The sequence below is a fragment of the Pseudomonas sp. LBUM1651 genome (assembly GCF_059716135.1).
On sequence record NZ_CP166805.1, the window covers coordinates 3,033,092 to 3,494,464 of the forward strand.

Sequence of the window (461,373 nt, forward strand, 5' to 3'; positions counted from 1 at the left end):
GGTACTCCTCAATGTGTTGTTGCAGCGTCAGGTGCGATTCGAGGATGCCCTGCTCCACCCGGCCGCTTTCACCGGTGTTTTCTGCCAATTGTTGTTGAACTTGCGACAACTGACGCTGGTACTCCATCAGCCGGTTACGCGGGATGTAGCCGTTGTCCGCCAGCGGCTGGAGATTGCCCAGTTGTTGTTGCAGCGAGGTGGCCTGGGCCGTCAGGTCCGAACGGGCGCGGCGCATGCCGGCCAGTTGCGCCCCGGCGCCTTCGATGCTGGCACGCAAGGCGGCCTGTTCGCGGGAAAACGCTTCGCGGCGACTGCTGAACAACTGCCGTTGGCCTTCCAGGACCAATGCCAGGCGCGGGTCAGGATCGTTGCTCAGTTCGGCAGGAAAACTCACCTGCTTGAGGTTGTCCCGTTCACTTTGCCAGCGCGCCAGGCTGGCCCAGGACATGCGGTATTGGGCGCGCAGGGATTGCACGTCGGCGGCGACTTGCGTGCGGTCGAGCTGGAACAATGGCTGGCCCTGCTTCACCACCTCGCCTTCGCGCACCAGAATCTGGCTGACCACGCCGCTGCTCATCGATTGCACGGCTTTGCGTTTACCGGAGACCACGACCGTGCCTTGCACGGGAATGCCCTGGTCGAGCGGCGCAAGGCTGGCCCAGGCAAAGAAACTGCCAGCGCCGACTATCGCCAGTATCCAGCCCACGCAGGCGAAATAGCGCGCATCGCGTTCAGGGCGTTCGGCGATGTAATCGTGTTCCAGGGTGGCTTCGCTGTCGTTGCTCATACGCCCGAATTCCTTGTCGAGGACTGATACTGCCGGCTCATGCTCAGCCCGGCCGGTGCCTGCGCGGGCTTGTGTTCCTGAGCGCCGGCGAGCGCCTTGAGCACGTCCTGGCTCGGGCCGAACGCCTGTAAACGTCCATCATTGAGGACCAGCAATTTGTCGGCCTGGGCCAGCGCCGAAGTACGGTGAGTCACCAGAATCACGCTGGTGCCCTGGGCTTTCATTTGCGCAATAGCGCCGGCCAATGCGGCTTCGCCGACGGTGTCGAGGTTGGAGTTCGGTTCATCCAGCACCACCAGGCTCGGTTTGCCGTACAGGGCTCGCGCGAGCGCCACGCGCTGTTTCTGACCGCCGGACAAACCGCTGCCATCCTCGCCAAGCACCGTGTCGTAGCCCTGAGGCAGGCGCAGGATCAAGTCATGGACGCCCGCCTGATGCGCCGCTTCCACGACTTTTTGCGGATCGGCCTTCCGGAATCGGGCGATGTTTTGCGCGATGCTGCCACTGAACAATTCGATGTCCTGCGGCAAGTAACCGATGTAGGGGCCGAGTTCGTCGCGATTCCAGCGATGGATGTCGGCACCGTCGAGCCGCACGGTGCCGCCGAGAGTCGGCCACACGCCGACCAGCACTCGGGCCAGCGTCGATTTGCCGGAACCGGAAGCGCCCAGCACGCCCAGCACTTCACCGGCGCCGAGCTGGAAACTGACCAGATGCAACGTCGCGCCCCGTTGTCCGGGAGGACCGGCACTGACCTGTTCGAACGTGATCTGCCCTTTCGGCGTCGGCAACGCCATGGCGTCGTCGCTCGGTGGAAAGGCTTGCAACAGCGCGTCGAGACGCCGGTAGGCGAGTTTCGCGCCACTCCACTGTTTCCACACGGCGATCAACTGATCGATGGGGCTCAGCGCACGCCCCATCAGGATCGAGCCGGCGATCATCATCCCGGCAGTCATGTCGCCCTTGATCACCAGCAATGCGCCCAGTCCCAGCACGAGTGATTGCAGGCAAAGGCGCAGGGTTTTGCTCAGGGAACTGATGACCGCGCCGGTATCACTGGCCTGGTTCTGCAGGCCGAGAAAGCGCGAATGCACCTGAAACCAGCGATGGCGCAAGGCACCGAGCATGCCCATGGCTTGAATGGTTTCCGAGTTATGCAGGTGACTGGTGGCCATCTGGCTGGACTTCTGGGAAAAAACCGCCGCTTCACCCAGCGGCTTTTTGGTCATCGCCTCATTGAGACACGCCAGCCCGATCAGCAACACCGCGCCCGCCGTGGCAAACACGCCGAGCCAGACGTTGAACAGATAAATCACCAACAGGTAGACCGGAAACCACGGCGCGTCGAAGAAGGCAAACAGCGCCGGGCCGGTAACGAACTGGCGAATATGCGTCAGATCCCCCAGCGACTGCCCGGCGTTGCCCTCGCCTCTGAACAGGTTGCGCTCGAAAGCGGCCTGATACACCCGCAGGTTGAAGCGTCGCTCCAGTTGGCTGCCGATACGAATGACAATGAAACTGCGAATAATCTCCAGCAAACCGATAAACGCAAAGAACCCGACGACCATGAGTGACAACATGGCCAGCGTGGTTTCATTTTGCGAAGACAACACCCGGTCATAAACCTGAAGCATGTAAATAGAGGGCACTAACATCAGAATGTTGATCAGCGCCGTAAAACAGCCGACGCTGATCAGAATGCTCTTGTAATCACCCAGCGCCCTGATTAGGGGCGCGGTGACCGGGTTCTTTGCCATCTTTATGCACTCTTCCTGAGGTGTTATCCCCCGCCTGCCTGGCGAGGTCGTTACTTACACTTTAATAACAACTTATAGGGTTTCGATTAATGCAACGGGTGCTCAAGTGTAATGACCAGCCCGGTCTTCGAAGTGCCTCGATACAGCCCGTCACGCTGACGACTGAAAAACACAATCTTCGACCCTTCCTTACCGGTGAGCGCGATGCCGTCGGGCTCAGGAAACCAACCGATCGGCTGCTCTCCCAGCCATCCAGCGAGGCACTCGGTGCCGTCGCCCAAGGTCTGGTTGGCTTTGAACTCGAGGGGGCAAACGTTCGACGGATTGTCCTGCTGTGTCACCCGCCATTTTCCCGCCAATTGCGACGGGTCTGCCAACTTCAGGCTGCTTGCCATGGCTACATCTCCAAAAAACATCATGAGCGTCGCGAAAAGCCACGCGGTTGTTTTGTAGGTAAAAGCGTCAGGGATCATAGGGCGTTTAACTCAGGGTTGTGGCTCAAGGGGCAAAGAGCGGCGCTTTCGGCGCCACCCTCCTTTTGCCTTGAATCAGGCCACGATGTCCGAGAACGCCGCCTGGCCCACGGTGCTGACCAGGAAGTCAGCCACGCCATGCCCGGAGAAGTCCACCGACAACAGGCTGTTGCCACCGGAGGTGGTCAGCACTGCATCGCCCGCCGCCCCCGTGAACGCGTTCACGAAATGCAGGCCTGCGCCGTTGGTGGTGCCGGTCAGGTCGATCTTGTCGAGACCACTGACAAAATCGAGGATCTGGTCGACTGCACCAGGCTTGGAGTCACTGCTGGCCGCGAACACGAAGGTGTCCGAACCGGCGCCGCCCCACAACTTGTCCGCACCGCCCGCGCCGTAAAGGATGTCGTTGCCGGCACCGCCCTTCAGCTCGTTGGATACACCGTTACCGATCAGCAAATCATTGCCCGAACCGCCGATGGCGTTTTCGACGGTAACGCCCTTGGCGATGGACACGTTACCCACCAGGCCGCCAACGTCGGAGAACGAGGCTTCATTGAGGTTGATCTTCTGGTTTTGAGTAAACCCGGAGAAATCCAGGGTGTCCTTGCCGCCCGCATCCCACACCGAAAACACGACCTTGTCCGACGACGAGGACGCGCTGAGGAAGTCGCGACCGGCGTTGGAGTTGAAACCGTAGGTGGTGTCGCCGGTCCGGGTGGTGGTGTTGGCGCCGTAGAGCTTCTGGATGGCCGCGATATCGTCCATCAGCGGGCCCGATGAATAGGCTTCGACACCGCCCTTGCTGAAGTTCTGGCTGGTGTTGCTTTCACTCCAGTAACTCATGACGCTGTAGCCGCGGGTGTCTTGCCCGTAGGACGCGTCGTTGTAGGTCGGTGTGCCTTCACCGGCGTTGTAGTCGCCGGGATGGGCCAGGCCCAGGGTGTGACCGATTTCGTGGGTCAGGGTTTGCCGGCCGTAGTTGTTCAGGTCCGGGGTCTTGTTGGGCGTGTAGCTGCTGTTGGTCAGGTACCAGGAAGTCCCGTCGTAACCTGCGCCCGTGCCGGGCAAGTAAGCGAATGCCGCCGCGCCGTCCTGACCGCCGCTGTAGTTGCCGAAGGTCATGTGACCGTCGCCGCCGGTGGCCTTTTCCGTGAAGGTGACGTTGGCCACGTCGGCCCAGGATTGCATGGCGAGCACGGCCTGGCCTTTTTGCTGGGCACTGAATTGGCTGAACCCGGTGATCCCGTGCTTGTTCATGGTGCTCGACGAGGCCGAGGTCAGGAACGTGTAGGTCAGTTCGATTTTGCCGTTGCCGTCCTTGTCCTGGTAGGCAGCACCGTCGCGCAGCAATTGGGTGGCTGCCTGATCGACGGAGAACGACGGTTTGCCATTGACCGTGAGGTTGCCGCCACGGTCGTATTGATGGCTGAAACTAGTGATCTGATTGAACGCGGAACTAGGGGCAGCCAATGCTTGCAAGGGCTGAAAGGCCAGTTCGGCACTCTCAATAGCGTTACCTTTTACTTTCGACATAAACACACTTCCTTGTATTGCTATGGAACAGTTTTAGTCAGATAGCGACAATCTCTGGCGAGATCGTCCTATCACTCGCCCAATGAAGGCGAAAGAAAACTGACACAATTTGAAATCAAACGTCCACTACTTTTTTGACGTCAAGTTTGTGTGTTTGGGGAAGTGCCCGAAAACAATAGGCGTGCCGAAAAAACATTGAATATAAAAAAAATTAGCCAGAGTTATTGTCTGACAATCGACAATTTAAATATTAAATAAAGGTAAGTTATCCGGACGGGAATCGTCCGACTATTCATGTTCTGCTTCGTACAGTTCGATCATTGAAAATTAGACTTTTCGAGGAATGTGACCACACTGAAATACCGAGTTATCGTTCTTCGCGGGGCTCATAGATGATCCGGGTGGAAGCCGACATGAAAATGGTCACGCCCTTTTTGGCCGCTCTCATCGCCGCCAGCGCGTGCGCGACGACGAGCCTTTGTGCAAAGGCCGGGGCTTCTACGGTTCTGGCAACCAGCTTCGATTGCGCCAGGGCCAGCGCAGCCATCGAGAAGCTTATCTGTCGCGACCCCCAACTGATGCAGATGGATATCGAACTGACGCGCCTCTATCGCCTGGCGCTCACGGACGATCATTCGGTGCCGCGTCCTGACAAAGTCGAGATCGACCAGCGGTTCTGGGTCGACGCCCGCAATCAGTGTGCAGCCGGGACAGAGCCCAAGGCGTGTACGATCCGAAGTTATGCCGAGCGTGCGCATCAGCTTCGTCAGGGCTCGGCGATTGCGCGAACCAAGGATCCGCACAGACTCACCGATGGCCCCGTAGCCTTGCATTGCACAGGGTTAAACGCGTTGATTGCCGCCACGTTCTTCAACGTCGAGCCGGGTGTCGTGTACCTGAAATGGGCGAATACCTCTGTCACCCTTATCCAGGTGCCGAATGATGCCGCGACCCGATACAGCGCCAAGGACAATCGAGGGAACTACAGCTTCTGGCAAGACGGTAACGATGCCTTTTTCCAGATTCCGGGTTCTGGGCAAATGAGTTGTACGGTCGAGCCGGTCGGCTGATCGCGCGCCGGGACAGCCTTTCCCGCTGGCCTTATCCAGCCTGTGAGCTCCCCGCGCGAATCTTTCTTTACATTGAGCTGAGCAGCCACGCCGTCGCAAGCGCTGCGCAAGCTGCTACAAACATCAGTGTGCAGACATAATTTTGAAGTGTTCAATGCTCATAGATCAGCGTTCTCCGGTGGCTTCGAAAACCAGATCGACCTTATAGTGGTCTCCAAATTTATTTTCAGTTAGGTATTCCATCTTTCCATTGATCCTGACCTCCGCTGGTGCATGGTTTTGAAGAATGATTTTTCCTTCTATGGCGTGGAACTGGAAAGCTGGGCTGAAGGGAAAAATGATGTATAGATCGATTACCGCGTTGGTGCCAACGAGATACTCGCCAGTAGGAGCGTCTTTGTCGGCTAGCTGAAACTCTGCTCGGAGGTCCGCATCCGAATCCGGATGACGCATTAACCCGAATACTTGAAGCGTTCCCTCGGGCGTTGTTCTGCGAAACACGTTATTCGAGTCGAAAGGGAAGACCTTCCCATCTCTTAAGCTGGTGATGCTCCCTTTGATAGTGCCGATCCGGGTGGTGTTTTGCTCAACGACGTCGTGGGTCGTTTTCAAACCATTTTTAGCCATGATGATTTCCTTTAGATGAGATCCAGCGATGGTGTCCGCTGCCTGCTCATTACAAATGAAAAATCATCTGCGCGAACCTGACAAAAATGACAGTTTTTAATGCTTTTTTGGAATCACGAATACTGATTTTCTGGAAATGAAGTGCCAATTCCGGTGCAGACATAGCCTGCTCCCGGAACATGTTGCACTACCTACCAAACCTCACTCGCTTGCTCAACTCCCCGTCCGAATCTTGTTCCAAACCCGTGTCCGAATCCGGTCTACATTCAGCGGCATCGCTTCCAGCGCAAACAATTTCCCCATCATTTCCGGACTCGGGTAGACCTTGGTGTCGTTCTTGATCGCCGGGTCTATCAGGCTGTCAGCCTGTTCGTTGCCATTGGCGTAATGCACGTAGTTGCTGATGCTCGCCATGACGTCCGGACGCAGCAGGTAGTTCATGAAGGCGTAACCGGCTTTTTCATCCGGGGCATCGGCGGGCATGGCGACCATATCGAACCAGATGGCAGCGCCTTCCTTGGGAATCGCATAACCGATGTCCACGCCGTTGTTGGCTTCCCTGGCGCGGTTTTCGGCCTGCAGGATGTCGCCGGAGAAACCGACGGCCACGCAGATGTCACCGTTGGCAAGGTCGCTGGTGTACTTGGACGAGTGGAAATAGCTGACATAAGGCCGGACTTTCATCAGCAGTGCTTCAGCCTTTTTGTAGTCTTCCGGGTTCTTGCTGTGATGCGGCAGGCCCTGGTAGTTCAGCGCCGCCGGGAGCAATTCCGGGCCATTGTCGAGGATCGCCACACCGCATTTCTGCAGCTTCGCCATGTTCTCGGGTTTGAAGATCAGGTCCCAGGAATCCACGGGTGCGTTATCGCCCAACACCGCTTTGACCTTGGCGATGTTGTAGCCGATGCCGGTGCTGCCCCATAGATACGGAAAGCCGTGCTCGTTGCCCGGGTCGTTGGTCTGCAAAGCCGTGAGCAAGACCGGATTCAGGTTCTTCCAGTTCGGCAACTGGCTCTTGTCGAGTTTCTTCAGCGCCCCGCCCTGAATCTGCCGGGCCATGAAGTGGTTGGACGGGAACACCACGTCGTAGCCGGATTTACCGGCCATCAACTTGCCGTCGAGGGTTTCGTTGCTGTCGTAGACGTCGTAGCTGAAGCCAATGCCGGTCGCTGTCTGGAAGTTCTTGGTGGTGTCCGGTGCGATGTAGTCCGACCAGTTGTAGATCTTGACGGTGTCGGCCGCGTGGCTGAAGGAGACGACGAGCGCCAGTGGGGCCAGTGCCAGGGTCTTTCGGATCATGAGTGGATTCCTGTGTGGGTTATTGTTGTTGGCAGGCAATCAGAGGATCAAAAAATCAGAACGTAGGTCTTGCGCACGGTTTCCTGGATGTCCCAGATCCCGAGGCTGTTGGCTGGCAACATCAGTGCATCGCCGGCTTCTATGTAGAGGGTTTCACCACCGTCCGGGGTGAAGGTGCAGCGCCCCTGGATGAAATGACAGAATTCCTGGGTCACGATCTGCCGACGCCAGCGGCCGGGCGTGCATTCCCAGACGCCGGTTTCGACGCCATCGTCGCGTTCGACGCTGGTGGTGGATGCCACCGCCACGGGGGTGCCCAGCGGCACGGCGACCGGGTTTGATTCGTCCAGTTTCAGCGTTGCGGTGTTCTTGAATTGCGTGATGCTCATGGGAATACCTTTGGATGTAGAGAGCGCCGTTTACTGCATGAAACCTTCCATGAACCCCGCGACCCCGCTGGCCAGTTTGCGCCGCCAGGGCGCGGTAGCCGGGTTGGCCAGGGTCTGGTCTTCATGGACGAAGCTGCGGATGATCGCGTTGTAGCCGAGCCAGCGGCAGGGTTCCGGCTCCCAGGCTTTGAGCGCATCGAGGCCGCCTTGGGGGATGACCCACGGCTGATGAACCAGCCCGGTATCGCGTTGCAGGATCAGATCGGCCAGGGTTCGCCCGCCCAGGTTGCTGGCGCCGACACCCTCCCCGCCATAGCCGCCGGACAAGGCGATACCGCTGGCCTGATCACACAGCATGTGCGGCTTGAACCGCCGGGACATGCCCAGGTTGCCACCCCAGCCGTGAGTGATCCGTACGTTCTTGAGTTGCGGGAACAGCTCGCCGAACAGGTAACGGCGCAGCGCTACTTCGCTGGTGGACAGGTCGAAGTCATGGCGCAGCTTGCCGGCGAACTGATAGCCGCCCCTCGCACCGAACACCAGACGGTTATCCGCCGTACGCTGACCGTAAGTGACCTGGCGGCTGCTTTCGCCGAACGCCTGGCCGCGACTCAGACCGATTTCGTCCCAAGTCGCAGCGGACAGCGGCTCAGTCGCCACAATCAAGCTTTGCACCGGCAACTGGTAACGACCCAACGGTGGCAAGGTAGCCGCATAACCTTCTACCGCCGGAACAATCCAGCGACTGCGCACGGTGGTTTTCGCCGTGCGCAGGCTGCCCGATTGCCAGTGGGTGACCGGACTGTTTTCGTAAATCCTGACGCCCATGCGTTCCACCGTCCGCGCCAGGCCTCGCACCAACTTTGCCGGGTGAAGGGTCGCGACGTGCGGTGCATAGATACCGCCATAAGGCTTGGCAATTCTGATCTGTTGCGCCAACTGCTCCGGGCTGAGCCAGCGGTAATCGCTTTCGGTCAGGCCTTGTCGGTAGAGCTTGTCCAGGTAGTGCCGCAGGCTGGCTTCCTGTTCCGGATAGCGCGCGGCGCAATACAGCGCCCCGCCTTTGCGAAAATCGCAGTCGATGCCTTCACGTTCGAGGACAATCTCGACTTCATCCGGAATGCTGTGCAGGAGATCATAAGAGGCGCGGCGCTGTTCCGCCGACCGATCGGCCAGCAAGCGGTCTTCGCCGAGGATATTGCCCATCAGCCAGCCGCCGTTGCGGCCCGAGGCACCAAAACCGGCGGTCTGCGCTTCAATGATGGCGATGTCCAGCCCCGGCGCCAGGCGTTTGAGGTAGTACGCGGTCCAGAGTCCGGTGTACCCCGCGCCTATGATGGCGACGTCGACGTCCAGGTCCTGCTCCAGCGCCGGACGCGCCAACAATGGCTCGTCGAGCTGGTCCATCCACAAACTGATAGTGCGCCACGCCGGCATGCAAGACTCCGCCACTCAAACTTCGATGGCGTTGATCCTAGTGCGTGGGCTCAGTGGCTGTCTTGCGCGCGTGCACGCAAAGAAATTTGTTTGGCGTAGGCCTTCGGCGACAGGCCGGTGTGCTGACGGAAACAGCTATAGAACGCCGACAGCGAATTGAAGCCGGCCGCAAATGCCAGTTCATCGATGCGCAGCGGCGGCGTGGCGATGTCCAGCGCGGCAAGCAGATGCTGCAACCGCGCCTGGTTAACGTAGCGATAGAAACTCTGGCCCAGCACCTGATTCAGCAGGTAAGAAATCTGATTGCGACTGTAGCCGCACTCCTTCGCCACCCGTTGCAGGTCGAGCTCGGGATCCAGATAGGGCTGCTGGCGCTGGAAATACTGTTGCAGGTCTTGCGCCATGAAACTCAGCTGACGCGGCGACAACCCGAGCCGGCTGGCGGCCGGACGCTGATTGTTGGCGGTTTTGCTGACGGGCCGCTCATGCACCAGCGAGGCGTACTCATTGACCTGCCAGATCAGCCCGTCGCGCACGGTAATCGCCTCACTGGCGCGAAAGGACACCAGCCCTTCGCCACCGCGCAGGGTGATGCGGTACTGAATGAATGCCGTGTTGCCGTCCAGTCGAATGCGGTCCGAGTGCTCCAGCGCTTCATCGGGATCGCGCGGCATGCTGCTGCGCACGTACTCACGCAATTCGTCCAGCCCCATCACACGGTTCTGGAAAAAGTCGTTGTACTGAACATCCGGGTGATAAAGCGCCATGACCCCGTCCAGGTCCCGGTGTTTCCAGCGCAGGTGATAGCGCACGACCGTCTCGCTCGTGGCCTGGGTTTGCAGCGGACCATCATCGGCAGGCATAAAGGTCTCGATGAGAAAAAAGCGAGCTTGCCGAAATTCAGCCCCGGCTTCAACGTCGATTCGATAATGGCCTTTTGCCTAATAACTGTGGCGCTGTGATCTGAATCAAAAAAAACTGAACCAATTGCTAAACGGCCTGAAAAATCCACATTATTTTCACATTCGGATGCTACTTTTAAGAACAGTCACCGGTTGAGCCAATGAAGGCTCTTCCCTCCTACCATGAGCTAACGGAAGCGCTCGATGAAGAAGGCGGGCAACATATGAATAAAGGGTTCAGTAAGGTCACCTTTCCAAACGCCTGCCAGCTGATGCGCTGGCATTTTCATCCCATGGGTTTTGAGGCGAGCATGGACGCCCCGGGCAGCATGATCGCCCGTCTGTTTGACCGCGCCAGTGGCGAGACCATGATCGCCATCGCCGGTATTCCATGTGCAACGGTCATGAATGCCGCGGATGTGGAACGAATTATCGAAGCGGTGGAGGATGAACTTGAGTCTTTCATTCCACCGGTGGCCTTCAGGAGCTATGCCTGAGGCTGAGCCAGCGAATAGAGAAAGCCCACGTCATGTGGGCTTTTTATTGGTCGGGATTAAACGGCCTTGCCCACGCGGTGATCGACAAAGAACGGCTTGCCCTTGCCGATCCGGTCGGAGGCCTTGGGCATGTTCGCCGCCTGGCTGTCCTGGCCCTCGACGTACCAATAGCAATGACTCACCGCCCGCGTGATGCCGACATAGGCCAGTCGCAGAATCTCGTCTTTTTGCGCGTTATCGTAAGCTTCGTTGTCGCCAGCCTTGCCCAGCCCTGCCATGCGGTAGACCTGATTCTTGTAAGGCGAACTGGTCAGGTGCTGACAATCTCCCAGCAGAAACACCGCATCGGCCTGAAGGCCCTTGGCGCTGTGATAGGTCAGTTGCTTCAACCGTCGCGACTCGTACGGCAAACTAGAATCCACATTAACTACAGACTTAATATGGTCTTCTATCAATGACTTATCGCTACTTTTTCGATAAAGCATCAAGATTGAGTCACCCTTTCTGTAGTGCTCCATCAGCCGCGTGGCCATGCCCTGATCGTCGCGATCCAGCACATTCACCGGAAGCAGCGACTTGGGCTCGCCGCTGGCCTTGGCCTTTTTCCCGGCGATGGCCGGCGCGGCGCGCACGATATGTTCGGCGGCGTCGATGATGTGCTGATGGCTGCGAAAGTTGTCACTGAGCATGACCTTGGTGGTGCTCGGCGACGGGAATTCCTTGTTGAACTCCATGAAGTACGTGGGTGAACTGCCGCGCCATCCATAAATGGACTGCCAGTCATCACCCACGCAGAGCAGCGACGAACGCTGGGCGCCGCGACCGACGTGCATGGCCGGGCCACGACTGCGAATTTCCGCCAGGCTGGCGCGAATCCAGGAAACGATCTGCGGCGATACATCCTGAAATTCGTCGATCATCAGGTGCGACAGCGGTCGCAGCAATTCGTCGCTCAGCAGCTTCTGATTTTCCGGGGAGTGCTCGCTGAACAAGGCAAACATGCGGTTGTAGGTCATCACCGGTGGTTTCTGATCCAGCAGATGATCTTCCAGAGCACGCCAGTAAAGACTCAACGCTTCGAAGAAAAAACGGTCCGGGTCGTCCTTGGCGAAACTCATCTGGCCTACCGCACTCGGAACATCCAGGCCCAGGTTCTCGATAAATCCGGCCGCCGCGACGAAACAGTCGAGCAATGGCGCGGAACCAAGCTCGCCCTTGACCTTGTAATCGAAGCCCGGCCCGGCGCTGGCATCCCCTGCCAGCGAGGCCAAGACTCGTTTTGATGATTCATAACTATCCAGCCATATCAATGGCTTACGACAGAAAGCTTGAAACAGGGTTCGCTTTACAGCCCACTCGGCGCGAACACTGAGTTTGGCATTCGGGCGGCTGACCTGCGGGTTTTCCCGCGGATCGAATCCCAGCACCACCCAGGCGTCCAGGCTTGGAATATAGCCATGGCAGTGAAACGTCGAGCCATTGATATCGAACGACTGACGATTGGGCTCGATGCCCTTGATCGGCCAGGCACCGGCGCGGAACCACAAGTCCTCGATGAAATCGCACAGCTCTTCATCACGCTTGGCCGCCAGTTCGGTCACAGCCATGCGCTTTTGCACGTCCGGGTGATCGCGCTCCAATTCCTTGAGCTGCAAGGCATGGCGGGATAACGGCGTGATCAGCTCGCGGAAACGCTCATCGCGGGTGTGCAGGCTGTGATAACAGGCGTTGAGCTGCTGACGCTGGGCGTCATTGATACGCAGGTCGAACGGATTGCTGTCGGCTTCCTCATCGCCATGTTGTGGGCGGTGACTGAGGTTTTCGAAGGCCTGCAACCGCTCGAAGCCCGGCAGACTGCGCACCATTGGCAGGATTCGCGAATGGAAGGTGCGCACCAGATCCCGCGCCTCTTTAAAGCTGAGTGCACGACCCCAGAGCGCGAACAGCTCAATCAGCTTATTGATGAAATCCTTGCGCGACTCCCGCGTAAACGTAACCACGGTCATCGAGTCGAGCTCGAAACCCAAATAGTGAGTCAGCAGCAAGATACGCAGCACCAGCGTGGTGGACTTGCCCGCACCCGCGCCGGCGATAACCGAAGTCGATGGCGTGTCGCTGAAGATCATCTTCCACTGTGCGGCACTGGGCTGGGCATGGGCTGGCAGTAGCCGGGCAACGTCGGCCTTCATGCGCTTTTTCAAGTCAGCACTCAACGGCAGACGCCAATCATCAAACAGGTTGTCGTCGACGTTGGGTGGGCGGTGTTCGGTCGAGCGCGAGTCCCGAATCAGCAACACCTGCCGACCTTCCTCCAACCCTTCGAGCTTGCCTTCCTTATAGCCATAATCCACACCCGCGATGTGGCCACTGCGGAAGCCATCGGCCTGGCCATGCAACCATGACGCGCGGTGTTGCGCGCGCAGCCGGGTCAGACCATGGCCGAAGAACCGGGCCGCAAGACGCTTGAGCAGCGGCATCTCGGCCAGAGGACGAAGTTCAGGAGGAAGATCGGGGGTGTGTTGCGGCACGCGGGCTGACTCCAGGGTGTGAGGCTGTTGAAGGCTATGGTGTCTGCATTTTCCGTTCAGTTCTAGTGAAATGCTTACAGGTCATTGGCTTATGCGATGAAGTGAAGGCTGGGTGAGAATGTTTCGAGGTTATTTAACATCAATTAATTCGATGCTATTGAGGCATTTTTTACGCTTTTTATCGATCAGTGCCTGATGGATGATGCTCGCCATCAAAACCCATTTCAGGAGACGATCATGCTCGAACTCAGACCTTTCAACTCCCTGGGCGGCGCCCACCACGGTTGGTTGGATGCTCATCACCACTTTTCGTTCGCCGAGTACCACGACCCCAAACGCATGAACTGGGGCAATCTGCGGGTGTGGAACGATGACGTGATCGCCTCCGGCACGGGCTTCCCGAAACACCCCCACCGGGACATGGAGATCATCACTTACGTTCGTGAAGGCGCGATCACTCACGAAGACAACCTCGGCAACAAGGGCCGCACCGAAGCGGGCGACGTTCAGGTCATGAGTGCTGGCACCGGGATCGCGCACAGCGAGTACAACCTGGAAGCCACCGAAACCAAGATCTTCCAGATCTGGATCATCCCGAACGAAACCGGCCTGGCACCATCGTGGGGCGCCAAGCCATTCCCTAAAGGCCAGCGCGAAGGTTTCGTGACCCTGGCCAGCGGCAAGAGCGGCGACGACCAAAGCCTGCGGATTCGGGCGGATGCTCGGCTGGTGGCAGCGAACCTGAAGGCTGGCGAGTCTGCCGAGTATCGGTTGGACAACGGCCGTCGCGCTTACCTGGTGCCGGCCACGGGCGTCATTGAAGTCAATGGGTTGCGTGCACAAGCTCGGGACGGTGTTGCAGTGGCCGATGAGCAGGTGTTGCGGGTGACGGCGATTGAGGACAGTGAGATTGTTTTGGTGGACCTGGCTTGATTGGGTAAATACAGGGCAAAAAAAGGGCGACCATGTTGGTCGCCCTTTTTTATGCGTACCGTCCTGAATCAGATTTACATCTGTTTCAGGACTAGACGGCAACCCAATGTGGCGAGGGAGCTTGCTCCCGCTCGGCTGCGAAGCAGCCGCAAACCAACCAGCCCGGTGTATCTGTTACACCTCGCCAACCGATTTGGGGCCGCTTCGCAGCCCAGCGGGAGCAAGCTCCCTCGCCACAGGGCCCGCGATCATTTCGCTGAAATAGCGCCATCCACGAGGGTTTGCGCCTCTGCCACCAACTGCTTCAGATGTTCGTCACTGACGAAACTCTCGGCGTAGATCTTGTAGATGTCCTCCGTACCCGACGGGCGCGCCGCGAACCAGCCATTCTCGGTCATGACTTTCAGCCCGCCGATGGCCTGGTCGTTGCCCGGCGCATGGCTGAGGATGCTCTGGATCGCTTCGCCCGCCAGCTGGGTCGAGGTGACCTGTTCCGGCGACAGCTTGCTCAGCAGCGCTTTCTGTTCCGGATTGGCCTTGGCATCGACTCGCACCGAGAACGGTTCGCCCAGTTCGTCGGTCAACGCGCGGTAAGCCTGGCTTGGATCACGACCGGTACGAGCGGTCATTTCTGCAGCCAACAGCGCCGGGATCAAACCGTCCTTGTCGGTACTCCAGACACCGCCGTCCTTGCGCAGGAACGATGCGCCGGCGCTTTCTTCGCCACCAAAACCCAGCGAGCCGTCGAACAGACCGTCCGCAAACCATTTGAAACCGACCGGCACTTCGTACAGGCGACGGCCCAAACGCTTGGCCACGCGATCGATCAAGCCGCTGCTGACCACGGTTTTGCCCACGGCCGCATCGGCGCGCCATTGCGGACGGTTCTGGAACAGATAGTCAATCGATACCGCCAGGTAACTGTTCGGCGCCAGCAACCCACCCGACGGGGTCACGATGCCGTGGCGGTCGTGATCCGGATCGCAGGCGAACGCCACGTCGAAGCGCTCTTTCAAGCCGATCAGGCCTTGCATGGCGTGGCTGGATGACGGGTCCATGCGGATCTGGCCATCCCAGTCGACCGTCATGAAACGGAACGTCGGGTCGACCTGCTTGTTCACCACGTCCAGGTCCAGTTTGTAATGCTCGGCAATCGCCGACCAGTAGCGCACCCCCGCTCCGCCCAGCGGATCAACGCCCAGACGCAGCTTGGCATCGCGAATGGCATCGAAGTCGATCACGTTGATCAGGTCGGCCACATAGGTGTTGAGGTAATCATGACGATGGGTGGTGCTGGCCTTCAGCGCCTGTTCGTAGCTGATGCGTTTGACGCCGGCGAGCTTGTTGCCCAGCAACTCGTTGGCCTTGGCTTCGATCCACTTGGTGATGTGGGTATCGGCCGGGCCACCGTTGGTAGGGTTGTATTTGTAGCCACCGCTTTGCGGCGGGTTGTGGGACGGCGTGATGACGATACCGTCAGCCAGCCCGGAAGTGCGGCCGCGGTTGTAGCAGAGGATGGCGTGGGAAATCGCCGGTGTCGGGGTGTACTCGTCACCTTCGGCAATCATCACCGTCACGCCATTGGCCGCCAATACTTCGAGGGCGCTGGCGCCGGCCGGGGTGGACAGCGCGTGGGTATCGATGCCGACGAACAGAGGCCCGTCGATGCCCTGGGCTTCGCGGTACAGACAGATCGCCTGGCTGATCGCCAGGACGTGCCATTCGTTGAAACTCAGGTCGAACGAGCTGCCCCGGTGTCCGGACGTGCCGAAGGCGACGCGCTGGGTGGAGATGGCGGCATCGGGCTGGCCGGTGTAATAGGCCGTTACCAGTCGCGGGATGTCGACCAATGATTCTGCCGGTGCCGGCTTGCCCGCAAAAGGACTGAGTGTCATGCAAAACCTCTGGAATAGAGTGGTTCAGGAATAGGACCGCAGTTTACTGGCAGTTTGACCGCAACGCGATGGGATCGATCCACGGGCATCAAGGATGTTTACGGCCGTGTTCAGTCCACCGACTCCAACCGTAAGGCATCCCCCAGCAGGCTCAATGCAGCACTGATGTCATGATCTCCGCCGAACGCATGACTCAAGCGCAAATGCTGCGTGTGCAGGCCCTGCAGACTGAAGAGCTCCCCCGGCGCAATCACCACATGATGCTTGAGCAAGCGCTGGAACACTCGACGCATATCGACCTGACGCAGTGAGCGTGCCCAGATCGTCGCCCCGCCCTGAGGATCGACGACATGCAGGGCGTCGCCCAGACGCTCCTGCAATATCTGCGTCATGTGCACCTTGCGGTCCTTGAGTAACCTGCGCAGCACCTGAAGGTGCTGATCGATCCGGCCATTGCCGTACAAACGGGCAATGGCTTTCTGGCGAATCGGCGACAGGCGAAATGAGCGTAGCAGAAAGTGCCGCTGCAATTGCTCGCTGAAATGCCGCGAAAGCAGATAGCCGTAGGGCGCTTCCGGACCGATGATTTTCTCGAACGTGGAGAACACGATCAGCCGGCCGGGGTCGAGCAGGTCGCGGAATCGCAAGCCGCCTGGCTCGAATTCGAGGTCGCCGTAACAGTCGTTTTCCAGCACCCAACTGCCATGCTGCTCCAGCAACTGCGCAATGGCGAGTCGATTGTCGTCGGGCGGCAGGCTGCCCCTTGGCACGCTCAACCCCGACGACAGCATCACCAGCCGCACCGGCCGGGTTTCCAGCAGTTCCTTGAGTCGCTCGACGTCCAGACTGCCATTGGCTTGCACCGGCCATTCGATCACTTGAACATCCGCCGCCTGAAGCAAGCGCAGAATCGTCCAGTCACACGGCGACTCGACTACCACCGCGGCGTCCTTGAGACCCAGCACAGCGATCAATATTTCCAGGACTCCGCGCAAGTCTGCGCCGACATAGACGTCATCGGCATGCCAGCAGCGCACCGGCGACGTGGTGTAACGCGCCGCGAGTGCGGTGCGCAGTTCGAGCTCGCCGCAAGGTTGTGAAGGCGGTTGTGGCAGACGCGGGTACTGGCGCAGCAGTTCGCGCTCCAGCAGCAACAACGGACTGTCGAGGGGCTGCAGCAGCGCCGGCTCATCGGCACTGAAGACCAGCATGCCCGGGCGCCTGGCGCTGACATAGACGGTTTCGAGCAGGTCGTTGCCACTGCCGGGCATATTGATCGAGGACACCGGCAACGCGTAATAGCCGGACTTGGCCACCGAATAGACACGCCCTTCTTTTTCCAGCAGCGAATAAGCGTACTGAATGGTCGAGATCGACACGCTCAGACGATTCGCCAACTGGCGCAGCGATGGCAAGCGGAGACTCGTGTCGCTGACCGGCTCGTTGATCAGGTGGGTCAAGTATCGGTACACCGCCTGATAGGCAAAGTCAGTCTCGCGAGGTCCTTTCAATGTCCCGCTGACCATTCACCCGCCACCGCAGCATCATGGTCATGGTCGGCGGCTTCGGATTGCCCGTCCGCGCCGTCGGGCACCCCGTCAGTCACCCTGCCCTCGACGCCAGGCACCGGCCCCATGCGGTACAGCTTGCCGATCAGGCTGACGGGCAGCCCGCTGACGTCGACCATCCATTGCACAATCTGTTCCGGCACCGGGTTGCCCTGCATCGCCCGGTGCAAGTCAGGCATCGCGACCAGCATGCCCGGGTGGCACTGACGCAGAAAACGCTCAAGCCCGGCACCGTTTTCGATAAAAGGCGCGGAAAGCAGGCACACCAACTGCGCCTCGCTCAACCCAAGGCTTTTCTGCGCCTCGGCCGCTGCCAGTGCGCGCTGATCGGAAACCCTCGCCGGGTTGCCAAAGGCCTCCACGGCTTGTTCGCATAGACGCTCCGGCAGTCGCTTGCGACGCATCATCACCAAGGCTCGCTGCAAGTATTCGGCGACGCCGGACTCATAGCTGTGACCCCGCACGAAGCACGCCTGCAACCCCCGGACATGGGCAGAGATCAAGGGGCTGACGTATTCGTTGTCGCTGAGCTGTGCCGTAAGTTCGTCAGGTTGAAAACCCAGAAACTCGGTGAGCAGCGGCCATCGCTCTTCGCGGTTGCTGACCAGCAGGTCGTGAATGTCGATGAACGTGGCGCGACGGCAGGCTTCAAATTGTTCGGCCGGACGCCATTGCGCCTGGCCATGCCCGTCATAAAACGTGCGGTAACAATCGCTGCCGAGTTCGTCGAGCACTGCAAACAGCTCGTCAAAGCCGGTTCCGGGATGATTCGATGTCGTGAGTCCGGCCTTCGCGGCTGCCCGCTTCAAGCCCTCGATAAACTGTTTCTGCTGACGCGGTGTGTCGCTGCTAATCAATGCATCGACGCCGCTGTTCCACCGGGCAATTTGCCCAACGAACTCGCCAGTGGCCAAATACCCGGCGTCCCACAGATCGATCGGCCCGTCGAGGGTCCGACGATGCCCCACCATCAGTAGATTGAGCCGATTGGCTTCGCGGCCCGCCTCCGAGATCGGCGCCAGGTGCCTGAATGGCAAGACCTCCCGATTATCGACCATCAATACTTCGACCCTGGGATCGTCGTAGAGGAACAATGCGCTGTAGCTGCGATGAATATTGTCTTGAAGCGTCGAACTGAGACCGTTCATGCGCAATGAAGCGACGCGCAGCTGGAACGTGGAAGGGGCCCTGCCGGCAATACTGAGCTGCGCGGCGCGCAGCAGCGCCAGGGTGTAGCAACTGTCCCGGGACCCGGACTGGATGGCCAGCACCTTATAATCGCCAATGCGCTCCATGCCGCCGGCGGTGACCACCAACCGCTGAATCATCAGCTGCAATGCCGTACGTTCGGCCCGGGAAAAGAAACTCAGCAAGCGTTGCAGCATTTGCTGATAGACATAATTCATCGCCTGATCATGGATAAGGGTCATCTTTATTTACCTGATACTCGTAAGTTCAATAGTGCGCAAACAACGACATGCAATGCGCAAACCGATTGCCTGCCACGTTTGAAGTGCTGGACGTTATGCCCAAATGCTAACACTTAAGCTTTCAGAAATTATTTGAAATGTCTGAACAGCGCAATTGCCGTGGCGACAGACAACCCGCCGAAAACCCCCGTAATACCGGAGCTTCGTGGCTGCGAGAGATATCCTAGGAAATGTCCGACAACATCCCACAGACATTTAACACAAGAAATAAGGAAAGAAGTCGCACATGACTGCTTGGCAACTGCGCAACGATCAACGGTTTGTCGGAAATATATTAACGATGTGCATTGAAAAGTATCAAACCGATACCCAGACATGACTCTTTCCTTGAGATGAAAGTAATCATTCAATTATCAGGGCTTAAATGGCGATTAGAAGATACAGATCGAGAGCAAAAACCAGTTCAGTTGCTGAACTGACCCCATCGGCAGGGGCGCCTCATGTTTTCAGAGGTCATAAAAAAAGTCCGTGCAGGCACGGACTTTTTCAGAGGGTGTTACACAGGTTCGACCTGCAGGGCGACCCGTTCGCGGCATGGGCATTCGTCCATGTAGCGGTGTGCTTCGACAAACTCGGAAAACGGGAAAACCCTGGTCTTGAGCGGCAACAGAACGCGATCGGCGGTCATCTGGTTGATGTCGCGCAAGGCACGTTGCAGTGCGACCTGGTCCTGAATGATGCCCAGTTCCGGCTTGCCGGTGAAGTTGCCGATGCAGTGCACAAAGAACTGAATGTTCTTCTGGAACGCTGCGCAGGCCGGGAATGGCGTCTGGTTGCCCCCTTGCAGACCGTACAGCACCAGGCTGCCGCGAGGTGCGAGCACATCGCCGAGCAGAGACATCTGAGGGCCACCCAGGCCATCGAACACCACATCGACACCGCGGTTATCGGTAATCTTGTTGATCCGCATGAGCAGATCTTCTTCCTCGGTGACGATGACCTTCTCGGCACCCAGCGACAGCAGGTATTCACGCTCTTCGGCCGTCTTCGTGGCGGCAATCACCCGTACACCCAGGGCTTTACCCAATTGGACGAAAGAAGGTCCGGCGCAGTGACTGGCGTCGGTTACCAGGGCGAACTGCCCGGGCTTGACCCGTGCCAGGTCGGCATAAGCGAAGTAGGCAATCAACAGCGGCGTGTAGTGCACCGCCGCTTCAATCGGGCTGAGCACGTCCGGATAGCGGGTCAGTGCCGAGCGCGGCAGAACGATCTGCTCGCCATAGACGGGATAGTCGTTCGGGCTTTCAGCCGGGAAACTGGCGACCTTGTCACCGACCGCCAGGTCATCGACGCCCTCGCCGACCGCCGTCACGACGCCGGACATTTCATGGCCGAGGCCTGAAGGCAGACGAGCGTGGGACGAGGCCAGGTTCTGGCGCCAGAGAATGTCGTACCAGCTGATGCCAATCGCCTCGACGCGCACCTGCACTTCGCCCGGCGCAGGGAGAGCGGCCGCATGCTCTTCGCATTTGAGCACCTCGGCTGGACCAAACTTGTGAAAACGGATCGTGCGGGACATCGCAAACCTCGTCAAAGAAACCTCTAATGCCCTGAACTCTATCTGGGCTTTCTACCCAAGACTATCAGTGGCTATTAATAGTCGACATGCCTGTCATTGATTCCGCAGCGCCGGCGACATCTTCAAATGTCGTAAGAAACCGAAGCAGCCTTTGTAGGAAAACTGAATTACTCGGTGCAGAGTAGCAGCCTTTCCCCGTAATATTCATGCCGGCCATTGTTCTCATATGGCCGCTCTCGTCAAGCTTGATGACTCTGCCAGGACTCCAGATGAATCGTAATGACCTGCGTCGTGTCGACCTGAACCTGTTGATCGTATTCGAAACATTGATGCACGAACGCAGTGTGACCCGCGCTGCGGAGAAATTGTTCCTCGGCCAACCCGCCATCAGTGCGGCGCTCTCGCGCCTGCGCGGGCTGTTCGATGATCCGCTGTTCGTGCGCACCGGCCGCAGCATGGAGCCGTCCGCCCGGGCGGTGGAGATCTTCGCCCTGCTCTCGCCGGCCCTGGACTCGATTTCCACCGCCGTCAGCCGTGCGGCGGAATTCGACCCGGCGACCAGCACTGCGGTGTTCCGCATCGGCCTGTCGGACGATGTCGAGTTCGCATTGCTGCCGATGCTGCTCAAACGCTTGCGCGCCGAATCACCAGGAATTGTGCTGGTAGTGCGTCGGGCCAACTACATCCTCATGCCGAGCCTGCTGGCTTCGGGCGAGATTTCAATCGGCGTCAGCTACACCGCCGACCTGCCGGCCAACGCCAAGCGCAAAGTGCTGCGCCGCAGCCTGCCCAAGCTGTTACGCGCCGATTCGGTGCCGGGGCCGTTGAGCCTCGACGACTTCTGCGAACGCCCCCACGCGCTGGTGTCGTTCGCCGGTGACCTGAGCGGCTTTATAGATGAAGAACTGGAAAAACTCGGGCGCAAACGGCATGTCGTGCTCGCGGTGCCGCAGTTCAATGGGTTGAGTACGCTGATCAGCGGCACTGACATTGTCGCCACCGTGCCGGATTACACGGCTGAAGCGCTGACGGCAGCCGGTGGCGTACGGGCTGAAGATCCGCCGTTGCCGGTGCGCAGTTTTGAGTTGCACATGGCGTGGCGTGGGTCGCAGGACAATGATCCGGGTGAGCGCTGGTTAAGGTCGCGGCTTCAGATGTTTTTCGGGGATCCGGACAGTCTGGCTTGATCCCTGATTTTTATGTTGGGGTTGAGGGCCCCTTCGCGAGCAAGCCCGCTCCCACATTTGAAATGCATTCCCGTGTGGGAGCGGGCTTGCTCGCGAAGGGTTTAACTCGGACTCAAGCCATCTCTTGCATTCCCCGCAACAGAGAATTGCCATCATTCCAATTGATCACCCTCTAACGTCAGGTGCATGCTAGAGGGCTCGCTTTGAACTTATATCATTCCGAATGATAGTTACCTTTGCTTCATTCGATTCGTGCGATACCACCTCGCCGAGCATCATCCGCCCATCTCAATACATTGGCGGATGCATCCATGGAACAGTCACTCAAACATTTGCGCTTCCCCTTGGCCATGTTGGCCGTGCTGGTGATGAGCGCTTGCGGCAAGGCTCCGGAGTCTGCCGCGACCATGCCTGCGGCGAAAGTCAGCGTCGCCAAGGTGCTGGAACAACCGGTCAATGAGTGGGACGAGTTCACCGGGCGCCTTGAAGCGCCAGAAACGGTAGAGATTCGTCCACGGGTCTCCGGCCAGATCGATGACGTGGCCTTCACTGAAGGCGCGCTGGTCAAGAAAGGTGACTTGCTGTTCCAGATCGACCCACGCCCTTTCCAGGCTGAGGTCCGCCGCCTCGAAGCGCTGGTTGCCCAATCCCGCGCCAATGCCACCCGCAGCGAAAATGAAGCCCAGCGCGGTGAACGTCTGCGCACCAGCAACGCGATCTCCGCTGAACTGGCCGATTCGCGCACCAGCGCCGCGCAAGAAGCCCGCGCCGCCGTCGGCGCCCTTCAAGCGCAACTGGATCTGGCCAAACTGAACCTGAGTTTTACCCGCGTCACCGCGCCAATCAGCGGCCGTGTCAGCCGTGCGGAAATCACCGCCGGCAACCTGGTGACCGCCGATACCACCGCGCTGACCAGCGTGGTGTCCACCGACAAGGTTTACGCCTACTTCGACGCCGACGAGCGTGTGTTCCTCAAATACACCCAGCTCGCGCGCCAGGGCAAACGCGGCGCCACCACCCCGGTTTACCTCGGCCTGTCCAACGAAGACGGCAACCCGCACCAGGGTGTGATGAACTTCGTCGACAACCAGGTCAACCCGAAAACCGGCACCATTCGTGGTCGCGCCGTGTTCGATAACACCGACGGCACCTACACCCCTGGCCTGTATGCCCGTCTGAAACTGGTTGGCAGCGGCACCTACTCCGCCGTGCTGATCAACGATGAAGCGGTCGGTACCGACCTGGGTAAAAAGTTCGTGCTGGTGATGGATGCCGATAACAAAACGGCCTACCGCGCGGTTGAACTGGGTCCGAAAATCGAAGGTCTGCGCATCGTGCGCAACGGCCTTAACAAGGACGACACGATCATCGTCAAGGGCCTGCAACGGGTACGTCCCGGTTCGCCAGTCACCCCTGAAGTGATCCCGATGGCCAGCGAACAAACCCTCGCGGCACTCGCACAACAACGACAAGCGCTGGAAGCCAGCAACCTGCCCCAAGTCGCACCTGCCAAGGTCGCGCCGGGTTCGGTTGTGAAACTGGCTGCTGCGTCTCCACGCGGTTAAGGGACGACAACTCCGATGAATTTTTCCCAATTCTTCATTTCACGGCCGATCTTCGCAGCGGTACTGTCGCTGCTGATCTTGATCGCCGGTGCCATCTCGCTGTTCCAGTTGCCGATCAGCGAATACCCGGAAGTCGTGCCGCCGACCGTTGTGGTCCGTGCCAACTTCCCGGGCGCCAACCCAAAAGTCATCGGTGAAACCGTGGCCGCTCCACTGGAGCAAGCCATCACCGGCGTCGAGAACATGCTGTACATGTCCTCGCAGTCCACCGCTGACGGCAAGATCACTCTGACCATCACCTTTGCGCTGGGCACTGACCTGGATAACGCACAGGTCCAGGTGCAGAACCGCGTGACCCGGACCGAGCCGAAGCTTCCAGAAGAAGTGACGCGCATCGGTATCACCGTGGACAAGGCGTCGCCCGACCTGACCATGGTTGTGCACTTGACCTCACCGGACAAACGCTACGACATGCTCTACCTGTCCAACTACGCCTTGCTCAACATCAAGGATGAGCTGGCGCGTCTGGGCGGTGTCGGTGACGTGCAGCTGTTTGGTATGGGCGATTACTCGCTGCGGGTATGGCTCGATCCGAACAAGACCGCTTCGCGCAATCTGACCGCGACCGATGTGGTGACCGCAATTCGTGAGCAGAACCGTCAGGTAGCTGCCGGTGCCTTGGGCGCCCCGCCTGCACCGAATGCCACGGCGTTCCAGCTGTCGGTCAACACCCAGGGTCGTCTGGTTTCCGAAGAAGAGTTCGAGAACATCATCATTCGCTCCGGCGACAACGGTGAAATCACACGTCTGAAAGACATCGCGCGCGTTGAGTTGGGTTCCAGCCAATACGCCCTGCGCTCCTTGCTGAACAACCAGCCGGCGGTGGCGATCCCGATCTTCCAGCGTCCGGGTTCCAACGCGATCGAAATCTCCAACGAAGTGCGCGACAAGATGGCGGAGCTGAAGAAGAGCTTCCCGGAAGGCATGGACTTCAGCATCGTCTATGACCCGACGATCTTCGTGCGCGGCTCCATCGAGGCGGTGGTTCACACCCTCTTCGAAGCGCTGATCCTCGTTGTTCTGGTGGTGATCCTGTTTCTGCAAACCTGGCGCGCCTCGATCATTCCGTTGGTGGCGGTGCCGGTTTCGCTGATCGGTACGTTTGCCGTGATGCACCTGTTCGGCTTCTCGTTGAACGCCCTGTCGCTGTTCGGATTGGTATTGGCCATTGGTATCGTGGTGGATGACGCCATTGTGGTGGTGGAGAACGTCGAGCGAAACATTGAGCTGGGACTGACACCGGTCGAAGCGACCAAACGGGCCATGCGTGAAGTGACCGGCCCGATCATCGCGACCGCGCTGGTGCTGTGTGCGGTGTTTGTCCCGGCGGCGTTCATCTCCGGCTTGACCGGTCAGTTCTACAAGCAGTTCGCTTTGACGATTGCGATCTCGACCGTGATCTCGGCGTTCAACTCGCTGACCCTGTCGCCTGCACTGGCTGCTGTGTTGCTCAAAAGCCATGACGCACCGAAAGACCGTTTCTCCAGGGTCCTCGACAAGATCTTCGGTGGCTGGCTGTTCCGTCCGTTCAACCGTTTCTTTGACAAGGCCAGCCATAGTTATGTCGGCACTGTAGGCCGGGTTATCCGCAGCAGCGGTATTGCCCTGCTGCTGTACGCAGGCCTGATGGTGTTGACCTTCTTCGGTTTCTCCAGCACCCCGACCGGTTTCGTACCCGGCCAGGACAAGCAATACCTGGTCGCCTTCGCGCAACTGCCGGACGCCTCGAGCCTGGACCGTACCGAAGACGTGATCAAACGCATGTCCGACCTGGCCCTGAAACAGCCGGGTGTGGAAAGTGCGGTAGCGTTCCCGGGCCTGTCGATCAACGGTTTCACCAACAGCCCGAACGCCGGCATCGTGTTCGTGACCCTGAAACCGTTCGACGAGCGTAAAGACCCAAGCATGTCCGCCGGTGCGATTGCCGGTGCCTTGAACGGCCAGTTCGCCGGGATTCAGGAAGCCTACATGGCGATCTTCCCGCCGCCGCCGGTACAAGGCCTGGGCACCATCGGTGGTTTCCGTCTGCAGATCGAAGACCGGGGCAACCTGGGCTACGACGAGCTGTACAAAGAAACCATGAACATCATCACCAAGAGCCACAACGTGCCGGAATTGGCCGCCCTGTTCACCAGCTACACCGTGAACGTGCCGCAGGTCGATGCCGCCATCGACCGGGAAAAAGCCAAGACCCACGGCGTGGCCGTCAGCGACATCTTCGACACCCTGCAGATCTACCTGGGTTCGCTGTATGCCAACGACTTCAACCGCTTCGGGCGTACCTATCAGGTCAACGTTCAGGCTGAGCAGCAATTCCGCCTCGAGCCGGACCAGATCGGTCAGCTGAAAGTGCGTAACAACAAAGGCGAGATGATCCCGCTGGCGACCTTCATCAAGGTCAGCGACACCTCGGGCCCGGACCGCGTGATGCACTACAACGGCTTCATCACCGCTGAAATCAACGGTGCGGCAGCGCCCGGCTACAGCTCCGGCCAGGCTCAAGCGGCCATCGAGAAACTGCTCAAGGAAGAACTTCCGAACGGCATGACCTACGAGTGGACCGACCTGACCTACCAGCAGATTCTGTCCGGCAACACCGCGCTGTTCGTGTTCCCGCTCTGCGTATTGCTGGCGTTCCTGGTACTCGCGGCTCAATACGAAAGCTGGAGCCTGCCACTGGCGGTGATCCTGATCGTACCGATGACGCTGTTGTCAGCTATTACCGGTGTGATTGCTTCGGGAGGCGACAACAACATCTTCACCCAGATCGGTTTGATCGTACTGGTGGGACTTGCGTGTAAGAACGCGATTCTGATCGTCGAGTTTGCCAAGGATAAACAGCAGGATGAAGGCCTCAGCCCGCTCGCCGCGGTGCTCGAAGCTTGCCGTCTGCGTCTGCGTCCGATCCTGATGACCTCCTTCGCGTTCATCATGGGTGTTGTGCCTCTGGTGTTCTCCAGCGGTGCCGGTGCCGAAATGCGTCACGCCATGGGTGTGGCGGTGTTCTCCGGGATGCTCGGGGTGACCTTCTTCGGTCTGTTGCTGACACCGGTGTTCTACGTATTGATTCGTAACTTTGTGGAGCGCGGTGAAAAACGCAAAGCGGCCAAGGCCCTGAAACTGGAGGCGCAGCAATGAGCCTGAAAGCCTTCCTGCCGAGCCTGCTGGTACTGGCCCTGAGTGCCTGTGCCGTCGGCCCGGACTACAAGACCCCGGCCACCGAACCGGCCAACATCACCACCGCCACCGATGGCGCTGCCGGCCAGAAAAACTTCGACCGTTCGCGTTTCGAAGGTATCTGGTGGCAGCAGTTTGAAGACCCGACCCTCAACCAGTTGGTGACGCAATCCCTGCAAGGCAACCGCGATTTGCGCGTCGCCTTCGCGCGCTGGAAAGCGGCCCGGGCGATTCGTGATGACGCCAGCAATGACGCCATGCCAACCATCACCAGCCGCGTCAGCAGTGATCTGGGCAAAGGTCAGATTCCGGGCCAGACCACCAAACGGGTCAATAGCGAACGCTATGACCTGGGTCTGGACATGGCCTGGGAACTGGACCTGTTTGGTCGCATCCAGCGCAACCTGGAATCCAGCGACGCCGAACAGCAAGCGGCCGAAGCCGATCTGTACCAGCTGCAAGTCACCATGATTGCCGAACTGGTGGACGCCTACGGTCAACTGCGCGGTGCGCAACTGCGGGAAAAGATTGCCCTGGCCAACCTGAACAACCAGCAGGAATCGCGCAAGATCACCGAAAGCCTGCGTGATGCCGGCGTCGGCGATCAGCTCGATGTGGTCCGCGCCGATGCCCGCCTGGCCGCCGTCGAAGCCAGCGTGCCGCAATTGCAGGCGGAACAGGTTCGGCAGAAAAACCGTATCGCCACCCTGCTGGGTGAGCGCCCGGACAAGCTGACGGTGGACCTGAGTCCGAAAGAATTGCCAGCGATTGCCAAGGCGCTGCCGATCGGTGATCCGGGTGAACTGCTGCAGCGTCGTCCGGACATTCTCAGCGCCGAACGCAAGCTGGCTTCGGCCACGGCGCGTATCGGTGTGGCCAAGGCGGATCTGTTCCCGCGGGTCAGCCTCAGTGGCTTCCTCGGCTTTACTGCCGGGCGCGGTTCGCAGATCGGTTCCTCGGCGGCCAACGCCTGGGCACTGGGCCCAAGCATCACCTGGGCAGCGTTTGACCTGGGCAGTGTTCGAGCTCGCTTGCGCGGTGCCGACGCGGATGCCGAAGGCGCACTGGCGACCTACGAGCAGCAAGTGCTGCTGGCCCTGGAAGAATCGGAAAACGCCTTCAGCGATTACGGCAAACGCCAGCAACGCCTGATTTCGCTGATTCGTCAGAGTGAATCAAGCCGCGCGGCCGCCGACCTGGCTGAGATTCGCTACCGCGAAGGCACGGCGGACTTCCTCGTCCTGCTCGATGCCCAGCGCGAGCGTCTGGCGGCGGAAGACTCCCAAGCCCAGGCCGAAGTCGATCTGTATCGCGGCATTGTCGCGATCTACAAGGCCCTTGGTGGCGGCTGGCAACCAGAGACGGTCGCCAGCAAGTAACGCATTGGCAAGCTCCTTTGGTTGGCCGCAACCAACCCGTTTTTTTGCCCCGCGCCTCATTCGGTCGCGGGGCTTTTTTTTAATGCACAAAAAGCAGCGATAGTTCCTGTAGGAGCGAGCTTGCTCGCGAAAAACTCGAGAGCGCCCAGGGGAATCAGGCTTACCGCGTCATCGTTGACCTCCATCGCGAGCAAGCTCGCTCCTACAGGGGGTTAGTGGTGATCTTGGGATTTTTGGTTTTCCTGGACCGTCACTGTCGCCGTCGTCCCGGCCCGCAGTTTGTCTTTACCGGCATAGTCGGCGTCGATCCTGATCCGCACCGGCACCCGCTGCGCCAGTTTGACCCAGGTGTAACTGGGATTGATGTTGGCCAGCAAACGGCCGCCGGGCAGGTTTTCCCGGTCGGCAATGGCGAAAGCGATGCTTTGCACGGTGCCGCCAAAACGTTCGCCACTCATCAATTCAATGTCGACCCGGTCGCCCTCCCCGATTCGCGGCAGTTTGGTTTCTTCAAAATAGCCGCTGATGTAAAAGGATTCGCTGTCCACCAGCGCCACTAACGGGCCACCCGCAGTTGCATAGTCGCCCTGTCGGGTCAGCAGATTGGTCACGTAGCCACTGACGGGCGATTCGACCCGGGTGCGCTCCAGGTCGTGCTCAGCCTCGGCCAATGCGGCGATGGCCAGATGCACGTTGGCCTGGGCAAAACCCAGGTTGGCCTGGTTGCGCAGCAAATCAGCCTGGGCCACCGAGACATCAGTACTGGATTTTTCCCACTCTTCACCGGAAATCGCCGCTCGCTCCTTGAGTGTACGGCGGCGACGCTCCTCGCTCTGACGCTGTTTGAGCAGCGCCTGGCTGGCCACGATGGTCGCTTCGGATTGCCCCAGTGAGGCCTTCGCCACTTCCACCGAACGCTTGGCATGCTCCACCGCCAGCACGTAGCGCGAGGGATCGATTTCCAGCAGCAACTGCCCCTTCTCCACATGTTGGTTATCCTGCACGCCGAGGTTGACAATGCGCCCCGCGACATCGGCGGACAAGGTCACCACATCGGCACGCACCCGGGCGTCCCGGGTCCAGGGGGCGCGGGTGTAGTGTTCCCAGGCGAACCAGCCGAGCACAAAGGCCAGCACTACCACGGCCACAGTCGTGAGTCGGGCGAGGATCTTCTTCAATGCATCAGGCTCCCATCAACAGAATCAACGTCGCACACACGCAGGCGTACAACGCGCCCTCGAACAAGGCTTCATGCCACACGAACTGCAACACGCCGAGGCGCAGCAGAATCCAGTCCAGCAGCAGATAAATCGGCAAGCCCAGCAGCAGCGCCTGAGCAATCGGCGGCAGGTAGACACCGCCTATTTCCAGATCAATGGGCAAGCGCAGGTACTCCTTCTGTTGGCGTTGCAGGTTCAAAGTGGCCACGGTGACGCTCCAGGAACGACACCACGATCAATAACGCCACGCGCATGCGAAACACCGACCACAGATGCTCATGGACGCCGGAATGCAGCGCATCCAGTTCATCGCCCAGGGCATGCAGGCTGTCGAGCACACGCTCCACTTCAACGTCGGCCCGGCCGGCAACCAGCTGCCCGGTTTCCCGAACCGTAGCGAACAGCCGGCGTTGCACCTCCGGGCTCAGTAACACGTTGATCTGCCCCTGTTGCCTGAGCTGGTTCAACGCAATACCGAGAGCCATGCAACCGAGACTGACATCGAACAAGTCACGCGCTGGCTTGTCCTGGATGGACGGCAACAGTCCCAGCATCATGGTCAGGCGATCGACCATGCGACTCTCGAAGGCAAACTGGTTTTCATCGGTGGCCGGAATTTTCAGCAAGGCGTAGACCTGCTCGCAATTCTCCTGGTGCAGCCGGCGAATGCGCAGCACGGGCCTGAAGGGGAAGATCAAGGCATACACACTCAACGCCAGCGCGGCGGCGCAGACATACGAGCCGCCAAATTCGAACCACTGGATCGCGGTGTTCTGCCCCAGCCCCGTGTTTTGCGGGCCCAGTAACAGAAAGGTCGACAACCCGAGCCCAATCCCCGTACCCGTGGTGGGCGGGCTGGACAATCCCACTGCGACGGCATACAGCAAGGGCGCCAGCAACAGCGCCAATAGCTCGAAACTGCTGATCATCGGCACCAGCGCAAATTGCAGAACCGCCGACACCACCAGCGCCAGTCCCAGGCCCCGGGCAAAGCTCTGGGCAGCCAGTAGCGGCCGCGGAAACGTCGCCATCAGCGAGCAGAGAATCCCGGCAACGATCATTCCGCCCCGTGCGCCGTCCCAACCGGTTTCGATCCAGATCAGACCGGCCACCATCAGTGCGCAAAAGGCACGAATCGCGTTCATCGCCGCGAGCGTGTAGTCCATGTGCAGCGGGTTCTTCTGCCCGCGATAGAGGCTGCTGGCTTTGCGCCCGCTCTGGATCGCATCGCTCAATTCCAGAATCGTTTCAAACTGCTGCAACAGACGCGCCTGCTCCCAGCGCAGCGACCATGACAGCGAGCGCAAGGTCGCCGGATAGGGCTCGATAAGTTGCTCCGAACGGTAGGCCAGATCATCGAAGCGCTTCTGCAACGTTGCGAATTGGCGCCGTTGCTCATTGGGCATCGCACGTCCCAGCTGCGCCAGTTGATCGAGAAACAGCACTTCTTCGGCGAGCAAACGCTGGATTTCCTGGGGAATCTCGCCTTCCAGACGCTCGAGCAATAACTGCCTCTGATGGCGCAACGCGGTGAGCCGCGCGGTCAGCAGCACCAGTTGATTGCCGAGCAATTGCACCAGGTCATCGGCACTGCGCAAGCGCGGCGCATCGTAATACAGGTGCCGGCGCACCCCTTCCAGTGCGCTGATCTGGCCGAGCAGCTGCATTTGCCGAAGGTGGAAATCGGCCTCGCTTTCCTCGGTACGAATCGCGGCGCTGGCATGGGTCGCCAGCAGCTTGATCACCTGATCGATCCTGGCGAAGTAATCCTTGGCCACGGCCTCCGGGCGCGCGGTCAGAAGGCTGACGACACACACGCAGGCCACCGCCAGCAACGTTTCGGTCACGCGGGTCACGGCCAGCAGGAAAGTGCCGTCCTGATCCGGGACCGCCAGCAGCCCCACCACCACCGCGGTGTAGCCGCTGAGCACAAACGCCTGGGAACTGGTGTAGCGCAACAAGGTGCCGCCGGCGGTACACAGTGCCAGCCACAGGGACAACGTGATGAGAAAAGGCAGCGGCGCCTGAGGGAAGATCGCCATGATCACCACGGCCACCACCGCGCCCAGGGTAGTGCCGATGACCTGGCCGAAGCTGCGGGCCAGCGCCATCCCACCCAATGGCTGGCTGACGATGACCACCGCCATGATCGACCACTTGGGCTGATCGAGGTCGAACAGAAACGCCAGGTACAGCGTCAACAGCCCGGCCGCGATGGTTCTCAAGGCGAACAACACCACCCCCGGCCCGGGGTTGAGGATTGCCTTTAAGTATTGAAGCAGCGGTTGCATGGGAGTGCTCATCGAGCCATCTCCTGCAAGCGTAGTCACTGCTTCGGTGGCTCGACGGGGTTTCAGTGTCGACAGGACTTGTAGGAAAGATACTGGCGATCCGCTGCTGAATGGCCTCCGGATTTGACTCACAGCCCGGCCTGACCGAAGCTGGCAACCTTGCAAAAGCCTGCCAGCTCCCGGATTCCTGCATGCCCCAGTCCCGCCGTTACCTGATCATCAGCCTCTGCGTCCTGTTTGCCATTGGCCTTGCCTGGCTTTTCCTGCGCAGTACGACCCCTGTGGTGCCGGAAGCGATCAAGCGTGGTTACAGCGAAGCACTGACGCAGGCGCGGGCCGGTCAACCGGGCGCAGCGCGGGTGCTTTACCAGCAACTGGGGCGTCCCGACATTTCCCCCAAACGCCGCGTCTGGCTGCATGCCGAGCTGCCCAACTATCCCAGCCCTCAGGCCTTGAAACTGGCGGACGCTGACCTGCAGCATCCCTCGGCCGATGTGCGCATCGCCGCCATCAGAAGTATCAGCGGGCTGGTCCCCAGCGGCCAGCGCAGCCTGCTGTTGGGCCCATTGCTCGATGACAGCGAACAACGTGTCCGGTTTGCCGCGGTGAACGCGTTGCTGGGGTTGTCGCCGGACGACCTGGGTTTGTATTTCGGACCGTTGCAGCAGGCCATCGATGCGTGGGAACAGGTGCTCGCCCAAGCGCCTGAAAACGCGGACAACCAGTATCAGTTGGCCCGGTTGCACCTGCACAACGGTGAATTCAAAGCGGCGCAACAGGCGCTTGAAAACACCTTGCGCCTGGCCCCCGCCAATCTGCCCGCACTGGTGATGCAGATCGAAGTGCTGGACCGGCAAGGACAAAGCGAAGCAGCCCGGCTGCTATTGGCCAAACAGTTGAAGGCCCAGCCCGATTCCGCCTACCTGCAACATGCCCTGGGGATGTGGTTGCTGCATCACGGTCAGAGTGAGTTCGCCCTGCTCGGCTTGTCCAAGGCCGTGGAGCTTGAACCGGACAACAAGGATTATCGCTACGACCTGGCGACGACGCTGCATGACGAGCAAGAGCTTGAAGCGGCGCAGAAACAATTGCAGGAAATCGTCCAGCGCCACCCCGCCGACCGCAAGGCCCGGGTCCTGTTGATCAACTACTGGAAAGAAAGCGGGCAGCTGCAAAACGTGCAGATCCTGTTGGCGCAACTTGAACAACTCAACCCCGATGACCCGGCGCTTCAGCAAGGCCTTTAAAGCTTCGTTGTTCTTCAGGCCGTCTTCGCTGGCAAGCCAGGTTCCTACAATGTAGCGTCGTTCACCAGATTGATGGTCCCCCGATTCTGTAGGAGCCTGGCTTGCCAGCGAAGAGGCCCGCAAGATCTACGCAAAACGTTGGAACCCCCATCACGGCCAATGGTCAAGTGATCAGGCAATCCATTCAGGCACTTCAGGCCTGCTGCCTCACTTCCCCTGGTCTTGAGAGGGCTTTTTTTGTCTACATCTAACGAGTTGTTCAGTGCAAAAGCCGCCACCGGCATCGAAGGTCTGGATGACATCCTGGCCGGTGGATTGTCCCGCGGCCATGTGTTTTTGCTGGAGGGCGAACCCGGAACCGGCAAAACCACCGTCGCTTTGCATTTTCTGTTGGCCGGCGCCAGAGCCGGCGAGCGCTCGTTGTACATCACCCTGTCCGAAACCGAACGCGAACTGCGCCAAGGGGCGTTGTCCCATGGCTGGGAGCTGGATGAAAACATCCACATCTTCGAGCTGACGCCGCCGGAAAGCCTGCTCAATGCCGAGCATCAGCAGAGCCTTTTGTACTCATCGGACCTTGAGCTGGGTGAAGCCACCAAGCAGATTTTCGAAGTGGTCGAGCGGGTCAAGCCGACTCGCGTCGTGCTCGACAGTCTTTCCGAGATCCGGCTACTGGCGCAAAGCTCCCTGCGCTACCGTCGCCAGATCCTCGCGATCAAACACTACTTCGTGCGCTATGACGCCACGGTGGTGTTGCTGGACGACCTGACCACCGAGTCCCTCGACAAGACCGTGCACAGTGTGGCGCACGGTGTGATTCGCCTTGAAGAACTGACCCCCAACTATGGCGCCGAGCGCCGGCGCATTCGCATAGTGAAGTACCGCGGCCAGAAATACCGCGGCGGCTTCCATGACTTCACCATCATGGGTGACGGCGTGCATGTGTTCCCGCGTCTGGTGGCCGCCGAACACCGTGGGGGGTATATCCGCCAGCAGTTGACCAGCGGCATCAAGGAGATGGACGCCCTGCTCGGCGGCGGTATAGAGACCGGTTCGAGCACATTGATCCTTGGCCCCGCCGGCACCGGCAAATCGCTGATCTCGATGATCTTCGCCGCCGCAGCCGTGGCCCGGGGCGAGAAAGCAGCGCTGTTCATTTTCGATGAAGAGCTGGGCTTACTGTTCGAGCGCATGAAAAACATGGGGATCGACCTCGAGGCCCTGCAGGACACCGGCAACCTGCTGATAGAACAAGTGGATGCCGCCGAACTGTCCCCTGGCGAGTTTTCCTACCGGGTTCGTCGTTGCGTCGATGAGCGTGATATCAAAACCGTGGTGATCGACAGCATCAACGGCTATCAAGCCGCAATGCCCGAAGAGAGTGCCCTGGTGCTGCACATGCACGAGTTGTTGCTTTACCTCAATCGCCGGGGGGCCGCGACCTTCATGACCGTGGCCCAACATGGACTGGTCGGTGACATGCAAGCGCCCGTGGACATTACCTACCTCGCTGATACGGTCATTTTGTTGCGCTACTTCGAAGCGCTGGGCAAGGTTCGCCGGGCGATCTCGATCATCAAGAAACGCACCGGCAGCCATGAATCGACCATTCGCGAATACCGCATCAGCTCGCAGGGCATGACCATCGGCGAACCACTGGACGCGTTCCAGGGTGTATTGCGCGGCGTACCGACTTATCTGGGGGCGAGCAATCCATTGCTCGGGGACGAAATCCCGTGATGGTCCAGGAAGCAACGTCCGAGCGCGCGATCATCCTCGCGCCTCTGGGACGTGACAGCCAGATTGCCCTGATGATGCTCAATGAAGCGGGTTACGACGGCGTCATCACCCGCGACCTGATCGGCCTTTGCGCCGAACTGGAGCATGGCGCCGGGTTGCTGCTGATCTCTTCCGAGGCCCTGCTGGGCAGTGATGTCGAACCGTTGTTCGGACTGATCGAGCAACAGCCGGCGTGGTCGGACCTGCCCATCGTGCTGATGACCTACCATGGCGGCCCCGAACAGAACCCCGCCTCACGTTTCGGCCCGCAACTGGGCAATGTCACCTTCCTTGAACGCCCTTTTCATCCGGTGACGCTGATCAGTCTGGTGACCACCGCGTTGCGCGGTCGCCGACGACAGTATGAAGCCAGGGATCGGCTGATCGATCTGAGTCAAAGTGAACTGCGCCTGCAAACCACCCTCGAAACCCTGGAACAGCAGGTCGAGGAACGCACCGCGCAGTTGCGCCACAATGAAGAAGCCCTGCGCCAATCGCAGAAAATGGAAGCGGTCGGCCAACTCACCGGCGGCATTGCCCACGACTTCAATAACATGCTGACCGGGATCATCGGCAGCCTGGAACTGCTGCGCCGACGCCTGGCACGCGGACGCACCGAGGATCTGGACAGCCTGATCGACCTGGGCGTGACCTCGGCCAACCGCGCGGCGGGCCTGACTCACCGCTTGCTGGCGTTCTCCCGTCGTCAGTCGCTGGACTCCAAACCCGTGAAAATGAACACTCTGGTGGTGTCCATGGGTGAACTGCTGCAACGCAGTATCAATGAAAGCATTCACCTGGACATGCAGCTCAACGAGCAACTGTGGGTGGCCGAAGCCGATCCCAATCAACTGGAAAGCGCCCTGCTCAACCTGGTGATCAATGCGCGGGATGCCATGCCCGACGGTGGAAATCTGGTGGTCAGCACCGGCAATCAGTATCTGGACAGCGATTTCACCGAAGCCCACAGCAACCTCGAGCCCGGCGACTATGTGGTGCTCAGCGTGACAGACACCGGCTTCGGGATGCCGCAAAGCACGATCAACCGCGCTTTCGATCCGTTTTTCACCACCAAGCCGATCGGCCAGGGCACCGGCCTTGGCTTGTCGATGATCTACGGCTTCAGTAAACAATCACGCGGGCACGTCGCCATTGACAGTGAAGTGGGTGAAGGCACTACGGTGAGTCTGTTTCTGCCGCGTTTCAGGGGTGACCTGCCTGAGGATTGTCCGTCGGATGTGCAGCACGCCCTGTTCGCACAGAACGGCGAAACGGTGCTGATCGTCGAGGATGATCCGGCAGTGCGGGTGTTGGTCAGTACAGTGCTGAGTGACCTGGGTTATGCCTTCGTCGAAGCCGGCGATGCCGACAGCGCGGTGCCGATTCTGGATTCCGGGCAGCGCATCGACCTGATGATCAGCGACGTCGGGCTACCCGGCATGAACGGGCGGCAACTGGCGGAAATCGGCCGGCAGTACCGGCCCGACCTCAAGGTGTTGTTCATTACGGGTTATGCCGAACATGCGGCGGTGCGCGGTGGGTTCCTTGATCCGGGCATGCAGATGATCACCAAGCCGTTTACCTTCGACCTGTTGACGGCGAAAGTCAGGGAAATGATCCGGATCTGAACACGCACCTGTAGGAGCGGGCTTGCTCGCGAAAAACCTGACTCCCCGCGGGGTGTCAGGCTTCCAGCGTTATCGTTAACGTCCATCGCGAGCAAGCTCGCTCCTACAGGGTCAGGCTGTTCACCTTACGACAGCATGTCCTGCATCAGTTCCTGCAACACATCCAGATCAAACGGCTTGCCCAGAATCGGCGCCTTGCGCGTGATCGGGCTGTCGGTCTCGCGGATTTCCTGCGGGTAGCCGCTGATGAAAATCACCTTGAGTTCCGGTCGCAGTTTCACGGCGGGTTCGGCGATCTGCACGCCAGAGATCCCGCCCGGCAGACGGAAATCCGTGATCATCATGTCCAGGTGCGGCTTGCTCGCCAGGATCTCGAAGGCCTGCTCGCCGTTTTCGGCCTGCAACACCCGGTAGCCTTCACCCGACAGATAGGCCGACAGCACCATCAGAATCGAGGGGTCATCTTCGACGATCAATACGACGTCTTGTGCATCTTCACTCATGGGAAGCCTTTGTTCGGTCAATAGCTGCTGATACGACCCCGGGGTCGATCAGAGGTTGCGTTTATCCGGCTGTTTTCCTACAGCGGCAGACAAACGCGAAACAAGGCGCCTTCGCCAATCCGGCTCTCGACGGTTATGGAACCGCCATGGGCGGTCACGATCTGTTCTGAAATAAACAATCCCAGGCCCAGCCCGGCAACGGCATGCCTGGCCGTAACGCGCTCGAACTGCTGGAAGATACGCTTCTGGTTTTCCTGATCGATACCGATCCCCTGATCGCGCACTTCCACCAGCGCCTGATCGTGCTCACTGTACACCTTCACGCTGATCGGGCTCTTGGCGCCGTAACGCAACGCATTGGTCAGCAGGTTGGAAATCACCTGTTCAATGCGAAACTCATCCCAGTTACCCTGCACCGGTTGCTCGGCGTCCAGCGTGACCGAGGACTCGGCGGCATCGATCAGCGGGGCGAAATTCTGCAGCAAGTTGCGCACCAGCACCGACAGATCGAAGCGTGTCGGGCGGATCGACAATTTGCCGGTGCGAATGCGCGACACATCCAGCATGTCCTCGATCAGGCGGATCAGGCTTTTGATTTGCCGTTCGTCGCGGTCGACCATCGCATGCATCTTGTCCAGGGTGAACGCCGCGGCGTTGTCGCGGGCCAGGTGCATTTTGCGCAGCTGGGTTTCCAGGATCAGGCCGTTGAGCGGCGTGCGCACTTCGTGGGCGACGATCGACATGAAATCATCGCGCATGCGTACTGCCTGCTCCAGCTCCTGCTGGGTGCTCTGCAACCGTTCAAGCAGCGCTTGCTGTTCGCGGCGGCTCTGCTTCAGCGCTTCGACCTGTTGCTTCATGGCCTTGCTCTGGCGGTACAGGTCGACGAACACGTTGACCTTGCTCTTGACCGCGTGGATATCCAGCGGTTTGTGCAAGAAATCCACGGCACCGCTTTCATAGCCTTTGAACGCATAGTTCAGTTCACGGCCGGCGGCACTGACGAACACAATCGGAATGTTCTTGGTTTTTTCCGTGCCGCGCATCAATTCGGCGAGTTCGAAGCCGTTCATGCCGGGCATCTGCACGTCGAGAATGGCCATGGCGAATTCGTGCTGCAGCAGCAGCGACAAGGCTTCGTCAGCGGACAAGGCTTTGTAGACCATACGGTCTTCACGCTTGATCAGCGCTTCGAGCGCCAACAGGTTCTCCGGCAGATCGTCGACGATCAGCAGTTTGGCTTGGATGTTACTTAGCATGCAATTCGTTCCAGCTCGACAAGCAGACGGCCAATGCCGCGTATGGGGAGAACATGGTCTGGCTGATGGGTATCCAGCGCCGCCAAGGGCATGGTCGCGACCTGGGCTTCGTCCGGGTCCTGCACGATGGTCAGGCCGCCACGACGCTTGACCCTGGCCATGCCGCTCGCGCCATCGCGGTTGGCGCCGGTCAACAGGACGGCGGCCAGCGCCGGGCCATAGGCATCGGCAGCTGACTCGAACAGGTAATCGATCGCAGGCCGCGAATAATGCACGCGGTCTTCCAGGCTCAGGGAAAAGGTGCGGTCCTGCTCCACCGACAAGTGATAGCCAGGCATGGCGAAATACAGCGTCCCGGCTTCGACCGACGTTTTGTCACGGGCTTCCTGAACACGCATGGCCACGCGTCGGGCAAACACGTCGGCCAGGTGACTGCGACGCTCATCGGGCAGGTGCAGCACCACAATGATCGGCAGCACGAAGCCTTCACGCAGCGGGCTGAGGATACTCAGCAACGCCTCGACGCCGCCGGCTGAAGCACCGATCACGATAGCCTCCACAGAAGGCAATTTCGCTGCATTGTTCATTTTTTACGGTAGATCCGTTCTTGTTTGACCAACGCCTCGAACTGGTTGCCGAAGGCCGAAAATTCCGGGGTTTCCTTGCTGCCCAGCACCAGAAAGCCACGATGACAAAGGGATTCGTGGAACAATCCGAATGCTCTGTCCTGAAGCTTTTTATTGAAATAAATCAAAACATTACGACACGAAATTAACTGGGTTTCTGAAAAGACACTGTCGGTTGCGAGGCTGTGGTCGGCGAAGGTCACGTTCTCACACAGACTCTTGTCGAAAATCGCGTAGCCGTACGCCGCCGTGTAGTAGTCGGCGAACGAACGCTGGCCACCTGCCTGCTGGTAGTTATGAGTGTAGGCGCGGACATTCTCCATGGAGAAAATCCCCTGTTTGGCCTTGTCCAGCGAACGCGGATTGATGTCGGTGGCGTAGATGATGGTGCGATCGAGCAAGCCTTCTTCGCGCAGCAGAATCGCCATCGAATAGACCTCTTCACCGGTGCTGCAACCGGCGATCCAGATCTTGATCGAGGGATAGGTCTTGAGCAGCGGCACTACTTCCCTGCGAATGGCGAGGAAGTGCGAAGGATCGCGGAACATCTCGCTGACCGGGATCGTCAGCAATTGCAGCAGCTGCATGAACGCCATTGGATCGTGCAGCACCTTCTCTTGCAGCGCCGAAATGGTGGCGCACTCGAACTGGCTCAACGCGTGGTGGACGCGACGCTTGATCGACGCGCCAGAATAATCGCGAAAGTCATAGCTGTATTTGAGGTAGATCGCCTCGATCAACAACCGCAATTCGATTTCGCTGTTTCGCTCCACTGAATAAATGCGTTCCACTAAATGCGTTCCATTTTCGGCAACCACACGCGAATCAGCGAGAACAGGCGATCCAGGTCGATGGGCTTGGCCAGGTAATCGTTGGAACCGGCCTGCAGGCAGCGCTCCTGATCGTCCTTCATGGCTTTGGCCGTCACCGCAATGATCGGCAGCTTGCGCCAGCGCGGGTCCTGACGAATCAAGGTCGTCGCCTCGAAGCCGTCCATCTCCGGCATCATCACATCCATCAACACCAGATCGATGTCCTCCACTTCATTCAGTTTTTCAATCGCTTCACGACCGTTCCGGCCAATGACCACGACTGCACCCTTTTGCTCCAGCGCGCTGGTGAGGGCGAAGATGTTGCGTACATCGTCGTCCACCAGCAGCACTTTGCGACCCTCGAAGACCTTGTCGCGACTGCGCGCGGTCTTGAGCATCGTCTGCCGTTCATGGGACAACCGGGATTCGACTTTGTGCAGAAAGAGTGTGACCTCATCCAGCAAACGCTCCGGCGAGCGCGCGCCCTTGATGATGATCGAGCGCGAATACTTGCGCAGGTCGGCCTCTTCGTCGCGGGTCAGGTTGCGCCCGGTGTAGACGATCACCGGCGGGAACGAGCAGATATCCTCGGTGGACATGCGCTTGAGCAGGTCGTTGCCGAGCATGTCCGGCAGTTTCAGGTCGATGATCATGCAGTCGAAAATCGTCGTGCGCAGCAGGTCCAGCGCATCCTGCGCCAGGCCGACGGCGGTGATTTCGATGTCCTCGTCGCCGATCAACCGGGCAATGCTGTCGCGCTGCAGATCGTCGTCTTCGACCAGCAGCAGGCGCTTGACCTTCTGGGTCAGCTTGGCTTCTAGCCGGGCGAACACGTCCTTGAGCTCCTCGCGGGTGGTCGGCTTGACCGCGTAACCGATGGCGCCCATGTGCATGGCGGCTTCGACGCGGTCTTCGACCGAGATGACGTGCACCGGGATGTGCCGGGTTTCCGCGTGTTCCTTGAGACGTTGCAGTACGGTCAGACCCGAGTGGTCCGGCAGGCGCATGTCCAGCAGGATCGCGTCGGGAATGTATTCCCTGGCCAGGTCATAACCTTCGTCGGCGCCATGGGCCACCAGGCACTGATAACCCAGTTCGTGCGCCAGGTCGTACAGGATGCGCGCGAAGTTCGGCTCGTCCTCGACCACCAGAATGCAGCGCGTGGTGAACGGCGCATTCGTGCGGTCATCATTGAAGCGCGGGATATCGACTTCGGCAATCAGCGGCACAAGCGCAGTGGGTACCGTTTTCGGTGTCATGATCACCGGTGAAGCCTTCATCGGCTCAATCGGCGTGTCGCCCGGTTCAACGAACTGCTGCGGCAAGACCAGGGTAAACACACTGCCCTGCCCCGGCTCGCTGGTGACGCTGATGGAACCGCCGAGCAAAGCCGCCAGGTCACGGGAAATCGACAGGCCCAGGCCCGTGCCGCCGTAACGACGATTGGTAGTGCCATCGGCCTGACGGAACGCTTCGAAAATACTTTCCTGCTGATCCGCTGCAATGCCGATCCCGGAATCGCGGACGATAAACGCCACGCCTTCGTTTGGCTGGCTGGCCACCGTCAGGCTGACGGAACCTCGCTCGGTGAACTTCACCGCGTTGGACAGCAGATTCTTGATCACCTGCTCCAGACGCTGACGGTCAGTGAAGATCATCATCGGCGCACCGGGCTGCAGATCGACCTGGAAATCCAGCTTCTTGTCCGTGGCCATCGGCTGGAACATCCCGCGCAAACCGTCCACCAGACGCGCAACGCTGGTGTTCTCCGGGCGCACTTCAAGCTTGCCGGCCTCGACCTTGGAAATGTCGAGGATGTCGTTGATCAGGTTCAGCAGATCGTTACCCGCCGAATAGATCGACTCGGCGAACTTGACCTGTTCGGCGCTGAGGTTTTGCTGGGGGTTTTCCGCCAGCAGCTTGGCCAGGATCAACGAACTGTTCAACGGCGTGCGCAGTTCGTGGGACATGTTGGCGAGAAACTCGGATTTGTACTTGCTCGAGCGCTGCAACTCTTCGGCGCGCTCCTCGAGCTGCGTCTGGGCCTGATTGAGTTCGGTGTTTTTCAGGTCCATCGCATCGCGTTGCTCAGCGAGGATCTGCGCCTGTTCGGCGAGCTGTTCGTTGGTCTGTTCCAGCTCGACCTGTTGGGTTTCCAGGTGCGCCTGGGATTCCTTGAGAATCCGCGACTGCTCTTCCAGCTCTTCGTTGGCGGTCTTGAGTTCTTCCTGCTGGACCTGCAGCTCTTCATTGAGCTGCTGGGTTTCGGCCAGCACTTCCTGCAAGCGCTGGCGATAGCGCGCCGCCTCGATCGAGGTGCCGATATTGCCGGCGATCAGCTCGAGGAGTTCGATGTCGCGGTCGCTCAACGGACGCAGAAAGCCCAGTTCGATGACACCGTTTACCCGATCGTCATCGCTGGTCGGCACGACCACCACGCTATGCGGTAGACCCTCGCCAAGACCGGAGGTGACTTTGAAGTAGTCGTTCGGAACGTGGTCGAGTCGGATCAAGCGCGCCTGTTGCGCCACCTGGCCAACAATCCCTTCATCGCTGTAAATCTGCTGATCGCGTTCTTCCTGCTCGCGGGAAAAACCGTAGGACGCCACCCGCTTCAGCCCGCCGTGTTCTTCACGCACATAAATAGCCGCGACGGCCGTGCCCAGGTATTGCGCGCAAAACTGCAGAATATTGCGCCCCAGCATATTCAGAGACAATTGCCCCAGCACCTGCTCGGCGAGTTCGGTCTGACCATTACGCAGCCAGGCTTGCTGTTCCAGGCGTTGGGCACTGGCTTGTTGCGCGGTCAGCGTGGCGCTGTAACTTTGCGACAGGTTGAGCAAATCCCGTCGGCCAATGTAAGCCAGCAATGCGCTGATACCGACGATGAACAACAGATAAAGGCTGATGCTCCAGATCGTGGTGCGGCGCACTTCTTCGTTGCGCGTGATGCGCAACTGCTGCTCCATATCGATCACGTCTTCGAACTGCTTGCGGATCTCATCGGTCAGGCGCTTGCCACGCCCGGCCTTGACTACGCTGCGGAAATCGCCGCTCGCACGCTGCAGGTCAATCATGTTCTGCGCATACGTGGCCCATTCATCCTGCAAGGCCTGGAGCCTTTTCAACCGATCCGTTTGCACCGAGTTGTCCGCGGTCAGTTCAAGCAAGGTCTTGACCGCTACCGCGACTCTCGGCCGGGCGGTTTCGTAGGGTTCGAGGAATTTCTCGTCGCCACTGAGGAGGAAGCCCCGCATGCCGGTTTCCAGATCAACGGTCAGCTTCACCGCTTCATTGGCGTTATTGATCACCCGGTCGGTGTGCTCGACCCACTGAATCACCGACAGCAAATAAGTGATCAGCGAAACAAAGAACACCGCACTGAGTACGCCGACGCCCAATGGCAGGCTGACGTTGCGGCTCAGGAGTTTGCGGAATCGTTGCTCATCAACCGAAGACGCGGTGGTCATGGGGAGGCCTTGTCGAACTGTTGAAAACCAAGGAGTTTGCCCCAATTCAGCCGGTTTGATCCATTTTTCTGACTTGTTTTCGCGCAAAATCCTACATTCAGCTGCTCCCGCGCAAGGGAGCGGTTATCCTTGCCGGCCCGCGTGCGGCTATTCTTTTTTATGGCGTGGTTGGGAACTTGTCGGGTTCCGTCACTTACTCATGCTAGAGCCCGGCGTTATTGATCGGCCGGCCACCGCGAATTCAATTTTTGAGAACCCCATTATGTCCGCCGAAAAATCCATCATCCTGGTCGTCGAAGACGACGACATCGTGCGCATGCTGATCGTCGATGTCCTCGAGGAGCTGGAATTCAAGGTGCTGGAGGCTGACGGGTGCGAACAGGCGCTGGAGTTTCTCAATGATGAAGATCAATACATCGATCTGATGATGACCGACGTCGGGTTGCCGGTGATGGATGGCCGGGAACTGGCGATACAGGCACGGATGCTGCGCCCCGAGCTGCCCATCCTGTTTGCCAGCGGCTATGCCGAAAGCATCGATGTACCGGCGGGCATGTCGGTCATCGGCAAACCGTTTTCCATTGACCAGTTGCGGGACAAGGTCAAAAGCGTTCTCGGCCGCTAAAGGGAGTCATCCCGGCGCTGCGGTTTCACTCAAAAAAGATACGCCTGTAACATCCGGCAATTTGCAAATATTTCCATCATTATTTAATCAAATGGATCGCTTATCGTTCGACGTCCGATGCCTTGGCTGCCTGGTTCCAGGCAAGCCAAGGATGTTTCTCATCTCGCCTATCGATAAGACGCCAAATGCCTTCCTCCAACGCCACAGCAGCACCCTCCTCCCGTTTCTCGAATCCATCTACGGCAACACCACCTCAGCCCGCCAACAGACTTTCTGAAGCCAAGCCACACGCAAGTCCGACGTCTAAACGCTTTGAATTACTCCCTGATCAAACTCCCTCAGGGAGAAAGCCCACACCTCGTGATTCGACACGCCCCATTCCACCTCCGGTGTATAGCGCCAACACGAGTGGCTCTTCTGAAGAAGGCCAAATAACTGATCAACAGTCCCTTGAAAAGGCATGGTCATCCATCGTCAATCATCTGCGAACCCAGCCATTGTCGGAGGGCGAGGTGTTACAGATTTTCAACCTCTGCGTTCTGCAAACGCCGACTGGTATGAAGCTGGCCCCGCTGATCTTCAAAGCAATTATGCGTTCAATCACGCCACGCGATGGGCTCACGCCAGAAAGGTTGCGTGATTTTGTAGAAATCATGTGTCATCTCCCCCCGGAACGGTGGGCAGACGGGTTCGGCGAGGACGTCAACTTCCCTCGAGGCCGCAATGGCGAAGGGGTGCTTGGATTTATCCAGACACAACTGGAGCTATCGCGCGCGCATCGAGCGCAGAACATCGCCGCGGGTGCGCTGCTCGACAATGACACATGGAAAACGCTGCGTGACTTCACACAACAAGCGCGTCAGTACATCCGTTCTTCATCTGAGGGCGCTCTGAACGAAAGCATGAGGCAACTCGAAGACCTCATTCATATCAGGCCTTCACCCAATGAAGCCAACACCCTGATGAATGAGTTTGTCGAGGCCATGAAGGAGCCTCGCCCGAATGAACGCCAGCGCTGGCCAAAGAGCTTTCCAGCCACAGTGCAGAACCTCAGCGATCGGTTACAGGCAATCGAAATTGTCGATACCAGGCCACAACGGAGTTGGCTTGAAGAGGTAATTGATCCTGAATCCTTGAAGGCAAGTCTGTCGAAAGTTGCGACCCCGGTAAACAAAGCGCTCAACAAGCTGGGAGCAATGTCCCTGAAGGAGGTCGGGGACGAATTGCTGAGCACCGTGAGCACCCTGGTCACGAAGACTGGTTATTACTTTGTTTTTGGCTCTGCGACTGAGCTGGCTACTGCGCCGGAACCGAAGAGCCCCCCCCTCATCCGACGCTGCTGTCGACGATACAAGAAGTCGAAACCAAGGCCAGCTTTTACGACGAAGTGGTCACAACGGGTCCCCGTTACACCGGTGGCTTTATCGGAAAATTGCTGTATGTCGCCAATGCACTGGATACGGTGGGGGTTCTATCAATCGCGGAAAAAATAAAACCTCATCTGCCCGCGGTGCCAGTGGCGGCACCCGCGCAGCCGGAGGCCACCGACACCTATGCCGACCCCCACCCATTGCCGAATAACGCAACGCAGCCGGAAGCCGAGGCGAATGCCTTTACCGCGCCCCAAACGCGCGAGCCAGGAAGCGCCACCGTCGACCAAACCGTTACGGGACCGGAGTTTACGTCATCACCATCGTCGCCCCCTGCTCCTGTGTCGTCGTCCGTAACATCGGGGCAAACCTCACTGGAGCATCTGACACAGACGATTCTTGATACCTTTAGCAAAATCGATAAATGTCTGCGTTTTCCGGAGGCCGCGGCTAATCCTGAACTCGAGACGCTGGTGGACACCGTGAAGAACGCGTTCGAGGAGGTCGGGAATGAAGAGCCAGAGAATTGGCCACCCGTCTATAGTTCCACCACCGAACCTTCTCCGTCATGGTGGCAGGCTCTTGTCCCTTCCATGCAAAGTACACTCGCCGGGCTGGCCAGCTACGCTGTCGGGGCTGCCGCGGCCGCAACGCAGCTGGCCAGGGATAATCCCGGGGCCACCACCACCGCTGCCTTCATAACACTCTCGGCAATTTATGACCGGTTCAATCAGCGTTACCCAAACGAGGTAGCAGGCGAAGCCCTCCTTCCTGTCGAAAGTCCCGCTCTCCACCAGGAGTTGATAGACGATGCGGTAGAGATGATTCTGGACACGCCAGTCGCACCGGGTCAGCCCCCCCTTTCAGACGCCATACTTGAACTGATGTACCAGTCCACCGAGCACAACTTGCTCCTCGACAAGCCACTGCTCAGTAAAGTCGCATCGCTGTTGAAACTGCACAGCGCGCTCGCCCCCACAAAATCCTATGCCGAGCTGATTCATGCGGCGTCGATGGAAACGCATGAACACGAAGCGCCTGTTCAGGCGTCCGCCCCAGACTCAACCGCCTCTGGAAGAGTCAAACGCGAAACTGAGGCCGTTGACGCAGATTTTGTTTCAATCGACTCGCAGGAGGACGGCAGTGAACCGCTTCCCGGCGTCGGTGAAAGCGAAGCGGATAAAGTCGCGCTGCTGGATGAATACCTCAAAAAGATGGATGAACTGCAACGTTCAGCTATCGATACTGGCAAGGACATTGATGACACTCCAATGGATTCGCCAGATGAAGTGGCAACGAAAGTGGTCAGCTTACTGCGTAATAGACGAAGCGTTTCTTGGTCGGACAGCTCCCGGGCCGCTGGCGATCGAGAGCTGATTCCTCGTTATACCGAGGCGCTACTGCAGCACGTTAATACCCCGACCAACAGCCCATACATTCCGGTCCCTACACATTCAACCTTTGGCCGATGCTGGTTAAATGTTATCAGAGCCTTCAATAACCCCTTCTTTTTAGACTGGGCCAAAGAGGTCGGTCTCAGGCTTGAGACCATAAGAATAAATCCAGCGGATGGCAGCCTGACCGGTGAGGCCAACGGCACCGCTTACGGGTGTTCACTGAGCGGCAATTCTGGATGGGCCAACGTAGCGGGGCCAATATTCAAGGCGATCAAAGTAGTCAATCCAAACAACGAACGTGTGTTTTATCCAGTTGGCACACGCGCGCCTTTTTCGCTGGTTGGAGCATTTCATGGAGAAAGCCTTCTTCTGAACGCCGCCGAAGCTCGGCAGCGCGCCCAGGAGCTGGTCGCCGCTCAGACGTTCCCCCCCATGGAGGCTGAAAAACCCGGATCCGAGGCGTCCGTCGACAACCTGAATCAACACTTCGGTGATCTGTACACCTATCACAGTCTGGTAGGGAGTTTGACCGGGCTCATCAAAGACAAATCCGATAATGAGATCTTGAAACTCGACAGTTGTTTTTTGTCCGTCGACAAGGATTCATCGTTCGCCAGCAGGCACCCGACCGAAACCCAAAGGATGGTCAGTGCGCAACGGTACATCAGCGACAATGGATGGATTGAGCCGAAAAACGCGGGAGAGGTACGTAATTTAATTGAAGTTTTGACCTTTCCTATGCCCGAAGGCCCCGAGTACGGTAACTATCGGGGCGCACTCGACTACCCCCTCCCCCTGACACCCGCCCAACAACAGATCATTCGCGACACCGTTAGCGAGCTGGGTCTTGCCCCAGGTGGCCTGCTGAGTTCTCTTTTGGCAGGCCAGTCGGTGACTGACCCAGCCCAAGGCCTTGGTCTCGCTCTAAGCGATCAGAAAGCCAAAACGTTGGGTGAGAGGGTGGCGTTGAAGCTTGAGGCCGTATCAACACCCTCCAGTGCTGCTGAGTGGGTCATGGCTGCATTGCTACTCGACCTGGGCGCCACACCAGGCGAACCGCGTAACCACGTCGCAGGTTACAACCTCACACAGCAAGCCAACTGGGGCGCGAAGCCATCGGAGGTCATCGCCCGTCTTGAACGTCACCTCCAGGACGGTGGCAAGGTAGACGCTAACTCAGCGTCGGTCGCGGCCTACCATTTACTGGCAAGCAAGGCGCCGGAGTTTCTTGCCAGCAACATTCCAGACAATCTTGTCTGCGGATCCCATACCTGGGCATCACACAGGATGGCGGCAAGCCGAATTGAACAAATTACCGCCGGGGCGGTACCAAAAATGACCTTTGAGCAGGTCATGAATTATGGTCTGACGGATCCCATCACGGTTGGCCAGGAAATCGCAAAACAAATGGCTTCGGTGAATCCGTTGATGGACTGGGCAATAGCCAACGGCGCAGTACAGCAGAATGTCACCGATACCTACTCGGCAGCTCAAGTGCAAATAGCTACTGAAAAATTTTACGACCTTACAAAAGAACTCGCTGAGGCCCGGGAATATTTGACGACACCGACGCCTACAAGAAAAGCGATTGCGCTGGCAGAGCTGGATCAGGTTTTCGGTAAGGGTTTGCCGTACGAAGAGTTAATCATTACCAGAAAAAGTACTCCGCAAGGGATACCAGCAATGGCTTACTCCATTATGGATCTTTATATCACCGGACAGTTAACAGCCGGCACGTGGAAGTCTAGCGACCCTAGAATTTCCATTCGTGGTATAGAGCAAAAAATCGCGAGCCTGAAAAACGTGAATGCGATTTTCACACCTCGGTTTAACGGCCACTTTGATAATTTGACAACAGGTTCGGAATCAATATTCAGCTATCTGATTTCACAGTTGCCGTTAGCTGACCGAATAAACCTGGAGTATGGACAGGTAAAATATTATTCGCTGCGAGAAGCGACCGGAAAGCCAGTATATGAGCAAACTCAAGAAATGAAAAACGACCTTAAAGGTCGTCACGCGATTTTGATGAGTACCGAATTTAAAGGCAACACTACATACTTTGAAGTATTCCCAGACGCCTTGGAAATTCGCAAGCGACCGGAACTTACCGGCGATCTGAAGTTGAATGGCGTGTCGGGAACGATGCGAACAATGAATGACCCAAACCGCTACGTGGAAGTACAACTTTCAACACCGCAACCTTTCGACTTTGTTGCCTACAAAACCGGGGCCCCGCCGCGAAGCGGAGTAACGTCCAATGTCATCATCGAGGAAATAATACCCTCTACCCAGCAGGTTACGTTTTACCCACCTGGTTATGATTACAATAAAGTACCCAATGCATTCGCCCCCAACTCTCGTACCAGACATATTGCCTCGACTGCCGTGCGCGATCACTTCATTGTAGGTCGAGAAAAACTGGAAACTTTAGCAAAAGGCTCTACAGCCTCAGAGGATGAAGAACAACTAAAGTCCAAAGTAATCGATTTTTTCCTGAACCTGGTACCGTTCAAATCATGTGTCGATAACGCCATACAAGGCGACGTTAGAAATGCCGCCCTGGATTGCACATTGGATGCGGCAGGATTTTTAATACCTGGTGCCGGCGTTGCCGGGAAAATCGGCAGCACTCTGAAATCTGGCGTCAAGTTAATTGACAAGGTCAAAGACATCGCCTGGGTCACCAGCCGCACATTGGTCAGCGCCGCCAACCCGTTTGATATTTTTATCACGGCGAAAAATGCCGTGTGTACATTGGGAACGGGGGCTTACCGGGCCGCTGGCATGGGAATCGGCCAACTTAAAAAGATATATGGCAGTTCAAAAGCACTTGATTCTGCGCAGCTGCTAAAACGGACTGATCTCGCTGAAGGTGTCTGTGATAGCGCAGTGGCAGCCGGCCAAACCACTAAAGTCACGGCGATGATCAAAGACGGCAAATGGTATGCCTTTGATATCGCCCGTAACCGCCCCTACGGCGCGCCTCTTGAAAAATTCAGACCCGATAGCGCCATCCCGTTGGAACGCACAACATTCAGTGATGGGACTAGCGCACTCACCCCCTCAAGAATTTTCGACACTGAGCCGCATACCATTCAACGCACGACAGGTGTCGATGTTGTGGTGGGCGATAAGGTTTATCGGTTTGACCCGAAACATCCGGAAGCGCTTGAGGACATAACTTCTCCCACATACTTCAACGCGGCTGAAGGGTTCGAGGGAGCCTGTAGCATTAGCGGCAAATCGAAACGTAGCTCAAATACCTGCTTCACAAAAATTGTAAAGCCAGGAGGATCAAGGGCTAGGAGGCGAGCACAAGCGATTGAACACAAACGTCTTTATCCGGCGCGGGCTAACCATGGGCAGATTCGTAAGGTAGTGCATGAGCGGCGCATCTTTACCGTTGCGGATAATGGTCAGTCGCAAAAACTTCTTCCCTCGACCTTGAACGAACCACTGCAGTACAAATCCCGGACAACGGGCAATATCATTGACGATAAACACTTCGGGTTACCAAACAAGCAACTCGATGCCGACCTTGAGTTGAAGACCCGCGTCGTTAAGATCGACAGTGTCGTCCATGGCATTGACGATCAACGTGATGCTAGAGCTTTCCTGATCAACTACGACCATCAAGGTACAGGTATGAAATCCTATCTGGTCGTGGAGTCGGAGACCGGGCTGTATCATTACTGCGATTATGACGCATCTAATGTTAACGACATTGTCTTTACAAAAATTGACGCTCTGTACGCAGACAGCCTGGGTACAAACCTGATCAAGGCCCACGACGAAGTAAAAGACAACTATCTTGATGCTGCAGGCACTGTATTAAACAACAATTTTGTTACATTACCCCCACTTGATTCGCTCTACATGGACCTGGTGTTACGCAAGGGATTTTCTCCCGAAAAAATCAATGCATTGAAAGCGAAAACAGCGCTGCTCTCCGATGAAAAAAAACGTGAATTCGTGTTGGCCGTTTGGAACAGAGGGAACAACAGAAACGTCGAGATTGCCCTCCAGACAATTAAAATTGAAGCCTTATCCAAACCACCTGGTTTTAACAGGCGCCAGGCAGTCGATCAAAACAAGTTTTACAGCAATGGGGCTAAAGAAAAAGTAGACCAGGAATTAAAAGCGACCGGGCTTGGACCAGCTAATCAGGTCGTTGCGAACAGTCCAGCAGACCTTCAGCGACAGGTTCTTACCCGCCCAGTCGTTATTTGGGAATATTTAAGGGCAGGGGTAAAGACTCGGAACTATGCAGACACCATCCTCAGAACGGGCGCCGGGAACTGCGACCAAATGGCATGGGCAGCAAAAAAAATCATCGATGAAAGTGGAGGTACTGCGGTTATTTGGGGGATGCCAGGAGCACATACTTTTACACTAGTGGGAGTGCCGCGCGGTACTGTTGCCAAAACCGTAGATTTTAGTGAACCCGCGTTCAAAGACGCATGGGTCGTGGATCCATGGGCTGAGATTAGTTGCCCGGCAAGTGAGTACATCACACGACTTGATTTACAAATGAGTCTTTGGCAGGCACAAGGGAAAATGATCTTTACGACCGATTGGCTCTCTCTCAACCCCGTTCAAGGATGGAGGAGCCCTACGGATCCCCTATGGTTGGCGCAGCTTAAGAATGGAGAAAAAATGCCATCATAACTAAAGGGCATTTTGTATAAATGCCGGTACGCGGCGCCCCTGATCCAGGGGCGCTCACCTTTGTAGTGCCTTCCTCGCGCCACCAACGGCTCCAGATCGAATTGTCCAGGACCTGTGGTTTAATTACCGCCCTGGTACGACCATTTGCCTGCCCGCCTCAAGGAATACCCCTCCCATGATTCAACCCAACGCAACCAAAGTCCTGGTCATCGGTTATGTCTGGCCCGAACCTCGGTCTTCAGCGGCCGGCGGGTATGTGATGCAGCTGCTCGGGACCTTCCTGCAACAAGGCTGGGACGTAACATTCAGCAGCCCGGCCGGGGCTGGCGAGCATCAGGAAGACCTGACAGTACTGGGCATCCGCGAAGTGCCGATCGAGCTGAACAACAGCAGTTTCGACGAATTCGTCAGCGAACTGGCACCGGATATCGTGCTGTTCGAACAATTCATGATGGAAGAACAATTCGGCTGGCGTGTCGAAAAACACTGCCCCGATGCCTTGCGCGTGCTGGGCACCCAGGACCTGCAAAGCCTGCGTCATGCCCGGCATCAACGGCTCAAGGATCGCCTGAAGGCCAGTGACGATGCCAATGACTTCAGCGACCTGTTCGCGCCGGCCTTGCGTGAAGAATTTGAACTGATGGCCGACACCGACCTGGCCAAACGGGAGATCGCGGCGCTGTATCGCTGCGACCTGAACCTGATGATTTCCGAAGTGGAAATCGAACTGTTGGTCGAACAGTTCCAAGTGCCGCGCAACCTGTTGCATTGGTGCCCGTTGATGGTCGATGCACCCGACAGCCCGCCCGCACCGTTCGAAGATCGGTCGCACTTTATCCATATCGGCAACTTTCGCCATGCGCCCAACTGGGATGCGGTGCTCTGGCTGAAAGCCACGATCTGGCCGCTGATACGCGAGCAGTTGCCCACTGCGCAATTGCACATCTACGGGGCCTATACGCCGCCCAAGGCAACTGCCTTGCACAATGCGGCCCAGGGTTTCCATGTGATGAACTGGGCGGAAGATGCGTTGCAAGTGATGTCGGCGGCGCGGGTATGTCTGGCGCCTTTGCGTTTCGGCGCGGGCATCAAAGGCAAAATCGTCGATGCGATGATCTGTGGCACGCCGAACGTCACCACACCTGTCGGCGCCGAAGCCATGCACGGCGAGAGTCCCTGGCCTGGCGCGGTGACCCGCACGGCGCGCGAGTTCGCCGAGTGCGCCGTGCAACTCTATAAAGACCAGACGCAATGGACTCACGCTCAGGCGGTCGGTCTGGCGTTGCTGGCTGATCGTTATCAACTGCAAACACACGGCCCGGCCTTGATTGCAAAATTCGAACATTGCCAACAGCACTTGGCTGAAATCAGACGAGATAACTTTACCGGCAGCATGTTGCGCCATCACCAGCACAAGAGCACTCAATACATGTCGCAATGGATTGAAGCGAAAAACCGCTTTAAGGAAAACGCCTGATCGTTAAACTCGCTGCAACTAACGATTTATTAACGGTGCAAGGATGCACAATGAATAACGCTCTCCATAGTTCGTACATCACCAGTAACTTTACCGCCAATAACTGGATGACCCACATACCCGTCATTGATTCGTTATCACTTGCAGAGTTGGTACTGCCCGGCGCGCATAATGCCGGCGTCGACAAGAAGGCCTCTTATGCGGCCCCTGGCATCAGTCACTGGGCCGCCTGCCAGAACAACTCCTTTTATTACCAACTGATCCAGGGCGCGCGGGCGCTCGATTTAAGGCTGGAGTACGCAATTGGCGGCAATGGCGTCGGTACTTTCTGGTTTCAACACAACAGTTTCCGTTCCTCCAGGTCTCTGGAAAGTCTGATCACGAGCGTCATCCGGTTTCTGGATGAAAATCGCGACGAGTTCATCATCCTGGATTTTCACCAATTGAAACCGGGCAACCAGCTTTTTGACTATAAAGAGTTCAACAGACTGCTGCTGACGCATCTCGGTGACCGGCTGATTCCTTCCACGCACGCATTCCTGACGCTCGGCCAATTGAAACAAGCCAGTCATGCCCAGCGAGTGTTGGTGGCCGCCGAGTATCACCCGGCGCTCGATTCGACCTGTTTCTGTCAATGCATCGAGCACCAGTGGAGCGGCATCGGGACCACCAGTGTCAGCGAACTGCACGCCCATATCACCAAGGTCATGAAGTACCCCCCTGGCGGGTCCATGCCGTGGTCGCTCTCCGCTACCAGTTACCATGTCGCCGGAGGGCCGGTGAACATCCGGGAGCACCTTGATCAATGGTTTGATCCCGGGCTGAATGACTGGGTTCTGAACAGCAGCATTATCAACGCTGACTTTTTTGAAACGTCGAATCTGGTTCGTCATTGCCGCACGGCCAATCTGATCAAAGCCAACAACCATTAACTTGTACAAATGTTTCCGACACTGGCAATGTCGGAACGCCCTTCTATGCTCGGTTTTTAACTATGCACTTCGTTCCACGGACGGCACGAAGCAATTAACAGGAGTGAAAATGACACGTTCTACGCAAGAAACTTTCGATAAACAAAAATGGATGAGTAATGTCCTCGACATCAACCAAATCAAACTGACCGATATTATCTGGCCCGGCACACATAACAGCGGCATGGACAAACAGGCGCCCAACTATGACGTCGTGATCGGCAACTGGACCACCTGTCAAAACGATTCATTTGCCTGGCAATTGGCAAACGGCGCCCGGGCGTTTGATATCCGCCTCGGCTATACCGCGGGACACGACCAATCCGTTTTCTATTTTCACCACAATGGCTACCAGTCCCATCGCGTCATCGATGAGTTGATCGATGCCGTGTCGACCTTCCTTGATAAAAACCCGGACGAGTTCATCGTTTTCGATTTTCACCAACTGGGGGATGGCCTGAAGCCGTTCGACGCAAAAAAACTGAATGACCTGCTGGTGAGCCGCCTCGGCCACCGGATCATTCCGCCCTCCGATGCCACGAAAACGGTGGGCGAGCTCAAAAGAGTCAGTTCACGCCGCAGGTTGGTACTGGCGGCGCCGTTTGTGCAAGGCCTGGACGATGATTACTTCTGGCCACGCATCACCCACAAATGGAGCGGCGAAGTCTTCACTGACACAGCGGAACTGGAACGGCACATTTCCAGCACGCTGCAACACGCGCCTTACCCAACCTTTCTCTGGTCGTTATCCGCCACCAGTTACGGGTTTCTCGGTGGACCGCAGGACATCAAGAATCAGATCAACGACTGGTTCAACCCGACCCGGGACTGGGTAACGCGCTGCAGCATCATCAGTACCGATTTTTTCGATGAGTCGGACATCGTGCGTTATTGCTGGATCGCCACCAGCATGAAGGCTGTTTATGGCAGCGCCCTGCACCGGCCAGTGGAGGCGTAACGCCCTTTGACGTGCCGCAGGCTGGCGTTGTCGGCCCGGAAAGGGGCATGATCAAGGCGCGATAACAAGAAAAGCGCCCTGACATGACCCGAACCGTCCGAGTGACCGACCCTTCCTATGAACTGATGGATGACCACAATGGGTTGTCCATCATTTATCGTCAGCACGGCTTCCCCTGCCCTCTGGTGCGGTGGCATTTCCACAAGGAATACGAACTGCACCTGATCGTCGCCAGTTCCGGCAAGGTGTTCATTGGCGACTACATTGGCAACTTCTATCCGGAAACCCTGTTCCTGACCGGCCCCAACCTGCCCCATAACTGGATCAGCCAGGTCGCCGAGGACGAAGTGGTGCCCAAGCGCGACATGCTGGTCAATTTCACCGACGAGTTGTTCGAGAGCGGCCATCAGGTGTTTACGGAGCTCAAGTCGCTTGCGCCCTTGCTGGAGCGCGCCCAATACGGCATCGAGTTTCGCTGCAAACGCACGATCCGCCAGGCCATGACCTTGATGCAGCGCATTGCCGACACCAAGGGCGTCACCCGGCTCGGGCACTTTTTCATTTTGCTGGAGTTGCTCGCCGCCTCCGACGACTACCAACTGCTGTCCGGTGCGACAACCCCACAACTGGCGGACGAACACAACATCGATCGCACCAACCGGGCGGTGGATTACATCTTTGCCCACTACGCCCGTGAACTGCCACTGGAGGAAGTCGCCGAGCACCTGGGCATGAAGCCGACGTACTTCAGCCGCGTGTTCAAACAGGCCACTGGGCGCTGCTTCATCGAGTTCGTCAACCGACTGCGCATCAGCAAGTCCTGCGAGTTGCTGGCCGACGGCGACAAACCGGTGACCGACGTGTGTTTCGAGTCGGGCTTCAACAACATTTCCAATTTCAACCGGCGTTTTCAGCAATTGAAAGGCATGACCCCATCGCACTACCGGCGGTTGGCGGTGCAGCGGTTGACTGAGCAGAATTTGGGTTGAAGCCGTGTGTCATGTGGTGAACTTCAGATTGCCTTCGCGGGCAAGCCTCGCTCCTACAGGTCTTGCGCACCCCTTGCAGGAGCGAGGCTTGCCCGCGAAGAGGCCATCAAAACCTGTACGTATTCGATAGCGCCTGACCGCTGAAAAGCTCTTCCCTTCGTTCCCTGCTCCAAACTCCAGTGCAAAATAGTATCAATTCAAGTGCGATGGATGATTTGTCTCATCGTCAATTGAAGGCTGTAATCAGTGCACATTCTTCCCCCACAGGAAGACACAAAAACAATAACTGTCCTTCTGTCCCCACCGGGTGCAGAAAAGGAGTGCACGATGCAACCTTCGGTAAAAGCTCTGCTAGCCCTCACCTGCATGACCCTCAGCAGCGTCAGCCTCGGCGCGCAAACCCTGACCATCGCCACCGTCAACAACAGCGACATGATCCGCATGCAAAAGCTCTCGAAAACTTTCGAAGCCGAGCACCCGGACATCAAGCTCAATTGGGTGGTGCTGGAAGAAAACGTCCTGCGCCAACGCCTGACTACCGACATCGCCACCCAGGGCGGGCAGTTCGATGTGCTGACCATCGGCATGTACGAAGCTGCACTCTGGGGCGCCAAGGGTTGGCTGGAACCGATGAAGGATTTGCCCGCCACTTACGACCTCGACGACGTCTTCCCATCGGTGCGTGAAGGTTTGTCGGTCAAGGGTTCGCTGTACGCCCTGCCGTTCTACGCCGAAAGCTCCATCACCTACTACCGCACCGATCTGTTCAAGGAAGCCGGGCTGACCATGCCCGAGCGCCCGACCTGGGAACAGATCGGCGAATTCGCCGGCAAACTCACCAATAAAGACAAAGAACAGTACGGCATCTGCCTGCGCGGCAAGGCCGGCTGGGGCGAGAACATGGCGCTGATCACCACGGTCGCCAACGCCTATGGCGCACGCTGGTTCGATGAGAAATGGCAGCCTGAATTCACCGGTCCCGAGTGGAAAAACGCGCTGAACTTCTACGTCGACACCATGAAGAAATCCGGCCCGCCGGGCGCGTCGAGCAACGGTTTCAACGAAAACCTGGCGCTGTTCAACAGCGGCAAGTGCGCGATCTGGGTCGATGCCAGCGTTGCCGGCTCGTTCGTCACCGACAAGACCCAGAGCAAAGTCAGCGAACACGTTGGCTTCACCTACGCGCCGCACCAGACCACCGATAAAGGTTCGGCCTGGCTCTATTCCTGGGCGCTGGCGATTCCGACCAGTTCCAAAGCCAAGGATGCGGCAAAAACCTTCAGCGCCTGGGCGACTTCCAAGGAATACGGCGCACTGGTCGCGGAAAAGGACGGCATCGCCAATGTGCCGCCAGGCACTCGGGCCTCGACCTACAGCGACGCCTACATGAGCGCCGCGCCGTTCGCCAAGGTGACGCTGGAATCGCTGAAAGCGGCGGACCCGAGCAAACCGACACTCAAACCAGTCCCATACATCGGCATTCAGCTGGTAACCATTCCCGAGTTCCAGGGGATTGGCACTCAGGTAGGCAAGTCGTTCTCGGCGGCGCTGATCGGCCAGACCACGGTCGATCAAGCGTTGGCTGCCGCCCAGCAAACCACCGAACGTGAGATGAAGCGCGCGGGTTATCCCAAGTAATCCCGCAAAGCCCCCTGTAGGAGCGAGGCTTGCCCGCGAAAGCGGTGCATCAGACAAATCGCCTTCGCGGGCAAGCCTCGCTCCTACAGTTGATTTTCATCTGCCTGTTCCCAATCGGTTAACGCCATGAATATTTCAACTGCCAAAGCTCACATGGACATTCCCCAACCGGTGCGTAAAAGCCGGTTGGCCAATCCCGGCTGGTTTCTGGTCAGCCCCTCGGTGGCGTTGTTGCTGCTGTGGATGATCGTGCCGCTGGGCATGACGCTGTACTTCTCGATGATCCGCTACAACCTGCTCAACCCTGGTGAAAACGAGTTCGTCGGGCTGGAGAACTTCACCTATTTCCTGACGGACTCCGGGTTCATGCCCGGCGCCACCAACACCCTGTTGCTGGTGGGCAGCGTGCTGCTGATCAGTGTGGTGCTCGGGGTGTTGATCAGCGCGTTGCTGGAGGCCAGTGAGTTTCTCGGTCGCGGCATTGTGCGGGTCATGCTGATCTCGCCGTTCTTCATCATGCCCACCGTCGGTGCGCTGATCTGGAAGAACCTGATTTTCCACCCGGTCTCGGGGATTCTCGCCTACGTCTGGAAACTCTTCGGTGCGCAACCGGTGGACTGGCTGGCGCACTACCCGCTGCTGTCGATCATCATCATTGTCTCGTGGCAATGGCTGCCCTTCGCGATCCTGATTCTGATGACCGCCATGCAGTCCCTCGACCAGGAACAGAAAGAAGCCGCGCGCCTGGACGGCGCCGGTCCTGTAGCAATCTTCTGGCACCTGACCCTGCCGCACCTGGCGCGGCCGATTGCGGTGGTGGTGATGATCGAAACCATCTTCCTGCTCTCGGTGTTCGCCGAAATCTTCACCACCACCAACGGCGGCCCCGGCTACGCCTCGACCAACCTCGCCTACCTGATCTACAACCAGGCGCTGGTGCAGTTCGACGTCGGCATGGCGTCCGCCGGCGGTTTGATCGCGGTGGTGATCGCCAACATCGCAGCCATCGTGCTGGTGCGGATGATCGGCAAAAACCTGACAGACAAAGCCTGAGGCCTGCGCCATGACCCTTCAACAATCCCGTCGCCTGCAAAGCCTGCTGCTCGGCACCCTGGCCTGGGCCATCGCGATCCTGATCTTCTTCCCGATCTTCTGGATGGTGCTGACCAGTTTCAAAACCGAAATCGACGCGTTCGCCACGCCGCCGCAGTTCATCTTCACCCCGACGCTGGAGAACTACCTGCACATCAACGAGCGCAGCGATTACTTCAGTTTCGCCTGGAACTCGGTGGTGATTTCGTTCAGCGCCACGGCCCTGTGCCTGCTGATCGCGGTGCCGGCGGCCTACTCGATGGCGTTCTACGAAACGCAACGCACCAAGGGCACGCTGTTGTGGATGCTCTCGACCAAGATGCTGCCGCCGGTGGGTGTGCTGATGCCGATCTACTTGCTGGCCAAGAGTTTTGGCCTGCTCGATACGCGGATCGCGCTGATCGTGATTTACACGCTGATCAACCTGCCGATCGTGGTCTGGATGATTTACACCTACTTCAAGGACATCCCCAAAGACATCCTCGAAGCCGCACGCCTCGACGGCGCCACGCTGTGGCAGGAAATGGTCCGGGTGCTGTTGCCGATCGCCAAAGGTGGCCTGGCGTCTACGGTGCTGCTGTCGCTGATCCTGTGCTGGAACGAGGCGTTCTGGTCGTTGAACCTGACCTCGTCGAAAGCTGCGCCACTGACCGCACTGATCGCTTCGTACTCGAGTCCGGAAGGCCTGTTCTGGGCCAAGTTGTCGGCGGTGTCCACGCTGGCCTGCGCGCCGATCCTGATCTTCGGCTGGATCAGCCAGAAACAACTGGTCCGCGGCCTGTCGTTTGGTGCGGTGAAATGATGATCGCGCGCCCCGTTCCCCCTGTAGGAGCGAGCTCGCTCGCGATGGACGTGAACGATGACGCGCGCTGCCTGAAAGAACTCATTGTCCGGACGTTTTTCGCGAGCAAGCTCGCTCCTACAGAAAACAGTCCGGTTTAACGAATAACAACAAGCGGAGGCCCATCACCATGGCCAACCTGAAAATCAAGAATCTGCAAAAAGGCTTCGAAGGCTTTTCCATCATCAAAGGCATCGACCTGGAAGTGAACGACAAGGAATTCGTGGTCTTCGTCGGCCCGTCGGGCTGCGGTAAATCCACGCTGCTGCGGTTGATTGCCGGCCTGGAAGAAGTCAGCGGCGGCACCATTGAACTCGATGGCCGCGACATCACTGAAGTCAGCCCGGCCAAGCGTGACCTGGCAATGGTGTTCCAGACCTACGCCCTGTACCCGCACATGAGCGTACGTAAAAACATGTCGTTCGCCCTCGATCTGGCCGGCGTACCAAAAGCCGAAGTCGAGAAAAAAGTCGGCGAAGCGGCACGCATCCTCGAGCTCGGGCCGATGCTGGAGCGCAAGCCGAAGCAGCTGTCCGGCGGCCAGCGTCAACGCGTGGCCATCGGTCGCGCCATCGTGCGCAACCCGAAAATCTTCCTGTTCGACGAACCGCTGTCCAACCTTGACGCCGCCCTGCGCGTACAGATGCGTCTGGAACTGTTGCGCCTGCACAAAGAACTGCAAGCCACGATGATCTACGTGACCCACGACCAGGTGGAAGCCATGACCATGGCCGACAAAGTGGTGGTGTTGAATGGCGGTAAGATCGAGCAGGTCGGTTCGCCGCTGGACCTGTATCACCAGCCGGCCAACCTGTTCGTCGCGGGCTTTCTCGGCACGCCGAAAATGGGCTTCCTCAAGGGCAACGTCACCCGTGTCGACAGCCAAAGCTGCGAAGTGGCGCTCGCTGCCGGCACCCGCATCACGTTGCCGTTGAGCGGCGCCAACCTGAGTGTCGGCGGCGCGGTGACCCTGGGCATTCGTCCGGAACATCTGGAACTGGCGCAAACCGGCAACTGCACCTTGCAAGTCACCGCCGACGTCAGCGAACGCCTGGGCAGCGACACCTTCTGCCACGTGCTGACCGCGTCCGGTGAAGCGTTGACCATGCGCGTTCGCGGCGACCTGGCCAGCCGTTACGGCGAAACCTTGAGCCTGCACCTGGACGCCGAACACTGCCATTTATTCGATGCCGACGGCGTGGCGCTGACGCGTCAGTTGCGCGCTGCGGCCTGATTTCAGAGAGCCTGTGATGAAACTGAATAAACAGAACCTGCACCACCTCGCACCCGAAGTGGTTCTGCCCGCCTACGCCCTGGGCGATACCCGCCAAGGCATCGCGCACATTGGCGTCGGCGGTTTCCACCGTGCCCATCAGGCGTATTACACCGACGCCTTGATGAATACAGGCGAAGGTCTGGACTGGGCGATTTGCGGGGTCGGCCTACGCGCCGAAGATCGCCGCGCCCGGGACGATCTGAAGGATCAGGATTACCTGTTCACCCTGTTCGAGTTGGGCGACACCGACGACACCGAAGTCCGGGTCATCGGCGCGATCCGCGACATGTTGCTGGCCGAGGATGGCGCGCAAGCGTTGATCGATAAACTCGCCAGTCCCGAGATTCGCATTGTCTCGCTGACCATCACCGAGGGCGGTTACTGCATCGATGACAGCAACGGCGAATTCATGGCGCATCTGCCGCAGATCCAGCACGACCTCGCGCACCCGGATTCGCCGAAAACCGTGTTCGGCTTCCTCTGCGCCGCGTTGGCCAAACGTCGTGCTATCGGCACGCCGGCATTCACCTTGATGTCCTGCGATAACCTGCCGCACAACGGCGCGGTGACCCGCAAGGCGCTGCTGGCCTTCGCCGCTTTACGTGATGCAGGACTGCACGACTGGATCGCCGAGAACGTGAGTTTCCCGAATGCCATGGTCGACCGCATCACGCCGATGACCAGCACCGAACACAAGCTGCAATTGCACGACAAACATGCAGTCGACGATGCCTGGCCGGTGGTCTGCGAGCCGTTTGTGCAGTGGGTGCTGGAAGACAAATTCGTCAACGGGCGCCCGGCCTGGGAGAAGGTCGGCGTGCAGTTCACCGACGACGTGACGCCATATGAAGAGATGAAGATCAAACTGCTCAACGGCAGTCATCTGGCACTGACGTATCTCGGGTTTCTGAAGGGGTATCGCTTCGTTCACGAGACCATGAACGATCCGCTGTTTGTGCGGTACATGCGCGCCTACATGGACCTGGACGTGACACCGCAGCTGTCGCCCGTGCCGGGGATTGATCTGACCGAGTACAAGAACACGCTGGTCGGACGTTTCTCCAATCAGGCGATTGCCGATCAGCTGGAGCGCGTGTGTTCGGACGGTTCGTCGAAGTTTCCCAAGTTCACCATTCCGACGATCAACCGATTGATTGCCGATGGCCGGGAGACCAAGCGTGCGGCGTTGGTCGTGGCGGCGTGGGCGTTGTATTTGAAGGGGGTGGATGAGAATGGCGAGACCTATTCGATTCCCGATCCGCGCGCCGCGTTTTGCCAGGCGCTGGTGGCGGATGATGTGTTGATCACCCAGCGGCTGCTGGCGGTGGAGGAGATTTTTGGGACGGCGATCCCGCATTCGCCGGAGTTTGTGGCGGCGTTTGAGTGGTGCTGTAACAGTTTGCGGGAGGTTGGCGTGACGCGGACGTTGGAGCGGGTTCTGGCTTGAGTGCTGCAGTGAAACTACTGCCGTCTTCGCGGGCAAGCCATGCTCTACAGGGGGCGGCGCCGAGCCACATTTCAACGAACGACACAAAACCTGTAGGAGCAAGGCTTGCCCGCGAATGGCTTCACCGAGATCGAACTGACACTCCAAGGACCTCTCATGGCAAACCAACTACTTTTCCTCGGCATCGACTGCGGCACCCAAGGCACCAAAGCCATTGTCCTTGATGCCCACAGCGGTCAGGTCCTCGGCCAGGGCGCCGCCGCGCACACGTTGATCAGCGGCGCCAATGGCCGCCGTGAGCAGGACACATCGCAATGGCTTGAAGCGTTCACTTCGGCGACTCGCCGTGCCTTGATCGCGGCCAACGTAGACGGACAACAGATCCTCGGCATCGGCGTCTCCGGCCAACAACACGGCCTGGTCCTGCTCGACGATCAAGGCCAGGTGCTGCGCCCCGCCAAGCTCTGGTGCGACACCGAAACCACCCCGGAAAACGACCGCCTGCTCGCCCATCTGGGCGGTGAAAAAGGCTCGCTGGAACGCCTCGGCGTGGTCATCGCACCGGGCTACACGGTGTCAAAGTTGCTCTGGACCAAAGAACAGCACCAGGAGGTTTTTTCCCGGATCGCGCGCATCCTGTTGCCCCACGACTACCTCAACCACTGGCTCACCGGCCGCAGTTGCAGCGAGTACGGCGACGCCTCGGGCACCGGTTATTTCAACGTGCGCACCCGCCAGTGGGACTTGCAGCTATTGCGCGACATCGACCCCAGCGGGCGCTTGCAAGCCGCGCTGCCGGAGCTGATCGATGCTCATCAAGCGGTCGGCACGATCCTGCCAGGCATCGCCGAACACCTGGGCATCAACCCCAAGGCGCAGGTGTCCAGCGGTGGCGGCGACAACATGATGGGCGCCATCGGCACCGGCAACATCCGACCCGGCGCGATCACCATGAGCCTCGGTTCCTCGGGCACGGTGTATGCCTATGCTGATCAACCCAAAGTCAGCCCGGATGCCTCGGTCGCGACATTCTGTTCCTCCAGCGGGGGCTGGTTGCCGCTGATCTGCACGATGAACCTGACCAACGCCACCGGGGTGATTCGCGATTTGTTCAAGCTGGATATCGAACAATTCAACCACCTCGTCGCGCAAGCACCCATCGGTGCCGAGGGCGTGTGCATGCTGCCGTTTATCAACGGCGAACGCGTCCCCGCCCTGCCCCACGCCACCGGCAGCCTGCTCGGTTTGACCATGACTAACCTGACGCAAGCCAACCTGTGCCGCGCCGTGGTCGAAGGCACGACGTTCGGTTTGCGTTACGGACTGGACCTGCTGCGTCAGAATGGCTTACAAAGCCTGCGCATCTGCCTGATCGGCGGCGGCTCGAAAAGCCCGGTGTGGCGGCAGATCGTCGCCGACATCATGAACACCCCGGTGATCTGCACCGAACAAAGCGAAGCCGCCGCCCTCGGCGCGGCGATTCAGGCCGCGTGGTGCAAATCCTGGGCAAACGGCCACGAAGACAGCCTGGCGGACCTGTGCGAGCGCTGCGTGAAGCTCGACCTCGCCAGCGAAACCCTGCCGATCGCAGCAAACGTGGCGGCCTGTCAGCAGGCCTATGAACGCTATCAACAGCATGTCGCAACCCTTTAAAGAGTGAACAACTATGTACCTGGTGTGTGGCGAAGCGCTGTTCGATTTCTTCAGTGAAGACGACGCCAGCGGCCTGGCTTCAAAAGTGAATTTCAAGGCGATTGCCGGTGGCTCGCCATTCAACGTGGCGGTCGGTTTGCGCCGGCTCGGCGTAGAGGCGGCGCTGTTTGCCGGGTTATCGACTGACTACCTTGGCCGGCGTTTACAGCAAGTGTTGCAGGATGAAGGCGTGCGTGCGGATTACCTGGTGGATTTCGCAGCACCGACGACGCTGGCGATGGTCGCAGTCGGCGCCAATGGCTCGCCGCATTACAGCTTCCGCGGCGAAGGCTGCGCGGATCGGCAGTTGAAACCGGAGCATCTGCCGGAATTGGGGCCGGAGGTGCGCGGCTTGCATATCGGCTCGTTCTGCCTGGTGGTGCAGCCGATTGCCGACACGCTGCTGGCCTTGGTGCAACGGGAAAGCGGTAAACGGCTGATCAGCCTTGATCCCAACGTGCGGCTCAATCCTGAGCCGAACATCGACCTGTGGCGTTCGCGGGTGGCCACGTTGGTCGAGCTGGCCGACCTGATCAAAGTGAGCGATGAGGATTTGAGCCTGTTATATCCCGAGCAGGATCCGCAGCGCGTGATCGAAGGCTGGTTGCAGCATCGCAGTCAGGTGGTGTTCCTGACACGTGGTGGCGAGGGTGCGACGGTATTTAGCCGTGCTCATGGCTCGTGGTCGGTGCCGGCCTGTTCGGTGAAGATTGCCGACACCGTGGGGGCTGGTGATACGTTTCAGGCGGCGTTGATTACCTGGCTGACCGAGCAGCAACTGGATTCGGTCGAGGGCGTGCAATCGCTTACCCGCGAGCACATCGACGGAATGCTGAAGTTTGCGGTGCAGGCGGCGGCGCTGACGTGCAGCAAGACCGGGCCGGATTTGCCGTATCGGCAGCAGCTGGATCTTCACTGAATGTGAGGGCCTCATCGCTAGCAGGCTAGCTCCCACATTGGATCGATGCCGAACACAAAATCTGTGTTCATAGAAGATCTACTGTGGGAGGCGGGGCCGGATTTGCCGTATCGGTAGCAGCTGGATCTTCGCTGCATGTGAGGGCCTCATCGCTAGCAGGCTAGCTCCCACATTGGATCGAAGCCGAACACAAAATCTGTGTTCACCGAAGATCCACTGTGGGAGCTAGCCTGCTAGCGAAGGCATTCTGTCAGGCGCTGAAAAACGAATGCGTGCACTGGCAAAGAAGTGTTCGCCCACCCTGCCAACGAAAACGCCCGTCTCCATTGGCCGAAACCGCGCCATTAAGGTTTTCCCCGATCCAGCCCTGCCTCATCACCTACGGCATTTGCGCCTTGAACGAGGCGGTTTAATCCTGCACCATCCGCATCTGCTTATCCAAAGGACGGAATTCAAGGCATGCTGGACGCAAACGCAACCCATATTTCCCTCACGCTGGAAGGCGTTTCCGTTGACCTTCAGGTACTCAGTTTCGTCGGTCGCGAAGCCCTCAATCAGCCCTTCTGTTTTGACATCGAACTGGTCAGCGCACGCCCCGACCTGAAGCTCGAAGAGTTGCTGCACAAGCCCGGCTGTCTGACCTTCGGCGCCACCGGCGAAGGCATCATTCACGGCCTGGTCTATCGCATCGAGCAAGGCGACTCCGGCAAAAGCCTGACCCGCTACAGCGTCAGCCTGGTGCCGCAACTGGCGTATCTGCGGCATAACCATGACCAGCAGATCTTCCAGCACTTAACGGTACCGAAGATCATCGCCCAGGTGCTCGAAGCGCGAGGCATCCTGGCAGACGCCTACAGCTTCCAGCTCGGCGCGATCTACCCGGAGCGCGTCTACTGCGTGCAGTACGACGAATCCGACCTGCATTTCATCCAGCGCTTGTGCGAAGAAGAAGGCATCCACTTCCACTTCCAGCACAGCAGCAGCGGCCACAAACTGGTGTTCGGCGACGACCAGACGGTATTCCGCAAACTCGCGCCCGTGGCCTATCAGCAAGACTCGGGCATGGCCGCCGAGAAACCGGTGATCAAGCGCTTCAACCTGCGCCTGGAAACCCGCACCACCCGCGTCAGCCGCCGCGATTACGATTTCGAAAAACCGCGCATCCTTCCTGAAGGCGCCGCGTCCAGCGCCTTCGCTCCAGACCTGGAAGACTACGACTACCCCGGCCGCTTCACCGACCGTGCCCGCGGCAAGCAACTGGCAACCCGCGCCCTGGAACGCCACCGCAGCGACTACAAACTCGCCGAAGGCAAAGGCGATCAGCCGACGCTGGTCAGCGGCCACTTCCTGGCCCTGAGCGAACACCCGCGCGCCGAATGGAACGACCTCTGGCTGCTGCTGGAAGTGGTCCACGAAGGCAAACAGCCGCAAGTGCTCGGCGAAAACGTCACCAGCGACGTCACCCACAACAAAGACGATTTCCACCAGGGCTACCGCAACCGCTTCCTCGCCACACCCTGGGACGCGCACTACCGCCCTGCCCTCGAACACCCGAAACCGAAAGTCCTCGGCAGCCAGACCGCCATCGTCACCGGCCCGCCCGGCGAAGAGATCCACTGCGACGAGTACGGCCGCGTCAAAGTGCAATTCCACTGGGACCGAGACGGCCAGGCCAACGACAACACCAGTTGCTGGCTGCGCGTCGCCACCGGCTGGGCCGGCAGCGCCTACGGCGGCATCGCGATTCCGCGCGTCGGCATGGAAGTCCTCGTCACCTTCCTCGAAGGCGACCCCGACCAACCGCTGATCACCGGCTGCCTGTACCACAAGGAAAACGTCGTCCCCTACGACCTGCCGGCGAACAAAACCCGCAGCACCTTCAAAACCCTCAGCTCCCCGGGCGGCAAGGGCTACAACGAATTCCGCATCGAAGACAAAAAAGGCGCGGAACAGATCTACCTGCATGCCCAGCGCGACTGGGATGAAAACATCGAGCACGACCAGAAAATCCGCATCGGCAACGAGCGGCATGACACGGTTGAGGCGAAGGTTTTCAGCGAGTTCAAGGTGGAAGAGCACCGGATTACGCACCTGGACCGCAAGACCGAAGCGCGGGCGGATGATCACCTCACCGTAGGCGTGACTCAGCATGTGAAAGTCGGGACGGCGCAGTTTGTCGAGGCCGGTGAAGAGATTCACTACCACGCGGGCAACAAGGTCGTGGTTGAAGGCGGGATGGAACTGACGGCCAAGGCTGGGGGGAGTTTCGTCAAGGTCGATGCGGGTGGCGTGACCATTAGTGGTGCTGAGGTGAAGGCCAACTCGGGCGGTGCGCCAGGGGCAGGAACCGGGATTGGAATCCTCGCCCCACTTATTCCTGTTATCGCAGATCAAGCAAGGGCTGGAAGTCTGCTCAAGTCGAAAGCCATCAGCGAACGTTACGACGAACAGCTCAAATTCGTTACCCGTCGTGGGCAACCCGTTAAATCCGTCAAAACGGCGCTGATTGTGCCTTCCGAAACCGCACCTCAAATCTCCAGAAGCGACGCTAACGGCCTCCACCCGCGAGTACAGACAGAGGCCGAAGAGCCGGTAAAAGCCCACCTCGTCTGGGATGAGCTGGTAGTGCCTTCCGGTGCAGATGACTACGAAACGAGCAGAAAGAAATGAGTGCGCCCATCACAACATTTAAAACCAATGCCAAAGAATGCTCCGTCCACGAGGTTGTACTCGGCTGCGACAAGCTGTGGGCCATGGGGCAGGAAGAAGCTATACGCCGGTTGAGCAAAAAGCGCTCGTCCGCATCAGGCAAATACGAACTGATCTCAGACTTCAGCGCGAGGGCTGCGAGAATCGCCGCTGCTTACGCCAGTTTCTATCTCGAACAGGGTGAAGACGGTAAACCTGAGCTCAAGGGTCGCTTCTATTGGATGGGTCTCGCGGCGTTTGCCAGTAAGCAGGTCAAATGCGGCTTGGATTTTATTCCGAACGATCCATATCTAGCATTGACGCCGCCCATCGTTCAACCACCGTTGCGCATTGGTAAAAATGCACTGGGCAAAGGTAATTTCTGGCTGTTTCAGGATATTTTTGTCTGGCATTGGTTCTACAGCAAATATAAAGATCAATTTGACGAGTGCGCGCCGGAGCGTAATGCGCGTAGTTGTGAGGGACAGATCAAGACTAATATTGATAGTTTGCCGTGGGCGGAAGATGCGCTTGGAACGCTTGGCAACTTGCATGTTACTGAGGAAATAAAAGCAGGTTTTAAGACAATACAAGAAACGGAAGTATTACCCGCTGGCAGTGCAAGAAGGAAAAAACAACTACTATCATTAATGGCAATTGCAGATCACGAACAACGAAAAATCCTGCAACCTTTAATTTATCAAAACACATCTTTCCGGGCCACACTGAAGATGCAAGCTGGATTTGAGTGGGCGCCTTTTGTTCCAGTAAGAGTAGCTGCGTTCAGCACGGCCTGCGACGTCAAAGATCCTGAGCTCAGAGTACAAATGTCAGAAGGTGATTTATACGATGAAAGTGACCGGATGAAATTCATAGGCGCGATCGCTAAACAGTACCACCTATTGATGGGCACTCAAGAAGCGTATATGGAAAGAGAAATCCGCACGATCTCCACTTGGAAAAATGCACAATGAAATTTCATTGGCTTATCATTCTCTGCATTTTCTTGGCCGCCTGTAATGACAGCGAATCAAATATGACAAACAAAACAGCAACCATTGAAATAGCCTTTAATGCGCCCATCCAAAATCTACTGGATAACAGTCAGAATAAATTCTCTCCACAGTGCATGAAGGATCTTGAGCTGTGCTGGTACAAAATAGAAAGATCTGCAAATGATAAAAACCTTCCTAATGCTCTGATTAAAAACGGCTCTAGCTCACTTGAACTGCAACAGGTTACTGACGTCACGATTTTTGTCGATGAGAGAGTTGGGAATCAGATTGAAAATCTGGATATCACACTGCGGGGGCTCCCAGACAATAGCTCGCACGAACAATATAAGACATTTATCTATCAACTAATCGAAAATATAAAATCATCAGGTTGGAAACATTATTACTTCGTAGAGGATCCACGAATTCCAGGATCACAAGCCAGTAAGATAGCATCTCCTGATGATGTACTGGGTCACTATGTATCGAGCCACCCCTGGCTAGACCCAGAATACCCCATTCCTATCGATCGCTGGCTCAAAATCAGTCCTTTCTATTACTGGAATTTTTACAATGACGGCACATATTTGAATTTAAAAGCATGGCGCCATGATTCTAAAGACAACCCAACGAAAACTGGAACTTATTTAATTACGCTGGAGTTCATGTCAGAAAGAGAGTTCTGGAAAGACGGAATTACTGATGAGAAGGACAGGCTCAACTGGAAAGAGCTATTACCGGCCAGAATTAAAAGTTTTCATGAGACAAGAATGAAAATCGAGGAAAAAGCCCGCAAGGCCGGGATAGAAATTGATGAATCCTACCAAGACCCACCTATCAAAGCGCTTGAGTAGTTCAAGCCTGCCCACTAGAGGCAGGCCAACTTTTTTGTAGGCACGGAATCAGGTAGGTGCCTTCCAGCTCAGCATTCGTTGCTGAGCAACCTTCAGCAAATCACAACCATCCTGAGCCAGCAGGTACAGCGCATGAGTGATGTGCGGAATGTCCTGCACGTCGCCGTCCTTGAAACATTGGATATGGAGCGTTTCCAGTAAATCACTGGAGGCGCGGACGCGTTGGAGGGCGGCTTCGAGGATGTCTTGGGGGTTGGCTTCTGTGTCGATAACCAAGGGGGATGAGGCGGTGATGCTGCTTTTGATTGAACGGTAGCGCTCAGGGAAAGGATTTATCGTTGTCATAGCTAGTTACTCACCTGTTTTGAAGTAACCGCCAGCATCGTGACCAAACGATGGGAGGCGGACCGTGTACAGGTTTGGTCAACTGAGAACAGTAACTCAGCTCGCCCGAAGGCGTCCTGCACACAGCCGCCACAACATTGCGCTATGCGAACAGAGATGTCCGCAAAGCGAATGATGTCACAGTTATGTGCACTGTTTAATCAGGTGACCAAACCTGTTCGCTGATTTTGCAGCGAGCCCAAACAGTAATCGCTACGCCCCATCAGTCGAAAGTCGACAAAGCAACCACCCTTGTAGGACGAAGCCGAACCTACCGAAGATTCTTACCCCAACGAAACGCCTGACAGAATCGCCCCTCACGACAGGCGGCATTCAGCCCGGTTAACCATTGCTTAACGCTGCGGTCCAAAACTTTACTGGACCGCACGCCCTCAGGTTCTTCTGACGCCCAGTGCGGCAGGCTCGACGCCCGTTATGTCGAGCTGACTTTCCGTCTGCACTGGAGATCGCTCATGAACATGCGCACTTTGCTGGTTACCACCGCCCTCGCCTGCACCGGGTTTGCCGGGCTGGCCCAAGCCAATGACACCGCTTCCTCGCAAGCTGTGCCCTATCATTACGGCATGCCATTGCACGTAGCCAAGGTGGTTTCGCTGACCGAACCTTCGACCCTGGATTGCAAAGTCATTACGGCGGACATGAAGTACATCGATACGTCGGGCAAACCCGCAGAGATCACGTATCGCAAATTGTCCGATGCGTGCAGTTATCAGAATTGATCGGAATGAACGAGCGCGGGTCTGGCGTTTTTGCCAGACCCGGGAAGTGACGACGGCGAGTTAAAGCGCTTGCCTGTCGGGGTGCAGCGTCTGGGTGTTGGCTTGAAGCTGCATGTCGGAGCGCAATGCGGCGATCAGGTCGTTTATTTCCCGACATCCATTAAGCGATTTGGCATCGATGCCGGTTTTCAATAGCTCTACTTGATCGGTTTCACCGTCCGAATACACCTTGACGGTCATTTTCAGGTCCGGCGACAGCGTGCATTGACAACGTTTCGGCAGAAAACTGCTTTCTACGATGTTGCGGAGTTCCAAGGCAGAAAGAAACATGGCGACCCTCTCCTTATTGTGAGATTGCCAATCAGCTATCAATGCCGACTCAATAAATTCGTGGTCAGCTTCAAGACCAGCTACAGCATAAAACATGCCTCGAATTTCGCCGTGCAGCTCATCGGCAAATCAAAGGTTTAATGTGTCTTCAAGTAAATAGGCTCATGCAATCTGCAAGAAACCCGGTTCTCGTCCCTGCAAATTGCAACCTGATGAGTCCAGGTTTGCATTGGCCGCCCATGGCAGTAAAAATTGCGACCCGTTCATTCAGTATCCGCTGACCCTACTCACACGCAAGGAGGCATCATGGGTTCATTGACCTGTATCACTACCGTCGGGCTGATAGTTGCCGGGCTGTCGACCGTCGTTCACGCGGCGAAACTTGAAGACGTCGCGCCCTTCCCCAAAGCCGAAAGCGGGTTCACCCGCCAGGTCATTCACCTGGCGCCACAGAAGCAGGAAGACAGCTACCAGGTCGAGATTCTCGCCGGCAAAACCCTGACCGTGGACTGCAATCGCCAGCGCCTGGGCGGCATGCTCGAGGAGAAGAACCTCGAGGGCTGGGGCTACCCGTTTTACCGGCTGGAAAAAGTGATCGGCCCGATGAGTACGCTGATGGCCTGCCCGAATGGCAAAAGCACACACGACTTCGTGCCGGTGGTCGGCGACGGCTTCATGTTGCGCTACAACAGCAAGCTGCCGATCGTGCTGTATGTGCCCAAGGATATTGAAGTGCGTTATCGGGTCTGGTCGGCGTCAGACAAGGTCGAAAAAGCCGTTCAGCAATAACCCTGATGCAAAAAAATGTAGGAGCGAGCCTGCTCGCGAAGGCGTCTTCAGATTCAACATTGATGTTGACTGACAGGCCGCTATCGCGAGCAGGCTCGCTCCCACAGGGGATTGGGTGTGCAAATCCTTCTCTGATTGGCCTCCTGTGCCCGCTCACGCCGGGGCGCCGGCCAATGCGGCGCGTTCGGCGACATGGCGCAAGCTGTCGAAATTGATGTTGGCGCCGGAGTCGATGGCGACTAACGTTTGACCACGCACACCCGTCTGCGCCACGTACTTCTTGATGCCCGCCACGGCCAACGCGCCGGAAGGTTCGGTGATCGATCGGGTATCGTCGTAGATGTTCTTGATCGCGGTGCACAGTTCGTCGTTGCTGACGGTCAGCACTTCATCGACGCAAAACCGGCAGACGTCGAAACCATAAGCGCCGATCTGCGCGACGGCGACGCCATCGGCGAATGTGCCTACGTTCGGCAGGACGACACGCTCGCCAGCCCCTAAGGCTGCCAACAGACACGCGGAATGTTCCGACTCGACACCGATGATGCGGACTTCAGGGCGCAGGTATTTGATGTACGCGGCGATGCCCGCGATCAAGCCGCCACCGCCCACCGGTACGAAGATCGCGTCGAGCGGCCCTTGGTACTGGCGCAGGATTTCCATGGCGACGGTGCCCTGCCCGGCGATCACGTCCGGGTCGTCGAACGGCGAGACAAAGGTGCGGCCGGTTTGTTTGGCCAGATTCAATGCGTACGACAGGGCAAACGGAAAACTCTCCCCATGCAGCACGGCATCGGCGCCCCGACTGCGGACCCCGAGCACCTTCAATTCCGGCGTTGTGGCGGGCATGACGATGGTGGCAGCAATCCCCAACTCACGCGCTGCCAGCGCCACACCTTGGGCATGATTGCCGGCCGAAGCGGTGATCACACCCTGGGCCTTTTGCGCATCGCTCAGTTGCACCAGTTTGTTGTAGGCGCCGCGGATCTTGAAGGAAAAGGTTGGCTGCAAGTCCTCGCGTTTCAACAGGATCTGGTTGCCCAGGGCTTCGGACAGTGCCGGCGCCGCTTGCAACGGCGTGCGCACCGCCAGTTCGTAGACCGGCGCGGCGAGGATCTTTTTGACGTAGTGCTCGAGCAAGGTCTGCTGGGCGGGTGTGCTATCCATGGTCGTCTCCTGACGTTGATCAAACCCGGGAGACAGAAAGTAAAAACCCGCCTCTAGGGCGGGTTGGGTGCTGCAGTCGTGAGCTAGCCCGCCAAATAAGGAATGGCGGTAATAATGCTTGGCTGGCAGCGCAATACGGTGGAAGTCATGGCTGGAAATTAGCCGGCCATGGAAGGCAAGTCAATGGTCAATTTCCTTCGGCTTCGGTAGGCTCGGGATTCTGCTCATCGTCCCAAGGAAGGAAACCATGAAGTCTGTCGCCCTGCCCCTGATTGCCCTGCTCACCTTTGCTGGCTACACCGTTTCGGTGATGCTCCAGGCGGAACAGTCGTTGATTGAGTTTGGCATCAGCCTGATGTCGCGGCCTGATACGGCGCAGGTGGTGATTGATCTTTATCTGTTGGCGACGCTGGCCGGGGTGTGGATGTACCGCGATGCGCGCAAGCGTGGGCGGTCGGGGTGGTCGGTGGTGCCTTATCTGGTGATTACGGCGATTTTTGTGTCGGTTGGGCCGTTGTTGTACCTCGTGATTCGTGGGCTGCAGGATCGGAAAAAAACCGTCAGCGTCTCGCAAGAGGTCTGATCAAGGATGTGTGACGCTGTTGAGATCGCCATCGCCAGCAAGCCGGCTCCTACAAGGTTGCGTATGCCTGATCATTGATCGTGATGCACGATTTGTAGGAGCCGGCTTGCTGGCGATGGCGGCCTGGCAGACAAACTGCTTACTTCGCCAACCGCCTGAGCCCCAACACCATCACCCCCGCCCCCAGCATCATCGCCGTCAGAAACAACGGATACGAAACCCACCACGGCGTGCCCGCCGTCATCATGCTGAACTCGGACATGCCGCCGATGCTCGCAATCAGGTTCAGCGGCAAGAACACCACGTTGATCAGTGTCAGGTTGCGCAGCAGGTTGTTCGTGCTGTTATTCATCAGGTTGCCCCGGGCATCGATCAGCCCGGAGAACACCGTGGAATAGATTTCAGCCTGTTTGTAGCACTGGTTGTTTTCAATGATCAGGTCGTCGATCAGGCTGATGGCCTCTGCGCTGAAGCGTTCTTTTTCTGCGTGGTTACGCAGCCGCGTCAGGACGGCGCCATTGCTGTGAATCGCGTTGATGTAATAGATCAGGCTTTCGCTGAGGTTGAACATCTGGATCAGGTGCTGGTTCTGCATCGAGGCGTTGAATTTTTGCTGCAACTCCCGCGCGACAAGCTTGATCACCTTGAGGTGGCCCAGGTAGTGATGGATGTTGTTGAACAACAGATCAAGCAATACATCCAGCGGCGTGTTCAACTTCTGCCGGGTGCCGAGCCCATGCAGCGGCGAATCGTCGGTGGCGATCACCAGCAAACGCTGCGCACAAAACAGCAAACCGCAGGACGATACTTCAAAAGCCAGGCTGCCTGCGCCGGAATAGTTTTCCGGGCGCTTCCAGATCAGGAACAGGTTGTCGGGATGAAACTCGATGCGCGACACCTCGTCCGGGTCCAGCGCCGAGGCCAATGCGTGTTCATCGAGCTTGAAGTGACTTTGCAGCAGGTCTCGCTCGGCCGCGTCGGGATTGCTGAACAGCATCACTTCGGCGTCCAGCCGTTCAACCTTCTGCAGGGCGCCGTGGGTCAGTTGAAAGCTCTTGATCATCGGCCGATCACCAAGCCTGACCGCGTCGTTTCAATTCCAGTCGGCGGACAAATTCTTCCAATACCAGCGAGTACAGATCGTCCTGTAGGTAGGCGTCTTCGATGCCGGCGTCCATGTTCGGGTTGTCGTTGACTTCGATCACCACCACTTTGTCGCCGGACTGCTTGAGGTCGACGCCATAGAGGCCGTCGCCGATCAGGTTCGCAGTTTTAACCGCCAGCTCCACCACGGCTCGCGGTGCTTCATGTACCGCCATGGTGCGGCATTCGCCGTTGATGTCCTGACCCTTGGCCTTGTGGTTGTAGATTTGCCAGTGGCCCTTGGACATGAAGTATTGGCAGGCAAAGATGGGTTTGCGGTTGAGCACGCCAATGCGCCAGTCGTACTCGGTGTAAAAGAATTCCTGAGCCAGCAACAGCACTGAGTGTTCGAACAGTTCGGCGGTCGCTTCAAGCAAGGCTTGTTGGCTTTCGACCTTGATCACGCCGCGGGAGAAACAACCGTCGGGGATCTTCAACACCAGCGGGAAACCCAGCCGCTCGCCGACCCGTTCGAAGTCTTCCGGTCGCTCCTTGTAGAGAATTTCGGTGGCGGGCATGCCCAGCTGATGGCTTTTGAGCAGGTCGGTCAGGTAGACCTTGTTGGTGCAGCGCAGGATCGATGTCGAATCGTCCATCACCACCAGCCCTTCGCTCTCGGCTTTCTTGGCGAAGCGGTAGGTGTGGTTGTCGACACTGGTGGTCTCGCGGATCAGCAGGCCGTCGTATTCGGCGATGCGCGAGTAGTCCTTGCGTTCGATCAGCTCCACATCGATGCCCAATGTCTTGCCGACGCGTACGAAATTGTCCAGTGCCTTGGGGTTGGACGGCGGCAGTGCTTCCTGCGGATCGTGCAGAATCGCCAGGTCATAACGGGCCAATTGTCGCGAACGTGGCACGCGCCAGATCTTGCGACTGAAGCTGTCCAGAGAGTTGGCAAATTGATCTTCCTGATCTTCGCGCAACTTATGCAGCGCACCCGATTTGACACCTTCAATGTGCCAGCCATTCGTTCGACGAAATTCAACCAACAATATCGGGCACGGAAAGACTTCAAATAACTGTCGCGCCAGATCCTGCAACGGTTCGATATTGGTCCTGCCGAAGTAAAGCGTCAGCGTGAAGCCTTCGGTATCGCTGTAAAGATGATTGCTCAGGGCTTTTTCCAGCGGTTTTTCCAGATCGTCCAGGGCCAGGCCATACAGAGATTTTTTGGTCAGCTCGCTGATGGTCCGCACCGACGGAATGACTTTGTGCCCCCGCGCTTCGGCCAGCAGCGAGCAGTAATAACCGTGCCCCAGGTACTTGTAGCTGCGGCACAGGTTGATCACCTGGACCCGTTTTCCCTGCTCGTTGTCACGAGTCTGCTCAAGGTATTCCTGAGCCGTGACGATGTCTTCGCTGGGAAAGTAGGAAGCCCAGTCTTCCTTGCGTTCGACGATGATAATCAACTGGCTGGAAGTTCTAACCGTACCATTTAAAAAAGTTGCTGCCGGCAAAGTTTGCTCGGATACTTCGCGCCAATGACCCTGTACCGCTGACATAGTGATTGATCCGTTGGAGAACAAGACCTTTCCTATTAAGCACGAACTTTTTCGAAAGTCCCGTTTCGTTACGCAACTTTTACGGCGCTCATATGAATCCTGTCTTTCGCTTGGCGGTAGTTGAAGACTTACCCGCGTTGCTGGCACTCGAACAGCAATGCTTCACCACGGACCGGCTCACCAGTCGCAGTTTTCAGTGGATGATCACCCGGGCTCACGGGCAGCTGTTGGTGGCTGAACGAGACGGGCAATTGGCGGGTTACGCGGTGGTGCTGTTTCACCGGGGCACGTCGCTGGCGCGGCTCTACTCGATTGCCATTGCTGAACAGGCTCGCGGTAACGGGCTGGGCAAGCAATTGCTTGAGCGCAGCGAGGCTTGCGCCCTTGAGCATGACTGCGCTTACTTGCGGCTGGAAGTGCGCATCGACAACCCCGCGGCGATTGCCCTGTATGAGCGCAACGGCTATCGGCGTTTCGCCCTGATCCACGATTATTACCAGGACCACGCCGATGCGCTGCGCCTGGAGAAACGCATCCTCCAGCATCGCGATGCCCGCAGCATCAAGGTGCCGTGGTATGCGCAGACCACCGATTTCACCTGCGGCCCGGCATGCCTGTTGATGGCCATGGGTGCATTACACGCCGATCGTGTGTTGGAGCGTCGCGAAGAACTGCAGATCTGGCGCGAGGCGACCACCGTGTTCATGACCTCGGGCCACGGCGGCTGCAGCCCTCAAGGTCTGGCGCTGGCGGCAGCGCGGCGCGGTTTTCGCGTGCGCTTGCAAGTGAGCATGGCTGGGCCGTTGTTTCTCGATGGCGTGCGCGATGAGCATAAAAAAGACGTCATGCGCCTGGTGCATGATGAGTTCGCGGCACAGTTGAACGCCACTGACATCGAACAGGTGCTCGGCGGGCCGCTGGACCTGCCACGATTATTGGCCGATGGCGGGCAGCCGCTGGTGCTGATCAGCAGTTATCGGCTGACCCGTTCCAAATCGCCGCACTGGGTGGTCGTCACCGATTGCGATGAAGAGTTTGTCTACCTGCACGATCCGGATGTCGACCATAGCCAGCATCGTCAGCCCATGGACTGCCAGCATCTGCCGGTCAGCCATGGCGAGTTCGAGAAGATGTGCAGTTTCGGGCGGGGCAAACTTCGGGCAGCGGTGATTCTGTATCGCCGAAGGTGACTGCCCATGTGCAACCCTGTGGCGAGGGGGCTTGCCCCCGTTCGGCGGCGTAGCCGTCGCAGCGCAATGGGTCTGAAAGAATGCAGAGGGCCGCTTCGCAGCCCAACGGGGGCAAGCCCCCTCGCCACAGGGTTTGTGCGCTACTTCAGCCCGACTTTGTACAACACACCATCATCCTCATCGGTGAGCACATACAAATACCCGTCCGGCCCCTGCCGCACATCGCGAATCCGTTTGTTGAGCTCGCCCATCAAGCGCTCTTCGTGAACCACTTTGTCGCCGTCGAACTGCAGGCGGATCAGCTCCTGAGTGACCAGCGCACCGATAAACACGTTGTGCTGCCAGGGCTTGAAGCGGTCCGCATCGTAGAACGCCATGCCGCTCAGGCCAGGGGATTTTTCCCAGACGTGGCGCGGCGGGACGGTGCCTTCGGCGGTCTTGCCCTTGGCTTCAGGAATCGGCTGGCCGGAGTAGTTGATGCCATGGGTAGCCAGCGGCCAGCCATAATTCTTGCCGCGCTCGATGATATTCACCTCGTCCCCCCCTAGTGGGCCGTGCTCGTTTTCCCAGAGCACGCCGGTCCATGGATTGAGCGTCGCACCTTGCGGGTTACGCTGGCCGTAGGACCAGATTTCCGGACGCACGCCGGACTGACCGACAAAGGGGTTGTCGTCGGGCACCTTGCCGTCCGGGTAGATCCGCACAACCTTGCCCTGCAGCTTGTCCAGATCCTGGGCTGTGGGCCGGTCGTTGTTCTCGCCAAGGGTAATGAACAGATAGCCGTCGCGGTCGAATACCAGGCGCGAGCCGAAGTGCTTGCCGACCGAAAGCTTCGGTTCCTGGCGGAAGATCACTTTGAAATTCCTGAGGGCGGTCAGGTCTTCCGATAGCTGTCCGCGACCGACCGCCGTACCGGCCTTGCCGCCCTCACCCCCGCCTTCGGCATAGGACAGATAAACGGTGCGGTCCTGCTTGAAGTCGGGCGACAGCACCACATCCAGCAGACCGCCCTGGCCCTTGGCCCAGACTTTCGGTACGCCACTGAGCGGCTCAGAGCGTTTGCCATCGGCGCTGACCACGCGCAGGTTGCCGGGCCGTTCGGTGACCAGCATCCCTTGTCTGTCAGGCAGAAAAGCCAAGGCCCACGGATGGTCCAGCCCCTTGACGATTGTCGTAACCTCAAGGGTGCCCTGCTCGCTTTTCAGTTCTTGTGCGGACGCGGCAAAAACAGGCGCCGCGACGGTGATCAATGCGCTGGCACAGACTGTGGCCAGGAGGGATGTTCGCAACATGCACGATTCCTTTTGTCGTCTGAATGGCTGGCAGGATTTGCACCCTGCGGCTCAACGGTTGCTGGTGTTTGCGTCTCGATGGGGCGGATTGGGAATGAATTTCGGTGGGCTGGCGGGCACCGACCGGTTCTGGGGATAGCGGTTGCCGATGCCACCGTTGTCCAGGGTCGGCGGCCGCGGAACCGGCACGGTGTTGGGCCCGCGAATGACCGGAGCGCCGGGTTGCGTGCCTTGCATGCTGTTGGGGTTGGCCCGGCGAATCGGGCTGTTGTAAGGATTGCTGGCGGTACCCGTCGGACTCTGGGCCAACAGTAAAGGGAATGCGGGCGACGGGACGTCAGCCAGGGCCAGGTTGCTCAGCACGGCACTCAATGCCATTGCGATGATGCCAGGCACTAATCGGTTCATGGGCAGCCTCTCTACGTGATTACAGCCTTCGATAGCACGCTACGCCCAGGGTTCGGATTTGTTAACCAAAACCTCCCCGGCAAGATGTAACACGAAGTTGATCCCCCGGCGGGCCTGGGCCACACGCCGCTGAAACTTTTGCGCCGGGCCACGGGTCACCTGATCATCACTCGCGAGTAGACGACCATGGCACGGGCAATCTGGAAAGGCGCAATCAGTTTCGGGCTGGTGCATATCCCTGTGGCGCTGGTCTCGGCGACGTCTTCCCAAGGCGTGGATTTCGACTGGCTCGACAGCCGCAGCATGGAGCCGGTGGGCTACAAACGCGTCAACAAGGTCACCGGCAAGGAAGTGACCAAGGAGCACATCGTCAAGGGTGTGCAGTACGAAAAGGGTCGCTACGTGGTGCTCAGTGAGGAAGAGATCAAGTCGGCGCACCCGTTATCCACGCAAACCATCGATATCTTTTCCTTTGTCGACGCCGAACAGATTCCCCTGCAAAACATCGACACGCCCTACTATCTCGCGCCGGACAAACGCGGTGGCAAGGTCTATGCGTTGCTGCGCGAAACCCTGAGCAAAACCAACAAGGTCGCCCTCGCCCATGTCGTTCTGCACACCCGTCAGCATCTGGCCGCGTTGATGCCGCTGGACTCGGCGATGGTGTTGGTGATGCTGCGCTGGCCAGCGGAAGTACGCAGCCTCGACACGCTGGAACTGGGCAGTGAGGTGACCAAACCGGAATTGGCCAAGGGTGAGCTGGACATGGCCAAGCGTCTGGTGCAGGACATGAGCGGCGACTGGAGCCCGGACGATTATCGCGACAGTTTCGAAGACAAGATCATGGCGCTGGTCGAGAAGAAGGCGAATGAAGGGAAGATTGAGGATGTCGAGTCGGCGACGGGCGAGGAAGAGCGCAAGACGGCGGATGTTATTGATTTGACCGAGTTGCTTAAACGCAGTTTGGGGGGCAAGGCTGGCGGTAAAGCCACTGCGAAACCGAAGTCGGCGGATAAACCGGCGGCGGCGAAAAAAGCCACGAAGCGGTCGAGTGGTTGATGGACTATTTAATGCCTTCATCTGTTTTGCGGTGACCGTACCGGCCCCATCGCGAGCAGGCTCGCTCCCACATTGGTCCTGTGAACGACGCGGATCAAATGTGGGCTTGCCCGCGATGGCGTAAGAAGCGGCGACGCAGAATTCAGATCCAGACAAAAACCGCCAGCAACCCGGCAAATATCGCCCACTTCTCCAGGTAATACAGCTTGCGGTTGCGCTTCTTCAACGCCTTGCCGTGCAGGCGAATCTTGTAGATTTTGGCGAACAGGCGATTGATGCCACCGGTCTTGTCGCCCACATCGTTCGGCGCGCCCGCCGCCGACATCACGTTCCGGCTGAACCAGCCGTTGAACGCCGCCGCCCAGCGATACTTCATCGGCCGCTCGACGTCGCAGAATAGAATGATGCGGTTTTGGTCGGTGGTGTTTTCAGCGTAATGAATGAAGGTTTCATCGAACATCACCGCTTCACCGTCGCGCCAGTGATAATTCTCGCCATCGACATTGATGTAGCAGCCAGCGTCGTTCGGCGTTTCCAGACCCAGGTGATAACGGTAGGAACCGGCATACGGATCGCGGTGACGCACCAGTTTCGAACCCGGTGGCAACTCGGCGAACATTGCGGCCTTGATCGAACCGATGCTCTGCACCAGCTCGGTGGTGCGCGGGCAGAGTTTCATAGCCGAAGGATGACTGTCGCCATACCACTTGAGGTAGAAGCGCTTCCAGCCGGTCTTGAAGAACGAGTTGAAGCCGACGTCGTCGTACTGGTTCGAACGCTTGATCTCACCCGCCTTGAGCAGGTTCTGGCCTTCAGCGCGGATTTCTTCCCAATGGGCCTGCAACGGACTCAGGTCCGGGAAGTCGACCGGATCGAGGTAAGGCTTGTTGGGAATTTTCGAGAACAGATAAAGGAAGCAATTGATCGGCGCCAGAAACGTCGAGTGATCGCTCAGTTGGCGGCCCAGTTTGTGGCGCACGCGACCGCGCAGGTGGACATACGCAATCGATACAACATAAATAGCGGCAATGATGAGTTTCACGGAAATCGTCACACGTCAGAAGTGAACAAACTGCGTCCGTGCTGTCGCCATCAGTTCGAAAGATGGCATTTTAGCCACGATTTGTAACCAATAGTTAACGTTCAGATGTGAAAATCTGTCCGCTGGTACCGCCAAAGCACCCGCGCGGCCTCAACGCCCTATCGTTTAAAGAGCCAGACCAGTACAATCGCCGCCAAACATTACGCGCCCCCCTTGGTTGATGACGGGAATGAACCCCGTCTCAGCGCACTTCGACTCGGGCCAAGCGCTCCACATGCTGCTGTCCACTTATTGCCAGATGGACCTTCCGCTTCTGACCGGGATGTATTTCCCGTGGTTCGAAAACCGGAAACGGGTACTGAATCGGTACTGCCGCAACCCTAGCTACTCTGAATGCTTCGCAGGAAAAACCTTTGATCTCTACAGCTAACATCACGATGCAGTTCGGCGCCAAGCCGCTATTCGAAAACGTTTCGGTCAAATTCGGCGCGGGTAACCGCTACGGCCTGATCGGCGCCAACGGCTGCGGCAAATCGACCTTCATGAAAATCCTCGGTGGCGACCTCGAGCCGTCCGGCGGCCAGGTCATGCTCGAGCCGAACGTGCGCCTCGGTAAATTGCGCCAGGACCAGTTCGCCTACGAAGAATTCACCGTGATCGACACTGTGATCATGGGTCACGAAGAGCTGTGGAAGGTCAAGGCTGAGCGCGACCGTATCTACTCGCTGCCGGAAATGACTGAAGAAGACGGCATGGCCGTGGCCGAGCTGGAAACCGAGTTCGCCGAAATGGACGGCTACACCGCCGAATCCCGCGCCGGCGAGCTGTTGCTGGGCCTGGGTATCGGCATCGAGCAACACTTTGGCCCGATGAGTGAGGTTTCCCCAGGCTGGAAACTGCGCGTCTTGCTGGCTCAGGCGCTGTTCTCCGATCCTGAAGTGCTGTTGCTCGACGAACCGACCAACCACCTGGACATCAACACCATCCGCTGGCTGGAAAACGTGCTGACCCAGCGCTCCAGCCTGATGATCATCATCTCTCACGACCGTCACTTCCTGAACAGCGTGTGCACCCACATGGCTGACCTGGATTACGGCGAGCTGCGCCTGTTCCCGGGCAACTACGACGAGTACATGACCGTGGCGACCCAGTCCCGCGAGCAGCTGCTGTCGGACAACGCCAAGAAGAAGGCACAGATTTCGGAACTGCAATCGTTCGTCAGCCGCTTCTCGGCCAACGCCTCGAAAGCCAAGCAGGCCACTTCCCGCGCCAAGGCGATCGACAAGATCCAGCTGGCCGAGGTCAAGCCTTCGAGCCGTGTGAGCCCGTTCATCCGTTTCGAACAAACCAAGAAGCTGCACCGTCAAGCTGTCATCGTCGAGCGCATGGCCAAAGGCTTCGACGGCAAGACACTGTTCAAGGACTTCAGCTTCCAGGTTGAAGCTGGGGAGCGCGTGGCGATTATCGGCCCGAACGGTATCGGCAAAACCACCCTGCTGCGCACCCTGGTCAACGAACTGACCCCGGATGCCGGCACCGTGAAGTGGACCGACGCCGCGGAGCTGGGCTACTACGCCCAGGACCACGCGCACGACTTCGAAGACGACTGCAACCTGTTCGACTGGATGGGCCAGTGGACCCAGGGCGGCGAGCAACTGGTTCGCGGCACCCTCGGCCGGATGCTGTTCTCCAACGACGAGATTCTGAAGTCGGTCAAGGTCATCTCCGGCGGTGAGCAAGGTCGCATGCTGTTCGGCAAGTTGATCCTGCAAAAGCCGAACGTGCTGATCATGGACGAACCGACCAACCACTTGGACATGGAATCCATCGAGGCGCTGAACCTGGCGCTGGAGAACTATCCGGGCACGCTGATCTTCGTCAGCCACGACCGTGAGTTCGTATCGTCGCTGGCTACCCGCATCATCGAGTTGAGCGCCAGCGGCGTGATCGACTTCAGCGGTACCTATGATGATTACCTGCGTAGTCAGGGTGTTGTGTTCTAAATAAGCCGGCTTCAATTAAAAGCCCTGTCCTTGTGACGGGGCTTTTTGCATTTCAAGGCTGAATATTTTTCGGTGCAGAGGGCCTCTTCGCGGGCAAGCCTTGCTCCTACAGGATCAAAGTCGTCCACAACAATTGCGACCGACGCAAATCCTGTGGAGCAAGGCTTGCCCGCGATGAGGCCCTAAGGCTCAACGAATATAGTTAGCCTGCTTCCTTTTATTTCCAACCCGCGCCATGATGCAGCTCTCCCACCGCCGCCCGCGAACGAGCCCTAATGTCTGCGCAGCAACTGCCACCGCAAAGCTCCATGGCGATCACCCTGCAGATCGTCTCCATCGTTTTCTATACCTTTATTGCCTTCCTCTGCATCGGCCTGCCGATTGCGGTGTTGCCGGGTTATGTCCACGAGCAGCTCGGTTTCAGCGCGGTCGTGGCCGGGCTGACCATTGGCTCGCAATACCTGGCCACCCTGCTCAGCCGCCCGATGGCCGGGCGCATGTCGGACAGCGTCGGCACCAAGCGGTCGATTGTTTACGGGTTGTCGGGGATTGTGTTGAGCGGCGCGCTGACGTTGGTGTCGACGCTGTTGCAAAGCTTTCCGCTGACGAGTCTGTTGATCCTGATCGCCGGCCGCCTGTTGCTGGGGATCGCACAGGGCTTGATCGGCGTCGGCACCATCAGTTGGTGCATGGGTCAGGTGGGCGCTGAACACACCGCTCGCTCGATTTCCTGGAACGGTATCGCGTCCTACGGCGCCATCGCCATTGGCGCGCCGCTGGGCGTGGTGATGATCGCGGAATATGGTTTTGCCAGTCTGGGGATCGCGCTGTCATTGCTGGCGGCGCTGGCGCTGGTGCTGATCCGCAACAAACCCTCGGTGCCGGTGGTTCGCGGTGAACGCCTGCCGTTCTGGGCGGTGTTCGGGCGTATTGCGCCGTTCGGCGCGAGTTTGAGCCTGGCGTCTATCGGCTACGGCACGTTGACCACTTTTATTACCCTGTATTACTTGAGCCGTGGCTGGACCGGTGCCGCGTATTGCCTGACGGTGTTCGGGGTCTGCTTCATCCTGGCGCGCTTGCTGTTTATTTCGGCCATCAGCCGTTTCGGCGGATTCACCTCAGCGATTGCCTGCATGAGCATTGAAACGGCGGGCCTGGTGTTGCTGTGGCTCGCGCCTTCGACCGGTTTTGCCCTGATCGGGGCGGGCCTGGCCGGGTTCGGTTTGTCGCTGGTGTATCCGGCGCTGGGGGTAGAGGCGATCAAACAGGTGCCCAATTCCAGTCGCGGTGCGGGGTTGAGTGCTTACGCGGTGTTTTTCGACCTGGCGCTGGCGATTGCCGGGCCGGTGATGGGCGCGGTGGCGTTGAATCTGGGGTATTCGTGGATTTTCTTCAGTGCGGCGTTGTTGTCGATCACTGGCCTGGGTTTGACCCTGCTGCTGAAACGCCGCGCAATGGCCTGACACCCGAAACCCCTGTAGGAGCTGAGCTTGCTCGCGATGACGGCCTGTCTGGCGACGAATGTGTTGAATGTGACGCCGCCATCGCGAGCAAGCTCGGCTCCTACAGGGTTGATTTTATTGATCAGCGGTTTGCATCCCCGCGCGGGTCGGCACGCCCAGCGCATGGGAAAAGAACCGCCCGGCTTCGGAGATCATGTTGCGGTGAATGTCTTCGCGGTCGACACCGTCGGCATCGGTGCACAGCGCCGGCATGGCGGCGATCTGTTCTTCGTTGCACGGCGCCATGAACACGAAGTGCCCTGCCCCGGCCAATAACTTGAAGTCCGGCGCGATCGGCAGTTTGCGCGCCAGCGCCGCGGCGTTTTTGTCGAAGGCCACCAGTTTGTCGCCGTCGCCGCTGTAAAGCAGCACCGGCACATGCACGTCGGCCAGGGTGTGACGGCCGAACTTCAGGCTCAGCGGCGCCATCAGCAACAGCGCGTGAACCCGTGGATCCGCGACCGGTTGCAGGTCATCACGGTCGACGATCAACTCGCCTTGGGTGTTGCAGGCATCGCGGTCGTCCGGGCGTTCCTGGCAGTAGCGACGCAACCGATCCAGATCAGGCGTCGCGCCGGACAGAATCAGCGCCGTCTCCCCGCCCGCCGAGTAACCGATCACGCCGACCTGATCGGCATTGACGAACGGCGCGAACATGCGGTCGCCCAGGGTGGCGGTAATGGCTTCGGAAATCTGGATCGGCCGACCGTACAGGTTGCTCAAGGTGCCGAGGCGGCTGTGGTCTTTGGAGTTGTCGCCGGGATGAATCACCGCCACCACCACAAAACCCTTGCGCGCCAGCGACGTGGCGAGGTCGTGCAGGGCCAGCGGCGTTCCGGTGTTGCCGTGGGACAGCATCAGCATCGGAAAACGGCCGATGGCGACGCGGGTGTCTTCGCCCGCTTCGACCGTGTAGCCCTCGAGTTTGCTGGTGTGTTCCCGGTCGCTGGAGGGGTAGAACGCGATGGCACGCATCGGTTGCAGATCCAGCGGGTCGAGAAAACTCAGCTCATGGAAGCCGACGCTCCAGTGAGGATGCGGCGCAGGCGCGGCGTGCACTGAATTCAGGCTGCTGAGCAGGCAAATCAGTAACGTTGCACAAAGACGCACCATGGGATGCCCCACCTTTGTTACTTGACCGCAAAGCCCGTTCTCCATCGACATATCGAGGAAGCGGCCTTGTACCAGCAATGGCGGCCACCAAGGACGTTACAGAACGGGGACGTTAACCCTCGACTGCATAACCTGGGCCACAACATGAACGATTTAAGAAACAGCTAGAAATGGTCAGAAACAAAAAACTCCGTATCTGACACTTGCGTGATCAGAATACAGAGTTTTTTGGGGTGTTGCCCGAGCTGATTTACATCTTTACGCAAGCCTTACGCGGCGGCGAACCGTTGCTCGCTGATTTGCGTGTGGGCATCGCCCATGGCTTTGGTGCGCACTTCGTCACCGTAAGCCAGGCCGTGAGCCCGGACGAATTCGATGTCGGTGATACCGATGAATCCAAACAGCACCTTCAAGTAATCTTCGTGAGCCACGCCAGTGGCCTGACCGGCATGCAAACCGCCTGACGTCGACACGATCACGACTTTTTTGCCACCGCACAGGCCTTCAGGGCCGGCTTCGGTGTAGCGGAAGGTCTGACCCGCAACCGCGATGCGATCGATCCAGGCCTTGAGTTGAGTCGGGATGGAGAAGTTGTACATCGGCGCGGCAATGACCACGGCATCGGCGGCGAGAAATTCGGCCAGCGTCGAGGCGCTCAGTTCGGCTTCGTACTGCTGGGCGGCGTTGCGCAGTTCGGCGGTGGTGCCGGCGGCGACCAGGGTCGTGGCCGAGAAATGGCTGATGGCATCGCTGGCCAGGTCGCGGTAAGTCACCACGGCGCTTGGCTCGGCGGTTTGCCAGGCTTTGACGACTTCACTGCTCAGGTGACGGGAAGCCGAGTTGTCACCAAGAATGCTCGAATCGATATGCAACAGTTTCATGTGGGGATCTCCAAGTGAGGATCGCCACGGGGCGACCTGATGGAGACAATCCTACAGATGAAACCAATAGCTGATTAGACCGCAACAATGCGATAGTTCGTCTCACTGATAGAACAATCGAGTTAAAACCATGCAAGACCTCAATGATCTCTACTACTTCGCCAAGGTGGTCGAAGCCGGTGGCTTCGCAGCGGCCGGGCGTTTGCTGGGCATTCCCAAGTCGCGGTTGTCGCGGCGGATCGCCGAGCTTGAGGAACGCCTTGGCGCACGCCTGTTGCAACGCACCACGCGGCAACTGAAGTTGACCGCCGTGGGCGAACGCTATTTGCGGCACTGTCAGGCCATGCTGCTGGAAGCCGAGATGGCCGATGAAGCCGTGGCCAGCATGTCCAGCGAACCTCGCGGACGCCTGCGGGTGTCCGCCCCGGTAGGGTTGGCCCATCAATTGTTACCGACGGTTGTCAGCAGCTTTCTCGAGAAATACCCTCAGGTTCAACTGGAAGTCATGCTGCTCAACCGCAGGGTCGATCTGGTGACCGAGGGCGTCGATGTGGCGTTGCGTGTGCGGGAGCTGGGGGATGAAGACCCCTTACTGGTCACCCGACGTTTGCGTCAGGCTCAGCTGTGGCTGGTGGCCAGTCCCGATTTATTGCAAGGCCGGGAAATCAACCACCCGGAAGACTTGAAGGGTTTGCCGGTACTCGGCGCCCTTGAAGCCGACCGCATGGTGCACATCCGCATGCTCGACCAGCAGGGCCAAAGTCATGACCTCGCACTCGAAGCGCGACTCGGTATCGACGACTTCATCGTGCGCAAGGCTTGCACCCTCGCCGGGCAGGGTTTCACCATGCTGCCAATGATGTACTGCGAGCAAGAACTGGAAAGCGGCGCGCTGGTGCAGTTACTGCCCGACTGGTCTTTGCCTGGCGGCTGGCTGCAAGCGGTCTACCCTCACCGGCGCGGGGTCATGCCGGCCGTCCGCGCCTGGCTCGACCATTTGATCGAATCATTCAATGCCTGCGGGGACCGACTGATATGAAAGCTGGACGCATGAGCGAAGAGGACGTCGCACAGTTCTGCCTGGCATTGCCGGGTGCGCGGGAAGACTACAAGTGGGGTGGTGTGCGGGTGTTTTCGATTGCCGGGAACAAGATGTTCGCCCTGCAGAACCTGCGGGGCGAATCCCTCGCCTTCAAGGTCGACAAGGATCTGTTTCTGGGGCATTGCGATCGCCCGGGCGTTCATCCGGCGCCGTACTTGGCTCGGGCCCAGTGGATCATCATGCAAACGCCCTACCCGCTGGGCGCCGAAGAATTGCAATGCCTGTTGCAACGTTCTCATCAACTGGTGGTAAGCAAGCTGCCCAAGCGCACGCAGGTCGGACTGCTGCTTTAGAACAGCGCCAACAGGTTTGCACCCAGGAACAGCTGATCAATCCAGAACACTTGATGCAGCAGCACGATCATCCAGAAAAGCAGCTGAAACGACACTTTGCGCGTCTTGTGCCGGAACACTTGCTGGGCAAGCAAGGCGCCTGGCCAGCCACCGGCGAGTTCCACCGCATGCAACACGTTCTCGGGCGTACGCCAGGTATCGGTGCGGGCCTTGCGCTTGTCGCTCCAATAAAGGAAGAACGCCAACACGCTGACGATGCCGTAGGCTGCCAGGGGAATCAGTGAAATCCCTCGCAGCCAAAACGACAACGAGCCCATCAGCGGCAGCGCGCACACGACTGCGAACACCAGCAGTTTCAGCCTTGGGTTCTGGATCTGCCCTCCGGAGTTGCGTCCGGGGCTGTTGCGCCCGCTGGCATCATTCATGGCTTGACCGCGGTCCAGTCGACCCAGCCGAACTGCCAGGTAGCCAGAATCACCACACCGAACGCAATGCGATACCAGGCGAACGCCGCGTAGCTGTGGCTGCCGATGAACAAAAGTAAGGCTCTGACAGCTATCATCGCGAAGATGAATGCGGTAACGAAGCCGATGGCGAACACCGGCAAATCAGCCGGCACGAACAGGTCGCGGTACTTGTAGCCCGAGTACACCGCAGCGCCGACCATGGTCGGCATCGCCAGGAAAAACGAAAACTCGGTGGCCGTCTTGCGCGACAAGCCGAACAGCAAACCGCCAATAATGGTCGAGCCGGAACGCGAGGTCCCGGGAATCATTGCCAGGCACTGGGCAAAGCCGACTTTCAGGGCGTCTTTCCAGGTGATTTCGTCGACCGTATGGGCATGCACTTCATGCTGACGCTGCTCAGCCCACAGCATGACGATACCGCCAACGACCAACGCGGTGGCCACGGTGATCGGGTTGAACAGATACTCGTGAATCAGATCAGCGAAAATCACCCCCAACACCACGGCCGGCAGGAAGGCTATCAGCAGATTCGCGGTGAAACGTCGAGCGCTCGGCTGCGTCGGCAAGTCAATGACCACGTCGAAAATCTTGCGGCGAAACTCCCACACCACCGCCAGGATCGCCCCCAGTTGGATAATGATGTTGAAGGCCATGGCCCGCTCGCCACCGAAGTTGAGCAAGTCAGCAACGATAATCTGGTGCCCGGTACTGGAAATGGGCAAAAACTCTGTCAGCCCTTCTACAACCCCAAGAATCAATGCCGAAAAGGCAGTCCAAAGATCCATCAATCCCCCAAGAAGCGATGCGCGACGGCATGCCCCGTTAGTATTTTTTTCAAAACAGTCAGCGTAGCTGAAAGGCCCGCGCGCGCAGAATCCGGACGGAACCGTAAAAATTCCGTGAAACATCGACTTGGATTCAGGTATTTCCGTGCGGGGCCGAAATCCTATCAGACAAGGCTGATGAACGCTGCCACGTTATAGGACTTGGGTCGGATATACCCGATCGGCAAAATGTGGTTGGATGCTGGCGATCATTTATTACAAGAAAAAGAAACCGGAGTGACCGCGTTATGAACAGCTTGCGAAATATGTCGATCAGCCGCCGTTTGTGGCTCATTTTGATCGTGGCCGTCATGATGCTTTTGACGTTGGGCGTGTTGATGCTCAAGCAGATCCACGAAGACCTGTATCACGCCAAGGCCCAGAAAACCCAGCACGTGGTGCAGACTGCCAGCGGCATTCTGACCTATTACCACGGACTGGAAACTGCCGGCACGCTCACACGCGAGGCCGCGCAGAAACAGGCACTGACCGCCGTTCGCGGCCTGCGCTATGACCAGAACGACTACTTCTGGATCAACGACCTGACGCCGGTGATGATCATGCACCCGGCCAACCCGAAACTCGATGGCCAGAACCTCTCGGCGATCCGCGACCCGGACGGGTTTGCGCTGTTCAATGAAATGGTCGCCCTCGCCAAAGCCAAGGGCGCCGGCGCAATCGACTATCGCTGGCCGAAACCGGGCGCCAGCGAGCCGGTAGCGAAAACTTCCTACGTCAAACTGTTCGAACCCTGGGGCTGGGTGATCGGCTCGGGCGTGTACATCGATGACATGCAAGCCGAATTCATGGCCCAGGTGTGGAAAGCGACCGTCGTCGGGCTGGTGATTGCCGCCATCATGGCGCTGCTGGTGATCCTGATTGCCCGCAGCATCGTGCGTCCACTCCAGGAAACCGTGAACGCCATGGCCAACATTGCCAGCGGCGAAAGCGATCTGACGCGCACCCTCGATACCCATGGCCAGGATGAAGTGACGCAACTGGCCCGCCACTTCAATGCCTTTACCGCCAAACTGCGGCTGGTGATCGGTCAATTGCAGGCGTCCGCCAGCGCTCTGGGCCAGTCGTCCAGCGAGCTGGGCAACGACGCTGCCCAGGCCCAGCAACGCAGTCAGCAACAATCCCAGCAGATGGAACTGGTGGCCACGGCCATCAATGAAGTGACATACGGCGTGCAGGATGTAGCGAAGAACGCCGAGCAGGCGGCCAGCGAAATGCGCGATGCCGAATCCCAGGCGCAGCAGGGCCAGGTCAACATCGACAGCAGCCTGCAACAGATCGACACGTTGTCTGGCACCATCGATCAGGCCGTGGAAGTCATCCGCACCCTGGCCACCGAAAGCACCCAGATTGGCAGCGTGCTGGAAGTGATCCGCTCCATCGCCGAGCAAACCAACCTGCTCGCCCTCAACGCCGCCATCGAGGCCGCCCGGGCCGGCGAGCAAGGTCGCGGGTTTGCCGTCGTGGCAGATGAGGTGCGCCTGCTGGCCCAGCGCACCCAGAAGTCCACCGCCGAGATCCAGTCGATGATCGAACGCTTGCAAGGCCACTCCGAAGCGGCGGTCAAGGTCATTGGCGACAGCAGTCGCGCGTCCCAACTGACCATCGAACAGGCCGGCCTCGCCGGTGCGAGCCTGAATGCCATTGGCCAGGCACTGCGCAACCTCAACGGCCTGAACGCCTCCATCGCCAGCGCCACCCTGCAACAGGCCCACGTGGTCGAGGACATCAACCAGAACGTCACCCAGGCCGCCGATTTGTCCCACAGCACGGCGCTGGCGGCGGAACAATCGAGTGTGGCGAGCGTGCGTCTCAAGGATCTGAGCGAGCAGTTGAACGGGTTGCTCAAGCAGTTCCGCGTGTAACAAGACAAACACCAACCCCTGTGGCGAGCGAGCTTGCTCGCGCTCGGGTGCGAAGCAGCCGCAAGATTTTTGGGGCCGCTACGCGCCCCAGCGCGAGCAAGCTCGCTCGCCACAGAAGCCTCATCAGTACAAACCCGGTACAATCCGCTCCCTCTACGATTTCCCCAAGGAGCCTCCATGTCCGGGCTTGAACTGTTTGCCGCCGCCCTCGGTGTCATTGCCGTCTGGCTGACGGTCAAACAGAACCCCTGGTGCTGGCCGATCGGCCTGGTCATGGTGTCGCTTTACAGCTGGGTCTTTTTTGAAGTGAAGCTGTATTCGGACATGTTGTTGCAGGTGATCTACGCCGCATTGCAACTCTATGGCTGGTGGCAATGGACGCGTGCGGGGGCCGCGCGGCAGGGGCGGCAGGTTAGCCAACTCAAGGTGGAATCGATCGTGTCAGGCCTGGCCATCGGTGCCGTCGGCAGTCTGTTGCTCGGCGCGGCCATGGCGCATTGGACCGATGCCGCCCAACCCTGGCTCGATGCGGCGTTGACTGGCTTCAGTCTGGTGGCGCAGGTCTGGATGGCGCAAAAGCGCGTTCAATGCTGGCCGCTGTGGATCACCCTGGATGTGATTTTCGTCGGGCTCTTCATCTATAAGGGCATGTATCTGACCGCCGGGCTCTATGGGTTGTTCACCGTGATTGCCGTAGAAGGCTGGCGGGAATGGCGCGCCGACCCGGCGTTGCGCACATGAAAGTGCTGGTGCTGACCGGTCCCGAATCCACCGGCAAGAGCTGGCTCGCAGCCGAGTTGCAAGCGCGTTTCGGCGGGGTACTGGTCGACGAGTATGTCCGCTGGTTCATCGAGCAAAACCCGCGGGATACCTGCCTGGCCGACATCCCGGACATCACCCGCGGGCAACTGCGATGGGAAGACGAGGCCCGCGCCCGGCAGCCATCGTTGCTGATTCTCGATACTCACTTGCTGAGCAACATCCTGTGGAGCCAGACCCTGTTTGGCGATTGCCCCGCGTGGATCGAGCAGGCGCTGCTGGCTCGCCAGTACGACTTGCACCTGCTGCTGTCTCCCGAACAGGTCGACTGGACGGACGATGGCCAACGCTGCCAACCCGATTTGAGTGAGCGCCGGGCATTTTTCGACGCAACCCTGAATTGGCTGGAAACCCATCAACAGCCGTTTCAAATATTGCAGGGAAACTGGGCGGAACGTCGTCTGCAGGCGCTTCAAGCCGTCACGCTGCTGCTGGAGCCCTGACCCGGTTCTTGGGGTTTTTCACCCAGCAAATCCCCTGTTTTGGGGGAAAAGTGTCCATGCCTGTTACACCCACCCCGCCCCAAACAGGCCGTTTCAACGCCCTGCACCAACTTCGCCCACACCTGTTAAGCGCGTAATACACCTCGATGCAAACCCTTGATCTAGAGCGCCGCAACCGCTTTTGTTGGTCAAAAGCGCCGGCGCCTGTCTCAAACGTGAAACAGCACCGACATTGCCCTCCCGGACAAAATTTATAACTCGTTGAATTAAAACAAAATTCAAAAGACGGCACAGCATTCGCTCTCTCCTTCACATCGCTGACTAGGGCCAGCCCACAAAAAGAAGGAATTGCCGCTGTGGGGACTTTCAATAAAGGCTGCACCTGCCTCCTCTTGATCGGATGCGCACTGGGCTCAAGCATCAGCCTGTCGGTACAGGCAGACGGCGGCATCATCATTATCAAACGTGATGTCCAGACGCGAAACGCAGTACAAGCCCCGGTGGTTCCCGACCCGAACCCCACGACTGTCAATGCCAACCCCTCCAAGCTAATCCTCGGTCAGACGAACGAACTGAACGACGGCGATTTCGCCAACGTCGCCAGTGGTGCAGGCATCACACGCCTGGTCAATTTAAACAACACCAATCTGGGCGGCAATATCACCACTCAGAACCAAATTTCCAACCTCCCCGCCGGGCGTTCGGGAGGTTCGGGCAACGGTATTTCCAACTTGGTCAATTCAAGCGTCCAGCAAGGCCTGGGTGGTCTGAAAATCATTACGGGAGGCCGTTGAGATGAATCGTAAGCTGCTGATTATCGCCATGTTTTGCAGCGCATCGAGCTTTGCTCAACCCCCCGTCATCAATAATGCCGACATCAATGGTTCGGGCATGCAGTACCAAGGGAACTTCGCGGTCAACCAGGCCGCGGGCGATCAGCAGCAACAGGCCAACGCCCGGGCCATCGCCATTGGCGATGGCGCCAGCGCGACCACTCAGATTCGCCAACGGCTGAATACGCAGGTCGATCCCAGGATGGATGCTCGAGCCAGCATTCAGGGTGACTCCTTCAGCCACGGTAACGGCGTACTGGGCGTCAACCAGAGCGCGGGTGCCAGCAACCAGCAAGCCAATGCTCTGCGGATAAGCATCAGTAAACAGCCGCAAAGTATCGACGACAGCGTCCTCATGCAACAGAACGTGGCGCTGCTCAATAACTCCGATCCAACTGACTCTGCACCCGGCTATCGCCAGGTCACTACCAGTGACCAGGCTTTCACCGGTAGCCGTGGGGTAATTCAGTTGAATCAGAGCGCCGGGGTGGGAAACCGAATGGCCAATACCCTGAGCGTACGGGTCGCGGACTGACCCAAAAAAGGTAGGAAACAACACTTAACCTAAAATAAGTACGGAGAATCACCATGAAACCTTCGATGGCACTCAAGCCTCTGGTTTTCGCAATTGCTGCGCTCATGGCTGTTGCTGTACAAGCTGGAAACGATCGTCGTAACGATGACCACCACAATGGTCATAATAACAACGGTCACCACACTCCTCCTCCTACAAAGATCCCTGTCTACGCGACTGCCAATGCCTACGACAAACAGAGCAGTACCAACAATCGCATCCGTAACGAAGGGACTATTAACAACGCCGAGATGAGCGGCTCTGCCACTGGCGCCGACGGCAACGTGGGCATCAACGTGGCGGCAGGCGCCGGCAACCAACAGGACAACGCTGCCGCCATCGCGAACGCTGGCGCCACCTCCGCTCTCGATAACACCTTCGTGTTCGGCGTTGCCACTGCCACTGCCAGCGTCAAGCAGTACAGCAACAATAACAAGGTCGACAACTACAACACCACAGCCTCCGCGGTGATGAGTCAGTCGGGCAATGGCGGCAACGGCAATATGGGGATCAACATTGCTGGCGGCGACCTGAACCAACAGAAAAACACCATGGCAATTGCCAACTCCAATGCTCCGCTCGGCAACTCAACAGCTACCGCCTCTGCTGATCAAAACGGTCCTGGTCTGGTAGTGAATAACAGGGCGGATCAGAACATCACCCTAAGTACAGTGACGTTAACCACAACCAAAACCGGTAGTGCCTCTTTCACCCATAACTCCGAGTTGAACATTGATAAGAGCGCTTCCAGCAACTGGGCTAAGAGCGGTGCTAGCAGTTATGACGCCGCCGGTACCAAGCACTTTGATGCAAGCGGTGCAAAAAGCACCGATAAGAGCGCTACCAGCCATGCTTCTGTGATCGCTTCCCTGGAAGCAGCGGCGGATGGTACCAAATCCGTTACCGTTAATTATGGCCATGGAGATCGCACCCGCAGCGCGTCGTTCGAGGCATCGCTTAACGCATCGCTCGATGCATCTATCGATACAGAGCACTCGAAATCGACCGACTCTTCGTTCACAAAAGAGTTCGATTCCTCGTTTGCAAAATCGTTTGACTCTTCGTTCGAAAAATCAGGCGAGCAATCGTCCGCTTCTACCAAACACGAAGTGAAGGGCTACAGCGAAAGCAATACATGGGATTTGAGCAACACAGTTTCCTATCAAATCCTGACCCCAAATGGCTGGGCAAACCCTGTGACCAACACCGCAACCCTGAGTGGTTCGGTTAATGGTGGCAGTGGCAACCTCGGCGTCAACGTGGCTGCCGGTGTAGGTAACCAACAAAGCAACTCGCTGGCCATTTCCAACCAAGCGTTCTGATGGCTGACTCTGGAGGCCCCCTCACGGGGGCCTTTTTCAACACAACCAGAGGGCGTCCCACCATGCGCATTATCGCCTTGGTAGTTTTGCTTTGCGTGGCCAGTGTGATCGAGGCTGCACAAATGCCGCTTTCCGTCCTGCCGGGCGGCGCGGTGGTGTACAAGCCGATCCAGAGTGTACGCGAGCGTAAATTTGCCGACCTGGTGCAACAGAAAACCGACTTCAGTTGCGGCGCAGCTGCGCTGGCGACCATCTTGCGCCAGGCCTATTGGCTGGACGTGAACGAACAACAGATCATCGAAGGCATGCTGGCACACGCCGATCAAGACCTTGTCCGCGTCCAGGGCTTCTCCATGCTCGACATGAAGCGTTACGTGGAAAGTATCGGCATGCGGGCCCGTGGCTACCGGGTAGCGGCGGAAACGTTGAGCGATATCAGAATTCCGGTCGTGGTACTCATGGATATCCGTGGCTACAAACATTTTGTAGTTCTGCAAAAAGTCCACAACGGCTGGGTCTATATCGGAGATCCGGTATTGGGTCATAAACGTTTCACAGTCGACGACTTTGTCAAAGGCTGGAACGGCATCATCTTTGCCGTCATTGGCCAGGGCTATGACAAAACCAATGCGCTGCTCGACCCTCCCCTGCCACTGACCGCCAAGAACCGCATCAACACCTTCAGCCCGGTGCAAGACGCAGAGTTGTTGGACTTCGGATTTATCCGAAGCGACTTCTTCTAATAACAAGGGAGCACGACGCTCCGGGAGCATCCAATGAAGACTCCACTCTGGCTGGCTGTTGTTTGCCTGGCCGCCAGCCTGCCAACCCAGGCACAGATATTCAAACCCATCGAGCTGAGCGATCAGGAATTGGCGAGCCTGCGAGGCCGCTATGTCATGCCGGGACGGATCGTCAGTTTCGGGATTGTCATGACCAGCACTTGGCAAAATGCTAACGGTACAGTGATTGGGGCAACGTCCTCGATGCAAATTCAACAATCGACAATCCAGCCACAGTTCTATGTGTCGATGATTGACGAAACAGGTAATGGCTCGACGGTTTCTCAGGGCACCGGTACCGTCAGCGGCGGTAACGGTTTGAGCACGACCCAGGGCGTCACTCAAGTTGTGCGCGCTGCCGGCGACAACAACAGCGCTTACAACAACGTTGACCTCAACGTCCAGAGAGGTAACCAGGCACCCCAGATGAACAACCAAGGGCAAGTGTTGCCCGCGGGTACAACCTTGACTCACACCAATGGTGCCGGGGCGCTGAGCATCTCCTCTACCGGCGCGGGCGTGCAGCTCAACATCATGGCCAACAACAACCAGGGCAGCACCGCGCAGCGCCTCGCCCAAGGCGGGCTTATGCAAAACGCGACCTTGCTCGGTGGTGGCAACCAGGTAAACAACTTGATGTCGATCAACGTTGTACTGCGCGATAACCTGCCGTCAACCGGTTCGCTGACCGGCAACCTGGATCAACTTAAAGGTCTTCGCGCCCTCGGATTCTGATCTACGCTCAGTCTCATCAGATGTACTCAGAAGGGACGGCTAACCATGCACCGATCGTTAACGCTCAGAGCTATCGTTTGTTTGAGTAGCCTGGCACCGGGCACAATGCTTTACGCAGCACCGGATCCCCAGGTTGAAGCCCTAAAACAAGAACTCATGGAGTTGAAACAGCGTTACGAAGCACAACAGAACGCGCTGATGGTCCTCGAGCAGCGCGTTCGCCAAGTAGAAGAAACTCCTGCGACACCGCCTCCCAAGCGCCTGACCAAGTCCCCTGCCGAACCGAGCAGGGGTGGCCAGACGGTGGCGGCCGGTGCGCCGGGAACCACCGGCAGTTCATACGGCCAATCGCTCAAGGATGATTCCGAGCCTGCGCAAAGCGTTTCCAACCTGTATGACGAAGCCAGCGGCTTCTTCGGTGGCGGCAAATTCAGTGTCGAAACCGGCCTGACTTACACGCACTTCGATACACGAGCGCTGACGCTCAATGGCTTTCTGGCACTGGACTCGATTTTCCTCGGCAACATCAACCTCGATCGCATCAAGGCCGACAACTGGACACTGGACCTGACTGCCCGCTACAACGTAGCGCAACGCTGGCAGTTCGACATCAACGTCCCCGTGGTTTATCGCGAATCAACGTACTCCTCCGGTGGCGCTGGTGGCGCAGGCCCGGTGACGTCGGACGCAACCGTTACCCGCGACCCGACCATCGGCGATGTGAACGTGGGCGTTGCCTACAAGTTTCTGGATGAGTCGGCCAACCTGCCCGACGCGGTCGCTACACTGCGCATCAAGGCACCGACCGGTAAGGATCCTTACGGCATCAAGCTGGTCGAGGATCCGAACAACGATAACCTCGCGGTCCCCGAGGACTTGCCTACCGGCAATGGCGTCTGGTCGATCACCCCGGGTATCTCGCTGGTCAAGACCTTCGACCCGGCTGTGCTGTTCGGCACCCTGGCCTACACCTACAACATGGAGGACTCTTTCAGCGACATCAGCCCTCAGGTCGGCGCCAAGGTTAAAGGCGACGTGAAACTGGGCGATTCCTGGCAGGTCGGCGCCGGCATTGCATTCGCCTTGAACGAGAAGATGAGTATGTCGTTCTCGTTCACCGATCAGTTCGCCCGCAAAAGCAAGATCAAACCGGACGGAGGTGATTGGCAATCGATTTCCAACAGCGATTACAACGCGGCCAACTTCAACATCGGCATGACTCTGGCAGCCACCGATAACCTGACGATCGTTCCCAACCTGGCCATCGGCCTGACCGACGACGCGCCAGACTTTTCCTTCAGCCTGAAATTCCCGTACTACTTCTAACCGCTTCACCTGAATGGAAAAGGCCCGCTGCGAGGTTCATCGCAGCGGGCCTTTTCGTTTCGCCCCGCCCTAACGGATCTGGTGCTTGTGCAGCAATCTGTAAAAGGTTGGCCGCGACACGCCCAGCACCCGGGCGGCGACACTCAGGTTGTCGCTGTGGCGGTTCAATACATCGCACAACGCCTGGCGTTCGGCGCGTGTCTTGTAGTCTTCGAGGGTGCCCATCGGCGCAGCGATCGCCTGCTGACTGATCAGCCCCAGATCGCGCGCCTCGATCTGCCGCCCTTCGGCCAGGACCAGCCCGCGGCGTACCCGGTTGGCCAGTTCACGCACGTTGCCCGGCCAGTCATGCTTGCCCATGGCAATCAACGCGTCTTCGCTGAAACTGCGCGGACGACGGCCGGTTTCATGGCTGTAGAAATGGGAGAAGTGGTTGGCCAGCATCGACAGATCGCCATGGCGCTCACGCAGCGGCGCGGTGACCACTTGCAGCACGTTGAGGCGGTAGTACAAATCTTCGCGGAAGCGTTTCTTCTCGATGGCGGCTTCCAGGTCAACGTGTGTCGCCGCCAATACCCGCACATCCACCGGAATCGGCTGACTGCCGCCCACGCGCTCGATGTGTTTTTCCTGGAGGAACCGCAACAGATTGGCTTGCAGCTCCAGCGGCAGGTCACCGATTTCGTCGAGAAACAGGGTTCCGCCGTTGGCGGCTTCGATCCGCCCGACCTTGCGTTGATGGGCGCCGGTAAAGGCACCCTTCTCGTGGCCAAACAGTTCGGACTGGATCAAGTGTTCGGGAATCGCGCCGCAATTGATCGCGACAAAGGGTTTGCTGTGCCGCTGGGATTGTCGATGGAGGGTGCGGGCGACCAGCTCTTTGCCAGTCCCGCTCTCACCGCGAATCAACACCGGAGACTCGGTGGGCGCCAGTTTACTCAACAGTTTGCGCAGCTCGCGAATTGGCTTGCTGTCGCCGAGCAGCTCATGTTCGGGCTGATCGATGTGAACCGTGCCCTGGCCACGCAAGCGCGCCATGCCAAATGCCCGGCCGAGCGTCACCTGTACCCGTGACACATCGAACGGCAAGGTGTGGAAATCGAAAAACCATTCGCAGACAAAGTCCCCGACATTTTGCAGCCGCAGGACTTCCTGGTTGAGCACGGCAATCCACTCGGTGCCGCTGCGGCTGATCAGCTCCTTGACGGCCTCGGGGCGTTCCAGATGAAACGGCTGCAGACGCAACAGGCCAACGTCGCAGGTTCGGTCGGCGGCATTTTCCAGCGTACAGCTATCAACGTCCCAACCTACCGCGCGCAGCCCCGGCAGCAGACGATGGCAGTCGTCACAGGGGTCCACCACTAACAGACGTCGTAACGCGGGCGCTTCGATCATGACTGTTCCTTGGCGCCAAATTGTAGGAAATATTATTAAAAACAGTCATTTGGCAGACCTGACTGTAACATTAGCAATAATTTGACGTTGTCTTGTACCGATTGACTATAGGAAGGTCGCGTAAGCAGTTATAAGAAGTAACTTTGTTAGTTACCTAACGAGCCGAACCTTTCATTCAGCTTTCAAAGCCTGCCGGAACCATGAACCGAAGAAAGAAAGTTGAAATTTCTTTTAATTGTATGTGACCCACCCCCCGGTTGCGGGCATCAGTACAAGTAACCAGCCGAACGGTAAGCCCAACCGACGGCACATCACTTGATTGGGCATACAGAGAGAAAATCCCATGACCGCCCCGCTCCGTATCAACGAAGCTCTTTTGATTGCCGACCGCGCATTCCTGCCTTTTCAATGCGTGGCCTGGGCCCCACAAGACGGCAATGGCGAACTCAGCCTGACCGTCATCGACCGCACCAATACTCGCATTGGCCGCAAGCAGATTCCAAGCAGCGCCTATACCGATCCCGCGCAACTTGAACATGTTCTGGAAGAAGCCCGTAAAGAGCTGAGCCAGGAAGGTTACACGCTGCAATCGTGGTCGATGCCGCACTAAAGCGTTTTGCGGATTACTTCCGGTAATCCGCACCCTCCCCTCGATCGTTAGTTTGCTGGCCTTCCGCCAACCACACTTGCGACGTCCGCTTATTCGAACTTGCGAAGGCCAATTAATTGGCTGGCTTTTCAGTGGTTCGAAAAGACACTGTTCTGGCACAAAGCGACCCTCCGCCTGTTAGTTCTGTCAGTTGTGCAGCCGCTCATTCAGGCGTTGAATATTTCCCCAGTCGCCACCCTCTATTCCTGGATCACGACGACTCGCAAGGAGATGCGTGCATGTCAATCCAGACTGCTTTTGCCTTACCCGCCGCGCTGAACGATGCCGGGAAGCTCGACGAGTCCTTTGCCGGCGTCGGCAAAACCCAAGTGTACTTCCCCGGCAGCACCTCCAGCATGGCCAATGGCGTCGCGATTGATTCCGCGGGCCGGCTGCTGATAGCCGCGAAAGTCGGCACCCCGGGCGGCAGCCGCTTTGGCCTGGCACGCCTGCTTGAGGACGGCTCGGCGGATCTGGCCTTCGGCCAACAAGGCAGTGTCATCAGCCAGTTCGAACCCGGTTTCGAGGCCATGGCCGGCAAAGTCCTGCTACTGGCCGATGGACGCATTCTGGTGGCCGGCCTGCACTATGAAAATGCGCATCGGACACTGCCTGCCTTCGCGCTTTTCAATCAACAGGGCAAACCGGTCCAGTCATTTGGCAACAACGGACGCTGTGTCGTGCGCCTGCCGGGCAATCTTTCCCAAGGCGTGCGCGATGCCTGGTTGCCACCTGGCGTGCCGGGTGCCGAAGCGTGTGATGTCTGTGTACAGGACAACGGGCGAATCCTGTTGCTGGCCAATCATCATTTCGAGCTGGCCGATCATGTCGGCGTACTGGTACGGCTTCACCCTGACGGCTCACTGGACGACACCTTCAACGGTCGCGGCTTCGTGCTGGTCAGGCACCTGCTGATGAACACCTGGCTGAGCAGCCTGCTGGTGCAACCTGACGGTCGGATTCTGGTGGGCGGCTCGATCAATTTCCCTGAAGAAGGCCTGCTTGCGCGTTATCACAGCGACGGTAGCCTCGACGACCGTTTCGCCGTGGATGGCTTCATGAGTTTCATGGCACAGGAACGTCACGCTCTGGTCAGCCAGATCGTCCAACAGGACAACGGCGATTTGCAGTGTTTTGGCAGCACCCGCGACCCTAAGCAGTGCATGGCCCTGAAGATCCACAGTAATGGTCGCCCAGACATTCACTGCAACGGCGGCCAACCGCAATTACTGGACATTGGCCACAGCGGCTGCCAGTGGACCGCCGCGCAGGTCCTGGCGGACGGCAGCGTGCTAACCGTTGGCGCCACGGTCGGAGGCATCGAAGCTGATTTCATTCTGGCCCGGCATCTGCCCGACGGACAGCTCGATGGCAGCTTTGGCAATGGCGTCGGTTGGGTCCGCACCCGTCTGAGTCGCGGCCCGGATACCGCGACCTCCCTGGCCGTGCAGTCCGATGGCAACATTGTCGTAGGCGGCTATTCACTGGATGGCAACTACCGGGCAATCGTCGCACGGTATCTGGGATAGCCACTCTGACATTTCCTACGCTTGATCTTCCCTTCGGCTTACGGCAACTTGCGCGCTTCTTAATACAAGGAGCAGCCGATGTCCGGCTCATTGGCCCAGGCGTTCGCGCATAATTTTCTCGGGCACTCACCTCGCTGGTACAAGGCCAGCATTCTCGGCTTCCTGATTCTCAACGCCCTGGTGCTGTGGACCGTGGGTCCGGTAGCGGCCGGTTGGCTGCTGGTGCTGGAATTCATCTTTACCCTGGCCATGGCGCTCAAGTGTTATCCGCTGATGCCCGGCGGCCTGCTGCTGATCGAAGCGCTGCTGTTGAAGATGACCACGCCCCAGGCGCTGTATGACGAACTGGTGCACAACCTCCCGGTGATCCTGCTGTTGATGTTCATGGTGGCGGGTATCTACTTCATGAAAGAACTGCTGCTGTTTATGTTCTCGCGCCTGTTGCTCGGGGTTCGCTCCAAGGCGTTGCTGGCGTTGATGTTCTGCTTTCTGTCAGCGTTTCTCTCGGCCTTTCTCGATGCCTTGACCGTGACCGCCGTGATCATCAGCGCAGCCGTGGGGTTCTACTCGGTGTATCACCGCGTCGCCTCGGGCAATGATCCGCGTCAGGACAGCGAATATGGCGATGACCAGCACCTTCCAACACTCCATCACGCTGACCTCGAACAGTTCCGCGCCTTTCTGCGCAGCCTGTTGATGCACGGCGCCGTGGGCACCGCGTTGGGCGGCGTTTGTACCCTGGTCGGCGAGCCACAGAACCTGCTGATCGGCCACGAAATGGGTTGGCACTTTTCTGAATTCTTCCTGAAAGTCGCCCCGGTTTCGCTGCCGGTGCTGGTAGCGGGCCTGGTGACTTGCGTGCTGCTGGAAAAATTGCGCTGGTTTGGTTACGGCACGCTCCTGCCGGACAACGTGCGCGCCGTGCTGGCCAACTATGCCGCCGAAGACAACGCCGAACGCACTTCGCGCCAACGCGCTGCGCTGATTGTTCAAGGGCTGGCGGCGCTGATTCTGATTGGCTGCCTGGCCTTCCACGTGGCCGAAGTGGGCCTGATCGGCTTGATGGTGATCGTGCTGATTACCGCGTTCACTGGCATTACTGACGAGCATCGCCTCGGCACTGCGTTCAAGGACGCCATGCCATTCACAGCGCTGTTGGTGGTGTTTTTTGCGGTGGTGGCGGTGATTCACGATCAGCAGTTGTTCACGCCGCTGATCCAGTGGGTGCTGGCGCTGCCGGCGGATCAGCAACCGGGCATGCTGTTTATTGCCAACGGTTTGCTGTCGGCGATCAGCGACAACGTATTTGTCGCGACCATCTACATCACCGAAGTGAAGCAGGCGTTCATCTCCGGCCACATGAGCCGTGAACATTTCGAGACCCTGGCGATTGCGATCAACACCGGCACCAACCTGCCGAGCGTGGCGACGCCCAATGGCCAGGCAGCGTTTCTGTTTCTGCTGACGTCGGCGATTGCACCACTGATTCGCCTGTCGTATGGGCGGATGGTGTGGATGGCGTTGCCGTATACGGTGGTGATGGGTGTTCTTGGGTGGTATGCGGTGAGCTACTGGCTTTGAGTAAGCAGGTTTGACGCCTTCGCGGGCAAGCCTCGCTCCTACGGGAACTCACCGTCTGTAGGAGCGAGGCTTGCCCGCGAAGAACGATAACGCGGTTAACCTGCGTTGAGGATGTACCGCTCGATTGCCTGCGCTGCGCCATCCTCGGTGTTGGCCCCGGTCACCACGTCGGCCTGACGCTTCACCGCCTCTTCCGCCTGCCCCATGGCGATCGACAAACCCGCGCGGTGAAACATGGCGGGGTCATTGCCGCCATCGCCCAAGGCAGCCGTCTGCTCCAGCGGCACGCCGAGGAACGCGGCCAGTGTCGCCAGCGCGTCACCCTTGTTCGCCTGCATCGCGGTCACGTCGAGGTACACCGGTTGCGATCGCGACACCTGCGCCTGGCCCTCGACCTTGGGCAGCAATTGTGCCTCCAGCTCAATCAACAGCTGCGTGTTATTGCTCGCCGCGACGATCTTGTCGATGTGTTCCAGATACGGCTCAAAACTCTCCACCATCACTGGCGGATACCCCAGGCCATGCTGCTCTCGAGGAACCATCGGCCCGGTCGGGTCTTTCACCAGCCAGTCCCCGCCGCTGAACACCCACACCTCGATGTCCGGCAGATCGGCAAACAGCGTCAGCGTGGTCAGTGCGGCCGTGACCGGCAGGTAATGCGCGACCAGCAAACTGCCATCGGGGTGGACGATCGTGCCGCCATTGAATGCCGCCGTCGGCAGATCGACGCCCAGGGCTTCGATCTGCTGCAACATGGCTTTCGGTGGGCGGCCAGTGGCGAGGCTGAACAGCACGCCCGCCTCGCGCAACGAACGCACGGCTTCGATGGTGCGCTGGCTGAGGCTGTGGTCCGGCAGCAACAATGTGCCGTCCATGTCACTGAGCAGAAAACGGATGGTGTGTTGCGTGACCTCACTCATCCGAGGCCATGCCAGACGCGACCGTCGCGAGTCAGCAGCTCTTCTGCCGTCGCCGGTCCGTCTTCACCGGCCGCGTAAGTCTGCACGCTCGCGTCCTGCTGCCAGGCATCGAGGAATGGTTGCACGGCGCGCCAGCCGTTTTCGATGTTGTCGGCGCGCTGGAACAGCGTCTGATCGCCAGTCAGGCAATCGTAGATCAGGGTTTCGTAGCCGGTGGACGGCTGCATTTCAAAGAAATCCTTGTAGGCAAAACCCAGTTCGATATTAGCCATTTTCAACGCCGGGCCAGGCCGTTTGGCCAACAGGTCGAACCACATGCCTTCATTGGGCTGAATCTGGATCCGCAGATAGGTCGGCTGTAGCTCATCGACCTCGGTATCACGGAACTGCGCGTAAGGCGCCGGTTTGAAACAGATGACGATCTCGGTGTCGCGCACGCTCATGCGCTTGCCGGTGCGCAGGTAGAACGGCACGCCGACCCAGCGCCAGTTGTCGATCATGACTTTGAGCGCCACATAGGTTTCGGTCGTGCTGTCGGGCGATACGTTGGTTTCCTGGCGATAACCCGGCAACGGCTTGCCGTCGATTTCGCCGGCGGCGTATTGGCCGCGTACCGAATTGGCCCGTGCCTCTTCGGTGGACCAGGGGCGAATCGCCCCCACCACTTTCGCCTTCTCGCCGCGAACCGCATCGGCGCCAAAGGCGGCCGGTGGTTCCATGGCCACCATCGCCAACAGCTGGAACAGGTGATTGGGCACCATGTCCCGCAAGGCGCCGGTGTGTTCATAAAAACTGCCACGGGTTTCCACGCCGACGGTTTCCGCGGCGGTGATTTGTACGTGGTCGATGTAATGGTTGCTCCAGAAGGCTTCGAACAGGCTGTTGGAGAACCGGCTGATCAGAATGTTCTGTACCGTTTCCTTGCCCAGATAGTGATCGATCCGGTAGATCTGGTTTTCCGTCATCACCTTGAGCAAACACGCGTTCAAGGCTTCGGCAGTGTGCAGGTCGGAGCCGAACGGTTTTTCGATCACCACCCTTCTGAAGGCTTCCGGCGTCTCTTGCAGCAAACCGGCGGCGCCGAGACGACGCACCACTTCGCTGAAGAAACGTGGCGCCGTGGCCAGATAGAACACCGCGTTGCCGGTGCCGCTGGCGGCGATTTTCGTCGCCAGCGCCTGATACGTGCTGTCGTCCAGGAAGTCGCCCTGGACGTAGCTGATGCCTTTGGCCAGTTTGGCCCACAACTGCGGATCAAGGGCTTGATCGCCCTTGCCGACCTTGCTCGCCACTTCAGCGCGAATGAAATCTTCGAGCTTCTGCGCAAAGGCCTCATCGGTGATGGCGTTGTGGTCAACGCCGATGATCCGCAGTCCATCGCCAAGCAGACCGTCGCGACTCAGGTTATACAGCGCCGGCATCAGCAAGCGCTTGACCAGGTCACCGTGGGCACCGAACAGGAACAGCGTGGTCGGTGGTGCGGGTTCTGCCTTGGATTTATTGCGGATCAACCGGGTCATTTTTTCGCAGTCTCCACGTGGCCGCCGAAGCCGAAGCGCTGGGCCGAGAGAATCTTGTCGCCAAAGGTGCCTTGCCCGCGCGAACGGTAGCGGGAGAACAGCGAGTTCGACAGCACCGGTACGGGCACCGATTGCTCCATGGCGGCTTCGATGGTCCAGCGACCTTCACCGCTGTCAGCCACCGAGCCGGAGTAACCGTCGAGTTTCGGATCGCTGGCGAGGGCGTCAGCCGTCAGGTCGAGCAGCCAGGACGACACGACGCTGCCACGGCGCCAGACTTCGGCGATGTCAGCCACGTTCAGGTCGAAGCGCTGATCTTCCGGCAGGTTGGTGCTGGCCTTGGTCTTGAGGATGTCGAAGCCTTCGGCGAAGGCCTGCATCATTCCGTATTCGATGCCGTTGTGGATCATCTTCACGAAATGGCCAGAGCCTGCGGGACCGGCGTGGATGTAACCGCGTTCGGCGCGATCGTCGTCCGACTTGCGGTCCTTGGTGCGAGGGATATCACCCAGGCCCGGTGCCAGGCTGTCAAACAGCGGATCGAGGCGTTTAACCACCTCGGCTTCGCCGCCGATCATCATGCAGTAACCGCGCTCCAGGCCCCAGACGCCGCCGGAGGTGCCGACGTCGACGTAGTGCAGGCCTTTTTCCGACAGGGTTTTCGCCCGGCGGATGTCGTCCTTATAAAAGGTGTTGCCGCCGTCGATGATGGTATCGCCGGGGTCGAGCAAGGTGCTCAGGGTGTCGATGGTGTCTTCGGTCGGTGCGCCGGCCGGCAGCATGACCCAGACCGCTCGTGGTTTGGCCAGGCCAGCGACCAGGGCCGGCAGGTCGATGACGCCTTTGGCGCCTTCGGCGGCCAGGGTATCGACGAAGGCGGTATTGCGGTCGTAAACAACGGTGGTGTGCCCGTTGAGCATCAGGCGCCGCGCAATATTGCCGCCCATGCGGCCCAGTCCAATAATCCCGAGTTGCATGTGCTGATGCTCCCTACTACAAATCAAGTGTGTCAAAGGTTATAGCCCAACGCGACTAATGTGGGTTAGTCCAGAGCGTTGGCGTGAAGTTTCCGGGCATTGTGCCCGATCCTGACTGATAACGTCCGGAATCGTGCCAAAGACACAACGACCGTAAAAAATAAAAAAGTTCCCTTACGGGGCAAAAGAAATCAAAATCAGCGCCGATAGTAAATAAGCACCGATGTCGGGGCGAATTTACAGTTGAGACAGCCATTTGCGAGGTGAGCAATGGGCACAGTACAAGCAGCACGGCCAGCACAAACCCTTTACGTCACAATCCGTCGCGACGAATTGCGCCAGTTGAAAGACGAGCGCGACCAGCTGAAGCAGGAAGTCGAGCAGTTGCGCCTGTTGACGCAAGGCATCCAGGCTCAGCCGAAGCCTGTCACACTGCGTGCTCCCCACGCCTGATCCCCTCGCCTGAACCGGAAGCAGCCCTGCGCTGTTTCCGATATCTCATTCCGACTCGTCAGCGTCCACAGCTCACAAAACTTTCACACGCCCTTGTTGATACTCCGGCCCGATATGGCCGCCCGGTATCCGCGCGGTGCCCGTTCGTCGGCGACTTTCCAGTCCCGGCGGTGGAAAGTGATTCTGGCTGGAGCGCGCAATGGCTTTGTTTCAACGCAGCAGCAGTTCGTCTGCGAAGGGTTTTGATTGGGCAGGATTTCTCTGGCTGTTCCTGTTCTTCTGGTATTTTTCCGGCATCACCCAACTACTGATCCAGTTGACCGGTACCTCCGGGTTCACCGGATTCCGCCAGGCCTTTGTGATGAGCGCCATCTGGCTGGCGCCGATGCTACTGTTCCCCAGACAAACCCGTGTGTTGGCCGCACTGATTGGCGTGGTGTTGTGGGCCTGCTCGATGGCCAGCCTGGGTTACTTCTTCATCTATCAGCAGGAATTCTCCCAAAGCGTCATCTTCATCATGTTCGAGTCGAACATCTCTGAAGCGGGCGAATACATGACCCAGTATTTCGCCTGGTGGATGGTGGCAGCGTTCCTTGCCCACACCCTGTTCGCGTATTTCCTGTGGACGCGGTTGCGCCCGGTGTACATGCCTCGCGGTCGCGCGCTGGTGGCGGCGACGGCCATTCTGGTGGCTGTGATCGGCTATCCGATGATCAAACAGACCGCCCGCACCGGCAGCCTCGCCGCCGGTTTCGAAAAACTCGAGACCCGCATCGAACCGGCAGTGCCATGGCAGATGGCGGTGGCTTATCACCGTTACCTCGACACACTGGCCGGCATGCAGGACATGCTCGACAGTGCGAGCAAGATTCCTCCGCTGCATAACCTCAAGGATGCCATGGCCAACCAGCCGGCCACCCTGGTGCTGGTGATCGGTGAATCCACCAACCGTCAGCGCATGAGCCTCTACGGATACCCGCGTGAAACCACGCCGGAACTGGACAAGCTCAAGGATCAACTGGCGGTCTTCGATAACGTCATCACCCCGCGCCCCTACACCATCGAGGCGCTGCAGCAGGTGCTGACCTTCGCCGACGAAGAAAACCCGGACCTGTACCTGTCGACCCCGTCGCTGGTCAGTATGATGAAACAGGCCGGCTACAAAACCTTCTGGATCACCAACCAGCAGACCATGACCAAGCGCAACACCATGCTCACGACCTTCTCCGAGCAGGCCGACGAGCAGGTGTATCTGAACAACAACCGTAACCAGAACGCCGCCCAGTACGACGGCGATGTGATCGAGCCGTTCAACAAGGCCCTGGCCGATGCGGCGCCACGCAAGTTGATCGTCGTGCATCTGCTCGGCACCCACATGAGCTACCAGTACCGCTATCCGTCGACGTTCGACAAGTTCAAGGACCGCAATGGCGTGCCCGCCGGCGTGCGTGACGATCAACTGCCGACCTACAACAGCTATGACAACGCGGTGCTGTACAACGACTTCGTGGTTTCGAGCCTGATCAAGGACTACGCCAAGTCCGATCCGAACGGTTTCCTGCTGTACCTCTCCGACCACGGTGAAGACGTTTTCGACTCTCCCGGCCACAACACACTGGGTCGCAACGAGGCCAAGCCGACGGCGCCGATGTACACCATTCCGTTTATGGCCTGGGCTTCGCCGAAGTGGCGCGAAAGCCATGACTGGAGCTTCGCCGAAGACCTCGGGCGGCCGTACAGCAGCTCGCACCTGATCCATACCTGGGCCGACCTGGCGGGTTTGAGTTTCGATGAACTCGATCGCAGCAAGAGTCTGGTCAGCGACAGTTTCAAACCACTCCCACTGATGATCGGCAATCCCTATGAGCGCGAGCAGAAGGCGTTGATCGACTTCAGCCTGATCAAACCGAAGGCGAAGCCGAACCCTGCGGACGTCGTTTTGAAGTAATCCTTTCAGGGGCCGGTTCCGGCCCCTTTTTCTTGCTCGTCCCAAGCCGGGACGGGAGGCCCCATACGCAGTTAATTCCCAATTAACGGAATCGGCAGATAATGGTCGCTCGACATTGCTTCATGGAAGAAAGGCACCCGATATACCGTTGTGGGAGGCGAACCATGAAACGTACACCCTTGATCGTTGCCGGCCTGATGACGTTCGTTTCGGCCAGCGCATTTGCCGAAGGCGGCGCGGAACGCATGCGTTATTACTATGAGAGCCTGCGGCTTAGCCAACAGGAGAATCAGAGTCAGCAAACCGCCGAGGTCCGGGTTCCGGATGATCAGACGGCGCAGGTGACGGAGACTTACAAACGTTGATGGGCTGACGCTAATACACCCCTTGTAGGAGCGAGCTTGCTCGCGATGGTCGTTAACGAAGACGCGTGCTGACTGGGTAAACGCGGCGCTCTTGAGTCCATCGCGAGCAAGCTCGCTCCTACAGTTTTGTCTGCCGCCCCCTACAGCGCCTTGGTCCAGAACAGCATCCGGCCGTGCGCCGGATCGAACATGCCGGCGCTGAAGCCGAATTTGGCGTAGGACGACTGGGCCACGGCATTACCTTCCAGCACCTCCAGGGTGATTTTGCAGCAGCCACGCTGACGGGCGATTTCCTCGACCTTTTGCAGCATCTTCTGGCTCAGGCCCAACCCACGAAATGTCTTCATCACCACGACGTCATGCACGTTGACCAATGGCCGACAAGCAAACGTCGAAAAACCTTCGAAGCAATTGACCAGCCCTGCCGGTTCGCCACCGACGAACGCCAGCACGCTGAATGCATGGGGACGCTTGGCCAGCTCTTCCGGCAGGTGCTCCAGCACCTCGGCGGGCAAGGAATGACCGCCACCCATCGGATCTTCAGCGTAATGATTCAACACAAGGCGCACAGCCTCAGCATGCACCGGGTTGGTGTAGCTGGCCTGAAGCACAAGAATTTCTGCGGATTCCATTTCCATCCTCGACTGTGGGAGCGAGCCTGCTCGCGATGAGCCTGAGAGCACCGCGTTTAAAAAGCAAGCCTGCGTTATCGTTGACGTCCATCGCGAGCGTGCTCGCTCCTACAGGGGAAAAGCAGCTTTCAATGCCCCCAGATCAACGCCTCGGTCCACCCAAGCTCGGCAAAATCCGCTGCCCGCAGGCCCGACTCACCGACACAGAAAAACTCGTCCAGTTGTGGCGGTGCGATCGACGTTCCGCTGAGCATCGCGTGAATCTGTCCACGGTGATGAATCTGATGCTCGAACAAGTGCGACAGCATGCGCAACCGACTCTCGTGTTGCGGCGTGTCCCGGGCGATGGTCACGATCTTGCCCAGGTCCGCGTCGCGCATCTGCTCGCAGTAAGCGATCAACCGGCGATCCACCTGGGCCTGTTCGCGCTTGAGGTCCACAGCGGCGGTGAACGGCTCGTCGTCAGTGAAAAACACGTAGCAATCCGGGTGCGGCGCGTCGCCGCGCAACTCCCGCTCCAGCGCATCCACGTAAAACCAGTCGCAGGTCAGGATGTGATTGAGGGTCGCTCGCAGGCTGGGGAAGAAGCTGACTCGCGGCGCCGCCAGGTCCTGCGGACTCAATTGTCCCCAGGCCTTGGCCAGTCGATGATTGGCCCAGGCGTTCTGATAGGCCATGGTCAGCAAATGATGGGACAAGGGCTGATTCATGTTCGCGGCTCCTTGGGTTCAAGCGTCGGCGAAACGTTGCAGCTGCATTTCCTGTAATCGGCTGAGGGTGCGGCGGAACGGGAATTCCAGATAGCCTTCGGTGTAGAGCGATTCCATCGGCACCTGCGCCTCAAGGTACAACGGGACTTTGCGGTCGTAGCATTCGTCCACCAACGCGATGAAACGCCGCACACCGTCGTCGTGTACCGACAATTGCGGCAATTCGCGATCGCCCGCCACCACCCGCTCGACACCGTCTTCGGTACCACGGGCGATGCGCCCTTCGCGCTTTTGCGCGCTGAGGTTGGGCACTTCACTCAACAGAATAGCCTTGTAGGTGTCGCACAGGGCCATGAAATCCATGGCGGCAAAGGGTTGTTCGCAGAGGTCGGCGTAACGGCTCCAGAGCACGGTTTCGCTGGCCTGCACCACATCCAGCGAACGGTAGCCGACCTTGATCGGCTCACGGGAGACCGACTGGCCGGCGGTCAACGCCTTGAACACATCCCCCAGCGCGCCGGGCTGACCGGGCGCGGCGACCCAATAGCGTTGCAAACCGGCACCGGGATGCAGTCGATGATCTTCGCCGCCATCCACCGCAATCACCTGCATATGGCGCTTGATCGCCTCGATGGCCGGCACGAAGCGGTCACGGTTGAAGCCATCGGCATACAGCAGGTCCGGTGGCTGATTGGAGGTGCAGACCACCACCACGCCCTGGTCGAACATCACCTGAAACAAGCGCCCGAGAATGATTGCATCGCCGATATCATTGACGAACAACTCGTCGAAACACAGCACGCGCACTTCTTCGCTCAATTCCCTGGCCAGCGCTCTCAGCGGGTCGGCAGTGCCGGTCAGCTGAAACGAGCGCTGATGCACCCAGCCCATGAAGTGATGAAAGTGCTGGCGTCGGGCCGGGACCTGCAGGCTTTGGTAGAACTGGTCCATCAACCAGGTCTTGCCACGCCCGACCGGGCCCCAGAGGTAAACGCCCGTCATTGGCGTGTGACCTTCATGCAGCGCTTCGTAACATTTTTGCAGCGCCCAGACAGCATGTTCCTGGGCTTCGTCCTGGACGAAGCCCTTCTGTTCGATGGCGTGTTGCCAAGCGCTTAACGGGGAGTCGACATTCATGCGCGGCAGTATGCCATTGCGACGCGGCCTCTACAGTGAAATGTCCAGTCGAGCGATCTTGCCCTGCTCATTCAGACGAAACATGTAGCGCAATTCCAGCGGGCTTCCGGGAAACGTGCCGGACACCCGGTTATGCACCAGTACCTTGCCGGTGCGAAGTTGCACGTCGAGCACTTCGACTTTTGGCTGATAACGCCGGGCGGTGTCTTGCATCCATTGGGCGATCGCCTGGGCGCCGATCTGATGCCGGCCTTCATCGAACACATTGGCATCCTCAGCGAAGAAACTGGCGACCCTCGAAGTGTCGCGGGCATTGGCGGCAGCCAGGTAAGCGGCGATGGCGGGCGCCAGCGAAGAGGCGGGACTGGACATGTTTGTAACTCCTTGTTGGTTGATTCTGGAGCCATGCTAAAACATGCCTGTGTCAGTTCTTGTCAGGAGTGAAACGCCCCGCTTCATCCAGTTGCATCTGCTTGCGCCAGGTGCGCAGCAGGTCACCACGCCGCCCCGGATAACGCTCGCCCTGCTCGTTCGCCGCCGAAATCCGGTCGGTGCGAAAGGTCCGATACGCGCCGCGTAGTTCACACCAGGCGACGATGATTCGCACCTCATTGAGAAACCCCAGCGCCAACGGCCAGATCAGCCGCTGACTGGGCACTTGTTGGGCGTCTGCATAGTCGATGTGCAACTTGGCCTGATCGCGGATCGCCTGACGGAACACATTCAGCGGCACGGCGTTGGGTGCAAAGCCATAACCGGGCGGGCCCGGCAATACCGTCGGGTTGCGCAATGCGTCCAGCGCCTCTGGCGCCAGCACCGCAGCAATTTTGGCCAGCGCATCGGCCGCCGCCTTGCTCAATACCTCATCACCGCGCTGGTCCACGTAGCGCAATCCCAGGACGATGGCTTCGGTTTCGTCGGCGTTGAGCATCAACGGCGGCAGAAACAAGCCGCTGCGCAGCACGTAACCGATCCCCGCCTCGCCGTAGATCGGCGCGCCCAGTGCGGTGAGTTCCGCAATGTCGCGGTAGAGCGTACGCTCGGAAATCTCCAGTTCGCCGGCAAGGGTCGCCGCCGTGACCGGGCGACTCTTGCCGCGCAGCACTTGCAACAGGGTCAGTAAACGCGTGGTGCGAGACACAATTGGCGGGCTCTGTCCGGAAAAGAGATCGGAGCTTAGCAGAGTGCCCTGTCAGAAAATGGCAGTAGCGATGCGCCCGGTGATCGGCTCTTTTCTCACGGTTGAAAAAGCGTCTTGACGAAATATATGACTGGCATCATCTTTAATACATGTCACACGACATTTATATTCAGTCGCCGCGTCTTTCCTTCAGGAGTCATCCCATGCATTACAAAGTCTTCGGCCGAAAAACCGGCTTGCGTGTCTCGGAACTGGCGCTGGGCGCCGGTAACTTTGGTACGGGTTGGGGCCATGGCGCCGAGCGCGATGAAGCCAAACGCATATTTGATGGCTACCTGGAGGCCGGCGGCAATTTCATCGACACCGCCAACGGTTATCAGGGTGGCCAGTCGGAAGCCATGCTCAGCGAGTTCATTGCTCCGGAGCGTGATCGCCTGGTCATCGCCACCAAATACACTTTGGGGACTACGCCCGCTGCAGGCATTTCCCACACAGGCAACAACCGCAAGAACATGGTTCGCGCCGTGGAAGAAAGCCTGACACGGCTCAAGACCGATCACATCGACCTCTTCTGGGCGCACATGAGCGACGGTGTCACGCCCATGGAAGAGATCCTGCGGGGTTTCGATGATCTGGTGCGCGCCGGCAAGATTCATTACGCCGGCCTGTCGAACTTCCCGGCGTGGCGCATCGCCCGGGCCGACCTGCTGGCCGAGGTGCGCGGTTTTGCGCCGATTGCCGCCATTCAGGTCGAGTACAGCCTCGCCGAACGCACGGCCGAACGTGAGCAACTGCCAATGGCCGAAGCGTTGGGGCTGGCCGCAACCTTATGGTCGCCGTTGGGTGGCGGGTTCCTGACTGGCAAATACCGTTCCAGCGACGAGAACAACCGCGCCGCCAAACTGGGCATGCTGGTGCACGCCGAGAAAAGTGCCCGCGAAACCGCCCTGCTCGACACCTTGCTCGCCGTCGCGGCGGAGCTCGGCGCCAGCCCGACGCATGTGGCCATTGCCTGGCTGCGGGAAAAAGCCAAACGCTCGACGACCGCGCTGATTCCGATCCTCGGTTCGCGCACGCGTGAGCAGCTGGATGCGACGTTGGGGGCATTGAATGTGCAGGTGAGTGCGGAACAGTTGGCGCGGCTGGATGGAATCAGCGAAGTGGCAATGGGTGTGCCACATGAGTCCATTACTGGTTCGTTTGCACGGTTTAGCGGGGGTGAAACCCTGGATCTGCCGATAATTCCGGTCGCCTGAAAAAGCATCGCGGGCAAGTCGGATCGCCGCCCGCTCGCTCCTACAGGTTTTGTAGCGTTCACACATTTTGTGATCGACCAAATCCTGTAGGAGCGAGCGGGCGGTGATCCGACTTGCCCGCGAAGGCGTCATCACTGACAACGCCAATCTGTTTTACCGATCCACCTTATGCCTCGCCGCATACAAACACAGCATCTCCATCGCCAATGTCGCCGCCGCCAGTGAGGTAATGTCCGCACTGTCGTAGGCCGGCGCCACTTCAACCACGTCCATCCCCACCAGATTGATCCCGCGCAACCCGCCGAGGATTTCCAGCGCTTGCACCGTGCTCAAACCGCCGCACACCGGCGTTCCGGTGCCGGGGGCGAAGGCTGGGTCGAGGCAGTCGATGTCGAACGTCAGGTACACCGGGTTGTCGCCGACCCGTGCCCGAATGGCTTCGACAATCGCATCCACCCCACGGCGATGCACTTGCCGCGCATCCAGGACCTGAAAGCCCTGATGATCGTCATTGGTGGTACGCAAGCCGATCTGTACCGAGCGCGACGGGTCCACCAAACCTTCCTTGGCCGCGTGCCAGAACATCGTGCCGTGATCGACGCGCTTGCCCTCTTCGTCCGGCCAGGTGTCGCTGTGCGCGTCGAAATGGATCAGCGACAGCGCTCCATGTTTACGGGCGTGGGCCTTGAGCAGCGGGTAACTGATGAAGTGGTCGCCGCCAAACGTCAGCATCGCGCAACCGGCATTCAGAATGTGCTCGGCGTGGGCCTCAATACTTTCCGGCACCGACTGCGGCGAGCCGTAATCGAAGTCGCAATCGCCGTAGTCGATCACGGCGAGGTGATCGAACGGATCGAACGCCCACGGCCAGTGGCGTTCCCAGGCAATCCCGGTGGACGCAGCGCGAATGCCACGTGGTCCGAAACGCGCGCCGGGACGGTTGCTGGTGGCGGTATCGAACGGCACGCCGCTGACGGCCACATCAACACCGCGCAAGTCGCGGCTGTAGCGACGACGCATGAAACTGGTAATGCCGGCGTAGGTACTTTCGGCGGCAGTCCCGTAGAGGCTGTCGCGGGTCATGGCCTGATCGTTTTGCACTGGGACGTCCATCAGTTTCTCCTTGTTTTAGTTATTGGCGGCTACGGAAAGTGGTCCACAAACGGGTGCGCTGACGCATGTCCTTGAGGCTCATGCTGCGGTCGGCGTACAGCCGTTCGCGCACATCGGCGAGCGGGTAAATATCCGGATCAGTGCGCACCGCCTCATCCACCAGCGGCGTGGCGGCCTGGTTGGCCGTGGCAAAGAACAGCGTATTGGTCAGCGCCGCGACAGACTCGGGGCGCAACATGAACTCGATGAAGGAGCGGGCAGCTTCGGGGTGCGGTGCATCCTTGGGAATCGCCAGGTTGTCCTGCCAGACCAGCGTGCCCTCCTTCGGAATCCGGTACGCCACTTCGTAGGGTTTGTTGGCCTTGCGCGCCTGATCGGCGGCCATGCTGGCGTCACCGTTGTAGGTCAACGCCAGGCAAACGCTGCCGTTGGCCAGGTCGTTGATTTGTCGACCGCTGGCGACGTACAACACATTCGGCTGAAGCTGATGCAACAACGCCTCGGCGGCTGACAGATCAGACTTGTCGGTGCTGTAGGGATCCTTACCAAGATAGTGCAGCGCCAGGCCGATCACTTCCTGCGGCGAATCGATGATCGCCACGCCGCAATCTTTCAGCTTGCTGGCGTATTCGGGTTTGAACAGCAAGTCGAGGCTGTTGAGCGGCACATCCGGCAAGCGCTTTTTCACCGCTTCGACATTCATCCCGAGCCCCAAAGTGCCCCAGGTATAGGGCACGCCGTAGCGGTTGCCGGGATCGACCGCGGCGAGTTTTTCCAGCAAGTCCGGATCGAGGTTGGCGTAGCCCTTGAGGCCTTCGTGGGGGATCGCCTTCAGCGCACCGGCCGCCAACCCGCGCGCCAGCACGCTGGACGACGGCACTACCACGTCATAACCACTGCCGCCGGTGAGCAGCTTGGTTTCCAGGACTTCCGAGGAGTCGAAGGTGTCATAGCGCACGTGAATGCCGGTTTCCCGCTCGAAGCGTTGCAAGGTTTCCGGCGCCACGTAATCGGCCCAGCTGTAGAGATTGACGACGTTCTCCTCGGCCTGAGCCGAGACCGCCATGGAAAGGAACAGTGCGGGTAAACACAGCTTGAATGAAGGACCCATGACGAACACCTGACCAGAGGAAGTGGCTGCAGCATGCGCCGTCGGATACATTGGAAAAATACCAAGTCAATTATCCTGACTTTATTGCGGAGTAATGTTTGATGCTCGGCCAGCTTCACGATGTGGATCTGCAATTGCTGCGTCTGTTCGTCAGCGTGGTGGAATGCGGCGGTTTCAGCGCGGCCCAGGGTGAGCTGGGCCTGAGTCAATCGAGCATCAGCCAGCAAATGGCCAGGCTCGAAACCCGGCTCGGTTATCGGCTGTGCAGTCGCGGCAAGGGCGGATTCAGGATCACCCCCAAAGGCGAACAACTGCTGATCGCGACGCGGGGTCTGTTCGAGTCCATCGAAGCGTTCCGTCATCAATCCAATGGCGTGGCCGGCCGCTTGATTGGCGAGGTGCGTCTGGGGCTGTCCGAAGCCGTGGATCAATCGGTGCTGCAACGAGTGGCCGAGGCGATCCGCCGCTTTCGCGAACGCGATGAGTCGGTGCGCATCGAGTTGATCAGCGCCATGCCTGGTGAAATGGAGCGCTTGCTGCTGCAACAACGGCTGGACCTGGCGATCGGCTATTTCTCACAGGTGCAGAGCGCGTTTGACTACCGCGAACTGTTCAGCGAAACCCAGCACTTGTATTGCGCTCCCGGCCATCCGCTGTTCACCAACGATGCGCCGGACGATCACGCGTTGCAGGCCTGCGACCGGGTGGATCACCCTTACCGCTTTCTGCGCAGCGATGAGCCCTTCCAGGGAAAGCGGTGCTCGGCGCGCTCGGAACAGGTCGAAGGCACCCTCGCTTTCATCCTGTCCGGAAAGCACGTCGGTTATCTGCCCAGCCACTTTGCCCGCAGCTGGGAGGACAAAGGGTTGCTCAGGGCCGTGCGCCGCAGCGACATGAGTTTCGACGTGGCATTCCACCTGGCCCGCCACCGCGCGCAGGTGCCGGGGGATGCGCAGAAAGCGTTTGAAGAGGATTTGCTCGCGGCGTTCGCCTGATTCCTGCCAGCCGCGATCCCTGTGGCGAGGGGGTTTATCGGAATGCCGCACCACCCCGTTCGGCTGCGCAGCAGTCGTTAACCCATCCAACTCGGTACATCTGACGAACCGCGTCGACAGTGTTTGGGGCCGCTGCGCAGCCCAACGGGGGTAAACCCCCTCACCACAGGTTCTGTGTAAACCTGAGTTAATGTTTCGGCATACCAGTCTTTCTGGCATCCTGCGCCTCCATTTTCTGACCCGGCCGGCCTTTCGGCACGCAAACCACCATGACCGCCTCTGAAAAAGCCCCTGCCCCGCGCCACAGTGACCTGATCTACGGCCTCGACGACCGCCCGCATCTGACCGCCACGGTCTTCGCAGCCCTGCAACACGTACTCGCCAGTTTCGTCGGCATCATCACCCCGACCCTGATCATGGGCAGCGCCCTCGGTCTGCAAAGCGAAATACCTTATCTGATCAGCATGGCGCTGTTCGTCTCGGGCCTGGGCACCTTTGTCCAGGCGCGGCGGTTCGGCCCGATCGGTTCCGGTTTGCTGTGCCTGCAAGGCACCAGTTTTTCATTCATCAGCGTGATCCTCAGCGCCGGTTTCATGGTCAAGGCTCGCGGCGGCGGCACCGATGAAATTCTTTCGACGATCTTTGGCGTGTGTTTTTTCGCCGCATTCATTGAGGTGGTGTTGAGCCAGTTCATCGGCAAGCTGCGGATGCTGATCACGCCGGTGGTGACCGGGACGATCATCACGCTGATGGGGCTGTCGCTGATCAAAGTCGCCATGACCGACATCGCCGGCGGCTTCGGCGCGACGGATCTCGGCGCGGCCAGTCATCTGGCGTTGGCGGCGCTGGTGCTGGGCACCATCGTGGTATTGAACCGGGTGGACGTGCCGTTCCTGCGCCTCGGGGCGATCGTGATCGGCCTGACCTTCGGATATATCGTCGCCTGGCTCATGGGCCACGTGGATTTCGGCAGCATGCCTGACGTACCGCTGATGAGCGTGCCGGTGCCGTTCAAGTACGGGTTCAACTTCGACTGGGTGGCGTTCGTGCCGGTGGCGGTGATTTTCCTGGTGTCGCCGCTGGAGGCTGCCGGTGATCTGACCGCCAACTCGATGATTTCCCGGCAGCCGGTCAAAGGTCCGATCTACATCCGCCGGATCAAGTCCGGTCTGCTCGCCGACGGTCTCAACTCGGCCATGGCGGCGGTATTCAACAGCATGCCGATGGTGACCTTCGCGCAGAACAACGGCGTGATTCAACTGACCGGCGTGGCCAGCCGTTACGTGGCGTTTTTCATTGCCTGTCTGCTGGTGGTGCTGGGGTTGTTCCCGATGATCGGCGCGGTGCTGCAACTGATGCCCAAACCGGTACTCGGTGGCGCTGAACTGGTGATGTTCGGCACCGTGGCGGTGGCCGGCATCAAGATCCTCGCCGAAGCCGGCCTGCATCGGCGCAACATGCTGATCGTGGCGATTTCCCTCGGCATGGGCCTGGGTGTGGCGGCCGTGCCGGAGGTGCTGCGCGAGTTGCCGAAAGCGCTGCATAACATCTTCGAATCGCCGATCACCGTTGGCGCGTTGTGCGCTATCGTGCTGAATATCTTCCTGCCCGAGGAATTCATCGGGCTGGAAGAAGACGATTTCGATCCGGAAGCCTCGATTCTCCAGGTCATGGAAAACCCGGATGTGCCGGCCAAAGGTGAACCCGCCACGCCTGCGGTTGTCGCACAGTTGAACCGCTAGACAGGCTCAAGGCCGAGCCACCGGTGGTTCGGCCTTTTCTTCAAGAGAGCATGTCCATGCGCAGTGTCCACGCCGTTGTCCTTTCCCTCCTTTTATTGTCCCTGAGCGCCTGCGCCCTGTTGCCCAATCGCGACCCGCTGAACATCAACGTGGTCGGTTTCGAGCCGTTGCAAAGCCAGGACATGGAAGTGCGTTTCGCGGTGAAAATCCGCGTACAGAATCCCAATGAAACCGCGATCGACTACAACGGCGTGGCATTGGACCTGTCAGTCAACGGCCAGCCCCTTGCCTCCGGGGTCAGTGATCAGTCGGGCTCGATTGCGCGCTTTTCCGAGACAGTGCTGACCGTACCGGTGAGCGTTTCAGCGTTCTCGGTGCTGCGCCAGACACTGGGCCTGAGCCAGACCCAAACGCTGAACAACCTGCCTTATGTCTTGCGCGGCAAACTGGCGGGCGGCTTGTTTGGCACGATGCGCTTCACCGACAGTGGCAAGCTCAGTTTGCCGGGATCGACAGTCGGCACCTGGTGACTTCAACAGCGCTGATAATCCAAGCGAGCCTGTGTGGCGAGGGGATTTATCCCCTCGCCACACAGACTCGCTCCCACAGTTGTTATGTGTTGAACCGGACACCGGGTTTGGCGCGTTCATCTACGGTCAACTCGAACACATCCGGGCGCGCATAGTGGCCGACGACGTCGAAGTCGTAACGCGCGCGGATCAGGTCGTCGGTGTCGATTTCAGCGGTGAGCAATCCGCGCTCTCCCCGCAACGGCCCGGCCAGAATATCGCCCATCGGCCCGACGATTACGCTGCCACCGGCAATCAACGGCCGGTCCGCAGGCCAGTTGGCAATCTCCACCCCCAGCGCTTGCGGCGAGTCCTGAACCTGACAGGCGCTGACCACAAAGCAGCGGCCTTCATGGGCGATGTGGCGCATGCTGACCTGCCACATCTCCCGCTCGTCCACCGTTGGCGCGCACCACACTTCCACGCCTTTGGCGTACATCGCGGTGCGCAGCAGCGGCATCATGTTTTCCCAGCACACCACCGCGCCGATCCGCCCGACCTGGCTGTCGATCACCGGTAACGTCGAGCCATCGCCCTTGCCCCAGATCAGCCGTTCAGTACCGGTCGGCATCAGCTTGCGGTGCTTCGCCACCAACCCGGCCTGCGGATCAAAATACAGCGCGGTGCAATACAACGTGCTGCCGGCGCGCTCGATCACACCGATCACCAGGTTCGCCCCCGTACGCGCAGACAACCCGGCCAGCGCTTCGGTTTCCGCCCCTGGCACATCGATGGCGTTGGCGAAATAACGGGCAAAGGCTTCACGACCTTCCGGCAGGCGATAACCCAGTTGGGTGCCAAAACCTTCACCTTTCGGGTATCCGCCCAGCAACGCTTCGGGCATGACCACCAGCGCCGCGCCTGACTCAACTATTGCGTTTTCATACGAGAGGATCTGTTCCAGCGTCTCGGCCTTGCCGCCGGGCAAGGCGCCGATTTGCAGTGCAGCAACGATTGACTTGGGCATCGCGGTCACTCCGTTCACATCAGGTGTTGCTCATTCTCAGGTGCCACGGGATCATGAATAAAGCCCCTCCCACTGCTGAATGATATGAATCAGATGAATATCGCCGCCGTCGATCTCAACCTGCTCAAAGTCTTCGAAGCCTTGCATGAAGAGTCCAGCGCCAGCCGTGCGGCGTTGCGCCTGGGCGTGACGCAATCGGCGGTCAGCGCGGCATTGCGCCGGCTGCGCGAGGTGTACGGCGATCAATTGTTCGTACGCACTGGCCGAGGCCTTGCGCCGACGCTCAAGGCCAATCAGCTGAAACCGGTGGTCAGCGATGCGCTGAACAAATGCCGCCAAAGCCTGGCGATGGTCGACCCGACCGCCAATCACTACGACGGCCGCTCGGTCACGGTCGGCTTGTCAGATGACTTCGAAATCGCCTACGGGCGTCGCTTGATCGAAGAAATCGCCCGCTGCGCGCCGAAGCTGCGGCTGATCTTCCGCCAGACTCACAGTCAGATCGTCGCGCAGGCGCTAATGGAGCGCAGCATCGATCTGGCAATCACGGCCGGCGGGTTTGCCGAACGGTTGCTCAGCCGTCAGGTATTGGGTGAAGGCGATTATCTGTGTCTGGTTGACCCGATCAGTCTGGTCGCGGGACAGCAAACCCTCGACCTTGAGGAGTTCGTCACCCGTGAACATATTCTGGTGTCATCGGGTGGCTTTATCGGGATCACCGACGAAGGGCTGGCCGCGTTGGGCCTGAGCCGGCGGGTATGCGCTTCGACCACGCATTTCGCGGCGTTGCCGCATCTGCTCAAGGGCAGTCAGGCCGTGGCGACCATTCCGGCGCATGCCGCCCGAAGCCTTGCAGCGCTCACGGGCCTGGCGCTGCTGCCCTGCCCTTTGGCGTTGCCGCGTTACCCGATCGAACTGGGCTGGCGCACCAGCACTCAGCTAGATCCGGTGGTGTTGAAAGTGCGTGAGGCGATTGTCGCGATTTTTGCGTGAGGTTCAGCCTTACTTGGCCGCCATCAACCGATTGACTTCACTGCGCACCATGTTCGCGAACTCCGGAGGCGACATGCCGTCGAGTTCTGAACGGACCCATTCGGCCCATTTGCCTTTGCGCTTGGCGCGCTCGCCGAACAACCGCGCGGCTTCGCCCTTGGCTTTGCCCAGGTTGTTTTGCCAGAGTTCGAACAGACGGGATTTCTCGTCTTCAAGCGCCGCGCGCTCGGCAAGGGGTTTGTCGGCCAGATTGAAGCTCATGGGGAGTTACCTGCTGCGTAAATAGGCGACATCTTACACTGTAGGAAGAAATGTCCTGCGCTGGATTTTTCTACAGGAGGGCATCCGCGCGAAAAGTCGCTGCAACTTTTTCCGTCGCGGCAGACTCCATTGTTCACTGACTATTCACCTGCAAGGAGTCACCCAATGGCCCGGAAAACCGCTGCACAAGTCGCCGAAGACCAAATCAAGGATCAGGCTTTCAGCGAACTTCAGACGCTGATCGAAGAGTCCGAAAAACTGCTCAAGAGCAGTGCGTCACTGGTCGGTGAAGAAGCAGACACGCTTCGCGGACAAATCGCCCAGAAACTCCAGCAGGCACGGGACTCGGTAACCAGCGTTCGAGACCGGACCCTGCCGGCGGTCGAAGCCACTGAAACCTACATTGGCGGGCATCCATGGCAAACCGTGGCAATTTCCGCCGGTTTTGGATTGGTTGTTGGTTTGTTGCTGGGCCGACGTTAAGCGGCCCCGCTTTCTGTCGTGAACTGATCCGCTTTTTTGTAGGAGCGAGCTTGCTCGCGATGGACTCCAAAGCGCCGCGTTTATCCAGTAAACACGCGTTATCGTTAACGTCCATCGCGAGCAAGCTCGCTCCTACAGTCAGTGCTCTGCAATCAGAGCCCCGCCAATTCCCGCAAATTCGCCAGCGTATCCGCATCAAGCGCAATCCCACCGGCTTGTGATTTCGCCCGCTGATAGTGACGTCGATCACCCGGCAACCGCTTAAGCCCCACACCGTGCATTTGCCGCACCAACTCCTGGCTGCGCTCGGCAAAGTTCTGCCCGGCGGCCTTGCTCGGATCGATCACGATCAACAGTTGGCCGGTCCATGGTGTTTTGGCACCGGGGTGGTTTTTCCAGTCAAATTCGAAGGAAAAATTGCCGCCGGTCAACGCCGCCGCCAACAGCTCCACCATCATCGACAGCGCCGAACCCTTATGCCCGCCGAACGGCAGCAACGCCCCGCCTTCAAGAATCGCTTTCGGGTCCTGGGTCGGCTGACCGAGGCCATCCACACCCATGCCAGCAGGCAAACGCTCACCCTTGCGTGCGGCGATCTGCACATCGCCATGGGCGATGGCACTGGTGGCCAGATCGAAGACAATCGGATCACCGTCCGCGCGCGGTGCGGCGAAAGCTATCGGATTGGTGCCGAACAGCGGGCGATCGGCGCCATGCGGCACCACGCAGGTCATGCTGTTGACCACGCTCAACGCCACCAGCCCTTCATAGGCGAACGGTTCGACGTCCGGCCACAACGCCGCGAAATGATGAGAGTTACGAATCGCCAGCACCGCAATGCCGGCACTGCGGGCCTTTTCCACCAGCAAGGCACGGGCAGCGGCGAGCGCCGGTTGAGCGAAACCGTTGCCGGCGTCGACCCGGACAAAACCCGACGCCACGTCCTCGACCACCGGCACGGCACGGCCATTGACCCAACCGCTTTGCAGCGTCGAGACGTAACCGGGAATACGGAACACACCATGGCTGTGGGCACCATCGCGTTCGGCACCGGCGCAGTTGAGGGCCAGTGTCCTGGCGACCTCGGCGGAGGTGCCGTGACGAACGAAAATGCGTTCGAGCAACAGGACGAGAGAATCAAAATCCAGGGTTGAGTTGGCCGAACTGACTGCCATTTCAGGCGAAGCGGTCATCTGAAGCTCCAGTTTTATTTTAGAGGCGGGCGACACGTCGATTAAGCGCTTTCTTACCGGCGTCCTGTCAAGTCTCTCGCGCAAGCAATATGTACCGCACCCCGCGTTTTCCCCGCCCGTATTGTTGCCCCTCGACCCAACGACCTGCGCTGGACAACGTCGCAGCCCATCGAGGACACATCATGACAACACCTGCACTGCCGTATTTTTTTGACGAGGCCGAGCGCGCATCCGCTGCCAGACAACCCGGCGAACGGGAAAACGCGCTGACCTTTAACCTGGACGATCTGAGCTGGCTGAAGACGGTTTATCTACCGACCCAGGCTGCCCGCAAGACTCATGTAAAACCGATGCACGCCTACCGGCTGCTGTTGTCTTTGCCAGGCAAGACCGGCATCCCATTGGCCGGCGCTTTTGCCATGAGCCGGCCCGACGATGGCGAGGTCACGCTCTACACACCGTGGAAAGGCTTGATCAAATTCGCGGACATGGACGACCTCAAAAGCAAACTCAAAGAGTGGTTGTTGCTGGCAACCGGGAAACGTGAACTGTTGCGCTTCCTCTCCATCGAACAACGCCAGCCCCTGGCCGCCGCCCCTGCACTCGACATTTCCACCAACGACATCGAAGGTGCAGTGTTCGAAGACCAGGAGCTTGTCCTTAAGCAGCAGCAGGAACAAAACATCAAGGCGATGGCGGGCGAGCTGGTCAAGATGCCCACCTTGCAATCGATGCTGGACGATACCCTCAAGCATGCGCTGCTCAAGCCGTTCCCCAAACTGGACCAACGCCTGACTCGGCTGAAGAGTTTTGTCAGTACGGGCTCCGCGTTCGATGACCGCGAAACGGCCAATACAATTTCCTCGATGTCACTGAGCGAGGCCCTCCTGCATTTTTACCTGACGAACCAGTGGCCGACGGGCGACTCCAGGGTATTTACCCATCCCGAGCACGGCGTCAGCAGCGATACCGACAACCAGACATGGGAAAGCGCCGTAAACGAGATCGCGCAAAGTTTTACGCCTCACCTGCAAAGCCTGCTCGAGACGTTCTGGAACACGCCCATGAGCAATGGCTTGTCGCGCCTGACTTTTTTCACCGACGGCGTGCGCGACACGTTTCACGCGCGGCTTTTACACCAGCGCCAGCAGGGTATTTTGACGGCGCAGGAATACATGCAACTGATGAATGTCAGCCTCGTCCCTGCCACGGGCAATCCCCTTCGCATCGAAAAAGTGCGGGTCACCGCCCCCTTCAAACATTTCGCGGAGCTGGCCTCGACTTTGATGATCGGGGGCGCCAGCACCCTGGGTTTTCTGTACAACCCGTCCCGAGGCATCGAGGCCACAAGCAACCTGCCCGCGGTGAAAAAAATCGTGCTGCAAATGCTCAAAAGCGAGGGGCATGAAGACGCGCTGCTCAATTTCATGTCGCTGGACGAACGCGGCACTTTTCTTGGGCTGGAACCGGACGATCGGGTGGTCGTGGGGGAACCGGTCATCGGCTCGGTGTTTGAAGGCGTGATGGCCGACATCATTGGTAAACAACGGCAAAACCTCAACCATGCCTTGAGCCGCTACCGTGAAAGCGAAGGCACGCTGGACCCTCACGCCTTGCTCGACAATGCTCTGGATGTCCGGGGATTGATCGATCACCGCTTGCTCCTGGCTGAAGTCGCAGGACGCTGGAGCACACGACCGGACCGACGTGTGAACGCGCGGCCGGCCACCGTGCGCGCCGAGTCGGCCAAACACGAGCTGTCGCTGTTGAACTCGGTCGAACAGGCGCTCGATCAACTTCTTGAAAAACACCCGGCCATTCCCACCAAAACCCGCACGTTCGACGAAGCGCAAAACCTCGTCAGCTCATCCCTGGCGAGTTTGCAATCCAGTTTCACCCATACCCTGTCAACGGCACTGCGCAGTGAATTGAAACTTCGCGCCGTCTCGCGCACCTTGGGTACAACGGAACAGGCGATCATCAAAACCGTACTCGATTCCCCGATTCACCTGCAGCGAGCGGCATTGAAGGGTTTTTTTCCGGACGTCTTTTCCCTGGCGTTGAAGGCCGGTGCCACGGCGACCCCGTTGAAACTGGCCAGTTGTTTTGTCCTGACTGAACGGGGAGGCCTGGACCCGGTGCACTCGGGCAAGGCCATTTTGTGGACGCCGGCACTGGGATTTGAAGCCTTTAAGGCACTGGCGCCGCTAAAGGACGAGCTCGAACGGCGCCTTAAAGACGAGAATCATCGTTCCACGCTTCTGGAAAACCTCGGCCGTAGCGAGCGGTCGCCAGGCAAGACCTACTCGCTGGCGCCACTGCAACGGGTCCATGGGCATTTTCTCGATTATTTGCAAAAGCCCTTTGTCGATCTGGACCAGACCTGCGTCACCCAAGCGTTGACCACCCCGCTCTCCCCCGCACCGCTGGCCAGTCTGCTGAATCTGGTGGCCCTGCGTGAGCCGATGACCGGGCTGCGCCGTGCGACCGATATTGCCGAGTCCCTGACCACCCAGCAAAAACTGCCGGCCTGGCTGGCCAAAGCGCCGATCAAAGAGCTGATCCTGCACGGCGAACTGCTTCAGCAATACCTTCACAACGTCAAAGACGATCAGGATTACCTCACCGGCATCCGCTCATTGCAGCGCACCGCCCACCATGAACTGGAAAAACAACTCAAGGCAGACGACTTCAACATTGATCCGGACAAGGTCCAGGTCGAGATCAGCGCGAGCCCGAGGTCGGCGTCCAGCACCCAAACCCTGACCGACTTTGCGCTGATACATCTCAAGGACCTGGACACGGTCTTTCTCAAACTGACGTCGCTGGATACCACAGTCATTCCAGAGGGCATGAACGAACGCTACATCAAAGACCTGATTCGAGACCTGAAGCCGGGTGAGCATCAGCAGAAAATCGTCAGCAACGCCCTCGCAGACACTCCGGCGAACGCGGATCGCAGGAAGCGTTTTTACACACAATTGCCCTGGCAACTGATGCACCACGCTCATGAGGAAAAACTGCAGGAGCGCCTGAGCGAAACCGGGTTTGATCTGATCCGCCAGGTCATGGACATGCCCGACGCCATCGCCCGCGCGGCAGTCGACGGTGCCCACGCAATCATTCGGCCCCTGGAGTTCCTCGGCGTCAGGAGCGGGCAAACCGTCAAAGTGCCTGGGGTCTATCTGCTCGGCTCATCGGCCGACAGCACCGCACCACAGGTGCTGCTCGCACCTCACAGCCCTCGACACGGGATAAAAGAATACGAAAACGAAACGCAGCTGCTGACAGAACTGAAGACCGGTGGCGCACTGCTCGACTGGGTCCTTATGAACCTGGAGAATCCTGACCGGATAATGCTGGAGACCCGGATGGCGACGCGCACGAACCGGGTTGCAAGAGCCACGCAGGAGACCACTGACACCCCCGTGACGGAAGTTACACTGGCGTCCCATCCAATCAAGGGGCACTTGTTCGGGCACCTGTTCAATGACAATGCCGCGTTGTTGGGCCGATTGCTCGGTTGTCAGTCCGATGACAGAAAGCAGAGTGAGTGGGCAACCATCAAGCACGTACTGGGCGAAGACCTGCACGAGGCGTATTCGTTTTTCATGGGCAAACTCGCCTACCCCGTCACGGTGTGGAACAGTTATCAGGACATCAAGCAATCCGCCGAAGACCTGCAAACGCACAAATGGGGCGCGGCCATCAGGGAATTCATCAGCGGGATCGCACAACTCGCTTCATTGCGCCAATCGTTGGACACCCACGCGCCACCGACTTCTACGCCATCCGCACCGGCACCAGCAAAACCCGACGCTCGCTGCAAATGGCAGGACATCAAGGTCACCGCCCCCGAGCGCACAGGCTTGAAGCGTCATGAAAGCCTCCATGTCGACCTGAACTCGCTGACGCCCGACTCAACGCCCGGGCTCTACGCGCATCCGACGACTAACCAACTTTACGGGCCGGTTGAAGGCAAAGTGTATCCGGTGACAAAACGCGGCAGCCGCTGGCGCATCGCCGACACACAGACGCTCGGCCCTTATCTGCGTCAAAATGTATCGAAACAATGGGTGCTCGACCGGAATACATCGACGCCGCAATTCGGCCTCATGGATCGGCTGGATGCGGCGGCAGTGGCTTGGGGTGGCATGAACATCGACGCCCATGGAATGCCGCAGATACGTCGGTTTTTCCCGCAAAAGGCACGTCAAATCGACGAAGCGCTGGACCTGGCAACGACCTATGCCTGGAACAGCTTTCGAAACCTGCAGTTGCTGAAGACATCCGACGACACGGAAACCCCCGTGCATCAACTCATCAAACGTTTCATGGATGTGCCGCAAGTGCTGCCCGCGCATGTCGAGAAACTGGAAAAAGTCGTGGGCGAGATGTTTGCCGCGTTGTTAGACCCTACTCTCAGAAAGGCCAAGTCCGATCGATTTGTCGTCGGCAGGCTGATCGAAGGTGCAGAAAGTACATTCGGCTTTATCGTCCCAAAGGACACCAAGAAGAAAATCTATCTGGCAGAAAGATTCTTCACTCCCGGTTTCGACTATTACCGCGAGCATCTTTCCGACACGGCCTTCCCGATCAACACGCATGCCCGGGCGGTGACTCTGCTGCATGAGCTTTCGCACATTGCTTGTAAAACCGAGGACATTTCCTATCTGGACCCTGGCAGGCCCTTCACTGACCTGATCGGCACGGCCAGCGTGACCGCCACTGATTTCAAGAATGCATTGACCGAAGTTCAGGACACCGCGCTTTCGATCAAGACACCTTACACACAACTGTTCATGACCCAGGATCCCGACACCGGCGAGTGGGAAGATCCGGGAAGCTCTACGTATGAAAATACTGATCGGGTCAAAGAGCATATCCTGACGTTGACCGGCGCAGAAAACCTGAGTGGTGCTCGCGAAACTTTCAAAAAAGTTTCGCTGACCAGGCTGGCGGTACAACTCGCCAATGCCGACAGCGTGGCCTGGTTAATCAGTCATCTCGGACGTCAGTTACACGTCGATACACCTTGACTCCAGAAAATAAACAGCCGTTTTGATGGGTAAATGCCATGACGGCTGTTTCTCGCAGACTGCCCTCAAGGTTAGAATGCAGGAAATCAGGATGAGTCAATGACCGACAGCCCTTTCTCACAAGCCGACTATGACGCCATCACCGATGCCGCTGCGCACTGGTGCATGCGACTGCACGCCAGCGATTGCACCCCGCAAGAGCGGCAAGCCTTCGAGCAGTGGCGGGATGCGCATCCGCTGCATGCGTTCGAGTACGAGGCGATGCTGGAGATCTGGGAAGTCGCGGAAGATTTGCCGCGTCTTGAGACCGTCGTACCCATCACTCGCGCCAAGCCTGCAACGCCTTGGCGCACCTTCGGCATTGCCGCCGCCGTATGCGCCCTGGCGCTGCCACTGGCGGCGTACAGTGGCTGGAAGCTGGGCTTGCTGCCCAATTCGTACCAGCATTTCGAAGCCAGCAATGCGGTCCGCCAGGTCACCCTGAGCGATGGCAGTCAGGTCGAGTTGAACCTGGGCACCGAACTGACCTTCAGTAATTACAAGGATCAGCGCCGGGTTACGCTGGATAAGGGCGAAGCGTTTTTCAGTGTCAGCCACGACGCCACTCACCCCTTTGTCGTCAAGGCGGCGGACGGCAGAATTCGGGTCACCGGGACCAAATTCAACGTCTGGATGTATGAGGATCAGGTGCGCGTGAACCTGATCGAAGGCTCGGTACTGGTCAGCAGCAATGATGACCTGCCGGGTGACGGTCTGCGTCTGGGGCCATCCATGCAGGCGCGCTATAAACACGGCGACTTCACGCCGCAAATCAGCCAGACCTACGCCAATGACACGTCACTGGCCTGGCGCCACGGCAAACTGGTGCTCGATGACCTGGCGTTATCCGAAGCCCTGCCCTTGATCAATCGCTATCTGGAAAACCCCATGATGGTGGCTGACAACAGCACCGGCGCGATCCGCCTGGGCGGCATCTACAACATCAAGGAACTCCACAACCTGGTGGCGACGCTGCCCAGGGTGTTGCCGGTCTACCTGACTCGCAACAAGGAAGGCAATCCGGTCCTCAACTCCATTCCGCAACAAACCCCTAAAAGCTGAAAGGCCGCAACCCTGGCGGGGTGCGGCCTTTTTCATTCAATCACGCTTCGTTTTACTTTTTGGCCACCTTCCCGGCTTTTTCATCCTGTTCACGGATCGTCTGCGCCTGATACTGCGGGTCCGACGTGATCTGCTGTTCGGTGAACGGCAACACACTCAACTGTTTCTTCGAGAAGGCCAGGGTCTGGTCATTGGCATATTTCGACGCCGGGTCGCTGGACAGCGAAAACGCCAGCAGCCCTTTGGCCTGCGGCCCCTTGTCATCGAAAGTCACTACCTGCAAATAGCTGGTGCCGCTGACCACTTCGCGTTTGCCATCGGTCCTCGGCACACTCTGGATGGCGTTGTAAACGCCCAGTGTGCCTGGCCCGCCATGAATCGGCGTCTGCTGGCCGCCGCTGCTCACCACCTGAATATCGCCCCAACGGCTGTCGGCCTTGAGCCCCGACTTGCTGACCATTTCCACCGACGCCAGCATCGCCTCGCGCAAGGCCTTCGCAACCTCCGGGCGATCGACCGCCAGGCCGCGCGGGGTGTGTTGCGGATCTTTCGGATCGAACCCGACACGCCACACCTCCGGCGTTTCCTGCAACGATTCCATGACGTTCTGGAAATGGACAAAACCAAGACCGCTGTCCAGATTCGCACTGCGATCCCAGGCCTTCAGGCTGGCACACAGCGGTGTGAGCGTCGGCGCATCGGCGCCCAGGTCCTCCGCGCAGAATCGCAACAGGTCCGGCATGACCTGAGCCGCCTGATACACCTGATCGTCCATCACCATCCGTTGCAGATCCGCCGCCCCGATCGGGCCGGCCTTGTTCAACGTGCCGAGGCGATCCAGGGCAAAGCGTGAACGCAGACCCAACGGCTGACCGTCCTGGCTGATCAATGGCGAGAAACCGGTGAGCGGCTGCGCCGGGTTGGCCATCCATGCCGAATCGTTGGAATGCTGTACAAAGTCCTTGCGCAACAGTTGCGGCAACTTGTCCGACGCATAGATGCCTTTTTGCGCCGCCGTCGGGTCGATGTCCCAGGCACAGGCGCTGTTGGAACCGTCGAGCACGATCAGTTCCAGTCCGGCCCGTGGATCGCTGCACTTGGCCAGTTTGTCGGCATTGACGTTCGGCACCACCGACAGGTTCATGTACAGCGTCTGGCCCTGATCGTCCGCCGCCAGGGTGTTGACCCACGGGATGCCCTGGATCTTGTGGACCGATGCCTGCAATTCCTTGAGGCTGACCGCGCGGTTCATCGCGTACCACTGCTGCAGCACCCGGTCGTTATCGAGGTTGGCATCGCGCAAGCTGTAGGCGAACTGATTGTCCCAATCCAGTTTTCCAGGCCATTGCACAATCGGGCCGAACTGCGAGCTGTAGACCACGTGCGAAACCGCGCGCGTCTGCCCGTCAGGCTGTTTCACGTTCACGGTCACGGTCTGCTGCTTCATCGGCAACGACTTGCCGTCGAGCAGATAGCGGGTCGGATCCTTCGGATCGAGTTGCAGGCGATACAGGGTGAAATGCTTGGACGAATCCACGGTGTGGGTCCAGGCCAGGTGTTGGTTGAAGCCAATGTTGATCATCGGCAGGCCGGGCAACGCGGCGCCCATCACGTCCAGCTTGCCGGGTATGGTCAGGTGCATTTGATAGAAACGCATCCCGCCGACCCACGGGAAATGCGGGTTGGCCAGCAACATGCCACGGCCATTGAACGAACGCTCGCTGCCCACCGCGACGGCGTTGCTGCCGCGATCAAGGGCAAAGCGCTGCCTGCGTACATCGGCGATCTGGAACGACGCGGACGCGTCTGAGTTTCGAGCGACGGCTTTGGGTGGCATGGCACCGGCCAGTGCTTCGGCAAACTGCCCGACGCCCCCTTCGACCAGCAGGCGACGGGTCAACTTGACCAGGTCCTGCGCGGTAATGTCCCGCACCCACTCACCCTGGCATTGCTGCGGCAAACCTTGCGCGCGACGTTCCGTCAGCAAACGGTTGTAACCCGCCACATACCCTTCAATGAGGTCGCGGACTTCCGGCGTTTGTGCCTGCCAGAACGCGGAGACAGCCTGCGGTGTATTCAGCCAGTTGAAGAAGACGTCGCTGACCTGGTTTTCGCGCTCTTCGACCGTGAACTGCTCCGGGCCGAAATACCGTGAACGTTCGCCGTTCACCGTGGTGATCTCATTGGCCAACAGGCACAGATTGTCCTGAGCGTAGGCGTAGCCGATGCCATAGCCCAGACCACGCTCGTTTTCAGCGCGAATGTGCGGCACGCCGAAGCTGGTCCGGCGGATATCGGCTGTCGCCTGGTCCGGCTGGCTGCGCGCGTTTGCCGCAAGACTCAAGCCCACCAACACCCCGGCAAGGCTCAATCGGGTTAATTGCCTGGTAATAATCACGCTCGCTCCTGATCCAATACGCTTGATGCCATCTGTAGGAGCGAGCTTGCTCGCGATGGACGTAAGGGCGACGCGTTCATCCAGGAAATACGCGTCATCGTTAACGTCCATCGCGAGCAAGCTCGCTCCTACAGTAGGAACGAAATTCAAGACAAAAATTTAGGGCGCTAAAGGGCGTTTCTGCGGGGGTTTACAAGCTTCTGACGTGATGGCGACAAAATTTCTACATCTGAGCCTTCATGATTTGAGTCGCTCGTACGTCTTATTGAGTAAGAGCACCCAACACATCTTTCCGGTTCAGGCTCTGAAAAGGAGTTTTTGCATGTACAACTCGCAACTGCCAACGGACGGTAGCACTGCACCAATGGGCACTTCCATGGGCTCGGGCCTGTTCACTCAGCGTACCGAACGGCACGGCAACGAACGGATCCGGGTTCTGCTCAAGAGCTTTGGCCTGCGCACCAGTCTGATCCGCCTGAAAGTCATCGATGCCTTGCTGACCGCCGCCGACAGCGACCGCAGTCTGGGGGTGCGCGGTGTACACAGCCACTTGCTGGACCTGGATATTCCCTTGTCCTTTCTCAGTGTGCGCGAAGTGTTGAAGCGCTTGTACAGCGAAGGCGTGATTATGCTGAATGCAGACAAGAGCTACAGCCTGCATCCGCAGGCTGCCGCCGTTCTGCACGGCGAGTAATCCTGTCGGCGGGCGTCGCTCAGGGTTTGACCTTGCGGCGCATCACGCCATTGATCACTACCACGATCACCGCCACGCCAATGGCGATGTACTGAAACAGCTTTTCGCTGATGACCCCGGCATTCTGCAAATACGAAAGGCCAAACATGATCCCCAGCACCACCAGGGAGATCAGAATCGAGTATTTCAAACGTTGCGACTGGGTCATTGCCCTTTTCCTTAAACAAAAAGCTTAAACGTAAGCCTGAACGTGAACCTGAAAAATGTATCCGGTTTGTATCCGGATGCATGCCAAGCCCCTACCGTTTTTCGGGGATGCGGCGCTGCAAACGGGGTCTCATGTTACAGCCGATGAAGAGTTTTGGCTTCATAGCGGCGATAACCATGAGGATTTTCAAATGTTCCGTCGAATCACACTGTTGATTCCCCTGATTGCCCTGCTTTCCCTGAGCGGCTGCATTATTTTCCCCCACGGCGGCTGGCACGGCGGTCACTATTACGACGGCCGTGGCGGACCAGGTTACTACCAGCATCGCTGAGGTTTTTCAGCGAGCTGACTGATCCCTGAAAAAGTCATTTCCCGGCTGCGCGCAAAGCTCGATCATCCAGTCAACGAACACCCGTACCCGCCGCGACAACTGACGGTGAGGAGGATAAAGCGCCGTCAGCGGCATCGCCGGTGGCGGCACTTCCCTCAGCACCTCGATCAATCCACCCTCCTTGATACGCCGGGCCACGTGGTAGTACGGCGCCTGCACCAACCCATATCCGGCCTCACACGCCGCCAGATACCCATCGGCACTGTTGACCGAGACATGCCTGGGCAGATTGACCGGTTGTAGCTGGCCATCGACGACAAATTCCAGCCCGTAGCGTTTGCCGTTGCTGGCGACGTACTCCACCATTTGATGCCCTGCCAGATCGGTGAAACCCTGTGGCGTGCCATGACCCTGCAAGTAGTCGGGGCTGGCGCAGGTGACCTGGTCCAGCATCGCCAGCGGCCGCGCCACCAGTGAATCATCGAGAGACGCGCCGCCGCGCAACACGCAATCGACACCTTCGCGAATCAGGTCGACAGGCCGGTCATTCAAACCGATTTCCAGCTCAATCAAGGGATAGCGGGCGGTGAATTGCGGCAATGCCGGGATCACCACCAAACGCCCTATGCCCGCGGGCATGTCTACGCGCAACAGACCTTTGGGGTTGTGCCGCGCGGCGGAGAATACCGCTTCGGTTTCCTCAATGTCCGCCAGCAACCGCACGCAACGAGGGTAATAGGCGGCGCCGTCGAGGGTCAGGCTGATCTGCCGCGTGGTGCGTTGCAGCAGTTGCACCCCCAGATGGCTTTCCAGTTGCTTGATCAGAATGGTCACCGAGGCACGGGGAATTTGCAGGCTGTCCGCCGCTTTGGCAAAGCCGCCCAGCTCGACGATTCGGGTGAACACGCGCATGGCGTTGAAACGGTCCATTGTTGTTTGCACCGGCTAATTATTTAGAAATCATGAATAGTGATAGCAGTTTTAGCCGGTTTATCTCATTTCTGTCGAGGTCGACAATAGGCTTCACATTCACAGGGAGCTGATTTCATGCAAACACGTCAACTGGGCAAGAACGGTCCACAGGTCAGTGCAATCGGCTTGGGCTGCATGGGCATGACCGATTTCTACACGACGGGCGTCGACACCCGCGAGGCCACGGCCACCCTGCACCGGGCGCTGGAACTGGGCATCAATATGCTCGACACCGCCGACATGTACGGCCCGCACACCAACGAAGAATTGATCGGCAAAGCCATCGCCGGCAAACGCGATCAAGTGTTTCTGGCGAGCAAGTTCGGCATCGTGCGCGACCCGGGAGATTCAACGGCCCGCGGGGTCAACGGCCGACCGGACTATATTCGTGCCTCCATCGACGGCACCCTCAAGCGCCTCGGTGTCGACACCCTGGACTTGTATTACCAGCACCGTATCGACCCACAAGTGGCCATCGAGGAAACCATCGGCGCCATGGCCGAACTGGTCAAGGCCGGCAAGGTGCGTTACCTGGGATTGAGCGAGGCATCGGCGGCGACGCTGGAACGGGCGAACAAGGTCCATCCGATCAGTGCGCTGCAAAGCGAGTACTCGTTGTGGAGCCGTGACCAGGAAGAAAACGGCTGTCTGGCCACGTGTCAGCGGCTGGGCATCGCCTTTGTCCCGTACAGCCCGTTGGGCCGGGGGTTTCTGACCGGCGCACTGAAAAGCGCGGATGATTTCGCGGCAGACGACTACCGTCGTTTCAGTCCCCGGTTTCAGGGCGACAACTTCGCGAAGAACCTATTGCTGGTGCAGCAGGTTCAGGACCTGGCGGCGAAAAAAGGTGTGACAGCGGGCCAACTTGCGCTGGCGTGGGTGCTGGCACAGGGTGAGTACCTGATCCCGATTCCGGGGACCAAACAGCGCAGGTATCTGGAAGAGAACGTGGCGGCGCTGGAGGTCAAACTGAGCCGCGAAGAGTTGCACGCGCTGGAAGCCATCTTCCCGGCGAATGCCACCGCCGGTTTGCGGTACCCCGAAGAAGTCATGAAGTTGCTCGACCGCTGACCTGCACCTGTGGGAGCGAGCAAGTCGAATCGTCGCACCGCCGCTCCCACAGGTTCAGTATCACTTCGAAACAATCTCTCGCCTCGTCGTTGGCTAAAATGGTCAGAATGCGTTTTTTCGCCCGCCATCCGAGTCGAGATATTCCCCATGCGAACCCACCTGCGTCTGGTCGCCCTGAGCGCCCTGTTTATCTCCTCCCTGACCCAGGCCGCCGACCTGATCCCGATCGAAGTCCACCGCGATGCCAACTGCGGCTGCTGCAAAAAATGGATCAGTCACCTGGAGGCCAACGGTTTCAAGGTCGAAGATCACGTCGAAGCCAACATGAGCGAATTCAAGCAACAGCACGGCGTGCCTCCGCGCCTGGCGTCCTGCCACACCGGTTTGATCAACGGCAAGTTCGTCGAAGGCCATGTCCCGGCCGATCAGGTGCTGGCCCTGAGCAAGCGCGATGACCTGTTGGGTGTGGCTGCCCCCGGCATGCCGATGGGTTCGCCGGGCATGGAAATGGACGGCATGAGCGATGCCTACCAGGTGATCGGTCTGAAAAAGGACGGCACTGATGTGGTGGTGGCGGACTACGCTGCCCATTGATGTTCGGTGCGTACATCGGCCTGTTCTTCGCCGCATTCGGGGCGGCGACGCTGTTGCCGTTGCAATCCGAAGCACTGCTGGTGGGGTTGTTGCTCAGCGAGCAGTATTGGCTCTGGTCGCTGCTGGCGGTCGCGACTCTGGGCAATGTCCTCGGCTCGCTGTTCAACTGGTGGCTGGGACGCGGTATCGAGCGCTTCCGCGACCGTCGCTGGTTTCCGGTCAGCCCGCAGCATCTGGAAAAGGCCCGGGTTCATTATCAGCGCTACGGCCATTGGTCATTGTTGCTGAGCTGGGTGCCCGTTATCGGTGATCCGCTGACCCTGGTCGCCGGGGTGATGCGCGAGCCGCTGGGGCGCTTCCTTGTGATCGTGACCCTCGCCAAAGGCGCCCGTTATGGTGTGCTGGCCCTGGCGACTCTGGGCTGGATGGGTTGAACGGTCACTCGCCGCGATTGCCTGTGCTTAATGTTTCCCTAATCATGCCGATCCAGCATCGGCCGATTTCCTGTGGAGTTTACCCATGCCCCTCGCCCGCGCCCGTTGGCTACCCGGCCTGCTGCTGGCCGCCGCACTGCCCGTCATCGCTGCCGAAGGCCCGGAATACGGGCCGGAGCTGCAAGGCTTCGAGTATCCCTACACGGTCAAGCATTTCGCCTTTGAGTCCCAGGGCAAATCCCTGCAAATGGGCTACATGGACGTCGCCGCCCATGGCAAGGCCAACGGACGCAGCGTCGTGCTCATGCACGGCAAGAATTTCTGCGGCGCCACTTGGGACACTTCGATCAAGGCCTTGAGCGACGCCGGTTACCGCGTCATCGCGCCGGATCAGATCGGTTTCTGCACCTCCAGCAAACCGGACAACTACCAGTACAGCTTCCAGCAACTGGCGACCAACACCCAGCAACTGCTCAAAGCCCTCGGCATCCAGAAAGCGACCCTGCTCGGGCATTCCACCGGCGGCATGCTCGCTACCCGTTATGCACTGCAATATCCCGAGCAGGTTGAACAACTGGCCCTGGTCAATCCCATCGGCCTGGAAGACTGGAAAGCCCTCGGCGTACCCTATCGCACGGTGGATCAATGGTACGAACGTGAGCTGAAACTGACCGCCGACGGCATCCGCACCTATGAACGCAACACCTACTACGGCGGTCGCTGGAAACCCGAATTCGATCGCTGGGTGGACATGCTCGCCGGCCTCAATAAAGGGCCGGGGCATAAGCAAGTGGCGTGGAACTCGGCGCTGATCTACGACATGATCTTCACCCAGCCGGTGTACTACGAGTTCAAGGACCTGAAGATGCCGACGCTGTTGCTGATCGGTACGTCCGACACCACGGCCATCGGCAGCGACATCGCCTCGCCCGAGGTCAAGGCGAAACTCGGTCACTACGACGTGCTCGGCAAACAAGTCGCGAAGCTGGTTCCCCAGTCGACGCTGGTCGAATTCCCCGGCATGGGTCATGCGCCGCAAATGGAAGAACCGGAAAAATTCCACCAGGCCCTCCTCGCCTGGCTGAACAAAACCAACCCCGTTCGTTGATGAGGTAAGGCTGATGGCTGTGCAGATTGCGGTAATCGATGACTGGCAGGATGTGGCGCGCAATGTCGTGGACTGGTCGGCGCTGGACGCCATTGGCCAAGTGAGTTTTATCCATGATTACCCGGCCGACAACGAGACGCTGGCAGCACGCCTGGGCGAGTTTGAAGTGATCTGCGTGATGCGCGAGCGCACCCGGTTCGACGAGGATCTGCTGCGCCGGCTACCGAAACTCAAACTGCTGGTCACCGGCGGCATGCGCAACGCCGCGCTCGACCTCAAAGCCGCTGCCGCCCTCGGCATTCAGGTCAGTGGCACCGACAGCTACAAACACGCCGCGCCGGAACTGACCTGGGCGCTGATCATGGCTGCGACCCGCAACCTTGTCGTGGAAGCCAATGCCCTGCGCGCAGGCTTTTGGCAGCAAGGCCTGGGGGGCGACTTGCACGGCAAGACCCTGGCGATTCTCGGTTTGGGCAGCATCGGTCAGCGAGTCGCGCAGTTCGGTCAGGTGTTCGGCATGCGGGTGATTGCCTGGAGCGAGAACCTGACCGCCGAACGCGCCGCCGAAGCTGGCGTGACCTATGTGAGCAAACAGGCACTGTTCGAACAGGCCGACGTGCTGTCCGTGCATCTGGTGCTCAGCGACCGCAGCCGCGGATTGGTCGACGCGCAGGCACTGGACTGGATGAAGCCTACGGCGCTGCTGGTCAACACCGCACGCGGGCCGATTGTCGATGAAGCGGCGCTGATCAAGGCACTGCAGAAACAGCGCCTGGCCGGGGCAGCGCTGGATGTGTTCGAGCAGGAACCCTTACCGGCTCATCACCCGTTCAGGACGTTGGAGAATGTGTTGGCGACGCCGCATGTCGGGTATGTCAGCCAGCAGAATTACCATCAGTTCTTTTCGCAGATGATCGAGAATATTCAGGCCTGGTCAGCTGGCTCACCGATCCGACTGCTGGGCTGAATGTAGGAGCGAGCTTGCTCGCGATGGACTGGAAAGCGCCGCGTTGATTCAGAAAGCACGCGTTATCGTTATCCACCATCGCGAGCAAGCTCGCTCCTACAGACTTTCATCGCCACAAATGCCGCCGTCACATACGGCACCGTCACCACGTCCTTGCCACGCAGTTCAGGCTCGGCATCAATCAACGCCTGCACCTGCTCATCCACCTTTGCCCGCTCCACTGCCGGCAATGCCGAGACGAAACTGGTGGAGCGCACGCGGTTGAACATCACATCTTCCGGCGAGCCCGTATGCCCATGGCTGAACTGCTGCTCTTGCAGCGGTCCGAACGCGACATGCGGAAAAGCCTGACGCCAGGCTCCGGTGTAGAAACGCGGGGTATCGCCCTCCAGCGCATTGACGATCGCATCCAGTTTGGGCACCCAGCTCACGCGCGTGTCGCGCAGGTTCCACACCAGCCCCAGCTTGCCGCCGGGTTTGAGCACCCGGGCAATTTCAGTCAGGGCTTCGCCGCTGGAAAACCAGTGGAAGGCCTGGGCGCAGATCACCACATCCACCGACGCGTCCGGCAGCGGCAGGTCCGTGGCCGTGCCACTTACCACCAAAACATCAGGCCAGGCTTCAGATAGTTTTTCGAGCATCTGCGGCACCGGATCCACGGCAATCACCTGCGCACCGGTCGCCACCAGCCGACCGGTGAACTTGCCAGTCCCGGCGCCCAGATCGACCACGGATTTATCCGCGTTCAAACCCAGCGTGCCTGTCAGCCAGTCGGCCACTTGCGGCGGATAATCCGGACGACCGCGAACGTAGGTGTCGGCAGCGGTTTTGTAACCGGCGGCCGCTGAGTGATGGACCTGGTACATGACAAAGCTCCAGAACGACTTCGAACGCTGTCGAGCATAGCGCCTCGATTTGCGCTTTCCTTGAAAAGACTGCCAGAAAGAAATGAATAATTGTTCACCCTGCGGTGTTCACTTGGCATCGCCCATGAGGATTGCCCATGAACAACCTGAACCCGGATTCGCCGATACGTTACGACCGCCTGACCATGACGCTGCACTGGCTGACCGCCGTGCTGGTGATCGGCCTGTTCGCCAGCGCCCAGGTCTGGGAACAACTGGCCAAGGGCACGCCACTGCGCAAGGAGTTGCAAGCGTTGCACATATCCTGCGGCATCCTGCTCGCGGTGATCGTCATCGCCCGACTGCACTGGCGTCTGTCCCGGGGCCGGCGCTTGCCGCCCGCCAATCGGGGCGTCATGACTATGACGGCGAAGACCGCGCACCTGGCGCTCTATGCGTTGTTGCTGAGTCAGATCGTGCTGGGTTTCCTGTTTCGCTGGGCCCAGGCAGAACCGTTCAACTTTTTTGGCCTGTTCGATGTCCCAACCTTGATCAGCTTCGATAAAAGCATGAAATCGGTGTTCGGCGGCCTGCACGAACAGGTGGCGTGGGCCATCGTGATTCTGGCCGGGCTGCATGCGCTTATGGCGCTGGTTCACCATTACGGCTTGCGTGATAACACTTTGCGCCGCATGTTGCCGGGGCGTGGTTCGAACTGAAACGAATAATCCTGTGGAGCTTCGCCATGAATAGCCGTTTTGCTGTTTTTACCGCCCCGCTGCTGCTCGCCGTTGCATTGTCCAGCTCCCTGGCATTGGCCAACGGCGATGACGAAGAACCCGCCAAACCCAATTGCCCCAAAGGCCAGGTCTGGGACAGCAAATCGCAGAAATGCGTGATGCAGACCAGCAGCCTCGTACCGGACGCCGATCGCACCGACTACGCCTACCGCCTGGCCAGGGACGGGCATTATGAAGAAGCCCTGGCCTTGCTCGATACGCTGAAAAACCCGAACACCGCCAAGGCGCTTAACTATCGCGGCTATGCCACGCGTAAACTGGGGCGCACCGACGAGGGCATCGGTTATTACCTGAAATCGGTCGAACTCGATCCGCAGTACGCGCAAGTCCGCGAGTACCTTGGCGAAGCTTATGTGATCAAGGGCCGCCTGGACCTCGCGCAAGAGCAGTTGCAGCAGATCAAATCGATTTGCGGCAGCGCCTGCGAGGAATACCAGGACCTGGCCGAAGCCATCCACGATTCATCGAAAACCTGACAGGACGGAGGTCGCCATCGCCAGCGATCAGGCAATACGGGCAGAGCTGGGCCAGCACCTGGCGCGTTTATGGCGCTACGGCCTGCTGCTGTCCCGGCAACGGCATGTCGCCGAAGACCTGGTGCAGGCCACCTGCGTGCGGGCGCTTGAGCGTGCCGGGCAATTTGTCCCCGGCACCCGCATGGACCGCTGGTTGCTGAGCATCCTGCATTCGATCTGGCTCAACGAAGTGCGCGCGCGGCGGGTGCGCCAGGGCCAGGGGCAGGTGGATGCCGATAGCGCCCTGTCGTTCGACGGTGAACACGCCGCGCAAACCCACGTGCTCGCGACGCAGGTGATCCGGCGCGTCGATGCACTGCCCGAAGCCCAGCGCGAAACCGTGTTTCTGGCCTACGTCGAAGGTTTGTCCTATCGCGAAGTCGCCGAAGTGCTGGACGTGCCCATCGGCACGGTCATGAGCCGACTGGCCGCCGCACGAGCGAAACTGGCCGAGTATCCGCCGTTGTTGCACGCCGTGCCGAACCCAACCACCGGAGAACGTCGATGAACGATCACGCAAAACCATCGGACGAGCAACTGGTGGCCTACCTGGACGACCAACTCGATACTGACCAGCGCAACCGCATCGACGCGGCCATCGCCGAAGATTCGGTGCTCAACCTGCGCCTGCAATGGCTGGCACGCAGCAGCCTGCCATTCCGGGAGGCCTACGATGAAGTGACACAACAGGCACCGGTGGACCGCTTGCACGCCATGCTCGACACCTTGCCCTCGCCAGCCCCGCCCGCGATGAGTCGACGCTGGTTTCTTGCCGCGGCGGCCGGCCTGGTGGTGAGCGGTGTGTTGGCGGACCGGTTGTTTCTCGGCTGGCAATCGAGTCAGCCAAAAAACAACTGGCGTGGGCTGGTGGCGGACTATATGGCGCTGTACGTGCCACAAACCCTGGAACACCTGCCCAACGACGAAGCCACGCAACGCGCGCAACTGCGCACCATCGACGCACGCCTGGGGCTGAGCCTTTTGCCAGCGCAACTGGCCCTGCCACGCCTCGAACTCAAACGCGCGCAAATCCTCGAGTACGACGGCATGCCCATCGCCCAGATTACTTATCTGGACCCCGCGCATGGTCCCATGGCGTTATGCATCACCCGCTCCAACAGCGGCAGCCGGCACTTCGCGCACGAGCGTCGGCACGGGATGAACGTGGTGTATTGGGCGGACATGGAGCATGCGTGGATGCTGATCGGGCATAACCCGGCGTCGGAGCTTGAGGCGATGGCGAAGGTGTTGCGCGGCCGGTTGAGCACTTGATCAGGCCGGGGTGGGAAGCCACAACCGGAACCGCGCGCCGCCCAGCGGCGAAGGCTCGACTGTGAGCGAGCCGCCCTGCGCTTCCAGCGCCCGACGGCTGATCGCCAGCCCCAGACCAAACCCGCCAGTCGCTCGATCCCGACTGCGGTCCAGGCGGTAGAACGGCTCAAAAATTCGCTCGCGTTCGTCATCGGGAATGCCGATCCCGTCGTCATCGACCCAGATTTCACACCCCTTTGCACAGACCTGCACACCAATCTGAATGCGCTTCTCGCAATAGCGCATCGCGTTGCGCAGCAAGTTCTGAATCGCGCGGGCGGTCAGGCGCGGGTCGAGGCTGAAGCGTTCGAGCTGGCCGTGAAGCAGCACATCAATCACGATTTCCGGAGACTCCAGCTCTTCATCGACACTGCCCAGAATGCTGTCGATGAATTCATCCAGCGACACTTCAACCTGTTCCGGCAAACGCGCCGGGTTTTGCAGGCGGCTGTAGGACAGCAGCTCCAGCACCAGTTCGTCGAGTTCACGGATGTGCGCAACCAGGCCTTGCAAGCGCTCGCGGCTGGCGGCCGGCAAGTCATCGGACAGCGCCAGGGCCAGGCCAAAGTCCAGGCGCGTCAGCGGCGTGCGCAACTCGTGGGAGACTGCATTGAGCAAATCCCGCTGTTGGTTGAGCAGGTTTTCAATGTCGCCAGCCATGGTGTCGAATACGTTGGCCAGGCTACCGATATTGGAGCTGGCGGAAATCTTCGTGCGCTCGCTCAAGTGACCTTTACCGAAGCGTTCAGCGGTGCCTTTAAGGCGTTCCAGATCGCGCCAGTGCGGGCGCAGCCATACCAGCAGACACGCCAGCATCGTCGCGCCGATCAGCACGTTGATGCTCCAGTACAACAAATTGACGTCCAGCGGGTCCGGCGGCACGACCATTTGCACCACCGTTTGTTGGTTCAACGGTGTCACCGCCAAGGTGCGCCAGCCCCAGTCGCCGATACGTACCACGCTCTCGCCACGCTGCAAACGCTTCTGCTCTGCCAGGGTCAAGCCAGGATCGTCATTGCCGGTCAGAACGATGTGCAGCGGGTCGAATTCCTTGTCCATCTCGCTCGCCAACGCCGGCCATTGTGCCTCGGGCACGGCGTGAAACTGCTTGACGATGAGGGTTTGCAGCCCGCGGGAATAATCGAGGTTGTAGGTAACGAAGCGCTCCTGGAAGACCTTGATCACCACGTCAGGCACCAGATAAATCGCCGCGCTGTAGGAGACGATCGTCACCAGATACAGGCGAAACAGGATTCTGAACATCGCCTCAGCATTCCCACTCGGAGCGGCTGAACAAATAACCCTTGCCCCACACGGTCTTGATCTTGCGCGCTTCACCGGCGTGGTCGTCGAACTTGCGCCGCAACTTGGAAATCGCCACGTCCACCGAGCGGTCGGTGCCGTTGAATTCGATACCGCGCAGGCGTTGCAGGATCTGGTCGCGGCTCAGCACTTCGCCGGCATGCCGGGCCAGCACCACCAGCAGGTTGTATTCGCCGCTGGACAACTCGACCAGTTGCTCGCGCCAGGTCACGGTGCGCTCGGACAGGTCGATGCACAGATTGCCCATGAGAATGCGGTCGTTGGCGGCCTGCGGTTCGCTGAGGCTGCTGCGGCGCAACAGCGTACGGACGCGGGCCAGCAACACCCGGGGTTCGCAGGGTTTGGTGACGTAGTCATCGGCGCCCATTTCCAGGCCCAGCACCTGGTCGTGGCTGTCGTCGCGGGCGGTGAGCATCAGGATCGGCAGCGTGGCCGAGTCCGCGCGCAGCAAGCGACAGACTTGCAGGCCGTCGAGGCCCGGCAGCATCAGGTCGAGGATCACCAGGTCCGGCGGATTGACCCGCGCCCGTTCACGCACGTGATCGCCGCGGCTGATGACGCTGACGGAATAGCCGTTGCGTTCCAGGTAGCTGGCAATCAGTTCGGAGAGCGCGGTGTCGTCTTCGACCAGGAGGATGTTGGGCATTGGGTGTTTCCAGAAAGTGCAGTGGCGCCTGTTATGCCGCCATCGCTAGCAGGCTAGCTCCCACAGGGGTTTGATGTGAGCACAGATTTTGTGAACATCCCCAATCTACTGTGGGAGCTAGCCTGCTAGCGAAGGCGGCCTGATAGTCGCAATAAATTTCAAGCCGTGAAGGATATACGCCCTCACCCGCCCCTGAGTAAAACCCTTACACAATTTCACACAGCACCAACAAAGCTTCACCGCTACCCTCGTCGGCTCCCCGTAGGATGCGGGAGTTCATTATTGGGGTATTTACATGTCAAAGAACCTGCTTGCCAAGCTCAGCCTGCTGGCACTGGCGTTGACGCTGAGCGCTTGTGACAAGTCCTCGATCGCCGAAGAACAGGCGCCACTGGCCACCGTGCGCATCGAAACCCTCGACGCCCGGCCTCTGTCGATCACCAGCGAACTGAGCGGGCGGATTGCCGCGCCCCGGATCGCCGAAGTTCGCGCCCGTGTCGCCGGCGTCGTGTTGCAACGGGTCTTCCGCGAAGGCAGCGATGTGAAAAAAGGCGACGTGCTGTTTCGCATCGACCCCGCACCGCTCAAGGCTGACCTGGACAGCGCCGAAGCGGAACTGCGAAAAGCCGAGGCCAATGCGTTTCAGGCACGCCTGCAAGAGCAGCGTTATGCCCAGTTGATCGAAGGCAACGCCATCAGCGGTCAGGACTACGACAACGCCCGGGCCGCCGTGCGGCAAACCGCCGCCGAGGTCGCCGCCAACAAGGCCGCCGTGGAGCGGGCGAAACTCAACCTCGGCTACGCCACCGTCACCGCGCCGATTTCCGGGCGCATCGGCCGTGCACTGGTCACCGAAGGTGCGTTGGTCGGGCAGAACGAAACCACGCCACTGGCATTGATTCAGCAACTGAACCCGATCCATGCCGACCTCACCCAATCGACCCGTGAACTCAACGACCTGCGTCGCGCCTTCCGTTCCGGTCAGTTGAAGGAAGTGGGTCAGGGTCAGGCCAAAGCCACCCTGATCCAGGACGACGGCAGTCTCTATCCGCTGCCGGGCAAGCTGCTGTTCACCGACATCACCGTCGACCCGGGCACCGGCCAGATCATCCTGCGCAGCGAGTTCCCCAACCCGGACCTCGACTTGCTGCCCGGAAGCTTTGTGCGGGTGCGCCTGGAGCAAGCGGTGAATCAGCAAGGCATCAGCGTGCCGCAACGGGCCATCCAGCGTGACAGCGCCGGTATTGCTCAGGTGCTGTTGCTCGACGCGGATCAACGGGTCGGCCAGCAACCGGTTGAACTGGGCGCTGTGCAAAACGATCGCTGGATCGTCACCGCAGGCCTCAAACCCGGCGACCGCATCGTCATCGAAGGCCTGCAACACGCCAAGCCCGGCGAGAAAGTGCAGATCGACGATTCCCCTCTTCCACTTGCCCAGGCCACTGGTCAGTAAGCAGGACGCTTTTTTATGCCGCAGTTCTTTATCGATCGCCCGGTGTTTGCCTGGGTGGTTGCCCTGTTCATCCTGCTGGCTGGCGCCCTGGCCATTCCGCAGTTGCCGGTGGCGCAGTACCCCGATGTCGCGCCGCCGCAGATCGAAATCTATGCCGTGTACCCGGGCGCCTCGGCGCAAACCGTGGACGAAAGCGTGGTCAGCCTGATCGAGGAAGAGCTCAACGGCGCCGATCATCTGTTGTATTTCGAGTCCCAGAGCAGCCTGGGCAGCGCCACGATCAAGGCGACTTTCCAACCGGGCACCGACCCGGAAATGGCCCAGGTGGATGTGCAGAACCGCCTGAAAGTCGTGGAGTCGCGCCTGCCGCAAGCGGTCAATCAGCAAGGCTTGCAGGTGGAGAAAGTCTCTGCCGGTTTCCTGCTGCTGATCACCCTGACCTCCACTGACGGCAAGCTCGACGACGTGGCGCTCAGCGATTACCTGGCGCGCAACGTGATGAACGAGATCAAGCGTCTGGACGGTGTCGGCAAGGCCCAGTTGTATGGCGCCGAACGGGCGATGCGGATCTGGATCGACCCGCAGAAGCTGATCGGTTTCAACCTGACACCGGCCGACGTCAACGCGGCCATCGTCGCTCAGAACGCCCAGGTCTCGGCCGGCAGCATCGGCGATCTGCCGACCCGCACCACCCAGGAAATCACCGCGACCATTCTGGTGAAAGGCCAGCTGTCGACACCGGAAGAATTCGCCGACATCGTGCTCAAGGCCAATCCCGACGGCTCCACGGTTCGTATCGGCGATGTGGCACGGGTCGAGATCGGCAGCCAGGAATATCAGTTCGGCACGCGCCTGAACGGCAAGCCGTCCACCGCCGTCGGCGTGCAGTTGTCACCCGGCGCCAACGCCCTGAGCACCGCGACGCTGGTGCGGGCGAAGATGGATGAACTGGCGCGCTACTTCCCGGCCAACGTCGAATACAAGATCCCGTACGATACCTCACCCTTCGTCAAAGTCTCGATCACCAAGGTGGTTTACACCCTGGTCGAGGCGATGGTGCTGGTGTTCGCAGTGATGTTCCTGTTCCTGCAAAACATCCGCTACACGCTGATTCCGACCCTGGTGGTGCCGGTGGCGCTGATGGGCACCTTTGCGACCATGTTGGCGCTGGGGTTCTCGATCAACGTGCTGACCATGTTCGGCATGGTGCTGGCCATCGGCATTCTGGTGGACGACGCCATCGTCGTGGTGGAGAACGTCGAGCGGATCATGGTCACCGAAGGCCTGTCGCCGAAAGAGGCGACCCGCAAGGCGATGAAGCAGATCACCGGCGCGATCATCGGCATCACCCTGGTGCTGGTCGCGGTGTTCATCCCGATGGCGTTCATGCAGGGTTCGGTCGGGGTGATTTACCGGCAGTTCTCGTTGTCGATGGCGACGTCGATCCTGTTCTCGGCGTTCCTCGCCCTGACCTTGACCCCGGCGCTCTGCGCGACCTTGCTCAAGCCGATTCCCAAGGGCGAGCATCACGCCAAGGGCGGTTTCTTCGGCTGGTTCAACAAGCGCTTCGAGCAACTGACCGAGCGCTATCAGGGCTGGGTCGCCTATGCACTGAAACGCAGCGGTCGCTATCTGTTGATCTACGGGGTGCTGCTGGTCGGGTTGGGTCTGTGCTTCAGCCGTCTGCCCTCTTCGTTTCTGCCGGTGGAAGATCAGGGTTACACCATCACCGACATTCAACTGCCACCGGGCGCGAGCAAGAATCGAACGGTGCAGGTGGTCGAGCAAATCGAAGCCCACAACGCCACGGAACCCGGTGTCGGCGACAGCACGGTGATTCTTGGTTTCAGCTTTTCCGGTAGCGGGCAGAATGCAGCACTGGCGTTTACCACGTTGAAAGACTGGTCGGATCGCGGCAGCGACGACTCGGCGAGTTCGATCGCCGACCGCGCCAACATCGCGCTGAGCCAGATCAAGGACGCCGTGGCGTTCTCGGTCCTGCCGCCGCCGGTGGACGGCCTTGGCACGTCCAGCGGTTTCGAGTTCCGCTTGCAGGACCGTGGTGGCCTCGGCCATGCCACGCTGATGCAGGCGCGCACCGAGTTGCTGGCGGCCGCCGAGAAAAGCCCGATCCTGATGAACGTGCGCGAAAGCGCGCTGGCCGAAGCGCCGCAGGTGCAATTGATCGTGGACCGCAAACAAGCGAATGCGCTGGGCGTTTCGTTCGCCGACATCGGCAGCGTGCTGTCCACCGCCGTCGGTTCGGCCTACATCAACGACTTCCCCAATCAGGGGCGGATGCAGCGGGTGGTGGTCCAGGCTGAGGGCGATCAGCGCAGTCAGGTCGCCGATCTGCTGAAGATCCATGTGCGTAACAGCAGCGGGAAAATGGTGCCGCTCTCGGCCTTCGTCCAGGCCAAATGGACCCAGGGGCCGGCGCAATTGACCCGTTACAACGGCTACCCGGCGATCAGTATTTCCGGCGAACCGACACCGGGTCACAGCACCGGCGAGGCGATGGCGGAAATCGAGCGACTGGTCGCGCAAGGGCCGGCAGGGTTGGGTCAGGAATGGACCGGGCTGTCGTTGCAGGAACGGCTGTCCGGCAGCCAGGCGCCTATTTTGCTCGGTTTGTCGCTGCTGATCGTGTTCCTGTGCCTGGCGGCGTTGTATGAGAGTTGGTCGATTCCGACCTCGGTGCTGCTGGTGGTGCCGCTCGGTGTGCTCGGCGCGGTCCTGGCAGTGACGCTGCGCGGGATGCCCAACGACGTGTTCTTCAAGGTCGGGCTGATCACCATCATCGGCCTGTCGGCGAAGAACGCGATCCTGATCATCGAGTTCGCCAAGAGCCTGTACGACGAAGGGCACGACCTGATCGACGCCACCCTGCAAGCCGCGCGCCTGCGCCTGCGGCCGATCGTCATGACGTCCCTGGCGTTCATCCTCGGCGTCGTGCCGCTGGCGATCGCCACCGGCGCCAGCTCGGCGAGCCAGCAGGCCATCGGCACAGGGGTGATTGGCGGGATGATCACCGCGACCTTGGCGGTGGTGTTTGTGCCGGTGTTTTTTGTGGTGGTGATGAAGCTCGTCAAGCGTCATACGGATTCGAAAACTTAAGTGTGATGTCTGGCGTGTATAAAAAAACACCTTTGAACTGTCATAACTGACAGTACACAAGGTGTTTTTTTTATCTTAGATTCACTGCCAACGCCCAGCGTTTTTTACAATTCTGTTGGACAGTGAATAAAAGGATCTACCCATGACCATTGAACATTTCATAGAACCATCAACCATTTCCAACAGCATTGGAACTTTATCCTGCAACACTGAACTTAACCAGAATAGACGATTTACTGCCGACGAAACCGAGCTGTACTTTAATCAATCGAAACGAAACCTCATTCGCGCCTACCAAAGCAGCTGGCCTGAAACCATGATCCAGATTGGTGTTCCTGCGCAATTCACCGACAAAACATATGAGATTGGCGAAGGCTCCGATGCCTCTATCTATTTTTACAGGAACGGCATTGCCTATATTGGGCAAAGTGGAAAAATCGAAGTGCACTACGATATCAATGCAGAACGAATGTGGGGCAGCTTTTATTTTACCGCCCTCAACAATCAATATTATGATTTCACAAACGGAGAGTTTGACATTCAAGGACTAACGCCAATCTAACAGCGATCACTGACTGATTTTATGTATCCGGACAAGTTCCACTCAAGACTATGGATAAGCCATTACCGGGATGATCAGTGAGATGACTGCGTCGATGCTGGCGGCACTTTTTTAGTGGTCATGAAACTGGTATGCAAGCGGCGTAAGAAAATCTAACCCCACCACCGGCCCAATGTGGGAGCGAGCCTGCTCGCGAAGAGGCCATAGCATTCAACATCCATGTTGACTGTTACACCGCTTTCGTCGGAACGCCGCCCGGAGCCGGCTTGCTCCCACAAGGGAATCTCATTGGCTTCAGCATTGTGGTCATACCTGACAGCGCTGGGCTAAGGTATTTGCATACCCTGGCCCATCGAGCTCACATGCCCCTCCTCGCCCGCACCCACCCTCGCCTGTCCGCCGCTGCCACCCTCGGCGTCGCGGTGGGCATTCTGGCTCCGGCCGATTCGATCATCAGCAAAATCCTCTTCGGCTGGAACGCCGGGGTCTGGACTTACCTCATCCTGATGATCTGGCTCACCGCACGCGCCAAGGCGCCGGACGTGAAGCGCATCGCCGAGGTCGAAGATGAAAACGCCGGACTGGTGCTGTTCGTGGTGTGCATTGCCGCCATTGCGAGCCTGGCGACCATCGGCTTCGAACTCGCCGGCAGCCGGGATCTGGAAACCACCCGCAAGCTGCTGCACTACGGTTTTACCGCGCTGACCGTGATCGGTTCATGGCTGCTGATCGGGGTGATTTTCAGCGTGCATTACGCCCGTCTGTTCTACACCTGGGACGGCAAAGACCCGGCGCTGCGTTTCGCCGAAGGCCTGACCACCCCCAACTACTGGGACTTCCTGTATTTTTCGTTCACCATCAGCGCGGCGGTGCAGACTTCCGATGTCGGCGTGGCGACCCGGGATTTGCGCAAGATCGTGCTGGCGCAATCGCTGATCGGTTTTCTGTTCAACACGGCGATTCTCGGGTTTTCGATCAACATCGCCGCAGGCCTGTTCAACTGATTCGTGCACAAACGTTCTAGGCATCGCCCTCGCCACGGGCGTTAAATAAGTCGGCAATCCGTCTCACAGGTGCAGCATGACCACTAACAACAGGATCGACCTGGCCCAGGACGCCGACACCGGCATCGAGACGCTGCGCGCGCATTTCGAGGGCCACGCCTACGACCCGCACTGGCGCGCCCGTTATGGCGAAGATCCGCGTTTGCCCTTGGTGGCGTAGAAGGCTCGGGAGTATCTGCACGCCCATGCTCACGAGGACATCGGCTTCGATCAACTCGCCGCCGTAACAGGCGTCGTCAAGGCGCAGATCGCTCAGCGTTCGGCGCTGCGCGGGACGCTGATCGAAACCGGCAGTGACCTCACGGCACACCTCAAAACCTTTCTCGATACACCCGGCCCCGGCCCGAAGGCGCTGTTCTGCGCGAACGGGATTGCGGCGCTGGCCGCTACCCATGCGTTGCGCGAGTTGAAATGCAACCTGTTTGAAGAGATCGGTCTGATTGCCCTCGATGACCTGGATTGGTACCCGCTGGTGGGTAGCGGCATTACCGCCCTCGCCCAACCGACGGCCGAGATTGGCGCGAGCGCGTTTGAATGCTTGCTCAAGCGCTTGCGCGGGGATGACGGGCCGGTGCGGCCCCTGGATTTTTCGGCGAGGTTGATTGTTCGTGGATCGACCAGAGGGAATCTCCGGTGAATGTGATGGCCTCATCGCTAGCAGGCTAGCTCCCACAGTGGCGCTGTGTTCGCAAATCCAATGTGGGAGCTAGCCTGCTAGCGATGAGGCCCGACAGATCATCACAAATTTTCATGCCATTTTTTTTGAACAAAAATGAAACCGGTTTTAATGAATAAACCGCCCGTCTCCATCAGCCTCTCCAGCTACGGCGCCGACCTTGTACGCCAACGCGGCCAAGGCAGTTTCATCGAGCTGCTGGCCGCCGCCGGCGCCCACTGCATCGAATGGCGCGAAGAGTTGCTGACGATCGAAGACCCCACCCAACTGGCCGACGCCACCCAGGCCAAGGGCCTCAAAAGCGTGTATTCCTCGCCGAAACCGGCGGTGGAGCAGCGCTTCGACGCGCAGTACCGCAACCTGCCAGAGCTGCTGCAACAAGCCGATTTCGTCTGCCTGACGTTGCCGCTGACCGCTGAAACCGAAGGGCTGATCGGCGCAGAGCAATTTGCGCTGATGCGTCCGGAAACCATCTTCATCAATATTTCACGGGGCAAAGTCGTGGACGAAACGGCACTGATCGAGGCGCTGCGGTCACGGCAGATTCGCGCGGCGGGGCTGGATGCGTTCGAGCGTGAACCGTTGAACCTGACTCGCCGCTTTTGCAGTTGAACAATGTGGTGGCGACACCGCACATTGGCTCGGCGACCCATGAAACGCGGGAAGCGATGGCCACCCGTGCGGTGGACAATCTGTTGGCGGCGCTGGCGGGTGAGCGACCGAAGAATCTGGTGAATGTGCGGGCGTGGCACTGCGCCTTCGGTACGACCGCAATGGTGACCCGATCCGAAAAGCTTTCCGCCGGGAACCGACTCCGAATTGTCTCAGTCTTGATCACCGGTCCATTCAGGTCGACGAGCTCTCCGATTTGGTGGTTCCTTTCACATCAGTGCTGCCTGGAGATTCCTCCTCGCCCACAAGCCCGAATGCTTTGATGAGGTATTCAGTGTTCGGCTCGAGGCCCTCGATCGTGTGGAAAAACGAACCCTCTTTCGGAACATCGTGTTGGCCGACAGGCTGGCCTGCTTGTTCCCATTTAAAGCGAGTGGCTTGCCTAAGCCCATTCAAGTATCCCCATGAGATCCTGATGGTGCGATCCGTCTGGTCAGTCACTGCAACTGTAACTGGCTTAGTAACCTTGGTTGGCTCATTAGGGCTGCTGCGATCCTTGTCCATATCGTGTACACCTTGGAGTAATTGAGACACCCCCTTTATGGACCACTTTGTACTTTTGCACTACTGTCAGAAGTGACAGTGGCAGCCAGCCGTTTTCCTGCTACCGGTCGCCGAAGCAACGAAAACCCGTCAGGCCCGCCGCGCCTCCAAAAGATCACCCGCACACAACGCAATCCGCCGACATGCATCCGCCAGTTTCGGACGATCCACCACCAAACCGATGCGAATGTGCCCCGCCGCGCTAGGCCCGAACGCTTCCCCGGCCAGCACCGACACGCCATAGCCCTCCAGCAATCGCTCGGCGAAGTGCTGGGCAGACAGCCCGGTCTGGCGCACATCGACCATCACGAACATCCCGCCATCCGGCCGCACCGCCCGCAACCCCGGACACGCGTTCAGGCTCGCGCACACCAGGTCGCGACGCTGACGATATTCCTCGCGCATCATTGCCACTTCCGGCAGATTCCCGTCCAACGCGACTTGCGCCGCGTTCTGCACAAAATCCGGAATGCCAAACAGCATGCACAACGCCAGATGTTCCAGATGGTCGATCAAGGTTTTCGGCCCGATCACCCAGCCCACTCGCCAGCCGCTCATGGCGTGGGATTTGGACAGGCTGTCGATCGTCGCGGTGCGCTCGGCCATGCCCGGCAGACTGGCCGGGCTGATGTGTTCGCCTTCGTACAACAGATCGCTGTAAACCTCGTCACTGATCAGCCACAGGTTGTGCCGAACACAGAGCGACGCCAGTTCCTGCCAGATCATCAGCGGCAAACTGGCGCCGGAAGGATTGTTGGGACTGTTGAGCAAAATGGCGCGGGTTCTCGGCGTAATCAGCGCCGCGACATCCGCCGGATCGACCCGAAAGCCGTTCTCCGGACGCACCGCCACCGGCACCACTTTGGCCCCGCAAGCGCCGAACACGCCTTCATAGGTCACGTACATGGGTTCGGCGACGATCACTTCATCGCCCGGATCAAGCAGGCATTGCACGACCGAATACACCCCGCATTGCGCGCCGGGCATCACGATCACTTCATCGACATCCACCGTCTGCCCACTGCGCCGCCGATGACGGCTGACGATGCTGTCGCGCAGCCCACGACTGCCGCGTACTTCTGCGTAATGGGTATCGCCAGCCAACAGGCTGTCGATGCACGCCTGAACGATGGGTCGCGGCGTATCGAAGTCCGGATCGCCCACCGACAACAGCAACACATCGACGCCTTGCTCTCGTAACTCCAATGCTCGGTAATGAATTTGCCAGGCCGCAGCGCCGTCGCCGGCGATTCGTTGGGTCAAGGCTGAATAGCGCATGTATTTCTCCAGTCGCGCGTGTTCCTAGCCTCAACCCTATCTCAAATCACGAAACGCGCCACCATCGCATTCAAATCAACGGCCAGGCGCGACAGTTCTTGGGTGGCGGCGCTGGTCTGATTGGCCCCGGCAGCGGACTGGGTGGCGAGGTCGCGGATGTTCACCAGGTTGCGATCGACTTCACGGGACACCTGCGCCTGTTCTTCGGACGCGCTGGCAATGACCAGGTTGCGTTCGTTGATCAGGTGAATCGACTGGGTTATCTGCTCCAGTGCAATGCCGGCGGCACGGGCCATTTCCAGAGTGCTTTGGGTGCGCTGATTGCTTTGCTGCATCGACGACACCGCCTCGCCCGTGCCGTTCTGAATGCCGGCGACCATCTTCTCGATTTCCTGAGTCGATTGCGCAGTGCGATGCGCCAACGCCCGAACCTCGTCCGCCACCACCGCAAAACCACGCCCGGCTTCACCGGCGCGGGCCGCTTCGATCGCCGCGTTCAGGGCCAGCAGGTTGGTTTGTTCGGCGATGGCACGGATCACGTCCAGCACCTTGCCGATGTCGCGCCCCTGAGTCGCCAGGCCTTCGATCATCAGCGAAGTGTTTTGCACGTCATGGGTCATGGTCTGGATCGCGTCGACGGTTTCCACCACGCGGTCGCGACCTTCGCGGGCGGCCTGAGTCGATTGGTTCGACGCTTCGGAAGTCGATACCGCGTTGCGCGCCACTTCTTCCACGGCCGCGGTCATTTCGTTGACGGCGGTGGCGGCCTGTTCGATTTCGTTGTTTTGCTGTTGCAGGCCGCGGGACGCTTCTTCGGTCACGGCGCTGAGTTCTTCGGCGGCGGCGCCCAGTTGCGTGGCGGAGCCGGCAATCTGCTCGATGGTTTTGCGCAGGTTGCCTTGCATGGTGGACAAGGCGCCGAGCAGGCGGGCCGGTTCGTCCTTGCCATCGATTTCAATGGCTTTGGTCAAGTTACCGCCGGCGATGGTTTCCGCTGCCTGCACCGCACGGTTCAACGGCGTGACGATGCTGCGGGTCAGCAGCCAGGCCAGCAGCACGGTCATGAGCGCCGCCACCACTGACACCCCGATGATTCCGTTCACGGCGGTGTTGTAGTTGTCTTCGGCGATAACCCCGGCTGCCTTGGCGCCCTCGATGTTGTACGTCACCAATCGATTGAGCTGTTCGCCCATCTGGTCGGTGCCGTCCTTGATCCGTGTGTTGATCAGGGTGCGCATCTCGTCAAGTTTATTCTGGCGCGACAGGTCCATCATTTCGCGCTGGGCCTGCATAAAATTGTCCAGGGTCGAGCTGAACACCTTATACAGCGCCGCTTCGTCCGGGCCCGCCGGCAATGCGGCGTAGGCGGCCTGGGCCTTGCGCGCCTTGTCGGTCAGCACGCCGATACGGGTTTCAGCTTCCTGCAGACTGGCCGGCTCGCGGTTGACCAGAATGCGGAACGACAGAATGCGCATGCGCAGGATATTTTCGGTGACATTGCCCAGGAAGCCGACACTGGGCAGTTGGTTGCTGCCCATATCAACCGAGGCCTGGCGGATGATCGACATGCGGTTGACCGCAAACACACCCAGCACAATCACCAGCAAGGCAATGAAGGCGAAACCCAGGAAAGCTCGAGGCGCGATATTCAGATTACGCAAGGACATAGGACGATACTCGGGTGATTGAGGCTTCGAGCGTCCTTGCCGTGATCACTGGCGGGCGGGCGTTGAGGCGCACCGTTCAGGTTGGCGCCACTGTTGTAATAGGTTTGTGTGCGCCTGATGTCTGTATCGGCTGGGGTTGAGGATTTTTGCGGGGATTTGCGAAATATTTTTCAAAGGGTTACTAGTGTTTCAACGGTGAAACACCCGATGTCCTGTAGGAGCGAAGCTTGCTCGCGAAGGACGTGAGGGCGCCGCTTTCATCCAGGCAACCCGCGTCATCGTTGACGTCCTTCGCGAGCAAGCTTCGCTCCTACAGGGATCGCGGCGTATTCAGGCTTAGCGCGCAGCTATTTGCCAGACCCGTGCAATATCGCTCGCCCGTTCACACAACAATCGAGGTGCCTCGGTGCACGCCTGTTCCAGTGTCATCGGCCCGCTCACCACGGCAAACGCGGCATCGATGCCATGCTCGTACAAGGCCTGATAGCCCTCACCCAAGGTGCCGGCAATGACGACGACCGGCACGCCGTGTTGCCGAGCGATCCGCGCAACACCAAACGGTGTCTTGCCGCGCAAGGTCTGCGCATCGAAACGGCCTTCGCCGGTGATCACCAGGTCGGCGGCCTTCACTGCTTCGGCCAGGCCAACCAGTTCCGCGACCACTTCAATCCCGGCCTTGAACTGCGCGCCGAGAAACGCTTTGGCGGCAAACCCCAGACCGCCCGCCGCGCCGCTACCGGGTTCGTCGCGTACGTCTTTGTTGAGGACTTGGGCGCACAGCTCGGCAAAGTGCTCGAGTGCGCGATCCAGTTGCTCGACCTGCACAGGCGTTGCGCCTTTCTGTGGGCCGAAAATCGCAGAGGCGCCGTGGGGGCCGCACAACGGGTTATTGACGTCGGCGGCGATGTCGAAGCGCACCTGGGCCAGACGCGAATCCATGTCACTCAGATCGATGCGGGCCAGTTGCGCCAGCGCCAGACCGCCCGGCGCCAGGGTTTCGCCCTGGGCATCCAGCAGCTTCACGCCCAAGGCTTGCATCGCCCCGGCGCCGCCGTCGTTGGTAGCGCTGCCGCCAATCGCGAGGATCACCCGTTGCGCGCCGGCATCGAGTGCGGCGCGGATCAGCTCGCCGGTGCCGAACGTGCTGCTGATACACGCATCACGCTGCGCGGGCGGAACGAGTTGCAAACCACTGGCCTCGGCCATTTCGATGATTGCGGTCAGGCTCTGTGGCAGCCAGCCCCACGCGGCGTCGACCATTGTGCCCAGCGGGCCTCGGACGTTGGTACGACGCAGTTGACCATCGCAGGCAGCCAGAACCGACTCGACCGTCCCTTCCCCGCCGTCTGCCATCGGGCATTTGACCAACTGCGCATCGGGCCAGACTTTCGCCAGCCCGAGGGCAATGGCATCGGCCACACCCTGAGCACTCAGGCTGTCCTTGAACGAATCGGGGGCGATGACGATCTTCATGCGAATTCTCCAGTTCCAATGCCCTCATGCTGCCAGCAGGCTAGAACAATAACGCCGGTCCGCTGCACAAGCGGCACGGAGGATTATTGTTCATTTCTACAAAACCTGTGGAGGCGTGCACGCGACATCGATGTTGAACGTGCCGCCGTCTTCGCGAGCCGGCTCGCTCCCACAAGGGAATTGTGTGAATCACGGTTTTGCGTCGGTATCAGGTAATAGCTGCACACCGAGATAAAGGGCGAGCATGCCATCGAGGCGCAACGGATCCACGCCGCTGAGCTCAGCAATCCGCTCCATGCGATAACGCAAACTGTTGCGATGAATCCCCAACGCATCGGCACAGGCCTGGCTCTGGCCGTCGTGATCGCACCAGCTGCGCAAGGTCGCCAGCAACTGACCATTACCGTCCTTGGCGATGACTTTGCGCAGTGGTTTGAGCAGCTCGTCCAGCGCATCGTCGTTGCGGTGCCGCCAGAGCATCACTGGCAGGCGATAACGGGTCAGTGTCAGCAAGCGCGAATGCGGCAGGACATCACGCCCGTAGGCCAGCAAGTCACCGACCCGCCGATAGCAACGGCGCAAGCCCGACAAACCATCCGCGTGCCCGCCCACGGCGATGCGCAAGATATTCCAGCCAAGGCCGTCGAGCTTTTCCAGCAGCCGGTCGTTCTCGATTGCCTGGCTCGCCGGTCGGCACCACAGCAACGAAGACTTGGCGGAACTCACGCACCAACTGTCCGGGTAACGCGAGGTCAGCCAGGCGCTAAGCGCCTCGACGGTTTGCCCCGGTCCGTGTTCCATCCCCAGCTCGAACAGATACGGCACCCGTGTCATCTGCGGTTTTAGCCCAAGCTGCTGCGCTTCATCGATCAGCCGCGGCGAATCACCCGCCTCGCTCAGCAGCAGCGCCAGCAGGTCATCGCAACGCTGGCGCCGCCATTGCTGCTCGGCTTGCTGGTTGCGCTGGCCTACCAGCATCTCGGCGGTCATGCGCACCAGCTCGGCATAGGTGCGCAATTGCTCGGGCTCACCGGTGATGCCCAACACGCCGATCAAGCGCTGGTCGAGCAACAGCGGCAGGTTGATCCCCGGCTGCACGCCTTTGAGATGGATCGCCGTTTGCGCATCGATTTCCACTACGCGCCCGTTGGCCAGCACCAGTTGTGCGCCTTCGTGCCGGGTGTTGACCCGCTCCGGTTCACCGCTGCCGAGAATTAACCCCTGGCTGTCCATGACGTTGACGTTGTACGGCAGGATGGCCATCGCCCGGTCGACGATGTCCTGGGCCAGGTCGTGATCGAGTTCGAACATAGCGGTAATCCTTGCAAGCGTGATGGATCGGGGGGTTGTTCACCCGCACAGGACCGGGTGACAAACCCTGTGCTCAGGCACAAAGACAGCGGCCATCAGGGTGGCTGAGACTCTCAGGGCGATCAACGTTACCCTTTGCATCGCAAAAAATCATAATAAAGAGAGAACCCGCCATGTCACAGAGCGCCGCCGCTACCCAGGCCATCGTTGACGAAAAAAATGCCGTCTACAAACGCATTACCCTGCGTTTGATCCCCTTCATTTTCATCTGCTACCTGTTCAACTACCTCGACCGGGTGAACGTTGGATTTGCCAAGCTGCAGATGCTCGACGCACTGAAATTCAGCGAAACCGTGTACGGCCTCGGGGCCGGGATCTTCTTTATCGGCTACGTGCTGTGCGGCGTACCAAGCAACCTGGCGTTGACCAGATTCGGCCCGCGCCGTTGGATCGCGCTGATGATGATCGTCTGGGGCACGCTGTCGACCTGCCTGCTGTTCGTCACCACCCCGACCGAGTTCTACACCCTGCGCCTGTTCACCGGTGCGGCCGAAGCCGGGTTCTTCCCGGGCGTGGTGCTCTACCTCTCGCAATGGTTCCCGACCTTCCACCGTGGCCGCATCATGGCGCTGTTCATGTCGGCGATCCCGGTATCCGGCCTGCTCGGCAGCCCGTTTTCCGGCTGGATCCTCAACCACTTCGCCGCAGGCCAAGGCGGTTTGGCCGGCTGGCAGTGGATGTTCCTGCTGCAAGGCATTCCGACCGTGATCCTCGGCGCCCTCGCCTACTTCCTGCTCAGCGACAGTTACGCCAACGCCAAATGGCTCACGCCGTTCGAGCGCTCGGTGCTGGAAGCCGACCACGCTATCGATCTGGCCAACAAGCCGAAAACCACCACCGACTCATTGCTGGCGGTGTTCAAGAACCCGGCGATCTGGGCGTTCGGCCTGATCTATTTCTGCATTCAGAGCGGCGTTTATGCGATCAACTTCTGGCTGCCGTCGATCATCAAGAACCTGGGCTTCAGCGATAACCTGGTGATCGGCTGGTTGAGTGCCATTCCGTACCTGCTGGCGGCGGTGTTCATGCTGATGGTCGGCCGCTCGGCTGACTTGCGCAAAGAACGTCGCTGGCATTTGGTGGTGCCGATGCTGATGGGCGCTGTCGGCCTGCTGATCGCCGTGAACTTCGCCACCACGCCAGCCATTGCGATTCTTGGCCTGACGATCGCCACCATGGGCGCCCTCACCGGCCTGCCGATGTTCTGGCCGGTGCCGACCGCGCTGCTGAGTGCCGGCGCTGCGGCGGGTGGACTGGCGTTGATCAACTCCATGGGTCAGATGGCGGGCTTCCTCAGTCCGTACCTGGTGGGTTGGGTCAAGGACAGCACCGGCTCGACCGATGCCGCGCTGTACCTGCTGGCGGGTGTGATTGTCTGCGGCAGCTTGCTGGCGTTGCGCATGACGCGCACTTTGCGCGCCTAAGCACCGCAAACCCCTGTGGGAGCTAGCCTGCTAGCGATGGCTGAGTGTCAGTCAGCATTGATGTTGCTGACAAACCGCCATCGCTAGCAGGCTAGCTCCCACATTTGTTCCGGGGATGCTTGAGATTTGCGTTTGCTCCCTGTCACAGTTCTGGTATTTGATTGAGCCTTTCCCACCGGTAAAAGGAATTCGTCATGAGCTACCGCACGCTGGGTCATTCGGGTTTGCAGGTGTCCACCCTGACCCTGGGCACCATGATGTTCGGCGAACAGACCAGCACCGAAGATTCCCTGCGGATCATCGACAAGGCCTGGGACCAGGGCATCAACTTCATCGACACGGCCGACGTCTACACCGGCGGCCGCTCTGAAGAAATCGTCGGCGAAGCGATTGCCGGCAACCGCCATGAATGGGTGCTCGCCACCAAGGTCGGTTTCGGCCCGATGGACGGCGTGCCAAACCGCAGCGGTCTGAGCCGCAAGCATATTTTCAATGGCATCGATGCCAGCCTGACGCGCCTCGGCACCGACTACGTCGACATTTATTATCTGCACCGCGAAGACCACAACACGCCGCTGGAGGTGACAGTGTCGGCCATTGGCGATCTGATTCGCCAGGGCAAAATCCGCTACTGGGGTTTGTCGAACTACCGCGGCTGGCGCATCGCCGAGGTCATTCGCGTGGCGGACAAACTGGGCGTCGACCGCCCCGTCATCAGCCAGCCGTTGTACAACATCGTCAACCGTCAGGCTGAAACCGAACAGATCACTGCTGCGCAGAACTACGGTTTGGGCGTGGTGCCTTACAGCCCGCTGGCGCGCGGGGTGCTCAGCGGCAAATACGCGCCGGATGTGAAACCGGACGCCAACAGCCGTGCCGGACGCGCGGACAAACGCATTCTGGAAACGGAATGGCGGGTGGAATCCCTGCGCATCGCCCAGCAGATTCAGCAGTACACGCAAGGTCGTGGCGTGGGCATTGTCGAGTTCGCAATTGCCTGGGTGCTGAACAACAGCGCCGTCACCTCCGCCATCGTCGGGCCGCGTACCGAAGAACAATGGGACGCCTACACTAAGGCGCAGGCGGTGAAGATCACGGCTGAGGATGAAGCGTTTATCGACTCGCTGGTGACGCCGGGGCATGCGTCGACGCCGGGGTTTAATGATGTGAGTCATTTCGTATCCGGCCGTAAACCCCGCAACACCTGAAGAAACACAAGAAAACTGTAGGAGCGAGCTTGCTCGCGATGGTGTATCAGCTACATCGGTGTCAGCTGACACACCATCTCGAGCAAGCTCGCTCCTACAGTTGGTCGGTGTTGATCAGTTGGTCAATATTCACCGCGAAAACCACGTATCCTCCGCCCCCCCGTTTCACCTTCAACTTCGCGAGGACAGTTTGTCTAAAGGTATCGCTCTATCGGTCTCGGCCTCGGTGCTGTTTGCCGTCATGTACTACTACACCTCACTGCTCACCCCGTTGAGCGGTGTGGAAATCTTCGGTTGGCGAATGCTGCTGACGGTGCCGTGCATGACCGTGTTCATGGTGGTGTCCGGGGAATGGAAGCGCGTGGTAGAGATTGTCCAGCGGGCCATCGCCCAGCCGAAACTGATCGCCGGCCTGATCGCCTCTTCTGCCCTGCTCGGCGTACAACTCTGGCTGTTCATGTGGGCACCGCTCAACGGCTACAGCCTCGATGTGTCTCTGGGCTATTTTCTGTTGCCGTTGACCATGGTCCTGACCGGGCGACTGGCCTACGGTGAGCGCCTTTCCTATCTGCAAAAGATTGCCGTGTTTTTCGCCTGCCTCGGGGTGATCAACGAGGTGTACCAGGTTGGTGGTTTTTCCTGGGCAACCTTGCTGGTGTGCGTCGGCTATCCGACCTATTTCATCCTGCGCAAGCGTCTGGCGGCAGACAACCTGGGCGGCTTATGGCTGGACATGGCACTCACGCTGCCCGTGGCCTTCTGGTTCGTGCAGACGGGCGAACAAGGTTTCAGTGTGTTTGATCAGCATCCGTGGTTGTCGCTGTTGATCCCGATTCTCGGCGTGATCAGTGCCTCGGCGCTGGTGATCTACATCATCGCCAGCCGGCTGCTGCCGTTCAGCCTGTTCGGGTTGTTGAGTTACGTCGAGCCGGTGCTGTTGCTGGGTGTCGCGCTGCTGCTTGGGGAAAGCATCAAGGCGGGGGAATGGTTGACCTACATTCCGATCTGGATGGCGGTGCTGGTGTTGGTGTTCGAAGGGTTCAAGCACTTGGTCCGGCAGAAACGCAAACCAATGTAGGAGCAAAGCTTGCTCGCGATGGGTGCGCTGCGGTGTATCTGCTGAACCGCGTTATCGTTCATCGCGGGCAAGCCTTGCTCCTACAAGGGCAGAAGCAAAGAAGCCCGATCTACATGAATGCAGATCGGGCTTCTTTGCTTCTGGCTCGGCTTAGTCGGTCGACAACACACCACGACGAACCTGATCACGCTCGATCGATTCGAACAACGCCTTGAAGTTGCCTTCGCCGAAGCCATCGTCGCCTTTACGCTGGATGAACTCGAAGAACACCGGCCCCATCAGGGTTTCCGAGAAGATCTGCAACAGCAGACGCTTGTCGCCCGACTCGGACGAACCGTCCAGTAGAATGCCGCGCGATTGCAGTTGATCAACCGGCTCGCCGTGGTTCGGCAAACGGCCTTCGAGCATTTCGTAATAGGTTTCCGGAGGCGCGGTCATGAAGCGCATGCCGATGCTTTTCAGGTGATCCCAGGTCTTGATCAGATCATCGCTGAGAAACGCGACGTGCTGGATGCCTTCGCCGTTGAACTGCATCAGGAACTCTTCGATCTGACCGGCACCCTTGGACGACTCTTCGTTCAACGGGATGCGGATCATGCCGTCCGGCGCGGTCATCGCCTTGGAGGTCAGGCCGGTGTATTCGCCCTTGATGTCGAAGTAGCGGATTTCACGGAAGTTGAACAGCTTCTCGTAGAAGTTCGCCCAGTACGCCATGCGACCGCGATACACGTTGTGGGTCAGGTGGTCGATGATCTTCAGGCCAGCGCCAACCGGATTGCGGTCAACGCCTTCGATGAACACGAAGTCGATGTCGTAGATCGAGCTGCCTTCGCCGAAACGGTCGATCAGGTACAGCGGCGCGCCGCCGATGCCTTTGATCGCTGGCAGGTTCAGTTCCATCGGGCCGGTTTCGATGTGGATCGGCTGGGCGCCGATTTCCAGCGCGCGTTTGTAGGCCAGTTGCGAATCCTTGACGCGGAACGCCATGCCGCACACCGACGGGCCGTGCTCGGCCGCGAAGTACGAAGCGACGCTGTTGGGTTCGTTGTTGAGGATCAGGTTGATCGCGCCCTGGCGATACAGGTGCACGTCTTTGGAACGGTGGGTCGCCACCTTGGTGAAGCCCATGATCTCGAAGATCGGCTCCAGCGTGTTCGGGGTTGGCGATGCGAATTCGATGAATTCAAAGCCCATCAGGCCCATTGGGTTTTCGTATAAATCTGCCATTTTGGCGCCTCATCATTTTTTAGAATTAACGTAACGTTAGTTTCAAGAAATGCTGAAGCCGGCGGGTGGCGCACAGGAGATGCCACGCACGCTGCGGGCGAGGAAGTCACCGTAGATCAATTGAAACCCAAAACTTTTCATTGTCGACCCAAGGCTGATACGGGCGAGGCTTCTGCTGCCAGAAGACGATTATTCTTATATGCGTAACCGGATTCTACACAGCGTAAACAGATTTGTCCGTCTTCTGTATCAAATCCCCTTTTTCCCTGCTCGCGCAAGGGGTTTGTTGCACAGGAAAATCCCCGCCAGGATCAACCCGCCGCCCAGACACATCGCCAAGGTCAGTTGCTCGCCCAACAGCAACGCGCCGAGGATGACCGCGGTCAGCGGGTTCAGCGCGATGAACACACCGGAACGGGTCGCGCCGATTTTGCGCATACCGTCGTAATAGCCGATGTACGCCAGTACCGAGCCCAAAACGCCCAGGTACATCAGGCTCAACCATTGCTGCGCCCCCAGGTTGATCAACTCCGCGATGCTCACCTCGCCCCTGACGGCACTGACGACCCAAAGCATCACCGTGCCGAGCAAGATCGAATACGTCACGGTTTGCATCGGTCCCAAGGTCTGGTTCAAGTCTTTGGAGCACAGCGAATAAATCCCCCAGCTCAGAACGCAGCCAAAAATCAGCAGATCGCCGATCCACGCATCGGCATTGCCGGCCAGCAATTGCGGGGTGCGACTGACAATCACCAAGCTCGCCCCGACGATGCAGATCGCTATGCCGGCGACCTTTACCCGACTCAAGCGTTCCTTGAACAGCAGCCACGAGGCCAATCCGATGACCGCCGGGTTCAGCGCCACGATCAATGACGCCCGGGACGCATTGATGTAATGCAGGCCATAAAAGAAACACAGGTTGTAGAAGAAGATGCCGAAGAACCCCAGAAGCGTCAGTTGCAGCCATTGCCTGGGGCTGGGGCGCGCCAGCGGCACGCGGGCCACCAGCAAAAACAGCAGCAACGCCCCGCTGGCCAGCAGGAATCGCAGGCTGGCGGCGAACAATGGGCTGAGGCTGTCAGCGAGAAAACGCCCGGACCTCGTCGATCAAGCTATTGCCGATGATTCTGCAGCAGTACCGTGCCGCTCACCCTGGCATTGAGGCCCACATTGATGAAGGTCCCGACCGTCAGGTAATCCAGTGGCTGGAAGAACGAAGCATCGACATCGGCTTTGTGGTGTTGCCGCAGGAGCGCTTCGACACCTTCGCGCTGATCGAGGACCAAATGGTCGCGTTACTGCCCGCCGATCATCCGCTGGCGGATCGCGACAGCGTGAGCCTGGGCGATTTGTGCCACGACCCATTCGTGCTGACCGAAGCCGGCTCTTCGGAACTGGTACGCGGTTATTCAGTGCCGCGCAACTGACACCCAACATTCGCTACCGCTGCTCGCAACTGCTGAGCACGCTGGACACCGTTGGCCGGGGCGATGCCTTGACGGTGGTGGCCGAAGGTTCATTGCCCGACGACCGCGACAATCGTTATGTGAAAAAACCGCTGACGCCAGCGGTCGCACGTCAGGTCGGCCTGGCGGTGCTCGACCGGCGCCAGTCTTCACCGGCAACGCTGGCCTTTATCAAACTGGCTGCAAGTCTGGACTTGCGTTGAACGGCACAAGCCTTGAAGGCCAACTATCATGGCCTCTGACCGAACTCTTTATGGGAGGCATGCCGTTGTCCTGCCAGCATTTGAGAGCCCTATTTCATCGTTACAGGTTTCGCGAATGCCACTGACTGTCAAAACCCGCCGAAAACGCAGCACCCGAATTGTCGTGACGGTATTGAGCGGTTTGCTCCCGATACTGCTGGGGGTCGCCATTCTTTACTGGCAGGCCGAACGGGCACTTTCGCAAAGCACCCAACTGACCGCAGAAGAAGCCATCCGCCAATTCGAGCTGATGCTCGACAACACCGCCCAGGCCGCGCGCGAGTTATTGCCGCTGGCCGGCCAATCCTGCAATGACGTCAAACTGGCCTTGCGCGAACAGGTCACCCGCCGTCCATTCGTGCGTTCGACGAATCTGGTGTGGGACGACAACCTCTATTGCAGTTCGTTGTTTGGTGACTATCAGGAAAAGGTCAACGCCGGAGACTACACCCAGGGCAAGTTATGGCTCATGAACGGCAACCCGGTCACGCCCAATACCGCGTTGCTGGTATACCGGCTCAGCGAAGGACACCAGGGTGCGTTGACCACGCTGGACGGTTATCACTTGAGTAACGTGCTGCGCCTGATTGGTCGCAAGACAGTACTGTTGCTGCAAGTCGGCCCAGACTGGTTGTCGGCTGATGGCAAGGTTCACGAAGGCACCCTGCCCACCCTGCCCGTCGCCGACAGTAAAATGAAGTCCTCGCGTTATGCCTTCACCGTCGCGGCGGGTTTTCCCGAGGGTGAGACCTGGCGTTACATGAGCCGCGAGTATCCGCCGCTGTTCAGCTTGCTGATCTTTTTTGGCGTCGTGTCCGGCCTGATTGGGCATATTTTGCAGAAGCGCTCGTCGTCACCCAGTCATGAACTACAGCGTGCGCTGGAGGCGGCGGAGTTCGTTCCGTATTTTCAGCCAGTGGTGCATGGCATGAACAAGAAGTGGTCCGGCACCGAAGTGTTGATGCGCTGGAATCATCCGAAGGAAGGCCTGGTGCGCCCGGACCTGTTTATCCCGTTTGCCGAACACTCTGGGCTGATCGTGCCGATGACCCGTTCACTCATGCAGCAAACTGCGCAACTGCTGGCTCCTGTCTCCTCCTCGTTCGACGAGCCGTTTCATATCGGCATCAACATCACTGCCAGCCACTGCAAGGACCTGGTACTGGTCGAGGATTGCCGGAAATTTCTCAGCGCCTTTGCGCCGGGCTCCATCCATCTGGTGCTGGAGCTGACCGAGCGCGAACTGATCGAGCCCACCGCCATCACGTTGCAGTTGTTCGAGCAGCTTCACGCGCTGGGCGTGATGATCGCCATCGACGACTTTGGCACCGGCCACTCAAGCCTGGGTTACTTGCACCTGTTCAACGTCGACTTCCTGAAAATCGACCAGAGCTTTGTCGCCATGATCGGCGCTGACGCCCTTTCCCGGCACATTCTGGACAGCATCATCGAACTCTCGGCCAAGCTCGATCTGGGCATTGTTGCCGAAGGCGTGGAAACCGAGGAGCAAAGTGCTTATCTCACCGCTAATGGTGTGAACTTCTTGCAAGGTTATCTGTTCGGTCGGCCGATGCCCGGTGCAGACTTCATTGATGCATTAAGCCACCATTAACTCGCGCCTTTATGCGACAAGACAACGAGACCGTGCACCGATTCGAATCAAAAGACTACTCTTGTTACATGAAGAAAAAGTCAGGATTTACTCTTCGTCCATTAACTACTACAATTTTTCATACCTGCGCTAGATTGGCAGGCGAGCCATTTATCACCGAGTCGCTTCAAGGCTCTTGGCTTATAGCTTTGTTTGCGGTTGGTATCAGCCAAACACACTATTGGAGTAAAGATATTGTCCAGACTCGCTGAATTTCGTGCAGCTGAAAAGGCCCTTCAAGAGCAGCTCAAGCAGCTGGAATCCCTGAAGAACGATGCCGGGCTCAAGAAAGAAATCGAATTCGAAGAAAAGCTCCAGGGGCTGATGAAAACCTACGGCAAAGGCCTGCGCGACATCATCGCCATTCTCGATCCGAACCCGGCCAAATCCGGCCTGCAACAGGCCGCTGCGCCAAAAACCCGCCGCGCTCGTGTGGTCAAGGTTTATCAGAACCCGCACACCGGTGAACTGATTGAAACCAAGGGCGGCAACCACCGTGGCCTGAAAGCCTGGAAGGAACAATACGGTGCTGCCACCGTTGATTCCTGGCTGCGCGGCTAAATACTCGCGGTGACAAAAAAAAGCCCTGCCTTACGCAGGGCTTTTTTCATGGATGCCTTCCAAATGCAACGATTGCAATCGAATACTCGCTACTTGCAGATTAACTTTGTGCTTAGTCACTTTGGGTATCTAAAGATTGCGAAATGCACGATCGCGCAAACCTTCAACTAAAGTTTCAAGCTGTTACGAGCAGCCTCTATTTCATCCAGGCTTGCCTTATAAGCCTCGGCCTGCCCCGCGTACGAAAGAACATAGGCCTTATCGGCATCCACCGCCGCGACCAATGTTTGCGACAGCACATGTCGGCCGTTTTGGGTAATTATGCAGGTAGTTTCCAGTGCCGATAGCCGGCTCAAGGTCGCCGGATGGATTTTGTTGCAGACGCTTTGATAGCCGCCCTGGAAGAAATCCTTCTGCACTGACTTGCGCATCTCCAGCAATACGCCTTCCAAATTCACCTGATGACCGCTTTCCACTGGCGTCATGGTCAACTCCATCACCATCACCGGCGTGCCACCCTGATCATTCTTCACCGCGCGCTGGCGGGAGACCTGAGGCTTGGCATCATCCTGCGGGATCGCTTCAACTTCCCAGCCATCTGGCCACGTCACGATCGGCGTCTCTGCATGAGCGCAAGTCATGCCTGACAGCAGGCCAATCAGAACGAACAGCGATTTACAGGATCGGGTCATTGCAATGAATACTCACGAATTGAACCGCAAAGTCTGAGCCTCGTCCGGCTGTCAGGCAATAGCCGACGGTTTGGGTTTGGTGATGCCTGCGCCCTTGCGTATCATTGTCGCCATCGTTAGCCCCACTTACTGTCCGGAGGGCCCATGAGCCTGCACGAATTGAACACCTTTCCGGGTGTTACCGCCCAACCTGATACCGCCACCCAGAAGTTCGTCTTCAACCACACCATGCTGCGGGTCAAGGACATCACCAAGTCCCTGGATTTCTACACGCGTATCCTGGGTTTCTCGCTGGTGGAAAAACGCGACTTTCCGGAGGCCGAGTTCAGCCTGTATTTCCTGGCACTGGTCGATAAAGACCAGATCCCAGCCGATGCCGCCGCCCGTACCGAGTGGATGAAATCGATCCCTGGCGTCCTCGAACTGACCCACAACCACGGCACCGAAAACGACGCGGATTTTGCCTACCACAATGGCAACACCGACCCACGCGGCTTCGGCCACATCTGCATCTCGGTGCCGGACATTGTCGCTGCGTGCGAGCGTTTCGAAGCGTTGGGCTGCGATTTCCAGAAGCGTCTGAACGATGGCCGCATGAAGAGCCTGGCGTTCATCAAGGACCCGGATGCCTATTGGGTCGAGATCATCCAGCCTGCGCCGTTGTAAACACCACACGCACCTGTAGGAGCGAGCTTGCTCGCGAAGAACTTCAAATCGCCGCGTTAAATCAGGAAACAAGCGGTATCGTTGACGTCCATCGCGAGCAAGCTCGCTCCTACAAGGTTTTGTGTTTTCAGCATCCGGTTTTATGCCGGCGCGGAAGTTCGGATCAGGTGATCGAAGGCGCTCAGGGAAGCCTTGGCGCCCTCGCCCACTGCAATCACGATCTGCTTGTACGGCACGGTCGTCACGTCACCGGCAGCAAACACACCTGGCAACGATGTCTCGCCACGCGCATCGACGATGATCTCGCCACGCGGCGACAACTCGACGGTACCTTTGAGCCAGTCAGTATTCGGCAGCAGACCGATCTGCACGAAAATGCCTTCGAGGTTGACCGTGTTGAACTCACCCGAATCGCGATCCTTGTAGACCAGACCGGTCACTTTTTGGCCGTCGCCTTTTACTTCACTGGTCAGTGCGCTGGTGATCACATTGACGTTCGGGAGGCTGAATAACTTGCGTTGCAGCACGGCATCGGCGCGAAGCTTGCTGTCAAACTCCAACAGCGTGACGTGACTGACAATACCGGCCAGATCGATCGCTGCTTCAACGCCGGAGTTACCGCCGCCGATTACCGCTACGCGCTTGCCTTTGAACAGCGGGCCGTCACAGTGCGGGCAGAAACACACGCCTTTGGCTTTGTATTCCTGCTCCCCCGGTACGCCCATTTCACGCCAGCGTGCGCCTGTGGCGAGGATCAGTGCTTTGGTTTTCAGGGTGGCACCGCTTTCGAAGCGAACTTCGTGCAACTCGCCAGGATTCTTCGCCGGGATCAGCGCGGTGGCCCGCTGCAGGTTCATGATGTCCACGTCGTACTGCTTGACGTGTTCTTCGAGCGCGCTGGCCAGTTTCGGCCCTTCGGTTTCCTGCACGGAGATGAAGTTCTCGATGGCCATGGTATCGAGCACCTGCCCACCAAAACGTTCAGCCGCCACGCCGGTGCGAATGCCTTTACGGGCGGCGTAGATCGCTGCCGAAGCACCGGCGGGACCGCCACCGACAACCAGTACGTCAAAGGCTTCTTTGGCGCTGATTTTCTCGGCTTGGCGTTCGGCACCGCTGGTGTCGATCTTGGCGAGGATTTCTTCCAGGCCCATACGACCCTGGCCAAAAATCTCGCCGTTCAGGTAAATGCTTGGCACGGCCATGATCTTGCGATCATCGACTTCTGCCTGGAACAACGCACCGTCGATAGCGACGTGGCGAATGTTCGGGTTCAGTACCGCCATCAGGTTCAGCGCCTGAACCACGTCCGGGCAGTTCTGGCAGGACAGCGAGAAGTAAGTCTCGAAGCTGAACTCGCCTTTGAGCGAGCGGATCTGTTCGATCACTTCCGCGCTGGCTTTCGAAGGGTGACCACCGACTTGCAGCAAGGCCAGCACCAGCGAGGTGAATTCGTGACCCATCGGGATGCCGGCGAAACGCAGGCTGATATCGGCACCGGGGCGGTTGATCGAGAACGATGGCTTGCGTGCGTCGTCACCGTTATCGAGTAGGGTAATCTGGGTGGAAAGACTGGCAACGTCTTTCAGCAGTTCGAGCATTTCCCGGGATTTCGCACCGTCGTCGAGGGATGCAACGATCTCGATCGGTTGGGTGACCCGTTCCAGGTACGATTTCAACTGGGCTTTAAGATTGGCGTCCAACATACGGGCGATTTCCTTTTGTTTCGTTCATAAAAAAACGCCCGAGCGAATCTCGCCCGGGCGTTTTTATTGGGCGGTTGCAGCTTACTTAGGTGCGGAAACCCGCCCTGATGATGCTTTCACAGACTTAGATCTTGCCGACCAGGTCCAGGGACGGAGCCAGAGTGGCCTCGCCTTCTTTCCACTTGGCTGGGCAAACCTGGCCTGGGTGAGCAGCGACGTACTGGGCAGCCTTGATTTTGCGCAGCAGCTCGGAAGCGTCACGGCCAACGCCGCCATCGTTCAGTTCAACGATTTTGATCTGGCCTTCAGGGTTGATCACGAAGGTGCCGCGGTCAGCCAGACCGGCTTCTTCGATCAGCACGTCGAAGTTGCGGGAGATAGCGTGGGTCGGGTCGCCGATCATGGTGTACTGGATTTTGCCGATGGCTGGCGAAGTGTTGTGCCAGGCAGCGTGGGCAAAGTGGGTGTCAGTGGAAACGCTGTAGATTTCGACGCCCAGTTTCTGGAACGCGTCGTAGTTGTCAGCCAGGTCTTCCAGTTCGGTCGGGCAAACGAAAGTGAAGTCGGCTGGGTAGAAGAACACGACAGACCACTTGCCTTTCAGGTCAGCGTCCGACACTTGTACGAAGTCGCCATTTTTGTAGGCGGTAGCTTTGAACGGTTTAACTTGGCTGTTGATGATAGGCATCGTTGACTCTCCGTCAGGGGTTAAGAAGTTGATGGAGAGAACTCTACCCACTCGATGGACGGATGGCTCATTGGCAAACTTGATGCTGCTGATGGGTTTTCGCTATTAGCCGGCATTATTAATAGAAGGAAACGATATCTAAGGCGTCAATGGCTTTTCAGAAATCAGGGTCATCCCCAGAAACGGATTAGCTTCCACGTAGCGCATCGCCGACTTCATATCCTTCCAGCCCACGTAGCTCATCAGCGACTTCAAGTCCCAACCACTTTGATGGGCCCAAGTGGCGAAACCGCGTCGCAACGAATGGCTGGTGTAGTGCTCGGCCGGAATGCCTGCGCGCTCCAGTGCCTGGCGCAGCAACGGGATCACGCTGTTGGCGTGCAGCCCCTCCTCGCTCAGGTGCCCCCAACGGTCAATGCCACGGAACACCGGCCCGCGCACCAGCGCCGCTTCGGTGATCCAGGCGATGTACGCCTGCACCGGGCACAATCGCTGCAATGCCGGCGTCTGGTAGGTCTTGCCAAGGTTTTCGCGGTCACTTTTGCTTTGCGGCAGATACAGGGTGATACCTGAACCGATGCTGGCCTGCACGTACTCGATCTTTATGCGGCACAACTCATCGCTGCGGAAACCGCGCCAGAAGCCCAACAGGATCAGTGCCATATCGCGCCGGGCTCTTAACAAAGTCGGTTGATCGTTTTGTGATTTAGCGGTTTTTGCTTCCTGTTCAAGCCAGGTCACCACTTGCTCCAGATGTTGAAGCTGCAATGGCTCAGCCTGCTTCTCCTGCGCCGGGTGCAACGCGCGAATGCCTTTGAATACCTTGCGCACAACGGGCGCCTTGGTGGGATCGGCAAACCCCTGGCTGTTGTGCCACTGCGCCAGCGCCGACAAGCGCAACTTCAACGTATTGATCGACAACTCACCGGCGTACGCCACCAGATAGCGCGCGACGCTGTCAGCAGTGGCCGGCAGGAAACCGCCCCAACTCACTTCGAAATGCTCGATGGCCGCTCGATAGCTACGGCGGGTGTTGTCACGCGTGGCGGCTTGCAGGTATCGATCCAGATCACTCATGGGAAGACCTTGCGGTTGAACTGTAGGAGCGAGCTTGCTCGCGATGGACGTTAACGAAGACGCTGGCTTCCTGAATGCACGCGCTGCTCTCAGTTTTTTCGCGAGCAAGCTCGCTCCTACAGGGCGTTGTGTACGGGGATTTCGGTTGCAAACACATCAGGATCACTCTGACACGGGGTAATACCAGTATATCCCGCATCAATAACTTACACTTTTTCAATTTTACGCACGCATGGTACACTGTGTACTTGAGTGGTACGTACCACAGTACGAAATCGTAGGAGAACACATGGCTCGTGGCGGTATAAACAAAGCAGTGGTTCAAACGGCGCGCCTGGCTATCCTCGCCCGCGGCGAACACCCGAGCATCGACGCTGTACGCATAGAGATGGGCAACACTGGCTCCAAAACCACCATTCACCGGTATTTGAAGGAACTGGACGACGGTGTCGAACCCGCCGCCCCCTTCTCCGAACCCATCGATGACGAACTGACAGGGCTGGTCTCGCGCCTCGCGCAACGCCTCAAGGAACAGGCACAAGAGCCTATCGATCAGGCTCGTGCGCAGTTCGAGCAACAGCGAAAAGAGCTGGAAATCCAGCTGACCGACGCGCAAGAAGCCAACAGCGAATTACAGCAGCAGTACGAAGTTCAAACCCTGGCGCTGACGCAGGAATCCGACACCCTGCAAAACACCCTATCCATGCTGCAGACCGAGCAAACCCGCAACGCCGGGCTGAACCAGGCGCTGGCCGACTTCGAGTTACGCTTGCAGGACAAGGACGAGCAGATTCGCTCTCTTGAGGAAAAGCACCTGCACGCCCGCGATGCGCTGGAACACTATCGCAATGCCGTCAAAGAGCAGCGCGAACAGGAGCAACGACGCCACGAAGGCCAGGTGCAGCAGATTCAGATGGAGTTGCGTCAGGCCCAGCAAAGCGCCCTTGTACGCCAGGATGAAATCACCCAACTGCACCGTGACAACGAACGTTTACTGACTGAAAACCGTGGCACGCTGCGGGAACTGAGCCTGCTGCAGGAACAGCTCAAGCAGACCCATACCCGCCAGGATCAACTGCTGGAACAGGTCAACCGCATCGACAGCGAACGCACCCTCCTCCAGGAACGCCTGCGCGCAGCCCTGCTGGAAAGCCAGTCGCTGAAGCAGAACGTCGAGGAGCAGTCGCAGATAAACAAAGCGCTGGAAATCGAATTACTGAAGACTCAGGCGAGCCTCGATGAAAGCGAGCGCCTGGCGGCTGTCGTTGCGACAGCGCCAGACGCAGCCAAGGCCGATTAACCTGCGACCGGTGTACGCATGGTGACGAACTCTTCGGCGGCCGTCGGGTGCACGCCGATGGTTTCGTCGAAGTCGCGCTTGGTGGCGCCCGCCTTCAAGGCGATTGCCAGCCCTTGGACTATTTCGCCGGCGTCCGGCCCGACCATGTGACAGCCAAGCACCTTGTCGGTCTTGCCGTCCACCACGAGCTTCATCAGCGTGCGCTCCTGGCATTCAGTCAGGGTCAGCTTCATCGGCCGGAAACGGCTTTCGTAGATCACCACGTCGTGGCCGGCTTCGCGAGCCTCTTCTTCGGTCAGGCCAACGGTGCCGATGTTCGGCAAGCTGAACACCGCGGTCGGGATCATCTTGTAATCCACCGGACGATATTGCTCAGGCTTGAACAAGCGTCGCGCAACAGCCATGCCTTCGGCCAGTGCAACCGGGGTGAGCTGGACCCGACCAATCACATCGCCAAGGGCCAGGATCGACGGCTCGGCGGTCTGGTATTGCTTATCGACCTCGACGAAACCTTTCTTGTCGAGTTTGACGCCGGTGTTTTCCAACCCGAGGTTGTCCAGCATCGGGCGGCGGCCGGTAGCGTAGAACACGCAATCGGCTTCCAACTGGCGACCGTCCTTGAGCGTCACTTTCAGACTGCCGTCGGTCAGTTTTTCAATGCGCTCGATATCGGCATTGAATTGCAGGTCCATGCCACGTTTGGTCAGCTCTTCCTGCAAGTGCTTGCGCACCGCGCCATCGAAGCCGCGCAGGAACAGGTCACCGCGATACAGCAACGTGGTCTCGGCGCCCAGACCGTGGAAGATCCCGGCAAACTCGACGGCGATGTAGCCACCGCCCACGACCAGCACGCGTTTTGGCAACTCTTTGAGGAAGAACGCCTGGTTGGAACTGATCGCATGCTCGTGCCCCGGAATCTCCGGGATCTGCGGCCAGCCGCCAGTAGCAATCAGGATGTTCTTGGCGGTAAAGCGTTCGCCATTGATCTCGACGGTATTGGGGTCGACGATTTTGGCGTGGCCTTCATGCAGGGTCACACCGCTGTTCACCAGCAGGTTGCGATAGATGCCGTTCAGGCGATTGATCTCGCGATCCTTGTTGGCGATCAGCGTTGCCCAATCGAACTTCGCCTCGCCCGGGGTCCAGCCAAAACCCGAAGATTGCTCGAAGTCTTCGGCGAAGTGCGCGCCGTAGACCAGCAATTTCTTCGGCACGCAACCGACGTTCACACAGGTGCCACCCAAGTAGCGGCTCTCGGCCACGGCCACTTTCGCGCCAAACCCGGCCGCAAAACGCGCAGCCCGCACACCGCCGGAACCGGCACCAATCACATAAAGGTCAAAATCGTAGGCCATTTTCAATCTCCTCGGCAGGCCACCAGCATACCTGCCGCCGTTTGTTGGGCAAGCGCTGCAGACTATTTGGGGGCGGAAAATGAAAAAGCCACCCGAAGGTGGCTTTTCAATACAAGCAGGTCAAACGCTATCAGTAAGCCTTGCCCGTCTTGTAGAAGTTCTCGAAGCAGAAGTTGGTTGCTTCGATGTAGCCTTCAGCACCACCGCAGTCGAAACGCTGGCCCTTGAACTTGTAGGCAATCACGCAACCGTTCTTCGCCTGCTTCATCAGGGCGTCGGTGATCTGGATCTCGCCGCCTTTGCCTGGCTCGGTTTGCTTGATCAGCTCGAAAATGTCCGGAGTCAGGATGTAACGACCGATGATCGCCAGGTTCGACGGAGCGTCTTCCGGAGCCGGTTTTTCAACCATGTTACGAACGCGGTACAGGTCATCAGCGATCAACTCGCCAGCGATCACGCCGTATTTGTTGGTTTCCTGCGGATCCACTTCCTGGATCGCAACGATGGTGCAGCGATACTGCTCGTACAGCTTGACCATCTGGGTCAGTACGCCGTCGCCTTCGAGGTTGACGCACAGGTCATCCGCCAGCACCACGGCGAACGGCTCGTCACCGATCAGCGGGCGGCCAGTCAGGATCGCGTGACCGAGGCCTTTCATTTCGGTTTGACGGGTGTAGGAGAACGAGCACTCGTCCAGCAGCTTGCGGATGCCAACCAGGTATTTCTCCTTGTCGGTGCCCTTGATCTGGTTTTCCAGCTCGTAGCTGATGTCGAAGTGGTCTTCCAGCGCGCGTTTGCCGCGGCCGGTGACGATGGAGATTTCGGTCAAACCGGCGTCCAGTGCTTCTTCGACGCCGTACTGGATCAGTGGCTTGTTTACCACCGGCAGCATTTCTTTGGGCATGGCTTTAGTCGCTGGCAGGAAGCGAGTACCGTAACCGGCTGCTGGGAACAAGCATTTCTTGATCATATAAGTCCTTGAAAGGGCTGTGTGTACGAGTTTCGGCGCAGTCTAATCAGGCCGCGAGCACCTTACAATGCCTCGCGCTGGCTAACCGATGCCATCATAGAGAAATATTCTCGCGGATAGTTCCGCAGATCGTTCCAGTGCCCTTTTATAGATAGCAGAGATTCCGACCGGCGCCGATGTATCTGCCGCCCGCAGATTCGCATCACCACACTCCCATCCGCACCCGTCAAGTGTAATTGGCGTTATCATTGCGCAATTGAACCAGCCAACGAGGCAGATAGATGTCGGTAGCAAAAAGTGTCAACGGGTTCCTGATCAATCAGGCGAAAGACGGCCAGTGGTGGGTAGACAGCGTCAGCGGCGAGAATATTGCCGGTCCATTCCCGATCGAAGCGTTGGCGATTGAAGTGGCGTCCGTATTGGAGCTCGAACACCCTGCCCCTAAGCGTCGCGGTAAAGACAAGTCCTGAGAAGCACCTGACTTAACCCAAGCCCTGCCTCACGCAGGGCTTTTTTTGCGATAGCCTGCAACGAAGTGGCCTTTCGCTATAACCTTTTGATTCCGGCGCTGTCACAGGCTTAGCCCCATTATCCTGACGACGACCACAACATGACTAAATTCTTGCCCCTGATTGCGGTATTGGCCCTGAGCGGCTGCGCAACTTCCGAAACCACCTACCTGAACAACGGGGAGCAAGGCCTGAGCATCGACTGCTCGGGGGAAGCCAATTCCTGGGCCACCTGCTATGAAAAAGCCGAAGCCTCCTGCGCCGGTACCGGTTATCGAATCGTTGGCACTGACGGCACACCTTCAACCAAGGAAAGTGACAAGACCCTGGGCGTCGATGTCGGCAATTACAAAAACCGCAGCGTGGTGGTGGTCTGCAAGTAAGGCGCTTGTGCCCTACATGTGAATTTCAGCGAATTTGATCCCGAGACCGCGCACGGTCTCGATCAGATCGTCAAGGCGACCGAAGGATTCGACTTCATCATTGTCATCCACCAGAAAATAACTGCGCCCGGCGCTTTTCTTGAAAAACACGATCCATTCCCCCGGGTCCGCCGGATTCTGAATCACATGGGTAGCAGAGATGTGACCCTCTGCATGCCGCTCCCGTACCTGCTCTCGCTTCATGCTCGACTCCAGAAATGACAATGCCGCCAAAGCGCTGCTTTGACGGCATCGGTGCTGACTGTCGCTAGTTTATCAGCCGGAGATACACGCGGTGGCGGCATTGCGCACATCCATCGGGCGCAATGGCACATTGGAAATACGTTCATGCAGCTTGATGCTGCTGCCGCCGGAACGCTCTTCGATATCGAATACGGCCGCCGGGCCCGAGGAGAACTTCTGCGGCACGATGACCCGCACACCTTCCTTCTCCTGCGGCTCGACTTGCAGGGCTCCGCGACTGCTGGCCAGTTTTTCGGTCAGACATTGCGCATATTCATTGGGTTTCTTGCCGGAAATCACATTCATGGTGGGCAGCGACTCGTTGATTTCCGAGACACTTGCACAACCACTCATCGCCAATGCAAACGGCAAGCCCCATGCACCCCACTTCATACAAAACCTCCGATAAAGACCCTCCGACAGCACAAATGCTGGTTTTCTCCGAGGCTCACTGCTTTTATCGCTCATGGAATTCCGAATAACTGTTTTTAATTGTCAAAGCACACCCCGACGACCGGATAATAACCCGTTCGGGCTGATAAACTGCGCCAATCGACCATGCTATCGTTTTGATTTTGTAGAAAAAGCCCTTCTGGAGGCGCCTCATGAAATTTATCCACCAGCGCGAGCACCTCAATGAAGACGACATCGTCGTCATCCAGTGCTCCCAAATGTGCAACATCCGCTTGATGAACGACGCCAATTTCCGCAGTTTCAAGAATGGCGGCCGTCACACTTACCATGGCGGTGCCTTCGACACCTTCCCCGCTCGAATTACTGCACCGAGTACCGGTTTCTGGAACATCACCATCGACACCGTCAACCGTCGGCCGATCAGCGTGACCCGCAAACCGACCCTGACTCACTCGATCAAGATCATCCGCCGCTCCACCTCGAAACTGAGCTGAGCGACGCCCGACACGAATATAAGCAGGTATGACCGTGGCCCAAACGACCAAGTACGTCATCAAATACAAACTCAACGGCGAGCGCCGTTTCGAATTTGCCCAGCTTGAAAATGGCACCGAAGCCGAAGCCAGAGCCGCGCTGGACGCCATTCATGTCCCGGGTGAAGACGTCATCAGCGATATCAGCGTCAGCAAAGCGCTGTAGCGGGATTCGGAGCGACAATGTGGATGTCCGCTCCATCCGTTGAATTCGACCGCAAGCCCCGGAGTGTTCACGAAGGCAGCGCTCCCTAGACTGGCCACCTCAACCTTTGGTTAAGGAGTCAGAACATGTCTGCTTCCCCGATTCGTTTCATCAGCGGCACTTCCAGCCTCGGCACCTTGCTGCTGGCCTCCAGCGCGCAAGGGTTGTGCGCGTTGCTGCTTGGTGATGACCTGGAGACGCTGGAGCGCGACCTTGCGCGAAGATTCCCCGGCCAGCCAACACCCCAACGTGATGAAGGCTTGATGCCTGCGCTGGAACAAACTCTTCACCATCTCGACACCCCTTTGACAGCGCTCGATTTACCACTGGACCTGGTGGGTAGCGTTTTCCAGCAACGCGTCTGGGAAGCCCTGCGCCAAATCCCGCTCGGCAAAACCGCCAGCTACCAGCAGATCGCGCGGCAACTGGGACAACCCAAAGCTTTCCGGGCCGTGGCGAATGCCTGCGGTGCGAACCCGCTGGCAGTCATCGTGCCCTGCCATCGGGTACTGCGCCAGGACGGCAGCCTTGGCGGTTACCGTTGGGGCTTGGACCGCAAGCGGCAACTGCTGGAGCGTGAGGCGCTGCAATGATCGAGCACTTTCTGGATGTACTCGACTGGGCAACGCTGGAGCAACAACTGGATCAGGATGGCTGCGCGATCATCCGCTCGCTGATCAGCAGCGAGACGTGCGATGACATCAGCGCGCTGTACGCGCGATCCGAACCCTTTCGCTCGCAAGTGATGATGGCGCGTCACGGCTTCGGCCGTGGCGAGTACAAATACTTCCGATATCCGTTGCCAGAGATCGTCGCCACTTTGCGCAAGGCGCTCTACCCTCGCCTGGTGCCGATCGCCAATCGCTGGTACGAGCAGATGGACTTGCCGGTCCGTTTCCCTGATACGCATGCGGCGTTCCTTGAACGCTGTCACGCCGCCGATCAGGTGCGTCCAACGCCGCTGTTGCTGCAATATGGGCCACAGGACTACAACTGCCTGCATCAGGATCTGTACGGCGAACACGTTTTTCCGCTGCAAGTGGCGATTCTTCTGTCAGAGCCGGGCGAAGATTTCACCGGCGGCGAGTTTGTCCTGACCGAACAACGTCCACGGATGCAGTCGCGCCCCCAGGTCATTGGATTGAAAAAGGGTGACGCCCTGATCTTTGCCGTCAATCAGCGACCGGTCAAAGGCGTTCGTGGCTATTACCGGGTCACCCTGCGCCACGGCGTGAGCCGCCTGCACAGCGGAAAACGGCATACCCTTGGAATCATCTTTCACGACGCGTTATGACCTTATGAACCCGACCACTCTCGATCTGTTTGCCGACTCGGAGCCCGAACAGCAACCTCGGCGCGAGCAAATTGGCGAACAGTCCTACGTCTTGAGGGGCTTTGCCCTGCCTTGGCTGGAGCGGTTACTGCCCGCGCTCGAGGTGGTTCTGGCAGCAGCGCCGTTTAGGCACATGGTCACGCCCGGCGGATTTACCATGTCAGCGGCCATGAGCAGTTGCGGCACATGGGGCTGGACCACCGACCGCAGCGGTTATCGCTATTCCCGTCATGATCCCCGGACCCACGCCCCCTGGCCGGAAATGCCGCCGGTATTTTTTGAGCTCGCACAAGCGGCGGCGCTGGAAGCCGGTTTTACCGATTTCGTACCCGATTCCTGCCTGATCAACCGCTATATTCCCGGCGCGAAGATGTCGTTGCACCAGGACAAGGATGAAGCGTCCTACGCAGCGCCGATCGTTTCGGTGTCGCTGGGCCTGCCGGCGATGTTCCTGTTTGGCGGTTTTGAACGCAGCGACAAAAGCCAGCGGGTGCCGGTGTTCCATGGCGATATCGTGGTCTGGGGCGGCGTCGATCGCCTGCGTTATCACGGGGTCTTGCCAATCAAGGAGGGGCAGCATCCACGGATGGGCGAGCAACGGATCAATTTCACGTTTCGTACCGCACAATGAACCACGAATTTGACCGCAAGACCCGGAGTGCAACGACCCTGCCGGCTGATTATCCTGAATCAAACGGTCAACGGACATGAAGCCATGACAACCACCGAGAACGATCCCCGCTGGGCCGCCGTCGTCGCCCGGGATCCCCGCGCTGACGGGCAGTTTGTGTATGCGGTGAAAACCACCGGCATCTACTGCCGCCCCAGCAGTCTGGCGCGTTTGCCGAAGCCGCAGAATGTCGAATTCTTTGACACGGCCGAGCAGGCCCAGGCAGCGGGTTACCGCCCGAGCAAACGAGCGGCGAAGGATCAAAGTGACGTCGCCGCGCAACACGCTGCGACCGTCGCCGCGGCTTGTCGTCAGATCGAGACCGCCGAACATCTGCCGGCACTGAGTGAACTGGCCGACGTCGCGGGCCTGAGCAGTTTTCACTTTCACCGTGTGTTTAAAGCCGTTACCGGGCTGACGCCCAAGGGCTACGCCACGGCCCACCGTTCACGCAAGGTTCGTCAACGCTTGACCGGTGGAGGTTCGGTGACCGATGCCTTGTATGACGCCGGCTTCAACTCCAACAGCCGTTTTTATGAGGCGGCGGATCATCTGCTGGGCATGAAACCCGGTGATTACCGCGCCGAAGGCCAGAACAACGACATTCGTTTTGCCGTCGGCCAGTGTTCACTGGGGGCGATTCTGGTGGCGCAAAGCGTACGCGGTGTTTGCGCGATTCTGCTGGGTGATGATCCGCACCAACTGGTGTGCGACCTGCAGGACAAGTTTCGGCGGGCCAACCTGATTGGTGCCGATCATGAGTTCGAGCAACTGATCGCCAAGGTCGTCGGTTTTATCGAAGCCCCGGCCATCGGCCTGGATTTGCCACTGGACGTTCAAGGCACGGCATTTCAAGAGCGAGTCTGGCAGGCGTTGCGGGAGATTCCGGCAGGCAGCACCGCCAGTTACGCCGATATCGCCCAGAGCATCGGCGCACCGAAAGCCGTGCGCGCCGTGGCTCAGGCCTGCGGCGCGAACAGTCTGGCGGTGGCGATCCCGTGCCACCGCGTGGTTCGCAGCGACGGCAACCTGTCGGGCTATCGCTGGGGGGTGGAGCGCAAGCGGCAGTTGCTGGAACGTGAGGCGCCGTAATCAGCGATTCACATCCACCACCACTCGACCGCGCAGCTGACCGGCGAGCAAGCGCGGTGCAGCGTCGATCGCTTCACTCAAACCGATTTCGTGACTGATCAGTGGCAGTAAACCGAAGTCCAGATCCTTGGCCAGACGGTTCCATGCGAGCACTCGTTTGGCTTTGGGCTGGGTCACGCTGTTGATCCCGGCAAGCGTCACGCCACGCAAAATGAACGGTGCGACGGAGGCCGGGAAATCCATGCCTTGCGCCAGCCCACAAGCAGCGACAGTGCCGTTGGCCTTCGTACTGGCACAGGCGTTGGCCAGGGTGTGGCTGCCGACCGAGTCGATCACCGCCGCCCAACGCTCCTTGGCCAGCGGCTTGCCCGGTTCGGACAGCGTAGCGCGGTCAATGATTTCGCTGGCGCCCAACTGCTTGAGGTAGTCGTGCTCGGAGGTGCGGCCAGTGGATGCGACCACCCGGTAACCGAGCTTGCTCAGCAACGCGATGGCGAAACTGCCTACACCGCCGTTGGCGCCCGTGACCAGGACGTCGCCCTGCTCTGGCGTCACGCCGTTATGCTCCAGCGCCAGAATGCTCAGCATCGCCGTGTAGCCGGCCGTGCCGATGGCCATTGCCTGGGCAGCTGTGAATTCCGGGGGCAATGGAATCAGCCAGTCGCCATTCAGGCGCGCCTTCTGCGCCAATCCGCCCCAATGCCCTTCGCCTACACCCCAGCCATTGAGTACGACCTGATCACCGACCTCGTAGTCCGGATGCCCACTGACTTCGACAGTTCCCGCCAGATCGATGCCCGGCACCATCGGGAATTTTCGCACCACCGGGCTGCTGCCGGTGATCGCCAGACCGTCCTTGAAATTCAGCGTGCTATACGCCACTCGCACTGTCACATCGCCCTCGGGCAGTTGATCGTCATTGATCTCTTGCAGTGTGGCCCGGTAACCGCTGTCGTCTTTGTCGATCAAAATTCCTTGGAACATCGTCGCCTCCCAATCGAATCACTCAGTTGTGGTGCAGTTGAAATATCACACTGCAACATTTTGTCGTACCCGACTTTAAGCCAATCCGGGCGTTTCCATCACCGGTGATCGCGCACCCCATGCAAAAATCGATTGGTCTTGCGCCCGCCATTGCTGGTACAAAACCCGTTCCTGTTGTGATGCCGGAGTACCTTACAAATGAGCCAATGGCCAGACACCCGAATTCTTGATCTGCTGGGGATCGAACTGCCCATCATCCAGGCTCCGATGGCTGGCGCCACCGGTTCGGCCATGGTGATTGCGGCGAGCAACGCCGGTGGCCTGGGCTCGATGCCTGCGGCGATGCTCAGCACCGAGCAGTTGCGCGAAGAATTGAAGACGATCCGCCAACACACTCAGCGCCCTTTCAACGTCAATTTTTTCTGTCACCAACCGCCGGCAGCCGATGAGCAACGCGCTCGGGACTGGAAGAATCTGCTGGAGCCCTACTACCGGGAGCTGGGCGTGGACTTCGACGCGCCGACGCCGGTGTCCAATCGCGCGCCATTCGATAACGCGACCTGCGAAGTGATCGAAGAATGTCGCCCCGAAGTGGTCAGCTTTCACTTTGGCCTGCCGGAAAAATCCCTGCTCGATCGCGTCAAGGCCACCGGCGCAAAGGTGCTGTCTTCAGCAACGACCGTCGAAGAAGCGATCTGGCTTGAGCAACACGGTTGCGACGCCATCATCGCCATGGGTTACGAAGCCGGAGGCCATCGGGGCATGTTTCTCAGCGACGATCTGAGCAGCCAGGTGGGTGTCTTCGCGCTGGTGCCGCAAATCGTCGACGCGGTGAAAGTACCGGTAATTGCTGCCGGCGGTATTGCCGATGCACGAGGCGTCGCGGCGGCATTTCTGTTGGGCGCTTCAGCGGTGCAAGTGGGTACGGCGTATCTGTTCACGCCGGAGGCCAAGGTCAGCCCCTCCCATCACAAGGCATTGCGCACGGCCAAGGAGAGCGAGACCGCTGTCACTAATATTTTTACCGGCCGCCCGGCGCGGGGAATTCTCAATCGGGTCATGCGTGAACTCGGGCCGATGAGCGACAAGGCACCGGCCTTTCCATTGGCGGGTGGAGCGTTGATGCCGTTGCGGGCGAAGGGGGAAGCCGATTTCAGCAACCTTTGGGCCGGGCAGGCATTTACGTTGGGGGTTGAGATGACGACGGCGGAGTTGACGCGGCGTTTGGCCGAGGAAGGGTTGGCGAAGCTGCTGCACCGCTGAACACTGTGGCGAGGGAGCTTGCTCCCGCTGGGGCGCGTAGCGGCCCTAAAAGTTTTACGACTGCTTCGCAGCCGAGCGGGAGCAAGCTCCCTCGCCACAGAGATTTATTCGCCACCATTCAATCCTGCTCCAGCACATTCCGTTTGTAGGTATTTCGCTATATATTCCACTATATAGCGTTTCACTCCCCGCTGTATTTGCCTACCACGGAGCCGTTTCATGACCATTCGTGCCTCACGTTTTGCCCCAACCTGCCTGGCGAGCCTGCTCGCGGTGTTCGCCATCGGCACTGCCCAGGCCGATGAAGTCCAGGTCGCTGTCGCGGCCAACTTCACCGCGCCGATCCAGGCCATCGCTGCCGACTTCGAGAAAGACACCGGGCATAAACTGGTCACCTCCTTTGGCGCAACTGGCCAGTTCTACACTCAGATCAAGAATGGCGCACCGTTCGAGGTGTTCCTCTCGGCGGACGACACCACCCCGCAAAAACTCGAAACCGAAGGCGACACGGTCAAGGGCTCGCGCTTCACCTATGCCGTCGGCACCCTCGCGCTATGGTCGGCCAAGGACGGTTATGTCGATGCCAAGGGCAAAGTGTTGAGCGACAACCAATACCAGCATCTGTCGATCGCCAACCCGAAAGCCGCGCCTTACGGCCTCGCCGCCACCCAGGTACTGGCCAAGCTGGACCTGACCGACAAGGTCAAAGACAAAATCGTTGAAGGCCAGAACATCACCCAGGCTTACCAGTTCGTTTCCACCGGCAACGCAGAACTGGGCTTCGTCGCCTTGTCGCAGATCTACAAAGACGGCAAAGTGACCAGCGGTTCGGCGTGGATCGTTCCAGCCAACATGCACGAACCGATCAAACAAGATGCGGTGATCCTCAACAAAGGCAAGGACAACCCGGCCGCCAAGGCACTGGTTGACTACCTCAAGGGGCCGAAAACCGCTGCTGTCATCAAGTCCTACGGCTACCAACTCTAAATGACCCTATCGAGTGCCGACTTTTCCGCGATCTGGCTGACCCTGAAGCTCGCGTCCCTGACGACGGTTATCCTGCTGGTGATCGGCACTCCGATTGCGTTATGGCTGTCGCGCACCCAGTCCTGGCTGCGCGGTCCGGTCGGGGCGATCGTCGCCCTGCCCCTGGTGCTGCCGCCCACGGTGATTGGCTTTTATCTGTTGCTGGCGCTCGGCCCTAATGGCTTTGTCGGCCACTTCACCCAATCACTGGGGCTCGGCACCCTGACATTCAGTTTTGCGGGGTTGGTGATCGGTTCGGTGCTCTATTCGATGCCGTTCGTGGTCCAGCCGCTGCAGAACGCTTTTTCTGCCATTGGCACCCGCCCACTGGAAGTGGCCGCGACCTTGCGTGCCAATCCCTGGGACACTTTTTTCAGTGTGATCCTGCCGCTGGCCCGACCGGGTTTTATCACGGCGGCAATTCTCGGTTTCGCCCACACCGTTGGCGAATTTGGTGTGGTGCTGATGATCGGCGGCAACATTCCCGACAAGACCCGCGTGGTCTCGGTGCAAATCTACGATCACGTCGAAGCCATGGAATATGCCCAGGCCCACTGGCTGGCCGGAGCGATGCTGGTGTTCTCGTTTGCCGTGTTACTGGCGCTCTACTCCAGTCGCAAAACCAAAGCAGGCTGGAGCTGATTGATGATTCATACCCGTCTGAAACTGCACTACTCGGGGTTCGCCCTGGATGTGGATTTGCAACTGCCGGGCCGTGGTGTCACCGCGCTTTACGGTCACTCCGGCTCGGGCAAGACAACGTGCCTGCGCTGCATCGCGGGTCTTGAACGAGCGGAACGCGGATTTATCCAGGTCAACGATGAAGTCTGGCAAGACAGCGACAGGAAGATTTTCGTCGCACCGCACAAACGCGCGCTCGGTTATGTCTTTCAGGAAGCCAGTCTGTTTACGCATTTGTCGGTGCTGGCGAATCTGCAATTCGGACTCCGGCGAATCCCGAAACAACAGCGCCGGGTCGACATGGCTCACGCGACTGAACTGCTGGGCATCGGCCATCTACTGGATCGTCACCCACAAAACCTTTCCGGCGGCGAACGGCAGCGCATCGGCATCGCCCGCGCCCTGCTGACCAGCCCGAAGCTGTTGCTGATGGACGAACCGCTGGCCGCACTGGATTCGCAACGCAAAAGCGAAATCCTGCCGTACCTGCAACGGTTGCACGATGAACTGGACATTCCGGTGCTGTACGTCAGTCATTCCCAGGATGAAGTGGCGCGACTGGCCGACCACATCGTCCTGCTCAGCCACGGCAAGGCACTGGCCAGCGGCCCTATCGGTGAAACCCTGGCTCGCCTCGACTTGCCATTGGCGTTGGGCGATGACGCCGGCGTAGTGATTGAGGGCCATGTCAGTACGTATGACGCGGACTATCAATTACTGACCCTGCAATTGCCGGGCACCGCGCTGAACATTCGCGTGACACACACACCGATGGACGCCGGCCAGGCACTTCGCTGCAAGGTTCAGGCACGTGATGTCAGCCTGAGCCTGCAAAGCGTCGAGCACAGCAGCATCCTCAATCGTCTGCCGGTGACGGTGGTCAGTGAAATGGGCGCGGACAATGCCGCCCACGTGCTGATTCGACTGGACGCGGCCGGCACGCCGCTGCTGGCACGGATCACCCGCTACTCCCGGGATCAATTGAACGTGCACCCCGGCCAGCAACTCTGGGCGCAGATCAAGGCGGTGGCGGTGCTGGCGTAAATCCGCTGGCACGTCTGCATCGGCACGCGGTCAATGCCTGTAACGGCCCCTGATTCGTCGCCAAGGATTACCGCCATGCCCGATTCCGCATTGCCCGACGTGCTGCCGCCCGACCTGCACTACGTCGACGACACCCAGCCCGGCATCACTCGCAAGAAACTGCGCGGCAAGTTTTGCTACTTCGAGCCCACGGGTCAGCGCATCACTGATCCGGACGAAATCAAGCGCATCAACGCCCTCGCCGTGCCCCCGGCCTACATCGACGTGTGGATCTGCGCCGACCCGCGCGGGCATCTGCAAGCCACCGGCCGCGATGCCCGGGGGCGCAAACAATACCGTTATCACCCGCGCTGGCGTGAAGTGCGTGATGCCGATAAATACTCGCGGCTGCGGGACTTCGGGCTGGCTCTGCCGAAGCTGCGCAAACAGCTTGAAACGCTGTTGGAGGCGCCGGGTTTCAGCCGCGACAAAGTCATGGCCACGGTCATTACCCTGCTGGATGCGACGTTGATCCGGGTCGGCAATACGCAGTACGCGCGGGACAATCGCTCCTATGGGTTGACCACCCTGCGCAACCGTCACGTCGAGGTCAACGGCAGTGCGATCCGGTTCCAGTTCCGTGGCAAGAGCGGTGTCGAACACCAGATCACCGTGAAAGACCGGCGCCTGGCGCGGATCATCAAACGCTGCCAGGAAATTCCCGGGCAAAATCTGTTTCAGTATCTGGATGAGAACGGTGAACGGCACACCGTCAGCTCCTCCGACGTGAATGCCTACCTGCAAACCCTGACCGGCGCCGACTTCACGGCCAAGGATTACCGCACCTGGGCCGGCAGCGCATTGGCGTTGGCGGTGCTGCGCGAATTGCAGTGGGAACCGGAGTCGGATGCCAAGCGCCATGTGGTGGAGATGGTCAAGGACGTCGCCAGGCAACTCGGCAACACCCCGGCGGTCTGTCGCAAGTGCTACATCCACCCGGCGGTGCTCGAGGGTTTTCTGCTGGGGGCATTGGCCGAGTTGCCGCGCCCCAGAACCCGAAAAGGCCTCAGGGCCGAAGAAGTCGGGCTGGCGATGTACCTGGAACGGATGATCGAAGCGTCTCAACCGACGAACTGACCTGTCCATTTTTTGCACGATCACAAATGGCTTCTATAGTTGTTGTGACAGAAATCAGCTTCGGTGACGCCATGGAAGACATTTACGTTGTGAAGCCCTGCAACAAGATCATCGTTCATGGTCGTCGAGCCGGGGAAGCCGGTCATCCGCCACCTGACGCTGAATGTTGGTACCGCATCGCCGATACCCGCACCAATGGCTTCATCGGCGACGGCTATGATGTTGAAGAAGATGCCCATCGCGCCTGCCGTCAACTCAACGCCCGATCGCAGGTGAAGGCCCGACAAGGCTGAAGTCCGGGTCTATACTGAAAATGGCTGAGGGAACAGCGATCCCATCGGCAGAAAGCTCGCTCCAAGCGGGCTTTTTGTTGCCAATTGCCAGGTTTCTTGAACGGAGGTGTTTGCCATGTCCGAAAAAGAGTCCATCACCACCCTGCTCACTCTGCTTGATTCCCGCCAGGCTCGCTTGGCCGCGGCGTGCAAGGAAATCGCCGACTGGGTCGATCATCAAGGCGGGCACCCGACCGCCCTCAGAATTCGTGATCGCCTGAACGACATCGAGAAGGATGCGCCACTGATCCGCAGCACGTTGTCCTCGCTCAAGCCTGTCGACCCGCCGCTGCCAAGGTTCAGATGATTCGATCTGGACCCCGGACACGCAAGCACGGTCTGATTCAGGGCGCATGAACGGCGACGTTTTCGTCACCGTGCACGTACTTGCCTGATCATCTACTGCTGAACCCCCACCCGGCCTGGCGTCGGGATTTTTTTGCCCGGCCATTTCACACAGCGTTCACAAATCACGCCGTACAGTGAACCTACTCCTTTTGATGAACCCCTTGGCCCGCCCGCATGCGGGCCATTTTTTTTGCCCGTCGAACGTCATTACTTGCGGGAGGTCCAACGATTACACGTCACCAAGGAGGCGTCTGATGGTTACTCACTTCAAAGTTGGCGGGCATCTGGCCTGCGGTCACAAAGGAAGCAAACTCACCTCAACCACTGAACTGACCCGGGTGAAATGCAGAAGCTGCCGAAACACCGATGCGTTCAAGGATGCGCGCAAAGACCAACGAAACGCTGCACGCCGCGCCGCACGCAAAGCCAAAGTCACTCACACCGCCAATGACTGGCGCGCTGCGTGGGTCGAACGGCTTACCGCGATGGACGGCCTGCAACGATTGCCTCGGGGCTTTACCGGTCAACCTTTCGTTTAACAGGCAGGTCTGGCGGTTGCGACGCCCTTCGTCCCAGCCGCCAACCCGGTGAATTCACGCAAAGACATTCGCTTGAATGCTTCGACCAATCCGCGCCCTTCTTCGGGTGCACAGGAGATGGCCAGGCGCATGGTCGCTTCACCCAGGTGCCAGATTAAAAAGGCCGAGGCCCGGACCTGCCCCACGTCACTGCCTGGATACACCCGCAGCATCACGTCAGCCAGCAACCCGCCGGCAATCCGGCTTTCCTGCAGCTGGAGCGCCATGAGTTGTTTGTCTGCCTGCATGCCCGACCAGATGTCGCGCATCGCCGGTGTCGCCAGCACGATCTCGTAATACTCGTCGAGCAACGCTGAAAAGGCTGCGTTCAGCCCTTGCGCATCTTCAACCGCCGCCAGCGCCGCTTCGATACAGCGACGGCTTTCGGCGTTGTAGCGCTCTGCCAGGGTCTGTATGACCGAACTTTTGTCGGGAAAGTACTGATAAAGCGAGCCGATCGAAATACCGCAGCATTCTGCGATTTCACTCATTTTGAGTTGATCGCTGCCCTTGCTCGCCGTCAATTGGGTCGCCGCCGCCAGGATTCGCTCCTGACGCTCGCGACTGCGCTGCTGTGTGGGATTGCGCCGGGCCGGCTCGGAGACAGGCAGTTCGACGACTTCGGTGGTTTTCTTGGGCACTTGGCGCGCTCCCGATCAATAACATGACATAGGCTCACCTTAGCACTGCCCGTACGTCGGTTTCATCGATTCTGCCGGTTGACGTTAAAACATGAGGGTTTATCATCTTTAAAACATGAGCATCACTCACATTAAACCGATGGAGATGAACGCGATGAAAACCACCCAGGAAACCATCCTGATTCTCGGCGCAACAGGCAAAACCGGGGGGCGAATTGCTCAGCGACTGAAAGCGGACGGAGTGCCTGTCCGTCTGGGCTCTCGTGGAGCAAATCCTGCTTTCGACTGGGAGGATCGAAGAACGTGGGCAGCCGCGCTCGATGGCATTCGCGCCGCCTACATCTCGTTTCAACCAGACCTCGCGGTACCCGGCGCCGTTGAGACCGTGCAGGCATTCACCGATCAGGCGGTCAAGAGTGGAGTGCGCAAACTGGTGCTGCTGTCGGGGCGCGGCGAAGTTGAAGCGGAACAAGCCGAACGCGTCGTTCAAAACAGCGGGGCCGACTGGACCATCCTGCGGGCCAGCTGGTTCTTTCAGAACTTCAGCGAAGCCCATTTTCTCGAACCGATTCTGCAAGGAGAACTCGCCCTCCCCGTCGGCAACATCGCCGAGCCCTTCGTCGACGTGGAAGACATCGCCGAGATCGCAGTCGAGGCGCTGACCAGGCCCGGACACGCAGGCCAACTGTATGAATTGACGGGTCCGCGAGCATTGACCTTCGCTGAGGCCGTCGCTGAAATTGCCCGTGAGACACAAAGGGATATTGCGTTCGTTGCATTACCGCCAGACGCCTATCGGCAGGCGTTGGAACAGGCACAGCTACCCGCCGAATTGATCGATCTGGTGCTTTACCTCTTTACCACCGTACTCGACGGCCGCAATACGCCGGTGGCCGATGGCGTACAACGTGCTCTGGGTCGCCCGGCGCGGGACTTCAGCGACTATGTTCGACGCACTGCCGCCACGGGTGTCTGGGCAAGCGAAGTCTAATATTGAAGCGCCCCGCGCGGTCATTCAGTAATTCGGTGTGCATCAGCCGTCACTCAACTACTGCACACTGAATTTATTATTAGTCGTCTTTTTGTATTCATCGATCATCCAAACAGAAACACCGTCGCTGCGTACGGTGTTGCATTCTTTAACATACTCTTTATATGTCACGCAGATCACGTATCCAGCCACCTTCCAACTCCCTTTTGCTTCCGGGTAAAGCGTCGTTTGCCGCTCCCTTTTTTGGCGATAAACCGTTTCCTCAACTAGGATTTCTAACGCATCGGAAACGTGCCAACCTTAATGTGAAGACTGATCAAGGAGGGATAAATGACACCGATTCGTATGGCGGAGAAAACCTACCGCACCTGGTCCAGCCCGATCTTGCTGGAGCTTAAGGAGAGAGAGCATCAGCTGGAGCCGGCACATCGCCAGGCACTGCAGAATATTCTGATGGAGAGAAGGCTCGTTGACATCGGAAGCCCTACCGACATCGAGCGGCGCGGGAAACGGGAAACCGACAGTCAAAAATAACGGACCGAAAACAAACAAGGGTTTGCATCAGCTTTCGCCCGCAAACCCTTGATTTTAGATGGTGCCGAAGCCGGAATCGAACCGGCACGCCCTTACGAGCGGGGGATTTTAAGTTATTCGTGTCGTGACATTGCTCGATCTTACCCAACATTGATTCTTCTTGCTCAAGCTTACTAATTCTTTACGGATCAGTTACTTACAGAGGAAAACAGTAGAGATTGAGCTTCCTAGAGCCTGCTCGGCATTACCCAGGATTCCCCGCAAAAGTTTCCATAGGGTTTCCATGAGTTTCCATGGACAAACGCTCACCCAATCGGAGGTCATGACACGCGCGACAACAAATTCCGCGTCACCAAGCAATCGATCGATACCCGCTGCGTCTGCCCAGCAGGAAAAACTGAGGCCATTTTTTACGACGACATGGCCGGTGGGTTTGCGATTCGAGTCACAGCTGCCGGCGTCAAGCCATTCATCCATGTACATGACGCTGGGGTTTTCGGTTTCGATCATGGCGGCAAACGCCGTTTCCACGCTTTCATGCAGCCTCCCCATGAGTGGCCTGTACAGTCCAACCCGCCTACTTAATTTCCTGCTTGTGGCGTGCAATAGTTTCCCTTTATAACGGACAACTTTTCACTCCCACATAAAAGGATGCAAACCATGAGCAACGCTTGGAACGAAGGTTATTTCACGGACGAGGATTACGTTTACGGGTATTGCCGAGAAATCAATCCCGTGTTCCAGCGCTATTGCTTACTGTTGCGTGGTTTTGCCAGCTTGGAGAGTGCTGATGCCTACCACTGTGAACTGGGCTTTGGCCAAGGCGTCTCGATCAACATCCACGCCGCAGCCAATCCAGGGTGTTACGTGGGAACCGACTTCACCCCAACCCAGGCTGCCCATGCCAACGAACTGGCGGCGACCTACAGCAGCAATGCGCAGTTTTATGATGACAGCTTCGAACAACTTCTGGCCCGCGAGGATCTGCCGCAGTTCGACAGCATCAGCCTGCATGGCATCTGGGCCTGGGTCAGCCACGACAATCAAAAAATAATCGTTGAATTCGCCCGTCGCCACCTCAAGCCGGGTGGGCAGTTGTATGTCGACTACAATTGCGCGCCAGGCTGGTCACCTATGGCACCGCTGCGCAAGCTGTTGAGCCTGCATGACCAGTATGCAGCTCCATCATTTCGCCCGAGCGATCGCGTTGATGCCGCGCTTCAATTCTCCGACGCTCTGCTTGCAGCCAACCCTAAGTACGCCGAAACGGCCCCTTACCTTGGCGCCAAGCTACAGAGCATCAAAGGCCAGAATCGCCAGTACGTTGCCCATGAATACCTTAATCGAAACTGGAGTTGCCTATACTTCACCGACGTGGTGGACGCTCTAAGTCCAGCCAAGCTTGATTACGCCACGACGGCGGTACCGCTGGATGCAGTCAATCCGCTCAACCTGAGCGATGAAGGCATGGACTTTTTGGAGGGCATCGAGCACCCAATCATGCGCGAACAGGCGCGTGACTACTTCGTTAATAAGCAATTTCGTAAAGATCTGTACATGCGTGGCGCCCGCAGGCTGCCGGCATCTGAGCAGCGCGAGAAGATGCTCAAAACACGTTTTGTCATGCTGCAAGTTGCAGACAGTGTATCGAGCACCATCAAAGGCCCTGCCGGCGAGGCCACGCTTCAAGCAGAGATCTATGGCCCGGTACTCGAAGCCCTGTCGGCGAAAGCCTACGCACCCAAAACTCTACGACAGTTATCAGGTGCCCTACCTGCGATGACTTTTGATGACTTGCTTCAGGCCGTCAACGTGCTGGTGGGCATGGGAGCGGTTGCACCCTGCCAGGGCGAAGCAGCCGAAAAGCTGGTGCAGGAGCGCTGCAATACCCTGAACTTGCAGCTGTGCAAACGCTCGTTGTTCACCAACCAAATCCAGACCCTGGCTAGCCCGGTAACAGGTGGTGGCGTGTCGGTCAGCCGCTTCGAACAGTTGTTCCTGATCGCCATCAAATCAGACAAAAAGCAGCCGATTGATTGGGCGAAGCTGGCGTGGGGTATTCTCAGCGAACAAGGCGAGGTCATCGTTAAAGGCGATCAGCCTATCATTACCGCCGAAGAGAATATTGCCGAACTGAACGAACAGGCCAAATCGTTTGCTGAAAAATCGCTGGTCGTTCTCAAAGCGTTGAAAATCGCTTAGCCCTTAGGTATGTGTCGCGGCGGTCAAGTATCAGAGAAGATGCCTACCGCCGCTTGTCCATGCGAAAAACCCGACCACTTCCTGCAAAGAACTTGGTAGTTTCCCCATCGACCAGAGTAAATATACCTCCCCAGTTCAAGTCGGCATCTTCAATGGATTCGCCTTCCCCCCCCATGAAGATGCCGACACCGCAGGGCCTACATTTGTACTCAAAAAGATCTTACTGAGTGAGCCAGGACTCGACTACGTCTGCGCCGAACTGGTCCACTCTTTTAGCAGCTTGTGATTGCCGCCTTTGGTTTCGATCACTTCGCCAGTGTTTGCCGTGTCCCAAAGTGGAACCCTAGGTGCATGTTTCTCCGCGTGTCCGTCTAACAGATACCGTATAGACACGAAAACCATCCACCCAACAAAAAAGGCCTACGCCGCTAAGCGTAAGCCTTTGATATATATGGTGCCCGAAGCCGGAATCGAACCGGCACGCCCTTACGAGCGGGGGATTTTAAGTCCCATGCGTCTACCAGTTTCGCCATTCGGGCGGTAGCGCGGTAAGCAGTCTGAAGGCTGACAAATGTGGATCTGTCAGTTCTGACGCTTGTGCAACAGAGGACGAAATATATACATCCCGTCCCGGTGAAGCAAGTTCGCAAATGCCCATTTCAAGACTAATTCTTGCAGGACAATGCAAATAAAAAAGCTCCGTAAATCATCGATCTACGGAGCTTGTTTAAAGTGGAGGCCGAGGTCGGAATCGAACCGGCGTAGGTGGATTTGCAATCCACTGCATAACCATTTTGCTACTCGGCCTCAAACATCTGATGTCATGTAGCACAACACCAAACGCGTACAAACTTGGAATCAGATTCGAGATCTAACCCCTTGAAAACATTGAGCTTTTTCAGCGGTCAGTGCTTTCGATGGCGTGAATTATGTACTGATTTCCGAAGGCTGGCAACCCCTTGATTTCAAAAAAAATTTGCCCGGTGATCAGTCCAGACGAATCTGAACCACGCTCTCCTCCAGCCGTACCGGCCAGACACGCAGACGCTGTTGCGGATATTCCAGGCAACTGCCGTCCTCCAGCCGGAAATGCTGTTTGTAGATCGGTGAAGCGACGACGAGATCACCCTTGATGCTGCCCACCAATCCACGACCGATGACGTTCGCCCCGGATTGCGGGTCATGGTTGTCGATGGCATAGAGGCTCCGACCCTCGGCACCCGGCAGGTAGAACAGCGCCACTTGGGCGCCATCGAGCCAGACGACAACGCCGGAGTTGCTGACCAGATCCTGCTGCGCGCACACGGTTTGCCAGATATCGGTGTTGACCACAGAATCGATGCGTCGGGTAGTGGACTGGCTCATCAGGCAGGCTCCTCGGTGACAGGGATAAGGTTGAGTTCGGCCGCCATGATCGGGCGCCGTTGACCACGTTCCTGGACAAAGTGGATGTCCGGGTCCGGGCGTTTATCGTTGACGAAGGTGCGGAAGCGCTTGAGTTTCTCGGGGTCTTTGAGTGCGTTGGCCCACTCGCATTCATAGCGGTCGACCACCAGCTGCATTTGCGATTCAAGTTCCGCGCCAAGCCCAAGGCTGTCGTGGATGATGACGTCCTTGAGGTAATCGAGGCCGCCTTCGAGGCTTTCTCGCCACACCGAGGTGCGCTGCAGTTTGTCGGCGGTGCGGATGTAGAACATCAGGAAGCGGTCGATGTAGCGGATCAGGGTGGCGTCGTCGAGGTCGGTGGCGAACAGCTCGGCGTGGCGCGGGCGCATACCGCCGTTACCGGCGATGTAAAGGTTCCAGCCTTTCTCGGTGGCGATCACGCCGACGTCTTTGCTTTGGGCTTCCGCGCATTCGCGGGTGCAACCGGACACCGCGAACTTGAGCTTGTGCGGCGAGCGCAAACCTTTGTAGCGGTCCTCGATCGTCAGGGCCATTTGCACGCTGTCCTGCACGCCATAGCGGCACCAGGTGCTGCCGACGCAAGACTTCACGGTTCGGGTCGATTTGCCGTAGGCATGCCCGGTTTCGAAACCGGCTTCAATCAACTCGGCCCATATGTCCGGCAATTCATGCAACTGAGCGCCGAACAGATCGATACGCTGGCCGCCGGTGATTTTGGTGTAGAGGTCGTATTTCTTCGCCACCACACCGATCGCGATCAGCTTGTCGGCGGTGATTTCGCCCCCGGGAATGCGCGGCACCACCGAATAGGTGCCGTTTTTCTGCATGTTGGCCATGAAGGTGTCGTTGGTGTCCTGCAACGGCACCAGCGACGCGTCCATGATCGGCTGGTTCCAGCACGAGGCGAGGATCGAGCCCACCGCCGGTTTGCAGACGTCGCACCCGGTGTGGCCACGGCCATGTTTGGCCAGCAGTTCTTCGAAGGTGATCACCCCTTCTACCCGCACCAACGCATAGAGTTCCTGACGGGTGTAGGCGAAGTGTTCGCAGAGGCTTTTGTCGACGCTGACGCCACGGGCAATCAGTTCATGCTCGAAGACTTGCTTGAGCAAACCGGCGCAACCGCCGCAGCCGGTGCAGGCCTTGGTCTGCGCCTTGAGCAGGCCGAGGTCGGTGCAGCCACCGTCGATGGCCGAGCAGATGGAACCCTTGGTGACGTTGTGGCACGAGCAGACCGTGGCCGACTCGGGCAATGCGCCCGGGCCCAGTGTCGGCGCACCTTCGGAGGACGGCAGAATCAGGCTGGCCGGTTCCGACGGCAGGGCTATGGCGTTTTGCGTGTACTGCAGCAGCGTGTCGTAATAGCTATTGTCGCCGACCAGCACCGCACCGATGACATGCTTGCCGGAGGCATCCACTACCAGCCGCCGATAGCTGGCCGTGGTTTCGTCGATGAATTGATAACTGCGCGCACCCGGCGTGCTGCCATGGGCGTCGCCGATGGAGCCGACATCGACGCCCAGCAGCTTGAGTTTGGTCGACATGTCGGCGCCCATGAAGGGCTCGGCGACCTCGTTGCACAAGCGTGCCGCGACGCTGCGCGCCATCTGGTAGCCCGGCGCGACCAGGCCGAACAGGCTGCCATTCCACGAGGCGCACTCGCCGATGGCGTAAATGTCCGGATCGCTGCTCAGGCACTCGTCGTCAATCACGACGCCGCCGCGCGGACCGATGTCCAGCGCGCATTGCCGGGCCAGCGCATCTTGTGCGCGGATGCCGGCCGAGAAAACGATCAGGTCGGCTTCGAGGAACTCGTCGTTGGCGAAGTTCATGCGGTAGCGATACTCCTCGCCCACGCTGATCGACTGAGTAGCGCGCGACAGGTGCACACCGACGCCCAGCCTTTCGATCTGCGACTTGAGCGCAAGGCCACCCATCTCGTCCAGCTGCACCGGCATCAGGCGTGGAGCGAATTCAACGACATGCGCTTCCAGGCCCAGGCTTTTCAGCGCATTGGCAGCTTCAAGACCCAACAGCCCCCCGCCCACCACGACGCCACGTCGGGCATTACCAGCGGCGGCGCGGATGGCGTCGAGGTCTTCAAGGGTTCGATACACCAGGCGTGAATCGCCCTCCGCGCCTTCAATCGGCGGCACAAACGGATAAGACCCGGTGGCCAGGACCAATTTGTCGTAAGGGACGCAACCTTGCGCGGTGATCACCTGACGACGGGCGCGGTCGATTTCCAGCACCGGCACGCCCAAATGCAGGGTGACGCCCGGCGTCTGGTACAGCGAGGCCTCACCAAGGGCCAGGGATTCAGCATCACGACCAGAAAAATACTCGGAAAGATGCACGCGGTCGTAGGCGCGCATCGGCTCTTCGCTGAACACGTGCAATCGATACTGTTCAAGCGCGCCCCGCTCGATCAACTGCTCGACGCAATGATGGCCGACCATGCCATTGCCAATCACGATCAGCGTTTGCAATTTGTTCGACGCGGCAACATTGGAATTCATAAGAAGCACCCGGCTAAAGCGGTTCAAAAAGCAAAAAAAAACGCCTGAAACCTTTCGGTTCCAGGCGTCTTTGCCTGTTCTTTTGCGGTGTTAAACCAGACGTCTATGCCTGACTCACCGATGTTGCCCACGAATCGATCGTCGTTGACCGAGGGGGCTGCCCACTCGACTGCATTCATGGTGGGCCTGTTCGGTGTGTTGCAGTGTTTGTGCCAGATCGCAAAAGTGCTGCTCAGGGGCGGCCTCTCTGACGTTTCGGCATTGAATTCACCGCGAAAACAGGCCGCTCTTGCCTTCGCATAGTGCAACGAGATGCAGCACGGCTTTATAAAAGTGCACAAATGGCGTCATCAGAGATACTTGAGCCAGGCAATGTCTCGACGTCGAGCCTTCAACAAAGAGAACCAACTGACCGGACGATAAAGCGCAATCGCCAGCAAGACTGCCACCAGCCAGACAGTGCCTACCGACGTGAAACCAAACCACGCGCCCTGGTTCAACCCGAACAGCGCGACCGCGATGACATACAAAACCTTCAGCGCGTACAGGTGCAACAAATAGAAAAACATCGGCGCCGATCCGAATACCGTCAGTGGACGCAGCCACCGGCGCTTCTGCGCATGCTCAAACCACAGAAGCAACAAGCATCCAGCGCTAAGGGTCAGTGCAACAAACAGCAGCGATGGCGGATATTTGGTGATGTTGAAAAAACTCATCAGCGTTTGCAGAGGCGTCTCGCCCACGCTCCAGGGCTTTTCGCCATAACCCTTGAGCAGCCGCAGCGCAATGAATCCCGCCAGCCCGGCGACACCACCGATCAGCAATATGCGTTGACGCACCTTGGCGTCCGCCGCTCGCCCGAACCACGGCCCCATGGCATAACCCAGGCCGATCACGCCAATCCACGGCAGCACCGGATAGGACGTGCGCAGCCGAAATCCTTCGACCAGTTCGATCCAGCCGCGATCATGGAGAATCGCCCAAGGCACGTGCATCGCCGATTCCACTGGGAAGTGCAAAGTGTCCAGCAAATTGTGCCCGGCGATGATCGCCAGGCTCAAGAGCAGCAACATCGGACGCGGCAGCCAGACCAATAACGACAGCGCAATCATGCTCAGGCCGATGGCCCAAATCACCTGCAGGTAGATAACGGTCGGTGGAAACTGGAACGTCCAGGCGAAGTTCACCAGGGTGAACTCAAGCACCACCAGAAACAGACCGCGCTTGAACAGAAAACTGCAAACATCGGCCTTGCCGGCGTATTTCTCGCCGTATAGCCAGGCCGACAGACCGGTGAGCAACACGAAGACCGGCGCGCACAAATGGGCGAGTGTGCGGCTAAAGAAAAGCGCGGGTTCGGTCGTGGCGATGTCCATGGGGTCGGACACCTGTCGATGCAGGAAAAAGGTTTCGCGGACGTGGTCGAGCAGCATGAACAGAATCACCATGCCTCTCAATGCATCGATGGAAAGGAGCCGGCCGACTGCCGTGCCGGTGGAACGAGGAGGCGCAATGGTCATGGAGATTCGCAACACAAAGGGTGAATAAACGTGTCCCGCAGAACAGCTTGCCGGGCACCTTATATTGTTACCCTATAACATATCCAGCCATTTTTTTATCTGCGCGCATTCAGAAAGACTCGGGAAGCCATGTAGGAGCGAGCTTGCTCGCGATGGTCGTTAACGAAAACGCGTGTTGCCTGGATAACGCGGCGTCCTTTAGACCATCGCGAGCAAGCTCGCTCCTACAATGTTAGTTTGGTAATGTTTTGTTTCATTAATCAAACACTTCTAACTCACCACCTGCAAAGGAATGCCCCAGCAATGGACTTCTCATTCAAGCACCTGGCCGTGACAACCCTGATGTTGACCAGCCTTTCGTCGTTCACCACGGCCGCGCACGCCAACATCACCCCACAACAGAGCGCGACTATCCTCAAGACGTTCAGTGACGCATCGGCAACCGATTTCAGGCAGTTCCTGACAAGCCTGGCCAAGACCGACCTGGCCAAAACCGATGACCTCGGCGCGGCGATCAGTGCCTTCCTGGACAACAAGACCCTTTCCGCCGACCAGCAGAACGAAATCCATCGCCTGCTGGGCCTCTATGCGCGAGTGAAGTACGGCAGCGCGGCCACCGAAACGCTGCGTGAGCTGGTGGCCATCCCGACCTTCCGCGTGGACGGCGTTGCCCAGCACGACAATCCTGAATTCATCAAGATCGCCGACAAGATCAAGAGCCTTGCCCAGGCCTTCAACCTTAACTTTCGCAACATCGACAACCGCGTCTATGAGATCTCCCTCGAGGGCACTGGCAATGAAGTGGTCGGCATTCACGCCCACGCCGACGTGGTGCCCGTGACGCCGGAGAACTGGGTCCTGCAAGACGGCACCAAACTCGATCCGTTCAAGGTCACCCTGATCGGCGACCGCATGTATGGCCGGGGCACCGAAGATGACAAGAACGGCATCGTGGTGGCGCTCTACGCCATGAAGGTCATCAAGGAAGAGAAACTGCCACTGGCGAGGAATTTCAAGCTGCTGGTCGACACCACCGAGGAAACCTCCGGCGACGCCATCCCCTATTACTTCGAACACAACTCGACACCCAACTACAACCTGGCGCTGGATGGCGGCTACCCGGTGGTGATTGCCGAGAAAGGCTACGGCACCGTCATGGCCAACTTCCCCAAGCGCAAGGCTGACGGCAAGGGCGCAGAAATCACCTCGATGACCGGCGGCCTGGCCACCAACCAGATTCCGTCGGCTTCGGTCGCCACTCTGCTGAGTGACAAGCCCGCCGAATTGGCCAACAGCCTGCAGAAGGCTGGTGCGGAGTATGCCAAGCGCAATGGCGGTAATTTCAGCGTGACCGCCAAGGTCGTCGGCAAGGACGTCAAGCTGACGGTTACCGGCGTTTCCGCCCACTCCTCCGAGCCAGAATCAGGCATCAACCCGGTTTCCCGGATGCTGGTCTTCATCAATGGCCTCGACGGCAAGGTCGCGCTCAAGCACAACCACATCACCGACGCCGCCCGCTACGCCGCCGACAACTGGGGTCTGGATTACCTGGGCGGCAAATTGGGAGTCGGTTTCTCTGATGCCTTCATGGGACCGCTGACCACTTCCCTGACGTATGTCGGGATGGATGAAAAAGCCTTTAAGCTCGCGGTCAACCTGCGCGTGCCAAAGGGCAAGTCCCCGGAAGCGCTCAAGGCCGAAATCGCCGACAAGATTGGCGCCTGGAGCAAGCAGTCCCACGTTGCAGCGACTTTCGACTACTCGATTGCCGAGCCGATGTACCGCAACCCTGAGGGTGAATGGGTCAAGGCCCTGCTGGCCGTGGCGAGCGAAAACCTTGGCATGAAACACGAGTACGGCACCTCTGCTGGCGCCACCTCGGTTCATGAATTGCCCAATGGCGTGCAGTTCGGCCTGGCCCGGCCCGAGGTCAAATACACCGGCCACACCGACAACGAGTTCAAGACCGTCGACCAGTTCCTGCTGGACCTGCAGATCGTGACCGAAATGATGGGGCGCATCGGGCAATTGCCGAAACTTTGATCCACTGTCGGACCCGCCGTTCTGGCGGGTCCATCTCTTGATCCGATTTCCTGAAAGCAGTCTTTTCATGCCTTCGCATCTTCATTGCCTATAGAGCAACGATGTCTGAATGGCCTCACGGTGACCTCAGCGTTGCTTGATGATCTGCTCAATGAAATCGCTGGAACGAAAAAAAGAGGCCGAAGCATAAAGCCGATCAGTTAAACGAAAGCTGACCCTTGTAGGAGCGAGCTTGCTCGCGATGGACGTTAATAACGCGTATTTTCTGGATAAACGCGTCGCCTTGAAGTCCATCGCGAGCAAGCTCGCTCCTACAAATCTGCTTAACTGACTGGCATTAGGCCGAAGCCTCTTTTTTCTGATGCCGAGCGTAAAAAAACGCGCCAAAAAAAAGCGCCACTCAATTGAGTGGCGCTTTTTTTGTATTTGGAGCGGGAAACGAGACTGAAATCCACGATCTTTCTCCTTGAAAGTATTGATGTTTTTCTGTGACCAATGCTTTCGATGTACGGGATGATGTACACATTTTTTAAGCTTTCAAAGTGATCAAATTTTACAAATCGCTTCTGCACCTGATTGCAAGAGTCAAGGAGCTCTGCAGCTGAGTGGCTACGGTGGCAGCTCAGTGGTTCTGGAATTTGCGTAGGAGCGCGATTTTCGTCCCGATTCAGACTATAAAACCTGCTCTAAAAAGTTATTACACAACCTCGGCCAATTGTGACCCGTCGCAGCAGGCAGTTTTCGGCCAAAATCAGACCATTAGCAGCCAAGGTTCGCTTGGGAGTCTTCAAAATGATGCCGTAACAATGGCATCTCTCGCTAATAGCCAGCGTAGACACGTACTCGACCATAAAATCCTTCTTGTGAAGCGCGATAAATAGCTAGCTATTTGTTGATGAAAGTCTGAAGTATTGATTTGAATTTTCAGATTCTTTCACGCCGCCGCCTATGCCTAACATCGACTCCACAGCGCACTGGCCACAGCAGCGCTTAGTGGAATCCATCACGCAGAGACTTGGCTCAAAAATCCTCTGCCGTTGCTGGCCATTGATCGTCGACTGGCACCGTCGAAGTAATTTTGCCGTAGGCCTAAAGATTTTGAGGATCACCGATGAAGCTGGAAATTTTCCGCACGCTGTGGGGTTATACCGCCAGCAAAGCCCAGGCGCTTGAAGAGCTGCTGCACGCGGGCTTTGATGGAATGGAAGCACGTCTGCCACTAGACGCCCGTGAACGGACTGAGTTCGCCGCCTTTCTCCAGGCCAACCGCCTGGGCTACATCAGCACAGTCTTCACCGCGTACGATGTTCTGCCGGATCAGTCGGCCTCCCCCAACGTTCACCTCAATGACCTCGATCAGAAACTCGCCTGGGCCGCCGAGCTCGGCCCACGCTTCGTCAACGTGCTGGCGGGCAATGATCGCTGGTCCTTGCCACAACAAGTGGAGTTCTTCGGTCAGGCACTGGAACTGGCGCGCAAGCATGGTCAAGTCTGCAGTTTCGAAACTCACCGCTCGCGTTCGCTGTTCAACCCTTGGGTGACCCTGGAATTGATCCGGCAACTGCCCGATCTGTTGTTCACCAGTGACATCAGCCATTGGGTAGTCACCTGCGAGCGTCTGTTGAATGACCCGGCCGATGACCTGAGCGCTTTCATCGAGCGGGTTCACCATATCCAGGCCCGGGTTGGTTATGACCAGGGGCCGCAGGTTCCGCACCCGGCGGCTCCCGAATATGCAAAAGAACTGGCCTTCCATCAGCAGCACTGGGAAAGCATTTGGCGCTCGCAGCAAGCCCGCGGCTATCGGGTCAGCACCCTGACCCCTGAATTCGGCCCCGACGGCTACCTGCATCACTTGCCCTTCACCAATGTCCCGGTCGCCGACCTGTGGTCATTGAACGTGTGGATGGGCCAGACCGAGCGCGAACACTTCGAGCGTTTCCACCACTCAAGCCATCCTTAGGGAGTCGATGCGTCATGCCTGACAATAAAAACAACAGCGCCAGCAATGACACACACAAAGCCAACTTCAATAGCATCCCGGTGGTCAACATCGCCGGTCTGTTCAGCTTTGAACTCGAACACCGCCTGGCCGTGGCCGAACAATTGGGGCGCGCCGCCAGTGAGGTCGGGTTCCTCTATATCACCAATCACGGTATCGACCCGCAACTGATCGCCAACCTGCGCAAGGCTGCCAAGGACTTTTTCGACCAGCCCTTCGACACCAAGATGCGGCACTACATCGGCACCTCGCAAACCCACAAGGGCTTTGTGCCCGAAGGCGAAGAGGTCTATTCCAAAGGCAAGCCGGACCACAAGGAAGCTTTCGACGTCGGCTTCGAAGTCCCGGCCGATGACCCTCTGGTGCTGGCCAACACGCCATTGCTGGGGCCCAACGACTGGCCGCAGCTGTCAGGTTTCAAGGCGTCGGTGCAGGCCTACTATGAAGCGATCTTCGCCTTGGGCCGGCGTCTGTTCGGCGGCTTCGCCCTGACCCTGGGCCTGGAAGAAAACTATTTCGACAGCCTGGTCACCCGTCCGCCGTCCAAGCTGCGCCTTATCCACTACCCCTTCGACGGTGCCGCCCATGACGCGCCGGGTCTTGGAGCCCATACCGATTACGAGTGCTTCACCATCCTCCTGGCCGACAAACCAGGCCTTGAAGTGATGAACAATCTTGGCCAATGGATCGATGCACCACCGATTGCCGATGCCTTTGTGGTCAACATCGGCGACATGCTGGAAGTGATGACGGCAGGCGCATTCGTTGCCACTGCGCACCGGGTGCGGAGCGTGAAGGAGGAGCGCTATTCCTTCCCACTGTTTTATGCCTGCGACTATCACACCCAGATCAAACCGCTGCCCGGGTTCACCCAGGCAGGCAACGACTACGAAGAAATCACGATCGGCGAACACATGTATGGCCAGGCACTGCAGACCTATCAGTATCTGCGCCAGAGGGTGGCCAACGGGGAAGTTCAACTGCCAGGCAAGGCACGCAAGCCCGCCAGTTTCGGACATTTGAAAAATCAGACTCAAACATCCTGATTGAAGTTTTCAGTTAAACCCTTACCTACGCCGGAGTCAGTAAATAATGAAAATCAATAAAAAAAGCCTGTTGAGCTTGGCTGTGTTGGCAGCCAGTATGCTCGGCGCCTCGTTGAGCATGGCCGCAGCAGACACGCTCAAGGTGGGCATGGAAATCACCTACCCTCCTTTCGAGTCCTATGACAAGGACAAAAACGTGGTGGGTTCAGACCCCGAGCTGGCAGCGGCACTGGCCAAGCACATGAACGCCAAGGTGGAGTTCGTCGACACCAAGTTCCCGAGCCTGATCCTGGGCTTGAACTCCGGCAAGTACGACGCGATCATTTCCGGCATGTACATCACACCGGAGCGCCAGACTCAGGCCCAGACCATCGCTTATGCCAACACCGGTGCCGCTGTCATGGTGCCCAAGGGCAGCGAGATCAATGCGAAAAAGCCTGAAGATCTGTGCGGCTTGAAACTGGGCCTGGAACAGGGCACTACCTGGGTCAAGGAATTCCGCAAGCTGTCCGACGACTACTGCGTGCCGAACAACAAAGGTGCCATCACCGTCAGCGAGTACCCCTCGGCACCCGAAGTGACCCAGGCCCTGTTGTCCAAGAACATTCAGGCCCAGGTTGAAATCGCTGGCGCCGCAAAAATGATCGCGGAAAAGACCAATGGCCGGGTAGTGATCACCACCGAGCATCCGATTTATCAGCAAACCCTGGGCATCTTCGTCAAGAAAGGTAACGACGAAACCTACAAGGCCATGCAAAAGGCCTTCGAGGAGACCAAAAAGAGCGGTGAATACGCCGCGATTCTTAAGAAGTATGGCTTGGAAGAACCGACTGCCAACTAAGAACGTGTCCTTGTAGTCCGGTCATCTGCCGCCCCTGCACCGGGGCGGCAGATTGAGGTGCCCTATGCAATTCGATTGGTCGTATTTCTTCTCCCTGTTCTCCCTGCCGGACTTCTGGAATGCCTGCGTCACGGTGGTCCAACTCAGTGCCCTGGCCTGGTTCATCGGCATGCTGCTGGGTTTTGTCCTGGCCACGGCCAAGCTGTCCCAATCGCCCTTGCTGCGCATTCCCGCAGCTGTCTACATTTGGTTCTTCCGCAGCATCCCGTTACTGGTGCTGGTGGTCTTCGTCTACAACTTGCCGCAATTGTTTCCCGGTAGCGGACCGATTCTGTCTAACCCCTTCTACTCTGGCTTGCTGGCCCTGGTGGTCACCGAAGCGGCGTACATGGCGGAAATCCATCGTGGTGGTCTGATCTCTGTCGCCAGGGGCCAGAAGGAAGCCGGGCGTGCGCTGGGTGTCGGCCTGCTCGGCATGCAACGCTTGATCGTAATCCCCCAGGCTTTCCGTATTTCGCTGCCCACTTTGATCAATGAATACATCACTGTGGTCAAGCTGACATCGCTGGTTTCGGTCATCTCCCTGACCGAAATCCTCACGGTCGGCCAACGCCTCTATGCCACTAACTTCCTGGTCATGGAAACCCTGGCTGCGGTAGGCGTCTACTACGTATTGATCGTCACCGTGTTCGGCTATTTCCTGCAGCGTCTGGAGCGCTACCTGGACCTGAACTTCCGCAAGCCGCACACACTCGAAGCGGCCGTCATCGCCAAGCTCAAAGCCAGCGCCGAAGCTTTGCCCGACATTGCGCGCAAAGCCGCAGGCAACAACGCGACGCCCATCCTGCAACTGAAAAACATCCAGAAGAGCTATGGCACACACAAAGTGCTGATGGGTATCAACCTGAATGTCGAATACGGCCAGGTGGTCTCGATCATCGGACCATCCGGTTCCGGCAAAACTTCGCTGATCCGCACGGTCAATGGCCTGGAAAGCATCGATAAGGGCGACATTCTGTTGTTCGGCGAAAAATTCATCGAAGCTTCGGACAAACCCAACAGCTCGCGCCTGCGCAAAGGCGTGCGGCACATCGGCATGGTGTTCCAGAACTTCAATCTGTTCCCGCACCGCACCATTCTCGACAACATCACGCTGGCACCCCGTTACCATGGCCAGCCGGGCGAGCTGAGCGAACATCGTGCTTATGCGCTACTGGACAAGGTCGGCCTGCTGGCCCATGCCCACAAGTACCCGCACCAACTCTCCGGCGGACAGCAACAGCGCGTGGCGATCGCTCGGGCCCTGGCGATGGAGCCGCAGATCATGCTGTTCGACGAGCCGACCTCGGCCCTCGACCCGGAACTGGTCAACGACGTTCTGAACGTGATCCGCGACTTGGCCAAGGAAGGCATGACCATGCTGATCGTGACCCACGAAATGGACTTTGCCATGTCGATATCCGACAGGGTCGTATTCATGGAGAACGGTAATATCCAACTGGATGCTGCACCTGAAACGATACGATGCGATGCCGAAGGAGAAAGAGTGCGGCGTTTTATGGGAATCGGTGCTCGATCGCCCAACCTGTCTGCAACTGTGGATCACGCATGAATAGGCGGCCACTTTCTTTGAGCTTCCTTCTTTCAGGAAAACACGCATGAATCTTGGAATAGCAGGACGCTGGGCACTGGTCTGCGCCGCCAGCAAAGGTCTGGGTAAAGCCTGCGCACAGGCACTCGTCCACGAAGGCGTGAATGTGGTGATTACCGCACGAGGCGAACACACGCTGAATGAAACAGCCCGTCAGCTCAGAGCGATAAATCCCGGAGTGACTGTCATCGCCGTAGCCGGAGACATTTCGACGCCCGAGGGTCGGGCGACAGCCCTCATGGCCCATGAGCATTTCGATATTTTGATCAACAATGCCGGAGGCCCTCCTCCCGGGGATTTCCGCGAATGGAATCGCGACGCCTGGCTCAAGGCGCTGGATGCCAACATGCTGACCCCTATCGAGTTGATCAAGGCAACGGTAGACGGTATGGCGGCACGCGGATTTGGCCGAATCATCAACATCACGTCGAGTGCCGTGAAGTCCCCTATCGAAAGCCTGGGTCTGTCCAATGGCGCGCGCAGTGGTTTGACGGGGTTTATCGCAGGGCTAGCCCGGCAAGAAAACATTGCCAGTCGTAATGTGACGATCAACAACCTGCAACCAGGCTCATTCGACACCGATCGACTGCGTGACAACCTGATCGCTACTGCCGAAGAGTTGGGGCAAGACAGTGAGGTATTCCTTGGCGAATGCCGGAGCGAAATTCCTGCTAAACGCTTTGGCTCACCGGAGGAGTTCGGTGCACTTTGTGCCTTCGTTTGCAGCAGCCATGCGGGCTACCTGACTGGGCAGAACCTTTTGATTGATGGAGGAGCCATTCGCTCCAGCCAATAATGACGGCAGGCAAAACTGGGCGGGGAAAATCATCAATCTTCCAAAGCACTCATTCAACATCGGATTTTTTATGCCAGAGCTCCTGAGACCTATTCAGGCTGGCGTGACATTACGCCCTCAGAAGGTCTTTTAGTGGTAAACAGAGACGCCATTGAGCTAATGCCGATCAGTTAGGCGAAAGCTGCCCCCTGTAGGAGCGAGCTTGCTCGCGATGGACGTTAACGATAACGCGTATTTTCTGGATAAACGCGTCGCCTTGAAGTCCATCGCGAGCAATCTCGCTCCTACAAATCTGCTTAACTGACCGGCATTACGCCATTGAGCGGGCGTTTTTTTTCTTTTTGCATCAGGCAGCAATTGGCCCAGAGTGTGTAAAAACGCCCTCGCGAACAAAATTATGAATCGCCACCTGCGCCCGCCTACCAGCGGTTCCAAAAGTGCAATGAAGCTCGGATCCGCAAGGAAGCATAGAGGTTGAAGGGGGATGGGTTATTGGCAGACTACAGACTTCAGGCTTTCGCCTCGTCAGCCCGAGTGCCGTCAGGATCGAGGGCATTGAGTACGGCCAACACCTTGCCATCCCGCACCTCGAGAATCTGGTCTGCAATGCGGATCATGGCAGGGCGATGGGACACCGCGATGACGGTGATGCCAGGGGTCAGATTTTTTAGCACCTGGCATATTTCGGCCTCCGATTCCGGATCGAGCGCGCTGGTGGCTTCATCCAGGATCAGAAGACTGGGACGATGGGCCAGGGCACGCGCGATGACAATACGCTGCCTTTGCCCTCCGGAGAGCTTGGCACCGCGCTCGCCTACGATCGATTGCAGCCCGCCAGGACACTCCTGCACAAACTGCCATGCACCGGCCTGACGGAGCGCGCGCTCTGCGTCGGCGGCATTCAAGGCCCTGTCTCCCAAGGTGACGTTCGCCAGGATGCTATCGTGCAGCAGTAAGGTTTCCTGTGTGACGTAGCCGATCATTCGGCGCCAGGCCCTCCTGTCCAGATCATGCAAATCACAGTCATCTACCCTGATGCGCCCGGACTGTGGTGCGAGCAGCGAACAGAGCAGGTCGAGCACGGTGGTCTTGCCTGCACCGGAAGGACCGATCATGGTTGTGAATGAACCGACCGGGAAGCTCATCGATGCATTATCAAGAACCTGCCGCCCCCCATAGCCAAAGTGAATATTTTCGAAAACGATATGCCGCTTCAAGTCAGGAACGCAGGTCCCCCCGACAGGCTCGGCATCGGCAATAGCACTGTCGATCGACTCGTTAATGGCCCAGTAGGCGCTCTCTTGCGCGGCCATTCGGTGATAGCGTTGCTGCGCCTTGTGGAGCAGCCCCAACATGCGCACCACCACGAATATAAGTACCATCACCGAAGACAGCGGCAGTCCGCCGATGACAAGTCCCGCGTAGAGGCCCGCCGCGGCCAGGATCGCAAGCATGGGCTCCTGCAAAGCCCTCAGCGTTTCGCGGCTCATCACTTCGCGCTCCAATGCAGTATTGAGCTCGCCGGCGTGACGACGCAGCAAAGAATCGGCGATGTCATCTCGGGCCATGGCTTTGAGCGGTTTCACCGAGCCAAGCGTGTCCGTCAGGTGGACCAGCAGCTCGCGCATCAGTCGGGTTTGGCTTTTCCCTGAACGCCGCGATGTCTTTACAAGCCCCCGCACGGCAGCCAGCAGGATAAAGCCGATCAGCAGCGACATGATCGCTGCCTGCCAGGAGACAAAAAGCGCGATGAACGCATAGGCCGCGGCTTGAATACCCAGCGCCAGCATATTGGCCGCGTGCTCATAGGCCGTGGAAGCGCGGTAGGCTTCAGTTGCTACGGCGTTGGCCAGTGCTCCGGAAGGTTGGCGCAGATAATATTCCCAGCGGCTACCCAGCAATGCTTTGATGAGGCTGACACGCAGGTCGGTAGCCACGTGCGCCACGGTATAGCCGACCTGTCGATTGCCCAGCAGTATCAGCAGGTTGCTCAGCGTCATGCCTACGACAATGACCACCAGCATATTCGGGATCGTCGGCTCCAGACCTATCGCCTCCATTATCCCGAAGACATGGACCGCCAGCTTTGAATGGGGCTGGTCTTCAAGCATGGCCGATATCAGGGGAAGCATCGTGCTCAAGCTGACGCTTTCAACCACCCCTGCCAACAGCAGACTCAGAAGCATCAGGACGGTGCGAGCCGGATAGGAACGGCCAAAGGCAAAAATAATCCGCATGACTGTCGTTCGCTATGACGTGGGTAAAGATCAGCTCACCGACATCCTGAGACACTGATCAAGCGCCTACTGTGACGGGGGCCGTCGGGCCACGCAATGAAGCAAAGGCCTCGATGATATGGTCTATTTGCTCAAGTGTATGGGCCGCACTGACGCTGCAACGCACCAGGGTGATTGCGCCGGGTGTCGCCGGGGGAAAGACCAGATTGACATAGACGCCCTTCTCCATCAGCGCTCGCCAGACTGCAAGGCCTTCGTGAGGCGACTTCAACATGACGGCAATCACTGGACTGACTTGTGGTCCCACCTGGTAACCTGAATCTGCCAACCCCTGATAAAGCCGCTGTGCGTTTGACCATAGCTGACTCCGCAGTTCCGGGCGATTCTTGATGGCCATCAGCGCCGACCTTACCGAGGCAATCGCAGAGGGAGATGGCGAAGCGGTAAAAATATAAGGTCTGCTGGCGTAGCGAAGCAGGTCCATTTGCGCGTCGTGACAGGCGGCAAATCCACCCACGGCGCCCAAACTCTTGCTGAACGTGCCCAACAGGATGTCCACCTCCGAGTCCACGCCCAACTCCTCGGCCAGACCCCGACCGTTAGCCCCCAGGACACCAAAGGAATGAGCCTCGTCAACGAACAGGTAACCTCCGAGTCGGCGCTTGACGTCGACTATTTCTCTGAGCGGAGCCTGGTCACCCAACATACTGTAGATCCCTTCCACCAATATGATGGCTTCTCGGGCGCGGTCGCCGAGTCGGACCATGCGCCGTTCCAAATCAGCGACATCGTTATGGCGAAAACGGATAACTTCTGCACCTCCCAGCTTGCAAGCGTCGTAGATGCTCGCGTGGCAGTCGGCGTCAAGCAGCACCACCTCGCGAGCGCCCGCCAGTGTTCCGATGACGCCCAGGTTGGCGACATAACCTGTCGAGAACACAATGACGGAACGCCGCCCCAGAAAATCGATCAGCTCCTCCTCCAACGCGCTATGTCCGGCGTAACTGCCGTTGGCCATGCGAGAACCAGTGGTGCCGGTTCCTTCACGCTCAAGAGAGAGCTGCGCCGCCTTGATGCTATCCGGGTCGAAGGTAAGCCCGAGATAATTATTCGTGCCGGCAAGAATCACCTTCCTGCCCTGAATAAGACCCTCGGTCGGGGAGTACAGCTCATCGATGCGAATTCCAAAAGGATGGATCTGTGAGTCACAGAGACTGGCGCGCTCGGCTGCCAGCTTGCCGAACTTGTCAAACAGTCCCATCTTCATGCTCCATCAGAGTAAGAATGGCCTGGGCCAACTGCGCAGGTGTGTGCACATCCATCAGAATATTGAGATGGATCGAGATGTCGAACTCGTCTTCCAGTTCCATCAGCATGTCCATCACCTTTATTGACTCCATCCCCAGGTCCAGGGCCAGGTCGGTATGCGGATTTATTGGCGTTCCAGGAGGTGCAAGCCGCCCGATGAACATCATCACCCTTTCGAGTATGGTTTCTTCTGAGATCATCGTGGGTCTCCTTGAGTTCATTGGTTTGTCGCCTGCTTAGAACAGGTGTTCCTGCAAGGCTTGGCGCAACAGAATCCGGGGCTCCCAGCCCAATGTCGCGCTGATGCGGGCATTGCTGCAACTCCAGTCAGGGTGCATCAGTTCATTGACTTTACCGGGGGTCAGCATCGGTGCCTGCCGGGTGAAACGGGACAGCACCAGGTTCGCTCGTGCGATCCCTTTCAATACCGCGGCAGGCACTACCGCTTGCCGTACCGGTGCATTGCGGATGTCGGAGGCGATGCTGGCCAGACTTGCCCAGTCATACCCCTGCGGCTGGCCGTCACATAATTCGAAGGTCTGTGATTGCACGACGGGTGCATCCAGCCACTGCATGACGGCGCTGACCAAATCGTCCACATGGAGAAAGCTGAACTGTGAATCGTGTCGACCGAGGGTCACCAGCCAGCCGCGCAGAAGCCACTCAAACACCGGACGCAACTCGCGATCGCCCGGTCCATACACGGCCGTCGGCCTGAAAATACACACGGGTATCGCCCCGGCAGCGGCGCTGACCTGCCGTTCACCTTCGAATTTGGAAGCGGCGTACCAGGACAACGTCGGATGCCTTGCGGCAAGCGACGAGATCAGCAGAAAACGCTCGCAACTGCCACTACGCCGCGCCGCCTCCATCAAGCGCTTGCTGCCCTGCACATTGACCGCGTCGAAGTCTCGGGCGTCCCTGCCCCTGACCTTGCCTGCGCAGTGAATAACGACTTGCGCCCCCTTGGTAAGATTGGCAAGGGCTTGTTCATCTTCCAGTGTTCCTCTGATCCACTGGGTTCCATCCTCTGCCGTCCCGCTCCTGGAGCGACCCAAGGCACGTAGCTCCACGCCGTGGGCGGCAAGTCGTTCGCGCAAGACACTGCCTATGAAGCCAGTCGCGCCAGTGAGTGAAACCACCCGAGCGCTCACATCTCCCCCAGTGCCGGATAAGGGGAATCGGTGTTCGCCTGGGCCATGAATCGCTCAAGGGCTTCGGCACGGGAAGGCTTGCCCGAGGAGGTTCGAGGCAGCGAGTGAGGAGGCACAAGGTGCACGTCAGCAGCGAGACCGAATTCGCTGATGATCTTCGCGACCAGGGTCCGGACCAGGAGCTCGCGTCTGTCCGGCTCACGGATGCGGCATTGAACCTGGACCACGACCTGAGGTTCATCATTGCCGGGAACGACAAATACGATGGCATCGCCAGGCCTCAGTTCGGGTTCGGACTCCACCAGGTATTCGATATCCTGGGGCCAGATGTTTCGACCGCGGACAATGAGCAAATCCTTGCGCCGGCCGGTGATATGGATTTCGCCTCGGGCCAGGTAGCCCAAGTCTCCGGTGTCCAGCCAGTCAGCGTTCAAGGCTACCTGTGTGCTCTGCGCGTCATTGAAATAACCTGACATGACGCTGGGTCCCTGCACGAATATCTGCCCTACCTCACGCTCTGCAACCACCATCCCCGCAGCGTTGCGAATTTCCACGCGATGGCCAGGCAGAGGGGCGCCACAGTTGGTAAAGGCACAGCTTCCCGGATCATCGGCGGTGCATGTCACCGCCCTGAGCTGATGCTCCAGTACTTGGCGAGTGACATGATCCACCAACACCCCCGCCCCGCGGCGGGCGAAGCTGACGGCGAGCGTGCTTTCCGCCAAACCATAGCAGGGTGTGAAGGCGGCAGGGTCGAATCCGGTGTCGAGAAAACGATCCGCAAAGCGGCTTAAGACCGATGCCCGAATGGGTTCTGCCCCGATCCCCGCGACACGCCAGCAGGAGAGATCCAGCATAGCCTTTTCCGAGTCCCCGACTCGCCGGGTACAGAGGTCATAGCCAAACGGTGGAGCTACCGAAACAGTCACCCGATTCTGGCTGATAAGCTTGAGCCATTGCCCAGGTCGAGTTGCGAAATCCCGGGTGTGCAAGTAGTCGACAGACAGTTGCGCCGCCACAGGCGCAAGGACAAAACCCACCAGACCCATGTCATGATAAAAGGGCAGCCAGGAGGCGCACCGGTCCCCCGCGCAAACGCCGACTCCGTCCACGATGATACCTCTCAGGTTGGCCATCACCGCACGCTGAGTAATGATCACGCCACGAGGAAAGCGGGTACTCCCCGAAGTGTATTGCAGGTATGCGATGTCGTCCGCAAAGACGGGGGGAAGCGTCTGCACAGCGGACAAGGCGTTCAGTTGCTGGACAGTCCCGATGAAAACCTGCCGCGTGTTCCCCAGCGTCTCCCGGATATAGGGTAGCCATTCCTCCAGCCCAAGAACGGCCGCTGGCGCGCAATTGGCGAACAGCCCTTTCAACTTTTCCACGTAAGAATGATGACTTCCCAGACTGGAAGGGACCAGTAGTGGAACAGCAATCAGGCCCGCATATTGACAGGCGAAAAAGGACTCCACGAAGCTTGGATGCGTATCGGCGATAAGTGCGACACGGTCGCCTTTTTTCAACTTGAGCCCAAGCAGCCGCTGAGCAGTCGCAACAGCATTACGTCTGAGCGTCGCGTATTCAACCGCAGTACTCAAGTGGCAATGCCTGTCGTAGTAATTCATGCCGGTCTGGCCCGAGGCGGCATAATCGAGTGCTTCGACAAGCGTGGGAAAGTCGGCTAGACGTTGGGTGAGTGCCTGTTTTGTTATGGTCGCAGACATATAAAGCGCACCCATCCATTTAGCCCAGACAAGGACTAGTTAAATAGCGGGTTGATCACCTGTGCTAGCAAAATACTCGTTGCTTCACTGCCCTTAGTTCCGTTCCCATGAAGTGGAGGTTCAAGGGTTTCCGGGCTCGCAGGAGATCTTTTTTTGGCCTCATCCAAGTAACTTTAAAGCCTAACTCAATACTAATCGGCATCCGGGTGATCGCAAATTTTTTCCAAGGTGCGCGACGACCGGCGAGCGCCGAGCAGAGCAAAAGGTAATCATTGCTAAACGCGACACCTATCGCGAAGTCCACTGGCATCTACGCCTTACTCCAGACAGGCTCCAACGCCTACAACACGCGCCCTGTGCTAACACTTCAACTATGCTTGCACAGGTACAGACAGAGATGTGAGTTCAACTGCTACGGACTTTTGTGGCCTGACGATGAACAATAAGCAGCGGCCGATCATAACGCGACCTGTCATCACCAGTCTGGACCTCAAGACATTCATAAGTTTTCCCGGCACGCTATATCGCAACGACCCCTGCTGGATCGAGCCTATCCATTACGAGCGTCGTGAACTCCTTTCGCAAAAAAATCCGGCGTCCCCTCATTTGACGTGGCAGGCGTGGCTGGCTTGGTCGGGAACCGAAGCCGTGGGGCGTATTACCGCGCAGGTCGACACCCTGCACCGGGAATTGCACGGCAGTGATTCGGGTCACTTCGGGATGCTTGAGGCCGTAGACGACCCTGCGGTATTTGACAGCCTGTTCGCGGCCGCAGAGGCCTGGTTGCGTGAACGTGGCGCGGCTCGCATCACAGGTCCCTTCAACCTGACCATCAACCAGGAAAGCGGGCTGCTAGTGGATGGATTCGATCGTCCACCGTCCGCCCTGATGGGGCACGGAAAACGATTTTATGAGCCCAGGCTCACAGCACTGGGCTACCGACCAGCCGAGGATCTGCTCGCCTACTGGATGCGCACCGACGAATTGCACTTCCCCCCCGTCTTGTCGGCCATGATGGAACGTGAGCGAAAGCGCGTAGTAGTCAGGCCCCTGGACACCCGTCAGTTCCGGCGGGACATGGGAATTCTGCGAGAAATATTCAATGACGCCTGGAGCCGTAACTGGGGCTTTGTACCGTTTACAGAAACCGAATTTTTCGAGCTTGGCAGTCAATTGAGACTGTTGGTCCCCAAAGACCTGTTGTATATCGCCGAAGTCGAAGGCGAACCCTGTGCGTTTATCGTGGCGATGCCGAATATCAATGAGGTGATCGCCCCCCTCAAGGGGCAATTGCTCCCCTTTGGCTGGCTGCGGCTGTTGTGGCGGCTGTACGTCAAAGGCACCCGGACTGCGCGCGTCCCCCTGATGGGCGTCAAGCAAAGTTACCAGTTCAGCCGATTGGGACCTACACTCGCTTTATTATTGATCGAAGCGCTCAAACCGCCCTTCGTCAAGCGAGGCATAGAAGCCTTGGAAATGTCCTGGATCCTGGAATCGAATGCGGTCATGTGCAAGATCCTGGACCAGATTGGTGCAACGCCCTACAAGCGCTACCGTATCTATGAAAAGCGAATTTGAGGAGCGACGGTTCACCGCACTGATCCTGGCGTCTGACAGGGACTCGCCCGATCCCGTTGCCGCCATGGCAGGGGCAAGCTGCAAGGCACTGGCACCCTTGGCTGGAGTACCCATGGTCCGTCACGTAGTCGAGGCGCTGGAGGCGAGTGACCGGGTTGGCCGAATCGTACTCCTGGGCCCCGCGAGGAGCCTACTTGCGCAAGATGCCTCAATGACCCAACTGCTGGACACCGCCAGAATCAGTTGGTTAGAGCCCGCCGCCTCTCCTAGCGCCAGCGCGGCATTCGCGCTGGCTCGCCAACCCGCAGGCTCGCCCGTGTTGGTGACCACAGCGGATCATGCACTGCTCTGCCGGGAGATGATCGACTATTTTCTTCAGGAAGCGACTTCAGGCAACTATGACTTCGTGGTCGCGGTGACACCTCTGGACAGGGTTCTGGCTCGTTTTCCAGGCACCCGCCGCACCGGCATTCGGCTTCACGACGGTCCGTACTGCGGCAGCAATCTGTTCGCCTTCATGACCGAGGAGGCTCGGCACCTCGCCAGCTTCTGGCAACGGGTAGAACAGGATCGCAAGCATCCCCGACGGGTAATTGCCGGTGCTCTGGGCTTTAAGTGTGCACTGCGATACTTGATGGGGCGGTTGACACTCAAACAAGCGCTGCAACGACTGTCCGACAAGTCGGGGGTGAATATCGGCGCGGTGATCATGCCTTTCGCGGAGGCCGCTATCGATGTCGATTCCCCGCTGGATTATCAAATGGTGGAAAAACTCCATGTCCAGAGAAATCAATCGATACCGGGCGGCACCTGATGGATTTGAACGGCAAGGGTGCCCGATCGCGGGAGTGCGGTGCTGGCGCAGCGAAAGATCAAGGTTCAGGACATGTTCCTGATCGAACGCTACGTTATTGCGGAGATCCGGCGGCCAGTGCTAGTGATGGTCAGTATCCTCGTGTTCATCTTTGCCAGTTATTCCGCGGAGCGGTATCTCGGTAAGGCTGTCGAGGGGACTCTCGCTTTGCAAGCGGTGCTGGAAATGGTTTTCTACAAAGTACTGATTGCCCTCGAAATGCTGGTACCGGTTGCTCTATATGCTTCAGTGACCATCGCGGTTGGACGCCTCTGTCATGATTCCGAGATCATCGCGATAGCGGCTTCGGGTGCAAGCCCGCTGCGGATCTACAGGGCTGTACTGCTGCTGGCACTACCGATCTCGCTGGCGGTGGCAATGCTTTCGCTCTACGGGCGCCCCTGGGCTTATACGCAGGCCTACGCACTGGAACAGCAATCCAGAACGGATCTGGACGTCAATCATCTGCTAGCGCAACGGTTCAACCTGAACGACGAAAACGGTCGAATGATTTTGGCAGAGCGGATCAACCGAACGGATGGCAGGCTCTACGATGTGTTGATCTATGATCCGGGTGACTCGAAAACCCGCGTGTTTCGCTCGGATCAAGCTCGCATCCTGGACCCCAATCCAGCTGATCCGATCGTGGAGCTGACGCAAGGTCATTCCTATTTGCTCAAGCACAGTACCGCACGTGACATTTCTGAAAAGTTTGACCACATGCGGCTCCACTTGCAGCCCATCGAACGGGACGCAGAGGTTAAGCGCAAGGCTGCTCCCAACAACATATTAGAAGTTTCCAACGCGCCCCTGGACAAGGCCGAATTGCAATGGCGCGAGACCCGGGGCGTGAGTGCTACTGTGCTTGCACTGCTTGCCATCCCGTTGAGCCGCACCCGGCCCAGGCAAGGTAGATTCGCTACCCTGCTGCCTGTAACCGCCGTCTTCGCCTTGATCTACTATGCCGCGGACATCTGCAAGACAATGGTGGGCAACAATACCCTGCCTTTGTACCCGGGATTGTGGACAGTGCCGCTGCTTATGGGCTTGGCGCTGCTGATTTTTCTGGCGCGCGATCTCGCAAACTTTCGGTTCGGCTATCGATGAAAATCGTCGACCGCTACATTACCCGTCATGTTTTCTACGGTTTCGCGGCGGCGGCGGCGCTTCTGTTACCGCTGTTCACCACCCTCGATCTGGTGGGTGAACTTGACGACGTGACACCTGACGGGTACCGGTTAAGCCAGGCTATCGAAGTCGTAATCATGACGCTGCCACGTCGCGTCGTCGAGCTTGGACCCTTTATAGCCCTGCTTGGCGGCATAGCCGCGCTCGGACAATTGTCGGCCACTCGGGAACTGACTGTCATGCGAGCCAGCGGACTGTCGATTGCCCGGATCGCATTTACGGCGACGCAGGCCGGCCTGGCTTTGGCGCTGGCATGGGCGGCGCTTGATGAATGGGTAGCCTCGCCACTGCAGCAAAACGGTTTGGAACTACGGACCGAAGCAATGGCCGCCGGCGCCCAGGCAAGCAACGATCAAGGAAGTGTATGGGCTCGACAGGATGATCAGATCGTACGAATTGGCAGCCTGCAGCATAAACGGCTACCCGCCAATATTGAAATTTTCAGGTTCGCTCCAGACCTTTCACTGATTTCCTACATCTTTGCACAGACGGCAGACATTCAAGACGCAGGCCTATGGCGTTTGAATAATGTTCAGGTGAAACACTGGCAACAGGGTACTGAAACTGCGGAGCAACTCGATCATCTACCTTGGCAGTCGATATTTGGCGGAGCCCGATTAGGCGACATCACGCTGCCGACTGAAAGCCTTTCTGCTCGCCAGCTCTACCGTTACATCAAGTATCTCAAAGGCTCGGGCCAGCCCTCGGCACAATACGAAATGGCGATGTGGCAAAAGCTGGGGCGACCGATACTGACCTTGTCGATGATACTGTCCGCCATCCCGTTTGCCTTTGCACAACCTCGCTCGCCCAACCTGGGTGCGCGGCTTGCGCTGGGCGCACTCGTCGGGCTCCTGATCTATGTCAGCAATCAGATCATCGTGAACCTTGGCCTGCTGCTGAACATGAACACCCTGATCACCACCTTGGGCCCCGCACTGGTCTTGCTCGCAGTAGCTATTGTCATGGTGGGTTACCTGGACCGGGGCAGAAGCTGAAACCGGTCATGCTCATTCAACGGACGGGCGTTGCCGCCCTGTCCTCCAATCAACCAGATTTGGCGCAGGTGGAACAATGAAGACTCCCGTATACCTGATTGGTAGCTGCCCGGTGCGGCTGTGGGGCCTGACTTCCAGGGAGCGAATGGGTCGAATGCTCGCAAAACTACCCAACGCCCACCTCTGCTGCGCAGATGATCCGTTGCCGGCACAAGGTGAGGTGGTCCTGCTGCGGGAGGATTACCTTTACGATGAGCGAGTGCTTCGGGGGCTGCTGGAAACGCCTGAGGTCGCTCTACAGGATCCCCGAACCGGCACCATCGTCGCGGCACATGCCAGTGTCGATCGGCTCGCGCACTTGCCCAACCTGGACAGTGCAGCAGTGGCCGGCTTGCCCAAAGTGGTCCCCGGCACTGTAGCCACCGCGATGCAGACACAACTGCGCAAATTCGATCCTCCTTGGGTCGCGCCAATCACACCTGCCAATCAGGCGCATCTCGAGAAGTCTCTGTTCAATGGTTCCTACAAAGGTGTCACCGACTTTATCACCCGAGCTATCTGGCCAGTCCCGGCGCGCTGGGCCACAGTCTGGTGCGTGCGGCTCGGGTTCAGTCCCAATCAGGTCACTGCAGCAAGCTATGTCCTGGCCATCGCGGCAGGCATTCTGTTCTGGCATGGACTATTTGGCGCGGGCCTGCTGGCCGGCTGGTTGATGACGTTTCTGGATACGGTCGATGGCAAACTGGCACGCGTCACCGTTACCTCCACGCGATTCGGAAACATTTTTGACCATGGGCTGGACCTGATTCACCCGCCGCTCTGGTATATCGCCTGGGGAATGGGGTTTGAGGCGACCTGGGACTCGGATATTCCACTCAACCCTGTGCTCTGGACCATCTTTCTGGGCTATGTCGCGGGTCGGTTGTGCGAAGGTGCATTCAAGTTCGCCGCTCCCTTTTCGCTGTTTCTCTGGCGCCCGTTCGATTCACTCAACAGGCTGGTAACCGCGCGGCGTAATCCCAATTTGCTCATTCTTACCTGTTTATGGGCGGTAGATGCCCATGATACGGGACTGATCCTGGTGGCTGTCTGGACCAGTGTCTCGACGCTGATCCTGGGTGTTCGCACGGTGTCGGCCATTGTGTTGAAGCACCGTGGATATCCGGTGCAACCCTGGCTTAGCCGAATCGACATGGCAACCGAACGCGACCGTCTGATCGTCCGGCTGTTCGCTCCCCGCTCGGGCCTCAACGATGCATGACCTTTCAGGACGATCAATATCCGATGCGACCCTCTTATTGCGCACCGCCGCCCACGGATCTGCTTGAACAGGTCAGGGAGCAGTGCGCGCTCCCGATGTCCGGCGATCTGGATGCAATTGTCCAGGCGTTGCACACACGCCTGGGCGATGGATTGACGGCGCTGCTGGTCTACGGTTCATGCCTGCGCAACGGCGATCTCACAAATGGCATGGTCGACCTTTATGCGTTGGTCGATAGCTACGCCCACGTTCATCAAAAACGCTTGCAGCAGCTCGCCAACGCATGGCTTCCCCCCACCGTTATCCTCGTCAGGGCCCTCGCGCCCGATGGACGGATACTGCATGCCAAATGCGCCATCGTATCGTTGCAGGACTTCGAAGCGGGCACGGGCTCATGGTTTCAAAGTTACCTCTGGGCCCGATTCGCCCAGCCGTCCCGGCTCGTTTATTTCAAGGACCAGGATACGCAGAAGCGCATTCATATCGCATTGGCTCAAGCCGTGATGACGCTGATGGGGCGTTGCATCGCAAATCTACCGGATCGATTCGACAGCTTTACCCTATGGGAAAGAGCACTGTCGCTGACCTATGGGGCCGAGTTGCGTCCCGAGTCAGCCGATCGCCCCGGGCAACTCGTCTGGCATAACAAGATCTATTATTCGCGCATTACCCGAGCCGCCGCACCCGCAGTGAAGTACCTGGCAGCCTGTGAGGGCGAAGAGGACAGTTATCGCAACCTTTGCCCGGCCGCAATGCGCCGAGGCAACGAGCTACTGTGGAGATTCAGGCGAATTCAGGGAAGAACCCTGAACGTAGCGCGGTTGGTCAAATCTTTCTTCACCTTCGAAAACGGCGTCGACTATCTCATCTGGAAACTGGAACGCCACTTGGGCGAACCCATCGTGGTGACCCATCGGTTGCGCCGTTTCCCGTTAGTCTTTGGCTGGCCATTGCTCTGGCGCCTGCTGAAAAGCCGCCGGCTACGCTGATGAAGCTACTCGCCATCGCGAATACAGAGGCAACCCATGACATGAATAGAGGTAAAGATCACGCCGGCATCCGACCAACGAAGCGTAAGCATCGCCCCAGCGTGGCGCTCGGCTTGTGGATCATCAAGCGTCTGGAAAAGGCCATCCTGCGATATTCCACAGTGGGCGACGGCCCTTTCTTCGAGCCCCGACAGTTTGCGTGGGTCGCCGAATTGGAAGCGAACTGGCCGAGCATTCTCAAAGAACTTGAAGTTGTTCTCAAGGATGGCGGCCGGCTGCCCAATTTCCAGGACATCTCCAAAGATCAGCGCAATATTACTCAGGATGACAAATGGAAAACTTTTTTCCTCTACGGCTATGGTTACAAAATGGATAAGAACTGTGCCCGGTGCCCTGACACTACGAGAGTGGTGGAAGCCATACCGGGTATGTTTACCGCGTTCTTTTCGATTTTGGCCCCCGGCAAGCACATCCCATCCCATCGTGGCCCCTATAATGGGCTACTTCGCGTGCATCTGGGGCTGCTGGTGCCGGAGCCTAAAGAACTCTGTCGAATTCAGGTCGGGGATCAAATACGGCATTGGGCAAGCGGCAAATGCCTGATATTCGACGACACCTACCGACATCAAGTGTGGAACGACACTGCGGGCATCCGGGTGGTCCTGTTTCTCGACGTCGAGCGTCCGCTCAATTGGCGGGGCACCTTGCTCAATAAAGCCGTGCTACGTCTTATACGCTGGTCACCGTTCATTCAGGATGCACGTCGCAACCATCGCGCCTGGGAACGCGGTCTTGAACCATAGCGGCGTCAGTTGGCAACAAATGAAGCTCCGAGATGTGCCTTGTCCAAAGGATACCCAGCAACGATGACTTATATTCTGCATATCTCCGATACGCATTTCGGGACCGAACACCCCCTGGTCATGCAAGCCTTCGAAACGCACGTGAAGATTCATGGCGCCGACTTGCTACTGCTATCAGGGGACATCACGCAACAGGCCCGACGCGGCCAGTTCGCTTCAGCCCAGGCGTTCATCAAGCGCATCAAGGACTACGGAGTACCGCAGGTCCTGGCGATACCCGGCAACCACGATATCCCTCTGTTTAACCTGCTCGCGCGTATATTTTCACCCTATGGGAATTATCAGAGGTACATCGACAGCAATCTCGCCCCCATTTTCGAAAATGACGATGTGTTGATTATCGGTTTGAACACAACGCACCCCATGCGCCGCAAGGCCGGTAAGGTCACCGCTGGGCAAATTGAAGACGTCGCTGAACGCCTGCAGCAGTGCGATCCTCAAAAGCTACGTATCGTCGCCGCTCATCAGCCATTCGGTTCGATCTTCGCCTCCGACCAGCGCAAGTTGCAGATCGATGCAAGGATCGCACTGGAGCGCTGGGCCTCGTACGGGCTCGATCTGGTGATGGGTGGTCACATACACCTTCCCTATGTGCTGCCACTCAGTACGCAATATGCCGGACTATCCAAGGAAATCTGGGGGGTGCAGGCGGGAACCGCGCTTTCGTCACGTACACGCGGCACTGCCCCCAATTCGTTCAACCGAATCCATCTGAGCAAACACCCCAGGCAGGTCACCATCGAGCGTTGGGAATATTCTGACGCCCGCACTGCCTTTGAGCGCAGCGCCGAATTTCATTGTGACTGTTTGCCGTCTACGTTTTTGAGCCCAAGCAAATAGTGCATCTTGAGGTTGCCACGTCAGGCCTGCGGCTCCTCGCCCTTGGCAAGGGAGGTTTCTGTGCCTTGCAGGTGGCTTGCCCAGGGCCTGACCAAGGCCTGCGCCGCCCTAAGGTCGGCGGGAAAGTCCAACTCACTCCAGCCCAATCCTTCGATGGACTGTGCGAAAACCTGCCCGGTAGTCCCTGCGAGATAATCGATGATGCTCAAGTACCACATTTGCAGGGCTTCAGGGCGGCGCATGCTTTCTTCGAGCGCACTTCGAAACAGCGGTCCTCCTCCTGTCTGGAAATGCACCATGCCAATAGACTCTCCATCGACACAATCGAGCGGAATCAACTTACTAATGGCGCTAATACGATCACCGTCGAGTCGGATTTTCATATCGTCGCTGTCGTAAGCCAGCTTCCTGTCGACTGCGAGTGTAATCGCCCTGGCAGGAGCCTCAAGTAGTCGCTCCAGCACTGGCTGGTCGAACAACGTATCGCCATTAAGCAGGATGAAATCGTCATGCATGATTTGGCGAGCCATCCAGCAACTGGCCAGATTATCGGCGACCTCAAAGAACGGGTTGTAAATCGTAGAAATGAAGCCCGGCCCGTAGCGGTCGTTTAACACCCGTTCGACCTGCTCTGCCCCATAGCCGATCACTGCGGTGATCCGAGTTATCCCGGCCGCAATCAGAGCGTCAATCTGCCATTCTATTACGCGCTGCCCACCGACCTCGAGCAGGCATTTGGGGGTATTCGTCGTATAGGGAAGAAGCCGTCGTCCTTGCCCGGCGCTCAATATGATTGCAGCTGTACGGGTGCGTTGTTCGAATAGACCCATTTCTCCCGGGCTCCTATTTAAGGATTTGAACTAGCAGGACCCTGCGATCATTTAAGGGGTTGCTTGGTAGACTAGAACAATCCATTAGCTCAGTTAAACCTTTCGACACCCGCCCATCGCCTCGATTCAAAAAAGTACCGCACTGCAACTTTATCTTCGACTCCTCGTATTTCGCTCTATGCTTTGGAGATTAATTTTCCGAGGAAACGTTCATGCGCTTGGAGGGTTCGGCACAGTCATCCTCAAGCATCGATATCTGCGACCCCGTTACCGCAGGGGACATAGGCGAGCAGGTCGCGATACCCCGCATCGAACCGATAGTTTTGGTAGCCCGAGCCGGGGCACCGCAGGCACCCGCCGTGCGCATATTTCTGGGTACCGAACCTGCGCAATACCGAGCCGAGCGCATGTTCGTCTATGCGCTGGAGCAGGTGCGAAACCCGGATCGCCGTTATGAGATTTACCGGATGACTGGCCTGCCCGGATTCGCCCAGGCGGGCTGGCGTACCGGCTTCACCAATTACCGCTTCGCTATCCCGGACTTGGCGGGGCGCCACGGTCGGGCGCTTTATAACGACGTCGATCAACTCTACACCGCCGACCCGGCCGCACTGTTCGACCAACCGATGGGCGAGCACGGCTACTTGGCACTCTCTCCCAGAGAGACGGCAGTCATGCTCATCGACTGCGAACGGATGCACTGCTGCTGGAATATGAAAGCAGCCACCACGACAAGCAAAAAAAAGTTGCACGGCCTTGCGGCGCAGATCCCTGGCTGCTGGGGAACGCTGGATGCAATCTGGCACGCCCGAGATATGGAATATAAGCACGGCGAATCCAGGCTATTGCATTACACGACGCTGCATTTACAGCCATGGAGACCGTTGCCCTCCCAATACAGTTATCAGATCCATCCCTACGCCGAATATTTTCTCAGCCTTGAACAGGCGGCTGACGCTGCCGGGTATGAACTCTACACGGCAGCGCAGCCCAGTCCTGAATTCCACCGTTGCTGTCGGGAAGTCGCCACACAGCCGGTGCTTATCCCTGAAGACGTCATGCTGCGCAGCCGCCAGCTGCATTGTGCGAAACCAGGGCTGATCGGATCGTGGAAACAAACACAGGCACTCGGCCCGGCGGTCAGGCATTTCGATATTGACCAGATTCGCCAGGCAGATTTACCCCTTCAGGACTTCATCGCGGCCAATGGCCTTGAAAAGCTGGCTCCAGAAGACCTGCCTTGGGTAGTCGATCGTCTGTTCAGCCTGGCCACCCGATTGCTTTACATTCAGGCCAGGCTGAGTGGCGATGGTTCGATGATCAGCTCTGTCAATGGCTGGCGCCGACTCCTGCGTCGCATCGCGTGGCGCTATCCGGATCGTTGCTGGCAGCTCGATTGCGAAGATGAAAAGGGTCACACACAACGGTTTGTCGCTGACTATGCATTGCGACTCAAAGCGGCCGATAGCCCCAAGGTCTGGGTGCTGCTGAGCGATCATGCAGGCGATAATGCGCAGTTAATGGCCATGGCCGACGCGCTGGCCTGGCCCTACGAATGCAAACGCATAACAGCACGCCCTCGTCCTTATCTGCTGGACGCCTTGCTGGGTCCAAAGCTGCCCAGACGGCCAGTGCCAGGCCTGAGCGCGCCCTGGCCAGATATGGTCTTGAGTTCGGGACGGCGTTGCGCCCAAGTTGCCCAGTGGATCAAGCATCGTTCCTCGGGCACTACAAAACTGGTCCATGTGGGACGCGCTCAAGTCCCGTTGTGGCGCTTCGACCTGGTCTTGTCCACCCCGCAATATGGACTTGCCCTGGAGGAGAACGTGGTGGACCTCCCTGCTCCTTATATGAGCCCGCGGTCTTTGAATCAGGCTCAACTAGAGATATGGCGACAACGCTTCGCTTCGCTGCCTCGCCCCTGGATCGCCGTCTTGGTGGGAGCAAGCGCCTCGCCCTATTGTCTGGACTTCGATGCGCAGGTACGACTCGGCCATGAGGCCAATACCACGGTCAAAGCACTGGGTGGCTCGATTCTGTTGTCGTCCAGTCCGCGCTCATCTGCAACGACCACCGATGCGCTACTGTCTGCCATTGACATTCCATGCTTGTCGTATCGGTTCGGTGAGACGCAAGACAATCCTTATCTTGCTTTTCTCGCGTTGGCGGATGGATTTATCGTCACCGGGGATAGCCTTTCAATGCTTACAGAGGCCTGCATGACTGGGCGTCCCGTTGCGGTATTTCCGTTACCCATCCGACGCAAGGGCAAAGCCCGACTTCGTCACGCAGTAGAGCAACGCCTGGGGGTGATTGACCGAACAACGGGGGCACGCGGTACTCCCAAACAGCAGGAGCGCTTGAGCAGACTTTATTTCAAACTCGTGTCGAGCGGATTGATAAGACGGGAACGACAATTCGAGCAGGCCCATATCGCACTAGGCGTCTTGCCTTTATCACAAGGGCTTAACCAGCCGCCAATGCTTTCTCCACAATTGCTGAAAAGCGCCCGCGAACGTGCCATTAACGCCATTCGCGGCTTGATAATCGGCGAACACCCATCAGGTTACTGATTGAGAGCTATGGAAACGAGGCTGGAATCCGCGCTCTTTCTCCTTGAAAGTATTGATGTTTTTCCGTGATCAATGCTTTCGATGTACGCATTTTTCGAGCTTATCATCGGATTTACCCCCTAGGCTTTGAGAGCTATTCAGCTACTTGCGCTCTCGCTCTTCATACCACTGCATGAACGCTTCAGCGCTTACCGGTCGGCAGATCTGAAACCCCTGCGCCATGTCGCAGTTGTAACCGCCCAGCGCATCAAGCATCTCGGCCGTTTCTACGCCTTCGGCGATGACCTTCATGCCAAGGTTATGTCCCAGGTCAATGACGCTGCGTACGATCAGTTCATTTGCTTGATTGCCGTGCATGGCCAACACGAAGGATTTGTCGATTTTGAGCTCGCTGATAGGCAGGTCGTTCAATTGAGCCAAGCTGGTATAACCAGCACCAAAATCATCAATGGCGATGCGGATCCCCATTGAATGCAACTGCAGGAGGATGGTACGAGCCGTATGGGCATCGGGCATGATGGCCGACTCGGTCACTTCGAGCACGAGCATGTTCGGGGTCAGCTGGTGGTACTCAAGCAGGTCGACGATCTGAGCCACCAGCTTGTCGTCCAGCAGGTTGCGTGCAGAAATGTTCACGGCAACCGGTATGCATATCCCTGCGTGGGCCCAGGCTCGCACCTGAGACAGAGCGACGTTAAGCACGTATTGAGTCAGAGCGCCGATGATCCCGGTGTGTTCGGCAAATGGAATGAACTCATCCGGACGCACGAGACCACGTACCGGGTGCTGCCAGCGCACCAACGCCTCGACGCCGATGACTTCTCCTGTGCTCAGGCTGACCTTGGGCTGGTACTCCAGAAACAGTTCATCGCGATTTAGACCTCGACGCAGTTCACCGAGCATGGCCAAACGTTCCGGCGAGCACCGATCCGCTCTCGGGTCGTAAGCGAGTATGCCCCTGCCCTGCTTCTTGGCTGCATACATGGCGATGTCGGCTCGCTGAATGAGCGTCGCAGGATCGTCACCGTGCAAACCCGACACCACGACCCCGAAGCTGGCTTCGACATCGAGTTCGATCCCATCGATTTCAAACGATGCGGTGATTGCGGTGTGCAGTCGTTGCGCTGCTTTCAACGCTCCCTCCAGGCCTTCAACAGAGGGAAGCAGAATCGCAAACTCATCACCGCCCAACCGGGCAACGGTGTCGACTTCCCGCGCTTCACTGATCAGCCGCTTGCCGATCTTGTCGAGCAGTCGGTCCCCGTAGTCGTGCCCCAGGGTGTCGTTGACTTCCTTGAATCGGTCAAGGTCAATCAGCAACAGGCCTGTGATCGCCCCCTGCCGGCGCCCCAAGCGCAGTGCTTGTTCGAAACGGTCGGCCAAGAGGAGTCGGTTGGCCAGCCCGGTGAGCTTGTCATGCAGCGAAGCGTGCAAGGCGTCCTTGCGTTGACTGTCGAGCTCGACACGCGTGCGCCGCAGCACTTCAGCGAACAATCCGGCGAGAAGCAGCCCGGCGATAAAAACGATGGGTGTGCAATTTTCGAATCGATGGCCGGGTAAAGTGATCGGGCTGATGGCGATCTTTCTGCCCTGTCAGGCATATGCCGTGTGCGAGTTGGTCAGCACTTCACCGACTGGTTTTGGCACGATGAGTTCGATCGCGGTGCATCGGCGTTTTCCGTGGCCAGGCGCCTAGCATTACGCTCCAGCTGCCGATAGACACGCGGATCGATGCCCCTGACGACCAGTGCCCTCGCAACATCACGCAGAGCACGAGCAACTCGTAAGCTAATTTCAGGATAGGTACCGAGAGAAATACGGGGTTGTTTATCCGCCCAGGAAAAGCGGAAGTGCCAGCACTTGGCGCCTTTCCTATTCACGAAAAGGGCGAGGCCGTTGTAGTCAGGGAGGGTGTAGTCCTTGGCACGGGGTTTGGCGTGCCCGGACTGCCGTATTGGTGAGAGCCATCGTACAATCTCCGTCTCGTATGGATTGAAGAGATTGGTACGGTTTCGAGTGAGGCTGGCACCGCGAAAAAACCGATCTGCGAAACACCAGATTGATGTACTGGAAAATGTACCCATTGGGGATGGATCTGAGTTTTTTCAGAAGATGTCACGGGAACAGCCAAAGAAAGACTTTTCTTTGGACGAAAAAAAATGGACCTCTTTTCAGAGATCCATTTTTTAATGCTTGGAGCGGGAAACGAGACTCGAACTCGCGACCCCGACCTTGGCAAGGTCGTGCTCTACCAACTGAGCTATTCCCGCGTCTTGGTGAGGCGCATTCTATAGAATCCAGATGCCCCGTCAACCCTTTGATTCAAAAAAGTTTATTTCTTTTCCACGTCGGTCTTCAGATGCGGCCAGGCAGCCCGCAAATATTGAACCATGGACCACAGCGTCAGGCCCGCCGAGATCATCAGCAAGGCATAACCCACCAGAACCCAGAACGTGAAGTCCGACGGATTGGCCAGCAGGATCACCAGCGCCAGCATTTGTGCAGCGGTTTTCCATTTGCCCAGGTTCGACACGGCAACGTGAGCACGAGCGCCGAGCTCAGCCATCCACTCCCGCAGCGCCGAGACGACAATTTCGCGCCCGATGATCACGGCGGCCGGCAGCGTGAGCCACAGGTTACCGTGTTCCTGCACCAGCAACACCAGCGCCACGGCGACCATCAGTTTGTCGGCCACCGGATCGAGAAAAGCCCCGAACGGCGTGCTTTGCTCCAGACGGCGGGCGAGATAACCGTCCAGCCAGTCCGTGGCGGCGGCGAACGCAAAGACCGAAGCGGACGCCAGGTAGCTCCATTGGTAAGGCAGGTAGAACAGTAAAATGAAGATCGGGATAAGCAGGACGCGTAGAACGGTAATCAGATTAGGGATATTCATCGGCACAACTGGCTACGAGGTGAGGTGGCATTCTACTCGCTGTGCAGATTTGCATAAATCAACTCTGCGAGCTTTTTACTGATCCCGGGTGCTTTGGCGATCTCTTCGATGCTGGCACGAGACAGCTCCTGCAATCCACCAAAATGTTTCAACAAATCGCGCCGGCGTGTCGGTCCAACGCCTGCGACGCCTTCCAGTGTAGACGTGCGGCGCGTTTTGCCACGACGGGCGCGGTGCCCGGTAATCGCAAAACGGTGAGCTTCGTCACGGATCTGCTGGATCAAATGCAACGCCGGGGAATCTCCACGCAAGGTGAATTCGTGGGCGGCGTCGTTGAGGTACAGGGTTTCGAAACCGGCCTTGCGCGTCGCGCCCTTGGCCACGCCCAGCAGAATCAGATCGGGCACCGCCAGCTCATTGAGCACATCGCGCGCCATGGAAAGCTGGCCCTTGCCGCCGTCCACCAGCAGGATGTCTGGCAGCTTGCCCTCCCCGTCCTTCAGTTTGCTGAAGCGTCGGGTCAGGGCCTGGTGCATCGCGGCGTAGTCATCGCCCGGCGTGACGCCTTCGATGTTGTAGCGACGGTAGTCGGACTTGATCGGGCCTTCGGGGCCGAACACCACACAGGACGCCACGGTCGCTTCGCCGCTGGAGTGACTGATGTCGTAACACTCCAGGCGCTGCGGCGGCTCATCCAGTTTCAGCACGTCGGCCAGCGCATCGAAACGCGCGGCGACGTGTTGGCGGTTGGCCAGGCGCGCGCCCAGTGCCTGCTCGGCATTGGTCACGGCCAGTTGCTGCCAGCGTGCCCGCGTCCCGCGAACCCTGTGGCTGATGGTCAGTTCGCGACCACGCAACTCTTCAATGGCCGCGATCAGCGTCGGAAAATCTTCGTGCACCACGTTGACGATCAGCTCGCTCGGCAAGTCGCGTTCAGGGCTGCTGATGAAGTACTGACCGAGAAACGCGGCCATGACTTCCGAAACATCTTCTTCAATACCCACCTGCGGGAAAAAGTTCTTGCTCCCCAGCACCCGGCCCCCGCGCACGCTGATCAGATGAACGCAGGCACCGCCCGGGTTGACGAACGCGGCGATCACGTCGACATCTCCGGTCCCGCCTTCCATGCTCTGCTGATCCTGAACCCGGCGCAGCAAGGAGATCTGGTCACGCAATTCGGCGGCACGCTCGAACTCGAGGTTGATCGCCGCCTCTTCCATGCCGGCCGATAACTCGTCGGTCAGCGCGTTGCTGCGCCCCTCCAGGAACATCACCGAGTGCCTCACATCTTCGGCGTACACCTCGGGCTCCACCAGACCGACACAGGGCGCCTTGCAACGCTTGATCTGATATTGCAGGCACGGGCGCGTGCGGTTCTTGTAATAGCTGTCTTCGCACTGGCGCACGAAAAAGGTCTTTTGCAGCAAGCTCAGGCTTTCGCGAATCGCACCGGCACTGGGATAGGGACCGAAATACTTGCCTTTGGCCTTCTTCGCACCACGGTGAATGCTCAGGCGTGGGAACTGGCCATCAGAGAGAAACACGTACGGGTAGGATTTGTCGTCGCGCAGCAGGATGTTGTAGGGCGGGCGCCATTCCTTGATCAGCGTCTGCTCAAGCAGCAAGGCTTCGGTTTCGTTGGCCGTGATTGTCGTTTCGACCTGGGCAATACGCGCCACCAGCGCCGCCGTTTTGGGAGCGAGCCCGGACTTGCGGAAGTAACTCGACAGGCGATTCTTGAGGTTCTTGGCTTTGCCGACGTAGAGCAGGCGCGCTTCGCTGTCGAACATGCGATAGACGCCGGGGCGTCCACTGACCGTCGACAGGAAAGCACTTGGATCAAAGGTGTCAGTCATTATCAGAGGCTGGCATCAACCATGCCGTGACGAACCGCCAACAGCGTCAACTCGACATCGCTGCTGATCGAAAGCTTTTCGAAAATTCGGTAACGGTAGGTGTTCACGGTTTTGGGCGACAGGCACAACTTGTCGGAAATGATCTGCACCTTCTGGCAGCCGACAATCATCAGTGCGATCTGGATTTCCCGTTCCGACAGCGCGTCGAACGGCGAATCGTTGGTCGGCTGAAAGGACTTGATCGCCAGTTGCTGGGCAATTTGCGGGCTGATGTAGCGTTGCCCGGCAAACACCAGGCGGATGGCCTGGACCATCTCCGGCAACCCGGCGCCTTTGGTCAGGTAGCCCGCGGCTCCGGCCTGCAACAACCGTGTAGGAAACGGATCTTCCTCACACACGGTGACCGCAACGACCTTGATATCAGGATGACTGCGCAACAATTTGCGGGTGGCCTCAAGACCGCCGATACCGGGCATCTTGACGTCCATCAGCACCACATCGGGTTTCAACTCACGCGCCTTGAGCAGGGATTCTTCGCCTGACTCGGCCTGGCCGACCACTTGCAGGCCATCGATGTCAGCCAGCATTCGTGTAATGCCTGTACGAACGAGATCATGGTCATCGACTACTAGCACCCTAATCAAGCAGACACCCCGCGATATGGTCTTATTGAGTTGTCGACACCTTAGCAAAAAGCGACTGGCAGACCTAGCGGCAAGCGTCATATAAAAAGTTTCAATACATCTTGAAAGGCTTGTCCGATGCGTGTTTCAGCGACTCGCGACCTCGACATCGCGCTGCATTCTCAGGAAACACTCGTCTGTGCCGACCACCTTCAGGCCCTTTCTCTCGTATAACGCTTTCGCCGGATTATTTTCAAACACCGTCAACCGCAGGGCCGGGCGCCGTTCCTTGCGCGCCATCGCCAATACCTGATCGATAGCCCAGGAACCGGCACCCTGCCCCTGAAACGTTTCGAGCACGTGCAACTCACGGATGTACAAGGCCCTTGCGTCTCGGCTGAGGCTCACATACCCCAGTACCACCTCATCACGCACAATCAACCAGTTTTCCCGCCCCGCCCAGGCCACATCGAAGGCCTCGTCCTGCCACAGCAGATCGTGCTGAATGTAGTAGCGGAGCATGGTTTGACAGGTCAAATCCCGTGCAAAGTCGAGGTCCTGCGATGTCGCCGGACGTAAATCGAACCCCATCAAGCCTCCACGACGGCGACGACGTGTCCCGTCCAGCCATCAGTAGTGCGGCGAGCAACGACCAGCAGATCGCCGGTGCCGGGTGCAGCGGCAATCTGCGAGCCGTCCGACGCCCAGATGGCGCTGCGTCCTGCCGACTCCCAGCCCCCCGTCGCACCGCCATGGTTGGCCATCAACACCGCCATCGAGTGCGTGACGGCATAGCCTTGCAACAACGCAGTGTCCGGGGCGTAGCCGTTTTCGGTGATCAGCACGCCCGCGGCATACAGGTTGGCACCCTGTTGCGCCGCTGCGGCCGCATGGCTGGCGTGGGAAAAGTCGGCGCACACCGCCAGGGCGACCGTGTCGCCGCCGATTGTCAGGGTCGAACCGCCGAAGCCCGGTGCAAACGCTACTTCCTCGCCGGGATGCAGATGCTGCTTGCTGTAGACCCCGAGTGAGCCATCGGCGCCCAAAACCAGCGCACCAATCAACACTGGCGAATTCTCCGACAGACGAATAGGCATCCCGACCACGGTCGTTACGCCGATTTCCTGCGCGAAATCCCGTAGCGGTTGCAGCAGCGCATCCTCCGGTGCAATCGCCAGCTCAACCGCCAGCCCACGCTCGTACCCGGTTAGCGACAGTTCCGGAAACACCAGCAACTGCACACCCTGCTCCGCCGCCACCTGCATGAAACGTTGATGCCGGGCGATATTGGCGGCCAGGTCTCCCGCGATAGAGATCGATTGAGCGGCGGCGATGGTCAGAGGCGTCATGGTTCGTCCTTGCGACGTGGTGTTTTTGTTCAAGCGGCGAGTGTGTCATAACCTTTGACGCACTCAAGCGATAGAAAACGCCGTCGGTGACCAATAGCAATTTCTGATTGAATCCGCGTACCGGCCTCTAGTAAGCTCGGCGCATCCATCGGAGACAGACCATGTTAAACGCCCTCTCACAGCTTCGTACCGCCAGCGCCCCGCGCTCGGTTGCGGCTGCCCGGGTGAACGTCGTTTGCGCTCCGGTCAGCTTTTATTTTGGGTATTGGTTTAGCCACTGGCGCGCCTGATACCCACACGGCGCCCACTTTAAACGGGTCGCCACCAGAGAATTCTCAACCCCCGGTCGGCCTCCCGACCGGGGGTTTTGTTTTTTCAGCCCCAGACACTTTTTAGCAGTAACCAGACAACTCGAGGATTCACGACATGAACTACGCCACTTATTACCGTTACGACAGTTTTACCGCCTGGCGATTTAGCAGCCTCCGCTCGGGACAGCCTGCCGCCTCCGATCGGTCACCCACAGGTGGCAAGCACATACACGCAGCCAATCCGGCCAATTGTCGAACACCCCAGTAGGGCCGAGCGTGCGGGAACGAACCCGCCGCCCGCCCAGGAAGCCTGAATATGAACTCGTCCGTCTCTGCTCTGCCGCTGTCTACCCTGAGCCCTGCCAATGAAGCGCTGACCCTGCGTCTGCCAAGCTCATTGCAACTCAAACAGCAACTGCCCCTCAGCAACGCCCTGACCCGCCAGGTCGCCGCCCACCGCGACGCGGTCCGCGCGATCCTCAACGGTGAAGACTCCCGTTTGCTGGTCATCGTCGGCCCTTGCTCGATTCACGATCCCCGGTCCGCCCTCGAATATGCGAGCAACCTCGCCCGCCTCGCCGCCGAAGTCAGCGACGAAATGCTGCTGGTGATGCGCGCCTACGTTGAAAAACCCCGAACCACGGTCGGCTGGAAAGGCCTGGCCTACGATCCGCACTTGGATGGCAGTGATGACATGGCCGGCGGCCTGACCCTGTCCCGCGAGCTGATGCGCGAAATGCTCCAACTGGGTTTGCCCGTCGCCACCGAACTGCTGCAGCCGATGGCCGCCGGTTACTTCGACGACCTGCTCAGCTGGGTGGCCATTGGCGCCCGCACCACCGAGTCGCAGATCCACCGGGAAATGGCCAGCGGCCTGAGCATGCCGGTCGGCTTCAAGAACGGCACCGATGGCGGCGTCGGCGTTGCCAGCGACGCCATGCGCTCGGCCGCCCATCCGCATCGGCACTTCGGTGTGGACAGTCAGGGGCATCCGGCGATCATTCAGACCCCGGGCAATCCCGATACCCATCTGGTACTGCGCGGAGGCCATCGCGGCCCGAATTACGATCGCGACAACGTCGCCCGGATAAACAGCGACCTGACCCGGCTGAAGATCCCGGCGCGGATCATGGTCGATTGCAGCCACGCCAATAGCGGCAAAGACCCGTTGCGTCAACCGGCGGTGTTCAACGATGTGCTAGAGCAGCGTCTGCAAGGTGATCGCTCACTGATCGGGATGATGATCGAAAGTCACCTGTTCGAGGGTTGCCAGCCGTTGAGTGCAGCGTTTCAGTACGGCGTATCGGTGACGGATGGTTGCCTTGGGTGGGACGCAACCGAGGCGTTGTTGCGTTCGGCGGCGGAACGGTTGCGAGCGGCACAGGTTTGACAGGCAAATGACATTTCGGAGGTAGGGCATTGCAGGACACTGCGCTACCTCCGGTTAAAGGACGTCCGGACATTCCGAAAAAAGCCTCCTGCTGATTCGAATACTCCTACCTTACCTATTCCGTTTTCACCGATTTACAGTGGTTTTTTCAGACATCGCGCGAACGCCCGAGTGCTTTAGAGTGAGGCCCGAGCACATCCACGAACTCCCGCGAAAAGGTACGAACATGCAACGGAATGCAAGCACTCTCTATCCCATCCTGCTGGTTCACGGCCTGTTCGGTTTCGACCGGATCGGCCCGTTCGAACTCTTCCAGACCATCAAGCAAGCACTGCGCAGCGACGGCGCCAGGGTGTTCATACCTCACCTGTCGGCTACCCATACCAACGAAGAACGCGGTGAACAGCTTCTGGCACAGATCGAACGGGTGCTGGAAGGTACCGGCGCAGAAAAGGTCAACCTGATCGGGCACAGCCAAGGGGCACTGGCCGCACGTTATGCCGCAGCGATAGCGCCGCAAGTCGTAGCGTCGGTGACGTCGGTCAGCGGACCAAACCACGGCTCGGAACTGGCGGATTTCCTGCGTAAGGCACTGACGCCCGGACGCCTGCCGGAACGGGCCGCCGAAGCGGTCGTCACCTTGTTCGCCGATTTCCTGTCGTTGCTGAGTGGCAACCCGCACCTGCCGCAGAACGCTATCGCCGCGTTGAATGCGCTGACCACCGAAGGTGTCTACGCGTTTAATGAGAAATACCCGCAGGGCTTGCCAAAAACCTGGGGTGGCAAGGGCCGCGAGCTGGTCAACGGGGTTCGCTATTATTCCTGGAGCGGTACTTTGCAAGGGACCGTTCTCGATGAAGGGCTCAATGCACTCGATCCGCTGAACGGGTTCTCATGGGCCTTTTCTCGATATTTCACCACCGAGGCCGATCAGAACGACGGCATGGTCGGACGCTTCAGTTCCCATCTGGGTAAAGTGATCCGTTCCGACTATCCGCTGGATCACCTCGACAGCATCAGCCAGACAGGCGGTCGGGTACGCAAGGGCATCGACCCGATTGATTTGTATGTGCAGCACGCCGAACGCCTGCGAAAGGCTGGCCTGTAAGCATTCGAAGGAACTTTGAGAAGAAATGGACCACTGAATCCGGTAGGCTCCGCATTTTATTGAACACTGAAAGGAGTATTTCCCATGGCTAAAGCCACTGCCCGTCACATCCTGGTTGCCAGCGAAGACAAGTGCAACGAACTCAAAGCCCAAATCGAGGCGGGTGCCGATTTCGCCGAAGTTGCCAAAGCCAACTCCACCTGCCCGTCCAGCCGTCAAGGCGGTGACCTGGGTTCGTTCGGTCCGGGCCAGATGGTCAAGGAATTCGACACCGTGGTCTTCAGTGCACCGCTCAACGTGGTGCAAGGTCCGGTCAAGACTCAGTTTGGTTACCACTTGCTGGAAGTGACCAGTCGTCAGGACTGATCCAATCGCTAAGCTTTGCGCACAACGGCCCGCCTTTTTGGTGGGCCGTCGTGTTTCGGATGCGTGATACGGCTGGCGAGAGACGCGCCGCTAGCGTACAAATTGCGGTTATCGACCACCCGGCTCTAAGGCTGACAATGCGACTGGCTTTCCCTACTTTGTTGTTCACTGCCGTGGCCCTGCTGTTGGGCGCCGCCGGTGTGAACGCCGCCCCCCAACACGCGCTGACTGTCTACGGCGAACCGGCGAAGTATCCTGCCGGCTTCAGTCATTTTGCCTACACCAATCCGCAGGCCCCCAAGGGTGGGACGATGCGGCGTTCGGCGATCGAGATCGGGCATTTCGACCATGTCCTGCCATATATAGACAAAGGCATCGGCGTGACGCAGATCGACGGTTTGATCTATTCGCCCCTGGCCCAGCGTTCGCTGGACGAGCCTTACACCGTTTATGGCCTGGTGGCGCAGAAGATGGCGCGCTCGGATGACGGGTTGTCCCTGCGTTTCTACCTCAACCCCAAGGCCCGCTTCGCCGATGGCAAGCCGATTACCGCTGAAGACGTGCGCTACACCTTCGACCTGCTTATGACCCAGGGCAGCCTGCGCTATCGCACTCAATTCGCCGACGTAAAAGGCGTCGAAGTGGAATCGCCGCTAACGGTGCGTTTCGACTTCAAGAGCAACGAAAACCGCACCCTGCCCCTCGACATCGCGACCTTGCCGGTGTTTCCCGAGCATTGGTGGAAAACCCGTGATTTCGCCAGCGGCGGTGGTTACGAGCCTCCACTGGGCAGCGGCCCATACAAGGTGAGCAAGGTCGACTCCGGGCGCAGCATCACCTTCGCTCGCAATCCCGACTGGTGGGGCAAGGACCTGCCGGTCAGCCGCGGCCTCTACAATTTCGATCACTTCAGCATCGAGTATTTCGGCGATACCGACGTGGCGCGCCAGGTGTTGCGCGGTGGTGCCTACGACTACAACCGTGAGTTCTCCGCCACCGGTTACTCCATCGGCTACGACAGCCCGGCGCTCAGCGACGGCCGGCTGCAGAAGGCGCATCTGGCGCAAAACGCGCCACAATCGGCGCAAGGTTTCGTGTTCAATCTGCAAAATCCGCTGTTTCAGGATCGCCGCGTACGCCAGGCTTTGGTGATGCTCTGGGATTTCGAATGGAGCAACCGGCAGATGATGCGCGACCTCTATATCCGCCAGCAGAGCTTCTTCTCCAACACCGACCTTGCCGCCCGCAACCTTCCCGACGCCGCCGAGCTGGCGATTCTTGAGCCCTTGCGCGGACAGATCCCCGACGAAGTATTCACCAAAGTCTTCGAGGCACCGAAAACCGATGGCAGCGGCGTGATCCGCGACAAACAACTGCAAGCGCTGGACTTGCTGGAGCAGGCCGGGTGGAAACCCGATGGCGATCAATTGGTGAATGCCGAAGGCAAACCGCTGAGCTTTACTTTCCTGGTCAGCCAGAACGGCATGGACCGTTTGCTGCTGCCGTACAAGCGCACGCTGAAGCAGATCGGCATCGACCTGAACATCCGCCGCATCGACTCGTCCCAGTACGTCAATCGCCTGATGTCCCGGGATTACGACATGATCGTCACCGGCTACCCGGTCACTACTTCGCCGGGCAACGAACTGAACAACTATTTTGGCTCCGCGGCGGCCAACGATCCGGGCTCCAACAATTACATGGTGTTGAAAAACCCGGCGGTCGATACGCTGGTCAGCGGCCTGGTTCGCGCCACCACCCAGGCCGACATGTTGCGCTACGCCCATGCACTCGACCGGGTACTGCAATGGAACTACTACTGGATTCCCAACTACTATCCGCCGGGCAGCTCGACCGTATGGTGGAACCGCTTCGGGATTCCCAGCGTGCAAGCCGCCAATGACGAAGCCATCGAGAGTTGGTGGGAAGTGAGCACCACGCCGCTGACCAACCAACAGATGACCGCCGAGCTGATCAAGCGCGGCAAACCCGGAGGGCCGCACTGATGTGGGCTTATATTCTGCGGCGTCTGCTGCTGATCATTCCGACCCTGGTGATCATTCTCCTGGTCAACTTCGTCATCGTTCAGGCCGCGCCGGGCGGTCCGGTGGAACAGGCGATTGCGCACCTGCAAGGCATCGGTGGCGCCAGCGTCGGCGGTGGTTCCAGCGAAGTCATGAGCGGCAGTTCACGGGCCAGTCGCGGCCTCGATCCGCAACTGATCAAGGAAATCGAAAAACAGTACGGCTTCGACAAACCGGCGCCGGAGCGTCTGTGGCTGATGCTCAAAAGCTATGCGCAACTGGATTTCGGCAAGAGCTTTTTCCGCGGTGCCACCGTCACCGACCTGATCCTGGAAAAAATGCCGGTGACCATTTCCCTCGGGCTCTGGGCCACGCTGATCACTTACCTTGTGTCGATCCCGCTGGGCATCCGCAAAGCCGTGCACCACGGCAGCCACTTTGATATCTGGAGCAGCACCGCGATCATCATCGGCTATGCAATGCCGGCATTCCTGTTCGCGATGTTCCTGATCGTGGTGTTTGCCGGCGGCACGTCGCTGAACTGGTTCCCGGTGCGCGGCCTGGTCTCGGACAACTTCGAATCGCTGTCCACCGTGGGCAAGATCGCCGACTACTTCTGGCACTTGGTGTTGCCGGTGACGGCGCTGGTGATCGGCGGGTTTGCCACGCTGACGATCCTGACCAAAAACTCCTTCCTCAATGAAATCACACGCCAGTACGTGGTCACCGCCCGCGCCAAAGGCATGAGCGAACGGCGCGTGCTGTACGGCCACGTGTTTCGCAACGCGATGCTGTTGGTGGTGTCGGGCATTCCCCAGGCGTTCATCAGTGTGTTTTTCGCCGGTTCGCTGCTGATCGAAGTGATCTTTTCCCTCGATGGCCTGGGCCGCATGAGCTACGAAGCCGCGGTGTCCCGGGATTATCCGGTGGTGTTCGGTTCGCTGTTCATCTTCACGCTGTTCGGCCTCCTGATAAAACTGGTCGGCGACCTCTGCTACACCCTGGTCGACCCGCGTATTGACTTCGCCGCGAGGAACGCCTGATGTTCAAGCTTTCGCCGTTGGCGCGTCGCCGTTTCGAACGTTTCAAGAAAAACCGTCGTGGCTGGTGGTCGCTGTGGCTGTTTATCGGTCTGTTCCTGTTGAGCCTGGGCGGCGAGCTGATCGCCAATGACAAACCGCTGGTGGTTCGTTACCAGGACTCGTTGTACTTCCCGGTTTTCAAGCGCTACACCGAGCAGGAATTCGGCGGACAACTGCCGTTCCAGGCCGACTACCGCAGCGACTATGTGCAGAAGCTGATCAAAAAGGATGGCGGCTGGTTGCTGTTTCCGCCGATCCCGTTCAGCGACGACACGCCCAACTATGACCTGAACAAACCGGCGCCGAGCCCGCCCTCGAACGTCAATTGGCTGGGCACCGACGACCAGGCACGCGACGTGCTGGCCCGGGTGATTTTCGGCGCGCGGGTGTCGATTCTGTTTGCGTTGATGCTGACGTTTGTCAGCGCGCTGATCGGCATCGCCGCCGGCGCGCTGCAAGGTTATTACGGCGGCTGGGTCGACCTGATCGGTCAGCGCTTGCTGGAAGTCTGGTCGGGGTTGCCGGTGCTGTATCTGCTGATCATCCTGTCGGGGTTCGTCGAGCCGAATTTCTGGTGGTTGTTAGGGATCATGGCGCTGTTTTCCTGGCTGGCGCTGGTGGACGTGGTGCGCGCCGAGTTCCTGCGCGGACGCAACCTGGAATACGTCAAAGCCGCCCGTGCACTGGGCCTGACCGACCGCAAAGTCATCGTGCGGCACATTCTGCCCAACGCGATGAATGCGACGCTGAGTTACCTGCCGTTCATTCTGACCGGGGCGATTTCGACGCTCACGGCGCTGGATTTCCTCGGTTTCGGCATGCCGGCCGGCAGTGCATCGCTGGGCGAACTGATCGGTCAGGGCAAACAGAATCTGCAAGCGCCGTGGCTGGGGCTGACGGCGTTTTTCACCCTGGCGCTGATTCTTTCCTTATTGGTGTTTATCGGCGAGGCGTTGCGAGATGCCTTTGATCCTCGGTCTTGAATAAGCGGATGTTGATATGAGTAACCTGATCGAAATCCGCAACCTCAGCGTGGCCTTCAGCGGCCAGACCGTGGTGCGCAATCTGTGCCTGGACATCCGCCCCGGTGAATGCCTGGCACTGGTCGGCGAGTCGGGATCCGGCAAATCGGTGACTGCGCACTCGATCCTGCAACTGCTGCCCGAGACCGGCACCGAATCCACCGGCAGCATCCGCTATCGCGGCAAGGAACTGCTCGGCGCCTCCTCCAAAGTGCTGCGGGAGTTGCGCGGCAACCGCATCGCGATGATTTTCCAGGAGCCGATGACCTCGCTCAACCCGCTGCACAGTATTGAAAAGCAGATCGGCGAAACCTTGCTGTTGCACAAAGGCTTGACCGGCAAACCCGCGCAGGCACGGATTCTTGAGTTGCTGCACCTGGTGGGCATCCAGAAACCCAAAGAACGGCTCAAGGCGTACCCGCATCAACTGTCCGGCGGTCAGCGGCAACGGGTGATGATCGCCATGGCCCTGGCCTGCGAGCCTGAGTTGCTGATCGCCGACGAGCCCACCACGGCGCTGGACGTGACGGTGCAGCGCAAGATCCTGCTGCTGCTCAAATCCCTGCAACAGCGACTCGGCATGTCGCTGCTGCTGATCAGCCACGACCTCAACCTGGTGCGCAGCATCGCCCAGCGCGTGTGCGTGATGAAGGCCGGGGAAATCGTCGAACAGGCGCCGTGCGAGACGCTGTTCACCGAGCCAAAGCATCCGTACAGCTGCGTGTTACTGAATGCCGAACCGGAGGGCGAAGCCCTGGCCCGGGACGCACGCGAGAATGTACTGGAAGTGGAAAATCTTTCTGTGCGCTTCGCCCTCAGTGGCGGACTGTTCCAGCGCAAAACGTATTTGCACGCGGTGGATGGCATCAGCCTGAATGTCCAGCGCGGCAAGACGCTGGGCATTGTCGGTGAATCGGGTTCCGGCAAGTCCACACTGGGCCAGGCGATCCTGCGCCTGCTCGACTCCGAAGGCAGCATTCGCTTTCAGGGTGAAGCGCTGGACGGTCTGACGCAAAAGCAGCTGCGGCCGTGGCGCAAGAAAATGCAGGTGGTGTTCCAGGACCCTTTCGGCAGCCTCAGCCCACGAATGTCCGTGGCGCAGATCATCAGCGAAGGCCTTGAGGTTCATAGCCAGTTGACGGCGGACGAATGCAAGGCCGAGGTGATTCGGGCACTGCAGGAAGTCGGCCTCGACCCGCAAAGTCGCCATCGCTACCCCCATGAGTTTTCCGGCGGCCAGCGCCAGCGCATCGCCATCGCCCGCGCACTGGTGCTGAAACCGGCGCTGATCCTGCTCGACGAACCGACCTCGGCGCTGGACCGCACGGTGCAAAAACAGGTGGTTGCCCTGCTTCGCAAGCTTCAGGAAAAACACGGTCTGACCTACCTGTTCATCAGCCACGACCTGGCTGTTGTCCGCGCCCTCGCCCATGACATGATCGTGATCAAGGACGGCAAGGTGGTTGAAAGCGGCGCCAGCCATGACGTGTTCGATTCACCGCAGCATCCGTACACCAAAGAGCTGTTGGCGGCGGCGCATCTGCAGTAGGCAAAATGACCGTGTCGCCCCTATCGCGAGCAGGCTCGCTCCCACAGGTTTTGCGTCGAGCACAAATTCGTCGACAACCACATTCCCTGTAGGAGCGAGGCTTGCCCGCGAAGGGGCCCGCACAGGCAATAAATAATCAGGATCAACCAACATGAACACCACCGAAAGCCTGAAGGACTACCAGCGCGTTCGCCTGTTGGCGATCCGTTCGTTGTTCGAGATCATCGAGCAGTCGAGTGAAGGCACGGTGATCGTCGATCGTGACGCCAACATCGTCTGGATGAACGAACGTTATGCCCGGCGCTTCGGTCTGGCGTCGGCTGAAGTGGCGATCGGCAAGGCCTGCGAAAGCGTGATCCCCGGCAGTCTGCTACGTGAGGTAGTGCGCACCGGCCGACCGATTCTGCTCGACATGCAGGACACTCCCAAGGAACCGCTGGTGGTCATGCGCCTGCCGATTCACGACGATGCCGGCGTGGTGATCGGTGCGATTGGTTTTGCGCTGTTCGACGAGTTGCGCAGCCTGTCGCCGATGCTCAAACGCTACATGAGCATGCAGGAAGAACTGGCCTCCACCCGCTCGCTGCTGCGGGCACGGCAGACCAAGTACAACTTCGCCCATTTCATCGGCACCAGCGCGGCCAGCCTCGAAGTCAAACGCCGCGCCCGGCGCAGTGCCAGCGCCGACTCGCCGGTGTTGCTGCTCGGCGAAACCGGCACCGGCAAAGAGCTGTTGGCGCAGGCTATTCACGGGGCTTCACCGCGTGCCCATAAGGCCTTTGTCAGCATCAACAGTGCAGCGATTCCCGAGTCGTTGCTGGAAGCCGAATTCTTCGGCACCGCCCCTGGCGCGTTCACCGGTGCAGACCGCAAGGGCCGTGCCGGCAAGTTACAGATTGCCCAGGGCGGTACGCTGTTCCTCGATGAGATCGGCGACATGCCGCTGCCCTTGCAAAGCAAACTGCTGCGGGTGTTGCAGGAAAAGGAATTCGAACCGGTGGGCTCCAACGAAGTGATTCAGAGCGATGTGCGAGTGATCGCGGCGACCTCGACCGACCTTGAAGCGGCGATCAAACGCGGCGAGTTTCGTGCCGATCTGTATTACCGCCTCAACGTGCTGCCAATCCAGGTTCCACCGTTGCGGGATCGTCTCGATGATTTGCCGGCGCTCAGTGAAGCGATTCTCGAGGAGCTGCGCAGTCAGCATGAACTGAACCGCGAAGCGCTGGAGCTGTTGGGGCAACACGCCTGGCCTGGGAATATTCGCGAACTGCGCAACGTGCTGGAACGGGCGGCGTTGCTCAGTGACGACCTGATGCTGAATGCGCAGGATATTCGCGCGGCGATTGGCACGTTTACGCCGGTCGAACGCGCAGAGCCTTTAAAGGTTGAGTCGGTTGCGCACGAGACGTTTAGTGAGGCTCGTGAGCGGTTTGACCGGCAATTGATTGAATCGGCCCTCGCGCAATGCGGGGGGAAGGTGATTGAGGCGGCGGCGCGGCTGGGGCTTGGGCGATCGACGCTTTATAAGAAGATGGTGGCGTTGGGGATTGCCGAGTCTCAATAAAGAGACAGCAATCTCTATTGGTAGACAGGGCCTCTTCGCGGGCAAGCCTCGCTCCTACAGTTGTGAGGCTGTCCCCAAAAAACCGCCTACAACATGATTCCGTAGGAGCGAGGCTTGCCCGCGAAAGCGTCCGCAAGCTCATCAACAATCTCAAAACAGAGACAACAATCAATAATTTCAATGTTGAAACTGATAAATATCCTTATATTTCAACACGTTGCATATCTGGCACGAAACTCGCTAAAGCCCTCCCCCACACAGCTTCACCACACAAAAATAACAATCCAGGAGACACACCATGAGTGTGATCATTGCCTTGGCAGCCCTCGCGCTGCTGATGCTTGCGGCCTACCGTGGCTACAGCGTTATCCTCTTTGCCCCGATTGCCGCCCTCGGCGCCGTTCTGCTGACTGACCCTTCCGCTGTCGCCCCCGCCTTCACCGGGGTGTTCATGGAAAAAATGGTCGGCTTCATCAAACTGTATTTCCCGGTGTTCCTGCTCGGCGCAGTGTTCGGCAAGCTGATCGAGTTGTCGGGTTTCTCGCGCTCCATTGTCGCAGCGGCGATTCGCCTGCTCGGCACCCGTCAGGCGATGCTGGTGATCGTGCTGGTCTGCGCCCTGCTGACCTACGGCGGCGTGTCGCTGTTTGTGGTGGTGTTTGCGGTCTACCCGTTCGCGGCCGAAATGTTCCGCCAGAGCAATATCCCTAAACGCCTGATCCCGGCGACCATCGCCCTCGGCGCGTTCTCGTTCACCATGGACGCCCTGCCCGGCACCCCGCAGATCCAGAACATCATCCCCAGCACCTTCTTCAACACCACCGCCTGGGCGGCGCCGTGGCTGGGTTTGATCGGCTCGATCTTCGTAGTCTGCGCCGGCATGCTGTTTCTGCAGCGCCAGCGCAACAAGGCTCAGCTTAGCGGTGAAGGCTATGGCACCGACCTGCGCAACGAGCCGGAAACCGCGGCCGATATCAAGCTGCCGAATCCATGGATTGCGCTGTCGCCGCTGCTGGCGGTGGGCATCATGAACCTGCTGTTCACCCAGTGGATTCCGCAGTGGTACGGCAAGACCCACAGCCTCGCGCTGCCGGGCATGGCCGCGCCGGTGACCACTGAAATCGCCAAGCTCACGGCGATCTGGGCGGTTCAGGCTGCGTTGCTGGTCGGCATCATCATGGTGTTGGTGTTCGGCTTCCAGGCGATTCGCGGCAAGTTGGCCGAAGGCAGTCGAAGTGCGGTCGGGGGTTCGTTGCTGGCGGCGATGAACACCGCCTCGGAATACGGCTTCGGTGCGGTAATCGCTTCCTTGCCGGGCTTCCTGGTACTGGCCGACTGGCTAAAGAGCATTCCCAACCCGCTGGTCAACGAAGCGGTTACCGTAACCCTGCTGGCCGGCATCACCGGTTCGGCGTCGGGCGGCATGAGCATTGCGCTGGCGGCCATGGCCAATGACTTCATCGCCGCAGCCCATGCCGCCAACATTCCCCTGGAAGTGATGCACCGGGTCGCCGCGATGGCCAGTGGCGGCATGGACACCCTGCCGCACAACGGCGCGGTTATCACCCTGCTGGCGGTGACCGGCCTGACCCACCGCGAAGCCTACAAAGACATTTTCTGTATTACGCTGATCAAGACCCTGGCGGTCTTTGTGGTGATCGGTACTTTCTACGCCACTGGCATTGTGTGAGGTATTCATGACGACTCTTACGGGCAAGACTGCATTGGTCACTGGCTCCACCAGCGGCATCGGCCTGGGCATCGCCCTCAGCCTGGCCAAGGCTGGTGCCAACCTGATCCTCAACGGTTTCGGCGATGCCTCCAAGGTGATTGCCGAGGTTGAACAGTTCGGTGGCAAGGTCGGCCATCACCCCGCCGATGTCAGCGACGCGGCGCAGATTGCCGACATGATCGCCTACGCCGAGCGCGAGTTCGGCGGCGTGGACATTCTGGTCAACAACGCCGGCATCCAGCATGTGGCTCCGGTGGAAGACTTTCCCGTGGAGCGCTGGGATTCGATCATTGCGATCAACCTGTCGTCGGTGTTCCACAGCACTCGTTTGAGCCTGCCGGGCATGCGCCAGAAAGGCTGGGGACGGGTCATCAACATCGCCTCGGTGCATGGCCAGGTCGGTTCGGTGGGCAAGGCGGCTTACGTCGCGGCCAAGCACGGGGTGATCGGTTTGACCAAGGTGGTCGGCCTGGAAACCGCCACGACCAATATCACCTGTAACGCAATCTGTCCGGGCTGGGTGTTGACGCCGCTGGTGCAGAAGCAGATTGATGACCGCATCGCGACCGGGATTGATCCGCAGCAGGCGCAGCATGATTTGCTGGCCGAGAAACAGCCTTCGCTGGAGTTCGTTACGCCGCCGCAACTGGGTGAACTGGTGTTGTTCCTGTGCAGCGAGGCCGGCAGCCAGGTGCGGGGCGCGGCGTGGAATATTGATGGTGGGTGGTTGGCGCAGTGATGGGCCGCTAACCCCTGTGGCGAGGGAGCTTGCTCCCGCTGGGTGGCGAAGCCGCCCCAAAAAATGGTCGGATCAGCCAATTTTCGACTGCTGCGCAGCCGAGCGGGAGCAAGCTCCCTCGCCACAATAGCCTGTGAGTGCACATAAGAAAAAAGAGGCAAATCATGTCCGACATCCTCTGGCAACCCGACGCCAAGCGCATCGCCAAGACCCGCATGGACGCCTTTCGGCGCTTCATCAATCAGCGACATCACCTCCACGTCGCCGACTACGCCGATCTGCATCAATGGTCCATCGATCAGCGGGTCGAGTTCTGGCAAGCCATCGTCGATTTCTTTGATATCCGCTTCCACGATCAACCCGACGCGGTGCTGATCGAAGGCGATCAAATGCCCAGCGCCCAATGGTTCCCCGGCGCTACCCTGAACTTCGCCGAACACCTGCTGCGCCGTCGCGACGATGCCGTCGCCGTGATCGCGATCGGCGAAAACGGCCAGCGCGAACAGCTGACCTGGGCCGAACTGGCCGAGCATGTCGCCGGTTTTCAAAACAGTCTGATCGCCGCCGGTGTCGGCCTCGGCGACCGCGTCGCCGCGTGCATGCCCAATACCTGGCAAACCCTGGTCGCCATGCTCGCGACCACCAGCCTCGGGGCGATCTGGTCCTGTTCGTCGCCGGACTTCGGCACCCAAGGGGTGATCGACCGCTTCGGCCAGATCGAACCGAAAGTGCTGATCACTTGCGCCGGTTACCGCTACGCCGGCAAAGACATTGACCAGCGCGCCAAGGTCAATGAAATCCTTGAACGCCTGCCGTCCCTGCAACAATTGATCGTCGTGCCTTACGCTCGACCACAGGTGCGTATCGCAGACTTCCGCACCCACGCCGATGTGGCGCTCTGGGATGAATTCTACGAACCCGGTGGCGAGCCGGATTTTGTCGCCGTGCCCTTCGCGCACCCGCTCTACATCCTCTATTCCAGCGGCACCACCGGCGTGCCCAAATGCATTATTCACAGCACCGGCGGCGTGCTGCTGCAACACGTCAAGGAACATGGCCTGCATTGCGATCTCGGTCCCGCCGACCGTTTGTTCTACTACACCACGTGCGGCTGGATGATGTGGAACTGGCTGGTCTCGGCCCTGGCCGTCGACAGCGCCGTGGTGCTGTACGACGGCTCGCCGTTTCACCCCGGCCCCGAGCGTTTGATCGACCTGATCGACGACGAGCGCATCAGCGTGTTCGGGACCAGCCCCAAATACCTCGCGACGCTGGAAAGCACTGGCGTGAAGCCTCGGGAAAGTCATGATCTTGGCAGCCTGAAAACCCTGCTGTGCACCGGTTCTGCGCTGTCGCCGCAAAGTTACGACTACGTTTACCGCGACTTCAAGGCCGACCTGTGCCTGGCGTCGATGTCGGGCGGCACCGACATCGTTTCCTGCTTCGTCAACGGCAATCCATGGCTGCCGGTGCGTCGCGGCGAAATCCAGGGCAAGAGCCTGGGCATGGCCGTCGAGGTCTGGAACGATGCCGGCACGCAGGTAGTGGGCGAAAAAGGCGATCTGGTCTGCACCCGGCACTTCCCGGCGATGCCCATCGGCCTGTGGAACGACCCGACCGGCGAAAAGCTGCGCGCGTCCTACTTCAGCCAGTTTCCGGGCGTCTGGGCCCAGGGCGATTACGCCGAACAGCTGGCTCACGGCGCAATGATGATTCACGGCCGCTCGGACGCCGTACTCAACCCCGGCGGCGTGCGCATCGGCACCGCGGAAATCTATCGTCAGGTGGAGAAAGTCCCGCAGGTGATCGACAGCGTGGCCATCGGTCAGCAGTGGCAGGATGACGTGCGGGTGGTGCTGTTCGTGCGCTTGCGCGATGGCGTCGAACTCGACGAGGCCCTGCAACAGCAGATTCGCCAGGTCATTCGCGCCAACACCACGCCACGGCATGTGCCGGCGAAGATCGTCGCGGTGACGGACATTCCACGGACCATCAGCGGCAAAGTGGTCGAGCTGGCGGTGCGGAACGTGGTGCATGGCCAGCCGGTGAAAAACACCGATGCGCTGGCCAATCCCGAAGCGCTGGAACAATTCCGTGACCGCCCCGAACTCAAGGATTGATAACGCAGATTTCACTGTAGGAGCGAGCTTGCTCGCGAAGGACGTTAACGATAACGCGTTCTTGCTGATTAAGCGCGTTGCTCTCAAGGTCTTCGCGAGCAAGCTCGCTCCTACAGGGGATTTGGGTCAGTCCATCAGTCCCCATTCGCCGGGTGGTGCATTGGGTCCCGGTGATGCGTCGGCATGCAGCTTCAGCCGCAGGCGCAAATTGTTCACCGAGTCCGCGTGCTTCAGCGCTTCCTCCTCATCGATCGCGCCTTCTTCAACCAACGCAAACAGCGCGCCATCGAACGTCTGCATGCCCTGCTCGGCGGACTTCTCCATAATCCCCTTGAGCTCATCGAATTCGTTACGGCGGATCAAGTCACCAATGGTCGGCGTACCGAGCATCACTTCCACCGCGGCCCTTCGTTGACCATCACGGGTACGCACCAGGCGTTGGGAAACGAATGCTTTCAGATTGTTACCCAGGCTATGCAGCAGCTGGGGCCGCCGCTCTTCCGGGAAGAAGTTGATGATGCGGTCCAGCGCCTGATGGGCGTTGTGGGCATGCAAGGTGGAAATCACCAAATGCCCGGTGTCGGCAAACGCCAGCGCATGCTCCATGGTTTCGCGGTCGCGGATCTCGCCGATCAGCACCACATCCGGCGCCTGGCGCAGGGTGTTCTTCAATGCCGCATGAAAACTGCGGGTATCCACGCCGACCTCGCGCTGGTTGATGATCGATTTCTTGTGCCGATGAATGTATTCGACCGGGTCTTCGATGGTGATGATGTGGCCGCTGCTGTGGCGGTTTCGATAATCGATCAGCGCCGCCAGTGAGGTAGACTTGCCCGAGTCGGTGGCGCCGACGAACAGCATCAGCCCTTGTTTGAGCATGACTGTTTCCAGCAGCACCGCGGGCAACTGGAGGTCTTCGAAGTGCGGAATGTCGAGTTTGACATTACGAATCACGATCGACACGTCGTTGCGTTGTTTGAAAATGTTGACCCGAAAACGCCCGACACCGGTCAAGGATATCGCCAGGTTCATCTCCAGTTCACGATCGAACTCCAGCCGCTGCTCGGCGTCCATGATGGACATTGCAATCGCCGTGATTTCCCCTGGTTTGAACGGCTGATCGGACAAGGGTTTGAGCACACCATCAAACCGTGCACAGGGCGGCGCGCCGGTGGACAGGTACAGATCGGAACCTTCCTGGCTGGCCAGAATCTTTAAAAGCCCATCGATTTCCATGGCAAAAAGCACCCGCGAAGCATTGAATGAACAGAAATGACCCCGAAAACGGGTCATACAGCGCCTGCCGCTCTAGGATAGTAGACGCCGCCACACAGACTGACGTGCAGGACACCTTGATGAACGCAACACCCACCGGCAGCGATGCCCAGGCCTTGATTGCCAGACTGGACTGGACGAGCACCCCGCTCGGCAGCGCCAGTGCCTGGCCGCAGAGCCTGCGTACGGCGGTGGACATCGTGATTCACTCGCCGATGCCGATGCTGTTGCTGTGGGGGCCGGAGCTCACGCAGATCTACAACGACGGCTTCGCCCTGCTGGCCGGCAGCAAGCATCCGCACGCTTTCGGACAACCGACACACCAGATCTGGCCAGAACTCAAAGACTTTACCGACCCGATTTACAGCGCCGTCCTACAGGGCCAGGTGCGAACCTACAGTGAACAGCGCTTCACCCTGCAACGCGACAAGGACGAATCCGACTTCTGGCTGGATTTGACCTACAGTCCGATCCGCGATGAAAGCGCCGAGGTCGCCGGGATTCTGGTCACCGCCATCGAAACCAACGAACGTCGACGCATCGCCCTCGAACTTGAACAGCGCTCGGCCGCCAGCTTGAAGGCTCAGCGCGAAACCGAGGAACGCCTGCAATTGGCGCTGGCCGCCACCGACGCTGTCGGCACCTGGGACTGGGACATCAGCGAAGACCGCTTCATCGCCGACGCGCACTTCGCCCAATTGCACGGCATCGATCCGCTCCTCGCCAGCCAGTTACCCATCAGTGCTTATCTCGAAGCCGTGCATCCGGAAGACCGCGCGATGGTCACCCGCGGCATCAAGCACTGCATCACCCACGGCACCGAATACGCCGAGGAATATCGCCTGCTGCAACCCGACGGTCAGCTGCGCTGGGTGTTTGCCCGGGGCCGTTGCTACAAGGATCACCATGGCCGGCCCATCCGCTTCCTCGGCGCCGCCCTGGACCTGACCGAGCGCAAACACACCGAACAGGCCTTGCGCCAGAGCCAGACCGAGCTGCAACTGATCATCAACGCCATGCCGATCCTGATCAGTTACGTCGACAGCGAGGAACGCTTTCGCCTGAACAACGCCGCGTACCTGGATTGGTACGGCCTGACACCCCAGGAACTTTACGGTCGGACCATTCGTGAGGTGCTGGGCGAAGTAGCCTACACCTTGCGCGCCGAATACATCGCCGAAGCACTGGCGGGCAGAACCTGCTGTTTCAGCATCAGCACGCCGCATCGTGATGGCAGCACCCGTCAGGCCTTGATGAATTACCTGCCCCGCCACGGGCCGGATGGCGCGGTGAACGGTTTCTATATTTTCGTGATCGACGAAACCGAGCGCAAACAGACCGAAGAAGCCTTGCGCAACCTCAACGAAACCCTTGAAGAACGCGTTGCCGCCCGCACCCAGCAATTGGCCGAAGCGAACCAGCGCCTGCAAAACGAGATGTTCGAGCGCGAGCGCGCTGAAGACGCCTTGCGCCATGCGCAAAAAATGGAAGCGGTCGGTCAGCTCACCGGCGGCATCGCCCATGACTTCAACAACATGCTCACCGGGATCATCGGCAGCCTCGACCTGATGCAGCGCTACATCGCCGACGGGCGCGCCGCCGAGATCGGCCGTTTCACCGAGGCGGCCGTGTCGTCGGCCAACCGCGCGGCCGCCCTGACCCATCGCCTGCTGGCGTTCTCCCGGCGTCAGTCGCTGGATCGCAAGACGCTGAATGCCAACGAGCTGATTCATTCCCTGGAAGACCTGCTCAGCCGCACCAAGGGCGATCACATCGCGCTGAAGCTGCAACTGGCCGATGAAGTCTGGCCGGTCAGCACCGACGTCAGCCAACTGGAAAACGCGCTGCTCAACCTGGTGATCAACGCCCACGACGCCATGCCCGATGGCGGCGAGTTGCTGATTGAAACGGCCAATGTTTACCTCGACAGCAGCGACATCAACACTCTGGAAACCGTCAAGCCCGGGGACTACGTGATGATTGCCGTCAGCGACAACGGCACCGGCATGACCCCTTCGGTGTTGGCCAAGGCGTTCGACCCGTTCTTTACCACCAAACCCATCGGCCAGGGCACAGGGCTTGGTTTGTCGATGATTTATGGTTTTGCCCAGCAGTCAGGTGGCCACGTCAAACTCGACAGCCTTCCAGGCCAAGGCACCTGCGTTCGCCTTTATCTGCCGCGGCTGCATTTCCCGGAACCGGAAAACACGCTGCTGCCCTTCAGCGGCGAAGCGCCAGCGGCGATTGCCGGTGAAACCGTAATGTTGGTGGAAGACGATCCGGCCGTGCGCATGCTGGTCCTCGATTTGCTGAATGAGCTGGGATATCACGCCCATGAAGCCGAAGATGCGAAGACCGCCCTGCCCTTGCTGGAGTCCGACGTGCGCGTTGATCTACTCGTGACCGATGTCGGGCTGCCGGGCATGAACGGTCGGCAACTGGCAGAAATTGCGCGTCAGCACCGGCCGGAACTCAAGGTGCTGTTCATGACCGGGTACGCGGAGAAAGCCGCCGAACGCCAGGGTTTCCTCGAGGAAGGCATGGACATGGTGGCCAAACCGTTTTCCATTGATCTGCTGGCCAACAAGATTCGCACGATGATCGGCCAACCCGAGTGAGTTGAGGCATAATCGCGCGCCCCCGCTGGCACCAACATAGCCATCACCGTTGCAAGGTACTGCCCATGAAAGCTCAAGCCCGCCATATTCTGGTGAAAACCTCGGAAGAAGCCGAGCAGCTCAAACAACGCATTGCCAAGGGCGAAGCTTTCGATGTGCTGGCCAAGAAATACTCCACCTGCCCGTCCGGCAAGCGCGGCGGTGATCTGGGTGAAGTGCGGCCGGGGCAGATGGTCGGGGTGATTGACGCGGTGATCTTCAAGAAACCGCTGCGGGTGGTGCATGGGCCGATCAAGAGCAAATTCGGGTATCACCTGGTGCAGGTGTTCTACCGGGATTGATCAGTTTTCCAAGGCCCCCTGTGGCGAGGGAGCTTGCTCCCGCTCGGCTGCGAAGCAGTCGTAAAACCTGAGAATGCGGTGTGCCTGACAGTATGTGCTTTCAGGTATTGGGGCTGCTTCGCAGCCCAGCGGGAGCAAGCTCCCTCGCCACAAGTAATTCGTGTCAGTCTTTCGGAATCAACGCCCCCGGCACCTGAATCACCCGACTCGCCAACCGATGCCCGGCCTCGGCCGCTTCCACCGGGCTTCCGCCCTTGAGCCGGCTGGCCAGGTACGCCGCACTGAACGAGTCCCCCGCCGCCGTGGTATCCACCACGCGTTCAACCTTCTGCGCCGGCACCTCGAACGACTCACCATCACAACGAATCAGACACGCCTCGGCACCGTGCTTGAGCACCACTTCCGGCGTGCCCATCTGCGCGTAAGCGGCAAACACCGCCTCGTAATCGGAAAAATGGAACAGCGCCTGCTCGTCATCCACCGTCAGCAACGCCAGGTCGACATATGGCAACACGCTGCGATACGCCGCTCGAGCCTCTTCGATCGACGCCCACAACCGTGGCCGGTAGTTGTTGTCGAAGACGATCCGCGCATCCCGCTGTCGGGCTTCGATCAGGGTTTCCAGCAGTTTCGCCCGACCTTGCACGCCGAGCACCGCCAGGGTGATGCCGCTGAAATACAGCACATCGTAATCCGGCAGCGCCGCCAGAATGGGGGCCGCCGCCGGGGTTGTGAAGCAATCACGGACTGCGGCTTCGTTGCGCCAGTAGAGAAAACGCCGCTCGCCGGCGGCGTCGGTCTGGATGCAATACAAGCCGGGCAAACGGCCGGGCAAGCGCTGAACCATGCCCAGACCGATGTTTTCGTCGGCCCAGCTCTGGCACATGGCGTCGCTGAAACTGTCATCGCCCAGGGCGGTGACGTAATCCACCGCGCCGCCTTCGCCCAGCTCGCGAGACAGGTAGACCGCGGTGTTCAAGGTATCGCCGCCGAAGCTCTGCTGCAGACTGCCGTCGGCGCGTTGCTGCAGCTCGATCATGCATTCGCCAATGAGAGCGATACGCGGGGTGTTGGGGCCAAGGGTGTTGATGGTGTTCATTGTTCTTGGGCTCTCTGGTGTTTCTGTGTTGTCTGGCCGGCCGTCATCGCGAGCAAGCTCAGCTCCTACAGGTTTTGTGTCGAGCCCCAATCCGGCGGTAACCACATATCCTGTAGGAGCCGAGCTTGCTCGCGATGGCCGCGCCTCGGTCTGGAACCCTTAGAAACAGGTTTCCATGGTCTCGATGACATTCAACTGCTCATCCACCAGACACCCGGTCCGCCACTTGTCGAACGTCAGGCATGGGTGCGAAGTCCCGAACGAAATGATATCGCCCACCCGCAACTCAACACCTGGCGCCACCGTCATGAACGCATGCTGGTCCATCACCGCCGTCACCTTGCAGGCGCTGACATCGTCGCCCGTCGCCGGCACCACACCGGCCTTGTAACGCAGCAGCGGCACCGGCAGACCGGCGTCGTAGGCCACGTCGCGCTTACCCAAGGCGATCACCGCAAAACCCGGCTCCGGCAACGACTGCACGTGAGCCCAGACTTCCAGCGCCGGACGCAGGCCTTCGTGCAAATCGCTACGGCGGTCGAGCACGCAGCATTGCGCTTCTTTATAGATGCCATGGTCGTGCGCCACGTAGCTGCCGGGGCGCAACACGCTGAGGAAACGTCCGCCGGCGTTCTGCGCTTCGAAGGATTCGGCGATCAGGTCGTACCAGGCCGAACCCGACGCCGTGATGATCGGCTTGGCAATGGCGAACGCACCGCTGTCCTGCAACTGCACCGCCAGACGCACCAACGACGCGGCGAACTCGCGGATGCCAGTAACGGCATGATCACCATGGATCACGCCTTCGTAGCCTTCGATGCCCGTCAGCGCCAATGCCGGTTGGGCGTTGATGGCCTTGGCCAACGCAAGCACTTCCTCTTCCGTGCGGCAACCGCAACGACCGCCGACCACGCCGTACTCGATCATCACGTTCAGGCGTACACCGCGCGAAGCGAAGTAAGCACCGAGGTCCGCGACGTTGTCCGGATGATCGACCATGCAATGGAAGTCGAACGTCGGGTCCGCCAGCAGATCGGCGATCAGCGCCATGTTCGGCGTACCGACCAGTTGGTTGGCCATCAGCACCCGACGTACGCCGTGGGCATACGCCGCTCGGGTTTGAGTGGCGCTGGCCAGGGTGATGCCCCAGGCGCCGGCGTCCAGTTGGCGGCGAAACAGTGCCGGGGTCATGCTGGTTTTGCCGTGGGGCGCGAGTTCGGCGCCGCTGTTGCTGACGAACGTCTGCATCCAGCGAATGTTGTGTTCCAGCGCTTCGCGATGCAGCACCAGCGCCGGCAGGCTGACGTCGCGCACCAGGTTGACACCGGTCTGGGCAAAGCCCTTTTCCACGGCGGCAGTATTTTGGGCAGTAGACATGGTCGAACTCCTCACATTCGCGGCCGCAGGCAGCCGCTGTTATTCGTTGATACGCCGGGAGAGGCTGTTGGCGCTGTCGATCAGCACCCGGCGATAGTCGTTGTAATTGTTCTTGGCATCCGCCCGTGGAGCGACGATGCACAGGGTCGCAATGGCAATGCCGTTCGGGTCTTTGACCGGGGCGGCGAAGCAATGGGTAAAAGTGTCGGCGACGCTATCGAAGGAGAAGAACCCATCGATACCGGCCTGACGGATTTCACCGAGAAACTGTTCCAGCGGCAGGCGTTCGCCGTTGGGCAGGATGAAGTCATCGTGGTCGATCAGGTCGATGATTGCCTGGTCGCTCAGGTGCGCCAGCAGCAGGCGTCCGGATGCTGTCCACGGGATCGGTGCGTTCTCGCCGATGTCCGAGGAAATGCGAAAATGCCGCTCGCCCTCTTTCATCAGAGCCACGGTGTATTTACGTCCGTTGAGCAGGCACATCTGCGCGGTTTCGCGGGTCTGGCTGACGATCTCCTGCAAGGCATGATCGGCCTCGCGGGTGAGGTCGAAATGGCGCAAGTGCGCCTGGCCGAGGAAGTACAGCTGACGGCCGAGGTAGACGTGACCGTCCTTGCCCACGGGCTCGAGAATCCGTCGTTCCAGCAGCGAGGCCACCAGTTCGTAGACCGTGGATTTGGGGCTGCCGATGCCGCTGGCGATTTCATTCGGACGCAGGGGCTGGCCGATCTCCTTGAGGAAATCGAGGATATCGAACGCCCGGTCCAGACCGCGAGCCCGGCGCTTGATGGTGTCTTCGGTCATTTCAGTGGTTCCCATTAAAGTGCCGGGAGTTTAACCAGAGTGCTGCGGCGACTGTTAGGCCGCTTTCGCTGGCAAGCCATGCTCCTACAGGTATTGCAGCGCTCTTGTAGGAGCAAGCGGTGCGGCGATCCGACTTGCCCGCGATGAAGCCACCTCGGTTCAGGCCTTTTTCTTGTACGCGATGCAGTCGATCTCGACCTTGCAATCAACCATCATGTTCGCCTGCACACAGGCCCGGGCCGGTGCGTGTTCGGGTTTGAAGTACTCGGAGAAGACCTTGTTGAAACTGGTGAAGTCCCGCGGATCCTCCAGCCACACGCCAGCACGCACCACGTCTTCCAGACCATAACCGGCCTCTTCGAGAATCGCGATCAGGTTCTTCATGGTCTGGTGGGTCTGCTCGACGATGCCGCCAACAATGATCTCGCCATCCACCGCAGGCACCTGGCCGGAAACATGCAGCCAGCCATCGGCTTCAACGGCGCGAGCGAATGGACGAGGCTGGCCGCCAGCGGCGGTGCTGCCGGTGCCGTAACGAGTAATGCTCATGAGTGCTTCTCCTGATTGAAAGGTGGACGTTTTAAAACCGCGTGTTCTTGAGAAACTCAGCCAGACGCGGCGATTGCGGGCGCTCGAACAGCTCCTTGGGTGGTCCCTGCTCTTCGATCCGCCCCTGATTCATGAAAACGATCTTGTCCGAGACCTCGAAAGCGACACGCATTTCGTGACTCCAGGATGACGCTGATTCCGCTATACCGGAATATGGCTCGTAACAACGGAATAGACGGGAGAAAGTGTGCCACAGGTTGTAAGGCGAATGCAGGGGAAATTGAAAAGTGTTTTGAATCAGCATGTCCGAATTCCGGTCGGGAAATCCCATCTGAAGAACCAAGAGCCCCCACGCCAACAGGCATTGGACAACCTCGGATTCGACTGCTTTGCTTTAATCACTAGTGGGGTAATAAACGACTTCAATAGCTGAGACACAACTGGGCGTTTGTTGTCCCCAGGAGAAGTCCATGTCTTTCAAAGTCATGATGGTTTTCGGTACTCGGCCGGAGGCCATCAAGATGGCGCCACTCGCCAGAGTGTTGCGTCAATGGCCCGGGATCGAATTGAACATCTGCTCCACCGGGCAACACCGGGAGATGCTCAAGCAAGTGCTGGACTCCTTCGAGCTGACGGTCGACCAGGACCTGCAGGTGATGACTCAGGGTCAGACCCTCAATGGGCTGTCACAGCAATTGCTGATCAGCCTCGACCAGGCTTACGAGCGGGTGAAGCCCGACATCGTGCTGGTTCACGGTGATACCACCACGAGCTTCATCGCCGCCCTCGCTGCCTTCAATCGCCAGTTACCGATCGGCCATGTCGAAGCGGGTCTGCGCACCGGCAACCTGCGTGCACCCTGGCCGGAAGAAGCCAACCGACGCCTGACCTGCGTCCTCGCCGACCTGCATTTCACCCCGACCACCAAGGGTGAAAACAACCTGCTGCGTGAAGGCGTGTCCAAGGCCACGATTGAAGTCACCGGCAATACGGTGATCGATGCGCTGCTGTGGATGCGCACGCATCAACAGGAGATCAACTGGCATCCGGCCGCCAACTCGTCGCTGGCGGTACTCGACGACAACCGGCACATGGTGCTGATCACCGGCCACCGCCGGGAGAATTTCGGCGACGGTTTCCGCAACATCTGCCGGGCCCTCGCCGACCTCGCGCTGCGCTATCCCGATGTGCAATTTGTCTACCCGGTGCACCTCAATCCGCAGGTGCAGAAAGCGGTGTATGGCGTGCTTTCGGACAAGCCGAACATTTACCTGGTGGCGCCGCAGGATTATCAGCATTTTGTCTGGTTGATGGGCCGTGCGCATTTCATCCTCACCGATTCCGGTGGTGTCCAGGAAGAAGCCCCTGCCATCGGCAAACCGGTGCTGGTGCTGCGCGATGTCACCGAGCGACCCTCCGTGCTTGAAGGCGGGACCGTGTTGCTGGTGGGCACCGACACCGACCGCATCGTCAAGCAAAGCTGCCTGCTGCTGGATGACGAAGCTCACTTCGAACGCATGACTCGTGTCCACAGCCCCTACGGCGACGGCCACGCCAGCGAACGCATCGCCACCCGACTGTGCCAGTGGCTGAGTGAGCGCTCGGCGACGGCGGTCAAAGCACGATGAGTTTCGATTTAGTCGATTTTTTTGCCTACGCCCTGTTCGGTCTCAAATACCTCGCGATCGCCCTGGCGTTGTTGATGTTCCTCCTCGGGCTCGATGACCTGTTCATCGACCTCGTGTACTGGGGTCGCAAGCTGGTTCGGCGCTGGCGAATCTATGAAAAATTCAAGCGCGCGGATGAAGAGCGCCTGTACGCCATTGCCGAAAAACCGCTGGCGATCATGGTTCCGGCATGGAACGAAGTTGGCGTGGTGGGTGAGATGGCGCGCCTTGCGGCGTCGACTCTCGATTACGAGAACTATCAGATTTTCGTCGGCACGTACCCCAACGATGCCGAGACTCAGGCGGACGTCGATGCGGTCTGTCAGCACTATCCCAACGTGCACAAAGTGGTCTGCGCCCGCCCCGGCCCCACCAGCAAGGCCGACTGCCTGAACAACGTCATCGACGCGATCCTGCGTTTTGAAAGCGAGGCGAAAATCCAGTTTGCCGGGTTCATTCTGCACGATGCCGAAGACGTGATTTCGCCAATGGAGTTGCGCCTCTTCAACTACCTGCTGCCGGCCAAGGACCTGATCCAGATTCCGGTCTATCCCTATGCCCCGGAGTGGCGAGGCTTCACCGCCGGGCACTACGTCGACGAGTTCGCTGAAAACCACGGCAAGGACGTCATCGTGCGCGAAGCGATGACCGGCCAGGTGCCCAGTGCTGGCGTCGGCACCTGCTTCAGCCGTAAAGCCATCACTGCCCTGCTGGAAGACGGCGACGGGATTGCATTCGACGTGCAGAGCCTGACCGAAGACTACGACATCGGTTTTCGCCTCAAGCAAAAAGGCATGAAGTGCATCTTCGCCCGTTACTCGGTGACCGACCCGAAACTGGCGCTTGACCAGCCCTGGGCATTCGGCATGGACCGTGTGTTTTCCCAGGTGATCTGCGTTCGCGAACATTTTCCCCGGGATTTTCAGCTTGCCATCCGCCAGAAATCCCGGTGGATCGTCGGCATCGTTTTTCAGGGCACCAAGAACCTCGGCTGGAGCCCCACGGGCGTGCTCAACTATTTCCTGTGGCGTGACCGTCGCGGCATGATCGCCTACTTGCTGAGCTTCCTGGTCAACCTGCTGTGCATCGTGCTGCTGGCGATGTGGCTGATGACGGTGATTGCACCGACCGCCTGGCGCTATCCGTCGATCCTGTCCAACAGCCCACTGCTCGCGACGCTCTTGTGGCTCAATGGTTTGATGCTGATCAATCGGCTGTTCCAGCGTGGCTGGTTCGTCACGCGTTACTACGGACTGGTCGAAGGCCTGTTGTCGGCGCCTCGCATGATATGGAGCAACTTCATCAACTTCTTCGCCAACGTGCGAGCGCTGCGCCAGGTCTTGGAAATGGGCGATTCGCGCCGCGTGGCATGGGACAAGACCACCCATGAGTTCCCGGCCCTGACCAAGGCCCAGCGCACGCCGCTGGGTCATCGCCTGGTGGAGAAAGGCCTGCTCACCGAAGAACAACTGGAAGCGGCGATCACCAGCCCGGTGCGGCGCCGACTGGGCCACGAACTGCTGTTGCGCGAACACATCAACAGCACGCAACTGGTGGAAACGCTCGCCGAACAACTGGACCTTGAATGGGCGCCACTGAATCCGTTCAAACTCGACAAGCGCCTGATCGACGCCGTGCCGCGCAAGATCGCCGCCCACTACGGCGTGCTGCCGGTGGCTGAGGACGGAAACACACTGGTGCTCGCCTCCGAAGGGCCGGTGAGCCAGGTATCCCTCGGCGCCATCAGCCGTCAATTGAAACGCCCGGTGCGCTGTCGTCTCGCGCCTCAGGGCCGGGTCACGCTGGGCATCCGCTACTGGTATGCCAGCCCCCGTCAGAACGAGGAAGTCCACCACATGCTCGAAGTGCTTGAGCTTCATCAGGACGATGAAGCCTTGCTCGAACGCGTCAGTCATCACCAGGTGCTGCTGGGCAATCTGCTGCAAGTACGCGGCATGGTCCCACCGAGCCTGTTCAATCAGGCCTTGATCGACTTCGATGCCGAGCACATGTCTTTGGGTGAACACCTGATCTCGCGCGGCATGATTACCCAGGAAGTGCTTGAACAAGCCCTGGCTGACCAGGCCAGTGAACAGCAGGCCGCCTACCGCATTGTCCGGGAGGTCGCATGAAGCCTGTCAATCGCCATACCCTCCTCGTCGGCAGCCTGTTGCTGAGCCTGAGTGCCGCCGCGTGGGTGCAGGCTGAACCGCTGACCGAGTTCGAACAGTTCCGCAGTTTTCCCTACATGGATCGCAGCTATCGCGAAGCGAAAAAAGGCAACTGGGCCGAAGTCGAACGGCTGATGCGCCACCTGCTGACCAAAGTGCCGAACAACGATGAAGCCCGGGCACTGCTGGTGGAAGCGCTGGCCAGGCAGCGGCGATACAAGGATGCCGTGCAAGCGCTGCCGGACAACCCGGATAACAACGACGCCCTGCTCAACCTGCGCCTGACCTGGATCGAACAGGATCCTCCGGGCAACGAGCAGGTGGAACAATGGCTGACCACCAGCAACCTAAATCAGCGTGTACGCCTGTGGCAGGCCTACAGCCTGAGCCTGGCCAGGTTTGGTGGCGCAGGCCGGGCCCACGACTGGCTCGCGCAACTGGCGCCCAAGGGGGACGACAACATTCTGCGCGAGGCACGCGCCAATTGGTCCGAGCAATTGCGCGACTGGAACGGCACCATCGAGCAACTCGCGCCACTGGCCGCCAGCAAGCAACTGGACGCAGAAGGTTGGCAGCGACTGGCCAATGCCTATGTGCAACGTCTCGACGAACAGCCTTTGCAGCAATTGCTGCAACAGGCACCGACGCCCGAAGCGGCGCGCAAGGCCCGCCTCGCCATGATCGACCGGGCGATCGCCATGGGCAACGTCCAGCAGGCCCACCGCTGGATTCAAACGTTGCCGGCCAGCGACCTGGCTGATCCGGCGCAACGCCAGCGTCTGTGGGAACTGGCGCGACAGACCGGCGATGTGCCGACCGTGCAACGCTTGAGTGGCGAATTGCAGCGCCCGTGCCTGGAGACGACCGAATGGTTGTCCAGTCGCGATCGGGAAGCCGCACTTACTCAGTTGCGGGGCTGCCAACCGGACGACGACCCGCAAACCTGGCTAGTTCTGGCCCAGCGCCTGCAGGCCACCGAGCTGCTGCAAAGCACGCGGCTGCCCGAACCCTGGGATAGCCGTCGGCAGGCACAACTACTGGATATCTGGCAGGACCAGGGCCAGACCGACAAAGTCATGGCCTGGCTCGCCGGCCAGCCCCAGACCGCTGAAGTGGTGAAACGTCGGGCCGAACTGGTTCAGGCGTTGGGGCGCAGCACCGAAGCGGCAACGCTTTGGGAGCGGCATTACCAGCAGACCGGCGACCTCGGCTCACTCAATCAGGCAACGTATCTGGCGCTCAACGCCGGCCAGCGCGAACACGCGCAACAGTTGCTTGAAAGCGCTTACGATCGTCACGTCGGCAAGTTGCCCGTCGCCATGCTGCAACGGCTGGCAGGGCTCTACGCGTCCTCGACGCCAACCCCGGCGCAACAGCAACGCATGGTGTCGCTGCTCAAGCGCGTCGATCCCGAGACTCGCGGCCAACTGCTGGCGCAACTGGCGGAAAAGGGTCAGTGCGATGCGGTGCAACAAGCCATCGGCGACCACCCGCAGGTCGCAGGCGACTATCGCGCCCTGGGCCGCTGCGCCATGCCGGATCGACCGGGTGAAGCCGTCGTCTACTATCAGAGCGCCGAAAAACTCGGCGACCGTGGCAGCCGTCTGCCGCTGGCTTATGCATTGGAGGCGGCCGGAGACTCCTCAGGTGCCCTGGCCATCTGGCGCAGCTTTGCGGATGCCGAACTGAGCGACAACGCAAGGCTGACGGCCAGTCGCAGCGCCCTCACCGCTGGCGACCCTCAGGCCGCAGAACGTTACTGGCAACGCAGTCGCGCCCGTGGCGCCAATGAATGGGCGCTCGGTGCAGCCATTGCCGACGCGCGCGGCGATCATGCACAGGCGTTGCAGCGTCAACGCTCAGCCTTGCAACAGTCGCCGGATGCCGGGCATTTCTATGCGGCGTCGGTGACCGCGCAAAAGGCCGGCGAGCTGGAACAAAGTACCGCGTGGCTCGCCGAAGCCGCGCGGCGCGAGCCGGACAACCCGCGTTATCGCGCCGATTACGGCATGCGTCTGGCCGGCGCCGACACCAGGGAACAGCGCGCCCACGCCATTCCTTATCTGCAAAGCGCCACCCGGGATTTCCCGGAAGACTATCGTCTCGGCGAAACCCTCGCCCTGCGGTACGACGAAGTCGAAGACAGTGCTTCAGCACGCAAGGAATTGCGTAGGGTCATCGACCTGGAACAGCACCCGGTCGCCGCCGACGATGAGGACGGCAGCATGGAAGCGCGCCGCTATCGCCAGCGCCGCGCTCACGAAACCCTGTCCCGTCGTGACAGCCGCACGCTGGCCAGCACCTGGTCGCCGGCCGGGGTGTCGACCAACGACAGCTTCCGCCCCGACGGCAACCGCAGTGACACATCACGGCGCGCCACCTCGCAGAATGTGCAAGTGGCGATCTGGGACCACGCGCTCGGTGAAGAGCCAAGCCGCGCCGGCAGTACGTTGTCGGTCTACGGTCGCGTGCTGCTCGGCGGCCAGGGCCGATCGAGCTACGCCGAATCCATCGGCACGGGCGTGGGTCTGCGTTACAAGCCGTGGGGCACCGCGAACATCAACTTCTACGGCGAAGTCTATAAGCAGAGCACGTTCGATGATGACGACAGTCAGCGCCTGAGCCTCGGGCAAATGCTCATTCCCGAGAAACTCGCGGACCAGTTCAACAATCACCGTCAGGACGGTCACACCAGCACCGACTACCTGCTGCGTACCACCGCGTCATTCCTCGATCAGGGACGGTTTCGCAACGATTGGCGCGTCGATGAAAACGACTGGGAAGAACGCTTCCTTTACCTCGATGCGGCGTGGTGGACCAAGGCCGGCGATCACCAATGGCTGTCGCGGTTCCAGCAAGGTCACACCTGGAAGCTGCCGTTCAACGGCGCGCAAACCCTCATGCCTTACGGCTTTCTCGAGTTCGCCACGCAGGACCCGGGCAACGACTGGCGCCAGGATCTGCGCACCGGTATCGGCGTGCGTTGGCAATGGTGGTTCGACGAAGACATCTACAACGCTTACCGCGCACACCTGACGGTGCGCACCGAGTATCAGCAATCCCTGAGCGGCAATCTGTATGAAGGCGGGAACGGCGTGCTGCTGGGCGTGGAGTTGAATTTCTGATGACGCGACTTTTCCTGGTTTTCTGTCTGTTACTGAGCAGCACGATGGCTCGCGCCGATGAACGGATTTTCTATCAACCACTGAACGTCGACTCCAGTGTCAGCCAGGCGCAATGGCAGCGCATCTGGCAAGACACTGTCAAACATGGCGTGCAGACCGTCATCGTGCAATGGACGGCGTACGGTGATTCGGACTTTGGCGGCGCCAATGGCTGGCTCGCCAGCAGTTTGCAACAGGCCCACACCCAAGGCCTGAAGCTGGTGCTGGGCCTGCGCATGGACCCGGCTTATTACCAGCGCATTGATGAACTGGACAGCGCCGGGCTCGCGGCTTATTGGCAGGCGCAACTCGGGCAGTCGCTGGTTCAGCAACAACGGCTGCGCCAGGACTGGAAGCTGCCGGTCAGCGGTTGGTACCTGCCGATGGAGCTCGACGACGTTCACTTCCTGGCGGTTGATCGACGGCAGACCCTGCAACGCCAGCTCAAGGATTTCGCCGGAAAACTGGACGCACCGTTGCATGTCAGCGCTTTCACTGCGGGCAAGCTCGCGCCGCAGGTGAACGGACGGTGGCTGGGCGGACTCGCGGACATCGGCGTGCAGGTCTGGTGGCAGGACGGCGCCGGCACCGGGCGTTTGCCGCCACTGGTACGCAACGGCTACGCCAGCGCACTGCCCTGCCCGGTCGGCATCGTGCGCGAAGCATTCCGACAGGTCAGCGCCGAGGGTCAACCGTTTCGCGCGGAACCGGCAACGCCGGACACTGCGTCAGCGGGTTGCCACCCTGCGGCGGTGTTTTCCCTGCGTTACCGGCCGTGGGGCAAAGTGATTCTCGACAACCAGCGCAAGCATCAGGTCGGCGATGCTCATCAATAGAATCTGAGTCGTCTGACCGTCAGCCTGCTCGCGAAGACGGCCATTGGTGATCATTCCCACGCTGTGCGTGGAAATGCAGAGGAACAGCGCCGTTAAGGTGCATGGTCACTGCGCATCCACGGATTGAGTTGTTCGTCTGATGGAAGCATTTTTCGATTCATTTGTTCGAACACGCTCCGTGCAGCCTGCGCTTTGCTAACGGCAACGATCATGGATACAAAGCCCCAAAAACCCAGTACCAGAAAAACTCCGGACAAGGCGCGTTGCTCGAAAATTATGTTTCTGACATATCGCCCATCTGCCTGACTAGCAAAGACTCCGCAGACCAACTGTTTGATCTCATCGTCTGGCTGTACGGTTGGCCTGATGCAGGTCTCCGGGTTTAGTACCCATTCGCTAGATAGAAAGGATTTGGCCGAGTCTTCCCGCACCATAAAGGTGACGTTGCTCTTTTTCATGGTCAAAACCGCGAAGTCAGGGATCATGGCAACCGTACAGAGGACCATGAAGAGCATTGCCATTACTACGCCAATGCCATGACGACCTTTCCAACGATTCAAATCAGGATTGCGCATGACCAAAAGATCTGCATCAAAGTACTTTCTGCCGCGGATCAATTGAGCGATGTTGACGTCGTCGCGCTTGATGCGTTCAAGAAGCTCAAGCATTCGTGCATAGTTATCAAGTCGTATGCCTGTTTTGAATCGGAAACTTTCAAGATCTTTGACAGCAGACCATTGCTGATTGAGAAACTCACTGGAGAACTCCTTACCGCCGCCTATCAATCGCCAAATGCGTTCAATCAGGAAGAAACCGGAAGCCGCTCGTAAGTAGCCATACCAGGTAAGCAGAAGTACTAGCAAAAGGGGAAGAGAATATTTCAAGACCTCAAGAATCGCGGTCAATTGAGGAAGAACAGGTTCTACATTACTCACAGCCATCATATTTCCTTATAAAAAAAATCCTGTTTCACGATGCCACCGGCGCACAGCTAGCGCTTACCTGCTTCCTTGTAAATAACTCCACGCGCCCTCTTGCCCACCGCTATTACTGTTACGACCAGCACTTCATCCATTACGCGATAGACCAGACGATAACCGGCGCTACGCAGTTTGATTTTGTAAGCATTCCCAAGCCCGCCCAGCCGGTCTGCAGGAACGTGAGGGTTTACCAGCCGCTCTTGAAGCTTCTTTTTGAACTGTTCTCGCAGATTTGCACCGAGCTTCTTCCATTCCTTCCATGCCTTTTCAGAAAACTCCAACTCATAGGTCATCAATTGAAACCTTTATGGTCGGGTCGTTTTCACGTTCCTTACAAAGAGCGATCAACTCAAGATCTTCGAGCCGGGTCATCATGGCTTCGTATTCTTTGGCGGGAACGCAATAGAAAGCCGGCTCGTTGCGGTTGAGGATCGCAACAGACAGTCCTCCGCCAGCAGCCACTGTACCCATCGGATTTTTTTTCAATTCTGAAATGCTCGCTACAACATGCGAAAGGAGGATGTGTGTCATGAGGGTGCTCCAGAGAGTGCTTTTAGAAGTGCTAAAAATAGCACTCCCAAGCGTGTCTGACTTCTACCCTTCGACGTTAAAGCCGCGACGGCTACCCGTTACGAACGAATAAAAAGTATCACGCCACACGCTTCCTGATTTCCGCGTTCAATGTCGGGCACTTCCTGCAACACAATTGAGTATGTCCAGGTTGGAGTAGGAATTTTCCATAGAGGCAAAAAGGGCTGGGAAAGTCGGCATCCTGTCTGTAGTCAGCGGTTTTTCACCCGCTCGATGTACCGCACCACCGCCGCTGATTTCTCGAACCGCCGATGAATCAACGACAACCACGAGCTCGCCTCACACCCTTTGATCGACCGGTAAACCACGCCGGGCAAACCGACATGCCCGACCACCGATTCCGGCACCACCGCCACGCCCTGTCCCAGCGACACCAACGCCAGCACCGCCACCAGCCCGCCGGGTTGCGCGCCCAGTTTCGGCGCAAACCCGCCTTCGGCAGCCACTTGCAAGGTGCCGCTGATCTGTTCCGGCAGGATGAACGTCTCGGCCTGCAGATGCTCCGGACTGATCTCGGTCAACCGGCACAGCCAGGACTCGGTCGGCAGCGCCAGCACAAAACCTTCCGCGTCGAGGCGAATGGCGTCCAGGCCTTCGGGCAAGGTCATGGGTGAGCGGACATAACCGATGTCGAATCGACCTTCGAGCACCATCGTCGGCAACGACACCATGGGGCTTTCGCGCACATTCAGGCTGACATCCGGACACTCGCGACTGAAGGCCTGAACCTGCTTTTGCAGCAATCCGGAGTACACCGCCGAGGCCACGTAACCCAGTTCGATATGGCCAATATCCCCGCGTCCGGCGCGCTGGGCGTTTTGCTGGGCGTATTCGAATTGCCGCACCGTCGCCTCGGCTTCGATCACCAACGCAGCGCCGGCCTCGGTCAGGCTGACTTCACGCGTCTGGCGCACGAACAGGCGCGTGCCGAGTTCGTTCTCCATGTCCTGGATCTGTCGAGTCAGGGTCGGCGGCGCGATACCGAGCTGCTCGGCGGCACGCGTGAAGTTGCCTTGCCGGGCAACGGCCAGAAAATAGCGGAAATGCCGTATATCCATCGGTGCATTAGCTCAAAGGTAATGAAATCCCGTTTTCCGGCTAACGAAGACGGCAAACGATCGCGATAAGCTCGCGGTGCAATCACAGTAGAGAGCCCATGTTATGTACGTCAAACCCCTTAATGCCTTCGCGATCAACGGCCTTGCTCAAAAGGCAATCGAATCATGAACCGGGTCAGTCCACGTCTGACATTGTTGACGGCCTCCGGCGTCTGTTCGCTGATCGTCCTCGACACCAACATTGTCGCCGTCACCCTGCCAACGATCGCCCGGGACCTGGGCGCGAACTTCGCCGACATCGAGTGGGTGGTCAGCGCCTACATGCTCGCCTTCGCCGCCCTGCTGTTGCCGGCCGGCAGCATTGCCGACCGCTTTGGCCGGCAGAAAACCCTGCTCTGTGGCCTGGCCCTGTTCATCCTCGCGTCCATCGGTTGCGGCGCGGCACCCACGGCGTTGTTCCTCGACATCGCACGGGCGGTCAAAGGCGTCGGTGCGGCGCTGTTGCTGACCTCGGCGCTCGCTTCCATCGGCCACACCTTTCACGATGAGGTTGAGCGGGCGAAAGCCTGGGCGTTCTGGGGCGCGTGCATGGGCGTGGCAATGACCGCTGCGCCGACCATCGGCGGGCTGATTACCGAGTACATCGGCTGGCGCTGGATTTTCTACCTCAATTTGCCGGTGGGCCTGTTCCTGATGCTGATGGTCTGGCGTGCCGTGCCGGAATCTCGCGATCCCCAATCCGCGCGCCTCGATCCGTGGGGCAGCCTGGCGTTCAGTGCCAGTTTGCTGTGCCTGATCTGGGGCCTGATCGAGGCCAACCGGATCGGCTGGAACAACCCGACCACCTACGCCCGACTGATCGGCGGCGCGCTGTTGCTGGGCGTGTTTGTGGTGATTGAACGGATGCAGCAGCGGCCGATGGTTGACCTTCAATTGTTCAAACACCCGCGCTTCATCGGCGCTCTGTTGGGTATGTTTGCCTACGCCGGTTGCGCCCAGGTGATGATGACGCTGCTGCCGTTCTACCTGCAGAACGGCCTGGGTTTCTCGGCCATCGTTTCAGGAATGGGCATGTTGCCGTTTGCCCTGACCATGCTGATTTGCCCGCGCATTGGCGTGCGTCTGGCCAGCCGTTTTGCCCCGGCGACGTTGATGGCCACCGGTTTGACCCTCGTAGGAAGCGGCAACTTGTTGAGCGCCTGGGCGGTCAGCAGCGGCGGATACCTGCCCTTCGCCCTGGCGATTGCCGTGACGGGCGCCGGTGCCGGACTGCTCAATGGCGATACACAGAAAAACATCATGGCCTGCGTGCCGCGGGAACGCACCGGCATGGCGTCGGGCATGAGCACCACCATGCGCTTCAGCGCAATCGTGTTGGCTATCGGCGTGTACGGAGCATTGCTGTCCAGTCATACCGAGCAATTGCTGCGCGCCAGTCTGTCGGCACAGGGTACGCAATGGCTCGACCAGACTCAGGGCATAGCTTCGCGGGTGGTGGCCGGCGACATGACGGCGGCGCTGGGCCTGCTGCCGGAAACCGCTCGCAACGCAGTCGAACCGTTGGCCCGACAGGCGTTCGTCGGCGGCTTCAGTCTCTTGCTGTTGGTCGCCGGTTTACTGGCATTGCTGGGAGCGCTAGTGGTGGGCACGCTGATGCGCAATCCGATCCCAGCCCCTTCGGCTGCCGCCATCAGCGCGAATGCTTGAATGAAGCCAGCACCCGCTCGGCATTCGCATCGCAGCCCATGCCGTCGGGTTTTGCCTGTATATCGTCGATCACCGCCAACAGCTTCGCCTTGCTCTGCGCCAGGTGCAGCTGCATTTCTTCAATCTGGTCGACTTTGCGCCTGAGACCCGCCACCAGTTCGTCGTGCTTGAATTCCCCGGTCGCGGTGTCCGGCATCAATTGCTTCAACTCCTCCAGACTGAACCCGGCCTGCTGCGCGCACTGGATGAGATACAGCGTTTGCAAAACCTGCTCGGGATAATGCCGGTAGCCGTTCGCCCGGCGTTCCACTTTCTGGATAAGGCCCTGGGCTTCGTAAAACCGAATACGCGACGGGTTCAACCCGCTTAACTGCGCCAATTCACCAATCTTCATCTCAGCCTCATTTGCCTGCTTGACATTAAAGTTAACTTTAAGCTTAGCCTCTGCTCTTCACTGATGAGGAGTCAAGCATGTCGCCCTTCCAAGCGTTGAATTTGCCCAACGGCCAGACCATCGGCAATCGCATCGCCAAAGCGGCGATGGAAGAGAACCTGGCTGATACCGGACAGGCGCCGTCCAATGCGCTGTTTCGGTTGTATCAAGCCTGGGCCGGGGGCGAAGCCGGATTGCTGCTGACCGGCAACGTGATGATCGATCGTCGTGCGATGACCGGCCCCGGTGGCGTTGTGCTGGAAGACGATCGCGACATGGAACGCTTTCGCCAATGGGCAACGATTGGCCGTTCCGGTGGTGCGCAATTCTGGATGCAGCTCAATCATCCGGGGCGCCAGACCATGGCCAACCTCGGCCAGCAAGCGTGGGCGCCCTCGGCGGTGGCATTGGACCTTGGTGCATTTTCCAAGATGTTTGCCGAACCCAAACCCATGTCCGAGGACGATATCGCCGAGGTGATCACGCGCTTCGCCACCAGCGCCGCGCTTGCTGAAAAAGCCGGATTCACCGGCGTGCAGATTCATGCGGCACACGGTTACCTGATCAGTCAGTTCCTGTCGCCGCTGACTAACCGTCGAACCGACCGTTGGGGCGGGTCGCTTGCGAATCGCGCGCGTCTGCTGCTGGACGTCGTCCGCGCCGTTCGCCAATCCGTGTCGCCGCAGTTTTGTGTGGCGGTGAAGCTCAACTCCGCCGACTTCCAGCGCGGCGGATTCGATGCCGACGACGCCCGACAAGTCATCCAGTGGCTCAACGATTCGCAGATCGATTTGTTGGAGTTGTCGGGCGGCAGCTACGAAGCCCCGGCCATGCAAGGCGAGGCACGCGATGGCCGGACCCTGGCGCGGGAAGCGTACTTTCTGGAAATGGCCAGCGAACTGGCGAGCGTGGCGCGCATGCCAGTGATGGTGACGGGCGGAATTCGACGCTTGGCGATCGTCGAACAGGTGCTCGCCAGCGGCATCGCCATGGCCGGCATCGGCACGGCGCTGGCCCTCGAACCGCAGTTGGTCAAACACTGGCGCGAAGGTCAGGACAGCCATCCGCAATTGCCGCCGATCCGCTGGAAACGCAAGCCGTTGGCCGCCCTGGCGAGCATGGCCGTGGTGAAATTCCAGCTCCATCGCCTCAGCCGTGGACGCAAGCCTCGGCCCGAAGTGTCGGCAGTCTGGGCGCTGATCCTCGACCGCTTGTACATCGGCCGCCGCACGCGGCAGTACCGTCAAGCGATGGGTAAGTAATCGGGTGCGGGCTTAGAGGATGAAGTGATCGAGTTGGTGCGGATTAAACTGTACCGCTCACGCCAGAGACCGCGTCGCCCCCATCGCGAGCAGGCTCGCTCCCACAGGTATTGCGCTAACCCTGTGGGAGCGAGCCTGCTCGCGATGGGGCCATTGAAACCACCGACTTACCGGCCGGAGAAACGCAGTCGCGACAGCTGCCGTAAATCCCCCGCCAGGTAATAGTCATTGGTCCAGCTGTCATCCGCCTTCAACGGCTGGACCTGCTTCAGCGCAAGCTTCCTGGCAAAGTAACGAAAGCGGTAATGCTCGTAGAACCGCAGCAACTCCAAACCATAACGATCGGCCAGGTCGGTATCGCCACGAACGATCAGGTAGTTCTCGTCGTTGCCATTGCTGGCCGCAGCACTGAGGTTGTGGCTACCGCTGATGATCGTCGGCGCGTCGCTGGTGAAGTCGATAACCACGGCTTTGGTGTGCACCAGCAGGTTGCCCTTCTGGCCTTTCATGTTCTCGCGAAGCCAGCCTTCAAGCCCGGTGTTGAGCAGCGCGGTAGCGGCGAACTCGGCGCTGCGATCGGCGTGGAAACCGGTAATGCGGCTGGCGGTGTTTTGCAGGCCGTAACGCAAGATGTCGTCGTGGGGCTGGCCAAGCAAGGCGTTAAGGATGTCATCTGGCAAAGCGAACGCCGTGACGAACAGTACGTCCTTTTTCGCGGCGGTGATGATCTCGACGAACTCACGTAAATCGCCCTGACCCGAGCGCGGTGAGAAGCCGGCGAACACCGGCTGCTGCGGGTCCATCGGGTTGTGTTGCGTGATCCATTGCCGGGTAGCGCCGACGTCGGCCGGTGTCGCCCAGACTTGCTCGAACGTGCGCAGATAACTGGCGCTGACGCTGGCATCGTCCAGCACATGCACCACGTTCGCCTGGCGATAAACGCCATTGGGCGTGAAGTTGGTGCTGCCGCAGAGCACCGCTTCGGGCTGAAGCTGCCCGACTGCATCGACCCGGCTCAGCACCATGAATTTGTTGTGGAAGATGTTGTGGGTGATTCGCCCGCGCTTGTTCGCCGCCGGGATTTTTTCCAGGCTGGCTTCGTTGATGACGGTGTCGTCATCGTCGGGTTGTGCGTGATACAGCACGCGAACCTTTACGCCGCGTTCGAACGCCGCGTTGACGGCATCGACGATCACCTCCAACTCGTATTCGTAAATGGCAATGTCCAGCGCCCACTGATCATCCACCGCCCGCGCGATGAACCCCAGCAAGCGCCCGAGCAGACCATTTTCCAGCCATTGTCGAGGGGCATCGGGCCAGGCTTCGATGGGCAGGTTTTTGTTGGCACTGATCAACGCGTCGAGCTCGGGAAATTTGCGCTGGAACGCCTGACTGGCGGCCACCGCGCGGTTGAAGATCACGCTTTGATGCTGCGGCTGGCCATTGTCGGATGTGACAGTCACTTCCAGGTATTCGCCCAGCTGCGGTGCGTCAGCGCTGCCGTACGCCAGGTGAATCCGGTAATGGATCGTCATCCCCGGATTGACCGCGTAATCGGCCCAGCGGAATTTCTGCAACGGCGCGAGATCGCTCGGGGTGGCGTGAAACTGTGGAAACGTATGCGCCTTGCCGGGGAACGTCAGGCTGTTGAACAGGAACAACCAGGGCTTGCTGCCCTGCTGTTTTTCGATGGCGAAACCCAGCAGGCCTGTGCGACGGGATTCGGCCAGGTTCATGGCCAGCAGCACGCCGTTGGTGCCGGCGTAGGCTTTGACGCGGAAATCGTCCTGACTGTTTGTGGCGAGAACACGCATGCTTCACTCCTGTGAATGGCTTGCTTTCAGAGCATAGGGCAGCGATGCGGATTGGCCGTGATTATCAGATACCGAGGTGACCCATTCGCGGGCAAGCCTCGCTCCTACGGGGATCTGTAGCAGACACATATCCCCTGTAGGAGCGAGGCTTGCCCGCGAAGAGGCCAGTACAGGCAGCACAACTTTCAGCCTGAAATCAGCTCATCAATATGCCGATAATCCGCCTGTAGCTCTGTCGCCAACTGCTGCGCCCGACCCAGCCGAATCGGCCCGCGCTCAATGTCGATCAGAAGCCCCGGACACTCCAGCGCCGGCAACCTCGACCAATCCTTCAATCGCCCATCCGTCACGAGCAACAACCGCTGCTGTTCCGCCGGAAAGCGTTTTTGTCGTTCCGCGAGCCATCGCCCCGCCTCGCCGAGCGCCGCCAGCAACGGCGTGCCACCGCCCGCGCCGAGGCCATCGAGCCAGTGGCGTAAACCGGTGGAAGCTTTCAACCCCTGCACTTGCCACGTGGGTGCATGACCGCTGGCCGTCAACAACGCCAGGCGTGCGCGTTGGCGGTAAGCGTCGTCGAACAGCTGCGCCAGCAAACCCTTGGCATCGCTCAATGCCTGATGCCGGCGCGTCGAGGCCGAGGCGTCGACAATCACCAGCCACAGTTCGTGTGGCGAACGGGTGCGCAAATGAAACAGCACATCCTGGCGTTGACGAGGACGGCCATTGAGCAAGGTGCCGGGCCAGTTGATCGAGCCGCTGCGCGCAGCCTGACGTTTGCCCTGTTTGCCGTTGGCCAGCTGCCCGGCGCGGGGTCTGGCATTCGCCCCCGCATCAGATCGAGGGCGAATGCCTAGGGCTTTTTTGGCCAGCTCGGCACTTCGCGTCGGGCACCGACCGGCAGCGCCTGGGCAGGCATTTCGCCCCACTGGCCCTGGCCTTCACTCGGGCTGGATTGTTGTGGTGAGGGTTGCCAGGACTGCTGCGGCGCCGGTGGCGATTGTTCGCGACGACGGTGACGCAAGGCGAATTCGGCAACCGCGTCGATATCGTCTTCGGCAATCGCGCTCGCCCCCCGCCACGCCGCATGGGCGCGGGCGGCGCGCAGCCAGACCAGGTCGGCGCGCAGGCCATCGACACCGGCGGCGAAACAACGTTCGGTAATCTGTGCCAGCGCTTCATCGTCGAGGGGGATGCTCGCCAGTGTGCTGCGCGCATTCTCACAACGCTCACGCAGCGACTGTTGCTGGCTCTCCCACTCGGCGCAGAACCGCTGCGGATCGCTGTCGAAATCAAGACGCCGGCGGATGATCTGACCACGTTGGGCCGGTGCGGTATGGCCACTGAGCGCCACGTTCAACCCAAAGCGGTCGAGCAGTTGCGGCCGCAGTTCACCCTCTTCCGGGTTCATCGTGCCAATCAGCACGAACTTCGCCGAATGCCGGTGGGAAATGCCATCGCGCTCGATCAGGTTGGTGCCGCTGGCGGCGACGTCGAGCAGCAGGTCCACGAGATGATCGGGCAGCAGATTGACTTCATCGACGTAAAGCACACCACCGTCGGCCTTGGCCAATACACCGGGAGAAAACTGCGCGCGACCTTCACTCAGGGCCGCGTCGAGGTCGAGGGTGCCGACCAGGCGTTCTTCCGTGGCGCCGAGCGGCAAGGTGACGAATTGACCGCTGGCGAGCAGGTCCGCGAGGCCTCGGGCCAGGGTGGATTTGGCCATGCCGCGCGGACCTTCAATCAGCACGCCGCCAATTTTCGGGTCGATGGCGGTGAGGTACAGGGCGAGTTTCAAGTCGTCGGCGCCGACCACGGCGGATAAGGGGAAATGCGGGGTGTCGGTCATCTTCAATACTCGGTCATGGTCGGTGATTACTCTGTGGCGAGGGGGCTTGTCGGAACGCCGCATCGCCCCGTTCGACTGCGCAGCAGTCGTAAATCCAGAGAACTCGGTGTATCTGAAAAAAGCGAGGGCCGCTTCGCGACCCAACGGGGGCAAGCCCCCTCGCCACAGGTGTCCCCTGTTCGCCAGTCAACTGTCTTCTTCGATGTCCAGCAACAAATTCTCCAGCGCCTCGCGGTACTCGCCCGGTTCCTTCCACATCCCGCGCTGCTGCGCTTCCAGCATCCGTTCGGTCATGTCGCGCAAGGCATGCGGATTATGTTCACGGACAAACTCCCGGGTCACCGGGTCCAGCAAATAAGCATCCGCCAGCAACGCGTACTGGTGATCGTCGATCAACTGCGTCGTTGCGTCGAAGGCAAACAGGTTATCGACCGTGGCCGCCAGCTCAAACGCACCTTTGTAGCCGTGGCGCTTCACGCCGTCGATCCACTTCGGGTTGGCCGCCCGCGAGCGGATCACCCGGTTCAGCTCTTCCTTCAGCGTGCGAATCTTCGGTAAGTCCGGCTGACTGTGATCACCATGGTAACTGGCCGCCGCTTCGCCGCTCAGGCTTTCCACGGCGGCGAGCATGCCGCCCTGGAACTGGTAATAGTCGTTGGAATCGAGCAAGTCATGCTCGCGGTTGTCCTGGTTTTGCAGCACGGCCTGAACCTGGCTCAGGCGTTGGGCGAACTGCTTGCGGGCGGCGGTGCCTTCGTCGGAACCGCCGTAAGCGTAGCCGCCCCAGTTCAGGTACACCTCGGCCAGGTCCTCGCGGCTTTGCCACAAACGACCGTCGATTGCCCCTTGCACGCCAGCGCCGTAAGCACCGGGTTTGGCGCCGAAGATGCGCCAACCGGCCTGCCGTTTGGCCGCTTCTTCATCAAGGCCCGATTGCAGCAACGCTTCGCGTTCGGCGCGGACCTTGGCCGCCAATGGATTGAGATCGTCCGGTTCATCCAGCGCGGCGACCGCTTGCACGGCGGCGTCGAACAGACGGATCAGATTGGCAAACGCATCACGGAAGAAACCGGACACGCGCAAGGTCACGTCGACCCGCGGACGGTCCAGCAAACTCAGCGGCAGGATTTCAAAATCATCGACGCGCTGACTGCCCGTCGCCCACACCGGGCGCACGCCCATCAGCGCCATGGCTTGCGCGATGTCATCGCCGCCGGTGCGCATGGTCGCAGTGCCCCAGACCGACAGGCCGAGCTGACGCAGGTGATCACCGTGATCCTGCAAGTGCCGCTCAAGAATCAGGTTCGCCGACTGGAAACCGATGCGCCACGCAGTGGTGGTCGGCAGATTGCGCACGTCCACCGAATAGAAATTGCGCCCGGTCGGCAGCACGTCCAGACGACCGCGACTGGGCGCGCCGCTAGGCCCGGCCGGAACGAAACGACCGCTGAGGGCGTCGAGCAGACCGCATATTTCTGCGGGGCCGCAGGCGTCCAGTCGAGGTGCGACGACTTCGTGCAGGTTGTCGAGGATGGCGTTAACCTCAGACCAACTCGCCTCCTGTGGGAGCAGGCTTTTGTGGCGAGGGGGCTTGCCCCCGTTGGGTCGCGAAGCGGCCCCAAAAACAGGGACTGCTGCGCAGTCCAACGGGGGCAAGCCCCCTCGCCACAAAGGCTCGTTCCCACGGGGTTCGGCGTCGGTATTCAGGGTTTGCGCGATGAGTTGCGCGGCGAACAGTTCCAGGCGTTCGCGGGTATCGCCTGCGGTGCGCCAAAGTTCATCGCTGATCGCTAACAAGGCATCCGGCCGGGGCCCAACCCAAGGCTCGGCCAACGCACAATCCAGCGGATCGAAACCCAATCCGAACGCCTTGGCCAATGCCCTTAACACACTCGATTGCGCCCCTCGCCCGTCGCCACGCGGAATGCGCAGCAAGGCGAGCAACGTATCGATGCGCAACCGTCCGGTCGGCGACTCGCCAAAGATGTGCAGGCCGTCACGGATCTGCGACTCTTTCAAATCGCACAGGTAAGTGTCGAGGCGCGGCAACCAGATCGCCGCATCGGCGTCGCTGTCGAGTTTCTCGTCCAGTTGCAGCTCGCGGTCGATGTGCGTGTCGCGCACCAGTTGCAGGATGTCGCGCTGCAATTCCCGGGCGCGACGCGGATCCAGCAATTGCGCTTCGTAATATTCGTCGGCCAGCAACTCAAGGTTGCGTAGCGGGCCGTAGGTTTCGGCGCGGGTCAGCGGCGGCATCAGGTGATCGATGATCACCGCCTGGGTTCGACGCTTGGCCTGGGCGCCCTCGCCCGGATCGTTGACGATAAACGGATAGATGTTCGGCAGCGGCCCGAGCAACGCGTCCGGCCAGCAGTTCTCCGACAGCCCGACGCCTTTGCCCGGCAGCCATTCAAGGTTGCCGTGCTTGCCGACGTGGATCACACCGTGAGCGCCATAGGTGTTGCGCAACCAGAAGTAGAACGCCAGATAACCGTGGGGCGGCACCAGATCCGGGTCGTGATAGACCGCGCTCGGATCGACCTGATAACCGCGCGCCGGTTGAATGCCGATGAAGGTCAGGCCGAAACGCAGTCCGGTGATCATCATCCGCCCGCCGCGGAACATCGGATCGCTTTCGGGCGTGCCCCAGCGTTCCAGCACGGCTTGGCGGTTGGCCTCGGGCAAGGCGTTGAACATCGAGTTGTAGTCGTCCAGCGCCAGGCTTTGATGACACGGACGCTGGTCGAGGGTGTCGAGGTCGTTGCTGACACCGCCGAGCAATTGCTGGATCAACGCGGTGCCGCTGCCCGGCAGTTCGGCGGGCAGCGGATAACCTTCTGCATGCAACGCACGGAGGATGTTCAACGCTGCGACAGGTGTATCGAGGCCGACGCCATTGCCAATGCGCCCGTCACGGGTCGGGTAATTGGCGAGGATCAGGGCGATGCGTTTTTCGCTGTTCGGCAGCCGCGCCAGATCGATCCAGCGCCGCGCCAGTTCGGCGACAAAATCCATGCGTTCAGGTGCAGGCCGGTAGCAGACCACATCGGACTGACTGCGCTCGCTGCGCCACGCCAGGTCCTTGAAGCTGATCGGGCGGCTGATGATCCGCCCATCCAGTTCCGGCAGCGCGATGTGCATCGCCAGATCCCGCGGGCCGAGGCCCTGTTCGCTGGCCCGCCAACCGGGTTCGTTGTCCTGGGCGCAGATCGCCTGGATCACTGGGATATTGCGGCGAAACGGTCGCAAATGCGGCGCTTCGGGACTGGATTGGGCGAAACCGGTGGTGTTGAGAATCACCCCTGCTTCGACCTCATCCAGCCAGTCCTCGACCACCGTCAGGCAGCCGGGCTCTTTCAGGCTGGCCACGGCAATCGGCAAGGGGTTTAACCCCGCCGTTTGCAAACGCTGGCAGAAAACATCGATGAACGCGGTATTCGCCGCCTGCAAATGCGAGCGGTAAAACAGCACCGCCGCCACCGGTTGACCGGCCTGCCAGTCGGCCTGCCAATCACTCAATGCGGCGGGGCTTTTTTGCGGGTGGTAGATCGCGGTGCGCGGCAGGGTTTGTGGCTCGGCCCACGCATAGTCGCGATCCAGCCAGCGATTGGCCAGGCAGCGAAACAGATCGAGGGCGTTGGCCATGCCGCCCTGACGCAGGTAATGCCAGAGCCGGTCGCGGTCTTCGGCGCCAACGGTGCTGAGGTCGCTGAGTTCCGGGTCCGGGCGATCATCGCCAGGCACCAGAATCAGCTGCACGCCGCGCTGCGAAAGCTCGACCAGACGCTCGACGCCGTAACGCCAATAAGCAATGCCGCCGTGCAACGAGATCAAAATCACCTTGGCGTGGCGCAGCACTTCGTCGACATACAAATCGACCGAGGCGTGGTTCTGCACCTGCATCGGGTTGGCCAGACGCACACTCGGGTAATGGTCCGGCAATTGCTGCGCCGCTTCGGCGAGCAGCGCCAGGCTGGAATCGCCGCTGCACAGGATCACCAGCTCGGCGGGGGTTTGTCCAAGGTCGGCAATGTTGTCGTCCGACACGAAACCGCCGGGCTGGGTCCTGAGCAGGTGCATGGTTAAACGCTGAGCGCGGCGCGCAGTTGCGCTTCGAGTTGCGCGGCGTCCAGCTCCTGACCGATCAACACCAGACGCGTGGTGCGCGCTTCATCGGCGCCCCACTGACGATCGAAGTGCTTGTCGAAACGCATGCCCACGCCCTGGATCAGCAGGCGCATCGGTTTGTTCGGAATGGCAGCGAAACCTTTGACCCGCAGGATGCCGTGCTTGACCACCAGTTGGGTCAGCGCGTCCAGCAGCAGGCTTTCATCGGCTTGTGGCAGTTCGATGGAAATGGAGTCGAACGCGTCGTGATCGTGATCATCTTCGCCTTCATGATGGTGATCGTGATGGCTGTGACGGCTGTCGATGTGCTCTTCGGAACCGGCTCCGAGGCCGATCAGCACGTCCAGTGGCAGGCGACCGCTGCTGGCTTCGATGACTTTCACCGCCGGCGGCAGTTCTTCGGCGACTTCCAGGCGTACGCGGGCCAGGTCTTCCGGGCTGATCAGATCGGCCTTGTTGAGAATCACCAAGTCGGCGCTGGCGAGTTGGTCGGCGAACAGTTCGTGCAGTGGCGATTCGTGGTCCAGGTTCGGGTCGAGTTTGCGCTGGGCGTCGACCTGATCCGGGAAGGCAGCGAAAGTGCCGGCGGCAACGGCCGGGCTGTCGACGACGGTGATCACCGCGTCAACCGTGCAGGCGCTGCGGATTTCCGGCCACTGGAAGGCTTGAACCAGCGGCTTTGGCAGGGCCAGACCGGAGGTTTCGATCAGGATGTGGTCGAGGTCGCCGCGACGAGCGACCAGTTCGCGCATCACCGGAAAGAACTCTTCCTGGACGGTGCAGCACAAGCAGCCATTGGCCAGTTCGTAGACCCGGCCGTTGGCTTCTTCTTCGGTGCAGCCGATGGAGCATTGCTTGAGGATTTCGCCGTCGATGCCCAGTTCGCCGAACTCGTTGACGATCACCGCGATGCGGCGGCCCTGAGCGTTGTCGAGCATGTGCCGCAGCAAGGTGGTTTTGCCCGAGCCGAGGAAGCCGGTAACGATGGTGACGGGGAGTTTGGCCAGTGTTTTCATCGGATGCCCTTTGGCAAGGTGGCGGGCATACGGGACGACGACCGCTGCGACGGATGCGCGCGCGGAAGATTTCGCCACCGGATCACCCCGCCCGGTTGTAGTGAGAATTCGTGTCGAGGCAGGTCTCCTGGCTGACGGTGTGCCTGTCGCTAGACTGGCGTTGGCTGCGCCTTCCCGCGGGCTCCAGGGCTGGAGCGTGCAGTGGCGTGGCAGCGAACATCACCGTTCACAGTTGCGGGGGCAGCCGCGGCATCGACCGCGTTCCCTTCTTAGCTTCGGCAAACACCGAAGAACCTCGAAAGCGCAAGGCTACGCATCGTCTTGGGGCGGGTCAATGTCTTGTGTCAGCCGCACCGGCCCCTTCGCGGGCAAGCCTTGCTCCAAGGAACACCACTGTCCTGAGCAAGGCTTGCCCGCCAAAGGTTCAACTCGGTTTCAAGATGAGAACCCCTGCCAATTGACGCCCAACCCCCGCCCATGCTCTCCTACACACCTTGTTACGGGTGCCCTTCACAGGGTGAAACGGGAAACCGGTGAATCATGTGCTTTACTCAAAGCCATGTCAGTCCGGTGCTGCCCCCGCAACGGTAAGCGAGCGAAGCGTCAGATCCACTGTGCCGGCAGTTCGGCATGGGAAGGTGACGCTTGCAGGTTTCGGCTGACGCCCAAGCCCCTCGCAAGCCCGGAGACCGGCCCGCAACACAAAGTGACGATTACGTTCACTGAATAACAAACCCGCGGTGGGCGGGCGCTGTTTGAATCTCTGCGAGCCCGATTCGCAGGGATCTTCCATGCGCTCTATTCACCCGCTGACAGACCAGAGGGAAGCGCCATGTCGATCATCAGCAGCACTAGCCACACAACGGCCAGCACCACCACGACCCTGACTCAACGCCTGACCGCTGCCGTATGCGCATCGATCCTTGGCGCGTGCCTTGTGTATTTCGCCGGTTTCTCGCACATCGAAGCGGTGCACAACGCCGCGCACGATACCCGTCACAGCTCCGCTTTCCCGTGCCATTGAGACCTGCCGACATGATCAAGCGTATTGCGCAAACCGCAGGTTTCACCGGGCTGCTGGCCGCCCTGTTGCTGACTCTGCTGCAAAGTTTCTGGGTCGCCCCGCTCATTCTGCAGGCCGAGACTTACGAAAAATCCGAGCCGGCCGCTGTTGAAGTTCACGAACACGCCGCCGGTACCGCCGCTCACACCCATGATGCCGAAGCCTGGGAACCGGAAGACGGCTGGCAACGCGTGCTGTCGACGACTGGCGGTAACCTGGTGGTGGCTGTCGGTTTCGCGCTGATGCTCGCCGGCCTCTACACCTTGCGTGCGCCGACCAAAACCTCCCAGGGCCTGCTCTGGGGCCTCGCCGGTTACGCGACGTTCGTGCTGGCCCCGACGCTTGGCCTGCCACCTGAACTGCCGGGCACTGCCGCGGCGGACCTGGCACAACGGCAAATCTGGTGGATCGGCACGGCAGCGTCCACCGCAGTCGGCATCGCGCTGATCGTGTTCAGCCGTCACTGGCTGATGAAGATACTGGGCGTGGCGATTCTCGCCGTTCCTCACGTCATCGGCGCGCCGCAACCGGAAGTGCACTCGATGCTCGCGCCGGAAGCCCTGGAAGCCCAGTTCAAAATCGCTTCGCAGCTGACCAACGTGGCGTTCTGGCTGGCCCTGGGCCTGATCAGCGCCTGGTTGTTCCGCCGTAAAAGCGATGGCCAATACCACGCATGACGGATACCAGCACAGCGCCGACTTTAGTGGTCGGCCTGGGCTGCCAGCGCGGCTGCCCTGTCAGCACGCTGCGGGCGTTACTCGATCAGGCGTTACAGGCGCATCACATCGAACTTCACCAGATCAAGGCTCTGGCCAGCATCGACCTGAAGCGTGAAGAACCTGGCCTGATCGAACTCGCCCTACAACTCGCGCTGCCCTTGATGTACTTCAGCAGTGAGCAACTGGCCGGTTATCAACCACAACTCAGCCACCGCTCGGACATCGCTTTTGAGCGCACCGGCTGCTATGGCGTAGCGGAAAGCGCCGCCCTCGCCCTCGCTGAACAACTGGCTCAGGCACCGGCCAAACTGCTGATCTCGCGACAAAAATACGCCCAGGCGACCCTGGCATTGGCCAGCGCTGCGCAAAATCCTCGATAATCCCCGCCTTCGATCATGAGCAATCTTCATCTGAAGCCTTGCCCGGCCCCTTTTTCTGACAGGAAACGACGATGACCGTCTACTTCATTGGCGCAGGTCCCGGCGACCCGGAACTGATCACTGTCAAAGGCCAACGCCTGATCCGCAGCTGCCCGTTGATCATCTACGCCGGCTCACTGGTGCCCGCCGCCGTACTGGAAGGCCACAACGCCGAACAGGTGGTCAACAGCGCCGAACTGCACCTGGAACAGATCATCGAACTGATCAAAGCCGCCCATGCCAAAGGCCAGGACGTGGCGCGGGTACATTCCGGCGACCCAAGCCTCTTTGGCGCGATTGGCGAACAGATTCGCTACCTGCGTGAGCTCGATATTCCGTTTGAAATTATTCCCGGTGTCACTGCCACGGCGGCCTGTGCTGCGCTTTTGGGTGCGGAGCTAACGTTGCCGGACGTGTCACAGAGCGTGATTCTGACTCGCTACGCCGACAAGACTGCGATGCCCGCCGGTGAAGAACTGGGCAGTCTGGCGCAGCATGGGGCGACCATGGCGATCCATTTGGGCGTCAATCATCTGGAGAAAATCCTGGTTGAATTGCTGCCGCATTACGGCGCGGACTGCCCGATTGCGGTGATTCACCGGGCGACCTGGCCGGATCAGGATTGGGTGGTGGGAACGATTGCGGATATTGCCGGGAAGGTTGAGGCGAAAGGGTTTCGGCGTACGGCGTTGATTCTGGTGGGTCGGGTGTTGGGTAGCGATCACTTCAGTGAGTCATCGCTGTATCGCGCCGGGCATGCGCATCTATACCGCCCCTGAGCCAACCATTTCACCATCCTTGAGCCAACCACACCCTGTGGCGAGGGGGCTTGCCCCCGCTGGGTCGCGAAGCGGCCCTCTACATTCTTCAGATACACCGAGTTGTCTGGTTTACGACTGCTGCGCAGCCGAACGGGGCGATGCGGCGTTCCGACAAGCCCCACTCGCCACATGTTATCGATCACCCATAAAAAACGGCGCTCACGGGGCGCCGTTTTTTATGTTTGCAGCGAACACCTTACTCAGTAGTAGGCGTTTTCTTTCTGCGTATGGTCGGTCACATCGCGAACACCCTTGAGTTCGGGAATGCGCTCGAGCAAGGTGCGCTCGATGCCTTCACGCAGGGTGACGTCTGCCTGGCCGCAGCCCTGGCAACCGCCGCCGAACTTCAGCACGGCAATGCCGTCTTCGACCACATCGATCAGGCTGACCTGACCGCCGTGGCTGGCGAGCCCCGGGTTGATTTCAGTTTGCAGGTAATAGTTGATGCGCTCGTTGACCGGGCTGTCGGCGTTGACCATCGGGACTTTGGCGTTTGGCGCCTTGATGGTCAGCTGGCCGCCCATGCGGTCGGTGGCGTAGTCGACAACCGCATCGTCCAGGAAAGCTTCGCTGAACGAGTCGATATAAGCAGTGAAGCTTTTCAGCCCCAGCGCAGTGTCTTCGGGTTTTTCTTCGCCCGGCTTGCAATAGGCAATGCAGGTTTCGGCGTACTGGGTGCCAGGCTGGGTGATGAAGACGCGGATGCCGATGCCCGGGGTGTTCTGCTTGGAGAGCAGATCAGCCAGGTAATCATGGGCGGCGTCGGTGATGGTAATAGCGGTCATGGAAACTCCTCGCAGGCTTGGGCGCAGTTTACGCCAATCATCGCGCCGTACAAAGTCCTAGTATTTTTGTCGGGAAAGCGTCAGCTCGCCACGATCAGACGATTCGCCGTCAATCCGCGCTTTAAGCCACCGATAGCTGCTTTTTTCCACCCATTCGTAACTTGCCCACGACGCTACGCCAATGGTCGCGACGCAAACGGCGAACATCACGTAGGGGTTTACGCCATAACGCTTTGCGACAAAACCTCCGGCAGACAGCACCAACACGTGCATCAGGTACACCGAGTAGGAACAATCGCCGAGCAGCTTGAACAACTTACTGTTCTCGAAAAAGCGCTCCAGCGCCATGCACGCCATCACCAGCACTGCGCTCGGCAGGCCCCAGGCGAAAAACCGCGGTTGCGGCGCCAGGTAATAAATCGCCAGCAACGCACCGCCAATCCCCAGTAATGGCAGCCATAAACCGGGTTTGATCCAGCCACAGCGGAAGATCATGCCGATGGCAATCCCCAGCAAAAACTCATAAACAATGTCCGAACGGTAAAACTCGCTGATCCAGCCGTAGCCGGTCCACGCCTGACACACCGCAAACAGCAGCGCCGCGACGATCAGCAACCGTGCCTGCAAACGGAACAGCAACGCCCAGGCAAACAGCACGTAGAAGAGCATTTCGTAGTTAAGGGTCCAGCCGACATTGAGCGTCGGATAAATCCCGTAACCGCCGGGGTTTTCCGTAGGAATGAACAGCAACGACAGCAGGAAATGCGACCAGTCGACCGTCTGATCCGGCAACACTGGCCGGGCGAATACCACGACCAGCGCCATCAGCACCGTGTACAGCCAATACGCCGGCACGATGCGAAACAGCCGATACAGCAGAAACCGTCCCGGCGGCAGCGACTTGCCCTCGGCGGACAGGAATATCACCAGACCACTGATGACGAAGAAGACATCAACGCCCACCGCGACATCTGACCGATCGGCCCACGGGCCTTGAAGTCGAAGAAAATCTGCATGAAATGGTGGCAAACCACCGTCCAGGCCGCGAGTGCGCGCAGTGCCTGTACTGAAATCAACATTGGCAGCTCCCATCCCAATCCGCAAATCACCGCAGATCCCTGTAGGAGCGAAGCTTGCTCGCGAAGAGGCCCTGTCATTCAGCATCAATGTCGACTGTCAGACCGCTTTCGCGAGCAAGCTTCGCTCCTACAAGAGATCGGCGGCGCCTATTGAGTCGGACACCAGCCCGCCTTCAAAAGTCGATCAAAGATTCTCGTAGCGGTTCATGTCCAGCACGCCCTCTTCCACCGGGTCGGTTTCGTGGACGTACTTGCTCAGGTCATGGAAGTAAAACCAGAACTGCGGATGGCTACGGCGAATCCCCCAGCGTTCGACGATTTTCTCGAAACGGTTGGCGTCCTTGGCGTTTTCCATCGCCTCCACGAATGCTGGCACTTGCCCGGCGGGAATGTTGAACATGAAGTTCGGATAGCTGCTGAGTACGCCGGGAAAAAGGGTGAGCGTGTCGAGCCCCGGCTGGTAGCGCAGCGACTCGCCCAGCAGGAACGCCACGTTGCTGTGCGCGCGGTTGCGCAACAGGCTGTAAACCTCACGCTTGCCGCTCGCTGTTTCGATACGCAGCATCGTCGCTTCCGGCAATTGATCAATGACTTTCAGCCCGGCAGCAGGACGCGAAACCAGGCGGCTCAAGGCCTGCTCGGCACTTTGCAGGTCCGGATCGATATTCGGCCGCGAGCAATAAGCGCCGTCGCAGCGGTTGATCGGATCAGGCTTGGCGTTGAGCTCGCCGTAGCGAGCCAGCAACTGCATTGCAAAGTCGCGCTTCGGGTCTTTCTCGTCGAGTTTCAGCGCGGTCGGTTTGTCGTTGTCGATGGCTTCATAGTCCAGCCACATCTTGAATTTACCGCCGCTCTGATACCAGTCGTCGAGATAGCCATCCCGGGAATCGGCGGGCATCAGGCGCAGGAAATTCTGCTCGGCGCCGTTGCGAATCAGGTCGAAGTACAGGCGCGTCTGCGCTTGATGGGAGACGTTGCCGAACACGTCGAAATTGACCGCCAACTGATAATACGTGCGCTCCAGCAGCGGGAAATCAAACAGCCACATCGTTTGTGGCACATCACCGATCAGTCCCTTGTTCACCGAAGCGCTGTCGAAATGGCGGAAGATGCTCAGCAGCGCGTTGTCATTGCCGGCCCACAAGGTCGACCAGTTCGGCGCGGGCGCATCGGCGTAGTTGTCGCGACGCAGCGCCTCGTACTCGTTGCGCTTGTCGCGGTAGTCATGCCACAGGCTCAGGACACTGCCGACGTCGTCGTTCTGCCCCGGCATCGCCAGCAATGGCGTGGCCTGCCCGCGGTAGTTCGGGTCGGTGATGTAGAGATCGTGTTCCGGCGCCTGGAACAGCGCCCAGAAGTTATCGCGGATCACGTCGGTGGCGATCTGGCCGCGGCACACCGGCCCGCGAATAAACGTGCGCACGAAGTACTCGGCGTTATCGAGCATGAACTGATAACGCGCTTGCGCCGGAATCGCCTCGAACGTGGTGAACGGATTGGCCCGGCGTTCCGGCCCGTAACCCGGCAAGGCGTTGACCTGCCAGTTGCCGTTGTAGAACAGGCTTTTGATCCGCGCCATCTTCGCCGCGCTCAGCGGATAAGTAATGTGGGTCTTCTGCACGATCACGCCCTGCACCGGCCACAAGCGGTAATACACCTGCGTGCCCGGATCGTCATTCGGACGGCGCGTGTTGATCAGGTCAATCGGCTGGCCGGTCGGCGTACGCGAACGCACCCACTGAAAGAAATGCCCCGGCTCGCCCTCCTTGAAGTACATGTGGGCGAGGAACCAGTGCTCGAACAACCAGCGCCCCACCAGGCTCTGGCGGGCGCCCGGCGAGTTGAGCAGGTTTTCCCACTGCACCACTTGCAAGGCTTCTTTCGCCGACGGCACCAGACCTTGCTCATCGATCGGCGCGCCCGAGGCCAGCCAGCGTTGCAGCGTCTGGTACTGCTGATCGGTCAGGCCGGTGACCGCCAGCGGCATGCCTTCCTTCGGATGAGCGCTGGCGTAACCGTCGAACTCGGCCGGCATCGCGCACATGTTTTCCCGGTTCAGACCCAGGACGATGTCTTCCGGCAACTTGGCGTTGGGCGTCAGAGGCGTTTTGTGACCCAGTTCCAACATCCGTGCCATCAACGCGGCCTGGCTGCCCTGGGCGTCGAGCACCGGATAGAAACCTTTTTGCTGCCAGGCGTGCTTACCGAAAGCGTCATAAAACAATCGGGTCGGCGCGGCAGCCTGACTGCGTTCGCCGTCGTAGACCGGGACTTTCGACGCACCGCGCGCAGCACCCTCGCCGCCGCCCAGATTGAGCTGACAGGCGGCGTCATTGCAGGCATGGCAGGCCACGCACTTTTCGGTGAAGATCGGTTGAATGTCGCGACTGTAGGAAATGGCTGCAGAAATCGCCGGATCCTGCGCCACGGCGCCCCAGCTTAAAAACAGCAATACACTGCTGATGACGACGCGATACGACATATCCCTGTTCCCGATCCTTGAAAAAACGCCGCGATTCTACCGGGACACCGCCCACATCAACATGAGCGATATTCATGCAAAAACCGCACATGCTCTAAAAGCGCACAGGTTTGCTATGATCCCGGCCCTTCGTCATGGTCTTTCCGAGTAGTCCCAATGTCCGATCGCAGTGTTCGCCTTCAAGCTCTCAAGCACGCCCTCAAAGAGCGCATCCTGATTCTCGATGGCGGTATGGGCACGATGATCCAGAGCTACAAGCTCGAGGAGCAGGATTACCGTGGCAAACGCTTTGCCGACTGGGCAAGCGATGTCAAAGGCAACAACGACCTCTTGGTGCTGACGCGCCCGGACGTGATCGGTGGCATCGAAAAAGCCTACCTGGATGCCGGCGCTGACATTCTGGAAACCAACACCTTCAACGCCACCCGGATTTCCATGGCCGATTACGGCATGGAAGAACTGGCCTACGAACTGAACGTAGAAGGCGCTCGCCTGGCGCGCAAGATCGCCGACGCGAAAACCCTCGAGAACCCGGACAAGCCGCGCTTCGTCGCCGGCGTGCTCGGCCCGACCAGCCGCACCTGCTCGCTGTCACCGGACGTCAACAACCCCGGCTACCGCAACGTGACCTTCGATGAACTGGTGGAAAACTACACCGAGGCCACCAAAGGCCTGATCGAAGGCGGCGCCGACCTGATCCTGATCGAAACCATTTTCGACACTCTCAACGCCAAAGCCGCGATCTTCGCCGTGCAAGGGGTGTTCGAAGAGCTGGGCGTCGAGCTGCCGATCATGATTTCCGGCACCATCACCGACGCCTCCGGCCGTACCCTGTCGGGCCAGACCACCGAAGCGTTCTGGAACTCCGTGGCCCACGCCAAGCCGATTTCGGTCGGTTTGAACTGCGCCCTCGGCGCCAGTGAACTGCGCCCGTACCTGGAAGAGCTGTCGAACAAGGCCAGCACCCACGTGTCGGCGCACCCGAACGCCGGCCTGCCGAACGAGTTCGGCGAGTACGACGAACTGCCGTCGGAGACCGCCAAGGTCATCGAAGAATTCGCCCAAAGCGGCTTCCTCAACATCGTTGGCGGTTGCTGCGGCACCACGCCGGGCCACATCGAAGCCATCGCCAAAGCCGTGGCCGGTTATGCGCCGCGTGAAATCCCGGACATTCCGAAGGCCTGCCGCCTCTCGGGCCTGGAGCCGTTCACCATCGATCGCAGCTCGTTGTTCGTCAACGTCGGTGAGCGCACCAACATCACCGGTTCGGCAAAATTCGCCCGCCTGATCCGTGAAGACAACTACACCGAAGCCCTGGAAGTCGCCCTGCAGCAGGTCGAGGCCGGCGCCCAGGTGATCGACATCAACATGGACGAAGGGATGCTCGATTCGAAGAAGGCGATGGTGACCTTCCTCAATCTGATTGCCGGCGAACCGGACATCTCCCGCGTGCCGATCATGATCGACTCCTCCAAGTGGGAAGTGATCGAAGCGGGCCTGAAGTGCATCCAGGGCAAGGGCATCGTCAACTCGATCAGCATGAAGGAAGGCGTCGAGCAGTTCATTCATCACGCCAAACTGTGCAAGCGCTACGGCGCCGCAGTGGTGGTAATGGCCTTCGACGAAGCCGGCCAGGCCGACACCGAAGCGCGCAAGAAAGAAATCTGCAAACGCTCCTACGACATTCTGGTCAACGAAGTCGGCTTCCCGCCGGAAGACATCATCTTCGACCCGAACATCTTCGCCGTGGCCACCGGTATCGAAGAGCACAACAACTACGCCGTGGACTTCATCAACGCCTGTGCCTACATCCGTGACGAGCTGCCGTATGCGCTGACCTCGGGCGGCGTGTCCAACGTGTCGTTCTCGTTCCGCGGCAACAACCCGGTGCGTGAGGCGATTCACTCGGTATTCCTGCTGTATGCAATCCGCAATGGCCTGACCATGGGCATCGTCAACGCCGGTCAGCTGGAGATCTACGACCAGATCCCGGTGGAACTGCGAGACGCCGTCGAAGACGTGATCCTCAACCGCACCCCGGAAGGCACCGACGCCCTCCTCGCCATTGCCGACAAGTACAAGGGCGACGGCAGCGTCAAGGAAGCCGAGACCGAAGAATGGCGCGGCTGGGACGTCAACAAGCGTCTGGAACACGCGCTGGTCAAGGGCATCACCACGCACATCGTCGAAGATACCGAAGAATCCCGCCAGTCCTTCGCGCGCCCGATCGAAGTGATCGAAGGCCCGCTGATGTCCGGCATGAACATCGTCGGTGACCTGTTCGGCGCCGGCAAAATGTTCCTGCCGCAGGTGGTGAAATCCGCCCGCGTGATGAAGCAGGCCGTGGCCCACTTGATCCCGTTCATCGAACTGGAAAAAGGCGACAAGCCGGAAGCCAAGGGCAAGATCCTGATGGCGACGGTGAAAGGCGACGTGCACGACATCGGCAAGAACATCGTTGGCGTGGTACTCGGCTGTAACGGCTACGACATCGTCGACCTCGGCGTGATGGTGCCGGCGGAGAAGATCCTGCAGGTGGCCAAGGAGCAGAAATGCGACATCATCGGCCTCTCCGGTCTGATCACGCCTTCGCTGGATGAAATGGTTCACGTGGCCCGCGAGATGCAGCGTCAGGACTTTTACCTGCCGTTGATGATCGGTGGCGCGACCACCTCCAAGGCGCACACGGCGGTGAAGATCGAGCCGAAGTACAGCAACGACGCGGTGATCTACGTCACCGACGCTTCCCGCGCCGTCGGCGTGGCGACGCAGTTGCTGTCCAAGGAGTTGAAACCGGCGTTCGTCGAAAAAACCCGCCTGGAGTACATCGACGTTCGCGAGCGCACCGCCAACCGCAGCGCCCGTACCGAACGCCTGAGCTATCCGGCCGCCATTGCCAAGAAGCCGCAGTTCGACTGGAGCACCTACGCGCCAGTCAAACCGACGTTCACCGGCTCCAAAGTGCTGGACAACATCGACCTGAAAGTCCTGGCCGAATACATCGACTGGACACCGTTCTTTATCTCCTGGGACCTGGCCGGCAAGTTCCCGCGCATCCTCGAAGACGAAGTGGTCGGTGAAGCCGCTACGGCGCTGTACGCCGACGCCCAGGAAATGCTCGCCAAACTGATTGACGAGAAACTGATCAGCGCCCGTGCGGTGTTCGGTTTCTGGCCAGCCAACCAAGTGCGTGACGACGACATCGAAGTCTACGGCGATGACGGCAAGCCACTGGCCAAGCTGCATCACCTGCGTCAGCAGATCATCAAGACCGATGGCAAGCCGAACTTCTCACTGGCCGACTTCGTGGCGCCGAAGGACAGCGAAATCACCGACTACGTGGGTGGCTTCATCACCACCGCCGGTATCGGCGCCGAAGAAGTGGCCAAGGCTTATCAGGACGCGGGCGATGATTACAACTCGATCATGGTCAAGGCCTTGGCCGACCGCTTGGCCGAGGCGTGCGCCGAGTGGCTGCACCAGCAAGTGCGTAAAGAGCACTGGGGCTACGCGAAGGACGAGACCCTCGACAACGAGGCGCTGATCAAAGAGCAATACACCGGCATCCGCCCTGCTCCCGGCTACCCGGCCTGCCCGGATCACACCGAGAAAAGCACCCTGTTCGCCTTGCTCGACCCTGAAGCCAGCGAGATGCAGGCCGGCCGCAGTGGCGTGTTCCTCACCGAGCACTACGCAATGTTCCCGGCGGCGGCGGTCAGCGGTTGGTACTTCGCTCACCCGCAGGCGCAGTATTTCGCGGTGGGCAAGGTCGACAAGGATCAGGTGCAGAGCTACACCTCGCGTAAAGGTCAGGAGTTGAGCGTGACCGAACGGTGGCTCGCGCCGAACCTCGGTTACGACAACTAAGATCAGTCTCACGGCCACAATCCCGTGGCCAACGGAGACCCCCTGTGGGAGCGAGACCGGCTTGCCGGCGATAGCGTACTGACAGTCGACATCAATGTTGACTGAAAGGCACTCATCGCGAGCAGGCTCGCTCCCACATTTGCTTAGTGCATGCCATGGATTGTCTATGCTTACTCTTCACACATCCGTGACGAGGGGTTTATGGACGATCCAGTCGACAACAAGCCGCCCACGTTCTGGCAGATGCTGCACAGCATCATGGCGGCGGCGTTCGGGGTACAGAGCGGGAAGAACCGGGCCCGGGATTTCACTCACGGCAAGCCCAGTCATTTTGTGATTCTGGGGATTCTGTTCACGACGGTGTTCGCCTTGGCGCTATACGGCATCGTGCAACTGGTGCTGCTGTTGGCAGGGGTTTAGCGCATCAGGGTTTGCAGGCTGAACGTATAGCGATAGGACGTCGGGCGGCCCTTGGCCGACAGGCGACGGAAGTCCACGCCGTAATCCGGCGAGTCCCCCATGGCCAGCATTCGCCTGGCGGTTGCCTTGTCGACCAGTTGCAGCAGCGGAATCTGGCGATCGCGGCCGCCATACTGGCTGATGTCCACGCCCCGATCGAGGTCATGCAATTCCACCAGAGCCCAGCCGCCCTGGGTGAAATGTCCGCCCGCATCAGCAGGAAGGTGTAGAAGAACTTCAGCATTGATCGTCCGAGCCCCCGGAAATTCGCTGCGCATTATAGCCAGCGAACCTCCGTAAAACGGCGTTTATTCCGGCTTTTGTCCGACAATCGTCGGAGTCGGGCCCGGACGGGGTCGTTTATTGATGGCTGACCCAGAATACCGCGGTGCCTACGACCAGAATGATCAGAAACAGAATGGCCCACGCATCGACCGTACTGTCAGGCTTTGAAGCTTTGGTAGGGTTGCTCATTGCATCGCCTCTTGTCGGTTTTATCGGTGATTGCATAAAGACTCGACCACAGTAAAGACGAGGATTGCCCGCACGACAAATACGGGTTTATCAATAACGCTTCTCGTTAGTCGTTTTGGTTCTTTGCATATACTCAAACATCACTTTTGCGCATAACTCCAAACTGGTATCTTGCCCCGGCTCCGTAGGGAGTGCGCGGCCGTGCGCGCAGAATTGCCGAGGCAGTATCGGAGATGTCAGCAAGCGAAAATCGCAACTGGATCCGACCGGCCCAAGCCTGAGAACAGGACTTATATGTACGTATACGACGAGTACGATCAGCGGATCATCGAGGACCGCGTCAAGCAGTTCCGTGATCAGACCCGACGCTATCTGGCAGGCGAGCTGAGCGAAGAAGAATTCCGCCCTCTGCGCTTGCAGAACGGGCTTTATATCCAGCGTTTCGCGCCAATGTTGCGGGTGGCGGTGCCTTACGGCCAGCTGACTTCGCGCCAGACGCGGATGATGGCGAAGATTGCCCGCGACTACGACAAGGGCTATGCGCACATCAGTACCCGCCAGAACGTGCAGTTCAACTGGCCGGCGCTGGAAGACATCCCGGACATTCTGGCTGAGCTGTCCACCGTGCAGATGCACGCGATCCAGACCAGCGGCAACTGCCTGCGCAACGTCACCACCGACCAGTTCGCCGGTGTCGCTTTCGATGAGCTGATCGACCCGCGCCCATGGTGCGAGATCGTTCGCCAATGGACGACATTCCACCCGGAATTCGCGTACCTGCCGCGTAAATTCAAGATCGCCATCAACGGTTCGACTTCCGATCGTGCCGCCATCGAAGTCCATGACATCGGCCTTGAGCCGGTGCACAACGCCGCGGGCGAACTGGGCTTCCGTGTGCTGGTCGGCGGTGGCCTGGGCCGTACTCCGGTGGTCGGCGCGTTCATCAATGAATTCCTGCCGTGGCAAGACCTGTTGAGCTACCTCGACGCTATCCTGCGTGTTTACAACCGCTATGGCCGTCGCGACAACAAGTACAAGGCGCGCATCAAGATTCTGGTCAAGGCCCTGACGCCTGAAGTCTTCGCGCAAAAAGTCGATGCGGAAATGGAACACCTTCGCGGTGGCCAGACCACGCTGACCGAAGCCGAAGTGCACCGCGTCGCCAAACACTTCGTCGACCCGGACTACAAGGCACTGGACAACCAGACCGCCGAACTCGCCGAACTCGACAAGCAACATCCGGGCTTCGCTCGCTGGCGCACTCGCAATACCCTGGCGCACAAGAAGCCGGGTTATGTCGCCGTGACCCTGTCCCTGAAGCCGACCGGCGTTGCGCCGGGCGACATCACCGACAAGCAGCTCGACGCCGTGGCCGACCTGGCCGATCGTTACAGCTTTGGTCAACTGCGCACGTCCCACGAGCAGAACATCATTCTGGCCGACGTTGAACAGAGCCAGTTGTTCGCCATGTGGGGCGAATTGCGCGAGCAAGGTTTCGCCACGCCGAACATCGGTTTGCTGACCGACATCATCTGCTGCCCTGGCGGTGATTTCTGCTCGCTGGCCAACGCCAAATCGATCCCGATCGCCGAATCGATCCAGCGCCGTTTCGACGACCTGGACTACCTGTTCGACATTGGCGAACTGGACCTGAACATCTCCGGTTGCATGAACGCCTGTGGTCACCACCACGTCGGCCACATCGGCATTCTCGGGGTGGACAAGAAAGGTGAAGAGTTCTACCAGGTGTCCCTCGGCGGCAGCGCCAGCCGCGATGCGAGCCTGGGCAAGATCCTCGGCCCGTCCTTTGCCCAGGAAGCCATGCCTGACGTGATCGAAAAGCTGATCGACGTGTACATCGAACAACGTACCGAAGACGAGCGTTTCATCGACACCTATCAGCGTATTGGCATCGACCTCTTCAAGGAACGCGTCTATGCAGCGAATAATTAAAAACAACGAAGTCGTCGACGAAACCTGGCACCTGTTGCCCAAGGACTTCAACATCGACGAGATCAGCAACTGCGACGACCTGATCGTCCCGTTGCAGCTGTGGCGCGAACACAGCCGTATGCTCAAGGCCCGCGATGGCGGCCTGGGTGTGTGGCTGGATGCCGATGAAGAAGCCGAAGAGATCGGTGAAGACGTCGCGAACTTCCAGGTCATCGCCTTGAACTTCCCGGCCTTCACCGATGGCCGCAACTACTCCAACGCCCGCTTGCTGCGTGACCGTTATGGTTTCAAAGGTGAACTGCGAGCGATTGGTGATGTACTGCGCGACCAGCTGTTTTATATGCATCGCTGCGGGTTCGACGCTTTTGCCATTCGCGCCGACAAAGATCCGTACGAAGCCCTTGAAGGTCTCAAGGATTTCTCGGTGACCTATCAGGCCGCCACCGACGAACCGCTGCCGCTGTTCCGTCGCCGCTGATCGTCACACCTTGAACCCCTTCGCGGGGTTCAAGGCTCCCTCCTTGTGATGTTCAAGGCCCCACGCGACCCTCCAGCGCCGTGAACGCCGCCATCGGGTGATCAAACCGCCCACTGCTGCGACTCAATCGTCCCCACATTTCGTCTGAAGCATCCGCCTGTTGCAAAAGTCGCCAGACTCGCGCCTGAAGCGACAGATAACTGACTTGAAAGTCGGGCGTCAGACAGAGGCGGTCTATTATGGCAAGAAACCGCGTACCGGAGGGTTTGCCTGCGAGTCGCTGCCATAGGGCTTGCCGAGACTGTTGCAACGCTTCATCACAGTCGCGCAACCACACCAGCGGCGTGCCGTAGTCTGCGCCCGGCACACCCAGCCACAGATTGATTCCCGTTTGCTCGCGATGACTGACCAGTCGGCGCAACGTGTCCTCGTCCGTCAGCGGATTACCCCATAGCAACACGCGATCATCCGCGACAGCCTGATTGATTACCGCTGGCGGAACCCGGGTTATGCCGTTATCGCGCAAGTCCAGCAGCGTCAGATAAGGCTCATCCTTGATGCCGACCGGACACCGGGTGATTTGGGTGTTCCTCAAGTTGAGCTGACGCAGATCATCCATGCCCATCACCATCGGCGGCATGCCCAGCGGATTGTCGCTCAGGTCCAGGATTTGCAGGCGGGCCAGATCTCGCAATTGTGCAGCGCCGCTGCCAGTGAAGACCAGTTGCGTGGATCGCACGTTCAGTGAAGTGAGGTGAGTCAATTGCCCGATCACCGGAGGAAACGCGCGCCCGCCCTCCCCGCCGACAAAGAAAGGCCGCAAGTCGACACCTTCCAGATTCAACACACGTAGATTGGGAAAGTTCTCAAGAAACCCGTTGAGGCTCTCCTCCACTGTCACGTGCAAGCCATGCAGCGATAACTCGATTACATCATTGAGCCTGACATTCAAGGCGGGCAACCGGTGATAGTCTTCAAAGGCCATTTCCAGCCTGACGCCCTGAACCTGCGGGCTTGAATAGACAACGTTTTGTTGCGGTCCACGCTTCTGCCAGATGGAGACCAGTTCCTCGGCCAGTTCTATTCTGATTGTTCGTTCGTTTTGTATTTCGCTCTGCAGAAGCGCGACGTTATAGGCCTCGATTTGTGCTGGGCTCATCCCTGCCGCCGCAACATCGCCTGCGGCCAGGAAAGGAAGATCGATGTTGTTGACGTCTGCGACCACTTGGTCGACCCAGCCAGTCAGGTCGATATTGAGTTGCTGAAGTTGCTGTTTCAACCATTCGATGTACGCCTGGACCGATGCGCCATGCCGTTGAAGTACCTCATCAGCCTGGGCATCGGTGAAATCAGGATAAATATCCTTGAGCTGCAACCTCATCATTTCGTGAGTCATCGCTTCGGCCTGGGGTGTCACCGGATAGCCTCCACCGCGCAAACCCTGAGGCTCAAAAGTCAGCCCGCTGTCCATCCTTTGCAACCCGAGGATGGCCTGCGAACGAGGCAGCGCCAGATCGCCGAGCTTTACACGCAATTCGTTGCCTGGATCATGAGACATCAGACGCAGCGCCGAGCGTTCGTCGTCTGACAGAATAGAGAGCACCGTCTCGTAAAAGTCCGTTTGCAGGTGCTGCTGATAACGGTTCCCCACTTTGATGATGCTTCGAGAGTGAGCAGCGTCGAGCGGACCGCAACGGTCCAGTACACGGCCACCGGGCGAACGGTCAAGAATGTCTATTCGAAGATTCCTGGGCCATCCCGGCAAATTCTTGAGGGAGTGCAACGCCAAGGTGTCTGTCTCGGAATTGTCGACCGTGCGAAGGTAAAAACCTTCGTAAGCACGATTGAGCCGTACATGTTGCTGGTAATGACGGACCTTGCTGTCCAGACGCTTGAGCACCTGCCTCGCCTCGGCAACGTCGGGTGTTGTTCGGATATCCACGCCATAACGGTCGAGCATTTGCTCGATGGCACTTTTGGGCAGGTCCGGATACTGCCGCTGAAACAATCGGACCCACTCATGTTCCGAGTGTTGAAGTGCTTCGTAACGGCTATTGAATTGCTCGGCCGAGCCGGCCGGCCCCAGATCCTGATCGATCTTGAAGCGACTGATGGTGTCAGCCAGCAAGGGGGTTGGTGGACGCCCCGTCTGCATCAACCGCAACATATCGTCGTCGATCGCGCTGACTTTGCCGATCTGTGCCAGGACGTCATCGCTCAAAGACGCCACGGACGGGCCGATGCCGCGGATCAATTCGACCCGTGTCGGCAGTGCCAGGCTCGTTGGTTGTGGCGTTGGGGCAACGGAGATTTCCGACGCAGGCCTCACACCTCCTTCTTCCGGATGGGCGACCGCAGTTTCCCCCTTCAGCGCCACCTCTGCGGCTATCGGCAGTGCATTGAGCAAACCAAAAACGGTGCGCGTCACGCCTTCCGACCGTTCGCTCGAAGTTTTACCGTCTACCACCTGATCCAGACCGTAACCCGCGTCAATAAGCCCGGCCAGCGCCAATATTCCCTCGCCACCCGGAACGAACAGCGCCAAGGGGCCAAATCGGTTGATCCATTGCACAAGCGGTTCAACGACTGCACTTAAATTGTCGCGATTGACCTGGGCATCGTTTCGGATGCTGTTGAGGCTGGCCAGGGCTGCCTGCTTCATCGTCAGAACCAGTTGCGCAAACGGATCGCTCGCCGATGGCGGATCGTCGTAGCTGATGTACTCGTCCGGCCCCCAGTAGCCGTCGTTGTTGAAGAAACCGGCATTGTTGGTCAGTCGGTGTTTCGCCGGATACTGCGCCATGCCATCCAGCGCCGTCAGCACACCGGCGTGAAACGTCCCGTCCTCGCGATCGTCTTCGGCAAAGTGCGAGGCCAATGCCTGTCTTGTCGTGCTGACCTTGCCCTGCGCAACGATCCATTGGTGCATTTGCGTGGCGTTGGCGAACTCATGCAAGGGTGACGAGTTGCCCGGTATGTACAACAACACCCTGGCACTGGCGGTGTTGCGCAAGGCCCAGATATCTGTCGCGGTATAACGGTACAGTTTCAAACGGCCGGCTTTGACGGACGAAGAAACGCGAGTCGGCGCTTGCAGTTGCTCGATGGTCAGCGTTTCCCATGACTGATCTGGCGGCAAGCCTGCCGCCTGCATCACCAGCTCCAGGCCTTTTTGAGTCAAGCGTTGTTCATGAAGCTGCAACCAGGCCGTCATGACGAACGCCGCTTTGACCGACGTTCTCAAGGGGTAAGGACTGGCAGCAGCGAGCACTTCGTCCGACGGCCAGGCGTGATCAAGATACGTTTTATAGAGCCCCTGCAGGTCAAGCTCCCACACCCATCGTTTGAAATCCGCCGGCCTCAAGTTGATCTGAGTCAGCGGGCCATAGGTTTGGGGAGCCGTTTGGCGATAGATACCTTCATACGTCTCATGATTGCCGCTGCCACGATCGGCGAATTCATCGACGTTCTCTACAATCCGCACGGAAGGCCCGATGTCCGGCGGCGTGTACAGACCAAAGGCCGTTTCAGCAAAACGCCCGTCTCCAACGGTCTGATAATTGGACAGCAGCGCTTGCAACAGCGATTGCGAACTCGCCACTTGTCCCTGCTCGATACCCTCCTGTGCAGGATGGCCCTTGTAGTGGTAATCGAGCGTCACCAGCAAGGCAGTCTGCGGATCGATGTTCGCCCCCCACTTTTCCTTGATCAAGTGCTCGCCAAACTGGCTGGGGGACTGTGGCAGTGCGATGTCCACGACGTTTTTCAGTTCATCGCGCATTTGCAGAGACGGCGCCGGGGAAGGGCCGGCAACATCGTGAGGAAGTTCTTTCATGGTGCATTCCGTTGCGGTCATTTCAGACCACCACCCTACTCGACCCGAGCCTCCGAAAAAGCGGGAGCGATTGACAGTGACGATAGGAAATTTCGCTGCTTGGGCACGGAAAGCAGAGCGATTTTTTGACGGACAAAAAAAATGAAACCGTGGCGGTTATCCACGGTTTCATTTGTTTAAAGCTATAGAAGTTACCAGAAGCGTTGCTGGGTCAGCCGGCTCCACCAGTTCAGCAATACACGATCGACCGAACCGCTGGCCGCCATGCCGATGCGTTCCTGCAGGCTTTTGCGTTCGGCGTAGTGCAGGTGATAAAGCTCGGATTTCTTCGCTCGTTCGGCCAGATATTCGTCGCTGGTCTTGAGTTCATCGACCAGTTGCTTGTCCAGCGCGGCAACACCGAGCCAGATTTCGCCGGTGGCCACTTCGTCGATCGCCAGTTGCGGGCGATAGCGGGACACGAAGTTCTTGAACAGCTGGTGGGTGACGTCCAGGTCTTCCTGAAATTTCTCGCGGCCCTTTTCGGTGTTTTCGCCAAACACGGTCAGGGTGCGCTTGTACTCGCCGGCAGTGAGGACTTCAAAGTCGATGTCGTGCTTCCTCAGCAGGCGATTGACGTTTGGCAACTGCGCCACCACGCCGATCGAGCCGAGGATGGCGAACGGGGCGCTGATGATCTTCTCGCCGATGCACGCCATCATGTAGCCGCCGCTGGCCGCGACCTTGTCGATGCACACGGTCAGTGGCACGCCGGCATCACGAATGCGCGCCAGTTGCGAGGACGCCAGGCCGTAGCTGTGGACCATGCCGCCACCGCTCTCCAGACGCAGCACTACTTCATCCTTTGGCGTGGCCAGGGTCAGCAGTGCGGTGATTTCATGGCGCAGGCTCTCGGTGGCCGAGGCCTTGATGTCGCCATCGAAATCCAGCACGAACACCCGGGATTTTGCCTCGGGTTTCTTCTTTTGTTTTTTCTCGGTTTTCGCTTCGACCTTGCGCAAGGCCTTGAGCTGGTCCTTGTCGAGCAAGGTCTGCTCCAGGCGCTCGCGCAGCCCTTTGTAAAAATCATTGAGTTTGCTGACTTGCAATTGGCCGGCCGACTTACGCCGACCTTTATTGCGCAACGACGCGAAACTGGCCAGGACCACCAGAATGGCGATCACCAGTGTCACGGTTTTAGCCAGGAAACTGGCGTATTCGGACAGAAACTCCACAAGGACTCCTTCAATACAAAGCGCTGCATCAACGCGCGCGGGATAACATCAGCATACCCATGCGCCGGCCCGGCGGCCAGCCGTGAAACCTCTGGCAACAGGCTGTAACGGGCATTTCAAACAAGCGTATGTTTTTTCATTGACAGCTCACCGTCATCCTCATAACCTCGCCAAACCTTCAACGTACCGGGATGACGCGGACGTGGGCAGTATCTATTTGATTCGACATGGCCAGGCCTCCTTTGGTGCAGACGACTATGACGTCCTGTCGCCGACCGGTGTTCGCCAGGCAGAAGTCCTCGGCCAGCATCTCGCCGGGCTGGGTATCCGCTTTGATCGCTGCCTCTCGGGCGACCTGCGCCGCCAGCAGCATACTGCCAGCAGTGCGCTGGAACAGTTCGCTGCCGCAGGCTTGCCGGCGCCGATCGTGGAAACCGATTCTGCTTTCAATGAATTCGATGCCGATGCGGTGATCCGTGCGCTGCTGCCGGCCATGCTCGACGACGAACCCGAAGCGCTGGAGATCCTGCGCAACGCCGCGCAAAACCGTGCCGAATTCCAGCGTATTTTTGCCCTGATCATCGAGCGCTGGCTCGCCGGTACGTATGACACCCCGGGCCTTGAAAGCTGGCTGGGTTTTGTCGAGCGGGTGCAGGCCGGTCTGCACCGAATCCTCGAAAGCGCCGACAACACACAGAAAATCGCCGTGTTCACTTCCGGCGGCACCATCACCGCCCTGCTCCACCTCATTACGCAAATGCCGGCAAAGCAGGCCTTTGAACTTAACTGGCAAATCGTCAACACCTCGCTCAACCACCTGAAGTTTCGTGGTCGCGAGGTGGCACTGGCTTCTTTCAACAGTCATGCGCATCTGCAACTGTTGAAAGCCCCGGAACTCATCACGTTTCGCTGAGTCCGGACTATTGTGACCCTGGCTGTAATCACCCAGCTCTTATTACCCAAGAAAGGATCGAACCATGACCTCCGTAGCTGATGCCGTACAAGCAATGAAAGCCAAGTTCAACCCAGCCGCTGCTGCCGGTCTGGACCTGGTCTTCGGTTTCCGCATCGACGACACCAAAAACTTCTCGCTGATCGTCAAGGACAGCACCTGCGAGCTGCAAGAAGGCGAAAACCCTGACGCCCAGGTCACTCTGGTGATGGACGGCGAAACCCTGCAAGGCATCGTCGACGGTTCGACCGACGGCATGCAAGCGTTCATGGGCGGCAAGCTGCGCGCTGAAGGCGACATGATGCTGGCCATGAAACTGTCCGAGCTGTTCCCAAGTTAAGACGGCGGCTCCCGCTCTCGGGAGGCTCTCTGGCTGCAAACGAATCCCGCCCCTTGTGGCGGGATTCGTCGTTTCAGGGCTCAGCGTGTGCCGGCGTCATCCATTTCTTCGAAGATTCTGGTGTGCTCTTCCTCCAACGGATCCATGCTTTTGACCTCCTGCACTTCACCGTTATAGGTCAGGTTGCCGTCATCTCCGTCTAGCCGAAACTGGATGACAAACCTGCGATAACTCACTTGCAGGAACAGGTTGTAGACATCCGACGGCTTGTTCGGGGCAAGGAAGAAACTGTGGGAATAACGCACACGCCGGGTCAGTACCGGCCACGCGTTCCACACAGCCCGGGCATTCACTTCAGGTTGAACATCCTCCAGCGCCTCAATGGCTACCTGGACCAGAAAATCGTTGTCCTTGGCCTTGAAAACAAACGGCTTGGCACGCGTCATGATGTACGGATTGGCCTTGCCGTCGAGATCTTCGGTCACGTACATGCCATTACTGAACCACTTCGTGGCATCGAACAGCGGCCCATTTATCCCCGTGGAATCGGCCGTCATCATCACGGTTTCAGGGACGCTGCGGGTTTGAGCGTACAGGCAAACCCCGCTGACCAAGCCGACGGCTATCAGCGCGGCTATCAAGATATGTTTTGGATGACTGAGTTTAAGAGATGCCACCGTGCAATTGTCCTTGTCCTTCGGATCGAGCGGCAGCGTGCGCCATCGTCTACGTCCTTGTTTTAGCCGGGCGGGAAATCTAACCGATCTGCCCCGTGGTGAAAACAGGCTGTCCGTGAATTTGCGGTCTATATTCCTTCTGGCCGCATGTGTCAGACATCGGCTGTTCTATCCCCTTTTTCTTCTCTGAAAGAACCAAGCGGAGAGCACTGCCATGCCCCCACCTGACGACCGCGAAGGGATCAATCGCCGACATGTGCTGCAAGGCCTTTCGGCAGGTGCCGTCGGTGCCTGGATCAGCCCTTTATTCGCAGGGAGTAAAACCATGCCAGATACCCCGGCCGACCTCATTCTGTACAACGGACGCCTGCACACCGTCGATCGCAAGAAACCCCAGGCCAGTGCCGTCGCCATCAAGGACGGGCGCTTCGTGGTGGTCGGAAGCGACGCTCAGGCCATGGCACTGCAAGGCCAGGGCACGCAAATCATCGACCTGCACGGTCGCACGGTGATTCCGGGTCTCAACGACTCGCACCTGCACTTGATCCGTGGTGGTTTGAACTACAACCTCGAATTGCGCTGGGAAGGCGTACCGTCACTGGTCGATGCCTTACGCATGCTCAAGGATCAGGCCGACCGTACACCCACGCCGCAATGGGTGCGGGTGGTCGGTGGCTGGAACGAGTTCCAGTTCGCCGAAAAACGCCTGCCTACGATTGATGAACTGAACAAAGCCGCGCCAGACACGCCGGTGTTCGTGCTGCACCTCTACGACCGCGCCTTGCTCAACCGCGCCGCATTGAAAGTGGTCGGGTACACCCGCGATACACCGAACCCGCCGGGCGGTGAAATCCAGCGCGACACCAATGGCGACCCGACCGGCATGCTGATCGCGCGCCCCAACGCGATGATTCTCTACTCGACCCTGGCCAAGGGACCGAAACTGCCGCTGGAGTATCAGGTCAACTCGACCCGGCAATTCATGCGCGAACTCAATCGCCTCGGCGTCACCAGCGCCATCGACGCCGGCGGTGGTTATCAGAATTACCCGGACGACTATCAGGTCATTCAGCAACTGGCCAAGGACCAACAACTCACGGTGCGCATCGCCTATAACCTGTTCACCCAGAAACCCAAGGAAGAGCTGGCCGACTTCAAGAACTGGACCAGTACCTCCCATTACGGCCAGGGCGATGACTTCCTGCGACACAACGGTGCCGGAGAAATGCTGGTGTTCTCGGCGGCGGATTTCGAAGACTTTCTCGAACCTCGTCCGGATCTGCCGCAAACCATGGAGCAGGAACTGGAGCCGGTGGTTCGCCACCTCGTCGAGCAACGCTGGCCATTCCGCCTGCACGCCACCTACAACGAATCCATCAGTCGCATGCTCGATGTGTTCGAGAAGGTCAATCGCGACATTCCGTTTGACGGCTTGCCCTGGTTTTTCGATCACGCCGAAACCATCACTCCACAGAACATCGAGCGGGTCAAAGCCCTGGGTGGCGGGATCGCAATCCAGGACCGCATGGCGTTCCAGGGCGAGTACTTTGTCGACCGCTACGGCGCCAAGGCCGCCGAGCACACGCCACCGATCGCGCGGATGCTCGCCGAGGGCGTTCCTGTCGGCGCCGGTACCGATGCCACGCGGGTGTCGAGCTACAACCCCTGGACCTCAATTTATTGGCTGGTCAGCGGCCGCACCGTCGGTGGTCTGGAGCTGTATCCGCAAGGTTTGAGTCGCGACACCGCACTGGAGTTGTTCACCCACGGCAGTGCCTGGTTTTCTTCCGAGCAAGGCAAGAAGGGTCAGATCAAGGTCGGGCAACTGGCGGATTTGATTGCGCTGTCGGCGGACTATTTCCATATCGAGGATGAGGCGGTGAAATGGATCGAGTCGGTGTTGACGATTGTCGATGGCAAGATCGTCTATGGCACCGCCGAGTTCGAGAAACTCGGTCCGCCTCCCGTGCCGGTGGTGCCGGAATGGTCACCGGTGGTTAATGTGCCGGGCCATTGGAGACCGCTGGCGCCGATGACGGCACAGGCTCATCAATGCGTCGGGGCTTGTGCGGTGCATGCCCACAGCCATGAACGGGCGCGGTTGTCTTCGGCACCGGTCAGTGATTTTCAGGGCTTCTGGGGAGCGTTTGGCTGTTCGTGTTTTGCGTTTTGAATGTGTCCGGCGGCGGGGGTTTTGATGGTGTACATATCCATTCCTGCGGTAACGGCCACTAATGGTTCCGCCCTTACGGCGGGTTACTTGGAAAAGCGCCAAGTAACCAAGCGCCTGCGACCCTGACGTACGGTGCCTCGCTATGGCTCGGCATGCCCTCGCTCCGGTCCTGCTCCGTGGGCCCGCCGCCATCGGCCATCCATGGCCGGGGGCGGCTAACCCGGCATCCATGCCGGGTTGCCCACTGCGCAGAACCTGCGCTCGGCCTTCCGACGGGGCAGATCAAGATCAAAAGCCAAAGCAAAGCAAAGCAAAGCAAAAGCCAGATCAACAACTGGAGCGAACTCATACCTGTGGGAGCTAGCCTGCTAGCGATGGACGTCCAGACACAGCATTCATTCAGACCGCACGCGTTATCGTTAACGTCCATCGCTAGCAGGCTAGCTCCCACAGGGGAAATGCATACATCCGAAGAGCCAGGTCGGCCGGTAGGCCGCCTCGCAGTGCTGTGGCGGTAGTCGCCCCCTCGAGAGGCTTCGTTCCAGTTCTGCGCAGTGGGCAACCCGGCATGAATGCCGGGTTAGCCGCGCACGGCCATGGATGGCCGATCGCGGCGGGCCTACGGAGCAGGACCGGAACGAGGGCATGGCAAGCCTTAGCGAGGCACCGAACGAAAGGGGCAAAAGCGCTTTGGTTACTTTCCGCCGGGCCGCGCAGGCTTTTCGAAAGTGACTCGCCGTAAGGGCGAAACCATAAGCCGCCGTTACCGCAGCAACGGATATGTACACACTCATCAAAAGACGCCCAACGCGCAACAAACGCCCCGGCCGTATCCGTTTACAATGCCCAAACCTCCCGCACCGGCCTCCCCATGGACATCGACCTCGCCCGCACTTTTCTGGAAATCGTCCGCCACGGCAGCCTCGCCGCCGCAGCGGAAAAACTCCACGTCACCCAGACCGCGATCACCGCACGTGTACAGAAACTCGAAAACCAGCTGGGCAGCACGCTATTCGTGCGTAACCGCGCCGGTGCTCGCCTGACCCCGAACGGCGAAGCCTTTGTGGTCTACGCCAATCAACTGGTCGAAACCTGGGAAGCCGCACGCCGGGACTTGCCGTTGCCGGAGGGATACCACGACGTGCTGCACATCGGCGGCGAGGTCAGTCTGTGCAACCCGTTGATGCTCAGTTGGGCCGCCGAACTGCGGGAGAAAATCCCCGGCCACGCGCTGCGCATGGAGATCCGCGAAGGGGAAAATCTGCTGCGCCAACTGGAACTGGGGGTGCTGGACGCGGCGCTGGTCTATCAACCCGAATATTGGCCGCGCCTGCAAGTCGAGCAGGTGCTGGAAGAAAAACTGATTCTGGTACGCCTGGCCGGAAAGCCGGATCCCTACGTGTACATCGACTGGGGCCAGGACTTTCGCCGTCAGCACGATGCCGCGTTACCGGAGAAAGCCAAGGCGGCGCTGAGCTTCAACCTCGGCCCCCTGGCCTTGCAATACATTCTGGAAAACGGCGGCAGTGGCTACTTTCGTACCCGGGTGGTGCAGAGTTACCTGGAAAGCGGTGTACTGGAACAAGTGCCGAAAGCTCCGGAATTCAGCTACCCGACCTATCTGGTTTACTCCCGCGACCGTGACTCGGCCACCCTGCAACACGCCTTCGACTTGCTGCGCGAAGTCATCCGGTCCGACGATGACTGGTCGCAACGCTGGAACCCGCTGACCTGAGTCCGCTTTACACCGGAACATCGCGTTTGTGTCCTCTGGCTTCGGCCCGCCGGAAACGGTGGGATCGTCTAATCTGCTGGGACAACAATAACCACAGGTGAACGCAGTGAGGCAGACCACCGAGGCTTTTCGCAGCCGCTATCGCGCTGATATTCATCCACGCTACAACCCCTGGCTGCACGGCGGCTTTGTGCTGCTGTTCGGCTTGCTGGCCATCGGTGCATTCTGGAGCACCGTGCATCAGGTGCTGCCGCTGGAATGGCTGGCGGTGCCGCTGACGTTGTTGTTCTTCAACTTCGGCGTGTACACGGTGCATCGCCACCTCGGGCATCACAAAAAAAGCTTCGCGCGGATGTTCTACGCCCGCCATGCAGGCGACCATCACAGCTTCTTCGCTCCCGGCCACATGACTTACGACAGCGCCCGCGACTGGCGGGTGATCCTGTTTCCAGCCTGGCTGATCGTGGTGCATACGCTCGTCATCACCCTGCCCGTCTGGTGGCTGCTGGAGCAGTTCGATGCCAACGTCGCCGGTCTGGTCGGCGGCTGCCTCGTCCTCGGTTACCTGACCTATGAAGTGTTCCATGCCTGCGAGCACCTGCCGCCCTCGAACCCGGTGACGCGCTGGCCGTGGATCCGCCAGATGCGTCGCCTGCACGAATTGCATCACCGCCGGGAGTTGATGCAGGAACGCAATTTCAACATCGTGTTTCCACTGATGGACTACCTGTTCGGCACCCTGTATTGGGAGCCCGAGCCAACGTACCTGCACCCGACGAGAACGCCCATGACCCGCATGCAGCATCAAATCACTATTGCCGGCAACCCGATTGACGTGCTCGCCTACGCCAGCACCGTGACCCGTTGGCCGGAGTGGCACCCGTCGTCGCTCAAGGTCGAGGGCCAGGGCGGTCCGCTGCATGCCGGATCGCGCTTCGAAGAAGACATCAGGGCTGGCGGGCGCGAGGGGCATTTAAGCTGGGCGGTCAACGAGTATTTGCCCGGTCGTCGCTGGAGCGCTCGCGCTCAGGGCGATCATGGCTTGTCGTTGGTAGTGACTTACGAATGCGAGGCCGAGGGCGACGGCACCCGGTTTGTCCGCACTCTGGAATACCAGTTCAGCGGCCTGGGGATGCGCATCGCCAACCGTCTATTGCTGAAGCGGCGCATCGATCATGAATCGGCCGCGTCGATGCTGGCCTTGCGCGAAATGGCCCACAAGCACCTGGCCCCGGCAGGAGTCACTGTGTGAGTCGAACCGTCGCGTTTCGCCGTGTCGTGTTGCTGGTGATCGTGGTCATTGCCGCGTTTCTGCTGCTGATGCCGACCAAGGTGCAACCCGTGGCCTGGACGCCGCCACCAGCGCCTTCACTCACCAGTGGCCCGTACGCCGACAATCAACGTCTCAAAGGTGTGGAGCGTGTGGGCGCCGACGATATCGACGGGCCGGAAGCCTTGCTGCTGGAGGACAACGTGCTCATCACCGGCCTGCATGACGGTCGTCTGATTCGCACCAGCCTCGACGGCAAGGTCACCAAAGTGCTGGCTGATACCGGCGGCCGGCCGTTGGGCCTGGCGCGTCACCCCAATGGTTTGCTGGTGATCGCCGACGGGGTCAAGGGTTTGCTGTCGCTGGACGCTCAGGGGCGGTTGATCGCATTGACCACGGCGGCGAATGGTGTGGACTTCGGGTTCACCGACGACGTGGCCATCGACAAGTCCGGGCACTACGCCTATTTCAGTGATGCTTCCAGCCGCTTCGGATACGGCCACGACGGCGAGGCGATCATCGAGCACGGCGGCGATGGTCGCTTGCTGCGCTATGACTTCCAGAGCGGTAAAACCGCGGTCCTGCTGGATAAACTGGAGTTTGCCAACGGCGTGACCCTGGGACCGGACGAGGCTTTTGTACTGGTCAACGAAACCGGTGCCTATCGCATCAGTCGATACTGGCTGAGCGGTCCGAAGGCCGGCACCCACGACCTGTTTATCGACAACTTGCCGGGCCTGCCGGACAACCTCGCGTTTAATGGCCGGGACCGTTTCTGGGTGGCGCTGTATGCTCCGCGCAACGCACTGCTCGATGCCACGGCAGCACATCCCTTCGTGCGCAAGATGATCGTGCGGGCGATGACCGTTCTGCCCAAACCCGTGGAGAAACGCGGGTTTGTATTGGGACTGGATGTCGAGGGCAAAGTGATTGCCAATCTGCAGGACGGCAGCAGCGACAATTACTCGCCGATCACCACGGTGCGTGAGTATGGGGAGTGGTTGTATTTCGGGTCGTTGAAGGCCAGACACATGGTGCGCTTGCCGCTGGGCACTGCCCTGTCACAGACACCGAAATAATCTGTAGGAGCTGAGCTTGCTCGCGATGACGGACTGTCAGACACATCAATGTTGATCGTGCTGCCGTCATCGCGAGCAAGCTCAGCTCCTACAGAATATTGTGGGTGCCCGGCTTACCGAGGATTCATCTCGCCATCGCGCACCGCGTTATCGGTTTCTTCACGCACGCGCTCCGGGTCGAGGTCGGTGCCGTCGTCCTGGTCCATGGGGATGGCGCCTTCGTTGTTCGGCAGTTCGTCGATACCCGGTTCATCTTCAGGGTTGACGGTGGTGCGCCCCGGGCTCAACGGCTCGGGATGGGTGGGGATGGGGTCGTAGCCGCCCTGCTCTTCGCTCGGGAACTTTGGGTCATTCATTGGGGCACCTCGCATGGAGCCGTAAAGTCGGACTCTGATCATTCGAGGTGCCGGGATTTATCGCCGTTCCAATTTTTCAGCCACCGGTCGTCGGTGGCTGGAGCGACATGTCAGGATGACTGGAGTTGTTGGACGATCTTGTCCTTGACCTGCAAGCGCTTCTCCTTGAGCTTCTTCAGTGCGTCATCACTGGGCGCATCCGATTGGGCGGTTTCAGCCTTTACCACCTCGGCGTCCGCCTGCGAATACTTGTTGATCAGTGAATCCAGTAACGGATCCTTGGTGCGTTTTTGCTGGATATCTTCCTTTGAAAGTTTCAAGTCCTGATAAAGGTCGTGTGGCACCGGCATGGAACACCTCCGTTTGTTGATCGGTGGCAAACGCGATCGATTGCGTTCACCAACTATCAGAATGGCCTCGGTCGGCGGGTTCTGTCGACCGCCTATCAGACCAGCGGTGTCCGTTCGTCGTCCTGTCGCAAACCCGATAAAACCTTTGCCCGTCCGTCGGCCTCCACAGATTAACGATCACCTGATCGCCCATGAAAACCTGTATGGAGAATAACCAATGGACGGATTCACCCTGCGCCATCTCACACTGGCCGTAGCCTTGAGCACCAGCATGGGCGCGGCTTTCGCGGCCACTTCCAATGACTTCGTCGACAAGGCTGCCGCCGGTGGCATCGCCGAGATAGAAGCCAGCCGGCTGGCCCTGGAAAAAAGTGCCTCGGCCGACATCAAGGCATTTGCCAACATGATGATCACCGATCACTCCAAGGCGAACGACGAACTGGCGACCATCGCGAAAAAACACGACATCGAGGTGCCTGACACAACGACATTAGTGAAGCAGGCCAAGGAAAAGATTCTCGACATGCGTGACGAATCGTTCGACGCCGCGTACGCCAACAATCAGGTCAAGGCGCACGAAGAAACCATCGAACTGTTCAAGGAAGAAGCCAACACCGTGACCGACGACAAAGTCAAAGGCGCTACCGAACTGAAAGGTTTCGCACAAAAAATGTTGCCGGGCCTGGAAAAACACCTGGATGCGGCGAAAAAGCTGCAAGCCGCCCATCCGAGCAAGTAACGCGCACCAAAACCAAAAAGACCGCCTCCATGGATGCGGTCTTTTTGTGTGCACCGGGACTAGCCGCCGTCGGTATCGATGTCGGCGTCCGTCTCCTCGCCAGGTTTCGGGCGATCCGGATGCGGCTTGAAGCCCGGGCTGAACTCATTGTCGTTATCGGTATGGCGATTCTTCTGGTCAACCGCTTTATCGGCACTTTCCGGTTCGGCGGTTTTTGCGTCTTCTTCAAGACCACGTTGATCGTTCATATGCACCTCGTTCGTCACTGGCATTGCGCGGCTGAAACACCGGCCTTGTGAATTCGAAGCTTTGCGGCGGGCATCGTTCCATTGGACAGACCACCGATTCTGCAGGCGTTGCGGAGGCTGCGATCCTTTGATTCATCCTCACCCAAGCACCCGAGCCAAAAACGGTGCCGTTCGGCTCTTTTTGCTGTTGGCGACTTTCTGCGGCGTCCCTGCCACCACAATCCTGCCGCCCTGATCCCCTGCCCCCGGTCCGATGTCGATCACCCAGTCACTCTGCGCCACCACGCGCATTTCATGTTCGACGACAATCACCGTGTGCCCCGCCGTGACCAGCGTATTCAATTGCTCGAGCAAGCGATCGACGTCCCGCGGATGCAACCCGGTGGTGGGCTCGTCGAGCACATACAAGGTCGCGCCGCGCTGGTTGCGTTGCAGTTCGGTAGCCAGTTTGATCCGCTGGGCTTCGCCACCGGACAACTCGGTCGCCGGCTGCCCGAGACGCAGGTAGCCCAGGCCGATGTCACGCAGCACTTCCAGCGAGCGACGGATACCCGGCTGCTCAACGAACACCTCGACCGCTTCGTCCACCGTCAACTGCAACACCTGGGCGATGTTCAAACACTGCCAGGTAATCGCCAGTGTCTCGGGGTTATAGCGTGCGCCGTGGCACGTCGGGCATGGCGCGTAGACGCTGGGCATGAACAGCAACTCGACGCTGACAAAGCCTTCGCCTTCGCAGGTCGGGCAGCGGCCCTTGGCGACGTTGAAGGAGAATTGACCGGCGTCGTACCCTTTGGCCTGCGCCTCGGCTGTCGCGGCGTACAGTTTGCGCACGTTGTCGAACAGCCCGGTGTAGGTCGCCAGGTTCGAGCGCGGCGTGCGGCCGATGGGTTTCTGATCGACTTGCACCAGACGCTTGATCGATTCCAGCCCTGCGCTGACCTGGCCGCCACTGACTTGCGGTGCGTCGTCTTCCAGGCTCAGTTCTTCGGGTTCGCTGTCACTCACTCCACGCCCGAGATGCGCGCCCACCAGTTCCAGCAGCGCCTGACTGACCAGGCTTGATTTACCGGAACCCGAAACGCCGGTCACCGAAGTGAAACAGCCCAGCGGGAACTCGGCACTGAGGTTGCTCAGGTTGTTGCGGGTGATGCCCTCCAGCCGCAACCAATCGGTCGGCTTGCGGCTGGTTCGCGACTGACGGACCTGATCGGCGAACAGGTACGCGCGGGTCTGCGAGTTCGTCACGTCGGCCAGCCCCTGCGGCGGCCCGCTGTACAGGATACGGCCGCCATGCTCGCCCGCCGCCGGGCCCACATCGATCAGCCAGTCGGCACGGCGCATGGTTTCCAGGTCATGCTCGACCACGAACAAGGTGTTGCCCGCGGCTTTCAAGCGTTGCAGGGCTTCGAACAGCGCTTCGCCATCCGCCGGGTGCAGACCGGCCGACGGTTCATCCAGTACGTAAATCACCCCGAACAACTGCGAACCCAATTGCGTCGCCAGACGCAAGCGCTGCAACTCACCGGACGACAACGTCGGCGTGCTGCGCTCCAGCGCCAGGTAACCGAGGCCCAGATCGGTCAGCGTGCTGACCCGCTCCAGCAAATCCTGAGCGATCCGTTGCGCGGCCAGGCGTTTTTCCACCGACAGGTTGGGCGTGTGGCGCACATCCGGCGCGTTGGCGTGACCACTGGCGCCGTGGGCGACTCGCTGCTCACATGGAAACCGCCGACCTCGACAGTGCCCTGGCGCTGACTCAGGAACATGACGACCTGGACCTGATCCTGCTCGACCTGAACATGCCGGGGATGCACGGCCTCAATGGCCTGATCAACCTGCGCAACGAGGCGCCGACCATCCCGGTGGTGATCGTCTCCGCCGAGCAGGACAAGCAGATCGTGTTGCAAGCCATCACCTATGGTGCGGTGGGTTTCATCACCAAATCTTCGCCACGGGTGCAAATGACCGAGGCGATCCAGCAGATTCTCAACGGCAACGTCTACCTGCCGCCGGACATCATCCGCACGCAAAAAAGCGGCACCCACCGCCGGATGAACGATAACCCGAGCTTCCCGCCGGAACTGCTCCTGGCCCTGACGCGCAAACAGTTGCTAGTGCTGGAGCGCATGACCAAGGGCGAGTCGAACAAACAGATCGCCTACACCCTGGAAATCGCCGAAACCACGGTCAAGGCCCACGTCTCGGCGATCCTGCGCAAACTCAACGTGCACAATCGGGTGCAGGCGATCCTGAGTGCCGGGGATATTGATTTCGGGTCTTATCTGCGGCGTTGAGATTGTCTGGAAGACCGCGTCGCACCCATCGCCGGCAAGCCGGTCTCGCTCCCACATTGATCTGCATTGAACACAGCATTTGTGTACGACGCAGAACTACTGTGGGAGCGAGCCTGCTCGCGATGGGGCCGGCCCAGACTCCAGAGAAATCAAGACCGACCGAGCAAATGACTCATCGCCGTCTTCAGCTTCATCGGCCGCACCGGTTTGTGCATCAAGGTGTGCCCCAACTCACGAATCTGCAATTTGAGCTCATTGCTGTAGTTGGCGGTGATCATCATCGCCGGAATGGCTGAGCCGCGCCGCGCATTGATCCGGGCCACCGCATCCACACCGTTCTGCTCATCATCCAAGTGATAATCGGCAATCAGCAAATCCGCTTCTTCATGGTAGTTGTCCACCTGCCGCGCCAGGTCCTGCTCCGACAACGCCGTCACCACCAGGCACCCCCAACCTTCGAGCAACGTACGCATGCCGGCACAAATCGCCGCATCGTTATCCAGTACCCACACCCGCGCGCCGCGCAGACGCACGAGCATCGGCTCACTCATCAGCAGGCTCGGCAATGCCTTGGGTGCCGTAGCGCTCAGCGGTACTTCGACGGAAAACATCGAGCCCTTGCCCGGCCACGAACGCACGTGAATGCGGTGCCCGAGAATCCCGGCAATTTTCTCGACAATCGCCAGCCCGAGGCCCAAGCCGCGGTCCTGGTCCGGACGCTGCACATCACCGCGCTTGAACTCCTGGAAAATCTCTTCCAGGCGGTTGTCCGCAATGCCCATGCCGCTGTCCCAGACCTCGATCGACAGGCGTTGATGATGACGCCGGCAACCGAGCACCACCCGGCCGCTGTAGGTGTAGCGAATCGCGTTGCTCAACAGGTTCCGCAGGATCCGCGCGAGCAATTGAATGTCGCTGCGCACCAGCGCCGAACACGCGATGAAATGCAGCTCAAGCCCTTCACTGCGGGCCACCTGGGTGTACTCGGCGGCGAGGTTTTCCAGCAACTCGCTCAAGGCGAACGGCGCAATGTCGGCCTTGATCACCCCGGCATCGAGTTTGGAAATATCCACCAGGGTGCCCAGCAGGTTTTCCACGTCTTCCAGGGAATTACTGACGTTGCGCACCAGAATCTCGTTGGCCACCGGCTCCCGGCGTTCGAGCAAGGCACTGGTAAACAGTCGCGCGGCATTCAGTGGCTGCAACAAGTCATGGCTGACGGCGGCGAGAAATTTGGTCTTCGACAGGTTGGCCTGTTCGGCTTCGAGCTTGGCTTCGCGCAGGCGTGATTCCACGCGCCGGCGTTCGTCGATCTCGCGTAGCAGCTGCTCATTGAGGGTGGTCAGTTCCGCCGTACGTTCACGTACCCGCAGTTCAAGGTTTTGATACGCCTGGTGCAGCGCCTCGGCGGTGCGGCGGCGCTCGGTGATGTCGCGGATCAACACGAAAATCCCCACCACCTCCCCGGTGACCAGCCGATTCGGCACGTAGGAGCGAAGCATGTAGCGCTCCTGATTATTGATGTTGGTTTCGGCAAACTCGAACGTCACGCTTTCACCGGCCAATGCCCGGGCCACGTAGGCTTCCAGCCGCTGGTAATGTTGCTCGCTGTGCACCTCGCGCAGGCTCTGCCCGAGCATGACGCCGCGAGGCCAGCAGTACCATTCTTCATAAACCTTGTTGGTGAACTCGTAGACCAGATCGGCATTGAGGTAGGCGATCAGCGCCGGTACGTGGTCGGTGATCAAGCGAATCCAGCGCTCGCTTTCGCTCAGCGCTTCGGCGTGCTGGTAGCGTTCGGTGATGTCGGTGAAGGTGTTGACAAAGCCGCCGGTGGGCAACGGATGCGTGCGGATTTCCAGGACCCGGCCATCGTAAAGACGCTGCTCGCATTCCTGTACCGGGCGCCCGTTGCCGTCGCGGCTGGCGGGGGTCAGCAGGTTCAACTCGCTGTCGGCGATCACTTCAGCGAACGGCCGGTGCGCCGCCACGGGCGCGAGGCCGCTGAGTTCGAGAAAACGCCGGTTCCACAATTCGAGTATGCCTTCGGCGTTGACCATCGCCACGCCCTGGGAAAGGTTGTCGACCGCCCGTTGCAGCAAATGGGATTTCTGCGCCACCGCCTGCTCGCGGCGCACGGTTTCGCTGAGTTTGACGTCGGTAATGTCGGTGAACAGGATCACCCGCCCGCCCTCTTGGGTCGGGCGTTCGCTGACTTGCAACCAGCGACCGTTCTGCAGGCGAAACAACAGGTTTTCGTCGGCCTGACCGCGCGGTTCCTCGGTAAACACTCCGGTGGCGATCATCAGTCGCTTGACTTCGGCCAGGCGCATGCCGGCGTTGATCCGCACCCGACTGTTGCCCCAGAACGCCTTGAAGCGGCTGTTGAACAGCACGATTCGCTGGTCGGCATCGAACAGTACAAAAGCGTCGGAAATGCTCTCGATAGCGTCGATCAAGTGTTGATGCGCGGTTTCTGCACGCAAGCGCGCTTCGCTGACCAAATGATTGCCCGACTTGAGTTCGGCCATGGCCTGGTTCAAGGCGTCGGTACGCTCACGCACCTGTTCGGCCAGCACCACCGAATGCTGGAACGCCGCGTACGGGTCGTTGCCGCGGGTGATACCGGATTCGATCCGTTCGATCAGCGCACCATTGATGCGCTGCAGTTTCTGGTTTTCGTGCCGCAGGCTGGCGATTTGCGCCTGAAGCTCAACGATGTCCAGGGGACCGGCCTCGGGCAATGGCAACCCCGGTGAAGGTCTGGTTGATGTGCATGCCATTGAACTGTTCTCCGTAGGTGTTGAAACCCATCACCCGCTGGTCACGCAAAAACGTACCGATCTGCTCCAGGCTGCCGCCGTCTTCCAGTTCCAGACGCCTGAGAAAACAATCGCAGCCGATGGTCAGCAACAGGTCACCGAGGCGTTCCTGCAAACCCTCGAACAGATTTTGCAAGTTCGGCAGCATCGGGCCGGGCGTCATGACCGTGAGGACGATGCCGTTTTCCACCGCACAGTAGAAACTCAGGCTCAGGTCCGGATGAACTTGCTGGATCGCCCGTACGTAGTACTGATCGTTGATCCGCACCGCCAGCGGGTGTGCGGCGAAGATCCGGTGATCGAGCTCGGCCACGGGCACGCCGATGTGCCGGGCGTACTCCTCGGCGGCGGGTTCGGCATTCAGTTCGAAAACCCGACGCGAAGCTCTGTCGGCCCCGGTGACCACCAGTTTTTCCGCCCGCGGCAGGATGTGGTGGGTCGTGAAGACTTCGAAATCCAGCCAGGTGTTGACCAGCACCACCACCGCCGCACCACTGTGGAACTCGCCACCGAAGTACACGTGGGTATGGGTCAGGTAATTGTCGTCGCCGGCCGAACCGCCGAAATGCGGGATGTCGCCCAACGCCGCGCTCAGCGCCGCGAGGACCATTTCTTCACGGCTGGACAAACCATCAAGCAAGGTCAGGGCAAAGCTGTTGCTCTTGATCGGCGCCAAGGTGTTGCTGCGACAGCCGCTGACCAGACGTTCGACCATTTGCTGGGCGTCGATCAGGCTGAATCGCTCCATCTCGTCGATCAGTTCGGCGTCGATGGAAAAATGCCGATGGTCGAAACCCACCGCCGTCACGCAGTTGCGGCCATAGCCCGACGGGGTGATTTCACCGGCGCTGGTGCAGCCGACCAGGCGAATACCGCCGAAGCTTTGTTGCAAGGCCTGACCCAGCGCCTGCAAGTCGTATTCGGCGGAACAGAAAAACAACACGAACCCCAAATGCGGATGCAATAGCTGCCGCGCCAGTTCCTGAGCCACCTGTTCGGCATCGGTCGACTGGGACATTGCACTGACGACACCTTCGCTCTGAACCTGCTGCATCGTCGCCTCCCGCAGGTGCGCATGTATGAGGTTGGAGTGTACGAAGGCCGTGGGCTGCTACGTATGCTACTTGGGTAGCGGTCAGGCGGTTCGATGGGATGAGAGATCTGGCAAACACCGTCGATCCCTTGTAGGAGCGAGGCTTGCCCGCGAAAGCGGTGTGTCAGTCGACATTAATGTTGAATGTGACGGCCTTTTCGCGGGCAAGCCTCGCTCCTACAGGGGATCTGCGTTGTGTCCGGGTTACCAGGTCAGCACCGCCCCCACCGCAAAGGTGTCGGTGTCTTCGTTCTGCGCGCTGGTGTCGTGGCCGTTGATTTCGAACTGGTTGTACTCGGCCACCAGCTTCAGGTTGTCGTTGACGTCATGAAACAGCGCAATGCCGCGAGTCTCGTAGTCCGCGCCGCTGCCGACCACGCCGTTGCCGTCGTCCTTGGTCTTGCCGTAGGACAAGGCCAGGCGGTTTTTCCCCAGTTTGTAGGAGCCCTGCAACAGGTAACCGTCACTGTCGACATTGCGCAAAGTCGGTTCGCCGGCGTTGTTGGTGAAGAACGGGTTGATGCCCTTGGCCTGGAAGCCGGAACCGGTCAGTGACAACCCGCCCATTTTCGCTTGAACGCCGTACCCGACACCTTTGGACGTGACGGATTGAACCGTAGCGTCGGTATTGTCCGAAGTCTGGTAGCTGCCGTTGACCCAGCTGTAAATCTTCGCTCCGGCGACGTCGAACTGATAGGTGATTTCGCTCTCGGTCCGCGGATTCTCCTGATACGCCTTGCCCGTCGGACTGCTGTCGTTGGTGTCCACCGGGTCCATGATCCCCACCGCCACCCGCAAGCCGTCCATCACCGGGGTAGGTTAGGTGATCTGCGAGGTCGGGAACGGGTACGGATAACCGCTGCCGATGTTGCCGAACGACACCCCGCCACCATCCACCAGCCCCAGGGTATCGCTGACCTGACCGTAACCGGCGAGCAATTCATCAAGCAGGATGTTGGAACGGGCGAACAGGCCGAAGTCCTTGCCGATCAGCACTTCGCCCCATTCCGGGTTGGCCACCGTGCCGTAGAACTGCCGCACATCGATGGCAGTGTCGGTGCCGTTGGTTTCGCTGTCGTTGATCGTCACCCAGAACGACGCCCGGGCGCCGAGCTTGAGATCATCGACCTGCTTGCCCATGTTGAAGCCCAGGTAGTTGGGCAGAAAGCCCATTTTGACTCGCGCCTGTCGACGATCGTATTGATCACCGGCACGGTCCACATCGCTGTTCACATAAAACGCGTTGATGTAGCCGTCTGTGGAAAATGTGGTCTGGTCCTTGTCGTACAGCATGATCTCGGCTTCGGCGATCGAGCTCAAACCGAGGGTCGACAGACTGGCGATCAAGGCTGGCAAGTACCGATGCTTGAAATTCTTATTGTTGTGCATGACGCGCTCGCAACGGGGGACTGGATGTCGGAGGCGATTATCGAAAGCTGACCGGCGGCGTTATACGCTGCCTTCGAGGTGGTTTTGAAGTGCTTTGGCCTGGCGGGTGGCGTGCAGCAAGTTCGGCGTAAGACCGGGCCGCGACGAGGGCCCGGAACTTAGGGTGTAAGACGGCTAGGCGCCGGCTCTGAACAGCATGTAGGCAGCGACCACGACGCAGACGCTGGCGAAGCCGATCTGCAGGGCCCTGGCCGGGACTCGGGCGCAAAGCTGTCGGCCAATGATCATGCCGATCACGCTTGCGACGATGAACGACACGCCCAGGCCATCGATCCGCACTCCGGCATGAAACGCACCGATCACGCCGATGGCGGAAATCAGACTGATCACCATCAGGGACGTTGCCACAATCCCGCGCATCTGCACATCGGTCAGTTGCTTGAACGCCGGGACGATCAGAAACCCGCCACCGACCCCGAGCAACCCGGAAACAACACCGGTCACCGCGCCGAGTGCCGCCAGGGTTGCGGTGCATTTGGCGGTCCAGGAAAAGCGTCCGGTCTGTTGATCGAGCATGCAGTTTTTCTGGCCCCAGTTGGCGTGCCCGTGATCGCTCGGGCCTTCGTCCTGGCGCTCGCGGCGCAGCATCCGCCAGGCCACCATGACCATCAGCAGGCTGAACAGAATCATCAGAATCTTTTCCGGTAACTGGTGGGCGAAGTAGATGCCGACCGGGGAAAAAATCGCCCCCAGCAAAGCAATCAACAGCGCCGCGCGGTAACGCACCAGACCATGGCGCAAACCGTCAATCGCCCCGACCGCCGCCGCGCTTCCCACCGCAAACAAGGCGACGGGTGCCGCCTGAGTCATGGTCAAACCCAACCCCAGTACCAGGGCCGGCACGGCAAGAATGCCGCCCCCGGCACCAGTCAATCCGAGGACAAGGCCCATGGCCACGCCAAAAAAACTTGCCAGCAACATAGAACGCTCGTAATCCATGACAAAAGCCGGGAACGCCCGGTATCGATGACTGACAGGATAGAGCCCGCGCAGCTTTTTACATCAATTGAATTGTTGTAGGGCTGGTCAGCGCAGGGAAAATGACACTACCCTCAAGGCCTGTCCCAAAAGAAACGGCCACCATGCCTGCCTTGATTGAAGCCTTCCTCGACCCTGCCTCGTCGACCTACAGTTACGTGATCTACGAAGCCGACGGCGGTCAGTGTGCGATCGTCGACCCGGTGCTCGATTACGACCCGGCTGCCGGGCGCACCGCCACCACCCAGGCGGATAAAATCATCGCCTTCGTCCGCGAACACCGTTTACACGTGCAATGGCTGCTGGAAACCCACGCCCATGCCGATCACCTGTCCGCCGCGCCTTATCTGCGCCGGGAACTGGGCGGCAGGATTGCGATCGGCCAGTCGATCAGCAAGGTTCAGGGGGTATTCAAAAGCCTGTTCAACCTTGAGCCGGAATTTGCGGTGGACGGTTCGCAGTTCGATCACCTGTTCGCCCCGGATGAATCGTTCATGATCGGTAACCTCAAGGCCACGGCCCTGCATGTACCCGGTCATACGCCGGCGGACATGGCCTACTTGATCGGCGGCCATCTGATTCTCGTGGGCGACACACTGTTCATGCCCGACGTGGGCACCGCCCGCTGCGACTTTCCCGGCGGCAATGCCAATCAGTTGTTTGCCTCGATCCAGAAGTTGCTGGCCTTTCCGGCCAGCGTGAGTCTCTACGTCTGCCACGATTACCCGCCTGAAGGCCGCGAACCCCGGTGCATGGCAACGGTGGGCGAGCAGCGCAAAAACAACGTCCACGTTCGCGACGGAATCGATGAAGCCGAGTTCGTTGCGATGCGCACCCAGCGTGATGCGGGGTTGGGCATGCCGACGCTGCTGCTGCCGGCGATTCAGGTGAACGTGCGGGCGGGGAATTTGCCGCCGGCCGAGGATAACGGCGTGACATACCTGAAAATCCCCCTGAACAAACTCTGACCTGTAGGAGCCGGCTTGCTGCGGGCGGCGTTCCGACGATGGCGATTCCGAAACCGCCATCGCTGGCAAGCCAGGCTCCTACAATTCCGGGGTGTCACACCAATCAGAGTCCACCACAAAACCTGTAGGAGCCCGGCTTGCCGGCGATGGCGATCCCAAAGCCGCCATCGCTGGCAAGCCAGGCTCCTACAATTCCGGGCTGTCACACCAATCAGAGTCCACCACAAAACCTGTAGGAGCCCGGCTTGCCGGCGATGGCGATCCCAAAGCCGCTATCGTCGGAACGCCGCCCGCAGCAAGCCGGCTCCTACAGATGGGTGATGTTGCGCGAATCGCGTAGTTGGCAAGTCAATTGGCCAGGGTCAACCCGTTCGCCGGCAACGGCAGCGCAGTTTTATAACGCACCTGCTTAAGCGCAAAACTCGAGCGGATGTTGGCCACGCCGGGGACTTTGGTGAGGAAGTCCATCATGAAGCGCTCCAGCGACTGAATGGTCGGCACCAGCACCCGGATCAGATAGTCCGGATCGCCCGCCATCAAATAGCACTCCATCACTTCAGGGCGATCCGAGATCGCTTCCTCGAAATGCTGCAACGCCTCCTCCACCTGTTTTTCCAGGCTGACGTGAATGAACACATTCACATGCAGCCCCAGCAGATCGGCATCCAGCAACGTCACTTGCTCGCGAATCAGCCCCAATTCTTCCATCGCCTTGACCCGGTTGAAGCACGGCGTCGGGGACAGGTTCACCGAGCGCGCGAGGTCGGCATTGGTGATGCGCGCGTTCTCCTGAAGGCTGTTGAGAATGCCGATGTCGGTACGGTCCAGTTTGCGCATGAGACAAAACCACCTGCTTTTTATGTTTATGCAGATTTTTTATCCTCAAATGATCTCAAGCGCAACGAAACAGAGAGAAATATTCTTCTTGGCCGGGCCTATGATTGTTGTAGGACAAGATTTCTTCCACAGAGGAATGACGGTCAGCTCACTACAAGAAATTCACAAGATCGAGCGTAGAAGCCATGAACCAAGCGTACGAACCGCTGCGCCTGCACGTTCCCGAACCTTCGGGCCGCCCAGGCTGCAAAACCGACTTCTCCTACCTGCGTCTGACCGACGCCGGCACGGTGCGCAAACCCGCCATTGACGTAGAACCCGCCGACACGGCCGACCTGGCCAAAGGCCTGATTCGCGTGCTCGACGATGAGGGCAATGCCCTCGGTCCGTGGGCCGAAGGCGTCCCGGTCGAGATCCTGCGTAAAGGCATGCGCGCCATGCTCAAGACGCGGATCTTCGACAACCGCATGGTCGTCGCCCAGCGGCAGAAAAAAATGTCGTTCTACATGCAAAGCCTTGGCGAAGAAGCCATCGGCAGCGCCCAGGCTCTGGCCCTGAACATCGACGACATGTGCTTCCCGACGTATCGCCAGCAAAGCATCCTGATGGCGCGCGAAGTACCGCTGGTGGACCTGATCTGCCAACTGCTGTCCAACGAGCGCGATCCGCTCAAGGGCCGTCAGTTGCCGATCATGTACTCGGTGAAAGAGTCCGGCTTCTTCACCATTTCCGGCAACCTTGCCACCCAATTCGTACAAGGCGTGGGCTGGGGCATGGCGTCGGCGATCAAGGGCGACACCAAAATCGCCTCGGCCTGGATCGGCGACGGCGCCACTGCTGAATCCGACTTCCACACCGCCCTCACCTTCGCTCACGTTTACCGTGCGCCAGTGATCCTCAACGTGGTCAACAACCAGTGGGCGATCTCCACGTTCCAGGCGATTGCCGGTGGTGAAGCGACCACGTTTGCCGGTCGTGGCGTCGGTTGCGGTATTGCCTCCCTGCGGGTTGATGGCAACGATTTCATCGCGGTCTACGCCGCCTCTGCCTGGGCCGCCGAACGCGCCCGCCGCAACCTCGGCCCGACCATGCTCGAATGGGTCACCTATCGTGCCGGCCCGCACTCGACATCCGATGATCCATCCAAATACCGTCCTGCCGACGACTGGAGCTACTTCCCGTTGGGCGACCCGATTGCGCGCCTTAAGCAGCACCTGGTGAAAATCGGCCACTGGTCCGAAGAGGAACACGTCGCCGTCAGCGCCGAACTGGAAGCTGAAGTCATCGCTGCGCAGAAAGAAGCCGAGCAGTACGGCACCCTCGCCGGCGGCCAGATTCCGAGCGCCGCGACCATGTTCGAAGACGTTTATAAAGAGATGCCGGAGCACTTGAAGCGCCAGCGTCAAGAGTTGGGGATCTGACATGAACGATCACAACAATAAAATCGAGTTGGAAACCGCCATGACCACGACCACCATGACCATGATCCAGGCCCTGCGCTCGGCCATGGATGTGATGCTTGAGCGTGACGACAACGTCGTGGTGTTCGGCCAGGACGTGGGCTACTTCGGCGGCGTATTTCGCTGCACCGAAGGCCTGCAGAACAAATACGGCACTTCCCGCGTGTTCGATGCGCCGATCTCCGAAAGCGGCATCGTCGGTGTTGCCGTGGGCATGGGCGCTTACGGTTTGCGTCCGGTGGCCGAAATTCAGTTCGCCGATTATGTATACCCGGCGTCGGACCAGATCATTTCCGAAGCCGCCCGCCTGCGCTATCGCTCGGCCGGCGAGTTCACCGCACCGATGACCCTGCGCATGCCTTGCGGCGGCGGCATCTACGGTGGCCAGACGCACAGCCAGAGTATTGAGGCGATGTTCACCCAGGTCTGCGGCTTGCGCACGGTCATGCCATCCAACCCGTACGACGCCAAAGGCTTGCTGATCGCCTCCATCGAAAACGATGACCCGGTGATCTTCCTCGAACCAAAACGCCTGTACAACGGCCCGTTCGATGGTCACCACGAACGTCCGGTCACCCCGTGGTCGAAACACCCGGCCGCACAAGTGCCGGACGGTTACTACACCGTACCGCTGGACGTCGCCGCCATCACCCGTCCCGGCAAGGACGTGACCATCCTGACCTACGGCACCACCGTTTATGTGTCGCAAGTCGCCGCTGAAGAAACCGGGATCGACGCTGAAGTCATCGACCTGCGCAGCTTGTGGCCGCTGGACCTGGAAACCATCGTCAAGTCGGTGAAGAAAACCGGCCGTTGCGTGGTCGTTCACGAAGCGACCCGCACTTGCGGTTTTGGCGCCGAACTGGTCGCCCTGGTGCAAGAGCACTGCTTCCACTACCTGGAAGCGCCGATCGAACGCGTCACCGGTTGGGACACCCCCTACCCGCACGCGCAAGAGTGGGCGTATTTCCCTGGTCCGACCCGTGTGGGCGCGGCTTTGAAACGGGTTATGGAGGTCTGAATGGGCACGCACGTTATTAAAATGCCGGACATTGGCGAAGGCATTGCAGAAGTTGAACTGTCGGTGTGGCACGTCAAGGTCGGCGACATGGTCGTCGAAGATCAGGTGCTGGCCGATGTAATGACCGACAAGGCGATGGTCGACATCCCTTCGCCGGTGCACGGCAAGGTGATTGCGCTGGGCGGTGTGCCCGGCGAAGTCATGGCGGTTGGCAGCATCCTGATCAGCATAGAAGTCGAAGGCGCGGGCAACGTTAAAGAGTCGGCTCAGCCTGTGGTTGCCGCTGTGAAAGAAGCACCCGCGCCAAAAGCCGAAACCGTTGTAGAAAGCAAACCAGCTCCTGTTGCGGCGCCGCGTGCTGCCGTATGCCAAGGCCCGATGGTGGCTCGCGAAGCCGATGAACGCCCGTTGGCGTCCCCGGCCGTGCGTAAACATGCACTTGATCTCGGCATCCAGTTGCGTCTGGTGCGCGGCACCGGCCCTGCCGGTCGCGTGCTGCACGAAGACCTCGACGCCTATCTGGCGCAAGGTCAGTCGAATGCATCGACCGCCACCGCCGCATACGCACAGCGCAACGACGAAGAACAAATCCCGGTCATCGGCATGCGTCGCAAGATTGCCCAGCGTATGCAGGACGCCACTCAACGCGCTGCCCACTTCAGTTATGTCGAGGAAATCGATGTCACTGCCGTGGAAGAACTGCGCGCGCACCTGAACGAAAAACACGGCGCGACCCGTGGCAAGCTGACGCTGCTACCGTTCCTCGTCCGCGCACTGGTCGTCGCCCTGCGCGACTTCCCGCAGATCAACGCCCGTTACGACGACGAAGCGCAGGTCATCACCCACCTTGGCGCGGTGCATGTCGGCATCGCCACCCAGGCAGACATCGGCTTGATGGTGCCGGTAGTGCGTCACGCTGAAGCTCGCAGTTTGTGGGACAGCGCTCAGGAAATCTCCCGTCTGGCCACCGCCGCGCGCACTGGCAAGGCCGCCCGCGAGGAACTGTCTGGCTCGAGCATCACCCTGACCAGCCTTGGCGCCCTGGGCGGCATCGTCAGCACGCCAGTGTTGAACCTGCCGGAAGTGGCCATCGTCGGCGTCAACAAAATCGTCGAACGCCCGATGGTGGTCAAAGGCCAGATCGTGATTCGCAAGATGATGAACCTCTCCAGTTCCTTCGATCATCGCGTGGTCGATGGCATGGACGCGGCGCAATTCATCCAGGCCGTGCGTGGCCTGCTCGAACAACCCGCCACCCTGTTCGTGGACTCTTTTTAACTGGAGCAGACATGCAGACTTTGAACACCACACTGCTGATCATCGGCGGCGGCCCTGGCGGTTATGTGACGGCGATTCGTGCCGGTCAACTGGGTATTTCGACCATTCTGGTGGAAGGTGAATCGCTGGGCGGTACGTGCCTGAACATCGGCTGCATTCCGTCGAAGGCGTTGATCCACGTTGCCGAGCAGTTCCATCAGACTCAGCACCACAGCAACAACTCGGCATTGGGCATCAGCGTTTCCGCGCCGACCCTCGACATCAGCAAAAGCGTCGAGTGGAAGGACGGCATCGTTGACCGCCTGACCACTGGCGTCTCGGCACTGCTGAAGAAAAACAAGGTTCAGGTCATTCAGGGCTGGGCGAAAGTGATCGACGGCAAGACCGTTGAAGTCGGCGACACGAGGATTCAGTGCGAACACCTGGTGCTGGCCACCGGATCGAAAAGCGTGAACCTGCCGATGCTGCCGATTGGCGGGCCAATCATCTCCTCAACCGAAGCCCTGGCGCCGACGTCGGTGCCGAAACGGCTGGTCGTGGTCGGTGGCGGTTACATCGGTCTGGAGCTGGGGATTGCCTATCGCAAGCTCGGTGCCGACGTCAGCGTGGTCGAGGCGCAGGATCGCATCCTGCCAGCTTACGACGCCGAACTGACCCAGCCTGTTCACGATGAATTGAAAAAACTCGGCGTGAAGCTTTACTTGAAACATAGCGTTCAAGGCTTTGATTCCAATAGCAATACATTGCAGGTTACCGACCCGAACAGCGACACCCTGAACCTGGAAACCGATCAGGTGCTGGTGGCGGTTGGTCGTAAACCGAACACTCAAGGCTGGAACCTCGAAGCGCTGAATCTGGACATGAACGGTTCGGCGATCAAGATCGACAACCGCTGCCAGACCAGCATGCGTAACGTCTACGCCATCGGCGACCTGAGCGGCGAACCGATGCTTGCGCACCGGGCCATGGCTCAAGGCGAGATGGTGGCCGAGTTGATCAGCGGTAAAACCCGCGAATTCAACCCGACCGCTATCGCTGCCGTGTGCTTCACCGACCCGGAACTGGTGGTGGTCGGCAAGACCCCGGACGACGTCAAGGCGGCGGGTCTGGACTGCATCGTTTCGAGCTTCCCGTTCGCGGCCAATGGCCGGGCGATGACTCTGGAGTCCAAAAGCGGCTTCGTGCGGGTCGTCGCTCGCCGGGACAATCATGTGATTGTCGGTTGGCAAGCGGTGGGCGTGGGTGTTTCGGAACTGTCGACCGCGTTTGGCCAGAGCCTGGAAATGGGTGCGCGGCTGGAAGACATTGCCGGGACCATCCACGCGCATCCGACGTTGGGTGAAGCGGTGCAAGAAGCGGCGTTGCGTGCATTGGGGCATGCGTTGCACCTGTGATTGATGGTGGCCCCATCGCTAGCAGGCTAGCTCCCACATTTGGAATGCGTTCTCCTGTGGGAGCTAGCCTGCTAGCGATTTCTTGAGGCCAACTCGATTTATCTGTCTGTCATCCGATAGTCCGGGCTGCGAAATGGGCCCGGAATGAAGTATTGTTGTCCCCATCCAAAAAACGTCAGAAGCCTTGAACCGTTTCGGCGGTTGTTAAGTGATAGAGGGTGTCATGGGTAACGAAAGCATCAATTGGGACAAGCTGGGTTTTGATTACATCAAGACAGACAAGCGCTATCTGTCGCACTGGCGTAATGGCGAGTGGGACAAAGGCACCCTGACCGAAGACAATGTGCTGCACATCAGCGAAGGCTCCACTGCCCTTCACTATGGCCAGCAGTGCTTCGAAGGCCTGAAGGCCTATCGTTGCAAGGACGGCTCGATCAACCTGTTCCGCCCGGACCAGAACGCCGCACGCATGCAACGCAGCTGTGCGCGCCTGCTGATGCCACAGGTGTCCACCGAGCAGTTCATCGAAGCCTGCAAGGAAGTGGTCCGTGCCAACGAGCGCTTCATCCCGCCTTACGGCACCGGCGGCGCGCTCTACCTGCGTCCGTTCGTGATCGGCGTGGGTGACAACATCGGCGTGCGTACCGCACCGGAATTCATCTTCTCGATCTTCTGCATCCCGGTCGGCGCTTACTTCAAGGGTGGCCTGACCCCGCACAACTTCCTGATCTCCAGCTACGACCGTGCCGCCCCACAAGGCACCGGCGCGGCCAAGGTCGGTGGCAACTACGCCGCCAGCCTGATGCCCGGCTCCCAAGCCAAGAAAGCGCATTTCGCCGACTGCATCTACCTGGACCCGATGACCCACACCAAAATCGAGGAAGTCGGTTCGGCCAACTTCTTCGGGATCACCCACGACAACAAGTTCGTGACCCCGAACTCGCCGTCGGTACTGCCGGGCATCACCCGCCTGTCGTTGATCGAACTGGCCAAGACGCGTCTGGGCCTGGAAGTGGTTGAAGGCGACGTGTTCATCGACAAGCTGTCCGACTTCAAGGAAGCCGGCGCTTGCGGTACGGCTGCCGTGATCACCCCGATCGGCGGCATCAGCTACAACGACCACCTGCATGTGTTCCACAGCGAAACCGAAGTCGGTCCGGTCACCCAGAAGCTCTACAAAGAGCTGACGGGCGTACAGACTGGCGAGATCGAAGCGCCAGCAGGCTGGATCGTCAAGGTTTGATCTGACGTTGCTGTTCGTTTAAGCACAAAAGCCCGGCCATCACTTGATGGCCGGGCTTTTTTACGTCTGCGATTGATGGTGAGAATTGATGCGTGATGCTACTACAGCATAAAAAAATCAATTATCTCAGCGTATAACAGCAATATCTTGATGTTGATTCGAAACAGGAAACGTTGGCTCGGCAGTCGATGGCAGCGCCAGGTTAAAACGCGCACCCATCTCTTTTCTTCCCCGCGGTGTCAACGCCAGCGCGCGGCTGTCCAGGTCCTGAGTCAGCCATTGGCGCTTGATCGCCGTTTGTAACAACGCCGCCCCCAACGAACCGCCCAGATGCGGCCGACGCATGCTCCAGTCCAGGCATGGGCAGGCGAAGCGGCGGCGCAACGTATTAAGGTCCTTGACCTCGATCCCCAATCCTTCGAATAACTGCTCGCCGCTGTCGCTCAGCTGATAGACCTGCTCATCGGTTTCCAGCAACCACCCTGCCTCGATCATCCGATCATGCAGCAGCACCGCCAGCGTACCGGCCATGTGGTCGTAGCAGGTTCGGGCGAACTGCAGACGATCCGGGGTGCGCGAGTTGAAGGTCGGCGCGGCGTTCTGGCCGATCACCATCAACGCTTCCAGTGCCTGGGCGACGCGCTTGTCCGCCAGGCTGTAATAGCGATGGCGGCCCTGGACATGCAAGCGCAACAGCGCCAGTTCCTTGAGTTTGGCCAGGTGCGCGCTGGCGGTGGAGGCGCTGACCTCGGCAATCGCTGCCAGCTCGGTGCTGGTGCGAGCGTGGCCGTCCATCAATGAGCAGAGGATTCTGGTCCGGGCCGGTTCCGCAATCGCGGCGGCCACTTGAGAAACGCCGATGTCGTGTTGTTCTACGTTCATATTTCGCTCCCGGACGAATCAAGGGCCTTTCGGACTGGAGATAGTAGCAACACTTTTTCAACCACGAACAAGACTGCGACCCATGGACCCGATCATCGCTGCGACTCATGCCGACCCTTATCCTTATTACGCGCAGTTGCGCGCTCAAGGCGGGCTGGTTTTTCACGAAGGACTGAAACTGTGCGTAGCCAGCAGCGCCAAGGCTGTCGCTGCGGTGCTCGCGCATGCTGACTGTCATGTGCGGCCGGCTCATGAGCCCGTGCCGAAGGCGATTGCCAGCGGTGTGGCCGGTAAAGTCTTCAGTCAGTTGATGCGGATGAATGAAGGCGAACGCCAGCGCTGCCCGAGGTCGGCCATTCAACCAGGGCTGGCGATGATCGACAGGGATGAGATCACTGCATTGGTCGGCGCGCGATTGATCAGCCCGGACGCCGATGGGCTGCACAAGGCGATGTTCCGTGGCCCGGTTTGCGTGGTGGCGGCGCTGCTGGGGTTCACGCCTGCGCAGGGCCGGGTCGTCAGTGAGCTGACCGCGGTCTTTGTCGCGTGCCTGTCGCCCCTCAGCGATCAGGCGCAACTGGACGCTGCCCATACGGCGGCGGAACAGTTGAGCGGCTATTTCATTGAGTTGCTGGATGATCCGGAAAATCAAAGCACCCTGCTCGCCGGTATTCGCCAACGGCTTGCGGGGACATCCTCCGACAGCGATGCAATGATCGCCAATCTCCTCGGCCTGCTCTCCCAGACCTATGAAGCCACCGCCGGGCTGATCGGTAACGCGTTGTTGGCGCTGATTCGAAACCCACAGTGGCTGAACGATTCGATCAACATTGACGACCTGGTGGCCGAAGCCCAGCGTTTCGATCCATCGGTGCAGAACACCCGTCGGTTCGTCGCCGCACCCTGTGAAATCGAAGGCGTAACGCTGAATACAGGCGACGTGATTCTGGTGCTGCTGGCCTCGGCCAATCGTGACCCGCAGCTCAATGACCAGCCTGATACCTTTATGTTCAAACGTCCGGAGCGGCGCAGTTTCACCTTCGGTTCAGGGCGTCATCAATGTCCGGGGCAGGTGCTGGCCCTGAGCATCGCCAGCGCCACGTTGACGCAGATTCTGGCGTTGAAACCCGCACTGGACCGACTGACCTGGCACTACCGCCCTTCCCTCAACGGCCGGATCCCGTTGTTCTCGTGAAAGGCCACTTTATTAGTTACATCAGGTTAAAGGTGAAATGACTGGCGATGCGTTTATCACGAAGGGCTTTCTCCATACAGTCACGTTGATAACAGTCAGCGAGGCGCCATCGATGCAAACCCAACTGGACAAGTCCCTGAGTGCTTTTGCGCGAGCAGACCTCCTGCAAGGCCCAACGCCCATTCAACGCGCCGAACGTCTCGAACAGCTGTTGGGCCTGCAGACCCGGGGAATCAGCCTGTTTCTCAAGCGCGACGATCACATGTTGCTGGGCGGTGGCGGCAACAAACTGCGCAAACTCGAATTCCACATCGGTGCTGCGCAAAAGGCCGGTATCGATACGATCATTACCGTGGGCGGCGTTCAGTCCAACCATGCGCGACTGACCGCGGCGGTCTGCGCGCGTCTGGGCATCGACTGTGAATTGATCCTCACCCGCTCCGTCCCCAAATCCGAGGTGGATTACGAACTCAACGGCAACGTGCTGCTCGACCAATTGTTTGGCGCACAGCTACAAGTGTTGGCCGCAGGCACCGACTCACTCGCCCGGGCCGAGAGTCGAGCGGTTCAACTTCGGGAATCGGGGCGCAAGGTGCTGGTGATTTCCATGGGCGGCTCAACCCCCCTGGGCAGTCTCGGGTATGCGCGCTGCGCAGCGGAAATCGCGGAGCAGGAGACGGCGCTCGGCCTCACCTTCCATCAGGTCGTGGTGCCCAACGGCAGCGCCGGCACCCACGCCGGGCTCGCGACCGGTTTCCAGTTGCTGGGTCGAGGCACATCGGTCATCAAGTCCTACTCGGTGTTATCGGATCGGGACTCGTCAGCGACCCGAACCCTGAAACTGACCCAGGACACCTTGGCGTTACTGGGCAGCAACGCCATCGTACGGCCCGAGGACATCGTGATTGACGGCAGTCAGTTGGGCGAGGGTTACGGCCTGCCGACCCAGGCCATGCAAGACGCCGTACGCCTGATGGCTCGCGCGGAAGGTCTGTTGATCGACCCGGTGTACTCCGGCAAAGCGTTTGCCGGCCTGTTGGCCGATCTGAAACAAGGTCGTTTCCGCGAGGGCGACAACGTGCTGTTCGTGATGACCGGCGGGACACCGGGGTTGTATGCCTACCGAGAGACGTTTCAGGGTTAGCGCATGCCAGGTTGACCGCGTTATCGTTCATCGCCAGCAAGCCGGCTCCTACAGTGTTCTGTGTCGATCAAAGACCCTGTAGGAGCCGGCTTGCCTGGCGATGGCGCCCTGTCAAACGACGCATTCGTCCGCCGATACAGCAATCAATCATCCCGCGTCAGCACTTCCAGCAACTCAATCTCGAAAATCAGGTTCGAATTCGGCGTGATCTTGCCCATGGTGCGCTCGCCATAGGCCAGATGCGCCGGCACCAGCAACTTGCGCTTGCCGCCGACCTGCATGCCCATGATGCCCTGATCCCAGCCCTTGATAACCCTCCCTGTGCCAATCACACACTGGAAAGGCTTGCCTCGGCTGTAGGAAGAATCGAATTCGGTGCCGTCTTCCAGCCAGCCGCGATACTGGGTGGTGATCAGTGCACCTTTGACGGCGGCTTTGCCGTCGCCCGGCTCGATGTCGATGATTTGCAGTTCGTCGTTCATGCTTCTACTCGTTTACGGTCGCCCGGGTCCGGGGCGCGGACGGAGGTTTTCGCAGAATTCGGCGCCGAAGGCAATCCATGGAACCGAAGCCCTTGGCGCCCGCTCACATGAGTATCGACCTCGTGCTCAGTAAAGGACGCTCTGATGACCGACCCACGATCACTGCGCAGTTTCATTCCGCCCTACATTCTCAATCGAATCATCGCCCACGGTTCCGAGCGTCAGCGCTCCAGCGCGATGGTCACGCTGACCCATGTGCGTACGCTTCGGCATACGCCGGGGTTACCGGTGCCTTCTGCTGCGGCGACGATCCTGCCCCCCTCCGTTCAACCCGGCCAGGTCCAGCGCAGCATTCATGATGCGCAAGGCAAAATGCTTCTGCCGGGAATGCCTGTGCGCCTTGAAGACCAGCCAGCGACGGGCGATCCTGCGGTTGACGAAGCTTACGATGCAATGGGCGCCAGTCATGACTTTTTCTGGAAGGTGCTGGGCCGCGACTCCATCGACAATCAGGGTTTTGCGCTGATCGGCAGTGTGCATTACGGCCAGAATTACGAAAACGCATTCTGGAACGGCGCGCAAATGGTTTTCGGGGATGGTGATGGCGAGATCTTCGAGCGCTTCACCCGCTCGCTGGATGTGATCGGGCACGAGCTGACTCATGGTGTGATCGAAAGCGAAGCCGGCCTGGTCTATGCCAACCAGTCCGGGGCATTGAATGAGTCGATATCGGATGTTTTCGGGGTGCTGATCAAGCAACGTGTGCTGGGTCAGACGGCCGCAGAGGCGGACTGGCTGATCGGCGCCGACCTGCTGACGCCTCGCATCAAGGGCGTCGGTTTGCGTTCGATGGCTCATCCGGGCACGGCTTACGACGACCCGCTGCTCGGCAAGGACCCGCAACCGGACCATATGCGCAAGTTCGTCATCACTCAGGAAGACAATGGCGGCGTGCACATCAATTCCGGAATTCCCAACCGGGCGTTTTATCTGTTGGCGCAAGCCCTGGGCGGCTTTGCCTGGGACAAGGCCGGGCGCATCTGGTACGACACGTTGTGCGACAAACGTTTGGGCGGCGATGCGTCATTCGAGCAATTCGCGCAACTGACCGTTGCCCACGCTCGCAACCGTTTCGGCACCGAGGAGGCTCGAGCGGTAAAGCACGGATGGGCCGAGGTGGGTGTCAAATCGAGTCAGGAGGGTTCATGAAAACGCTGCCAACATTGGGCGATGAAGCCGTCGTTCGTCTTTCGCGCCAGGGTGGTTTCGCGATGGTCCACGCGTTGACCCGTCCCCGTGAAATCGAGTTCGCGCAATGTGATCTCGATCAGCGCACGCGTATTTGCACGTTACTGGAGGGTTGTCTGCCCCTGACCCGCGAATCTTCCGGCCAGGGCGATCAGCGCTTCTATCAAATCGAAGTGCGCTACCGCCTCAATGAGCAGGACGACTGGCTGGTGCTGAAAGTGCCCGAGGATCAGGCGCCGGGGGAATTGGTGCATTTGTGGGACAAAGGAGAAGTTCTTTAGGGCTTCGGATGCCATAGCGCAGGCGTGTGAACTACCATAAGCACACCTTCCGTGATGATGGCCAGCCATGATGGCAACCCCTGAATGAACTTCGTCTGGACCAGCGCAGCCCTCGGCACAATGGTGCTTGCCCTGATCATCGCGCTGATCTGCCGCGAACGTTCGCTGCGCAAGCAGCTGGCCAAACATCGGGCGCTGATTGCCAGTCTGTCCGAACGGCAGACTATCCACCAGGACAGCGACGCCGAACGCTTCAAGCGCAGCCAGTACTTCGCGCGTATCGGAACCTGGGACTGGGATGTCGACACCGACCGGCTCTACTGGTCGGACGCGATCTACGGCATGTTCGGTTTCAAGATCGGCGAAGTGACACCCTCCTACGCCCTGTTTTGCGCCTGCGTGCACCCGGACGACCGGGTCAAGGTGCGGACCGGTGAGCTGCGTTGCCTGGAAACCGGCGAGAACCATGACGAGGAATACCGGGTCATCTGGCCCGACGGCACCATCCGTTGGTTGCGCGAGACCGGCAACGTGGTGAAGAACGATCACGATGAAACGATCAAGATGATGGGCGTGGTCCGCGACATCACCGAAGAAAAAGCTTCCGCCAGTTATTTGCAGCACCTGGCTCATTTCGACCCGTTGACTGGCCTGCCCAATCGTCTGGTGCTCGAGGAACGTTTGTCCGAGGCGCTGGAACACGCGCGCATCAGTGCCACCCGAGTGGCGCTGGTGTTTGTCGACCTCAACGGGTTCAAGGCCATCAACGACCATTACGGCCATGCCGCCGGTGACCGCGTCCTCGTCACCACCGCCACGCGCCTGAAGCGAATCCTGCGTTCAACCGACACCGTCGCCCGCATCGGTGGCGACGAATTCGTGGTCATCCTCCAGGGCCTGCCTCAAGGCAGCAGTCTGCAAGACGAAGCCCGCAGCATCTGCCAGAAAATCTTCGTGGAACTCTCACCCCCCGTGACCATCGGCACCGACCAACGCCACATCGGCACCAGCCTGGGCGTCGCCGTGTTCCCGGACCATGCGCCGAGCATGGACCGCTTGATTCATATTGCTGACTTGGCGATGTATGCGGCTAAGCGCAGTGGGAATAATCAATATCGGTTGGGTGAGCAGGGGTTGAGCCATAGTCGGGTGGAATGAAGGGTAAAAAAAACATTCCTCTTGGTTGCGAGTGAAATACGCAACGACGCGCCATTCATACAATCATTGCCAACCTGGCTGACGCCCGTCATCGCAGCCTTTATCCTTGTGCCCCCCGCCGTACCGAGTTCTGGAGTTTCCCAATGCCCCATGAAGGCAACCTGTTGCAAGCCGCTGTCGTGTTTTTGTTCGCGGCGGTGCTCACCGTTCCTTTGGCCAAGCGCCTGCAACTGGGGGCGGTGCTGGGCTATCTGTTTGCTGGCGTGATTATCGGGCCGTCGGTACTGGGCCTGATCGGCAACCCGCAAAGCGTCAGTCATATTTCCGAACTCGGCGTGGTGTTGCTGCTGTTCATCATTGGCCTGGAACTGTCGCCACGGCGCTTGTGGGTGATGCGCAAGGCGGTGTTTGGCGTCGGCCTGGCACAGGTGCTGCTGACCGGGTCGGTGATTGGCGTGGTGGCGCTGTTCGTGTTTGGCCAGCCGTTGAATAGCGCGATTGTGCTGGGCTTGGGCTTGGCCTTGTCGTCCACTGCGTTTGGCTTGCAAAGCCTGGCTGAGCGCAAAGAGCTGACCAGTCCGCATGGGCGCCTGGCCTTTGCAATTCTGTTGTTCCAGGACATCGCCGCGATCCCGCTGATCGCCATGGTGCCGCTACTGGCGGGCGGCGATCACACCACCAGCGCGGCCCAGGATTTGAACCACGGCTTGCGGGTACTGGGCAGCATTGCAGTGGTGGTCATTGGCGGTCGCTATCTGCTGCGACCGGTGTTCCGCGTGGTGGCCAGGACCGGTTTACCGGAAGTCTCCACCGCCACGGCGCTACTGGTGGTGATCGGCACGGCGTGGCTGATGGACCTGGTGGGCGTTTCGATGGCGCTGGGCGCGTTCCTCGCCGGTTTGCTGCTGGCGGACTCCGAGTATCGCCACGAGCTGGAAGCACAGATCGAACCCTTCAAGGGTTTGCTGCTGGGACTGTTTTTCATCAGCGTCGGCATGGGCGCGAACCTGAGTTTGCTGCTCAGCGCGCCTATCACGGTGCTGGGGCTGACGCTGCTGCTGATCGCCATCAAGCTGCCGCTGCTGTTTGTGGTGGGTCGACTGGCTGGTGGCTTGGGCAAGGTCAGTGCGATTCGCCTCGGCATCGTGCTCGCCGCCGGTGGTGAATTCGCGTTCGTGGTGTTCAAGATCGGCCGGGATCAGGGCTTGTTCGAGACTCGCCTGTACGACCTGCTGGTGCTGACGATCACGCTGTCCATGGCCGTGACGCCGCTGTTGCTGCTGATCTGTGCGCGACTGGTCAGCCCGAAGGTGCAGCCGGTGGTGGTGCCGGAGAAATTCCGCGAGATCGACACCGACGAACCCCGCGTGGTGATCGCCGGCATGGGCCGGATGGGGCAGATCGTCGCCCGTATCCTGCGAGCGCAGAACATCAAGTTCGTGGCCCTGGACACCTCGGTGGAAACCATCGAGCTGTCGCGCAGTTTCGGCGGCGTACCGGTGTTCTATGGCGACCCGATGCGCCCGGAAATCCTCAGCGCGGCCAAGGTCGAGCAGGCAGAGTACTTCATCATCGCCACCGATGATCCGGACACCAACATCAAGACCGCCGAGGTGGTGCACAGGCTGTATCCACACATCAAGATCATCGCCCGCGCCCGTAACCGCCAGCATGTGCACCGGTTGGTGGACCTGGGGGCCGAGGCGATTCGCGAAACCTATTATTCGAGTCTGGAAATGAGCCGGCGCACGTTGGTAGGACTGGGGCTGACCCAGGCTCAGGCCGATGCGCGGATCAAGCGCTTCAAGCATCACGATGAACAGGTGCTGGAAGCGCAGCATGCGGTGTATGACGATGCGGCGAAGGTCTTGCAGACCGCGCAGGAAGCCAGGGCGGAACTGGCGAAGCTGTTTGAGTCGGATCAGCTGGAAGAAGAATCCAGCAAGACTTGAGGTGAATTTGAGGGCCTCTTCGCGGGCAAGCCTCGCTCCTACAGGTCCTGCGCCGTCCTTGTAGGAGCGAGGCTTGCCCGCGAAGAACGATAACGCGGTGTATCTGAATAAATAACGACTTCAAGGAATCCACAATGGCCGTTGACCCACCCAACCCCGCCCTCAAGGAAATCTTCAACGCCGAGCGCCTCCAGCACATCGCCACGGAGATGACCGCGGTCTACCCCGCGTTCAACGCCAAGGCCTTCCTGAAAATGGCCAACGACGGGCTCGCCAAGTTGTCGATCATGCAGCGCATGGCGCGGGTCAGCGAGTGCCTGCACGCTGTCCTGCCGTTGAGTTATGAAGCGTCGCTCGAGGTGCTGCGCGCCCTAGCCCCGCGCCTGAACAGCGGCTTCGTCAGCATCTCGCTGCCCCATTACGTCGCGACCTATGGCGGCCACGCGTTCGAACACTCCATGGACGCGCTCAAATACTTCACCACCTTCGGCTCCGCTGAATTCGCGATCCGCTATTTCCTGCGCAGCGACTTCGAGCGCGCTCTGGCGGTGATGCACGAGTGGTCGCGAGACGAAAACGAACACGTACGGCGTCTGGCCAGCGAAGGCTGCCGCCCGCGTCTGCCGTGGTCATTTCGACTGGAGCAGATCCAGGCCGACCCGACCCTCGCCGCCGCCATCCTCGACAACCTCAAGGCCGACGACAGCCTCTATGTGCGCAAGTCGGTGGCCAACCACTTGAACGACATCACCAAGGACCATCCCGAGTGGGTGCTGGACCTGATCGAAGGCTGGTCGCTGGACAACAGGCACACCGCGTGGATCGCCAAACATGCACTGCGCAGCTTGATCAAACAGGGCAACCCGCGAGCACTGGCGATCATTGGTGCGGGTGGCAAGCCTGAAGTCGACATCATGGAGGTGAAAGTCGAACCGGCGGTGATTGCGTTGGGGGAGAAAATCACCTTGTCCTTTACCGTTAAATCCACGGTCGAGAACAGCCAGCGACTGGTGATCGACTACGCCATCGATTACGTCAAGGCCAACGGCAGCACTTCGGCGAAGGTATTCAAGCTCAAGGCGCTGACATTGCCTGGCCACGCAGCCGCCCGCCTCAGCCGTGGCCAGCACATCAAGGAACTCACCACTCGCAAGCATTACGCCGGCCGGCACGCCGTGCACCTTCTGGTGAACGGGGAACGGCTGGCAAGCACGCAGTTCGACATTACCGCTGACGCTGATTGACCGCGTTGCGGGACCGGTCGGGCAGCATGCGTGTCAGGGTGTTGTCACGGACCCAGTAGTGATGGAACAGCCCCGCCGCCGCGTGCAATCCAATCAGCCAGTAGCCGCTGCTGCCGAGCAGTTCATGCCAGTACTTGAACTGTTTGGCCAGTTCCGGATTCACCGCCACCGGCGACGGCAGGAAAAAATCGAACCAAGGCATCGGCTTGCCTCCCGCCGACAGCATCAGCCAGGCCAGGATCGGTGTGGCGATCATCAGCGCGTACAGCGTCACGTGCATCAGGTGTGACACTGCAGTTTGCCAAGCGGGAAGCGCCGGGGTGATGGGCGGGCGAGGCGTGAGTCGCCCGAGCAAGCGGACCCAGACCAAGGCAAAAATGCTCAACCCGAACACGCCGTGCAGAACGAGAAACAGCCCCCTCAGAGCATGCCCCTTGGGCAGTAGGCCCTTGATTTCGAGGCAGACATACACACCGGCGAACAACACCAGCATTAACCAGTGCAAGGTGATGGACAGTTTTGCATAGTGCTGCGGTGTTGAGTCGCGGGTCATAAGGGGCCTCGTGATTATCATGACCGGCTGCCGACCATTCGCGCAGCCCGGGCCCGGTAAACCACCGAACCGACGGCGTGCACCTTGCACGCCGAGTCTTAAGGCAATCTGAAGACCGCCCCGGTTACGCTTTCTGCCACCTTCAGATTCCGTTAAGAAATGCCTTCGATACTCCTCCCACACTTAACCTGGGAGGCGTTTTCCAATGCCCGATTTCGACTGGAACATCCCCCTGCCCCTGCACCTCGGCCAAGCCGATGCACCGCAGATGAGTCTGGTCAGAGCGTTGCCGGATGAGCCCCAACGTCCAGTCTTCGAAGCCTTTATTCAGCAACGATTCCGCAAGGCCCACGGCGCCGATATCCGCCACTTCATGCCGGAGCTGTTCGGCATGAACAACGCATCCGGCGAAATCTGTGCAGTGGCCGGCGTACGCCTGGCCAGCGCCGAACCGCTGTTTCTGGAGCGCTACCTGGACGAACCGATTGGCCCGCTCATCAGCGCCGCTGCCGACCAGGCGGTAGACCGGGCCTGCATCGTCGAGGTGGGCAACCTGGCCGCCAGCGACACCGGCAGTGCGCGAATGAGCATCATCGCCATCACCTACCTGCTGGCCATGGGCGGCCTGGAATGGGTGGCGTTCACCGGCAACATCGGGCTGGTGAACAGCTTCCATCGCCTCGGCCTGAAACCCGTCACCCTGTGTGCGGCCGACCCCGCGCGGCTGGGTGATGACCGCCACAGCTGGGGCAGCTACTACGAGAGTAAGCCATGGGTCCACGTCGGCAACATCCGCGCCGGTTTCGTCCATCTGCGAAACATCGGGATGTTCAATCGCCTGGGTTTGCCGTCGTCCATTGAGGAATCCAGCCATGTCGCCTGAAATGGAGCGTTTTAAGCAGGCTTTACGCAGCCATGCCGAACGCAAGACCAATGCCATAGCTCTGTGGGGCGATCAGTTGAAACTGGACTACGCCACCCTGTACGCCGAAGTAACGTATCGCCAGCAACGCCTGCGCGATGAAAACGTCAACGTGGTTGCACTGGCGCTGGACAATGGCGTTGAAGCCATTCTCTGGGACCTGGCCGTGCTGTTCGAAGGCCTGACTTGCCTGACGTTGCCCCCCTTCTTCAGCCCGACGCAACGCCGCCATTGCCTGGAACACAGCCAGGCCGAACTGGTGATCGCCGAGTCGGAGCAGGAAGACGAACTGCAAAGCGCCGGGTACGAAAAAAGCGGGGAGTTCTGGCGGCGAACCTTCAGCGGCCCGAACCGTATGCCCGAAAGCACCGCCAAACTGACCTTCACCTCCGGCACCACCGGCACACCGAAAGGCGTGTGTCTGAGCGCCGAGAGCATTTTGCGCGTCGCCCGTGAGCTGGATCAGGCCAGCAAACCCACTCACCCGCAGCATCACCTCGCTTTGCTGCCCTTGGCGATCCTCCTGGAAAACCTGGGGTGCTATGCCGCGCTGTATGCCGGCGCGACCTTGAGCCTGCCCAGCCAGAAAACCCTCGGCATTCAGGGCGCCAGCGGTGTCGATGTGCCTCGCCTGCTGGGTTGCCTGGCCGCCCGCGCACCGGAAAGCCTGATTCTGGTGCCGCAGTTGCTGTTGATGCTGGTCAGCGCCGCCGAACAAAAAGCCTTCGCGCCCTACTCGTTACGTTTTGCCGCCGTGGGCGGCGCCCGGGTTTCCGAGGAATTGCTGCAGCGCGCGCAACGCCTAGGGATGCCGGTTTACGAAGGCTACGGATTATCGGAATGCGCGTCAGTGGTGTGCCTCAATCGGCCGGAGGCGCAACGCCCCGGCAGCGTCGGCAAGCCACTGCCCCATGTGCACATTTGTCTGGCCGACGACGGTGAAGTGCTGATCAAGGGTTCAACCTTGCTGGGTTATCTGGGCGAGGCGCCGCACACCGATGAATGGTGGCCCACGGGCGATCTCGGCGAGTTCGACGCCGAAGGTTTCCTCTACCTCAAGGGGCGCAAGAAGCATCAGTTCGTCACCAGTTTCGGCCGCAACGTCAATCCGGAGTGGGTTGAGGCCGAGTTGACTCAACGCCGCCATATCGCCCAGGCCTTCGTCTACGGCGAAGCAATGCCGCGCAACCATGCGCTGCTCTGGCCCCATCGCCCGGACTGCAGCGACGCAGCACTGGCCGCCGCCGTGGCCGAGGCCAACGAGGCGTTGCCCGATTACGCCCAGGTCCATCACTGGACCCGTCTGGACCAACCGTTCACACCGGCCAATGGCCTGCTCACCGCCAATGGCCGCCCGCGCCGCGACGCCATCGTCGAGCGCTACCGGGCGCAACTGACTGAATCCACGCTTTCCAAGGAATCCGCATCATGAGTTTTTTCGACACGCTGCAAGAAGCCACTCAACAAGAACGCCACGAGCTATTCAATCTGCCCATCATTCGTGACGCCCTCGCGGGCAAGGTCAGCCTGGAGAGCTATCGGGCCTTCCTGGCACAAGCCTATTACCACGTGCGTCACACCGTGCCATTGATGATGGCCTGCGGTGCACGCCTGCCGTCGCGCCTGGAATGGCTGCGTGAAGCAGTGTGTGAGTACATCGAGGAAGAATACGGCCACGAAAAATGGGTACTCAATGACATCGAAGCCTGCGGCGGCGACAAGGATGCGGTGCGCGATGGGCGTCCGTCCTTGCCGATCGAGTTGATGGTCAGTTTTCTCTACGACCTGATTGCCCGCGACAACCCGGTAGGCCTGTTTGGCATGGTCAACGTGCTCGAAGGCACTAGCATTGCCCTGGCCACCCATGCAGCCGGCAGCATTCGCGTACGCCTGGACTTGCCGGAAACTGCCTTCAGCTACCTCAGCTCGCACGGTTCCCTGGACATCGAACACATGCAGACCTACCGCCGACTGATGAACACCCTCGACGATCCGGCGGACCAGGCCGCGGTGATTCACGCCTCAAAGGTGGTCTACAAGCTCTACGCCGACATGTTCCGTGGCCTGCCGCGTGACGGGGAGAACCTGCATGCGCCTGTCTGAGGCTCGCGTGGTATTGACCGGCGCCAGCGGTGGCATTGGCCTTGCGATCGCGTCAGCCTTGTGTGCCAGCGGTGCACACGTATTGGCGGTGGCCCGGCATCGCGAATCCCTGGAGCCGTTGCTCGCGCGCTATCCGCAGCACCTGTGCTGGGTCGATGCCGACCTGACGTTCCTCGCCGACCGACGCAAAGTACTGGCCGCCGCCGAAGCTATCGGCGGCATCAACCTGCTGATCAACGCCGCCGGGATCAATCATTTCGCCATGCTCGAACAGCTCGAGGACAGCGACGTCAACGCCATGCTCGCGGTGAACATCAGCGCGCCGATCTGCCTGACCAAACTATTGTTGCCGCTGCTCAAGCAAGCCGAGAGTGCGATGGTGGTGAACGTCGGTTCTACCTATGGGTCGATCGGCTACCCCGGCTACGCCAGCTATTGCGCCACAAAGTTCGCCTTGCGCGGTTTTTCCGAAGCCCTGCGCCGGGAGTTGGCGGACACCCGGGTCGGCGTTCTCTACGTCGCGCCACGCGCCACCCGCACGAGCATGAACAGCCCGGCGGCGCAGGCCTTGAATGACGCTCTGAAATCCAATGTCGATGCCCCCCAAACAGTCGCCTCGGCGGTGATTCACGCGATTGCCGGCGACCGTCGTGATTTGTATCTGGGCTGGCCGGAGCGCTTTTTCGTGCGCCTCAACAGCCTGCTGCCCAATTTGGTGGACCGAGGCTTGCGCAAGCAATTGCCGCTGATCCGTCGCCTGAGTCAGAAGCCCGAGAACGAGAACCTCAAACCATGAAAAATTTTACCGTTTGCCTGCTGCTCACCGCCCTGAGCCAAAGCGTTTGGGCATTGGACACCGCTGACCAGCAACGCCTGACCGGCATCCAGCAAAGTTGGGCGCACATTCAATACGAACTGCCTGCGGACCAGCGCACCGCGGCGTTTGAAAAGCTCGCCGGCCAGGCTGCTGCGTTTACCCGGGAGCGCCAATCGGTGGCCGAAGCCTGGATCTGGTCCGGCATAGTCACCAGCAGTTGGGCCGGAGCCCAAGGCGGATTGGGTGCGTTGAGCAAGGTCAAGGACGCGAAGGTCGATCTGGAGAAAGCGCTGGTGCTCGACCCCAAAGCGCTTCAAGGCTCGGCCTATACCAGCCTCGGCGCCCTGTACGACCGCGTTCCCGGCTGGCCCATCGGTTTTGGCGATTCGGACAAAGCCGAACAGTTACTAAAACAAGCCTTGCAACTCAACCCGAACGGCCTCGATAGTCTGTACTTCTGGGGTGATCACCTCTACCGTCAAAAGCGCTACCGCGAAGCCAGAAGTGCGCTGCAAAAAGCCCTGCAAGCGGACCCAAGGCCAGGCCGGGAAACTGCCGATGCCGGGCGCCGCAAGGAAATCGAAGCGTTGCTGGTGGACGTGAACAAGAAACTCGACTGACAGGAGTCCGTGTGCGCTTATTACTGATCGAGGATGACGTGGCGCTTGGCGAAGGCATCCACCAGGCGCTGGGTCGCGAAGGCTATACCGTCGACTGGCTGCAGGACGGCAGCAGCGCCTTGCACGCGCTGCTCAGCGAAACCTTTGACCTGGCGGTGCTCGACCTTGGCCTGCCGCGCATGGACGGGCTCGAGGTGCTGCGGCGCTTGCGCGACAGCGGCTCCAACTTGCCGGTACTGATCCTCACCGCGCGGGATGCCACCGAGGATCGCATCGCCGGACTCGACGCCGGCGCTGACGATTACCTGATCAAGCCCTTTGATCTTGCGGAACTCAAGGCTCGCCTGCGGGCTTTGTTGCGGCGCAGTGCCGGTCGCGCCCAGGTGCTGATCGAACACGCCGGCATCAGCCTCAACCCCGGCACCCAGCAAGTCAGCTATCAGGGCGAACCGGTAGCACTGACGCCCAAGGAATATCAACTGCTCCATGAATTGCTCTCGCCACCGGGCCGGGTCATGACCCGCGATCATCTGATGCAGCTGCTGTATGGCTGGAACGAAGAAGCCGAGAGCAACACTCTGGAAGTGCACATCCATCACCTGCGCAAGAAATTCTCCACCGACCTGATTCGCACCGTTCGCGGCGTCGGTTACCTGGTGGAGGAGCGTCGATGACGTCGATCCGTCGCCGTACGCTGACGTTGATTATCGGCCTGATGCTGGCCGGTCTGGCCGTGATCAGCGCTCTCAACCTGCACGACAGCAATCACGAAATCGCCGAAGTCTACGACGCCCACCTCGCGCAAAACGCCCGCTTGCTGCAGGGTGTAATGCGCATGCCGATGGCGAGCAAGGAACACACCGAGCTGTACCAGGCGTTCAACAAGGCCTTGAGCGAAGCGGTACCGAGGGTTGACGGCCACCCTTATGAAAGCAAACTGGCGTTTCAGGTCTGGAATCAGCAGGACGAAGTGCTGGTGCACACCGCCAGCGCCCCCTCCTTCACCGCCCCCCCGTCGAAACCCGGGTTCAGTGATGTCGTGGACTTGAACAACCGCCACTGGCGCGCATTCCTGCTCGAAGACAAACAGAATCACCTGCGCATCTGGGTCGGCGAGCGCGACGACGTGCGTGCTGATCTGGTCGACCGGATCGTGCGGCACACCTTGTGGCCCAATATTCTGGGCAGCCTGATTCTGGCGGCCATGGTCTGGCTGGCCATCGGCTGGGGCCTCAAGCCGCTGGCGAATATGGCAGCGACCTTAAGGGCGCGGCACAGCGGTTCGCTCGAACCGCTGCAATTGAACCCGCTGCCCAGCGAACTGGAACCGATGCAAGCGGCGCTCAACCGCATGCTCGCGCAGATTCAGGAAGTGCTCGGTCGCGAACGGCGCTTTATCGCCGATGCGGCCCATGAAATGCGCACCCCGCTGGCGGTATTGCGGGTGCATGCGCAAAACCTGCTGGAAGCCGGTACCGAACAGGAACGTCGAGAATCCCTGGAGTTCCTGATCGCCGGTGTCGACCGCACCAGCCGTCTGGTGAATCAATTGCTGACCATGGCCCGCCTTGAGCCCAAAGCCGTGACGCCCGAACTGCAACCCATCGACCTGACCGAAACCGTACGCGACAGTCTGGTCCAACTGACGCCGTGGTTATTGAGTCAAAACCTCGAGCTGGCCTTCGACGTCAACGACCAACCCCTGCCCGTGGTTGCCGACGCCGCCGCCATCGACATTGCCCTGAACAACCTGATCACCAATGCTGCGAATTTTTCACCGGTGCAGGGCGTTATCACCGTGCAATTGAGCCAGGCCGACGGTTTCTACAACCTCAGCGTCGAAGACCAGGGTCCTGGCATCGATGATGCGGATCGCGGGCGATTGTTCGAACGTTTTTACAGTCGCGGAAATGCGCAAGGCGCCGGGTTGGGGTTGACGATTGTCAACACCATCGCCACTCGGCTGGGTGGCCGAATCACCCTGGTCAATCGCCCGGAAGGCGGGTTGCGTGCCACGTTGTCGATTCCGGATCGCGGCCTCCTGTAGGAGCGAGCTTGCTCGCGATGGACGCCAGAACGCCGCGTTTAGTCAGGTGCCCCGCGTTTTCGTTAACGTCCATCGCGAGCAAGCTCGCTCCTACAAGGGATCGGGGCCCAGCAGTAATCCCTGCTCACGCTCACACAATTCCACCACGTAATCCCACAATACCCGCAGCCGCACGGATTTGTGCAGCTCGCGGCGGGTGCTGATCCAGTAGCTGCGCTGGATGCTTTCATCCGGAAACAACGGTACCAACTCTGGATCGGCACTGGCCATGTAGCACGGCAACACCGCGATCCCCAGGCCCGAGCGCGCCGCCTGTTGCTGGGCGATGACGCTGGTGCTGTGGAAGACCACCTGCGGGTTGCGGCAGAAGCTGTTGAGGAACATCAATTCCTGGCTGAACAGCAAATCGTCGACGTAACCGATCCAGGCATGACGACCGAGGTCTTCGCGACTGCGCAACGGTGGCGCACTGTCGAGATACGCCTGGCTGGCATACAGCGCCAGGCGATAGTCGGTGAGCTTACGCGTGACCAGCATGTCGGCGGACGGGCGCTCCAGATGGATGCTGATCTCGGCTTCGCGGTTGAGAATGCTGACAAAACGTGGCACCGCCACCAGTTCCACTTCCAGCCCCGGATAGCGTTCGAACAGCCCGTTCATGCGGCTGGCGAGGAACATGATGCCCAGCCCTTCCGTCACGCCGACGCGAATCTTGCCCAGCGGCGCCGTCGATTGGGTGATCTCCTCCTGAGCCAGCAGCGCAACGTTTTCCATCGCCTCGGCGTGTTTGAGCAACGCTTCGCCGGCCGGGGTCATCTCGTAGCCCTGGGCGTGCTGGACGAACAGCGCGGTACCGAGACTCTTTTCGATGGCCTCGATGTGCCGGGCTACCGTGGCGTGAGTGGTGTTCAAACGGCGGGCGGCAGTGAGCAAACGCCCGCTGCGCTGCAATTCGAGAAAAAACCGCAGGTCATTCCAATCGAACATGAACCGTCCTTAGGGCTACGCTGTTTAAAAACGCACAGCGGCTGCGCAAAAACTAACATTCTTTTGACGAAAGCTAACAACTAGGATGACCGACAACAAGAACAACAATACGAGGTCAGGGATGCAGACTTCCCTTGATGAATACGACTACATCGTGGTCGGGGCCGGACCGGCCGGTTGTTTGCTGGCCAATCGGTTGTCGACCAACCCGCAACACCGGGTGCTGCTGCTTGAAGCCGGCGGCCGCGATAACTACGCGTGGATTCACATCCCCGTGGGTTACCTGTTCTGCATCGGCAACCCACGCACCGACTGGTGCTTCAAGACCGAAGCGCAACCCGGCCTGCAAGGTCGCGCCCTGAGTTACCCGCGTGGCAAGGTGCTCGGCGGCTGCTCCTCGATCAACGGCATGATCTACATGCGCGGCCAGGCCCGCGACTATGACGGCTGGGCCGCCGACGGCAATCCCGGCTGGAGCTGGAATGACGTCCTGCCGCTGTTCAAGAAAAGCGAAAATCACTTTGCCGGCGACTCGGAATTCCACGGCGCTGCCGGCGAATGGCGGATCGAGCGTCAGCGGCTGTCATGGCCGATTCTCGACGCATTCCGCAGCGCTGCCGAACAAAGCGGCATCGCCAGCATCGACGACTTCAACCAGGGCGACAACGAAGGTTGCGGCTATTTCCAGGTCAATCAGAAGGCCGGTATCCGCTGGAACGCGGCCAAGGCGTTTCTCAAACCGGTTCGTCACCGCCCCAACCTCACCGTGTTGACCGACGTCGAAGTCGATCGCGTGCTGCTGGAAAACGGCCGCGCATCGGCGGTCAGCACGCGCTGGCAGGGACAGGCGAAAATCTTCAAGGCGCGTAAGGAAATCATCCTCTGCGCTGGTGCCGTCGGCTCACCGACCATCCTGCAACGTTCCGGCATCGGCCCTCGCCCGCTCCTGGAAAAACTGGGGATCGGCGTGGTTCATGACCTGCCCGGTGTGGGCGGCAATCTGCAGGATCACCTGCAACTGCGGCTGATCTACAAACTGGAAAACGCCCGGACCCTGAACCAGATCGCCGGCAGCGTCTGGGGCAAAATGGGCATGGGTTTGCGTTACCTGTATGACCGCAGCGGACCGCTGTCCATGGCGCCGAGTCAGCTCGGTGCGTTTGCCCGGTCAGGGCCGGAACAGACCTCGGCGAACCTCGAATACCACGTGCAACCCTTGTCGCTGGAGCGTTTCGGCGAGCCATTGCACGCCTTCCCCGCCTTCACCGCGTCGGTCTGCGATTTGCGCCCGCAAAGCCGTGGCCGAATCGACATTCGTTCGGCCGATCCGCAGGAAGCTCCGCTGATTCAACCCAATTACCTGAGCCATCCGGAAGACTTGCGCGTCGCGGCTGACGCCATCCGCCTGACCCGGCGCATCGTTTCCGCCCCCGCCCTGCAAGCATTCAAGCCGGTGGAATACCTGCCCGGTGACCGCTTGCAGACTGAAGAAGAACTGCACGAAGCCGCCGCCCGCATCGGCACGACGATTTTCCATCCGGTCGGCACCTGCCGCATGGGCAACGACGCCGACGCGGTGGTCGATGCGCAGCTCAAAGTCCATGGCATCCCCGGCCTGCGCATCGCCGATGCGTCGATCATGCCGCGCATCACCTCGGGCAACACCTGTTCGCCTACGCTGATGATTGCCGAAAAGGCTGCGCAACTGATTCTTAACCCCATTACAAGGAGCATTACCCCGCCAAAGGAACTGGTTACGCACCCGTGAACCTTGCACGGACATGACTGTAGGAGCGAGCTTGCTCGCGATGAACCAGAGAGCGCACGTGGGTGTCAGGTTTACAGCGTTATCGTTGACGACCATCGCGAGCAAGCTCGCTCCTACAGGAAATACACCCGATACATCGACAGGAGCGGCACCCGCCCACAAGGCAGGCGCCGACAGTGGAACAACAAAAACAATCACTGTGAGGGATACCGATATGTCAGAACATGTACAGCCTCTGGAAATCACACGCAGCGTCGACACGAGCCGCGACACCCGCAAAGTCATTTTCGCGTCGTCACTCGGGACGGTGTTCGAGTGGTACGACTTCTTCCTCTATGGCGCCCTCGCGGCGGTCATCAGCAAACAGTTTTTCGCCGGGGTCAACGACACCACCGCGTTCATCTTTGCGCTGATGGCGTTCGCCGCCGGTTTCATCGTGCGGCCCTTCGGCGCGCTGGTGTTCGGTCGATTGGGGGACATGATCGGGCGTAAATACACCTTCCTAGCCACCATCATCCTCATGGGTGTGGCGACGTTCTGCGTCGGACTGCTGCCGACCTACGCGAGCATTGGCATCGCCGCGCCGATCATTCTGGTGGTGCTGCGCATGCTTCAGGGTCTGGCCCTGGGCGGTGAATATGGCGGCGCTGCAACTTATGTCGCGGAACACGCGCCCATCGGCAAACGCGGTTTCCACACCAGCTGGATTCAGTCCACTGCAACCCTTGGCTTGCTGCTGTCGTTGCTCGTGGTGCTGGGTTGCCGTTATTTCACCGGTGACCAGTTTGAAGTCTGGGGCTGGCGGATTCCGTTTCTGTTTTCGATCGTGCTGCTGGGCATCTCGACCTGGATTCGCCTAAGCCTGCACGAATCACCCGCGTTCGTGAAAATGAAAGAGGAAGGCAAACTCTGCAAGTCGCCGCTGCGTGATTCCTTCGGCAAATGGGAAAACCTCAAAGTTGTGCTGATCGCCCTGTTCAGCATCAACGCCGGACAAGCGGTGACGTTTTATGCGGCGCAGTTTTATGTGCTGTTCTTCCTCACCCAGTTCCTGAAAATGGACCCGGCACTGGCCAACAGCCTGTTGATCGTCAGCGTGATCATCGGCGCGCCGTTCTTCATTTTCTTTGGCTGGCTGTCGGACAAGGTCGGGCGCAAACCGGTGTTGATGATCGGCCTGTTGCTGGCTACCGCATTGTACTTCCCGATCTTTAAGTCCATCGCCCACTACGCCAACCCGGCCATCGACCAGGCCAGCCGCCAGGCGCCGATCACCGTACTGGCCGACCCGGCCACTTGCACCTTCCAGTTCGATCCGGTGGGCAAGGCGAAATTTGACAGCCCTTGCGACAAGGTCAAAACCTTCCTGGTGAAACAGGGTCTGCCCTACATCAGCCAGGCGGCACCTGCCGGCAGCGGTGTGCAGGTCAGCGTCGGCGAGGTGAAAATCGATGGTTACGATGAAGCGGCCCTGCGCGGCGCGGTGACATTGGCGGGGTATCCGTCACAAGCCGATACGCAACAGGTCAACAAGCCGATGATCGTGGCGCTGATGGTGGTGCTGATCATCATCTCCGCCATGTGCTACGGCCCGCTGGCGGCGCTGATGGTCGAACTGTTCCCGACGCGCATCCGCTACACCTCGATGTCCTTGCCTTATCACATCGGTAATGGCTGGTTTGGCGGGTTTCTGCCGACGGTGTCGTTTGCGCTGGTGGTGTATACCGGGGACATTTTCTACGGGCTTTGGTACCCGGTGGTGATTACTGCGGTGAGCCTGGTGGTGGGGATGATCTGCTTGCGTGAGACCAAGAACGTGGATCTGGATACCAACTGAGTTCAGTTTTGAACGGGGTGTGGTTAAGCGATTGGGGGGTAAATCGGTTGCTGCGGTAACGGCCGCTTATGGTTCCGCCCTTACGGCGGGTTACTTGGAAAAGCGCCAAGTAACCAAGCGCTTTTGCCCCTTTCGTTCGGTGGCTCGCCAAGGCTCGCCATGCCCTCGCTCCGGTCCTGCTCCGTGGGCCCGCCGCGATCGGCCATCCATGGCCGTGCGCGGCTAACCCGGCATCCCTGCCGGGTTGCCCACTGCGCAGAACCGGAACGAAGCCTCTCGAGGGGCGACTACCGCCACAGCACCGCGAGGCGGCCTACCGGCCGGCCTGTTTCTTCAAGCGTACGCATTCCCCTGTGGGAGCTAGCCTGCTAGCGATGGACGTTAACGATAACGCGTGCGGTCTGAATGAACGCGGTGTCTGGACGTCCATCGCTAGCAGGCTAGCTCCCACAGTGGATTGTTGTCCGGCATTGCATCGGGTTACTCCGCCGGTGATTCAGCCGGACCAGATCATGTCGGCTACCAGGCCGCCTCGCTTCGCCCTTTGATCTGGCTTTTGATCTTGATCTGCCCCGTCGGAAGGCCGAGCGCAGGTTCTGCGCAGTGGGCAAGCCGGCAGGGATGCCGGGTTAGCCGCCCCCGGCCATGGATGGCCGATGGCGGCGGGCCCACGGAGCAGGACCGGAGCGAGGGCATGGCGAGCCACCGTACGTCAGGGGCGAGAACGTTTGGTTACTTTCCGCCGGGCCGCAGGCTTTTCAAAGTATCCGCCGTAAGGGCGGAACCTTAAGTGGCCGTTACCGCAGCAACGGATATGTACACCATCAAATCCTATGTCGCCCAACACATAGCCATCGCGGGCAAGCCCGCACACACATTGGCTCCGGGTACATCCGCGAGAACAGGTCGGCTGTCCGGCCGCCTTCGCGAGCAGGCTCGCTCCCACAGGGGTTCCGCGAACATCCGCGAGATCAAACCGCTATCCATTTCCTCAAGTGAACAGAATTACCGCAAACGCGAGCCGTTTTCGCTACTCTGACCCGACGCACCCATCGCCCCGCCACTCACCCGACCGAGGCACCATGATCATTTCATCCGCATCCGACTACCGCGAGGCAGCCCGCCGCAAACTCCCCCGATTCCTGTTCGATTACATCGACGGCGGCGCTTATGCAGAACACACACTGAGGGCCAACAGCGCCGACCTGACGGGCATCAGCCTGCGCCAGCGCATTCTGAAAAACGTCGAAACCCTGAGCCTCGAAACCACCCTCTTCGACCAGCCCCTGGCAATGCCAATCATCCTCGCGCCAGTCGGCCTCACAGGCATGTTCGCCCGTCGAGGTGAAGTGCAAGCGGTCAAAGCCGCACAAAACAAAGGCATCCCCCTGTGCCTCTCAACGGTCTCGGTGTGCTCGATCGAGGAAGTGGCGACCCAAACCCAACAATCCATCTGGTTTCAGCTGTATGTGCTGAAAGACAGAGGCTTCATGAAAAATGCCCTGGAGCGGGCCAAGGCCGCCGGGGTAAAAAACCTGGTGTTCACCGTCGACATGCCCACACCCGGTGCGCGTTACCGGGATGCGCACTCGGGCATGTCCGGGCCTTTTGCGTCTTCGCGAAGAATTTTGCAGGCCATGACCAGACCCGACTGGGCCTTCAACGTCGGCGTCATGGGGCGCCCGCACGACTTGGGCAACATTTCAAAATACCTCGGCAAAGCCGTCACGCTCGAAGACTACATGGGCTGGCTGGCCAACAACTTCGACCCTTCGATCAGCTGGAGCGACCTGGAGTGGATTCGTGATTTCTGGCAAGGCCCGATGATCATCAAAGGCATCCTCGACCCCCAGGATGCCCGGGACGCGGTCAGCTTTGGCGCGGACGGCATTGTGGTGTCGAACCACGGCGGGCGGCAGCTGGACGGCGTGCTCTCCACCACCCGGGCATTACCGCCGATCATGCAAGCGGTGGGCAATGACCTGACGGTGCTGGTCGACTCGGGGATCCGCTCGGGGCTCGATGTCGTGCGGATGCTGGCGCTGGGCGCGAAAGGCGTGTTGCTGGGGCGTTCCATGGCGTACGCGCTGGCCGCCGACGGCCAACGCGGGGTGGAAAACATGCTGGATATTTTCGCCAAGGAGATGCGCGTGGCGATGACGTTGACCGGGGTGACGTCGATTGGTCAGATTGATGAATCCACGCTGGTGCAGGCGGTTCGTGAGCTCAAAGCCTGATCGTAAAAACGCCCTGTCATTGCAGGGCGTTTTCAATCACTCGACGTCTTTGAGAATCTCGAACGTTACTTGATCAGGATAAAACGCCACGTATTTTCTAATCTGCTCTACCGACACTTTGGGGTCTTCATAGCTCCATACCGCATTGGCACCCTCATGCCCCGGAATCTGCAGGCTGAAGTAGCTCGCGTCGCCCTTGTAAGGGCAATAGGTCGTGTGATCGGTGCGGGCAAAATACTGCTCGGCGATGTCCTCCCGCGGGACGTAATACACCGGAGGGTAATTGGCCTCCAGCAGCACCAGCGCGCGCGTGGACGCGGCCACCTGAATACCGTGAAACTTCACCAGCAGGCAGCCGGGCTGCTCGGCGATGGTGATGACAGGACTGGGACCGGAGCTTTTCATGAAATGCGTTCCTCGGGACGATGATAAACCTGTGGGAGCGTGCGATGCGGCGATCCGATGTCCGCGATGGGTTGCGCAGCGGCCCCAACACTTGAGAACACAACTGTCAGGTATAACCCAGATTTCGTCATCACGACGCGTTCACAGCCGAACGGAGGACCCTGACGGTTATCCGTCTGTAGCCCGGCTACCGCCACTCTTCATGTCATCGCCTAATAGACCAACGGCTCAACTGCGCCGAAAGATCGACTACGATCAATAGCACCGTTGACATCCCTGCTTCGCAGTCAGGTCGTCGTGGCGTGGGGGTTCGAGTCTCAGAAACCTGAGGGTCACCAACATGCCAGCCAGTCGATTCTCCCTCGATCAAACGATCATCACCCTCGATGCACGCCCGGATCGCCTCGATCTGCGTGATCGCCTTTTCACTCCACGCATTCAATCGTTGCCGCCCTCCTGGCCCGTCGATAAGGACATCGCCGCCGAACTCTCGGGGTATCTGGCCAGAGACATGGTGCTGTTCCAGGGCAGCGAAGGCGCGTGCACCGGGTTTGGCCTGGCGGCGGTGGTCAACTTTTTATTGTGGCGACGGGACCGCGCGTCCACCAAAACCAGCCCGCGCCAGCTCTATCATCTGGCCAAGCTGTATGACGAATGGCCGGGCGAGGATTACTCGGGGTCGAGCTGCCGGGGCGCGTTGAAGGGCTGGCACAAACATGGCGTCTGTGCGCAGGAGTTGTGGCCCTACACCGTCAAGCCTGATGGTTCGGTCCCGGCGTTCGAGGCGCCGGCCGAGAATTGGGCCGCCGATGCCGTGACCCGGCCGCTGGGGGTTTACTACCGCGTCGAGAAGGACGATGTCACCGCGATGATGGCAGCGCTGTATGAAGCCGGTGCGCTTTACGTCTCGGCCAATGTGCATCAGGGCTGGGCGCTGATGCGACCCAAAGGCAGAAAAAGCCCGGTGGCGGCGTTCGAAAGCATGTCACAACTGCCTGTGATCAAGTGGTCGGCAAACAATCAGGGCGGTCATGCCTTTGCCTTGATCGGCTACACCAGTCAGGGCTTCATCGTGCAGAACTCCTGGTCGACCGACTGGGGATTTTCGGGCTTCGCCATCCTGACGTTCGAAGACTGGCTGGCCAACGGCACCGATGCCTGGACCGTGGCCCTTGGCGTACCGATCGAACATGGCGGGCTTTCCCAAAATTCGCGCACGTCACGTGCCAGGGCCGATGTGCAATCACCGTTTCGCAACGCCCTGTCGAGCTCCATCGCCAAGCGTGAGGGCTTTTCGTTATTCACCGCCAGCACCCGCGATTCAGAACGCAAAGGGCCCGCGCTGCTGACCAAGGATCAGGCGTACGGCCTGACCATCGTCATGGAAAACAACGGCAGCATCGGCCCCCGGCTGACGGACGTGGAAAACGTCCGCGCGGGGGTCAAACGGATCGTCTACGAAGCGCCTCGCGCCTGGTACGACAAACTGCCTGCGGGCAGCAAACCCGCCGTTTTACGCATCGCCATTGTGGCCCATGGCGGGCTCAACTCCGAACAGGACTCCATCAACCGGATTTGCGCGATGGCGCCCTACTTCCTCGAAAACGGTATCTATCCACTGTTCGTGACCTGGCGCACCGGAACGCTGGAAACATTGGCGGATATTATTCAGGACACCCTGCCGGGCGTGTTCGAGGCCGGCGGCGTCAGCGACGTGTTGAAGCTGATCAAGGACAAAACCGTAGAAGGCCTTGATCGCACGGTCGAGCTGGCGACCAAGAAACTCGGTGGCGATCAGTGGAGCCAGATGAAGCAGAACGCCGAAGCCGCTGCCGTTGCGGGTTTCACTCCGCGGGGCCTGGTGGAGATGGCAGACAACCTGAAAAAACTGGTCGACGACCTGGGCCCGAAAAAAGTCGAGCTGCATCTGATCGGTCATTCTGCCGGCTCGTTGATCAACGGCCACTTGATCCGCCTGCTGTGGGCCCGCACGTTGCCGACCGAGACATCGACGCTGATGGCCCCGGCGTGCACCCTCGACTTCGCCAACCAGACCTACCGCAAAGTCATCGAAGACGGCGGTCTCAAGCGCAAGGACTTCCACATTTATCTGATGTCGGACCAGCGCGAACAGACGGATAACGTCATTGGCGCGTACCACAAATCGCTGCTCTACCTGGTTTCCCGGGCTTATGAGGAACTGCAACGCATGCCGCTGCTGGGCATGGCCAGCAGCCTCGACGGGAACTGCCAGAACTTCAGCGACCCCGATCTGGCGTTATGGAACATTGCCGCCCGGAACATGACCGAACAATGGAACCGATTTTACTGGGGCAACAGCATTCCGACCGGTTTCGCCACAACCGGTCGCGGGCTGCCGGACGCGTTTGCGCAAACCCTGCATATCTTCAACGAGCCGAAGATGAACTACGGCGCGGGCGTCAAGGCGGACACTTCCCATGGCGGGTTCGACAATGACATCAACGTCATCACCAGCGTTTTGCTGACCATTCTTCGACTGTCAGCGGGCGCCAAACTCGCGCAGCCGGTGGTCAACCTGAACTACTGAACACCATGCCCTTGTAGGAGCGAGCTTGCTCGCGATGATTGTCAGTGCGCCGCGGTTCGTCATGTGCCCCGCGTTATCGTTCACGTACATCGCGAGAAAGCTCGCTCCTACAGGGGTGATTGGCGCGGCTCATTGCAATGATCGGAAATGCACGAGCTGTACATCCATACAGATAAAGATTGCTCCATCGCTCATCAGCCGCCATTCTGTGCACCTCCCGGCAGCTGATGAACGATGGTGGTTATGCGGTTGTACCTCTGTGAAAAACCTTCCCAGGCCAAAGACATTGCGGCCGTGCTCGGCGCCCGGCGTCGCGGCGACGGCTGCTGGCTGGGAACGGACGTCACGGTGACCTGGTGCATCGGCCATCTGCTGGAAACCGCACCGCCGGATGCCTATGACGCACGCTACAAGCGCTGGGTGCTGGCGGATCTGCCGATCATTCCGGACAAATGGAAAATGACCGTCAAACCGCGCACTGCCAGTCAATACAAGGCCGTCAAACGCTTGCTCGGCGAGGCCGATGACCTGGTGATCGCCACCGATGCCGACCGTGAGGGCGAAATGATCGCCCGGGAACTGGTCGAGCATTGTCGTTATCGCGGACCGATCCAGCGGTTGTGGCTGTCGGCGCTGGACGATGCGTCGATCCGCAAGGCGCTGGCTGCACTGAAACCGGGAGCGGAGACGTTCAGCCTTTATCATTCGGCATTGGGCCGTTCACGGGCCGACTGGCTGATCGGGATGAACATGAGCCGGTTGTTCACGTTGCTGGGGCGCCAGTCCGGTTATCAGGGCGTGTTGCCGGTCGGTCGGGTGCAAACGCCGACCCTGCGGCTGGTGGTGGATCGCGACCGCAGCATTGCCGATTTCGTCCCCGTGGCTTACTGGGCCATCGACGTGCAACTGCTGCACGATGGCACCGCGTTCACCGCACAGTGGCGCGCGACCTCCGACGCTTGCGACGATCAGGATCGCTGCCTCAACCAGACGCTGGCGCAACAAGCGGCGGCGGCGATTGGCAGCGCGGCGAGTGCCCGGGTGATCAAGCTGCGTACCGAGCGGATGCGTGAAGTGGCGCCGCTGCCGTTCGATCTGGGCACCTTGCAGGAAGTCTGCTCGAAGAAGCTTGGACTCGGCGCTCAGGAAACGCTCGACATCGCCCAGGCGCTTTACGAAACCCACAAGGTCATTACCTATCCGCGCAGTGACTGTGGCTACCTGCCGGTCAGTCAACACAGTGAAGCGCCAGGTATTCTGGCGGCGTTGAGGCAGGCTGATCCCGCCCTCAACGCCTTGCAGGATTACCTGGAACCCCAGCGGCGCTCACGGGCGTGGAACGATGCGAAAGTCAGCGCTCACCACGGCATCATCCCCACTGCCGCGGCAAAAAACCTTGATCGGCTGGCGGGCAAGCAGCGCGCGGTCTACACCCTGATCCGTGCGCGTTATCTGGCGCAGTTTCTGCCCAATCATGAATACGACCGGACCCAGGCCGACTTCGACTGCGCCGGTGAAGCCTTGCGCGCCGTCGGCAAGCAGATCATCGAGCCTGGCTGGAAACGCGCCCTGCCCGAGGCCCTTGCCCCGGCCAAGGGTCGTGAAGCACCGGCGCCGCAAACATTGCCGACATTGGCTGAAGGGCGTGAATGCGCGGTGGCCGACGTGAAGCTCAAGGACCTCTGGACCCAACCGCCCAAACCCTTCACCGAAGGTGACCTTATCAAGGCGATGAAGAACGTCGCCAAACTGGTGGAAGACCCACTGCTCAAGCAGAAACTCAAGGACACCACCGGGATCGGCACCGAAGCCACCCGCGCCTCGATCATCCAGGGCCTGCTCGACCGTGGTTACCTGATCAAGAACGGCAAGGCCCTGGCCGCGACGCCAGCCGCCTTCAGTCTGATCGATGCGGTGCCACGCGCCATCGCCGATCCGGGCACCACGGCGATCTGGGAACAGGCGCTGGACATGGTGCAAAGCGGCGAAATGAGCCTGGAAGAGTTCGTCACCAAACAAGCCGCGTGGATGAGCAAGCAGGTTGCCCGCTGCGCCGGCCTCAGCCTGACCATCAGCGGCCCGGCAAGCCCAGCCGGGCGCGGTGCCGCGCCATGGAAAAACAAACGCAAACCGGCCAAGCGCAAACCCGCAACTGCTAGCAAGCGCGCAGCAAAACCGGCAAGCAAGGCGTGAACGAGCAGTGGTCTACTGTTCATCAGATCCGCTGACATCAGGAGCGAGCCCGCATGCCCTCGATTGAACTGCACGCCGCACAGCGCGATGAACTGGAAACCATTGAAAACCTGATGCAGTTCTACTTGCACGACTTCAGTGAATGGCTGCCGCTGAAAGTCGGTGCGAATGGTTTCTTCAACATCCAGGACCAACAGGATTACTGGCGAAACCCTGCCACCCGCCCCTTTCTGATCAAGGTCGATGGGGAACTGGCCGGTTTCGTGAGCGTGGATGACCACACCCATCTTCCCGGTGCCGAGTACAACATCGGCTACCTGTTCGTCAGCCGCCGCTTTCGTGGCCAAGGTGTCGCGACGTTTGTCGTTTCCACCCTCTTGAGCCAGCTCCCCGGTCAATGGCAGATTTTCCACATCGACGCCAATCAGCCCGCGCGTTTGTTCTGGGCGGGCGTGATTGACGATCTCACCGGTGGCGCGTACACACGGCATCAGCAGCCGGTAGACGATTTCCCCTGCACCTTTTATCGCTTCCAAAGCTCACCGCCATCGACCTGAGTGACGCTTTCCGGTTCCGCTTTCTCATTCCAAACAGCTTTGTCCGACAATATGTAGTGCTTGAAAATAATCACTACAAAACCGTTGACGCTTCCGATTTGCCCTTGCATGATGCAGACATCTCCCCGATCGGGAGTACGGCAACATGTTTGAGCAAGCTCGTCTGACCGCCGAGCTGTTTTTCCCGGATACACGCTGCCCACAAGGCAGATTGAAGAAGCTGACCTGGCCCGAACGTCCAGTACAAGGACGAGAAGCGCTGGCGATCAATCCTCATGAAGCTTGTGGCCGACCCTGAAAACGTCGGTAGTGGCCTGAAGGTTTTCGCTGCTTCTCTTCGTTGTGACGCTATTGCGTAGCAGTTATTCAACACGACTACATGCAACAGACGCGGGACCCCGTCATTTCGGCGGCCGACCGCTGACGTCCTGGTTTCGGTGCCAGGGATCAACTAACCGATGGGCTACCTGTATTAGCGAATCAACTTTGAAAGATCACCAAATGGTCAAGGGGCTTTATATGAATCTGAACAATCAACCCACCATCGATGAACTGGCTCGTATGTTCGCTGCGCAAAAAGACAGCCACGACAGCCATATCCTGTGGATCAGCAAGTCGGGCCAGGTGCATATCGACTGCCTGTCGCCGCATGCCCATGAAACCGAGTTCGACCAGAACAACCAGAACCTGCTGGCCCGACTGAAGATGTACCGTCGCGGCCAGGGCTATGTCGGCAAGAAAGCCGCAGCCGACAAGGACTTCATCGGTAATGTTCTGCAAACTCTGAAACAGGCCTGGGCCTCGATGCAGAACCAGAATGAAGTTCGGGTGATTGACCGGTTCTACTGATAAACCAACACGCTAAAAAGGCCCCGCTCGAATGATCGAGCGGGGCCTTTTTGTTTGTCTCCACTGTGCCAAACAAGGCTATCGTTAAACGTATCCGCTGTTGGTCCCTGGAGACTTGCGATGAAAATCAACCTGAAATTCCTGCTGTTGCTGCTGATGACGAGTGCTGCTCAGGCAAACAGCGTCACGGGTGTCCCGTCATTCGCGGTGGAGTGCCCCGGCAAGATCCTCGTCCAGGCAGATCAGGACGGGCCGGTGATGATCAATAGCAAGGAAGCCGAAACCAAAGCCATCAATGATCGCCGCTTCGAAGCCAAGGGTTCAGGCATCACGCTGTCCATCCTCCTGGCCGATGACGACTCGGTGGCCGTGACCTCCACCGGCAAGGCGTCCAATGGTGTGTGCCAGTCAGTCGATGACTGACGTCGACGACTCGGCTGTTCCCAAAACCAACTCCATAAAGGCTACCGACGCCGCACTGTGATAATTGTTTTTACGTCGCAGCAGCGCAGCCCCGCGCTTGGGGGCCTCACCCTGCAAAGGAATCCTGTGCAACGCGCGCTCCTGAGTAGCGATGGCCTCCGGAAGGATGGTGGCGATGGCCGTGTGCCGGATGACTTCCAGTAACGTACTCACCGAGTTCACCTCGATCACCACTTTTGGCGTGATCCGCTTCTGGGCGAAGTACTCATCGATACGGGTGCGGGTGACGAAATCCTGCGCCAGTAACGCAAACTCCAACTGCGCCACTGCTTCAGCGGATAACGCGACACGGCTTTCGTACAACGGATGATCCCGCCCCACCATCACCCCCAGCGTCTCGGTAAAGGCCGGGATCGACTCGATGTCGGCATTCCTGACCTCATTGAACGCAATGGCGATGTCCAGTGAGTCATCCAGCAGCCCGGCCTCGATGTCGTCCATCGACAGCTCGTAAATCTGCAGGCGGATGTTCGGATACCGCGCCACGTAGTCGCGCACCAACGGCCCGACCAGGTACGCCATGAAGGTCGGCGTCATCGCCAGCCGCAACGTCCCGCGGGACAAATCCTTCACGTCATGCAACGCCCGTTTGCCCGCCTCCAGCTCCACCAATACCCGCCTTGCACACTCGATGTAGGCCTCGCCCGCGTCGGTCGGCTTGACTGTGCGCGAGGTACGGTCAAAGAGGCTCACTCCCAGCGTTTCCTCCAGTTGGCGGACCTGTTGCGACAAGGTTGGCTGTGACACGTGCAGCGCCTCGGCAGCACGGGTGAAACCGCCGTGGTCGGCGACCGCCAGCAAATAACGCAAATGTCGGAGCAACATCAGGATTCAACCTATAGGCAGGACTTATGCGAAGAATTGTATATCGGTCTTGGACGCTATGAATCAATCGGCAGAAGATGGCTTCACACCCAAGCAACATCACGCCGACAGGAGAAACCCCATGCAACAGTCCCACGCTTACAACGACCCGAGTCTGGCCCTGACCACGTCGATCCTCGACGCCAAGGCGCGCAAAAACCTGTCCTGGCAGGACCTGACCGACGGCACCGGCCTTGGCCTCGCCTACGTCACCGCTGCCCTGCTCGGTCAGCATCCACTGCCGGAAGCCGCCGCCAAAGTGATTGGTGAAAAACTCGATCTGGACGCCGATGCCGTTAACCGCCTGCAGATCATCCCGCTGCGCGGCAGCCTCTCGGGTGTCCCCACCGACCCGACCATCTACCGCTTCTACGAGATGATCCAGATTTACGGCACCACCTTGAAAGCCCTGGTCCATGAACAATTCGGCGACGGCATCATCAGCGCGATCAACTTCAAGCTCGACCTGAAAAAAGTCGAAGACCCGGAAGGCGGCTCCCGCGCCGTGATCACCCTCGACGGCAAATTCCTGCCACTGCGTCCCTTCTAAGTGGATACCGGCCCGCACAGAGGTGCGGCCAAACCCGACTCACGCATGAGGACATCGCTATGAAAACGCTGATCGAAGGTTTTTTGAAATTCCAGAAGGAAGCCTTTCCGCAACGCACTGACCTGTTCAAACACCTGGCCACCACGCAACACCCCGGCACGTTGTTCATCACCTGCTCCGACAGTCGTGTCGTGCCGGAATTGCTGACCCAGCAAGAACCCGGCGAACTGTTCGTGATCCGTAACGCCGGCAACATCGTGCCCTCCTACAGTCCGCATCCGGGCGGTGTATCGGCTACGGTCGAATACGCGGTGGCAGTGCTGGGCGTCACCGACATCGTGATCTGCGGCCATTCGGACTGCGGCGCCATGACCGCCGTCGCCTCGTGCAAATGCATGGACCACCTGCCCGCCGTCAGCGGCTGGTTGCAACACGCCGAGTCAGCGAAAGTGATCAATGAATCGCGCCCTCACGCCAGTGACGCGGCGAAGGTGAGTTCGATGGTACGGGAAAACGTGATCGCTCAACTGGCCAACATCCAGACCCACCCGAGCGTACGACTGGCTCAGGAAAAAGGCCTGCTGAACCTGCATGGCTGGGTCTACGACATCGAAACCGGTTCAATCGATGCGCTGGATGCCAACAGCCGCACGTTCGTGTCGCTGGTCGAACACCCGACCACCTGCGCCGTGCACGGCAAGGCGATGGAAGCGGCTTGATCCAGGTCGGCACCCGATGCAGCGCACCCGGTTCACGGGAGCGCTGCATCCAGCTTCATTTGTCGTCCGATTTGGCTGACGATGGTGGCCGGATCTCCGGACTTTCCTCGGCGTTTGGCGGTGTTGGAACGCTTCCGGGCGTGAACACGTGAGTCAGCAACTCCCTGGCATCGATTTCATTGACACCATTCACCGTGCGGGCTAGCGCAACGACCTGCTCACACTGTTTATGGGTGTTGACGCGACCACTCAACACCAACGTTCCTGCAAGTGTTTTGACATGGACTTGCAGACTAAGGGCAGGATCGGCCAGCGCCAGGGCCGACTTCACCCGAGCGGTCAACCACGCGTCATGCGCGATTAATCCCAATTGATGAGAGTAATGCTCTAAGGAATGATGTTTCATGGCGGACCCCTCTTTCAAAACACAGACGCAGACACCCTAAATTATAGTGCGGCCTGCGTCTGTGGTCGGGGTACTCAGCGTTTGACCGAAAGGTCGGTCTGCGTCATGCGACTGCGAATCGTGAACACGCCATCTCCCGAGAGAATCGCGCTGCGGGCAAACAGGCGGCCGCTCTCCCAGTTCGAAAGCCCCAGTTCCGGTTTGTTCAGCGCGTACTGGCCGTCGACCCAGCGGGTGATGCCGTTGCCGACAAAAGGTGCGTTGACCGCGTTGTAGAAACGTTCCTGGGCCTCGGCATTTTCACTGATCAACGACACGGTGAATTGCGGGCTGTAGCGGTTGAACAAGGCAATGGCACTGTCCAGGTCGTCGACGATTTTCAGGCTGACTTCCGGGGTTTCTTCCCATTCCCATTCGCGGCCCAATTGATCTTCGGGCAACGGTTCGACCAAGGCTTCTGTTTGATAACCTTCGGCGCGGCAGACCTCGACCGTCGCGCTCCTCCAATCGTAAGGCAAGAACGACTGGCTGCCCTCGACGATGTGCAACTTGCAACCCTCGTCCCGTGCAACGCCGGCCTGTTTCAACGCGTGCAGAAACAGCGGCACCAGTTCGGCGGCGCGGTCGCGGTGAATCAGGCAGACGTTCAGTGTGTTGCAGACTTTGCGGTCCAGGGAATTGCGCACGACGGCAGCAAAACGCTGAGCGTCGGCGTCCTTGTCGGCGATCAGCCAGGCGCCACCGGTGCCATGCAGGCTGACGGCGGTGCCGGCCTGCTGCGCGATGCTGCCCAATTGGCTGACGGCACGCCCCGAACCACGGGCCACCGCCAGCGACAGGCGCCGGTCGGCGAACATCGCCCAACCGGCGGCGTGATTGACGCTTTCCACCAGCGACACCGCGCCCACCGGCAAACCGGCGTCGCTCAATGCCGGGTTCAACGCGTGGGTGACGATGGCTTTCGCGGTGCCCAAGGCGTCGCTGCCAATGCGCAGCACAGCGGTGTTGCCGGTACGCAACACGCCAGCGGCGTCGGCGAAGACATTCGGCCGGCCTTCGAAGACGAAGGCGACGATACCCAGCGGCGAAACCACCTGCTCGACTTTCCAGCCGTCATGCTCGACGCAACTGATCACTTTGCCACGCGTGGCTGACGCATCGCGCCAGGCCCTGAGGCCCGCGATCATGTCGCGGCGCATGCGTTCATCGGCCAGCAACCGCGTGGTCGAGCGTCCACGAGACTTGGCCCACTCGATGTCGGCGAGGTTGGCAGCCTCGATCAAGTCCCAGCAGTCCTGATCTTCAAGGCGCTGGGCAAAGAAATCAAAGAACTCACTGATCGCCTGGTCCGACACGGCGGACATCGCCGTAAACGCCGCTTCGGCCCGCTCGATCGCTACCGCCGCTGCTTTCTGGTCCGCGACGGGAATCAGCAGCAACTCACCGCTGACCTGCTCCACCAGCAGGTGGTCCCCGGGCTGAAAGCGCAAGGCCAGTTCGGGGCTGACCACGGTGACGCGGTTACCAGCGAAAGGAATTGGCGTGCCAGCGATTAGACGTTCGAGCGCAAGAGACATGAAACGGGTTCACCATGCAAGGGGCGGCTGGAAAATGTATAGCAAAATGCCTGGAGCGTCATTAACCCCGCCCGCTCGAATCTCTCAAAACACTGACCAGCCAATCCGTTGGCTCAGCAACTCCAGCGCCGCCATGCCCGCGAGCGAGTTGCCGGCGCTGTTCAGTTCCGGTGACCACACGCACACCGTGAACTGCCCCGGCACCACCGCGACGATCCCGCCGCCCACGCCGCTCTTGCCGGGCAGGCCGACGCGATAGGCGAAGTTGCCTGCCTCGTCGTAAAGGCCGCTGGTGGCCATGATCGAGTTGACTTGCTGGGTCTGGCGGGCGCTGAGGATCTGTTCGCCGCTGTGTTTGCAGAAACCGTCGTTGGCCAGGAAGCAGAACGCCCGGGCCAGGTCCACGCAGTTCATGCGCAGGGCGCAATGGCTGAAGTAGCTGCGCAATACCGCTTCGACATCGTTGTGAAAGTTGCCGAAGGATTGCATCAGGTAGGCCATGGCGGCGTTGCGCGCACGGTGCTGATATTCGGACTCGGCGACCTTGCCGTCCACCATCACTTGTGGATTGCCCGACAGACGCCGGACAAAGTCGCGCATCGACAACGCCGGTGCGGCAAAACGCGATTGGTTGATGTCGCAGATCACCAGCGCGCCAGCGTTGATGAATGGATTGCGCGGGCGTCCGCGCTCGAACTCCAGTTGCACCAGCGAGTTGAACGGCTGCCCGGAAGGCTCGTGGCCCAGGCGTTGCCAGATGGCTTCGCCGGAATGGTCGATGGCCTGCACCAGGCTGAACACCTTGGAAATACTCTGCACCGAGAACGGCGTATGGGCGTCGCCGGCGCAAAACAGTTCGCCGTCGTTGCCATACACGGCAATGCCCAACTGATTGGCCGGCACGGTGCCGAGGGCGGGAATGTAATCAGCCACCTTGCCCTGACCGATCAGGGGCCGAACTGCGTCAAGGATCTCGTTCAACAGCGCTTGCATGCCGGGTTCCGAAGTCTCGCCCCATGGGATTGCGGGGACACTGACGCTAGACGCTGGTGGTCGGTAGCGGATCACAGATCGCCTGACACAATCTTATGAACACCACTAAACCCTGTGGGAGCGAGCCTGCTCGCGATAGCGGTGTGTCAGACAATATAAATATCGACTGTCAGTCCGCTATCGCGAGCAGGCTCGCTCCCACAGGGGATCGCGTTGTCTGTGTATCAGCATGTATACAGCCCCGCTCTTGACACACCCCACCCATAAAACCCCGCACCCGCGACACATCGCAGATACACCCGATTGATGAAATGTGCCTGTCGATTGGCTCAGCCGATAAAAGCGCTCAACTCACTCAATGCCACGGAGTATCACCATGTTCAAGCTCTCGACTTCTTCCCTGACCCTCGGTCTGATCATTGCGGGCGGCCTGGCCTTGTCCAACGTCGCGTCGGCTTCCGAGTCCGAAGCGTTCAGCATGAAACAACTGGCCCACGGCTACAGCCAGGCCCAGACGGACACCGCTGAAAAACCGGCTGAAGGCAAATGCGGCGAAGGCAAGTGCGGCGCCAGCGAGTAACCCCTGCGCAGGGCCGTCGGGCCCCGCATCCCTGACTGAACGGAGACCACGTCCATGAACGCTGCAATCTCGTCGGCCGTGAAAGGCCTGCACCTGAACCTTGATCGTGCCGGTAACTGGCTCGCCCCCCTGACCTTGCGGTTGTTCATCGCTTGGGAATTTTTCGAGTCGGGCCTTGAAAAGTGGAATGGCGAAAACTGGTTCGCCGATATCCAGGACCGCTTCCCGTTTCCCTTCGATCACGTGCCGGCCACCCTGAACTGGGAACTGTCGATGTGGGCCGAACTGATCTGCGCCCTCGCCATTCTCGTCGGACTAGGCACACGGGCTTCCGCCATCGTGTTGATCGTGGTGACTATCGTCGCGACCGCTGCCGTTCACTGGCCGGCCGATTGGTCTACATTGAGTGAGCTTGCCCAGGGTTATGCCATCACCAACAAGGGGCACGGCAACTTCAAACTTCCGCTGATTTACCTCGCCGCCCTGACGCCACTATTGCTCTCGGGTGCCGGCAAGCTCAGCCTCGATACGTTGCTGGCTCGATTTTTCTGGCGTCGCAACAATCGCTGAAATGTTAATGTGGCAAGCTATACCTCCCACCTCACTTGCGTAGACAGGAGCCACCATGAGCGTGACCACCCAATGGATCGAGATCGACAGCGCCGAAGGTAAATTCGGCGCTTACCTGGCCATTCCGCATACCCAAAAAGGCCCGGGTATCGTGCTGATCCAGGAGATCTTCGGCGTCAACGAACACATTCGCTCCGTCGCCGAGCAATACGCCGCCGACGGCTACCTGGTGATCGCGCCGGATCTGTTCTGGCGCAGCGGCCACCGTATCGAACTGACCTACGACGAAGCCGGCTGGAAACGCGCGGTCGAGTTGATGAACGCCACCGACGTCGCCAAGGCGCAAAAGGACATCGAACTGGCCATCGACGCCCTGAAAGCCCAGCCGGGCCTGGACGGCGGGATCGCGTCCATCGGCTACTGCTTTGGCGGCCTGCTCTCGTACCATACCGCCGCCAACGGGCTGGTGGACGTGGCCATCGCCTATTACGGCGGCGGCATCCAGAACCAACTGGACCGAGCCGATGAAATCGAAGTGCCGCTGCTGATGCACTTCGGTGAACAGGACAGCCACATTCCGCTGGAAGCCGTCGAGAAAATCGCCGAGCGATTCGACAACAACGACAACGTGGAGATCGTCGTGTATCCCGAAGCCGAACATGGCTTCAACTGCTCGCATCGCGACAGCTACAACCAGCGTGCAGCGGCCGAGGCCCATGGCAATACGCTGATCTTTTTGGGTATGGAATTGTAAGACCTGACCGCTTTTCGTAGGAGCACGGCTTGCCGGCGAAGGCGATTTCAAAAACGCCTTCGCCGGCAAGTCGTGCTCCTACAGGGCTAGCGTCAGTCCCCCATCCCGATCCCTCCCCCGATCCGTAGGGGCATGGCTTGCCAGCGAAGGCGCCCTTGAAATCGCCATCGCCAGCAAGGCGTGATCACACCTCTTCAGCTTGGGCAGCGACAGCCAGCGTCGGTTGAACGTTGCGTTCATGCACATGGCGATGGGGCGTGCGGTCGATGTTAAGACTCAGGATTTCCGGACGGCTGTAGTGACCGCGGCCATCCATCTGGCGCTTGCGGATTTCGATCTGGAACAAGTCGATATCCGCGATCACCTCGCCTTCACCTTCGGTCAATGCACCGACAACCTCACCTTGCGGATCGATGATCGCGGTGTAGCAACCGCCGGAGATCGGACCGATCTCGCAACCGGTGTCGGCCATGATTTGCGCCTGCTGTTCCGGGTACAACCAGGCCGTCGAGTTCACCACGAAGCACGCCGATTCCAGCGCGTGCATGCGGACGCTGACTTCCATCTGGCGGGTGAACAGCGGGCCGGCAAATGAACCCGGGTACATCGAGGCGTGGATCTGTTCGCCGTCTTCGATCAAGGCGTAACGCGCCAGCGGGTTGTAATGTTCCCAGCAGGCCAGTTGGCCGATGCGGCCGACGGCACTGTCGGTGGCGCGCAGGCCGGAACCGTCGCCCATGCCCCAGATCATGCGTTCATGATAGGTCGGCGAAATCTTGCGCCGCGCCTGAATCAGGGTGCCGTCCGCATCGAACAGCAACTGAGTGTTGTAGAGAGTGCTGCCATCACGTTCGTTGACGCCGATGGACACCACCATATTGGCTTCCTTCGCGGCTTTGCCGATCGCATCGGTGGTCGCGGAAGGAACGACGACGGCCTGGTCCAGCAATTTGTAGTGCTCGGCGCCCATTTTGAACGGGGACTGCACGAAGGAAAAATACGGGTAGTACGGCACGATGGTTTCCGGGAAAACGGCGAACTGCACGCCCTTCTCGCCGAGTTCACGGATCTTGTTGACGACCTTTTCTACAGTGCCTTCACGGCTGTAGAGCACAGGAGCGATCTGGACGGCGGCGGCTTTGACGATGGTCATGGCGGTGATCTCATTAAGGGAACGGGCTTCAACGAGATCTAGATTACGGTAATAATATTTTGTCTTAAATGTCGAATACACAACCTTTTAGGACAGACCGTTTCCGTGAATCACTTGGATATTGCGACTGCTGCGCAGCCGAGCGGGAGCAAGCTCCCTCGCCACAGTAGGGTGCTCGGCCATAGACTTCTGTTGACCGGCCTGGCATCACTCCCGATTGGCGCGCTGGATGACTTGTGGCGGTTGGCCAAACGCACGGATAAAGGCCCGGCGCATACGTTCCCGATCACCAAAACCGGTCTCCGTCGCCACCACATCGATGGCGTGCCGGCCGGTTTCCATCATCAGACGCGCGGCCTCCACCCGCAGGTTCTCGATGGCCTTGGCGGGTGATTGACCGGTTTCGGCATGGAACACGCGACTGAACTGTCGCGGGCTGAGGTTAGCCGCGCTGGCCAGCGCCTCGACCGACAGCTCGGACTTCAGGTTCAGCTTGGCGTAGATCAACGCGGACTGGATGCGGTCGGTCTTGGGCTCGAGCTCGAGCATCACCGAAAACTGCGATTGCCCGCCCGCGCGCCGGTGATACACCACCAATTGCCGGGCGACGCGCCGCGCCACGTCGGCGCCCAGATCCTTTTCAACCAGCGCCAGCGCCAGATCGACGCACGCGCTCATGCCCGCCGCGGTCCAGATGTTCCCGTCGTTGATGAAGATCCGGTCCTCTTCCACCAGCACTTTCGGGTACGCCCGCTGCAATGCCGGTGCATGACACCAGTGCGTGGTCGCCCGCCGGCCATCCAGCAAACCTGCTTCGGCCAATGCAATGGCACCGGTGCAAATGGACCCCAGGCGTCGGGTGGTCCGACTGGCGCTGCGCAAAAACTCCACCAAACCGGGCGAGACGGGACGGATCAGGTTGTCACCCATCACCAGCAGCGTGTCGAATGGGCGATGGTCGAACGCCATGGTCTCCACGCCGAAACCGGCAGAGGTCTGCACGGTGCCGCCGTGCTCGGACAGCAAGTTGATGTCGTACACCGGTTCGTCGACAGCACCGTTGGCCATCTCGAAGGCCGCACACATGGCCAGGCCCAGTACCTGAAATTCGGGGTAAACGATGAGGCCGATCTTGTGCATGGTGGCGATCTCTTGATGACCGTAAAGGAGGCCAGATACCTTTTCAGGCCACCGAATTTGCACTGTACGCCCGAATCGCGTCTATACCTCAATACTCGGCGAGCTGTGGCAACTCATCAGTGATCTAGAACTACTGCATCCAGCTCGCGATAATCAGTGGCAGGTTTCAGCCAAATCAAATGTGCAAGCCACTTTCCTGTTCACGCAGCCCACGATGGCCTGACTCCTCAAAATAGTCGGAGCCTGACCACTCATGGGCCCGTCATGCAGTAAGGCATGAGGTGGATCACTCGTCGTCGTCGTCCTCCTCGTCCTCATCCGCTTGCTCAGTGCCCCAGTAGGCATAGTTGAACAAAGCATCGAGTTCGACAAAGTCGCGAAGCCCCAGCTCCCTGCGAATCCTGTCTGCCTGATCACAAAAATCCGCATAGCGCAGCGCTCTGACAGTCGTCTTGTTCGGCTTCGCCGGAAACTGGCGAATATTGGCCAGGCTCAGACCCGATACAGCATTTTGATTCATCACAGCAAAACGTTTTGAGTCGAGGGCAAGCAAAATTTCGGTAATGACATTGACCCCGGCTCTTGGTACGTGATCGAAGTGCCCGAGCAAGATCTGGTAAGCATCTTGAGCCGTAAGGTGTTCGCCTTGAAGGATCGCTCGTAGCCCCTCGATAAAGCGTGGCGCATTATCGGCAATGATGTTCTTGCCTCGGTGCAATCCGCCGGAATGGAAAAGACCGATGAGTTCTTCGTAATGATCAATAAAGGAACTGCGGCTCAAGTGCCCGACCGATGCAAGCTCTCTGATTTTTTGCGCTGCGGCTTTTCTGTTGTCCGTTCGAGCGCTGACTTGCGACGCAAAGCCACTTTCCGATTGGTCTTGTTGCATTAACGTCAATATGTCGCGAAGTAACTGGGTATCACGGCTCGTCGAGGCAATCGCAAGCTCCGCCCGACGAGTAGCCAGCCGCTGCTGAGCCTGATAAATCGCGTAACGCTGTGCGTATTCATCGATACCGGCCTTCGTCGCCGATACCAGTATCTCGTTATCGATCAGGCCATCGACATGCCGGGCCACTGAACCGATCAAGGTACCGTCCGGATCGTCTATTACTGCAGACGCTTCATAATTGTCACTTAAACCACCCGAGGTCAGGTTGGCCGAACCAATGATTACCGTAGCGCCGTCCGGCCCCGAAAACCCATATATCTTCGGATGAAACGTGTCGCTGGTGTTGCTGACGTAAAGGCTCAGGCGCTGGTGCTTTTTGCTCAAGGCCAAAAGCTTGCGCAACAGGGTCGGACTTGTCTGGCAGAAGGAAAGACCGATGGAAAACCTGGCACTTAACCCAGCGGCAAGACGTTTCTTGAGAGGCTCCAGAATGAACCCAAGGGCCGACTCCTTCGCAAAAGCAACAGTGCATTCCAGACGCGTTGCCTTTGACAATAAAGGAATGATCACACTGGCATGCCCTTCCTGCTCACCGTTGAGGAGCAACTGGACATTTTGTTTTTCCTGCATGTCAGGACCTGTTCTCATGAATGGATTTTGAATAGTTTGCTGACCAGACGGCCGCTCACAAACACTGTCAATGCGGTGCCATACAGTGGCCACTAATGTAACCACTGTCAAAAACCACTATCGGTATGTTGGAGCTCACACAGGGGGGGAACTTCGACACAGCAGGACGCAGGCCTGCCAACCGGCAGGTCTCGACACACTGTTTTCAGTGCCTGGACATCAAGCCATGCAGCACGCCAAACCTCAGACCGGGTTCGGACGGTGTCATGTGCGAAACGCCAAAGACCTTGAACGCCGCCAGCATCAGCACCAGTCCGCCCGGCAGGATGCTCAGGCGATGGCTCTGCAAACCGGCCAGCCTGAGCTGTTTGACGTGCCCCACTTCCAGCAGGCGCAACGACAGGCGCAGCAGGCCGCTGTAGGTGATACCACTCTGGCCATCGTCGTTCAAACCGTTGGCCTTGAGGACTTTGGCCAGCATGCGTGCGGTGCCTGAAGAGCCGATGACCTGCTGCCAGCCCAGCGTGCGATAACGGCGCGCCACGCGTTCGAACTGCAGTGTGGCGACACGCTCGGCCTCCAGCAGTGCCGGGGCCGTGATGCGGCCGCCTTGAAAGTAACGCGCGCCAAAGGTGCCGCTGCCGATGGCGATGCTCTCGGTCAACAGCGGTTGAGCGCCCTGCCCCAGAATCAATTCCGTGGAGCCGCCGCCGATGTCGATGACCAGTCGCTTGCGCTCGGTGCCGGGAACCGTATGGGCCACACCGGCGTACACCAATCGGGCTTCTTCATGCCCGGAAATCACATCAATGCGGAAACCCAGGTGCCTTTCCGCGCTGGCCAGAAACAGCTGGGCATTGTCAGCTTCGCGCACCGCACTGGTGGCCACCGCCCGCACACGACCGGGCTCGAAGCCACGCAACTTTTTGCCAAATCGCGCGAGTGCCTGCCATCCACGATCCAGCGCCATTTCGTCCAGCGCGCCGCCCTGAAATCCTTCCGCCAGTCGAACCGGCTCACGCAGGGTCTTCACTTCCTGGATCACCAGTTGCTGGTTCCGCTTGACCGACTGGCCGATCATCATGCGAAACGCGTTGGAGCCCAGGTCAATGGCCGCAAACAGAGAGGCGTCTCCTTTCATTGGGGTATTCCTTGCAAAATTCATCTGTCAGCCGACGCAGGCCCGCTGAACGCTCAAGACGGTTTGCAGGAATTTTTACATGGGTTCGATGACACCCGGATGACACCCTTTACCGAGCCTCCCCACCCTTGGGCTTATAAAAGAGAAACATGCTGGTCTGGGTAGTCTTGATGTATTTGCGGGCCCAATCGGGTTTCACAGTGCGGTCATGAAAATATATAGCGCCGTTGGTTCGATCATTGAGCTGCTTGTTGAGTGCCTTGCGCGCGATCTCCTTGGCGATCGCGTACTGGGTTTCCTCCTGGACCTGATCGGAACGCCCGTCACACCACCAGGAAAACTGGCAGTTCTTCGTTTCAGAACCCTGTTTGACCACCGCGCACACCGTGTCCGGAAAGCCCTCATGACCCAGGCGATTCATGACCACGCTAGCGACGGCTTCCATGTCGGCGGACGATTTGCCTTTGGCTTCCCAGTAGATCGAGCGCGCCAGGCAGGTGATTGCATCGTCCAGCGGTGACGCACCGGCCGGATCGACGGCCTGCACTTCGGAGGTGGTAATCGCCTCGGATTTGGGCACCGGTACATCGGCCCCCTTCTCCGCCGCTTTCTGTTCCAGCACTTCGGCCTTGTTTTCGGCCACTTCCTTTTTTTGTTCCTGTTCAGTCGCCAATGCCTGGCCGCCGAATAGCGTGATTGCACAGCAGATTGCTATCCAAATTAATCGCATGATCGACCCTTCTGAGTGGACTGGATTCAAGCAACAAAATGTCGACGCACAGCACGTCTTTCGGGCGACATGGCTTGATTGTAGTTGCCAAAATTCATTCCGACAGACGGCCAGCAACCTGTATTTCGGCGCGAAAAGGCATTGCGCTCACAGGGGTGTCATCGCGCATCATGGGCGCAGTCAGATCAAGGGAGATTTCCATGCGTGTCCTGTCATCCGTTTTGCGTCTTGCCACGTTGTCATTGGGCTTGCTGTTCGCCGCGAAGGCGCTGGCGGCTGACGAGAAACAACTGATCGATTCGATCAACGATTACCGCAGCCAGGTGCAGCGTTGCGCGGGTGAGGTATCGGCGGAACTGCCGCCGCTGGCGGGTGATCCACGGCTGGCGTTGTCCGCCACCAGCGTCGTCAATCTGCAACAGGCCATGGTCGCCGCGAATTATCCGATGAAGAATGTGCAGGCGATCAGCCTGTCCGGGCCACGTGATGCGGCATCGGCGATGAAAGCGATCCAGGAGAGCTTTTGCCAGATCGTGCTGGACCCGCAATTCGTCGACATTGGTGTGAGCCGCCAGGACCGTGAATGGCGCATTGTGTTGGCCCGTCCACTGTTGAGCGCACGCCTGGGCGACTGGCAGGCCGAAGGCCAGAAATTGCTGGCCGAGCTCAATGTCGCACGCGGTCGGCCGCGCCAGTGCGGCACGCAATCCTTCGCCGCCGCCACGCCGCTGACCTGGAACGCCACATTGGCGACGGCGGCCGAGACCCATTCGCGGTCGATGGCCAACAACAACTATTTCGATCACAAGGACCGCGATGGCCGCACGCCGGGTGATCGGGCAGAACTGGCGGGTTACAGCGGCCAGCAGATCGGCGAGAACATCGCGGCCGGGCAAGACACCGTGCGCAAGGTGGTCGATGGCTGGGTCGCCAGCCCCGGTCACTGCGCCAACCTGATGAACCCGCAATATCAGGAGTTGGGCGCGGCGTATGCGGTGGACCCGAAGAGTGATTCGGGGATTTACTGGACGGCGATGTTTGGTACGCCGTAAAACGCGCGGACACTCGCGAAGCTACCCGGACTCTGCTGAGGGCGTCCGGATTGGCTATTGGCAAACCCCGTCATAGACTCTATCGATCACTTGGTCATACATAGTGATTGGACACCCCGCCGGGTTGCTTTTAGCCTGCGCGCCTTCAAACCGTGAACAGCGCCCCCGCTTCTACGCAGGCGCCTGCGCAGGCAAAACACAATGATCGTCCGACCCAAGCCCAATCTGATCAACATCCTCACGTCGCTCAAGGGCTCGATCGCCAAGAAGATTGCGTTGCGCTGCCTGATGGTGACGCTGCTGGCCGCCGTCATCGTGCTCGTTGAAACCCTGCAACCCAACTACTTTGCCAAGGTGAACGCGACGCCCTTCACCCTGCTCGGTCTGTCGCTGTCGATTTTCATGAGTTTTCGCAACAACGCCTGCTATGACCGCTGGTACGAAGCACGCAAAGCCTGGGGGGAAATGATGGTCGCGATCCGCTCGATGATTCGCGAAACCCAGATCATCAAGGACGCGAGCGAGCGGCAGAAAATCCTGCGCAACCTCTGCGGATTCGCCCATTCGCTGAACGCAAAACTGCACGCAAAAAGTGAACTGGAGGCTGCCTGCGACTGGCTTGAGCCGATGCCGGAGGGCAACGTGCCTGACATCAGCGGGCGTATTTTGAACCATGTCGGCCAGCAATGTTCAGCACTCGGCGAGTCCGGGGCGATCAGTGAGTGGCGCTATACGGTCATGGCCAACCACCTGACGAACCTGAACCGGTCGCAGGCGGTCTGCGAACGAATCAAACAGACGCCACTGCCCTTCGCCTACACCCTGTTGCTGCACAGAACCACCTACCTCTTTTGCATCTTGCTGCCCTTCGCCATGGCCGAATCGCTGGGTTGGCTGACACCGGTTTTCACCGCCATCGTCAGCTATACGTTCTTCGGGCTGGATGCGATTGGCGATGAGCTGGAGGATCCGTTCGGTCGCGACGAAAACGACCTGCCAACCCATGCGATGGTGCGCAACATCGAGCGCGAAGTCCTCGCGGCGCTGGGTGCTACACAACTTCCCCCGGCCCTTGAGCCCGTAGACTATGTGTTGAGCTGACGGCCAATCGCCGAGGAACCCCTGGCAAGTTCAGGCCTGCGCTTGAACCACCTCGATCCCCAGTTTCCGATAATCCCCGACATCGCCCGACGGCACATGACGCTCGGTGATCAGCGTATGAATGCGGTTGCACGGCACGACCACGAACGGCTCCACCGCGCCCAGTTTGTCCGCTGTGGTGACGGCGATCACTTGCGAAGCACTGTCAATCAGCGCCTGTTTTACCGGCACCTCGTCGAAATGCAGTGAGCTGATGCCGACTTCCGGATGAATCGCGCAGACCCCGGTGAACAGCACGTCGGCCTTGATGCCCTGCAGCAGGCGCACGGTCTCGTGACCACTGACCGACATCGTCGCCAGGTTGAGTTGTCCGCCGGCCAGAATCACTTTGATACCTTTGTATTCGGCGAGGGTAATCGCGGTCATCGGCGAGGTCGTGATCGCCGTGATGGAAATGTCCGACGGCAACGAGCGCGCGATCTGCAGCGTGGTGGTACCGGAATCGAACATCACGATCTGGCCATTCTCCACCCGGCGTGCGGCGAGCTGCGCCAGGCGGGTTTTCACCTCATCGGTTTCGCTGACACGGGTGAAGTAATCCTTGCCCGTGTCCTTTGGCCGAGGCAGCGCCCCACCGTGTACGCGCTGCACCAGACCGGCCGTGGCCAGTTCCGAGAGATCGCGGCGGATGGTGTCTTCGGAGACTGCGAAATGCTGGCTCAACTCGGAGGCCATGACCTTGCCGTCACGCTCGAGGATCAGGAGGATTTTTTGCCGGCGCAGTTGAGGAAGCTCGGCCGCCGAATGCTGATCTTGCATGTTTTCGCCTGAATTTGCGGGTTTTTGCGAGATTAGCCAAACCCAGGCGTAAACACAATCGGCGCGGCGATGGGCAACCGTCAGTTGCTCGCGACTTGAGCCACAGTGCCCGAAGTCACCAACGCCTTCAGCGAGGTGTCGAACTGTTTCAGGGCGTTCACTTGCAGCTCGGTTTGCTCGTCGATCTGCGCGGCGATTTCCGGTGCTGCCTTGCCATGCACCCACACCGAAGGCATTTGTTGTGCGCGAGCGCCTTCGGCCTTGCCGATATATTGCAGGTTCGAGTCGTAGAACTTCGCCATGAAGCGCGCTTCAACCTGGTTGTTGCGCTTCGACACCAGACGGCTGTAAGTGTCCAGCATCACCACCACGTCCGGGTGCGCTTGCACCAGTGCGTCGAGGTTGTCGTAGACGGTTACCGAGGCAAATTGTTTGTGCAACGAACCCATCAGCCAGTTGATTGCCAGTTTCGGATCGGAGCTTTTTACGAAGGCGTTGCTGATGCGCGAATCCAGCGCCGGGTTCTTCGCGCCGTTCAGCGCAACCGAGTGGTACTGCTCAAGGTATTCGAGGGTGTTGACGGTGTTTTCGCTGTAGAGCACGCCCACCGTTTGGGCAGGCTTCAGGCTGGCTGCGCTGTCGGCGACCGGCAAGAAGTGGCAGGTCTGTTCAGCGGCGTAGGCCGGTACGGTGGCGGCAGCGCTGCCGGTCAATACGGCGACAAGGGCCAGCAAGGTAGAGATTCTCATCGCGCAGGTTCCTTCGGAGGCGAATTCGGTATGTGGCTATCCTCCTCTGTTGCCGGAAAAACAGAACTTGCGTTTATTGATGGTGGTTATTGATTAAACGAATGGTTGCGTGTGCCCCTCATGATGCGTCCCGACGCAAAAATCGAAAAAGTCTATCTCTAGCCGAAGCCCGTCGGCCTACGAAATCCATCGACGGCCTCAAGCCCTTCGTAAAAACCGATGCGGGCCCTGATGCCACTGCTCACTCAAATTCCGCGTTTACTTGCCCAAACAGAGGCTGGGTGCTTAAGTTGATGTAATGAGGATTCTGCGGCTGGCTCCCTGCTCCCTCGTTTCAAACGTTTCAAACGTTTCACTTGTTCCATGGATTCAGGGGCTGAACGATATGAGGAAAAGAGCATATTTACTAAACATAACCGTTCTTCTCGCCGTTTCTCTTTTTCTTGCACCGAAGATTATTTTGATAGAGTTTTTTTCTAGTAGATGGATTGACACTGGGATACCCAGTATTTTTTTGTTCTTATTACAAGACTTGATTCTTTCAGCAATTATATACCTGATAACAACAACCCTAATAAGCAAGAATAAATTCTATTTTTACTTGCTGAGCATTTCCTCAGGGTTTATTTTGCTATGCCTTATATTGGACATGAGGGTTAGAGAACTATGGCTAAAACCTTTAGACTTCCAACTAATAAATTACAGTTTGCAACATGCAAGTAATTTAACGTCGGGAATAGAAATATTTCTCAATCAATCCTCTGGTTTTGGATTAACTTTTCGATTCATTGTATTTATCCTCTTCCTTGCTTACCTGACAACCTGGCTTCTCGTTGGATTGACCACCTATAAAATACACACGCACCAAATAACAAACAAAGAAGAGAAAAGCAAACACAGGACATTGTTTATATTATTCTTATCAACCATGTTTTTATGGTCAATTTTTACGAAAGACGCTCGCTACGACTTGAATACAAATATTTTCACAAACCCTTTGATTGCTACTTTTAAAAGTATCATCTCTTTAAATTCCACTCAAGCTAAAGCCATACTGGAATTCGAACAACCCACTTACCCCTTATCAGCAATCAACGACATTCAAAAGCTTGATTCCCAGCCCACTCCAGACTTTAAGAACCTGGTATTTATTGTTCTGGAATCGGTTCGATGGAACAGTATTTTTGGTGCCGGGGTAAACACCGGTGAAAAATACCCCGTATTTGAAAAACTTTCTCAGGAAGGAATGCTTTCTAAATCGTACGTGTCAGTCCCTCACTCATCCAAAGGCTATTACTCAATACTTACCGGGTTGCACGCATACCCGGATATCGAAATAAAAGAGGCGATGCACCTATATCAACCCAGTATAATTCATGAATTAAAAAAGAAAAGAAACATGGAGGCAGTTGCATTCAGCTCATTATTTTTACAATTTGAGAACATGGATGGTTTTTTAAAATCTGTGGGCGTATCAAACGCCTATGCAGTTTCTGATATTGCCCCAGACAAATATCACCCCCAAAACAATAACAGCTTCGGAGAAAGTGATGATCATTTATTCTCGTCAAGTATTTCGCACCTGGAAGATATTACCAAAAAAGGCAAAGGGTTCATTGCGCTGTATTTTCCAGCCGCAGCACATTACCCATACAACTGCACTACCCATTCAACTTCACAAACAACGATAGTAAAATACGAAGAGTGCATAATGAAAACAGACACCCTGATAGGTGAAATGTTAGATGCATTCGACAAGTCAGACATTTTGAAATCAACATTATTTGTGCTTGTTGGAGATCATGGAGAATCTTTTGGGGAGCATGGGCAATTTATTCACAACTCCTCCATGCACGAAGAGGAAGTTACTGTGCCTTTAATATTCTGGGCGAATGGCAAGATACTACCTAAGAATACATCAACAACAAGCCACCAGACTGACATCGCACCAACAATTGCTGATTTTTTCGGAGTGACTGATTCTTCTCTCAATATTCAAGGCGTTAGTTTGTTGAGAGCGCAAGGGGAGCGAGTGTTTTTTATGTCTACTTTTTTTGACGAGTTGTCGTCCGCATTAATTGAGCATCCCTATAAATACATATATGAATATAGCCCTGACACCATTACAAAATATAATATCGAAGACGATCCGCAAGAAAAAACACCTCAAACCGTTCTTGGCAATGAATTCAAAACCATTAAAAACAGATTGCTTTCCTACAACTTGTACCAAAAAACTATTTTTGCAAAAAAACCTGAACAAACCGAATGACTTTCAATCATCGCTGCTTTGCAAATTAATCGGCACCTGAATTCATGGAATATCGGACTCCAGGCGCATTCACGCCACTCGCTCCACCGTATCCGCACTGGTTTTCTTCTTTCCTCTGTTCCAGCGCATCAAGACAATTCGAACGACCTTGTTCCAGGCATAACTAACCCCGACGCCACCGACTATGGCGATCACGACCGAAAGCGCCGGCGCATCAACGATGTGACGGGCCAGGGACCTAAACTGGAAATGCGTCAAATAGATATACAGCGTTGACGAGGCTATCAACGCAAGCCCTCGCGCGATCATGCCTGGCACGGGAATGGATTTGATCCAGATCACCGCAAGAACGGCAGGCACGGCGATATCGATATATCCCCTGATGTCCAGTTCGTGCGGTCCATAGACGACCAGAAGATCCTGCCCGCCCAGCACAATGACGGTCACCGTACTAACGACCCATTTCTGGAGGGTTGAATTGGCGTAATGAATGGCCATTCCGAGCACCATGATCGCAAGGTAGTGTTGCGGCACTCTTTCATAGAGTGCCTCAGCATCAAACAAATAGGCATCAATCAGAATATCCGCCACTGCCAGTACGCACGCTGCAATGACCAGATTCTGAAACGGGTTTGACATGATCAATTTTCTGACTCGCTCGAACGACAGGGCGAATCCAATGATTATTATCATTTGCAGAAGAACTTCGACATACCAATAGGTAAAGTTGCCCACGATACTTTCTGGAAACCAGTTCGAAACAAGCAGCACCGTTTGCCAATGAACCCTGTCGAAAACTATCTGGACCAACATGGCGTACAGGATTGTGGGTGTCGCGATACTGACAATGGACTTTGCCAGTGAACGCACGTTACCGCGCTCATTGATCGCTTGAAGTTGAAACCTTGCCAGGCTGATGCCGGACACGACAAACAACACCTTCGTCTCGCCTGCAATCAGAAATTTTGAAAAAAGACCAAGGTGCCCGATAACAATGAGCAAAATGGACATGACACGCAGAAGAACAGGAACTTCCATTGCCCGAAGTGAAAACCGGGAAGGGCGGGTTTTATGGCTCAGCTCACACAATTGGTTTACCGGTGTCATTTCCCACTGATCCGGGAGATGGCCAATCAGCGCTTCAAGTGCCATGGAAGCTTGTACAAACGAGAGCGAATCCCCACCCAGCTCGACGAACGACAAATTTGCATCAATACGCGGGACTTCGAGTATTTCCGACCATGCGGCCACCAGCAGGAGCGCCAGCGGTGAAAGATCCTGGCTCGAACTCATCGACGTCGCGTCCGTATCAATCGAGGCCAACGCGCGCCTGTCAATCTTTCCGTTCGGCGTGAGTGGAATGGCATCCAGGAAGACGAACAACGCCGGGACCATATAGTCGGGGAGTTCCTTGCCGACATGGTCACGCAATTCACTCGATGACACCGGCGTTGTCGCAACGCAGTAGGCAACCAGCCTGGCGAGCGACGTGGCATGGTTGGCGAGCACAACACACTGCTTGATTCGGGGATGCCGTGACAGTGCGCCTTCGATTTCAGTCAGTTCGATTCGATGGCCGCGAATCTTGACCTGACTGTCACCCCGCCCCAGAAAGCTGACACTGCCATCGATAAGATAAGTGCCAAGGTCACCGGTTTTATAACAAAGATCGTGCTCGGCATTCGTAAACGGGTTCACCACAAACTTTTCTCTGGTTTGCGATGTGTCATTCCAGTAACCCAACGATAAATAAGGGCTGCGTATCAGTATTTCTCCGACCTCCCCTTCACTGACCAGCTGATTTGATTTATTCACGACCAGTAGTTGTGCGCCTTCAATCCCCTTGCCCAGCGGAATTTTGACATTATCGGCTTCAGGATCGACAGGATGGTACGCCATGGCCTGCGGCGTTTCCGTCGTACCGTAGAAGTTCACGCTCACGGCATTTGGAGCAACGACGCGTATTTGTTTGTACAGCGTATGACTTAATGCTTCTCCGCCCCAGAACAGATATCGCAGGGCGCTTAATTCAAGGCTGCGAGGTTTAGCTCCCGCTTCAATGAGTTTCCCCAGCGGGGGGGTCAGATGAATAATGGATATTTCGTTCTCTTGTATCCACGCAGCCAGAGCAAAAGGGTCTATGACGATTGACTGGGCCGGAACAAAAACTTTCGCGCCAATGGAGAGCGGCGTGAATACATCCCGGTATACAGGGTCATGGCCCAGACCGGACAGCAAGGAAAAGCGATCGTCTTGCGATAACGAATGGCACTGGGTATGCCATTCAATGAAATGAACCAGAGGCGCGTGATGGGTCACAATCCCTTTCGGCTCACCCGTGCTGCCCGAGGTGAAGGTGACATAGGCCGGATCGGCCGGGTCGACTTCAGGCAAGCTCGTTTGATCACAGGCGAACGCCTGCAGTGCATCGGCGGGACGTTCCGGTAATTGAACGACCCGCGGATTTGACGCAAGGCGTTCAAGCTCGAGTTCGACAGTCGCCTCGCCGCACACCAGTACAAAGGAAGGCTCAAGCGCCCGAATGATTTGCCCTATACGCGCTGGCGGGTAGGCGACGTCGGCCACCGTGAACATCAATCCGGCACGCGACACACCGAGCATTGCATAGACCAGCCCCGCACAACGACTCGAAACAATAACAACCCGGTCGGATTGTTTAGCGCCCTCTCTGATCAGGGAGGACGCAATGCCCCGGCTTATCGCTTCAAGTTGTTGATAGCTGCACGTCGCGTCTTGAGCGATGACAGCGATTGCATCAGGCGAACGCTCCGCCTGCCGCAGGAAGTCCATGAATATCGGGCGTTCGGCACAGTCCTTCAGACTAAGCGTTGGGTCTGGGCGAAGATCGTGCATTATCCGTATGCTCCGCATGATGTAGACGAGGTTAGCGTCGTGCCCCGAAAATCCTGAGAGAGATGGTGCGGACTATCGGTGGCCGAGCAAAACATGCAGCGTAGTTCCAGTTCGGGACGACTGCATGAAACGTTAGTTCAGAGTGGCCGGTGGCGCCGATAATTTCGAAGGGCGGCGCTGCCCTGCCCGGTATCATCAATGTCCGGCGATCACCCACGCAAGAATCCGAATGCCTTCATGAATCTCCTGCGTCGTCAGGCCCGCATAGCCCAAAATGAGCCCGGCGGGTCGCTCGGACGCTTCCGTCACGGGGCCGGCAAACAGCGGCGAGAGCGGATAAACCCCAACCCCGCGTTCGAGCGCGGCGGCCTGCAACGAGGGTTCATCCTGAGGGCGAAGTCCCGGCAACAGCAGCACGCCATGCAGACCCGCGGCCATGCCGACCAATTGCCCTTGCCCCGCCAGATGCTGTTCAACCGCGTCCAGCAGCGCTCTTCGCCGCCGTTCGTTCTCCCGACGCAGGCGGCGGACGTGGCGTTCATACGTACCACTTTCGATCAGCGAGGCCAGCACGTTTTGCTCCCAGCGCGGTGAGTGGCGATCCGTCAGCCGCTTGGCCTCGCGGAAAACGCTGACCAACTCGCGCGGAAGCACCAGATAACCCAGCCTGAGCTGCGGTGACAGTGCTTTGGAGAACGTGCCGACATAAATGACGCGCGCCTCCGTATCCATGGATTGCAGCGCGTCGATGGGACGCTGGCCATAACGAAACTCGCCGCCGTAATCATCCTCGATGATCCAAGCGCGCTGCCGGCTCGCCCACCTCAGCAACTCCAGGCGCCGCGCAACGGGAATCACCGCGCCCATCGGAAACTGGTGCGACGGCGTCACATAGGCCAACCGCACGCCGTCGTCTTCCGGCAGAGCGCTGGTATCCAGCCCGGAGGCGTCGACGGGGGTTGGCAGCGCTGTCGCGCCCGTGGCCTCAAAGCAGTATCTCGCCATGCGATAGCCCGGCTCCTCGAAGACGAATGCGTCTCCCGGGTTCAGCAGAAGACGTGCGCACAGGTCGAGCCCCTGTTGCGATCCATGCACTACGAGGATCTGGTCCGCATCGCAGGTCAAACCCCGTGCGCGTCGCAGATAGCCTTGCAGCGCGGCGCGCAAACGCTCTTCCCCTTCGGGTTGGCCGTAATAATGGTTGGGCTGACGCTTGACCAGTTCGGCGCGGTAGGCGCGCTGCCACCCCAGAGCCGGAAAATCCCTTGAGGCGACCGAACCGTACTTGAAGTCGATACGGGCATTCGGAGTCGTCATGCTGTAAGGCTTTATAGCGGCCACCCGCTGGCCGTACTGGGAAAGCGCCGGCGGCAAATGCTCGCGTGGCGCCGAGTCCGCTTTCGCCGACCCGGACGGGGAATTCCTCACGGCGCCTACCCTGGCGGCCTTTCCTGCCGATGTCACCACAAAACCCTCGGCGGCGAGTTGCTCGTAGGCCGCCGTCACCGTGGTTCGTGATACGCCGAGCTCGGCCGCCAGCGCTCGCGTCGACACAAGCCGGGTGCCTGCTGCAAGCGTGCCGTCTTCTATTTGCGTGCGCAGCCTGGCGTAGATACGGCGTTCGGCGCCGCGTGCGGTTGCTTCCGGTTTGGTAGACAACTGGCCCATGGGAGAACCTCAAAACTGGCACTTTTTATTGTGCAGGTGCTGATCGAGATTATGGGTTCTCATCATTGCGAGTGAAATCCCCATGTGTCCGCTGCCGGGTCCAGACTCAAAGGTTTTTCAGGCCGACCAAGACAGGGAGGCAGCACCATGGAACTGACCGCCACTACCCTCCTTGTCACGTTCGCCGGTGTCTTTCTGATCTGTTTCATGAAAGGCGCGTTCGGCGGCGGCTTTGCCATTGTCGGCATCCCGCTTCTGTCACTGGTGATGGACCCGATCACCGCCGGCGGTCTGCTTGCGCCATTGTTCATCGCAATGGATTTGTACGGCCTGCGTTACTGGAAGCCGTCCACCTGGTCAAAACCGGACTTGAAGCTGCTTGTACCCGGCCTTGTCGTCGGCATCGGCGTCGGTTATCTGCTCTTTCGCGTGCTGGACCACCGCGCGATTGCCATTGTGATGGCTACGGTCACGCTGTTTTTTGTCGGCCTCTGGTTCAAGGCTGGCGGAGAAGTCAGAGTACGGCCGCGCTCATCGCCCAAGGCCGTGGCCGCCGGTCTTACATCGGGCATCACGACCATGGTCGCGCATTCAGGCGGGCCGCCGCTGGCGATGTACCTGCTGCCGCTCGGCCTGAGCAAGCAGGTCTATGCCGGAACGACCAGCATGTTCTTCACCGTAGGCAATCTGCTCAAGGCCGCACCTTGGCTGCTGCTGGCCAGACCGACGGGCAACGTGCTGAGCCTGATGCTGATCTGCCTGCTCGCCGTGCCGAGTGGTGTCTGGCTGGGCTGGCGTCTGCACGCGAAATTGGACCAACGCCAGATGTACCGCGCCTGTTATGGCTTGCTGGTCGTCACAGCCCTGAAGCTTTTGTGGGACGGCGTCGGCGGGTATCTCGCCTGAAACGGGTGCGTCAGCTTTCGAAGCCGTCGGCTACACTTTGTTGTCTGCGCCGCGGCAGCCGAGTGACCAAATCCCTTTCTCCTGACCTGGAGGTTTCCCATGAGCGATGACACCGAACTCACGTCCTTCACCGGTTGGGCCGCAACAGCGGCCGGCGCGCCACTGGAGCGCTTCAGCTACGATCCGGGCCCATTGGGAGAAGATGAAGTGGAAGTTGCCGTGGAATATTGCGGCGTCTGCCACTCGGACCAGTCGCTGATCGATAACGATTGGGGCATCAGCCAATACCCGTTTATCCCGGGCCATGAAGTGGTCGGCCGTATCGTGCGAATGGGCGCACAGGTGCGCGGTCTCGAAACGGGGCAAAGGGTGGGCATCGGCTGGTACAAGGGCAGTTGCATGCATTGTTCTTCGTGTATCGGTGGTTCCCATCACCTGTGTGGCACGGCCCAACCCACCATCATCGGCAGCAACGGCGGCTTCGCCGACCGCGTGCGTTCGCACTGGGCCTGGGCGCTTGCGATACCGGAGGGCCTCGATCCCGCCATGGCCGGTCCGCTGTTCTGTGCCGGCTCGACAGTGTTCAACCCGCTGGTGGAATTTGACGTCAAGCCCACTGACCGGGTGGGTGTGGTGGGTATCGGCGGCCTCGGTCATCTGGCATTACGCTTCCTCAATGCCTGGGGCTGCGAAGTCACGGCCTTCACTTCGTCACTGAGCAAGCAGGACGAAGCCAAGCGTCTGGGCGCGCACAACGTCGTCGCCTCGACCGACAGCGTTGCGCTGAAAGCCATCGCCGGCACCCTGGATTTTCTCCTGATCACCGCCAACGCCGACCTCGACTGGTCGGCCATGCTCGGCACCCTGCGCGGCAAGGGGCGTTTGCACTTTGTTGGCGTCGTGCCCGGCGCAATTCCGGTACACGTGCTCGACCTGATTCCCCAACAGAAGAGCTTGTCCGCCTCGCCGGTCGGCTCGCCTGCTACTACGGCAACCATGCTGGAGTTCTGCGCCCGCCATCAGATCTTGCCGCAGGTCGAGCACTTCCCCATGAGCCGGGTCAATGAAGCCATCGATCACCTGCGCAGTGGCAAGGCGCGTTACCGCGTCGTGCTCGACGCCAGCAAATGACTGACGAGCGCGTCGGGTAACACCGCATGCGCCCTCACCCACTTTGACCATGACCAGCGTCGGTGGAATCACAGTGTTGGGCCATGGTTCATGCTGTCAGAGGTTTCGCGTCATTCTGTAGGTAACTTTAATTCGAAGGCATGTCGGTCGCCGACCGGCGCGTGATGCGCCATCACCTCGACGACCCAATCGATGAACACGCGCAACTTGAGGCTGATATGCCGGTTCGGCGGAAACGCCACGTAAAGCGGCATCGTATCGAGGTGCCAGTCTTCGAACAGCGGCACTAACTCGCCACTCGCCTCGAACGCTTTGGACATGTACTTGGGCAACCAGAGTACGCCCAACCCGGCCAGCCCGGCCGCGAGATAGGCATTGCCATCGTCGACGGCCAACACGTAGCGACCTTTGACCTGCACACTTTCACTGTGGTTGTGCATCGCATAGGGCAGCGGTTTGCCGGTGCGCGCCCACAGAAAACCGACGATTCGATGATCCGACTCTTCCAGCTCATGCGGATGCAAGGGCGTGCCGACCCGAGCCAGATAGCTCGGCGCTGCAAATACGCCGAGCGGCAGGTCAGCGACGCGCCGGGCCATCAGCGACTGATCCGTGAGTTCACCGCCGCGCACCACGCAATCGACGTTCTCATCGATCATGTCGACGATGCGATCGCTGACGCCCATGTCGATCTGGATGTCAGGGTATCGCGCGTAGAAACCAGGCAATGCCGGCATCAGAATCATGCTCGCCAGCGGGCTCGGCACATCGACTCGCAGCCGGCCCCGGGGCAATGCCGAGGCGCCGGACAGACTGGTTTCAGCGTCGTCGATGTCGGCCAGCAGTTTGATCACGCGCTCGTAATAAACAGCGCCATCGGCGGTGACGTTGACTTTGCGCGTCGTGCGGTTGAGCAACTTGACGCGCAACCGCGCCTCCAGTTGCTGCACCAGTTGAGTCACGGTGGTCTTGCTCATGTGCAGCGTTTCTGCAGCCTTGGTGAAGCTGCCCGCCTCCACCACCCGCGCGAATGCCTGCATTGCATCAAAACGGTCCATCGCCGCCCCTTGTGTCGATCAGATTGTTTGTATTTTCCAAACAGTGATCGCCAAGGTTGCTCGTTTATCGACCGGGCGCAAGTCCTTACAGTCCCTTCAACGTTTGTTTCGGGTCGGCCTTGGCCCTTTGATGGAGGTCCTTTATGACAACGCGTGATGTGGTTTTTCCGAGCGGACGCCAAGCACTCTATGAGCGCAATCGCTACTCGCCGGCGATTCGCTCCAATGGCTTTCTGTTCGTGTCCGGGCAAGTTGGCAGCAAGGAGGATGGAGCGCCCGAGCCCGACCTGGAGAAACAGGTCCGGCTCGCCTTCAACAACCTGAACGCGATCCTGGTCGCGGCCGGTTGCACCTTCGACGACGTGATTGATGTCACCGTCTTCATCGTCGATCCCGAATCGACGTTCGAAACGATCTGGAAGATCGTGCCGGAGTTCTGGGGCAACGCACCGCACCCGACGCTGACCGGGATTGGCGTCACGTGGCTGTATGGTTTCCAGTTCGAGATCAAGGTGATCGCCAGACTTCCGGAAACCGTCCAGGGATGAACGACCGTTGTTCAGGGTTGTTAGCCTGCCTCTAACGAGCTTCCTCGACGAGGCCTACCAACTCATTGAAAGCAACAATATCCAGCGGCCGGCTCAGGAAATAGCCTTGACCTTCATCGCACGACACCGATTTCAGCAATTTCAGGTGATCGGCCGTTTCAATGCCCTCAGCCGTAACGGTGAGCGATAACGCACGTCCCAGGCCCACGATAGCCCGGATGATCGCCTTGTCATCCTCGCTGTCGGCCAGCCTGTTCAAAAAGCTGCGGTCAATTTTCAAGCCGTCGAACGGGAATGCGCGAAGGTAGCTCAGCGAAGAATATCCCGTTCCGAAATCGTCCATTGATATCCGTACGCCGAGACGTTTGAGGGTACGCATTACCTCAAGAGCGCCGGAGGCGTCTTCGAGCATGACGCTTTCGGTAATTTCCAACTCTACTCGGGCAGGGTTGATTCCTGAGTCGGTGAGTGTTTTCTGAATGCGCTCGACCAGATTGCCTTGTTTGAATTCGGTCGGTGACAGGTTGACTGATACGAACAGGCGCTCCGGCCACTGTGCGGCGCAGCGGCACGCGGTATCGAGAACCCAGTTGCTCAGGGAAAGAATCAGTCCGGATTCCTCGGCAATCGGAATGAAAGTGTCGGGTGGTATCAAACCGCGCTCAGGATGTTGCCACCGGACCAGCGCTTCGGCACCCACCATCTGACCGTCAGCGATACGATAGCGTGGCTGGAAATGCAGCCGCAGCTCTCCGTGTTTGATCGCGAAGCGCAGGTCGCTTTCCAGTCGACGGCGCTCGATGATCCTGGCGTTCATATCCCCGGCATAAAAACGCCAGGTGTTACGACCTGCGGCCTTGGCCTCGTACAGTGCGATATCCGCGTAGCGAAGCAGTTCGGTCGCCTCGCAGGCGTCATGAGGCGCCATCGCAACGCCAACACTGGCGCTGACGAACACTTCCTGCTCATCGATCGCTATCGGCTGCTCGATCGACTCGATCAAGCGGCGACAGAGCGTCTCGACTTCTTCCTGGGAACTCACGTCAGTCAGAATCAATACAAACTCATCCCCGCCGACCCGAGCGACAAGGTCGCCATGGCGCACGCACTCTGCCAGGCGATTCGACACTTCATTAAGGACCAGATCACCGGCGGCATGCCCGAGCAAGTCATTCACCGGTTTGAAACGATCCAGGTCCAGACTGAGCATGACCAGCGGCTGGTCTATCGTCGGCAATGCCTTGAGTTTACCGTCGAGAAACTCTTGAAGACGGGTTCTGTTCGGTAGCCCGGTCAGGGCGTCATGCTGCGAGAGGAATTCGATACGCCGACGGGCTTCGACTTCCTCTGTCACATCCGTCGCAGTACCCCGGAACCCTCCACCTGCCATTTTTCGAGCCGAAAGACGAGTGATTCGCTCCTGGCCTTCGGTATCGACGTATCGGCACTGAATGCTGATATCCGGACGACGGTTCGGGATGCTGAGCCACTGAGCCAACGTGCCCAGTTCGGTACTCAGCAGATCATCGATCACCGCACCAATCCAGACGTTTCTGGAGAGCCCCGTCACGTCTTCGAATCGCTCTGACAAATAGGTGAAATGCCACTCGGAATCGATTTCCCATACCCAGTCCGAGCTGGCTTCAACGACGTCGCGAAAGCGTGCTTCGCTGGTGGCAAGGGCGTCCTGACTGCTTTGCAGTGACGCATAGCTGGCGTCAAGTGCCAGCGCACCAGCCGTCGTGCGACGCAAAATGACCGACGTCATCAGGCACACCAACAATGCGGCGATGCCGATCAATGGCAACCCTATCCCCAACAACCGCAGGCCCGGCCTTTCCGGACTCCACTGCAGGCTGCCGGCCGAACCGTCATCGCCCAGTGGAAGGAGCGACGCAGTGTCCGTTTCGCCGGACGTGGCAACGTGCAGACGATCGACCCCGAAATCGTCGCCGATCATCTGCAACTTGGCGCTGTTCAACACGTCGACAAAAATCAGCACCGAAGGCGGCCTGTCATCAGGCACCACTGTCGGGTCTGTTCCCGGCGTAATGGCTGCTGCCGCGACGAGGGCGGGTACTCCTCCCACACTGATGAAGGCTGTTGTCGGCGTCTCTGTTTCCGCTCCTGCACGCGCCTTATCAAGAATCCCGGGAATGGACTGCTTGAGCCACTCTGTGACTTCCACGGATTTCAGCTCACCCTTGACCACAGCGTAAACAGTGCGATCGACGTCGTTGACGACAAACAGTCCCTGGACCCCGAAATCCGTGTAAAGCGTTGGTCCAACGTTCTGTCGTACGAAGGCCCAGTCAGGGTCCACTTCAGTATGCAGATACTTGTAGGCGTCGCCCCAGAATGCGTAATCCTTGACGGTTGAGCGCAGCGACTTTTCCAGCGATTGGACTGCCTTCTTCGTGTAAAACGCGCTTTCAGCCTCCTCCGTCCGGTCCAAATCATGTGCAAGGTAAACGAGTGAATAGCTGGCCAGTAAAAACACGCCTGCCAATAGACCCACAAACTTGAACAGCGAGGCGCGAGCCAGTACCACGCTAGAGCGACGGGAGGAAGAAGGGTTACTGGAGGCGAGACTGTTCGGCATAGATTCCCGCTTTTCGTTGAAATAAGTCCTTTGCATACCCTGCTATCGGCTACTTTGGCAGAACGATGAGCAGGGGCATTCCATGAGTGGCCGCTTTCTATTAAAGCCTATGGTTCTGCGCCCGACACGATCCAGCCATGAGATTTCACCAGGGAATGATCTGACGCCCGCGCCGGACATGAAATTTGCGGCACCCATCGTTATCGGTTCGGCGTTAAAATCCGCCCGGTCCGGTTCACATTCTTGAGGATGATCCAGGTATGTCCACGCTCGACACTTCCCTGCAAGACACCGCCGCGCCTGACGGTGTTTGTTACGGCTGCGGCGGCAGCAATCCGCACGGGCTGCAGATCAAGAGCTTCTGGCATGAGGACGGCGAGCATGTCATCGCCGAGCACATGCCGGAAGCCAGGTATTGTGGTTGGCCGGATCTGGTTTACGGTGGTTTGATCGCGATGCTGGTTGACTGCCATTCCAACTGGACGGCGATGGCCTATCACTACCGGGTGGAAAACCGCGAAGTCGCCAGCCTCCCGCGCATCAACTGCGTCACTGGCAACCTGGGCATCAAGTTCATCAAACCGACGCCGATGGGCGTCCCGTTGACCCTGCGTGCGAAAGTGGAAGGTGAAGTCGGACGCAAAACCCGCGTCATCTGCGAGGTCTACGCGGGGGGTGTGCTCACGGCTGTCGGGGACTCCGTTTTTGTGCGCGTCGATACCGAGCAACTGGCGGCGGTTGCACATGGCCGGTAGTTTGCTACCCTCTGCAAAAACCTGAGCGATTCAAGTCGGGCTACTTGGCTTTTCCTTGGTGCCGATTCCCTGTGCTGCAATGCCAACTGGAAAGACCTATGCCGTTAAAAACCCGCAATTTTATTCTTGAAGTCCTCGAAGACCTCGGCATCGGTGATTTCGCTGCCCGCCCCTTCGACTGCGCCTTCGAGTTGCTCGCCGCACCGCCCAGCCGCAAGCGCCTGATCGTGATCGGCTTCAACGGCTCCCTCGCCGACGACATCCACACCAATGCCGGCGCAGTACAGGCAGGCTACGAACAGCCCGAGTTTTCCAATGTCGCCCATGGCCTGAAAGGTGGCTGGGGTTCGACGCCCCTGCCCCGGCGATTGACCGAGTTGCCAACCACGCTTGGTTTTGACTGGCGCGACACCCTCTATACCAATGCGTTGCTGCTGTGCTCCGCTGATGCTGCGTCCATACAAAAAGCCGCGCGGCAATCTTCTGCGGCGAGCCTGGAATCGCTGACACGCAAATCAATGGATTTTTTCGAACGGGTGACAGTGCCGCTCGCGGAACCCGAGTTGATTATTGCTTACAGCAACGGCTTGGGAAGCCCATCGGCGGCCAGGATTCTGTGGGAGAGATTCGGGAATGAAGAGGCGCTGGATCACGTTGACACTTCTTCCTACCGGGCGACTTATGGCTTCACTGCAACCATCGGCAGCCGCAAGATTCCGGTCGTGGGGATTCGGCACATGTCCAGATTCGAGCCGAGCATTGAGGCAATCAAACTGGCCTGGGAGCGGCAAAAAACGTGCATCGGCAGTCAGCCAGGCCCGTGTTAACGTGCTCACACCCTCAATTTGAAGTCACACACCCATGTCCATCCCCGACAACCTTCTCGCTTTTACCTTCGCGGCCACGTTGCTGACACTGACGCCTGGGCTCGACACTGCGCTGGTCTTGAGAACCGCCACGGTGGAAGGCAAACAGCAGGCGCTTCGCGCTGCGTTGGGCATCAATGCGGGTTGCTTGTTGTGGGGCGCGGCCGTCGCCTTTGGTCTGGGCGCTTTGATTGCAGTCTCGGAACTGGCCTATGACCTCTTGAAATACTGCGGCGCCGCTTACCTGGCGTGGCTTGGATTGAACTTGCTGTTGAACCCGCGCAGCGCTCTGTCGCCCGTCGAAACGGGCGCGACGCTTGCGGCCAACTGGTTCCTGAAGGGCATGACCGGGAATGTCCTCCACCCGAAGATCGGCATTTTATACGTGTCTTTTCTCCCGCAGTTCATTCCGCAAGGACAGCCACTGGTTGCCTGGACATTTGGTCTGGTCAGCATCCATGTGGTGATCGGATTGATCTGGTCAACGATGCTGATTGGCGCGACTCGACCCCTCGCCGGCATTCTGAGGCGTGAAAAGGTGATCAAGTGGATGGATCGCACGACGGGCATGATTTTTGTTCTGTTTGCCGCTCGTTTGGCCTTTAGCAAGCGCTGAGGGGGCAGGGTCCGTAATCCGCCGATGAACGATACGCAAAATGGCAAGGCTCGATGAAATCGGGCCTTGCCATTCAACCTTGTCGAGCCCGCCGTTTACAGGTCGGTGATTTCCTTGTGGCTTGGCACCAGCAGTTTCATCACGCTCCACGCCACCAGATAGGCCACCGCACAGATGGCGAACATGATCATGTAGCCGGAGTAAACATCGTTGATCGATTTGTAATGGTCGAACACCCAGCCGCCGACCTTGGTCATTGCTACGCCGCCCATGCCGCCTGCCAAACCGCCAATGCCGACCACCGAAGCGATGGATTTTTGCGGGAACATGTCGGACACGGTGGTGAAGATGTTGCACGACCACGCCTGATGCGCTGACGCGCCTACGCCAATCAACAGCACCGGCACCCAGAAGCTGATGTAACCGAAGGGCTGCGCCAGCAGTACCAGCAGCGGGAAGAAAGCGATCACCAGCATGGCTTTCATACGACCGTCATACGGTGCGTCGCCGCGAGCCATGAAGTAGCCGGGGAACCAGCCACCGCCAATGCTGCCCACCATCGTCATGCTGTACAACACGGCCAGCGGCCACACGATGGCCTGGCCTTTCATTCCGTATTGCGCCGACAGATACGTCGGAAGCCAGAACAGGAAGAACCACCACACGCCGTCAGTCATGAATTTACCGAAGGCAAAAGCCCAGGTCTGGCGGTAGGTCAGCAACTTGAACCACGATACTTTTTTCTCGGCGACGCCCGGCTCCGGGGTAGCGACCGACTGCGCATCACTACGGATGTAGGGCAGTTCCTGCGCCGAGAGACGTTTTTGCTTTTCAGGTTTCTCGTACAGCGCAATCCACACGGTCACCCAGACGAAGCCCAGCATGCCGATCACGATGAACGCCGCTTCCCAACCCCACAGGCCGGCAATCAGCGGTACGCAGATCGGTGCCACGATCGCGCCCACGTTGGCGCCGGAGTTGAAGATACCGGTGGCGAGGGAGCGTTCCTTCTTCGGGAAGTATTCGGCAGTGGCCTTGATCGCGATCGGAAAGTTACCCGCTTCGCCTATCGCCAGCACCGCGCGGGACAGCATGAAGCCTGCGATCGACACCGAGATGACGGCCAGTCCGAACGCGCCGAACACGGCCGCGATGCCCTCGCCCATCGGCACTGAGAAGACATGCATCATACGACGCAGGCAATGCCGCCTGACAGCACTCAGCCGTCGGGTATTGGCAGTGGGTATTTAAAAATCAGATAGTCGTACGACAACGCATATCATCACGCATGAGGGGACCGGCTGCTCCTACAGGTCTTACTTGACCAGCCGCGTTTCCTTGGACGGCCTGTACCCGAAATACGAGCTATAGCACTTGCTGAAATGACTCGGCGACACAAACCCACACGCCACCAGCACATCCACCTGGGACAGCTCCGTATGCTGGAGCAGTCGACGCGCCTCGGTAATCCGCAGCTCCATGTAATAGCGCTGCGGCGTGGTGCCGAGTTGCTCCTTGAACAAACGCTCCAGCTGTCGACGAGAACGATCTGCATAGACCGCCAGTTGCTCCAGCTCCAGCGGCTCTTCAAGGTTGGCGTCCATCAGCTTCACCACCTCGCGCAAGGGAGCGCTCACGCAGACATTTTCCGTCGGTTTGATGCGCCGGTAGCGGGACTCTTCGAACGCGAGGATGTCTTCGATACCCTCGACGAGCGCCTTGTCGTGCAAGCCCTTGATCCAGTCCAGCGCCATGTGGAAGGCACCTGATGGACTGGACGCCGTGAGCCGGTCCCGGTCGATGACAAAAGGCTCGCTGGTGACGTGCGTGGCCTTGGCAATTTCCGCGAGCGCGGGGCGATGTTCGGGGTGAATCGCGCAACGGTAACCGTCGAGCAAACCGGCGATCCCGAGGAACCATGCGCCATTCCACAATCCAGCCAGGCTGACACCCTGGTCGGCGGCCGCTCTCAACAGACTGATCAACTCGTCAGTCGCCTTCAGCTCGGTTCTGTAGCCACCACAAATGACCAGCAGATCGAGGTCGTGAACCACGGAGTAATCGATGCGCGCATCCGGCCGAATGACCAGCCCCAGATCGCTGACGACTTCCCCGTCGTTCAAGCCGAACGTGCGGGACGAAAACAGTTTGGGTCGTAGCAGATTCGCGGTGACGATCGTATCCAGCGCCTGGGTAAAAGCAGGCAGCGAGAAATGTTCGAGCAGCAAAAAGCCTGTCCGTGTCATTTGAACAGGCTCGTTGGGGTTGTCGTTCAGATAGCGAAGATTCTTCCCCTTCATGCCTCCGCTAAATTGGCGTCGTTCGATCAATGTGTGTGGCACTCGGTTGCGTTAACGGACAGGGAGTCTGGTACATCAGGATATCGCAAAACGGTCTACGCTCCTCCAATCGGTTCCTCTGGAGACAGCGCCATGATTCGCACCTTGCTCGCGGCTTCCCTGCTTCTGACGCAAAGCCTTCCGTCCCATGCCGGTGCTGGCGATCGGTGAGGAAAAATCCTTTGGCAACAACGAAGTCATTGTCATGCGCAACGCTGCGGACAAGGTCACGGAAGTGGTGATTCCGGGGGCAGGACATTGGCTGATGGAAGAAGCGCCCACGCAGACCATTCGAGCGATTCGCGACTTTTTGCAATGACAGCCTGTAGCAGATCAAAAACGAATTGAACCCCGCGCGTCATGGTGTTTTCGAAACTTTATCAGCGCTGCCCCCTGATCCGGCAAGGCGCCATTGCAGAGGAAACCCCGATGAACAGTAGAGATCTGCTTCTGATCGCCAGCCTCAGCCCCACCCTGGTTTTCGCTGAAGGCTGCGACGTACTGACCCGCTCCCAAAGTCCTTCCGTGCCCGTGGTCGAATCCCATAGTTGCTATGAGTACGAAGGCATGCCGGTAAATTCCATCGATTGGTCATGCAGCAATGAAAGCAAGGAAATGATGACCAGCACCAAGAAAAAGGTCGAACAGTGCGACGATCATTATCAGGCCACCTGCATCGCGACCTTGACTCAGGAGTCGCTGGCCAATCCTCATTCCACCAGTAAGGACAAGAACGCCAAGTCGCTCAACATTCCCGACAGTGCTCAGGTCACGACGTATTACTACGACGCCGAGCACTTGAGCCAGGTGAAGATTGATTGTGAGTCGGGCGGTGGGCACTGGAAAGCGAAATAGCAATGAGACATGAGGGTGATATTTACGTGATTTATCTTGGCGACGCCGAGCAATTCCTGAAGTGGAAAGGTCAAGCCGAATTGAATACTGACTGGACACGGGTGAATGGCAACGTCCAGGTTTTTACGCTGAACTACCTGGCGAGCATCCTGCCTGCTGCCATTGCCGCTCACGCGTTCGGACAGCCAATGGCGTTCAAGGTAGCAGACGCTGCAACCATGAAGGCTGATCGAACTATTGTAACGCCCGAGATGATGGACAGTTTGCGCAAGGCGAGCAAAGAGCATCTGAACAAGCTCAATGCGCAGATCAAGGCGAACGAAGAGAAGACCAAGGAACTGTGCGGAGGCCGGGTCTGTGTTATCCGGAATAATACGACGCTCTACCGCACCGAGAAAACCAACCCGCCCATGTGGTACTACCAGGATGGCCGCCTGGCCCCTGAATCGGTATGGCCAAAATGAACATCGGATCAAGCCTTGCAAGTCTTGTTGCAGCGACCTGCATCTCGATGGGTGCCTCCGCCGAATCCCGGTTGACGCTGTGCAATGAAGACCCGACGGAGGATGTCAGCGCCGCCGTCATCTATCGGGTCACTGGTATAAAAAACTGTTTAATCTATTCGTTAATTCCGAGCCGGACACGAATTTCAAACTCCGCCTCTAGTCCCTCGCACCGCTGAACAATCGGCCTTAAGCAGTCGCTCGACACTGCATCTGCCCACCGCTTAAAGTGCCGTCCCTTCATCAGTGGATCGCCACCAAAAATGACTGATACGTACCAAGGCAGTTGCCTTTGCGGTGCCGTCCAATACCAACTCCGGTCACGCCCCAAAGCAGTTTCGCACTGCCATTGCAGCCAATGCCGCAAAAGCCATGGAGCCGCATTTGCGAGCTACGGCAGTGTGTTGCGTGGCGACTTTGATCTTGTACGGGGTGACGATGACATTCGGTCTTACCCGTCCTCTGAATCTGTCGAGCGCCAGTTTTGTACTCACTGCGGTTCGTCGCTCTTCTGGTCAAATAGCCAGGGCGAATACTCCGATTGGATATCCATAGCCCTTGGTACGCTGGACACGGCCTTCACCAGCGACAAACAGAAACATGTCGAGGTGACGTCCAAGGCGCCATGGCATGAAATTCAGGATCACTGGCCGCAGTCTTGATAACCGCTTTGAGGTCACTCCCAGCGTCAATCCACAACGAACAACCTGGCACCGATGGTGCTGAATGATCGATGCCCCTCAGCATTGCTACCCACCTGGTAGCTCATCCCGGCGGTGAGCGTGAACTGGCGACCATCCTCCAGCTCCGTGTGCAACTCGCCTTCCAGGCACAACAGGATATGACCTCTCCAGCACCAGTGATCGGCCAGATAGCCGGGACTGTATTCAACCATCCGCACGCGCGTCGATCCGAACTGGCAGGTTCGCCACCAGGCGGTGCCCGTTTGTCCAGCATGCTGGACAGTTTCGACAGTCGACCAATCAGTCGTACCAAAGGGAACAGCCGTCAGATCCATGGTTGCCTCATCAATCAAAGAGTGTCTGTAGACCGTAGCCATCCAGCGACACTCTCGATAGACACAGATGCATCGCATTTATGAGATACAGGCGCCCCCTCAAGCGTGAAGGCCAGAGGCAATCACGCTCGCATACACCGCTCGGTCGACATTCCCGCCGGACAGAATCACCCCGACCCTTTTGCCTTCCATCGTTTCACGCTCCTGAATAAGCGCTGCCAGGGCCGCCGCACCTGCCCCTTCAGCAAGGTTGTGGGTATCGGTGTAATACACGCGCATGGCCTCGGCAATCTGGCTGTCACTGACGGATACGATTCGCGCCGCCGCTGCCCCGTAGATGGCGAAAGCCTCGGGAACTGGCCTGCGCACGGCGAGGCCGTCCGCAAAGGTATTCGCCGAGGTGGTTTCGCACAGGGCACCAGCCTCAAACGATAACTTTGCAGCCGCAGCCTCTGTGGAAACCACACCCACCACTTGGGTGTTCAAGCCCAGCGCGTCGCGGGCGGCGATCACCCCACAAATCCCTGAGCCACAGCCAATCGGCACGTAGACGGTATCCAGGTCCGGCGCAGCGTTGAACAGCTCCAGCGCGTACGTGGCCACGCCTTTGACCAATTCGGTATGGAATGGCGGCACAAGGTAGAGGCCATGCACTTGCGCCAGGCGTGCAGCCTCTTCACGGGCATCATCGAAATCGCGGCCATACTCAACCACTTCGCCGCCGAAGCCGCGCATGGCATTGTTTTTTTCCAGCGAATTGCCTTCCGGCACTACGATCAACGCTCGCAAACCCTGCGCGCTTGCAGCCAGCGCCAGGCTCTGGCCATGGTTGCCGCGGGTAGCGGAAACAATGCCCTTCACGCCTGGGTGCTCGCGTTTGAGCCAGTGCATGAAGGTAATGCCGCCGCGCACCTTGAAAGCCCCCGTCGGCGAGTGGTTTTCATGCTTGACCCACACCGTGCAACCCAACCGCTCCGCCAGCAAGGGCCAAGGGTACTGCGCGGTGGCGGGCATGACCTGGTACACATGGCGAGCCGCTTGTTCGATATCGTCGCGAGTCAGTCTATTCATGAAGCAGCCTCCTGAGGTTTTGCCCAGTCTAGGCATGGGTGCACTGCGCTGGCTTTCAAAAAACTGACCTGACTTTTGTGCTCGCTCTTCTCTACTATGGCGCTCATGAACCATCGAAACAGCCTGCAGCCATCGCTCGTTCCTGAACCGGTCCGCCGTGCCGAGGCAGGGCCTTGGGCGATCGAATTGTTGCCCGGCTCCGCCTACGCAGCCCGATATGTAGCGACCCATGCGGCGATCGGTTTTGCCTTCGACAGCCAGCGAGGCCTGCACGCGATCGGCAGCGACCGGGTGCACCCCTTCGTTGCCACGCCCAATAGCCTGGCGTTCGTCCCGGCCGGTTGTGACGTGTTGTCCGAGTCATCCAAAGGCGGTGAGTACCTGCGGGTCATACACACCGCGGGTATGGAATGGATGGGGGATCGTGCCTTCAACAATCGCATTGATCCGCAGGCCATTACCCTCGCGTTGCGAATGCGTAGCGCCCTGTTGCGTGCCTCGCTGGATGACGATTGGGAGGCCTGGGCACTCGCCCTGGCTGAACGGGCGAAGGGGCACGACGCGTTGTCTGCACCGCTCCAGGGGTCTATCACCCACAGCCGGATGCGCCTGCTCGATGAATTTATTGACGCTGGCCTTGAGGGCCCGCTCAGTGTGCAGGCGATGGCAGGATTGCTTGAATTGTCCGAAGGCTATTTCATGCGGGCATTCAAGAACGCGACGGGCAAAAGCCCGCATAGCTACCTGATCGACCGACGACTCGCCAAGGCCCGTGCCCGTCTGCGCGATTCAACAGCCAGCCTGCCGGAGATCGCCCTCTCCTGCGGCTTCAACTCCCAGGCGCACATGGCGACCGCCTTCAAGCAACGCCTTGGCGTGAGTCCGGCGCAGTTGCGTAAAGGTTAAAGGTCCGTTCAGGGCCAGGTTATCGGATAGCAGGCATTTGTAATGCACGGCGTTGCTCGGCAGAATCGCCTCCCGATCCGGCCAAAGGTGCCGGACGTTCGTGGTGAAAAGGGGCTGCAGTTGAACCAACAGACATTGTCCATGCGCCTGGAGCGCGTGGCGGCGCAGGTGCCAGCAGGTGCGCGCCTGGCCGATATCGGCTCGGATCATGGCTACCTGCCGGTGGCGTTGATGCGCCGTGGCGCCATCACAGCGGCGGTGGCCGGCGAGGTGGCAGAGACGCCGTTCCGCTCGGCCGAACGCACCGTGCGCGAGAACGGCCTGGAACAGCGGATCACCGTGCGCCTGGGCAATGGCTTGGCGGCGATCGAGCCGGGAGACGGAATCACGGCGATCAGCATCTGTGGCATGGGCGGCGAGACGATCCGCGATATCCTCGACAGCGGCAAGGCGCGCCTGAGCGGCCAGGAGCGCCTGATCCTGCAGCCCAACGGCGGCGAGCAGCCACTGCGCCAATGGCTGATGGAAAATGGCTACCAAATCCTCTTCGAAGAGGTGCTGCGGGAAAACCGCTTCGACTACGAAATCATCGTCGCCGAGCGCACCGGGTCGGTGACATACACCCCCGAGGAGCTGTACTTCGGCCCGCTGCAGATGAAAAAACGCAGCCCGGCGTTTCTGGTCAAGTGGCAGCGCATCCTGCGCCATAAGCAGCAGACCCTGACCCACTTCGCCCGAGCGCGGCAGGCCGTGCCCGAGGAGAAGATGCAGGACGTCGCCCGGCAGGCCCGGTGGATCACCGAACTTCTGGCTTGAGCCCGTTACAGATGTTTTATTCCCTGTCTTTCGTCGAACGGATGAGATTGCCCCGTAGTTTCACAATGGCCTTCTGCATTTGCACGAAATCGTCAGGATCAAGACCGGTTTGCGGGAAACCATCTTCCGTGAGGCCTTCACGCAGTTTTCGCCCTTCTTTTGTGAGGCTGATCCGCACCTGGCGTTCATCTTCCGGGTCGCGCTGGCGCAGTAGATAACCCATCGCTTCCAGCTTCTTCAGGATCGGCGTGAGGGTGTTGGATTCGAGAAACAGCTTTTCGCCGAGGCTGCCCACGGTCTGGTTGTCTTCTTCCCACAACGCAACGAGGGTGATGTATTGCGTATAGGTCAGTCCCAGCCGTTCGAGCATTGGCTTGTAAGCCTTGCCGAAGGCGAGGTTGGAGGAATAGACCGCAAAACACAGGAATTCGGAAAGCTTCAGGTCGAGGGCGGCTGTCTTGTCGGTGGTTTTCATGGGCATTCTCTTTGGCCGGTCTTGCAAGCCTGAAACTATACGTCGTATGCGATGGTGTCGGAAGTGCTCAAACCATCGACAATTGCGGCGCGGGCGTTCCAGACTTGTCGCAACCGACGGCCGGTTTACCGGGATGAACCTGGTGAACCGGCCGTGGCGTGCGTTACTCAGTGCGGACGTTCAGGGCGACGTCAATGTTGCCGCGTGTTGCCTTGGAGTATGGGCAGATTTGATCAGCGTTATGAGCCAGTTCAGTCGCGACTTTGTGATCCAGACCCGGCACGCTCAGAGTCAGGCGGGCCTGCAGGAAATAGGCCGGACCGGTCTGGCCCAGATCAACTTCGATGTCGACGGCCGTATCGGCCGGCAGTGTCACTTTCATCTGCTGGGCGGCCAGACCCACCGCAGCGATGTAGCAGGCCGACCATGCCCCGGCAAACAATTGCTCGGCTTTCGGGTGCGGCTGGACGGCGGTGAGCTCGTGTTCCGGTTTGGCGCTGCCGGGCGACGACAGCGTTATGTCGAGGCTACCGTTATGGCCGCGCGACGTGGTGCCGGCGCTGCTGTGGGTGGTGTGGGTTTTGCCGGTGACCAGTACTTTTTCAATCTTGCTCATGATCATTCCCTCAGGCTTGCAAGTTATACGCGCGCGCTTGTATCGCATGCGATACTAATGACACATCCAGAAATCACGCCGTAATTACGCTCAGGACAACGTCGATATTGCCGCGTGTAGCTTTGGAGTATGGGCAGATGGAATCGGCGATGTGCGCCAGTTCGGTCGCGACATCGTGTGCCAGCCCCGGCACGCGCAGGGTCAGTCGGGCCTGAAGGAAATAGGCTGGACCAGTCTGGCCCAGGTCGACCTCGATGTCGACGGCCAGATCTCCCGGCAACACGATGTTGCGCTCCTGAGCCACCAGGCCGACCGCCGCGGTGTAGCAGGCCGACCATGCCCCGGCGAACAGTTGCTCGGCTTTCGGATGCGGCTGGGTGGCGGCGAATACGTGGGCCGGCTGGACGGAACCGGGTGACGACAGTTCGATATCGAGGTTACCGCCATGGCCACGCAAGGTATTGCCGGCAGCGCTGAGGGAGGTGTGGGTTTTGCCGGTAGCCAGTACTTTTTCAATTTTGCACATGGATGCTTCCTCGGAATTTAATTATTGTGCGCGATACAATCGCATACGTCATTTATGCACTTAAAAAAGACAACGTTTAATCAATCGGCTGGTGCAGTGATCCAGTTGTTGCCGTTATGGCCATGGGAAGCGTGATCGGCAGAGATAGACATTTTGTGGCTGCTTCCGGTGTTCATGGCTGAATCTCCAAACGGCAAGGTGGTGATGATTTATGATCGCTATCGATTAGATCGTACACGATGTATAAATATTCGATCAAAAGGCCCAAGGTGTCAAAGATTATTTTAGGTCTCGACGACGAGCGGTAGGTGCGGAGTCGCGGTCCTTGGTCATCCAATCACGCTCGCAGTGTTAGCGAGGAGCCCCTTCTGCATCACGCCGATGAAAACCGCTTTCGATAATCACTCGGCCCCACCCCCAGACGCCGCATAAATACCCTTCTGAACCCGTCCGTATTGGCATAGCCCACTGTATCCGCCAAGCGCTTGAAATGATTCGACGAGGACAGACATCATGCGCATAACCGGAATACGGCTCTCAACCTCAACCTACCGTCTAATCTGATAAGTACACGACTACACACACGCTGCTAGCCGCCTCTTGCAGGAAAACGCCATGACCGGAAAAACAGCACGTCAATGCTCGTCATGGATCCTGCCCTCCCTGCTCGCCATCAACCTGGTAATGATGGCGGGATGTTCAGGTAAATCGGTCACTCCTCGCTATTCGGCCTCAAACGTTGGCTCAAGCTGTTATGCCAAAGCACTGCCGACTTCCGGTGAGGGCGGCCTCGCTTGGGGAGACACCTTGAACATGGCGCGCCAGAAATCCCTGAGTAACTGCATTCGCTATGCCGGCCGCTCCGGTGGCACGCCGGATACCTGCCAGGTGGTGTTGGCCGAGTGCAGAAACTAGGCGTGCAGTCATGTGCGTTTGAGCTTTTTTTGGGGAGCGCATTTCTGCAACGACGCATGACGGGGTAGCAAGAGAATCCCGCCCTCCCCGTTTCCCTCGCCAAAAAACAAAATCGCCATGTGTTTCCTTCGTTCTTCTATGCGTCGCAGTTCTTCACTGCCCGTTCCTGTCCGTCTGGAGTTTCTCAATGCCCTCGTCCAAATCCTTGCCCACTGCGCTGCTGGGCCTGGCCCTTGTTTGTCCGGCCATGGCCGATGCCGAGGGCCTGGAACTTGGACAAGTGCTGATCGGGGCTGAGGATCGGAGCGGCGAAGACGCGTCGGTCGAGGACGCCAAGGCACGCCTTGCCGAAGTGCCCGGCGGCACCAATGTGGTTGACCTGCGCCGCCCCCTGCAGGGCCGCGTGGCCAGCAACCAGGATGTGTTGGCTTATCAGCCGGGGGTCTATGCCCAGTCTGCGGGCAACGAAGGGGTCAAGGTCTCGATCCGCGGATCGGGAATCAACCGTGCACCGGGCGCCCATGCTTCGGGTTTGTACAGCATGCTCGACGGTCTGCCGCTGACCGGCCCGGGCGGCACGCCCTACGAATTGCTGGAGCCGCTGTGGCTCGACCACGTGGAAGTGCTGCGCGGCGCCAACGGTTTCGACCGGGGCGCGCTGGCCTTGGGCGGGGCGATCGATTACGTCAGCCACACCGGCTACAACGCACCGCGGTTGCAGGTGCGCTATGCCACGGGCAGCCACGGTTATCAGCAGCGTCAGGTCAGCTCCGGGCAGGTGCTGGGCGATTTCGACTACTACGTGGCCATGACCGACGCGAGTTCCGATGGCTATCAGGACCACACCGCCAGCGAGAGCCAGGGCGTCATCGCTAACTTCGGCTATCGCTTCAACCCGAACCTGGAAACGCGTTTCTATCTGCGCTATCGCCAGACCGACAACGAGCTCGCCGGGCGGGTGACCAAACGCTCCATCGAGCACGACTCACGGGCGGCCAACCCCGCTTACGTGGCACGGGATGACAGCCGTGAACAACCGGGCAGCACCTTTATCGGCAACAAGACCACCTACTACATCGATGACGATTCGAGCGTTCAGACCGGCCTTGTCTACCACGACTATCCCATGGACTTGCGTGAGGGGCCCAACCGCCTGAAGGTCGCGTACACGGATGTCAGCGGCACGTTCGACTACAAGCGTCGCGACACACTCTGGGGGCTGGAAAGCCGCAGTACTCTGGGCCTGCGAGTGACCAAGCACCTGCCCAATGCCGGCGCTAGCGAATCGGTGCGCATCCCCACCGGCAACACCGCCCGCTACGCGCCAGGCACACCCATTCGCAACTTCACCTATCAGGGCTCGGACACCGTCCTGCATATGGGCAACGACCTGGAGATCGCCGACGACCTGTGGCTGACGACCGGCCTCGCCGCTATCTACACCCGCCGCGAAAGCGCCGTGACCTACCCGCAAGAAGGTGGCAAGACCAGCCTGAACGACTGGGACTATGCCCCACGTTTAGGCCTGCGCTACCAACTGACACCGGACGTGCAAGTGTTCGGAAATCTCAGCCGCTCGGTCGAAGCGCCACACCCGTGGTCGCTGATCTACAGCTCCAACATTCGATTCCCGGCAGGCAGCGGCGTTGCCACAGGTGCTCAGCGCGATCCGATCAAGCTGAAAAACCAGACCGCGACCACCCTGGAAATCGGCGGCCGCGGCGACAGCGCGATGGGGCAATGGAGCCTGGCCTGGTACTTCGCCCAAGTGCGTGACGAATTGCTCTCGGTATTGCCGGATGCCAACGCCACCACGCCTTACGAACTGAACGCCAGCCCCACCGTGCACCAGGGCGTGGAAGCCAGCCTGCAAAGCAACCTGTGGTCGCGGGACGATGGCGGCCAACTGAGCCTGCTCCAGAGCTACACCTTCAGTGATTTCCACTACCGCGACGACGATCGCTTCGGCGACAACCGCCTGCCGGGCCTGCCGATGCACTACTATCAGGGCGAGTTGCGCTACGACTGGCCACAAGGCTTTTTCACTGCACTCAACACGCAGTGGGCGTCGAGGGTTGCGGTGGATTATGCCAACAGCTATTACGCCGATCCCTACGCGCTGTTCGGCGCGACCTTGGGTTACAACGCGCCCAAGGGCGACTGGCAAACCTGGCTGGACATACGCAATCTGACTGACAAGCACTATGCCGCCACCGTCACTCCGGGCTATGACGACAAAGGGCTGGACGCAGCACGATCCACGCCGGGCGAGGGTTTGGGGGTGTATGTCGGGGTATCGTGGAGTTTGCTCTGAGATTTTGCACGCAGGCTCATCGACGGGCTGAGGCAAAAGCAGCGGCCTTACAAAAGCGTACAGGATGACTGGCCCAGATTGAGTTTGACCATCGCATATGGATAATCGTATATTCGATTATCCATATATACTTGCTCGTCTGAAAAGAGTCACCATGCGCGTTCTGTTCATGTGCACCGCCAACAGCTGCCGCAGCATCCTGTCCGAAGCGATGTTCAATCATCTTGCGCCGCAAGATTTCCAGGCGATCAGCGCTGGCAGCTTCCCCAAGGGGCAGGTTCTGCCGCGCAGTCTTGCGACGTTGCAGGAGGCCGGCATCGCGATTGACGGTTTGAGCAGTAAAGGCAACGACGCCTTCGAAGCCAATCCCCCGGACATTGTCATCACCGTCTGCGACAAGGCCGCCGGCGAGGCATGCCCGGTCTACTTCGGGCCGGCCCTGAAAGCTCATTGGGGATTGGAAGATCCCTCCGAGGTGAAGGGCGACGAAACAGTCGTGACCGCCGCGTTCCACTCGACTCTGGCGCACATCGAGACACGCTGCCGGGCCTTCCTCGCCCTGCCCTTCGCCGAGCTTGATCGCGATGCCTTGAAGCGCGAACTCGATCGCATCAGCACCCTCTGACCGGAGCCCTCATGTCCCACGAACTGCCCAATCTCGACGCCTCCTTGTTTGAGTCGATGACTCGTGACGACACCCCACACAAGCCGCGAATCCTGCTGTTGTACGGATCGACCCGCCCGCGGTCATTCAGTCGTCTGCTGGTTGAAGAAGCCGCCCGATTGCTCGAACACTTCGGTGCAGAAACGCGGATCTTCAATCCATCGGGACTACCGCTACCGGATGACGCCCCAAACGATCACCCGAAAGTTCAGGAATTGCTCGAGCTGATGCAATGGTCTGAAGGACAGGTCTGGTGTTCACCCGAGCGCCACGGTTCGATGTCTGCCGTGTTCAAGGCGCAGATAGACTGGGTGCCGCTCGCAATAGGCGCCATTCGCCCGACCCAAGGGAAAACACTCGCTGTCATGCAAGTCAGCGGCGGCTCCCAGTCTTTTAACGTGGTGAATCAACTGCGCGTGCTGGGACGCTGGATGCGGATGTTCACCATCCCCAATCAGTCTTCCGTGCCGAAAGCCTATCTGGAATTCGACGAAGGCAATCGCATGAAACCGTCCTCACTCTATGATCGGGTGGTGGACGTCATGGAAGAACTGGTGAAGTTCACCCTGTTGCTACGGGATCGCCCGGATCTGGTCGACCGTTATTCAGAACGCAAGGAGTCGGCAGAAGAACTGACCCGGCGTGTCAATCAGCGGTCGATTTGAACCTCAGGCATCAGGGCTTGGATGCCTCATTTTTACCGTGACGAACATTTTGACGCGGTCGTGAATTTCCTGGAGTGCATGGCGAAAAGGCTCATGCCGTTCACTGCTCGCCGGATCTTCAAAATTCCACGTCTTCACTTCGTCAGAGATTGGCATCCTGTCTGCCTCTTCCGATGACTTGTCACACAGCGTGATGACGTAGTCGAACGGCTGACCTTCAAATTCGCTGATTGATTTACTGCGCAATCCGGTGGCGTCGACGCCGATATGTTCAAGCGAATCGAGCGTGCGCGGGTCGACTTCACTGGCTTCCAGCCCCGCGCTGAAGACCTCAAAGTGTTCGGAGTCGGTATGTCTGAGGAGAGCTTCCGCCATCAATGAACGAATGTCATTTCTAGCGCAGACGAACAGCACCCGGGATTTTTCAGTCATGAACAACGCCCCTCTCTCAAGACAGTCAACGGAACATCGGTTGCTGTTATTAGAGCAGTGATTGCGACGAAGGGAAGCCCTGGCCGATGGGAAGCAGGTGCAATCCAGTGCGGATCGAAGAACTGTCATGACGCTGTCATCTATTTACAGTAATACTGACTTCAACCCGTCGCGGGCTCTTTAACTTGCTGCCATTTCAGGCAGCTTTTTTTGCCTGCCGTTTTTGCCGTCTGAACCATCGATTAATCTCCGTGACCACAGGATTTAACGCGGGCGAAGAAGATGGTGAGTGAATCCGCCCGCACCTGTTTTTGAATCGAGTAGGAGGCGGTCTCACGACCGCCGTCCTCTCACCGTACGTACGGCTCCGTATACGGCGGTTCAGATTATGCGATTAAGCCGGTTTATCGTATCCAGTATCGAGACCAATCCGAGCCCATCCCAGAGCTTCTTTGGTAGCGCCTGATTCATATGTGGCGCTCCCGAACTCCACCAAGGGCCTCTGCCATTGAACGCTGAGTGGTAGGCGCGCTGCTCGTCGATCCCTAGGAGCATCAGGTTGCGTGCCCTCGCAGAGGGCCGTTTCCATTGCCGCTACAGAGCCCACCCAACTATCAGTTCTGCGCTTTGCTCATTTTGGTGAACAGCTCGGTCGGTACTTTCTTGCCGTTGGAGGTGAACTGGTTGGTGCGGAATTTGTAGACCTCGCCTTCGGAGAGGAAACCGTCGTTGTTGGTGTCCATCGCCTTGAACTCTTCAGCGCCTTGCGGGGCCACGGCAAGCAACTCTTTCAAAGAAACGCGGCCGTCGTGGTCGGTGTCAGTACGAGCGAAAGAAGCGTCGCCGCATTTGCCTTCACCGCACTTGCCTTCACCGGCCTTGGTGACCTTGGCGCCGGTTTCGCTGGCGCCGCACTTGCCTTCGCCACACTTGCCTTCACTGGTCTTTTCCGCCGCGGCGAGTTGGTAGCCTTGAGGCAGTGCGTCAGCGGCGAAGGCGGACGATGCGAGGTTCATGCAGCCAACCAGTGAAACAGCGATCAAGCCAATACGGGATTTGTTCGAGAGACTGGACATGGTTATTACTCCGGATACGGTGTGCGGCGAGGCCGCTTGGGGTCATGCCACTAGGGCGATAAGCCGTGGTGCGAGGTGCGTCTGCTTTCTCGCTAAGGCCAGGCTATTTGACTGCATCCGTGTTTCCCGGATGTATCCGTATCAAGGGGCATTTGTACACCAGCATCTGTACAGCGGGTCTGGATACACAGCGATACACCTGCCCCGCTCTTTTTATCCTGGCGGCCTGTAAGTCCCTGGATAATCCCGCATCAAACACATCCCTGTGGCGAGGGAGCTTGCTCCCGCCGGGCCGCGCAGATGCCCCAAAAGAGCCATACTGTTCAGCATGACCAGTGCAACCTTTCGCTTCTACGAGGAGCTCAACGATTTCCTGCCGGCCGAACGGCGGCGGCAGTCATTCACCTGCAAGTGTGCGCGAGGGGCGACCGTCAAGCACATGATCGAGGCGCTCGGGATACCACACACGGAGGTCGAGCTGGTGCTGCTGAACGGCGAGTCGGCGGGCTTCGAGCGGGTGATCTTCGACGATGACCGGCTGGCGGTGTATCCCAAGTTCGAAGCGCTGGACATCAGCCCGCTGCTGAAGGTTCGTGCGCAACCTTTACGGGTGCTGCGCTTCGTCGCTGATGCGCACCTGGGCGGGCTGGCCAGTCTGCTGCGCATGAGCGGCTTCGACACCCTCTACGACAATGGCTTCGAGGATGGCGAGATCGCTGAGATCGCTGCGCAGCAAGGACGCATCGTGCTAACCCGCGACCGCGATCTGCTCAAGCGGCGGATCATCAGCCACGGCTGTTACGTGCATGCCCTGAAACCGTCGCTGCAGCTGCGCGAATTGTACGAGCGCCTCGACCTGGCGCGTAGCGCGCGGCCATTTAGCCTGTGCCTGCATTGCAACCTGCCGCTGCACGAGATCAGCCCGGAACTGGCCCGGCCGCAGGTGCCGCCACACGTTGGCGCCCTCTATTCGCACTTCCTGCGCTGCGACGCCTGCCAACGGGTTTACTGGGAGGGTTCGCACTGGCGCGGCATGTGTGCACTGCTGGCACCTCTGCTGGACCGATAGCCGAGCGCATCGGGCCGGACCGGTTACTCGGGAATTCCGGTCACCGTATGCACTACGCGCATCGCACAAGGAGGTCGGGCCCCTTCGGGATCGAGCTGTTCGCATTTCTTCAGCAGCGGATAGGCATCGCTAAACTTCATGGCCGCTACCCGCTCGGCGTGCTGCTGTGAAACGAAGCACTGCTCGAACCGGTAGGCGGCATACACCTCGGGCAGCAGAGCCGGATTATCGTAGACCTCGTCGACGATACTCTTTAGCAGCTGGGACATCGGCCCATTGAGCCCTGGGGGAATCCTGGTGAGCAGATCGGCCTTGGCGATACCCGCCTGCCTGGCCTCGACAACCTGCTTCGATGCGCCCATGGACGCCTGCATCCCCTCCGGGAACGGACAACTGGACGCCCCCAATGCCGAGGCGGAAGCCATGCAACCCAGTAAAGTGAAAAAAGCTGCCATCCTTGTCATGGAACTCCCTCGCTTGAAGCCGGCATTGTCGAAAAGAAGCTGCGGATCTTAACCGGTGTCAGCTGGTGAGCTCAGGGGCAGCCGATGAGGCTGTCCATTTTTTTGCGCCACTTTCCTGCGGGCAAAACAAAACCCCTACCTGCATACGCAGATAGGGGTTTCGGAATTTAATCTTGACGATGACCTACTCTCACATGGGGAAACCCCACACTACCATCGGCGATGCATCGTTTCACTGCTGAGTTCGGGATGGGATCAGGTGGTTCCAATGCTCTATGGTCGTCAAGAAATTCGGGAGCCAGGTCGTTTACCTTTCGGTTCACGCTCCAGCGAATGGGTATGCGATAGTTTGTGCGTTGCTCTCGAACTTTCGGTTCGTCTCGTCTTCACACACCGCAATCTGGCCTCTTTCGAGTTCACAAATTGCTTGGGTGTTATATGGTCAAGCCTCACGGGCAATTAGTATTGGTTAGCTCAACGCCTCACAGCGCTTACACACCCAACCTATCAACGTCGTAGTCTTCGACGGCCCTTCAGGGGACTCAAGGTCCCAGTGAGATCTCATCTTGAGGCTAGTTTCCCGCTTAGATGCTTTCAGCGGTTATCTATTCCGAACATAGCTACCCGGCAATGCCACTGGCGTGACAACCGGAACACCAGAGGTTCGTCCACTCCGGTCCTCTCGTACTAGGAGCAGCCCCTCTCAAATCTCAAACGTCCACGGCAGATAGGGACCGAACTGTCTCACGACGTTCTAAACCCAGCTCGCGTACCACTTTAAATGGCGAACAGCCATACCCTTGGGACCGGCTTCAGCCCCAGGATGTGATGAGCCGACATCGAGGTGCCAAACACCGCCGTCGATATGAACTCTTGGGCGGTATCAGCCTGTTATCCCCGGAGTACCTTTTATCCGTTGAGCGATGGCCCTTCCATACAGAACCACCGGATCACTAAGACCTACTTTCGTACCTGCTCGACGTGTCTGTCTCGCAGTCAAGCGCGCTTTTGCCTTTATACTCTACGACCGATTTCCGACCGGTCTGAGCGCACCTTCGTACTCCTCCGTTACTCTTTAGGAGGAGACCGCCCCAGTCAAACTACCCACCATACACTGTCCTCGATCCGGATAACGGACCTGAGTTAGAACCTCAAAGTTGCCAGGGTGGTATTTCAAGGTTGGCTCCACGCGAACTGGCGTCCACGCTTCAAAGCCTCCCACCTATCCTACACAAGCAAATTCAAAGTCCAGTGCAAAGCTATAGTAAAGGTTCACGGGGTCTTTCCGTCTAGCCGCGGATACACTGCATCTTCACAGCGATTTCAATTTCACTGAGTCTCGGGTGGAGACAGCGCCGCCATCGTTACGCCATTCGTGCAGGTCGGAACTTACCCGACAAGGAATTTCGCTACCTTAGGACCGTTATAGTTACGGCCGCCGTTTACCGGGGCTTCGATCAAGAGCTTCGCGTTAGCTAACCCCATCAATTAACCTTCCGGCACCGGGCAGGCGTCACACCCTATACGTCCACTTTCGTGTTTGCAGAGTGCTGTGTTTTTAATAAACAGTCGCAGCGGCCTGGTATCTTCGACCGGCATGGGCTTACGGAGCAAGTCCTTCACCCTCACCGGCGCACCTTCTCCCGAAGTTACGGTGCCATTTTGCCTAGTTCCTTCACCCGAGTTCTCTCAAGCGCCTTGGTATTCTCTACCCAACCACCTGTGTCGGTTTGGGGTACGGTTCCTGGTTACCTGAAGCTTAGAAGCTTTTCTTGGAAGCATGGCATCAACCACTTCGTGTTCTAAAAGAACACTCGTCATCAGCTCTCGGCCTTAAGATCCCGGATTTACCTAAGATCTCAGCCTACCACCTTAAACTTGGACAACCAACGCCAAGCTGGCCTAGCCTTCTCCGTCCCTCCATCGCAATAACCAGAAGTACAGGAATATTAACCTGTTTTCCATCGACTACGCTTTTCAGCCTCGCCTTAGGGACCGACTAACCCTGCGTCGATTAACGTTGCGCAGGAAACCTTGGTCTTTCGGCGTGGGTGTTTTTCACACCCATTGTCGTTACTCATGTCAGCATTCGCACTTCTGATACCTCCAGCAAGCTTCTCAACTCACCTTCACAGGCTTACAGAACGCTCCTCTACCGCATCACCTAAGTGATACCCGTAGCTTCGGTGTATGGTTTGAGCCCCGTTACATCTTCCGCGCAGGCCGACTCGACTAGTGAGCTATTACGCTTTCTTTAAAGGGTGGCTGCTTCTAAGCCAACCTCCTAGCTGTCTAAGCCTTCCCACATCGTTTCCCACTTAACCATAACTTTGGGACCTTAGCTGACGGTCTGGGTTGTTTCCCTTTTCACGACGGACGTTAGCACCCGCCGTGTGTCTCCCATGCTCGGCACTTGTAGGTATTCGGAGTTTGCATCGGTTTGGTAAGTCGGGATGACCCCCTAGCCGAAACAGTGCTCTACCCCCTACAGTGATACATGAGGCGCTACCTAAATAGCTTTCGAGGAGAACCAGCTATCTCCGAGCTTGATTAGCCTTTCACTCCGATCCACAGGTCATCCGCTAACTTTTCAACGGTAGTCGGTTCGGTCCTCCAGTTAGTGTTACCCAACCTTCAACCTGCCCATGGATAGATCGCCCGGTTTCGGGTCTATTCCCAGCGACTAGACGCCCTATTAAGACTCGCTTTCGCTACGCCTCCCCTATTCGGTTAAGCTCGCCACTGAAAATAAGTCGCTGACCCATTATACAAAAGGTACGCAGTCACCCAACAAAGTGGGCTCCCACTGCTTGTACGCATACGGTTTCAGGATCTATTTCACTCCCCTCTCCGGGGTTCTTTTCGCCTTTCCCTCACGGTACTAGTTCACTATCGGTCAGTCAGTAGTATTTAGCCTTGGAGGATGGTCCCCCCATATTCAGACAAAGTTTCTCGTGCTCCGTCCTACTCGATTTCATGACCAAGAGATTTTCGCGTACAGGGCTATCACCCACTATGGCCGCACTTTCCAGAGCGTTCCGCTAATCTCAAAGCCACTTAAGGGCTAGTCCCCGTTCGCTCGCCACTACTAAGGGAATCTCGGTTGATTTCTTTTCCTCAGGGTACTTAGATGTTTCAGTTCCCCTGGTTCGCTTCTTAAGCCTATGTATTCAGCTTAAGATACCTAACTTATGTTAGGTGGGTTCCCCCATTCAGACATCTCCGGATCACAGTCTGTTTGCCGACTCCCCGAAGCTTTTCGCAGGCTACCACGTCTTTCATCGCCTCTGACTGCCAAGGCATCCACCGTATGCGCTTCTTCACTTGACCATATAACCCCAAGCAATCTGGTTATACTGTGAAGACGACATTCGCCGAAAATTCGCGATTAAACTCACAAATTTTACCTTAGCCTGATCCGTTACCAGTGAAAGTAACGTCCAGTCTATCTTTCTATCACATACCCAAATTTTTAAAGAACGATCTAATCAAAGACTAGAAATCAATATTCACAGCAGAATACTCATTTCTAAACTCTAACGAAAAAGACAACCTTAAAGGGTGCCTATCGTCTTCTTCAATGAATCAAGCAATTCGTGTGGGAACTTATGGAGCAGCTGATGTCGTCGATTAAGGAGGTGATCCAGCCGCAGGTTCCCCTACGGCTACCTTGTTACGACTTCACCCCAGTCATGAATCACACCGTGGTAACCGTCCTCCCGAAGGTTAGACTAGCTACTTCTGGTGCAACCCACTCCCATGGTGTGACGGGCGGTGTGTACAAGGCCCGGGAACGTATTCACCGCGACATTCTGATTCGCGATTACTAGCGATTCCGACTTCACGCAGTCGAGTTGCAGACTGCGATCCGGACTACGATCGGTTTTATGGGATTAGCTCCACCTCGCGGCTTGGCAACCCTCTGTACCGACCATTGTAGCACGTGTGTAGCCCAGGCCGTAAGGGCCATGATGACTTGACGTCATCCCCACCTTCCTCCGGTTTGTCACCGGCAGTCTCCTTAGAGTGCCCACCATAACGTGCTGGTAACTAAGGACAAGGGTTGCGCTCGTTACGGGACTTAACCCAACATCTCACGACACGAGCTGACGACAGCCATGCAGCACCTGTCTCAATGTTCCCGAAGGCACCAATCCATCTCTGGAAAGTTCATTGGATGTCAAGGCCTGGTAAGGTTCTTCGCGTTGCTTCGAATTAAACCACATGCTCCACCGCTTGTGCGGGCCCCCGTCAATTCATTTGAGTTTTAACCTTGCGGCCGTACTCCCCAGGCGGTCAACTTAATGCGTTAGCTGCGCCACTAAGAGCTCAAGGCTCCCAACGGCTAGTTGACATCGTTTACGGCGTGGACTACCAGGGTATCTAATCCTGTTTGCTCCCCACGCTTTCGCACCTCAGTGTCAGTATCAGTCCAGGTGGTCGCCTTCGCCACTGGTGTTCCTTCCTATATCTACGCATTTCACCGCTACACAGGAAATTCCACCACCCTCTACCATACTCTAGCTTGTCAGTTTTGAATGCAGTTCCCAGGTTGAGCCCGGGGATTTCACATCCAACTTAACAAACCACCTACGCGCGCTTTACGCCCAGTAATTCCGATTAACGCTTGCACCCTCTGTATTACCGCGGCTGCTGGCACAGAGTTAGCCGGTGCTTATTCTGTCGGTAACGTCAAAACAGCAAAGTATTAATTTACTGCCCTTCCTCCCAACTTAAAGTGCTTTACAATCCGAAGACCTTCTTCACACACGCGGCATGGCTGGATCAGGCTTTCGCCCATTGTCCAATATTCCCCACTGCTGCCTCCCGTAGGAGTCTGGACCGTGTCTCAGTTCCAGTGTGACTGATCATCCTCTCAGACCAGTTACGGATCGTCGCCTTGGTGAGCCATTACCTCACCAACTAGCTAATCCGACCTAGGCTCATCTGATAGCGCAAGGCCCGAAGGTCCCCTGCTTTCTCCCGTAGGACGTATGCGGTATTAGCGTCCGTTTCCGAGCGTTATCCCCCACTACCAGGCAGATTCCTAGGCATTACTCACCCGTCCGCCGCTCTCAAGAGAAGCAAGCTTCTCTCTACCGCTCGACTTGCATGTGTTAGGCCTGCCGCCAGCGTTCAATCTGAGCCATGATCAAACTCTTCAGTTCAAACATCTTTGGGTTTTTAAGAAACCCTAAACTTGGCTCAGCAATCGTTGGTTACATCTTTGATTTCTCGCGGAGTAACTTGTGATGCTGATAATCTTGTTGACTATCAGTCTGACTCCACAAGCACCCACACGAATTGCTTGATTCAGTTGTTAAAGAGCGGTTGGTTAAGAGCTTTTGTCTCAACCGAGGCGCGCACTCTACAGCACGCCTCCTCAAGTAGCAACCCTTAAAAGCTAATGATTTTATTAATAAAATCAATCGCTTAAGCCAGAACCAGCATCACGCTGCTCGCTAGCGGGAGGCGAATAGTACAGGATTAAAATACGAGGTCAACCCCCGTCTAAAAATTCTTTTCCTCATCAAAGATATCCGACAGGCCGCCCCACACCGTCAGCGTAGGGCGCTAGATTTCACGTCTGCATCAGTTCGTTGCTACAACTTTTTTGCCACCACTGTCCCACCCTCCCCCCAACGCTTTATAGATCGCGACAATTCCCCGGTATTGATCAATTTCACCCAGTGCCTGCGCGTCCTCGGCGTTCAGCCGTTCACGCTGTGCATCCAGCAGTACCAGATAATCCACCGTCCCTTCCTCATACTGGATAGCAGCCAGGTCTGCCGCGGCCCGGCTCGACTCACTTTGCTTGATCAACGACAGCAACCGCTGCTGGCGTTTGCCGTAATCGCTGAAGGCGTTTTCCGACTCTTCCAGCGCCAGCAGCACCTGCTGCTCATAAGTGGCCAAGGCGCCTTCGGCATTGGCGTCGGCACCCCGAATGCGCGCCCGCACGCTGCCCAGGTCAAAGGCCGCCCAGGTAATGCTCGGACCCAACCCCCAGGCTCTGGCCGCGCTGGAGCCAATCTGCGAACCGCGCCCGGCAGTGAAACCGAGGAATCCGCTCAGGCTCACCCTCGGGAACAGGTCGGCGGTGGCCACGCCAATATCTGCCGTAGCGGAAGCCAGTCTGCGCTCGGCGGCGAGCACATCAGGACGCCGACGCAGCAGCTCGGCAGGATCACCGATCGGCAATGCTTTCGCGATAGCGGGCAACTCGGCGGGGTTCAACGACACGCTCAATGTTTCCGGACGTTCACCCAACAGTGTGGCGATGCGGTTTTTCTGCCGCACCTGCCCTGCCTGGAGTTGCGGAACAGTCGCCTCGACAGCCGCCAGACGTGCGTCGGCACGCACCACGTCGAATTCATTGCCCACGCCGGCATCGCGTAGGCTGACGGTCACGGTGCGCGAGTCCTGCTGATTCTTCAGGTTCGCCAGGGCAATTTTTTCCCGCAGTTGCGCGCCGCGCAATTGGCCATAGGCATCCACCAGCTCGGCAATCATCGTCACGCGAAGCTGATACAGGTCAGCCGCCGCAGCATCTTCCTGGGCGTTGCTGGATTCCAGTTGACGCTGGATCCGGCCAAACAGATCGACTTCCCACGCCATGTCCAGGCCCAGATCGTAACGCTCGATATTGACTCGGCTGTCGGTCTGACCCGGCACTTGCGACTTGCCCTGCTGACTGCTGACGCGGCTGGTGACGACCGGCAAGTTGTCGTTGCTGATGTCGTCACGAATCGCACGGGCCGCTTTCCAGCGGGCAAACGCGACGCGCAAGTCGCGGTTGCCTTCCAGGGATTTGCTCACTAGCTGGTTGAGCGTGGGGTCATCGAACTGCTGCCACCACACCGTTTCAAAACGCGATTGATCGTAGTTGGCCGCCCGGGCCGAGACGATATGGGCCGGCGCTATATCCGGGGTCTTGTAATCCGGTCCCACCGTGCAGGCGGCTAGTGCGGTCACCAGAAGGCTGGGTAAAAATAGCTTCAAGGCGTTCATGGTTGCACCTCCAGGTTCAGCGCGCGGGCTTGCTTGCGCGATTGTTTGCGCTCGATGTAGCGACGAATCAGAACGAAGAACACTGGCGTCAGCAGCAACCCGAAGAAGGTCACACCGAGCATTCCGGAGAACACCGCGACACCCATCGCACGACGCATTTCCGAACCGGCGCCGGTGGATGTCACCAATGGAATCACACCCATGATGAAGGCAAAGGACGTCATCAGAATCGGCCGCAGACGCATGCGGCAGGCTTCCAATACCGCCTCCAGCGGCGACAGGCCCTGGTCCTGCTTGTCCTTGGCGAACTCGACGATCAGGATCGCGTTCTTGCAAGCCAGGCCGACCAGCACGATCAGGCCGATCTGGGTGAAGATGTTGTTGTCGCCCTTGGAAATGATCACCCCGGCAATCGCCGACAGCAGGGTCATCGGCACGATCAGAATCACCGCCAATGGCAGGCTCCAGCTTTCATACAGCGCAGCCAGCACCAGGAACGCCAATAGCACGCAGAGCGGGAACACCAGCAGGGCCGTGTTGCCGGACAAGATCTGCTGGTAGGTCAGGTCGGTCCACTCGTAGGTCATGCCGTTGGGCAATTCTGCCTTCAGCAGTTTTTCAATAGCGGCCTGTGCCTGGCCGGAGCTGTATCCGGGGGCTGCACTGCCGTTGATTTCTGCGGTAAGAAAACCGTTGTAGTGCGAGACCCGGTCCGGGCCCGATGTCGGGCTGACCTTGACGAACGTGGCCAGCGGAATCATCTCGCCGCGATCATTGCGCACCTTCAACTGGCCGATCTGTTCAGGCTCCTGGCGGAACTGTTGCTCGGCCTGCACGTTGACCTGATAGGTCCGGCCAAAACGGTTGAAGTCGTTGGCGTACAGCGAGCCCAGGTACACCTGCAACGTGTCGAAGATATCGTTGATCTTCACCCCGTGAGTCTTGGCTTTTTCCCGGTCAATGGCCGCTTCGACCTGCGGCACATTGACGGTGTAGCTGGTGAACAGGTTGGCCAGTTCCGGAACGCTGCGGCTCTTGGCGATGATGTTCATCGTCTCTTTATACAGCTCGTCATAACCCAGGTTGCCGCGGTCTTCGATCTGCAGACGGAAGCCCCCGATGGTGCCCAGGCCTTGGACCGGCGGTGGCGGGAATACGGCGATGTAAGCGTCCTGAATGCCACCGAACTTGGCGTTGAGCGAGGCGGAAATTGCGCGGGCTGACAGGCTTGGGTCTTTACGCTCATCGAAAGAACTCAAGCCGATGAACGCGATGCCGGCGTTCGGGCTGTTGGTGAAACCATTGATCGACAGCCCTGGGAATGCCACGGCGCTGTCGAAACCCGGCTCGTTCATGGCGATGGTGCTCATGCGGCGAATCACCGATTCCGTGCGATCAAGACTCGCGGCATCCGGCAGTTGCGCGAAGGTCACCAGGTACTTTTTGTCCTGGGTCGGCACGAAGCCGGTCGGCGTGGTGCTGAAACCCATGTAGGTCATGGCGATCAGACCGGCGTACACCAGCAACGCCACGCTGCTGCCGCGAATGACTTTGGCCACGCCAATCACATAGCCATGGCTGGCTTTTTCGAAAACACGGTTGAACGGCTTGAACAGCCAACCGCCGAGCATGCGATCCAGCACTTTGGAGAAACGGTCTTTCGGGGCGCCATGGGCCTTGAGCAACACCGCCGCCAACGCCGGTGACAAGGTCAGGGAGTTGAACGCCGAGATCACCGTGGAGATGGCAATGGTCAACGCGAACTGTTTATAGAACTGTCCTGTCAGTCCGGAGATGAACGCCGCCGGCACGAACACCGCGCACAGCACCAGCGCCGTGGCGATGATCGGCCCAGTCACTTCGCCCATGGCTTTTTTGGTGGCCTCCATTGGGTCGAGGCCCAACTCAATGTTTCGCTCAACGTTCTCCACCACCACAATCGCATCGTCGACCACGATGCCGATGGCCAGCACCAGACCGAACAGCGACAAGGCATTCAGCGAGAAGTCGAACAAATGCATCACGGCAAATGTACCGATCAGCGACACCGGCACCGCCACCAATGGAATGATCGAGGCGCGCCAGGTTTGCAGGAACAGGATCACCACCAGCACCACCAGGACCAGCGCTTCGAACAGCGTATGCACCACCGCTTCAATCGAACTGCGGACGAAGATGGTCGGGTCATAGACGATCTCGTAGTCCATGCCTTCCGGGAAGTTGTTCTTGAGCCTGGCCATCGTCTCCCGTACCTGGTCGGAGACGTCGATTGCATTGGAACCGGGGCGCTGGAAGATCGGCATCGCCACCGCTTCCCGGTTTTTGAGCAAGGCGCGCAAAGCGTATTGGTTGGAACCCAGTTCAATCCGGGCAATGTCTTTGAGGCGAGTGATCTCGCCGTCCGGGCCACTGCGGACGATTACGTTTTCAAACTCTTCTTCGGTGACCAGGCGTCCCTGGGAGTTGATCGACATCTGAAAGCTCGTGGCATTGGGCGCAGGGGGTGAACCCAGTTGCCCGGCCGCGACTTGACGGTTCTGTTCACGCACCGCGTTGACGACGTCTGTCGCGGTCAGGTTGCGTGAAGCAGTCTTGTTCGGATCGAGCCAGATACGCAGCGAGTAGTCACCGATACCGAACATCTTTACGTCACCGATACCGTTCAGGCGAGTCAGCTCATCCTTGACGTTGAGGATCGCGTAGTTGGACAGGTACAGCATGTCGTAGCGCTTGTCCGGCGAGGTCAGATGCACAACCATCGTCAGCTCGGGTGATGCCTTGTCGACAGTGATGCCGATGCGCGTCACTTCCTCGGGCAGCTTGGGTTCGGTGCGGGTCACGCGGTTCTGGACTTGAACCTGGGCGTTGTCCAGATCGGTGCCCAAGGCGAATGTCACTGTGAGGGTGAGCCGGCCGTCAGCCGTGGATTGCGAGGACATGTACAGCATGTTCTCGACGCCGGTGATGGCTTGCTCCAGCGGTGCCGCAACGGTTTCACCGATGACTTTCGGGTTGGCGCCCGGATAGTTGGCGTGGACCACGACGGTCGGTGGAACCACCTCGGGGTATTCGCTGATTGGCAACTGGAACAGCGAGATGGCGCCGGCGATCAGGATCAGCAGCGACAGCACTGCTGCGAAGATCGGTCGCGTAATAAAGAACTGGGAGAACTTCATGTCGAGGCTCCTTATCCGCGAGGCGCAGCGGCAGTTTCCGCTTTCACCAGAGCGGGTGATTTAGCGGAGGCCGGCTGATTGGAGGCATCGATTGCCTGACGCTGGCGGGCCAGTGTGGCGACCGTTTCCGGGCTTGCCATCGGCGCATCCTGAGGATCGATGACCGTGCCGGGCCGGACGCGCTGCAGGCCGTTGATGACGATGCGATCCTCTTTCTGCAAGCCGCTGCGCACGATGCGCAAGCCTTCAAGCTTCGGTCCCAGATCGACGCCGCGATAGACGGCTTTGTTGTCCTGATCGACCACCAGCACGAATTTCTTGCCGAGGTCGGTGCCCACCGCTTCATCTTTGATCAGCAGGCCGGGATAGGCGGCGCTGCCCACCAGTTTCAACCGGGCATACAGACCGGGGGTGTACTGACCGTCAGTGTTGTCGAACACAGCGCGACCACGGATGGTGCCGGTTTTCGGATTGACCTGGTTGTCGACAAAGTTCATCTGCCCGAGGTGGCTGTTGCCCTCCTCGCTCGACAGGCCCATGTACACCGGGGTGGCTTGACCGCGCTGGCCCTGGCGGGAAAGCAGGCTGTACTTGAGGAACATGCGTTCGTCCGCATCGAAATAGGCGTAGACCTTGTCGGTGGAGACCACGCTGGTCAGCGCTGTGGTGTCGGCGGTCACGATGTTGCCCGCGGTGATTTCCGCACGGCTGACGCGGCCGCTGATCGGCGCGGTGACGCGGGTGAAACTGAGGTTCAAACGCGCGAGATCCAGCTGCGCCTGAATGGCATCGACGCCCGCCCTGGCTTCTTGCGCGGTGGTGGTGCGGGTGTCGGCCAACTCGGCGGAGATCGCGTTGCTGCTCAACAGCCGCTGGCCGCGCTGCGCTTCGTTGCCGGTACGAACCAGCGTGGCGCGTGCCTGTTGCAGCTGCGCTTCGATGCGATGCACTTCATGCTCGAACGGCCGTGGATCAATCTGGAACAGTAAGTCGCCCTTCTTCACCAGCGTGCCATCGGTAAAGGCAACGCGTTCGATCTGGCCCGAAACCCGCGGACGAACCTCTACGGTTTCCGGCGCTTCCAGGCGAGCGGTGACTTCATCCCATTCGGTAATGGGCTGCTCAAGCACCTTGGCGACGGTGACGTGCGGCGCCCCCGGAGCCTGAGCGGAACTAGGCGTGCGTTCACAGGCGGCAAGCGCCACCAGCGCCAATGCGGCAAGGGGATAACGCAAAGGTTTGAGTGACTGTTCCATGGGGTGTGTCCGCCAGACGATTGAGGAATTTCCGGATTCTCGGCCTCGCGCGAGGTCACGACGAATCGAACGGAGTGAAGTTGGCTATCATCAATAATGATGACTATCATGTTTAAGGGCAAAAAAGGGATCGGCCCGGTTAAACCTTGGTATTGGTGATCGCAGTACAAACGGAATCCAGCGCCGGCCCCAGCGTCTGTGCCGCACTCAATGCCCGCGCGGTGGGCACCATCCGGCGACCGATGCGCTCGAACAAAGGATCGTTGAACAGCCTTCGCAATCGCACGAGCGCCGCGCTGACGGCTGGCTGGCCCAGCGATAACTGCTCAGCGGCGCGAGTGAGGTTGCGTTCCTGGATGAGCGCTTCAAATACCACCAGCAAATTCAGATCGATACTGCGCAGATCATTACGTTTCATGGGTCAGGTCCACGTAGGGATTTTTGACTTGAGCCACAGGCTCGGGATCGCCAGACTGGCGTCGATGCCGACAAAGCCATTGCAGCAACTTTATATGACGCGCATCATCAATACCAGCCTCTCAGCGAAGCTTTGCGCAAGCGAAGCCAAACGGGCTACAGGAGCAGTCTCATGAAAGTCACGAAAGACCGGGCCGCCGCGAACAAAGAGGCAATCCTCACGGCCGCGTCCCGGCTGTACCGGGAAAAAGGAATCGACGGCATCGGCATCGGTGAACTGTCGCGTTCCGTTGGCCTGACCCATGGCGGTTTTTACGGGCAGTTTCCGGGCGGCAAGGAACAGCTGGCATCAGAGGCTGTGACCCGGACGTTCGAGTCCAATATCCAGGACTGGCAAGACGCCAAATCCATACCCGAACTCATTAAGGGTTACCTGACGCAAGGGCATCTGAACAACTGGACGGATGGCTGCCCCATTCCGGCATTGGCCGCCGATGTTGCCCGCACGGGCGGTGCCGTCAGCAGCTCCTTCACCCAAGGCGTGGAGCGTTTGATCGACACACTGATGGCACTGGTCGAGGGGGAAAACCATGACGAGAAGTATCAGGAATCGCTGCGCATACTGTCGTCGATAGCGGGTGCGATGCTGATTGCCAGGGCGCTGGACAACCCTGAGTTGTCCGAGCAATTCCTGCAGTCAGTCATCAATGCCTGGCCTGCCGCTCCTGCGAAAAAAGAGCAGGCTGTTAAGCGCAGTTTGGAGGGTGAGGACTGATTGTGCTTCCAGTGAGGGCCGCGAAGGACTGCCCAGCGGGATCTGGTGCCCCGCAAAATCAAGCCCCGAAAGAAATCGGGGCTTGATGAGGGTCACACTGCATCAGGGTTTGCGTCCTCCCCCTCCGCTTATCCCGCCGCCCTCGCGCCCCACTTCAGATTTTTTGTCGCGGTCATCAGTCACATTGCTGCCGCGTCCGCTTCCCTGCCCACCGCTGGTCGATTGATCAGCCTGAGTGGATTGCCGTCCGCCCGAAGCCTGGCCGCCTTTTTGGCCTGGCTTGGAGGTATCTGCCTTATCGTCGGCGAATTCGCCTCCGCGATTCGTACCCTGCCCGCCTCCGGACATGCGGTCCTTATCGCGGGTTTGTTGTCCGCCCGAAGCTTGACCGCCTTTCTGGCCGGCTTCAGACGCTCGTTGTGGATCGTTGGCAAAATTTCCGCCAGAGGCTCCTCCACCTTTCTTGCCTGCTTCAGAAGCCTTGTCCCGGTCAGAAAAACTGCCTGGATCGTTCTTTCCTGTATTGGCCATTTCTGTTCACCTCTACATCGTTAGCACGAGCATGGGCTCGTCTAATTCGGAGGACGCAGAAAATCGAAAGTTTGAAATAAAACACCGAGCTCGCGACGAATGGATCGGGATATTTGGTTCCATTGAAAATGCGCGAATTCGACTGGCGGTTGTGAAGCCATAAAGATCATCTGCCGCCGGATTTCTCGAACACAGTGTCAATGTTTACTAGAATGAATAATCCGTAGGAAGCCCTCCAAACATCACACTCGGGAGGCCAGTCGATGACAGAACACATCGTGCATTATCACTGCCAGATTGATCAGGCAACGACTGAGCGCTTCAGGGATTGCTGCCTGGAAGCCATAGATCAGGGCGCCACCTCATTGCTCCTGAACCTGTCTACGTGTGGAGGTAGCACCAACTTTGGTTTCACCCTCTACACGTTCCTGAAGTCATTGCCAGTACCTCTGTGCGCAATCAACGCCGGCAATATCGAGTCGATGGGGATCATCATGTTTCTGGCGGCGGGCCGTCGCATCACTTCGCCTCATGCCAGATTTCTGATTCATCCGATGAACTGGTACTTCAGCCAGAAATCAGTCGACCATCAACGACTTCGGGAATACCTGTCCAGCCTCGACAATGACCTCGCGCGCTACGTACAAATCTTCACGCTCGAAACTGCCGAGGCGGCGACCAAACTCGATATTTTCCATTGCCTGTCTGCGGAGGAAAAAGTCATCGCTGCACATGAGTCGCTGGCCTACGGCATTGCTCATGAGATGAAGCAGATGGTGTTCGCCGATGATGTCAAACACTGGAAAGTCAGTGGCGGATAGTTGCATCACAATCCTCAAGACAAACGACGGTTTCTTCGCTCCTCAGAACCTTAAAGCTTGAACTGCGTCACCAGGGTACTGAAGGAGACAGCCAGTCGCGACAGTTCCTGGCTGGAAGCGCTGGTCTGATTGGCACCCGCAGCGGTCTGGGTCGAGAGATCACGGATATTCAACAGGTTACGGTCCACCTCACGGGCGACCTGGGCCTGTTCTTCGGATGCGGAAGCGATCACCAGATTGCGCTCGTTGATGGTGACGACACTGTCTGTAATCTTCTCCAACGCCGCCCCGGCGCTCTGGGCCAGTTCCTGAGTGCTGGAAGCCAGCGAAAGGCTCTTGCCCATGGCGGTGACGGCCCCGTTAGCGCCCGCCTGCACGGTATGGATCATTCCTTCGATTTCTACGGTCGAGGCCTGGGTGCGATGGGCCAGCGCGCGCACTTCATCGGCCACCACTGCAAACCCGCGCCCCTGTTCGCCTGCACGGGCGGCTTCGATGGCCGCGTTGAGCGCCAGCAAATTGGTCTGTTCGGCGATGCTGCGGATCACGTCCAGTACCTTGCTGACTTCGCGAACTTGCCCGGCCAGTTCGGTCACCGTCTCGGTCGACTCGGTGATCTCTTCCAGCATGGTGCTGATGCCCACGAGCGTGTGATCGACCTGACTGCGGCCATGAGCAGCGTCTTCGGTTGCGGCTTTAGAGGCTTCGGAGGTCGACATGGCGTTGCGCGCAACGTCCTCGACTGCCGCAGTCATTTCATTGACAGCGGTGGCCGCCTGCTCGATTTCGTTATTCTGCTGCGTCAGGCCCCGGGTACTTTCCTCGGTCACCGCGCTCAGCTCTTCGGCCGCCGAGGCCAACTGGTTCGAGGCATCGGCGATTTGCTGAAGGGTGCGTTTCAAGCCGCCCTGCATGTCCGCCAAAGCGTTGAGCAGTTGCCCCGCTTCATCGCCACGGGTAGTGTAAATGCTCTGGGTCAGATCGCCACCGGCTATGCGCCGGGCACTAGCGACCGCCAGCGCCATCGGGCGAGTGATCATACGCGTAATCAGAATGCCCAGAGCGACAGCGACCAGAAAGGCGATCACGATCCCGACCAACAGGATCAGCGTGGAGCTGGCTTCGAGTTCCTGCGCCTCCTCGGCACCTTCTTTGACCTGCCGCTTGTTCGAATCGATCATCACCCGCAGGTAATCGCGGGCTTGAATGAACACGTCAACCGACAGCGTATTCAAGCGAATGCGTGCCTGAGCAAGATCGCCGGCGTCCACCAATTCAATGACCTTCCGGGCACCTGCCACATAACCGGGCCACAGTTCTTTGTACTTGTCCCCCGCTGCCCGCTCATCAACCGCCAGAGGTGTGGCACGGTAGGACGCGAAGGCAACTTCCGCCCGAGCCAGATCCTTCGCCAGATTCTGGCGCACACGCGCCTTGTCCGCTTCGGACACATCGCCGGCGTGAGCGTCAAGCAACCGGTAGAGCCCGCGGTTGTGAGCGACCAGGCTGGTCATGGTCTCGTTGATGTTGCCCACTGAGACCAGGCTGTTGGAAAAGGTCAAAGACAGCGCAGTGGCCAAACGGCTGATTCCCACCATTCCCAACCCACCCACGGCGAGGGTGATCAGGGCGCAGATGACGAACGAGGTCAAAAGCCTGGTGGAAAATTTGGACTGGATTCAGAAGGTTCACGGGGCAAACTCGATGGATTGGAGGTAATTAATTGAAAAACGACCACTACCGCGAAAGTATTCACGGTAGTGGGTGCTGATAGACAAACAGAAGTGCATCACCCCCGTTGGGAGAGTTGATTAACGATTAAAGGTGAACCTTAAGGAAGGCTCGCAAAAATAAGACTTTATTAAGAATGAAGTCGTATCGCTTAGTACCGATAGGTAGCCTGCACTGAAACTCCATTCGCACTATTGTCGTAGTTGGCACTGTATTCCGGTTGAAGACCGGAGTTGTTCGCCTGCTTGACCGAGACTTTGGAATCCCAGAGATAACCATAAGCAAAGTCTATCGTCAGATCGGAATTCGGCGAGTAAGCACCACCCAAAGTCACGGCCTGGCGATTGCCAACCGGAATGCGCACGCTGCGATCGGCATTCCTGATTGGCGACGGATCATAGGCGTAGCCTGCGCGCAGCAGCCATTGCTGGTTCACTTGATAGGAGGCGCCAACTGCGGTGCTCCAAGTGTCGCGCCAGTTCATTTCTTCGATCACCGTGCTCATGCCAGCCGCCTGGCCCACGGGGGAAAGACCGCTGTTTTCTGCCTCGATCTTCTGGATCCGGCTCCAACGTTTCCAGGTGGTCCCCAGGTATCCCGTCCAGCGATCATTGAAATGATGGGTGATAGACGTGTCCACGGATTCGGGCATCGTGAGGTCTACCTTGTTGTCATAATTTCCGTCCAGCGGGATAACGCTCGGGGAGCCAGAAACCTGAGTATGCCCCTTGAGTTCATAGTCCACCTTCGAGTGATAGTTAATCCCCCAACTGGTTGCCTCAGTAAAGTCAACCAGGATGCCTACGTTGTAACCAAGTGCCGTGTCATCGCCTTTGATGGTGACCTGTGTGTCCACGCCATTGTTCAGGGCGCCGGTGGCCAGGTCATTCTGAAGCTTTGCATTGAAACGGTTTATGGTCGGTCCGCCACCAATGGACACGTAATCATTGATCCGCCAGGCAATGGTGGGCTGAAGGGTTACTTCCTTGGTCGTGCTATAGGAGCCATGGTAGCGGCCCTGAAAACTGCTCTCGTAATCATTGATCAGACCACTCGGCGCATAGAGGCCCAGACCAATCGAAAAGCGATCATCGAGTGGCGTCGACATATAAGCGAAGGGCACGACTCCCAAAGGTACCGAGTCCCCTTCATTTGTTCCTGGGGCACTGCTCTGCGCATCACTGATGTCGTCGCTCACCGAGACGACCGCGGCCCCGCCGGAGATCTCAGTGCGTTTCAACTTCGTCAAGCCTGCGGGATTACCAAAGATGGTGCTGGCGTCCAGCGCGGAAGATGACCTTCCCGCATAGGCAGTTCCCGCACTGCTTGCACTTTGTTCGTTTAGAGCAATGCCATTGGCGCTTGCGATGGTAGAGGCGCTGAGTAGTGCGATGGCACTGCTGAATTCAATCCAGACTGCACACTTACGCTGAGTAGAAACACTCGGGATCACACGGCTATTCAGTTTCATTTTCCACCTCATGTTTATTGTTTTTGTTAATTGCACCAGGCAACGCTTCGCCTTTCCGTGCACTTTCCAGTGCCGGTTGGAGTGGATCGATGTTGTGTAAAACACCCTGGCTGAACAGCGCCAGGGCATGACTGCCGGACTTACAGATTGCGAATCAGGAACTCAATTGATCCATTCAACTTGAAAGCTATATCGCCCCAAGACCGGAGCCAGGACTTCTTGGTCAGTTCCGGCCCTGATGCAGGCAACCTGCCCACGCCGATTATCCTGAATGACCTCTACTGCTATATCCGAAAGCCCCAGGCGTTCCACTTCCTGCTGGACTACTCTGGCAATCTCCCGCTGCTGCAACGCGGGCTTGAATATCTTGCCCACGGCAGTCAGTGGCAATGCATCGAGGATTTCAATGCGCTTGGGAACGGCTGCCCGCTCGCTGATGTTGAGATGAGCGAACGCCTCAAGTTCTTCGGCGTTGCAGGTTTGCCCGGGGCGCAGTTGAACGTAGGCAACCGGCACCTCGCCCGAGTAGGCATCGGGGCTGCCGATTGCAGCGGCCAGGGCGACAGCGGGGTGCGCCTGAAGCGCCTCCTCGATTTGCTTCGGATCGATGTTGTGACCACCGCGAATGATCAACTCCTTCTTGCGCCCGGTCAGCCAGAAGTAACCCTGCGCATCCTGGCGACCCAAATCGCCCGTATTCAGCCAGCGCTGACCGTCGATATCGATCCAGAGGCCCTGGTTATGACGTTCTTCCAGATAACCCTCGAAGAGGTTCGGACCGCTGATCGTGATGAGGCCGATCTCATCCACGTTGGCGTCGCGCAGGTACTCTCCGGAATCGTTGAGCAAGACCGCGCGCATATTCTGGTAGGCGATCCGTATCCCGATGGAGCCGATATGGCGCTCGCCATGGGGTGGATTGATTGAAGAGACGCAGGCACCCTCGGTAAGACCGTAACCTTCAAGGATCTTCACCCCGGTCCGACGCTCGAACTCTCGGAAAAGCTCAGCCGGCATGGGGGCGGCGCCACACATGGCAAAGCGAAGACTGGACAGCTCGCGGCCCTGCCATTCATTTTGCAGAAGTGCGGCATAGACAGTAGGCACGCCGGAAAAGAGGTTGATACCGAAGTGCTCGACCATCTCCCAGAATCGTGGGATCACCCCCTCGCCACGATACCCCTGAGGCGTCCCGAGGATCACATGGTCGCCTTGAGTCCAAGGCATCAGTCCAGTCACCAGCTGGCCATTGACATGAAACAGCGGCAGCCCACAAAAGATAACCTGGCCACCACTGCGTGGCTGCAAGTGAGCGGCCACGGCCCATGCATTGAATACTTCAGAGCCATGGGTACGCGCGGCGATCTTGGGGAGCCCGGTGGTGCCGCCCGTACAGATGTAGGAGGAGCACTCATCCTGGCGAATTTGCCGACCGCTCTTGAGGTGCGTGTGCGGCTGGGCATTCATCAGCGTTTGCCAATCGTGGATCGCAATATCGCTGTGCAAGTCCCGTTCCTTCAGTGCCACGGCTTTCAGAGCCCCACGCACTGGTTCGTCGACATAGGGCGCCATGCTGACCCAAACGACAGACCTGATCCCGGGTAACTGATCCAGCTGCGAAGCCAGTTTGGGCCACAGATCGCTGCCTGGAGTCGGCGCGAGTGTCACCACCACGGATGCCTTCGCGGCGTTCAGCAAGCCAGCCATCTGCTTGGCTTCAAGCAGAGGATTGATCGCCATGGCGATCCCCGCCGCCTCCCCGCCCCATATCGTGAAATGGGTTTCCGGCAGGTTGGGCAGGATGAAGGCAATCACCTCGCCCGGTTTTATGCCCAGGTCATCGAAGGCATTCGCCGCACGGGTGATATCCGCCAAAAGCTGGGAGTAGTTCCACTCGTAGGTGCGCTTGAAATCGGCGGCATCGGCGAAGAAGCTTAGCGCCGGTGCCTGGGGGGTGCGCTCGGCCGCCTGTCGCAGCGCGTCATAAGTGCTGCAAGCCAGACCGCGCTCCGACAAAGGGACTCGTTCGAGACTTTCGATGTCATCCAGGGTCTGCACAACCATCAGGCTTCCCCCACAACGCGGTTGCGTTGCACGCCGAGGTCGATCACACCGTCAGCGCTGCGAATGCGTGCCTCGACCACGTCACCGGCCTTGAGGTACTGCGTCCGGCCCTCTTGTGCCTTGAGGAAAAGTTTCCACTTGGTGGCTTCTGGCAGCAGGGCTGCAATGCGCATTTTGGCAGGCGAAGGGATCGTCAGAGCGCAACCGGCAGGCGTACCGGTGGCAATCAGGTCACCAACGTCGAGATCTTGCAAGCCGGAGAGTTCGGTCAAGGTTTCAGCGGGGCCGTAAACCAGATTGGCCGTGCTGTCGTTCTGGCGCACCTGGTCGTTGACTGTCAGGCGCAGCTGCAGTGCCTTGAGGTAATGCATGCTCTTGGCATCCAGCAGGCACAGGTACGGGCCGACCGGACCGAAAGTGCGGTAGCTCTTGCCCTTGTAGAACTGCATCTGGGGAATCTGAATATCACGCGCCGAGTAGTCATTGACAATGACGACGCCGGCAATGAACTCATGCAGATTGGCGTCGGTGACAGCAGTAGCGCCGGTGATCGAGCGCTTCATCACAAGGCCCAGTTCGATCTCGTAGTCAAGAAAACGCACGTGGCGCGGCTTGATCAGATCGCTGTCAGCCGCCACCAGACAACTCGTCGCCTTGGTGAAGATCATGTTGAATTTCTTCGCATCAGGGTCCATGCCTGACTCAATCATGTGCTGACGGTAATTGGCACCCTGGCAGACAAACTGTTGGTTACGGGTCACCGGCGACAGCAGTTTTACGTCGCCCACCTCCAACTCCGAACCTTTCAGTTGAGCGAGGTCGTCGAGACTGTTCTGGCTAATGAATTCACCGGTGGTTTCAAAAACACCGGGGACAACTGTGATACGGCCCTGGCGAAGCACGCCCCAGTGGATACCGTTCTGATATTCAAAGCGGACTACGTGTACAGCAGACATTGGAGGTACTCCTGGAGCGGCGTTTGTCCCGCGTTCGGTGGCGCGGGAACTGTGGTGTTGTTCTGAAGGCGGGCTGGCAACGGTGTAGACCCACGCACCGCCAGCAATCAAAGCGCCGGCTTTAAGCACGTCCCGCCGGCCAAACCGGGTTGAGTTGTCCGACATGGCGGCAGCTCTACCCGAACATCCGCATGAGTGTTATCAGCTTGCGAAGGGTCAGGTCCGGGCTGCGTCGCAGGTTGCGGATCAGCAGAAGCACATTGGTCAGGTTCAACTTGGGTTTGGTAAAACTCTTGGGCATGCGCTGCCCCCACTGCGCCATTGCCTCGGGACTCACCGGATGAATGCCCGTAGGCCGAGTGGCCGTGAAAATATCCCCGTCGCAGTAATGCTCGTGCTTGTCGCCCCAAGGGTCTTGCCAGTAATCGAAGATCTGACTGCCCAGAATGTGCCGGCCGATGCCCCATGAGTGCGCCCAACCCCGCTCCCGCAGGACGCGCTGCCCCATACCCACGGCGTCTGCATCGACGACTTCATAGGCGCTATGGCTGTAGGTGGCCATGAACCCTTGCGCAATCGCGAGCGTATGGTGATCCGCGGGAATGTCACCGAGATCAAGGCGCATGAAAGTGACGATAGGCGTGCCGTCGGGGAGTACCTGCACATCGCTGGGAATAAATCCGAAATGCTGCGTGTACCAGGCGCAGGTCGCTTGATAGTCGGCCACTTCAATGACGATATGGCCAAGCTTGAGGACTTCAGGGGGAGCGATCGGCGGGCGCTGCGTGGCGTTGATTCGCGGTTGTTCCTGCGCCAGATTCCAGTTGAGAGGAGCTCTATGTGCCAGCGTCTTGCCAGGCGTCTGATCGCAGACGGCTTCCACAATGAAACCGGACGGATCTGTCAGTCTGACGCAATACCCTTTACCGGGATGTTCCGATTTCTCGACCGATGACGCACCCGGGATTTGAGTGAGCTTTTCCAGTTCGTCCAGGGACTGCACGGCAAGTCCGAACCCGATAAAACGTGCATGTTCGGCACGTTGGACACGGTAACAATAGGCAGTAGCGTCGGTGGCCCGCATATAGAGCGTATCGGCCTCCTGCCGACTGACCGTCAGGCCGAAATCAGTCAGGAAACGCGCAGCCTCATTCAAGTCCGGCCGCTGGAAGATCAGGTGCGTCAGATCCTGGGCCTTTACCGTCGGCTGCGGATGCCGCGCGGGGTGTGGTGTCGCCAACCGGTGCAATTCGTTTTTGTTGTTCATTGTTGTTGTTTTCCTGGTTTTTAGGGCAAAGCTGTCCCGAACCCCTGAAAAATCAGGGATTTATCCAGTTAAGTCAGTTACGAGCTCAGTCGAGAGATGGTAGTGCCGGCAACTCCATGTTCGCCAATGCACGCGCCTCCTCTGGCGGCACACCCAATGCCCGCAGAATCAGCTCGGAGGTGTCCGAGCCCGATTCGCGCCATGTTTTGTGACCTTCCAGCACGAGAAAAATCGAGCCAAGGACGCTGGTCGATATCAGCGTCATTACTGAGAGCAATTGCTCCTGCTCAAACTTGTACCGTCCACTGGAAAGCCCACTGAGAAGATCCTTGGTCGCCTGGCTGCTGAACATTTCGCGCAACGCGGAATTGCTCATGGCGAACTTGTGTATGAACGCCCCCCACTGAGAGTCCTCGTGAGCTCGACGAATGAACAGACGAATACCATTGGAAAGGCGCCGTGCCGGATCGGAGATTGAATCAAAGCTCTTGTTGACGCGCTCATGCATCTCCCTCGCGAGATGGCTGGCGACCGCCTCGAACAGGCTTTCCATGCTGTCGATGTTGCTATAGACCGTTCCGCGCGCCACGCCTGCCTCTTGCGCGAGGTCAAGAATGTTCACCTGCGAGGTGCCCCTCTCGGCGAACAGGCGAAAGGCGGCCTGATGAATGCGGCGCTGTGTTGGATTCAGGGATTCCACGGCTCTCTCCAGGATTACCTTATGGCTTGATTGAACACTCGTGTTCATTCTCCGTCAACAACATTTTTCAGGATGTTGGTTTTTATCTCTGAAAACCGCTCTACAACCTACTGATTCGGATGGTTCGATCGAGGTTACCGGGCCAGCAAACGCTATACACATTGACACAAATGAACACGCGTGTTCAATTACGTTGTATCTCAGGCTCGCCTTCCCGGCAAGCTATCCAGCCCTGCCCATCGATGGAAACCAGGACCTCAACAAACTGAGCAAGCACTGTGCAAACGGCGCTCAAACGGTTTGACCCGCAGCGATGGCTGGCCGATTTTTCACTAGCTGAAGGACAGAATATGACCGGCTCAAAGCTCTTCAAACCGCTTCGATTGCCTAACGGCACGGTGATTCCAAACCGAATCGCCAAGGCAGCCATGGAGGAGAACCTTGCGGATGAGGAACACGCTCCAGGGGAAGCGCTGGTTAACCTTTATCGGCGTTGGGCGGAGGGTGGCGCCGGTCTGATCATCACCGGCAACGTCATGGTCGACCGCCACGCCTTGACCGGACCCGCTGGCGTAGTGCTTGAGGACGATCAACACCTGGCCAAATTCAGGCTATGGGCCGATGCTTGCCGCAGTCGCGGAGCCCAAGCCTGGATGCAAATCAATCATCCCGGACGGCAGCTATTGGCTTCAATGGGGCAGTCGGCAAGGGGCCCCTCCGCAGTTGCGGTCGATATCCCCGGACTTTCAAAAGCTTTTGTGCTGCCCAGGGCTTTAGAGGAGCAGGAGATCGAAGAGCTGATCGGGCGTTATACCCAAGCGGCGGTGCTGGCCGAGCGTGCCGGATTCACCGGCGTGGAGATTCATGCAGCGCACGGCTACCTGTTCAGCCAATTCCTTTCGCCCTTGACCAATCGCCGTGACGACCGCTGGGGCGGCAGCCTGGAAAACCGCGCGCAAATTCTCCTGCAAACCATCGACGCAATACGTCAGCGAGTCGCACCGATCTTTTGCGTCGCCGTGAAGCTCAACTCCGCGGACTTTCAGCGTGGCGGGTTCGATGCCGCGGATGCGGCTCGCGTGGTGGAAATGCTTAACGCCAAGGCGGTCGACCTGGTCGAGCTGTCGGGTGGCAGCTACGAAAGCCCGGCAATGCAGGGACAGACCCGCGATGGCAGCAGCCTGGCTCGAGAAGCCTACTTTCTCGAATTTGCGGAGAAAATAGGAGAAATAGCGCGCATGCCACTGATGGTCACCGGCGGCGTGCGTAGAAAGGAGGTCGCGGAGCGAGTGGTTAGCGGCTCGGTGTCGATGGTGGGGCTTGCCACTGCGCTGGCAATCGAGCCGACTCTGCCAAGCCAATGGATGGCAGGCCAGGACACTGAAGTGGAGCCCGTCGTCGTCCGCTGGAAGAACAAGGCGCTGGCATCGCTTGCCGTGGCGTCGGTGGTCAAGAAGCAGCTCGGTTTGCTGAGTCAAGGGAAAGGGACAAAACCCGGGACGTCACCCCTCATGGCATTGATCGGCAATCAGTTGAAGTCTCGTCGCCAGGCGAAGAGCTATCGGCAATGGATTGATCAAGCCAGGCCGATCAAGGACGCCATCAGTTCAGGCCGGTAGCGGCTTGCCGGCGATTCTCCTGGCTCTGGCAGGTGTTACACCCAGAGCCTGGAGAACCATTTCGGCGACCCGCAGATCGTACTCCGCCACTGCACGCCCCTCGACAACCGAGCGCATGGCTCCGGTTGTGCATGACAGGACTATATCCAGGGCGACCCCTTCGTCCTCGTAAGCAAACGTGCCCGCACGGAGTCCCTCACGCAGGTCGCCCAGTACATGGTCAGCCAAACGCGAGCGCATGGCCTGGTCGAAATGGATGATGCGCAACAGCGCATTCGCCCATTGGTGGTCGGCCGCGGCCCGGCACACAAACATGCGCACACCGATCGAAAGCCGCTGTGCGCCGCAGTGCACGCCCCTGCTCATGACGGAAATGCCATCGGAGAACTCGGCGGCCATGGCAATGCCCACCGCCTCCAGCACCTCGTCGCGAGTTCGAAAATAGTTGTAGATGGTACCGTTGGATACCGCTGCTTCCGCGGCCACCTCGAGCAGTGCAATCTCCCCCACTTCCTTACGTGCGATAAGACGCAATGCCGCGTCCACCAGACCGCGACGGGTGCGTTCACGCTTCTTGTGACCTCTCGTGAGAGGTTGTGGTGTAGCCGCTTCTAAAGGAAGAGTGGGGGAATGCATTATCAAGCTCGCAACCTAATGGGCTCGCTGATGGTAGCGGAAACGCTGTTAGAAGTGGCGTCTTCGCTAGCCAGCAGGCCTCTGCACGCTCGAATGAGGCTGCCTGCCTCTGCGCCAGGGGCGTGGTGCATGATGATTCGGTCGGGACGAATCGCGACGAGCGTTCCTTTGGCAGCCAAAGGCAGGATTTCATGGTTCATGTCTTCGATGAAGTCACAGCTGCCGTCGGAGCGTTGGCCTCGCGCTCTGAGCTCCAGGAAGTGGCCTCCCATTTTTTCCCAGGAAACGATCTGTTCAGTAGTTAGCAGTGACAACGGGTCAACACCGAATCCAACCAGGGTCAGGTTATCTCCAAGCGCATCGTCGCTCAGTTTGATCTGCTTTTGGAAGTTGCGAACCCAGGCTTGGGGAAACAGGCTGCCACGTACCAGTTTGTCGCCCCGGCGATGCTGCATGAACAGGCCGTTTTTGAAGATGTTCTTCGGCTTGATGTCCAACTGTTCGAAGTACTTCCTTGTAGCGGGAGTCAACCCCAGCGAACGCATCAGACCGTGGATAAAGAAAGCGGCGATCTTGTTCTTGGGCATCACCAGGCGGCCCATGAGTTTCGCCAGATTGATCATCGCCTGGGCATGGGGGCGGCGCTCTACGTCATAGGTATCGAGTATTGCAGGCGCGGCATGACCGCGAAGAACCCAAGCCAGTTTCCAGGCAAGGTTGGCGCCATCTCGAAGTCCCGCAACGAGACCTTGCCCGACAAATGGAGGCGTGATGTGCGCCGCGTCGCCGGCGAGAAAGACGCGCCCCTGGCTGAATTTGTTGCAGCAGCGCGCGTGGAATCGATACACCGCCTTGCGCTCGATTTCCAGCTCCTGCGGGTTGATCCATGGCGAGATCAGGCGGGCTATGCTTTCCGGGCTTTCCAGCTCTTCCCGGGATTCACCGGGGTGCAGCATGAACTCCCAACGTTCCCTGCCGCCGGGTGCAGGCATGTGCGGCGTTGGGCGCCGCGGATCACAGATAAACTCAATGTGATCAATCGCTGACTTATGCCGATTCTTGACATCGACAATCAGCCAATCCTCCGCATAGGTCTGCCCTTCGAACTCCTGGCCAATCAGTGCTCTGACCCTGGAGCTTGCGCCATCTGCGCCGATCAGGTACTGGGCGCGAACGGAATGCGTCTGCCCATCTTCATCCCGTACGGAAGCGAAGACGCAATCCGACGTCTCGACCAGGCTCTCAAGCTCAAAGCCACCCAGGCTGGTTACGGACTTCAGCCGGGAAACCTGGCCGCGCACTGCTCGTTCGAGGTCGGGTTGATAGAACGTCACAAGCTTGGGATGGCCGTCGATACACCCCTCGGTATTGGCTCGACCGAATTGCCCGAGTACCGGGGAGTGCATCTTCACTTCAGGGATAACGATCTTCTCGAACGCGTCTTCCGACAAACCGGCGAGTTGCAGGATACGCAGTGCCTCGTTGTCCAGAGCAATGGCACGAGGCATCAACAGGATGTCATGGCCCTTGTCCAGTACCAGGGTCGTTATCCCATAGCGGCCGAGCAGCGCCGCGATGGTCGCACCTACCGGACCATAACCGATAACCAGCACGTCGACGGCGGCGGGAGGCAATTCGGAAACTTTCTTGTTGTTGTTCATCTCGAGCCCTTGTTGTGATTGAAGTCGTGAGACGCGAGGTCTCATCGTCAGGCAAGGTGAAGGTATTCAATATTGACTGATATTTCAATATTGATGTTCTTGTCATTATTTTTTTGGGATCATTGCCTAGCCGCGATGGGGCTCAGGGCGAGCCGAATTGCGCGGCGTGAACCGAGTTGCGCGTGTGCCAGTTTCCGACCGGCGACGCTTGGCTTCAGCGCCGATCAGCGTTGTCATTGGAGCAATGGCTCAAGACTGCCGAGGCTGGAGAGCCGTTGATTCAAAAGGCTGGTCGACAGGGAAGTCGGGCGCACCGGTTTTCAGCATCGAACCCCCTGTGAAGCTTCGCGGCGCACAACCCTGTTTTAGTCTTTAGGAATCAACCGTGGCACGTCCGCAGCCCCACCCAGATCCAGTCTTGCTCTGCTTCGTCGAGTTCGAGCTCGATGAGTCCAACGCCTGTTTGTTGCGTAACGGGCAAGCGGTGGCATTGGCGCCGACGCCCTTCACGTTGTTATGCGTGCTTGCGCGCCAGCCAGGATCGCTGGTGACCAAGGATGCCTTGCTTGATGCCGTGTGGGGGCATCGGTTCGTCAGCGATTCAGTCCTGAAAACGGCCATCAGCGATCTGCGCAAGGTGCTGGGCGACGACCCCAGGCATCCTCGCTTCATCGAGACGGTGTCGCGGCGCGGCTATCGCTTCATCGCCCCACCCTCCTCCGGCCCTACGATACCGCCTGCACCCGCGGCGGTTACAGCGGCCGGCACACCTTCATCACCGCCATTCATCGGCCGCACCGACGAGATCTCCAGATTGCAACGGGCTTGGGAGCAGGCGGATGGCGGTCAGCGCGCCGTGGTCTGGCTCGCTGGAGAACCGGGAATTGGCAAGACAACGTTGATCGAACATTTCCTCGCAAACCTTGGCGATATCGCCTGCGCACGCGGCCATTGCGTGGAGCACTACGGCGCCGGCGAGCCGTATCTGCCGGTGCTGGAGGCGTTAGCCGATCTGTGCCGCAGCGACCCCACCCTGCCGGCGCTGATGCGCGCCGTGGCACCGACCTGGCTGCTGCAACTCCCATGGCTGAGTACCACGCAGGAGAAAGACGCGTTACGGCGCGAGCTTGCCGGTGTCGGCCCGGATCGCATGCTGAGGGAAATGGGCGAATTGCTGGACCGCTACACAGAGCAGCGCCCGCTGATGCTGGTGACCGAAGACCTGCACTGGAGCGATCGGGCGACGGTCCAGCTCATCAACTATGTGGCACGGCGCCGTGGCCACACGCGGCTGATGTGGCTGTCGAGCTTCCGCCTCGCCGAGGTGGTTGCGCTCGATCATCCCCTCAGCTCGTTGCGCCACGAACTGCGCCTGCAACGTCTGTGCGAGGAAGTGGTGCTCGACCCGTTTTCGGAAACCGAGGTCGCTGACTATGTTGCGCTGCGTTCGACCTCGCTGGCACGCGATGAAGCCTTCGTGCGCGCCCTGCACGAGCGGACCGACGGTGTGCCGTTGTTCGTTTCGTCGATCACCAGTGAAGTGATGGACCCAAAGGACGACAAAGCGACCATCGAGGCTCGGCTTGCGGATCTGGCGGTTCCCGAAAACCTCGCAGCCATCATTGATCACTACATCGCCAGGCTGGGTCCGGAGCAACGTACGCTTCTTTCGGCCGCAGCGGTGTGCGGGGTCCAATTCCGCATCGAGACGGTTTCACTGGCCCTTGGGCGCGACCTTGATTCGGTGGCCCACACCTGTGAAGAGCTGATACGTGAACAGGTATGGCTCATACGGTCGCGGGCCACAGAAATTGAAGAGACGCTAGAGCCATCCCACTCTTTCCGACATGCTCTCTTCCGCCAGGTGCTGTACGACCGCACGCCGCGCGCATTGCGCACCCAACTCCATCGCCAGGTCGGCGCCGCCCTCGAACGCGAACGCACGGCCGGCGTACCGGTTGCGGCCTCAGAGCTGGCAATGCACTTCGACCGGGCCCGGCAGCCGATGATTGCGCTGCGTTACTACGCCGAGGCCGCGGAAGCCGCGCTACTGCACTTCAGCCCGGACTTGTGCATTGGCCTCACTGAGCGCGCCTTGGTTCTGCTGAAACAGGCACCCGAAGGGACGGAGCGCAATGCGCTCGAAATTACCCTGGCCACGCTGCAAGGGGTTTCGGCTTTCCACATGTTCGGTGTCGGCAGCGAAGCCAAGAACGCCTTCGAACGTGCATACAGGCTGCTGGCGGATGTACCCGAGCACCCCATGCGTGGTCGCCTCCTGCACGGATTCGGCTATCTGCTTGGTCTGCGCGGCGACTATGCGTTGGCGCTTGAGGTGGCGGAGCGTGCTGAAGCCCTCTCTTGCGACACCCATGATCAAGAGCTCATGCTGGCGGCGTGCTTCGTCCAGGGCGAGGTCCATCACCTCCAGGGACGCACGAAAACGACTCGCAGTTGGCTGGAACGCGCCCTCGCGATCGCCGAGCCGCTGGACATCGCGACGAACGAGATTTTTGCCGCAGACCCTCAGGTGATGTTGCACGGCATGCTGGCCATAGAACTGGTGCGTTCAGGCCTGGTTGAGCAAGGCCGAACTCATATGCAGCGGGCGCGAACCCGCGCGCAAGCGCTTCGTCAGCCTATGACGTGGCTGATAGCTGCCTGGCAGGAGGTACTGATCGAGGTACGGCTGGGGAACCCTCTGCGTGTAGCAGCGTTAGCTGACGACATGCAGAAGTGGGTCGATGAGTATTCACTCGCGCTGGGGCGGACGGCTTGCCGCTGGTGGCGCGGCTGGGCTGACGCGCGCAACGGTGCACCGCGCGACGGCTACCGTCGCATCCGTGAAGCCTACGAAGAGCACACCGGCCTCGGCATGCGCTCCGGTGCCAGCGAGGTACTCGGTTACGCCGCCGAGGCGTTGCTGCTGGCAGGTGATTGCAATGCAGCACAAGCCGAACTACAGGAAGCACTGCGGGTGGCAGAGGAACTGGGCGAGCGCGTGTACCTGCCGCAGCTATGGCTACTGGAGGCAGCGATCGCGCGAACGCAGGGTCGGTTGGACGCCGGCAGCGCTGCGGTGCGGCGCGCAATTGAGGAGGCTCGATCCCAGGAGGCACCGTGGCTGGAGCTGCAAGCGCTGGTGGAGTTGTGCGAACACCACAAGGCTGCGACCGAGGACGGCCAGGCATTGTCGACGCTGATTGAGCAATTGCCTGAAACTCACGGAACCGAACTGGTGAAACGTGCGCGCTCACTGCTTCAGGCTGCCCAGTCGACTTGAAGCGACAAGACGTACCCTTCATGCCTGGTGGACTGAGATCGCGCCCACGCAACGTGGGCTGTAAACCGCGTGACCACCAGCGTTCCGGTGATCGCTGCCTCTGTTCTGCGGGCACTCCCGACCGAATTCCGACCTTTCGCTTACGACTCCACCCAGGGGGCGGCTTACGCTGTCGCCGAACTTCCTGATCCCCTGGTCTGCCATGAGCCTGAACCCTGAATCCAAGTACCCGAGCCGCCGCTCGTACGTAGTGAAGCTGCGTAGCGATGCCACGCCCGGGGCCCTCGTGGGCCGCCTCGAAAATCTGGTCACAGGGCGTCAGTGCGAGTTCTCGTCCGCCGAAGAGCTGCTGGAGTCGATTGCCTCAGACCTCGCGTCCGCGGCCGGTGAGCACGCGGCGGATGCCGACGGCGAGTGACGTCTCCAACCTGAATGAGAGCCCGATATGGCGACCGAACGGCGACCCTTCGCTGACGACTTCGCGCACCCCGGGCTCTACGCTGATGCAACCTCGAATCTTTACGAGTCCAATCCGATGTCGCGACTTCCAACTTCCCATCTGTTGACCCGCAACGGGCAGACGCCCCTGCAATATGCCGAACGCGTGGTCAGCGTCGTCATGGGGGCAGCGCTCGCCGCGTCTGTTGCCCTGGCCTTGAACGGTTGCTCCACGGAGGTGCTCTCGCCGTCGGTAGAGCTGCCGAGCAACTTCTCCTCGAGCACGGCCTCCGAAATGGAACCCGAAGCGGCATGGTGGGAGGTCTACCACGACCCCGTGCTGACGGATCTGGTACGCCGGGCAGCGCGCGAGAATCGCGACGTCAAGATTGCCGCCGAGCGCCTGCGCGCCGCGCGTGCCGGCGAAACGGTCAGCCAATCATGGCTATTCCCGAGTGTCGGCGCATCCGCCTCCGGCAGCGATCGCAGCAGCGGCTACAGCTCGGCCACGAAACAGGGTTATCCGGATACCAAGACCACCAGTGCGGGCCTGGACGTCTCGTGGGAGCTCGACCTGAGCGGCCGCCTGCGCGCCGGCGCAGCAGCAGCCGACGCCGATGCGCTGGCCGCGGAGCACAGCATGCGCGGCGTACGCCTGCTGGTGATGAGCGACGTCGTCAGCAACTACTTCACACTGGTCGGCGCGCAACGCCAGGTCGCGACACTGCGCGCCATCTCGGCGATGCAGGACGAGACGCTGCGTCTGGTTGGAGCTCGCCAGCAGGTGGGGCTGGCATCCGCCTTCGACGTCGAACGTGCGCAGACTGACGCCTTGTCAGCGCGGGCGCAGATTCCGCCGCTGGAAACGCAGGTGGCTGTTGCGCGCCATCGTATCGCGGTGCTGATTGCCGACCAGTCCTTCAATACCGCGAACATCCAGACTTCGATCAGCGATGTGACAGTGGTGCCCGAGGCCAAGCCGGGCCAGCCCGCCGAGCTGCTGCAACGCCGACCTGACGTGCTGGCGCTGATGGCGCAGCTCGATGCAGCCAATGCGCGCCGCAAGCAGGCCGCGGCCGAGTGGTTTCCGCGGCTGTTCCTCGATGCCTCCTTCGGCCGCCAGGGCTTGAGCCTGAACGGCGCCGATCTCGGCGTTGCACGCTTCACCAACGTGGCGGGCCTGCTGGCGATGCCGCTCTTCAACGCCGGGCGCACGCAAGCAATCAACGATGCTGCCGAAAGTGCTCAAAAAGAGGCGCTGCTGCGCGCCGAAGACGGCATCGTACGGGCGCTCGAGGATGTGGAGAACGCCCTCGTCACACTGGCGCAGGAGCGGCGCCGCGCCGGGTCGCTGCAATTGGCCGCCGCGTCCTCCGAGGCTGCGCAGAACCGCGCCCAGTCCCTCTATAACCGTGGGCAGATCGACCTGTTGCCACTGCTGGATTCGCAGCGGGCGCGCTTGGCGGCACGCTTGAACTCCAACGAAAGCAACACCCGCCTGCTGCTCGATAGCGTGCAGCTCTACAAGGCACTGGGCGGCGGCTGGCAAGTGTTCGAACAACCCGCCACCGCAGCCACCGCAGCCACCGAAGCCACCAAAGCCGACCTGCCACCACTTTCCTGAAAAATTGCCGTTTTACTAGAGGAACCGCCTTGAAAACCTCCCTTACTGCGGCCGGCGCCCTGGCCGTAGCCGTCATGCTTTGCGCGTGCAGCCCGGACAAGCCGACCGTGCAAGCGCCACGACCGGTACGCACCGCTGAAATCAGCTACGACAATGCTCGCGACATCAATCGCTACGTGGGTAGCGTGCAATCGCGGCACGAAGTAGACCAGGCCTTCCGCGTGGGCGGCAAGGTCGCCCAGCGCAAGGTCGAGGTAGGCCAGTTTGTGCGCGAAGGCGACATACTGGCGGTACTGGATGACGCCGACTACCGCCTCGCCGAAGAAGCGTCGCGACAACAGTGGACGGTTGCCGTCGAGCAGACACGCCAGGCCGACTCGGACCGCCAGCGCATGACCGCGTTGAAGACTGACGGCTCGGTCAGTGCGGCCGACGCCGAGCGCGCGCAGACCAATGCCCAAACCGCGCATGCGACTGCCGAGGCCGAGGCGCGAAAGCTCGAACTTGCGCGCAACCGGCTCAAGTACACCGTGTTGCGCGCCTCGCGCAGCGGCGTCGTCACGGCTTTGCGCTTTGAGGCCGGCCAGGTCGTGGCGGAAGGTCAATCGGTTGTCTCGATTGCGAATCCGGATGAATCCGAGGTCGTCATCGACGTGCCCGAGGATCAACTGGCCGTCTTCAAGGACGCGCGTTTCAAGGCCTCGCTGGCCAGTGCGCCGAGCGAGGTCTTCGATGTCACGCTGCGCGAGCTATCGCCGCAGGCTGCAGCGCAGACGCGCACCTATCGCGCGCGGCTCAAGCCGGTGAAGGCGCTGCCGCTGGGCGCCACCGCCACGGTGATGGCCGAGCGTGTAATGACAAATGCCCCTGTAGCGGCAGTGCCAGCCACGGCACTGACGCAAAGCGGCGGTCAACCGGCGCTGTGGGTGGTCACGCCCACGGGCAAGGATCCGGTAGGTATCGTCGAACTGGAGCGTGTGACAGTTTGGGGCTACCGCAACGACGAGGTGCTCGTCTCCGGGCCGCAGGCTGGCGTATTGGTCGTCACCGCCGGCGTCCAGAAGATGACGTCCGGACTGAAGGTCGCGCTCCCCGGTGCGGCGATCGTTGACGCCAATACCACGCAGCAGGCCGCCCGATGAACAACTTCAACCTCACCGACTGGGCACTGCGCCATCGCGCCATCGTTCTGTTCATGCTCCTCATTGTCGCGGTGGCTGGCGCGTTCAGCTTCACCCGGCTCGGCCAGCTCGAGGATCCGAACTTTTCCGTGCCTTCCATGACCGCCATGGTCATCTGGCCGGGCGCCACTGCCCAGCAGTTGCAGGACCAGGTCCTCAACCGCATGGAGAAGAAATTCGAGCAGATCGACAACTTCGAGAAGGTGGTCACCTACGCGCGACAAGGCTACGCAGGCATGACGCTCACCGTGCGCGGCGGCACGTCCAAGGCTGACCAGCGCGAAGCCTGGTACCAGGCGCGCAAGAAACTCAACGACCTGAGCCTCGAGATGCCTGACGGCGTGATCGGCCCGATCCTGAACGACGAGTATGGCGACGTGTATGGCCTGATGTACGCGGTCAAGGGCGACGGCGTCGGCCACGCCGACTTGTCGGACGCGGCCGAGGACATCAAGCGCCAGATGCTGAAGGTGCCGATGGTCAAGAAGATCGATCTCATCGGCAAACAGGCCGAGCGTGTCTACGTCGAGTTCTCGCACGAGCGCCTGGCAGCGCTGGGCATCACACCGCTGGCCATCGCCGAAAGCCTCAAGAGCCAGAACGCCATGGTGCCCGCAGGCCAGATCGACACCCGCGGCGACCGCGTCATGGTACGCGTGAGTGGCCAATTCGCCAGCGAAGAGGCTATTCGCAACGTGCCCATCTCTGCGGGCGGCCGGCTGATCAAGCTCGGCGACATCGCGACCGTTGCACGTGGCTTCGAGGATCCGCCGACCTACACGGTACGCCACAACGGCCAGCCAGTGCTGATGCTCGGCATCACAATGACCAGCGACGGCAACATCGTGGACCTTGGCAAGGCGATGGACACGGCAGTCGCCAAGATCCAGTCGGAGCTGCCGCACGGTGTGGAGCTGGAGCTGGTAGCCGATCAGCCGACCACGGTAAAGGATGCAATCCTGGACTTCGGGCGCGCGCTGGCCGAGGCGTTGATCATCGTGATCGCGGTGAGCCTGGCCAGCCTGGGCTGGCGCGCCGGCCTCGTGGTCGCGGCCACGGTGCCGCTGGTGCTGGGCGGCGTGGCGCTGGTGATGCTGGCGATGGGCTGGAACCTCGAGCGTATCTCGCTGGGCTCGCTGATTATCGCGTTGGGACTGCTGGTGGATGACGCCATCATCGCCATCGAGATGATGGTGGCGAAGATGGAAACCGGCATGGACCGCGTGAAGGCGGCCGCCTTTTCCTATCAGTCCACCGCCATGCCGCGCCTGACTGGCGCACTCATCACGGTCGTGGGCTTCCTGCCGATCGGCCTCTCGAAGTCCACCACCGGCGAGTACGCGGGTGGCATTTTCTGGATCGTTGGCGCCGCGGTGCTGTTCTCGTGGATCTGTTCCGGCATCTTCACGCCGTACCTGGCGGTCAAGATGCTGCCCAACGACTTGGGCAATCACCAGCACGGTAATCCGCACGACACAAAGTTCTACCGCAGCCTGCGCCGCCTGATCGATGCCGCCATCGAGCGCCGCTGGGTGGTCATCGGTGCGACGGTTGGCGCTCTGGTGCTTGCTCTGGCCTGTATCAAGCTGGTGCCGCAGCAATTCTTCCCCAACAGTTCGCGTCCTGAACTGGTCATTGACCTGCGTGTCAAGGAAGGCTCCTCGTTCGCCGCGACGACCGAGCAGGTCAAGCACATGGAGGAGATCCTGTCGAAGGACGAGGACGTGCGTTTCTATACCGCCTACACCGGCGCTGGCGCACCGCGCTTCTATCTCTCGCTCAACCCCGAGCTGCCCAATCCGGGTTTTGCCCAGTTCGTTGTGATGACCAAGGACCTGGATGCACGCGAGCGAGTACGTACGCGGCTGGTGGCCTCGGCTGACCAACAATTCCCACAGGCATGGGTACGCGTGACCCGGCTCGAGTTGGGGCCACCTGTCGGCTACCCGGTGCAGTTCCGTGTCGTAGGGCCAGATACCCAGAAGGTGCGCCAGATCGCTCGCGAGGTGGAGAACGTGATTGCGTCCAACCCGAAGGTGCGCGACCTCCAGCTCGACTGGAACGACCCGGTGCGCACGCTGAAGGTCGAGCTTGATCAGGACAAGGCGAGCGCGCTCGGCCTCACGCCGTCCGACGTGTCGCTGGCGACCCAGACCGTGATGAACGGTGCAACCCTGTCGCAACTGCGTGAGCACGAGGACCTGATCGACATCGTCGCCCGTGCCGTGCCCGCCGAGCGTCTGAGCCTCGACACCCTGAAAGACATCAACCTCTACACGCGCCAGGGCACGGTGGTGCCACTGTCGCAAGTCGCACAAGTGCGCTCTGAACTGGAGGAGCCAGTGCTTTGGCGCCGCAACCGCGATATGGCAATCACGGTACGCGCCGACGTGAAGGATGGCGAACAAGGTGTTTCGGTGACTCAGGAGATCCAGCCGTTGCTCAAGGACATCGAAGCGAAGCTGCCCTCGGGCTACCGCATCGACACAGGTGGAGCCGTTGAGGAAAGTGACAAGGCCAACAAGGCGCTGCTTGCGGTCGCCCCGCTGATGCTGATCACCATCCTGCTGTTGCTCATGCTGCAACTGCAGAATTTCTCCCGCATGTGGATGGTCGTGCTGACCGCACCGCTGGGCTTGATCGGTGTGGTGCCGGCGCTGCTGGTGTTCCAGTCGCCGCTGGGCTTCGTTGCGATCCTGGGCATCATCGCGCTGGGTGGCATGATCATGCGCAACGCAGTGATCCTGATCGATCAAGTGCAGATCGAAATCGCCGAAGGGCGTGACCCATGGAATGCTGTGCTGGATGCCGCCATTCACCGGGCCCGTCCGGTGATGCTGACGGCGCTGGCCACCGTGCTTGCAATGATCCCGCTGACGCGCAGTGTGTTTTGGGGGCCGATGGCAATTGCGATCATGGGCGGGCTTACCGTGGCCACGCTGCTGACGATCTTCTTTGTCCCGGCGTTGTACGCCGCATGGTTCAAAGTGGGTCGCCAGACGGCCGCCGACACCCAACAGGTACAGGGGGACGCCGCGCTCGCTACTGAATGATGAGTGCCGTTCTGAAAACAACCGAGGTCAGCCGCGAGGTCCTGCGAACGTCATGTTCTTTCGCCCCCTCGCGGCTCACAGGCTGATGGCCGCAGGATTACTCAAGCGCCCTCACTCTGCTCGCGCATGCTCCAACACCACTTCCAGCGGATGACGAAGTTGTCTGCTGGCCAAGCGTTTTACCTGACTGCGACACGAGTATCCCGTCGCCAGCGCTTCACCCGCCTTGTCCAGCTTGCCGGCCCATGACTGCTCGAAAATGGTCCGCGAAGTGTCCTGGTTTCGTGCTTCATGGCCGTAGGTGCCGGACATCCCGCAACAGCCGGTCGCCTCAGTCACCAGCTTGAGCCCAAGCCGGGCAAACACCGCTTCCCATTGCGAAGTACTGGCCGGGACGTTGGTCTTCTCGGTGCAGTGCGCCAGCAAACGGAATGTCTGCGTGGCGGGATGAGGGTTTTCAGGCAGCACATCGAAGAGCCACTCCTGGGGCAGCAAAACCTTCGGGCACGCATTGAGCCCCGGCACTTTCTGATACTCCTGGCGGTAAACCAGCGTCATCGCCGGGTCCAGCCCCACCAGCGCTACTTCGCAGTTGGCCAGCGCCTTGAGCTGACTGGCATTGCGGATCGCCGCCCTGGCGAATGCGCCGAGGAAGCCCTGTACATGCAAAGGCTTGCCGTTGGCACTGTAGGGTGCCAAAAACACCCGATAGCCCAACTGATGCACCAACTCGATAAAGCTCGCCAGCAACGGGGTTTCGAAGTAACGGGTGAAGGCATCCTGCACCAGCACCACGCTACGCTCACGTTGCTCGACGGTCAGTGCGCGCAGGGCTGGCACGCTGGCGGCAACGACGTTGCAGCGAGTCAAGGTGGCCTGTAAGTCGTAGCGGTTGATCAGCGGACTGTCGAGCATGCCGACGCGTCGCTCAAGCAAGCGGCTCATCCATTTCGCGCCCATCACCGCGTTGTACATGCCCGGCGCGTAGGCCATATAAGGAATGGTGAATTCCAGCGAACCGAACAGGTAATCGCGAAGCGGACGTTGATAGCGGCTGTGATACAGCTCCAGAAAACGCGATCTGAATTCCGGGGCATTGACCTTGACCGGGCATTGCCCCGCACAGGATTTACAGGCCAGACAACCCGCCATCGCGTCGTACACCTCGTGGGAGAAATCCGCCTCGCCCCGCGAGCGCGCCAGGTTATTGCGCAACCGCGCCGGCAACCCGCTCAACCACGACAACTTGCCTCGGGCCGCTTCCAGTACGTCGATATTGGCCGCACCTTGCAGGCGCAACCACTCGCGAATCAATGACGCCCTACCCTTTGGCGAATGCTGGCGTTCACGGGTGGCTTTCCAGGACGGGCACATCGCATCGTTGGGGTCGTAGTTGTAGCAGGCACCGTTACCGTTGCAGTGCACAGCGCTGCCGAAACTTTGCCAGACGCGCTCGTCGATTTGCCGATCCAGATCACCGCGCAGTGTCACTTCGTTCACCTTGAGCAAACCCTGGACGGCATCCGGCGGGGTGCAGATCTTGCCGGGGTTGAGCTGGTTGTGCGGGTCGAACGCGCCCTTGAGCGATTGCAGCGCCGGGTACAGCTCGCCAAAAAACTCGGGGACATATTCCGAACGCAAACCTTTGCCGTGCTCGCCCCACAGCAGCCCCCCATAGCGTCGCGTCAGCTCGGCCACAGCATCGGAAATCGGTTTGACCAGAGCGGCCTGGGCCGGGTCTTTCATGTCCAGCGCCGGGCGCACATGCAACACGCCGGCATCGACGTGACCGAACATGCCGTAGGCCAGGCCATAACTGTCGAGCAATGCACGAAACTCAGTGATGTAGTCGGCCAGTTTCTCCGGCGGCACGGCGGTGTCTTCAACAAAAGGCTGCGGCCGAACCTCGCCTTCGACGTTGCCCAATAGCCCGACGGAGCGTTTACGCATGGCGTACACGCGGGTCACCGCCTCGGCACCTTCAGCCAGCGTGTAGCCCAGCCGCTCGATCGTCCTGTCGGCTTGCAGATGCTCGACGAACGACGCCACTCGAGCGTTCACATCCGTCAGATCTTCCCCGCTGAACTCCACCAGATTGATGCCCAGTGTCGGGCGTTCGGCGTCCGCCGGGAAATACTCGGCGACGCTGTGCCAGACGATGTCTTTCATCGCCAGCATCAACACCTTGGAGTCCACGGTTTCAATGGACAGCGGCTTGTGCGTCAGCAACGCATTGGCGTCGCGCAACGCATCCATGAAGCTGCTGTAGCGCACGTTCACCAGCACCGAATACTTGGGAATCGGCAGCACGTTGAGCTTGGCCTCGACGATGTAGCCCAACGAACCTTCCGCACCGCACAGCACGCTGTTGAGGTTGAAACGCCCGTGCTCGTCGCGCAGGTGCGCCAGGTCGTAACCGGTCAGGCAGCGATTAAGCTTGGGGAACACCGACTCGATCAGGTCGGCCTGGGTTTCCTGTATATGCCGCGCTGTACGGTATACCTCGCCAATGCGGCCGGATTGCGAGCACACCGCCTCCAGCGCCGCATCGGACAGCGGATGGCTGTGCAGACGCTCACCACCAAGCAATACGCTGTGCAGTTCCAGCACATGATCGCGGGTCTTGCCATAGGTGCAACTGCCTTGGCCACTGGCGTCGGTGTTGATCATGCCGCCCACGGTGGCACGGTTGGACGTTGACAGTTCCGGAGCGAAGAACAACCCATGAGGCTTGAGCGCAGCGTTGAGCTGGTCCTTGACCACGCCCGCCTGCACCCGCACCCAACGCTCGGCGACGTTGATTTCGAGAATCGTGTTCATGTGCCGCGACAGATCGACCACGATGCCATCGGTCAATGACTGGCCGTTGGTGCCGGTGCCGCCGCCGCGCGGGGTCAGCTTGATCTGGCGAAAGCGTGGTTCGGCCATCAATGCAGCGATGCGCACGATGTCGTCGGCGTCCAGCGGGAACACCGCCGCTTGCGGCAGGCGCTGGTAAATCGAGTTGTCGGTCGCCAGCACGGTACGGGTGGCGTAGTCGGCACTGAGCTGACCGCGGAAGCCGCTGACACGCAGGGCTTGAAGAAATTCCGGGTACTGTGCCGCGAGTGCAACGGTGGGCAACTGGGCGATCATCGCAGGCTGTTCTCTTGTCGGTCTAATCACGGAAAAAATCAAAACACTTGTCGCCTGGGCATTAATAGGTCAGCCTCAGGTCGTCGGCTGCGCCAATGATCCTGCAGGTTCTGGCGTCGGACAAACGGATAATCCTGCCGCTATCGATGACTTTTACGAATGAATTACCGCCACCTCACTCCCTCCATGTCGCTGCTGCTGGCCTTTGAAGCCGCCGCCCGGCATGAAAGCTACACCCGTGCCGCGATGGAGCTCTCACTGACCCAAAGCGCCGTCAGCCGACAAGTCCAGGCGTTGGAGCAGCAACTGGGCCTGACGCTGTTTCGCCGCGAAGGCCGGCAGGTGCAGTTGACCGATGTCGGCCGTCTTTATCAGCGGGAAATGAGTGAAGCGCTCGGACGCATTCGCAGCGCCACGTTGCAGGCGATGGCTTATCAGTCGGGCAGTGGAACCTTGCGCCTGGCCACACTGCCAACGTTCGGCTCGAAGTGGTTATTGCCGCGTCTTCATGATTTCTACAAAACCCATCCAGGCATGCTGGTACACATCAATTCCCGGATCGACGCCATCGACTTCGAAACCAGCGGCATCGATGCCGCGATCGTCGTCGGCAATGCCGACCTGCCGGGCCTGATCAGCCATCGTCTGCACACGGAAGAATTGATGGTGATCATGTCTCCACAAGCGGCCGAGGCCCATGACACCTGGACCCCGGAGCGCATTGGCGGACAGACGCTGCTCAACGTCGCGAACAATGCCAACGTCTGGGGCGAGTGGTTCAGCCACCATGGCCTGCCCCATCGAATGATGCGCCTGGGACCGAGTTTCGAACTCACCTCGCACTTGATCCAGGCCGTCAGGGCCGGCATCGGCATCGGTCTGGTGCCGCGCATCCTGGTGACCGACGAGTTGGCCAACGCCGAACTGATCAGCCTCGGCCTGCCCTTCGCCAGTCAACGCAGTTACTACCTGACCTACCCTCCGCGCAACGAAAGGCTGCCATCCCTGATCGCCTTCCGTAGCTGGTTGCTGGAACAGATCTGAACGGCCCGCCCCACTGATCAGCGCCCAAGGAACGCGTAGCCAAAGCCCACGACCTTGGCGTCTTCGCCGTAGCCGCCCAGGAACGAAACGCCGACCGGCAGGTTGCCCTTGATGGCGCCGGCCGGAACCGCTATCTCGGGAAATCCTGTCGCGGAGGCAATGTACGACGATGCCGCTATGTATCACTGTGTATCGGTCTATCCTCTTGATACATGGGTTTTCACCCGGCCGGCGATTCGACACAGCCCAGATACGTCATCGCGTTCAAATGCGCACAAGGTTTCAAGGGAATCAGCCAGATCCCCTGGCCAACGGCTTGCAACGGAGACATCACGATGAAGATGGCACTGCAGAACAAAAACGGTAAAACCCACCGCCGTCTGGTCGGTTCATCAATCCTCGCGTTCGCCCTGTTTGGCGCTATCGGTGCAGCCAACGCCCAATCGACCACCGCTGCACAGCCAGCCGCGATCAAGGCCGATGCCACTTACACAACGCCCTCGCCGTTCGGTCCACTGAAGCACATCAAGGCCGGACTGCTGAATGTGGCTTACGCCGAAACCGGCCCGGCCGACGGGCCGGTGGTGATTCTCCTGCACGGCTGGCCGTACGACATTCACAGTTATGACGAGGTCGCACCGCTGCTGGCCGCAAAGGGCTATCGGGTGCTGATGCCGTATGCGCGTGGTTATGGCGATACCCATTTCCTGTCCGAGAAAACCGTGCGCAATGGCCAACCGGCTGCGCTGGCCAGTGACGTCATCGACTTCATGGATGCGCTGAAGATCAAGCAGGCTGTGCTCGGCGGCTATGACTGGGGCGCGCGTTCCGCCGACATCGTCTCCGCGTTGTGGCCAGAACGGGTCAAGGCGCTGGTCTCGGTCAGCGGTTATCTGATTGGCAACCAGGCGGCCGGCAAGAACCCGCTGCCACCCAAGGCTGAATTGCAGTGGTGGTATCAGTTCTACTTCGCCACTGACCGCGGTCGCGCCGGGTACGAGAAAAACACCCACGACTTCGCCAAGTTGATCTGGCAGCTTGCTTCGCCGAAATGGGCGTTCGATGACGCCACGTTCGACCGCAGCGCCAAGGCGCTGGACAACCCGGACCATGTCGAGATCACCGTGTTCAACTACCGCTGGCGTCTGGGCATGGTTCAGGGCGAGCCTCAATACGAAGCGCTAGAGCAGAAATTGGCCACGGCGCCGTCGATCAGCGTGCCAACCATCACGCTTGAAGGCGATGCCAACGGCGCGCCACACCCTAATCCCGAGGACTATGCCAAGCGCTTCACCGGCAAATACGAGTTCCGGCTGATCAGCGGCGGCATCGGCCACAACCTGCCGCAGGAAGATCCAAAGGCGTTCGCCAAAGCGGTGATTGATGCGGATCACCTGTGAGGCTTGACTCACTCGCTTCCTGAATCTGTCGATGCAGACCGAGTGATCGGTCTGCATTTTTCTGGCCTCTGTAAATCCATCCCCCGCCTCATCACTGCGACTGTATCCACTCAAGGAAACGCCGGATCGGTTGTTCATTGCCCCGCCGTTCAACATGCGCGAGATACCAGCCTCCGGCCTGCATGACGTCCGTTTGCACGGGTATGACCAGGTTGCCCGAGTTCAGATCGGCCTCCACCAGGAATTCGGGAACCACCACCACGCATCAAACTGAAGATTCCCCAAAACGAACAGGATCTGGTGAAAATCTGCCGCCGGTCGAACTGCGTCTTTACCAGGAAAAATCATTCCAGCAGCGAGACCAGACGCGGCTCAATTGAGGTCTCAAGCACCTCCACCAGCGCCAGTGTCACCGGCAACTTGAAGCGCCGCCGCCCCGCACTGCCGGGGTTGAGGTAGAGCCGTTCGCCACGCCATTCGATGAGTGGCTTGTGCGAATGACCGGTGACCACCAGCTTGATAGCCGCATCGAGTACGACCGGGACATCGGCGATGTCGTGCACCAGCAACGTCTCCCACCCGTTGAGATCGAAACGCAAATTGTCTGCGAGATTTTTGGCCCAAGGGGCGCCCAGGTCATTGTTCCCGCGTACGACGTGCAGTGGGGCAATGGATGCCAATTGTTCGAGAATGTCGAGGTGGCCGATGTCGCCAGCGTGAATGATCTGCTCACAACCCTGCAAAGCAGCAACGGCTTCCGGGCGGAGCAAGCCATGGGTATCGGAGATCACGCCAACTTTCATGCAAGGCTCCAGATCAGGTTCAAGTAGTGGAACATCGATGGATTCCAGTCTAAACCGGAATTTGAACTCATTTCGCCGTGGCCGTCTTGAACTTGGTCCAGGTGCGCATCCGCGCGCGCATGTCGAATTGGGGAATGTCCTTGCCCGGTATCAGCCGCGCATAAGTGGCTTCATCAAGATAGATGTCCGGGTTGTTGCGCATCGTCGCATCGACGCTCGGACGTGCCTTGGCATTGGAAGTCGGGTAGCCGGTGAAGTTACTGATGGCCGCCATGTTCTCCGGGCGCATGACGAAGTTGATGAACGCGCAGGCGTATTCCGGATGTTTGGCGTCGACCGGTATGGCCATGGTGTCCATCCACACCGTGGTGCCTTCACGGGGAATGCGGTACTCGAATTTAGTGTGCTTGCCGGCACTGTCTGACGTCCTTTGCGCCTGGTCATGTCGCCGCTGTAACCGAGCGACACGCACAGATTGCCATTCACCAGATCGGTCACCGGTTGCGACTGGAACTTGCGAATGTGTGGCCGCAGTTTCATCAGCAGTTCACTCGCCGCCGCGAGGTCTTCGGGTTTGGCGCTGCGCGGTTCCCGGCCCAGATAATTGAGCACGACGGCGAGCACTTCATCCGGTGAGTCGATCATCGAGATACCGCAGTCGGCCAATTTGCCGGCCAGTTCCGGTTTGAACAACATATCGAGGCTGTTCACTGGAGCATTCGGCAAGCGCTGTTTGACCTGCTCATCATTGTAGGTCAGGCCGATGGTGCCCCACGTGTAAGGCACGGTGGCCCGACTCGACGTTTCATACTGCCTGCGCAGCTTCTGCAAACCGGGCTCGATGTCATCCAGGGAGGTGAGCTTTGATCGGTCCAGCGGCATCAGGCTGCCGGCGCGCATCAAGCGTTCCGCCACCGTATCGCCAGGGAAGATCAGGTCATAACCGGCCTGCCACCCCGATGTGTTGGCAGTGCCCATCGAACAGCGCACCACCCTTCACGGCGAGCGCGAAATGGACTGGAGTCACTGGGCCGTGGAGGCTGGCATCGATGTGGGGCAGAAGGATCAGGGGCTGAACTTTTCCGACCCTGGGTTGCTGCTGGATGCGGCGTGCACGGGGTTGGGGATTGCGTTGGTCAGTCAGTTGCTGAGTCGGCAAGCGCGCGCCAATGGACTGCTGCGACCGCTGGTAGAGGAAACCATTCGCGGGCCCAACTGGGCGTTGCTGACATCGGGACAGCGAGAACAATCCGTTGGCGCGGAGTTTTATCGAGTGGTTGCTGGTTAATCTCACCTCCGCCAATGAGACCGCGTAGAAGGTCCCGACGTCTTCGCGAGCAAGCTTTGCTCCTACGGATCAGGACTTGAACACGCGACTCGTGTTCGATGCAGCCTTGTAGGAGCCGAGCTGGCTCGCGAAGGCGGTGTGTCAGGCGACATCGATGTTGGATGTGCCGGCCTCTTCGCGAGCAAGCTTTGCTCCTACGGATGATGACTTGAACACGCGACGCGCATTCGATGCAGCCCCTGTAGGAGCTGAGCTTGCTCGCGAAGGCGGTGTGTCAGGCGACATCGATGTTGGATGTGCCGGCCTCTTCGCGAGCAAGCTTTGCTCCTACGGATGATGACTTGAACACGCGACTCGCATTCGATGCAGCCCCTGTAGGAGCTGAGCTTGCTCGCGAAGGCGGTGTGTCAGGCGACATCGATGTGGGATGTGCCGGCCTCTTCGCGAGCAAGCTTTGCTCCTACGGATGATGACTTGAACACGCGACTCGCATTCGATGCAGCCCTTGTAGGAGCTGAGCTTGCTCGCGAAGGCGGCGTGTCAGGCTACGTCGATGTTGGATGTGCCGGCCTCTTCGCGAGCAAGCTTCGCTCCTACGGTCTGGTGGTGGGCTCAGCCCTTCGCCGCCATCGCGGTCACTTCCACACGCATACCTTCAACCGCCAGCGACGCTACGCCAACCGCAGCGCGAACCGGCCACGGCTTGGCGAAGAAACGCTTGTAAACCTCATTGAACGCGGCGCGGTCGGCCATGTCGGTGAGGTAGATGGTCAGGTGCATGACCCGATCCATGGAACTGCCGGCGCGCTCCAGCGCAACCTTCAATGCCTGCAACGTGCACTCGCTCTGCAGGGTGATGTCGCCCAGTTCCAGGCTGCCGTCGGCGCGGGTCGGGATCTGCGTGGAGACCAGGATGCCGTTGAAACCGGCAACGTCGGAGGAGATGGAGTCCGCGTCGGGATCGGGAGTGAAGGTGATGTCTTGGTTCGCCATGGGGTTCTCTTGTTTGAGGTGTTAAAACAGGCGGCCAGTTTACAGCCCTGCTAAGTCAAACGCTCTGCCTCAGTTATTTATACTCAAATGCCAGCTTAATAATATTTTACCGATATCAGGGTCATCCCTAGTCTTGAGCCCAAGAAATGGCAGGCCGTTCGCGACCTGACTCCAACGTCGAAGGGTATTGAGATGACCACTGAAAAAATAAAAACAGATACGCTGATTGTTGGTGCCGGTCAGGCTGGCGTGGCCATGAGTGAACACCTGAGCAAACTGGGCGTGCCGCACCTGGTGCTGGAGCGCAACCGCATTGCCGAGCGCTGGCGCACCGGGCGCTGGGATTCGCTGGTGGCGAATGGTCCGGCGTGGCATGACCGTTTTCCGGGGCTTGATTTTGACGACCTCAGCCCCGACGCGTTTGCGCCGAAAGAGCGTGTCGCCGATTACTTCGAAGCCTATGCGAAGAAATTCAACGCGCCGATCCGCACGGGTGTGGATGTGCTGAAGGTTGAACGCAACGTCGGTCGTCCGGGGTTCACCATTGAAACCTCTGAAGGTGTGATCGAGGCCAACCGCGTGGTCGCTGCCACCGGGCCTTTCCAGCGTCCGGTGATCCCGCCGATTGCGCCGCAAGATCAGCCGTTCCTGCAGATTCACTCCGCCGATTACCGCAACCCGCAGCAATTGCCTGAAGGCGCTGTTTTGGTGGTCGGTGCCGGCTCGTCGGGCGTGCAGATCGCCGATGAATTGCAGCGTGCCGGCAAGCAGGTTTACCTCTCCGTTGGCGCCCACGACCGCCCTCCTCGCGCCTATCGCAACCGGGATTTCTGCTGGTGGCTGGGTGTGCTCGGCGAATGGGACCAAGCGGCGATGAAACCGGGTCGGGAACACGTCACCATCGCGGTGAGTGGCGCGCATGGCGGCCGCACCGTGGACTTCCGTGGCCTCGCTCATCGCGGGATGACGCTGGTCGGTCTGACTCAATCATTCAATGGCGGCGTGGCGACTTTCCAGCCGAACCTGGCCGAGAACCTGGCGCGTGGCGACGAGAATTATCTGGCGCTGCTCAACGCCGCCGACACTTACATCGAACGCAATGGCCTGGATCTGCCGGAAGAACCTGAAGCGCGCATGACCTTCCCCGATCCGGAATGCGTGACTCACCCGATTCTTCAACTCGACCTGGCCAAGGCCGGCGTGACTTCGATCATCTGGGCCACCGGTTTTGCGACGGATTACAGCTGGCTCAACGTTGACGCCTTCGACGACAACGGCAAACCGCAGCATCAGCGCGGCGTGTCGAGCGAACCGGGTGTGTATTTCCTCGGGCTGCCATGGCAGTCACGTCGCGGGTCTTCGTTCATCTGGGGCGTTTGGCACGATGCCAAATATGTGGCTGATCACATCGCCATTCAGCGTTCCTATCTCGACTACCACGATGCGGCGCAACGCGAGGCTGAAAAAGCCCCGGTCGCCCACAAAACCACGGTCAGTGCTTAAGCCTTTTTCTGTCAGGAGCTTCAAATGTCCACGCCAACCCATACCCGTATTCGTATGTTCAACACCAAGGAAACCTACCCGAACCAGAGCCTGGACAACGACCTGTGCCAAGCCGTCCGCGCTGGCAACACGGTTTATGTTCGTGGCCAGGTCGGGACTGATTTCGAAGGCAATCTGGTGGGTCTCGGTGACCCGAGAGCCCAGGCCGAGCAGGCCATGCGTAACGTCAAGCAGTTGCTGGAAGAGGCTGGCAGCGACCTGAGCCACATCGTGAAAACCACGACTTACCTGATCGATCCGCGGTATCGCGAGCCGGTGTATCAGGAAGTGGGCAAGTGGTTGAAAGGCGTGTTTCCGATTTCGACCGGGTTGGTGGTGTCGGCGTTGGGGCAGCCGCAGTGGTTGATGGAGATTGATGTGATTGCGGTGATTCCTGAGTAAGCCGGTAGACCGCGTCACGGCCTTCGCGAGCAAGCCGGTCTCGCTCCCACAGGGGATCTTCAGTGGTCACGGAATTGTGTACGGCACAAATCCAATTGTGGGAGCGAGCCTGCTCGCGATGGCGTCAGATCTGACAACCACTTTGCCAAGGCAAACCAAGGAGCAAACCCCCATGACCTTCTCCATCGCCGCCCGTTGCCCCGAAACCGGTCAGTTCGGCATTGCGATCAGTTCCTCCAGCATCGCCGTCGGCGCTCGCTGCCCCTGGCTGTTGCCGGGTGTCGGTGCCGTCTCCACACAGAACATCACCCTCCCGTCTCTCGGTCCGGACGTCCTCGCCCTCATGGAGCAAGGCCTCGCCCCAGCCGAAGCGCTGGACAAAGTCCTCACGCGCAACGGCTACAGCCAATACCGGCAGATCACTGCGATTGACCACCTCGGCCAGACCGCCCATTTCAGCGGCGCGCAAACTTTGGGCAACCACAACGCCGTGTCCGGCGAACAATGCGTCGCCGCCGGCAACATGCTCGCGGATCGCTCGGTGATCGAAGCCATGGTTGAAGCTTTCGAACACGGCGAAGGCCAACTGGCCGACCGCTTGCTCGCCGCAATCAAAGCCGCCATCGCCGCCGGTGGCGAAGCCGGCCCGGTGCATTCGGCGGCGATGGTGGTGGTCGGCGAACTGACCTGGCCGATCATCAACCTGCGGGTCGACTGGGCGGACAAAGACCCCATCGGCCAGTTGGAAAAACTGTGGGACGCCTATCGTCCACAAGTCCAGGACTACATCGACCGCGCCCTCGCCCCGGACAAATCCCCCGGCTACGGCGTCGCCGGAGACGACCGATGAGCGCCAGCCGCGATGTGCTGAAGACGTTGGTGGCATTCGACACCACGAGCCGCGAATCCAACCTGCACCTCATCGAGTTTGTCCGTGACTACCTCGCGAGCTTCGATGTGACTTGTGAGCTGGTCTACAACGAGCGGCGCAACAAGGCCAATTTGTTCGCCACCATCGGCCCGACGCAGTTACCGGGCATCGTGCTCTCGGGACATACCGATGTGGTGCCCGTCGACGGCCAGCCGTGGACGGTTGCGCCGTTCGAACTCAGTGAGCGCGATGGTAAGTTGTACGGTCGTGGAACGGCGGACATGAAGGGCTACATCGCCTGTGTGCTTGCCCTCGTTCCGTCCTTGGTGAACGCCTCGTTGCGGCTGCCAGTGCATATCGCGCTCTCCTATGATGAAGAAGTCGGCTGCCTCGGCGTGCGTTCGTTACTGGCGGAGCTGGAGCAACGGCCAGTCAAACCGATGCTGTGCATCATCGGCGAGCCGACCGAGCTGAAACCGGTGCTCGGACATAAGGGCAAACTGGCGATGCGCTGCGATATTCAGGGCCACGCGTGCCATTCGGCGTATGCGCCGCTTGGGGTCAATGCCATCGAGTACGCCGCCGAACTGATCGGTGAGCTGGGACGGATCGGCAACAGGCTCAAAGCGCCCGAGCATCACGACGCGCGGTTTGATCCGCCTTTCAGCACTGTACAAACCGGCGTGATTTGCGGCGGCAAAGCCTTGAACATCGTCCCTGCCGATTGCCGTTTCGATTTCGAGATCCGTGCCCTTCCCTCCCATGATCCAAGCGAAGTCGCCCAGGAACTGAAAACCTATGCTGAACAGCAAGTGCTGCCGCGAATGTGTGCGGTGAGTGAACAGAGTGAAATTCGCTTCAGTGAACTCTCGGCATATCCCGGATTGGCAACCGATGCACACAGCGAAGCGGCTGAGTTGATCGCTGCATTCTCCAGTTCCCGAGCATTCGGCACAGTGGCCTTCGGCACCGAGGGTGGCCTGTTCGATGCTGCCGGAATTCCCACCGTTGTGTGCGGCCCTGGCAGCATGGATCAGGGCCACAAACCGGATGAATTCGTCAGCCTCGAACAACTGAATGGCTGCGATGAAATGCTGCGACGAATGCTGCTATCGATCAGCGAATAACAAAGATTTTTGAACACCCAAAAACCCCTGTGGGAGCGAGCTTGCTCGCGATAGCGGCCTGACAGCCAACATTGATTTGACTGACAGACCGCCATCGCGAGCAAGCTCGCTCCCACAGTTTTTTATCGCCCCCATCGACCTACATTTACTCGCGCTACCTGCCGGCCAACGTGCCCGTGGCCGCGACGTTCTGGACGACTTATCTGGGCACCGTGCTCGGCTCCAGCCTCTCGTTCATCTTCGGCGCCGTCGCCGTGCTTGCCACACCCGTCGGCATGGACACCATGGACGCCGTCAAACTCGCCACCGGCTCCATCGGCCCGCTGATGCTCGTGCTGTTCCTGCTCAGCGTCATCAGCCACAACGCCCTCAACCTCTACGGCGCCGTGCTGTCGCTGATCACCCTGGTGCAAACCTTTGCCTACCGCTGGATTCCCACCGCGAAAAGCCGCGCCATCCTCTCGATCATCATCCTCGCCGCCTGCTGCTTCGCCGCCGTCGGTGCTTCCGCCAACTTCATCGGCCACTTCGTCGACATGGTGCTGGTGCTGCTCGTGGTGCTGGTGCCCTGGACCGCGATCAACCTGATCGACTTCTACGCCATTCACAAAGGCAAATACGACATCAACTCGATCTTCAAGGTCGATGGCGGGATCTATGGCCGGTACAACCCTCAGGCGTTGTTGGCGTATGCGATCGGGATTGCGGTGCAGATTCCGTTCACGAACACGCGACTGTATGTCGGGCCGATTTCGGAGCACATCAATGGGGCTGATTTGTCGTGGCTGGTGGGCCTGATCATCACCTCGCCGCTCTACTACTGGCTGGCCAATCGCGACACTGCGTACAAACGCCGCCTCTCCACCGGAAAACTCGCCAACAGCCTCTACGCAACCCCTTCGTGTCATTGAGCAGCATGGATTTGATACCTCCATCGCTCAATGACCCAATTTCAATCGTAAAAAAAACCGCAGTGATGCGGTTTTTTGTTGCTTGATCATAATCTGTAATTCCAAAATATTTTCTATGGCGTGTAATGCGAGCGCCAATAAAACAGTTGTTAAAAAATTGACATGCTTCAGCAAATTTACACTTCGAAAGGAATTTAATTGGCGTGATAAAAAAATTGTAACGCTGGCGTTGCACCGCGCCGGTGCCAGTTCGAAAATCAATGTAACCACCTGCCTGATTTTGGTGCACAAACACCGCTTCTATTCATATGACTAATCGCGATAACTCATTTATCTATTTGTTTTTGTTGATGTTTTTTCAACATCAAAATTTTGTGTTTTGGCAATCCCTTATTGGATCCTAATGATTATATTGTCGGCGCAAAGTGTTCGAAATTTCTGTTAAAAAAAATGACAGTGCTTGGGCGACACTTGTCTACACTCCTAATTCTGTAAATGCGGGTCGAAAATCAAGTTATACAAACAGCCGCTTAGTTGGCCCGATAGAGTAACTGTCGGCCTGCGCGGCATGCCGACGGCCTTTCGGAATCTGGGTATACGGGGGAATTGACCGATGCGTATCAGCATATTTGGTTTGGGGTATGTGGGCGCTGTATGTGCGGGCTGTCTCTGTGCTCGCGGTCATGACGTCATCGGGGTGGATGTTTCGCAAGCCAAGATCGACCTGATCAATCAGGGTAAATCGCCTATCGTTGAGCCAGGCTTGGAGGCTCTGCTCGAGCAGGGGGTGAATTTGGGGCTGCTGCGTGGTAGCGGTGATGTGAACGCGGCCGTGATGGACACGGAGATGTCGTTCGTCATTGTCGGTACGCCCAGCAAGAAGAACGGCGATCTGGATTTGGTCTACATGGAATCGGTCTGCCGCGAGATCGGCGAAGCCCTGCACACCAAGGACAGTTGGCATACGGTAGTGGTTCGCAGCACGGTGCTACCGGGCACTGTGAAGAACGTGGTGATCCCGATTCTTGAAGACTGCTCCGGCAAGAAGGCCGGGGTCGACTTCGGCGTGGCGATCAACCCGGAGTTCTTGCGCGAAAGTACCGCGATCAAGGATTTCAACTGTCCGCCCATGACGGTGATCGGTGAACTCGACCAGCGCAGCGGTGACCTGCTCGTCGCGCTCTATCAAGAGCTGGACGCGCCGCTCCTGCGCAGGAGCATCGAAGTGGCGGAAATGATCAAGTACACCTGCAATGTCTGGCACGCGACAAAAGTGACCTTCGCCAATGAGATCGGCAATATCGCTAAGGCCGCCGGCGTGGACGGTCGCGATGTGATGGACGTTATCTGCCAGGACACCAAACTCAACCTGTCGCGTTATTACATGCGTCCCGGATTCGCGTTCGGCGGTTCCTGCCTGCCCAAGGATGTGCGTGCGCTGAACTATCGCGCCGGGCAATTGGATATCGAGCACCCGCTGCTGGCCTCGATCATGCACAGCAATGCGGCGCAGGTACAGAGAGCTTTCGACATCATCACCAGTTACGGCAAGCGGCGTATCGCGCTGCTCGGCCTGAGCTTCAAGGCGGGCACCGATGACCTGCGCGAAAGCCCACTGGTGGAGTTGGCCGAAATGTTGATCGGCAAGGGCTACGACCTGCATATCTTCGACCGCAACGTTGAATACGCGCGTATCTACGGGGCCAACAAGGATTACATCGAGTCGAAGATTCCGCACCTGGCTTCGCTGTTACGCGCGGACCTGACGAAGGTAATCGAGGAGGCGGATGTGATTGTGCTGGGTAACGGTGACGAGTCCTTCAAAGCCTTTGCGCTTGAGGTGCCCGAAGGCAAGCAAGTGGTTGACCTGGTGGGCTTCATGCCACACGCCAGTGACGATCGGCTCGAGGGTATCTGCTGGTAAGCGAGGCGCGGAACTGGCGCGCCCTGAGCAATCCGGGTTTTCGAACAGGAGTCACAGGCATGGCCGATTCCAGGGTTTACTTGCGCGAAGCGGCGGGGTGGCTGTTTTACCTCACCGCACTGATGGGGCTTGCACTGTTGCTGCCGCGCTCAGTGTTCGACCCCCAATCCAGGGACTTTCTCCTGTTGCTGGGGGCGGTCGGTATCTGGCGCTATTCGATGGGCGCGATCCATTACCTGCGCGGAATACTGTTCCTTTATCTGGTATTTCCTTACTACAGACGCAAAGTCACCCGGCTCGGCAGCAGTGCCGATCCGTCGCATGTGTTTTTGCTGGTGACCAGTTTTCGGATCGAGGCGTTGACCACGGCGCAGGTTTACCGCTCGGTGATCGAAGAGGCCATCGGTTGTGGTTACCCGACCACGGTGGTCTGTTCCATCGTAGAGCTGGCCGATGAGCTGCTGATCAAAGCGCTCTGGGACAGCTATACCCGGCCGGAGCAGGTCAAGCTGAGCTTCGTGCGGATTCCCGGCACCGGGAAGCGCGATGGCCTGGCCCATGGTTTTCGGGCGATCTCCCGGCATTTGCCGGATGCCGATGCGGTGGTGGCGGTGGTCGATGGCGACACCGTGCTCTCGTCCGGGCTGGTGCGTCAGACCGTGCGCTGGTTCAAGCTGTTTCCGAAGGTCGGCGGGTTGACCACCAATGAATTCTGCGAGGTGCGCGGTAGCTACCTGATGAGCCAATGGCACAAGCTGCGGTTCGCCCAGCGCCACATCAATATGTGTTCGATGGCACTGGGCAAGCGAGTGCTGACAATGACCGGGCGGATGTCGGTGTTTCGCGCCCAGGTGGTGACCGATCCCGGCTTTATTCAAGACGTTGAGCGCGACTATCTGCAGCACTGGCGTCTGGGACGTTTCCGCTTCCTGACCGGTGATGACAAGTCCAGTTGGTACAGCCTGATGCGGCTGGGCTACGACACCTTTTATGTGCCTGATGCGGCGATCAACACCGTCGAGCATCCTCCGGAAAAGAACTTCTTCAAGGCCAGCCGCAAGCTGATGTTCCGCTGGTATGGCAATAACCTGCGGCAGAACTCTCGGGCCCTGCACCTGGGCGTGCGTCGGTTGGGCTGGTTCACCTCGCTGGTGCTGTTCGACCAACGCGTATCGATGTGGGCCAGCCTGCTCGGACCGTCGATCGCGATCATTGCCAGCCTCAAATACAGCGCGGCCTACCTGCTGATCTATGTGCTCTGGATCGGCGTGACTCGCTTGCTCCTGAGTCTGCTGTTGCTGGTTTCGGGGCACCCGGTCGGGCCGGCATACCCAATGATTCTCTATTACAACCAGTTGGTCGGCGCCATGGTGAAGATCTATGTGTTCTTCCGTCTCGACCGGCAATCGTGGACGCGTCAGAAAACCAAACTCGACCGCGGGCTGGCCAGCTATCAGCGCTGGTTCAATACGTGGTCGTCGCGGGCCATGACGTTTTCGGCCGGCAGTGTGTTTTGCGCGCTGCTGATGTGGATTGTGTAACGCAGGTGTCAGGGCAGTCGGCATGCCGTGCAGGTCTGCACAGCGGTCGAGGATGAAGGTGAAAACACCGGCTCTGTTCTGCCGGATCGGTCTGAATCTTGGATGGGAAGGGACGCGTTATGAACACAGCCGTTATTGCTGGTGATGACAATGTCGTGCATGAGTCGGAGGTGCAGCGTCAGCATGCACGGCTGAATCTACCGGCGCGGGTCAAGTTTAACGGGGCGGGCCGGCAAAAGTTCGATTGCGAGCTGATCGACTTGTCAGCCGGTGGCTTCAGCCTGAGTCAGCCGGACACACCACTGATCGCGGGCCGCCATCACAAAGGCAAACTGGTGTTCCAGGTCGATGCGCTTGGGTTTGCCATCGACGTGGAGTTTGTCGTGCGCTCGGTCAGCAGCGAGGGACTGCGGGTGGGTTGCGAGTTCCACAACCTGCGCCCGCGCGCGATCGCGGCGTTGCGTTATGTGATCACCTCCTACCTCTCGGGAGGGGTGATCAGCCTGGGTGACATGCTCGCGACCCAACAGCGCGACAACTTTACCAAGCCGCGAAAACACGAAAACGGCCACGGCATGGGCTTTTTCACTCGTTTGCGGGCGACCACGGTGAGCCTGCTGATGTTTCTGGTGGGACTGGCTGCCTTTGGTTATGTGCTGCAGCAGTTGTATGGCATTTACTTCGTCACTCACGCCGAATCGGCGCGGGTCAATGTGCCCGGCCAGTTGATCGGCCTGCCGCGTGATGGCAGCGTCAATTCGTTGGTCAAGGTGGGGGCGGTGGTGTCCAAGGGGGCTCCGCTGGCGACCTTTTCCGCCTCGCTGCTGGATGTGATGAAAGGCAACCTGCCGCCCGGGCAGGCGACCCCGGAGAACCTTGAGCGCCTGTTCAGCCGAACCCTGCAAGGTTCGCTGACCAGCCCCTGCGATTGCCGGGTGGTGTCGCAGCTGGTGCCGGACGGCCAGGTCGTCGGCAAGGGCACCTCGGTATACGAGTTGATGCCGATCGACGGTTTGGCAACCATCGAGGCGCGCTTCCCCTATAAGAATTTTGCCAAGATCCAGCCTGGCACGTCAGTGAGCTTTCAACTGATCGGTGAAGAACAGCCACGCACGGGCAAAATCGCCGCAGTGGCGCTGGACAACGGCGGTCTGGCCTCCGACCTGCGGGTCACCATTGAGCCTGACAGCCCGTTGCAGACCGATTTGGCCGGGCGTCCGGTGGCGGTCAGTATCGAAGACCTGCAGGGCAATGTCTGGGTGGAGAATGCCTCGGCGGCCAATAACTGGGTGAAGAACGCCTGGGAAAATAAAGTCATGGCGGCCGGAAAATGAACGGCGCATGGCGATCGGGGCTGCGGTTTTCTGCGCTGGCCGCTGCTCTGACTATGATCCACGGTTGCGGCACCCTGCCCGATCAAGGGTTGGCGCGCGAGGCCATGGCGCGCGGCGATTATGAAACGGCACGCAAGAACTACGCGGCGCTGGCCGAGGACGGCTATGCCGATGCCCAGGCCGGGATGGGCGACTTGACGGCCTCGGCGGGCGACCCGGCGAGCCTGAAAGAGGCGGAAGCCTTGTACCGGCAGGCCGCGCCGGAATCGGTCAAGGCGCAGTCACGTCTGGGCCGTTTGTTGCTGCGTCAGAGTCCGAGTGATCCCCAGCAAGTGCACGAGGCCCGGCAATTGCTGGAAGGCGCGCTGGACAAAGGCGAGTTCAGTGCGGTGGTGCCGCTGACGTTGTTGTACCTGGGCTACCCGCGAATGGCGCCTGTGGTGAACCCGCAGCAGAAAGTCGATAGCTGGCGTGCCCAGGGCATTGTCGAGGCAGACCTGGCGCAGATTCTGATGTACCGCAATCAAGGCACCTATAACGCTCACCTGCCGCAGATCGAACAGTTGTGCCGGGCTCGGCTGGCGGTACTCGATGCCTGTTATGTGGAGCTGGCCACCATCAACCGAATGCGTGCCCAGCCCAAGGCGCAAGCGGACCTGCTGGTGCAGTTGCGCCAGGGTCTGCGCGAGGGACGAGTAGCGCCCTTGCGGGTCGAGTCAGTGGCGCGCGTGTTGTCGTCGCCAGCCCTCGAAGGCCCGGCAGATCCGCAAAGCGCCCAGCGCCTGCTCGAGGAACTGGCACCGGTCTATCCGCCGGCCTGGACCAGCCTGGCACGGTTGATCGACGACTACCCCGCGCAAGGCGATGCGCCGCAATTGCTTTCGGCCTTGCAGCGCGGGCGCGAAGCGGGCGACCCACGGGCGGAACTGCTGACCGGGCGGCTGTATTACCTCGGCAAATGGTTGCCACAGGATCCGCGCCTGGCGGAAGAGCATTTGCTCAAGGCGGCCGCGGCCGGTGAAGTCGCGGCGCATTACTACCTGGGTCAGTTGTATCGGCGCGGTTATCTCGGCCAAGTCGAACCACAGAAAGCCCTGCTACATTTGTTGCTGGCAGCCCGTAATGGCTCGCCCAACGCCGATTTGGCCCTGGCTCGCATGTTTTCCGACTCACGCGGGGTCAAGGTCAATCGGATCAATGCTTTTGTCTTTGCGCAACTCGCGCAACGCAAGGGCGTGGTAGATGCAGGGCCAGTGCTGTCGGCCCTGCAGTCGGGGCTGACCCCGGCAGAAAGGAAAATCGCGCAGCCCTTGCTTGAGGAAGAAGCCCAGGCCCGTCTGACGGGCGCTGCTTTAGCCAGGCTGCAAACTCCGGAAAATGGACAGGACTTACTATGAAGCAAGCATTGTTGGCTGGTTGTGGCCTTGGGGTTTCGCTGATGTGCAGCGTCGATCTGGTGCTGGCAGCGGAAGTGGCAGCGAAGAACTTCGGTCTGGATGTGAAGATTACCGCTGAGTCGCAGGAGGATCGTGACCTGGGCACCGCGTCCGGTGGCAAGGTCAACGGTATCGGCATCGACTTGCGTCCTTGGGCCTTTGGCCAATGGGGTAACTGGAGCGCCTATGCGATGGGGCAGGCGGTGGCCGCGACCGATACCATCGATACCGATACGATCAACAACGGTGTCGACGCCACTAACGCCCGTGAGACGGATGACAGTTACCTCGCGATGCGCGAGTTCTGGGTCGATTATTCGGGCATCACCGCTTATCCGGGCGAGCATTTGCGTCTGGGGCGCCAGCGTCTGCGCGAGGACAGTGGCGAGTGGATGGACACCAACATCGAAGCGCTCAACTGGACCTTCGAAACCACTCTGCTGCGCGCCCACCTCGGCGCCGCTCAACGCTTTTCCGACTACCGGACCGATGTGGACGACCTGTCGCCCGAAGACGAAGACCGTTCCCATGCCTTCGCCGACATCTCTACGCAATGGACGCCCAATAATTGGGTTGGCCTGCGCGTACATCACTCAGAGGACAGCGGCAATCTGCCCGACGTCGGCGAGCAGATCGATGCACTCGACAAGAACAATACCGGCAGCCTGACCTGGGTCGGCCTCGAAGCGAACGGTGACGGCTACAACTATCGCTCGACGATGCCGGTCAATTACTGGATCAACGCAACCTGGCTGACCGGCGATCGCGACACCCTCACGACCGAGCTCGACCCTGCCGGCGATCGGGTCGCGACGGGCCACACCAGTGGCGACGTCAACGCCTGGGCCGCGGACCTGGGTTTGCGCTGGAACATCGATGAAAGTTGGCGCCTCGGTGCTGCCGCCGCCCGCGGCGACGGCGGCGGTGACGACGAGGAGAACCAGTTCCAGCAAACCGGCCTGCAGAGCAACCGCTCGAATTACACCGGCACGCGTTCACGCGTACACCGTTTCGGCGAAGCCTTTCGCGGTGAACTGAGCAACCTGCAGTCGGCGACTTTGTTTGGCTCCTGGCAGATGCGCGAGGACTACGACGCCAGCCTCGTCTACCACCGCTTCTGGCGGGTCGATGACCAAACGGAAACCGGCGACGACGGGATCATCAACGCGGCGCTGGTGGACGGTGAGAAGGACTTGGGCCAGGAAGTCGATCTGGTCATGACCAAGTACTTCAAACAAGGCCTGTTGCCCGCGAGCATGGTGGATTGGGTGGACGAACCCTCGGCGCTGGTCCGCTTGCGCCTCGGCGTGTTCTTCCCGGGTGACGCCTACGCCGACGGCACCGACTCGAGCATGCACCGGGCGTTCATTGATTTTGTCTGGAAAATCTAGGAGCAGGTGGTTGCCCGCGGTGATGCCGCCGTGGGCAACGGCACATTGATCACCAGGTTGCATTTTTGATGAGTGAAGCTTATGGACAGTATCGTCAAGATAGGGTTGTTGCTCGCCGGAATGCTGTTGGTACAGGCGGCAGGTGCCAGTGCGGCGGGTGACGTCATGGTGCCGCGCTACACCATCACCGAGGCTCCGGGAAAACCCTTGTTGATCAAGGAGCCGAAAATGCCCGACCTGTCCGGCTATACGGCCAAGGCAGTCGCAGCGAAGATTTCCTACAAACCCGCCGGCCGTGCCTCGGTCCAGCCGATGCTCAAGGAAAACGCGCTCGACGAGTTCATCGGCGGCGAGGATCGCCTCAAGGAATGGGTGGTGCGCCAGAAGCGAATGCCCGTAGCGATCTTCATCGACCGTGGCTACATGACCCTGACGCAACTGGCGCGCAGCCTGCCACCGACCGCCTTGCGTGAAACTGCGCCGGGGGTGTTTCTGGCGCGCCTGCCGATCGTCATACGTCCGGGCGCAACGCTGCATATCGGCAAGTCGGTCAAGGAGTTGCGATTGTCCCAGGAGGGCGGTTCATTCCTGGTCAATGACGGCAAGCTGTTTATCACCGATACCAAGGTAAGCGCCTGGAGCGAGAAAAACGACAGCCCGGCCTGGTACAAGAAAGAGGGTGAGTTCCGGCCCTTCCTGGTGTCTTGGGGAGGCACCGAGACCTACATCGTCAACAGCACCATCACCAGCTTCGGCTACACCGCGAGCAAGAGTTATGGGGTCAGTATTTCCCAGTACAGCCCGAGCATGGCGCCGAGGATGAAACGCAAGCGGCCGACTGGCTGGCTGCTCAATTCCGAGTTCGTCGACAACTGGTACGGCTTCTATTGCTATGAGGCCGACGACGTGGTGATCCTCGGCAATTCCTATCGCGACAACATCGTCTATGGCATCGACCCGCACGACCGTTCGCGCCGGCTGATCATTGCCCACAACGATGCCTTCGGTACCCGCAAGAAGCACGGCATTATCGTATCGCGCGAGGTCAATGACAGCTGGATCATCTACAACCGCGCCTACAACAACCACCTGTCGGGCATCGTCCTGGACCGTTCCAGCGTCAATAACCTGGTGGCCTACAACGAGACCTACAAGAACCTCTCCGACGGTGTAACCGTGTATGAGAGCGGTAATAACCTGTTCTGGCGCAACCGCGCGAGCGACAATGGCCGGCATGGTATCCGGGTGCGTAACAGCACCGGCGTGCGGCTTTATGAAAACGAGCTGATGGCCAATGCCCTGACCGGCATCTATGGCCACATCAAGGATTTGCGCGGCACTGACCGCGATCTCAAGGAAGACCCCTACGAAGCCAAGCTGTCGCTCACCGTGGTCGGCGGCAAACTGATTGGCAACGGCTCCAGCCCCATCACCGTGTTTTCACCCACGCGTCTGGAACTTTACAACTTGACCTTTCTGGCGCCGCAGAAACAGGACGGCCTTGCCTTTACCGGTTTGCTCGGGGAGGTTCAGGGTGACTTGATAGACATTCTCCTGCGACGCCGTGAAGCCGCATTGATTCTGCCGGTGAAACTTTGAGGAGCCTGCTGATGAAGACAATCCATGGATTCGCCGCGCTGTGCCTGCTGTCGGTGCCGGCGTGGGTCCAGGCGCAGCCGGAGTACACGGCCGAGGCCTGCTGCAAGCTGTGCCCGCAAGCGGCGCAGGCAGCACTTTACGAACAGCCGAAGCTGAAAAACTACGCGACCCTGGTGGAGGCCAAGGACCAGTGGCTCTTTCGCACCCGTAGCGATTTTCGCACTGACTTTGGCCTCGATGAGAGCGGTTACAAGGCCCTCAAGCGCCTGCGCGACGGGCTGGCCCAGCGCGATGTCGAGCTGGTGCTGGTTTTGCCACCCAGCCGCGGCTTGCTGCACGCCGACCGCCTGACGCCGCTGGAACTGGCCAGCTTCGATCAGGCCAAGGCCCGGCAGAACTACCTGCAAACGCTGAGCCGAGTGCGCGACCTGGGCATTCAGGTCGCTGACTTCAGCAACCTTTTGGGTGCGCCACAGCCCGCCGGGCAGCCCTTCTACTTCAAGGGCGACCACAACTGGACACCCTATGGCGCCGAACGAAGTGCCCAGTTGGTGGCCCAGACACTCAAGGGCAACGATGTGCTCAAGGTGTTGCCGCATCAGGTCTTCGCCAGCCAGCCGGCCGGTCTGCTCGGACGCTCTGGCACGTTGCAAAAAGTCGCCGCACAGATCTGCGGCAACGGCTATGCGGCGCAGTATGTCACCCGTTATCAAACCCGGGCCGAGGGCAACGCCAAAGGCCCCGCCAAGGTCGCATTGATCGGTACCAGCGCCAGCGGTGACGCGTTCAACTTTGCCGGCTTCCTCCAGCAGTACCTGGAGACACCGGTCAGCAACTTCAGTGTACCGGGCGGTGGCTACGATGATTCGTTGATCGCCTACCTGCTTGGCGACGACTTCCAGAAAGCCCCGCCGGCGGTGCTGGTATGGGAAACCGATAATCTCGACAGCCTCGGCAAAACCAGCTTCTACCGGCAGGCTATGGCGGCGCTGAGCGATGGCTGCGACAACCAGGCGCCGCTGCTCAAAAGCAGTTCGACCCTGCACAGCGGGCGCAATCAGGTGCTGTTCAACGGTGGTGGCGGCAATGTGTATCCGATCAAGGGCAATCGTTATCAGGTCGACCTCAAGTTCGCTGATCCCGGCGTGCACATGATGAACGCGACCCTGACCTACATGAACGGTCGCCAGGAAAACATCAGCTT

General features: G+C 59.1%; 382 protein-coding genes, 3 tRNA genes, 3 rRNA genes, 20 pseudogenes and 2 riboswitches (2 of these 410 only partly in view). Of the genes and pseudogenes, 230 read left to right on the forward strand and 178 right to left on the reverse strand.

Annotated features, from left to right (window positions below):
- The 4 genes from ACA066_RS14130 to ACA066_RS14145 form a co-directional block, all read right to left on the reverse strand.
- On the reverse strand, window positions 1-787 hold the 5' portion of the coding sequence (locus ACA066_RS14130; RefSeq protein WP_497699727.1) for an HlyD family type I secretion periplasmic adaptor subunit. It extends 548 nt beyond the left edge of the window; the window shows 787 of its 1,335 coding nt (coding positions 1-787); it begins with the start codon at window positions 785-787; the stop codon falls past the left edge of the window.
- A complete protein-coding gene (locus ACA066_RS14135) occupies window positions 784-2,550 on the reverse strand; it encodes a type I secretion system permease/ATPase (RefSeq protein WP_497699876.1) in 1,767 nt (588 codons plus the stop codon). Before ACA066_RS14135 ends, ACA066_RS14130 begins: the two co-directional genes overlap by 4 nt.
- 80 nt (window positions 2,551-2,630) lie before the next feature.
- A complete protein-coding gene (locus ACA066_RS14140; RefSeq protein WP_497699728.1) occupies window positions 2,631-3,017 on the reverse strand; it encodes an AprI/Inh family metalloprotease inhibitor in 387 nt (128 codons plus the stop codon).
- Window positions 3,018-3,092: 75 nt separating this feature from the next.
- Window positions 3,093-4,550 (reverse strand): serralysin family metalloprotease, encoded by a 1,458-nt coding sequence (locus ACA066_RS14145; RefSeq protein WP_497699729.1) that lies wholly within the window; start codon window positions 4,548-4,550, stop codon window positions 3,093-3,095.
- A 413-nt stretch (window positions 4,551-4,963) separates the two neighbouring features.
- On the opposite strand from ACA066_RS14145, the gene ACA066_RS14150 reads away from it, so the two are divergent.
- Entirely contained in the window at window positions 4,964-5,620 is a 657-nt protein-coding gene (locus tag ACA066_RS14150; RefSeq protein WP_497699730.1) for an MliC family protein, read from the forward strand.
- A gap of 165 nt (window positions 5,621-5,785) precedes the next feature.
- On the opposite strand, the gene ACA066_RS14155 is transcribed toward ACA066_RS14150, so the two are convergent.
- The 5 genes from ACA066_RS14155 to ACA066_RS14175 all read right to left on the reverse strand — a co-directional run bounded on the left by ACA066_RS14155 (window position 5,786) and on the right by ACA066_RS14175 (window position 10,235).
- Window positions 5,786-6,247: a hypothetical protein gene (locus ACA066_RS14155; protein ID WP_497699731.1), complete on the reverse strand. Its 462-nt coding sequence runs from the start codon at window positions 6,245-6,247 to the stop codon at window positions 5,786-5,788.
- A 213-nt stretch (window positions 6,248-6,460) separates the two neighbouring features.
- Window positions 6,461-7,546, reverse strand: a complete 1,086-nt coding sequence (locus ACA066_RS14160) for a polyamine ABC transporter substrate-binding protein (RefSeq protein ID WP_497699732.1) — start codon at window positions 7,544-7,546, stop codon at window positions 6,461-6,463.
- Between the two features lie 47 nt (window positions 7,547-7,593).
- Window positions 7,594-7,935, reverse strand: a complete 342-nt coding sequence (locus tag ACA066_RS14165) for a cupin domain-containing protein (protein WP_497699733.1) — start codon at window positions 7,933-7,935, stop codon at window positions 7,594-7,596.
- Window positions 7,936-7,965: 30 nt separating this feature from the next.
- A complete protein-coding gene (locus ACA066_RS14170) occupies window positions 7,966-9,372 on the reverse strand; it encodes an NAD(P)/FAD-dependent oxidoreductase (RefSeq protein ID WP_497699734.1) in 1,407 nt (468 codons plus the stop codon).
- A 50-nt stretch (window positions 9,373-9,422) separates the two neighbouring features.
- On the reverse strand, window positions 9,423-10,235 hold the full coding sequence (locus ACA066_RS14175; protein ID WP_497699735.1) for a helix-turn-helix transcriptional regulator: 813 nt from the start codon (window positions 10,233-10,235) through the stop codon (window positions 9,423-9,425).
- 263 nt (window positions 10,236-10,498) lie between these two features.
- On the opposite strand from ACA066_RS14175, the gene ACA066_RS14180 reads away from it, so the two are divergent.
- On the forward strand, window positions 10,499-10,771 hold the full coding sequence (locus ACA066_RS14180; RefSeq protein WP_497699877.1) for a DUF1652 domain-containing protein: 273 nt from the start codon (window positions 10,499-10,501) through the stop codon (window positions 10,769-10,771).
- 56 nt (window positions 10,772-10,827) lie between these two features.
- Here the strand turns inward: ACA066_RS14180 and ACA066_RS14185 are convergent, their stop codons facing one another.
- The gene (locus ACA066_RS14185; RefSeq protein ID WP_497699736.1) at window positions 10,828-13,299 is read right to left on the reverse strand and encodes a UvrD-helicase domain-containing protein; all 2,472 of its coding nucleotides are present in this window, start codon (window positions 13,297-13,299) and stop codon (window positions 10,828-10,830) included.
- Between the two features lie 237 nt (window positions 13,300-13,536).
- Between ACA066_RS14185 and ACA066_RS14190 the strand changes: the two genes are divergently transcribed.
- Window positions 13,537-14,232: a pirin family protein gene (locus ACA066_RS14190; protein ID WP_497699737.1), complete on the forward strand. Its 696-nt coding sequence runs from the start codon at window positions 13,537-13,539 to the stop codon at window positions 14,230-14,232.
- A 248-nt stretch (window positions 14,233-14,480) separates the two neighbouring features.
- Here ACA066_RS14190 and pgm read toward each other — a convergent pair whose 3' ends face one another.
- From pgm to ACA066_RS14210, 4 genes are all read right to left on the reverse strand, one after another.
- A complete protein-coding gene (gene pgm, locus ACA066_RS14195) occupies window positions 14,481-16,127 on the reverse strand; it encodes a phosphoglucomutase (alpha-D-glucose-1,6-bisphosphate-dependent) (protein WP_497699738.1) in 1,647 nt (548 codons plus the stop codon).
- Window positions 16,128-16,237: 110 nt separating this feature from the next.
- Window positions 16,238-17,638 (reverse strand): aminotransferase-like domain-containing protein, encoded by a 1,401-nt coding sequence (locus ACA066_RS14200; RefSeq protein ID WP_497699878.1) that lies wholly within the window; start codon window positions 17,636-17,638, stop codon window positions 16,238-16,240.
- Window positions 17,635-19,125 carry a hypothetical protein gene (locus tag ACA066_RS14205; RefSeq protein ID WP_497699739.1) on the reverse strand — a complete coding sequence of 497 codons (1,491 nt, stop codon included), beginning with the start codon at window positions 19,123-19,125 and terminating at the stop codon, window positions 17,635-17,637. Before ACA066_RS14205 ends, ACA066_RS14200 begins: the two co-directional genes overlap by 4 nt.
- Window positions 19,126-19,681: 556 nt before the next feature.
- On the reverse strand, window positions 19,682-20,704 hold the full coding sequence (locus tag ACA066_RS14210) for a zinc-dependent alcohol dehydrogenase family protein (protein ID WP_497699740.1): 1,023 nt from the start codon (window positions 20,702-20,704) through the stop codon (window positions 19,682-19,684).
- A gap of 269 nt (window positions 20,705-20,973) precedes the next feature.
- Here ACA066_RS14210 and ACA066_RS14215 point away from each other — a divergent pair, with 269 nt between their 5' ends.
- From ACA066_RS14215 to ACA066_RS14230, 4 genes are all read left to right on the forward strand, one after another.
- Window positions 20,974-21,891, forward strand: a complete 918-nt coding sequence (locus ACA066_RS14215; protein WP_497699741.1) for a LysR family transcriptional regulator — start codon at window positions 20,974-20,976, stop codon at window positions 21,889-21,891.
- Between the two features lie 311 nt (window positions 21,892-22,202).
- Window positions 22,203-23,456 (forward strand): multidrug efflux RND transporter periplasmic adaptor subunit MexE, encoded by a 1,254-nt coding sequence (gene mexE, locus ACA066_RS14220; RefSeq protein WP_497699742.1) that lies wholly within the window; start codon window positions 22,203-22,205, stop codon window positions 23,454-23,456.
- Between the two features lie 15 nt (window positions 23,457-23,471).
- Window positions 23,472-26,654 carry an efflux RND transporter permease subunit gene (locus ACA066_RS14225; protein WP_497699743.1) on the forward strand — a complete coding sequence of 1,061 codons (3,183 nt, stop codon included), beginning with the start codon at window positions 23,472-23,474 and terminating at the stop codon, window positions 26,652-26,654.
- Complete coding sequence (locus ACA066_RS14230) at window positions 26,651-28,072, forward strand: efflux transporter outer membrane subunit (RefSeq protein ID WP_497699744.1); 1,422 nt, start codon at window positions 26,651-26,653, stop codon at window positions 28,070-28,072. The genes ACA066_RS14225 and ACA066_RS14230 overlap by 4 nt, the downstream gene beginning before the upstream one ends.
- 212 nt (window positions 28,073-28,284) lie before the next feature.
- Here the strand turns inward: ACA066_RS14230 and ACA066_RS14235 are convergent, their stop codons facing one another.
- Genes ACA066_RS14235 through ACA066_RS14245 form a run of 3 tightly spaced genes read right to left on the reverse strand, consistent with a single transcriptional unit; the run spans window position 28,285 to window position 31,595 of the window.
- Complete coding sequence (locus tag ACA066_RS14235) at window positions 28,285-29,250, reverse strand: HlyD family secretion protein (protein WP_497699745.1); 966 nt, start codon at window positions 29,248-29,250, stop codon at window positions 28,285-28,287.
- A gap of 4 nt (window positions 29,251-29,254) precedes the next feature.
- Window positions 29,255-29,455 carry a DUF1656 domain-containing protein gene (locus tag ACA066_RS14240; protein WP_497699879.1) on the reverse strand — a complete coding sequence of 67 codons (201 nt, stop codon included), beginning with the start codon at window positions 29,453-29,455 and terminating at the stop codon, window positions 29,255-29,257.
- Window positions 29,445-31,595, reverse strand: a complete 2,151-nt coding sequence (locus ACA066_RS14245) for an FUSC family protein (protein WP_497699746.1) — start codon at window positions 31,593-31,595, stop codon at window positions 29,445-29,447. The genes ACA066_RS14240 and ACA066_RS14245 overlap by 11 nt, the downstream gene beginning before the upstream one ends.
- Before the next feature lie 179 nt (window positions 31,596-31,774).
- Here ACA066_RS14245 and ACA066_RS14250 point away from each other — a divergent pair, with 179 nt between their 5' ends.
- The 3 genes from ACA066_RS14250 to ACA066_RS14260 all read left to right on the forward strand — a co-directional run bounded on the left by ACA066_RS14250 (window position 31,775) and on the right by ACA066_RS14260 (window position 36,237).
- Window positions 31,775-32,830 (forward strand): tetratricopeptide repeat protein, encoded by a 1,056-nt coding sequence (locus ACA066_RS14250; protein WP_497699747.1) that lies wholly within the window; start codon window positions 31,775-31,777, stop codon window positions 32,828-32,830.
- Window positions 32,831-33,067: 237 nt separating this feature from the next.
- Entirely contained in the window at window positions 33,068-34,570 is a 1,503-nt protein-coding gene (locus ACA066_RS14255) for an ATPase domain-containing protein (protein ID WP_497699748.1), read from the forward strand.
- On the forward strand, window positions 34,570-36,237 hold the full coding sequence (locus tag ACA066_RS14260) for a response regulator (protein ID WP_497699749.1): 1,668 nt from the start codon (window positions 34,570-34,572) through the stop codon (window positions 36,235-36,237). The genes ACA066_RS14255 and ACA066_RS14260 overlap by 1 nt, the downstream gene beginning before the upstream one ends.
- A gap of 125 nt (window positions 36,238-36,362) precedes the next feature.
- On the opposite strand, the gene ACA066_RS14265 is transcribed toward ACA066_RS14260, so the two are convergent.
- The 5 genes from ACA066_RS14265 to ACA066_RS14285 form a co-directional block, all read right to left on the reverse strand.
- The gene (locus tag ACA066_RS14265; protein ID WP_010460444.1) at window positions 36,363-36,740 is read right to left on the reverse strand and encodes a response regulator; all 378 of its coding nucleotides are present in this window, start codon (window positions 36,738-36,740) and stop codon (window positions 36,363-36,365) included.
- Window positions 36,741-36,817: 77 nt separating this feature from the next.
- Window positions 36,818-37,999: a hybrid sensor histidine kinase/response regulator gene (locus ACA066_RS14270; protein ID WP_497699750.1), complete on the reverse strand. Its 1,182-nt coding sequence runs from the start codon at window positions 37,997-37,999 to the stop codon at window positions 36,818-36,820.
- The gene (locus ACA066_RS14275; protein WP_497699751.1) at window positions 37,993-38,586 is read right to left on the reverse strand and encodes a chemotaxis protein CheB; all 594 of its coding nucleotides are present in this window, start codon (window positions 38,584-38,586) and stop codon (window positions 37,993-37,995) included. Before ACA066_RS14275 ends, ACA066_RS14270 begins: the two co-directional genes overlap by 7 nt.
- Window positions 38,583-39,416: a CheR family methyltransferase gene (locus ACA066_RS14280; RefSeq protein WP_497699752.1), complete on the reverse strand. Its 834-nt coding sequence runs from the start codon at window positions 39,414-39,416 to the stop codon at window positions 38,583-38,585. The genes ACA066_RS14275 and ACA066_RS14280 overlap by 4 nt, the downstream gene beginning before the upstream one ends.
- Window positions 39,416-42,907: a response regulator gene (locus ACA066_RS14285; protein ID WP_497699753.1), complete on the reverse strand. Its 3,492-nt coding sequence runs from the start codon at window positions 42,905-42,907 to the stop codon at window positions 39,416-39,418. The genes ACA066_RS14280 and ACA066_RS14285 overlap by 1 nt, the downstream gene beginning before the upstream one ends.
- A gap of 262 nt (window positions 42,908-43,169) precedes the next feature.
- On the opposite strand from ACA066_RS14285, the gene ACA066_RS14290 reads away from it, so the two are divergent.
- The 17 genes from ACA066_RS14290 (at window position 43,170) to ACA066_RS14370 (ending at window position 68,807) form a co-directional block, all read left to right on the forward strand.
- Window positions 43,170-43,532, forward strand: a complete 363-nt coding sequence (locus tag ACA066_RS14290) for a response regulator (protein WP_497699754.1) — start codon at window positions 43,170-43,172, stop codon at window positions 43,530-43,532.
- 185 nt (window positions 43,533-43,717) lie between these two features.
- The gene (locus ACA066_RS14295) at window positions 43,718-45,025 is read left to right on the forward strand and encodes a hypothetical protein (protein WP_497699755.1); all 1,308 of its coding nucleotides are present in this window, start codon (window positions 43,718-43,720) and stop codon (window positions 45,023-45,025) included.
- Entirely contained in the window at window positions 44,965-50,970 is a 6,006-nt protein-coding gene (locus tag ACA066_RS14300) for an AbrB/MazE/SpoVT family DNA-binding domain-containing protein (RefSeq protein WP_497699756.1), read from the forward strand. Before ACA066_RS14295 ends, ACA066_RS14300 begins: the two co-directional genes overlap by 61 nt.
- Before the next feature lie 175 nt (window positions 50,971-51,145).
- On the forward strand, window positions 51,146-52,447 hold the full coding sequence (locus ACA066_RS14305) for a glycosyltransferase (RefSeq protein ID WP_497699757.1): 1,302 nt from the start codon (window positions 51,146-51,148) through the stop codon (window positions 52,445-52,447).
- Between the two features lie 50 nt (window positions 52,448-52,497).
- On the forward strand, window positions 52,498-53,379 hold the full coding sequence (locus ACA066_RS14310) for a phosphatidylinositol-specific phospholipase C domain-containing protein (protein ID WP_497699758.1): 882 nt from the start codon (window positions 52,498-52,500) through the stop codon (window positions 53,377-53,379).
- 109 nt (window positions 53,380-53,488) lie between these two features.
- Window positions 53,489-54,376: a phosphatidylinositol-specific phospholipase C domain-containing protein gene (locus ACA066_RS14315; protein WP_497699759.1), complete on the forward strand. Its 888-nt coding sequence runs from the start codon at window positions 53,489-53,491 to the stop codon at window positions 54,374-54,376.
- An 83-nt stretch (window positions 54,377-54,459) separates the two neighbouring features.
- Window positions 54,460-55,365, forward strand: a complete 906-nt coding sequence (locus ACA066_RS14320; RefSeq protein WP_497699760.1) for a helix-turn-helix domain-containing protein — start codon at window positions 54,460-54,462, stop codon at window positions 55,363-55,365.
- Window positions 55,366-55,692: 327 nt separating this feature from the next.
- Window positions 55,693-57,003: an ABC transporter substrate-binding protein gene (locus tag ACA066_RS14325; RefSeq protein ID WP_214383232.1), complete on the forward strand. Its 1,311-nt coding sequence runs from the start codon at window positions 55,693-55,695 to the stop codon at window positions 57,001-57,003.
- Window positions 57,004-57,129: 126 nt separating this feature from the next.
- Window positions 57,130-58,056 carry a carbohydrate ABC transporter permease gene (locus ACA066_RS14330; RefSeq protein ID WP_214383230.1) on the forward strand — a complete coding sequence of 309 codons (927 nt, stop codon included), beginning with the start codon at window positions 57,130-57,132 and terminating at the stop codon, window positions 58,054-58,056.
- 10 nt (window positions 58,057-58,066) lie between these two features.
- On the forward strand, window positions 58,067-58,897 hold the full coding sequence (locus tag ACA066_RS14335) for a carbohydrate ABC transporter permease (protein WP_007936731.1): 831 nt from the start codon (window positions 58,067-58,069) through the stop codon (window positions 58,895-58,897).
- Window positions 58,898-59,066: 169 nt separating this feature from the next.
- A complete protein-coding gene (locus ACA066_RS14340) occupies window positions 59,067-60,170 on the forward strand; it encodes an ABC transporter ATP-binding protein (RefSeq protein WP_497699761.1) in 1,104 nt (367 codons plus the stop codon).
- Between the two features lie 16 nt (window positions 60,171-60,186).
- On the forward strand, window positions 60,187-61,659 hold the full coding sequence (locus tag ACA066_RS14345) for a mannitol dehydrogenase family protein (protein WP_497699762.1): 1,473 nt from the start codon (window positions 60,187-60,189) through the stop codon (window positions 61,657-61,659).
- 156 nt (window positions 61,660-61,815) lie between these two features.
- Window positions 61,816-63,312 (forward strand): xylulokinase, encoded by a 1,497-nt coding sequence (xylB, locus tag ACA066_RS14350; protein ID WP_497699763.1) that lies wholly within the window; start codon window positions 61,816-61,818, stop codon window positions 63,310-63,312.
- 13 nt (window positions 63,313-63,325) lie between these two features.
- Window positions 63,326-64,270 (forward strand): carbohydrate kinase family protein, encoded by a 945-nt coding sequence (locus ACA066_RS14355; RefSeq protein WP_497699764.1) that lies wholly within the window; start codon window positions 63,326-63,328, stop codon window positions 64,268-64,270.
- Window positions 64,271-64,729: 459 nt separating this feature from the next.
- The gene (locus tag ACA066_RS14360; protein WP_497699765.1) at window positions 64,730-66,940 is read left to right on the forward strand and encodes a type VI secretion system Vgr family protein; all 2,211 of its coding nucleotides are present in this window, start codon (window positions 64,730-64,732) and stop codon (window positions 66,938-66,940) included.
- Entirely contained in the window at window positions 66,937-67,932 is a 996-nt protein-coding gene (locus ACA066_RS14365) for a DUF2515 family protein (RefSeq protein WP_497699766.1), read from the forward strand. Before ACA066_RS14360 ends, ACA066_RS14365 begins: the two co-directional genes overlap by 4 nt.
- On the forward strand, window positions 67,929-68,807 hold the full coding sequence (locus ACA066_RS14370) for a hypothetical protein (protein ID WP_497699767.1): 879 nt from the start codon (window positions 67,929-67,931) through the stop codon (window positions 68,805-68,807). The genes ACA066_RS14365 and ACA066_RS14370 overlap by 4 nt, the downstream gene beginning before the upstream one ends.
- A gap of 48 nt (window positions 68,808-68,855) precedes the next feature.
- Here ACA066_RS14370 and ACA066_RS14375 read toward each other — a convergent pair whose 3' ends face one another.
- On the reverse strand, window positions 68,856-69,152 hold the full coding sequence (locus ACA066_RS14375) for a hypothetical protein (protein ID WP_497699768.1): 297 nt from the start codon (window positions 69,150-69,152) through the stop codon (window positions 68,856-68,858).
- A 512-nt stretch (window positions 69,153-69,664) separates the two neighbouring features.
- Here ACA066_RS14375 and ACA066_RS14380 point away from each other — a divergent pair.
- Window positions 69,665-69,931, forward strand: coding sequence for a DUF2790 domain-containing protein (locus ACA066_RS14380; RefSeq protein ID WP_497699769.1), 267 nt, complete (start codon window positions 69,665-69,667; stop codon window positions 69,929-69,931).
- A gap of 60 nt (window positions 69,932-69,991) precedes the next feature.
- Here ACA066_RS14380 and ACA066_RS14385 read toward each other — a convergent pair whose 3' ends face one another.
- Window positions 69,992-70,261, reverse strand: a complete 270-nt coding sequence (locus tag ACA066_RS14385; RefSeq protein ID WP_497699770.1) for a DUF1652 domain-containing protein — start codon at window positions 70,259-70,261, stop codon at window positions 69,992-69,994.
- Between the two features lie 306 nt (window positions 70,262-70,567).
- Between ACA066_RS14385 and eco the strand changes: the two genes are divergently transcribed.
- The gene (gene eco, locus ACA066_RS14390; protein WP_497699771.1) at window positions 70,568-71,050 is read left to right on the forward strand and encodes a serine protease inhibitor ecotin; all 483 of its coding nucleotides are present in this window, start codon (window positions 70,568-70,570) and stop codon (window positions 71,048-71,050) included.
- A 153-nt stretch (window positions 71,051-71,203) separates the two neighbouring features.
- On the opposite strand, the gene ilvA is transcribed toward eco, so the two are convergent.
- Entirely contained in the window at window positions 71,204-72,217 is a 1,014-nt protein-coding gene (ilvA, locus tag ACA066_RS14395) for a threonine ammonia-lyase, biosynthetic (protein ID WP_497699772.1), read from the reverse strand.
- A gap of 247 nt (window positions 72,218-72,464) precedes the next feature.
- Here ilvA and ACA066_RS14400 point away from each other — a divergent pair, with 247 nt between their 5' ends.
- The gene (locus ACA066_RS14400; protein WP_497699773.1) at window positions 72,465-72,800 is read left to right on the forward strand and encodes a DUF2834 domain-containing protein; all 336 of its coding nucleotides are present in this window, start codon (window positions 72,465-72,467) and stop codon (window positions 72,798-72,800) included.
- A 139-nt stretch (window positions 72,801-72,939) separates the two neighbouring features.
- On the opposite strand, the gene ACA066_RS14405 is transcribed toward ACA066_RS14400, so the two are convergent.
- Both ACA066_RS14405 and ACA066_RS14410 read right to left on the reverse strand, forming a co-directional pair.
- Window positions 72,940-73,863 (reverse strand): magnesium transporter CorA family protein, encoded by a 924-nt coding sequence (locus tag ACA066_RS14405; protein ID WP_497699774.1) that lies wholly within the window; start codon window positions 73,861-73,863, stop codon window positions 72,940-72,942.
- A 7-nt stretch (window positions 73,864-73,870) separates the two neighbouring features.
- A complete protein-coding gene (locus tag ACA066_RS14410; protein WP_497699775.1) occupies window positions 73,871-75,445 on the reverse strand; it encodes a RimK family ATP-grasp domain-containing protein in 1,575 nt (524 codons plus the stop codon).
- 92 nt (window positions 75,446-75,537) lie between these two features.
- Here ACA066_RS14410 and rimI point away from each other — a divergent pair, with 92 nt between their 5' ends.
- Window positions 75,538-76,635: a ribosomal protein S18-alanine N-acetyltransferase gene (gene rimI / locus ACA066_RS14415; RefSeq protein ID WP_497699776.1), complete on the forward strand. Its 1,098-nt coding sequence runs from the start codon at window positions 75,538-75,540 to the stop codon at window positions 76,633-76,635.
- 140 nt (window positions 76,636-76,775) lie between these two features.
- Here rimI and ACA066_RS14420 read toward each other — a convergent pair whose 3' ends face one another.
- Together ACA066_RS14420 and ACA066_RS14425 are read right to left on the reverse strand one after the other, a co-directional pair.
- Window positions 76,776-77,927, reverse strand: a complete 1,152-nt coding sequence (locus tag ACA066_RS14420) for a PQQ-dependent sugar dehydrogenase (protein ID WP_497699777.1) — start codon at window positions 77,925-77,927, stop codon at window positions 76,776-76,778.
- Between the two features lie 51 nt (window positions 77,928-77,978).
- Window positions 77,979-78,335 (reverse strand): hypothetical protein, encoded by a 357-nt coding sequence (locus ACA066_RS14425; RefSeq protein ID WP_497699778.1) that lies wholly within the window; start codon window positions 78,333-78,335, stop codon window positions 77,979-77,981.
- A gap of 186 nt (window positions 78,336-78,521) precedes the next feature.
- On the opposite strand from ACA066_RS14425, the gene ku reads away from it, so the two are divergent.
- Window positions 78,522-79,394: a non-homologous end joining protein Ku gene (gene ku, locus ACA066_RS14430; RefSeq protein WP_497699779.1), complete on the forward strand. Its 873-nt coding sequence runs from the start codon at window positions 78,522-78,524 to the stop codon at window positions 79,392-79,394.
- A gap of 142 nt (window positions 79,395-79,536) precedes the next feature.
- Here ku and lpxO read toward each other — a convergent pair whose 3' ends face one another.
- Entirely contained in the window at window positions 79,537-80,436 is a 900-nt protein-coding gene (gene lpxO, locus ACA066_RS14435) for a lipid A hydroxylase LpxO (RefSeq protein WP_497699780.1), read from the reverse strand.
- Window positions 80,437-80,849: 413 nt separating this feature from the next.
- Here lpxO and ACA066_RS14440 point away from each other — a divergent pair, with 413 nt between their 5' ends.
- Entirely contained in the window at window positions 80,850-82,439 is a 1,590-nt protein-coding gene (locus tag ACA066_RS14440; RefSeq protein ID WP_462010046.1) for an ABC-F family ATPase, read from the forward strand.
- A gap of 275 nt (window positions 82,440-82,714) precedes the next feature.
- On the forward strand, window positions 82,715-83,902 hold the full coding sequence (locus ACA066_RS14445) for an MFS transporter (RefSeq protein WP_497699781.1): 1,188 nt from the start codon (window positions 82,715-82,717) through the stop codon (window positions 83,900-83,902).
- A gap of 114 nt (window positions 83,903-84,016) precedes the next feature.
- Here the strand turns inward: ACA066_RS14445 and ACA066_RS14450 are convergent, their stop codons facing one another.
- Together ACA066_RS14450 and ACA066_RS14455 are read right to left on the reverse strand one after the other, a co-directional pair.
- Window positions 84,017-85,054: an alpha/beta hydrolase family protein gene (locus tag ACA066_RS14450; RefSeq protein WP_497699782.1), complete on the reverse strand. Its 1,038-nt coding sequence runs from the start codon at window positions 85,052-85,054 to the stop codon at window positions 84,017-84,019.
- A gap of 269 nt (window positions 85,055-85,323) precedes the next feature.
- Window positions 85,324-85,935 (reverse strand): FMN-dependent NADH-azoreductase, encoded by a 612-nt coding sequence (locus tag ACA066_RS14455; RefSeq protein WP_497699783.1) that lies wholly within the window; start codon window positions 85,933-85,935, stop codon window positions 85,324-85,326.
- Between the two features lie 130 nt (window positions 85,936-86,065).
- Here ACA066_RS14455 and ACA066_RS14460 point away from each other — a divergent pair, with 130 nt between their 5' ends.
- Both ACA066_RS14460 and ACA066_RS14465 read left to right on the forward strand, forming a co-directional pair.
- Entirely contained in the window at window positions 86,066-86,974 is a 909-nt protein-coding gene (locus ACA066_RS14460) for a LysR substrate-binding domain-containing protein (RefSeq protein ID WP_497699784.1), read from the forward strand.
- Window positions 86,971-87,330 carry an MmcQ/YjbR family DNA-binding protein gene (locus ACA066_RS14465; RefSeq protein WP_497699785.1) on the forward strand — a complete coding sequence of 120 codons (360 nt, stop codon included), beginning with the start codon at window positions 86,971-86,973 and terminating at the stop codon, window positions 87,328-87,330. The genes ACA066_RS14460 and ACA066_RS14465 overlap by 4 nt, the downstream gene beginning before the upstream one ends.
- Here ACA066_RS14465 and ACA066_RS14470 read toward each other — a convergent pair.
- Both ACA066_RS14470 and ACA066_RS14475 read right to left on the reverse strand, forming a co-directional pair.
- The gene (locus tag ACA066_RS14470) at window positions 87,327-87,755 is read right to left on the reverse strand and encodes a DUF1294 domain-containing protein (protein ID WP_497699786.1); all 429 of its coding nucleotides are present in this window, start codon (window positions 87,753-87,755) and stop codon (window positions 87,327-87,329) included. The two genes, ACA066_RS14465 and ACA066_RS14470, sit on opposite strands and share 4 nt — an antisense overlap.
- Window positions 87,752-88,582 carry an undecaprenyl-diphosphate phosphatase gene (locus ACA066_RS14475; protein ID WP_497699787.1) on the reverse strand — a complete coding sequence of 277 codons (831 nt, stop codon included), beginning with the start codon at window positions 88,580-88,582 and terminating at the stop codon, window positions 87,752-87,754. Before ACA066_RS14475 ends, ACA066_RS14470 begins: the two co-directional genes overlap by 4 nt.
- 287 nt (window positions 88,583-88,869) lie before the next feature.
- Between ACA066_RS14475 and ACA066_RS14480 the strand changes: the two genes are divergently transcribed.
- From ACA066_RS14480 to fapF, 9 genes are all read left to right on the forward strand, one after another.
- Window positions 88,870-90,504 (forward strand): methyl-accepting chemotaxis protein, encoded by a 1,635-nt coding sequence (locus ACA066_RS14480; RefSeq protein WP_497695452.1) that lies wholly within the window; start codon window positions 88,870-88,872, stop codon window positions 90,502-90,504.
- Between the two features lie 177 nt (window positions 90,505-90,681).
- Window positions 90,682-91,245: a nicotinamide riboside transporter PnuC gene (gene pnuC / locus ACA066_RS14485; protein ID WP_497695453.1), complete on the forward strand. Its 564-nt coding sequence runs from the start codon at window positions 90,682-90,684 to the stop codon at window positions 91,243-91,245.
- Window positions 91,242-91,766, forward strand: a complete 525-nt coding sequence (locus ACA066_RS14490; protein ID WP_497699880.1) for an AAA family ATPase — start codon at window positions 91,242-91,244, stop codon at window positions 91,764-91,766. Before pnuC ends, ACA066_RS14490 begins: the two co-directional genes overlap by 4 nt.
- A gap of 356 nt (window positions 91,767-92,122) precedes the next feature.
- Window positions 92,123-92,560 carry a functional amyloid chaperone FapA gene (gene fapA, locus ACA066_RS14495; RefSeq protein ID WP_497695454.1) on the forward strand — a complete coding sequence of 146 codons (438 nt, stop codon included), beginning with the start codon at window positions 92,123-92,125 and terminating at the stop codon, window positions 92,558-92,560.
- A gap of 1 nt (window position 92,561) precedes the next feature.
- Complete coding sequence (fapB, locus tag ACA066_RS14500; RefSeq protein ID WP_497695455.1) at window positions 92,562-93,134, forward strand: fibril amyloid subunit FapB; 573 nt, start codon at window positions 92,562-92,564, stop codon at window positions 93,132-93,134.
- Window positions 93,135-93,187: 53 nt separating this feature from the next.
- Window positions 93,188-94,495, forward strand: a complete 1,308-nt coding sequence (gene fapC / locus ACA066_RS14505; RefSeq protein ID WP_497695456.1) for an amyloid-like fimbrin subunit FapC — start codon at window positions 93,188-93,190, stop codon at window positions 94,493-94,495.
- A 62-nt stretch (window positions 94,496-94,557) separates the two neighbouring features.
- Entirely contained in the window at window positions 94,558-95,238 is a 681-nt protein-coding gene (gene fapD, locus ACA066_RS14510; RefSeq protein ID WP_497695457.1) for a fibril amyloid maturation endopeptidase FapD, read from the forward strand.
- Between the two features lie 33 nt (window positions 95,239-95,271).
- Complete coding sequence (gene fapE, locus ACA066_RS14515) at window positions 95,272-96,012, forward strand: fibril amyloid subunit FapE (RefSeq protein ID WP_497695458.1); 741 nt, start codon at window positions 95,272-95,274, stop codon at window positions 96,010-96,012.
- 45 nt (window positions 96,013-96,057) lie between these two features.
- Window positions 96,058-97,338 (forward strand): fibril amyloid transporter FapF, encoded by a 1,281-nt coding sequence (fapF, locus tag ACA066_RS14520; RefSeq protein WP_497695459.1) that lies wholly within the window; start codon window positions 96,058-96,060, stop codon window positions 97,336-97,338.
- Window positions 97,339-97,407: 69 nt separating this feature from the next.
- Here the strand turns inward: fapF and ACA066_RS14525 are convergent, their stop codons facing one another.
- Window positions 97,408-98,733 (reverse strand): sigma-54 dependent transcriptional regulator, encoded by a 1,326-nt coding sequence (locus tag ACA066_RS14525; RefSeq protein ID WP_497695460.1) that lies wholly within the window; start codon window positions 98,731-98,733, stop codon window positions 97,408-97,410.
- A 343-nt stretch (window positions 98,734-99,076) separates the two neighbouring features.
- On the opposite strand from ACA066_RS14525, the gene ACA066_RS14530 reads away from it, so the two are divergent.
- From ACA066_RS14530 to nhaB, 3 genes are all read left to right on the forward strand, one after another.
- Entirely contained in the window at window positions 99,077-99,343 is a 267-nt protein-coding gene (locus ACA066_RS14530; RefSeq protein WP_214383161.1) for a hypothetical protein, read from the forward strand.
- 278 nt (window positions 99,344-99,621) lie between these two features.
- A complete protein-coding gene (locus ACA066_RS14535; RefSeq protein WP_497695461.1) occupies window positions 99,622-100,911 on the forward strand; it encodes a hypothetical protein in 1,290 nt (429 codons plus the stop codon).
- A 78-nt stretch (window positions 100,912-100,989) separates the two neighbouring features.
- On the forward strand, window positions 100,990-102,492 hold the full coding sequence (nhaB, locus tag ACA066_RS14540) for a sodium/proton antiporter NhaB (protein ID WP_497695462.1): 1,503 nt from the start codon (window positions 100,990-100,992) through the stop codon (window positions 102,490-102,492).
- A gap of 95 nt (window positions 102,493-102,587) precedes the next feature.
- Here nhaB and ACA066_RS14545 read toward each other — a convergent pair whose 3' ends face one another.
- From ACA066_RS14545 to gnd, 3 genes are read right to left on the reverse strand one after another with little or no spacing between them, the layout of a single operon-like run.
- Window positions 102,588-103,412 carry an HAD family hydrolase gene (locus ACA066_RS14545; protein ID WP_497695463.1) on the reverse strand — a complete coding sequence of 275 codons (825 nt, stop codon included), beginning with the start codon at window positions 103,410-103,412 and terminating at the stop codon, window positions 102,588-102,590.
- A complete protein-coding gene (gene zwf / locus ACA066_RS14550) occupies window positions 103,409-104,932 on the reverse strand; it encodes a glucose-6-phosphate dehydrogenase (protein ID WP_497695464.1) in 1,524 nt (507 codons plus the stop codon). Before zwf ends, ACA066_RS14545 begins: the two co-directional genes overlap by 4 nt.
- Window positions 104,929-105,909 carry a phosphogluconate dehydrogenase (NAD(+)-dependent, decarboxylating) gene (gene gnd / locus ACA066_RS14555; protein ID WP_497695465.1) on the reverse strand — a complete coding sequence of 327 codons (981 nt, stop codon included), beginning with the start codon at window positions 105,907-105,909 and terminating at the stop codon, window positions 104,929-104,931. Before gnd ends, zwf begins: the two co-directional genes overlap by 4 nt.
- Window positions 105,910-106,179: 270 nt before the next feature.
- Between gnd and ACA066_RS14560 the strand changes: the two genes are divergently transcribed.
- The 3 genes from ACA066_RS14560 (at window position 106,180) to ACA066_RS14570 (ending at window position 108,675) form a co-directional block, all read left to right on the forward strand.
- Window positions 106,180-106,362: a DUF6026 family protein gene (locus ACA066_RS14560; protein ID WP_017338676.1), complete on the forward strand. Its 183-nt coding sequence runs from the start codon at window positions 106,180-106,182 to the stop codon at window positions 106,360-106,362.
- A 199-nt stretch (window positions 106,363-106,561) separates the two neighbouring features.
- Window positions 106,562-108,310: a phosphoethanolamine transferase CptA gene (locus ACA066_RS14565; RefSeq protein ID WP_497695466.1), complete on the forward strand. Its 1,749-nt coding sequence runs from the start codon at window positions 106,562-106,564 to the stop codon at window positions 108,308-108,310.
- Window positions 108,311-108,474: 164 nt separating this feature from the next.
- Entirely contained in the window at window positions 108,475-108,675 is a 201-nt protein-coding gene (locus tag ACA066_RS14570; RefSeq protein WP_497695467.1) for a hypothetical protein, read from the forward strand.
- Window positions 108,676-108,815: 140 nt separating this feature from the next.
- Here the strand turns inward: ACA066_RS14570 and ACA066_RS14575 are convergent, their stop codons facing one another.
- The 5 genes from ACA066_RS14575 to ACA066_RS14595 form a co-directional block, all read right to left on the reverse strand.
- Window positions 108,816-109,307: a GNAT family N-acetyltransferase gene (locus ACA066_RS14575; protein ID WP_497695468.1), complete on the reverse strand. Its 492-nt coding sequence runs from the start codon at window positions 109,305-109,307 to the stop codon at window positions 108,816-108,818.
- Window positions 109,308-109,435: 128 nt separating this feature from the next.
- The gene (locus tag ACA066_RS14580; protein WP_497695469.1) at window positions 109,436-110,017 is read right to left on the reverse strand and encodes a DinB family protein; all 582 of its coding nucleotides are present in this window, start codon (window positions 110,015-110,017) and stop codon (window positions 109,436-109,438) included.
- An 18-nt stretch (window positions 110,018-110,035) separates the two neighbouring features.
- Complete coding sequence (gene zapE / locus ACA066_RS14585; protein ID WP_497695470.1) at window positions 110,036-111,154, reverse strand: cell division protein ZapE; 1,119 nt, start codon at window positions 111,152-111,154, stop codon at window positions 110,036-110,038.
- 30 nt (window positions 111,155-111,184) lie between these two features.
- Complete coding sequence (locus ACA066_RS14590; protein WP_214383137.1) at window positions 111,185-111,526, reverse strand: nuclear transport factor 2 family protein; 342 nt, start codon at window positions 111,524-111,526, stop codon at window positions 111,185-111,187.
- 52 nt (window positions 111,527-111,578) lie between these two features.
- The gene (locus ACA066_RS14595; protein ID WP_497695471.1) at window positions 111,579-112,295 is read right to left on the reverse strand and encodes a helix-turn-helix transcriptional regulator; all 717 of its coding nucleotides are present in this window, start codon (window positions 112,293-112,295) and stop codon (window positions 111,579-111,581) included.
- 203 nt (window positions 112,296-112,498) lie between these two features.
- Between ACA066_RS14595 and ACA066_RS14600 the strand changes: the two genes are divergently transcribed.
- Window positions 112,499-113,551 (forward strand): aldo/keto reductase, encoded by a 1,053-nt coding sequence (locus ACA066_RS14600; RefSeq protein ID WP_497695472.1) that lies wholly within the window; start codon window positions 112,499-112,501, stop codon window positions 113,549-113,551.
- Between the two features lie 153 nt (window positions 113,552-113,704).
- On the opposite strand, the gene speB is transcribed toward ACA066_RS14600, so the two are convergent.
- Window positions 113,705-114,664, reverse strand: coding sequence for an agmatinase (gene speB / locus ACA066_RS14605; protein ID WP_497695473.1), 960 nt, complete (start codon window positions 114,662-114,664; stop codon window positions 113,705-113,707).
- 19 nt (window positions 114,665-114,683) lie between these two features.
- A complete protein-coding gene (locus tag ACA066_RS14610; protein ID WP_497695474.1) occupies window positions 114,684-115,775 on the reverse strand; it encodes a polyamine ABC transporter substrate-binding protein in 1,092 nt (363 codons plus the stop codon).
- Between the two features lie 101 nt (window positions 115,776-115,876).
- Between ACA066_RS14610 and ACA066_RS14615 the strand changes: the two genes are divergently transcribed.
- The 3 genes from ACA066_RS14615 (at window position 115,877) to ACA066_RS14625 (ending at window position 119,042) form a co-directional block, all read left to right on the forward strand.
- The gene (locus ACA066_RS14615) at window positions 115,877-116,770 is read left to right on the forward strand and encodes a LysR family transcriptional regulator (RefSeq protein WP_497695475.1); all 894 of its coding nucleotides are present in this window, start codon (window positions 115,877-115,879) and stop codon (window positions 116,768-116,770) included.
- Window positions 116,771-117,039: 269 nt separating this feature from the next.
- On the forward strand, window positions 117,040-118,512 hold the full coding sequence (locus tag ACA066_RS14620) for a nucleobase:cation symporter-2 family protein (protein WP_497695476.1): 1,473 nt from the start codon (window positions 117,040-117,042) through the stop codon (window positions 118,510-118,512).
- A gap of 56 nt (window positions 118,513-118,568) precedes the next feature.
- Complete coding sequence (locus ACA066_RS14625) at window positions 118,569-119,042, forward strand: LEA/WHy family protein (protein ID WP_497695477.1); 474 nt, start codon at window positions 118,569-118,571, stop codon at window positions 119,040-119,042.
- Between the two features lie 82 nt (window positions 119,043-119,124).
- Here the strand turns inward: ACA066_RS14625 and ACA066_RS14630 are convergent, their stop codons facing one another.
- Window positions 119,125-120,048, reverse strand: coding sequence for a carbon-nitrogen hydrolase family protein (locus tag ACA066_RS14630; RefSeq protein ID WP_497695478.1), 924 nt, complete (start codon window positions 120,046-120,048; stop codon window positions 119,125-119,127).
- Window positions 120,049-120,132: 84 nt separating this feature from the next.
- Between ACA066_RS14630 and ACA066_RS14635 the strand changes: the two genes are divergently transcribed.
- Entirely contained in the window at window positions 120,133-121,041 is a 909-nt protein-coding gene (locus ACA066_RS14635; protein ID WP_497695479.1) for a LysR substrate-binding domain-containing protein, read from the forward strand.
- Between the two features lie 9 nt (window positions 121,042-121,050).
- Here the strand turns inward: ACA066_RS14635 and ACA066_RS14640 are convergent, their stop codons facing one another.
- Window positions 121,051-121,302, reverse strand: a complete 252-nt coding sequence (locus tag ACA066_RS14640) for a hypothetical protein (protein WP_007937833.1) — start codon at window positions 121,300-121,302, stop codon at window positions 121,051-121,053.
- A 165-nt stretch (window positions 121,303-121,467) separates the two neighbouring features.
- On the opposite strand from ACA066_RS14640, the gene ACA066_RS14645 reads away from it, so the two are divergent.
- Window positions 121,468-121,785 carry an ElaB/YgaM/YqjD family protein gene (locus ACA066_RS14645; RefSeq protein WP_497695480.1) on the forward strand — a complete coding sequence of 106 codons (318 nt, stop codon included), beginning with the start codon at window positions 121,468-121,470 and terminating at the stop codon, window positions 121,783-121,785.
- 152 nt (window positions 121,786-121,937) lie between these two features.
- Here ACA066_RS14645 and ACA066_RS14650 read toward each other — a convergent pair whose 3' ends face one another.
- Window positions 121,938-122,978: an Ldh family oxidoreductase gene (locus tag ACA066_RS14650; RefSeq protein WP_497695481.1), complete on the reverse strand. Its 1,041-nt coding sequence runs from the start codon at window positions 122,976-122,978 to the stop codon at window positions 121,938-121,940.
- Window positions 122,979-123,160: 182 nt separating this feature from the next.
- Here ACA066_RS14650 and ACA066_RS14655 point away from each other — a divergent pair, with 182 nt between their 5' ends.
- Both ACA066_RS14655 and ACA066_RS14660 read left to right on the forward strand, forming a co-directional pair.
- On the forward strand, window positions 123,161-128,017 hold the full coding sequence (locus ACA066_RS14655; protein ID WP_497695482.1) for a dermonecrotic toxin domain-containing protein: 4,857 nt from the start codon (window positions 123,161-123,163) through the stop codon (window positions 128,015-128,017).
- Window positions 128,018-128,116: 99 nt separating this feature from the next.
- Entirely contained in the window at window positions 128,117-129,118 is a 1,002-nt protein-coding gene (locus ACA066_RS14660) for a FecR family protein (protein WP_497695483.1), read from the forward strand.
- A 52-nt stretch (window positions 129,119-129,170) separates the two neighbouring features.
- Here the strand turns inward: ACA066_RS14660 and pvdQ are convergent, their stop codons facing one another.
- Window positions 129,171-131,516 carry a bifunctional acylase PvdQ gene (gene pvdQ, locus ACA066_RS14665; RefSeq protein WP_497695484.1) on the reverse strand — a complete coding sequence of 782 codons (2,346 nt, stop codon included), beginning with the start codon at window positions 131,514-131,516 and terminating at the stop codon, window positions 129,171-129,173.
- Window positions 131,517-131,838: 322 nt separating this feature from the next.
- Here pvdQ and ACA066_RS14670 point away from each other — a divergent pair, with 322 nt between their 5' ends.
- A complete protein-coding gene (locus ACA066_RS14670; RefSeq protein ID WP_497695485.1) occupies window positions 131,839-132,210 on the forward strand; it encodes a fe2+ zn2+ uptake regulation protein in 372 nt (123 codons plus the stop codon).
- A 19-nt stretch (window positions 132,211-132,229) separates the two neighbouring features.
- On the opposite strand, the gene ACA066_RS14675 is transcribed toward ACA066_RS14670, so the two are convergent.
- Window positions 132,230-132,418, reverse strand: coding sequence for a hypothetical protein (locus ACA066_RS14675; RefSeq protein WP_008024801.1), 189 nt, complete (start codon window positions 132,416-132,418; stop codon window positions 132,230-132,232).
- A 190-nt stretch (window positions 132,419-132,608) separates the two neighbouring features.
- Here ACA066_RS14675 and ACA066_RS14680 point away from each other — a divergent pair, with 190 nt between their 5' ends.
- Entirely contained in the window at window positions 132,609-132,749 is a 141-nt protein-coding gene (locus ACA066_RS14680; protein ID WP_497695486.1) for a hypothetical protein, read from the forward strand.
- Between the two features lie 6 nt (window positions 132,750-132,755).
- On the opposite strand, the gene ACA066_RS14685 is transcribed toward ACA066_RS14680, so the two are convergent.
- Window positions 132,756-133,679, reverse strand: a complete 924-nt coding sequence (locus ACA066_RS14685; RefSeq protein WP_497695487.1) for a LysR family transcriptional regulator — start codon at window positions 133,677-133,679, stop codon at window positions 132,756-132,758.
- Window positions 133,680-133,796: 117 nt separating this feature from the next.
- On the opposite strand from ACA066_RS14685, the gene ACA066_RS14690 reads away from it, so the two are divergent.
- The 5 genes from ACA066_RS14690 (at window position 133,797) to ACA066_RS14710 (ending at window position 137,895) form a co-directional block, all read left to right on the forward strand.
- Window positions 133,797-134,792 (forward strand): aldo/keto reductase, encoded by a 996-nt coding sequence (locus tag ACA066_RS14690; RefSeq protein WP_497695488.1) that lies wholly within the window; start codon window positions 133,797-133,799, stop codon window positions 134,790-134,792.
- A 147-nt stretch (window positions 134,793-134,939) separates the two neighbouring features.
- Window positions 134,940-135,386 carry a DUF411 domain-containing protein gene (locus ACA066_RS14695; RefSeq protein WP_497695489.1) on the forward strand — a complete coding sequence of 149 codons (447 nt, stop codon included), beginning with the start codon at window positions 134,940-134,942 and terminating at the stop codon, window positions 135,384-135,386.
- The gene (locus ACA066_RS14700) at window positions 135,386-135,820 is read left to right on the forward strand and encodes a YqaA family protein (RefSeq protein WP_497695490.1); all 435 of its coding nucleotides are present in this window, start codon (window positions 135,386-135,388) and stop codon (window positions 135,818-135,820) included. Before ACA066_RS14695 ends, ACA066_RS14700 begins: the two co-directional genes overlap by 1 nt.
- 85 nt (window positions 135,821-135,905) lie before the next feature.
- Complete coding sequence (locus ACA066_RS14705) at window positions 135,906-136,928, forward strand: alpha/beta fold hydrolase (RefSeq protein ID WP_497695491.1); 1,023 nt, start codon at window positions 135,906-135,908, stop codon at window positions 136,926-136,928.
- A 13-nt stretch (window positions 136,929-136,941) separates the two neighbouring features.
- Window positions 136,942-137,895 (forward strand): D-2-hydroxyacid dehydrogenase family protein, encoded by a 954-nt coding sequence (locus tag ACA066_RS14710; RefSeq protein ID WP_497695492.1) that lies wholly within the window; start codon window positions 136,942-136,944, stop codon window positions 137,893-137,895.
- 68 nt (window positions 137,896-137,963) lie between these two features.
- Here ACA066_RS14710 and ACA066_RS14715 read toward each other — a convergent pair whose 3' ends face one another.
- Complete coding sequence (locus ACA066_RS14715; protein WP_497695493.1) at window positions 137,964-138,761, reverse strand: class I SAM-dependent methyltransferase; 798 nt, start codon at window positions 138,759-138,761, stop codon at window positions 137,964-137,966.
- Between the two features lie 137 nt (window positions 138,762-138,898).
- Between ACA066_RS14715 and ACA066_RS14720 the strand changes: the two genes are divergently transcribed.
- The 4 genes from ACA066_RS14720 to ACA066_RS14735 are packed head-to-tail and all read left to right on the forward strand — an operon-like array spanning window position 138,899 to window position 141,327.
- On the forward strand, window positions 138,899-139,459 hold the full coding sequence (locus tag ACA066_RS14720) for a cytochrome b (protein ID WP_497695494.1): 561 nt from the start codon (window positions 138,899-138,901) through the stop codon (window positions 139,457-139,459).
- A 26-nt stretch (window positions 139,460-139,485) separates the two neighbouring features.
- Window positions 139,486-140,016: a tetratricopeptide repeat protein gene (locus ACA066_RS14725; protein ID WP_497695495.1), complete on the forward strand. Its 531-nt coding sequence runs from the start codon at window positions 139,486-139,488 to the stop codon at window positions 140,014-140,016.
- Window positions 140,017-140,062: 46 nt separating this feature from the next.
- Window positions 140,063-140,563, forward strand: a complete 501-nt coding sequence (locus ACA066_RS14730) for an RNA polymerase sigma factor (protein WP_214384849.1) — start codon at window positions 140,063-140,065, stop codon at window positions 140,561-140,563.
- On the forward strand, window positions 140,560-141,327 hold the full coding sequence (locus ACA066_RS14735; protein ID WP_497695496.1) for an anti-sigma factor family protein: 768 nt from the start codon (window positions 140,560-140,562) through the stop codon (window positions 141,325-141,327). Before ACA066_RS14730 ends, ACA066_RS14735 begins: the two co-directional genes overlap by 4 nt.
- On the opposite strand, the gene ACA066_RS14740 is transcribed toward ACA066_RS14735, so the two are convergent.
- Both ACA066_RS14740 and ACA066_RS14745 read right to left on the reverse strand, forming a co-directional pair.
- On the reverse strand, window positions 141,328-142,629 hold the full coding sequence (locus ACA066_RS14740; protein WP_497695497.1) for an ATP-binding protein: 1,302 nt from the start codon (window positions 142,627-142,629) through the stop codon (window positions 141,328-141,330).
- 4 nt (window positions 142,630-142,633) lie between these two features.
- On the reverse strand, window positions 142,634-143,335 hold the full coding sequence (locus ACA066_RS14745; protein ID WP_497695498.1) for a response regulator: 702 nt from the start codon (window positions 143,333-143,335) through the stop codon (window positions 142,634-142,636).
- A 295-nt stretch (window positions 143,336-143,630) separates the two neighbouring features.
- Here ACA066_RS14745 and ACA066_RS14750 point away from each other — a divergent pair, with 295 nt between their 5' ends.
- The 7 genes and pseudogenes from ACA066_RS14750 to ACA066_RS14780 all read left to right on the forward strand — a co-directional run bounded on the left by ACA066_RS14750 (window position 143,631) and on the right by ACA066_RS14780 (window position 151,142).
- Window positions 143,631-144,788, forward strand: a complete 1,158-nt coding sequence (locus ACA066_RS14750) for an efflux RND transporter periplasmic adaptor subunit (RefSeq protein ID WP_497695499.1) — start codon at window positions 143,631-143,633, stop codon at window positions 144,786-144,788.
- Window positions 144,789-144,803: 15 nt separating this feature from the next.
- Window positions 144,804-147,905, forward strand: coding sequence for a multidrug efflux RND transporter permease subunit (locus ACA066_RS14755; RefSeq protein WP_497695500.1), 3,102 nt, complete (start codon window positions 144,804-144,806; stop codon window positions 147,903-147,905).
- 142 nt (window positions 147,906-148,047) lie between these two features.
- Window positions 148,048-148,467: a DUF6252 domain-containing protein gene (locus ACA066_RS14760; RefSeq protein WP_497695501.1), complete on the forward strand. Its 420-nt coding sequence runs from the start codon at window positions 148,048-148,050 to the stop codon at window positions 148,465-148,467.
- 362 nt (window positions 148,468-148,829) lie between these two features.
- Entirely contained in the window at window positions 148,830-149,471 is a 642-nt protein-coding gene (locus ACA066_RS14765) for a DUF1345 domain-containing protein (protein WP_497695502.1), read from the forward strand.
- Between the two features lie 76 nt (window positions 149,472-149,547).
- Window positions 149,548-149,658: pseudogene (locus ACA066_RS14770) on the forward strand (AraC family transcriptional regulator); the annotation flags it as partial.
- A 111-nt stretch (window positions 149,659-149,769) separates the two neighbouring features.
- Window positions 149,770-150,168 (forward strand): annotated as a pseudogene (locus ACA066_RS14775) (substrate-binding domain-containing protein); the annotation flags it as partial.
- Window positions 150,169-150,318: 150 nt separating this feature from the next.
- Window positions 150,319-151,142: pseudogene (locus tag ACA066_RS14780) on the forward strand (NAD(P)-dependent oxidoreductase).
- Here ACA066_RS14780 and ACA066_RS14785 read toward each other — a convergent pair.
- The 5 genes from ACA066_RS14785 to ACA066_RS14805 all read right to left on the reverse strand — a co-directional run bounded on the left by ACA066_RS14785 (window position 151,054) and on the right by ACA066_RS14805 (window position 157,151).
- Window positions 151,054-151,383 (reverse strand): fibronectin type III domain-containing protein, encoded by a 330-nt coding sequence (locus ACA066_RS14785; RefSeq protein WP_497699978.1) that lies wholly within the window; start codon window positions 151,381-151,383, stop codon window positions 151,054-151,056. The pseudogene ACA066_RS14780 and the gene ACA066_RS14785 overlap by 89 nt on opposite strands.
- A gap of 129 nt (window positions 151,384-151,512) precedes the next feature.
- On the reverse strand, window positions 151,513-152,700 hold the full coding sequence (locus tag ACA066_RS14790; RefSeq protein WP_497695503.1) for a pyridoxal phosphate-dependent aminotransferase: 1,188 nt from the start codon (window positions 152,698-152,700) through the stop codon (window positions 151,513-151,515).
- 41 nt (window positions 152,701-152,741) lie between these two features.
- Window positions 152,742-154,367, reverse strand: a complete 1,626-nt coding sequence (locus ACA066_RS14795) for a methyl-accepting chemotaxis protein (RefSeq protein WP_497695504.1) — start codon at window positions 154,365-154,367, stop codon at window positions 152,742-152,744.
- A 336-nt stretch (window positions 154,368-154,703) separates the two neighbouring features.
- Window positions 154,704-155,840 carry a glycerate kinase gene (locus ACA066_RS14800; RefSeq protein ID WP_497695505.1) on the reverse strand — a complete coding sequence of 379 codons (1,137 nt, stop codon included), beginning with the start codon at window positions 155,838-155,840 and terminating at the stop codon, window positions 154,704-154,706.
- Between the two features lie 189 nt (window positions 155,841-156,029).
- Entirely contained in the window at window positions 156,030-157,151 is a 1,122-nt protein-coding gene (locus tag ACA066_RS14805; RefSeq protein WP_497695506.1) for a sugar diacid recognition domain-containing protein, read from the reverse strand.
- A gap of 173 nt (window positions 157,152-157,324) precedes the next feature.
- On the opposite strand from ACA066_RS14805, the gene ACA066_RS14810 reads away from it, so the two are divergent.
- The 3 genes from ACA066_RS14810 to rarD all read left to right on the forward strand — a co-directional run bounded on the left by ACA066_RS14810 (window position 157,325) and on the right by rarD (window position 160,921).
- Window positions 157,325-158,635: an MFS transporter gene (locus ACA066_RS14810; protein WP_497695507.1), complete on the forward strand. Its 1,311-nt coding sequence runs from the start codon at window positions 157,325-157,327 to the stop codon at window positions 158,633-158,635.
- Between the two features lie 194 nt (window positions 158,636-158,829).
- Entirely contained in the window at window positions 158,830-159,843 is a 1,014-nt protein-coding gene (locus tag ACA066_RS14815) for an aldo/keto reductase (RefSeq protein WP_497695508.1), read from the forward strand.
- Window positions 159,844-160,033: 190 nt separating this feature from the next.
- Window positions 160,034-160,921, forward strand: a complete 888-nt coding sequence (rarD, locus tag ACA066_RS14820; protein WP_497695509.1) for an EamA family transporter RarD — start codon at window positions 160,034-160,036, stop codon at window positions 160,919-160,921.
- A 150-nt stretch (window positions 160,922-161,071) separates the two neighbouring features.
- Here rarD and hppD read toward each other — a convergent pair whose 3' ends face one another.
- Together hppD and ACA066_RS14830 are read right to left on the reverse strand one after the other, a co-directional pair.
- Window positions 161,072-162,148 (reverse strand): 4-hydroxyphenylpyruvate dioxygenase, encoded by a 1,077-nt coding sequence (gene hppD / locus ACA066_RS14825; protein WP_497695510.1) that lies wholly within the window; start codon window positions 162,146-162,148, stop codon window positions 161,072-161,074.
- 249 nt (window positions 162,149-162,397) lie between these two features.
- A pseudogene (locus tag ACA066_RS14830) lies at window positions 162,398-163,246 on the reverse strand (DMT family transporter); the annotation flags it as partial.
- Between ACA066_RS14830 and ACA066_RS14835 the strand changes: the two are divergent.
- The 3 genes and pseudogenes from ACA066_RS14835 to ACA066_RS14845 form a co-directional block, all read left to right on the forward strand.
- A pseudogene (locus ACA066_RS14835) lies at window positions 163,246-163,817 on the forward strand (LysR family transcriptional regulator substrate-binding protein); the annotation flags it as partial. The pseudogenes ACA066_RS14830 and ACA066_RS14835 sit on opposite strands and share 1 nt — an antisense overlap.
- Before the next feature lie 115 nt (window positions 163,818-163,932).
- Complete coding sequence (locus ACA066_RS14840) at window positions 163,933-165,468, forward strand: EAL domain-containing protein (protein ID WP_497695511.1); 1,536 nt, start codon at window positions 163,933-163,935, stop codon at window positions 165,466-165,468.
- Window positions 165,469-165,702: 234 nt separating this feature from the next.
- Window positions 165,703-166,068, forward strand: coding sequence for a histone-like nucleoid-structuring protein, MvaT/MvaU family (locus ACA066_RS14845; RefSeq protein WP_096821522.1), 366 nt, complete (start codon window positions 165,703-165,705; stop codon window positions 166,066-166,068).
- Between the two features lie 167 nt (window positions 166,069-166,235).
- Here the strand turns inward: ACA066_RS14845 and ACA066_RS14850 are convergent, their stop codons facing one another.
- A complete protein-coding gene (locus ACA066_RS14850; protein WP_497695512.1) occupies window positions 166,236-166,760 on the reverse strand; it encodes a DUF4946 domain-containing protein in 525 nt (174 codons plus the stop codon).
- 144 nt (window positions 166,761-166,904) lie between these two features.
- Between ACA066_RS14850 and gloA the strand changes: the two genes are divergently transcribed.
- Window positions 166,905-167,426 carry a lactoylglutathione lyase gene (gene gloA / locus ACA066_RS14855; protein ID WP_497695513.1) on the forward strand — a complete coding sequence of 174 codons (522 nt, stop codon included), beginning with the start codon at window positions 166,905-166,907 and terminating at the stop codon, window positions 167,424-167,426.
- Between the two features lie 140 nt (window positions 167,427-167,566).
- On the opposite strand, the gene ahpF is transcribed toward gloA, so the two are convergent.
- The 3 genes from ahpF to ACA066_RS14870 form a co-directional block, all read right to left on the reverse strand.
- The gene (gene ahpF, locus ACA066_RS14860; RefSeq protein WP_497695514.1) at window positions 167,567-169,132 is read right to left on the reverse strand and encodes an alkyl hydroperoxide reductase subunit F; all 1,566 of its coding nucleotides are present in this window, start codon (window positions 169,130-169,132) and stop codon (window positions 167,567-167,569) included.
- Between the two features lie 124 nt (window positions 169,133-169,256).
- Window positions 169,257-169,820: an alkyl hydroperoxide reductase subunit C gene (gene ahpC, locus ACA066_RS14865; RefSeq protein ID WP_008155117.1), complete on the reverse strand. Its 564-nt coding sequence runs from the start codon at window positions 169,818-169,820 to the stop codon at window positions 169,257-169,259.
- A 138-nt stretch (window positions 169,821-169,958) separates the two neighbouring features.
- A complete protein-coding gene (locus ACA066_RS14870) occupies window positions 169,959-170,897 on the reverse strand; it encodes a site-specific integrase (protein WP_497695515.1) in 939 nt (312 codons plus the stop codon).
- Window positions 170,898-171,186: 289 nt separating this feature from the next.
- Between ACA066_RS14870 and ACA066_RS14875 the strand changes: the two genes are divergently transcribed.
- Complete coding sequence (locus ACA066_RS14875; protein WP_497695516.1) at window positions 171,187-172,197, forward strand: DNA-binding protein; 1,011 nt, start codon at window positions 171,187-171,189, stop codon at window positions 172,195-172,197.
- On the opposite strand, the gene gorA is transcribed toward ACA066_RS14875, so the two are convergent.
- Both gorA and galU read right to left on the reverse strand, forming a co-directional pair.
- Window positions 172,194-173,552 carry a glutathione-disulfide reductase gene (gorA, locus tag ACA066_RS14880; protein WP_497695517.1) on the reverse strand — a complete coding sequence of 453 codons (1,359 nt, stop codon included), beginning with the start codon at window positions 173,550-173,552 and terminating at the stop codon, window positions 172,194-172,196. The genes ACA066_RS14875 and gorA overlap by 4 nt on opposite strands.
- Window positions 173,553-173,682: 130 nt before the next feature.
- Window positions 173,683-174,522: a UTP--glucose-1-phosphate uridylyltransferase GalU gene (galU, locus tag ACA066_RS14885; RefSeq protein WP_056739849.1), complete on the reverse strand. Its 840-nt coding sequence runs from the start codon at window positions 174,520-174,522 to the stop codon at window positions 173,683-173,685.
- A 281-nt stretch (window positions 174,523-174,803) separates the two neighbouring features.
- Between galU and ACA066_RS14890 the strand changes: the two genes are divergently transcribed.
- Together ACA066_RS14890 and ACA066_RS14895 are read left to right on the forward strand one after the other, a co-directional pair.
- Complete coding sequence (locus ACA066_RS14890) at window positions 174,804-174,992, forward strand: hypothetical protein (protein WP_497695518.1); 189 nt, start codon at window positions 174,804-174,806, stop codon at window positions 174,990-174,992.
- A 140-nt stretch (window positions 174,993-175,132) separates the two neighbouring features.
- Window positions 175,133-175,414: a hypothetical protein gene (locus ACA066_RS14895; protein ID WP_253428419.1), complete on the forward strand. Its 282-nt coding sequence runs from the start codon at window positions 175,133-175,135 to the stop codon at window positions 175,412-175,414.
- Between the two features lie 12 nt (window positions 175,415-175,426).
- On the opposite strand, the gene ACA066_RS14900 is transcribed toward ACA066_RS14895, so the two are convergent.
- Both ACA066_RS14900 and ACA066_RS14905 read right to left on the reverse strand, forming a co-directional pair.
- Entirely contained in the window at window positions 175,427-175,657 is a 231-nt protein-coding gene (locus tag ACA066_RS14900; RefSeq protein WP_497695519.1) for a hypothetical protein, read from the reverse strand.
- A gap of 72 nt (window positions 175,658-175,729) precedes the next feature.
- Complete coding sequence (locus tag ACA066_RS14905) at window positions 175,730-176,089, reverse strand: hypothetical protein (RefSeq protein ID WP_497695520.1); 360 nt, start codon at window positions 176,087-176,089, stop codon at window positions 175,730-175,732.
- 212 nt (window positions 176,090-176,301) lie between these two features.
- On the opposite strand from ACA066_RS14905, the gene ACA066_RS14910 reads away from it, so the two are divergent.
- The 6 genes and pseudogenes from ACA066_RS14910 to ada all read left to right on the forward strand — a co-directional run bounded on the left by ACA066_RS14910 (window position 176,302) and on the right by ada (window position 179,943).
- A complete protein-coding gene (locus tag ACA066_RS14910; protein ID WP_017338604.1) occupies window positions 176,302-176,604 on the forward strand; it encodes a DUF1883 domain-containing protein in 303 nt (100 codons plus the stop codon).
- Window positions 176,605-176,632: 28 nt separating this feature from the next.
- Window positions 176,633-176,809: a hypothetical protein gene (locus tag ACA066_RS14915; protein ID WP_497695521.1), complete on the forward strand. Its 177-nt coding sequence runs from the start codon at window positions 176,633-176,635 to the stop codon at window positions 176,807-176,809.
- Window positions 176,810-177,156: 347 nt separating this feature from the next.
- Window positions 177,157-177,441, forward strand: a pseudogene (locus ACA066_RS14920) (methylated-DNA--[protein]-cysteine S-methyltransferase); the annotation flags it as partial.
- Entirely contained in the window at window positions 177,438-178,142 is a 705-nt protein-coding gene (locus ACA066_RS14925) for a 2OG-Fe(II) oxygenase (protein WP_497695522.1), read from the forward strand. The pseudogene ACA066_RS14920 and the gene ACA066_RS14925, both read left to right, overlap by 4 nt.
- Window positions 178,143-178,146: 4 nt before the next feature.
- Window positions 178,147-178,812, forward strand: a complete 666-nt coding sequence (alkB, locus tag ACA066_RS14930; RefSeq protein WP_497695523.1) for a DNA oxidative demethylase AlkB — start codon at window positions 178,147-178,149, stop codon at window positions 178,810-178,812.
- Between the two features lie 84 nt (window positions 178,813-178,896).
- Window positions 178,897-179,943 carry a bifunctional DNA-binding transcriptional regulator/O6-methylguanine-DNA methyltransferase Ada gene (ada, locus tag ACA066_RS14935; RefSeq protein WP_497695524.1) on the forward strand — a complete coding sequence of 349 codons (1,047 nt, stop codon included), beginning with the start codon at window positions 178,897-178,899 and terminating at the stop codon, window positions 179,941-179,943.
- On the opposite strand, the gene acuI is transcribed toward ada, so the two are convergent.
- Entirely contained in the window at window positions 179,944-180,927 is a 984-nt protein-coding gene (gene acuI, locus ACA066_RS14940) for an acrylyl-CoA reductase (NADPH) (RefSeq protein WP_497695525.1), read from the reverse strand. It abuts the gene before it with no gap.
- A 198-nt stretch (window positions 180,928-181,125) separates the two neighbouring features.
- Here acuI and ACA066_RS14945 point away from each other — a divergent pair, with 198 nt between their 5' ends.
- From ACA066_RS14945 to ACA066_RS14980, 8 genes are all read left to right on the forward strand, one after another.
- Window positions 181,126-182,190 (forward strand): NAD(P)H-dependent flavin oxidoreductase, encoded by a 1,065-nt coding sequence (locus tag ACA066_RS14945; RefSeq protein WP_497695526.1) that lies wholly within the window; start codon window positions 181,126-181,128, stop codon window positions 182,188-182,190.
- A gap of 219 nt (window positions 182,191-182,409) precedes the next feature.
- The gene (gene modA, locus ACA066_RS14950; protein WP_497695527.1) at window positions 182,410-183,177 is read left to right on the forward strand and encodes a molybdate ABC transporter substrate-binding protein; all 768 of its coding nucleotides are present in this window, start codon (window positions 182,410-182,412) and stop codon (window positions 183,175-183,177) included.
- The gene (gene modB / locus ACA066_RS14955; RefSeq protein ID WP_214383030.1) at window positions 183,178-183,858 is read left to right on the forward strand and encodes a molybdate ABC transporter permease subunit; all 681 of its coding nucleotides are present in this window, start codon (window positions 183,178-183,180) and stop codon (window positions 183,856-183,858) included.
- Between the two features lie 3 nt (window positions 183,859-183,861).
- Window positions 183,862-184,941 (forward strand): molybdenum ABC transporter ATP-binding protein, encoded by a 1,080-nt coding sequence (modC, locus tag ACA066_RS14960; RefSeq protein WP_497695528.1) that lies wholly within the window; start codon window positions 183,862-183,864, stop codon window positions 184,939-184,941.
- 75 nt (window positions 184,942-185,016) lie between these two features.
- Window positions 185,017-186,057, forward strand: a complete 1,041-nt coding sequence (locus ACA066_RS14965; protein ID WP_497695529.1) for a DNA topoisomerase IB — start codon at window positions 185,017-185,019, stop codon at window positions 186,055-186,057.
- Window positions 186,058-186,128: 71 nt separating this feature from the next.
- The gene (locus ACA066_RS14970; protein WP_497699881.1) at window positions 186,129-186,350 is read left to right on the forward strand and encodes a hypothetical protein; all 222 of its coding nucleotides are present in this window, start codon (window positions 186,129-186,131) and stop codon (window positions 186,348-186,350) included.
- 115 nt (window positions 186,351-186,465) lie between these two features.
- Complete coding sequence (locus ACA066_RS14975; RefSeq protein ID WP_084319985.1) at window positions 186,466-186,696, forward strand: hypothetical protein; 231 nt, start codon at window positions 186,466-186,468, stop codon at window positions 186,694-186,696.
- A 295-nt stretch (window positions 186,697-186,991) separates the two neighbouring features.
- Window positions 186,992-187,276, forward strand: a complete 285-nt coding sequence (locus tag ACA066_RS14980) for a hypothetical protein (protein ID WP_214383023.1) — start codon at window positions 186,992-186,994, stop codon at window positions 187,274-187,276.
- Here ACA066_RS14980 and ACA066_RS14985 read toward each other — a convergent pair.
- Window positions 187,273-187,956 carry a TetR/AcrR family transcriptional regulator gene (locus ACA066_RS14985; protein WP_497695530.1) on the reverse strand — a complete coding sequence of 228 codons (684 nt, stop codon included), beginning with the start codon at window positions 187,954-187,956 and terminating at the stop codon, window positions 187,273-187,275. The two genes, ACA066_RS14980 and ACA066_RS14985, sit on opposite strands and share 4 nt — an antisense overlap.
- A 154-nt stretch (window positions 187,957-188,110) precedes the next feature.
- On the opposite strand from ACA066_RS14985, the gene ACA066_RS14990 reads away from it, so the two are divergent.
- Both ACA066_RS14990 and ACA066_RS14995 read left to right on the forward strand, forming a co-directional pair.
- Window positions 188,111-188,947 (forward strand): NAD(P)H-binding protein, encoded by an 837-nt coding sequence (locus ACA066_RS14990; protein WP_497695531.1) that lies wholly within the window; start codon window positions 188,111-188,113, stop codon window positions 188,945-188,947.
- 330 nt (window positions 188,948-189,277) lie between these two features.
- The gene (locus ACA066_RS14995) at window positions 189,278-189,481 is read left to right on the forward strand and encodes a hypothetical protein (RefSeq protein ID WP_497695532.1); all 204 of its coding nucleotides are present in this window, start codon (window positions 189,278-189,280) and stop codon (window positions 189,479-189,481) included.
- A 192-nt stretch (window positions 189,482-189,673) separates the two neighbouring features.
- On the opposite strand, the gene ACA066_RS15000 is transcribed toward ACA066_RS14995, so the two are convergent.
- On the reverse strand, window positions 189,674-189,991 hold the full coding sequence (locus ACA066_RS15000) for a hypothetical protein (RefSeq protein ID WP_497695533.1): 318 nt from the start codon (window positions 189,989-189,991) through the stop codon (window positions 189,674-189,676).
- Between the two features lie 150 nt (window positions 189,992-190,141).
- Between ACA066_RS15000 and ACA066_RS15005 the strand changes: the two genes are divergently transcribed.
- A complete protein-coding gene (locus ACA066_RS15005; RefSeq protein ID WP_497695534.1) occupies window positions 190,142-191,683 on the forward strand; it encodes a methyltransferase regulatory domain-containing protein in 1,542 nt (513 codons plus the stop codon).
- 243 nt (window positions 191,684-191,926) lie between these two features.
- On the opposite strand, the gene ACA066_RS15010 is transcribed toward ACA066_RS15005, so the two are convergent.
- The 7 genes from ACA066_RS15010 to ACA066_RS15040 form a co-directional block, all read right to left on the reverse strand.
- Window positions 191,927-192,085 carry a hypothetical protein gene (locus ACA066_RS15010; protein ID WP_497695535.1) on the reverse strand — a complete coding sequence of 53 codons (159 nt, stop codon included), beginning with the start codon at window positions 192,083-192,085 and terminating at the stop codon, window positions 191,927-191,929.
- A 50-nt stretch (window positions 192,086-192,135) separates the two neighbouring features.
- Window positions 192,136-192,222, reverse strand: a tRNA-Leu gene (locus ACA066_RS15015).
- 194 nt (window positions 192,223-192,416) lie between these two features.
- Window positions 192,417-192,490, reverse strand: a tRNA-Cys gene (locus tag ACA066_RS15020).
- 180 nt (window positions 192,491-192,670) lie between these two features.
- Window positions 192,671-193,048 (reverse strand): nitrite reductase small subunit NirD, encoded by a 378-nt coding sequence (gene nirD, locus ACA066_RS15025; protein ID WP_497695536.1) that lies wholly within the window; start codon window positions 193,046-193,048, stop codon window positions 192,671-192,673.
- Complete coding sequence (gene nirB / locus ACA066_RS15030; protein WP_497695537.1) at window positions 193,048-195,609, reverse strand: nitrite reductase large subunit NirB; 2,562 nt, start codon at window positions 195,607-195,609, stop codon at window positions 193,048-193,050. Before nirB ends, nirD begins: the two co-directional genes overlap by 1 nt.
- Window positions 195,610-195,632: 23 nt before the next feature.
- A complete protein-coding gene (locus ACA066_RS15035) occupies window positions 195,633-195,788 on the reverse strand; it encodes a hypothetical protein (protein WP_497695538.1) in 156 nt (51 codons plus the stop codon).
- Between the two features lie 171 nt (window positions 195,789-195,959).
- The gene (locus ACA066_RS15040) at window positions 195,960-197,129 is read right to left on the reverse strand and encodes an acetyltransferase domain-containing protein (RefSeq protein WP_497695539.1); all 1,170 of its coding nucleotides are present in this window, start codon (window positions 197,127-197,129) and stop codon (window positions 195,960-195,962) included.
- Window positions 197,130-197,432: 303 nt separating this feature from the next.
- Here ACA066_RS15040 and ACA066_RS15045 point away from each other — a divergent pair, with 303 nt between their 5' ends.
- From ACA066_RS15045 to ACA066_RS15070, 6 genes are all read left to right on the forward strand, one after another.
- On the forward strand, window positions 197,433-199,172 hold the full coding sequence (locus tag ACA066_RS15045; RefSeq protein ID WP_497695540.1) for a dipeptidase: 1,740 nt from the start codon (window positions 197,433-197,435) through the stop codon (window positions 199,170-199,172).
- A gap of 1,111 nt (window positions 199,173-200,283) precedes the next feature.
- On the forward strand, window positions 200,284-201,135 hold the full coding sequence (locus ACA066_RS15050) for a sugar phosphate isomerase/epimerase family protein (protein ID WP_497695541.1): 852 nt from the start codon (window positions 200,284-200,286) through the stop codon (window positions 201,133-201,135).
- Window positions 201,136-201,149: 14 nt separating this feature from the next.
- Entirely contained in the window at window positions 201,150-202,220 is a 1,071-nt protein-coding gene (locus ACA066_RS15055) for an isopenicillin N synthase family dioxygenase (RefSeq protein ID WP_497695542.1), read from the forward strand.
- A gap of 46 nt (window positions 202,221-202,266) precedes the next feature.
- Window positions 202,267-203,061, forward strand: a complete 795-nt coding sequence (locus tag ACA066_RS15060) for an ABC transporter substrate-binding protein (RefSeq protein ID WP_497695543.1) — start codon at window positions 202,267-202,269, stop codon at window positions 203,059-203,061.
- 64 nt (window positions 203,062-203,125) lie between these two features.
- Entirely contained in the window at window positions 203,126-204,673 is a 1,548-nt protein-coding gene (locus tag ACA066_RS15065; RefSeq protein ID WP_497695544.1) for an amino acid ABC transporter permease/ATP-binding protein, read from the forward strand.
- A gap of 46 nt (window positions 204,674-204,719) precedes the next feature.
- Entirely contained in the window at window positions 204,720-205,508 is a 789-nt protein-coding gene (locus tag ACA066_RS15070) for an SDR family oxidoreductase (protein WP_497695545.1), read from the forward strand.
- A gap of 509 nt (window positions 205,509-206,017) precedes the next feature.
- Here the strand turns inward: ACA066_RS15070 and ACA066_RS15075 are convergent.
- The 5 genes from ACA066_RS15075 to ACA066_RS15095 are packed head-to-tail and all read right to left on the reverse strand — an operon-like array spanning window position 206,018 to window position 211,934.
- Complete coding sequence (locus tag ACA066_RS15075; protein WP_497695546.1) at window positions 206,018-207,745, reverse strand: ABC transporter ATP-binding protein; 1,728 nt, start codon at window positions 207,743-207,745, stop codon at window positions 206,018-206,020.
- Window positions 207,746-207,803: 58 nt separating this feature from the next.
- Window positions 207,804-209,006 carry a serine palmitoyltransferase gene (spt, locus tag ACA066_RS15080; protein ID WP_497695547.1) on the reverse strand — a complete coding sequence of 401 codons (1,203 nt, stop codon included), beginning with the start codon at window positions 209,004-209,006 and terminating at the stop codon, window positions 207,804-207,806.
- Window positions 208,993-209,253, reverse strand: coding sequence for an acyl carrier protein (locus ACA066_RS15085; protein ID WP_497695548.1), 261 nt, complete (start codon window positions 209,251-209,253; stop codon window positions 208,993-208,995). The genes spt and ACA066_RS15085 overlap by 14 nt, the downstream gene beginning before the upstream one ends.
- 36 nt (window positions 209,254-209,289) lie before the next feature.
- The gene (locus ACA066_RS15090) at window positions 209,290-210,207 is read right to left on the reverse strand and encodes an NAD-dependent epimerase/dehydratase family protein (RefSeq protein WP_497695549.1); all 918 of its coding nucleotides are present in this window, start codon (window positions 210,205-210,207) and stop codon (window positions 209,290-209,292) included.
- The gene (locus ACA066_RS15095) at window positions 210,204-211,934 is read right to left on the reverse strand and encodes a fatty acyl-AMP ligase (RefSeq protein WP_497695550.1); all 1,731 of its coding nucleotides are present in this window, start codon (window positions 211,932-211,934) and stop codon (window positions 210,204-210,206) included. The genes ACA066_RS15090 and ACA066_RS15095 overlap by 4 nt, the downstream gene beginning before the upstream one ends.
- 435 nt (window positions 211,935-212,369) lie before the next feature.
- On the opposite strand from ACA066_RS15095, the gene ACA066_RS15100 reads away from it, so the two are divergent.
- The 8 genes from ACA066_RS15100 (at window position 212,370) to ACA066_RS15135 (ending at window position 220,504) form a co-directional block, all read left to right on the forward strand.
- Window positions 212,370-213,512, forward strand: a complete 1,143-nt coding sequence (locus ACA066_RS15100; protein ID WP_497695551.1) for an N-acetyltransferase — start codon at window positions 212,370-212,372, stop codon at window positions 213,510-213,512.
- Window positions 213,513-213,576: 64 nt separating this feature from the next.
- Window positions 213,577-214,326 (forward strand): NTP transferase domain-containing protein, encoded by a 750-nt coding sequence (locus ACA066_RS15105; protein ID WP_497699882.1) that lies wholly within the window; start codon window positions 213,577-213,579, stop codon window positions 214,324-214,326.
- Window positions 214,327-214,398: 72 nt separating this feature from the next.
- Entirely contained in the window at window positions 214,399-215,472 is a 1,074-nt protein-coding gene (lptF, locus tag ACA066_RS15110; RefSeq protein ID WP_497695552.1) for an LPS export ABC transporter permease LptF, read from the forward strand.
- A complete protein-coding gene (gene lptG, locus ACA066_RS15115; RefSeq protein WP_497695553.1) occupies window positions 215,469-216,551 on the forward strand; it encodes an LPS export ABC transporter permease LptG in 1,083 nt (360 codons plus the stop codon). The genes lptF and lptG overlap by 4 nt, the downstream gene beginning before the upstream one ends.
- 76 nt (window positions 216,552-216,627) lie before the next feature.
- Window positions 216,628-217,812: a CDP-alcohol phosphatidyltransferase family protein gene (locus ACA066_RS15120; protein ID WP_497695554.1), complete on the forward strand. Its 1,185-nt coding sequence runs from the start codon at window positions 216,628-216,630 to the stop codon at window positions 217,810-217,812.
- The gene (locus tag ACA066_RS15125) at window positions 217,809-218,801 is read left to right on the forward strand and encodes a hypothetical protein (RefSeq protein ID WP_497695555.1); all 993 of its coding nucleotides are present in this window, start codon (window positions 217,809-217,811) and stop codon (window positions 218,799-218,801) included. The genes ACA066_RS15120 and ACA066_RS15125 overlap by 4 nt, the downstream gene beginning before the upstream one ends.
- A complete protein-coding gene (locus ACA066_RS15130) occupies window positions 218,801-219,604 on the forward strand; it encodes an aspartyl/asparaginyl beta-hydroxylase domain-containing protein (RefSeq protein WP_497695556.1) in 804 nt (267 codons plus the stop codon). The genes ACA066_RS15125 and ACA066_RS15130 overlap by 1 nt, the downstream gene beginning before the upstream one ends.
- Window positions 219,605-219,667: 63 nt before the next feature.
- Window positions 219,668-220,504: a metallophosphoesterase family protein gene (locus ACA066_RS15135; protein ID WP_497695557.1), complete on the forward strand. Its 837-nt coding sequence runs from the start codon at window positions 219,668-219,670 to the stop codon at window positions 220,502-220,504.
- 20 nt (window positions 220,505-220,524) lie between these two features.
- Here the strand turns inward: ACA066_RS15135 and ACA066_RS15140 are convergent, their stop codons facing one another.
- Window positions 220,525-221,334 (reverse strand): phosphocholine cytidylyltransferase family protein, encoded by an 810-nt coding sequence (locus tag ACA066_RS15140; RefSeq protein WP_497695558.1) that lies wholly within the window; start codon window positions 221,332-221,334, stop codon window positions 220,525-220,527.
- A gap of 212 nt (window positions 221,335-221,546) precedes the next feature.
- Here ACA066_RS15140 and ACA066_RS15145 point away from each other — a divergent pair, with 212 nt between their 5' ends.
- Window positions 221,547-223,907 carry an ELM1/GtrOC1 family putative glycosyltransferase gene (locus ACA066_RS15145; protein ID WP_497695559.1) on the forward strand — a complete coding sequence of 787 codons (2,361 nt, stop codon included), beginning with the start codon at window positions 221,547-221,549 and terminating at the stop codon, window positions 223,905-223,907.
- Window positions 223,908-224,048: 141 nt separating this feature from the next.
- Here the strand turns inward: ACA066_RS15145 and ACA066_RS15150 are convergent, their stop codons facing one another.
- From ACA066_RS15150 to ACA066_RS15185, 8 genes are all read right to left on the reverse strand, one after another.
- Window positions 224,049-225,389: a putative bifunctional diguanylate cyclase/phosphodiesterase gene (locus ACA066_RS15150; RefSeq protein WP_497695560.1), complete on the reverse strand. Its 1,341-nt coding sequence runs from the start codon at window positions 225,387-225,389 to the stop codon at window positions 224,049-224,051.
- Window positions 225,390-225,526: 137 nt separating this feature from the next.
- Window positions 225,527-225,991, reverse strand: a complete 465-nt coding sequence (locus ACA066_RS15155) for an Arm DNA-binding domain-containing protein (protein WP_497695561.1) — start codon at window positions 225,989-225,991, stop codon at window positions 225,527-225,529.
- 110 nt (window positions 225,992-226,101) lie between these two features.
- A tRNA-Gly gene (locus tag ACA066_RS15160) sits at window positions 226,102-226,177 on the reverse strand.
- Window positions 226,178-226,239: 62 nt separating this feature from the next.
- Entirely contained in the window at window positions 226,240-226,800 is a 561-nt protein-coding gene (pgsA, locus tag ACA066_RS15165) for a CDP-diacylglycerol--glycerol-3-phosphate 3-phosphatidyltransferase (protein WP_084320164.1), read from the reverse strand.
- Between the two features lie 32 nt (window positions 226,801-226,832).
- Window positions 226,833-228,656: an excinuclease ABC subunit UvrC gene (gene uvrC / locus ACA066_RS15170; protein ID WP_084320165.1), complete on the reverse strand. Its 1,824-nt coding sequence runs from the start codon at window positions 228,654-228,656 to the stop codon at window positions 226,833-226,835.
- Between the two features lie 2 nt (window positions 228,657-228,658).
- Window positions 228,659-229,300 carry a response regulator transcription factor GacA gene (gacA, locus tag ACA066_RS15175; protein ID WP_008015884.1) on the reverse strand — a complete coding sequence of 214 codons (642 nt, stop codon included), beginning with the start codon at window positions 229,298-229,300 and terminating at the stop codon, window positions 228,659-228,661.
- Between the two features lie 126 nt (window positions 229,301-229,426).
- Complete coding sequence (locus tag ACA066_RS15180; RefSeq protein ID WP_497695562.1) at window positions 229,427-229,870, reverse strand: GNAT family N-acetyltransferase; 444 nt, start codon at window positions 229,868-229,870, stop codon at window positions 229,427-229,429.
- Entirely contained in the window at window positions 229,870-230,628 is a 759-nt protein-coding gene (locus ACA066_RS15185; protein ID WP_497695563.1) for a carbon-nitrogen hydrolase family protein, read from the reverse strand. The genes ACA066_RS15180 and ACA066_RS15185 overlap by 1 nt, the downstream gene beginning before the upstream one ends.
- Before the next feature lie 627 nt (window positions 230,629-231,255).
- Between ACA066_RS15185 and ACA066_RS15190 the strand changes: the two genes are divergently transcribed.
- The 11 genes from ACA066_RS15190 (at window position 231,256) to ACA066_RS15240 (ending at window position 245,638) form a co-directional block, all read left to right on the forward strand.
- Window positions 231,256-232,329: a 3-deoxy-7-phosphoheptulonate synthase gene (locus tag ACA066_RS15190; protein ID WP_497695564.1), complete on the forward strand. Its 1,074-nt coding sequence runs from the start codon at window positions 231,256-231,258 to the stop codon at window positions 232,327-232,329.
- A gap of 226 nt (window positions 232,330-232,555) precedes the next feature.
- Window positions 232,556-233,437: an esterase/lipase family protein gene (locus ACA066_RS15195; protein WP_497695565.1), complete on the forward strand. Its 882-nt coding sequence runs from the start codon at window positions 232,556-232,558 to the stop codon at window positions 233,435-233,437.
- A gap of 84 nt (window positions 233,438-233,521) precedes the next feature.
- Window positions 233,522-233,803 carry a peptidylprolyl isomerase gene (locus ACA066_RS15200; RefSeq protein ID WP_497695566.1) on the forward strand — a complete coding sequence of 94 codons (282 nt, stop codon included), beginning with the start codon at window positions 233,522-233,524 and terminating at the stop codon, window positions 233,801-233,803.
- A 137-nt stretch (window positions 233,804-233,940) separates the two neighbouring features.
- Complete coding sequence (locus ACA066_RS15205) at window positions 233,941-235,809, forward strand: extracellular solute-binding protein (protein WP_497695567.1); 1,869 nt, start codon at window positions 233,941-233,943, stop codon at window positions 235,807-235,809.
- Window positions 235,809-236,870: a microcin C ABC transporter permease YejB gene (locus tag ACA066_RS15210; protein WP_017339138.1), complete on the forward strand. Its 1,062-nt coding sequence runs from the start codon at window positions 235,809-235,811 to the stop codon at window positions 236,868-236,870. Before ACA066_RS15205 ends, ACA066_RS15210 begins: the two co-directional genes overlap by 1 nt.
- Complete coding sequence (locus ACA066_RS15215) at window positions 236,870-237,892, forward strand: ABC transporter permease (RefSeq protein ID WP_084320175.1); 1,023 nt, start codon at window positions 236,870-236,872, stop codon at window positions 237,890-237,892. Before ACA066_RS15210 ends, ACA066_RS15215 begins: the two co-directional genes overlap by 1 nt.
- Window positions 237,893-237,908: 16 nt before the next feature.
- Window positions 237,909-239,480: an ABC transporter ATP-binding protein gene (locus ACA066_RS15220; RefSeq protein ID WP_497695568.1), complete on the forward strand. Its 1,572-nt coding sequence runs from the start codon at window positions 237,909-237,911 to the stop codon at window positions 239,478-239,480.
- A gap of 151 nt (window positions 239,481-239,631) precedes the next feature.
- Window positions 239,632-241,047 (forward strand): sigma-54 interaction domain-containing protein, encoded by a 1,416-nt coding sequence (locus ACA066_RS15225; RefSeq protein ID WP_497695569.1) that lies wholly within the window; start codon window positions 239,632-239,634, stop codon window positions 241,045-241,047.
- 298 nt (window positions 241,048-241,345) lie between these two features.
- A complete protein-coding gene (locus ACA066_RS15230; protein ID WP_497695570.1) occupies window positions 241,346-242,737 on the forward strand; it encodes a GntP family permease in 1,392 nt (463 codons plus the stop codon).
- Between the two features lie 7 nt (window positions 242,738-242,744).
- The gene (locus ACA066_RS15235) at window positions 242,745-243,518 is read left to right on the forward strand and encodes a 3-hydroxybutyrate dehydrogenase (protein ID WP_497695571.1); all 774 of its coding nucleotides are present in this window, start codon (window positions 242,745-242,747) and stop codon (window positions 243,516-243,518) included.
- A 164-nt stretch (window positions 243,519-243,682) separates the two neighbouring features.
- The gene (locus tag ACA066_RS15240; RefSeq protein WP_497695572.1) at window positions 243,683-245,638 is read left to right on the forward strand and encodes an acetoacetate--CoA ligase; all 1,956 of its coding nucleotides are present in this window, start codon (window positions 243,683-243,685) and stop codon (window positions 245,636-245,638) included.
- Between the two features lie 126 nt (window positions 245,639-245,764).
- Here ACA066_RS15240 and ACA066_RS15245 read toward each other — a convergent pair whose 3' ends face one another.
- Complete coding sequence (locus ACA066_RS15245) at window positions 245,765-246,874, reverse strand: PilT/PilU family type 4a pilus ATPase (RefSeq protein ID WP_497699883.1); 1,110 nt, start codon at window positions 246,872-246,874, stop codon at window positions 245,765-245,767.
- A gap of 119 nt (window positions 246,875-246,993) precedes the next feature.
- On the opposite strand from ACA066_RS15245, the gene ACA066_RS15250 reads away from it, so the two are divergent.
- Together ACA066_RS15250 and ACA066_RS15255 are read left to right on the forward strand one after the other, a co-directional pair.
- On the forward strand, window positions 246,994-249,531 hold the full coding sequence (locus tag ACA066_RS15250) for a PAS domain-containing hybrid sensor histidine kinase/response regulator (RefSeq protein WP_497695573.1): 2,538 nt from the start codon (window positions 246,994-246,996) through the stop codon (window positions 249,529-249,531).
- Between the two features lie 65 nt (window positions 249,532-249,596).
- Window positions 249,597-249,872: a peptidylprolyl isomerase gene (locus tag ACA066_RS15255; RefSeq protein WP_007898282.1), complete on the forward strand. Its 276-nt coding sequence runs from the start codon at window positions 249,597-249,599 to the stop codon at window positions 249,870-249,872.
- A 163-nt stretch (window positions 249,873-250,035) separates the two neighbouring features.
- On the opposite strand, the gene ACA066_RS15260 is transcribed toward ACA066_RS15255, so the two are convergent.
- From ACA066_RS15260 to ACA066_RS15280, 5 genes and pseudogenes are all read right to left on the reverse strand, one after another.
- Window positions 250,036-250,971 carry a sugar kinase gene (locus ACA066_RS15260; protein WP_497695574.1) on the reverse strand — a complete coding sequence of 312 codons (936 nt, stop codon included), beginning with the start codon at window positions 250,969-250,971 and terminating at the stop codon, window positions 250,036-250,038.
- Between the two features lie 159 nt (window positions 250,972-251,130).
- Window positions 251,131-252,348: an amino acid deaminase gene (locus ACA066_RS15265; RefSeq protein ID WP_497695575.1), complete on the reverse strand. Its 1,218-nt coding sequence runs from the start codon at window positions 252,346-252,348 to the stop codon at window positions 251,131-251,133.
- 39 nt (window positions 252,349-252,387) lie between these two features.
- Window positions 252,388-253,152: an IclR family transcriptional regulator gene (locus ACA066_RS15270; protein WP_497695576.1), complete on the reverse strand. Its 765-nt coding sequence runs from the start codon at window positions 253,150-253,152 to the stop codon at window positions 252,388-252,390.
- Window positions 253,153-253,311: 159 nt separating this feature from the next.
- Window positions 253,312-253,701, reverse strand: coding sequence for a RidA family protein (locus tag ACA066_RS15275; protein WP_407014966.1), 390 nt, complete (start codon window positions 253,699-253,701; stop codon window positions 253,312-253,314).
- Between the two features lie 31 nt (window positions 253,702-253,732).
- Window positions 253,733-253,882, reverse strand: a pseudogene (locus tag ACA066_RS15280) (amino acid ABC transporter ATP-binding protein); the annotation flags it as partial.
- A 289-nt stretch (window positions 253,883-254,171) separates the two neighbouring features.
- On the opposite strand from ACA066_RS15280, the gene wecB reads away from it, so the two are divergent.
- Genes wecB through ACA066_RS15300 form a run of 4 tightly spaced genes read left to right on the forward strand, consistent with a single transcriptional unit; the run spans window position 254,172 to window position 261,539 of the window.
- Complete coding sequence (gene wecB, locus ACA066_RS15285; protein WP_497695577.1) at window positions 254,172-255,329, forward strand: non-hydrolyzing UDP-N-acetylglucosamine 2-epimerase; 1,158 nt, start codon at window positions 254,172-254,174, stop codon at window positions 255,327-255,329.
- On the forward strand, window positions 255,326-257,500 hold the full coding sequence (gene nfrB, locus ACA066_RS15290) for a cyclic di-3',5'-guanylate-activated glycosyltransferase NfrB (RefSeq protein WP_497695578.1): 2,175 nt from the start codon (window positions 255,326-255,328) through the stop codon (window positions 257,498-257,500). The genes wecB and nfrB overlap by 4 nt, the downstream gene beginning before the upstream one ends.
- Entirely contained in the window at window positions 257,497-260,664 is a 3,168-nt protein-coding gene (locus tag ACA066_RS15295; RefSeq protein ID WP_497695579.1) for an NfrA family protein, read from the forward strand. The genes nfrB and ACA066_RS15295 overlap by 4 nt, the downstream gene beginning before the upstream one ends.
- Window positions 260,664-261,539: a DUF4434 family protein gene (locus ACA066_RS15300; RefSeq protein WP_497695580.1), complete on the forward strand. Its 876-nt coding sequence runs from the start codon at window positions 260,664-260,666 to the stop codon at window positions 261,537-261,539. Before ACA066_RS15295 ends, ACA066_RS15300 begins: the two co-directional genes overlap by 1 nt.
- 92 nt (window positions 261,540-261,631) lie before the next feature.
- On the opposite strand, the gene ACA066_RS15305 is transcribed toward ACA066_RS15300, so the two are convergent.
- The 4 genes from ACA066_RS15305 to ACA066_RS15320 all read right to left on the reverse strand — a co-directional run bounded on the left by ACA066_RS15305 (window position 261,632) and on the right by ACA066_RS15320 (window position 264,168).
- Window positions 261,632-262,474, reverse strand: a complete 843-nt coding sequence (locus ACA066_RS15305) for a DUF6216 family protein (RefSeq protein WP_497695581.1) — start codon at window positions 262,472-262,474, stop codon at window positions 261,632-261,634.
- A 56-nt stretch (window positions 262,475-262,530) separates the two neighbouring features.
- Window positions 262,531-262,812 (reverse strand): type II toxin-antitoxin system RelE family toxin, encoded by a 282-nt coding sequence (locus ACA066_RS15310; RefSeq protein WP_497695582.1) that lies wholly within the window; start codon window positions 262,810-262,812, stop codon window positions 262,531-262,533.
- Window positions 262,802-263,050: a type II toxin-antitoxin system Phd/YefM family antitoxin gene (locus ACA066_RS15315; RefSeq protein WP_497695583.1), complete on the reverse strand. Its 249-nt coding sequence runs from the start codon at window positions 263,048-263,050 to the stop codon at window positions 262,802-262,804. Before ACA066_RS15315 ends, ACA066_RS15310 begins: the two co-directional genes overlap by 11 nt.
- Window positions 263,051-263,301: 251 nt before the next feature.
- The gene (locus tag ACA066_RS15320) at window positions 263,302-264,168 is read right to left on the reverse strand and encodes a LysR family transcriptional regulator (RefSeq protein WP_497695584.1); all 867 of its coding nucleotides are present in this window, start codon (window positions 264,166-264,168) and stop codon (window positions 263,302-263,304) included.
- Between the two features lie 165 nt (window positions 264,169-264,333).
- Between ACA066_RS15320 and ACA066_RS15325 the strand changes: the two genes are divergently transcribed.
- The gene (locus ACA066_RS15325) at window positions 264,334-265,875 is read left to right on the forward strand and encodes an MFS transporter (protein ID WP_497695585.1); all 1,542 of its coding nucleotides are present in this window, start codon (window positions 264,334-264,336) and stop codon (window positions 265,873-265,875) included.
- On the opposite strand, the gene ACA066_RS15330 is transcribed toward ACA066_RS15325, so the two are convergent.
- Window positions 265,859-266,269, reverse strand: coding sequence for a MerR family transcriptional regulator (locus tag ACA066_RS15330; RefSeq protein WP_497695586.1), 411 nt, complete (start codon window positions 266,267-266,269; stop codon window positions 265,859-265,861). The two genes, ACA066_RS15325 and ACA066_RS15330, sit on opposite strands and share 17 nt — an antisense overlap.
- A gap of 77 nt (window positions 266,270-266,346) precedes the next feature.
- On the opposite strand from ACA066_RS15330, the gene ACA066_RS15335 reads away from it, so the two are divergent.
- Window positions 266,347-267,570 (forward strand): NADH:flavin oxidoreductase/NADH oxidase family protein, encoded by a 1,224-nt coding sequence (locus tag ACA066_RS15335; protein WP_497695587.1) that lies wholly within the window; start codon window positions 266,347-266,349, stop codon window positions 267,568-267,570.
- Window positions 267,571-267,737: 167 nt separating this feature from the next.
- Here the strand turns inward: ACA066_RS15335 and ACA066_RS15340 are convergent, their stop codons facing one another.
- The 5 genes from ACA066_RS15340 to cobW form a co-directional block, all read right to left on the reverse strand.
- Window positions 267,738-269,384 carry a phospholipase D-like domain-containing protein gene (locus ACA066_RS15340; protein WP_497695588.1) on the reverse strand — a complete coding sequence of 549 codons (1,647 nt, stop codon included), beginning with the start codon at window positions 269,382-269,384 and terminating at the stop codon, window positions 267,738-267,740.
- 185 nt (window positions 269,385-269,569) lie between these two features.
- Complete coding sequence (locus ACA066_RS15345) at window positions 269,570-270,310, reverse strand: vWA domain-containing protein (RefSeq protein WP_497695589.1); 741 nt, start codon at window positions 270,308-270,310, stop codon at window positions 269,570-269,572.
- The gene (locus ACA066_RS15350) at window positions 270,235-271,233 is read right to left on the reverse strand and encodes a magnesium chelatase ATPase subunit I (RefSeq protein WP_497695590.1); all 999 of its coding nucleotides are present in this window, start codon (window positions 271,231-271,233) and stop codon (window positions 270,235-270,237) included. Before ACA066_RS15350 ends, ACA066_RS15345 begins: the two co-directional genes overlap by 76 nt.
- 186 nt (window positions 271,234-271,419) lie before the next feature.
- Entirely contained in the window at window positions 271,420-275,313 is a 3,894-nt protein-coding gene (gene cobN / locus ACA066_RS15355) for a cobaltochelatase subunit CobN (protein ID WP_497695591.1), read from the reverse strand.
- Between the two features lie 2 nt (window positions 275,314-275,315).
- A complete protein-coding gene (cobW, locus tag ACA066_RS15360; RefSeq protein WP_497695592.1) occupies window positions 275,316-276,377 on the reverse strand; it encodes a cobalamin biosynthesis protein CobW in 1,062 nt (353 codons plus the stop codon).
- Between the two features lie 100 nt (window positions 276,378-276,477).
- Window positions 276,478-276,690: riboswitch (cobalamin riboswitch) on the reverse strand.
- Between the two features lie 171 nt (window positions 276,691-276,861).
- Window positions 276,862-277,089: riboswitch (cobalamin riboswitch) on the forward strand.
- 120 nt (window positions 277,090-277,209) lie between these two features.
- Between cobW and ACA066_RS15365 the strand changes: the two genes are divergently transcribed.
- The 4 genes from ACA066_RS15365 to cobM all read left to right on the forward strand — a co-directional run bounded on the left by ACA066_RS15365 (window position 277,210) and on the right by cobM (window position 279,357).
- Window positions 277,210-277,401: a CbtB domain-containing protein gene (locus ACA066_RS15365; RefSeq protein ID WP_461958605.1), complete on the forward strand. Its 192-nt coding sequence runs from the start codon at window positions 277,210-277,212 to the stop codon at window positions 277,399-277,401.
- Window positions 277,402-277,412: 11 nt separating this feature from the next.
- Window positions 277,413-278,117: a CbtA family protein gene (locus ACA066_RS15370; protein ID WP_214382936.1), complete on the forward strand. Its 705-nt coding sequence runs from the start codon at window positions 277,413-277,415 to the stop codon at window positions 278,115-278,117.
- Complete coding sequence (locus tag ACA066_RS15375; RefSeq protein WP_497695593.1) at window positions 278,114-278,539, forward strand: cobalamin biosynthesis protein; 426 nt, start codon at window positions 278,114-278,116, stop codon at window positions 278,537-278,539. The genes ACA066_RS15370 and ACA066_RS15375 overlap by 4 nt, the downstream gene beginning before the upstream one ends.
- Window positions 278,540-278,610: 71 nt before the next feature.
- On the forward strand, window positions 278,611-279,357 hold the full coding sequence (gene cobM / locus ACA066_RS15380; RefSeq protein ID WP_497695594.1) for a precorrin-4 C(11)-methyltransferase: 747 nt from the start codon (window positions 278,611-278,613) through the stop codon (window positions 279,355-279,357).
- A 242-nt stretch (window positions 279,358-279,599) separates the two neighbouring features.
- Here cobM and nfuA read toward each other — a convergent pair whose 3' ends face one another.
- The 3 genes and pseudogenes from nfuA to ACA066_RS15395 form a co-directional block, all read right to left on the reverse strand.
- A complete protein-coding gene (gene nfuA, locus ACA066_RS15385) occupies window positions 279,600-280,184 on the reverse strand; it encodes a Fe-S biogenesis protein NfuA (protein WP_007898222.1) in 585 nt (194 codons plus the stop codon).
- Between the two features lie 57 nt (window positions 280,185-280,241).
- A pseudogene (locus tag ACA066_RS15390) lies at window positions 280,242-281,263 on the reverse strand (acyltransferase family protein).
- Between the two features lie 184 nt (window positions 281,264-281,447).
- Complete coding sequence (locus ACA066_RS15395) at window positions 281,448-283,745, reverse strand: fatty acid cis/trans isomerase (RefSeq protein WP_497695595.1); 2,298 nt, start codon at window positions 283,743-283,745, stop codon at window positions 281,448-281,450.
- Between the two features lie 156 nt (window positions 283,746-283,901).
- On the opposite strand from ACA066_RS15395, the gene metH reads away from it, so the two are divergent.
- Both metH and ACA066_RS15405 read left to right on the forward strand, forming a co-directional pair.
- Window positions 283,902-287,612 (forward strand): methionine synthase, encoded by a 3,711-nt coding sequence (gene metH / locus ACA066_RS15400; protein ID WP_497695596.1) that lies wholly within the window; start codon window positions 283,902-283,904, stop codon window positions 287,610-287,612.
- A gap of 201 nt (window positions 287,613-287,813) precedes the next feature.
- Window positions 287,814-288,032, forward strand: coding sequence for a DUF2970 domain-containing protein (locus ACA066_RS15405; protein WP_497695597.1), 219 nt, complete (start codon window positions 287,814-287,816; stop codon window positions 288,030-288,032).
- Here the strand turns inward: ACA066_RS15405 and ACA066_RS15410 are convergent.
- Window positions 288,029-288,286, reverse strand: a pseudogene (locus tag ACA066_RS15410) (LacI family transcriptional regulator); the annotation flags it as partial. The gene ACA066_RS15405 and the pseudogene ACA066_RS15410 sit on opposite strands and share 4 nt — an antisense overlap.
- Before the next feature lie 553 nt (window positions 288,287-288,839).
- Here ACA066_RS15410 and ACA066_RS15415 point away from each other — a divergent pair.
- Both ACA066_RS15415 and ACA066_RS15420 read left to right on the forward strand, forming a co-directional pair.
- Complete coding sequence (locus ACA066_RS15415; RefSeq protein ID WP_497695598.1) at window positions 288,840-290,498, forward strand: nitrite/sulfite reductase; 1,659 nt, start codon at window positions 288,840-288,842, stop codon at window positions 290,496-290,498.
- The gene (locus ACA066_RS15420) at window positions 290,482-290,976 is read left to right on the forward strand and encodes a DUF934 domain-containing protein (RefSeq protein WP_017339176.1); all 495 of its coding nucleotides are present in this window, start codon (window positions 290,482-290,484) and stop codon (window positions 290,974-290,976) included. Before ACA066_RS15415 ends, ACA066_RS15420 begins: the two co-directional genes overlap by 17 nt.
- A gap of 52 nt (window positions 290,977-291,028) precedes the next feature.
- On the opposite strand, the gene ACA066_RS15425 is transcribed toward ACA066_RS15420, so the two are convergent.
- Both ACA066_RS15425 and sohB read right to left on the reverse strand, forming a co-directional pair.
- Window positions 291,029-294,811, reverse strand: a complete 3,783-nt coding sequence (locus ACA066_RS15425) for a dermonecrotic toxin domain-containing protein (protein ID WP_497695599.1) — start codon at window positions 294,809-294,811, stop codon at window positions 291,029-291,031.
- A gap of 191 nt (window positions 294,812-295,002) precedes the next feature.
- Window positions 295,003-296,025: a protease SohB gene (sohB, locus tag ACA066_RS15430; protein WP_497695600.1), complete on the reverse strand. Its 1,023-nt coding sequence runs from the start codon at window positions 296,023-296,025 to the stop codon at window positions 295,003-295,005.
- Window positions 296,026-296,227: 202 nt separating this feature from the next.
- On the opposite strand from sohB, the gene ACA066_RS15435 reads away from it, so the two are divergent.
- Entirely contained in the window at window positions 296,228-296,938 is a 711-nt protein-coding gene (locus ACA066_RS15435; protein ID WP_497695601.1) for a histidine phosphatase family protein, read from the forward strand.
- Between the two features lie 64 nt (window positions 296,939-297,002).
- On the forward strand, window positions 297,003-297,317 hold the full coding sequence (locus tag ACA066_RS15440) for an SCP2 sterol-binding domain-containing protein (RefSeq protein WP_007946492.1): 315 nt from the start codon (window positions 297,003-297,005) through the stop codon (window positions 297,315-297,317).
- 80 nt (window positions 297,318-297,397) lie between these two features.
- On the opposite strand, the gene ACA066_RS15445 is transcribed toward ACA066_RS15440, so the two are convergent.
- On the reverse strand, window positions 297,398-297,994 hold the full coding sequence (locus ACA066_RS15445) for a hypothetical protein (RefSeq protein ID WP_497695602.1): 597 nt from the start codon (window positions 297,992-297,994) through the stop codon (window positions 297,398-297,400).
- Between the two features lie 325 nt (window positions 297,995-298,319).
- On the opposite strand from ACA066_RS15445, the gene ACA066_RS15450 reads away from it, so the two are divergent.
- The 4 genes from ACA066_RS15450 (at window position 298,320) to ACA066_RS15465 (ending at window position 304,251) form a co-directional block, all read left to right on the forward strand.
- The gene (locus ACA066_RS15450) at window positions 298,320-300,167 is read left to right on the forward strand and encodes an amidohydrolase (protein ID WP_497699884.1); all 1,848 of its coding nucleotides are present in this window, start codon (window positions 298,320-298,322) and stop codon (window positions 300,165-300,167) included.
- Window positions 300,168-301,038: 871 nt separating this feature from the next.
- Window positions 301,039-301,902, forward strand: coding sequence for a LysR family transcriptional regulator (locus ACA066_RS15455; RefSeq protein ID WP_497695603.1), 864 nt, complete (start codon window positions 301,039-301,041; stop codon window positions 301,900-301,902).
- Window positions 301,903-302,008: 106 nt separating this feature from the next.
- Entirely contained in the window at window positions 302,009-303,154 is a 1,146-nt protein-coding gene (locus ACA066_RS15460) for a sterol desaturase/SRPBCC family protein (RefSeq protein WP_497695604.1), read from the forward strand.
- Window positions 303,151-304,251: an SMP-30/gluconolactonase/LRE family protein gene (locus ACA066_RS15465; RefSeq protein ID WP_497695605.1), complete on the forward strand. Its 1,101-nt coding sequence runs from the start codon at window positions 303,151-303,153 to the stop codon at window positions 304,249-304,251. Before ACA066_RS15460 ends, ACA066_RS15465 begins: the two co-directional genes overlap by 4 nt.
- A 113-nt stretch (window positions 304,252-304,364) precedes the next feature.
- On the opposite strand, the gene ACA066_RS15470 is transcribed toward ACA066_RS15465, so the two are convergent.
- Both ACA066_RS15470 and ACA066_RS15475 read right to left on the reverse strand, forming a co-directional pair.
- Window positions 304,365-304,607: a hypothetical protein gene (locus tag ACA066_RS15470; protein ID WP_497695606.1), complete on the reverse strand. Its 243-nt coding sequence runs from the start codon at window positions 304,605-304,607 to the stop codon at window positions 304,365-304,367.
- Between the two features lie 110 nt (window positions 304,608-304,717).
- Window positions 304,718-304,957, reverse strand: coding sequence for a DUF465 domain-containing protein (locus ACA066_RS15475; protein ID WP_214382902.1), 240 nt, complete (start codon window positions 304,955-304,957; stop codon window positions 304,718-304,720).
- 217 nt (window positions 304,958-305,174) lie between these two features.
- Here ACA066_RS15475 and ACA066_RS15480 point away from each other — a divergent pair, with 217 nt between their 5' ends.
- The gene (locus tag ACA066_RS15480) at window positions 305,175-305,696 is read left to right on the forward strand and encodes a DUF4142 domain-containing protein (protein WP_497695607.1); all 522 of its coding nucleotides are present in this window, start codon (window positions 305,175-305,177) and stop codon (window positions 305,694-305,696) included.
- A gap of 59 nt (window positions 305,697-305,755) precedes the next feature.
- Here the strand turns inward: ACA066_RS15480 and ACA066_RS15485 are convergent, their stop codons facing one another.
- A complete protein-coding gene (locus ACA066_RS15485; protein WP_497699979.1) occupies window positions 305,756-305,944 on the reverse strand; it encodes a hypothetical protein in 189 nt (62 codons plus the stop codon).
- A gap of 138 nt (window positions 305,945-306,082) precedes the next feature.
- Window positions 306,083-307,663 (reverse strand): annotated as a pseudogene (locus ACA066_RS15490) (excinuclease ABC subunit UvrA); the annotation flags it as partial.
- A gap of 2 nt (window positions 307,664-307,665) precedes the next feature.
- Between ACA066_RS15490 and ACA066_RS15495 the strand changes: the two are divergent.
- Window positions 307,666-308,241, forward strand: a pseudogene (locus ACA066_RS15495) (LuxR C-terminal-related transcriptional regulator); the annotation flags it as partial.
- Window positions 308,242-308,390: 149 nt separating this feature from the next.
- On the opposite strand, the gene nahK reads toward ACA066_RS15495, so the two are convergent.
- The 4 genes and pseudogenes from nahK to ACA066_RS15515 all read right to left on the reverse strand — a co-directional run bounded on the left by nahK (window position 308,391) and on the right by ACA066_RS15515 (window position 314,526).
- Entirely contained in the window at window positions 308,391-310,985 is a 2,595-nt protein-coding gene (gene nahK, locus ACA066_RS15500; protein WP_497699885.1) for a hybrid sensor histidine kinase/response regulator NahK/ErcS', read from the reverse strand.
- Window positions 310,954-312,117, reverse strand: coding sequence for a nitric oxide-sensing protein NosP (gene nosP, locus ACA066_RS15505; RefSeq protein ID WP_497695608.1), 1,164 nt, complete (start codon window positions 312,115-312,117; stop codon window positions 310,954-310,956). Before nosP ends, nahK begins: the two co-directional genes overlap by 32 nt.
- 243 nt (window positions 312,118-312,360) lie before the next feature.
- A pseudogene (locus ACA066_RS15510) lies at window positions 312,361-313,545 on the reverse strand (porin).
- A gap of 174 nt (window positions 313,546-313,719) precedes the next feature.
- Entirely contained in the window at window positions 313,720-314,526 is an 807-nt protein-coding gene (locus ACA066_RS15515; protein ID WP_497695609.1) for a sulfite exporter TauE/SafE family protein, read from the reverse strand.
- 161 nt (window positions 314,527-314,687) lie between these two features.
- On the opposite strand from ACA066_RS15515, the gene ACA066_RS15520 reads away from it, so the two are divergent.
- On the forward strand, window positions 314,688-315,551 hold the full coding sequence (locus tag ACA066_RS15520) for an MBL fold metallo-hydrolase (RefSeq protein ID WP_497695610.1): 864 nt from the start codon (window positions 314,688-314,690) through the stop codon (window positions 315,549-315,551).
- Between the two features lie 348 nt (window positions 315,552-315,899).
- On the opposite strand, the gene bkdR is transcribed toward ACA066_RS15520, so the two are convergent.
- Window positions 315,900-316,388, reverse strand: a complete 489-nt coding sequence (gene bkdR / locus ACA066_RS15525) for a Bkd operon transcriptional regulator BkdR (protein WP_017339472.1) — start codon at window positions 316,386-316,388, stop codon at window positions 315,900-315,902.
- A gap of 185 nt (window positions 316,389-316,573) precedes the next feature.
- Here bkdR and ACA066_RS15530 point away from each other — a divergent pair, with 185 nt between their 5' ends.
- From ACA066_RS15530 to ACA066_RS15550, 5 genes are all read left to right on the forward strand, one after another.
- On the forward strand, window positions 316,574-317,809 hold the full coding sequence (locus tag ACA066_RS15530) for a 3-methyl-2-oxobutanoate dehydrogenase (2-methylpropanoyl-transferring) subunit alpha (protein ID WP_214383917.1): 1,236 nt from the start codon (window positions 316,574-316,576) through the stop codon (window positions 317,807-317,809).
- 1 nt (window position 317,810) lies between these two features.
- Window positions 317,811-318,869 (forward strand): alpha-ketoacid dehydrogenase subunit beta, encoded by a 1,059-nt coding sequence (locus tag ACA066_RS15535; RefSeq protein WP_214383919.1) that lies wholly within the window; start codon window positions 317,811-317,813, stop codon window positions 318,867-318,869.
- Window positions 318,870-320,147 (forward strand): dihydrolipoamide acetyltransferase family protein, encoded by a 1,278-nt coding sequence (locus ACA066_RS15540; RefSeq protein WP_497695611.1) that lies wholly within the window; start codon window positions 318,870-318,872, stop codon window positions 320,145-320,147.
- 11 nt (window positions 320,148-320,158) lie between these two features.
- Window positions 320,159-321,541 carry a dihydrolipoyl dehydrogenase gene (lpdA, locus tag ACA066_RS15545; protein WP_497695612.1) on the forward strand — a complete coding sequence of 461 codons (1,383 nt, stop codon included), beginning with the start codon at window positions 320,159-320,161 and terminating at the stop codon, window positions 321,539-321,541.
- A gap of 223 nt (window positions 321,542-321,764) precedes the next feature.
- A complete protein-coding gene (locus tag ACA066_RS15550; protein WP_497695613.1) occupies window positions 321,765-322,784 on the forward strand; it encodes a branched-chain amino acid aminotransferase in 1,020 nt (339 codons plus the stop codon).
- A 126-nt stretch (window positions 322,785-322,910) separates the two neighbouring features.
- Here the strand turns inward: ACA066_RS15550 and ACA066_RS15555 are convergent, their stop codons facing one another.
- A complete protein-coding gene (locus ACA066_RS15555) occupies window positions 322,911-323,666 on the reverse strand; it encodes an ArsR/SmtB family transcription factor (protein ID WP_497695614.1) in 756 nt (251 codons plus the stop codon).
- An 82-nt stretch (window positions 323,667-323,748) separates the two neighbouring features.
- On the opposite strand from ACA066_RS15555, the gene ACA066_RS15560 reads away from it, so the two are divergent.
- The gene (locus ACA066_RS15560) at window positions 323,749-324,861 is read left to right on the forward strand and encodes a cytochrome P450 (protein ID WP_497695615.1); all 1,113 of its coding nucleotides are present in this window, start codon (window positions 323,749-323,751) and stop codon (window positions 324,859-324,861) included.
- A 112-nt stretch (window positions 324,862-324,973) separates the two neighbouring features.
- Window positions 324,974-326,005: a D-cysteine desulfhydrase family protein gene (locus tag ACA066_RS15565; protein ID WP_497695616.1), complete on the forward strand. Its 1,032-nt coding sequence runs from the start codon at window positions 324,974-324,976 to the stop codon at window positions 326,003-326,005.
- Window positions 326,006-326,148: 143 nt separating this feature from the next.
- On the opposite strand, the gene ACA066_RS15570 is transcribed toward ACA066_RS15565, so the two are convergent.
- Window positions 326,149-326,487 (reverse strand): FKBP-type peptidyl-prolyl cis-trans isomerase, encoded by a 339-nt coding sequence (locus ACA066_RS15570; protein ID WP_214383947.1) that lies wholly within the window; start codon window positions 326,485-326,487, stop codon window positions 326,149-326,151.
- Between the two features lie 144 nt (window positions 326,488-326,631).
- Here ACA066_RS15570 and ACA066_RS15575 point away from each other — a divergent pair, with 144 nt between their 5' ends.
- The 5 genes from ACA066_RS15575 (at window position 326,632) to ACA066_RS15595 (ending at window position 332,370) form a co-directional block, all read left to right on the forward strand.
- Window positions 326,632-327,696, forward strand: coding sequence for a M4 family metallopeptidase (locus ACA066_RS15575; RefSeq protein ID WP_497695617.1), 1,065 nt, complete (start codon window positions 326,632-326,634; stop codon window positions 327,694-327,696).
- The gene (locus tag ACA066_RS15580; RefSeq protein ID WP_497695618.1) at window positions 327,693-328,016 is read left to right on the forward strand and encodes a protealysin inhibitor emfourin; all 324 of its coding nucleotides are present in this window, start codon (window positions 327,693-327,695) and stop codon (window positions 328,014-328,016) included. The genes ACA066_RS15575 and ACA066_RS15580 overlap by 4 nt, the downstream gene beginning before the upstream one ends.
- Before the next feature lie 84 nt (window positions 328,017-328,100).
- A complete protein-coding gene (locus ACA066_RS15585; RefSeq protein WP_497695619.1) occupies window positions 328,101-329,174 on the forward strand; it encodes a diguanylate cyclase domain-containing protein in 1,074 nt (357 codons plus the stop codon).
- 143 nt (window positions 329,175-329,317) lie between these two features.
- Window positions 329,318-331,126 carry a monovalent cation:proton antiporter-2 (CPA2) family protein gene (locus tag ACA066_RS15590; RefSeq protein ID WP_497695620.1) on the forward strand — a complete coding sequence of 603 codons (1,809 nt, stop codon included), beginning with the start codon at window positions 329,318-329,320 and terminating at the stop codon, window positions 331,124-331,126.
- Window positions 331,127-331,260: 134 nt separating this feature from the next.
- Window positions 331,261-332,370 (forward strand): DNA alkylation repair protein, encoded by a 1,110-nt coding sequence (locus ACA066_RS15595; RefSeq protein WP_497695621.1) that lies wholly within the window; start codon window positions 331,261-331,263, stop codon window positions 332,368-332,370.
- Here the strand turns inward: ACA066_RS15595 and ACA066_RS15600 are convergent.
- Window positions 332,351-332,923, reverse strand: a complete 573-nt coding sequence (locus ACA066_RS15600) for a cytochrome b (RefSeq protein ID WP_497695622.1) — start codon at window positions 332,921-332,923, stop codon at window positions 332,351-332,353. The two genes, ACA066_RS15595 and ACA066_RS15600, sit on opposite strands and share 20 nt — an antisense overlap.
- 205 nt (window positions 332,924-333,128) lie before the next feature.
- Between ACA066_RS15600 and ACA066_RS15605 the strand changes: the two genes are divergently transcribed.
- From ACA066_RS15605 to ACA066_RS15635, 7 genes are read left to right on the forward strand one after another with little or no spacing between them, the layout of a single operon-like run.
- The gene (locus tag ACA066_RS15605) at window positions 333,129-333,806 is read left to right on the forward strand and encodes a thermostable hemolysin (protein ID WP_497695623.1); all 678 of its coding nucleotides are present in this window, start codon (window positions 333,129-333,131) and stop codon (window positions 333,804-333,806) included.
- On the forward strand, window positions 333,796-335,277 hold the full coding sequence (locus ACA066_RS15610) for an AMP-binding protein (protein WP_497695624.1): 1,482 nt from the start codon (window positions 333,796-333,798) through the stop codon (window positions 335,275-335,277). Before ACA066_RS15605 ends, ACA066_RS15610 begins: the two co-directional genes overlap by 11 nt.
- Complete coding sequence (locus tag ACA066_RS15615; RefSeq protein ID WP_497695625.1) at window positions 335,274-335,948, forward strand: iron-containing redox enzyme family protein; 675 nt, start codon at window positions 335,274-335,276, stop codon at window positions 335,946-335,948. Before ACA066_RS15610 ends, ACA066_RS15615 begins: the two co-directional genes overlap by 4 nt.
- Window positions 335,935-336,744, forward strand: coding sequence for an SDR family oxidoreductase (locus tag ACA066_RS15620; RefSeq protein ID WP_497695626.1), 810 nt, complete (start codon window positions 335,935-335,937; stop codon window positions 336,742-336,744). The genes ACA066_RS15615 and ACA066_RS15620 overlap by 14 nt, the downstream gene beginning before the upstream one ends.
- On the forward strand, window positions 336,741-337,385 hold the full coding sequence (locus ACA066_RS15625; protein ID WP_497695627.1) for a tetratricopeptide repeat protein: 645 nt from the start codon (window positions 336,741-336,743) through the stop codon (window positions 337,383-337,385). The genes ACA066_RS15620 and ACA066_RS15625 overlap by 4 nt, the downstream gene beginning before the upstream one ends.
- Before the next feature lie 11 nt (window positions 337,386-337,396).
- A complete protein-coding gene (locus tag ACA066_RS15630; protein WP_497695628.1) occupies window positions 337,397-338,059 on the forward strand; it encodes a response regulator in 663 nt (220 codons plus the stop codon).
- Window positions 338,056-339,432 (forward strand): ATP-binding protein, encoded by a 1,377-nt coding sequence (locus ACA066_RS15635; protein ID WP_497695629.1) that lies wholly within the window; start codon window positions 338,056-338,058, stop codon window positions 339,430-339,432. The genes ACA066_RS15630 and ACA066_RS15635 overlap by 4 nt, the downstream gene beginning before the upstream one ends.
- Before the next feature lie 90 nt (window positions 339,433-339,522).
- On the opposite strand, the gene ACA066_RS15640 is transcribed toward ACA066_RS15635, so the two are convergent.
- On the reverse strand, window positions 339,523-340,419 hold the full coding sequence (locus ACA066_RS15640; RefSeq protein ID WP_497695630.1) for a LysR family transcriptional regulator: 897 nt from the start codon (window positions 340,417-340,419) through the stop codon (window positions 339,523-339,525).
- Between the two features lie 121 nt (window positions 340,420-340,540).
- Here ACA066_RS15640 and ACA066_RS15645 point away from each other — a divergent pair, with 121 nt between their 5' ends.
- From ACA066_RS15645 to lldD, 3 genes are all read left to right on the forward strand, one after another.
- Window positions 340,541-342,187, forward strand: a complete 1,647-nt coding sequence (locus ACA066_RS15645; protein WP_497695631.1) for a GMC family oxidoreductase — start codon at window positions 340,541-340,543, stop codon at window positions 342,185-342,187.
- Between the two features lie 214 nt (window positions 342,188-342,401).
- A complete protein-coding gene (locus ACA066_RS15650; RefSeq protein WP_497695632.1) occupies window positions 342,402-344,024 on the forward strand; it encodes an MFS transporter in 1,623 nt (540 codons plus the stop codon).
- Between the two features lie 1,082 nt (window positions 344,025-345,106).
- Window positions 345,107-346,261 (forward strand): FMN-dependent L-lactate dehydrogenase LldD, encoded by a 1,155-nt coding sequence (gene lldD, locus ACA066_RS15655; protein ID WP_497695633.1) that lies wholly within the window; start codon window positions 345,107-345,109, stop codon window positions 346,259-346,261.
- Window positions 346,262-346,297: 36 nt separating this feature from the next.
- Here the strand turns inward: lldD and ACA066_RS15660 are convergent, their stop codons facing one another.
- Complete coding sequence (locus tag ACA066_RS15660; RefSeq protein WP_497695634.1) at window positions 346,298-346,666, reverse strand: DUF427 domain-containing protein; 369 nt, start codon at window positions 346,664-346,666, stop codon at window positions 346,298-346,300.
- 340 nt (window positions 346,667-347,006) lie between these two features.
- On the opposite strand from ACA066_RS15660, the gene ACA066_RS15665 reads away from it, so the two are divergent.
- The 5 genes from ACA066_RS15665 to ACA066_RS15685 all read left to right on the forward strand — a co-directional run bounded on the left by ACA066_RS15665 (window position 347,007) and on the right by ACA066_RS15685 (window position 353,257).
- Complete coding sequence (locus tag ACA066_RS15665; RefSeq protein ID WP_497695635.1) at window positions 347,007-349,235, forward strand: C1 family peptidase; 2,229 nt, start codon at window positions 347,007-347,009, stop codon at window positions 349,233-349,235.
- A gap of 243 nt (window positions 349,236-349,478) precedes the next feature.
- Window positions 349,479-351,428 (forward strand): DNA topoisomerase III, encoded by a 1,950-nt coding sequence (locus tag ACA066_RS15670; RefSeq protein WP_497695636.1) that lies wholly within the window; start codon window positions 349,479-349,481, stop codon window positions 351,426-351,428.
- Between the two features lie 53 nt (window positions 351,429-351,481).
- Window positions 351,482-351,985: a GNAT family N-acetyltransferase gene (locus ACA066_RS15675; RefSeq protein ID WP_497695637.1), complete on the forward strand. Its 504-nt coding sequence runs from the start codon at window positions 351,482-351,484 to the stop codon at window positions 351,983-351,985.
- A gap of 519 nt (window positions 351,986-352,504) precedes the next feature.
- Window positions 352,505-352,834 carry a hypothetical protein gene (locus ACA066_RS15680; protein ID WP_497462138.1) on the forward strand — a complete coding sequence of 110 codons (330 nt, stop codon included), beginning with the start codon at window positions 352,505-352,507 and terminating at the stop codon, window positions 352,832-352,834.
- Between the two features lie 120 nt (window positions 352,835-352,954).
- Entirely contained in the window at window positions 352,955-353,257 is a 303-nt protein-coding gene (locus tag ACA066_RS15685) for a hypothetical protein (RefSeq protein ID WP_497695638.1), read from the forward strand.
- Here the strand turns inward: ACA066_RS15685 and cynR are convergent.
- Window positions 353,243-354,142 (reverse strand): transcriptional regulator CynR, encoded by a 900-nt coding sequence (gene cynR / locus ACA066_RS15690; protein ID WP_497695639.1) that lies wholly within the window; start codon window positions 354,140-354,142, stop codon window positions 353,243-353,245. The two genes, ACA066_RS15685 and cynR, sit on opposite strands and share 15 nt — an antisense overlap.
- A 121-nt stretch (window positions 354,143-354,263) precedes the next feature.
- Here cynR and cynS point away from each other — a divergent pair, with 121 nt between their 5' ends.
- Together cynS and ACA066_RS15700 are read left to right on the forward strand one after the other, a co-directional pair.
- Window positions 354,264-354,731, forward strand: a complete 468-nt coding sequence (cynS, locus tag ACA066_RS15695; RefSeq protein ID WP_497695640.1) for a cyanase — start codon at window positions 354,264-354,266, stop codon at window positions 354,729-354,731.
- A gap of 59 nt (window positions 354,732-354,790) precedes the next feature.
- Window positions 354,791-355,450, forward strand: coding sequence for a carbonic anhydrase (locus ACA066_RS15700; RefSeq protein WP_497695641.1), 660 nt, complete (start codon window positions 354,791-354,793; stop codon window positions 355,448-355,450).
- A gap of 55 nt (window positions 355,451-355,505) precedes the next feature.
- On the opposite strand, the gene ACA066_RS15705 is transcribed toward ACA066_RS15700, so the two are convergent.
- The 3 genes from ACA066_RS15705 to glsB all read right to left on the reverse strand — a co-directional run bounded on the left by ACA066_RS15705 (window position 355,506) and on the right by glsB (window position 358,426).
- The gene (locus ACA066_RS15705) at window positions 355,506-355,856 is read right to left on the reverse strand and encodes a BON domain-containing protein (RefSeq protein WP_497695642.1); all 351 of its coding nucleotides are present in this window, start codon (window positions 355,854-355,856) and stop codon (window positions 355,506-355,508) included.
- 74 nt (window positions 355,857-355,930) lie between these two features.
- On the reverse strand, window positions 355,931-357,433 hold the full coding sequence (locus ACA066_RS15710; protein ID WP_497695643.1) for an aldehyde dehydrogenase family protein: 1,503 nt from the start codon (window positions 357,431-357,433) through the stop codon (window positions 355,931-355,933).
- Between the two features lie 84 nt (window positions 357,434-357,517).
- Window positions 357,518-358,426, reverse strand: coding sequence for a glutaminase B (gene glsB / locus ACA066_RS15715; protein ID WP_084321686.1), 909 nt, complete (start codon window positions 358,424-358,426; stop codon window positions 357,518-357,520).
- 376 nt (window positions 358,427-358,802) lie between these two features.
- Here glsB and ACA066_RS15720 point away from each other — a divergent pair, with 376 nt between their 5' ends.
- Genes ACA066_RS15720 through ACA066_RS15730 form a run of 3 tightly spaced genes read left to right on the forward strand, consistent with a single transcriptional unit; the run spans window position 358,803 to window position 360,330 of the window.
- Window positions 358,803-359,006, forward strand: coding sequence for an HvfA family oxazolone/thioamide-modified RiPP metallophore (locus tag ACA066_RS15720; protein WP_497695644.1), 204 nt, complete (start codon window positions 358,803-358,805; stop codon window positions 359,004-359,006).
- A 54-nt stretch (window positions 359,007-359,060) separates the two neighbouring features.
- Entirely contained in the window at window positions 359,061-359,576 is a 516-nt protein-coding gene (locus ACA066_RS15725) for an HvfX family Cu-binding RiPP maturation protein (protein ID WP_497695645.1), read from the forward strand.
- 55 nt (window positions 359,577-359,631) lie between these two features.
- Complete coding sequence (locus ACA066_RS15730) at window positions 359,632-360,330, forward strand: dienelactone hydrolase family protein (protein WP_497695646.1); 699 nt, start codon at window positions 359,632-359,634, stop codon at window positions 360,328-360,330.
- Between the two features lie 184 nt (window positions 360,331-360,514).
- On the opposite strand, the gene ACA066_RS15735 is transcribed toward ACA066_RS15730, so the two are convergent.
- The 5 genes from ACA066_RS15735 to ACA066_RS15755 all read right to left on the reverse strand — a co-directional run bounded on the left by ACA066_RS15735 (window position 360,515) and on the right by ACA066_RS15755 (window position 366,016).
- A complete protein-coding gene (locus tag ACA066_RS15735) occupies window positions 360,515-361,483 on the reverse strand; it encodes a nitrilase-related carbon-nitrogen hydrolase (RefSeq protein WP_497695647.1) in 969 nt (322 codons plus the stop codon).
- A 207-nt stretch (window positions 361,484-361,690) separates the two neighbouring features.
- Window positions 361,691-362,623, reverse strand: coding sequence for a GlxA family transcriptional regulator (locus ACA066_RS15740; protein WP_497695648.1), 933 nt, complete (start codon window positions 362,621-362,623; stop codon window positions 361,691-361,693).
- A 286-nt stretch (window positions 362,624-362,909) separates the two neighbouring features.
- Window positions 362,910-364,145, reverse strand: a complete 1,236-nt coding sequence (locus tag ACA066_RS15745; protein ID WP_497695649.1) for a phospholipase D-like domain-containing protein — start codon at window positions 364,143-364,145, stop codon at window positions 362,910-362,912.
- 205 nt (window positions 364,146-364,350) lie between these two features.
- Complete coding sequence (locus ACA066_RS15750) at window positions 364,351-365,286, reverse strand: Ppx/GppA phosphatase family protein (RefSeq protein ID WP_497695650.1); 936 nt, start codon at window positions 365,284-365,286, stop codon at window positions 364,351-364,353.
- 109 nt (window positions 365,287-365,395) lie between these two features.
- A complete protein-coding gene (locus ACA066_RS15755; protein WP_497695651.1) occupies window positions 365,396-366,016 on the reverse strand; it encodes a cell wall hydrolase in 621 nt (206 codons plus the stop codon).
- 200 nt (window positions 366,017-366,216) lie between these two features.
- Between ACA066_RS15755 and ACA066_RS15760 the strand changes: the two genes are divergently transcribed.
- Complete coding sequence (locus ACA066_RS15760) at window positions 366,217-367,068, forward strand: CAP domain-containing protein (protein WP_497695652.1); 852 nt, start codon at window positions 366,217-366,219, stop codon at window positions 367,066-367,068.
- A gap of 201 nt (window positions 367,069-367,269) precedes the next feature.
- Complete coding sequence (locus ACA066_RS15765; protein WP_497695653.1) at window positions 367,270-368,169, forward strand: bestrophin family protein; 900 nt, start codon at window positions 367,270-367,272, stop codon at window positions 368,167-368,169.
- A 30-nt stretch (window positions 368,170-368,199) separates the two neighbouring features.
- Here the strand turns inward: ACA066_RS15765 and ACA066_RS15770 are convergent, their stop codons facing one another.
- On the reverse strand, window positions 368,200-368,988 hold the full coding sequence (locus tag ACA066_RS15770; RefSeq protein ID WP_497695654.1) for a DeoR/GlpR family DNA-binding transcription regulator: 789 nt from the start codon (window positions 368,986-368,988) through the stop codon (window positions 368,200-368,202).
- An 80-nt stretch (window positions 368,989-369,068) separates the two neighbouring features.
- Window positions 369,069-369,737, reverse strand: coding sequence for an ATPase (locus tag ACA066_RS15775; protein ID WP_497695655.1), 669 nt, complete (start codon window positions 369,735-369,737; stop codon window positions 369,069-369,071).
- A gap of 385 nt (window positions 369,738-370,122) precedes the next feature.
- On the opposite strand from ACA066_RS15775, the gene ACA066_RS15780 reads away from it, so the two are divergent.
- Window positions 370,123-372,009 (forward strand): LTA synthase family protein, encoded by a 1,887-nt coding sequence (locus ACA066_RS15780; protein ID WP_497699886.1) that lies wholly within the window; start codon window positions 370,123-370,125, stop codon window positions 372,007-372,009.
- A gap of 69 nt (window positions 372,010-372,078) precedes the next feature.
- Here the strand turns inward: ACA066_RS15780 and ACA066_RS15785 are convergent, their stop codons facing one another.
- Window positions 372,079-374,883, reverse strand: a complete 2,805-nt coding sequence (locus tag ACA066_RS15785) for an amino acid adenylation domain-containing protein (protein WP_497695656.1) — start codon at window positions 374,881-374,883, stop codon at window positions 372,079-372,081.
- A gap of 195 nt (window positions 374,884-375,078) precedes the next feature.
- On the reverse strand, window positions 375,079-376,551 hold the full coding sequence (gene pdxR / locus ACA066_RS15790) for a MocR-like pyridoxine biosynthesis transcription factor PdxR (RefSeq protein WP_497695657.1): 1,473 nt from the start codon (window positions 376,549-376,551) through the stop codon (window positions 375,079-375,081).
- Window positions 376,552-376,698: 147 nt separating this feature from the next.
- Here pdxR and ACA066_RS15795 point away from each other — a divergent pair, with 147 nt between their 5' ends.
- Window positions 376,699-377,457: a sulfite exporter TauE/SafE family protein gene (locus ACA066_RS15795; protein ID WP_497695658.1), complete on the forward strand. Its 759-nt coding sequence runs from the start codon at window positions 376,699-376,701 to the stop codon at window positions 377,455-377,457.
- 99 nt (window positions 377,458-377,556) lie between these two features.
- Window positions 377,557-378,588 (forward strand): NADPH-dependent aldehyde reductase Ahr, encoded by a 1,032-nt coding sequence (gene ahr, locus ACA066_RS15800; protein WP_497695659.1) that lies wholly within the window; start codon window positions 377,557-377,559, stop codon window positions 378,586-378,588.
- A gap of 110 nt (window positions 378,589-378,698) precedes the next feature.
- Here the strand turns inward: ahr and ACA066_RS15805 are convergent, their stop codons facing one another.
- Complete coding sequence (locus ACA066_RS15805; RefSeq protein WP_497695660.1) at window positions 378,699-379,646, reverse strand: LysR family transcriptional regulator; 948 nt, start codon at window positions 379,644-379,646, stop codon at window positions 378,699-378,701.
- 143 nt (window positions 379,647-379,789) lie between these two features.
- Between ACA066_RS15805 and ACA066_RS15810 the strand changes: the two genes are divergently transcribed.
- On the forward strand, window positions 379,790-380,194 hold the full coding sequence (locus tag ACA066_RS15810; RefSeq protein ID WP_497695661.1) for a RidA family protein: 405 nt from the start codon (window positions 379,790-379,792) through the stop codon (window positions 380,192-380,194).
- Between the two features lie 31 nt (window positions 380,195-380,225).
- On the opposite strand, the gene ACA066_RS15815 is transcribed toward ACA066_RS15810, so the two are convergent.
- Complete coding sequence (locus tag ACA066_RS15815) at window positions 380,226-382,796, reverse strand: bifunctional diguanylate cyclase/phosphodiesterase (protein ID WP_497695662.1); 2,571 nt, start codon at window positions 382,794-382,796, stop codon at window positions 380,226-380,228.
- 260 nt (window positions 382,797-383,056) lie between these two features.
- On the opposite strand from ACA066_RS15815, the gene ACA066_RS15820 reads away from it, so the two are divergent.
- The 3 genes from ACA066_RS15820 (at window position 383,057) to ACA066_RS15830 (ending at window position 385,033) form a co-directional block, all read left to right on the forward strand.
- Window positions 383,057-383,551 carry a PaaI family thioesterase gene (locus ACA066_RS15820; RefSeq protein ID WP_497695663.1) on the forward strand — a complete coding sequence of 165 codons (495 nt, stop codon included), beginning with the start codon at window positions 383,057-383,059 and terminating at the stop codon, window positions 383,549-383,551.
- Between the two features lie 98 nt (window positions 383,552-383,649).
- A complete protein-coding gene (locus ACA066_RS15825; RefSeq protein WP_497695664.1) occupies window positions 383,650-384,378 on the forward strand; it encodes a hypothetical protein in 729 nt (242 codons plus the stop codon).
- 34 nt (window positions 384,379-384,412) lie between these two features.
- Complete coding sequence (locus ACA066_RS15830; RefSeq protein WP_497695665.1) at window positions 384,413-385,033, forward strand: LysE family translocator; 621 nt, start codon at window positions 384,413-384,415, stop codon at window positions 385,031-385,033.
- Window positions 385,034-385,128: 95 nt separating this feature from the next.
- Here the strand turns inward: ACA066_RS15830 and ACA066_RS15835 are convergent.
- Both ACA066_RS15835 and ACA066_RS15840 read right to left on the reverse strand, forming a co-directional pair.
- Window positions 385,129-386,223 (reverse strand): annotated as a pseudogene (locus ACA066_RS15835) (MFS transporter); the annotation flags it as partial.
- A 126-nt stretch (window positions 386,224-386,349) separates the two neighbouring features.
- On the reverse strand, window positions 386,350-387,363 hold the full coding sequence (locus ACA066_RS15840) for a GlxA family transcriptional regulator (protein ID WP_497695666.1): 1,014 nt from the start codon (window positions 387,361-387,363) through the stop codon (window positions 386,350-386,352).
- Between the two features lie 157 nt (window positions 387,364-387,520).
- Here ACA066_RS15840 and ACA066_RS15845 point away from each other — a divergent pair.
- The 4 genes and pseudogenes from ACA066_RS15845 to ACA066_RS15860 form a co-directional block, all read left to right on the forward strand.
- A pseudogene (locus tag ACA066_RS15845) lies at window positions 387,521-387,691 on the forward strand (alpha/beta fold hydrolase); the annotation flags it as partial.
- A gap of 110 nt (window positions 387,692-387,801) precedes the next feature.
- Window positions 387,802-388,227, forward strand: coding sequence for a hypothetical protein (locus ACA066_RS15850; protein WP_497695667.1), 426 nt, complete (start codon window positions 387,802-387,804; stop codon window positions 388,225-388,227).
- Between the two features lie 26 nt (window positions 388,228-388,253).
- Window positions 388,254-388,691: a hypothetical protein gene (locus ACA066_RS15855; protein ID WP_497695668.1), complete on the forward strand. Its 438-nt coding sequence runs from the start codon at window positions 388,254-388,256 to the stop codon at window positions 388,689-388,691.
- A 302-nt stretch (window positions 388,692-388,993) separates the two neighbouring features.
- Complete coding sequence (locus ACA066_RS15860) at window positions 388,994-389,392, forward strand: GFA family protein (protein WP_497695669.1); 399 nt, start codon at window positions 388,994-388,996, stop codon at window positions 389,390-389,392.
- 26 nt (window positions 389,393-389,418) lie between these two features.
- Here ACA066_RS15860 and ACA066_RS15865 read toward each other — a convergent pair whose 3' ends face one another.
- Together ACA066_RS15865 and ACA066_RS15870 are read right to left on the reverse strand one after the other, a co-directional pair.
- Window positions 389,419-389,748 carry a DHCW motif cupin fold protein gene (locus tag ACA066_RS15865; RefSeq protein ID WP_497695670.1) on the reverse strand — a complete coding sequence of 110 codons (330 nt, stop codon included), beginning with the start codon at window positions 389,746-389,748 and terminating at the stop codon, window positions 389,419-389,421.
- 99 nt (window positions 389,749-389,847) lie between these two features.
- The gene (locus ACA066_RS15870) at window positions 389,848-390,819 is read right to left on the reverse strand and encodes a threonine dehydratase (RefSeq protein WP_497695671.1); all 972 of its coding nucleotides are present in this window, start codon (window positions 390,817-390,819) and stop codon (window positions 389,848-389,850) included.
- A gap of 96 nt (window positions 390,820-390,915) precedes the next feature.
- Here ACA066_RS15870 and ACA066_RS15875 point away from each other — a divergent pair, with 96 nt between their 5' ends.
- Together ACA066_RS15875 and ACA066_RS15880 are read left to right on the forward strand one after the other, a co-directional pair.
- Window positions 390,916-391,725, forward strand: a complete 810-nt coding sequence (locus ACA066_RS15875) for a helix-turn-helix transcriptional regulator (protein ID WP_497695672.1) — start codon at window positions 390,916-390,918, stop codon at window positions 391,723-391,725.
- Between the two features lie 120 nt (window positions 391,726-391,845).
- Window positions 391,846-392,541 (forward strand): tRNA (adenine(22)-N(1))-methyltransferase, encoded by a 696-nt coding sequence (locus ACA066_RS15880; protein ID WP_497699887.1) that lies wholly within the window; start codon window positions 391,846-391,848, stop codon window positions 392,539-392,541.
- A gap of 16 nt (window positions 392,542-392,557) precedes the next feature.
- Here ACA066_RS15880 and ACA066_RS15885 read toward each other — a convergent pair whose 3' ends face one another.
- The 4 genes from ACA066_RS15885 to ACA066_RS15900 form a co-directional block, all read right to left on the reverse strand.
- A complete protein-coding gene (locus ACA066_RS15885) occupies window positions 392,558-393,016 on the reverse strand; it encodes a MarR family winged helix-turn-helix transcriptional regulator (protein ID WP_497695673.1) in 459 nt (152 codons plus the stop codon).
- Window positions 393,017-393,179: 163 nt separating this feature from the next.
- On the reverse strand, window positions 393,180-393,632 hold the full coding sequence (locus ACA066_RS15890) for an Ohr family peroxiredoxin (protein WP_497695674.1): 453 nt from the start codon (window positions 393,630-393,632) through the stop codon (window positions 393,180-393,182).
- A 73-nt stretch (window positions 393,633-393,705) separates the two neighbouring features.
- Window positions 393,706-394,158 carry an Ohr family peroxiredoxin gene (locus tag ACA066_RS15895; protein ID WP_497695675.1) on the reverse strand — a complete coding sequence of 151 codons (453 nt, stop codon included), beginning with the start codon at window positions 394,156-394,158 and terminating at the stop codon, window positions 393,706-393,708.
- Between the two features lie 373 nt (window positions 394,159-394,531).
- Entirely contained in the window at window positions 394,532-394,666 is a 135-nt protein-coding gene (locus ACA066_RS15900) for an AraC family transcriptional regulator (protein WP_497699888.1), read from the reverse strand.
- Between the two features lie 107 nt (window positions 394,667-394,773).
- Between ACA066_RS15900 and ACA066_RS15905 the strand changes: the two genes are divergently transcribed.
- From ACA066_RS15905 to arsH, 4 genes are all read left to right on the forward strand, one after another.
- The gene (locus ACA066_RS15905) at window positions 394,774-395,073 is read left to right on the forward strand and encodes a hypothetical protein (protein WP_497695676.1); all 300 of its coding nucleotides are present in this window, start codon (window positions 394,774-394,776) and stop codon (window positions 395,071-395,073) included.
- A gap of 187 nt (window positions 395,074-395,260) precedes the next feature.
- Window positions 395,261-397,387 carry a TonB-dependent receptor family protein gene (locus tag ACA066_RS15910; protein WP_497695677.1) on the forward strand — a complete coding sequence of 709 codons (2,127 nt, stop codon included), beginning with the start codon at window positions 395,261-395,263 and terminating at the stop codon, window positions 397,385-397,387.
- A 154-nt stretch (window positions 397,388-397,541) separates the two neighbouring features.
- A complete protein-coding gene (locus tag ACA066_RS15915; protein WP_497695678.1) occupies window positions 397,542-398,012 on the forward strand; it encodes an arsenate reductase ArsC in 471 nt (156 codons plus the stop codon).
- A gap of 11 nt (window positions 398,013-398,023) precedes the next feature.
- Window positions 398,024-398,716 carry an arsenical resistance protein ArsH gene (gene arsH, locus ACA066_RS15920; RefSeq protein WP_497695679.1) on the forward strand — a complete coding sequence of 231 codons (693 nt, stop codon included), beginning with the start codon at window positions 398,024-398,026 and terminating at the stop codon, window positions 398,714-398,716.
- Between the two features lie 3 nt (window positions 398,717-398,719).
- Here arsH and ACA066_RS15925 read toward each other — a convergent pair whose 3' ends face one another.
- The 3 genes and pseudogenes from ACA066_RS15925 to ACA066_RS15935 form a co-directional block, all read right to left on the reverse strand.
- Window positions 398,720-399,148 carry an arsenate reductase ArsC gene (locus tag ACA066_RS15925; RefSeq protein ID WP_497695680.1) on the reverse strand — a complete coding sequence of 143 codons (429 nt, stop codon included), beginning with the start codon at window positions 399,146-399,148 and terminating at the stop codon, window positions 398,720-398,722.
- A 381-nt stretch (window positions 399,149-399,529) separates the two neighbouring features.
- Window positions 399,530-399,742: pseudogene (locus tag ACA066_RS15930) on the reverse strand (group II intron reverse transcriptase/maturase); the annotation flags it as partial.
- A 20-nt stretch (window positions 399,743-399,762) separates the two neighbouring features.
- Complete coding sequence (locus tag ACA066_RS15935; protein WP_497695681.1) at window positions 399,763-400,224, reverse strand: HvfA family oxazolone/thioamide-modified RiPP metallophore; 462 nt, start codon at window positions 400,222-400,224, stop codon at window positions 399,763-399,765.
- Between the two features lie 328 nt (window positions 400,225-400,552).
- On the opposite strand from ACA066_RS15935, the gene ACA066_RS15940 reads away from it, so the two are divergent.
- The gene (locus ACA066_RS15940; RefSeq protein WP_497695682.1) at window positions 400,553-401,293 is read left to right on the forward strand and encodes a Mut7-C RNAse domain-containing protein; all 741 of its coding nucleotides are present in this window, start codon (window positions 400,553-400,555) and stop codon (window positions 401,291-401,293) included.
- A gap of 23 nt (window positions 401,294-401,316) precedes the next feature.
- Here the strand turns inward: ACA066_RS15940 and ACA066_RS15945 are convergent, their stop codons facing one another.
- The 8 genes from ACA066_RS15945 to ACA066_RS15980 form a co-directional block, all read right to left on the reverse strand.
- Window positions 401,317-401,655, reverse strand: a complete 339-nt coding sequence (locus ACA066_RS15945; RefSeq protein WP_497695683.1) for a hypothetical protein — start codon at window positions 401,653-401,655, stop codon at window positions 401,317-401,319.
- 273 nt (window positions 401,656-401,928) lie between these two features.
- Window positions 401,929-402,044: ribosomal RNA gene (gene rrf / locus ACA066_RS15950) — 5S ribosomal RNA — on the reverse strand.
- A 151-nt stretch (window positions 402,045-402,195) separates the two neighbouring features.
- Window positions 402,196-405,087: ribosomal RNA gene (locus ACA066_RS15955) — 23S ribosomal RNA — on the reverse strand.
- Between the two features lie 301 nt (window positions 405,088-405,388).
- Window positions 405,389-406,925 (reverse strand): 16S ribosomal RNA (locus ACA066_RS15960).
- The 16S, 23S and 5S rRNA genes sit together here, the layout of an rRNA operon.
- Before the next feature lie 424 nt (window positions 406,926-407,349).
- Window positions 407,350-408,768 carry an efflux transporter outer membrane subunit gene (locus tag ACA066_RS15965; RefSeq protein WP_497695684.1) on the reverse strand — a complete coding sequence of 473 codons (1,419 nt, stop codon included), beginning with the start codon at window positions 408,766-408,768 and terminating at the stop codon, window positions 407,350-407,352.
- The gene (locus ACA066_RS15970; protein WP_497695685.1) at window positions 408,765-411,944 is read right to left on the reverse strand and encodes an efflux RND transporter permease subunit; all 3,180 of its coding nucleotides are present in this window, start codon (window positions 411,942-411,944) and stop codon (window positions 408,765-408,767) included. The genes ACA066_RS15965 and ACA066_RS15970 overlap by 4 nt, the downstream gene beginning before the upstream one ends.
- A gap of 11 nt (window positions 411,945-411,955) precedes the next feature.
- The gene (mexE, locus tag ACA066_RS15975; RefSeq protein ID WP_497695686.1) at window positions 411,956-413,200 is read right to left on the reverse strand and encodes a multidrug efflux RND transporter periplasmic adaptor subunit MexE; all 1,245 of its coding nucleotides are present in this window, start codon (window positions 413,198-413,200) and stop codon (window positions 411,956-411,958) included.
- A gap of 139 nt (window positions 413,201-413,339) precedes the next feature.
- Entirely contained in the window at window positions 413,340-413,618 is a 279-nt protein-coding gene (locus tag ACA066_RS15980) for a LysR family transcriptional regulator (RefSeq protein ID WP_221398666.1), read from the reverse strand.
- A 171-nt stretch (window positions 413,619-413,789) separates the two neighbouring features.
- On the opposite strand from ACA066_RS15980, the gene ACA066_RS15985 reads away from it, so the two are divergent.
- Window positions 413,790-414,392: a TetR/AcrR family transcriptional regulator gene (locus ACA066_RS15985; RefSeq protein WP_497695687.1), complete on the forward strand. Its 603-nt coding sequence runs from the start codon at window positions 413,790-413,792 to the stop codon at window positions 414,390-414,392.
- A 372-nt stretch (window positions 414,393-414,764) separates the two neighbouring features.
- Here the strand turns inward: ACA066_RS15985 and ACA066_RS15990 are convergent.
- Window positions 414,765-414,878: pseudogene (locus tag ACA066_RS15990) on the reverse strand (con-10 family general stress protein); the annotation flags it as partial.
- 308 nt (window positions 414,879-415,186) lie between these two features.
- On the opposite strand from ACA066_RS15990, the gene ACA066_RS15995 reads away from it, so the two are divergent.
- Entirely contained in the window at window positions 415,187-415,744 is a 558-nt protein-coding gene (locus tag ACA066_RS15995) for an ATP-dependent Clp protease proteolytic subunit (protein WP_497403540.1), read from the forward strand.
- Window positions 415,745-415,794: 50 nt separating this feature from the next.
- On the opposite strand, the gene ACA066_RS16000 is transcribed toward ACA066_RS15995, so the two are convergent.
- From ACA066_RS16000 to ACA066_RS16030, 7 genes and pseudogenes are all read right to left on the reverse strand, one after another.
- The gene (locus ACA066_RS16000; RefSeq protein WP_497699889.1) at window positions 415,795-416,658 is read right to left on the reverse strand and encodes a methyl-accepting chemotaxis protein; all 864 of its coding nucleotides are present in this window, start codon (window positions 416,656-416,658) and stop codon (window positions 415,795-415,797) included.
- A 42-nt stretch (window positions 416,659-416,700) separates the two neighbouring features.
- Window positions 416,701-417,357: pseudogene (locus ACA066_RS16005) on the reverse strand (MCP four helix bundle domain-containing protein); the annotation flags it as partial.
- A 269-nt stretch (window positions 417,358-417,626) separates the two neighbouring features.
- Window positions 417,627-418,946 carry an OmpP1/FadL family transporter gene (locus tag ACA066_RS16010; protein WP_497695688.1) on the reverse strand — a complete coding sequence of 440 codons (1,320 nt, stop codon included), beginning with the start codon at window positions 418,944-418,946 and terminating at the stop codon, window positions 417,627-417,629.
- 162 nt (window positions 418,947-419,108) lie between these two features.
- A complete protein-coding gene (locus tag ACA066_RS16015) occupies window positions 419,109-421,010 on the reverse strand; it encodes an acyl-CoA synthetase (protein ID WP_497695689.1) in 1,902 nt (633 codons plus the stop codon).
- Window positions 421,010-421,966 (reverse strand): fumarylacetoacetate hydrolase family protein, encoded by a 957-nt coding sequence (locus ACA066_RS16020; protein ID WP_497695690.1) that lies wholly within the window; start codon window positions 421,964-421,966, stop codon window positions 421,010-421,012. Before ACA066_RS16020 ends, ACA066_RS16015 begins: the two co-directional genes overlap by 1 nt.
- 175 nt (window positions 421,967-422,141) lie before the next feature.
- Window positions 422,142-423,233, reverse strand: coding sequence for a VOC family protein (locus ACA066_RS16025; protein ID WP_497695691.1), 1,092 nt, complete (start codon window positions 423,231-423,233; stop codon window positions 422,142-422,144).
- Window positions 423,234-423,318: 85 nt separating this feature from the next.
- Window positions 423,319-423,933: a TetR/AcrR family transcriptional regulator gene (locus tag ACA066_RS16030; protein ID WP_497695692.1), complete on the reverse strand. Its 615-nt coding sequence runs from the start codon at window positions 423,931-423,933 to the stop codon at window positions 423,319-423,321.
- A 350-nt stretch (window positions 423,934-424,283) separates the two neighbouring features.
- Between ACA066_RS16030 and ACA066_RS16035 the strand changes: the two genes are divergently transcribed.
- Window positions 424,284-425,552 carry an NADH:flavin oxidoreductase/NADH oxidase family protein gene (locus tag ACA066_RS16035; RefSeq protein ID WP_497695693.1) on the forward strand — a complete coding sequence of 423 codons (1,269 nt, stop codon included), beginning with the start codon at window positions 424,284-424,286 and terminating at the stop codon, window positions 425,550-425,552.
- On the opposite strand, the gene ACA066_RS16040 is transcribed toward ACA066_RS16035, so the two are convergent.
- Both ACA066_RS16040 and mhpA read right to left on the reverse strand, forming a co-directional pair.
- Window positions 425,541-426,188 (reverse strand): TetR/AcrR family transcriptional regulator, encoded by a 648-nt coding sequence (locus ACA066_RS16040; RefSeq protein ID WP_497695694.1) that lies wholly within the window; start codon window positions 426,186-426,188, stop codon window positions 425,541-425,543. The two genes, ACA066_RS16035 and ACA066_RS16040, sit on opposite strands and share 12 nt — an antisense overlap.
- A gap of 2 nt (window positions 426,189-426,190) precedes the next feature.
- Window positions 426,191-427,849 (reverse strand): bifunctional 3-(3-hydroxy-phenyl)propionate/3-hydroxycinnamic acid hydroxylase MhpA, encoded by a 1,659-nt coding sequence (gene mhpA / locus ACA066_RS16045; RefSeq protein WP_497695695.1) that lies wholly within the window; start codon window positions 427,847-427,849, stop codon window positions 426,191-426,193.
- Window positions 427,850-428,234: 385 nt separating this feature from the next.
- On the opposite strand from mhpA, the gene ACA066_RS16050 reads away from it, so the two are divergent.
- The 5 genes from ACA066_RS16050 to ACA066_RS16070 all read left to right on the forward strand — a co-directional run bounded on the left by ACA066_RS16050 (window position 428,235) and on the right by ACA066_RS16070 (window position 437,428).
- Window positions 428,235-431,132, forward strand: a complete 2,898-nt coding sequence (locus ACA066_RS16050) for an ATP-binding protein (protein WP_497695696.1) — start codon at window positions 428,235-428,237, stop codon at window positions 431,130-431,132.
- Between the two features lie 202 nt (window positions 431,133-431,334).
- Complete coding sequence (locus ACA066_RS16055) at window positions 431,335-431,550, forward strand: hypothetical protein (protein ID WP_497633806.1); 216 nt, start codon at window positions 431,335-431,337, stop codon at window positions 431,548-431,550.
- A 117-nt stretch (window positions 431,551-431,667) separates the two neighbouring features.
- Window positions 431,668-433,194, forward strand: coding sequence for a TolC family protein (locus ACA066_RS16060; protein ID WP_497699890.1), 1,527 nt, complete (start codon window positions 431,668-431,670; stop codon window positions 433,192-433,194).
- Between the two features lie 29 nt (window positions 433,195-433,223).
- Window positions 433,224-434,336: an efflux RND transporter periplasmic adaptor subunit gene (locus tag ACA066_RS16065; RefSeq protein WP_497695697.1), complete on the forward strand. Its 1,113-nt coding sequence runs from the start codon at window positions 433,224-433,226 to the stop codon at window positions 434,334-434,336.
- Entirely contained in the window at window positions 434,333-437,428 is a 3,096-nt protein-coding gene (locus ACA066_RS16070) for an efflux RND transporter permease subunit (RefSeq protein WP_497695698.1), read from the forward strand. Before ACA066_RS16065 ends, ACA066_RS16070 begins: the two co-directional genes overlap by 4 nt.
- A 111-nt stretch (window positions 437,429-437,539) precedes the next feature.
- On the opposite strand, the gene ydiJ is transcribed toward ACA066_RS16070, so the two are convergent.
- A complete protein-coding gene (gene ydiJ / locus ACA066_RS16075) occupies window positions 437,540-440,563 on the reverse strand; it encodes a D-2-hydroxyglutarate dehydrogenase YdiJ (RefSeq protein ID WP_497695699.1) in 3,024 nt (1,007 codons plus the stop codon).
- A 159-nt stretch (window positions 440,564-440,722) separates the two neighbouring features.
- Here ydiJ and ACA066_RS16080 point away from each other — a divergent pair, with 159 nt between their 5' ends.
- Window positions 440,723-441,607: a LysR substrate-binding domain-containing protein gene (locus ACA066_RS16080; RefSeq protein ID WP_497695700.1), complete on the forward strand. Its 885-nt coding sequence runs from the start codon at window positions 440,723-440,725 to the stop codon at window positions 441,605-441,607.
- A gap of 335 nt (window positions 441,608-441,942) precedes the next feature.
- Window positions 441,943-443,007 carry an alpha/beta fold hydrolase gene (locus tag ACA066_RS16085; RefSeq protein ID WP_497695701.1) on the forward strand — a complete coding sequence of 355 codons (1,065 nt, stop codon included), beginning with the start codon at window positions 441,943-441,945 and terminating at the stop codon, window positions 443,005-443,007.
- Window positions 443,008-443,351: 344 nt separating this feature from the next.
- Here ACA066_RS16085 and ACA066_RS16090 read toward each other — a convergent pair whose 3' ends face one another.
- Window positions 443,352-443,810 (reverse strand): metallophosphoesterase family protein, encoded by a 459-nt coding sequence (locus ACA066_RS16090; RefSeq protein ID WP_497695702.1) that lies wholly within the window; start codon window positions 443,808-443,810, stop codon window positions 443,352-443,354.
- Window positions 443,811-443,877: 67 nt separating this feature from the next.
- A pseudogene (locus ACA066_RS16095) lies at window positions 443,878-444,758 on the reverse strand (extracellular solute-binding protein); the annotation flags it as partial.
- On the opposite strand from ACA066_RS16095, the pseudogene ACA066_RS16100 reads away from it, so the two are divergent.
- Window positions 444,754-445,126, forward strand: a pseudogene (locus ACA066_RS16100) (LysR substrate-binding domain-containing protein); the annotation flags it as partial. The pseudogenes ACA066_RS16095 and ACA066_RS16100 overlap by 5 nt on opposite strands.
- 584 nt (window positions 445,127-445,710) lie before the next feature.
- Here ACA066_RS16100 and ACA066_RS16105 read toward each other — a convergent pair.
- Entirely contained in the window at window positions 445,711-446,091 is a 381-nt protein-coding gene (locus ACA066_RS16105) for a RidA family protein (RefSeq protein WP_008027160.1), read from the reverse strand.
- Between the two features lie 192 nt (window positions 446,092-446,283).
- On the opposite strand from ACA066_RS16105, the gene ACA066_RS16110 reads away from it, so the two are divergent.
- The 12 genes and pseudogenes from ACA066_RS16110 to ACA066_RS16165 form a co-directional block, all read left to right on the forward strand.
- Window positions 446,284-447,594: a flavin-containing monooxygenase gene (locus ACA066_RS16110; RefSeq protein WP_497695703.1), complete on the forward strand. Its 1,311-nt coding sequence runs from the start codon at window positions 446,284-446,286 to the stop codon at window positions 447,592-447,594.
- Window positions 447,595-447,618: 24 nt separating this feature from the next.
- Window positions 447,619-448,035 carry a RidA family protein gene (locus ACA066_RS16115; RefSeq protein ID WP_046027689.1) on the forward strand — a complete coding sequence of 139 codons (417 nt, stop codon included), beginning with the start codon at window positions 447,619-447,621 and terminating at the stop codon, window positions 448,033-448,035.
- Between the two features lie 172 nt (window positions 448,036-448,207).
- Window positions 448,208-448,885 carry a DUF1028 domain-containing protein gene (locus ACA066_RS16120; RefSeq protein ID WP_497695704.1) on the forward strand — a complete coding sequence of 226 codons (678 nt, stop codon included), beginning with the start codon at window positions 448,208-448,210 and terminating at the stop codon, window positions 448,883-448,885.
- Complete coding sequence (gene argE / locus ACA066_RS16125) at window positions 448,882-450,033, forward strand: acetylornithine deacetylase (protein ID WP_497695705.1); 1,152 nt, start codon at window positions 448,882-448,884, stop codon at window positions 450,031-450,033. Before ACA066_RS16120 ends, argE begins: the two co-directional genes overlap by 4 nt.
- A 146-nt stretch (window positions 450,034-450,179) precedes the next feature.
- A pseudogene (locus ACA066_RS16130) lies at window positions 450,180-450,944 on the forward strand (cytosine permease); the annotation flags it as partial.
- 613 nt (window positions 450,945-451,557) lie between these two features.
- Window positions 451,558-452,868, forward strand: coding sequence for a nucleotide sugar dehydrogenase (locus ACA066_RS16135; RefSeq protein WP_497695706.1), 1,311 nt, complete (start codon window positions 451,558-451,560; stop codon window positions 452,866-452,868).
- A 59-nt stretch (window positions 452,869-452,927) separates the two neighbouring features.
- Entirely contained in the window at window positions 452,928-454,409 is a 1,482-nt protein-coding gene (locus ACA066_RS16140; RefSeq protein WP_497695707.1) for a glycosyltransferase family 2 protein, read from the forward strand.
- Window positions 454,410-454,528: 119 nt separating this feature from the next.
- The gene (locus ACA066_RS16145; protein ID WP_497695708.1) at window positions 454,529-455,743 is read left to right on the forward strand and encodes a PilZ domain-containing protein; all 1,215 of its coding nucleotides are present in this window, start codon (window positions 454,529-454,531) and stop codon (window positions 455,741-455,743) included.
- Window positions 455,740-457,140: an alginate biosynthesis protein AlgK gene (locus ACA066_RS16150; RefSeq protein WP_497695709.1), complete on the forward strand. Its 1,401-nt coding sequence runs from the start codon at window positions 455,740-455,742 to the stop codon at window positions 457,138-457,140. The genes ACA066_RS16145 and ACA066_RS16150 overlap by 4 nt, the downstream gene beginning before the upstream one ends.
- 41 nt (window positions 457,141-457,181) lie before the next feature.
- Window positions 457,182-458,570, forward strand: a complete 1,389-nt coding sequence (locus ACA066_RS16155; protein ID WP_497699891.1) for an alginate export family protein — start codon at window positions 457,182-457,184, stop codon at window positions 458,568-458,570.
- Window positions 458,571-458,651: 81 nt separating this feature from the next.
- On the forward strand, window positions 458,652-460,169 hold the full coding sequence (gene algG / locus ACA066_RS16160; protein WP_497695710.1) for a mannuronan 5-epimerase AlgG: 1,518 nt from the start codon (window positions 458,652-458,654) through the stop codon (window positions 460,167-460,169).
- An 11-nt stretch (window positions 460,170-460,180) separates the two neighbouring features.
- Window positions 460,181-461,373, forward strand: partial view of an alginate O-acetyltransferase AlgX-related protein gene (locus ACA066_RS16165; protein ID WP_497695711.1) — the 5' portion only. It continues 202 nt past the right edge of the window; only the first 1,193 of its 1,395 coding nucleotides appear in the window; it begins with the start codon at window positions 460,181-460,183; its stop codon lies beyond the right edge, outside the window.

Excerpts from the sequence above, each read along its gene's own strand:
- ACA066_RS14975 (WP_084319985.1), top strand. The coding sequence starts at position 186,466 with ATGTCCGAAAAAGAGTCCATCACCACCCTGCTCACTCTGCTTGATTCC.
- cobM (WP_497695594.1), top strand. The coding sequence starts at position 278,611 with ATGACCGTCTACTTCATTGGCGCAGGTCCCGGCGACCCGGAACTGATC.
- ACA066_RS15275 (WP_407014966.1), bottom strand. The coding sequence starts at position 253,701 with ATGAGCATTACTCGTTACGGCACCGGCAGCACCGCCGCTGGCGGCCAG.
- ACA066_RS14590 (WP_214383137.1), bottom strand. The coding sequence starts at position 111,526 with ATGTCCAGTCCCGCCTCTTCGCTGGCGCCCGCCATCGCCGCTTACCTG.
- nfrB (WP_497695578.1), top strand. The coding sequence starts at position 255,326 with ATGAGTTTCGATTTAGTCGATTTTTTTGCCTACGCCCTGTTCGGTCTC.
- ACA066_RS16025 (WP_497695691.1), bottom strand. The coding sequence starts at position 423,233 with ATGAACAACAAAAACGAATTGCACCGGTTGGCGACACCACACCCCGCG.
- ACA066_RS15135 (WP_497695557.1), top strand. The coding sequence starts at position 219,668 with ATGACTTATATTCTGCATATCTCCGATACGCATTTCGGGACCGAACAC.
- ACA066_RS15725 (WP_497695645.1), top strand. The coding sequence starts at position 359,061 with ATGAACGCTGCAATCTCGTCGGCCGTGAAAGGCCTGCACCTGAACCTT.
- ACA066_RS14705 (WP_497695491.1), top strand. The coding sequence starts at position 135,906 with ATGCCCCTCGCCCGCGCCCGTTGGCTACCCGGCCTGCTGCTGGCCGCC.
- ACA066_RS14365 (WP_497699766.1), top strand. The coding sequence starts at position 66,937 with ATGAGTGCGCCCATCACAACATTTAAAACCAATGCCAAAGAATGCTCC.
- ACA066_RS16035 (WP_497695693.1), top strand. The coding sequence starts at position 424,284 with ATGACCGGCTCAAAGCTCTTCAAACCGCTTCGATTGCCTAACGGCACG.
- ACA066_RS15060 (WP_497695543.1), top strand. The coding sequence starts at position 202,267 with ATGAAAATCAATAAAAAAAGCCTGTTGAGCTTGGCTGTGTTGGCAGCC.
- ACA066_RS14165 (WP_497699733.1), bottom strand. The coding sequence starts at position 7,935 with ATGAGCATCACGCAATTCAAGAACACCGCAACGCTGAAACTGGACGAA.
- fapD (WP_497695457.1), top strand. The coding sequence starts at position 94,558 with ATGCGCATTATCGCCTTGGTAGTTTTGCTTTGCGTGGCCAGTGTGATC.
- eco (WP_497699771.1), top strand. The coding sequence starts at position 70,568 with ATGGGTTCATTGACCTGTATCACTACCGTCGGGCTGATAGTTGCCGGG.
- ACA066_RS15065 (WP_497695544.1), top strand. The coding sequence starts at position 203,126 with ATGCAATTCGATTGGTCGTATTTCTTCTCCCTGTTCTCCCTGCCGGAC.
- ACA066_RS14400 (WP_497699773.1), top strand. The coding sequence starts at position 72,465 with ATGAAGTCTGTCGCCCTGCCCCTGATTGCCCTGCTCACCTTTGCTGGC.
- ACA066_RS14375 (WP_497699768.1), bottom strand. The coding sequence starts at position 69,152 with ATGACAACGATAAATCCTTTCCCTGAGCGCTACCGTTCAATCAAAAGC.
- cynR (WP_497695639.1), bottom strand. The coding sequence starts at position 354,142 with ATGTTGCTCCGACATTTGCGTTATTTGCTGGCGGTCGCCGACCACGGC.
- ACA066_RS14405 (WP_497699774.1), bottom strand. The coding sequence starts at position 73,863 with ATGATCAAGAGCTTTCAACTGACCCACGGCGCCCTGCAGAAGGTTGAA.
- ACA066_RS15575 (WP_497695617.1), top strand. The coding sequence starts at position 326,632 with ATGACCGACCCACGATCACTGCGCAGTTTCATTCCGCCCTACATTCTC.
- ACA066_RS14560 (WP_017338676.1), top strand. The coding sequence starts at position 106,180 with ATGGGCACAGTACAAGCAGCACGGCCAGCACAAACCCTTTACGTCACA.
- lptF (WP_497695552.1), top strand. The coding sequence starts at position 214,399 with ATGTTCCTGATCGAACGCTACGTTATTGCGGAGATCCGGCGGCCAGTG.
- ACA066_RS14385 (WP_497699770.1), bottom strand. The coding sequence starts at position 70,261 with ATGTTTCTTTCTGCCTTGGAACTCCGCAACATCGTAGAAAGCAGTTTT.
- ACA066_RS15985 (WP_497695687.1), top strand. The coding sequence starts at position 413,790 with ATGAAAGTCACGAAAGACCGGGCCGCCGCGAACAAAGAGGCAATCCTC.
- ACA066_RS15875 (WP_497695672.1), top strand. The coding sequence starts at position 390,916 with ATGGCGCTCATGAACCATCGAAACAGCCTGCAGCCATCGCTCGTTCCT.
- ACA066_RS14765 (WP_497695502.1), top strand. The coding sequence starts at position 148,830 with ATGCCCCTCCTCGCCCGCACCCACCCTCGCCTGTCCGCCGCTGCCACC.
- ACA066_RS14995 (WP_497695532.1), top strand. The coding sequence starts at position 189,278 with ATGACACCGATTCGTATGGCGGAGAAAACCTACCGCACCTGGTCCAGC.
- ACA066_RS15685 (WP_497695638.1), top strand. The coding sequence starts at position 352,955 with ATGAAAATCAACCTGAAATTCCTGCTGTTGCTGCTGATGACGAGTGCT.
- ACA066_RS14425 (WP_497699778.1), bottom strand. The coding sequence starts at position 78,335 with ATGAACCGATTAGTGCCTGGCATCATCGCAATGGCATTGAGTGCCGTG.
- wecB (WP_497695577.1), top strand. The coding sequence starts at position 254,172 with ATGTCTTTCAAAGTCATGATGGTTTTCGGTACTCGGCCGGAGGCCATC.
- galU (WP_056739849.1), bottom strand. The coding sequence starts at position 174,522 with ATGATCAAGAAATGCTTGTTCCCAGCAGCCGGTTACGGTACTCGCTTC.
- ACA066_RS14145 (WP_497699729.1), bottom strand. The coding sequence starts at position 4,550 with ATGTCGAAAGTAAAAGGTAACGCTATTGAGAGTGCCGAACTGGCCTTT.
- ACA066_RS15085 (WP_497695548.1), bottom strand. The coding sequence starts at position 209,253 with ATGATCTCAGAAGAAACCATACTCGAAAGGGTGATGATGTTCATCGGG.
- ACA066_RS15730 (WP_497695646.1), top strand. The coding sequence starts at position 359,632 with ATGAGCGTGACCACCCAATGGATCGAGATCGACAGCGCCGAAGGTAAA.
- ACA066_RS14695 (WP_497695489.1), top strand. The coding sequence starts at position 134,940 with ATGCGAACCCACCTGCGTCTGGTCGCCCTGAGCGCCCTGTTTATCTCC.
- ACA066_RS15520 (WP_497695610.1), top strand. The coding sequence starts at position 314,688 with ATGCCTGCCTTGATTGAAGCCTTCCTCGACCCTGCCTCGTCGACCTAC.
- xylB (WP_497699763.1), top strand. The coding sequence starts at position 61,816 with ATGGCAAACCAACTACTTTTCCTCGGCATCGACTGCGGCACCCAAGGC.
- ACA066_RS14915 (WP_497695521.1), top strand. The coding sequence starts at position 176,633 with ATGACCGTGGCCCAAACGACCAAGTACGTCATCAAATACAAACTCAAC.
- uvrC (WP_084320165.1), bottom strand. The coding sequence starts at position 228,656 with ATGACTGACACCTTTGATCCAAGTGCTTTCCTGTCGACGGTCAGTGGA.
- ACA066_RS14900 (WP_497695519.1), bottom strand. The coding sequence starts at position 175,657 with ATGAAGCGAGAGCAGGTACGGGAGCGGCATGCAGAGGGTCACATCTCT.
- ACA066_RS15850 (WP_497695667.1), top strand. The coding sequence starts at position 387,802 with ATGAACAGTAGAGATCTGCTTCTGATCGCCAGCCTCAGCCCCACCCTG.
- ACA066_RS14330 (WP_214383230.1), top strand. The coding sequence starts at position 57,130 with ATGAATATTTCAACTGCCAAAGCTCACATGGACATTCCCCAACCGGTG.
- gloA (WP_497695513.1), top strand. The coding sequence starts at position 166,905 with ATGAGCCTGCACGAATTGAACACCTTTCCGGGTGTTACCGCCCAACCT.
- rimI (WP_497699776.1), top strand. The coding sequence starts at position 75,538 with ATGAATCCTGTCTTTCGCTTGGCGGTAGTTGAAGACTTACCCGCGTTG.
- ACA066_RS14445 (WP_497699781.1), top strand. The coding sequence starts at position 82,715 with ATGTCTGCGCAGCAACTGCCACCGCAAAGCTCCATGGCGATCACCCTG.
- ACA066_RS15260 (WP_497695574.1), bottom strand. The coding sequence starts at position 250,971 with ATGAACACCATCAACACCCTTGGCCCCAACACCCCGCGTATCGCTCTC.
- ACA066_RS14275 (WP_497699751.1), bottom strand. The coding sequence starts at position 38,586 with ATGAACAATGCAGCGAAATTGCCTTCTGTGGAGGCTATCGTGATCGGT.
- ACA066_RS15375 (WP_497695593.1), top strand. The coding sequence starts at position 278,114 with ATGACGGATACCAGCACAGCGCCGACTTTAGTGGTCGGCCTGGGCTGC.
- ACA066_RS15075 (WP_497695546.1), bottom strand. The coding sequence starts at position 207,745 with ATGCGGATTATTTTTGCCTTTGGCCGTTCCTATCCGGCTCGCACCGTC.
- ACA066_RS14420 (WP_497699777.1), bottom strand. The coding sequence starts at position 77,927 with ATGTTGCGAACATCCCTCCTGGCCACAGTCTGTGCCAGCGCATTGATC.
- ACA066_RS15965 (WP_497695684.1), bottom strand. The coding sequence starts at position 408,768 with ATGAACGCCTTGAAGCTATTTTTACCCAGCCTTCTGGTGACCGCACTA.
- ACA066_RS15240 (WP_497695572.1), top strand. The coding sequence starts at position 243,683 with ATGTCCGACATCCTCTGGCAACCCGACGCCAAGCGCATCGCCAAGACC.
- ACA066_RS16110 (WP_497695703.1), top strand. The coding sequence starts at position 446,284 with ATGACCACTGAAAAAATAAAAACAGATACGCTGATTGTTGGTGCCGGT.
- ACA066_RS14710 (WP_497695492.1), top strand. The coding sequence starts at position 136,942 with ATGGCTGTGCAGATTGCGGTAATCGATGACTGGCAGGATGTGGCGCGC.
- ilvA (WP_497699772.1), bottom strand. The coding sequence starts at position 72,217 with ATGGATAGCACACCCGCCCAGCAGACCTTGCTCGAGCACTACGTCAAA.
- ACA066_RS14565 (WP_497695466.1), top strand. The coding sequence starts at position 106,562 with ATGGCTTTGTTTCAACGCAGCAGCAGTTCGTCTGCGAAGGGTTTTGAT.
- ACA066_RS15625 (WP_497695627.1), top strand. The coding sequence starts at position 336,741 with ATGAAAAATTTTACCGTTTGCCTGCTGCTCACCGCCCTGAGCCAAAGC.
- ACA066_RS15420 (WP_017339176.1), top strand. The coding sequence starts at position 290,482 with ATGCAGCGAATAATTAAAAACAACGAAGTCGTCGACGAAACCTGGCAC.
- ACA066_RS14630 (WP_497695478.1), bottom strand. The coding sequence starts at position 120,048 with ATGCCCAAGTCAATCGTTGCTGCACTGCAAATCGGCGCCTTGCCCGGC.
- ACA066_RS14260 (WP_497699749.1), top strand. The coding sequence starts at position 34,570 with ATGGTCCAGGAAGCAACGTCCGAGCGCGCGATCATCCTCGCGCCTCTG.
- ACA066_RS16000 (WP_497699889.1), bottom strand. The coding sequence starts at position 416,658 with ATGCAGGGCGGCTTGAAACGCACCCTTCAGCAAATCGCCGATGCCTCG.
- ACA066_RS15810 (WP_497695661.1), top strand. The coding sequence starts at position 379,790 with ATGACAACGCGTGATGTGGTTTTTCCGAGCGGACGCCAAGCACTCTAT.
- ACA066_RS15735 (WP_497695647.1), bottom strand. The coding sequence starts at position 361,483 with ATGACCATCGTCAAAGCCGCCGCCGTCCAGATCGCTCCTGTGCTCTAC.
- ACA066_RS15245 (WP_497699883.1), bottom strand. The coding sequence starts at position 246,874 with ATGGAAATCGATGGGCTTTTAAAGATTCTGGCCAGCCAGGAAGGTTCC.
- ACA066_RS14580 (WP_497695469.1), bottom strand. The coding sequence starts at position 110,017 with ATGAATCAGCCCTTGTCCCATCATTTGCTGACCATGGCCTATCAGAAC.
- ACA066_RS14810 (WP_497695507.1), top strand. The coding sequence starts at position 157,325 with ATGTCACAGAGCGCCGCCGCTACCCAGGCCATCGTTGACGAAAAAAAT.
- lpdA (WP_497695612.1), top strand. The coding sequence starts at position 320,159 with ATGCAGACTTTGAACACCACACTGCTGATCATCGGCGGCGGCCCTGGC.
- ACA066_RS15640 (WP_497695630.1), bottom strand. The coding sequence starts at position 340,419 with ATGTTCGATTGGAATGACCTGCGGTTTTTTCTCGAATTGCAGCGCAGC.
- ACA066_RS14370 (WP_497699767.1), top strand. The coding sequence starts at position 67,929 with ATGAAATTTCATTGGCTTATCATTCTCTGCATTTTCTTGGCCGCCTGT.
- ACA066_RS14870 (WP_497695515.1), bottom strand. The coding sequence starts at position 170,897 with ATGAGTGATCTGGATCGATACCTGCAAGCCGCCACGCGTGACAACACC.
- ACA066_RS14945 (WP_497695526.1), top strand. The coding sequence starts at position 181,126 with ATGAGCCAATGGCCAGACACCCGAATTCTTGATCTGCTGGGGATCGAA.
- ACA066_RS14690 (WP_497695488.1), top strand. The coding sequence starts at position 133,797 with ATGCAAACACGTCAACTGGGCAAGAACGGTCCACAGGTCAGTGCAATC.
- ACA066_RS15450 (WP_497699884.1), top strand. The coding sequence starts at position 298,320 with ATGCCAGATACCCCGGCCGACCTCATTCTGTACAACGGACGCCTGCAC.
- glsB (WP_084321686.1), bottom strand. The coding sequence starts at position 358,426 with ATGCAAGCGCTGTTGAACGAGATCCTTGACGCAGTTCGGCCCCTGATC.
- ACA066_RS15300 (WP_497695580.1), top strand. The coding sequence starts at position 260,664 with ATGACGCGACTTTTCCTGGTTTTCTGTCTGTTACTGAGCAGCACGATG.
- ACA066_RS14310 (WP_497699758.1), top strand. The coding sequence starts at position 52,498 with ATGAATAACGCTCTCCATAGTTCGTACATCACCAGTAACTTTACCGCC.
- ACA066_RS14475 (WP_497699787.1), bottom strand. The coding sequence starts at position 88,582 with ATGGATCTTTGGACTGCCTTTTCGGCATTGATTCTTGGGGTTGTAGAA.
- ACA066_RS14490 (WP_497699880.1), top strand. The coding sequence starts at position 91,242 with ATGAAAGTGCTGGTGCTGACCGGTCCCGAATCCACCGGCAAGAGCTGG.
- ACA066_RS15370 (WP_214382936.1), top strand. The coding sequence starts at position 277,413 with ATGATCAAGCGTATTGCGCAAACCGCAGGTTTCACCGGGCTGCTGGCC.
- ACA066_RS15865 (WP_497695670.1), bottom strand. The coding sequence starts at position 389,748 with ATGGATCTGACGGCTGTTCCCTTTGGTACGACTGATTGGTCGACTGTC.
- ACA066_RS14965 (WP_497695529.1), top strand. The coding sequence starts at position 185,017 with ATGCCCGATTCCGCATTGCCCGACGTGCTGCCGCCCGACCTGCACTAC.
- ACA066_RS14525 (WP_497695460.1), bottom strand. The coding sequence starts at position 98,733 with ATGATCGAAGCGCCCGCGTTACGACGTCTGTTAGTGGTGGACCCCTGT.
- ACA066_RS15100 (WP_497695551.1), top strand. The coding sequence starts at position 212,370 with ATGAACAATAAGCAGCGGCCGATCATAACGCGACCTGTCATCACCAGT.
- ACA066_RS15605 (WP_497695623.1), top strand. The coding sequence starts at position 333,129 with ATGCCCGATTTCGACTGGAACATCCCCCTGCCCCTGCACCTCGGCCAA.
- ACA066_RS15590 (WP_497695620.1), top strand. The coding sequence starts at position 329,318 with ATGCCCCATGAAGGCAACCTGTTGCAAGCCGCTGTCGTGTTTTTGTTC.
- ACA066_RS15680 (WP_497462138.1), top strand. The coding sequence starts at position 352,505 with ATGAATCTGAACAATCAACCCACCATCGATGAACTGGCTCGTATGTTC.
- ACA066_RS14530 (WP_214383161.1), top strand. The coding sequence starts at position 99,077 with ATGACCGCCCCGCTCCGTATCAACGAAGCTCTTTTGATTGCCGACCGC.
- ACA066_RS15925 (WP_497695680.1), bottom strand. The coding sequence starts at position 399,148 with ATGACTGAAAAATCCCGGGTGCTGTTCGTCTGCGCTAGAAATGACATT.
- mhpA (WP_497695695.1), bottom strand. The coding sequence starts at position 427,849 with ATGAACAACAACAAGAAAGTTTCCGAATTGCCTCCCGCCGCCGTCGAC.
- ACA066_RS15040 (WP_497695539.1), bottom strand. The coding sequence starts at position 197,129 with ATGACCATTGCGCCTCCTCGTTCCACCGGCACGGCAGTCGGCCGGCTC.
- ACA066_RS14570 (WP_497695467.1), top strand. The coding sequence starts at position 108,475 with ATGAAACGTACACCCTTGATCGTTGCCGGCCTGATGACGTTCGTTTCG.
- ACA066_RS14625 (WP_497695477.1), top strand. The coding sequence starts at position 118,569 with ATGCGCAGTGTCCACGCCGTTGTCCTTTCCCTCCTTTTATTGTCCCTG.
- ACA066_RS15055 (WP_497695542.1), top strand. The coding sequence starts at position 201,150 with ATGCCTGACAATAAAAACAACAGCGCCAGCAATGACACACACAAAGCC.
- ACA066_RS16150 (WP_497695709.1), top strand. The coding sequence starts at position 455,740 with ATGAACGGCGCATGGCGATCGGGGCTGCGGTTTTCTGCGCTGGCCGCT.
- ACA066_RS15415 (WP_497695598.1), top strand. The coding sequence starts at position 288,840 with ATGTACGTATACGACGAGTACGATCAGCGGATCATCGAGGACCGCGTC.
- ACA066_RS14325 (WP_214383232.1), top strand. The coding sequence starts at position 55,693 with ATGCAACCTTCGGTAAAAGCTCTGCTAGCCCTCACCTGCATGACCCTC.
- ACA066_RS15895 (WP_497695675.1), bottom strand. The coding sequence starts at position 394,158 with ATGTGCAAAATTGAAAAAGTACTGGCTACCGGCAAAACCCACACCTCC.
- ACA066_RS14205 (WP_497699739.1), bottom strand. The coding sequence starts at position 19,125 with ATGACCCTTATCCATGATCAGGCGATGAATTATGTCTATCAGCAAATG.
- ACA066_RS15660 (WP_497695634.1), bottom strand. The coding sequence starts at position 346,666 with ATGAAAAGCTCCGGTCCCAGTCCTGTCATCACCATCGCCGAGCAGCCC.
- ACA066_RS15675 (WP_497695637.1), top strand. The coding sequence starts at position 351,482 with ATGCCCTCGATTGAACTGCACGCCGCACAGCGCGATGAACTGGAAACC.
- ACA066_RS14640 (WP_007937833.1), bottom strand. The coding sequence starts at position 121,302 with ATGAGCTTCAATCTGGCCGACAAACCCCTTGCCGAGCGCGCGGCGCTT.
- ACA066_RS15220 (WP_497695568.1), top strand. The coding sequence starts at position 237,909 with ATGAGTAACCTGATCGAAATCCGCAACCTCAGCGTGGCCTTCAGCGGC.
- ku (WP_497699779.1), top strand. The coding sequence starts at position 78,522 with ATGGCACGGGCAATCTGGAAAGGCGCAATCAGTTTCGGGCTGGTGCAT.
- ACA066_RS15335 (WP_497695587.1), top strand. The coding sequence starts at position 266,347 with ATGTCGCCCTTCCAAGCGTTGAATTTGCCCAACGGCCAGACCATCGGC.
- zapE (WP_497695470.1), bottom strand. The coding sequence starts at position 111,154 with ATGAATGTCGACTCCCCGTTAAGCGCTTGGCAACACGCCATCGAACAG.
- ACA066_RS15910 (WP_497695677.1), top strand. The coding sequence starts at position 395,261 with ATGCCCTCGTCCAAATCCTTGCCCACTGCGCTGCTGGGCCTGGCCCTT.
- ACA066_RS14170 (WP_497699734.1), bottom strand. The coding sequence starts at position 9,372 with ATGCCGGCGTGGCGCACTATCAGTTTGTGGATGGACCAGCTCGACGAG.
- ACA066_RS15515 (WP_497695609.1), bottom strand. The coding sequence starts at position 314,526 with ATGTTGCTGGCAAGTTTTTTTGGCGTGGCCATGGGCCTTGTCCTCGGA.
- ACA066_RS14340 (WP_497699761.1), top strand. The coding sequence starts at position 59,067 with ATGGCCAACCTGAAAATCAAGAATCTGCAAAAAGGCTTCGAAGGCTTT.
- ACA066_RS16070 (WP_497695698.1), top strand. The coding sequence starts at position 434,333 with ATGAACAACTTCAACCTCACCGACTGGGCACTGCGCCATCGCGCCATC.
- nfuA (WP_007898222.1), bottom strand. The coding sequence starts at position 280,184 with ATGACCGCTATTACCATCACCGACGCCGCCCATGATTACCTGGCTGAT.
- ACA066_RS15210 (WP_017339138.1), top strand. The coding sequence starts at position 235,809 with ATGTGGGCTTATATTCTGCGGCGTCTGCTGCTGATCATTCCGACCCTG.
- mexE (WP_497699742.1), top strand. The coding sequence starts at position 22,203 with ATGGAACAGTCACTCAAACATTTGCGCTTCCCCTTGGCCATGTTGGCC.
- ACA066_RS15750 (WP_497695650.1), bottom strand. The coding sequence starts at position 365,286 with ATGAAAGGAGACGCCTCTCTGTTTGCGGCCATTGACCTGGGCTCCAAC.
- ACA066_RS16015 (WP_497695689.1), bottom strand. The coding sequence starts at position 421,010 with ATGGTTGTGCAGACCCTGGATGACATCGAAAGTCTCGAACGAGTCCCT.
- ACA066_RS14470 (WP_497699786.1), bottom strand. The coding sequence starts at position 87,755 with ATGAATGATGCCAGCGGGCGCAACAGCCCCGGACGCAACTCCGGAGGG.
- ACA066_RS14795 (WP_497695504.1), bottom strand. The coding sequence starts at position 154,367 with ATGTCCTTGCGTAATCTGAATATCGCGCCTCGAGCTTTCCTGGGTTTC.
- ACA066_RS15700 (WP_497695641.1), top strand. The coding sequence starts at position 354,791 with ATGAAAACGCTGATCGAAGGTTTTTTGAAATTCCAGAAGGAAGCCTTT.
- fapC (WP_497695456.1), top strand. The coding sequence starts at position 93,188 with ATGAAACCTTCGATGGCACTCAAGCCTCTGGTTTTCGCAATTGCTGCG.
- ACA066_RS15140 (WP_497695558.1), bottom strand. The coding sequence starts at position 221,334 with ATGGGTCTATTCGAACAACGCACCCGTACAGCTGCAATCATATTGAGC.
- ACA066_RS14455 (WP_497699783.1), bottom strand. The coding sequence starts at position 85,935 with ATGAAACTGTTGCATATCGATTCGAGCATTCTTGGTGACAACTCGGCT.
- ACA066_RS14650 (WP_497695481.1), bottom strand. The coding sequence starts at position 122,978 with ATGACCGCTTCGCCTGAAATGGCAGTCAGTTCGGCCAACTCAACCCTG.
- ACA066_RS14750 (WP_497695499.1), top strand. The coding sequence starts at position 143,631 with ATGTCAAAGAACCTGCTTGCCAAGCTCAGCCTGCTGGCACTGGCGTTG.
- ACA066_RS15190 (WP_497695564.1), top strand. The coding sequence starts at position 231,256 with ATGAACTCGTCCGTCTCTGCTCTGCCGCTGTCTACCCTGAGCCCTGCC.
- ACA066_RS14345 (WP_497699762.1), top strand. The coding sequence starts at position 60,187 with ATGAAACTGAATAAACAGAACCTGCACCACCTCGCACCCGAAGTGGTT.
- ACA066_RS15185 (WP_497695563.1), bottom strand. The coding sequence starts at position 230,628 with ATGACGCCTCTGACCATCGCCGCCGCTCAATCGATCTCTATCGCGGGA.
- ACA066_RS14910 (WP_017338604.1), top strand. The coding sequence starts at position 176,302 with ATGAAATTTATCCACCAGCGCGAGCACCTCAATGAAGACGACATCGTC.
- ACA066_RS15585 (WP_497695619.1), top strand. The coding sequence starts at position 328,101 with ATGAACTTCGTCTGGACCAGCGCAGCCCTCGGCACAATGGTGCTTGCC.
- ACA066_RS15620 (WP_497695626.1), top strand. The coding sequence starts at position 335,935 with ATGCGCCTGTCTGAGGCTCGCGTGGTATTGACCGGCGCCAGCGGTGGC.
- ACA066_RS15070 (WP_497695545.1), top strand. The coding sequence starts at position 204,720 with ATGAATCTTGGAATAGCAGGACGCTGGGCACTGGTCTGCGCCGCCAGC.
- ACA066_RS15815 (WP_497695662.1), bottom strand. The coding sequence starts at position 382,796 with ATGCCGAACAGTCTCGCCTCCAGTAACCCTTCTTCCTCCCGTCGCTCT.
- ACA066_RS14215 (WP_497699741.1), top strand. The coding sequence starts at position 20,974 with ATGAATCGTAATGACCTGCGTCGTGTCGACCTGAACCTGTTGATCGTA.
- ACA066_RS14725 (WP_497695495.1), top strand. The coding sequence starts at position 139,486 with ATGAATAGCCGTTTTGCTGTTTTTACCGCCCCGCTGCTGCTCGCCGTT.
- ACA066_RS14175 (WP_497699735.1), bottom strand. The coding sequence starts at position 10,235 with ATGCCTGCCGATGATGGTCCGCTGCAAACCCAGGCCACGAGCGAGACG.
- ACA066_RS15905 (WP_497695676.1), top strand. The coding sequence starts at position 394,774 with ATGACCGGAAAAACAGCACGTCAATGCTCGTCATGGATCCTGCCCTCC.
- modC (WP_497695528.1), top strand. The coding sequence starts at position 183,862 with ATGATTCATACCCGTCTGAAACTGCACTACTCGGGGTTCGCCCTGGAT.
- ACA066_RS15970 (WP_497695685.1), bottom strand. The coding sequence starts at position 411,944 with ATGAAGTTCTCCCAGTTCTTTATTACGCGACCGATCTTCGCAGCAGTG.
- nhaB (WP_497695462.1), top strand. The coding sequence starts at position 100,990 with ATGTCCGGCTCATTGGCCCAGGCGTTCGCGCATAATTTTCTCGGGCAC.
- ACA066_RS14850 (WP_497695512.1), bottom strand. The coding sequence starts at position 166,760 with ATGACCCGATCCTGTAAATCGCTGTTCGTTCTGATTGGCCTGCTGTCA.
- speB (WP_497695473.1), bottom strand. The coding sequence starts at position 114,664 with ATGGACGTCCCAGTGCAAAACGATCAGGCCATGACCCGCGACAGCCTC.
- ACA066_RS15785 (WP_497695656.1), bottom strand. The coding sequence starts at position 374,883 with ATGCACGATCTTCGCCCAGACCCAACGCTTAGTCTGAAGGACTGTGCC.
- ACA066_RS15050 (WP_497695541.1), top strand. The coding sequence starts at position 200,284 with ATGAAGCTGGAAATTTTCCGCACGCTGTGGGGTTATACCGCCAGCAAA.
- ACA066_RS15595 (WP_497695621.1), top strand. The coding sequence starts at position 331,261 with ATGGCCGTTGACCCACCCAACCCCGCCCTCAAGGAAATCTTCAACGCC.
- ACA066_RS15555 (WP_497695614.1), bottom strand. The coding sequence starts at position 323,666 with ATGAACGTAGAACAACACGACATCGGCGTTTCTCAAGTGGCCGCCGCG.
- ACA066_RS15010 (WP_497695535.1), bottom strand. The coding sequence starts at position 192,085 with ATGGTTTTCGTGTCTATACGGTATCTGTTAGACGGACACGCGGAGAAA.
- ACA066_RS14295 (WP_497699755.1), top strand. The coding sequence starts at position 43,718 with ATGCCTTCCTCCAACGCCACAGCAGCACCCTCCTCCCGTTTCTCGAAT.
- ACA066_RS15425 (WP_497695599.1), bottom strand. The coding sequence starts at position 294,811 with ATGAAAGAACTTCCTCACGATGTTGCCGGCCCTTCCCCGGCGCCGTCT.
- ACA066_RS15645 (WP_497695631.1), top strand. The coding sequence starts at position 340,541 with ATGCAGACTTCCCTTGATGAATACGACTACATCGTGGTCGGGGCCGGA.
- ACA066_RS16090 (WP_497695702.1), bottom strand. The coding sequence starts at position 443,810 with ATGAAAGTTGGCGTGATCTCCGATACCCATGGCTTGCTCCGCCCGGAA.
- ACA066_RS14680 (WP_497695486.1), top strand. The coding sequence starts at position 132,609 with ATGTTCCGTCGAATCACACTGTTGATTCCCCTGATTGCCCTGCTTTCC.
- ACA066_RS15755 (WP_497695651.1), bottom strand. The coding sequence starts at position 366,016 with ATGCGATTAATTTGGATAGCAATCTGCTGTGCAATCACGCTATTCGGC.
- ACA066_RS16055 (WP_497633806.1), top strand. The coding sequence starts at position 431,335 with ATGAGCCTGAACCCTGAATCCAAGTACCCGAGCCGCCGCTCGTACGTA.
- ACA066_RS14140 (WP_497699728.1), bottom strand. The coding sequence starts at position 3,017 with ATGATCCCTGACGCTTTTACCTACAAAACAACCGCGTGGCTTTTCGCG.
- ACA066_RS14755 (WP_497695500.1), top strand. The coding sequence starts at position 144,804 with ATGCCGCAGTTCTTTATCGATCGCCCGGTGTTTGCCTGGGTGGTTGCC.
- ACA066_RS15035 (WP_497695538.1), bottom strand. The coding sequence starts at position 195,788 with ATGAATGCAGTCGAGTGGGCAGCCCCCTCGGTCAACGACGATCGATTC.
- ACA066_RS15145 (WP_497695559.1), top strand. The coding sequence starts at position 221,547 with ATGCGCTTGGAGGGTTCGGCACAGTCATCCTCAAGCATCGATATCTGC.
- ACA066_RS15820 (WP_497695663.1), top strand. The coding sequence starts at position 383,057 with ATGTCCACGCTCGACACTTCCCTGCAAGACACCGCCGCGCCTGACGGT.
- ACA066_RS14670 (WP_497695485.1), top strand. The coding sequence starts at position 131,839 with ATGTACAACTCGCAACTGCCAACGGACGGTAGCACTGCACCAATGGGC.
- ACA066_RS14250 (WP_497699747.1), top strand. The coding sequence starts at position 31,775 with ATGCCCCAGTCCCGCCGTTACCTGATCATCAGCCTCTGCGTCCTGTTT.
- ACA066_RS14210 (WP_497699740.1), bottom strand. The coding sequence starts at position 20,704 with ATGTCCCGCACGATCCGTTTTCACAAGTTTGGTCCAGCCGAGGTGCTC.
- ACA066_RS14465 (WP_497699785.1), top strand. The coding sequence starts at position 86,971 with ATGAAAGCTGGACGCATGAGCGAAGAGGACGTCGCACAGTTCTGCCTG.
- ACA066_RS14805 (WP_497695506.1), bottom strand. The coding sequence starts at position 157,151 with ATGTTCGAACTCGATCACGACCTGGCCCAGGACATCGTCGACCGGGCG.
- ACA066_RS14410 (WP_497699775.1), bottom strand. The coding sequence starts at position 75,445 with ATGTCAGCGGTACAGGGTCATTGGCGCGAAGTATCCGAGCAAACTTTG.
- ACA066_RS15045 (WP_497695540.1), top strand. The coding sequence starts at position 197,433 with ATGGACTTCTCATTCAAGCACCTGGCCGTGACAACCCTGATGTTGACC.
- ACA066_RS14890 (WP_497695518.1), top strand. The coding sequence starts at position 174,804 with ATGTCGGTAGCAAAAAGTGTCAACGGGTTCCTGATCAATCAGGCGAAA.
- ACA066_RS15885 (WP_497695673.1), bottom strand. The coding sequence starts at position 393,016 with ATGAAAACCACCGACAAGACAGCCGCCCTCGACCTGAAGCTTTCCGAA.
- ACA066_RS15230 (WP_497695570.1), top strand. The coding sequence starts at position 241,346 with ATGAGTGTGATCATTGCCTTGGCAGCCCTCGCGCTGCTGATGCTTGCG.
- ACA066_RS15775 (WP_497695655.1), bottom strand. The coding sequence starts at position 369,737 with ATGAGAATCTCTACCTTGCTGGCCCTTGTCGCCGTATTGACCGGCAGC.
- argE (WP_497695705.1), top strand. The coding sequence starts at position 448,882 with ATGAGCGCCAGCCGCGATGTGCTGAAGACGTTGGTGGCATTCGACACC.
- ydiJ (WP_497695699.1), bottom strand. The coding sequence starts at position 440,563 with ATGATCGCCCAGTTGCCCACCGTTGCACTCGCGGCACAGTACCCGGAA.
- ACA066_RS15710 (WP_497695643.1), bottom strand. The coding sequence starts at position 357,433 with ATGTCTCTTGCGCTCGAACGTCTAATCGCTGGCACGCCAATTCCTTTC.
- ACA066_RS15995 (WP_497403540.1), top strand. The coding sequence starts at position 415,187 with ATGACAGAACACATCGTGCATTATCACTGCCAGATTGATCAGGCAACG.
- ACA066_RS14155 (WP_497699731.1), bottom strand. The coding sequence starts at position 6,247 with ATGGCTAAAAATGGTTTGAAAACGACCCACGACGTCGTTGAGCAAAAC.
- ACA066_RS14675 (WP_008024801.1), bottom strand. The coding sequence starts at position 132,418 with ATGACCCAGTCGCAACGTTTGAAATACTCGATTCTGATCTCCCTGGTG.
- ACA066_RS14715 (WP_497695493.1), bottom strand. The coding sequence starts at position 138,761 with ATGTACCAGGTCCATCACTCAGCGGCCGCCGGTTACAAAACCGCTGCC.
- ACA066_RS15795 (WP_497695658.1), top strand. The coding sequence starts at position 376,699 with ATGGAACTGACCGCCACTACCCTCCTTGTCACGTTCGCCGGTGTCTTT.
- ACA066_RS15615 (WP_497695625.1), top strand. The coding sequence starts at position 335,274 with ATGAGTTTTTTCGACACGCTGCAAGAAGCCACTCAACAAGAACGCCAC.
- ACA066_RS14655 (WP_497695482.1), top strand. The coding sequence starts at position 123,161 with ATGACAACACCTGCACTGCCGTATTTTTTTGACGAGGCCGAGCGCGCA.
- ACA066_RS14785 (WP_497699978.1), bottom strand. The coding sequence starts at position 151,383 with ATGGACAAGGATCGCAGCAGCCCTAATGAGCCAACCAAGGTTACTAAG.
- ACA066_RS15200 (WP_497695566.1), top strand. The coding sequence starts at position 233,522 with ATGGCTAAAGCCACTGCCCGTCACATCCTGGTTGCCAGCGAAGACAAG.
- fapE (WP_497695458.1), top strand. The coding sequence starts at position 95,272 with ATGAAGACTCCACTCTGGCTGGCTGTTGTTTGCCTGGCCGCCAGCCTG.
- ACA066_RS15650 (WP_497695632.1), top strand. The coding sequence starts at position 342,402 with ATGTCAGAACATGTACAGCCTCTGGAAATCACACGCAGCGTCGACACG.
- ACA066_RS14335 (WP_007936731.1), top strand. The coding sequence starts at position 58,067 with ATGACCCTTCAACAATCCCGTCGCCTGCAAAGCCTGCTGCTCGGCACC.
- ACA066_RS14615 (WP_497695475.1), top strand. The coding sequence starts at position 115,877 with ATGCTCGGCCAGCTTCACGATGTGGATCTGCAATTGCTGCGTCTGTTC.
- pdxR (WP_497695657.1), bottom strand. The coding sequence starts at position 376,551 with ATGGGCCAGTTGTCTACCAAACCGGAAGCAACCGCACGCGGCGCCGAA.
- ACA066_RS15600 (WP_497695622.1), bottom strand. The coding sequence starts at position 332,923 with ATGACCCGCGACTCAACACCGCAGCACTATGCAAAACTGTCCATCACC.
- ACA066_RS14180 (WP_497699877.1), top strand. The coding sequence starts at position 10,499 with ATGAATAAAGGGTTCAGTAAGGTCACCTTTCCAAACGCCTGCCAGCTG.
- ahr (WP_497695659.1), top strand. The coding sequence starts at position 377,557 with ATGAGCGATGACACCGAACTCACGTCCTTCACCGGTTGGGCCGCAACA.
- ACA066_RS14535 (WP_497695461.1), top strand. The coding sequence starts at position 99,622 with ATGTCAATCCAGACTGCTTTTGCCTTACCCGCCGCGCTGAACGATGCC.
- ACA066_RS15330 (WP_497695586.1), bottom strand. The coding sequence starts at position 266,269 with ATGAAGATTGGTGAATTGGCGCAGTTAAGCGGGTTGAACCCGTCGCGT.
- ACA066_RS15295 (WP_497695579.1), top strand. The coding sequence starts at position 257,497 with ATGAAGCCTGTCAATCGCCATACCCTCCTCGTCGGCAGCCTGTTGCTG.
- ACA066_RS14290 (WP_497699754.1), top strand. The coding sequence starts at position 43,170 with ATGTCCGCCGAAAAATCCATCATCCTGGTCGTCGAAGACGACGACATC.
- ACA066_RS15780 (WP_497699886.1), top strand. The coding sequence starts at position 370,123 with ATGAGGAAAAGAGCATATTTACTAAACATAACCGTTCTTCTCGCCGTT.
- ACA066_RS15760 (WP_497695652.1), top strand. The coding sequence starts at position 366,217 with ATGCGTGTCCTGTCATCCGTTTTGCGTCTTGCCACGTTGTCATTGGGC.
- ACA066_RS15550 (WP_497695613.1), top strand. The coding sequence starts at position 321,765 with ATGGGTAACGAAAGCATCAATTGGGACAAGCTGGGTTTTGATTACATC.
- ahpF (WP_497695514.1), bottom strand. The coding sequence starts at position 169,132 with ATGTTGGACGCCAATCTTAAAGCCCAGTTGAAATCGTACCTGGAACGG.
- gorA (WP_497695517.1), bottom strand. The coding sequence starts at position 173,552 with ATGGCCTACGATTTTGACCTTTATGTGATTGGTGCCGGTTCCGGCGGT.
- ACA066_RS14645 (WP_497695480.1), top strand. The coding sequence starts at position 121,468 with ATGGCCCGGAAAACCGCTGCACAAGTCGCCGAAGACCAAATCAAGGAT.
- ACA066_RS14245 (WP_497699746.1), bottom strand. The coding sequence starts at position 31,595 with ATGAGCACTCCCATGCAACCGCTGCTTCAATACTTAAAGGCAATCCTC.
- fapB (WP_497695455.1), top strand. The coding sequence starts at position 92,562 with ATGAATCGTAAGCTGCTGATTATCGCCATGTTTTGCAGCGCATCGAGC.
- ACA066_RS15475 (WP_214382902.1), bottom strand. The coding sequence starts at position 304,957 with ATGCCGGTGCCACACGACCTTTATCAGGACTTGAAACTTTCAAAGGAA.
- ACA066_RS14905 (WP_497695520.1), bottom strand. The coding sequence starts at position 176,089 with ATGAAGTGGGGTGCATGGGGCTTGCCGTTTGCATTGGCGATGAGTGGT.
- ACA066_RS15250 (WP_497695573.1), top strand. The coding sequence starts at position 246,994 with ATGAACGCAACACCCACCGGCAGCGATGCCCAGGCCTTGATTGCCAGA.
- ACA066_RS14160 (WP_497699732.1), bottom strand. The coding sequence starts at position 7,546 with ATGATCCGAAAGACCCTGGCACTGGCCCCACTGGCGCTCGTCGTCTCC.
- ACA066_RS14700 (WP_497695490.1), top strand. The coding sequence starts at position 135,386 with ATGTTCGGTGCGTACATCGGCCTGTTCTTCGCCGCATTCGGGGCGGCG.
- ACA066_RS15480 (WP_497695607.1), top strand. The coding sequence starts at position 305,175 with ATGGACGGATTCACCCTGCGCCATCTCACACTGGCCGTAGCCTTGAGC.
- ACA066_RS15770 (WP_497695654.1), bottom strand. The coding sequence starts at position 368,988 with ATGCAAGATCAGCATTCGGCGGCCGAGCTTCCTCAACTGCGCCGGCAA.
- ACA066_RS15365 (WP_461958605.1), top strand. The coding sequence starts at position 277,210 with ATGTCGATCATCAGCAGCACTAGCCACACAACGGCCAGCACCACCACG.
- ACA066_RS15225 (WP_497695569.1), top strand. The coding sequence starts at position 239,632 with ATGAACACCACCGAAAGCCTGAAGGACTACCAGCGCGTTCGCCTGTTG.
- ACA066_RS15270 (WP_497695576.1), bottom strand. The coding sequence starts at position 253,152 with ATGACCGAAGACACCATCAAGCGCCGGGCTCGCGGTCTGGACCGGGCG.
- ACA066_RS16155 (WP_497699891.1), top strand. The coding sequence starts at position 457,182 with ATGTGCAGCGTCGATCTGGTGCTGGCAGCGGAAGTGGCAGCGAAGAAC.
- ACA066_RS14745 (WP_497695498.1), bottom strand. The coding sequence starts at position 143,335 with ATGCCCAACATCCTCCTGGTCGAAGACGACACCGCGCTCTCCGAACTG.
- ACA066_RS15540 (WP_497695611.1), top strand. The coding sequence starts at position 318,870 with ATGGGCACGCACGTTATTAAAATGCCGGACATTGGCGAAGGCATTGCA.
- ACA066_RS16010 (WP_497695688.1), bottom strand. The coding sequence starts at position 418,946 with ATGAAACTGAATAGCCGTGTGATCCCGAGTGTTTCTACTCAGCGTAAG.
- ACA066_RS14270 (WP_497699750.1), bottom strand. The coding sequence starts at position 37,999 with ATGCTAAGTAACATCCAAGCCAAACTGCTGATCGTCGACGATCTGCCG.
- ACA066_RS14620 (WP_497695476.1), top strand. The coding sequence starts at position 117,040 with ATGACCGCCTCTGAAAAAGCCCCTGCCCCGCGCCACAGTGACCTGATC.
- ACA066_RS16145 (WP_497695708.1), top strand. The coding sequence starts at position 454,529 with ATGAACACAGCCGTTATTGCTGGTGATGACAATGTCGTGCATGAGTCG.
- ACA066_RS15205 (WP_497695567.1), top strand. The coding sequence starts at position 233,941 with ATGCGACTGGCTTTCCCTACTTTGTTGTTCACTGCCGTGGCCCTGCTG.
- ACA066_RS16105 (WP_008027160.1), bottom strand. The coding sequence starts at position 446,091 with ATGGCGAACCAAGACATCACCTTCACTCCCGATCCCGACGCGGACTCC.
- ACA066_RS14480 (WP_497695452.1), top strand. The coding sequence starts at position 88,870 with ATGAACAGCTTGCGAAATATGTCGATCAGCCGCCGTTTGTGGCTCATT.
- ACA066_RS15720 (WP_497695644.1), top strand. The coding sequence starts at position 358,803 with ATGTTCAAGCTCTCGACTTCTTCCCTGACCCTCGGTCTGATCATTGCG.
- ACA066_RS14790 (WP_497695503.1), bottom strand. The coding sequence starts at position 152,700 with ATGCGCTATTCAGCCTTGACCCAACGAATCGCCGGCGACGGCGCTGCG.
- ACA066_RS14600 (WP_497695472.1), top strand. The coding sequence starts at position 112,499 with ATGCATTACAAAGTCTTCGGCCGAAAAACCGGCTTGCGTGTCTCGGAA.
- ACA066_RS16040 (WP_497695694.1), bottom strand. The coding sequence starts at position 426,188 with ATGCATTCCCCCACTCTTCCTTTAGAAGCGGCTACACCACAACCTCTC.
- ACA066_RS14460 (WP_497699784.1), top strand. The coding sequence starts at position 86,066 with ATGCAAGACCTCAATGATCTCTACTACTTCGCCAAGGTGGTCGAAGCC.
- ACA066_RS15570 (WP_214383947.1), bottom strand. The coding sequence starts at position 326,487 with ATGAACGACGAACTGCAAATCATCGACATCGAGCCGGGCGACGGCAAA.
- algG (WP_497695710.1), top strand. The coding sequence starts at position 458,652 with ATGGACAGTATCGTCAAGATAGGGTTGTTGCTCGCCGGAATGCTGTTG.
- lldD (WP_497695633.1), top strand. The coding sequence starts at position 345,107 with ATGATCATTTCATCCGCATCCGACTACCGCGAGGCAGCCCGCCGCAAA.
- ACA066_RS14355 (WP_497699764.1), top strand. The coding sequence starts at position 63,326 with ATGTACCTGGTGTGTGGCGAAGCGCTGTTCGATTTCTTCAGTGAAGAC.
- ACA066_RS14360 (WP_497699765.1), top strand. The coding sequence starts at position 64,730 with ATGCTGGACGCAAACGCAACCCATATTTCCCTCACGCTGGAAGGCGTT.
- ACA066_RS14545 (WP_497695463.1), bottom strand. The coding sequence starts at position 103,412 with ATGAGTGAGGTCACGCAACACACCATCCGTTTTCTGCTCAGTGACATG.
- zwf (WP_497695464.1), bottom strand. The coding sequence starts at position 104,932 with ATGACCCGGTTGATCCGCAATAAATCCAAGGCAGAACCCGCACCACCG.
- ACA066_RS15745 (WP_497695649.1), bottom strand. The coding sequence starts at position 364,145 with ATGCAGGAAAAACAAAATGTCCAGTTGCTCCTCAACGGTGAGCAGGAA.
- ACA066_RS14230 (WP_497699744.1), top strand. The coding sequence starts at position 26,651 with ATGAGCCTGAAAGCCTTCCTGCCGAGCCTGCTGGTACTGGCCCTGAGT.
- lptG (WP_497695553.1), top strand. The coding sequence starts at position 215,469 with ATGAAAATCGTCGACCGCTACATTACCCGTCATGTTTTCTACGGTTTC.
- ACA066_RS15945 (WP_497695683.1), bottom strand. The coding sequence starts at position 401,655 with ATGGGCGCATCGAAGCAGGTTGTCGAGGCCAGGCAGGCGGGTATCGCC.
- nosP (WP_497695608.1), bottom strand. The coding sequence starts at position 312,117 with ATGCAGCAGGTTCAGAGCGAAGGTGTCGTCAGTGCAATGTCCCAGTCG.
- ACA066_RS15005 (WP_497695534.1), top strand. The coding sequence starts at position 190,142 with ATGAGCAACGCTTGGAACGAAGGTTATTTCACGGACGAGGATTACGTT.
- ACA066_RS16085 (WP_497695701.1), top strand. The coding sequence starts at position 441,943 with ATGAAGATGGCACTGCAGAACAAAAACGGTAAAACCCACCGCCGTCTG.
- ACA066_RS15310 (WP_497695582.1), bottom strand. The coding sequence starts at position 262,812 with ATGACCTATGAGTTGGAGTTTTCTGAAAAGGCATGGAAGGAATGGAAG.
- ACA066_RS14635 (WP_497695479.1), top strand. The coding sequence starts at position 120,133 with ATGAATCAGATGAATATCGCCGCCGTCGATCTCAACCTGCTCAAAGTC.
- ACA066_RS15935 (WP_497695681.1), bottom strand. The coding sequence starts at position 400,224 with ATGTCCAGTCTCTCGAACAAATCCCGTATTGGCTTGATCGCTGTTTCA.
- ACA066_RS14990 (WP_497695531.1), top strand. The coding sequence starts at position 188,111 with ATGAAAACCACCCAGGAAACCATCCTGATTCTCGGCGCAACAGGCAAA.
- ACA066_RS15940 (WP_497695682.1), top strand. The coding sequence starts at position 400,553 with ATGACCAGTGCAACCTTTCGCTTCTACGAGGAGCTCAACGATTTCCTG.
- ACA066_RS15665 (WP_497695635.1), top strand. The coding sequence starts at position 347,007 with ATGCCAGCCAGTCGATTCTCCCTCGATCAAACGATCATCACCCTCGAT.
- ACA066_RS15320 (WP_497695584.1), bottom strand. The coding sequence starts at position 264,168 with ATGGATATACGGCATTTCCGCTATTTTCTGGCCGTTGCCCGGCAAGGC.
- ACA066_RS15980 (WP_221398666.1), bottom strand. The coding sequence starts at position 413,618 with ATGAAACGTAATGATCTGCGCAGTATCGATCTGAATTTGCTGGTGGTA.
- ACA066_RS16080 (WP_497695700.1), top strand. The coding sequence starts at position 440,723 with ATGAATTACCGCCACCTCACTCCCTCCATGTCGCTGCTGCTGGCCTTT.
- ACA066_RS15255 (WP_007898282.1), top strand. The coding sequence starts at position 249,597 with ATGAAAGCTCAAGCCCGCCATATTCTGGTGAAAACCTCGGAAGAAGCC.
- ACA066_RS14925 (WP_497695522.1), top strand. The coding sequence starts at position 177,438 with ATGATCGAGCACTTTCTGGATGTACTCGACTGGGCAACGCTGGAGCAA.
- ACA066_RS16020 (WP_497695690.1), bottom strand. The coding sequence starts at position 421,966 with ATGTCTGCTGTACACGTAGTCCGCTTTGAATATCAGAACGGTATCCAC.
- ACA066_RS16135 (WP_497695706.1), top strand. The coding sequence starts at position 451,558 with ATGCGTATCAGCATATTTGGTTTGGGGTATGTGGGCGCTGTATGTGCG.
- ACA066_RS16120 (WP_497695704.1), top strand. The coding sequence starts at position 448,208 with ATGACCTTCTCCATCGCCGCCCGTTGCCCCGAAACCGGTCAGTTCGGC.
- ACA066_RS14450 (WP_497699782.1), bottom strand. The coding sequence starts at position 85,054 with ATGGTGCGTCTTTGTGCAACGTTACTGATTTGCCTGCTCAGCAGCCTG.
- ACA066_RS14840 (WP_497695511.1), top strand. The coding sequence starts at position 163,933 with ATGCCACTGACTGTCAAAACCCGCCGAAAACGCAGCACCCGAATTGTC.
- hppD (WP_497695510.1), bottom strand. The coding sequence starts at position 162,148 with ATGGCAGATTTATACGAAAACCCAATGGGCCTGATGGGCTTTGAATTC.
- ada (WP_497695524.1), top strand. The coding sequence starts at position 178,897 with ATGACAACCACCGAGAACGATCCCCGCTGGGCCGCCGTCGTCGCCCGG.
- ACA066_RS15350 (WP_497695590.1), bottom strand. The coding sequence starts at position 271,233 with ATGACCGACACCCCGCATTTCCCCTTATCCGCCGTGGTCGGCGCCGAC.
- ACA066_RS15000 (WP_497695533.1), bottom strand. The coding sequence starts at position 189,991 with ATGATCGAAACCGAAAACCCCAGCGTCATGTACATGGATGAATGGCTT.
- ACA066_RS15125 (WP_497695555.1), top strand. The coding sequence starts at position 217,809 with ATGACCTTTCAGGACGATCAATATCCGATGCGACCCTCTTATTGCGCA.
- ACA066_RS14760 (WP_497695501.1), top strand. The coding sequence starts at position 148,048 with ATGACCATTGAACATTTCATAGAACCATCAACCATTTCCAACAGCATT.
- ACA066_RS15565 (WP_497695616.1), top strand. The coding sequence starts at position 324,974 with ATGCAAACCCAACTGGACAAGTCCCTGAGTGCTTTTGCGCGAGCAGAC.
- ACA066_RS15340 (WP_497695588.1), bottom strand. The coding sequence starts at position 269,384 with ATGCGTGTTCTCGCCACAAACAGTCAGGACGATTTCCGCGTCAAAGCC.
- ACA066_RS15195 (WP_497695565.1), top strand. The coding sequence starts at position 232,556 with ATGCAACGGAATGCAAGCACTCTCTATCCCATCCTGCTGGTTCACGGC.
- ACA066_RS15860 (WP_497695669.1), top strand. The coding sequence starts at position 388,994 with ATGACTGATACGTACCAAGGCAGTTGCCTTTGCGGTGCCGTCCAATAC.
- ACA066_RS14150 (WP_497699730.1), top strand. The coding sequence starts at position 4,964 with ATGAAAATGGTCACGCCCTTTTTGGCCGCTCTCATCGCCGCCAGCGCG.
- ACA066_RS14895 (WP_253428419.1), top strand. The coding sequence starts at position 175,133 with ATGACTAAATTCTTGCCCCTGATTGCGGTATTGGCCCTGAGCGGCTGC.
- ACA066_RS14285 (WP_497699753.1), bottom strand. The coding sequence starts at position 42,907 with ATGACCACCGCGTCTTCGGTTGATGAGCAACGATTCCGCAAACTCCTG.
- ACA066_RS15095 (WP_497695550.1), bottom strand. The coding sequence starts at position 211,934 with ATGTCTGCGACCATAACAAAACAGGCACTCACCCAACGTCTAGCCGAC.
- ACA066_RS14305 (WP_497699757.1), top strand. The coding sequence starts at position 51,146 with ATGATTCAACCCAACGCAACCAAAGTCCTGGTCATCGGTTATGTCTGG.
- ACA066_RS16115 (WP_046027689.1), top strand. The coding sequence starts at position 447,619 with ATGTCCACGCCAACCCATACCCGTATTCGTATGTTCAACACCAAGGAA.
- ACA066_RS15915 (WP_497695678.1), top strand. The coding sequence starts at position 397,542 with ATGCGCGTTCTGTTCATGTGCACCGCCAACAGCTGCCGCAGCATCCTG.
- ACA066_RS15130 (WP_497695556.1), top strand. The coding sequence starts at position 218,801 with ATGAAGCTACTCGCCATCGCGAATACAGAGGCAACCCATGACATGAAT.
- ACA066_RS14740 (WP_497695497.1), bottom strand. The coding sequence starts at position 142,629 with ATGTTCAGAATCCTGTTTCGCCTGTATCTGGTGACGATCGTCTCCTAC.
- ahpC (WP_008155117.1), bottom strand. The coding sequence starts at position 169,820 with ATGCCTATCATCAACAGCCAAGTTAAACCGTTCAAAGCTACCGCCTAC.
- gnd (WP_497695465.1), bottom strand. The coding sequence starts at position 105,909 with ATGCAACTCGGGATTATTGGACTGGGCCGCATGGGCGGCAATATTGCG.
- ACA066_RS15455 (WP_497695603.1), top strand. The coding sequence starts at position 301,039 with ATGGACATCGACCTCGCCCGCACTTTTCTGGAAATCGTCCGCCACGGC.
- ACA066_RS15155 (WP_497695561.1), bottom strand. The coding sequence starts at position 225,991 with ATGGGTACATTTTCCAGTACATCAATCTGGTGTTTCGCAGATCGGTTT.
- ACA066_RS14660 (WP_497695483.1), top strand. The coding sequence starts at position 128,117 with ATGACCGACAGCCCTTTCTCACAAGCCGACTATGACGCCATCACCGAT.
- ACA066_RS15235 (WP_497695571.1), top strand. The coding sequence starts at position 242,745 with ATGACGACTCTTACGGGCAAGACTGCATTGGTCACTGGCTCCACCAGC.
- ACA066_RS15825 (WP_497695664.1), top strand. The coding sequence starts at position 383,650 with ATGCCGTTAAAAACCCGCAATTTTATTCTTGAAGTCCTCGAAGACCTC.
- ACA066_RS16060 (WP_497699890.1), top strand. The coding sequence starts at position 431,668 with ATGTCGCGACTTCCAACTTCCCATCTGTTGACCCGCAACGGGCAGACG.
- ACA066_RS14875 (WP_497695516.1), top strand. The coding sequence starts at position 171,187 with ATGGCTCGTGGCGGTATAAACAAAGCAGTGGTTCAAACGGCGCGCCTG.
- ACA066_RS14190 (WP_497699737.1), top strand. The coding sequence starts at position 13,537 with ATGCTCGAACTCAGACCTTTCAACTCCCTGGGCGGCGCCCACCACGGT.
- alkB (WP_497695523.1), top strand. The coding sequence starts at position 178,147 with ATGAACCCGACCACTCTCGATCTGTTTGCCGACTCGGAGCCCGAACAG.
- ACA066_RS15105 (WP_497699882.1), top strand. The coding sequence starts at position 213,577 with ATGGCAGGGGCAAGCTGCAAGGCACTGGCACCCTTGGCTGGAGTACCC.
- ACA066_RS15535 (WP_214383919.1), top strand. The coding sequence starts at position 317,811 with ATGAACGATCACAACAATAAAATCGAGTTGGAAACCGCCATGACCACG.
- cobN (WP_497695591.1), bottom strand. The coding sequence starts at position 275,313 with ATGCACCTGCTCAGGACCCAGCCCGGCGGTTTCGTGTCGGACGACAAC.
- ACA066_RS14720 (WP_497695494.1), top strand. The coding sequence starts at position 138,899 with ATGAACAACCTGAACCCGGATTCGCCGATACGTTACGACCGCCTGACC.
- ACA066_RS15740 (WP_497695648.1), bottom strand. The coding sequence starts at position 362,623 with ATGCACAAGATCGGCCTCATCGTTTACCCCGAATTTCAGGTACTGGGC.
- cynS (WP_497695640.1), top strand. The coding sequence starts at position 354,264 with ATGCAACAGTCCCACGCTTACAACGACCCGAGTCTGGCCCTGACCACG.
- ACA066_RS15440 (WP_007946492.1), top strand. The coding sequence starts at position 297,003 with ATGACCTCCGTAGCTGATGCCGTACAAGCAATGAAAGCCAAGTTCAAC.
- ACA066_RS14970 (WP_497699881.1), top strand. The coding sequence starts at position 186,129 with ATGGAAGACATTTACGTTGTGAAGCCCTGCAACAAGATCATCGTTCAT.
- ACA066_RS15315 (WP_497695583.1), bottom strand. The coding sequence starts at position 263,050 with ATGACACACATCCTCCTTTCGCATGTTGTAGCGAGCATTTCAGAATTG.
- cobW (WP_497695592.1), bottom strand. The coding sequence starts at position 276,377 with ATGAAAACACTGGCCAAACTCCCCGTCACCATCGTTACCGGCTTCCTC.
- ACA066_RS15530 (WP_214383917.1), top strand. The coding sequence starts at position 316,574 with ATGAACCAAGCGTACGAACCGCTGCGCCTGCACGTTCCCGAACCTTCG.
- nirB (WP_497695537.1), bottom strand. The coding sequence starts at position 195,609 with ATGAATTCCAATGTTGCCGCGTCGAACAAATTGCAAACGCTGATCGTG.
- bkdR (WP_017339472.1), bottom strand. The coding sequence starts at position 316,388 with ATGCGCAAACTGGACCGTACCGACATCGGCATTCTCAACAGCCTTCAG.
- ACA066_RS14735 (WP_497695496.1), top strand. The coding sequence starts at position 140,560 with ATGAACGATCACGCAAAACCATCGGACGAGCAACTGGTGGCCTACCTG.
- ACA066_RS15635 (WP_497695629.1), top strand. The coding sequence starts at position 338,056 with ATGACGTCGATCCGTCGCCGTACGCTGACGTTGATTATCGGCCTGATG.
- pgm (WP_497699738.1), bottom strand. The coding sequence starts at position 16,127 with ATGACACTCAGTCCTTTTGCGGGCAAGCCGGCACCGGCAGAATCATTG.
- ACA066_RS14320 (WP_497699760.1), top strand. The coding sequence starts at position 54,460 with ATGACCCGAACCGTCCGAGTGACCGACCCTTCCTATGAACTGATGGAT.
- ACA066_RS15610 (WP_497695624.1), top strand. The coding sequence starts at position 333,796 with ATGTCGCCTGAAATGGAGCGTTTTAAGCAGGCTTTACGCAGCCATGCC.
- ACA066_RS14265 (WP_010460444.1), bottom strand. The coding sequence starts at position 36,740 with ATGAGTGAAGATGCACAAGACGTCGTATTGATCGTCGAAGATGACCCC.
- modB (WP_214383030.1), top strand. The coding sequence starts at position 183,178 with ATGACCCTATCGAGTGCCGACTTTTCCGCGATCTGGCTGACCCTGAAG.
- acuI (WP_497695525.1), bottom strand. The coding sequence starts at position 180,927 with ATGTTCCAAGGAATTTTGATCGACAAAGACGACAGCGGTTACCGGGCC.
- ACA066_RS15485 (WP_497699979.1), bottom strand. The coding sequence starts at position 305,944 with ATGAACGATCAACGTGGTCTTGAAGAAGACGCAAAAACCGCCGAACCG.
- ACA066_RS15580 (WP_497695618.1), top strand. The coding sequence starts at position 327,693 with ATGAAAACGCTGCCAACATTGGGCGATGAAGCCGTCGTTCGTCTTTCG.
- ACA066_RS15705 (WP_497695642.1), bottom strand. The coding sequence starts at position 355,856 with ATGAAACATCATTCCTTAGAGCATTACTCTCATCAATTGGGATTAATC.
- ACA066_RS14610 (WP_497695474.1), bottom strand. The coding sequence starts at position 115,775 with ATGGGTCCTTCATTCAAGCTGTGTTTACCCGCACTGTTCCTTTCCATG.
- ACA066_RS14980 (WP_214383023.1), top strand. The coding sequence starts at position 186,992 with ATGGTTACTCACTTCAAAGTTGGCGGGCATCTGGCCTGCGGTCACAAA.
- pnuC (WP_497695453.1), top strand. The coding sequence starts at position 90,682 with ATGTCCGGGCTTGAACTGTTTGCCGCCGCCCTCGGTGTCATTGCCGTC.
- nirD (WP_497695536.1), bottom strand. The coding sequence starts at position 193,048 with ATGAGCCAGTCCACTACCCGACGCATCGATTCTGTGGTCAACACCGAT.
- ACA066_RS15805 (WP_497695660.1), bottom strand. The coding sequence starts at position 379,646 with ATGGACCGTTTTGATGCAATGCAGGCATTCGCGCGGGTGGTGGAGGCG.
- ACA066_RS15395 (WP_497695595.1), bottom strand. The coding sequence starts at position 283,745 with ATGTCGTATCGCGTCGTCATCAGCAGTGTATTGCTGTTTTTAAGCTGG.
- ACA066_RS16140 (WP_497695707.1), top strand. The coding sequence starts at position 452,928 with ATGGCCGATTCCAGGGTTTACTTGCGCGAAGCGGCGGGGTGGCTGTTT.
- modA (WP_497695527.1), top strand. The coding sequence starts at position 182,410 with ATGACCATTCGTGCCTCACGTTTTGCCCCAACCTGCCTGGCGAGCCTG.
- metH (WP_497695596.1), top strand. The coding sequence starts at position 283,902 with ATGTCCGATCGCAGTGTTCGCCTTCAAGCTCTCAAGCACGCCCTCAAA.
- spt (WP_497695547.1), bottom strand. The coding sequence starts at position 209,006 with ATGGGACTGTTTGACAAGTTCGGCAAGCTGGCAGCCGAGCGCGCCAGT.
- ACA066_RS15560 (WP_497695615.1), top strand. The coding sequence starts at position 323,749 with ATGGACCCGATCATCGCTGCGACTCATGCCGACCCTTATCCTTATTAC.
- ACA066_RS14685 (WP_497695487.1), bottom strand. The coding sequence starts at position 133,679 with ATGGACCGTTTCAACGCCATGCGCGTGTTCACCCGAATCGTCGAGCTG.
- ACA066_RS15180 (WP_497695562.1), bottom strand. The coding sequence starts at position 229,870 with ATGGGGTTCGATTTACGTCCGGCGACATCGCAGGACCTCGACTTTGCA.
- ACA066_RS15870 (WP_497695671.1), bottom strand. The coding sequence starts at position 390,819 with ATGAATAGACTGACTCGCGACGATATCGAACAAGCGGCTCGCCATGTG.
- ACA066_RS15405 (WP_497695597.1), top strand. The coding sequence starts at position 287,814 with ATGGACGATCCAGTCGACAACAAGCCGCCCACGTTCTGGCAGATGCTG.
- ACA066_RS15830 (WP_497695665.1), top strand. The coding sequence starts at position 384,413 with ATGTCCATCCCCGACAACCTTCTCGCTTTTACCTTCGCGGCCACGTTG.
- ACA066_RS15670 (WP_497695636.1), top strand. The coding sequence starts at position 349,479 with ATGCGGTTGTACCTCTGTGAAAAACCTTCCCAGGCCAAAGACATTGCG.
- ACA066_RS15215 (WP_084320175.1), top strand. The coding sequence starts at position 236,870 with ATGTTCAAGCTTTCGCCGTTGGCGCGTCGCCGTTTCGAACGTTTCAAG.
- ACA066_RS14800 (WP_497695505.1), bottom strand. The coding sequence starts at position 155,840 with ATGAAGATCGTCATCGCCCCCGATTCGTTCAAGGACAGCCTGAGTGCT.
- ACA066_RS14225 (WP_497699743.1), top strand. The coding sequence starts at position 23,472 with ATGAATTTTTCCCAATTCTTCATTTCACGGCCGATCTTCGCAGCGGTA.
- arsH (WP_497695679.1), top strand. The coding sequence starts at position 398,024 with ATGTCCCACGAACTGCCCAATCTCGACGCCTCCTTGTTTGAGTCGATG.
- ACA066_RS15325 (WP_497695585.1), top strand. The coding sequence starts at position 264,334 with ATGAACCGGGTCAGTCCACGTCTGACATTGTTGACGGCCTCCGGCGTC.
- fapF (WP_497695459.1), top strand. The coding sequence starts at position 96,058 with ATGCACCGATCGTTAACGCTCAGAGCTATCGTTTGTTTGAGTAGCCTG.
- ACA066_RS14315 (WP_497699759.1), top strand. The coding sequence starts at position 53,489 with ATGACACGTTCTACGCAAGAAACTTTCGATAAACAAAAATGGATGAGT.
- ACA066_RS14575 (WP_497695468.1), bottom strand. The coding sequence starts at position 109,307 with ATGGAATCCGCAGAAATTCTTGTGCTTCAGGCCAGCTACACCAACCCG.
- ACA066_RS15265 (WP_497695575.1), bottom strand. The coding sequence starts at position 252,348 with ATGTCTACTGCCCAAAATACTGCCGCCGTGGAAAAGGGCTTTGCCCAG.
- mexE (WP_497695686.1), bottom strand. The coding sequence starts at position 413,200 with ATGGAACAGTCACTCAAACCTTTGCGTTATCCCCTTGCCGCATTGGCG.
- ACA066_RS15890 (WP_497695674.1), bottom strand. The coding sequence starts at position 393,632 with ATGAGCAAGATTGAAAAAGTACTGGTCACCGGCAAAACCCACACCACC.
- ACA066_RS15765 (WP_497695653.1), top strand. The coding sequence starts at position 367,270 with ATGATCGTCCGACCCAAGCCCAATCTGATCAACATCCTCACGTCGCTC.
- ACA066_RS14815 (WP_497695508.1), top strand. The coding sequence starts at position 158,830 with ATGAGCTACCGCACGCTGGGTCATTCGGGTTTGCAGGTGTCCACCCTG.
- ACA066_RS15120 (WP_497695554.1), top strand. The coding sequence starts at position 216,628 with ATGAAGACTCCCGTATACCTGATTGGTAGCTGCCCGGTGCGGCTGTGG.
- ACA066_RS14380 (WP_497699769.1), top strand. The coding sequence starts at position 69,665 with ATGAACATGCGCACTTTGCTGGTTACCACCGCCCTCGCCTGCACCGGG.
- pgsA (WP_084320164.1), bottom strand. The coding sequence starts at position 226,800 with ATGAATATCCCTAATCTGATTACCGTTCTACGCGTCCTGCTTATCCCG.
- ACA066_RS15470 (WP_497695606.1), bottom strand. The coding sequence starts at position 304,607 with ATGAATGACCCAAAGTTCCCGAGCGAAGAGCAGGGCGGCTACGACCCC.